Genomic DNA, 461,373 nt, shown 5'->3' on the forward strand with positions numbered 1-461,373 from the left:
CGGATGGTTTGGTTTTACCGGAAAAAGGTTTACTCAAAGCAATTACTGCTGATGAAGCAGCCGAAAAAATTCGTGCTATCGTTGCGAGTGGCAAAGATGAAGCTTTTGTTCCCGGTATTTGGGCACTTGTCGCACTTATCATTCGAAACATTCCCAACTTTATTTTCAAAAAACTGAGTATCTAATATGGTTACAAAAAAAACAAAATCCATCCCTAATATAAAAGTCCCAATGAAAGAAAAGGTAGAAGCATGGGGAATGAGTTCATTTTCCATGTCACCTGTGTTTCGACCAGAAACTGAGGAAGAGATCAAAGAACTTTTTGTTTGGGCGAACCAAACTGGCACCAAAGTAGCGTTACGCGGCGGCGGATGTAGTTACGGTGATGCTTCAACGAATACGGATGGAATTGTTTTAGATTTAACTCGTTTTAATAAAGTATTAGATTTTAATCTAAAATCGGGTGTAATGACAGTTCAATCTGGAGCTCGTATCAAGGACCTTTGGGAAACTGGGATTGAGAATGGTTTTTGGCCACCAGTCGTTTCTGGAACTATGATGCCAACTCTCGGTGGTGCGCTTTCCATGAACATTCATGGAAAAAATAATTTTAAAGTGGGAACCATCGGCGAACACATCAAAGAATTTACCTTTTTAACGGCAAAAGGCGATATCCTCGAATGTTCTCCTAAAAAAAATTCAGATCTATTTTATTCTGCAATTTCCGGCTTTGGAATGTTAGGTTGCTTTTTAACCGTTCAAATCAAAATGAAACCCATTTATTCAGGAAAAATGAAAATTGATCCAGTGTATGTGCGGAACTTCGATGAATTATTTGCCTATTTTGAAGAACACTACAAAACTGCAGATTATTTGGTGGGCTGGATTGATGCATTTGCTTCTGGAAAATCTTTAGGCCGTGGTCAAATCCATAAAGCAACCAATTTAAAAGCAGGCGAAGACCCAGATTTTCCAGGAAATTGTTTGTTAGAAAGACAACACCTTCCTTCCCGTTTGTTTTATGTGATTCCTAAAAAATGGATGTGGATCCTTATGCGCCCATTCAGCTTTAATTTTGGTATGAGGATGATCAATTTAGCAAAATGTATAGCGAGTATTTTGGTAAACAACAAAGCATATTACCAAGGTCATGCGGAATATGCGTTTTTACTAGACTATGTTCCGAATTGGAAATTTGTCTACAAACCTGGCTCTATGATCCAATACCAAGTGTTTATTCCTAAAGAAAACGCCAAACAAGCATTCAGTGAAATATTCACGAAATGCCAAGAACGTGGCATTGTGAATTACTTATCAGTTTTCAAAAAACACAAACCAGATCCATTCCTTCTCACACATGCTGTGGACGGATTTTCAATGGCGATGGATTTTCCTGTCACAAAAGGGAATCGCGAAAAACTTTGGTCTCTTTGTTATGAACTCGATGAAATTGTCTTAAAACATAAAGGAAGATTTTATTTTGCAAAAGATTCTACTCTCCGCAAACGTGTGATGGAGTCTTATTTTCCAAAAGATAATTTAAAGAAGTTTTATTCTTTAAAGAAAAAATATGATCCAAAAGGAATTTTACAAACAGATTTGTACAAACGAGTGTTTTTAAGTTAATCTTATTTTCACACGGAATTAGTTTCAACAAATCAAACTTAAACCACAAACCTACTTCGATTTGTCAAAATGCCAATGGAAGTAGTCTTTGTTTCCTTACTGACACTCCTTCTCATCCGAATTTAAATATTCATCCGTCGGTAGAGAAAATAAGCTGCGTAAGTGAAAATAACAGGTGTGATCCACATTCCGATCCAAATCGGTAATGCTCCATTTTCTGCTAATGTTTTAGCAGTTGAATTTAGAATATAGTATAACAATACCACAGCAATCGTTAGTCCAAGGCTTGCAACACCTGCAGAACGTTTGGTGATCGCACCGGCAAGTGCTCCAAGTGTTACAACCACAAAGGACATAAGTGGCATCGCAAATGCCATATGTTGTTGTACGATCACATTCCGAAAGGGAATCCCTTTAGTAATTCTTGATTCAATTTCGTCTGCGAGTTCAAAAAAATTCATTTCCTCTGGATTTCGAACCGGTTTAGAAAAGTAAGCTAAGTCTTCTGGAAAGTCATACGTTTTTTCTGCATATTTGGTTCTTGAAACCAGTTCTAAATTTTCATTGAATCTAACTTCTTCTGCGTCATACAAAACCCAACTATGTGGATTTGGAATGTATTTTGCTTTTTGGGATGATACTGTATATGTAGGATATCCATCAGGAGTGATTTCAATATAATTAAATCCTCCCTTAACTGTGTTTTCTTTTTCATCGATCCAATATACGTAATAAAATCCTTTTTTACCTTTGATATGCAATTGGTAAACAAAATCGATCAATCGATTGGAACCTTTTGCCATGATGCTAAATTCAATTTGAGCTTTTTTATTTGCGGGAATAACAACTGTTTGCCCAAAGAATGTCATGATGAGCCACATGGCGATTCCAAAAAATAAAATTGGTGTGATGATTCGAATGAAGGAAACACCAGCCACCATCATCGCGACAAGTTCCTTATTTACGCTAAATTGTCCTATGACAAAACAAACAGAAAACATGAGAGCTGGTGCGACTACTTGATCCACCATCGATGGCAAAGAATATAGAACATGTAAGTACACATGGGACTGATTCACTTTTGAAGAAACTAAATACTTCATCACATCTGTGAATTTATAAATGACTATCATCGACGTTAACATGATCAGTGTGCCAATGAATGTTTTGAAAAAATCAAAAAATAAATATCTGTCGAGAGTTCGAAAAGGGATAAACTCTCGTTTGAACCAGAGAAAAGGTGTTAAAATAAGGTTCATTGTATTTCCAATAATAACATACTCATATCATCCGAAATGCGTTTAGCAGAAAATGACATTGAGTCTTCATAAATAGCATTTAAAAATTCATCACCTTTTTTGTCAGAATGATTTTTGATGGATTCAACCAAATGTTCTTCACCATAAATTTCACCTGATTCGTCGAATACTTCCAAAATTCCATCGGAATACAATAAAATTCTATCCCCTGATTCGAGTGTGATTTGGTAGTTTTTTAAGTTTGGTTTGAGAAATGAAACAATGAGTGTTCCAAGTCCTTCTAAAAACTTTGGTCCATTTTCTTTTTGGATATGGATGATTGGAGGATGGCCTGCAATCGAATATTTGATTTCTTTTGTTTCTAAATCCACAAACAAAACACAGGCGCTTATATGATTGTTTGGAACTAAACTTTGTAAATCATCATGAATCGCTTTCAAACATTCGGATGGTTGGTTTTGGTTCCCATGAATTTTAAATGCCAAAACAGCCATCGCTGACACCATAGCTGATGCAATTCCATGCCCCGATACATCAGCAAAAAATAATGCCATTTTACCATCTTCTCTTTCAAAGTAACTGATCGCATCTCCACCTACTTGGTCAAAGGAACGAAAAAAAGAATAAAATTTAATTCCCCTTTTTTTCGGCCAGTCGGTCGTGACTATGTTTGATTGGGTTTCATTTGCTAATTCCAATTCACTTAACATTCTGTCTTGGAATTTTTTAAGTTGGAATTCTGAACTTCTTAACTTTTCAACTGAGCTTAACCGTATATTCAGTGTTAGGTATGAAACTAAAGCTGGTGTTATAATCGCAGACAAATATAAAGATAAGTCGACTTGGTGATCTTTTGTATAAATTCCAACCAATATCCCAAAAGAAGTAACAGTGCCCAGATAAGAAACTAGAGAACGTCTGTCCACAAAACTCACACCAATACAAGAGAGAACCAAAATCATTCCAACCAAATATCCGATGTATAAAGAGTTCCAATACAATAGGATTAAAGAATGCGCACTCATTGTATAAAAAAATACCAACATAATTGTTTGGATATTTTTTCGTACCCAGCTTACAAAATAGGTAGCAACGAAAAATGAAATTGTAATTGAAGCATGGATCACACGAATCCATTTCGGATCATATAATCCTAATTCATCGACAGGGGCAAAGATCCCAAAACCAATAAAACTAGAAAATACAACAAGACAGATCCTAGAGATTTTTAAAACCTCATCATCTAATTTGAAACGATCTTGTATTGATTGTAACATCATACCAAATTTGAATTTCCAAATTTTGTTTTGAAATGTTCCGGTAATGCTGAAGGTTTTTGCAATGAGAAATCAAACCAAACAAAGGAAGCATTCCCTGTTAAAACACATTCATTTTCTTCATTCCACATAGAACAAATCACAGAGAATGCTCTGGAAGAAATTGCATTCACTTCAAGGGTGATTTCTAAGGTGGCAGGGAAAACCACTTGTTTACGATAGTCCATATCCAAATGAGTGAGCACTGGACCTGCTTTTACAGGTTTTAATGGAGAATCCCATAATCCCTCTTTCGTAAAATAATCTGCCCTTGCAGACTCAAAGTAACGAACGTAGGTGACATTGTTGACATGGCCAAATGCATCCATCTCTCCCCAGACCACTTGTTGTGTGAATTTATGTTTGTACTTAGATGGTTTTGACATGTATGTTACCGAACTTCAAATAAAGATATGGATACAACCTTTTGATCTTTGTCTTTGATTTCCAATCGATACTCTCCTTTTTTTGGCTCCCAGAGATATGGTTCTTTTGCATTCGCAAGAAAAGCATCGTTTAAATGATAAGAATACGAAACATCGTAGGAACTGATTGTAAAGAGGATTTTTTGCCGACCATTCGGAATATCTGGATCTAATGCAAAAATACTCCCACTCACAGGTGTCAAAATTCGAAATGATTTTGTTTTCTCAATTTGATTCTCATTAGACGACAAAATTTCAAGATTTGGTTCCATCTCAGAAGAATTAGATACTTCTATCGGATGTAATTTTGAACTGAGTGATTCATGTAATAAGTCCATTGTTTCTCGCCAAACAGGTGCTGCACCTGTGATTCCAGACACATCTAACATTGGACTTCCAGTGGGATTTCCAACCCATACTCCTACAGTATAATGTTCTGAATATCCAATACACCAATTATCTCGCATATCTTGGCTTGTTCCCGTTTTTACCGCCGTAAAATAAGAGGTGGATAAAAAATTATCCCATCCGAAGCCAAGAGACCTTGCTTCTCTGTCAGATAAAATTTCAGAAATCATATAACTTACCTGTGGAGAAAAAATTCTTTTTTGACTTTGGTTTGTTTCAAATTTTTTCCATTGGATTTGGGAATACATACCACCATTTGCAAACATACGATATGCGTTTGTCAGTTCTAACAAACTAATGTCTGCTGCACCTAGTGCAAGTGATGGACCGTAAAACTCTGGGTATTGTAATCCGTGAATTCCAAGATTTTCTAAAAGGGATACAAATTCATTAACATCTAGAAAAGACAAAGCTCGAATCGCAGGAATATTTAAAGATGACGCTAAACTTTCCCTTACGGTCACGTTTCCTTTATATGATTTGTCATAATTCAGAGGTCTATAAATTCCTTGGTAAACAGGAATTCCAATGGGAGAATCTGATAAAATGGATTGAGGAGTGAGTTTTTTCTGCTCAAAATTTAATGCATACACAAATGGTTTTAATGTGGAACCAACTTGCCTTTTGGTACGAACTAAATCCAATTGTGAAACCGAACTTTCTCTCCCAATATTGGGAACATACACGAGAATATTTCCCGTTTTGTTTTCCAATACAATCACGGCACCATCTTTTACATTTCTATTTTCTAATGTTTTAATATTTCTTTTCAGTATTTCTTCAATTTTCTTTTGGTAAATAAAGGATAAAGAAGTTTCAATTTTTTGATTTTGAATTTGATTGAATCCACCTAATTCAAACACTGATTTCGCAAAAAGAGGGACATGGGAAGGTTGTTGGGGATAATCTAAATTACGAAACAAACTTTCCCTAACAAAACGAAAAAGATCCTCACAATCGGAAGTTTTTCCATCTCGTTCCCACATTAGAGCACAAACTCGCTTTGATACCTTTTCGATAGGACTTTGAGGAGAACGAATTAATGCTGCAAGTAAATAGGATTCATTTGGAGTGAGCGATGAAACTGATTTTCGAAACAATCCTTTGGAAGCAGAAGCAATTCCTTTCAGTTCCCCACGAAAATAAATCAAATTCAGATACGCAGTGAAGATTTCTTCTTTGTTCCAAATTGATTCTAATTCCATAACTCGATTGATTTGTTTGAGTTTTTGAAAAATTGATTTCCTTTGGTTATTCTTAGGTTGTAACTCTGGATCGAGAAGAGTGACAAGTTGCATTGATATGGTGGATGCTCCACGTATGGAAGAACCTTTTAAACCAGAAAATATGGAAGCTAAGATTGCATTTCCATCAACTCCAGCATGTTCAAAAAAACGTTTATCTTCTGCATGGATCACCGAATCGATTAAAAATTTCGGGAATTCTTCATACTCCACCCACTCTTCTGATCGAAAATCTTTTCTGATCCGAAGGCGTTGGATGAGTTCATTTTTTCGATCATACAAACTGATGTCAGATGGTGTGAAACTCGCTTTTACTTCCTGATACGTAGGAAGTGCCATTACAATGGAAGGGAAAAATAAAAATAGTGTAACAAACTTTACCGAGGCCATTTGGTGAAAATATGAGATCATTGTTTCCAATTCCACCTAACCATTCTCTAAAGGAAGATTAATCTTCCATAGTTTCCATGGATTCATAACCTGTTTCGATGATGAAATGACTTCCATACTCTCTAATTTTATAAGGAACATTGACCCAAATGTTTTTTGTGGATTGGTGTTCTGGAATTTGACAAAGAATTAAAAATGGTTTATTTGTCGAAAGGCAAAATTGGTATAAATCTTCCAACATTTCTTTCATTCGCATTGGAGTTTCCGACCAATAGGTGTAAGGTGGATCTAAGTAAAAGATATATGCCGATTCTTCTCCCAATTCCCACTTTAACGCATGTTTCGTGGCATCTTTTCGAAACAATTGGACATTTGGTAGTCCGCGAAATAGAGTATGTAAATTTCGAAATCGTGTTTGGTCTAGTTCGTATGTTAGAAGTCGTTTGACTGAAAGGCTAAACGCCTCAGCCGAGATTTGCCCACTTCCAGCAAAATAATCGCAAAACAATACTGATTCAAAACTAAGACCCCAAGACAATAACCGAGAATCCATAAGGGAAAAAATTGCTTTTTTAACAAGACTATTGGTAAAGTTAAGATGACCGGATACATCGGGTGGTGATGGAATTTCTTTTCCTTTCCACTTACCTTGTGAAACACGAAGACCTTTCATTTATTTCCCAACTGTTTTGATCTCTTCCAATTGGACCAAAATATGTTTAGAAGGAGAATTAGATTCAATTTCTGAAAAAACCTTTTTGGCTTCGGATTCATTTTTTAAATCCATCAAACCAAGTCCATATAACAATAGTGCATCATTGTATTTTGGACTTTGTTTTCCATTTTTTTGAAAATCCTTTCCCCATTCTATGAGTAAATCAGATTCTCCAAACACCAAAGCTCTCTCCATAAACAAATAAACTGCATTCCAATAATGTGGCGACAATCTAAAGTTAGGTGAGTTTTCCTTACTTAAATTGGATTTGAGTTTTGACCAATTTTCTTCTGTAGAAACATAGAGAAAAAAGATCCGAGGATCTTTTTCGGGTTCTCGTCCATTTAAGTATTGGAGCGATTGTTTGGATACGAGAGAATAATTTCCTTTTTTGAATTCTGAATACAAAGTCGAAAATGGAGAAGAGTCGCTCCATAAAATGGACGGAACGACCAAAATACAAAAAAGAGAATGGGTAAAAGTCAATTTAAAGTTCGGTGATATTGGCTGATCCGCACATTGGGCAGATCAATTCCCATGAATCGAGGTATTCATCCTCACCTTCGGCTTCCCAACGATGGTCGCAGTCCTCACAAGCATACGTTACAACGTCTTCGTTTAGGCTATCTGCATCGAATTCGTCATCATCTAAAAAATCATCTTCCATACCCTTCTCACTAAATCACAAAGAAAAAGCCGTGTCAAGTGGGGAGGGCAAAAAAAAATGGGAACAAACGATGGCGATTTACTCCCGGTACGAACCACATAGAAAAAAGAAATCAAAGGCACCGCTATTTTTATTGGTTTTAGCGCTTGGCCTCTCCGCTTTAGGGTTTACCTATAGAAAAGAAATTTATTTTCTTTTTGCCAAAGACCAAAGTGTCAGAGCAGAAAAAACCAAAGAAAAAACGATCGAACTCTGGAAATCAGGGAATCTCAAAGAAAAAGAAATAGAAGACTTCCAAACAATCGCAACCAACTACTCAGAAAAAGACCCAACGGATCCTGTTGCTTTTCATTTAATCGCAAGGAGTTTGTTTTGGAATTTAAATCGATTGGGAATCCAATTTGACCATGATAGTTTGATCTTACATCTAGGATCTCCATTTCGTGAATTCATCGGAAGTTCAGTTCTCGCCGAATCAACATTAGACACTATCTTTTGGAATGCAAGGACGGCGGAAGCTTATTCCTCCTCTCCCTTTACGGACTGGGAAAACAACCGAGTGTTGTTATTCCTCGGAGAAACTCATCGGAGTGTCAAACGTCCTCAAGTTTTAGTAAGTGAATACGGAAACATCGATCGTTCAAAATTATCTCCTGAACTGCAAACAGTTTACATTTGGTTATTAACCTTTAATACGATGCTTGCAGGTGATGCGAGTGGTCTCGATCATTTAATCACCATTACAAAAGATCCAAATTTTAAATTGGGAATTCAATTTTCTCCGAGAGAAGAAAACTTCTTACGGGGTCTTGGTAAATATTATAAAAAAGATTATGTGGGAGCTTTGTCATTACTCAGACAAGCTAAAACCAATAATCCTGATACAATCACTGAAACTTCCATCATCACAGAAGCTACCATCTTCCACCTGCAAAATTTATCGCAGAAAGGAATTGATTTGTTAGAAGAATTTTACATTGCCACTGGCAAAAAAAATACAGAAATCCCAATCTTAATTTCCCAATTCATCAAAGAAAAACCAGGCCTTAAAACAAAACTGGATCTAAGTTCGGATAAAAAAGAATGAAACGTTATTCATCCAAATTACACTTATTAGGTGTTGTTTTCAGTTTTGCAACAAGTATTGGTTGTGGACTATTTTACAAAGGAGTCCCAAAACCTGGTGAATTTTGTTATGTGCTTTCAAAACCACCTGAATGTTTGTTTGTAAATTTCGAAGAGAAAAAACTCATCTGGGAAAATGTTGAATATTCATTGGAAGAAAAACTTCGAATGGATTATTTCTTTCATAAAAACGAAGATTTGTACGAACTAACAGTCGCTACAGTCAATAGAATCGAAATTAAAAATTTATCCCGCTCTGGTTTTAACCAGTTCTACATGAGAAAAAAAGAAAAATTCGCTGATATCCCAAAAGGAAGTTCTAATGATGAAACAAAACATTGAAGAAATCCAAAAAGAAATCATCTCTGAGTTTTCGGAACTGACTGATTGGGAAGAAAAATTCCAATACCTTATCGAGTTAGGTGAGGAATTGCCAAAGTTTCCTGATGAAAAAAGAACAGAAGAATATTTAGTACCGGGATGCCAATCTCGGGTTTGGGTCGCACCAAAACTGACTGAAGGGAAATTGGAGTTTGATGCAGATAGTGACACGGCACTTACGAAAGGACTCATTGCCATTCTCATACGAGTATTTTCAGGACAAAGTCCAGAAGATATAGCGAATGCCTCACTTGGATTTATAGAAGAAGTTGGTCTTGCAAAGTTTTTATCGATCTCAAGACGGAATGGACTATTTTCTATGGTACAAAAACTAAAGGGGTATGCAGAAAAAGTATAACATTCCTCTTTTTTCCTTTGCAAACTAGTTTTATCTGCTTAGAATTCTCTTTCGAATGAACGTTAGGACTTCTATGAAACAAATTCTGATTCTATTTTTTGTTCTTTTTACAATCCAATGTAGTAAAGACCTTTCTCCCTTCGGTGGAGAAGTAAATGTATCTCCCCTCCCCAAACGTATCAAACCTGAATGGCCAAATCCAAATTGGAAAATTGTCACTCCAGAATCAGTAGGTGTTTCTTCCGCAAAACTCAAATTAGTTGAAGAGTATGCCTTCACACGAACTGGTGATGAAACAGATAGAAAAGGTAGGAGAACCGATGCCGTTGTCATCCTTCGGAATGGAAAACTCATTTATGAAAAATATGCACGTAATTTTAAGGAAGACAAACTTCACTTAACTTGGTCAGTTTCAAAAAGTATTTTACAGACAATGTATGGAATTGCAGTCAAAGATGGACTGATCAAGTTAGATGACCCTGGATATTATCATTATGAACCACTCAGTAGAGATGAAGCACATAAAAAAATCACCATCCGTCATCTTTTGAATATGTCTTCCGGTCTTGCAGCGGAAGAAGGGTATGAAAGTGGTCCACTCAAATCTTCTGTGATTGCTATGTTGTATACGAGGGGCCGACAAGACATGGGGAGTTTTTGTGCGAACCTTCCCCTTCGCGCCGAACCTGGAACACAAGTATATTACTCCAGTTGTGATACCAATATCCTTTCTGCGATATTGAAGAAAGTATATGGCAAAGAAGAATATGACAAACTTCCCTTTGAAAAAATATTCAAACCACTTGGAATTTCTAATGTAACCTTTGAAAGAGATGCTTCTGGAACATATGTAGGATCTTCTTATCTATATATGACAGCAAGGGATCTTGCCAAGATTGGATACTTATATTTAAACGATGGTGTGTGGAATGGAGAGAGATTTTTACCAGAAGGTTGGTTAACATTCACAAGGACACCTTCCCCTGGTTATAAAACTACTCCCTATTCAGATGATTTATCTCAGGATAATTACACTGCACATTGGTATGCCAATACGGGAGTTCCTGATCGAGGAATCCACGAACCTTGGCCTGATGCTCCCAAAGATACCTTCGCTGCTCTTGGACATTGGGGACAAATGATGTATGTGATTCCAAGTTTAGACCTCGTTGTAGTTCGGTTTGGTGATGACCGCGAAAAAGCGTTTATCAAAAATGAATTTTTAAAATTGATCAAGGAATCAGTGATTCGGTAATCTTATGAAACGTAAAATTTCAATTTTCTTAGCTTTATTCTTTTTAATTGTTTTGTTTTGGTCACAATGGAATTGGAAACATCTATCGAGTTTTCCTTCTATCATTTCCAGTTTTTACTCAAAAGAATACTGTAGTTGTTACTTTGTGATGGAGTTATCAGAAGAACAGTGCCATGATTTCGCAAGACAGTGGGTTCCCATCAGTGAATTTAAATTAGACAAAGAAAATCAATCTGTTACCGTAAAAGGTCTTGGTAGAACCAATACAGCAAAATTCCAATCCAAAGAATATGGTTGTACCTTACTGAATGAATGAGTAACCCTTAGCGGTAATAACGCATCCCAGGAAAAATAAAATTGATGCCAAAGATTAATCCTTTGGCCTTCACTTCTTCTGGGACGGGACCAAAGTTTTGACCTCGTATTGAATCTAAACATGCTTGGTCGACAACAACTTGTCCTTGAGAAGAAACCAAACGAACATCCAAAACTTGTCCGTGTTCACTTAACATAAACAATACTTTAGTTTCTCCTTCCTTAATTCCTTCTCTGGCAACAATTCCTGCCATATCACGATAGGCATAGTTTCCACCACCAGGAGGAGCAAAGGATTCTTCTATCCGTTTTAACATATTTTTGAAATAATAATAACCTGCTAATTGTTTGGTGGGAATGGTAAGGGCTTTTGCTCCGTCCCAACGAAATAAGAAATCTTGTTGGAAACGATAATTAAATGGAATTTTTGTCATCTGACCAGCGTTTGCAGCTTGGTTCGGACGTTCCTCAGAATTGGAATTGGTTTTTGGGTCTGCTTTAAAAATACCAAATTCAAAAAGTTCATCTTCCTTGGATTCTTCTGATTTTGGTTGTGTTTTACTCGGAGTGGAAGTGGCACTTCCCATAATGAATTCTCGGAATTGTGTTAATGTATGAAACCCTTGTTTCTCAGTGATCCCTCCACCACCCGCCGAATCCTTGTTAGACAAAGCTTTGTATTCATCTTTTTTATCAGGATTGATGAACTGTTGCTCTACTAATACTTCGTATATTTTTTCTTGTTCTTTGGGGCCTAGGTTTTCGAGAGTTTGTTCTTCTGCCCACATCTTCCACAACATATTCCTCGTGATGAGGTGAGCCAAAAAAAAGGAAGCAAGTAAGATCACAAATGTGAAAGCAAAAAAGAGACGTTTTTCCCCTTCTTCTTTTTCGGGTAATCGGAAATCAAAAGAGAGTGGGGCCATTTTCACGATTTTCTCCCGTATTTCCAATATAAGGAAGTCCTAAATGTTCGTAAGCTTTTTTCGTAGCCACACGACCTTGCGGAGTCCGGTCGATGAGGCCCACGCGCACAAGGAAAGGTTCATACGTATCTTCGATGGTTCGTTCTTCTTCCCCTAGGACAACGGCAATTGGTTTGATTCCGACGGGTCCACCCCCATAACGAGAAATGAGAATGTCGAGGATTTGCCTGTCCACGGCATCAAGTCCCAAATGGTCCACTCCCATACGTTCAAATGCATAACGACATGTCTTTAAACTAACAGATGTTTCGTTGTTTACTTCTGCAAAATCCCGAACCCGTTTTAAGAGATGGTTGGCTATCCTTGGGGTTTTTCGACTTCGTTTTCCCACTTCCATCGCTACACCTTCGCCGAGGTTCACTCCAAGTAATTTTGCCGAACGATCTACGATGACTTGCATTTCTTCATCTGTATAAAAATCAAGTTTGAGGTGGATGCCAAACCTTGATTTTAAAGGATCACTGACAAGCCCTGACCTCGTTGTGGCACCCACTAAGGTAAATGGTTGGAGTTGGATTTGTAAGGCATTGGCGGTAACACCTTCTCCCACGACCAAATCCACAAAAAAGTTCTCCATGGCAGGGTATAAAAGTTCTTCCTGTTTTTTGATAAATCCATGGATTTCATCGATGAAAAGGACTTCGTTTGTTTTCAGTAAGGTAAGAAACCGAACCAAATCAGCACCTTTCGAAATGGCCGGTGCCGAGGTGGGTGTAAACGCAACTGCCAGTTCGTTGGCTATGATATTCGCGAGGGTCGTTTTCCCAAGTCCAGGGGGCCCCGAAATGAGAACATGGTCGAGTGGGCTCTTTCGTTTGCGAGCCGCCTCAACATATACCGATAGATTGGCCAGAACCTCTTTTTGTCCAATGAACTCAGACAGTTTTGTGGGGCGAAGGTTTGGTTCTTCTTCGCCCGCTTGCATCCAATCTTCTCGTAAACTCACCTCAATTGGGTTTCTTCTCTGGAGTGATGGACGTCAAGATTTCATTTTTATTTCGAATGATTTTTAGTTCGATACGTTTGCCAATCGGAGACGCTAAAACAAAACTAACCAATTCTTCTGGGGAACGGACAGGTTTTCCATCAAAACTGATGATGACATCATTTAATGTGAGCCCTGCTTTGTCCGCTGGGGATCCTTTTATAATTTGGCGTATGATGGCACCTTTGTTGTCTTTTAATTGGAACTGGCGGATGTCTTCTTCTGCAATATTGTCAACACCTGCTCCAATCCAAGCTCTGGTGACCTTTCCATTGGTTTTGATCTCTTCGGCAACCCTTCTTGCTTCGTTAATCGGAATGGCAAATCCAATCCCTTCTGATCCACCTGATTGGCTCACAATCATACGGTTGATCCCCACAACTTCTCCACGGATATTGAGCAGTGGTCCTCCGCTATTCCCTTGGTTGATCGCTGCATCCGTTTGGATGTAGGAAAGTCCAGAAGTATCAAGTCCTCCGCGTTGGATCGCAGAAACAACACCAACAGTAAAGGATTGTTCGAGTCCAAGCGGCGCACCTATGGCAATCGCCCAGTTCCCCACTTTCACTTTATTAGAATCACCAATCAAACTTGGGGTGAGACTTCCTTTTGGTGCACTGATTTTTAAAATCGCAATGTCTGCTGTTGAATCCGAACCAATTAATTTTGCTTCGAATTCTTTTTTGTTTTTTAACCTAACAGTGAATTTATCCATGTTTTGGATCACGTGATGGTTTGTCATAATGTAACCATCTTCGTTTAACACAATTCCAGATCCAAGACCTGAAAGTTTTTGTTGGCGTGAACTCCTTCTTGGATCTTGTCTGCCAAAAAAATATTCAAAAGGGTGGAGTGGAACATTCACGGTTCCTTCCGTTGCAATGGAAACAACACTGGGAGAAACTCGATCAAATACTTCTTGGAAAGCATCTTCGAGAGCAACCGCTTGGGTTTGAGCCGGTGATAATTTTTCTCCACCATCTGCTTTGAGTTGTAACGGGTTCTCGTTTGAATTTCCACACGTCAATATGGGAGACAAAAATGTCCCAAGTAATAAAAAGCTGAACGCAATGGCTATATATCGTAAAGGATTCGTTTTTTTCTCAGTCATAGACAATGAACACTCTCTCCTATTCTATCAGACCCCAGAAATGGGGGGAAAGTTCCCATTTCTTGGAATCGTTTTTTCATAAAAAAACTTGAACATTTTGTAACAAGCCAAACAAGTCATTGTATGGCAACTCAGGTTTTAATTCCCCTATGCCCTGGTTTTGAAGAAATGGAAGCAATCATTTTGATTGATGTCCTGCGGCGAGGAAACGTAAACGTTGTCTCTATCAGCAAATCGAAAGAACCAGTGATTGCATCGCGTCATACGCTCCACCTGGCAGACAAAACATTTTCAGAAATCAATCCAAATGATTTTGATGCCATTGTTCTACCAGGAGGTCTTAACGGCACAAAGAACTTAATGGCAGAACCTGAAATCGAATCTCTATTACATTCCTTCCACCAATCGAAAAAAACAATTGGTGCCATCTGTGCTGCTCCTGCTGTTTTACGAAAGTTTCAGATTCTGTCAGGAGAAAATCCATATACTGCGTTTCCATCGCCTGAGGATTTGGTGAGTGGTGCCGGTGGAAAGTATACAGGGAAACGAATAGAGTCGTATAACCACATCCATACGAGTGTAGGGCCTGGATCTGCTTTTGAATTTGCTTTGTATCTTTTAGAATTATTCGAAGGGAAAGAGGTAATGGAAAAGGTAAAACAGGGATTGTTATTACCCTAGTCCGTATGCGTGTTACGTTCCTTGATCATGGAAGTGACTGCCATCTCTTCTGTTTCAAATACTTCTAAGTGACTTTCCATGCCAGTCATCTTAAAAACTTTTGCAACGGAACCATGCACACTGCATACTTTTAAATTGCCATGGTATTTCTTTAATTTATACATCGCGGTTACGAGGGTTCCTATTCCAGAACTGTCCATAAACGGAACTTTTTCCAAATTCACAACAATCTCGTATTGGTGTTTGCGCATTTTGTCATCTAGAATGTCTTTTAATTCTTTTGCATTGTACAAATCGACTTCACCTTCAATGGTGATGACAACTACCTGATTGGAAGACGTTTCGTGAATGACCATTTGATGTACGTTGGCTCCTTAAAAAGAAATGAAAAGGAAAAAAATTACATTCTAAAGACACCGAATGGTTTTCTTTCTTCTTTTCTTCTACTGAGGATAGACAATGCCCTACCCAAAATGTTGCGAGTGTCAGCAGGATCGATGATTCCATCATCCCATAACCTCGCCGAACTGTATACTGCAGACGATTTTTTTTCATAATCATCCAAAATTGGTTTTTTGAATGTGGATTCTTCTTCAGGAAGGATGGTTTCGCCAGCTGCTTCTTTTTGGTCTTTTTTAACAGTCCATAAAACATTGGCCGCTTGTTCTCCACCCATCACAGAAATACGTGCATTCGGCCACATCCATAAAAATTCAGGAGCAAAAGCACGGCCACACATACCATAATTTCCTGCACCATACGATCCACCAGTAACAATCGTTAACTTGGGAACTGTGGTTGTTGAAACAGCATTCACCATCTTTGCCCCATCACGTGCGATCCCATTATTTTCATATTTTTTTCCTACCATAAAACCAGTTATGTTTTGGAGGAACAATAATGGGATCCTTCGTTGGTCACAAAGTTCAATAAAATGAGATGCTTTTAGTGCAGACTCAGAAAACAATACTCCATGATTGGCAATGATTCCAACTGGATAACCATAAATTTCAGCAAAACCTGTTACGATTGTCGTTGCATAAAGTTTTTTAAATTCATGAAACCGTGAACCATCTACCAAACGAGCAATGATTTCTCTAGGATCATATGATTTTCTAGAATCACGTTCAATGATTCCATAAATTTCCTCAGAAGGATATAAAGGTTCTTCTGTTTCTTTCGATTCGTTTCGATTTTTTGTATTTAAATTTTTGATGATGGATCGAGTAATTTCTAATGCATGAAAATCATCTTCTGCATAATGATCAGTCACACCCGAGATACGACAATGAACATCAGCACCACCTAACTCTTCTCCTGTCACCACTTCACCTGTTGCTGCTTTCACGAGTGGTGGTCCACCCAAAAAAATAGTTCCATTTCCTTTTACAATCACAGATTCGTCAGACATTGCAGGAATATAAGCACCACCAGCCGTACAAGATCCCATAACAACCGCTATCTGAGATATTCCCTTTGCGCTCATTCGCGCTTGGTTAAAAAAGATTTTACCAAAATGATCCTTGTCGGGAAACACTTCATCTTGCATGGGCAAAAATGCACCACCCGAATCTACTAAATAAATACATGGTAAAGAATTGTTTTCTGCGATCTCTTGTGCTCTTACATGTTTTTTGACTGTTAAGGGATAATATGTTCCCCCTTTGACGGTTGCATCATTGGCAACAATCATACAATCTACACCTTCTACTTTTCCAATCCCTGTGATAATTCCAGCAGATGGAACTGGATCGGGGTAAACACCTTCGGCAGCAAGGCCACAAATTTCCATAAACTCAGTATCTGCATCTATCAATTCACTGATTCGTTCACGAGCAGTAAGTTTACCTCTTGATTTATGTTTCTCAAGGGCTTTTTTACCACCACCTAACTTCACTTGCTCGATAATCTTTCGAATTGGTACAAGGGTTTCTAAATAAGTAGTTCGATTTGATATAAAATCGGATGAGAGTGGATTAATTTTTGAGATCAGTCTTTCCATATTAGTCCTTATTGTTTTTGTTAAAATGGAATGTTTTTGTTTTTTTATGAGAAAAACTATCTACGAAATAATGAAGTTTTTCGAAGACAACTGTTGGGCATTCTTCCATAGCTAGATGTTTACAAGGCAAAAACACTAAACTACTAGTCCTTAAAGTTTCTTTCATGTATTCTGTTTGGTTTGGAGAAATGCGAAAATCTTCTTCCCCAATATAAATTTGTCGTAATCCAACAAATTGTTTGGCACCCTCTTCAATCTCACGAAGGGCATGAGTTGACCTGTCTACATTACGAATGAATTCTAACGTGTTCTTGCGATTTTTTCCTTCAAATAACAAGTGATACATGGTCTTTTCCCATTCACTTGTGAAATGATGGCCTTTTTTCACGAGAAACCATTTATAAAAAAATCGAAGTAGTGGCGGGCGAAACAAAAAAGAAAAAATTTCACCAATGATTGGCAATCTTAGAAAATGTAACGGAAAGTAGAATTTAAATTTAGGTAAGTTCATAAACCCACCCAATATGGATAATGACTTATATTGGTTTGTTTGGTCTTTAAATGCAAAACACATAATTGGTAATGCATAATCAAAAGCGACAACGTGTACTTTTTTATCACCCACAACTTTCTCTAAAAAAGGAGATAAATAATGAGCTTGTAATCGATGTGATAAAGGACCGTCAGGACGACTACTAAATCCAGTTCCTAAAAAATCCAAAGCTAAAACACGGTAGTGAGTCGATAACAATTCAATCAGTTTACGATAGTTATAGGAAGTGGTCAAAAAACCAGGTAACAGGAGGATGATTTCATCTCCTTTTCCTTCATCTAAATAAAAAAAACTTAAACCATCAATTTCAACAGATTTTCCGGAATTGATATGCGCCAACAAACTAGGTGTCATGTTTCACTCCGTACACTTTCCATAAAGTTTTCTCAGATAAAAATCTTCGAATTCAAATAAATTGATACTTCTTCGAGCCATGATTTTTTTTGTATCAAATAAAAATTCTTCAAGTCGATAAAGACCACCTGGTCTGATCCAAGTAAAAGGAGGAACATACCCTTGGATCCTTGACTCAACGATATTACTAGCGATATCAAATACTGTACCTGTGTTAGACATCACACCAATCGCTAACTTCGTAAATGGACCAATGATAGAACCAAATTTGATAGTTCCAGTGTTAACGACCGAATCACCTATCTTTAGTTTTACGATCCCATAATTATTTTTTAAGTCACTAGTTGTTGATAAAGCTCCTAAGTTGACCCAATTAGAAACAAAACTATGACCCAAAAAACCTTCATGGTGTTTATTGGTATAATCCAAAATAATAGAATTTTCTACTTCGCCACCGATACGGCATTGGTTTCCGATTAACGTGCCACCAGTGATTCGTGCATTGTCAATCTGGCTATTTTTACCAACAAACAATGGTCCTTCTAAAAAACTAAAGGAGGAAATTTTGACACCATCTTCGATGAGGATTGGTCCATGCGTTGTATCAAAAACAACTCCAGGATACACAGTGGCACCTGCATGGATGTATAAATGTTTGTCTTTTCCTACTATGTGAAATCCAGATTGTTTTGCTTTGTATTTTTGCCTAAAACGTTTCCATTCTTTTTCGATGGTAAGTGTGTCCTCAATGATGGATGTAACTGTTCCCAGTAACTCCCAAGGCAAAAAAGAGTCTGCACTATAAATAGAATCATACGAATCTAAGTTAGCTGGTATTACATGAGGATAACGATTAAAAATTAATGTTTCGAAATCTTCGTTGGGACCTTTGTAATGAATTTTGGCACCAGGGTATTTTCTTTCTAACTTTTCAAGAAGTGTCATCCCTCCCAAATTCCATTCAAAAAAAGAATGGAACCTGGAAAGTGGTTCTAGTGAAGGATTTCGTTTGGAATCATCTAATAGGAGATTCACATTTTACTCCACAGTTACAGATTTTGCTAAATTCCTAGGTTGGTCCACATTACATCCCCTAAGGATTGCTATGTGGTAAGATAAAAGTTGTAATGGAATTACTGCGAGCAAAGGAACCAGTGCATCTGCAGTTTTCGGAATTTCGAATGTAAAGTCTGCCATTCCTTTGATTTCTGTATCTCCTTCCGTAACAACTGCAATGACTTTTCCTTTTCTTGCTTTTACTTCTTGGATATTGGAGATCACTTTTTCATAGGAACTATCCTTTGTAGCGATGAAAACAACAGGCATATCTTCATCAATGAGTGCAATTGGGCCATGTTTCATTTCGGCTGCAGGATAACCTTCTGCATGGATATAGGATATTTCTTTTAGCTTTAATGCACCTTCCAAAGCAACTGGGAAGTTAAATCCACGTCCCAAATAAAGGAAGTTAGATGCACGATAAAAATGTTCAGAAATATTTCGAATCTCTTCATCTTTGGTTAATATTTTTGCCACTTTATCAGGAATGGAATCAAGCTCTAATAAAAGTGTTTGGTAATCAGACAAGGAAATTGATCCTTTTTTTAATCCCAAATACAAAGCCATCATCGTAAGAATGGTCACTTGTGATGTAAATGCTTTGGTGGAAGCAACTCCGATTTCAGGACCTGCATGTAAATAAGCCCCTGCATGGGATGCCCTTGCAATGGAAGAACCAACAACATTACAAACACCAAAGATCAGAGCACCTCTTGATTTGGCTAGTTCAATCGCTGCAAGAGTATCTGCTGTTTCTCCAGATTGAGACACTGCAATGACCACATCTCTTTCTGTTACGATTGGATTTCGGTAACGAAATTCTGATGCATATTCTACTTCTGTTGGAATCCGTGCCAGGTCTTCAAATAGATACTCTCCAATGAGTCCAGCATGCCAAGATGTTCCACAACCAACTAATATCAATCGATCTGCATTTAGAAATCGATTTAAGTATTGGTCAATCCCACTTAAGAACAAATGGTGTTCGCGTGAAACCAATCTTCCTCGCATTGCATCTTGGATTGATTTTGGTTGTTCAAAAATTTCTTTGAGCATGAAGTGAGGGTAACCACCCTTTTCAATGTCTTCTAAATCCAATTCTAATTTTTGAATGAAAGGAGTTTTGGTTACATTTTCTAAGTTTTTAACAACCAAACTTCCGTCTTTGATGATGGCCATTTCTTGGTCATTGAGATAGGTGACATTGTTTGTGTATTCAATGATCGGAGTTGCATCAGATGCAACAAAGTATTCATCTTCTCCAATACCAATGACCAAGGGTGATCCTTTTCTTGCGGCAATCATACTCCTTTCATTGTCTTTGGATAGAACAACAATTGCATAAGCACCAACAACTTCGTTTAAAGCAAGACGAACCGCTTCCTCAATGCTACATTGGTTTTGTTTTTTAATTTCTTCAATTAAGTGGATGAGGACTTCGGAATCAGTATCGGACTTAAAAACGTGGCCGTTACTCTCAAGTTCCTTTTTAATGGAACTGTAATTTTCAATGATACCATTATGAATAATGGCTAACTTACCATCTGAACTTGTATGTGGGTGCGCATTACGATCATTAGGCTCACCATGGGTCGCCCAACGAGTGTGCCCAATTCCAAGGCTAGCTTCTAATTTTCGATTCCCAATTTCGGTTTCTAAGTCGGCAACTTTTCCTTTTTTTTTGACGATTTCCAAACCGCCATTTAACAAAGCAACACCGGCACTATCATAACCTCTGTACTCTAATCGTTTAAGACCTTTGATAATGACAGGTAATGCCTGTCTTTTTCCTAAATAACCTACGATTCCACACATTGTTTTACCCTCTTTAAGGTAGATTCCAAATCGGATTTGGATTTTGTTTCTGTTATAACTCGAAAGATTGGTTCCGTATTGGAAGGTCGAATGTGGATCCAAGAATCAGAAACATACATCCACAATCCATCTTTATCGGAAATGAGTTTGGGAGAAAACTCAGATTGAAATTTTTCATATAAAGTTTCTAAGGACATTCCCTTTGCCAGAGGGAATGACTGTTTATCCATATATAAGTTCGGTAACTCATCCATAAGTGTATCAATGGACTTCCCAGTTTCTGCCATAATGTTTAGGATATGTGCAATTCCAGATAATGTATCACGACCAAAGGAAGGAATGTTTGGATCAATGATACCACCATTGCCTTCTCCACCAAATACTGCTTTGGTTTTGATCATTTCTTCCACAACATTTGCTTCACCTACTTTACTTCGGATCACCTCTCCACCAAAACGAGAGGTTACCTCTTCATTTAAAAAGCTAGTCGAAAGGTTCACAACTACCTTCGACTTCTTTTTGTTTGAAGAGAGAACATTCATCAGGGCAAGAGGAAGAGTGTATTCTTCTGAAATGGCTCCTCGTTTTGGAGTGAATAAAACTAACCTGTCAGCATCTGGATCAAGAGCAAAACCAATATCCGCTTTGGATTTTTTGAAACTTGGTTCTACTGTTTTTAATGCTGTCGCCGTAGGTTCTGGAGGACGAGGAAACGTTCCATCTGGTTTACAATTATGTGAGATTACTTTACAACCTAACATCTGTAAAAACTTGGGAACTACATAAGACCCTGCTCCACCCACTGCATCCACAAATACTGTGAACTTTTTCTTTTTGATTTTGTTTACATTCACTCGTTTTAAAACTGATGATAAATGTAAGTCGATATAATCTTCACCTGAATCGATAGTACCTTTAGGGGAAATTTGTTCTTTGGTATAACTTCCTGATTGCAGGATCGAAAGTAATTTTTGATTTTCTGCTGCTGAAAAGAAAAACCCTTTTTTGGAAATAAATTTAAACGCATTCCATTCCATAGGGTTGTGAGATGCAGAAATCATAATCCCACCATTTGCTTTTGCTAAATTGACAACTGCTTTCGTTGTGGGTGTGGGGACAAGACCCAAGGTTAATACAGAACTTCCAGAGGCTAACAAAGCAGAGGTGAGAAGGGATTCTAAATAAGGGCCACTGGGTCGTGAGTCCCTTCCAATCACTACAGTCCCACCATTCATGATGGTTGCAAAGGATTTTGAAAAAGCGAGTGCTTCCTCCAATCCAAAACCTTGTCCAATTTTTCCCCGAACACCGGAGATCGAAATCATAAGGGAGGACAGATCATACTCTTTTGTAAAATGCATACAATACTATCAAGGCTCGTGGATTCGCACTGTAAGTCTATCTTTTTGCTTTGTGAGATGTGTCTGTGATGTGGAAATAAAAAATAGAGTGTGAGGTAAACGGTTTGGGCGATGACAGGATTGAACTGCCGACCCGCTGCTTGTAAGGCAGCTGCTCTCCCAGCTGAGCTAATCGCCCGTTGTTATGACCAGTAAACTAGGTGTTCGAATTCTGTAAATGAGAAATAGAAATAAAAAAGGCCACACTATGGTGGCCTCATTCCAAGGTGCTAAAAGCGAATGTTAGGCGGCTTTTGCCTCAATTGAATTGATGCGAAGGGCCATACGAGATTTCTTACGATCTGCATTTTTTTTATGGATGAGTTTTGTTTTCGCTGCACGGTCCAATTTGGAAGAAAGTTTTGAAAATACAGACAATGCTTCCGTTTTGTCGCCAGACTTAATGGCTTTAATGAGAAGGCGTGCGTAAGTGCGTAATTCACTACGGTCTTCCCCATTTCGCTCTTTTCTACGAGCAGTTCTACGGATGTCTTTTTTAGATGATTTTAAATTAGCCAAGGAATGTCCCCTATGAGGAATTTTTACTTATCTTTTGAGTACCACTCTGACGGTCAAGGCGAAAGAGAAAAAAATGAGAACCAAATCCCCCGGTTCGAACCTCCTTCCTAAGAGGTTTGTATGTTTTCTGCACTGATCTGGATTGATTCCGAACTCTATAAAATTTTGAAAGAACGCCGCTTAGACTTAGGCCTTGTCATAAAAATGGCTATCTTATCCTTAAAGTTAGAGGGTTTGGAACCTGGGGTCTTTCCTAAAGGTGAGATGGGGCATTATGAGAGGTTGGAATTATCGCGGTATGATTTTTTTACATTAAGTATGATTTCTAGGGAGAAGGAAGTTGACCCGAACGTGTTACTCTCATATGCTTTCACAGAAGCTTTGTTGGAAATTTTGCGATTGTGACTCCTGAAAAATCAAAATATCATTATATAAAAATTGATTCGATTTCAGATATCGACCCTCTTAAATTATCCATTTCACAGATCCAACAACGTTATATTGACAAAGATAACAATCGTTATGCCCTAAGATTCAACAAGGAAATCCGTAGGATTGAGATCCTAAAACTAGTAGGAAATCATTTTGAGCTTGTCCCTCACCACCAGACAACAAATTCCAAAGGAGAAGGAGCACCAAATGAGGCAAAACCAGGGAACCAGACCCAACCAACCCCTCCACCCATCATCTCAGAGGACCTTCGTGCCAATCCAATTTTAGGGAAATTAATTTCCACACCAGACCCAAAACCAAGCACACCTGATACAACCTCCAAACCAATCGAGATTTCCAAAGACAAACTTTCTCCAGTCGTTGAAGAAAATCTGATGCGTGAGGATGTCGATTTGGATATCTTTGATGGGGAAGAACCTCCGAAGCCAGAAGAAACTCTCTCTCACGATGGGCTTTTAAATACACCCGAACCTCCAAAACCAGAGGAAGAGATCGACCACACTCAAATCAATGCAAACACCAGACTCGAAGAAGGGTCAGGGGAAAAAACAGCTCAACAACGAATTGATGATTTTTTAAAAATCATTGCCACTTACAGAGAAAGAATCACTGCCATCATTCGCAACTTACAATCCTCTCGTATTTTTGAGCTCACTGGAGATCCTTCCGAGAATAAAAATATTGTAGGGAATTTTTCCAGAGAAATGGAAGCAACCGTATTTGAAGCCATCGATAAAATGATCGATCTGCATAAAGAAATGACCTCTTATCCTCGTCCAATTACCTATTACATTTCCAAAGCACCTGTGGAAAAACGCGAAGAGATGAAATTAATCGAATCTGATAAAGAAAAATTAAACAACCTTCACTTGTTTGAAATGCAAAGGCATACAGATTCGATCATCAAAGATCTTAAAAAATTGAGTTTGCAGTTATTGAATATATTGAATCTCAAAAATGAAATTCAAGTCAAACAATTACAGTATGCAAACCAGTTGATGTATGTGGATGCAAAGAACGCGTCTCTTTATTTTGCACAGGATTTAGACAAAACCATTTTGGAAATTGAACACTGGAAACAATCGAAATGAAAGAACTGTCAGAAGCAGAAACAAAAGCCATATTAGAAAAAATACGATCAGAATATAGAGAACATGGAAAACTCAATCCCAAAGCTTTTGACCAAACTGGTTTTGAACAACGATACTTACAAGTATTGAAACTTCGTGGAAACATTTCAAAATTTCTCACAGAAGAAGTTACCTTTTTAGAACAACTCAAATCAAAATTCCAAGAACTTGCGGCCAAAAAAGAAGCTGCAAAAGCCCAAACACTCAATCGCATTATGGATGAATCAATTGAGAAATTGGCCAAATACAAAAAGGTGGACTTCCATCCTTTGGCAAAAGTAGAAACTCGTTATTTTTACGGTGCTATGTTGGATTTTACAGAAATCGAACTCCCTGTCCTCATTTATATTTTTAAGGGAACACCTGAATACACACATTTACAAGATGCAGTTTTACAAGTGGAACGAATTGGACTCACACGCCGAGGACTACCTTCCATGAAAATGCAAGAGTTCATGAAAACCTTGTTAGATGCCAATGGCAACGCTATCGTGATTGAAAAGGCATCCCAAAATCTTTTAAAAGACGGATGTATTGCCCTAAAGAATATCATTGTGGCTGTGCAAGATCTGACTGCCAAAAACAGAATTAATCCAGATATGATTGTCCAAGTGAATGAAAAAGAATACCCGAATTCCTTTAATGCATACAACGGCAAAAAGTTTGGAGAAAGTTTGAACCGTATCACTGAACGATGCAAACAAATCATACAAGATTTTCGAATGAATGCGTTGATGAATATCGAAGGTTGATTCATATGTGGCTTCATGGACCCTATTTTACTTGGTGTCAGCGACACAATTGAATCAGAATTTGATGCGGAAGTTTATAAAAACCTAACTCCCCTCGAGAAATACCATTCCTTACTTTTTAACTCAGTAGACAAACTGTTTGGATTCTTAGGAACCGACAGAGAAAAACTTAAACCCTATCTCACTGATTTTGTTTCTGTTGAAGCCCAATCCCTCGGTAGAGAAGGGTATGGGTTTACGATCAAAGATGCAAACGATATGGGATTTGGAGGTCTTGCCTGCCATACGGTGGACCTCGGTGGGGCAAGTGTGGGTGGTGCGATCCAACAAGCACATACCATTGTAAAAGCCAATCCCTATGCTGTTGTACTTGTAGCAGCGGCTGATATTCCAAAGTCAGTATTCAAACAGGTATCCGATCTGAAACGACTCACAGCGACTGTTTGCCATAAAGATTGGGAGATGCCGTATGGAGCTACACTCATTGGTCTCTATTCACTGTTATGTGAACGAATGATGTTTGATACTGGTGTGACAAGTGATGACTTAGAAGAGATCACAAAACACTTTCGATCATTAGCGGAAACCAATCCTCGTGCCTTCCAATTCCAAAAACCATTGGTGGAGAAACAACTTAAAAAACCACTTTCGGGTGTTTATAGCACACCGATGATTGCCATAGTCACGGATCATGGATTTGCAACCCTCATTACTTCTGAAGCCATGAAACAGAAGTTAATCGAAAAGAAAGTAATTAAATCCGATGCCAAACACATCTATGTGATTGGTTCTGGACATAGTGCCCATGCCGAATACCTGATCCAAAAGAAGGATTTAAAAAGTCCAGCGGGCCTTGCTTGTGAGAGAGCTGTCGCTTCGAGTGGAATCAATCGATCAGAGATTGAATATGCGTGGATTTATGATTGTTTTACAGGGATGATCATCCATGAAGCTTCCTGGTATTTTGGAGTGTCTCCAAAAGAAACGGCTACTGCCCTTCGCCAAGGGAAAATCTCGAATGGAACCAAAGAAATCCCGATCAATTTAGGTGGTGGGATTTTAAATTACCAAGCAGCCATGGCACTTTCCGGGGCAACAGGACTTGTGGATGTTTGTAGCCAATACGGACTTTCTGTCCATCCTCTGCCGAATGTGTTAAGTGAACCACCTAAGGTGAGTTTGCTTGGAGGGAATGGTGGAATTGATAGCATCAACTCTGTGATCCTTTTTTCCAAAGAGAAAATGGAAAAAACACCAAAAGAACCGATGAGCTTAAAACCGTTAGAAGTGAATGTTCCAAGTCCAAAGGAAAAGGAAAAAGCCACCATTCTTTCTGCAACAACGATTTACTTCAATCCAGGCGGAGAAAAAAAACCACCGTATCTCATCGTCTGTTCCACAAAAGACAATGGAGAAATGGTTCTCACCAATCTTTATGACAAAGAAGGAAAAGAGATCGTATCCAAAGAGGAATTGGCGCTGGGAAAAACCAAAGTGGAATTCCAAATGATCGATGGAAAAATCCAAGCGGTGGTGGTGTGATAAGCAAGATGTAATTTAGAAAGAAAAAGCCACCACCTAACCTCATGGTGGCGATTTCGCTTATTTATGGTTCTGAATAAAAACCAGAAACCAATGACTGTGTTACGATGAAACCACTATTGAATTTTTCTAAATTATAAATGATCCCAACAGGATAAGCAACTGTGCCAATGTATGCCGTGCCACCGAATAAACAACTTCCCCCATTCGTCTGCACGTAGAATTGGACCGGCTGCCTTATTTGGATGTTTGCTTCAACCATAGGAACATTTATTTTAGTTGATCTAGTATTGGATCGAACCGTTCCAAATGAGTAAACAGAAGGAAGTCCAGCTATACTTTGGGTGTTGTCGTTACACTGATCGTTTGAATATACCTTAACTGTTGTGTCTGCATCAAGTTGGTTATGAATTTGCAGATAAGGATTTTTTGCAATCGAGCTAGTCACAAGTAATGTATTAAATAGATCCTTATCTTTTTTTTCATCATTTTGATTGATGTTACAATTGATCAGATTGAGAGATATGATGAGTTTAATAATAATGTTTTTCATTTAACTGTATCAATAGAATATTAGAAATCATTAAAGCAGAAAATGGTTCCTAATATACACCAAGGATTTTCAGAGTTTGTAAGTTGTCAATAAACGCCAAACGAGATGATGGTGGGTCAGAACGTAATTTACGGTAAAACTGGCCAAAAATTCCGTTAAAAACGTTTTGATTCAATTTTTTTTATAAAATTGAAACTAAGAGGGATTTTTTTAAAAGATACATTCAAAAAAACCAGTGAGGATTGTTTGTCCTTCACTGGTTTTCGTAGTCGCTTACGGATTGAATCTGATGGAATGGGCTTCACACAATTCCATACGATTGGAATCGAAACTTTATAATCTAAAACTGTTTCAAAAAACGTAAGTTCCCCGATTGGAAATAACGTATGTCATGGATTCCGTACCGCATCATCACCAATCGGTCAAGTCCCAGTCCAAAGGCAAATCCTGTCCATTTTTTGGAATCTAGGCCAGCGGCTTCTAACACATTCGGATGCACAAGCCCACAGGGTAGAAGTTCAAGCCATCCCGATTGTTTGCAAACACTACACCCATCTCCATTACAAACAAGGCAATTGATATCGAGTTCAAACCCAGGTTCCACAAATGGAAAGTATCCTGGGCGGAGTCTTGTTTTGATTTCCTTACGGAACACACGAGAGAGAAGTGTTTCCATTGTATAAATCAAATGAGCAACCGAAATGTTTTCTCCTACCACCATCCCTTCCACTTGGTAGAAGGTATTTTCATGTGAGGCGTCCACTTCTTCATACCGAAACACACGACCAGGTGCAATGATACGGAAAGGTGGTTTTAGTTTTCGTAGGGCACGCACTTGGATGGCTGACGTATGTGTCCTTAGCAAATTGCCATCCACCGTATAAAACGTATCTTGCATATCACGTGCTGGGTGGTCGTCCGTAAAATTTAAGGCACCAAAATTGTTTTCATCCGTTTCCACTTCGGGTCCATCCATCACAGAAAAACCCATGGAAGTAAAGATGTCTTCGATCTCGTATTGGATTTGGGAAATGGGATGTAAACTCCCTCTTTCTTTTTTCGGAAGTGGGCGGAGTGTATCAAAAAATTCCTTTCCCAATTGGTTCTCGTAAAAACTTTCTTTGAGGGAAATTCGTTTGGTTTCTACAAAGGATTCGAGACGTGTTTGTGCTTCGTTTGCTTCTTTTCCAACTGTCTTTTTTTCTTCCACGGAAAGAGAAGCAAGGCCTTTGAGGACAGAGGTAAGTTTTCCCTTTTTACCGAGAAACTGGTTTTTAAATGCATCTAACTCTTGTTCATTGGTTGCAGAACTTAATACAGTTTCAGCCTCTTTGACGAGTGATGCGATTTCTTGGGATAGGCTCATATTGATTCTCGTGATTCCATTAAGGATTTTAGTTCAGAATAAATTCCACCAAACGCACCATTGGACATGGCAAGAATGATGACTTTGTCTTTTTTGTATTTTGGTAAGATCTTTTTCAAAAGAGAAGGAATGTCTTTAGGAGATGGAGCGTAAACAGACTCTTTTTTAGTATTGGTTTTAATGTCCTTTACCAATTTTTTCACATTGAGGCGAAGAGACTTACTCACTTTGTCCACTTGGTAAACTTCGGTGACAATACTCACATCACTTCCTTTGAAACATTTGGCAAAATCTTCTTGGAACACATTTCTGTGGGATGTTGCACTTCTTGGTTCAAAAAGAGAAATGATTTTGTAACCTGGATAGGCTTCTTTATGTGCTTTGATGGTTTCCTGAATGGCAACAGGGTGGTGGGCAAAGTCTTCCACAAGTAAACTCATGTAGGACACATATAGGTTTTCTTGTCTACGTTTGACACCAGGGAATGTTTCTACTGCTTCCAAAATTTCTTTTCGTTTTTGAGGAGCAATTTCCAAACAAACACGCACAGCTACTTCCACATTTCGGTAGTTATGTGATCCTATCAGAGATGGTTTTAATTTGGATTTAGTGCGGATCTCTGTTAAAATTCCTTTTTCATATTTAAAAATAGAATTTTTATCACCTAACTCAAAAGTTTCGACAGGTGCATGTTGGTAATCTTTTGTAATTTCACTTAAATTTTTGGAACCTTTCCAATAAAAAACCTTTCCACGACTAGGCACTAAGTTTAACAACCGTTTGAACATGACTTTAATCGCATCCAAATTGGCAAAAATATCAGCATGATCAAAGTCAAGTGCATTCATCACAAGGTAATATGGTCTATAGTGTAAAAACTTGGAACTTTTATCAAAGAAAGCGGAATCATATTCATCCCCTTCGATGACAAAATAATCACCCTCTCCGAGAGCAAATCCAGGGAATCCATCTTTACGGATTCCACCTACAAAGAGGCCGGGTTTTAGACCAATGGATTCTAAAATCCAATGTGTGAGAAAAGTGGTAGTGGTTTTGCCATGAGTCCCAGAAATCACAATTGGCTTTTTCCCTTTCAGAAAAAAATGCCCGATGGCTTCTGCCATACTCATGTATTCAATCCCTGTGTTTAATACTTCTTCTACTTCAGGATTCCCACGTGAGATGGCATTTCCGATGATGACAAGGTCTGCCCCTTTCACATTCTCTTTGCGATAACCTGATTTAGGTGAAAGACCCCACTCCTCTAATTTGTCTGACATTGGTGGGTATAGGTTTTGGTCTGAACCAGAAACATCATGACCTTGTTGTTTGAGCATATATGCTAAATTGCCCATAGCAATTCCGCCAATTCCAACCAAAAATATCTTCAAAAGAGTACCGTCCTAATGAGGTTATAAAGGAATAAAGGAATCGAAAGTAGAACCAAAAAGAATAAGACTACTTTCATTAAAAAAAACAAAAAATCAAAAGAACTCCAAGTCCTTCGAATTGATAAATAAAAATAAGACAAATGTAAAGAATATAGGAAACCAACAGCTAACATAAATAAGGGGATTGGTGCTGGAAAAATCCAAAAGATTGATGTAGCAGTAAATGCCAAAAAGGATATGATAAAAACATGAGGTTCCGGTCCCTCCCAATCTTTTGTACGATCGCGCATTTGGTGGTACATCCGAAAACTATCCACAAGCCGAATGACAAAATAGAATCCAAGGTAAAAAAAGAAAACAGTTCCAACCCCTTGGGTATAAGTGATTCTTGTCTCCTCTTCCACAAATGAAACTTTAAAAATCAGAATTTGGATGCAGTTGCCAAGAAACTTTGCAAACGGTGCAAGTAACATCAACTGCAAATGAGCAAACCATAGGTCACGCCCCCCCAAATCTGCTTTGTGGTAATACGATTCAAAAGCAGACATTGGGGAATAAAACAAATCACGGATGAGTTGCATCCGTTGTGTGATGGTTGAAACTTTTTGCACCTTATTGGATTTTCTGGTTGGGACGCTCGTATCGGGAAGCACTTTTCACTTTCATGACTGCATTCACTAAATTTTGGAAGGATTCTTCTTTCATCCAAGTAATGGACTCATCGAAATAGGGAGGAAACTGCCTTTGGACTGGCCGCCACCTTCCTTGTTCGGATTCCCAAACAGGGAAAAGAGACAATCGGATTTTGTTCCCACCAGAAATGGTAATCTCTAGGACGGCTTCTGGGTTTGTTGTTTCAGTCAAACTCGGAAACTTGGGAGCCCCAACTTCGTCAGGATAAAATTCTACTTTTAAACCTTTTACAACCGATTCCCATTGGTTCCCTACATCTGGAGGTAATACAATCCGTTCCCCAGTGGTGCGACTCCATTCATTTACAAATACATTGTATTGGTTTTTTTTGGCTCTGTTTTCGACTTGGACAGTGATCCCTTGTCCAATGAATTTGAGCTCTTGGATATAACCTTCACTCATGGTGACATACATTTTTTCTCTAAAATTCGAAACGGGTGTTCTGAATTTTTCAATGATGTATTGGTAAGGAGCAATGATCTCATCATTGACTAAAACCGCAATTCTTCCTTCCTCAGCACCTATCTTCTTTCCGAATAACAACTGTTTACTAGGTTGAAATTTTATATCTGCTCCATTTTCTTCGGACAATGACAGAGAAGGAGAAAACTCACCCAAACAGTATGTTTTTTTGATTTCTTGTGAAGACGATTCGATGAGTTTTGTTTTGAGAACACTGAGTTCGGAAAAACTATTTTTCACATTGTAATTCCCTTCATACGCAACTTTGTTTCCATTCACAAGCGTTGTGACTGTATACAAAGCTGGTTCATTCCACCCACGTGAAATCTTTCGAAACACCATTGGGAATTCGGCAAAACTAGGAACCAAGTTTCCACACCAATCGGACTTTGGTGGATTGTATTGGATCGATTTCCAATCTTCTTTCCAATAATTGGTTTCAGAAATATTTTCTGGATGGTCCTCCATTAAATAAAACAGGAGGAATAACCCAATAAATGCGATAAGAACTAAACTGATTTTTTGTTTCATACTTCTAATAAAGAATGTTTACGCCTTGTGTAGACAAAGTAAGACCCAACTGCCAAAATGAATCCTGGGAATAGAAATACTCCAATGACCCAAGCAACTAACTTTTGATTGTCGGATAATGAAATGGTATCCACTTCTTCTTTTTTTAATGGAATCTCAGCGACAATATTATCTTGGAATAAACCAGTGATCGAAACTGTTGAAAATTGCGAGTTCATCACATAAGGAATGAATTGATCCGTAAGCCAACTAGTTCCTGTGTGCAGAATGATTTTTCCTGACTTTTCTCCTGTGAGTGACATGGGAGACAAGACTACAGAGAGGATTTTACTTTCCTTCTTTTCGTTTGCATCCATTTTACCATTTTTGTTTAGGTCTTGGTAGGCATCAAAACCAGATTCAAGTAACGTAGCTGATTTCCAAACAAATGGGGTTGGTGCGTTAGGTTCGGATTCCAAATAACCACTGTAAGGAAACAAAATTCCCATATCTTTTTTTTGTAAAAGTTCTGTGATTGGATTTTCAGGGAAACGTTTTGCAACAATAAATCCAGGTTTTTCTTCCCTTTCAATCATTGGTGAAACATTAAACTTTAAACCAGCTGATTGTAATAACCAGGCAAAGTCCTCACTCCCTTTTGGTTCCATAGTGATGAGAATTTTTCCATTTTTTTCTAAAACATACTTGGTGATTTCATCTCTTGCTTCTTTCGAAAAGGGAACTGTTGGACCAAGGATCACAAGCATATCAGCATCTTCTGGAAGTTTAGAAGGCCAACCTTGTGCAAATCCAAGTTCGGCCACTTTAAAATTTAAGAACTGTAAAGCAGATACAAATCGATTTACCTGTTCGTTTGGAAGTGCTCGAAAAGCCATTCCATATCGTTCCCCATTGGCAACAGTGAAATAAACTTTTTTTTGTTCGGTTGTGACATTGAGAAGAGCACCAACTAACTTACGTTCCAAGTCTTCTAGATCCTTTGGTTCCTTCGCGATTACCCTTTCTTCTGCAAAAGGAATGGCAGAAGTTAATACTGATTGTTTTTTAGAACGAACAAAAATGGTTCCATTGGAAACTTGTCCAAATTCTTTTAATAAATCAATTTCCACATCCGCATTGATGAATTGGACTGTAATGTGAGTATTTTCGGACTTAATTTGGTCGAGTAAAATCTCAATGTCCGGTCTTACGCGTGTTAAGGCAAAAGCCGCTAATTTATCTCCATTTGCTGGCCCATCGGCTTCGAGAGGCCTTGGGTAAAAGGCTGTAATTGTAACATCTTGAGTGATTGGTTTGATAAGGTTTCTTGAAATTTGGGAAAGAGAAAACTTCCCTTGGCTACTCAAATCAAAATTATAATTCCGTTTGATCGCAAAAAAATTGACTGCCACAAGAATCGGTAATACAAACAAAAATCCTAAGACTGCATTTTGTAATAAGGAACTTTTGGATTTTGCTAAATTACTTTGTGCTTCCAGTGATGATTTGCCAATCTCAAGAAGGATGATTTGTAAAAGGAAAACCAAAGAAAAAAGAACCACACATAACAATAAGAATTCTCTGACTTTGGGAATGGCGCTCACTTCTTCATTAAAACCAACAATAGGTTTTAAATCTAAAAAATCACGTAAAACAGATAACAAAAAGGCAGCAATTCCAAATACGGCAGCTATGTATCGGTTTTGGTCTTCTTTTCTGATCCCTTTTGAAAACGCACGAACGATAGTGTCCGATGCCAAAAATAAAAATACTACACCCAAAAAGATGATTTTTCGTTTTGGATCTACCACCATTCCATCAAACAAGAAATAGGCGAAAAGAGAAACTAAACTTACAAACGGTAAAACTCTATCAGCTGATAATAACATGATCTAACCTCTCCATCTCCTGGATTCCAGGACCTTTACGGTTAAGTATAAAAATAGGAAAGTTCCACTTAAGAAAAATACAATCCCCGTCAAAGGCAAAACACCTTTGGCAAACGCAGCGAAGTGGGAAAATATATGCAAATGGAATAAAACCTTTCTTGTAGTAGCTTGGAACAAATGTGAGAAATAACCCACTACCCAAAGTGTCAAAATGATGAGCACTGAGATTAGGAGTGAGATCATTTGGTTTTTGCCAAGACTAGAACCAAACATTCCAATCGCGAATGTAAAAACACCAAGTAAAAATACTCCTACACTTCCCGATGCGACCATATAAAATGGCGCCTTCCAAAACGCATAAAGTAAAAGCGGAAAAAGTCCATTGATGAAAACTGTTATGATACCACAAACAGTAACACCAAACATAAATTTACCGAAGACAATTTCTAGATCCGTAATGGGAGAAGTGAATAGTAACTCAAGAGTTCCTTTATTTTTTTCTTCCACGATGGAACCCATGGAAATGATCACCATGGCAATTAAGATGGTTGTCATAAATGAAATAAAAGTGATGTAAGTTGCAATTTCATAATTGGCAGTTCCATTAAAATTGAGAATCATCACGAATAATGCATTCAAAAAAGCAGTTCCACCTAACACAAGTGGACCCATATAAGTTCCAAAAAATAATTTTAATTCTTTTTTATAGATCCAAACAGCCGTTTGCCAGTTCATATTTTCTCCATAAAAATTTGCTCAAGTGACACATCTTGTTTTTTTAAAGATTCAATTTGAATCCCAAGAGACAATGCTTTCGAAAACAAAGACTCTTTGAATTGTTTTGGATTTGTTGTGCGGACTAAAAACATTTCTTCTTCTTTGTTTGTTCCCATTTCATTATAATGATCAGTATCTGAAAGGACAGACTTCATAAATTGGTTTAGTTCTTCTTTTGGTTTCCCAGATAGTCCCACTTCCCAACCCGCAAGACGGTTCATCTCTTCCTCTAATCTAGTTAGAGAAAGTTCTTGTTTTAAACTTCCTTTGTGAAGGAACAAAAATTTATCACAGGTTTTATAAATCTCTGTCAAAATATGACTGGAGATAAGAACAGTGTGACTTCCCGCCAAACTTCGGATAAGACTTCTTATTTCGACAATTTGTTTTGGATCGAGACCAGAGATAGGTTCATCCATGATGACAATCTCGGGATCCCCTAAGATGGCTTGCGCAATTCCTACTCGTTTGCGGTACCCAAGGGATAAGGTTCCAATGAGTTTGTCCTTTACATGGCTCAGGTTTGTTTTTTCAATCACCTTCTCCATCTCTAAAGTTAATTTTGGTTCATCGATTTTTTTGATCCTACCTACAAATTGGAGGTATTCGGATATCGTCATATCCTCATACAGTGGCGGAGTTTCTGGTAAATAACCGATCTTTTGTTTTGCTTCCAATGGAAAGTCAAAGATAGACTTACCATCGATGGAGGCATCCCCCGCACTTGGGATCAAATACCCTGTGAGGATACGAATTGTTGTGGTTTTTCCCGCTCCATTCAAACCGAGGAGACCCACAATCTCACCTTTCTCTAATTTAAAATTGAGCCCTGAGATGGCTCGTTTTTCGCCGTAAAATTTGGATAAATTGCTGACTTGTATCATAACTTTGGTTTAGTTTTCGTATACCTGCACCTATGAATGAATTTCTAGAAAAAATCAAAAGCTTTTTCAAGGATGAAGAGAGCTTTTTTGATGCAAAGCAACTTCTAGGCCAAAATTGGCACAATTTTGTCCCACAATACTTTGACAAAATCCTAGAAACACGTACGAATTCGGTGTTTGTCTTAGACAGAGAAGGAAATTATACCTATGTCAACGCCAAAGCGGAAGAAATGGCAGGCAAATCCGCTGAAGAAATGTTAGGGCAGAACATTTGGAATTTATTTCCAGTTTTAAAAACCCTCGAATTCGGAACACATCTCATGGAGGCGATTGAAGAAAAAAAAACCTTTCGCTCAGAAGAAACATACTTTGATGGAATGGGATGGTATGATATGCAAGTTTTCCCGCAGGAAAATTTCACAATCATCATCGCGACAGAAGTCACACACGCCAAAAATGCAAAAGATGAATTTAGCCAAATCATCACCAAAAACAAAACCATTTTAAATGCCTTACCTGATTCTTTGTATGGGATTCATAGGAATGGAAAAACGATTAATCATAAAGAATTCCCTCATTTTACAGGTTGGGATTGTAAAAACAAAGAAACAAACCTTCGTTATTCGGACATAAGCGAAATTTTCCCTGAAAACAAATTAGTAGAAATCCGTTCTATATTGGAACAAGTCATTGATTTAGGAGAAACCAAAACGGTTGAATATTCCATTCATGATTCTGATGGTGAAAAATGTTTTGAAGCACGTTTTACCAAAGCAGGAGATGTGGACGCACTTGCTATCATTCGTAATATCACGGAACGAAAAAAAGCAGAAGCATTAAAAAATGAATTTATCAGTTTGGTAAGTCATGAACTGAGAACTCCACTTACTTCCATCAAAGGATCGATTGATTTGTTACTTGCAGGAGTTGCCGGAGAAGTTTCCAACCAAACCAAGTCCTTACTCAATATCTGTAGGAAAAACACACAAAGACTTGTTCGTTTTGTTACGGATTTACTTGATATAGAAGCCTTAGATTCAGGGAATATCAATTTTAAATTTAGAACCTATTCATTAAAAGAAATCCTACAAACTTCAGTGGATGGTATGCGCACATTTGCGGAACAATACCATGTTTTATTAAACTTTGATTCTAACTTTCCACAAACAACTGTTTATGTCGATGAAGACCGATTAAATCACTGCATCACCAATTTGATTTCCAATGCAGTAAAATACACACCTAAATTTTCGGAAGTGTCTATCTCAGTGCATTCAGATGACACAAAGGTAAAAATTCTCATCAAAGACAATGGACCTGGTATCGATCCAAATTTTGCTCCTAGATTGTTTCATCGATTTGCACAAGGTGCACCTCCAAAAGACAAACTCGTTGGTGGATCTGGACTTGGATTATCGATTACAAAAGGGTTTGTCGAAGCCATGAAAGGAACCATTTATTTTTTATCAGATGATACTGGAACTGTTTTCACGATTGAGTTACCCATCGTAAAACCAGGACAAATTCCTGCAGGATTTGACCAATGACTCTTCCTAATTTAAAACATGTATTAATCGTAGAAGATGAAGAAGACATTGTTGAAATTCTTAGAATTGCATTGGCATTTAACTCAAGTTACGAAGTGAGTTTTGCAAAAACTGGCCCCGAAGGATTACAAAAAGCCATTATCCTACAACCTGATTTAATTTTACTTGATGTACTGATGCCTGGAATGAATGGAATGGAACTGATTGAAGAATTAAAAATTTTTCCAGAAACAAAAGAGATTCCAGTTGCATTTATCACATCACGTGTGTTGAAGAATGAAATATTGGAATACCAAAAAAGAGGGGGCATTGGTGTGATTGAAAAACCATTTGCCCCTCTTGAAATTGCAGATAAAATCCAAACCTTATGGATGGACTTTCACAAAAAATAAATTGATCCCTTATTTGTCTTGGAACCCTGCTAAAATTTCATCTTGTCTACCCATAAGTCTTACAGATAACCTTGGACCTACTTCACAAACAATTCGCGAAGCAACATAATTGCCCCATCTTGCTGATTTTTGTGCTGAATAACCTTGTGTGAGTCCATACAAAACTCCCGCAGCAAAAGCATCTCCTGCTCCAGTTGTATCAATCGGTTTGACAGGAAATCCTGGAACCAAAGTAATTTTCCCATTTTCTGCTACATAAGCTCCGTCTTTTCCAGCAGTCATAAAAACGAGTGGGCAAAGTTTGGATACAAATTGTACGGCTTCCTCTGGAGTTTTTGCTCCACTCAAAGCGAGTCCTTCTTCCGAATTACAAAAAACTACATCAACATATTCTTTGGTTAGGTGAATAAATTCATCGCGAGAACGATTTACACAAAATGGATCACTATAAGTAAATGAAACTTTGATATTGTTTTCTTTTGCAAGTTTCATCGTGAGTTCACTTGCTTTTTTTGTAGAATCCCCATCCCATAAATAACCTTCTACATAAACAAACTTACTTTTTTTTAAGTTTTCCACATCGATGTCATTTGGTCCAAGAGATGTCGAAATGGCTAGATTCGTAAGCATAGTTCGTTCTGCATCTGGAGTGGTGAGAACAACACAAGTACCAGTGTGTCCATTTTTGTCAGGAGTGGTTTCAAATAAAACTCCCGCATCTTCCATATCTTTTTTATAAAATTCACCATATGTATCATGTGTGACTTTGCCAGTATAACAACAAGTCCCACCTGAATTGGCGATAGCGATCATAGTATTGGCAGCACTTCCACCAGAGCGAAGTTCCTTTTTTTCATTATGGAGGTCGGCAAGAATTTGACCTTGTCTCGTTTCGTCAACTAAGGTCATCACTCCCTTCGTGATATTTTGTTTTTCTAAAAAGTTTGGGTCGATGAATGCAATGATATCTACCAGGGCGTTTCCTACGCCGAATACGTCGTAATGTCTCATGGGTACAATGCTTTTTTCCTTTAGGGAATTGACACTCAATTTTCCTATTCCAGTTTGGCTAAGTACCGAGAAAAAACGGCTTCATGATTTCCAAATTCAATTTATTTTTGCTCGTTTGTTTGTTCCTCGGACCAAATTTTCTATTTTCACAATCTTCTCCTTCCAAAGAGCCAGAAACAGTTGAGATCAAAGCAAATGTAGAATCCGCCTCTAAAAATACAAATTTTAGTAAAAACCCAACTGGCTTTCAGAAAGAGATTAATCTCGAATCAACAAACACTCGCTATATGAGTCTTCCTGATATTTTGAATCGAGAAGCTGGAGTCAGAATTCGCCAATACGGTGGGCTCGGTTCCTATTCGACACTTTCCCTACGTGGCACAAATCCAAACCAATCAAAAGTGTATTGGAATGGAGTTCCAATCAATAACTCGTTAGGTGGTGAAATCAATCTTGCAGACTTACCCTTTGATAATTTGGAAAAAATTGAAATCTACAAATCAGGAACACCGGCTGGTTTTTCTGGGTCAGCCATTGGTGGTAGCATCAACTTAGTTTCCAAGACTAAAATTGATAAACCAATCACTCGTGTGAATTTGATGGGAGGCAGTTTTAAAACGGCAAAGGCAACTGTAACTCATATGGACCAATTCTCAAGTGGCTCTTATTTTATCCAGGCATTACAGGAAACTTCAGACCAAAACTTTGCTTACTTAAATAACAAAGGAACTGTTTTATTCAATACCTATGATGATACCATCGATGAAAGGAGAAATGCACAGTTTCGGAAAACTGGCTTCACTGGTAATGTATCATTTGAAGTTGGTAAAACAAAAATTAATTTTTTAAATGATTATATCCACAGAAAACAAGGGTTACCCGGTCCAGGCAATCGACAAACCACTTCGGTTGGTAGGGTATTTAGTAAATTATCCTCAGCAATTACGACAGAAACGAATGAATTTTTATTAACAAATTTGACATTGGAAACCAAAACCTATGGGAATTTTGCAAAAGATGATTTGTTTGATCCAAAATCAGAATTTAGTTTTGGAACACCTGATGCTTTTACAAAAACAAACCAATATGGATTTCAAATCTCACCCACTTTGTACTTGTTAGATTATTATCAAGTTTTACGAACATCGATCCAAACAGAACAAGAGTTTTTTACCCGATACGAAAAACGTTCAAATCACGAAACAGAACGTAAGGAACCTAAAAAAAGAAGAGATACCCAAAGTTTCACCTTCCAAGATGAAATCCGTCTTTTATCGAACCGATTGTTTTTAGTCCCACAAGTACGTTTTGAACGATACACCGATCGTTTTGGAAAAGACGAAACAAGTATAAGAAACCAACTTCTGGATCCTACTTCTGATGTTTTTTATGTCAGACAAAACTTCACCAATCCAAGTTTCGGAATCAAATTCATTTGGATCAAAAAAGAAAATTTGGAATTTGGATCACTTGCTAATATCAGCAAGGACTTCAGGATTCCCAGCTTTTTAGAGTTATTCGGTGAAAGAGGAAGTATTGTAGGAAACACAAAACTTAAACCGGAACAAAGTCGAAATGGTGATGTCGGATTTTACCTTAATTCAAAAATTGATTCCAATTGGAAAATCCAGTCCGATATCTCTTATTTTCAAAAACGAATTTATGATATGATTTTGTTTTTGCCAAACTCTCAGTTTACTTTACGCCCAGAAAACGTCGACCAAGCTTTTATTCGTGGTGTTGATACAAATCAAAACATCATCTGGAAAAAGGGAATTAAGTTTAACTTAAATTATACTTACCAAGATGCAAAAAATTACTCCGAATCACCTGCGTTAAATGGAAAATACCTTCCACTTCGTTCCAAAAGCCAAGGGAGTGCCTTACTCGCTTTTTTTAATGAAAAATCGGAATTGGGAATTGAATACCAATACATTGGGGCAAATTTCCGAGACAGAACTAATGAATATTTGGGTTATTTACCAGCGCGCCAATTTTGGAATCTATATGTTCAGTATTCACCATTCAAAAATAAAGAAACTGGAAATGAATTGATTTTAAGTTTTGAAGTGAGAAACCTTACAGACAAACGTGTAGAAGATTTGGTTGGTTATCCATTACCGGGTCGCAGTTATTATGTGACAGGGAGTTATCGATTCTAATGAAAGTTCAAAGTTCATCCGGAAATTGGAAACACTTAGTTAACATCCCAACTATACTTTTTCTATTTGTGCAGTGTAGCCAGTTAGAAATTGAAAAACCAAATTTATTCCAATTTTTGTTTTTATCTGCATCCCCGACTTCTGTTGGCGTTGTCACTTCCGATTTTGCAAGTGGTGGAAGGTTCAAAACTTTCGAACCAAATTCATTTACTACATTTCCGACTTCCATTCCCATTCATTCGGATGCAGTTGGCAGATACACAAATGACCGAGTTTTTATCGTCAATCGATTGAATCGTGATTCGATCCAAGTTTTAAATCCTCAATTCGGATTTCTCACCGAACAAGAGTTTAGTGTGGGACAAGGTAAAAACCCCCAAGATATAGCTGTTTGGAATGATAAATATTTTATCAGCTTATACAATGCAGACGAACTTGTCATTTATAACCGCTCTTCAGGAATCAAAACTGGAAGTGTATCATTTACATCTCTTCGTGAAACGTTTTCCACATCAGGAATTCCAGATAGTTCCGTAGAAGCTTCCTATATGATCCAAGAAGGTTCGAGTTTGTTTGTTTTACTGCAACGACTTGATCGAAACGATGTCTCAGGATACCTTCCTCCTAACTCCGATTCCTATTTAGTAGAAGTGGATATGGATTTAAATCAAATCAAAGCAGTGTATACACTTCCCTATCGTAATCCAAGTTCAAAAATCCAAAAAGTATTTTTATTCGGAGAACCACATTTAGTATTTTCATGTGTAGGAAGAGTTGGTTTCATTTCGCAAATTGATGCAGGTATCATTGCGTTCCGATTGAGCACACGACAGTTTCATCCAAACCGTTTGTTTGCGGAAGAAACAGCTGGCGGTGATATCCTATCGTTTCAGATTAAAAATGAAGAGTATGGTTATGCGTCCGTTCTAGATGCAGGATTTAACAAAACCATCCAAGTTTTTCGCCCTCGCACAGGTGAGAAACTAGGAACTCTATTGCAAATTCCAGGAAATATTGGAATTAGTTTATCGGGTTTGTTACTCACAAACGAAGGAAAACTACTTGTGGGTTCCACTGATTTTACGAGACCTGGGATTTATGTTTATGACACGAACATTGGAAATGTTTTACTAAACCCGATTCCTAGTTCCGTGGAGTTAACTCCATTCGACATCTTCCAGTTGCAAAATCTTCCCTAATTTTCAAAATGGAAAAAGACAGGGGAATCTAATTTATGTTAACTCTAAAGAAACATCCACAAGGTGCATTGACCAAACAAGTTTTACTCATCGTACTCGATGGAGTGGGTTACACAGAAAAAGGATTTGAAAATGGGAATGCCGTTGCAAAAGCAAATATGCCAGTTTTAAAAGGACTTTGGAAAAACCACCCAACTGTATTACTTAAAGCTCACGGGACAGCCGTTGGTATGCCCAGTGACGAAGACATGGGAAACTCAGAAGTGGGTCACAATGTACTTGGTTCCGGACGTATCTTTGACCAAGGGGCAAAACTTGTTTCTTTATCCATTGAAAATGGAAGTTTGTTCAATGGACCTATCTGGAAAAAAATTGTCTCCAATTGTTTAAACAAAGAGTCCACATTTCATTTTATCGGACTTTTCTCTGATGGAAACGTTCATAGCCATATTGATCACTTAAAAGCACTCATCGACAATGCTATCAAACAAAATATAAAAAAAATAAGATTACATATTCTATTAGATGGAAGAGATGTTCCCGAAAAATCAGCGTTAGACTACCTGATCCCATTTGAAACCTATTTGGATTCCCATAGAAAATCAGGCATAGACATATTAATTGCATCTGGTGGTGGTCGGATGGAGTTAACCATGGACAGGTATGATGCAGATTGGTCCATGATTGAAAGGGGATGGAAACACCATGTGGAAGGAGACGGACGGATTTTCTCTTCTGCAAAAGAAGCGATCGAAACTTTCCGCACTGAAAATCCATCTGTGATCGACCAATACCTTCCTGGATTTGTGATTGGTGATGGAAGTGGTAACCCTGTGGGAAAAATTTTAGACAACGACTCTGTTGTATTTTTTAACTTCAGAGGTGACAGAGCCATAGAAATTTCAAGAGCATTTACAGAAGAAAATCTACCACTTCTCAACCGCAAACGATTTCCAAAAGTAGAATTTGCAGGAATGATGCAGTATGATGGAGATCTATTCATCCCCAAACAATACTTAGTTGCTCCACCAACTATCGACCGCACAATGGGCGAATACTTTGCCAATGAAGGAATAGCACAATATGCTTTATCTGAAACACAAAAATTTGGCCACGTAACTTTTTTTTGGAATGGGAACCGATCTGGTTACTTCAATCAAAACTTAGAAACATATGAAGAAGTGAAATCTGATATCATCCCTTTTGACCAAAAACCTGAAATGAAAGCAAAAGAGATCACTGACAATTTAGTTCTTGCTCTCACTTCTCATAAGTTTCCATTCCTTCGAGTTAATTATGCCAATGGCGATATGGTCGGACATACTGGAAATATGGATGCAACAATCAAAGGATTGGAATACCTAGATGTTTGTTTGGACCGAATCAAAAAAATTTGTGATGAAACAAATACGGTTTTATGTATCACAGCAGACCATGGTAATGCTGATGAGATGTACCAATTGGACAAAAAAGGAAATGCTCAAACGACAAAAGATGGCAAACCAGTTCCCAAAACGAGTCATACCCTCAATCCCGTACAATTTGTACTATATGATCCAAAAGGTAAAATCCAACTCGAACCAAATTTAAAGGAATCAGGTCTTGCAAACGTAGCCGCAACCATGATGGATTTATTAGGATTTGAAGCTCCGGAAGGTTATCACCCAAGTCTAATTCATAGAAATTAAATTTTTCCAATTCCTATGATGTTTCGAATCGTTACCTATCTTTTGTTCAGTGTATTTGTATTGAACTGTTCAGAAGATGGGATTGGATCTTTCTCAGAAGAAACCAAAGAAAAAATCCGCAAAAAAATCAAACAGGAAGGATTCCAAGGGGTGGTCCTTATCTCTCAGGATGATACAGTTTTATTCCGAGAAACTATTTATTCAGGAAAACGCAGAAAACGTTCACAACTTTTTCAAAAACGTGCTTTTCCGTTAGGTGAATCTTCCAAATTATTCACTACTTATTTAATCCATCGATTGGCAGAGGAAAAAAAAATAAACATTGCTGATCCCATTCAAAAATACCTTAAATGGTTTCCAAACCCGAAGATCACAATTGAACATTTGTTACGTCATACATCTGGCCTTCCAAAAATCATCGAGTTTATGCCCAATTTTGACTCGGAAAGATCAAACTTAAAACGTGATGATATCAAAAGGTCATTTTTAGAATCTAATTTTAAACCTAACTTTGCACCAGGTGAGTATTGGAAGTACAGTCGATTGGATTATTTATTTTTGGCATATCTCATTGAGTTTGTCACCAATCAACCTTACGCAAATGTTGTGAAAAAAGAAATTCTTGAACCTTTGGAAATGACACATTCTCAAGTGGATCCAAACGACCTACTCCTTGGCAACAGTGGTGTCTTAAGTACCCCTGAAGACTTAAAAATATTTTCCGAAGCAATTCGTACCAATAGAGGAATTTCCAAAGAAGCAAAAGAATCTCTCATCAAAAGAACTGTTCTTACGGATGTTATATCAGAAGATCCAATTGCATTCGGAGAAGGAGTTTATGTTGGAGATTATTTTTACTGGGCTTATGGGAAAAAAAATGGAGTTTCCAATTTCATCTATCATGACTTAAAAAGTAGAATTTTTATCACCATAGTTAGCCCTTTTGGAGCAAGTAAAGGTGATTTGTCTTCAATCAAGTCAACCTTAACAGAAATTATTTTCAGTGCTAAAAAATTAAATCTTAGAAAAAAGACAAACTCTGCAAATGAATTGTACATTGAAGATTTTATGAAAGAAGAGAAAGTTCCATCTCTTGGTATTGCTGTTTATAAAAATTATAACTTACAATGGAAAAAGATGTATGGAACAAAAACCCAACAGACACTTTTTCGCGCGGGATCATTGTCCAAAACTATGACAGCAACTGCAACTTTACGTTTAGTTGAATCGGGGCAGTTAGATTTATATTCCAATTGGATTAACAAACTAAAACAGTACAAAGTGTCCGTTCCAAAGGGCAAAAAAAGAAGTATAGTGAATTTAGATTTACTCTTATCACATACAAGTGGTTTAACTGAAAAAGGGAATTGGGATGATCCAATTAACTCTGGCAAAAAACACCTGAAAGATTTAAAGGATACTAATGTTTCAAAAGGAAACGGTCTCAAACTTTATTATAGACCTGGAACAAAGTCTCGTTATTCGGGTGGTGGGTATAGTATTGTCCAAGAAATTTTAACAGAACGAACAGGAGAACCGTTTCCCACTTTGATGGAGGATTATGTATTCAATCCATTACATTTGAAACGAAGTACGTTTCGTCAAAATTTAACAGAAAAAGATGATAAATGTGATGGTTATGATGAACTTGGAAAGATTTTACCTGAAAAAAAATTCGTAACTCCTGAACTTTCATCTGGTGGTTTATGGACAACTCCAGAAGACATTGGAACAGTTTTTAATGAAGTGGCAAAAGCCAAACAAGGTCGTTCTGAATTCTTAAGTAAAGAATCAGCAGAATACCTACTTTCACCCAAAATGAGTGCAGCAAATTTAACCGTTCATGCACTTGTTGCCCATGGATTTTTTCTGAACCGGACCGGAAAAACAGAGTATTTTTTCCATGGAGGGCATACAAAGGGACATAAGTCCTTGGCCATTTTTAATGCTGAAAAGGGATACGGAGTGGTCATTATGACCAATTCAGAGAATGGATCCAAACTGATCTGGCGGATTTTACGGACCATTTCTGTGGATGAAAAATGGGATAAGTTTGTGAATTAAACTATTGACCAAATTTTTAAATTGGCTATTCTCTAAGCGATTCGATGGAATATACAGAATCTAAATCTAACGGAATTGTAGTCCTTAAATTGTTTGGCAACTTAGATATGTTAAATGCCGGCATTCTCAAAGAAAGGATCAAAGAATCTGCGTCCCAATCCGAACATCGATTTATCTTTGATTTGGAAGGGGTCAGTTTTATCGACTCCTCTGGGTTTGGACTCATCATGTCACTCAATGACAAACTCACAGAATTAGGAGGGGGTTTAAGAATTGTAAACGTTTCAAAAACTATCCGCCAAATTTTTAGAATCTCAAAAATTTCATCTGTAATCCAAATCTTCGAATCCACAGAAGAAGCCATCGAATCCTTTCACTCTTAATTTTTCTTAAATTTTCATCGATTGAAAATCTCTTACATTACGTGACAGAAGTTGTTACCATTTTTTTCCAAAAGTTTTTTAGTTTTAATACTTTGGGATTTTCAGGTGCCATTTCTTGTAATGCCAGTAAAACTTCTTTGGATCGTTCAATGTCTCTTCTATGCATCAATATTTCTGCTAACAGAAGTAAGTTGTTAAAATTCTTTGGATCTCGATACCTGAGTCTCTCTGCATAGTCTGTCGCAAGAACAAAATCTCTTTTTTGTTTGTGAGCATATGCGATGTAAAATAAAAAGTCTGTATCACCTGGATTTAATTGTAGATATCGATTTGCGAGTACAATCGCTTTTTCATAATCTTTAGATTTCATATAGAGTTTGGACAATTCTCTCAAACAATACAAATCATCTGGTTCAGATTCCAAAGCAAGTTCTAAAGCAAATATAGCATTATTCCACTCACCATCTCTGTAGGACTGAATTCCTTCACCTAACATTTTATAATATGTATTGTTTTTTGTAGATTCTTTTGCAGCATATGCAACTTCCTCTAAAAATGAAATCCTCATGAGACTCAAATCATCAGTTAATTCACCGAATAACATCATCACACGGCAGATCTCTGCTAAATCTCCAGCACCTTCTGTGACATGGCGAAGGAATACAGTTTCATCATCGTTGATCATCCTGTTTCCGCCAGAATGACCCACAAACAAATCATCCCGGCCATCAGAACCCAAAATCAAGACATCACCAGGACGTAATGGATAAATTTGAATGACTACTTCATCACCACTCATTTCCGTAAAGCCAATCTTACGCAACGAATGTTCGTTTTCCAAAAAACTCGCTACTCCATCTCGGTACAAAACAATCCAAGGGTGTTCGGCATTGATGTAGTACAATGTACCTGTTTCTTCATCCACCAAACCTAATATAGCCGAAAGTAACATATGACCATCAAAACTAATGAAAACATTATGTACCTCTTGGAAACATTCCTTTAACCAACGTTCGGGGTGCCTGTCCTGCATGTATCTTAGTTTCTGAGTACGAGTAATGATTGATTTAAATACTGTTCCCATAACCAATGCACCACCAGCACCTTGTATGGATTTTCCCATTGCATCTGCATTTAAAAATACAGTGTATTTTTTCCCCATGAGATAAATTGAATCAGAAACAGATAAATCGCCACCAATCTCAGATTGTTTGTTACGAAACTGAAACTGCTTCATTTGCCTTTCGAAAATTTGAATCGAAACAGTCTCTGATTTTGCAAAAGATCCCTTTAGTGGTTTGATGAGTAGTGAAGTTAAAAAATAATCTCCATCTTGTTTTTCCTGCATCTTTTGCATTTCAGATAAAGTATCATTCAACTCTCGAGTGCGCTGGTTTACCATCTCTTCTAGATGATTTTGATGTTCGGCTAACTCCTCTTTCATTTCAACAAATACCCGCCCCATCTGTCCTATTTCATCACTTCTATGGGTTGGTAAAGTTTCTGGTTTCCATTGGTCCAAATCAACCATAGCTGATGTCAGGAGTTTGATTGCTTCCACCATATCTCGAGAAAATAAAAAGGAGATCAGAAAGATAACACCACATAACACTAAAGAAGCGACCACAAAAAATGACCAAATTTTCCAGGTTTTAGACTCTACCTCGTTCTCATCAATCATCACATGAAATACCAGTTGTTTGATCTTTTGAGAACTTCCAACGTATGGAATTTTTACTAAATAATAAGGTTTATTTTGGAAATGAAATCTTTGTTCTTCTAAAAGTAAGCCTGGATTTTCATTCATCACCATTCGGATCATATCCGATCCTACAGTTTTCACCTTTCCTTCCTGAAAAATTGCCAGATGGATCCGATTGTCTTTTGAGATTGTTTTTGTAAAACTATCATCAACCACTTGGCCAATGAGAATTGTACCTCGACCAAAAAGTGGTGCTGCTAAACGAAATCCAAGTCCACTATGCCCATCTTCCAAGGCAGCAGTCGCTTGGCCATTCAGAGCATTTTGAATGATAGGTTGGTTTTTTTTATCATCCCCAAAATCTTTTGGTCTATGGACCCGAAAGACTACTTTTCCTTGGTTATCACCGAGTTCAAAAATGGAAAGACCATACCGTTTTAAGATTTGTTGCAAATAAGGAAGTTCTCTTTGTAAAACTTGACGATCACTAAGTCCCCGTTCCAAAATTTCCCTTGTTCTTGCGTTAAAGGTAATTTCTTCCAATAATAACCTAAGTTTTTCTTCTTTGAACTCTAACTCTCGCTGAAAGTTTCGTGATAAGTCTTCTGCTCTTTGTGTTTGAGGGATATTCTTGACTGATTGTAAAAGGTAGGCGAAACTCGTTGTGAGAGCAATTACAAGAAGAATTTGACTCACACTCAATATTAATAAGAATTTGTAACGTATGCTCATAGAAAACTACGTGCATCTTCTCAAATTTACGTTACAATCAAATGACATTCCTTTGAAGGAAATGTATCATCTGGAATTTTTAATATGAAACCAAATGCCACCTTATTTTTTCTCATAATTTTGGTTTTAGTAATTTATTATACAATTGAGGTGATTTTACATAATCTAACCTTAAAAAAATTCAAATATAGAATCCACGTCAACGGTACTAGGGGAAAGTCAAGTGTAACAAGACTTATACGAGCCGGTCTCTCTGTATCTGGGCATTCAGTTTTTGCAAAAACAACAGGAACACTTGCTCGTATGATCTTCCCAGATGGTTCCGAAAAATCTATTTCAAGATTTGGGAAACCATCTATATTGGAACAAATCAAAATTCTCAAAAAAGCAAAATCATCTGGAGCAGACATTGTTGTATTAGAATGTATGGCCTTGGAACCACGATACCAGTGGGCAAGTGAAGGTCAAATTTTGCATTCTGACATTGGAGTGATCACAAACATTAGAGAAGATCACTTGGAAATTATGGGACCAAAATTAATTGATGTCGCAAAAACATTGTTATCTGCAAGCCCAATCAACGGAACACTTGTTGTGGGTCCAAACGATTTTGAAAAAGAAGTCCTAGATGTTTGTTTGGATAGAAATACTAAAGCAATCATTCTATCCAAAGAAGAGATTGAATCTGTTACTGATGAAGAAATACAAAGGTTCCCATATTGGGAACACAAAGAGAATGTATATCTTGCACTTAAAGTTTGTGAATTATTGGGTGTGGAACGTAATGATGCCTTAAATGCAATGTGGAAAGTAAATCCAGATCCAGGAGCTCTTTCCGTATTACCAATTCACTTTTTTGGAAAAGAGTTTATCTACGCGAATGCTATGGCGGCCAATGATCCTAGTAGCACAAAACTCATCTGGAATTCTATTTTGCAAAGGTATCCAGATATTAAAAAACGGTTCATTTTATTCCATACAAGAGAAGATCGCCCAGAACGAACCATACAACTCACAAAAGAGTTTGCCAATTGGGAAGGTTATGATGCCATTATTTTGATTGGTTCATCTACTTCATTTGCGTTTCAATGTTTAAAATCATATTCGAATACGGATGTTCCTATTTATGTATGGGAACACTTAAGTTTAGATGGGATATTTGAATCGTTAATATCGATACTTCCAAAACAATCATTGGTATTTGGAATGGGGAACATAGTGGGACTTGGCATGAATTTGTCTTTATACTTTAAGAATAGGTCAGAACAAACATATGAATGAAATTCTTCCTTTGTCGATTGGACTTAGTTTGGTAATCAGTTTGGTTTTTTCAGAATTGTTCGGTATTTTAGGTACGGGACTCGTTGTGCCAGGTTACCTTGCATTATCTCTCACACATCCCAAAAATATCGCTCTCACTTTTCTCATCGCATTTTTATCATTTATCTGCGTTGAACTTCTCTCAAAATTTTTAATGATCTTTGGCAAAAGAAAAATAGTCTTCATCTTGTTATTTGGATACTTTTTTGGTTATTTATTAAATTATCAAATTTTACCAGACATTGATTTACAGTATTTATCTGAAGTAAGAGGAATCGGATTCATCATTCCTGGACTCATTGCTGTATGGTACGAAAGACAAGGTGTAATGGAAACAACTTCCGTATTAATCTTAGCTGCCATATTCGTAAAAATTCTTTTAATTTTTCTTTTGGGAAATGAATTAGAAAACTTATGATTACAAAAGTTTATTGGTCACCTTGGCAACATTCACGTGTAGCATTATTTTTACTGGCTGTCCTTGGTGTTATGGGATTACTATTAATCGAAACTTGTAAGGTAAAAAAAGAACAACCATACTTCAAAAAAAAATTACATGCGGCTAAATTAGCTGAACGTGGATTCCAAATCTTAAAACCAGAGCTTCTAAAACATAAAAAACCTGATTATAGAGAATTTGACCCAACTAACTCGGGTTTAATTGGAGAATTTTTAACTCCAGTGACAAGCAACAGTGGTTCTTTGCAGGCAAAACAAACTTCCGTAAACCCAAATTTCGCTGCGGTAATGGTTCAATTCCTAAAAAAGGCAAAGGTAGAGGAAGGTGACACGGTAGCTGTTGCCATCTCAGGTTCATTTCCTGCATTAAACATTTGTTTGTTCGCTGCATTAGATACTTTAAAACTTAAACCAATTATTATATCAAGTGCTTCAGCATCTCAATTTGGAGCGAATCATCCTCAGATGTTATGGCTTGATATGGAAAATGAATTAGAATCTTCTGGTATATTTTCGTATCGTTCCAGTTATGCATCATTAGGTGGTATACAAGACAAGGCAGCTGGAACTTCTAAAGAAGGGAAAGAAATGCTTTTACGTGCACTAAAACGCAACAAAGTCAAATTATTAGATCCAATCCACTTTGAAGACTCAATTGAAAAAAGAATGAAGTACTTTGATGAGTTATCACAAGGAAAGCCCATCAAACTTTTTATCAATGTTGGTGGAGGTACAACGATATTAGGAACAAATTTGGGCAAACAAGTTTTTAAAAATGGATTGATTACTGATTTACCAGAAGAGGTTCATATTCCCAATTCTGTGATTAAGTTGTTTTTAGAACGGGAAATCCCTGTTATCAATTTCATACAGATTGAATCATTGGCGAGAAAATTCGGGCTTCCTTTAACTCCCAAAAAAGTCCCAAAACCTGGAGAGGGAAAAGTATTTTATTCAGAAGAATACAATCCGATTTTGTATGTTTCTGTTTTCCTTTTTTTGCTCGTTGGATTGTATGGAGTAACGAGACTCGGTTGGGGTGAAAATGAAGAAGATCGTTACCTCCCGATTACACTCCGTTCCAGGTGATTCCATATGGCAAAAATCATAGTATTATCAATTTTACTTTTTTTTATATTACGTTGGTTGAGTCGCATTTTGATCTTACCTGCAAAAATTGCGGAAGAACTTGGTAAAAACCAAAGGGAAACATTTCAGATTAGACCAAAATCTTCCCCATCCAAAGAAAAAGACATCTCAGACCGTGGAAAAATAATCGAATAACTTCCAATTTCAGACGAGAAAATTTCAAAATTGGACGAAATTCTAAATAAGATGAGACAGAATTCGTCGGCCAAATTAGCCCATTTTTTCCACACGAATCAACTAAAATACACCACTCGTTTCCTTATCACTTTATTATTGTTAGTATTTATCCAATGTGGTGTTCCCAAAGGTGAATTTGGTTGGACAACTACCAAAATGGAAGAAATGGACATTCTGGAACAACACATCCAAACCATCACTGATTATAAAATGATGAGGGATGATCTTATTTTTTCCCCAACTGATACCATCCACTATGTATACCAATTTTCAAGGAATCCTGGACTCGAGACAGATTTTCATATTTCACTCAACCGATATGAATTGGATTTTGTGGAAATTGATATTAAAAAGAAACGAGTAGAACCAGATAGTCTAGCGATACGAGATGAATTTTCTTTGTTAAGAACAGGTGAATATTTAATTAAAATCGTACATGAAGGTGATACGGTTGATGAAGTGAAATTTAGAGTATTGCCTGATGAAGGATATACACAGGAAAATCTAGAACAAGAATTAGCAGGCGATCAGACCGACGAAATCATTAAATACTCTCGTTAATCGGTGGCTCTATATTTCCCGTTTCTAATATTTTTTTGATACGTTCCAATTCTTTTAGTGCAACACGGATATCTGTTTCCCCACCTTCTTTGATTACAAATTCATAATACTCTTGGGCTTTTTTATAATCACGGTTTTCCTCGGCGAGGACTCCTAATCGAAACAAGATTTTAATGAGAGGAATTTTATTCCGTTTCGTTTCTAAAACACGAATCACAGCTTCTTGGTCTTCAATTTTTAAATCCATTAATCTATACTGTGATAATGCATCATCAAGAGTTGTGACCATTAAATCTTTTTTCAATGTTTGTTTTTTCTCAATCAATTCCAAACGTTCTTTTTCAGCTAAGATGAGTTTCTCATCAATTTTTTTCCATTGCACAAGTGCAATGTTAAGTTTGTTTTGCTCTAATTCAAATTTTTTGAGTTTTTTATCTTTTTTACTGAGATAAAAGTAAGCAATCGATTCCATTTCAGGAAGTCCTGTATCCTCCGCGAGGGATGGATTCCAATCTTTACTATTTTTCTCTAACCAATAAGTTAAAAAACTGGCACCTCTTTCTGGATCGCCAATCTTATGATTGAAAAACACACCAATTTCATAGGAAACTCTTGTTTTTTCAAGTGTATCTGGACTTAATTTAAAAAATGTTTCATAATAATTTCCGGCCAAAATATTTCTTTTTAAATCTGCATTAATCGTTGCTAAACGCAAATTGGCTTTTATTATTTTTTCTTTTTCTTCGTCAGTTGGATTCGGATTTTTTAAATACTCGTTTAATGCCTTTTCATAAAAATCAGCAGCTTTTTCTTTTTTTCCATCTTGCCTATATTGTTCAGCTATGTCATTTAATACATTGGGGTTTTCATTCCAAATACGATAAGCTCTTTCTAAAATCAGCTCATAGGCAAAAAAATCTGTATTTCTTTTATAATCAAAGAGAACGTAAATTCCTTTTCCTGCTGTACCTAATTTATTTACAATCTTGAGTCTTTCTTTGTTATCATCTTCTAGTTTTTTAACAACATTGGAAAAAGCATAAAGATCATTTGATTCTATTTGTTTTCGTTTGTTTAGATAAACTAAATATCTTTTATTATATGAATCTTCATAATTTGATTTAGCATTTTTTCTAGTTTCTTCAATCAAACGAACTTCATCACTCCAAAGTTTTCTTTGAGAAACCAAATCTGATAACTGTTTTCCTTCTCGAATCCAATTACTTTCTTTAAGATGAATGTCATCCTTTGCTTTTTTTAATTTTTGTTCTGCTTGGATCCACTCCTTGTACAATCGTTCATGTTCTTTGGCCGAACTTTCATCATATCCAAGTACATCTTCTTTTTGCCATTCTCCCATACGGAAACCTTCTTCTGTCATCTCTAATGGATGGTATCGAAAGGCAGCGATGTAATGCCTAAGAGCAGGTGCAAATTTTTCAGATTCTACATATAGTTTTGCAAGTTTGGTATGTAAATAATACAAAAGTGGTGAGTCACGAACAATAAAGGTTTCAGAATGTTTGTGAGTACTTTGCCAAAGTAATAACCGAATGTCATTCATCTCAGTGCGAGAATTATAAACATTTCCTTTTTCACGATCTTCCCAGATTCGTTTTTCTTCGATGAATTGGCTATAATAGCGTTTGAGAAGACCTTCCGCCTCACGGATCTTAGTTTCCAAATTTTTTGGACCTGTCTCCTGTCCTGGATCCACAGGTAAATCTGCACCAGGGATAACAGGTACATCAGGTGCATTCGGATCCACTGGTTTTGGTTCATCTCGAAGGGCGATCCCAGAATCTTCATCGATGTTGATTCTTTTTTCAGTGTCGAGAGATTTGACTTCCTCCATGGAAATTACCTGGAGTGGGGAAAGATACAAACCTGAGAGTGGATTCCTGCGGTCTTCCTCCCCTGCCCAAATTGAAAATTGTAAAATGAAAAAAAGGAACCAAATGCACAACTTGGACTTATTTCTTTTTGAAACCTGATTGTCCGAGAGAGAAAACTCCAATTGTGATTCCTACCTGTAGTCAATTATCGGCGAAATTTCAATTTTCCCAATACAAAAGGTGTTGTATTCTTTTGCCAGATGGCGTTCACTAAAAAACAAATCCAAACCCAATCAACAAAAATCACATGTCAAAAAATATAGTCGAAAGGTATCTCGTTCTCAAAAATAAATATCGGAATTATGATACAAAATATGCCTTAAAACGGATGCAAGCTTTTCGACTTGCGACTCAAGAACTTTCCAGAAAAGGTTATGAAGTTGCTCTTGAACTACTCGGTTCCATCAATTTTGGGATTGTTGATCCAACTTCCGATGTGGACTGCATACTATTACTCGAATGTGACTTGCACAAAGACCAAGGTTCATGTCCCCACCATTGCAACAATTTAACTTTCGTTAAAGCCGAAATTTCAAAATTTGTTACAAAACGATTATCACCTGAATCGTTTAATATTGATTATTTAGATTCTATCAATTTAAAATATGTAGAAGAAAAAATCAGAACAGAAACTGTTCTCGGTGATGAAACACTTTATTGCCTGTTATTCTATCGCAATATTGGTAGGCCAGTGAATCGCCCACTTTTTATTCCCTTCTGTGATCAATTAGAGGAGAATCATGATTTTGTCAAAGAAATCATTCCTTGGGCATCCGAAGCTTTGGAAGGGTATTTAAATACCAACCAACATCGTATGTCTTTTAATAAGTACAATGAAAGAATCCGTGCCCGAGGCCTAAGCCTTCCAGAAGGATTACAACAAGAACTACAAGCCTATATGGAAGGTGAGTCTTAGAATATAGCATTTTTAGTAGAAACAACAATTACTATGTCTGAACTTTAGACAAAGATTCAGAATTGAGTATCCATTTTGTCTCATCACTAAATTTAGCATTGATTTGAATATTCTTCTTTACTACTTTTCTTTTTTCAGTAGAGTATCGCCATGTTGGATGCAAGTTGGATGCCGAAAAGGAGACTGTTTCCTTACCTACTTACCAATTTTAGTTTATTTATTTTTGTCTCTATAGCCTTCGCATTTTATACAGCAAGCGAACGAAACATAGATGCTGCAGAAGAAAATCGATATAAATCCTTACAAATTGCAAACGAACTCAGACAATCTTCCGACCAACTAACAAACTTAGTACGTTTGTATGCAATTCAGAAAAAACAGAAATACAAAGAATACTTCCAGCGAATTTTAGAAATTCGAAATGGAGAAAAACCAAGACCAAAGGGTTACGATTATGCCTATTGGGATTTGGTCATTGCCGATGAATTACCTCCACCACCTGAAGAAGGGGAACAGATCAGTATCTATGATGCAATGAAACAGGCTGATTTTGAGGAATCGGATTATGCACTACTCTCCTTATCAAAAGAAAAATCAGACCAACTTACCAAAATCGAATTTGAATCTATGTCTTTGATTGAAGAAGAATTAAAAACAGGAAGGTCAAACCCAAAAGCAATCAGGATCTTATTTGATGATCATTATTTGAAGTGCAAAGCGGAGATTATGAAACCGATTAATGATTTGTATGTCCAACTCGACGAAAGGACTTCACAAGCTATCTTAGATGCAAAAGAAAAAGTTTTTTTCTTACGTACTGTCTTAATCCTCTCTGGTATAATTTTTGGGATTACTTTATATTTAACCCATAGATCATTAGTGTCTATTATGGGGGGAAGTGTAGATGAAGTTTTCCGCCGAATTTCATTACTTGGTGAAGGCAAATTTACAGGAGAAATTCAGACTACAAATAACAAAAATTCAATCTTAAACAGCTTAAATATCACACAAAAAAGATTACAAGAGTTATACGAAGAAAAGGAAATGGCAAGTCATGCAAAATCAGAATTTTTAGCATCCATGAGCCATGAAATTCGCACTCCTCTCAATGGAGTCATTGGTATCACCCAAATATTATTTAAAACCAATTTAGATGCAGAACAAAAGAACTATCTAAAAACCATTGTCGACGCAGGAAAAGCTCTCTTAAATATTTTAAACGATATTTTAGATTTCTCTAAGATTGATGCAGGGAAATTAAAAATTGAAAATATACCCTTCCACCTACCAAATTTAATCAAAGAAATTTTCGATTTATTTGTGATCGAATCCCAAGCAAAACAGTTAGAATTTTCTTATCAAATTGATCCCAAAGTTCCCGAATTGATCATTTCAGATCCAAGTAGGATTCGTCAGATTTTATTCAATCTCATTGGAAATGCGATCAAATTTACTGAAACTGGATACGTCATCCTTCATGTTGAAATCAAAGACCAAATGATTCTCTTTGAAATTAAGGATTCTGGAATTGGTATATCATCAGAGAAACTCTCCTCTTTGTTCCAAACATTTTCACAACTGGATGCTTCCACCTCACGGAAGTATGGTGGAACAGGACTTGGTTTGGCAATTTCAGAACGTTTGGTAAAGTTACTGGATGGGAAAATTGGTGTAAAAAGTGTTGAGGGTGTAGGTAGCACGTTTTGGTGTATGATTCCTCTTTCCACACCGAAGGAAACAGTTTCTAATCAAATACTAATCGGAGAAGAAACAAAAGATATAAGCACAGAACAAAATGATTCTGAAAATTTTTCAAACCAATCATTCTTAGTTGTAGAAGACAATGTTTTAAACCAGAAGGTGATTGGTGGATTACTTAAAAAACAACAGATCCATTATGATTTGGCCGAAAACGGAAAAATAGCAGTTGAGATGTGCCGATTAAAACACTATGACTTGATTTTAATGGACTGTGAAATGCCAATCATGGACGGATTTGAAGCAACCACCAAAATTAGGGAAATGGAAACAAACAAGGAACAAAAATCAGTCATCATCGCTGTCACAGCACACGTGTTAAATGAACATAAACAAAGGTGTTCAGAAGTAGGTATGGATGGTTTTATCAGCAAACCCTTTTACATTGATGATTTATTGCAGACTTATTCGAAAGTGTTAAAAAACAAACGATCCAAATAAAGGTGGCAGAAATCATAATTTAAACATAGATAATTCCTGATTCAATTCGACAATAAGAGAATTTAATTCTGCTGAAGATTTTGCTGTTTTTTCTGACATCATCGATAACTTTGCAGTATCATTTGCTAAGTGATGGACTGAAGTTCCCATTTCTTCATTTACCTTCTTTTGTTCTTCAGTAGCAAAGGAAACGGAAGTTGACCTGTTGACAATATTTTCAGATTGTTTTCTAATTTCCTCTACTTCTGCAATTTGCTCCAAATTTGCTTGGTTCACTCTATCGATATTGTTGATAATCTCGATGACACTATCTGATAAATATTGGAAGGTTTCACTTGCTGATTTAACTGATGAAACTGACATATGTGTGGAAATAGAAACTCTTTTGATGAGTTCTGAAATTGTTTTTGTGGAGGAAGCAGTTCTTTCTGCAAGTTTACCCACTTCCGAAGCAACAACAGCAAATCCTCTTCCAGCGTCACCTGCACGTGCTGCTTCAATGGAAGCATTTAATGCAAGTAAGTTGACTTGTTCCGAAATATCTTTAATGATTTCTAATATTTTACCAATTTCCAAAGCATTTTTATCAACTTCTTCAATTGATTGGATTGCACTGGAAATTGATTTTCCACTTTTGATTACTTCTGTTTCGACTGAATCTGCTTTCGATTTAGCATGGAGTGATATTTCTTTCACACTTGATGAAATGGTAAATAAATGTTCGATGGACTCATTTGTCGCAGCCGTTAATTTTTTTTGTTCTAACGCATCGGTATAAATACCATTAATAGAAGAACCATTTTCTTCTAAAGCTGCAGCTACCTCTTCCAAAGATGCGGCTTGTACTTGAGAGTGTTCCGCTGAATCACTGGACAATCCTTCAAGTGTTTTTGCTTCCAACTGAATTTTTGAAGAATGTTTGGTAATGGATGTTAATAATCGATTGAGTTTGATTTTTGCTTCTTCCAAATAAATAGAGATCACACCAATCTCATTTCTTGTTTGATTGATACGAAGATCTGATCTCAGATCTCCTTCAGCAAATAATTTTAAAATATTTGATACATCCCTAATGGTGGCAGAAGTATTTCCAGTCAGTTTCCATAAAACAAAAAATAATACAGAAATCATGATCAGAATGAAAGCGCTCAAACCCAAACATACCATTTCCAATTGGTGATCACTTACGAAGTTTCGAAACTGATAATAGATATAAAATGAAAACATAAAGTATTCGATTACAAATGTAGCAAAAATAGGAAAAAGCAAATTCGCAAACAAACTAAGCGGTTTTAATCGTAATTCATTATATACATCGTACATCTTTTTCTCAACATATATGTAGAAGAAAGATGAAATCGCCATTGCAAGTAATACACCAAGTAGGGAAAAAAACAGAACTTCCCCATACGTTTTGACCAAACCAAACTGATACGAAAGTACCATCGTCAGAATTGGTCCACCAACATTGGTGGATAGAATATTAAGAGCTCCATTTTTGGAATGGCTCCGAATCAGAGAGAGTTCCTTGTCTGTATAAATGATTCCTTCCGGACGATTCATTTGTTTTTTGAAATTTCTATCTTTGAAAAAGAAAATCATTGCATGTGCACCAATAATGGGTGGAGCCAAGTAGAATAAAATTTTTAGTATGGATTCAAAATTGCCCAAACCAAAAATGAGTAACATTCCAGCAAAAAAGAGAAAAGGATCGAGATTGGTTATAAGTAAGTAAGAAAGGAAAAAACTTTTTGGTTTCGGTTGGGAAACATACTCTTTTGGTTTCATTGGCAGTGAATTCTATAACAAAACTTATTTCCTTTGTCAAATGAAATTAATGCTTCATTGACATTCCATAATCATTCTATATTCGGAAATATTCTAAACCGAAAATCCCATGCGTACAATTTGTGCGAAACATGGACATTTGTTTGGAATTGATGGGAAGGAAAAGGTTTAAGGGTAAGAGGAAGATTTGGATTTGACGTTTTCTAAATGGCGGATGTCTTTTCCTGTATTCAACCTGACAAGTTCTTCCGCCACATTCACCGCATAATCACCTAACCTCTCTAATGCGAGAATGATTCGATAGACATCGGCAAATTCTTGTTTTTCCATATCAGGTACGGCTCGATACTTTTGGAAAGCTTGGTCACAAAGGGCATTCAGTTCGTCTTCCAGGGAATTCACACTCCCCATAAACCTCTCTTTTTCTTCTACTAAAGATTCGATCGCCATTCCTGCAAGAGTTGTAACCCTTGATAGAATTAGAGTCATTGGTTCTTCATTTTTGAAGAGACCTTTGCGGATGGTTTTGTGACGAAACACATCAGCACAGTTGACCACTTGGTCTCCCATTCGTTCCATATTCCGAGTGATCCGTATGGCCGAAAGAGCAAATCGCAAAGGATCTTTTTTCAATACAATGTCATTATCCACATCGCCCATCCCGAGAATGTTACGGTTACTCACTGCTTCCAATATGGCATTTTGGGAAAGGTTATCGTTTTCCTTTTCTAAATCATCAATGAGGTCATCACGTTCTACAATTTTCTCAGCTTGGGCATAGTCATCTGATTCGAGAGCCTCACTGAGTAAGATCACTTGCTCCAAAACAAGTTCCGCCATGGAATATAAGTTTTTTCTTAAGTAATAAAATTTGGAGATGATCATGTCAATTTAGATATTGCTTACTTCCGTTATACGGTAGCTAGTTCCGTCATCTCTTCTACAGTGAGAATTTTTTCGATATCGATTAGGATGATGAACCTGTTGTCTTTTTTTCCAACACCTGTGATGTAACGAGAAGAAATCCCTTTTACAGATGGTGGTGGTGGATCCACTTGGTTGGCTGGAAAATGTACCACATGGGACACTTTGTCCACAATCACACCGATTGATTTACCAGACACATTGATGACTATGGCACGGTCTGCAGACTCTGTTACATTTTTGATGTTCAATCGTTTGGCAAGGTCAATCATCCTTACCACTTTGCCTCGGATGTCCATGATCCCGGCAAAGTAACTTTTGGATTGTGGAACGCGGATTAAATTTGTGATCTTAACAATTTCTTCAACAATTGTGATGGGGATGGCATACTCTTCATCTCCCAAATTGAAAATGATGTATTGCTCATGGATGAATTGGTTTGCTTGGGATGTTTCTTTGGCCATATCAATTTCTACTACTACGTCTAAAAATAGACGTAGCCGTTGTAGAAAAAATATGAACCGAAACTGAGAAATGACAACACTTTTGTCATTAGAACAGAACGTTTTCTCACAAGAAAATCGAGTAGGCCCGCGATCATCCCTAAGACTCCTAAACTGAGTCCTAATACGACATAATCATAGTATACATAATAGACCAAACAACCAAATCCAACGCCAAGACAAACATCCTGCAAATCTCCCCAGACCCTTCGTTTGAAACGTGTCCAGAGCGATCCTCGTGCTTCTCTTGCCTCTCTCCGTTCTCGTCTCCAACGTTGGAACCGGGTCTCACGAATGATGCCAAAAATGGAATCATACCGAGTGGAGGGGAATAATGCCGATTCCAACGGCCCACGAGAGGACCTGGTTTTTTCCGAAACCTCTGCTTGGAAGGGAGGGTAAATTTCATACGCTCCGCCGATGCTAACCAACATGTCTTTGTCAGGGAGAGAACTGAAGTATTCCCGAAAGGGCCAGATCTTACGAAAGACGGGGTAGGCACGCCCAGAAGTAATATCCTTCTCAGTTTGTACGGTACCGTTTTTCACAGTGGCTCCGTACATACGTCCCTTCTCTTCTTTGATTTCGACAGTTAACCGAACGAGTCGTTCGTGAAAGTTGAACTCAGCCTCCAGGACATCCCCGAGAGGTGTTTCCATGGTAAATGCTCGGATGAAACCGGGGGTGCGGGGTTTCTGTTTCCTCCAGACTTGTTTCATAACAAATCTATCGGAGGAAAAAGAAAGTCACTGAAGAAAGATTATTTCTTCTTTTTGTGTCTGTTGGCTCTGCGTTTTTTCTTACGTTTGTGGGTTGCGATTTTTCTACGCTTTCTCTTTTTTCCGGAAGGCATTCCTTCCTCCTTATATCAAGCCTGTTCTGTCAAATTTCTAGTCGAGGTACTTTTGTAAAACTTTATTTTTCCTCATATTGGATAACATCGCTTTGATATCACCCACACCTTCACGTGAAGTGATGAGGAGTACATCTGGTTCTTCCACAACGATCAGGTCTTTCACACCAAGAAATGTGATGAGCTCTTTTTGAACGGAGGAAATATTCCCTGATGCTTTGTGGTAATGTACTTCTTTTCCTTGGTGGTGGTTTTTCTCTTTGTCCCCTGGCAAAATGCGTTCGAGGGACATCCAGGATCCAACATCATCCCAATTGAAAGTAGCTTCTACCATACGGATACGATTGGATTTTTCCATGATCGCAGTGTCGATGGCTTCGGAAGGTAACATCTGGAATGCAGATTTTAAATCCCCAAAGTTCTTAAACGGAAATCCATTTTTTAATGGACCAAGGATATGTGGCGCATGTCGTTCCAGTTCCGATAGAATGGTTTCGGTGCGGAAAAGAAAGATCCCTGGATTCCAATAAAAATTCTTTTTTTTGATGTATTTGAGTGCAGTTTTGAAATCAGGTTTTTCAAAAAATGCTTTCACCGTGTAACCTACATCAGTTGGTTTCCCTGTGCTAATGTATCCATATCCAACTTCAGGTCGGTTTGGTTTTACCCCAAGTAAAACCATTCCATTTTCCGTTTCGAACAAGGCTTGTTCTATGGTTTTTGTGAACTCTTTGACAGGATCAATAAATGCATCTGCGGAGAGAACGATGAGGTTGGGATTTCCGTATTTTTTTTGGAAGTAAAGTGCAGAAAGGGCAATGATAGGTGCTGTGTTTTTTCCTTCTGGTTCGATGATAAAATTTCCAGATGGGAATTTAGGATCTTTTTTGAGAATTTCTGCCTTCAGAGTTGCATTGGTCCCAATGTAAATACGATCCAATGATGTGATGGTTAGGGCTCGGTCGATTGTCTCTTTGAGAAGAGTTTTGTTGGAATAAACTTTCTGGAGCTGTTTCGGGGAATTGGTGCGGGAACGAGGCCAAAACCTCTCCCCTTTCCCTCCTGCCATAATCAAAACAACAGGGGTTTCTTTTGGTAATTTTGCCATAGGGTTTGGAACCAGAATTTAGAAAGGGAAAGAGAGGAAAACTAGAAAAGAGTTATGCCCCACCTGCTTCTTTCGGAGTTTCCTCACTGTGAAGTTTGATCGGTTTTGCAGGAATGATGGTCGAAATGGCATGTTTGTATACCAAATTCTGTTTGTTTTCATTTTCAAGAATGATGGTGAAATTGTCAAAACTGACAACTTTTCCTTTTAAAGGAACTCCATTTAACAAGTAGATGGTGAGATCAATTTTCTCTTTTCTTGCTGTGTTTAAAAGTTGGTCTTGGATGTTATTTTTTGCCGACATTGGAAATCCCGAGTGTTCTCTTTATCTTTGTTCTATATTTGTATACAATTGGACAGCGGCATCAAAAGAAATGGGCGAAAGGAATGATTCTTTTTTGAACCAAGTAATTTGCCTTTTTGCATAATTTCTGTGACTTTGCGCCAACTGTTCAATGAATGTATTAATGTCTATCGTTCCATTTAAGAATGCAAGCGCAAAATTGTAACCCAAGGTTCGTAACCCCGGACAGTTTGGTCCGTACTTCGAAATAACTTCTTTCGTTTCCTCTAACATACCACTAACGATCTGATTCACTCGGGCATTGATGCGTTTGTAGAGAATGTCACGTGGCCAATCCAACCAGTGCCCAATCATTTTCACTTCTGGATGGTCTTGTAAATATCCTCCTACAGTTTGTTTTGATACCTCTGACCACAAAACTCCTGTGAGAACAACTTCCAAAGCACGTTTGATGCGGTATCCATCTTGCATAGAAAGACTTTCCATTGCTCTCGGGTCTTTTGTTTGGAGCATCATCCTTGCTTCTTCTAATGGAAGGTGCAAAACATAATCCTTGGTATCTTTTGGTACATTTGGTACGGGAAACATGCCTAAGAGAAATGCACGGAGATAAAATCCTGTCCCACCAATCAGGATGGGAATTTTCCCCCTGCCTTGGATATCGGAAATGGCTTCTCTTGCCAAAAGGGAAAACTGATTGGCATTGATGGATTCGTTTGCATTTAAAAAACCAACGAGCCAGTGGCGGATATGGGAAAATTCTTCGGGAGTGGGTGCCGTTGTGCCTACCGGTAAATCCCGGTAGACTTGGCGAGAGTCAAAAGAAACAATTTCGAAACGTTTTGGGTCAAGGGCTTGGGTAAGCGAGGTTTTTCCGGAACCGGTAGGTCCACCAAGGATGGGAAGGATCACTCCTCTTCCTCGGCAACGACCTCCTCTTCTTCGGCCTCTTCCAATTCCTCAGTTTCTTCTAAGAGTTCATCATCTTCAATGACTGGTTCTTCCTCTTCTTCCACTTCGTATTCCGAACTGCGAATGGCAGCCATACGGGATTTGATTGCAGGTTTTGCCAACTGGTCAGCTCCGCATTTCGGACATTTTTTTTCAGGTTTGTTCAAATCATAAAACTTCGTTCCACAGGAGTAACAGTTAAACTTCTTTCCGAGCGGGTTGTTCGGATCAATTTTCACAGCTGGGGTTTTGGCTTGCGGGGCCGGTTTGTCCTTTTGTGCTGTGGCTGTTTTAGGCGCAGGTACAACCTTTGCCTTCGTAGCAGGGGCTTTGGACCCGACTACGGCCTTTTTTTTATCTTCCTTCGGGGAAGAGGACTTGGCGTCCTTACTCGGTTTTTCTTTGGCAACCGCTTTCTTTTTGGGCGGTGCTTGTTTCTTTGCTGCTTTTTTTGCGACCATAAACGTACTTTTGACAGTTTTGGAAATCCCTTCTCTGGGACAACCTTTTTGAAATTGGACGGTTTTCTCCTGGATGAAAATTAAAGGAAAGTTTTTTTTTTCCTATGACCCAATTAAGTGTCAATGTCAACAAGATCGCCACTCTCCGCAATTCTAGGGGAGGATCCATTCCAAATGTTCTGAAATTGTCAGAAATCATATTAGATTCAGGTGCCCATGGGATTACAGTTCACCCTCGATCTGATGAAAGGCATATCACCAAACAAGATGTATTCGAATTAAAGGAATTTTTGGAATCTTACAACGAAAAAATTACTAAATTAGGAATTTCTAAAAAAGAATACAATATTGAGGGAGAACCAAGTGAACGTTTTTTGGAACTTGTCCTTAAGGCAAAACCAGACCAAGCCACTCTTGTTCCCGTGAAACCAGGCGAAATCACATCGGACCATGGATTTGATTTTAGGGATCCGAAAACGTTTGTCACCCTGAAACCAATCGTAGAGGCATTCCGAAAAGAAGGAATCCGAGTGTCTCTTTTTATGGAGACTGATTTTACATTTTATGACCAAGTCACTCTTCTCGGTGCCGAACGAATTGAACTGTATACAGGTCCATTTGCCCACGCATTTGACGCAGATGTACAAAAAGGCATTCAAATTTTTGAATCCTATCAACAGGCTGCAATCGAAGCAAACAAACGAGGGTTAGGCGTAAATGCTGGACATGACCTCGATACGAATAATTTACAAGTATTTGCAAAACTTCCTTTCCTTGAAGAAGTTTCGATTGGCCACCGTCTCATGGCCCAAAGTATAGTAGATGGATTAGGGAATACGGTAAAAGAATATCTTAAAGTTCTTTCGCAAGGAAACGAATCTTAGAGTAACCAGGGTCTTGTTCGAGTAATAATTTTGCCGCTCGTTCTAAGGCGATTGCCATCATCGCTTCCGACTTACCCTTTGTTTTGGAAATTCGCACTTCGGTCATAAACTGTTTAAAGGCTTCTTTTGCCTGAGCTTCGTTCCCGGAAAGAGAAGTTAGTTTTACCTTACGCCATGCTTCCGTCATGGGAGAGGGGCGAATGGACCCAGAAACGAGGGAAAGATTTCCTTCTGAATTCGAAGAGACAGTCGCAGAAACTGCACCTTGTGTTCCTCCCACCATTTCCTTTCCCAATTCCCCTCGGTGGTAAGAGGAAGTATCCCAAATTTTGGTAAATGGATCCGACTTCATCTGGTCCGCATACAACCTTTCCTTATAGGATAAATTGGGATTTCGGATTTGTTTTTGGAGAGAAATTTGTTCGTTAGGTTCTAATTTTTGGAAACAAGTCGAAAAACTACCACGTTTTAATGACTCCTTGGTGAATACACCTCGTTCGATCAAAAATTGAAAAGTGGAAATGTTTGGGGATTTTTCCTCTTTGCATTGTTTATCCAATTCAGAAAGAGAAGCGAGCACTTCTCCATCATACGAATGTGCTTTTAAATCCGCTAGGTTTCCCGATTTTTCAGCGGATAATCGTAACATGTTTTTGTAAAGTGTGTCGTTTGGATTTTTTTCTAAAGCCTTTCGAAATCCGGCATAACTTTCATTGTAATTCCCACGTTGGTATTCCAAAAGTCCCCACATGTAACATAAATAACCATCGTCAGTATCTTTTGTTCGACAAACATATCTTAGTCGAGACATTGCATCTTCTTTTGCCGAAGGGTTTTCCCAAACATCGAGCAATACCTCTTCCAAAAAAAGAAGGGTTTCCAAACTATATGGATCACGATTTGGGTTTTTTTCTGGCTCGGAGGAACAAAACCAGAGAGAAAGGGCAAAAATCAGGACAACGAATGAGCGCATGTCACCGTCTATGTTATGCATGTGTCCTAGATTTGTCCCAATTTTTTTTGTCTTGCCTAGGCTGGAAATTCGGAAATTCTTAGGATAATCTATCCACGAAACGAGAGATCCCTTGAAACGATTTGTTTATCTACTATCCTTTTTCACCCTTCTAAGTTTTGCTTTACCAGTTGGTTTTATTTCCTGCGAACCAGAAGCGAAAAAAGCGCAAAACCGCGAGACCAATTTCACTTATGTCGACTTTGAAACTGTCATTCGAACAGTAGACAAACTGTACATAGACAAACATATCAATGTAAATCGTGCTTATACCGATGCAGCAAGTTTTGCTTTTTTAAGTTTACCCCATCCACTTTACATTTACCCAGAAAGTTATTTCAAAGAAAGAGAGAAATATGATGATAAAGAGGACCTCTGGCCTGGGACTACTTTCAAAATTTCTCCATCTGACAAGTTTGTCGTTTTTGATCCTGATTACACCCAAGTGGAAAAAATCCAAAAAGAGAAACGGAAAAAAAATGAAAATCGTAAGTTGTCTGATGCAGAACTCAAAAAACTGATCGAAAAAGAAAAATTAAAAAAATCAGTAATCTCTGCTCGTTGGGAAGAAATTAATTTTTCGAGAAAGGATTTTGATCGGGTTGTCACTTACATCCAAGACAATTTGGATAAATACAAAACTCCTGTATTAAAAGGACTTGTGGAACTTGATGGTGAACTTCCTGACGAAGAGGAAGAAGACAAAAAAGAATTCCGCATGGAACAAGTGTTTGTTGCTGCTGCGAATGGTTATTTAAACTCTCTTGACCCACACTCCAATGTCTTTTTGGAAGAAGTTTGGGAAGAATCCATGTCCAAAATCAGTGATGGATCTTTTGAAGGGATTGGAGCCATCCTCTCTGGTGGTGGAAGTCGTGAAGTCATTGTTGAAAATCCATTGGAAGGAAGTCCTGCACTCAAAGCAGGGATTCGCAGTGGAGATAATATTGTTGCTGTTGATGGAAAACTCATCAAAAACTTATCTCTTGATAAAGTAGTTAAAAAAATCAAGGGACCAAAAGCAACAAAAGTTGTGCTTACCATCTCACGTAAAGGGAATACAGGAAAAATTGATATCGAAGTGATTCGTGATAAAATCACTATCAAAAACGTAACCTTTCACCTAGTAAAAGAAAATCCACAAGTAGCATATATCAAACTCACTGGATTTGTAAAACCTGGAAACGGGGAACCACCAATTGATACACAAATTGCCGAAGCTTTAGCAGAAATGGAAAAAACTGCCAAAGAGAATGGCAAACCGTTAAAAGCTGTGATTTTGGACCTAAGAGGAAACTCAGGTGGATTTTTGGATTTAGCAGTGGATATTGCTGATATGTTTATTGAAAAAGGACTGATTGTTTCTACAAAAACTCCTGGTCGAAGTGATGATGAAAAATATGCAAAAATCAAAGACATCACAAAACTTCCGCTAGCTGTGCTCATGAATTCAAAATCAGCATCTGCGTCTGAAATTGTGGCAAGTGCAATCCAACACCATGGCCGTGGAATTTTACTTGGTGAAAGGACATTTGGAAAGGCAACTGTGCAAACATTAAAAAAATTGGACAACAATCCTAATTACCTTTTGAAAATCACAAATGCTAGGTATTATTCTCCTTCTGGAAAAACCATCCAAGTGGTTGGAGTTTCACCTGACATTGAAGTTTCTGAAGAACCAGATGGAACCTTCCCTTTCCGATACCGAGAAGAGGATATGTGGAACCACTTACCTCTCATTCCACATGAAGGAGTAGTGAAATCTAAATTCAATTTGAACGCAATTAAGGATTATGCCAAAAAAAATGGCAAGGCTGATGCCTATTTAAAAGAACACGCAAACGACGCGATCAAACCTGATTATATGTTAATTAGAAGTTTGGACTTTATCGAAGGGATGTTGAATGCGAAATAATGATTCTAGAATGTAGAATCATTTTTTTTGAAACTAATCATAAATTGGATGCAATGTGACTCGAATTAAATCAGATTTTCTGATCATAGGAAGCGGAGTGAGTGGTCTCTTTACCGCATTAAAATTAGCTCCGCTTGGTTCAGTTGTGGTTGTTACCAAAAAAGCAGACTACGAATCGAATACCAACTATGCCCAAGGTGGGATTGCATCTGTTTTTGATGATAAGGATAAATTCGAAGAACACATCAAAGACACTTTAGAATCTGGAGCAGGTTTATGTGATCTGGAAGCAGTTCGTGTTTTGGTGGAAGAAGGTCCAACCCGAGTCAAAGAACTATTGGACTTGGGTGTTCCTTTCACAAGAAACCAAACAGGGGAATTGGATTTAGCACGAGAAGGTGGGCATAGCAAAAATAGAATTATCCACTCTCTTGATAGAACAGGAAGTGCCGTCGAACAATCGTTACTTGATCATGTTCATGCCAACCAAAACATACGAATTCTAGAAAACCATGCTTGCGTAGATTTAATTACTAAACACCATTTAAAAAATAAAGAAAATTTACCCTTACGATGTTATGGAGCCTACATTGTAGATACAGAAACTGGTGAAGTATTTCCAGTCCTAGCCAAAAAAACTATTTTGGCAACCGGGGGTGCAGGCCAAGTATATTTGCACACAACCAATCCTAACATTGCCACTGGTGATGGTGTAGCCAGTGCTTATAGAGCTGGTGCCATTGTCAAAAATATGGAATTTTACCAATTCCATCCTACTTCGCTTTTCCATGAACAAGGGAATAGTTTTTTAATTTCAGAAGCAGTGAGAGGTCATGGCGGCATCTTACGCGAGATAGGTGGTAGACCATTCATGAAAGACTATCATGAAATGGGAGAATTAGCACCTAGAGATATTGTAGCACGAGCAATTGATGATACGATGAAAAAAAGAGGGGAACCACATGTACTCCTTGATATCACTCATAGACCTGCCAATGACATCATAAGCCATTTTCCTTCAATTTATGAACGTTGTAAAAAACTAGGAATTGATATCACAACCGATCCAATTCCAGTTGTTCCTGCCGCCCATTATATGTGTGGTGGAGTTGCTACGGATCTCTTAGGACGAACAAATATTGCAGATTTATATGCTTGTGGTGAGACAACTTGTACAGGTGTCCATGGTGGAAACCGTTTAGCTTCCAATAGTTTACTGGAATGTTTGGTATTTTCCCATCGGATTGCAAATGATATCAAATCAGAAGGGAAACTAGAGTATTCCTTAGAAACCGATTTGATTCCTGATTGGAACAAAGAAGGAACTACTAACACGGAAGAATGGGTATTAATTTCCCATGACTTAATCGAAATTAAAACCATCATGAGTAATTATGTTGGAATTGTTAGGTCTGATATGAGATTGGAACGTGCCCTTCGTCGATTAAAACTGATTTCGCAAGAAGTAAAAGATTATTACAATCGAACGACTGTTTCCTTGGGATTATTAGAACTTCGTAATTTAGTAAAAGTTGCGGAACTCATTGTCAGATCCGCTTTATTACGAAAGGAAAGTCGGGGCCTACATTTTAGTACGGATTATCCTGAAGACCGAACTCCATCTAGGCAAGATACAATCCTTTCTCATCAATTATAAAAATCCTGCGCCAGGGACCGAAGCGGAAATCCTTTCTCAAATTGAGAAAGATTGAAGCGTAGGGCCCGGTCCATTTCTGTATTTTGTAATCTGATGTTATTGATTGGAGGCGCCCAAATAACTCGCGTTATCTGAATTTAATCTCTTACACCTAATATTGTATACACAATTCCTAAAACGACTGGTAAGATGGAATAACTAAAAACATGGATGAAGTATCCTCGTTTTTCACCCCATTTTTGTTTCATTGGTTCTAGTTTCCAAAAAAATCCCGGTTTGTAGAGACGTAAAATATAGGTAGTGATTCCATAAATGATAAAAAAGATTCCTAATCCGACTGTGACTAAATTCATATAACTCCCAATGATTTCAGTTTGTGTTGGAGTATGAACTTTCCAAGAAAAAAAAATCCTTAATTTAATTTTCGTTTGTCCGTTGCCCTTGGGCGTGATAGAGGGAACGTATTGGGTGGCGGGTCTAGAACCCCACCCTAATAAGGGCGGGGATACTAGATTCGCACTCCCCCCCCCCAAAAAAAATCTTCCCCGATCACCAACATTTTCCTCTCATCTTCAAAAAACGAAGGGATCTCAGGACCAAAACCGTTAGCCACCACCTATTCTATTGAATCAAACAAAGTTAGGTGTTTTATGATCAAACTCAAATACAAATCAAATGATAAACGATTCCATCTATATTTTCCGTATTCGGAAATGTACGTCAAAATCGCAAAATCAATTCCAAAGGCAATTTACCACCCTGAAGATAAAAGTTGGTCCTATCCTAATGAAGTTTCATCCATTAAACGCGTGTTACTTGATTTTTCCGAGTATGATATTCGGTATTTAGCAAATGAGATTCCCAAACAATGTGGGATTTTGGAAGATTTTTTTCGTTCGGCCAGGGAAAGGAATTTTTCATTTTTCACCACCAAAACATATTATTCACATCTATACAGACTATTGCTTTTTACAGAAAAATTACCCATGAATATTGTTTCGAAAGATATCGAAAATTATTTGGACTTCCAAGTGAAAGAAAAATCATTACGTTCTGCTTCAATCCGAAGTGCAAGGCAAGCATTCATTTTCTATTTTCGGGAAGTCCGTAAGCAGATGAAAAATCTCAAATTTCCAAAAATGAAAGCTGATGCTAAATTACCTGAAGTATTATCAGCGGAAGAAACAAGAGCTATATTCAATGCACTTCCGAATTTAAAACATAAAATATTACTCCTCATTAGTTACTCAGCAGGTTTGCGCGTTGGAGAAGTGATTCATTTACAATTAAAAGATATCGATTTGGAACGGAACATGATCCGAATCACCCAAGGAAAAGGTAAAAAAGATAGATACACAATTCTTGCCAATTCCCTCATACTCGAACTCAAAGAATACTTACAAGTTAGAGAATATAATTTACTCTTAAAATATAGTTTTAATGAGGTAAAGAACATAACTTGGTTATTTCCGGGTGCAGGAAAAAGACCTCTTCACATCAGAACTGCTGAATCCATTTTTAACCAAGCGGCCGCTAAAGCAAAGATTACAAAAAAAGTCACCTTTCATAGTTTGCGGCATGCATTTGCGACACATTTGTTGGAACTCGGAACGGATCTAAGAATGATCCAAACTCTACTCGGACACTCAAGTGTCCGAACCACTCAAATTTATACCAAAGTTGCCAGGAGTCGATTGGAAAATATCAAAAGTCCTCTTGACCAAATGACAAAACCAAAAACTTAAAAAACTGCCATTCTTTCCTCCTTCAACATAACCTCATCAATACATCCATCCCTTTTCTTCTTTTGCTTTTAAAATCAAAATTCACTCTCAGGATTTCATTGACGAATCTCAAACTCTCCTATAAAATCGAATCCTTATTCAGTTACTAAAAACGGAACACACCATGAAACGATTTTCCACTCTAGTTCTACTTACATTTTTTTTATCCCATGTTTTTTTACAGGCACAAGTAAAACCTCAATTGGAAAATGAATGGGCAGTCGCAAAAAATTTAGGTCCAATCATTGATGGAACATCGGTTCGCTGGAGTTTTTTAGCTATGGTAAAAACTGATGAAATTGATTCCATTCGTGGTATTGAAAGGAGTGGAGAGGACAAAAAGGAATACTTTAACCAACAAAAAAACATAGAAAAAGGAAAATTATACATAGAGAGTAATGCGTTAAACGAAGCGGAATACCAATGGATTTTTGAATCTGGTAATACCAGTAAATTTTTTACGTTTGAACTAAAAAATAAAGAAGGTGAAATAAAATCCTTACACATACCAATCAATTTTTCCGAACAAAGTAAAGTAAGCTTACGTTTAGTTTTAGACAAAAATTTTGGAATCAAAAAAGAATTAACCAAAGTTCCGTTCCATCGGAATTTTGACGGAAGAAAATGGGTCATTGGACACTCAGAAAATGACGAGAACGTTTCGATGATAGAATTGTTCCCAGGAGGTGTCACAAACCAAAATTGGACAGAACTCTATCGTTTCACTTTATTAAAAAAAATCGGCACTTCAAGACGTAATGTTTTTGTAACAGCCGTAAAAGCAGAGTTAGCAAAAGATTGTAGTGATTTATATTTTAATATTCTCAAAGAAACAGACTCAGAGATTATTTTTGAATGGTCACATGATGGATGCGGTGGATATCCTACAGGTTCCGAAATTAGCAGAATGGTATCAAATGACGAACAATCATTCTTATTTACCTTTGCCTCTAACCAATCAAAACATTCCAAAAATCAAAAGGAAATTTATCTAAGTATTTTGGAAAATGAAAAGTAATGAAGAGATAGGGCGTTCCTAATCCATTGAAGCAAATGATGGATCTAAAAAAGGTCGGGCCAATCCGGGGTTCGCTTACGCTTCCGTCACCTACCTAATGGCAGGTGACCAAGCCCTACTTGTCCCTAACGCGAAATAAAATACTCTTTGAAAGCGTTAAGAAAACTTTGAGTTTATTTACCTTTTTGTGCCCAGAAGTAAATCAATACCAATAATCCAATCCCTGTAAGGCCAATCAATTGCCACCAGCCACTCATTCCTACGTCATGTAATCTTCTTGCTCCAACACTAATGCTTGGTAAAAAAACAGCCAAAGAAAATACCATTCCCAAGATGGGAAGGAACATCTGTAAGATAAAACTGACTACAAATGTAAATGCGACCCAATACCAAAATTCTGGACGTTTTGCATTTCCATTAAAATCGACATATTTTTGAAAGCAAACCTTGATTGCATCTTGGAATGACATAAATTGAACCTACCTAATTGAATTTGAGTGTGTAAAAACCAAACTGGCAAAATAAGATTCTCATTTCCAAAAAAGTAAAGTAAAAAAGTGAATCAAATGCATTTTATTCATCAGCTAACAAATAAACGGTGAACTTGGTTTTCCCAACTTCACTTTCGAATTCAATTTTACCGTTCATTTTGTTGATCACTTTTCGACAAATGTCCAATCCTAATCCAACTCCTTCACCCTTCGATTTCGTTGTAAAAAAAGGTTCAAAAATTCGATCTTGGATATTTTTTGGAATCCCACTTCCATAATCGATAAAGCTGACTTTGATCCAAGGACCCTCATCTTCTATATAAATTTCAATGATTCCTTCAAATGAAATTGCATACAGGGCATTGTTCAATAAGTTAACCCAAATTAAATTTAAATTATCTCGATTGCCTTTGCACTTCCGATGAGATAAAAAATGTTTTTGAACGTTTACTCTGTGGTTGATATTATAATAATAAAGAGTTAGGATCGTTTCGATTTCGGAAACAATATCAATTTTACTTTGATCTGAATGGGTAAGATCATCAGAAATTAAGTAATTCTTTAATGATTTTACAACATGAGATGATTTTTCGGAAGCAATGGAAATAATAAAACAAGAACGAAAGACATTTGCTACTTTTGAACCCATTACTAAAATTTCTTTTTTACGATCACTTTCTAAAATATAACTAAGATGATCGCCTAACAAAAAAGCTGAAGATTCTATAATTAAATTTAAGTATTCTTCTCGATCATTTTTTAAATATGTTTGGAAAATTTCCGCATACTCCATTTCTAACTCTTTTTTAAATTCCTTCTCTTTTTTACCTATATAAAAAACATTTTGAATATTTTGGAAATCTCTTATCAAAAAATAAAATCGTTCTCGATCTTCATTCGAACATGTATAAAGAAAATTTAAGATTGTTTGAAATTGATTATGAAAAAAATCACTGATAGAACCATGAGAGGAAACAATCGCACCCAAAGGTGTATTCAATTCATGTGCCATCCCCGCTGTTAAATTTCCTATGGTCGCTAATTTTTCCCTGGTTAATAACTTTTCTTGTGCCTCTGTCAGTTCTTTTAATTTTGACTCTAAAACAATATTAGTAGAATTCAAAGCATCGTTGGAGATCTTTAATTCTCCAGTCCTGAGTAAAACTTCAGATTTTAGGGTTTCCGAATACCGTTTGTTCCATCGATACCTTTGGACCATCCAAGCAACTAACACAATACATAACAGTAAAATCAAAATAGAAAAAATCGTGTCGTAATTAGGTTTTGGACTGGCGTTATAGAGAAATCCGCTCAGATCTAAATTTTTTGGTAACATACCGAAATCTGCATACACTTCATTAATATGTTTCCAACGCCCTTCATACATATATCCCATTTCTACTAGCGATGGTTGGATCAATGGTTCCATCTGTTCTGCTTCAAATAATAATTGTTCTTTTGGGATGGAACTGGCATATTTCTCTGAAATTAAATTTACAATCTCTGCTTTATGTTTCATCGCATAGTCCCAACCACGAAGACTTGCTTCACGGAATTTTTTGACTCTGCTTGGGTTATTTTCTATTTCGAGTTTACTTGTGAATAAATTATCTCCATAAAAATCAATACCTGATGTTCTTGGTGAAAACACCATTAAAGGGAATCCCTTTTTTTCAAGTTCATAGGTTTGAGTTGTAGAATAACCATCCAAGGCATCTACCTTACCTTCTACTAAATCCAAAAATCGAAAACTATGTTGTAATTGATGGAATTGACTTGGATCTAATTTTTCCTTTTTTAAAAGTGCCAGAATTTCATAAACATGTGGAGATAACATGATTTTTTTCCCAACCAAATCATGGACAGATTGGTCAGGATGAGTTTTTTTTGTGAACAACACGGTAGGTGAATGTTGGAAAATGACAGCAATGACAACGATAGGTGTACCAGCATTCCATTGTAGTAGAACTTCGTTTGTCCCTACTCCATAACGTGCTTCTTTTTCGGATACATGTTGGTGTAACCCTTCTATTCCATTTTTACTTTCATGAATGGAAACATCCAATCCAAGTTCTCTGTAGTATCCTTTTTCAAGCGCAGTATAATACCCTGCAAATTGGAATTGGTGGTACCATTTTAAATATAAGTCGATATGATCTGAAGCAAAAAGAGGATTTAAATAAGAGAATAAGCCAAAACACAATAAGGTAGATAGAAGTTGTTTGAAATTTGGAAACATTCTAACTTCTCACCACTGTGTCACTTTGTTAGTCGAAAGTGACTTATGATGTTCCCAGCGAGAAAATTTGGCAACTGGTAAATTAATTTCGGAAGGAATTCTCCTTCCAAATGATCCATTCTGCAACTAAAAAATTGATAAGCCAACCTGCTGCCATCATCAAATCTCTTGGAATCCCTGATGGTTCGCCACCCACGAAAACAAACCAAGGTAGATGTGTGAATACTTGTGTGCCAGCCCCTAATCCAATCGCATAACCTCGGATCATCCAATGGCTATGGGTTCGGAAGTTTTTTTGTAAAACAAAAACAAAACCGAGTATGATGCAAATTAACATCCAGATACCGATCACCATTCGAATTCCAAATAACCAATCTCCATCTGTCGGAACTTTTGGGTATACCCAAGTTAACCAAAGCCCAGTGCCCGCCGTGAGAAGTCCCAAAAATACGAGGATCCTTCCTGAAATTCGGTGCCAACGAAGGTGACGGCTTCGAAATCCAGGGGCAAATTGGAGCGATCCTAAAACACTATAAATTAAAACTGCAATGATATGAAGGATTACTGGAATTGGATCATTAAAAAATCGTTGGTTTTCAACCGTATAACCGGAGCCAGTTGTTAGTTGGAAGATTCGAACTAGTCCCGCGATGCTCGGAACCAAACTGAGAAATAATAAAAAACCGATTATCCTATAGTCTTTTTTTGTAGTGGAATTCGTGGGCATATGGATTCATTACTGAAATTAATTTCTAAAACGGCAAGAAGGAAATAGAATCTTAAAAACAAATAATTTCTCTCCCATCTAACCCCATGAATATAAAATGAAAGAATGGTACTGATGTCTGTCGAGTCTCCTAAGTAATTTAGAAAAGTTGGTTACCATCACTTCACAAAATATAGATTCCTTTTTTTTAATCAACACTCGTTTCAAACGAATTGGCAATCGTTGAAATCGTTTTTGCCACACTACTAATCGTGACACTTACTCGGTTTAGATCTTCCGAACTTTGAGCAAGTTCCTGGGCACTACCTGAAAGAGAATTCACACTGACGACCATATCTTCTGAAGTTCGTTTTTGTTCTTGGCAAGATGTTTCGATTGATTCTGCCAATAATTGAAGTTCTTTAAGTTCGTGAGATACATTGGTTAAACTATTTGATTGTGATGAAATTTCTCCCTTTAGCTTTTCAACACCTGTTTGTATCCGATTAGATTGGCCAACAATTTCATTCAAAACTTTTACTGTATCATTCACATGATTCACACCAATCGTGACTGCAGAATCACTCTTCGCAATTAAAGTCATAATATTCTTTACAGATGCTCTTGTTTTATCAGCAAGTTTTGAGATCTCTTCCGCTACTACTGCAAAACCTCTTCCTGCATCACCAGCTCGAGCAGCCTCGATACTTGCATTGAGCGCAAGTAAATTTGTTTGTTCAGAGATATCAGTGATCAAATCTACAATCCCAGAAATTTCTTTTGTCACCACTCGGATTTCTTCCATTGAATTATCCGTACTTCGGATCGATAAATTTCCATTATCCGCCAATTTAGTTGATGCAACAGCTTCAATTGATAACTGATTGAGTTCTTTTTCAATATTCACAATGGAATATTCGATATTTCGAATTTCTTCTGCAATTTTAGCAATGTTTTTGGTTTCATCAGAGATAGATCCAAACATAACTTCAAAGGAAGAAGATAATTCTTCTAATGAAGCAGCTGCTTCTTCCGAAGTGGAAGCGAGTCCAGATGCATTATCAGACACCGATAGAGCATCGTGTTTTAATTGGTCTGAACTTTTTTCAACTTGGTTAACTGAATGTTTCAGTTGCACAATGATATCATGCAATTGGTTTACAAAACGATTGATGGAACCTGAAATTTCGCCAATTTCATTCTCACCAAACGAAGGTAATTTTTTTGTTAGATCTGCATCTCCACTCGATAATTCCTCAACTTTCGTTAAAACAGTTTTTAAAGGTATGTTGATACTTTTAAAGATAAGAAAAATCAGAAGTATGGATAGACTTAGTGCCAACACAAGAATGAGGAGATTAACCAACCGGTGGAATTTCTGTTCAGACAAACGATCCTTAATTATGTTTTCAAAAACCAAAATGGAAAAATTTTGAATTTCCGATCCTAAAAATGTTCCCTTATGTATGATGTTGAATAATTCATCGGATGAATCAGGTTTGTTCACTTCTGTTATCAATATTTTTTTCAATTCATCAACATATGCATTACAAGCTTGGTTTGTTTGGTCTATGTTTTTTTGAATCTTCTCTTGATATGTTGGCGCATTCTCCATTGTTTTTTTATAAGAACTTGTTATATTGATACAAATGTTCTCAATCGCATTGATTGATATGATTGATTTTGTATAACTGATATTCGAAAAGGTTTTTCGTTTTCGATTTTCTCCTAGGTATTCATCTCTAATTAATTCTTTTAATTGGCCGACATGTTTCCATAACATGGGAATTTGAAACAGAATGATATCCATTTGGTAATAGGATTCCAGTTTTGGATCCAATATCAAATTGGAATGGTCTCCAATCTTTACAGCTAAGTCTTGTGTATCTTCCAAAAAATTGCGAGTTGTTTCTTGGTCAAATCGTTCGTGAGTTAAATACGTATTCCATTTTTGGATTTGTTTTGAATCTTCAGAAAGGATTCCTGATTTAAGGATTGTAGCCTTGCCTTCTTCCATCACAGGTTTTAAATCATCTACATTCTCATTCCCAATTTTGAATTTCGGCAATGCAACTTTAAATGCAAAATAAACAGGTTTGATGATCTCGATACCTTTCTGTTCTTTCGCTGAGAAATCAATTTCCTTGTTTTGTGATTGAATGTACAAAACGAGGACAATTAGTAAAAACAAAAGGATCGGAAGAGGTAAAAGGATCAGTCTGAGTCGAATGGATATATTGGAAAAATAAGAATGCATTGGAGTGATTTCCCTCTTTCAGTAGTATGCAGTTTATTACCTCTAGAGAATTAGAAAATAAAATAATATCGAATTCGAAAATTATGAAATCAATTTAATGCCTATCCCTCTCCCTAATTTTCAAAATTCGGTGTAAGTACTAATTCTAAAAGAATATGTCATAAATATGCACACCACAAACCAATGAATACGAATGCAGAGATTGAAAGAAAAAGTTTAATACGTATTTATGGAATCAATTTGCAACGATTCTTCGCTTCAATCCTTGCGATTTTGCCCCATCACAGCTCGGTTATTTATGTGCAAGGAAACTAGCAGTGGTTGAGTACTTAGCAAGTGCCTTAAGGTAAGTTTTTTGGTTATAACTTTCAATTTATGATTCGGCCTTGTAGTTGGTCTATATTCCACAACTTCTAGTAATTGCTATCAGTTTGTATTTAGCTCTCAAATAACAAAATACTCTATCGATTTCATTTTGCGATAATGCAGAATCGAAATAGAAAAACTCCGCTATATCACCATCTAAATTGCCGTTAGAAAGGGATCCAACTGTGCCTGTCACATAACTTTGAATATTGGAAGTTGCATTCCCTTTTGAGTCACCGTTCCAATATTCTTGCCAACTAACAGTAGCATTCTGAACACTGGCAATTGCGATAAAAGTGGTGACAGGTATGGAATTTACAGATGGAGGAGTTAGTCCAGACCCATTTCTCCAAAGAAACAATTCATTTCCCGGTGAGGCACCAATATTGACCTCTCTTCCATTTGCAGGACCAACTAAAAGTAAATTTGTCGCAGGATGAACTTCTGGCATTCGAAATACTAAAAAAAAAACGATCCACTGTTAATAGATGAAAATCCAGTTCCACCGCTGTAACTCATCGAAGTCAATGATGCTTGTGAAAAATTGAGAGCTGGAAGACCATTCACTTGATTCAATCTATACATTGGTTGTCTTGTGGGGTAAGTTACTTGCGTAAGATGATTTCCTTTTCCGCTAAAATCATTCCAGGTTTGAACATTTGCACCATCAGATAAATTAAGAATGTCTGCCTTGAACCAAAGTACTAAAGATGAACCTCCATAGGTTCTTGGAGCAGTAAGAGTGACAGTATAATCCTTACTTGTACCATCGGTAGCAGTCACCGTATAAACAAGATTTGACGAAAACGAATTTGAGGTTACCTCACTCGTCTGCGTTACGTTACCTATCGAAACACTTTCCCCTGTAGTAGTAAATTTAGCAACTAACGGAGTAAAAGACGAGAGAGTATCAGAAACGAGACTTATATTCGTATCTGAGATAATTCCAAATATTCGTAATGATGGAATTGAGTATCGATCGATGCCAAACAATTTGAAACTTTATCATTTAACACCGCCCACAATCTCTCTCTAATTTTTCGATCGTTTATCGCTACTAAAATAAGAAGGTTTTCATGGAATACTTGATGAACTTCCCATTATTGAAAGTGGACTGAATTGAAGGCGAATCTATTTTTGCAAAAAATTTCCTAAATTGAGAAAATTTGGTTGAAGTTGAAGTATGTCCGAAGCACCACCATTTAACGCCAATTAGGCAAGGTGTCTTGCCAAATTGGCTACTCGAACTCTATCGCAAAATCGTTCGAATCCCGATACCGTTGATTCTTAAGTAACTTCCGTACTTGCACACAAATTCCCAAATGAAGTTCGATTTCTTTTTGAAAAAATGGTTCGGGCGCCGCAAAGCATCCACGGATGGATGCGAGCGGGAGCTTTGGCCATGGAGGGCCAAGCGAACGCAAGGCGACCAAACCATTTTTACAAAAAGTATATTCGTTGAAGGGGAAATTTACAAGTGGGTGGATGACGGGATGTCGCCTTACGCGGATTTTCCATCGTGGAAAATCTCGCTCCAGGCCGTCTTTTGCGAGCCCTCGCACTTCCTGTGCTCGGTCGTTCTCGCTTAACGCCAATTAGGCAAGGTGTCTTGCCAAATTGGCTACTCGAACTCTATCGCAAAATCGTTCGAATCCCGATGGGTTTGTTTCTTATGGAAATGATTTGGAGTTTGAATCGCCGAAGGCGATTTTAGTGGGTGGATGACGGGATTCGAACCCGCGACGACCGGTACCACAAACCGGGGCTCTACCGCTGAACTACATCCACCGTTTCTAGAACAATCATCGACCCGAGAGGGATTCGAACCCCCGACCAACTGCTTAGAAGGCAGTTGCTCTATCCAGCTGAGCTACCGGGTCAGATAGAACCAACTGATTCGGGATGACAGGATTTGAACCTGCGACCCTCTGTACCCAAAACAGATGCGCTACCACTGCGCTACATCCCGAGAAAGTCCTTGAAACACCAGTGTTTTTGGAAGAAGGACTGTGTCAACAAAAGGGAGATTTATTTCTTCAGGTTCTTGAGCCTTTCGAGGAGGACTGGGTGGTTTGGGTTCTTTTGTAAGGCCTTACGATATGCCTTCCAAGCTTCTTCTGGTTTCCCATTCGTTTGCAAAAAATACCCAAAACTATCCAAATAGGCCGGATTATTCGGATCCAACTCTAAGGCTTTTTTTAAGGAACGAATGGCTTCTGCTCTTTCCTCCGCTGTCAGTTTTTTTTTCAGAGCGAGTAAATAACCAAGCGAATTCAAACTATTTTTATAATCAGGATTGGCTTTTAAAATCCTTCTATGGATGGAGATCGCATCTTCCAAACGGTGGGTGTATTCATATACATGGGCTAAAAACGAGAGGAGTTTGGCATCATCGATCGCAATTTGTAATCGTTCTTTGATGATCCCTTCCGCAGATTCCCATTCTTTGAGTTCCACAAGGGAAAACACTTTTAACCGGTACACATTGTCCAGTTCGATAAAACCTGGGTATTCACTTAAGATCCGATCTAAAACTTGGATTGTCTTTTTAAAGTTTTTGGTTTGGAAACAACACAAAGCAAAATTGTATAAGAGGATAGGATCTTCTGGATTTTGCAACAATGCTTGGTCGAGAAGGTTTAAGGCCATGGCATAATTGCCTTTGTTCATATAAGAAAGGTAATCGTTGTCTACTGCCATAGGTTTTATTTGGATTGTAATTCCTTCAGACGATTTTTTTCTGTTAGGTCCAATTGGATCGGTGTGACAGGGATTTTTCCTTGGTAATACGCTTCAAAGTCTGTGCCTGTTTCTTCATCATGTCCAAGTAAACTTCCGTTTAACTGAAATTCGCTGACACCTTCAATGATTTGTTTTTTCTCATACTTTTCGGAATAACGACGACGCCCGAGTCTTGTAAAAACAAGTTCACTTATGGTTCCCGTTCCACTGACTTCAGGAGGAAAATTCAAATTCCATATTTCTCCGGATTGGATTTGGGATTTATATTTTTCTAAGAAAGTTAACACAAGTTCGGCTTCTTTTTCATACCCATCTTCTGGATCAATGCGACCAGAACTCACAGCAAGAGAAGGGATACCATGTAAGGCACCATGTTTTGCCGCACCAACTGTCCCTGAATAATGCACATCATATCCCATGTTCACTCCTCTGTTGATCCCAGAGATGACAAAGTCAATTTTAGGAAATATGTCTGCATACAAACCAATGTTCACACAATCCACTGGGAAACCATCAGCGATGTAATGGTTATCATTGATCCGCTCTACTCTCATCCCTTGGAAAACAGTCAGTGCCATGGAAGTCACTGATCGTTCTTTGAGAGGAGCAATGAGGTATGTTTTGTAAGATTTGCCGAGGACTCGTTCCAAAGCTTTGATACCGGCGGAAGAGATTCCGTCGTCATTTGTGATGAGTAAATTCAATTAAAAACCGCCTGATACCGATTGCAGGACACTTGTTGCTGTGTACAAATTCATTAAAAATGGAAACAAAATGGTTAATCCCAATGCATAAAAGGAAAAACGAATCGAATCCCGATTTTTTAGTTCATAAATGGATTTGAGTCCACGTGCAATGACCAAACCATACAATACAATGAATGTAAGTAATAAAAAAAATCCTGAACCCACACCTGATAATCCAAGCGCATGGATCACAATACATATAGGAGCAAATAACAAAAATAATACGGTGGCGTGCCTTGCAAACATCACAAGGAACAATAGTTTTTGTGATCTTCCTTTCTTTTGCACATAATAATCAGCAACCAGTGAATAAAAAAATGGAAAAAATCGAAACAAAATCAAATTTGCAATAAATCCAAAAAACAAAAACGACAAGGTAGAAACTGTATAAGGTGCAGATAAAATGCTCATCCCCACTGACAACGACAAGGCGGACAAAATGGAAAACAACCAACTGGAACTTGGACTTAGGGCAAAAGGAATTTCTTTTACTTCTTCTGAATAACGGAGTGGGTCGAGAAAGACCAACTCCAATGTATCTACCAAATCAAAGAAAAAATCTCTCATAACATCAATTTCCCAAGGGACGTAGGAAGTATCACGAGAACTTGCGCTTGCAGAAGAGATCTTATTTTTGCAGTTTGAGATCCTTCACCTAAAAACTTGACACCGAGCGAACGTATCATTCGTTCAAACGGAGAATATTCCTGTTCAAAAAGTGGGATTTCACCTTCGTATTGGCAAAGTTCTGAGAGTTTTTTATGGGCTTCTCGTCTTCCACCAATATCATCTACTAGTTTGTTGCGGAAAGCATCTTCCCCAGAATAAATTTTTCCTTCTGCCAACTCTTCAATGGACTTAACCGTTTTATTTCGACCTTTGGCAACATCTTCGACAAACTTACGATAGGTGTCTTGGAGTTGTTTTCCAATCATATCATCTTCTTCGTTTGTGGAATCGCGAAACGGTGAATACATATCTTTATATTTCCCAGCTTTGTATGTGCGAACTCCCACTCCATAACGATCAAGAAGTCCCTTTACATTGGGAGCAAACGAAATGACACCAATGGATCCTGTGATAGTCCCGTTTTCAGCAAAGATATAATCGGAAGCAGAGGCGATATAATACCCACCAGAGGCAGCTACATCCTTCATACTCACCACAATCTTTTTGGTTTTTCGCAAATGTAGAAGTTCGTTAAAAATCTCTTGGGATGCAGCAACGGTTCCGCCAGGAGAATTGATTTCGAGTAGAATCCCTTTGATGTTACCGTCCTCTTCCAGATCACGTAATTGGCGTAAAATGGTGTCGGCTCCAGTCGAATCGAATGTGGATTCCCCAGAATGGATTTCGCCTACAATCGGTATGACGACGGCACCGATTTCGCTGGCTTGGAAAAGACTCCCGCCCGTCCCACTCGAATAACGAGCAAGGCTTGATCCAGAGAAAAGGATCGCAATTCCGAGAATTGTGGCAATGGTGGAGAACAAAAAGGAGAGAAAGAGAAGAAATTGGTTTCTTTCCATAAACTCTCACTAGCAAAACTGTGTAAAAACTCGAGTCAACTTTAATAATTCTTTACTTTTTTTAGAAAAAGTTTATTTTCCTTGTACGGGTCATCCGAAAATTAGACAGGTAGTCACAGGATTTATGTCCAGGCACCGCCGAGACATAAGGCCTTTACCAAGGAAGGTAGGACATGGATGTTCGTCTCAATCGTCTCCTCAACTCAGCCGAAAAATTAATCCAGGACAAAAAAGACACCAAAGATGTCTCTGGAAAAGCAGGAAACCAAACCCAAAAGGCAGATGAAAAATCTGACTTTGTGGTAAGTCTTCCTGTTCAGTACCACAATATCCAATCACGGCTCACAGAATTACAAAAACAACTTTCGAAGGAACAATCTCGGATTGGACTTTTGGAAGACAATACCCAAGAAGAAAACAAACTCAAAGAACTTTTGTTTGAGGGAGAACCACTCTTTCCAGAGTTAGGTGAAGGAAATAAATCCAAACCTGAAATTTTGGAAACAAGCAAAGCGACAGTTTCTGGCCTTCTTGCTGAACTAAAGAAAAAAGAAGTGGAAAGTGAAAATATCTTTTCGCTTGGTATGATGTTAAACCCAGAAGAGTTTAAGGGAAAAATTGGATCAGTTTCCACTGCTTCCATGAAACCTATTTCAGAAACAATGGTCAAACGTCTCCTCGGCGGTTAATTGGAATTAAAACGTAGCCTCAATACTTTTGATTCCATCTCCGTTCTATTCTCATCAATGGTGGGATCGGGGATTTTTTTCACTTCTGGGTATTTAATCAAAGAAACAGGAAACCTTTGGATTGTCCTACTATGTTGGATCATCGGTGGTCTACTTGCTTTATCTGGATCCATCACCTATGCTTATGCGGCAAGACTCCTTCCTTTTGCGGGAGGAGACTATGTATACTTAAAAGTTGCCTATTCTCCTGCCATCGCTTTTATGAGTGGTTGGTCATCCCTACTCACTAATTTTTCTGCCTGTGTTTCTGTTCTTGCTTTAGCCTTTGGTAAGTATGTACAAATTTTATTCCCCGAACTGCCCTACTTTGAATCACCTACTTATACACTGTTAGGTCTTGATTTACAAGTGAGTTCCCTTACCCTCATTGGAATTTTACCCATTCTCTTTTTTAGTGGATTGAATTATTTTGGAATTAAGTCTGCAGTTCGCGTACAAAATGTATTTGCTGTTTTAAAAATTACAGGACTGCTTTTATTTTTGGCACTTGGGTTCTCCATTGGTTCCACTCATTGGAATTACCTTCTTAACTCTCCATTCCCTAACGTATTGGAACTTTCCTTTTATTCCAAAGTGCTCATCGGAATTGTGCCTGTGTCCTTTTCTTACCTTGGGTGGAATATGATCACGTACATTGCCGAAGAAGTGAAAAACCCTGAAAAAACAATTGTTCGTTCCGCGATCACTGCTTGTTTTCTTGTCGCAGGACTTTATTTTGCAATCAATTTACTCTTTGTGATCTCAGCACCTATCGATGAATTGGCGGGCCAAGACGGGATTGGTGCTATCGCTTTTCAAAAGTTATTTGGAGTTAATTATTCGATATTAACTACAAGTTTTATTGCATGGGTGATTTTAGGATCAATGTCTGCGATCCTCATTGGAGGAAGCAGGGTTTATTTTGCCATGGCAAGGGATGGAGTGTTTTTACCTTCGTTTTCTAAAGTCCATCCCAAATGGCATAGCCCTTACGTATCGATTTTCTTTCAGGGTTTTGTTGCGATTCTCTTTTTGTTTGTAAAAGAAATTGAAGCCCTGCTTTATATGATCACCTGTTCGATACTTATACTGTCTTGCCTCACAGCAGCTACGCCATTTCGATTTGAAAAGATGGGAATGAAATCCGATTATAAAATTCCTCTATACCCACTTCCAATCTTTTTGTATATCTTTGCCAACATTGCTGTGATGGTGATTTTATTTGTCGAAAAACCAATCACTGCTACTTGGGGACTAATGATCACACTGATCGCCCTTCCTGTGTATTATTTGTTTCGATTAGATAAAAAACAAATTCAGTCTCAATAAAATCAAAGTTTATATACAACTGATGGTTAAGCGATTGACATAAAGATTTTACCAATGATTGGCATCACATCGTCTTTTGCCAGAACCCAAACGACATCCCCACCTTTGACTTGAGTGTTTCCCGAAGGAATGAGGAATTGTTCTCCCCGCGCAATGAGTAGGATATGTGACTGGTCCGGTAGTTTGATTTCAAACAAAGCTTTATCAACAACACTTGAATTGTATGGAACAATTAACTCTTGTAAGGTCATCCCAGGGAACTCTATGTTATCAAAGTCTGTAGGACGATAAATTTTACGATCTGGATCTACTTTTAAAATCCCCAACCACTGTGCCACTCTTGGGATGAGTGATCCTTGGATGAGAAGAGATACGAGTACGACAAAAAATACAATATGAAAGAGTAAATCCCCCCATACAAGACCTTGGGCAATTGGGAAGGTAGCTAGGATGATTGGGGATGCACCTCTGAGTCCTACCCATGAGATAAATAATTTTTCTTTGATAGGTAAATTGACCCTAAATAAGGAAATGAAAACGGCGAGTGGTCGTGCTAATAATATGAGTAATACCCCAATGAGAAGTCCAGGAACCCAAATATTTGCCATTCTTGTTGGATACACAAGTAATCCAAAACAGAGAAACATACCAATTTGTAAGATCCATACATAACCATTCAAAAACCGAAAGATCGATTTTTTGTGAATGAACTTATTGCGACCAACGATGATCCCCGCGATGTAGACTGCTAAAAACCCATTCCCTTGGAATACGGTTGTCACCGCATATATGAAGGGAACCGATGCAGTGATGAATACCAAATAAAGACCGTCATACCCTAGTTTGACGGAATTCATTAAATACAATATGAGGATTCCCATACTATATCCCATCATCATGCCAACAAGAACTTGCATTACAAAAAAACGAAAGAATTGGAATCCACTAAAACTGGCATCAGCAGTGATAAGATTCATGAAAATCGTGGTGAGAAGGACACCAACTGCATCATTCGATCCAGATTCAAACTCGATGATTTTTTTTAAATGGATAGGAAGGTCAGAAGAACCTGTTTTAAAAATATTAAATACCGAGGCTGCATCAGTCGCACTGACAATTGATCCAAGTAAAAAGGATTCCATAAACCCAAGGACTGGAAATAAAAGATGGATGAGAACTCCCAATATGAGAGCCGTTAAAATAGTTCCAAAAATAGAAAGTCGAATCCCAACTGCGAGAAAATCTTTTAAACTATCCCACTCACTCTCAAGCCCTCCCAAAAACAGGATGTAAATTAAAGCAAAAATTCCGATAGATTGTGCTAAACTATAATCGCTAAAGTCGATCCCACCTGGACCATCTGTACCAGCTAACATACCGAAGGTCAAAAAGATAAGTAAGATAGGAAATCCAAATCGAAAAAAAAGTTTACTCGAAAGAATGGAAAAAATAACTAAAGTGGAAATTACAAGTGCCTGTAAGGTAAAACTATCGATCATGTTTTGTCCTTAGACGAAGCCAAACCGATTAATGTTTGGAAGAAAGTATTTCGAGAGCTTTTGCTTTTAAGATGGGATGGACTTTAAAATCATCAGGATTTAAAGTTGGTGTTGAATTTTCTTGTGGTTCGTTTGATTGATTGGCAGATGCTGGAACTTTCCACTTATCGCGACCTAACCAAACAGAAAGAGCATAGACCATTCGTTGGTAAATTTCATCTACCTTGTCTTGACGACCTGCTTTTTTGTAATACCCAAAGGCCAACATGGGAAGTTTTCGGTCGTACATAAAATGGTCACCCAAACGGATGAGCCCATCTTTGTAGTCTGTTTTCAGAAAGATTTCACGAGCTTTCCGGATATCACCTGCATTAAAGGCAGTGTTTCCTTCCCGGATGAGTTGTACCCTTTCTTTCGAATCCATACAAAGAGTATCGAACCATTTTCAGAAATTGACAACTGAAAATTGTCTAAAAGAATGAATTTACCAGGAGTGAAAATTATGTTGGAAGTAGGGAAAAAAGCCCCCAATTTTACAAGTGTCAACCAAAACGGCGAAAAAGTGAAACTCGCCGATCTAACAGGAAAAAATGGAGTCGTTGTTTATTTTTATCCAAGAGACATGACTCCTGGATGCACAACAGAAGCCTGTGACTTCCGAGACAACTTTGCCCGTCTCAAAAAATTTGGATATAATGTCGTAGGTATTTCCAAAGACAATCCCAAATCCCATACCAAATTCATCGAAAAACAAGAACTCAATTTTGATCTCATCTCTGATGAATCAGGGGAAATCTGTGAAGCTTATGGTGTTTGGCGCGAAAAAGTATTTATGGGACGCAAAGGAATGGGAATCGTTCGATCTACCTTCCTTCTCGACAGTTCTCTCAAAATTAAAAAAATCTATGACAGCGTGAAGGTAAAAGGACACGTTGAAGAAATCATTAAAGACATTCAGGAAATCCAAGGGAAATGAAAATCGAAATCTCTCCACTCCAAATCCAAATCGGAAACTTCAAATCTGGTTCCTTTTATAAATTAATTCCTATTTTCCAAGAAGATGTGAAAGAGGAACTCGGAAAAAAATTCCCAACACAAATTGAAACCAAAGTGTTTTCTGGAGAACTGGGAAAAGAATTTCGAGATGAGGCAGATCAAACCATTTATCTTGGATTAGGCGAAAAGGATAAATTAAACTTCCGAAAATTCATTTCTCATTTTTTTAAGTATGGAGAAAAAATCCTAAACTACGATGGAATGGGATTGGAAATTCATATTTCGAAAGCACTTTCCAAAAAGTTTTCTGCAGACCGAATTGCCTATCAAATTGCCAATACACTCTATATTGGAAGTTATCCAGTTTCAGTATTGCAAACAAAAAAGAAAGACAAAGAAAAAAAGAAAGTGGGAGCCGTCTTTTTAAAATTCGAAGACAAATCTGTTCTTAGTTTAGCAGAAAGTGGCCTTTCAAAAAGTAAAGTTGTCGCAAAACATGTGAATGGTGCTCGTCACATCGCTCACTTACCAGCAAATTACTTCACTCCAAATGACTTTGTTTCGAGAGCAAAAGAAATAGCAAAAGAATACAAACTCTCTGTAAAAGTGTGGGATGAAACCCAACTCAAAAAAGAGGGGTTAGGTGGAATCCTTGCTGTCTCTCGTGGTTCTGAGTTAGAAGGCAAAATGGTGATTCTGGAATACAAACCGACAAAAGCAAAAAAGAAATTCGCCATTGTTGGTAAAGGATTAACATTTGATACAGGTGGTATTTCTTTAAAACCACCAGGTGAAATGCATGAAATGAAATATGATATGTGCGGAGCCGCGGCAACCATCCATGCCATTGGAGCTATTGCCGCTCTTGAGATTCCTATCCATATCATTGCAGCCATTGGTGTTGCGGAAAATATGCCAGATGGAAAAGCAATCAAACCTGGTGACGTTTATACTGCCTATAATGGAACTACTGTGGAAGTACAAAATACAGATGCGGAAGGCAGACTTGTGTTAGGTGACGTTCTCTCATACGTGTCCAAAAACTACAAACCAGATTATATGGTGGATTTGGCGACTCTCACTGGAGCTGTCATCATTGCACTTGGACATGAAGCAGCTGCCATCCTCACAAATTCCGATCCATTACGAGAAGCACTCTTTAAAGCTTCTGAAACATCTGATGATCGTGTTTGGGAACTACCTCTATGGGAAGAATATGGGGAAGACTTAAAATCAGATATAGCCGATCTCAAAAACATCACAGGTGGTGGAAAGGGAGCAGGAACAATTTCTGCTGGAGTATTCCTCTCTAAGTTCGTCGATGAATCCATCAATTGGGCTCATATCGACATTGCAGGGGCTGCTTGGAGAAAGAAAAAATCGGGAACCCAATTCCATGGACCCACAGGTTACGGCGTACGTTTGTTAGTGGATCTTGCAAAAGAATTAGCTAATAAGTAAAGAAAAAACTTCACGTTCAATAACTGGATAGAGAACGAATCACATTCAGTTCTCTATCCAATACCCTTCCCTTTCCATTACAGAATCAAATCCTTTCACCAACTAACAAACGTATAAGATCATACACAGATTACCGATCCAGTTTGAGATAACATTTAAGGAATGTTAAGCAAAAATAATAAGAATGATTCTAAATCTTATTTTGTCGATTCGGACAACTCCTAACGAAATAGAAACGTTCCTTTTGTCCTTTTTTTCGCTATTTTATCAAAATGATTGCACGTAGATTGAATATAACATTATTGTAAAAATCCATTATATGCATATTAGCCTTATGGACAATCACCGATTAACAAACGATAACCAAGGAGAACCTTCCACACCCAAAGCTTCCTTTTTTGTATTCGATGATTCTTTGTGTCTGAAGAATTATTTAGGACCCTACTTTCTCAATGAAGGAATCAATTTTGAAATGGAAGTTGGCAAAACAATCCATGAAATGAATCCTGAGTTTGCGAATCGTTGGGGACAATCCCTAGTAAAAGTCCGAGACGAACAAAACCCTGATGAAGCTGAGATTCTTTTTAACCGCCAAAAGATTCGCTCACAAATTGCACCTATTCCAATCGATTCCAAAAATTATTTGATCTTAAGTTTGATCCTTTCACAAGAATGTATCGTTTCTTCTTCTGACTTGGATGTGGAAGAACAAAGTGTAATCCATTACGAAGAATCACTGCACCGAGAGATCATTCGTATTTTTGATTGGAGGCAGGAAATTGAGGGTAAAACCATTTCTCGCGAATGGATGGAAACAGCTCTTCCAAATCTCAACACATCACTCATGCAAGGTTCTGGCCTTGGTGCCCTTGTGACTACCGTTGGTGCCATGGTAAGGAAAGCAAAACGTGAAGGAGATCAGGTGACCATTCCCGCTGCTATCTTCGAAATGTTGGAAGAAAACTTCAATAGCACCAAAAAACTAGTGAAAACGTTAGCAGAAGCTCAACTAATTTTTGAAAACAAAAAAAGAACTTCAGAACAAGTGAATATTCAAGAATTACATACTTTGATTTTAGAGGAAGTGAGCGATCTCATTGACATGTTAGGTATCAAAGCCCAACAAGTTCAAATTTCGAATTCGAAAAATGGAAACAATCTTTATGTAAACATTCACAAAAATAATTTCAAAAGAGTGATACGTGAGTTACTCATCAATGCAATGAAATACGGAAATGACCATTGTGTAATTTATGTTTTATTACTAAGTGCTGGCGATCATATGATTGTGAAAGTGTTAAACCCTCCCTATGATACTTCCATTCACAAACTGGATTTTACCAAATCACAAGAAACCATTTTGTTCCAACCTTTCTACCGACACAATAAGTATGTGGATGAGAGGTATTCCAAAGAAGAATTTGGATTGGGTTTGGGTCTCCCTATCATCAAAAAAATGATTGAAGACATGGATGGAAAAGTATACTTCAATCTCCTTAAGTCGAATCTATATTCAAAATCTAGCGAAGAAGTTTCCGTTTCACTAGAATTCCCGATGAGTACAGTTCGTACTTAATTTCAATAAGCTAAATAAGATCTAAAACAATCAAACCAATGAGGCAATTCAATGAATACGAGTGAATTTGATTCACTGACAGATGATAATGATGAATTCGAAAACGAGGAAGATACCCTTGAAAATCGATTTTTAATCTTTTCACTTGCGGACAGAAGTTATGGTATTGAAATCAAATACATTACCGAAATTGTTGGAATGCAAAACATCACTGAAGTACCCGATATGCCCACTTTTATCAAGGGTGTGATCAACCTTCGTGGAAAAGTAATTGCACTCATTGATGTACGAGACAGGTTTCGAATGGAAAATGTAGGTTATGATGATAAAACCTGTATCATTATCTTAAATTTTAAAAACCAGCTCGTAGGACTCATCGTTGATACGGTAAAAGAAGTCATTCGAATCAATGCTCAAAACATCGAAGAAGCACCTAAATTTGGTGAATCGGAAAACAATCGTTTTGTGCAGTCCATCGCCAAAATCAATGAAGATGTAAAAGTATTACTCAACATTGAAAATCTTTTGAAAGACGAAGACAAACTCGCGTTAGACAACGCTCTCGCTATTAAAAATCAATAAAGGAACAAAGAGATGAAATATTTAAATAATTTGAAAGTGAAATCAAAACTGATTTTAGGATTTAGTGCTCTCGTTTTGATTATCCTGATCAATACATTGATTGGACTTAATTCACTGAATCAATTAAATTCAACCCTAGGTGAAATCGTAAATACGCATTCCAAAAAAGTGCAATTATCCGAACAATTACGAGCTAAGTTTATTTGGATGATTCGTGAGGAAAAAAACTTAATTCTAGCGACAAGCGAAGAAGAACAAAACAAACGTTTGAGTATAAGAGCTGGTCTTGAAGTTGATTTTGCAAAAATCAAAAAAGAATTTTATGACTTACTAGACCAAGAAGAAAAAACGAAAGTACCTGGATTAGAGAAACAATTGGAAGAGTGGTATGCGGCTTATGCTGTAACCAAAAGTATTGCTTTACAATATAAAGCTAAAGAAGCACAAGCCAACTCATCTACTCGCGGAAGGGCAGCGGCTATGGCTCTCGACAAAACCATGGAAGACTTTGCGACATTATCAGAAACAAAAATGAAAATTGCGTATGATAATGCTTCGAAAGCTTATAACTTTATGGTTCGATCCTTTATCATCCAGTTAATAGTATCATTTGCAATCGCATTTATCGTTGCCTTTTGGATCATCAGAAGCATTACCAAATCATTGAATGCTGCGATGGAAATTGTTGGCATGGTCACTGTGGCATCCGAACAAGTTTCCTCTACAGCGTTTTCCTTAAGCCAAGGAGCAAGTGAACAAGCAGCATCTGTCGAAGAGACAACCGCATCCATTGAAGAGATGTCTGCTTCTGTGACACAAAATGCCGAATCCGCATTAGAAACCAATACAATCGCAGGCAAATCAGCGAGTGAAGCTGCTATTGGCCAAGAGTCGGTTTTAAAAACATTAGAAGCGATGAAAAACATCTCCTCTAGAATCAAAATCATTGAAGAAATTGCCTACCAAACAAACTTACTTGCGTTAAATGCTGCTATTGAAGCTGCTCGTGCGGGAAAACATGGAAAAGGATTTGCTGTTGTCGCTGACGAAGTTCGTAAACTAGCAGAACGAAGCCAGGTAGCTGCACAAGAAATCAACCAATTGTCAACCAATAGTGTCTCACTTGCCGCAGAAGCAGGTAGGATCATCGAACAAATTGTCCCAAGCATCAACCGAACGGCTGAACTTGTTTCTGGCATTGCAGTCTCATCAAGAGAACAATCAGCAGGTATTTCACAAATTTCTATGGCGATGACTCAGATGGACCAAACCACTCAAGTGTCAGCATCTGCTTCTGAAGAACTGGCTGCTACTTCCAACGAATTAAAAGAACAAGCAACTCATTTGATGGAAATCATGGAATCTCTTGTCAAATTGAATGTGAATCAATCAGTAAGTTCTAAAAAAATTAACTCCTCTGAATTAAAATCGATCGCAAGTGAATTTGGCAAAAATTCAAAAGTTGGATTTGGCAATTCCAACGGAGGGAAATCAAAATCTACATACGATTTGAAACATGAAACAAATTTAACTGAAAAATTTTAACCATCAATATGAATAGAGAAGATCTCTTACTCGGATTCATCCAAGAAGGTTTCGAATTGATTGAGGATTGCGAAAATGCAATCCTTGCCATCGAAGAAATCCAAAATTCACATGGAAACTTTGATGAAGAACTAATGAACAATTTGTTTCGTTCTGTTCATACGTTTAAAGGTTCCTCTGGACTTCTCAAACTGGAAACTCTGGTCAAGTTAACGCATGAAGCGGAAACATTGATGGATTTACTCCGAAATCAAAAACTTTTGCCAACTGATGAGTTAACGCAAGTTCTCATCGATACATTCGATCGGATGCGTGTTTTGTTATCAAAAGTGGAAACCTTAAAAGCAAATCCTGAAATGGATCCACCAACTGAATTGCAGATCCAAGCTTTACAAGGTGAAATCAATAAACTAAAACAACACTCTATTGTGGAAACAGTTTTAGAAAAACCCAAAAAAGAGAAAAAAATATACGAGATTTTTGAGGAAGAACCACCGAAAGAAACTAAGAAAAAATCGAATGTCTATGAAATCTTTGATGAGGTATCAACTCAAGAAGTTTCCAAAAACAAAAAATTTGAAATTTTTGAAGAAGAACTAAAACAAACCCAAACAGAAGTTATATCAAATAACTCCAAAATAGAACGCTTAGGCGATCAAAACAAACCAGTTATCTTCAATATACGCAAAGAAATCAAAGTTGCAAATGACAAATTAGATTCACTGTTAGATTTAGTGGGAGAACTTGTCATCGCAGAATCAAATGTAACACAACACCCTACGATAAAATCAATTCGTAACGAAAGTTTAAATTCAGCACTGACTCGATTTCATAAAATACTCTTAGATTTACAAGAAGTTGCATTTTCCACACGGATGATTCCTATCTCTGGTGTATTCCAAAAGATGTCACGTTTGGTTAGGGACCTACAAAAACAATCAGGTAAAAAAGTACTTTTACATATCAAAGGGGAAGATACCGAAATTGATAAGTCCATTGTTGATTTAATTGCTGATCCAATTGTTCATATCCTTAGAAACTCTATTGACCATGGTTTAGAAACTCCTGAAGAAAGAATAGACCGAGGAAAAGTTGATACAGGGAATATTTATCTCAGCGCCAGACAATCAGTGAATGAAGTTTGGGTGATGATTAAAGATGATGGCCGGGGTTTAGACAGAAATAAAATATTAGATAAAGCAAAACAAAATGGCCTCATCTCCGGAGATACTTCTTCACTCAATGACCAAGAAGTTTTCAATTTAATATTTTTGCCTGGTTTATCAACTGCAAAAGTTGTTTCTGATATCTCAGGTCGTGGTGTCGGAATGGATATAGTCCGCCAAAATATAGTGAAACTAGGTGGAAAAATTGAAATCCATAGTCAGTTCGGAGCAGGGACAACATTTGTTTTACGTATCCCTTTATCCTTAGGAATCATGGAAGGAACTGTTGTCAGAGTTGGTCAGAAATTTTTTACAATCCAAACCATTGAACTACGCGAATTCGTAAGCCTTCGAGACAAAAAGGAAATAGAGTTAGATGAAGGACAGAAGGTCTTAGACATACGAGGAACTTTTATTCCTATTTTTAATATCAATCAAATTCTAAATCACAAAGAACAAATTATTTATGATAATGAAGATCCATTGATGATCATACTTGAGTATGAAAGAAAACTCATTGGAATCAGAGTCGATGAAATCATCGGAAATCAAAATGTAGTGATCAAACCACTAATGGGAATCATGGAAAATGCCCAAGGTGTAAATGGATTTACTATATTAGGAAATGGGAACGTCAGTTTAATTTTAGATGTTAAATCTATTTTTAGCAAACTTGAATTTGTTGGAGCATCATGATCAAACTTTTGATTGTTGATGATCAAAATATCGTGAGAAATGTTCTCTCTGATACGTTTAAAGATGATCCAACAATCAAAGTGATTGGTACAGCTGCTAATGCAAATGAAGCACAAAAACTAGTCGAGTCATTACGTCCTGATGTCATTAGCTTAGATGTTGTGATGCCTGGTATGAGCGGAATTGAATTTTTAAATTGGCTTATGCCTAAATACCCTACTCCAGTGATCATGTTAAGCACATTTACACAATCTGGAGCAGATGCAACTCTTGCTGCACTTTCCAATGGCGCTGTTGATTTTGTCCAAAAACCAGACGGAAGTGAATCTGATTTTTTACGTATGTTAAAAGAACTTACGATCAAAATCAAAAAATATGGAACTGAAGTTAAACTTCAAAAACAATCCTTGTTTGCAAAAACAACAAAACTCAATTTCAATTCAGAAAAAAATAATCACATCAAAATCATAGCTATCGGTGCATCGACTGGTGGTACCCAAGCTATCGATTATCTTTTGAGTCGATTGCCTACCAGTTTACCTCCAATTGTCATTGTCCAACATATGCCGGAGTATTTTACAAGTTTGTTTGCAATGCGCCTAAAAACAACAAGTGGTCTCAATGTAATAGAAGCATCGAATGGAGATATTTTAGAAACTGGCAGAGTTTATTTAGCTCCTGGTGACAAACATCTTTTAGTTAGGCGGTTGGCCGGAAAGATGTATCTTGAACTGGAAACTTTCGAAAAAGTATCTGGACATCGACCTAGCGTTGATGTCATGTTTGACTCCATTGCAAAAGGGAAAATGGGGAATCATTGTCTGGCGATCATTTTAACGGGTATGGGAAGAGATGGTGCATCTGGCATTAAAAACATTAAGACAGCCGGAGGAACCACAATTGGACAAGATGAAAAATCGTCTGTTGTGTACGGGATGCCAAAAGAAGCTTTTCTGTTAGGTGGCATCAGCCATCAAACTGCATTAGTTGATATTCCACAAAAAATCATTCAAATTTTAGAAACGTAAAAAGGAGTCAGATATGGCTAAAAAAATATTATTATGCGACGATGCACCAACAGCACTCAAACTAATGGAGTTAATTCTTTCCGGTGAAGGGTATGAAATTTACAAAGCCGAAAATGCAGAACAAGCAATACTGTCATTAGAAGCAAATGGACCTTTCGATGGTTGTGTATTTGATATCAACATGCCTGGTAAAAATGGTATCGAATTATCAAAGGAATACTTAGCTCACCCTAAAGGCCAAGGTGGGAAAATTTTAATCGTTTCTACGGAATCAAGTGACTATTTACGACAAGCAGGTAAAGATGCCGGAGTAAAAGCTTGGATCGTCAAACCATTCGAAGACGAAGATTTAGTTGAAGTATTAAGCAAAATCATTGGTTAAACGTATAAATTGTCGTTTTCTTTAACATGCGTTCTTTGACTTTAGTTTCAAAGTGTCTTTCTTGTACTGAAACATCCTCTATAGTTTGCGGGTTTAACTTGGTGATATAGACATCAAAGGAATCTGTATGAAAGGAAAGTTTACGATAGAACTCACCACCAATGTTTTGACTTACGATCGGAATTTTTTCATTGGTTAAAAATTCCGACACAAATTGAATATTTTTGGTTCCCGCTGTAAAATTAGGAAACAGCGGTGATTGGGTTCCTCCAAAGATCTTTGCCCTTAATTCAATACGTGGGATCTGTCGTTTAACAAAAAAAGAAATTAGATTTTCCATCGAGTTTTCACCATATCGTAAACTCTTTTGTTCTTCCTTAACACTGGAAACTTTTGGCAAAAGTATATGATTTATGGCTGAGAATTTCGTATGTTCATGGAATAGACAAACAGATACGCAGGATCCCAAGATCGTTCTAATTTCATGGAATCCATCGGAAAAAAAAGTCTCTCCTATATTCAAGTAAACAATTGGTTTCACTCGTGTATTGGTTCTGTTAGTAGATGTACTCATCAAATAAGTAAGTTGGAACCAATGTAAGATAGGTTCCTTTAACTCAAATTTGATTTGTAAACCAAAATTGGAAGTATTTCTTTTCTCCTAGACCAGACAAAAAAAACAAACTTTCAATGCATTTCATATCATGAAATGCATTTGAATTTAATATAAATTTCACTTCTTAGCCGAAATCATTTCATTCACTTTGTACATTAACAAAATTGTACAAACAATCGCTGTCGCCACCACATAACCTAAAACTTCATATCGCTCTAGATAACCACTCGGAGTTTGGATGACTATGAGTCCAGCAACCGAAGCCGCAATTCCACCTGATATCTGTTGGATGGAAGAACTAATCGCCATAAAAGCCCCACGATCATGTAGTTCTGGAACAGCTGAATTCATTGCATTTGCAGAAATCATTCTGGCAGCAATAAAAACAAATAACAGAGAATTGATAATGATAACCGTCGGGAGTGGAGTCACTTTTAATCTTGTAAAATAAATGATTATGATCGCGGCAATTGTTGATGCTCCAAAAAACATATTATATTTTCCGATAGAATCACTCAACCTTCCCATGATTGGACCACCCAACATCGATACTATACCAGTTACCATATAGATGAAAGGTAAGTCTTCTAACCGTACACCTAAATTGTGAACGGAAAATGCAGAACCAAACGGCATCAACATAAATCCACCTGTCGCAAGTAAGGTGGTTGCTATAAAGGCAGGCAAATATCTTGGTTGTGTTAATGTAGTTACCAAATGGTGGAAAGCACGAGTATCTGTTTTGTTATCTAAATGTTTTGTTACAGGTTTTAGAAAGAAGAATATAAAAAACCCAACCGCTCCACTGACACCTGCGATCATTAAAAACGGAGATTGCCATCCCCAAATATTAGAAATATAAATTCCAATGGGCAGTCCAAACACTTGGCTTGCAGCAAAAGCAGTCATGATAAAACCCATAACTCTTCCTCTAACTTGTAAAGGAAATAAATCTGCAACGATTGCAAATGAAATCGAAGACAATACACCTGCAAACATCCCAGTTAAAATTCTTACAAAAAGTAAAAATTCATAATGTACGGCAATTCCGCAAAGAAAGGTAGCAACAACGAATCCAACATAAAAAAACAAAAGTAACTTTTTACGATCAAAACGATCCGCAAAACCAGCAGCAAGTAATCCTGAGATTCCAGCACTGAATGCATAAGCAGAAACTACATAACCAAATTTTTCAGTTGGGATTTGTAGTTCACTCATGACCAAAACACCAAGTGGTGATAAGATCATGAAATCTAGTACAACTGTGAACTGTAAAAAGGCTAATAGGCCAACAACAAAGATGTGGTAAGGCGTAAATTTAAAATCCATCTTACCCAATATCTAATTTAGTATTACATAGAATAGCAAATCAATTTTAATGATTCTAAAAAAAGTAATCTCTAGGATTTTATTTCCTCTTCCAATAACTCTTTTAATTTGATCACCTGAGGGTGATCAGGTGTAATCATTGCTAGCCGATGAAAAATCTTTTTAGCTCGTTCTGCATTCCCTATCAATCGATAACATTCCACTAAATTGATCAGGTTCCTTATGTGTTTTGGATCCCTTGCTCGTAATCTTTCCCCAAGGTCGATTGCTTTTTTAATGTTTTTCGATTTACGGTATGCGAAACTGAGTTGCAATAATATTTCATTGTCTGTCACAAAGAACGGAAAAATGGATTCTAAGGATTCCACGGCAACATCAAATTTTTTCAGTAGTAATGATATACGGGATTTTTCTCGAATTAAGTTAATCCTGATATCATCATTTAACGACTCATTTGATAATAAGGATTCGATGTTTTGGTATGCTTCCTCACCATTTCCTAGATCTAACAATAATTTAACTTTGGCATATAAATAATCATCTGTTGATAAATTGGAGAGAGTGTCTTTTGAAACTCGTTTGAATGAACCTAACCATTCAATCCTAAGTAGTGTAAGATCATCCGAAAATGTTCCGACATCTAATAAGTTTTCAACAAGTAAACTTAAATCACCATTTGATTTCTCAACTACTTGCAAAAACTTAGTTTCATCTTCATTGATTAGGCGATTGCCATCGCCACTTTCCTCTAAAACTAGATCATCTCTGCCGTCCGATCCAATGAATAATATATCGCCTTTTTCTAAAGGAAATATACGGATACGCACATCACCATCCATACCTTTTGTGCCAATCTTTCGAAGTTCCAATTCTTCTTCGATGAAAGAAGCTACTCCATCGCGATACAATACTGTCCATGGATGTTCGGCGTTCAAATAGTATAATACACCTGTGTCTTCCTCAACAAGTCCTAAAACTACAGAAACTAACATCGATCCATCGAATGACTCGAAAATAGTTTGCAATTCATAAAAACATTCTTTGATCCAACGTTCGGGAGATTTGTTTTGGTTTTCCAAAATCATTTGTGTTCGTTTGATAAAAGATAAAAAAACAACACCAAGGACAAGTGCACCACCAGCACCTTGGATAGACTTACCCATAGCATCACCATTGATGAAGACTAAGTAAGATTTTCCATTTAAAGTAATGCTATCACTGATGATGATATCACCACCGATTTCTCTTTTTTTGCCACGAAACTCAAATTCTTTTTTTTGTTTTACATAAGATTGAAGCAAAACTTTTGTAGATTCAACTTTTGTTTGGCTAAGAGGATCTAATAGTAGAGATGTTAAAAAATAATCACCATCCTGTTGTACTTTAAGTTCTTGTACTTTTGTGAGTGTATTTTGTAATTCGTTTGTCCGCTCTTCTACTTTTTTCTCTAAACTCAAATTGAGTTCTTCCACTTGCCTATGCACTCGTAAAAAACGATTAGCTAAAACAACAGCAATGCCCAAAACAAAAACTAAAAAACCAAATCGTAATAAATTAAGATTTTGAATCGGAAGAAGTCCCGAAGCCCCTAGAATATCCCAAGTTCCTGTCCCAAGCAAAAACAAAACACCTATTAACAGACGTTTTGCGTCTTTGTTTTTTGCACGTACCGCAGAGATCATTAAGTAAAGCAAAATAACCCCAAAAACCAAAACGGAAATTTGCCATATGCGAAGTAAGGTAACGGAAGTAGCTCGGTTGACAAAAATTTGACTAACCGCCAAAACCAAACTAAATAGAAAGTAAACTTTTGATACGATGCTAATCTTAGAGCGGAAAAATACATCGGTGAACAATAACAACCAAACTGGTGTTAGAAATACAACAAAATACTCTATTTTCGATTGTGTAAAGGGTTCTAAACCAAATGAATACACTCCTTGGGAGCGAAAGATCATATAAACAGCTAAAAAGATAGAAAACAGAGCATAAAATAAATTATAGGTTTCTTGCCTTCGTTTCCAGTAAAACAATCCATGATAAATACCAACAAAAATATACAAAAACAACAACATGTAAGTTTCGTATTCATCTTCAATTTTAAGATGCTTAGAGGCAAGGTCGATATTGGCTGGATAATCGTTAAAGAGTTTATATAAATTTAATTCCTCTCCCTCTTCAGCTGCGATCAAAATCCGAATTTGGTTTTGGCCAATATTCAATTGATTTCTTTTCATTCTGATGAGTATGTGTCGTCTATACCCACTTTTTTCTATTGCTTCATTTTTGATTTTGCCATTAGAGGAAACAAGAGATTGGTTGATGTAAATTTCATAATAGTTAGAGATGTAAGGTATGTGAAGGCTAAAGGCATCGTCTTCCGTTTTTTGAAAATCAGTTTGTGATAACAAAAAAGACTTTGCCATCGTTACCTTTCGAAGTTTTCCTTTTTCCCATTCAAATTCAGAAAGTATCGATGCTAATGGCAAGGATTCTAAAGTTTTCCATTTTTTAGTATCAGGGTTTTCTGTGGTTTCAAATCCAATGGTGACATACCAATTTTTCGTTAGATCAATGGGAAGTGCGAAAATCGAATGAGAAAATAATATAAAACAACATATAAAGTATAAAGTTTTCTTCATATTGGATGTAAGTGAAATTCTAAATTTGCACCAAATGTATCTTCGAATAAATCTTTTTTTTCTGACACAGACCAAATTTCTAAATTGGGATCTTCTCCTTTTTTAAAATACAAACGACAATTCACTTTTCCTTTTTCAATGACTGCATCCAATCTTTCAATGATGGATTTTTCAGAACGATCCAATCCATCTCCGATTCGTAAAAAAGATGACAACTTACGAACCAAAAGTTGGTCTTCTGGCCGAAGGGTTTTAAACTCTTCGTGTTTGCCTTTGGGACCACCTTTCCTATGGTAACGAGCAAGAAGAGCAATGATTTCAATTTCAGAATTGGAAAATCCAACCATTGCTTCTGAGTTACGTATGATGTAATAACTATGTTTGTGGTAGTTATGGTGCGAAATACAAAGCCCCACTTGGTGGAGGTAACAAGCCGTTTCTAAATAATCCCTTTCTAAGTTTCCAAGACCATGTAATTCCTTAAGATCATCAAACAACTGCAAGGTGAGTTTTGCAACAGTTTCAGCATGATGTTTTCCTTGTGGGTAAAGGTTTGCAACAGTTTTGATCGCTTTTTCTCGGATGTTATCGAGTCTCGGAAGTGAATTGTCAGTATGTCTGTACCAAGATTCTATGGTATCATACACAATTCCTTCCCGAAGGGCAAAATCACTCACAGTAAAGGAGTGAGCTTTAATCCTTTGTAACACTTCATCCAAAACCAAAATCCCGCCGACAATGATATCCCCACGTTTGGCATCAAGTCCTGGGATTTTTAATCTTTTTTTGATACTCTCAGCATCTAACACTTGTTTTCTGATTTCTTTAAAGGAATCGATCGGGATTTCTGTTCCGTTCAACCGTTCTCGTTTCTCTCCCTTTTTTTCTAAAACCATGGAGGTCACCGAAGTGATGGTTCCGGAACTTCCCACTACCATAAAAGGTTTCCAAGTTTCAATTTGGGGTAAAAAGGCAGATAACACCGATTCAATGTGTATCCTACATTTTTGCAAATCAGTGGCCGAAATTGGATCTTTTTTTAAGTATTTCTCTGTTAAACGAATGGCACCTAACTTCATACTGGTGGAAAATATAATTTCCCCTTTTTCCCCGATGAGAAGTTCTGTACTCCCTCCCCCAATGTCAATGAGAAGGATCCGTTTTTCAAACACAGGGAGTCCCTGTAAAATCCCTAGGTAAATGAGCCTTGCCTCCTCGTTCCCCGAAACCACTTGGATTTGGATGCCCGTTTCCTTCTCCGCTCGGTCAAGAAAGATCTGACGATTTTCTGCTTCCCGAAGTGCACTTGTGGCAACTGCTCGGATTTCCGCTTTGTAACTGTCGGCAAGAGTTTTGAATCGTTTCAAACAAGCAAGGCCCCGATCCATTGCTTCGTTTGTGATCACCGCATAATCACTGCTACCGCTTCCTAAGCGAACGGATTCCTTTTCCTTGGTCAGGTATTCGAGTGTACCATCCGGTCTTAGTTTTACGACGACAATGTGAAAGGAATTAGTGCCCAAATCAATGGCAGCAAGGATCTTTTCCGTGCGAAATGCCTGGTTTGGTTTGCGTAAGATTTGTGAGAAAGGAAGCATTTTGTATCTAACTAGCCTATCGAAAATTTTTACGGTTGAAAGCAAAAACCAGCCGAAAATTATGGGGAACGGGAAGAATTGTAAAGTTTTGGTGTTTACCCACCGTAAATTCCCCCCTTCGTACTTCTTTCACAGGATCTGATATGATATTTGATAATCTTTATGGACTTTTCTCGAACGATATGGGAATCGATTTGGGAACCGCGAACACCCTCGTGCATGTGAAAGGACAAGGGATCGTCCTATCAGAACCGTCGGTCGTGGCAGTCCAAGCCTCTACTGGTAGAGTCCTCGCCGTGGGACAAGAAGCAAAACGTATGCTAGGAAGGACTCCTGGTGATATCGTTGCCATCCGTCCCATGAAAGACGGGGTGATCGCAGACTTCGAAACTGTGGAAAAGATGATTCGTTACTTCATCGCAAAAGTCCACAACCGCACTACATTTGTAAAACCGCGCATCGTCATCGGAGTTCCTTCAGGGATTACCGAAGTAGAAAGACGTGCCGTTCGTGAGTCCGCAGAACAAGCGGGTGCTCGCGAAATTTTCCTCATCGAAGAAGCACTTGCAGCAGCCATCGGTGCCAACATCCCCATCCATGAACCAGCAGGGAACATGATTGTGGATATCGGAGGGGGAACCACAGAAATCGCTGTGATCTCTCTTGGTGGTATGGTAATCGCAGAATCCATCCGAACAGGTGGGGACGAATTTGATGAAGCCATCGTAAAATACCTCCGTAACCAATACAACCTAGTGGTGGGAGAAAGAACGGCAGAGGACATCAAACTTACCATTGGTAACGCGTTCGCAGACAAACGTGTCGACACCATGGAAGTGAAAGGACGTGATGCCATCTCTGGTCTCCCACGTACCCTCGAACTTGATTCCAACGAAATCCGTAAAGCCCTCAAAGAACCAACAGACGAAATCCTAGACGGGATCAAATCGGTTCTTGAGCGCACTCCTCCAGAACTGGCAGCCGACATCGTGGAACGAGGAATCGTTCTCACAGGTGGTGGTTGTCTCCTCCGTGGTCTCGAACACTACCTCACCAAAGAAACAGGTGTTCCTGTGTTCCGGGCCGAAAACCCACTCACTTGTGTGGTTCTCGGAACAGGACGTTACTTGGATGAATTGAAATACATCAAACCAGGGATCAGATAAACATCGGTTACATGGTTAGGTGAAAAAAGGGGAACTTTGGTTCCCTTTTTTTTTGGGCGCTAATTTTTTGGGTGTTTGATTGGCGAGTCCTCTTTGGAGAGTCTTTCCTCTTCTTGGAGGTTTCCCATTTACATTTCTTCCAAATCATTCAAGCGACACTATACACCTGCGCTCACACATGAATCGTAGTATAAATCCCTCTGGAAAAATCACGATAATACATTTAATTCGAGTTATGTGGAAAAATTCGAAACCAAATTCGGAAAGTTCCCAATTTGGAAAAAGGCAGAACCAGAAAAACTTTTCAACTGAGGTAAATTCATTCGCGGCTTTATTTGGAATGAATGCTATGATTGCAAAATTGTACTTGCCGTTCCCTTCTCTAGTAAAAGTAGACTTTGTCTATCTTGCTATCGAAAAAAGCTTTTTGGGTGGTCAATTCTTCTATCTAGAATTCTAAACTCCGAACTGCCCCATTACCATATCGTTTTCACCTTACCTGGAAGATTAAATGAACTATTATTTCAAAGACTTGTCATTCGGCATTTTCTCAATTGCCTTGCAGCAAAGATCTATACAAAACGACTTCGAAATATTAGCAAATCATATAGCAACGACAAACCTGGATTCCTTAGCACACTCCACCTAGCAGGAAACCATCTCAACTTCAACTCACATGTCCATGCGATTGCGACTAGAGACCTCATAGATAAAACTTCAAGCGAGATCAAACAAATCGATTTTCTTCCTTTTAAAACAATGCGCTACGACTGGCAAAGGACTGTCTGTAAATACTTACTTCGTAAAAAATACATAAGTAAGGAAGAATATACTTTCTTCACGAAAAGCTATCCAAGAGGATTCCATGTCTACTTTGAAAAGATCAATATCTAAGAAAGCGATTCCATCTATCGGATCGCCCAATACATTGCCTTTGAACTCTTTCATAATTGCCAAATCCAAAAAGTGGATTTTAATCAACAAACATTGACTTTTCGTTACAAAAGCAATTTGGAATCCATCACCATATGGGGACTTGGTTGTAGAAAAACGCGTATGAAATTCCTATGTGGTAAATGCTAAGGTCGCTGTATCCTATTCACTAGAAGCGAGAGTTCAACTCGAAGGAAGTGACAATGAACCAAATTCTAATCGACAGATTTGATTTTCCCAAAGAATCCAAAGACCCATTTTTAGAAAGAGCCAATAGGAATTGGAACTTAATCTAAACCATGGAAGGATTTTTAGGTGATTCCTTTTACATTCGGGAAACAAATTAAAGAGTTCAGGTAGTGACCATCGCCACTTGGAAAGACCAAACCAGTTTAAACAATGCCAAGGCTTTGGTTTTTTCTGAATACCAAAAACAAGGATTTGTCATGCCCGATTTTTTGGCACTTCATTCTATTCAAATCGAGCGTGCCATTTACGCTAGGTTGTTATAAATCAGATTCCACTTCGAACCAATTCTGAAATGGAATTTTGATTTCCCTTTTATTTATAAATCCAATTGTATCGTTGCAGGACCAACGATACAATACGTTGGGAGTTTATTCGCAAGAGGCGGTCATGATTCTACTCGCTGTAAATCCAGATACAGCGACGAACTTATTATCCGCATACACAATCGATTTCCAACCAACTTGTTCTGGCGCGACTTGTCCTTTCCAATTGATTCCGTCAGACGATGTCATAATCCGATTGGTTCCATCTGTTAAGGACAAAGCCACATAGATACCTTTTGCATAAGTAATCCCTCGCCAATCGTTTGCTTCCGCCGCAACTCTCGAAGTCCATGTGATTGCATCTGGGGAAGTCATCACTCGATTTAAATAACCAGCTGTAGTTCCGAAACCTGCTACGGCCACATAAAGTCCATTTCCATAAGTAACTCCCAACCATGGGAGTGCTTCGGCAGCTGCCCGAGCCGTCCAAGTAATTCCATCGGGGGAGGTCATCACCCGATTAGTTCCATTATCTGATGATGCCACGAAAAGGCCGTTTCCATAGGTGACCGAAATCCATTGGTTTGCTTCTGGAGGAGTCCTCGAAGTCCAAGTGATTCCATCAGGAGAAGTCATCACAGAGTCAGAACCGCCATAGGCGACAGCCACAAAAAGACCATTACCGTAAGCAACAGACTGCCAACTGCGCGCTGAAGCTGCTGCTCGTGCCGTCCAATTGACTCCATCAGGGGAGGTGACAACTCGATTGGTTCCAGCCGGAGATACCCCAACAAAAAGGCCATTTCCATACGTGACGGATAAAAACTGATTTGCCTCAGGAAAAGAACGCGCAGTCCATGTGATTCCATCCGGGGAGGTCATTCCAGCTCCAGCAGTAGAAACCGCAGCAAAAAGTCCGTTCCCATAAGTTACAGATTGCCAAAGATTTGTATTAGGTGGAGTTCGAAGAGTCCAAGTAAGTGTTTTATTTTGGCAACTGAGATCTTCTCCCGCACTGTTCGCCGAAGCCACTGCTCCGAGCAAAAGCAAAGATAAGGCATCGTTGTTCTCCGACTCCGGAGTACAGCCGATGGTAGAAAGAATTAACAAACTCGATAAAAGAACAGAACCATAGAATATTCTCATTTTGTAACACCGGAAATAAAATTTAACACTCATCATTCGAAATTACTAATGGAATGTCAAATCCCATTTTAGCGATTAACATGGATTAAGAGCAAAATCAGGAGCCAGGTTAGACTACTCTAGCTCCCTTGCCTTAACAATAGCTTTGTATGAAATTTCGCTACAAAAAGACTTGAAAACCAAAATCCTGTACATTTAATTCGCCAAACATCCTTGTAAAATATAGTCGCCTTGAAGCCAGTTGGCTTCCTATTTAGGGCATAGTATCACGAAGATCGGGCTTCTCTTCTAGATTTGGGTGCTCAATCTTGGTAAAGCCCTTACCAATTTCTTAAGAGGTAAAGTGATTTAAAGAATCCCCCGCACCAGGGATTGCAGTGGAAATCCTTTTCGCATTCGCGAAAAGATTGGAACGGAAAGCCCGGTCGCTTATACCAAAACAGCAAGATAATGCTAACAATAGCGAGGTGCCCCACTACCTCACCAAAGAAACAGGAGTTCCAGTATTCCGTGCCGAAAACCCACTCACTTGTGTGGTTCTTGGAACAGGACGTTACTTGGATGAATTGAAATACATCAAACCAGGAATTCGATAAACATCGGTTAAATGGTTAGGTGAAAAAAGGGGAACTTTGGTTCCCTTTTTTTTTGGGCGCACATCTCTGGCTTTTCGCTCCAATCTTTGCATTCGCAAAGGATTGCCGCTGCAATCCGGGGCGCGGGGGATGATTTCATTTCGACTAGAAAGTTTTCCCAATCCTTTATCTTTAGGAAATATACGTAGACCCTTCCAATAAAAATAGAATTGCAGATACAGGTATGATGCAAACTGTATCTCTATAGTTTCCATAGATTCTCAACCATTAAATCAAGAATCATTCTATATGTGGAAATGAAGATAAATCTAAACCAACACCGTGTTAGATGCTTCTATTAAAATGGCGCTAAAACTATTTCGTGCGAATCAAAAATTAAAAGAGTCCGAAGAAAAGTTTATGAAAGCGTTTCATTTTACTCCAACTCCGATGGCCATACATGATTTTTCAAATCGGAATGTCTTTGTTGATTGTAACAAAGCTTTTGAATCTATCATCGGTTATTCCAAAGATGAGATCATCGGAAAAACAGCACTTGAATTAGGGTTGTATGTAAATCTAGAAGAAAGAAATGAATTCTTAAACATTCTCAAAGAGCAGGGTTTTGTTCGTAATTTTAGGAATACATTAAAAACCAAAGCTGGAAAAGAATTGATACGCTATCTTTCTCTGAGTCAAATGACAATCTCAAACAAAGAACATATCTTTTCTGTTCAAACAGAATCACCAATTGAGTTCTTTGATAAGTAGGAATCAATGCGGGTATAGCTGAATCCGAAACTTAGCTTCTAATCTTAGTTTTTGCTATAAGGTAATTAGAAAATGAACTTCCTTGCTAAAATGGAATTTCACATAACCTGAGTTTCAAACAACTTCAGCTACATACTCAAATATTCAATTCATGGACAGTTGACAGTTCCGTAACGTTTTCCTAAATAACAATCTATGTTTGCTGTATTTTCATCCGAAACGCGATTGTCAAAATACAAAAGCTCTGCAAGATCTAACTCTGCTCCTCCAATTCCAATACCCAAATTCCCTGCTGCATATCCCGTAACTGCTGGTACCGTAGAGACAACTTGCACTCCATCAAATTTTATAACTACGTTTGTTGCTCCATTTTGCAATATAGAAACTTGATGTACTGAATTGGCAACCCAACCAGAGTTATACGTTGCAACAGAAGATGATCCAGATTTATTGAGTGCAACAATTCCGCCTCCCGTAATTTGAACCTCTCTCCCTCCACCACCTGTAGTTCCAATTGTAATTACATTGCTGTTAACTGTTAAAGGAACTCTTGCAACAAAAAATATACTCCCTGAATCGGAAGCACTCACTCCGACAGGAGAGGTTTTTAATAAATTATTTCCAGGTCCATATTGAAAACGAACAACGGGTTTTCCATTGATTGTATTGGTGGCCGAATAAAAAGTAGGGGCAACTCCAGGAACTAAGTCATTCCCATTTCCACTGAGATCTGTCCAGTTTGTCACGGCAGTACCGTTGGTAAAAGTAAGCCCTTCGGCACGAATCCACAACCTTCTTCCGGGAACCTGATTCAAATCAAAAGGACCAGTGGACGCACATACACTCGAACGATTAATGAGACAAGTTATGAACTGATTTTTGTAGTATTCATCAGTACCAAATTCATAAGGACTATTTAAATCCAATTGACAACTGATAAAAAAGAGAAAAAGGATCACCTTGTAAAAATGAGAAAACCTGAATAGAATCGCCAAATAATCTTTCACTATTTTTTTGATTATATTAAATCCACTCCAATCGACGTTCTTACATCCAAGTTGTTTTAATTTCAAGTTTTTTCTAAACGTTTGAAAATGCTTAGTTCTTATCCTAAAGTATTTAGATTCTACACTCGGAAACGCCTAAAATCGATCTTTAAAATTCAATCCAAGATTCAGAATTTTCTTTTGTCTTACATTTGATTTTTTTATAGAAATATATTTGCAACGTTTTTCTAACTGACTTTATCCATGGAAAGACGAATATCCAATTTGGGATAAGAGAAGATTGGCTCCTTCTATATTTTCAATTCATTCGGATGATCAAATACTATGGTCGTTCAAATTCCTCACCAGTTCACTACAAATGTTTCCAACTTACAACGATTAGTGAGTGGAGATAATGACTTAACTCCCCTATAAGGGGTCCAAACATTTCAAATGTAAGAAAGTTGATTCGGTTTAGACCTAAAATCTCCATCTTATTTTTGTTTGTTTCAAAATCACATCGACGTTAAATTTTTCGTTCTCCTCTAAAAAATAGAATCGCTTTCAGACACAAAATAACACTTGGAATCATCGTTCCATCAAGTGAAATTTGTTAAAAACAAAGTTGTGATCAAACAAGGGGAACATGGCAATGTACTCTATCTTGTGGCAACAAGTCATTCAGCTTATTTAATAATGGAAACCATTTCCATTTACACTTTCTCCGAAATCAGACTTAAACCATTGATAAATTCTAGGAATTGATTCGGTACATTCATAGTCATTCACCAAGATTTGTGAGATTGATCCGATAAAAATCTCGTGTAGATAATAGAGACATTCGATTCAAATTTCTGTGTATCAGTTGATACTGTAGATAATTAAATGACTTTAAGATTCTCAGAGCGCACATTTCCGGCTATCCGCTACAATCTTTGCAATCGCAAAGGATTTCCGCTTCGATCCAGGGCGCGGGAATTAAAGAAAAAGATAAAATTCCTTACGCTGCCTTCTACATTTTGAATATAATGCTTTTATCAAATCCCGAAAAAATCATTGCAAAATATTATATATCACGCTCTATATAATATTTTATACAGTATATCGGTTGATATATTTTATAAAATTGAATGAAATGACAAAAAATAATTTCAAGAATATCATTCGAATTAAAAAGCAAAAGGAATTGTTGATTCAAAAATTAGTAAAACTTCTAAAGAAGAAAGAATATAAAAAATTTCCGAATTACAAAACTCTTTCAGGGTTAATGGGTTTAACAGAAACCGAATTGAAATGTTACTTTCGAAACGCAACTGAAATCAAAATAGAAATCGCTAGATTCAATAGGAAACACTCGAAGAAAATAGCAAAAAAAAGAAGTTTAGAAAATGAAAAAGGAAAGCTGGATGAACTTTTACAGAATGATATGATTTTTTCATATTATTTTTGGAATTTTTTTTAGAGGTTGATTATGCCAAGACGGGAAGGAAGTAAAAACGAAGACTATGAAAACAAAAGAAATAAACTCCTTGAAACCCTTTTTCAAAAAATGGTTCAGAAAAAGTTCAGAGAATTTCCAAGTTTTCGAAATGTTTCTGAATTATTAAGTGTTTCTCCTCCCACCTTACAACACTATTTTGAAGATCGAAAAGGATTGATGACAGCTTTAATTCAATATATTGAGAAAAAAGGAGAAGGTTATCTAGAAAAAGTCAAACTTCCCCAAGGGAATGGAAAAGAATCGATATTCAAACTTTTACAATTCATTACGAGTGGGTTCCAAGAAGGTCCTGTTGGCACCATACATCAGTTTGGGTTAGCTCATGGTATGGGAGAAAAAGAACTAGGACCAACTTACCTAACTCACTTATTTGAACCATTATTAAATGCCGTGGAAAAAAGAATCGAATTCCACCAAAGAAATCATGAAATCATAAAATGTGAACCAAGAGTTGCCGCACTTTTTTTATTATCACCATTGTTCTTGGTTTTATTACATCAGAATAAATTAGGAGGGCATAAAGTACGTCCATTAAATATTGAAGATTATTTAAAAGAGCACTCAGATATTTTTTGGAAGGCATTTGGTAAAGAGTAACCATCTAATGGATTTTTGAATCAAAACTCGAATTAAAATAGTTTTTCTTCTGATTCTTATATCATCTACTGTATTTCCTAATGAACTTGGAAGAAAACCTCCACCGAAATATGATTGTACTATGACTTTAGGAATTGCGCCAGTCTATGGACCAGTTTTGTTTGGATCAAGATAGAAATGTGATTCAATATTCCCTGCTATTAGAGCAAACTACAAAGATAAGTTATTTCTTCTATCCGTGCGCCACCGATCGTAGCGAAAATCCTTTCCCAAAGGGAAAGATTGAAGCGAAGAGCGGGATCGCGATTCGATAGAATGATCCTCACCAAACAAATTCGAGGCGCCCAGATCAAATACAAAAGTTTATCGCTTCGCTCTATTCATTCGATAAATACGAAGCATTCCTTTCCCAAGGAAAAAACTGATACCAAGGGAAATCAATGCAAAAATAAAAGCGCCACCTAATGCAGTGAATGCGTTTGATGTTTCTTCCTGACAAAGATCGGAAGGAGAACCTGCGTATACTGCACTTGCTTGTATTTGATCTGAATCAACATTGGATTGAGTTGGATCGTATACTACTGTGACTGTATCTCCTATTTTGGATCCAATCCATCGGAGTTGGGCTTCCGATGATTTTTGAGTTTTTCTAAACGTTCTATTTTTGTTATCAAAATTATGATTTGCAATTCCCGATTCATAAGAAACTAGAACTTCCGTTTTTTGATTCACTTCTAAAAAAAAACTTCCCACCGATACTTGATACAAATTCCAATGGTTCCGTTTTGTTTGGTATTCAATGTTATAGACAACAAATCCAGATTCAGGATCAGGCAAACTTTTTTGAGAAATGATACCTGAGATCAATCGAAACTCTTTATGATGTATCGAATTTTCCTCACAAAATAGACGTCGGAATTCCCAATCTTCTTTAGCATTGATCACAAGAAGAGTGGAGAAGGTTGCCATAAGCCCAGCCACTAACAAAAGAAAAAAATAAGATGCAAAAGAGAATTTCGGAGATTTCATGATTAAATCACTTCCTTAGAATCTTGGATCCTATTTTCAAAAAGGAACGGGGAATTAAATCTACATCTTATTTTCGATTACTTCTCAAAAAATTACCATGCGAAAATTTTTCATTCTCCCCGAAAAAAATAGAGTCGCTTTCAAACTCATTCCATTCCCATGATCGACAGTGTGTCACGATTTTCGGTATCCTTGCCAAGAGGGGGGATCGGGATCGTAGAAAGATTATTATTCATTTTCTATGCGGTCAAAAACAATTACTCCAACCCTAAAACAAATCATTTCCAGTACTGATTTATTCCTAAACCTCTCCAAAGAAACAAAAGAACACTTGGAACGATCGTTCCATAAAGTTAATTTTGTTAAGAACAAAGTTGTGATCAAACAAGGAGAACATGGCAATGCACTCTATCTAGTTGCGACAGGTAGTTTCAGTGTTTATGTGACGAATGACGGAAAAAAGCAGAAATTAGGTGAGGTGAAACCTGGCAGTTGTTTCGGAGAAGGAGCTCTCGTGACGGACGAACCTCGAAACGCCACAGTTGTCTGTGACCAATCTGGCATCGTTTACCGCATTGATCGAAACGAATTCAAAAGAGCCTTTAAGGATCGATCGGAAGAGCTAAAAGCATTTGTCAGACTTATTAGCCGAAGGTCACGTGCTCTGCACAGAAGTGTGTTTCGTCCAGAACCTCGGCGCATTAAAGAACTCATTTCTTCGGTATCACTTTTCCAAGGTGTTGGAACCAAACTCATCTCTGAGTTGGAACAACAGATGGAATGGATTTTTCTGCCAGGTGGCGAAACTCTGATGCGGCAAGGTGACAAAGCCGACGGAATGTACGTCGTCGTTAACGGTAGTTTGGTGTATGAAGTTAGAAACGACCAAGGTCTAGTCGTATCAACAGGTTCTTTTTCCAAAGGTGATATCATAGGTGAGATGGCACTGTTAACAGGGGAACCGAGAACGGCAACAGTAGTCGCAACTTTATCATGTGAGATTGTAAAAATTAGCACCGTCGCATTCGAAACTGTATTTTCCAAACATCCGCCAAGTATGCTTGCGATCACCAAACTCATAGCTGATCGATTTACCAAGGACCGAATGGGAAAACGAACTGTCAAAAAAACAAGGAGCATCATCACTCTCTTTCCACTCCAGAAGGATCTTTCGGTTCGGGACTTTGCCCATAACCTTGCCAGTGCTTTAAAAAAAATCGGACGCACTACGATCGTCGAAAGCAAAGACTTTAGAAAACAAAAGGGAGACCGTGAACACGCAATATCAGACATTCTCGAATCCTTATATCATTTGCAAGACTCGCATGACTTCCTAATCCTATGTCCCGATTTTGAAGACAAACTTTGGACAGAAACAATTCTCCATCATACAAACCGTATTTTACTGTTAAGTGATGCAAAAAAAGCAGATGCCCTTTCTCCAGAAGAAATCCGTTTTCTGGGAGATTCGGAAGAAACCCATGGTCCCATCCGAGAACTAGTATTACTCTACTCTGACCCAAATGAAAAACCACAGAATATTTCTAACCTAACAAAGATTAGAAAAACAGATGTTGTCAGACATATTCGTACGTATAGTCACCACGGATTTGAAAGTCTAACTCGATTCATCACTGGCCGTTCCATTGGACTTGCTCTTGGTGGTGGAGGTGCAAAAGGGTTTGCTCATATTGGACTGATCAAAGCCATGCAGGAAGAGAACATTCCCATCGACATGATCGGTGGTACAAGTGCAGGGGCCCTTATGGCAAGCATCTATGCTTTGGGTAACGATGCTCCCAATTTGGAACGGATTGCTAAGGCTCTCATGAGTGACAAAAAAACGTTAAACGATTATACCATTCCCGTTGTATCTCTCATTCGAGGTAAAAAATTCAATACGGTGATTAAGAGTTTTGTCGGAGATACGATGATCGAAGATCTCTGGCTTCCTTATTTTGCTGTGGCAACAAGCCTTTCAAAAGCGCAAAAAGTAATCATAGACCGTGGTCCATTATGGAAAGCACTCCGCGCTTCCGCTTCGATACCAGGTATATTACCTCCCTTCTTCGAAAACAATGAACTGTTAGTCGATGGAGCAATGTTAGATAATATCCCCGGTGCTGTGATGCGAGAGAAGGGAGCTGATTTTGTGATTTCTGTGGCACTTGCGTCAGAAGGTGATTCAGCAGCCGATGAACTATTTGGTGGCATCTATCCCAAAAATAATTCAGGTGCATTACCATCGGCGCTTCGATTGCTCTTCAAACGGCTCTTCAATAAAGCGCAGAATTTAAAAGAAGCCCCAAACCTTCTTAGTCTTATGATGCGTGCCACTTTTGTGGCCTCGGATGCTGCGATGGCACAAGCAAAAGCTGAGTCTGATATTTTTGCAGAGTTACCAGTCGAAGAGTATGGACTCTTTGATTGGAAAAAGTTCTATGAACTGGTTGAGATCGGATACCGGTATGGGAAAACACATGCAAAGAATTGGAAAAAACAACTTGGGATTCAAAATTAATACATAAGAAAACCATCTTTGGACTGTGAAAGAAATTGATTTTTTTTTTACAAACAATCAATTGTATATTCTTCGCTCAATCGACTCTAACGATTCAAGCAAATCTGGATCATATACATCAAAAATAAATTATTGACCAAGCGATTTTGATACTAAATTAGTTGAGTTTTCTTATTGGGTATTGTTTACTCGAATTTGTTCTATTGGCGAGCATTGCCCATTTTTAAATTTAGGGATAAGTACGAGATTGACTCATTCACAAAAAGCCTTCAACATTAATGTATCTAGAATATTATCAGCCTATCGAAATGTTTTTCGCTGTTTCTGTTCCTTTGCATTACTTTATCTCCTATTAAACTGTAAACCAGCTGACCTCAATGCTGCCTGTGACCCTTCATCAAAAAATTTCTTTCTCTCAAAATTGATATCTCCGAATCAATCTTGCACGGGACAAATAGACCCTTCAAAGTCGCAACCGCTTCATTCCTTATATTTATCAGATGTTTCAAATGGTCTCCTGTATACTTTTAATACAAGAAACGATGGTGTTCTTTCCTTAAAAGGAAGCATTGCGACTTCATTAACAAATCCATTTACAATTTTGTGGAATGGAAGACATCTTGTGATCAATGGAGCAAATCAATTTCAATCCTATCTCAGAAATTCCGATGGTTCATTATCTTTGAAAAATACCTATGTTGCTAGTGTAACTCCTGTACTCATACAAGGTACCACAGCATTTCATCCTAGTGGAAAATTTTTTTATTACACAGTGAATACAGCTACTTCCATTACTTCTTTTTCAAAATTACAACTAGACTCTGAAGGAACTTTTTCCGGTGAAGCAAATACTGTGACGGGGCAAAATTGGTCAGTGATGGGCCCAATCCATCCAACGGGAAATTATTTCATGACCTTTCACAAACTAAGTGCAGCAACACGAATGTTTTACCCCATAGCAGATGTGAATACTGGAGCCGTTGGAACTCCAACAAGTAATGCAACAGTGACTGATACTACCCTATATCCCGAAAACGGACATTGTATCTATTCTTCCAATGCAAACTTTTTGTATTGTGCAAACAACTCGAACCTTGGGAATAATGGTTCAATTGTTCAAATGTCCGTTACTTCTACATCGAATGCCGTCCTTGCTCCGTCATCGGTTTTGGTTCAAAGTCCTACGGCATATCTATCTCCGAAATCAATTGTTCTTCATCCCTCTGGTCAATATATTTATGCTTATGGGGAAACCAATATCTATGCATATGCTGTTGATCAGGTAACGGGCGTTATTAATGCAACTGTTCTCAGTTCGGTTCCGACTCCCGGTGGTGCTTCTTGTACATCAAACTCAAATGTAACAAGACTAGCAATTCATCCGCTAGGAAATATGTTATATGCAGTTTGTGTCTCTACAAACGGTTCAAATCATTTAGGTTCCTATCCAATCAATAGCTCAGGACAGTTGAGTCTTCCGACATTAATTACAATTCCAAATACTACAAATAGCATGAATCTTCTTTTTGTATCAGGAAATTAAATTACTTGTTCAAATCAAACGAAACAAAATTATCTCGCGTAAGAGATGCATTCAAAAGTTTTTGCCTGAGGTAAATTTTATGTCATTTCGATTCTTAATCTTTTATCTCTTTTTCGTTCTAGAGATTCTCTCTCAAACCACAGAAAACTGGAACAAAAAAGGGATCGATGCCCTCAAAAACAAAGACTTTCTCACAGCTGTTGATTCATTTAAGAAAACATTAAAAGACAAACCAGATGATGCATTTGCAAATTATAATTTAGCATGTACATATTCCCTTTTACTCGCACAATGTGAAGACATTGAAAGTGAAGTCCACATATACAATCTAATTCAGAAAGCGATCAAATCAAAACCTTCTTATCAAAAAAAACTGCTAACAGATACAGACTTTGTGATTCTCAGAGGGAAATACTATTTTCAGAAATTATCTGGTAAAACAAAAAAAGATATTTTAACAAGTATTACCTGGTTTGGACCAAGTCCTGGAGCGTATGGCCCAATGGATCAATTTCAATTTAAGGAAGATGGAATTTTTATCTATAGTAAACTAGATATGACAGAATCAAATCCCATTGGTAAACTAGAATTTACAGGAAGATATAAATGGATAAACGACTCCCAATTGGAAATCCAATTTGATGATCCGAGTCCAAGGAAGGAAATTGGAAAAAACAAAAATTTACGGGTAAATTATTCCGATGGTAAATTGGAAATACAAGGTTTTGATCATCAATTTACCGATGATAATGACCGTTGTTCTGCATAACCTTTGTTTCGATGTAACTGATACAGTCAATATCTTGACAGTATTTTCAATAAACTCTCATTAAATTCATGTTTGGTGATACCTAATGCAGAAAAAAAATCGTGATCGAAGGTTTCTACCTTTTTTACTGCATTTTTTGTAATCAATTCACCACTCTTAGTTAAACTCACAATTTTTGCTCTGGTATCTGTACTGTGTTCCTTTCGATCAACATATCCTTTTTGGATTAAAGTGCGAATGACAGTAGAAGTAGTCATCGGATCGATCTTTGTATGTTCTGACAAAATAACCTGAGTCACTTCCTTTTCTTGTTGGGTCAACCAAAGGATACTTGCTAACAATACAAATTGTGAATGTGTCAATTTCAGTGGTTCAAGTGCATATCGAATCTGTCTTTGCCAAAGACTCGTTACTTGCCATAATAGAAACCCAGAGCTATCTTCTGCTTTGTTTACGCTAAAGTCACTCTTAACAATTGTACTATTTGATTTTTTTTGCTTCATTGATCTGAATTTTCACATCTTCCGCTAAATGACTTACGATATTTTTCATGACAATCATATTCCATAAAAACGCAAGTGGTCCCGAGATCGACATGGTGATTGTAATTTTGAGACCTTCAGATGTTTTCTCATAAAAATGTTCCCCAACCATTTTTGCCAAAGGAAATTTTGTAAAGTCCTTGAAATAAGAATTGGGTCTCACTTCTAGCAATTGAATTTTTACATCTGGTCCACCAGTTGGGCGAATCATAAAAAAATTCCCAGTTTCGAATGGTCCCAACATTTCCGATTTTTCAAGAGTTGAATCCCAATCTTTCCAGTGATTCACATCTGACATCAATTTCCAAATTTGTTCCTGTTTGATTTCGTTTGTAGTGTATGTGTACGTATTGACGATCATAAAATCTCCTATAGTATGTACACTTACTATATTTACACATATAATAGGAAACAATTATTTTCCACCAATTCTCGGGAATCTTTAAGAAGAAACTTCGATTGAGACCCATTCTACCAAGGGAAAACGCTACCTAAATTTCCTGACATGTGTTGAGTATTTTTACGAAAGGTAGCTGTTTTTTGTGTCATTTAGTGATTTTTTAGAAATATTTATGACATTTAAATAAATATTTGACATACTTTCACCAAATTTATAAGTCTGGGCTACTTGAAAAAGGAGAGAAAGATGAAAATGACAATCAACCTAATACTGGCATTGCTGTTTGCGACGAGCATCAGTGCCGAAACTTACACCGTGTTCATTCACGGTAAATCCAGCAAAAATCACGACGGGGTGGGAACTACCGATGTAAACAGCTATTGGGGGACAAACGCAAATGCGGTTTCTGGCGCCAAGATATTCATTGGTTACGATGGAAGCACTGACCCAAGAACGTACGGATCTGCGAGAGCCCAAACAAATATCACAACTGGTCTCATGAGTTATTGCAAGGGAACAAACACTTGTAAGGTTGTATGCCATTCCGCTGGATGTTATGCAATCGAATATTGGTTAGCAAGTTTAGCTGATACAACAACTTCCAAAGGTTTCAATATCACAAAAGTAACTGCACTTGCAGCTGCTTCCGGTGGTTCAGAGCTTGCAAACGTAATTGGCGGTGGCGGAAACGCAATGGATCAGTCACTTCAGGTAACCACTGCTCGTGGAGCTTACAATCACAACCTGACTGCATCCGTTACAATCAACCATGTTCCAGGATATAAAAGTAAGTTTGGTGCTAATTTTATCCTACCTGGTGCTGATGATTATGCAGTTGCATTTCACTCTTCTTGCGGATACAACCGTGCAGGTGGTCTAGACAAGTGCCAAAGTTCCTTTGTGAGTGGAAACACAACCTACACTCAGTATTCTGGTCATGTCAGAGCACCTTCTTTAACAGCAGCTGGACTCAACAAAAATCACAGTGAAATCATGAACGAAGGCGCAAGATAAAATAACCTACGTTGTATTGAATTTAGGTCTGGCAATGGAAATTGTCAGACTTAAAATGCGGGGCGCACATTTCCGGCTCTCCGCTGCAATCTTTGTTTCCACAAAGGATTTCCGCTTCGATCCGGGGCGCGTTGGCTTGGTTTTTCCAACTTTATTCATTGTCCTTCGGTAATTCTATAAACTTCTCGTTATGTGTTTATCTCAGAAAATTCTTTTACTTTCCTTCATAATGCGTTAACATAAAGAAAAGTATTAGGAATTTAATTTTGAACAATCAACAATTGATAGAAGCATATTTGAATCGTATTGGTTATAAGGGCCCACACAATCCTTCCCTAGAATTACTTCACAATATTACATTAGCCCATGTTCGCAGTATCCCTTTTGAAAACTTAGATATTCTTTTGGGAAAAAGTATCAACATTAGTTTGGATGCAGTGATTGAGAAATTAATCAATCAAAAACGTGGTGGGTATTGTTTTGAACAAAATGGACTTCTATTGTATGTTTTGCAAATACTAGGATTTCAAGTGACTCCCATCAGTGCGAGAGTTCGATTGGATAGACCGAGGGATTTTACTCCTCCACGAACACATGTTTTTCTAAAGGTAGAACTTTCTGGCACCACATGGTTTACTGATGTTGGTGTAGGTGGAGTATCACTCACTTCTGCGATCCAATTCATCCAAGATACAGAACAAATCACAAATCACGAAACAAGAAGAATTGTTTCTGAAGGAAATCGTTATTTCCATCAGGTTCTTTTTCCAAATGGATGGGTTGATGTTTGCGAATTTACATTGGAAGAAATGCCTGAAATCGATCGTGAGTTAGCTAATTGGTATACGAGTAACCACCCCAAATCACATTTTAAAGATCGCTTAATCGTTGCTAGAGCAGGAGATGATGGAAAAAGGATTACACTCGTCAACAGAGAATTTTCAGAACGTGATAAAAACGGATCTGCTAACAAATCAATCATCAATTCACCTAAAGAATTAAACTATGTTTTGAAAGAAAAATTCAATCTTTCCTTTCCTATCGATACAGAATTCCAATCACCTGGATTACAATGGGATTGATCCATTGTTAGACTAAAAAAGTCAGAAAATGAGAATTTTTTGAATCTAACAGTTGCAACTCCTTTTTTAATGTCCCACTCATAAAAGAAGTTAGGGCAATCATAGTTTTTGATTGCAATTTATTTCCATCCATTTAGAGATGAACCCTCCAGGAGAGATTTTTTGAAAATCAAACAACTTCTACCAGTCACCTACCTACTCTTAAATTATAAGGGCCGAATTGATAGAAAAGTGTATTGGATTGCCTCATTGTTTATGTGGTCCAATTTTTATGTATTTTACCAAACTTTGGATTATTGTTTGGGAGATACGAGTACCTGGATCATCTACCCACTGATGCTTTGGGGGATTCTTGCCGTTTCCGCAAAACGATTTCATGATATTGGAAAGTCTGGAAATACAATTTTACTCACACTGATACCCATTGTTGGTCCTTTGGTTGTGATCTACTTTTTGGCCTTCAAAAAAGGAGACCCTCAAAACAACAAGTATGGTTCCGTTCCTGGCTCAGAAATTGATTATTATAAAAACGATGATGGTACAAGTATCCCTCACTTAAAATCATCTGAGGTCATCATCAATGATGTGACCCGATTAAATCCTGTAATTGTTTCTTCCGTTTTTCGCCCCGTATCATTGGATGAATTGATCCAATTTGTTAAATCATCCAATGCTCCCATCTCAGTTGGTGGTGGTCGATTTAGTATGGGTGGCCAAACGGCAAGTCCAGGTTCAGTGCATATTGATATGCGAAAACTCAATCAAGTCATTGATTACAATCCATCTGAAAAGTGGATTAAAGTCCAAGCGGGAATACGTTGGTGTGACATCCAACATTATATCGATAAAGATGATTTATCTGTCAAAATCATGCAAACATATGCAAACTTCACCGTAGGAGGTGCATTGAGTGTCAATTGCCATGGACGATATATGGGACTCGGACCCGTTGTTTTATCAGTTCGATCCATTGAAGTGATCCTTGCAGATGGAAGTTTGATAAAAGCAAACAGAGAAGAAAACTCAGATGTATTTGCTGGGATGATTGGTGGTTACAATTCCGTTGGTATCATTGCAACAGTAGAATTTGATTTGGATGACAATGTCAAAGTCAAACAAGTCAGCAAAAAAATGAAAAAGAACCAATACTTCCAGTTTTTTAAATATAACATTCGCGAAGATAAAAAAGTAATTTTTCACAATGCAGACATTTACCCCCCTCAATACCAAAACATCAGAGCCGTTAGTTGGGAATTTACATTAGACAAACCTACTGTGAAATCTAGATTTATGCCTTTGCAATCTTCCTACCCAATCCATCGTTATTTTTTCTGGGATTTTACAGAATCTCCATTTGGGAAATGGAGGCGAGAGTACATCGTGGATCCACTTCTATTTTTTGCCAAAAAAGTGCACTGGAGAAATTATGAAGCAGGTTACGATGTTTTAGAATTAGAACCATCTGCGCGCGAAAAATCAACATATGTATTACAAGAATACTTTGTACCCATTGATAAATTCAATGGGTTCTCAGATCGATTGTGTGACATCTTAAAACGACACAAAGTCAACATGGTGAATATATCCGTTCGTCATGCAAAAGCAGATGAGGAAACGTATTTGTCTTGGGCACCTAAAGAGAGTTTTGCCTTTGTATTGTATTACAAACAAAAAGTAAACGAAACTGATAAACTAAAAGTGGCAGTTTGGACTCGAGAGCTAATGGACGCAAGTATTGAATTTGGAGGTACATATTATTTACCGTACCAAACCCATGCATCCAGAGAAATGTTTCAGAAAGCGTATCCGAAGTACAAAGAAATTTTTGCCCTAAAAGAAAAGTTAGATCCTAAGTTTCGATTTAAAAATATTTTCTGGGATACTTATTATAGAGAAAATCCAAAACCAGATTTGCCTGATTCGGTATTTCACCGCATTTTTGCGAATGTTAAATGGAGTGATGCACTTTATCGATTTTTGCAAGTGATCTTTAATCTTTATCCAGAAGAAAAATTCTTCCAATTGATTTACGATACCACCAAACAGTATAAAACCGATGAGGAAATTTATTCACAAATTGTACAAAGATTAAATTCAGTAAAACCATTCCATGCTGATTTAACATATGCATTACCTGCACTCTTCAAACAAAAAAGAGAATTGTCTCTTCAGATTTTGGAGCTTCTCGGAACCAATACAACCATTAACGGGTATTTGGAAATTGGAACCACAGGAAGGTACATTTCGAGCTTACAAAATAAGCTAAAATTGAATCAAAACATTTATCTTGTAAATTCAGTTCCACCAAAAAACAATCCTGTTGATATACTCGAAAGAGGAGGGATCAAAAAAATTGGAACTTTTTTTCCACTCAATGATTATGATCCCATTAGCAATGAAATACCATCTGAGAGCCTAGACCTTGTTACATGTCTCATTGGTTTACACCATATTCATTTACATAAATTAGATGCGTTTATCCAATCAATCAATCGTGTTCTCCGTGTTGGAGGTAAATTCATATTAAGAGATCATGATGTAAAAGATCCAGAAATGTTTGAATTTGTTTCCATTATCCATACAGTTTTTAATGCAGGGTTAAAAGAAACTTGGCAATATGAATCTGCTGAATTTAAAAAATTCCGTTCGATTGAGGAATGGGTAGAGATTCTAAAAAAATTCAATCTCCAAGCAGGACCAGAAAGACTCCTTCAAAAGGATGACCCATCTGATAACATTCTTATGATTTTTACAAAGGTATCAAAATGAGCCGATTGATCTTCACAACTCTAATTTCCTTTTCCCTTAGTATTAGTATATGGACAAGTAAACAATCCAGTACTGAATACACTGAAAAAGTCCCAAGTGAATGGATGGCAAATGAGACAAAAACATTCACTCCCAAAGAACATATACGTCCCGGTGACCAAACATTCTTAACTTTTCCAGAGTGGTTTTTGGTACATAGTCCCAAAGAACAGGCAATGTATTTTAGATCGAATACGTCTAGCACCTTTCCTTATTGGGAACATGTTTTACAATTATGGAAATCATATATGATTGTTTCGGATCAAATAATAGATTCATATGAATTTAACTATGGATACCATCTAATGATTGTTGTGTTGACTGTCAGTACAACAGTTGAGTATGGAGCCAAGCAGATCTATGAAAAGATGATTGGACGTATTACCTCAATAAGCGAAGACCAGGCACTCACTGAAGAGGACCAATTTAACGCAAAATTCACCCAATCTTATGTAGATTTTATCTTACAAACCCCTTGGTATGAATATAATTTTTTCCAAGAACTCAAATTACTTTGGACAGAAGTTCCATTGTTTGGCGATCATATGATCCGAAAATGGGAAAGACGTTATTATCTGACCACTGATATTTTTGTAAAAGCAGCTTATGGTTTTTTGATTAAAAAAGCAACAAAAGCAACTTATGAAGATCCCATCTTAGGAACTGCCATTGTATTGGATGAGAGTATCCCCACCAATGATAAAGTAAAATTACTAAGTGGAAACGATCCATTTCATTCCGTGTATTTGATCCCTAGGTATGCAGATTTCCATCCTACTTTGGAATCGATCCTTATTGGAAAAACTGTCGAATTACAAGAGATAGCTGGGAATACTTCGGCGACCTTAGTGACCATCCTATTAAAAAAAGATGAAAGTTTACCAACAATTCCTGATGCAAAAAGGGTATTCCGACAAGACATCCTGACAAGGCCCGGTGAAAATCGTTATGCACTTGTATCAAAAGTTCAAAACTTAAAAACCATGTTGGAAATTTTAAGAGAAAAAAACATAGAAATCGAACATATTTACGATTTTTAAAAAACCAGTTACATTAGGATTATATGAAACTCATTAAGTATTTTATTTTGTTTGTTGCACTGGTTATTTTCTCAGTTTTTGCCTTTTATACCAGTTTACGATTGTATCGAGAAACATTTTCGCCTGAAGAAATTGCACCTAAAACTGGAAGATGGATCCAAAGTAATGATGTAAACATATACATCCAGGAGATGGGAGATCCAAAAAATCCAGCAGTTGTTTTGATCCATGGAATGGGTTCATGGAGTGAACTTTGGAGAGAGACAATGATTGCTTTATCACAAAATGGATATTATGCGATAGCAATTGATTTACCTCCTTTTGGTTTTTCTGAGAGACCTAAACCTACAGAATTAAAATCAATCCAACAAGGAAAACGTATAGTTTCAGTTATCGATGCCTTAGGATTACAAAACGTACATTTACTTGGACACTCATTTGGAGGTGGTGCGACTCTACATACCGCACTCCTAATCCCGAAACGGATCCTTTCATTACAATTGGTAGATATCGCCGTTAACCTAGAAGAAAGAAATACAACGCCTTCCGAACCAAATCTGTTAGAAACATTTTGGAATTTTTCTCTCTTACGAAATAGACTCCTGGAAGTAACAGCAACAAACCCTCATTTAACCAAGATATTATTCAGCCAATTTGTACATTCATCCGATTGTATCACCGAAGAAAAGGTAAAGGTAATTCAAATGCCAATGCGAATCAAGGGAACCACTTCTTTTTTAGGGGATTGGTTAGGTGAATTTATTTTCCACTCTGATGATCTCTTAGCCAAAGATACAAAACAATATGGAAAAAATCTAACAATGCCCATTGATTTACTTTGGGGGGATTTGGACACCGTGACACCGATAGCAGATGCTGAAAAAATCAAATCTATACTCAACAACTCTCGTTTGCATATCATCCAAGGAGTTGGTCACATTCCACAATTAGAATCACCAGAGAACTTCAACAAATTGTTATTAAGGAATCTGCAAGAAGTAGAATCTAGATGAAAAATTACTCGGTCATGGAAATCAACGGAAGGAAAGGACGATAACTCGATTTTAATCAGTTTGGTTTTTGGTATGCAGATAAAAAACATTTTTCTCAAACTTATTTTACTCTCTCTTCTAACTACATTAGATCCCTATCACCTTCTCTCTCAAACAAAGGAGAATGAGAGTATCAAAACAATTCCATTGCCAGGTGAAATTTGGTATGTAACAAGCCCTCGCGGATTGAATTTAAGATCAAGTCCTTCAGAAAAATCCCAAGTGGTATCAAAACTTCCGAACAAAAGTAGTGTCAAAATTTTAAATCAAAATCAGGAGTTAGTCCCATCGAAAATCAAATTCTTAGATGCGATCACACCTGAAACTAACAAACCAAGACAAATCCTTCTGGAAGGAACATGGGTGAAAGTAGAAAACAAAGGAAAGGAAGGGTATGCTTTCAGCCCACTGCTTAGCCCTTAACAACCAATTCGAAATGACGAATTTAGAACTGGTTATGATATCACTCCTTATCTTGTTCGGATCTTTACTCTCAAAAAAATTTCCTCTGATAAAAAACGAATCAAAGAAGACCAAACCAACTACTCACAAAATTTCGAATCATACAAATCGGAATTAGGTGTTACTCTGAATGTTGAACAAAGTGAAAATGAGTATGGTTGGGGAAAAGCTATCTTATTTTTACCGAATTGGAAACTCGAAACAGCATTCGTATTTTTTTATTCCATTTTTTCATCACCTGATTTTAAAATTAAAGATCTTAGTTATGTAAAAGAAACATCAGCCGAATATTCTTTGGATGAAATTCCAAATACAATATCATTCCGAAAAAACAAAATGGGTGTTACGATTGAATGGGCTTGGGGTGCAGATTAACGTATTCAATGGCCTCCTCCTCCGTGACCTCCTCCACTGGAACCACCACTACTCCCTCCACCACTGCCCGATGAAGAATGCCCACCTCCTCCAGAAGAAGAATGACCACCACCTCCCGAGCGACTGCCTGACCGAGAAGATGAATTGGAAGAAAAGACAGAATTTTTTTTCGAATCACAACTGGAGTAACATCCCATATATAAGACCGGACAGGTGAGATTCAATTGGTTTGTATTTGTAGGAGAACTTTGCAAAGTAATCAGATAACAAAGTGATTGGTCTGTAACACATTTTTTCCTACAACTATCGATTGAATGATTGGAAAACGTATTAGAACATTGGACAGTCAATAATAAGAAGATTAGAGAAATGAATAGTTTAGGTGTGAAAATGAGGGACTTCATTTCGCACCTTTCTCCTTCAATAACTTAACGATCTCTTCCCTTTCGGAAAGGAGAATTTCCGATAACGCAGTGTGACCTTCATTTGTGACTAAATTTGGATTGGCTCCAGCATCTAGTAATATTTTCACAATTTTCGGATAACGATTATAAGCTGCCATCATTAAGGCAGTATGTCCGTTTCTCGTTTTTGCATCTAAGTCAACTTTCATGGAAACCAAGAGTGATACAATTTCCGTATGACCTTCTTTTGATGCGATCATAAGAGGAGTTAGTCTTTCAAACGTATCTTCAGGAGTGTTTAAGTCGTAACCTTGTACAATTAATTGTCTGACTCTTTCTGTATTTCCAATTGCAACTTGGTAATACAAATTATAAAATCGATCTTCTGACCTAGTTTGTACATTGGCACATTGAATTGTCAGAAGTAGAAAACTGATTACAAGGAAAATGGTTCGCTTCATGTTTTCATTTTCACATGAACGAAACAGTTTCGAAATAGTGGTTCTCCGCAAATGTGGGAAACTACTATGTCTACATTAAATTGATAGTCCTAAAAAGGAAAACCAAGTCATGTTTCATTATTTCTTTAAATCCATTTACTCCATGGAACTGAACCAAAATGATATAAACCTGACCAAATGGTAAACACCATTCCAAAAGATCCGAACACAAAACATAGGATCAATTGTTTCCATTCGATATGATGGTCTCTGAGCGCAAGGTAAGTTAAGTACATGTATATTGGAAAATATAAAAAAATAGCGGTGAAGTAACCAGGCGAATACGCGTTAAACTGAAACTGAGTGTAGATATGAAATACAAAATTCCAAAACTGTTGTCCAGATACCCATAAAAATAACAAGAATGTAGAAATCGAATTCTTCTTTTTGGAAGCAAAAAAAGTAAGGAGGAGTAGTACAATCATAAACATAACATTATTGATATAAAATACACTAACATCCATTTGGCCTTCTAAGATAGTTGTGACCCAATAAGCAAATCCGTTTGATTCTTCGATCACGTGATTTATCAATCCAAAGAACAGAATTTAAATTTTTGGTGATTAGGTTTTGCGTTTAAAATGAACTCCCAAATCTATATTTTAAGCTCATTTCATCATATTATGATAGCAATTCACTAAATCTCTTCTACGTTTTATCAATGAAAGATATTTAGTATCAACCTAAGAATAAGAGGATTGGTTCTGCAAAGAGAAGGTATTCGTTAGTAATTGTATTGATCTTTTCTTATATCTTTAACTGTAAACCTTCCCAGTTAGAAAATACAAATGATGTATATAGTGACGAATTTACAGAAAGACAAATTTTGATATGTTTGCTAAAAGTTAGTGATTGTTTCGGAAATACCCCTATCCAACGACTAGTTCAATTTAAATTTACAAATGGTTCTGAATTGAATGCTACGCAAATTGGATAAATTTATCTATATGGCATTTATGGAAAACATGGAAATTAAAAGTCTATTATAACTATTAATATGATACAATCTCGACGGAAAATGTATTGGTTCCTGCTGAAACAGGAAATCCAACTATCGGAGATAATGCTCCTGTTTCCGAAATCGTATACCCTGATACATTCCCATCTTGAGTATTAGAAGTATACAAATACTTTCCACTTTGGTCTATACTGATCCCAATTGGGCTAAATCCAGAATTAAATGGAGACCCACTAATAGACGTTAATGTTCCATTTACTTGGTCAATTTTGTAAGCAGAAATGGTACCTTGACCAATGCCACTATTTGCAACATATAAAAATCGATTCAGTGGATCTACAATAGCATAAGCAGGTGCTGATCCAGCAGAAACCGCTGTTTGGATCGATAAAGTGCCATTTGTTTGGTTCCTAACAAATGGAAAAACATCTTGTGAAAAGTAATTGGCTCCATACACAAATTGACCATTGGGTGATACTGCAACGGAAATATTATTCTCATTGGTTGAGTAAACTCCTACTGAAGTTAATGTCCCGCTGAGTGGATCCAAATTAAATCCTTGGATTCCGGATACGTTTGCCGCTGCGCCTGTCAGTCCAACGTACAAATGTTTCCCTGTTGCATCAAATGCTAGTCTACCGACTGCTCCAGCGGTTGGATTTGAAGTTGATGTCGCAGGTGATATGATTGATATATTTCCAGAAGAATCAATTGCCATTCTATGAATTTGTTGGGTGGTTTCGGAACTCGCAAACAAGTATTTTTCGGAAGGATCCATCACTAATGAATAGGGAGTAGATGGTAAAACCAAATCAGTCGATTTGCTCGATAATGTGCCATTCTCTGGATTCAAACTCAATGTAGACACCGAAGTATTACCAACATTGGCAACATAAACAATTGTTCCAGATGAATTGGTAATTGTAAATCGAGGACGGTCTGTTAATTGAAAGGGTGATCCATTGACTGCAGAAATTTGGCCAGTATTCGAATCGATGCGAAAGACACTGATGCTGCTTGTTGCAGAGGTAGTCCCAACATTCGATACGAGTAAAAAACGAGGGGTCCTCACTCTTTTTTGGAATACTGTGCCACCACAGAATTGGAACCTTTCACTCGATGTGAGAAGTAGTAGAATCGAATCTTTAAATGATTTTGAACTCGAATCACAGACAGAATTTAGCTCAGTCGGTTTACATTGGAAAAAAATTCCCATACATACAAATATGCAAATTAGAATGTGCAGGCGGTGAATAAATTTCCCTAGTATGAATCCTAGTGAATTTTGTATCCAAATATTTGGTTCTTTCGGTTTCATCAAGAATACAAAGTAGTCAAACTGAACCAAACAAAATAAAGTCAATTAATTGCTGAATCTAGAAAAATTGACACTCCGTCGTTGCCACAGTTAGCGGAAACACTATCCTACCAGGAAGTACATGTATGAAAGGTATCTGTTTGCCAATCCCAAGATGGATTATTTTTGATCCCTGTCCAAATCCCTGTTGGTGCAGATACAGTTAAATTGTAGGCATCCTGAAAACTTTTGTTAAATGAGGATTAAATGTAAAAATTCATTTGACAGATACTAATCCGAGATAAACACCTAACAAACTGTTAATTAAATTTAATATATGGATTCAAGGTAAGATTGGGGAAAAATATGAACATAAAAAAAAGCTTATTTTATAAAATTGGAATTGGTGGTGTCATAATTTCATGTATCATTACGGCATGCTCCATTTCAAAAAAAGAAGGAACGAACAATAACGAAATTTTCGCACTTCTAGCTGCCATATCAGCTACAGCAGGGACTGTCGCACCTACATTAACAGCTACAGGTGGCAATCTCCAAATTGTACTTTCTTGGGATACAATCGCAGGTGCAGAATCGTATAACCTTTATCATTCTACTTCAGAAAGTTTCACATCTCAAACAGGTTCAAAAATTACTGGTGTGACATCACCATATGTGCATACAGGTCAAGTGGATGCAACTTCAAGGTCATATTTCCTTACTGCAGTCCGTGGTGGGCAAGAAGGACCAGCTTCGAGCATCCAAACAGCTACTGCCGGTCTTTGCGGTAACAATATCACTCAGACATATGCATCAGAAGCATGCGATGATGGCAATACGATTGATAACGGAAACGGGTGTTCAACAACCTGCAAACGTGTTGGTTTCTGTGGTGATGGCACAAGACAAAGCATTTTTGAAGCCTGTGACTCGTCAGGTGTTAATGCAGTTGCTTGTGACTCGGATTGTACAGCTCCAGTGTGTGGTGACGGCATTCGCAATGCAGCTGCTGGTGAAGCATGTGACGATGGTAATGTGAACAACGGTGACACTTGCAATAGTACTTGTTCTGGACCTTGACCTTTTTTCTAAAAAAAAATAAAGTCACTGGATCCATGGACACATCTAACTTTTCATATCATTATTCTCTGATTTAACAACTTGGAAATAATTTTTTCCCAACAATTGACGGAAATTCTTTTGTCACATTGAAAAAACGGAATCTGTATTTCAGGAGAATTCCTGATAAAAAAATTACTGAACACCATTTAAATTCGTTCGAATTTAGGATACCAACTGTCGTAGTAAGTATGAAACAAAGGAATCAACTTTTACATCTTCCCAATTGTTTTCGTTTTCAAATTCCATTAACATTGGTTTTGAGCACTCTTGGTTTTACCTTGTCTTGTTCAGCCCTCCCAAATGAAATCACAGGAAAATCGGATGCAGACAATAATATGTTACTCTCCACTCTACTCCTCGTTCAACTTAGCCAAACAAACGTCCCACCGACTGTAAAACAAAATTCAACTTATACTGTTTCCAAATCGACATTTGTGTATGCACAAGCACTAAGCCATTCGAATTGGGGGACAAACACAACCAGTGTTGTCAATTTAGGTTTAGATTTATATCTACCCGAGAACGCGCCAACAAACCGACCTGCTATGGTCCTCATCCATGGTGGAGGGTTCACAACAGGATCGAAAGAAGATACAAACATCGTTGAGATTGCCAATTATTTTGCCAGTCGTGGCTGGGTATGTATTTCTATCAACTATCGATTGGTATCTGCTTACGGAACACTTTCTACTGCCTGGGGAACGTATGTGTTAAACTCATCCCTTACACCCACAGAAAAACAACAAAGTTATGCCATGTATCCAGCTGCTCGTGATGCAAAGGCTGCTGTTCGTTGGCTTTATGCCAATGCTTCAGCTTATGAAATTAACACTAATTATGTGACTGCATTAGGTGGTTCTGCTGGCTCTTTTTTAGCCAATATGTTAGGGATCACCAATGCAAATGATTTTCGAGATGAGACTTTAACTTTAACTGATTCCACTCTTTCAACGACAAACCTTTCAGCAGGTTCTAAAATCCATACCATCATCGACCATTGGGGTGGGATCAATCATATGACATACCTCCAAGCCATTACCGGTCAATCTAGGTTTGATGTTAGCGATCCTCCAGTGAGTATAGTGCATGGCACAGCTGATGCAGATGTTCCCTTTACTCAAGCAGAAGCACTAAGAGATGCATACATATCTTCTGGGGCATCCTATGAGTTTAATCCACTGGTAGGTGCTGGCCATGGGGCTTGGACTGCTACCATCAACGGTAAAACTCTATCTGAAAATGCATTCCAGTTCATTACCACAAAACAAAAGCTAACTGTAAATTAAAGAAACTCTCTGATGAGAAAGTCAGTTGAATTCTAGTAAATTCTAATCTATTTGTTGTAAGATTAAAAAAAGTAACTAATTTTCTTAATTCTTTCGGCATTTTCCTAAATAGGAAAACTAACAATGAAAAATTTTAATTTAATTTAATATTCTATAATTTATTGACAAGACTTTTCCTATGTAAATAAAACAATATTATGGTTTGAGGAAATAAGTTTGAAAATCATACATTCCATTCTATCTTTAGCATTTGTTGTGAGAAAAAGAAGTGAATACACCTTATCACTTCTATTCCTACTCAATTTTTGGCTATTGTTTTCCTGCCAAAACATCCAAATGGAAAATGTATGTGATCCAAATGGAGAAGCTTACATTAGTACGCTTCTCACAAAAATAATTTTTAGAGACAAATCTTCACATTGTGGAACGAATCTATCGTCTCTAAACCCGCGTATTGCTTCTGATGGAAGTTTATGGACTTCGCGAACCATCCCTTCCGGAAATTGGGTATCTGTTGCTCACGGTAATGGAGTGTTTGTTGCAATTGCTGATGGAGTTGGGAACACAATGGCAGCTACTTCTACCGACGGCATCAACTGGACGCAACGAACAATGCCAGTAGGAGCTTGGTGGATTTCTGTCACATTTGGGAATGGATTATTTGTAGCTGTTGCAAGTAGCAATAGTACGATTGCAGCTACATCCACAGATGGCATCACTTGGACACAACGTACGTTACCAGCCCCCACAACTGGTTGGCAATCAGTTACATTTGGGAATGGTGTCTTTGTTGCTATTGACATTTCGAGTACGCGAGCAGCTTCGTCTACAGATGGGATTAACTGGACATTAAGAACTCTTCCTGTAGCTGCTACATGGTGGACAGTAAGTTATGGCAACGGTGTTTTTGTTGCGATTACATTTGGAGATTCTATCGCTGCCACCTCGCCTGATGGAATCAATTGGACACAAAGGACGTTACCAAGTGCATCCAATTGGCAATCGATCTCTTTCGGGAATGGAATATTCGTGATAGTTGCTGATGGCAGTAATACTTCAGCAACTTCCACCGACGGTATAACCTGGACCCAACGTACTCTTCCGCTCAACAGGAATTGGTATTCTGTTACATTTGGAAATAGTGTTTTTGTTGCGATCGCTTATAATTCTTCCATTGCCATCACATCAAATGATGGAATCAACTGGACACAACGTACTCTACCAAACATTGCAAACTGGTATACTGTTGCTTATGGTGATGGCGTCTTTGTTGCTGTCTCGTACGGCTCTTCCTCTGCAGCATCATCCCCTTAAATATTATACAGAACAAAATAAAAGAAAATACCTTAATGATGACAGCAAGTAAATCTTGAACATATAAAAGTGTATTTTTAATTCATATCTAACAAGGTAGATAATTGAGCCATACTACTTGTAGATGAATATATTTTCCAATGCAACTACAGTCCTTTAACATATTAAAAATAAATTTCTCTTCTGAGACAAAATTAACCATTCAGTTAAAAATATTTCGAATGATTGAAGATATATCATGAATTCGATTTTTAAAAAAGAGACCATTCCAATTGGATTTGAGGATTAAGAATAACTTGATTAAGAATTTACATATAGCTGGTTTTAAGACAAAATTTTTTCACAAAAATACTTCATATAACATCAAATTTATATTCTTTAAAACTTACTCCATTTCTTTCTTAAATCTAACAAACTTATATTTAGGCTCTTCCATCTCTGAATTATCTAGATATAAGTATCTAATATCCAATCCTAGAAATCAAAATTAGAACCTTTAAGTCTTTCTCATTCTAAAATTTTTAGTAAATCCATAAAATTAAATTATGTCTCAGAAAAAATTGAAAAGAGTATAAATTTCAAAGCTAACTCAATCTATATGATTTTTCCAAAAACTAACTTCCGTAAAGTTTTTAGTTTACAAATGGACACTTACATCACAATTTTCGTTATACTCATTTATGTTTTACTAATATTTTAAAATAGGAAATCGCTAATATGGAATCAGGTTCTCAAAGTAATCTTTCAACCGACATTACTCAAATAGGGACAGATGCTACTCTTCTATTAGAACTGGTCGGAGAGAATTATCCCAACGGTTCCATAAGTTTGATTGATAAAGATCTTCGTTTTATATACACGAATGGCAGTGGCTTCAAAAAATTCGGAATCGATCCGAAAACATTCATCAACAAGAGTATTTTTGACGTATTACAGCCAGAAGTTTACATTTCAATCAAAAATCACATTTCTCATGTGTTTGCAGGTAACTCAATCGTACATGAAGTCAGGTCACAAAATGCATACTTTCTAAATTCGTATAAACCTATTATTAATGAAAATGGTAAAATAGACACATTCATTTTAACATCTCAGGATATAACTGATTTCAAAAATTTAGAAGCAGAACATGAGAAATTACAAAGTGTCGTAAAGAATAGTATAAATGAAATATATATTTTTGATGCTAATAACTTTAAAATAGAATATATAAATGAATCAGGTTTAAAAAATTTAAAATATAAATTAGAAGAAGCTAAAACAAAAACAATATTTGATATCAAACCGAATTTTGAAGAGAAAACTTTCAAAGCAATGATACAACCAGTGCTTCATAAAAAAATTGATAAATTAATTTTTGAAACATTCAATAAAAGAGCGGACGGAACTTACTATCCAGTTGAAGTTCACCTTCAATTAATAGAACATCAAGGCAAACTAAAAATCTTCACAATTGTCCTAGATATATCTAATGTAAGACAATATGAAATGAGCATTCAAGAAAAAAAGGAAGAATTAGCAGCTACAATTGAAGAACTTAATGCAACTACCGAAGAACTTAAAGAACAAAACGAACAATTAATTAAACTTTTAGATGAAAAAGAGAACTTATTTAAAGAAATACATCATAGAATCAAAAATAATCTTCAGATGATCTTAAGTCTCCTTTATATAAAGTCTCAGCATACCATGGATTCCAACATTCTCAATTTCATACAAGAAACTAAGAATCGAATTTTTTCTATCTCCTTGTTGCACGAACAATTACTTCAATTAAAGAGTATAAATAAATTAGACGTCCAAGAATACTTCCATTCCTTGATAAAGAATATCATGGCTTCCTACGAAGTTCCTGAAAAAGTATACATTTTAGATTTCGATGTCGATAAATTTGAATTGCAAATCGATAAAATAGTAAATCTGGGTTTGATCATAAATGAAATAATATCAAATATATACAAACATGCCTACTCTGATGCAAATGGTGGAAATATCTTAGTGAGAGGATATATAATTGACTCTCGTTGCAAATTTTTAGTCGGAGACGAAGGAAGGGGTGGAGTGAATGTATTAGATACTTCAAATTCCTATGGAACACAGCTTATCAAACTTTTTGCTGAACAATTAGGAGCAAAATTGACAATCGATATTGAAAATGGAACAAAATATACCATTGAATTTGGTGTTTTATGAAGAGAATCATGATTGTTGAAGATAATGCGGTAGTTGCAATGCATCTAAAAATGCTTTTGGAACAAAATGGATATCTGGTGATCGGGAAGTGTACGAGAGGAGAAGATGCAATTCTAATGGCAGAATCGAATTCTCCAGATTTAATTTTTATGGATATAATGCTTGAGGGAGAAGTTAATGGAATTGATGCTACGCATAAAATCCGAAAATTTAGCAACGCACCTATTATTTTTATGAGTGCTTTAACAGACGAAAATTCTTTAAGGCAAATGAATCAATTTTCAAATATTAAGTTAACTAATAAGCCATTTAAGGAACTGGAATTACTATCAATGACAAAACAGATTCTAGGGATGTAAAATCACTATAGAGTTATTTAATATTCTATTTATAATTTCCTCTACTTGAAATAATTAAATTATTTTCATATTCGGGAAATTGAGCTACAAACATCATTAAGGATCAACACTCAAACATAATCTAATTAATATAGATAGACGAGACACTAAAAAGTCTTTTTTTTCAAATTTGACTAATCAACCGTATCATAAAGTCCACCATTGCTATGGTTTTAATTCTGTAATAAAATATTGATTAAATAAATATTAGCGAAAAATGTATATTATTAAGTAGAATCAATTAAACTAGGTATTATGTATATATTGAATATCTCGACTTCAATTCTCGTATTTTTATTAGCTTCTATCCATATTTATTGGGCGTTTGGTGGTTTATGGCCTGGAAAGAATCAACAAGATTTAATTAACAAAGTATTTGGAAGGGGAAACAAGTTTCCATCGCCATTCAGTTGTTTTGTTGTAGCTATAGGATTGGTTTTGTTTTCAAGTTTACCAGTTTTCTGGTTAGTTCGAAACGATTTGGGGATAAGCCCACAGTATGCCAAAATGATTCGTTACAGTATGATTTTTGTAGCCATTGTCTTTCTTTTAAGAGGAATAATCGGTTATCTCCCTTGGGTCACCAAACATTGGGAGCCAATATTTGTACGTTATACGATACGAATGTACAATCCACTTTCACTTTTGATTGGCTTTTCATTTTTACTGATGAGTATTTAAGCTAATGTGCGATTAATTGAAATCAAGTGAGGAAAGAAACACAATCGATTGTAAATATCGATTGTGTTATCATTGTCATAACTAATTTTATGGTTTAATTTTTTCTCATGCAATAAGTCAAAGCTATGTTTTTAGGACGAGTTTCATTTCCATATCGAACTGTTCCATTAACACCATCTGTAGGACTTCCAATGCTAACAGAACCAGAACCAACATATGCGGTTCCTGCACCACTCCAAGAATTCTGTTGCATGACACTTGCCGAGATTCCTGTTACTTGGTGAAAGTGACCTTGGAAACTATCGTTTTGAAAATCTCCAATTGGTCTTGAACCGGCTTCATCTCTACCTGCTGCACCTGTTCCGATATCATCCCTTCCTCTTACAAAAGCTCCTCTTAAGTTTGGAGTGCCGTTCGTTCCATCTGCAGGTGCCCAACCTTCAGGGCAGTTGTTTAGATAAAATGCCACAACCGCACCTTCTGGAGCAGCAATGAGAAAGTTTTGATTGATCCTTGCAGAACTAATCACTTCTCCTGGAGCAAATAAGTTCATCGCTGCCGCAGCTGCCACTAAACTTGTTGTAAAAAATCCTAAAGTAATCCCAACACCTTTATAAAACCCACTTCTTAAATATTCTTTAATATTACCTTTCATTTGTTTTTTCCTCTTAAATTATTTAAACGTTCTAATTAAAAATACACGTAGAATCAAACGTTCCTACATCATACGGACAAAGTATTCCAAACCCTTTGACTAAGATATTGTATGTAGATGTAAAACCACCTAAACTTACTGATATTGTCCCTGTTTTGTCTGTTGGAGGATATGATGCCGTGAACTTTCCAAATTCCGAAAAGGGATCACCGAACGCTCCAATGATTGGTTCCGAAGTGAATGTAGGATGTACAAATATGAAATTATTAAATGCATCATACCCTGCTGCATCTAACGCAGTTGTCGTTCCAGCATTCACTTGGAATGGATTCGGTAACTCAGCTGAGTTATATAATACAATCATCCTCACCATAACACCTGGATATACATTAATCGGCATGGAAAGATTTAGATTTCCATAACTTGCTTGGATGTATGATCCACCAATCACTTGGGCAGTGTAACGAGCACTTAACCAATTCGGTCGTGATGTAACCCCCTTTCCACCTGCAAAGGTCATTGTTTCCGCTGGCACAGGGTAATACGTAGTAGATGAATTTCCTTTCACTTGAATGGTCAAGTCTCTTGAAAAACCAGCAGTCATCCTGGTGATTGTATTTTGAAACCGAATCGGTGTTACACTATCTCTTACATCACCACTTATGGTATCAAAGGAAGTTGGTGCAGTTGTTGGCCGAGTAACTCTTGCGTTTAACGAATCATATACTTCAATATAGTATTCTAAACCAGCTGCAAAAATATCTGATGCAGGAATTTTAGCCTGGTAAAATTGACCTGTCCCATCATTTTCATCAGGCAACATAACAATACTTTTGAAAATAGAACCACTCCCTTGGGTTCTATAATAAAATCTTGCAGTCACAATTGCAGATGCATCCCAATCAAGAATACTCGTTCTTACAACCGCTGGTAATCCCTCGATCAATCGACCAGGGAAAAAAGTAGCACCTCCGATTGTTGGAGGATTGTTAGTTAATACTAAGTTTTGGGCTGTCAGAATATAATTTGAGAAGTGGTAAATAGAAGTTGAGACACAATGGTTCACTAAGTCAACATCACCACCATAACTTATATATCGTTTCGTTGCAGGATCATAGTGTTGGATCTGTAACGTTTTCTCACTTTTACCTTGCAAAAATTCAGGTCGACCATCATAACATATTTTCATTTGTGCTGGTTTATTGAATTGCAAATTCTCAGGCCCAAACTTGTAGGCAACTTGGAGGGGTACAATCGAATCAGTTGCTGGTGGCAGACCTGTCTCCGAATATGTAATCACTGTTTCTTCGTCTAACGCACCTAATGGTATCGTTAAACTCATGGTTGGAGCTTGGATTACAGCGCCAGTTTCAGGTGTAACAACAACTGAACTAGATGCAAAAAAAGAACCAAACATAAACATTTTGTTAAAATTGGAAATCTTGTTTTCGCTGCTACACATTATCAAATTGCAACAACTAACAACAAAGATCACAATCAATACTTTGCGCATGTTTTTTACCTTTTAGTTTTTTCAAATATAAAAATCAATAATAGGAATTGATTGATTCCTACTTTGACAATGTTGCCAAATCTGAGTAATCCAAAAGTAACAGTCAACTAATTTTTCGCATAACATAGAATTTTTTATACCAACTATTGTTCGTTAATGCAAAATTCATTTTCATAGAACATATATTCTTATACTTATCCCCAATTTAATGCATGAATTATCTATAATATTTGTTATATTATTGTTTATAGACAGGATAATTGACACTTGATTGCAAATATTGAACCGAATTCAAAATGAATTCTTCCTATTTGAGATCCATAATATCTCTTACAAACAAAAGTTTTATGTAACATTTGCTTAGAAAATTTCTAATTTGGCCTTTCCAAAGTCCAAAATGTACTTCCAAGACAAAACAAAGATTATATAAAAAGGCGAATGAGAAAAGTTGTCTTTGGAATCAATGTATCGTCGGATGGATTTTATGGCCATACAGGCATGGTTGTCGATGACGACCTACACCAATACTTCACCGATTTTTTGAAACAATCGGATCAGATCCTATATGGACGAATCACCTATGATCTGATGGTTCCATTTTGGCCTGATGTTGCAAAAAATAAATCCATGTCTTCCGTAAGTAATGAATTTGCTGACGTTTTCACTTCCCTTGGAAAAATTTTGTTTTCTCATACGGTTACGAAGGTAACTGATCCGAACACAACCATCGCTACTCGGTCACTCGAGGAAGAAGTGAAATTTCTTAAAAAACAAGTTGGTAAGGACATTTGTGTTGGTAGTTTAAGTATTGCTTCCCAACTTTCTAGTCTCGGTCTCATCGATGAATATCGGTTTGTCATCCATCCCGTCATTGTGGGACAAGGTCCTAAGTTATTTAGTGATCACTCTTTAAAAACAACTGTTAGATTGGATTTGATAGATACCAAAACGTTTTCCTCAGGAAATATAGCACACCATTACAAAACGAGAAGAGAGAATTGATTTATGGAACCTACATTAGAGCACCATCAAAAAATTGCAAAAATGTCCTTTGCCACCGTATATCCTTTGTATGTTGCAAAAGTAGAAAAAAAAGGAAGAACTGTAAAAGAATTAAACCAAGTAATCGAATGGCTCACATCCTTTGATGAGAAAAAAATAAAAGAACTGATCAAAGAAAATGTTAGCTTTGATACATTTTTTTCAAAAGCTTCATTAAATGAAAATGCAACCTTGATCAAAGGAATGATTTGTGGATATCGAGTCGAAGAAATCCAAAATCCATTGACCAAAAAAGTAAGGTACTTAGATAAACTTGTTGATGAGTTAGCAAAAGGGAAATCAATCGATAAAATCTTAAGAAAATAAATACTTCCCCATAAATATCAAATGAAATCAAAAGTAATTGCGTCCTTTATAATCATAGTTATTGTTCTTCCATTCTCCATTTTTGGAGAATCAAAACTCTTCATGATGTATGGAATTAAACTCGGTCAAAAACGAAATTTAGTTTCCGATCTTTATGGCAAACCATTTAAATCGCATACATTTGAAGATGGATATAGTTACGATGCCTACAAATTAGACGAACATATATTAGTTGTGGAATCTGAGAACAAAAGACCAGACTTAGTGTGGGCGATTCAAATACAAGGAAATAAAAATCCAAAATTCTATGGACTCAATGAGATAAATTTAGGAGATCCAATAGAAAAGGTTGTTTCTGTCTTTGGCAAACCAGACGAAATCCGAAAGGCCTTTGATGAAGAAACGAAAGAAGAATTGTCTACAATACAATATTATTCTTACGATCGTAGTAGAAATTTTAGCATTGAAGTTCAAAATCAAAAAGTCTCAAGTATCAAACTTTCGTTTAAAGGACCGGCTAGTGTAAAGGAAACGTTAGACATAAATGAAACATTTAGAATCTTAAAGGACAAACACATATACCAGATTGCACAATTATTGGATCAAAATTTCATACTAAAAGAAAAAGACAAAAAGGAGTTCAAAATTTCTGGAAATCCAATTCAAATTTTAAACTCTAAAAATGAAATATCCAATCGAATCTTTTATCTCCAAAACTCCCTTATCAATTTGAATCCAAATGAGATTTTAGAAAACTTAGATCTAAGAAACAACGAACAATACATTTTTGGGAAGTATTTAAAATTTAAATCAGGCGAAGAATTCATCCATTTATTCTTTTTGAAAACGTATGAAGGATGGACTTTAAAAGAGGTTAATATCGAAACTACTATTAAATCTTCAGAATGAAATTTCCAAAGGAATCTGCTAAAACACTAAAAACGTATTCAAACAAGGCAAATAAAATGAAACAATATTCTTTACTATTTCTCTTATTCATTTTCCCAACAATACTTTTGGGAGATGAAATCAAACCAAAAACACTCATTGACTACGAACCAATTTTAAGAAATGCAATTACACAATTTGAAACTGTATTTAAATCTTCACCGAAAAAACATGATCTTGTCGAACAAAAGGTTAATTTTATGATAAGCCAAGCAATGAAAGGTGAAATTACTTTTTTAATCGATGTAAATGGGAATCAAGATTTATCAGCAATGGGTTTTGTTGATTTTTACAATGAAAATAAAAAACCAGCAATTGTCATAGGTACTTACTTTTTAGATCAATTTGATAAAAATCCAAGTATATTCTATTCCGCCTTAGTCCATGAATTCACTCATGCTTATGATTTTTTTAATAGCCAACGGTATTTTTTATTTTATAAAAACAATCGAATCGTAAAAGCACTATTTGAAGCTGATGCTTATGCAATTGAATCCTTATTCATTCAAAATTATCTGGTAACTCAAAAAATCAAATTAACAAAATTCGAACAGTTTTTAATAGATGATTTTGAAAAAACACAATTATCCAAAATCATATTGATCAATCAGATTGCTAGTTTACCATTATTGCATGCATTCCTCGAAATCAGAGATTCAAAAGATTCTATTGAGAAAAAAGTAACTTCATTGAATGACATTGGAAAAAACTTAATTGAAAAATTTGATTCGATTAAAGGTCTAAAAGACTATGATAACAAAATGGAGATTATTGCTTTTTATTTCACATATCACTTACTCTTAGACCAACTAGTTTATGATATAGAACAAAAGGAATCTGAAGTGATGATTGAACCCGAAACTTTTTCACTTCAAAAATACCCAGCACTCTTTCAGACAAAAAAACAAATTACCGAAAAAGTAAAATCTTATGAAAATGAATTTGAAGATTATATTCTTAAAGAAAACCAACGGATTCGGACCGAAATTTAATTGAACCTACGGACCTCATTGTGACAAAAAATACTATGAAATCGAATCATTCCTAACTGAATTCAAATCAAAAATTCCTAGAAATCTTGAAAGAAAGATTTAAAAACCATCCTGAACGTCACAAGGGAATTCAATGGAATTTGATTGAAGAAAAACTGAAAAACCATCCAGTTGGATTGAAACACCAGAGAAGATCAGAAAATTAGGTGGTGCCCTTTTTTGTGATTATCGTTATGGAACAGTATTTGTTTATCATAATGGAGCAGATTCCTACTATGCTGTCAGAGGATTTAGATGTTCGATTACAATTTAGAATCAATTGATTTCGAGAATATTTTATAAATCGAATTGAGTAACTCAGATAGAATAATTGGTTTTTTTACACAATCATCCATTCCATTTTCGAGGTATTCTTGTATCTGAGAATCCATGTTATTGGCAGTTAATGCAATGATTGGTATACTTTGGTATTCGTCTTTACGATTCCTGATACGTTTGGTAGTTTCCAAACCATCTAATTCTGGCATCTGAATATCCATTAGTATCAAATCATATTTTTTACTCTCATTCACAAGAGAAGTATCTAAAAGTTGAATCGTTTCTATACCGTTTGAAGCAATCGTTACATGAACTTTTTCTTTCTCTAAAACCTTTCTAACAAATTTCTGATTTAGAAGATTATCTTCTGCAACAAGAACGTTTATGTTTTTTAAATTGAATGTCTCTGGTGATTCGATTCGAGGAATGAATTGCTTAGGAACAGATACTTGGTGGAATGGAATCGTAAACTTAAACGTAGATCCAATATTCAAAATACTATCAACTTTGATTTCTCCGCCCATCAAATTAACTAACTGTTTTGAAATGTATAAACCTAAACCAGCACCTTCAAATCGTTTTGTTCTTGCATCTTCCAATTGAACGAATCGATCAAATAATCTTTTTATATTCTCTTCCGAAATTCCTATTCCTGTATCGTGAACACAAAATTCGATAAACTTTCGGGTTGGATCTAATTTTACTGCCAATGTTATGATTCCACTTGGAGTAAATTTTAGGGAATTACTAATCAAATTATTTAATACTTGTCTCAATCGATTTTCATCGACTAATATATGCAAATTTGTATCTTCAATCGTGAAATCTAAATTAAATTTTAGATTTTTTTCAATCACATCTGATTGGAACAATAACTGGATGTCTCGACAAAGTTTATATACATTTGTTTCAGTAGGAATAATTTCTAATTTATGATTTTCTAACTTGGAAACATCCAATATATCATTGATGATTGTCAAAAGTGAAAGAACAGACTTTTTAGCGTTATCCAAATAATCCTTTTGTTCCAGATCTACATTGGTTTCTTCTAGTAAAGTTAACATTCCCAAAACACCATTCATTGGAGTGCGAATTTCATGACTCATGTTTGCGAGAAACTCTGACTTTACACGGTTTGCTTTTTCCAATTCGAAAGTCCGTTTTTCCACAATTTCTTGGATGTTCTTTTCTTTGCCAAGAATGATGAGCATAAGTATTCCAAGGAGTCCCGTTAATAAGGAAGAGATTATGAGTATAAATCTAGAAGCGTTAGTTAAGTTTTTTTCAAAATATTCTTTTGTAGCAACAATTCGAAATGTCAGAAGATGACTTCCGATTTTCATACTATGACTGTGAGAAAAATCTGAGAATATTTTCTCCTGCGAAGCAATACAATTGTTATTATAAACTTCATTTTTATGTTCATCATCACTTTCTAATATTTGAACACAAAGATTATTCTGATCACTTCCAATTAAAGATTTTTTAATGATAGATTTAATTTTGATTACAGCGGTGGCGAAACCATATTCACCATCAATTCTTTTTAAAGGATAAAAAACTAAAAAACCAGTATTATCTATATTATCTTGAATTAAATTAATTTTCCCAGTGATCTCTAAACTATTAGATTCCATTGCCTTTAATAAGGCTTTTTTTCGAATTGGATTTGAAAATACATCAAATCCTACTGCAGAATTGTTTCCTAGGATAGGATAAATATAACGAATGAAAACATATTTTTCTTTATTGGGAGAAAGTTTGGATTCATTTCCTTCCTTAAAATTAATTCCTATCGAACCTGGATAATCAAACTTTAACTTTGATTCATATTCGATACGTTTTGCATTTGGTATTAAAACATTCCATGATAATGCAGAAACACTTTCTGTTTCATCCAATATTGATTTTGCATACGTATCAAAATCATTTTTACTCATGTTTTTTTGTAAGCCAATAAAAGATCCTAATGACTTAACCACTCTCAAATTTTCCAATATGCGGTTTTCTATTTCTGATGATATAATTTGTCCGTCAGACTTAATTCTGTATTGGATAAATTCTTTTTCCCAATCTCTTGTTACAAAAAAAATTGTAAGTGTGAGAATAAATGTACCCATTGTGGCAGAAGTAAATAGAACTAATCGCATTCCCGTTTCTTCTTTTTGTAACCATTTGTAGATCAAAATCAGAATGGGTGTAAAAATGATGATTCCAATAGAATCACCTAACCACCATGTAAACCATGTTTGGAATAAAAAATCTTTGTAAATGATACCAAAGGCAAATAATGAAATGCTACCAATAAGGGAAGATACAATGGCTGCAGATGGACCTGCTAAAACAAAAAAAGATAATAAATCCCTGACCGAAAAAATATTCAATTTTGAGTCAGAATATTTTTTAAGTAAATAGCCACCAAACAATGCTGAGACGGAGTTTCCAATCGAAATGAAGATATTTTGAGGATTGTTTGTGATTGTTTGTAACCAGCTAAGATCTGGATTAGAAAAACGTGTATTAGTAAAATACGCTGCTAAAAAAAGAGCAACCCAAATTCGATTACCAAAAATTAAGATAAAACCAAGCGCAAATCCAGCTGGTGGCCAAACTGGAGTGCTGTATCCATCAATCGAAGATAAGTATAAACTAAGTTTTCCTGAAGCGAAATAAACTACAAAAACAAATAAAAATGCACCTATTTTCCGAAAAAAATAACTCATCTTATCTTCTAAAGAGTGCATACTCTTATTAAGACGAGTAAAAAATTAAGAATCTATACGAATTCAAAACATGAGAATAAATTTTTAATCAATTTTGGGTTTTTAGTGACATATCGAATTGAAAACTTAAGAAATTTCCGAATATCAGACACTTCTATCTTGAACAAGTATTCATATTTTTTCTAATATTTGCCTCCAATTTTTCTCTGCATTCCTTCATTGATGGAATAAAATCAAATAGCTCAATACTATCTGTTGAACAAATTTCGAAAATCTATTCGATTCAATTAAGAACTTTACAAAGATTATTTCGAGAAAATGTAAGTGTAAGTCCAAAATGGGTAAACCAACAGTTTAGAATGCAAGAAATAGCGGAACGGTTAGAAAAAGATAAGTCGATTCATTTCCCTGATTATGCAAATAAATTTGGATTTTTTGACCAAGCTCATTTCAATCGAGCGTTTAAAAATATGATAAGACTGAGTCCTGAAAAATATCTAGAATCATTAATATGAACTCTGTAGTAAATTTGAAATTCACTACAGAGTGTATTTTATCTATTTATTTTCTAAGTTCATACCGAATTGATACCAATTTACTTTTCTAGTAAAATGCATTACAAGCGCTAATATCATAAACAATGTAATTGAGCCAAGTAACAATGCCTGGTCTTCTGATGCCAATATGATATACAAAAAAGAATATAAAAAGAGATAATATATACCTGTCATAATCCCTTTTTTCTTATTCTTTAAAGCATGGATTGCATAATAACCAATTAAGATAGTCACTGAGAGAGAAGAAATCATGTAAGCTACGAAGTATCCGATATGTTCCGATAAAGATAAATTGAGAACGTAAAAGATAACCATTGCACATCCAATTAAAACATATTGAATTGGATGTAATAAGATACCACCGAACACTTCCATGAGAAAAAATACTGTGAAACTTGTGACTATAAAAAGTAAGCCATATTTTACTGATCTTTCTAATTTTAAATAGTGATCTACAGGTATCAATAAACTAACTCCAAATGCAGAGTTATGAATTGAGTTAAGGATCGAATCATCTAAGGAATGAATCACTTGCGGAAACGAACGAGAAAAATAAGAAGTTTCCCAAAGAGAACGAAAACCACCATCAAAAATCTCTCGATCAACTGGCAAAATATTTCCATTGAAAGAAGGATCTCTCCAATTAGATTCCATCATCATTTTTGTTTTTTTTCCAATCGGAATGATTGAGAATGTATCAGATCCTTTTAAAGAAACATCCATATTAAAAACGGAATTCCCTTCATTCTCCTCCAATGGAATGGGAAGGCTCATTCCCGAAGGAAAAAAGTTTGATTTTGTACCTGGTGTAAATGTTTTTTCTTTGCCATTCCAAGTTAGTTTCATATCACCACCTAATCCTTTTAAGTCGGTTACTGAAACAATGATTCTTGCATCATCCCAATAAATATATGTTGTATCTAAAGGAAAATCTGTTGATTTAACTGGCGAAAACTTTCCTTTAACATTGATTTTACTTGTATAAAGTGGAATATGATAAATCCCTCTTTGTCTTTCTTCGGTTACCATCCCCACCTGGTATCCAAGATCTTCCGGTAGAAAATATGCATACTCTGTGATATAATCCCACTTTTCTTTGGATTGTGCGTTCCCTGACTTTGGAATTCGTATGTTATACGGAATGATTAAAATTGGTCCAAGGAATGTTTGGTTTTGACTCCACTTCTCTCCTACTTCAGTAACTGCATCTAATCTGGATTGATTTCTTTCTTCGATTAAGGAACCGACCATAGAAAGGGGAATGATAAAAAATATGATCATCACTCCGAGGATCATAAGACGTAAATTGATAGACGAAATTAGTTTGCTCATACAAAACTCCTACAGATTTACTGTAAATGAAATTGGTGAGCCAATTATGATGACAATGTGAGGATTGTGTGAGGACTACATTTTTTGGAACAAAATGCTCACTTTTACTCCCTTGGGAGTTCTATTTTGTATCTTCAGTTCTGCTTTATGAAAATCTAAAATTTCTTTTACAATGCTTAACCCAAGGCCAGAACTTTTTCTCAATCCGATTGGCCTAGGTAAGGAAAAAAATTTATCTGTGACTTTCGTTAATGCATATTCAGGAATCAATTGCCCTTGGTCAGAGATGATTAATTTAGTTTGAAAATGAGAAATAGATTCTAATTCTATCGAAATCAAATCGTCGGGATTTGCAAATTCAATTGAGTTTCGAATAATGTTTTCAATGGCCATTCTTAGGTAGTTTTGATTTCCTTTAATCAAAACCGAACCTTCTGGAAAGATTTTTTTCACTGATATAGATTTTCTTTCCAATTCAATTTCAAATCGAAACAAGATTTCATTTAAAAACGAAATCAAATCGATAGTATCATTTAATTCGATTGAATTTTTACCTTCCAAAGAAGATAATTCTAATAATTGATCGATAAGATTTTGAATCCGTTTTGCCTCTGATTCAATTGTTTTTGTGAGTCGTCCCACCTCATTTGGATGTGAGTGTATTAATTCTACTGCTGCAAGTATAGAAGACAAAGGACTTTTCACTTCATGTGTTAATGTTTGCACATATGATTCTACATATTTTTTTCCTTCCAACTCGACTACTAGTTGGTCAACTTCCTTACCCAATTCGTTTAATTCTTTCATTCCTAATTTTGGAAAGGGTTTTTTCTCCTTATTTCGTAAGGCCGTAACATATTGAGACAAACGTAAAATGGGTCGAAAACTGATATAGGCAAGCAAACTAAAAACAATCGCAATGGATGAGGCCACTATTAAGGAGATTCGCCAAAATTTATGTTTTGCTTCTTCGATGAATGGAATGACACCGATTTTCGGTTTGATGACCGTTAAAACACCAATAATCTGATTTTGAAACCTAATTGGAGAGGCAATGAACAACGCTCCTTCTTTTTCAGTTTCGATCATTTTACTGGATCTAACTCCATATTTTCCCTTTAAAGTTAAGTAAACATCATTGTATTTGGAATAATCAAGGCCCTCACGATAACTTTCAGAATCAAAAATTACGATTCCTTTTGCATCAGTTATGTATATTTGAAGATCTGCATTTGTTTTTAATAATGAATAAATTTTTGCTTCAAAATTACGATTACGCACATTTTGAAATGGTTTTCTAAATAATGATTCAGCTAAAGAATTAAGATGGAACCGTTCATTCGGATTTGAATTGATTCGCTCTTCAACAATTGCAGAAAGGACATGAGTTGTGTCGTTTAATGATTCCTCGATTGTTTCCATATAACGAGGACGAATTGATTCTTCGGTTTTATCGATTAAATAATAAAAACCAATAGATAGGATAAAAAAAAACTGATGATAATTCGTAACCAAAGATTCATATGATTTCCTTTAATCCGTATCCTTGACCTCTTCTCGTTTCTATTGGATCAAAATTGGGATCTAATTCTTTAAATCTAGCTCTAATATTTTTAATCACAGTATCCACTGCACGATCAAAACTATCTTCAGGTTCAGTCCAAACATTGTCCATAATTTCTTCTCTAGTAAAGATCCGTCCAGGCCACTTAAAAAACAATTCCATCGTTTTGTATTCGTAAGGTGATAAATTCAGTGAATTTCCATTGAAATAAACTAGTTTTTTATCCAGTGAAATTCTAATTTTCTGATTGGATATTGGTTCACTAGAGACTGGATTTTGTGTTCGCCTAAGAATGGCTCTTATCCTTGCCAATAATTCTCTGGGACTAAATGGTTTGACTATATAATCATCAGCTCCAATTTCCAATCCAAGTACTTTATCGATTTCGGAATTTCGTGCTGTTAAAAATATCACAGGGATTTGGTGTTGTTGACGGATCTGCTTTAAAATATCAAATCCATTTTGGTCTGGAAGACCAATGTCCAAAAGGATTAGCGATATACAATCATCTAACATTTGTAATCCTTCGGCTCCAGTAAATGCAATTTTTAGCAAAAAACCATCCGCTTCTAATGCAATTTGAATACTTTCTTGAATTCCAGGTTCATCTTCTATAAGGAGTATTTGAATCATCCGATTGCTATTTTGAATCCTTTTCGTCTGGTTGGAAAGTAAATTCAGTGAATTAAAGTTGATAAGAAAAGCAATCAAAATTAGACGTAACCATATGAAGTCAAATAGACCAACCTTACATTTTCTATGTGGCAAAATGGCATCTGGTAAAACAACCTTATCAAAAAAAATTGCCAAAGAAGAAAATGCACTACTTTTCAGCGAAGATATATGGTTACAGCGACTCTACCCAGAAGAAATCAAAAACTTTGAGGACTACAAAAAATACAGTGCACGACTCAAAACAATTTTAAGTGATCATATTAAAGAAGTTTTACAAAACGGGAATTCGGTTGTATTGGATTTTCCAGCCAATATTCCTAAGACAAGAATTTGGATTCGGGGTTTATTCGAAAGCGCTGACGCCAATCACTTGTTACATTTAATAGAATTAACTGACGAAGAGTGTCTACAGCAACTTCACAAAAGAAATATAGAGAGACCTGAGGGTTCTGTTCCGATGACAGAAGAAGAATTTCATATGATCACATCCTATTACACTCCCCCAACTCAGGAAGAAGGTTTCCAAATCAAAGTGCATTCAAAGAATTAATTCCAAATTGAATTAATTCGAAAAATTAACTTTTAATTGAATTCTGATTTCTTATTCTATTTCCAAATTCTAGATTGACTTATTCAAAAATATCTCATAATCAATTCTTTATGAAAAAAATTACTCTGATAACGTTGCTGTTCTTTTTGCCATGTTTCGTCTCTGCCAATGCAGAGGAAAAATCAATGGAAATGTGCAATTGTCTTAAAAAGGCAAATTCGTCTTCTAATGAAGCTGATAAAAAAGCTTGTTTGGAATTGCGAGAAAAACATGTTAAGGCCCTAAAAAAAGGGTCCAAACAACATGAAGGGTATTTAAATTCCCTAAATTCATGTGAACAAGAATTAGCTGGTCTTCCGCAGACAAACCCAAATTTGTCTACAGAAGAAAAAACTAAAATCGTATGTGATTGTTTGAAAAATGCCACCAAACAAAATCGAATGGGTTGTTTTAAATTACAGAGTGATTATGCAAAAACCATCTCTGATTTAGAAGAAAAAAAAGCATTTAACATCAATTCACAAACTTGTGGAACTGAATGAAATGGTTGGTTAATACTTTTTTCTCATCCAATTTAGTACTTTCCTAATTGGAAAGTACAATAATCCTATCAATACAAAAACAGGGGTCATCCAAACCAAAACATATGTGAGTTCTAAAAACAAATTGAAAATCCCTACAAATGCATTTTGGTATCGGGGTACGATGATTTTGTCAGCAGGTGTAGGAATGCTAAAGCTGACATTTAATGTAGCCCATTTTACTTTATCATTGATTTTCCATACTTGAAGTTCTGTTTGGTCGATCTCATTTTCACTATCTGTAATAGCTCCTTCAATTGCAGACCAATTCCTTGAGTTACCTGTTGTTTGGTGATTGGCAGATACCCTTCTTTGGTAACGAATTTTTTCTCTGTTGGTTTTAATTTTCTCCCAAACCATTCCTTCTGTGTGATCAATCGTACTTATATTTTCACTTATTAATGTCCCATACGTATCCAATTCCAATAATGCTTCGTATAGTTTGTCAGAACGAATGTGCATTTTCACATTCATATAGGGTGATTCCGAATTCATTGCTGAACTATTTTCAATAAATCCATACTTACTCACAAAAACCAAAAAATCCTTTCTGGTTTTGATTAAATCCGATGTTTGGTAACTTAAATCCACTTGGAATTCCAATAAACGATCTTGGTTATTTTGAATCGGAAGGAAAACAGGCCCAATGGTCGTTTCCTTCATCTGTGGAATGGAATCGGGACTTTCTTCCAATGAAGGAGAACTCGGTGTTACTTTTTTTTCAGCAGAGACACTTGCAATTTTTCTCTCTTCCGAAGCCACGGACATACTTTCCTCTTGTGCATTTCCACAACTCCAAAAGAGAAATAAAATAAGAAGGTAAATTGGTAATTTTATTTTTTTCACAACAAATCCTAATCAAAACAATCTAATTATCATTAACAAATAATAAGAAATTTATTCTCAACAAGAATGGAATGATCATCTTAGGAAACAAATGTTGTTCCAATCGATTTCGGTACCGTATATCCTATAGGATTCGTTTGGTTAGAAAGGATTGTTTTGTGATTTCAAAGGGTACTGTAATTTCAGCAGATCCAATTCCCCCACTAACAACATCGACTAGATTGTTTTTGTAATACATTTCATTTACGACAAATGGAACAACATCCTCTGAAAGTGGATTAATCACTTCTAAAACATCTCCCATTTCAATTTTATTTTTCACTTCAATGATGACTCTTTGGTTTTTCTGTTGGTATTCCTTGACAAGTCCTACGTAATGATGAGTTTTTTGTAGACTTGTTCCGAACTCATTGTTTTGAAAATTTTGTTCTTCTACTGGTATTTGGTCTTCCATACCTCTTGTTAAAAAACCTGAAAAATACTTTCTGGAAGAAAGTTTATCTAATTCTTCCAACCATTTTCGATCAAAACTCTCTCCACGTTTGATTCCATCTAATGTTTTTCGATAACTCCTAGCAACCATGCCAACATAAAAATCATTTTTGGTTCTCCCTTCTACCTTTAGAGAATCTACTCCAGCATCACATAACTCTTGTAAAAACTCAATGGCACGTAGATCTTTGGAATTCATTAAAAATGTTCCATCCTCATCAGTAATCAGTTCCATTGGTTCATCATTTTGTTTTGGATTCGTAACATACACTTTATATAAATCACGACATGCATTATTACAAGATCCTTGGTTTGCATCTCGATTTTTAAAATAATTACTCATTAAACACCTTCCGCTATGAGCAATGCAGATTGAACCATGAACAAAAACTTCAATCTCCATATCAGGTACTTTATCTTTTATCTCTTTAATTTCAGGAATTGATACCTCTCTAGACAAAATGACTCTTTTGGCACCGTATGTTTTCCAAAATTCAACTGCGGCATAGTTCATTGTATTTGTTTGTACCGAGATGTGGATATCTAAATCAGGATATGCATTTTTAGTAATATGAATCAATCCAGGATCTGCCATAATCATAGCATCAGGTTTTAAACTTGCCATTTGTTCTAAATACTTATGATAAGAACCAAGTTTGGAGTTACGAGGTATGTTATTTACTGTAAAATAAATTTTTTTATTTAGGTTTCTTGCGATTGTGACTGCTGTCTGTAAATCCTCCATTGAGAATTCATTCTCTCTGGCACGTAACGAATAACGTGGAACTCCACAATAAACTGCGTCTGCTCCATACAAATAAGCAATGTTTAACTTATCTAAGTTCCCAGCAGGTAATAAAAGTTCTGGAATGTTTCTAAAAGATTTCATATGCATATTCCATTCGAAAAAAGTGATTCCTTGTCTAAAAGGAAAATATGATTCTATTCGTTTAGAGTGTTTCTAAAATAAAAAATAGAAAGACAAAAGATTCTCCTACATAAACTTGAAACCACGATGTGGACTTATTTCATTTGTTTAACTTTACATATCCTTTCGGCAATGGTCTGGGTTGGAGGTATGATCTTCTATGTGATTGTAGTGATGCCTGTCATTCGAAACCAAAAATTGAAGGAACAGAAGTTAACCTTACTCCAATTAACTGCACTTCAGTTTCGAAAAATTTCCTATATCCTATTTTTTATTTTGATCACTACTGGTTTCGGAATATTATTTGGCAAAGGATTATTAAGAGAGGACAATCTCTTTACTTTTTTTACGTCTTCAATTGGTTTTATGTTTAGCCTAAAGATTGGATTGTTTGGATTCTTATTTGTTTCTTCTGTGTACCATGATTTTGTTTCTGGTCCAAAAACATTTCTCTATTTAGAATCTGATCCCGTTCAATATGAACGGTATCGAAGGATGTCTGGCTTTTTTGGCCGATTCAATTTATTACTCTCCTTATTCATTGCATTTTTAGGAATCCTCGTTTCAAGAGGAGTCTCATTCTTTTAGAATAAAATCCTCTTGACACTTACGGTCTGGAAAATCGACTCAAATTAATGATTCCGAGTCGCAATTTCAAATTTATAGTGATTCTAATTTGGATAGGGATCATTCCAGATATCCCTTCCAAAATAGAGGCGTTCCAAGGAATCATGCAACCAGCGTTTGGTGCTAGGCAAGCGGGAATGGGTGGGGCATTCCAAGCTGTTGGTGGATCAGTAATGGATTTAGAATCAAATCCATCTCATCTTGCACGTGTAAAGCGATCTAAATGGGAATTTGGATCTTCATTTCATTTCCCAACAATTGAATATTATGATAGTTATATAGACCAAAATCCTTTAAAATCATACCAAAACAGAATTGTAGAAAGCCCAAGAGCCGTTTTACCTTATCTAGGGATCATCAAGCCAATCACTGAAAACATTAGTATCGCATACTCATATACTTCTAGAAATGTATTACCTTTAGATGGAACCATGCATGTGGATTCCTATTTACCAGAACGATCCTATGGCACAAGAGTATCTCGATATATGATTTGGCCAGATAAACATATCGCAGGAATCTCTTATCATAATGACCGATGGATTATCGACATGGACATTAAATACATTCCATGGTCCGAAAGTTTTAATTCAAGTAAATTTCGATTAGAAGATGTTTGGGTGAGAACGCCTGTTGGATTAGAAACAAATTCATTTCAATTTAATTTAAATTGGAAAAATCAAACAGTTCTCGCTTTGGGAACCCAATACAATTGGAATGAAAAATATAAAACACGAATGGGTTATAGTTATGGAAATAATATCATTCCAGCAAGTGGAGTGAGTCCAATGTTAGGTGCAAGTATAGCGCACCATTTGTCTTTAGGAGGAAGTATCACATGGAATGACACCTCATTTCATATCGCATGTGAATATGGATTCCCCAAAAAAACGGTTGGAGGTAAAACTTCTGACTGGACATTATCACACTCTATCTTTTCTACTTCTGAAATACATCCCATGCAATATTCGTATCAAAAATCGATGAGTGTCTTTAGCATTTATTTAGGACTAGAACAATACATTTAAAGGAAAATTTATGAAACATCTACATTTAGCAAAAGTTGCAATTTTATTATGGTTATTCACCATGATAACCTTAGGTTATTTTTTTTACTTTGGCAATACTACAAAGTCTCTTGATACGAGAACTGCAATTCGTTTAACGCCTGCTGAACGACAACTTGTGCTGACTGAAATGAGAGCATTATTGGAAGCACTAAATGGTATATTGGCTGGTCTTGGTGAAAATGACTATGAAAAAGCAGCTAAGTCTGCAGACGCAGTTGGTATGGGTCTTGTGGCAAGTTTAGAACACCAAGAAAAAACAATTTTGTTAAAACTTCCCGTTTCATTCAAAAAATTAGGTTTTGGAACTCATGAAAAATTTGATGAAATCGCTACTAAAATCCGTAAAAAAGAAGAGATCCATACTCTCTTAAAGGATATGGATGAACTTACAAAAAACTGTGTCGCCTGTCATGCTGGTTATAAAATCGAATTAGAAACCGAAGCTAAATAATTTACAATTTAGAAACATGCCAAAAATATCGAGATACTTTATCAAATCAGGAATGTTATTTTTGTTTTTTGGTGTTGTGATCTATACCTTGAGTGAATTTCCTGAATTACAAATCAATGTACCACTTCTAGCTGTTTATTGGCATATGATTGCCATTGGGTGGATCACCCAGATCATTATGGGAGTCTCAATTTGGATGTTTCCGAAAGGAAAAAACTCCATCTCTAAAAATGGATCTACTATATCTTGGATTTCTTATATTTCCTTAAATCTCGGATTAGTGTTTCGATTTTCTTCCGAACCATTTCTAAATGTTGATCGCGAAATTGTCCAAATACCATTTTTACTTTCGATCATTTTACAAGTTTTGGGTATCTTATGTTTTATCTTAGAGATATGGCCAAGAATTACACCTATGAATAGGAAACCTTCTTAAGTTATGTTCCCAATTCAATCGGTTTGGCTATTGAGAATTTCATTAGTTTATCTGCTGTTAGGTACCTTATTAGGTGCGCTTCTCATGTCACAGAAAATTTTTTTATGGGATCATTCACTTTGGTTTCTTTTGCCAATTCATTATTCGATCATGGTTTGGGGATTTTTCATTCAATTCATTATGGGAACTGCCTATTGGATGTTTCCAAAACATTTATCAGATTTACCAAGAGGTTCTCAATTTCAAGCGTGGTTTCTGTTTTATTCTTATAATATTGGTTTCGTTTTTTTTCTTGTGATTAAGATAACTCAATTGCCAAACGATTTTGAACGAGTCGCCAAAATACTCATTTGTTTAGCAATTGTAATGTTTATCAAATTAATGTGGGTTAGATCAATTTCTTACAATTCATAAGAAAGATTATAAAACTAATTTGATAAAAGGTTTATAATTCATATCCTCTTTTAAAATATGATTAGTTAACCAGAGTCTCAAAAATTGAATCAAATCGCTAAAGAATTGGTTCAATTCGACATCATTTGTTACTAAATTACCAGTTGTTAATCTTTTTTTGAGTTCCAATATTTTATCAGTAAAACGATCATGTTGTTTTTTGTGAGCTTCCAATTCTGGGTATTGGTTCAACTCCATCACTCGTTCTTCAATCAAAAAATGACTAATGGTATAGTCTTCTAATTCTGAAACTGCATCAATCAGTAACTTTGAATGATTCGATAAATGACTTTTGTTTTCCTCATAAATGGATTCAATTTGATTGATGAGTCGAAACAGTTTTTTATGTTGAGAGTCAATCTCTGAAATATTGGTCTCATATTTAACGTCCCAATTTGCGATCATAATTACCTCTTACTTTCCATTTTTTCCTCACACCCTTAGAAACAAGGTTTAAATCCTTAAAACCCGCCAATCCACCTAGAGCTTCGATTGATAAATATCAACCAAATCTTCCCTCTTCCGCTTGATCCAGATCAATGCAATTCATCTGAGACTGGTATTGAATGAGACTAGATTTAAAAATTGGGCGGAAACAAATGAAAAACAGATTCTCACAAATAACAATGATTATGATCCTCCTCAGTTTTGCTCTTATTGGCATAAACTGTGGAAAGGGTGACGATGCAGATGCTGGAAAAGGAATCTCTGCTGTATCTGATGATAAGTCACAACAGGATGTTCTGAAAATTGCAATTGGATCCAAAGACCATACCACTCTTGTTGCGGCCGTCCAAGCGGCAGGTCTTGTTGATTCTCTAGCAAACCAAGGACCATTTACTGTCTTTGCACCAACAAATGATGCATTTGCAAAATTACCAGCAGGGACAGTTGACGATCTTTTGAAACCTAACCAAAAGGATACGTTAAAAAATATTTTAGAGTACCATGTGGTGGTAGGAAACCTAACAGAAGCTATCCTAAAGTCTGAATTTACTGGAAAAGATGATGAACTTGGTATGGCAAATGGGGCTCACACCAAAGTAACCGTTAAAAATGGAAAAACACTAATCAATGGCGCGACCATCATTGCTTCCATTCCAGCAACAAATGGAATCATCCATGTTGTGGATACAGTGTTACTTCCTCAAGAAAAAAAATAAGTCACTATCAATCAAAGGAGCATTAACAATGAATCGATACAAATCAAAAGAAGGATCCATTCGACTAAAAATCGGAATCACAATGGGTCTTATATCGTTTTTAACAATTTTCGCTTGTGGAGGAGAGAAATCAGAAGAAACACCTGCATCTAACGCTGGTTCAAAGGGAATTGGTCCCGTATCTTCAGTCAGTATTGGTGCACTTGACCAATCAATGGCTGATAGAGGGAAAAAACAATTTGAAGCAAAGTGTTCAGCATGTCATAAATTTGAAGAAAAGGTCGTAGGCCCAGCTCTTCAAGGTGTTACACAAAGAAGAACTCCTGAATGGATCATGAATATGATTCTAAACCCAATGGAAATGACTCAAAAAGATCCAATTGGACAAGAGTTACTTGCTGAACACCTCGTACAAATGACATTCCAAAATGTGAAAGAGGAAGAAGCGAGAGAGATACTCGAATACTTCCGTAAAATGGATTTAAAATAGGTAACTATATGTTAAAAAAATCAAACATAATTGTTGTTACACTAGGAATTGCCCTTTTTGCTTTTTTACCAAATTGTAAAAAGGGAGCTGCAACAGCCACATTAGCTTCTGATGCAGCATCTAGAGTGTATGTAGCTCCAGGAGAAAAGGATGAAGTATATGCCTTTTTATCTGGTGGATTTAGTGGCCAGATGTCTGTGTATGGAATTCCATCAGCTAGACTTTTCAAAATCATTCCCGTGTTCTCTGTATTTCCAGAAAATGGTTACGGTTTTGACGAAGAAACCAAAGACATGTTAAAAACAACTCATGGATATGTTCCTTGGGATGATAGCCATCACGTTGAAGCTTCGATGACAGATGGAAAACAAGATGGACGTTGGATGTTCTTAAATGCAAACAACACTCCAAGACTTGCAAGGATTGATCTAAAGTCTTTTGAAACAAAAGAAATTTTGGAAATTCCTAACACTGCTGGTAACCATGCGTCACCTTTTGCAACTGAGAACACAGAATACTTAATGGCAGCAACACGGTTTTCTGTTCCTGTTCCACAAAGTAATGTTTCTATAGATAGTTTTTCCAAAGGTGGGTTCAAAGGAACTGTCACTATGGTCAAAGTAGACAAAAACACAGGAAGACTATCAATCGAATTGCAAGTGTTAGTTCCTGGTTTCGATTATGACCTTTCCCATTGTGGAAAAAAGAAATCTCATGACTGGTGTTTTTTCAGTAGTTATAACTCTGAACAAGCACATAAAATGTTAGAAGTTGGTGCTTCTAAAAAAGATAAAGATTTTATCTTAGCGTTCAACTGGGTTCGTGCAAAAGAATGTAAAGACCAAGGTAAAACTTACAACTTTGGTGGTGAATACGTTAACAACTTTAAAGAAGAAAACAAACCTGCCGTCTCAACAAAGTTAAGTGGAGTCAAGATGTTGAATCCTAAGGATTGTCCTGGTATGATGTACTACATGCCAACTCCAAAAAGCCCACATGGAACCGATGTTGACTCAACTGGAGAATACATTGTTGGTGGAGGTAAATTGGCTTCTGTAATTCCAGTTCACTCATTCAGTAAAATGATTGAAGTGAAAGATAAAAAAGAACATCACTCAACTGAAATTGAAGGAATTCCAGTTCTTAAGTATGAATCAACACTTGCTGGTGAAGTACAAAAACCATGTCTTGGTCCGCTCCATACAGAATTTGATGGCCAAGGTTATGCATACACTTCTTGTTTTGTGAGTTCGGAAGTTGTGAAATGGAAACTCGGAACATGGGAAGTAGTCCAACACTTACCAGCTTATTACAGCGTTGGTCACTTATCAATCGTTGGTGGAAGTTCAACTGAACCTTATGGTAAATATCTAATTGCGATGAACAAAATCACAAAAGATCGATATTTACCAGTTGGTATGGAGTTACCACAAAGTGCGCAACTTTATGATATCTCTTCTGGAAAAGCAGAGTTACTTTCAGATTTTCCAACAGTAGGTGAACCACATTATTCTCAAATGATTCCAGCAAAACTCATCATGGATAAAACGGCTAAGTTATTTCCATTGGAAGAGAACAAACACCCTTATGCGACAAAAAGTGAAAATGATGCAAGGATTGTAAAACTAGGTAACACTACTCACATTTACATGACTGCCATCAGATCTCACTTCAAACCAGATATCATTGAAGCAAGGACTGGAGAAACATTGTATTTCCATGTTACTAACTTGGAACAAGACTATGATATCCCTCATGGTTTCGCAATCGGTGGAGCACCTAACATGACTAACTTACTAATCATGCCAGGTGAAACTAGAACATTCAAATGGGTAGCTCTTAAACCTGGAATTTATCCTTTCTATTGCACTGATTTTTGTTCTGCTCTACACCAAGAGATGCAACAATACATCCGTGTAAGTCCGTGAACAATATGAAAGATTTACTTTTCCAAACGTTAAGTAAAAAAAACCGACTCCTAATCTTAGGGGTCGGTTTATTCCTCGTGTTGGTCTATTTTATCCCAATCTGGGCTATCTCTATTTCAGCACCTCAATACCCTGAGGGACTTGGAATGCAAATATGGATCAATCAAATCACTGGCGCAACTCCGTATGATTTAAAGAATATCAATTTGTTAAATCACTACATCGGTATGAAAGAAATCATTTCAGAATCAATCCCTGAACTTCTTTTTATGCCTTATGTATTAGCATATTTGATTATTGGCGCCTTTATCACAGAATTAGTTCCGAAAGTCGGAATGGCAATTCTTGGTATTATCAATCTAGTCATCGTTGGGCTCGTTGGTTTGTTTGATTTTTGGAGATGGGAGTACAATTATGGACACAACTTAAATCCAGATGCTCCTATCATCATTGAAGGAATGGCATACCAACCTCCACTTCTTGGTTGTAAAGTGATGTTAAATATCACTGCTTGTAGTTATCCTTCTTATGGTGGTATGATTTTGGCTTCTAGTCTCGTCTTACTTGTATATATCGTATGGGATGAAAAAAGAAGGAAAAAATCAAATGTGGTTTAATCATCAGAAACTCATTTTTTTCGTACTCACAGTTGTTCTATGCAACTGTGGGGAGGTAAAACCAGAATCTCTCACTGTAGGAGAAAAAAAATGTGACCATTGTTCCATGTCCATCGTTGATATGAGATTTCATACACAAGTCATCACTTATAAAGGCAAACGATATCATTTTGATGCAATAGAATGTGCAGATCAATTTATAAACCAAAAACAAATTAAACCAAAACATATATATGTTTCAAATTATTTACAATCAAACGAATTTTTACCGAAAGAAACCGCAATCATCATCCAAACCAATAAAATTCGATCTCCCATGGGCGGGGGATTAGCCGCTTTTAAATCTCATGATGACGCAATACCTTTTCAAAATTAATGGGTATGACTTATTCTCAAGTAAGATACCAAACCAATTGAAATCCATTTTTGCGATTCTAACAATCTTTTTCATTCATTTATTTCCAACTTCCATCATTGGAAAAAATATCACAGTTTGCAAAACTTGCCAAATATCCTCTCTCAAACAAGCAATTCAAATTGCGAGTGAAGGAGATACAATCCAAATCAAAAAAGGTCTTTACAAGGAAGGATTCATTCCCATCGCAAAATCAATTTCCATAAGTGGTGAACCAGGTGTCATCATTGATGGTTTAAAAGAAAAACATGTGTTTGGTATTTATCATGATTTTGTTAAAATTCAAAATTTAAAGATAATTGGAAGTGGAATCTCAGATTTAGCTGAATATGCAGGTGTGTATGCAGAAAAAGTAAAACATTGTTATTTCGAAAATTTGGAATTAGAAGACAATGTGTATGGTTTTTACCTTTCTGAATCATCTGAGTGTCTCATTCTAAATAGTTCTTCTATTGGAAATGCAGAAAACGAAGTTTTGGGAGGAAATGGAATTCATTTGTGGTCATCTCACAACAATCAAATTATTGGAAATCACTTACAAAAACATAGAGATGGAATTTATCTAGAATTTTCTGAACATCTAAAAATTGAGAACAATGAATCAAAAGAAAATATCAGATATGGAATGCATTTTATGTTCTCCAGTGAAAATCATTTTACTAATAATATTTTCAAAAACAATTCCGCTGGTGTTGCAGTGATGTATAGCAAAAGAATTCTAATGGAAAAAAACCAATTTATCGAGAATTGGGGTGAAAGTTCGAATGGAATTTTGTTGAAAGATATAACAGAAAGTGTATTATCAGAAAATTTATTCCAAGGTAATACGATTGCAATATTTGCAGATGGCATTACAAAAATAGAATTCCTAAAAAACAATTTCATCGATAACGGATGGGGAATCAAAATTTTAGGCAATACTGATCATAACAAAATTCAAGATAATAATTTCATTCAAAATGTTTTTGATATTAGTACGAATACAAAATCAACAACCAATGTATTTCTAAATAACTATTGGGATCACTATGAAGGATATGATTTAAATTTAGACCAATATGGAGATGTTCCTCATAAAACAATACACTTCTTTGGTTATTGGATTGCCGTTTATCCTTTTCTCATGATTCTGTATGAATCACCTGTTGTCTTATTCTTGCAAGGGATCGAAAAAGCATTTCCCATTGTAACACCTATTGAGTTTGAAGACAAACAACCAAGAATGAAGGTTAGAATATGATAACAGTGAATAATTTATCTATCAGTTACGGAGCTAATTCATTTGCAGTGAAAGATGTAAACTTTTCCGTAGAATCTAGAAACATTGTATCCATCATTGGTCCAAATGGTTCTGGAAAAAGTTCTCTCATAAAAGGTATACTTGGACTCGTCCGTCCGAATAAAGGTTCCATACAATTTAATGGGAAAGAAGAAAATTCGTATACAATCGGTTATATGCCACAAACTCCTCGATTCCCAACGAATATCAAAGTGAATGAACTCATTTCATTTTTTAAGAAATTAGAATCAGTTGATGAATCGAGATTTGACAAATTATTCAATTTACTTGATTTAAAACACCATGAAGAGAAAAAAATCGGAAACCTCTCAGGTGGAACCAAACAAAAAATCAGTATCTTACAATGTTTTTCAATACAAAAAGACTTATATGTGATTGATGAACCAACTGCAAGTCTGGATCCGTACATTTCACATTTATTAAAAAATCTTTTGATCGAACAAAAAAAACAAGGATCACTTGTATTATTTTCCACCCATATTCTATCCGAATTACAAGAATTAGCAGATCGATTTCTATTATTATCTGAGGGATCGATATTAATTGATGATACACCTAAAAATTTCCTAGAAAAAAACAACAAAGTGACAATGGACGAAGCTTTGATGCATTTCTGGAATGAGGAATACAAAACAAAAGTATGAAAGAAATATTACTTTTCGAAATCAAAGAGAACATCCGAAGCAAATGGATATTTATTTATTCCGGACTCTTAGCCTTTGTAATGTTAGTATTGAGTTTTTTTGGCGACCAAAATGGCATCAGATTACTTGTGAGCACGATGAACTTAACTCTTATTGTGATTCCACTGTATTCCATTACCTTCTCTGGAATGACATTCTTAGAATCGATGCCATTTTCCGAAGTGTTACTGTCAAAATCTGTGACACGTAAGTCCTTATTCTTTGGAAAATTTTTTGGAATTACAACTTCCTTATCCATCGGTCTTTTACTTGGACTCGGAATCCCTGGTTTCTTTTTATTTCTGAGTGATGCGAAATTTCTTTTTTTATTTTTGGAACTATTGATTTTTGGAATCTTTTTAACTAACATTTTTGTAGCACTTGCTTTTTTAACCTCGTCATTTATCAGAAGAGGTGAAATCGTACTCACCATTTCTTTGTTAGTCTGGCTTTATTTCTTTATCTTCTTTGATGCTATCGTGTTTATGTTCAGTTTGTATCTTGGAGACTATCCAATTGAAATTCCATCACTCATCATCATCTTACTAAACCCAATTGATTTAGTCAGAATTTTCATCTTATTGCAAACCAGTGCGGCAGCCTTACTTGGTTTTTCTGGAGCTATTTTACTCAAAACTTTAGGAATGGCAGGAGTTCTTTCGATCGCCATATTATTCCTTTCATTCTGGGTGAGTATTCCTCTCTTTATCTCTTATTTAAGGTTTCAAAAAAGAAATTTTTAGAAAAGATCTCATTCTAACTTCCTAAATTTTTAGAATCTTGATTTAGATCATGGAAGGATTTGTTTTTTTAATGCAAACTAAGTCCAACCATGAGGAAATGTTGGATCACAATCATTACGATGTTAGTCTTGGTTCCATTTTTAGGAAAAATCCTTTTTTTGGAATCAGGACTTTTCGCACAATCATTGTACCAATTGTCAATGGTTTGTCATTGTAACCATAACTCTGAGTCGGAAGTACACCATGCTTCAGGATCCACTCCTAAAACAAGAATGACCTGTCATTTGAAAAAAACTTCCAGCGTTCATACGTGCACGTGCTCGAAGAAAAAAATGGCCACAAAAATCATTCAATCCCAATCAATGAATCCGAGTTATGTGAATTCTATCAAATTTCAAAACCGCATTTTATTCGATTTACTTCCTATCAAAACTTCCATCTCTCAAAACTTACCTCTCGGTTATAGCCACCTTCCAGACAAACCACCTAGACTATTGACTTAGTTCAATCTGAGTCATTCATTCACTCAATTCATGGCTGAATGTAAAACAAGTCACTTGGAATCCATAACTAATGGAACCTTGGATCAATTTAGTAAGGTAATTTTATGTTCTCAAAAACAATTCGAATTTTTCTCATCAGTTTATCCTTCATTCAATGTAGTCTCACTTCAGACAAATCAGGTATCGAAACAACGAACCTTTTGTCTCTTCTAGCTGCATCTAACCTAAATCCAAATTGTGGAATCTCACAATCACAAGCAATTCCTAGTAACCTGACCCAAGTAGAGAGTAAAACAAGAGTAAAGTATAATATATCAGATTGTAATGATGTTGGTTTTGCCAATTTGGGCCTAACCCAAACAGGTATCACAAAAGGGGCAACAGGATCTTCATCGAACTCTGTTTTATCAACAACGACAGATGTGATGTTGGCGACGAACAAAGGAGGAACCAATATTGAAGTAACATTCTCACTGAATTCAGCATCAAGTTCAATTGATGTGATTGCCTATGGAAGTGGCTCACCGACATCAGGTCCCACATATCGTTTGCTTGCTGGTGCACAAACACAATATAAAAATGCAGCAGGTGTTTATGGGAATACGGGAAAAGGAGGTTCTGTTTCTGCCCCCATTCCAAGTGTTGGAACAACCTACACTTATTGTTTAGATTTCCAATACACTTCTGGTGGTTCTCGATTTCTCAATGGATTTAATAAACCATGTGTCGAATTGACATCTACAGAAAGAGGATCCATGTCTTATTACCCTATCATGCAAATGATGAATGTTCCCACTTATACTGGCGGAAACTCATTAGGATTTGTATTAAATGGAGCGACAATCACTTCATTTACAATTGGATCCATCGTTTCCAATACAGAAATGTAAACCGCTCTCCAAACACTCGTCACACTAACGGAAGATATTCGTTAGTGTGACTTTTTTGGAAAAGGAAAATGTAATTTTATGAAACTTATAAAAACTTTCATCATCATATCAATTCTAATTTATTCGCCACTCATGGCAAAAGAGTTAACTGTCACCAATGCTTATTTAAAGTATACGAATGGATCAAATTCTGCAATTTATCTTACGATATCCAATGTTTCAAATAAAGATGTAAAACTAATCAAATCCATTTCTGATGTCGCAAATCGCGTTGAATTGTATGACATGCAAAAAACTGAATATGGGAAAAAGATGGTCCCAGTCATTGAAATTCCAATTCCCAAAAAAACAACTATCACGTTATCATCCCAAGGATTTCACATCATGGTATTTGGAATCAAATCTCCTCTCAAATTAAAAGAAATGATTCCTTTACGATTAGTTTTTAATGATGGTTTTGAAATTGAAATGAAAGTTCCAGTTGAAACATCTTCGCCAAATGTTACCTCAATCAAAAATCGATCTTTAACAAAAGATCCGATTCCAAAACCTTCAAGTGTCACGGAAGAGGAAACTGAGGAGCATCAATTCACGAACAGAGTTGAGAACGAAGAAGAAGACCATTCCCATCACGACGAATATGGAAATGGTGATCATCATTCTCACAAACGTGCTGATATGGTTGGACCTGCAGGAATCATGAACCCACACATCCATGAAAAAGGCAAATGGATGATCGATTATCGCTATATGGGAATGAAGATGTGGGGGTTACAATCTGGAACGAAAGGTTTATCTGATTTAGGTACAATGTATTTTCCTTATACAGATCCAACGGTAGCAATGCCAACAGGAAGTTTGATTACAAGTTCACCTATTGGAACAACGATTCCCATATTATCACAGAACAAATATAATTATATGTCTGTGCCAACAGATATGGTGATGGAAATGAATATGGCAAGTGTTATGACATCTATCTCAGACAGATGGATGATTATGTTCATGGTGCCCGTTGTCAAAAATCGAATGACGATGTTATCAAGTAATTTTGATCGCGCTCCCATGAGTTCAGCAGGTATCGGTGACGTTAGTGTGAGTATCGCCTACAGGCTTATCAAAACAGACCATCAAAACTTTTTTACAGGAATGGGGATGTCTTTACCCACCGGATCTATTGATGAACGAGATAATATGCCAATGATGGGAAAACAAAAAGTTCCTTACAATATGCAACTAGGAACAGGAACTTACAATCTATTGCCACAACTTTCCTACAACGGACAATATGACCGATTTTCTTGGGGAGTTTTATCACAGGCAAATTTGCGTATGGGAAAAAATGATAACAATTACAAGTTCGGAAATCGTTATGAAATCTCAAGTTGGATTTCCTATCTACTATTTGATACGATGTCTTTTTCCCTTCGAGTGGCAAAACAAAGATGGCTCAATTTACAAGGGTTAGATGCTACACTTGATCCCAAAATGGATCCTCAAAACGATCCATATAGACAAGGTGGCATGAGGAGTGATTGGTATATTGGAATCAATTTCCTTTTCACCAAAGGAATGTTATCTGGCATTCGATTTGGATTCGAATACGGAAGGCCATTCCATCAAAACTTAAATGGGCCACAATTGGCAACTCGAGAACTGTTCAATGTGTTTGCTTCCTATAGTTTTTAAAATTGTTATACAAATTTTGGGGCGCACATCTCCGGCTTTACGCTCCAATCTTTGTTTACACAAAGGATTTCCGCTACAATCCGGGGCGCACCCATTCGAATCCAATAAATTTTCGTTGTCTATACAAGCCAAAAACCATTACAACTTCAATTATGCCTTCCCAAGAGACTCCAAATCCAGTTACCATCCGCAATGCTAAACCAGAAGATAACAATCATATCGTCCCTCTCATCCATTCCTCTGGACCACTTGCATGGAATTTTGTATTCCAAGAAGGTAACCTAACTGCATTTGATTTTTTAAATTCCGCTTATCCAAAAAGAGGAAACACCATCTCGTATACAAATCACTTTGTCGCTGAAAAAGAGGGGCAAGTGGTTGGATCCATCTTACAATACACACAACCAAGTTTTTTAGCTTTAACGTCTGGAACTGCACTTCAAATTATTTTATTGTACAAATGGAAAGCACCAAAGGTAATGGCACGTGGTTTAAAAACAGAAACAGTCATCCAACCACCTAAATCAAAATGTTTGTATTTAGGTCATATCGCTGTTTTAGAATCACATCGAAACCAAGGGATCGCAAAACAACTCATCGAGTTTATGATCCACAAAAATCCTGGATACAAAACAATCGCTTTAGATGTTTCTGCAGAAAATCCTTCCGCGATTGGCCTCTATCAAAAATTAGGATTTGTCATCCAAGAAACCAGGCATCCAAAAGGTTGGGAAGGTAAGATTCCATCTCATCATTATATGGAAAAAGAAGTGTGAAGGAGGAATTTTCTTTTGGAAACAAACTCGGAATTAAAATTAGAAATAAAAGAAAATGGTTACTTTCTCTTAAAGGATTTTTTTCCAAAAGATACTATAGAGCAAATCAAAGGTATCCTTGATAAGGCTAATGGTGAATGGAGGAAACATAATTCCAATCCCAATGCGATTAATAGTGCTTACCTTACATCATCAAAATTTTTACCGAATGAAAAAGAGAGAAACCACCTGTTTCAATTTATCACATCGAAGGAAATTTTAGAAATATGTAAGATTCTATTCCCTTCCGATTTTTATTTTCTAAATACACAGATTTTTTTTAATCCAGTCAATTTTGACAAACGCCCTTATTGGCATCGTGATCTTCAATACTTAGGGATCCCAGAGGAAGAACAAAAAAAAAGAATCCTAAAAGATTCCGTTTGGCACTTTCGCATTCCATTAGAAGAAGATCCTGGAATTTGGATTGTCCCAGGCTCTCACATTCGATGGGATACAGAAGAAGAAAGAAACATTCGATTAGAACTCGGAAATCATCAAAATGATGAACAAATCCAAAATGCAATTCTCATCCCTCATGATCCAGGCGATCTATTCGTTTTTTCTGCTCATCTATTACACAAAGGTGAATATGGGAAAAATCGATTTTCGTTTGATATCCTTTTTACGAATTTTCCTGAATCAAAAGATATGGTAGAGAAATGGAATCACTTTCCCAACTGGGAATTAAGTTCCTTAACACCAGCACAAAGAAAGATGTTTATAAAGAAGTAAATTTTCTTTTAATTCCAATCCAACCTCTTAGCGCCAGCGACTGTAGTGGAAATCCTTTCCGGAACGGAAAGATTGGAACGGAAGGCTCGGTCGGTCTAAAATTCGTTTTGAATACAAAACCATTTCGAGGCGCCCCACTCCTCTTTTTAACAATCTCAAATTGGATTCATTCTCTCCAAAAGGGAAAATTTTTTCATTGGACTATCAATTTACGATATCGTAATTTGATTTTGAATGCGAATCAATGAATTTTTTTCCAGTTTTATCAAAATTCATATTTTACACCACTGTTTAAAGGAAGAAATTTACGGTGTTTGGATGATGGAAGAATTGCGAGAACATGGTTATAAAATTAGTCCCGGTTCTTTGTATCCACTTTTAAAACACTTAGAAGAAAAAGGACTCATTCGTTCTCGCATTGAACAATTGGGTAAGGTAAAACGTAAGTTCTATCGTATCACACCAAAAGGTAAAAAAGAACTTACTTCTGCAAAAATAAAACTCAAAGAATTGATTGGTGAAATTCTTAGTTAAATGGAAACAAAATAAAATAGGATAAAGATGAAACTATTACAAATTTTTTTCACTGCGCTCAAACTCGGATGTACTTCGTTTGGTGGTCCCATTGCCCATTTAAGTTACTTCCATGATGAATACGTGACCAAAAAAAAATGGATCAGTGCGCATGCATATGCTGACTTAGTAGCCTTATGCCAATTTTTACCAGGACCTGCCAGTAGCCAAGTGGGCATGGCAATCGGACTTTCTCGTGGTGGACTTTTGGGTGCTATCCTTTCCTGGATTGGATTTACGTTACCTTCCTTTTTGATACTTGTATTATTCGGTCTAGGTTTAGGGACAATCGATGTTTCAAACCATAAACACTGGTTACATGGTCTAAAAGTAGTTGCTGTTGCTGTAGTAGCGCAAGCAATCCTAGGAATGGGAAAAAAACTTTGTCCTGATAAAGAGAGATTAACAATTGCTATTACAACAAGCGTCATACTGTTATTCTTTAGCTCAGCACTATTACAAATCTCACTTCTTATTTTCTCTGGCCTGTTTGGAGTTTATTTTCTCAAATTAAATGAAACATTACCACACGAACCGGTCCACACTGGCAAAAAGTTGATAGGCTTCCTATTTTTATCACTCTTTTTTATTTTTCTATTCCTATTTCCCCTATTACGAAATGTTTCAAATACAACAGAGGTTCAGTATCTAGATAGCTTTTATCGCGCTGGAGCACTTGTGTTTGGCGGAGGACATGTTGTACTCCCTTTATTACAAGCGGAAGTTGTCCCAACTGGATGGGTGAGTAATGATTTATTTATGGCAGGGTATGGGTTATCAAATGCGATCCCTGGACCACTATTTGCTTTTAGTAGTTATTTAGGAGCCGTGTCCTTAGTATCACCCAATGGATGGTATGGAGCTATCATTTGTTTGGTGGCAGCATTCCTTCCTTCATTTTTACTCATTGTGGGAGCTTTACCCTTTTGGGAACAATTGAGAAAAAATTTATGGATCCGAAAGGTTATGTTAGGAATCAATGCATCCGTTGTGGGAATCTTACTGGCAGCCTTTTACAATCCAGTATGGACAAGCGCAGTGTATTCTCCAAAAGACTTTGCCCTTGTGGTTGTGGGGTTTTTACTTTTGGAGTTTTGGAAATTACCATCCTGGTTAGTGGTCATCGCTACAGTCGCAGTTAGTTTTATTGTTTACTGATAGGAATGTTGTTGAATCCGCAATCAAAGGAAACAAAATATAAATTTCTCATTGTCTCCTAAAATAATAAGGAAAAAACTTTCTTTATGAAAGATTTTGTCCTTCGGAACAATGAATACCATCTTTGGGCTACAAATCTTCTCTACCAATCCATCGAGAAGTTATCCGATGATGAATACAGAAAAGATCTTGGTTTGTTCTTTAAGTCAATCCATGGAACACTCAATCACTTGTTAGTTGTTGAAAGAGTCTGGTTCTCAAGACTCTCTGGTGAAGTTTATGTTCCAAAATCTCTCGCTGAAGAATTGGAAACAAATAGAGACAATTTAAAGGAACAACTCCAAATTCACATTGAAAAATGGAATGTTTGGATTCAAAATTTTGACGAATCAAACTGGCAAAATGCCTTTCATTACAAAACCATGCGAGGATTTGAAGCGGAACTATTGTATTGTGATGTTGTTCAACATAATATGAATCATAGAACCCACCATCGAGGACAAATCACAGCTGCCATCACTCATTTAGGTGGTGTCGCTCCAGAAATAGATTATGTTTATTATTTACAATCATTAGGAAAATGAAATGTGGAACCCATCTAAAAAAACAAGAACCATCACAAGCAAAATCTTATTTGTAATTTTCTCCTTGGCTTCAGTCTTTCATATCTTTGCGTTATTACAAGTGATTCCTTACCAATACCTTTGGGGAGGAAGACTTCAGTCGATTGAAGAGATGTATTTGATGGAAAGTATATCCTTGGTAGCTAATGTTTTTTTTGTGTATTGTAGTTATTTATATTTACAATACATGAACAATGGTTTGGTTCCGATTTGGATCCGTATCATATTCGGATTTATCTCCGCTGTATTTTTTATGAATACAATCGGGAATTTAGTTGCCGTTACAAATTTAGAAACTTTACTGGCTACACCTATCACTGCAATTTTATCAGTGATTAGTTTCACATTGGTACTAAAATATGAAAATCAGACAAGCTAACTATCAAGACATTTCCAAACTCGCAGAACTATTCGATTTATATCGTCAGTTCTATGGCCAAAAAAGTAACTTAGAAGGTGCTTCACGGTATTTACTAGACCGAATGGAACATGGACAATCTGTTCTATTACTAGCAGAAGAACCAAATACTGGAAATTTTTTAGGGTTCACTCAATTGTATCCAGTTTTTTCCTCCATTTCAATGCAACGATCTTATATTCTAAATGATTTATATGTTAAGTCTGAAAATAGAAAACAAGGAATCGCCAAACTGTTGATCAATGAGGCAAAATCATTCACAAAATTTTTCCAAGGTAAAGGATTAGAATTATCAACATCAATGCATAATAAAGATGCTAGATCTTTATATGAAAAAGAAGGATTTGTCCAAGAAACAGAATTTTTATCCTATTTCTGGAAATCAAATTAATCAAAATATTTTGCAGAGGTAAACTGTGATGTACATTCCCGAAAATTTTCGCATGGAGTCTTCTTCTATACTTCATTTTGTAAAAGAAAATGCATTTGGAATACTTGTCTCAAATGTTGATGGGAAGATGGAAGCGACTCATTTACCTCTGTTACTTTCTGAAGACCAAAAGTTTCTGATTGGACATTTTGCAAAACCAAACCCTCAGAAACATTCTCTAAACCAAGAGGTCCTTTGTATATTTCCTGGTCCTCATTCTTACATCTCACCTTCTTGGTACGAAACCAATCGTTCTGTTCCTACATGGAATTATACCACAGTTCATATCAAAGGGATTTTAACTTATATGGAAGATCCTTTGGAAATCCAAAATAGTTTAAAAACTCTCGTACAGACATTTGAATCCAATGACTCCAGTTATAAACTAAGTGAAGTTGATAAGGATTATTTGATTGGATTACAAAAAGGAATTGTTCCGTTTCGAATTCAAATCACAGAAATGGAAGGAAAAAAGAAGTTAAGCCAAAACCACTCAATGGAACGAAGGTTAAGAGTAATTGAGAATCTTGAAAGAATGCCTGGTGAAAATGAAAAAGCGATTGCCAAATTAATGAGACAATCCTTAGATCAGAATTCATAAGAATTGTTCTATTCAATTTCAGAATTGAATTTCTTTTTCTTGAATCGATCAATTGAGTATAGTGAATTACATTGAAATTAGAATTAAATGTCCGAGTTACTCCTGAGATAGCCTCCAATCCGGATCACCTTTTACAGTTTGTATCCAAACAAAATAAAATTCCGAAACAAGAAATCAAACATATTGAATGTACAGCTAGGTCCATTGATGCAAGACAAAAACAAGTTGTGTATCAATTAAGATTAGATGTTTACATCAATGAAGAATTTATACCATTTCAATATTCCATTCCAGATTTTCAAAATGTAAAACTGGAAGAACCAATTCTCATCATTGGAGCAGGTCCTGCTGGTTTATTTGCTGCGTTACGTGCCTTAGAACTCGGTAAAAAACCAATCATTTTAGAAAGAGGCAAGAATGTAAAAGACAGAGTTTCTGATCTACGTGGCATCAATGTACACCACATTGTGAATGAAGATTCAAATTATTGTTTTGGCGAAGGTGGTGCGGGAACCTATTCTGATGGAAAACTTTATACTCGATCCAAAAAAAGAGGAAATATCCGAAAAGTTCTTGAGTATTTAGTTTCATTTGGTGCCACAAAACAAATCTTAGTCGATGCTCATCCTCATATTGGAACAAATAAACTGCCAAGAATCATTCAGAGTATAAGAGAATGTATTCTCTCTGCTGGTGGAGAAATACATTTTCACACAAGAGTCACTGATCTTATCATGAATGGAAATACAATCACTGGAGTCAAATCAGCTGATGGTCAAAAATGGATGGCAAAAAAAGTGATCATTGCAACTGGCCATTCTGGAAGGGAAATATTTCAGTTATTACATGAGAAGAGAATCGAAATTCATACAAAACCACTTGCCATTGGTGTACGAGTGGAACACCCACAGAGCTTAATCGATTCCATTCAATACCATTGCCAGATAAAGAATCCTCTATTACCCGCATCAGAATATTCATTAGTAAAACAAATCAATGGTCGTGGTGTTTATAGTTTTTGTATGTGTCCAGGTGGAGTGATTGCACCATGTGCCACAAAACCAGGAGAAGTTGTCACCAATGGTTGGTCTAGTGCAGAACGTTCTAGACCAACAGCCAATTCAGGAATTGTCGTAGAACTTCGATTAGATGATTTTAAATCTTTTGAATCCTTTGGAGTTTTTTCTGCCTTACAATACCAATCATCGATTGAACAAAAAGCTTTTTCAATCAATGGTGGAACACAAAAAGCACCTGCCCAACGAATGGTCGATTTTACAAAGAACATTGTGTCCACAGATTTACCTAAAACTTCTTATACTCCAGGACTTGTTTCTGTTTCTTTAGCGGAAGTTCTACCCCCACTCATTGTGGATGCTTTGCAAAAAGGTTTCAAAGAGTTTGATTCTTCAATGAAAGGTTACTTTACGAATGAAGCGATCCTCCATGCTCCTGAAACACGGACATCTTCTCCAATTCAGATTCCGAGAAATCCAGCAACCTTAGAACACATTACAACTCACGGATTGTATCCTTGTGGTGAAGGTGCAGGGTATGCTGGAGGTATCGTGTCAGCTGCCATTGATGGAATGAAATGTGCTGAAGCTGCGCTCACAGGCCAATTCACCAAATAAGAAAATGGATTGATTCCTCATAAAAATTGATTATTCTATGATTCCGAAAATGAAACATTACTTCGCCCTTATCATTATATCCTTCTTATTCCAATGTTCTGCTGACCTTCGCCAAGTTCCCCCTCCAACCAAAAATGGCAATCTCACTAGGAATAAAGTGAATCTTCCAATTGTCATTGGTAAGTTTGAGATACTTTCTGCAGATCGAGGTATTTACACAGATGCATGGCGCATGGCTTGGAAAGGCCATTTACAGTCCTCTGGTATTTTCTCAAACGTTTACAATGAATTGGATCCTAAAGAAGTTAAAGATTTTTATACAATTGATGTAGAAATGAAAACCATCTTTTCTGATAGATACAATTGGTGGTATACATGGCCTGCTGTATATCCATTCATTGCGATCTGGCCCATACAATATCGGTTAGGTGAATATTCTGTCGAATTTCATTACAAACTGTATCTAAACAAAGATTTACAAAAAGAAGAGATCATCATTAAAAAAGGAAATGCAGAAGAATTTCTGTATGGATTCTTTAAGGTTAGAAACTTTCATAGGATGATCGAAGAAACAAATTTAGAAGCGGTGAATGTATGTTTAAAAAACTTAGAATCTTCACTATAATTCTAACAATCTTTTCTTTAGTAGGATGTGTGAGCATTCCATTCCAACCTGCAAATCATACTGATGAATGTATTGCATATTATTTCCAAACGAAAAGACAAGTAACTGAAGTTTTTGATGAAAATACATTAACCATAGGACTTGTGGTAACACTATCCTTACTCAATTCTGCATTTTCTCCGATTTTTTTAGCACCAATATTAACTACGCCTTACATCCATTACAAAAACAAAGTCAAATCAGATGAAATATTGAACCAATGGAAAGCCGAAAAATGTGGAATGATTGGTAAAAAAGAAATAATCTCGGAAAGACCACCGATTGGACTTTAATTATTTAAAAACTTCATCGTATCACCTAACAAAAGGCCAATCTGAAGTCGCAATTGGATCAAATCATATCGGTTCTGGATTTCATTACGCATTACATCCCTTAGTCGCCTATCGACTGTTTGTAATTCAATAATGGATGCCGAACCTGTTTTGTATGCTTTTTCCATAATTTGATAATTTTCCTCTGCGATTCTTTTACTTTCACGAGAAATATCATACAATTCAACTAGGTTATTATGTTGTTGGATTAATTCAAACAAATACAATCCAGTATTTTCTCGTAAAAACTGAGATTGGGATTTTGCAAGTTTCACTTCAATTTTTGATTTATCAAATTCATTTTTGTCTAACCAACGATTGAATAGCGGAAATCTAAATCCAAAATTCCCTCCTACATTCAAATCTGAATTAGATGATCTTGAATAAATGCTATAATCATTTCGGCTATAATCATATACTTGCATCGGATTTGTCCATGTTCCACTAAGACCAGAATAAGATTCACGTGAATTTTGATTGTATATGTTTACGAAAAAATCAGGCACCCATAATTCATTGAATCGAACTTGTTTTTGAATTTCTAAGATTTTGATTTGATTGACTGTTAAGATTAAATCAAAATTTACATCAGTTAAATTTTTTTCATATTCAGCTAATGTTGATTCAAGAGGAAGGATTTTGTATTCTCTTTCTGGAATTTGTTTTAAGGTAACATCTTTTAATAAGAATTTTCTTCTAAATATTGATTGGCTTTTCTGTTGGTCAAGTCTAGATTTTATCGCATTGTATTTATAAAAGAAATAGTCTACTTTTGAGTTTTGAGTCACCAAATATGACTCAATTCCTTGTTTATAAAGTTTTTGAACAGTTTGAAATTGTTTGTCTGCATCTGATTCATTAGAAAAATCGTAATCGTAAAAAGCTAAAAGTTTTAAAGTTTCTGCATACTGAAATGCTTGGTCAAAAAGTTCTTTTTGGTAAAGAGCACGATATTCAAGAAGTAATCGTTCGTATTCCAATTCTAGAATCATGTTGGTAAGGATTGTATTACCTTGCTCCATAAAATTCCAGTTTAGATTTAATGTTGTGCTCCAACCTTTTCGGTTATATCCATCACCTCTAAGTGATTCAAAAAAAGGAGAATGTTCCAAATTTACAGATGGCAAATAACGTAAGTTTCGTGTATCGATATCAACTTTTTTACGTTGGATTTCCATTTCCTTTAATTTTAATTCATAGGATTTTTCTCCAACTAACTTCGGTAAGTCAAAGAAACTCACCACCTCTGCCAAAAGGTGCGAATTTGACATAATTAGTATGCTGATAAAACTAAGAATTTTCCGAGAATTTGTCACTAATTGAATTATCGGATCGCTTCTTGTTTGGAATGAAGTAATTGGTAAATTCCACCTTTGGAAAGTAACTCTTTGTGATTCCCTTTCGAATCCAATTTTCCACGTTCTAAAACAAAAATTTGGTCATAATTTCGGATAGTGTCCAAACGATGAGCAACAGTAATGATCGTAGAATTGGCAAAAACGGAATTGATATGTGACAGAATGCGCGATTCCGTCTCTTTATCGAGAGAGGATGTTGGTTCATCCAATAATAGTAAATTAGGTCTCTGTAAAAATAATCTAGCTAAGGATATTCTTTGTTTTTGGCCACCTGAGAATAAGAAACCTCGGTCAGAAAATTCAGTATCATATCCCAAAGGTAACTTTACAATATCATCATGGATGCAGGCAAGTTTTGCTGCTTCAACCACTTCACTTAGTGTTGCCTCTGGTTTTGTGATGGAGATATTCTCTCGAACCGTTCCTGAAATGAATGGATTTTCTTGGAAACATACACCAATTTTAGTTCGTAAACTTGGTAACCAAATTTCATTGAGTGGAATATCATCTATTAATATCTCACCTTGGTTTGGATTATATAATCCTAACAATAATTTTATAATTGTTGATTTGCCACTTCCACTACGACCAACAAAGGCTACTTTTTTTCCAGGTTGAATTTTGAGTGATAAATTACGAATTCCAGATTCTGGCTTTTGGCTGTCATAAGCGAAAAAAAGATTTTTGAATTCAATATTACCTTTTACCTCAGGTAAATCAACTTTGAATAAGTTGTCCTTATCAGAGATTTCACTATCCAAGGATTCAAAACTTCTAAGTCGATTCCAAGCTACATTTGCTTTTTGAAACTTTAAAAAATCTTCATATAATGATATCAATGGCGTTCGGATATATGTGATCAATCCAACAATGGCATATAAAGTCCCCAAGGTCATTTGGTCATGTAAAATCAACAAACTACCAACCAATAAAACGATGACTATTGTTATCTGTTTAAAAAACTCTGTATTCGCTGAAAGTAAATTGGAATAAAAAAGTTTTTTCCCTTCGGAATTTAATTGAGCTGTTAGTCTTTTCTCAAAATCCCATCTGTGTGAATATGTTGCTCCTAAATTTTTTATCGTTTCAAATCCATTGATTGATTCGATAAAATAACTTAAAGTTTCTGCTCGTTTTAGAGATTCCTTCTTTGTTTCTTCAATGATTTTGGGTGATAAGAAACGTAAAACCAATATCTCTGGTATGATAAACAACATGATGATGACTAATAACACTGGAGATAAAAATAGGAAAATAACGAATACTAATGAACTAAAAATTAGATCAAAGATTTTCATAGCACCTTGGTCTGAAAAAAACAAAATCACTGATTCAATTTCTTCCCAACGATTCAGTATTTCACCTTTTCTATTTCTTTCAAAAAATGAAATTGGAAGTGAAATTAATTTTACCAAAAATCGTATAGCGATTGTTTGATTCACACGGTTACTTGTAAAAAATATTACATTCGATCTAAAATATCCTAAAAAAGTTTGTGCCAAACTTAATACAACTACTGACACAATAACTGGTAAGAAAAAATCACGACTTTCCTGTAATAAGACAGCATCGATCAAGTATAAGTTGACTAAAGGAATAAAAACCTCAAGTCCCTTTAATATAAAACTAGCAAGTATACCAGCCTTTAAATATTGAATCGCTGGTAAAAAGTATTCACTGATTCCATTAAAAAATCGATTTTTCCATTCCCATGATGAACTTGGAATGACTTTGGGAACAAAATAAATCACAATCTCCGATGATTTTTTCTCCCATTCCTTTCGATTGAGAACAACTTCACCTATCTCTGGATCAAGAATTGTTACACTCTTTTCTCCAATGTGTTTTACGATGACATACTTTGAATTTTCTAAATAGGAAATTGTTGGAATTGAATTCAATTCCGATTCATGTTCCCGCCAATTAACAAAATAACAAGTACCCTTTTCTTCACCAAAACATTGTTTCCAATGGTAAGGCAAAATATCTGGATCAAAATCGGGAAACATTGGGTCTGAGTCGTATTCAGCAAATGAATACCCCCAATACTTTAATATCATTTTGCGGCATACATCGCCTGATTGGAATTTTCCTTCTTGGAATAAAAATGGAAAAGAAATCTGATTCCGAATTGATGGAGAAAATTTTAATTTAGGTAAAAAATGAAACTTATCCTCTTCATAAACATTCGTTTGTTTAAAATCATCTTCATTTGATTTTTCACCTAAATTAAGTTTCCTTTCACTCATGATCGAGCGAATTGTAATTAGCAAACTTTCAGATTTTTTAAAGAAATGTTCGGCACTTTTAGAAGATAACTCATAAACAAAACTTTCTTCCACAGCAGTTACTGTTGCATTCCTTACTTTTTTTTCCAGAACACCCATTTCACCGAGGACAGATCCCGCTTCTACAAATGAAAAATAATCCTTTTGCCAGGTTGATTTTGTTACTTTAAACTTTCCTGACTTAATAAAAAATAACGATGAACTTTTTGTACCTTCTTTGATTAATACTTGGCCGGAATTTATTTTTCTTTTGATTAATAATTTTGAGAGTTCTTGGATTTCAGAATTAGATAATTTTCTAAAATATGGATGAATTCGAAGTTCATCTCGTAATTGTACGTTTTCTTTATATTCATCCCAAATTCTTTTTCGATCTTTATCAGAATTGATAAATTTCAAAAAGGATGAAGTTGATAGTGTTAAAACTTTGGAATTTTCTTCAATGTAATATAATTGTTTACCAAGCGAATCAGAAGTGAATTCAGAAATTCCATACAGTGATTCCTCTTTTAATGTTTTAATCAATAACTCATTCTGATTGATTTTTAGTTTGATTTGAATTCTTCCAGTCTCTAATAATAAAATGGGAGTTGGATCATTTACATTTCCTCCAATTTTATCACCAGCAACTAACGATCTAAATTCAAAAAGTGAAATTATTTTCTTCTGATCGGAAGAAGAAAGTAGTGATAAAAAACTATCTTCTTTTACCAAATCTGAAATATCTTTGAAATTTCGTTTCAAATTTAATTCCTTGGATCAGCGTAACGAAACAAAATTTGATAAATGTTTTTTCTATCAATTACGATGTCAGCTACAACTTTTAAACCTGGAAATAACTGAAACTTTTTTCCATCTTGGTTTAAGTCCTGTGTTCCCAAAACTAAAATCACACTAAACGAATCCTTATCTTTCGTATTGGGTATGATTTGAGAAACAATTCCCTCTACTACACCAAAATCATTTTGGTGAAATGCTTTTACTTTAATGACTGCAGACAGTCCAAGTTTTACTGCACCAATGTCCTTACTACTAACTTCTACAATTGCTTCTAATGGTTGGCCTTCTTCCATAAGTGAAGCCACTGTTTGCCCACGGATGATGTTTTGTCCTACGTTATTAACAGCTAATTCACCAATCACACCAGAAAAAGGCATACGAATCACCGCATTTGCAACTCTTTCCTTTTTTAATTTGGTATCTCCGCGAAGACTTGCGATTATATTTTCTTCTCGTTGGATTTCATCTTTTAAGTTTCCAAATTCTTCATTAAACTCTAATAAACTTTGGTCATAAATGAACTTCGCACCAACTCCATTTTGAAAATCCATGTAAGCTTTTTTTAAACTTACAAATTTACTCAATACACCTCCTGATAAGGAAGATCCAGAATTATTTTCTAAATTATAAGCAAGATTTTTTGAAATTTTTTCAGCTTCACGTTTATTTCGAATTAACCGTTGTAATTTTTTTTCTTCGTAATCCAAATTATTCGCATCTTTAGAGAGTTCGATTTGTTGTTCTGAAAATTCTAATTCCATAATGGGATCTCCTTTTTTAAGAAAATCGCCTGATTTTACATACAAATTCGTGAGTGTACCTGTTTCTAGTGCTTCTACTACATAATAATTTCCTTTGGGACGAATGTTACCATTTGCTTGTACGACAACATCGACTCGTCCAAAAACTAAAAATAAAACAAAACAAAAAAAGAATACAGCGATGAGATATATACCCTTCTTTTCCCAGTTAGGTGCTGGATGTTTCAGTAATTCATCATAATAAGAAGCAGAATGCCTTGATTCCCAATTAGAATCTGTTTCTTTTAAGTTCTTAAATTTTTTAAACATGGCTATCCTCTTCGGTTAACGTAGGGAACAAATGATAATAGTAACCTTTTGTTTGGATCAATTCAGCATGCGTACCCATTTCAACGATACGACCTTCATCAAGGACAATGATTTTATCTGCACTCACTGTACTATGTAGTCGATGGGAGATTTGAATGACTGTTCGATCCAAAAAAACGGTTTCCCATTGTGATTGAATGTGAGCCTCCGTTTCTGAATCCAATGCAGAAGTAGGTTCATCTAAAAATAGAATACTTGGATTCGTTACTAAAGCACGTGCTATCGCAAGTCTTTGTTTTTGACCTCCCGATAATCCAACTCCAGACTCACCAATTTTGGTTTCATATTTCATCGGGAATCTATCCACAAAATGATCAACGGAGGCCAACTTGGCACCAGCTAATAATGATTCCATATGAAGTGATGGATTTTTTTTAGATAAATTTTCGGTTATGGTTCCAGAGAATAAAATGGGATTTTGTTCTACTGCCCCAAATTGGATTCTAACTTCTTCTGGATCAAGTGTAGATAAATCAAAAGAATCAACAAAAACTTTACCTTTCGTTGGGGAAAGTGTTCCCATCATAATTCGCATCATAGTCGATTTTCCACACCCACTTCGGCCAACGATCGCTATTTTTTCTCCTGCTTCAATATCCAAATTGATATCTTTCAGAATTTCAGGAGACCCTTCTGAGTATCGAAAACTTACATTGTCTAATTTAATTTTACCCGACAATCTAGGAAGCTCACCAAACGGCCGTAAACTGACAATTTCACCGGGAAGTGAATAAATTTCAGTGAGCCTCATACGAGATTCTCTTAACTCGTTTAGATCCTCATACAAATGGCATAATCTTACGATTGGTTCCATGAGTAAGGAGTAAAGGATTAGAAAACCTAAAAAACTTCCAAGTGATAATTGTTCATCTAAAACAAGATTCACTCCATAGGCGATAACTGAAATCAAACCAATTTGCTCAAAGAATTTGCTAATCAATTCAAGGATGTGAACTCTTTTTCCCACTCTTAAGTTTGTTAAGATAGTCCTTGCAATTTCATTTAAACCTTTTGCAAGATAACGACTTTCGATAGAAGAAGCTTTGATTAATGGAATGCCTGAAAACAAAGATAGAAAAAAGGAAGTTGTTTTTTTCTTCGATTCGAAACTATGTTTTTGCAACTTTTTGATTTTTGAACTGGAACGAACGACTACGATTGCATAAACGATTAAGAAAAATAATCCGACAATTGATAATCCACCATCCAATCGAAATAAAATGAATAAATAAATCGGAAGTGTGATTAGGTCCAAAATTAAAAACAAACCAGATCTTTGTGTGATTTCCAAAATTCTTTGGTTTTCTTTTAGTCTTTGTGTAAAATCTCCGGTTTCAAATTTACGAAACTCTGGAAGAGTTAGATTCAAGATATGTTGAAAAAAACGAACAAAGTAATTATATTCCAAATTTTGCATGAGTCCAATCGAGATCAAATTTCGGAAAAGGGAAAACAATGATTGAAAAAATACGGAAAGAGTTACTCCAAATACAATTGTAAATAAAAAGTTACGATCAGAAAAAACTAAAACTTGGTCAACAATCTGGCGAATTAAATAAGGCAACGAAAGAGATAAGATTGCTGAAAAAAAAGTAGCCACCATTACCCAACGAATTTCTTTCTTTTTGGGACTAAATAACATCCTTAGTTCTTTAAAAAAACTAATCAAACTTACTTCTGCTGACAAACTGCTTGGAGCGAGAGAAAATTGTAAGATCACTCCATCCCAAAGTTTTAGAAATTGTTCAGTAGATAATTCATAGACACCTTTAATGGGATGTGAGATTAAAATTGCATCTAATTCAGGATCAACTAAATACAATAAACATGGAATATTTTCATCGTCAGTGATGAATACTGGATTCTCTAAACTAGTTAATTCTGAAAAAGGTATATGAAGTTGTTTTGTTAAAAAACCAAGTTTTTCTAATTCAATTGCTAATTCAAAAATCCCAGGAACAATATTTCGACTCAGTTCATTTTTAATTCTAATTTTCCAATTAGATGGGAGAGCTTTATCAAAAGTCCTTAATGCCAATTCGGAACAAACCAAACCAACTAGGCTCATTTGGTCTGTTGTCACCTGTTCGATTAAAATTGTCCGAGTTGTTTTTCTGATTTCAAATCGTTTGGAGACAAAAGGACGAATTGAATTTTCTTCTTTTTCTTTGGATTTATATGTGGAATATCGTAAGAGCCTTGATTGAACAATCTCTTCAAGTTTGTTACCTTTTTCTGCACCAATGACCTTACGAAAAACATTTCCTGGAATTTGATAGAGTTCGGAGTCTTCTGCTGTGATGGCACTTGCTAATCTTTTTTGTTGTTTAAAGATCGCAATTTCACCGAGTATATCACCGGATTTCATAATCGAGATGATTTTCCTAGGATTTTCAGTTCTGATTTGAATTTTTCCAGAACGGACTATGTAGGCTGATTCTCCAGACTCACCTTCAACAAAAATGAATTCACCTTGTGGAACTTTAATGAGTTGTATCGATTTTAGAATGGATTTAATTTCTTCAGGAGATAGTTCATCAAAAAAACTTAATTTGCGAACATAATGAAATTTTTCTTGTTCTTCTTCTCTGTGTTTTGCTTTTTCTGCAATTTCAGGATGAGATTCAACTAACTTCAAAAAACGAGAAGTTGGTAATAATAAAACAATAGAAGGTTCTAATGCATAATAATCATGTTTTGATGGTGTTTTTGTTAAAGTGATTCTTTCTCCTATCGACTCACCTTCTTCAACGAATGCATACCTTCCTAAATGAAGGTCCTCTTTGTTTTGTTTCATTCCAAATTTGCCCGTGAGAACAAAATGAATGTACTCAGGCATTTGGTTTGCCTTGATTAATATTTGTCCTATCCGAACAAATTTTACTTCGATAAAAGGAATTAATGCTTCTCGTTCTGAATCGTCTAACTCTGCTAATAAATAATTAGATCGAAATACATTACGAATTTTTTCAAGATTACGCCTAACTTCTGATTGCATTTATTTTTCCGCTAACATGAGCATATGAGTCACAGGGAAATCAAAAGGGATTAGGTCTGCTGTTTGTTTTGGATTTGGGATGCTCGCTAAAAAAAGTTTTATTTTTCCTTCATATCGATTTTTTACGAGCCACTCATTTCGATAGGCATGGGAATTTGGGGAAATTTTAAATCCAATTGATTCTAATTGTTCTTTCCACTCGTCAAAACTCCAAAAACAAAAGGACTCGTGCATTTCACTTTTCCAATTGTCTGTATAATCTTTTTTTGAGATGTATTCGCAGATATCCTTAAGTTTCATACGGTGGTATTCTATACCATCGACTAAAATGGAAGACGTCCTAAGCACATAACCTTCCTCTTTACGAAAGTCTTGTTGGAATTGGAAAAATCGTTGTTTTGTAGATAAAGATTCCAAGTATTCTTTGAAACTAACATATTTCCCTGGACCAAGACCTTGGTTTGTACTCGAATCCTCTTCCATCCAGACATAAACTTCCGTTTCTTTGTCTTCTGGACCCACAACATCCCGATTGATCCAAACCCCTCCATACACAAGTTCCTCAAAACGGTTTTTGATAAATGCCAGTAGTTGAGACCTGTCACCGTAAGATTCGATTTCATGGGTCAGAGAGGATGTATGTATGGCATTCATACTGAGCCGTGGATATACAAGTCCACTCACTGCATTTTTACGCAAAAAAAATACATTGGGATTTTGGAACTCACCATTTTCTTTTCTTTGTTCACAGATATGGTAAAGATGGCGTGCGATTTCCACTCCATAAAAATCTGATTCCGTATACTTTGGATCCTGGCAGACAAGTTTGATCCATGAACCAACAGCACAACCGATATCCCCAATTCGACCAGGTTTCAAAAATGGAATTGTTTCTTGGAATTTGAGTTCGGCGATTTCATCCATCTCACGGACATAGGTGTTATAATCCCGAGATTCGGTTAGGTCTCCATCATCTCCGATCAGAGAATCAGAAAATAACATATCTACTTTTTCAAATAAACCATAATCCTTCCACAAACGGATACAGGCAGGATCAAGATTTTGTTTCGATTGTTTATGTTTTAAAACAATACTTTCTAATTCTTCCCAAGGAAGTTTCGCAAAAAACGAATCAGCTGAACCAGGGACTTTTTCAACTGGTAGGACTTTGAATCCAAGTTCCAGATACAAGTTCGCCACAGGAGTTGAACAAAGGACAATTGTATTCTCAGGAGTTAATTTTATCATTAACTCAGTTTCTACTTCAATTTTTTTAATTGTATACGAAGCAAAGTTAGGTGACTGACCAATATCATCAATGGGAATTACAAAACTTGGAATGTTTAGTTCTCTGGAGAAATCTTGAATCATCATCGCCCTTTGGTAAAGGGGAAGTGGGTTACGCCTTGTGTTGTTATGATTGGCCGATGTAACGGCAAAGATGATGGCACTTGGCTGTTTGGAAATTTGTAATGGATTTCCAAACACATCCAATTCTTCCGAGAGTCCCATGTTTACCAAACGAAGTAAGTATTCCTTTTGGTACCTGGTGAGGAGATGGTGACGCCCCGGAAGGAGTAGGTACATTTTGTACTATGCTTTAGGGTTTTCTAAAACAATCGCGATTCCTTGTCCTCCACCGATACAAAGAGAAGCAACACCATACTTCACTCCACGTCTTTGCATCTCAAGCGCAAGAGTTAAAGTCACACGGTTACCCGATGCTCCGAGTGGATGCCCAATCGCAACGGCTCCACCGTTCACATTGGTGATCTTTGGATCAAGACCAAGTTCCTTTTGTACCGCTAAGTACTGAGCTGCAAATGCTTCATTCACTTCGACTAGTCCAATGTCTTTTAAACTCAGTCCTGCTTTTTGTAATGCCGCTGGAATTGCAATTGCAGGTCCAATTCCCATCTTTGCAGGATCACAACCAGCGTGGCCCCACGATTTAACTATAGCGAGTGGTTCTTTACCGAGTTTTTTTGCTTGGGATGCGGAGGCTACAATCATAGCGGAAGCTCCATCATTGATTCCTGATGCGTTTCCTGCAGTTACCGAACCATCTTTTTTAAAGGCTGGTTTTAAAGTGGCAAGTTTTGCTCCACCTGCTTTTCCTTTGATGAATTCATCCTTATCAAACACAATTGGATTTTTCCCATTGATCGTGATAGGATGAATTTCTTCTTTTAGAATTCCTTTGTTAGTTGCTTCTTCTGCTCGTTCTTGCGAAGTTGCTGCCCAAGCATCTTGTTCTTCTCTGGAAATTTTGTATTGGTCAGATAAGTTTTCTGCCGTCATTCCCATCGGAAGTTCTACATAAATGTCAGTTAATCCTTGTGCGAGTGAATCTTCAAATTCTGCATTTCCATAACGAACTCCAAACCTTGCATTGCGTACAACATAAGGTGCATTACTCATGGATTCCACTCCACCAGCAAGAACAGTGTGTGCTTCACCTAACATGATCTTTTTAGCAGCTTGGATCACAGCTTCCATTCCTGAACCACAAAGTCTGTTGAGTGTTAATGCAGGACTTGCAATCGGAACCCCTGATTTTAGCCCGATGTGACGAGCCAAATAAATTCCGTCTTTTCCTGTTGGGATAACATTTCCAAAAATACTTTCTTCAATTATAGAAGGATCAACTCCAGTTTTTTGGAGTGCTGCTTTTGATACTTCGACCCCAAGGTCTACGGCACTCATGTCTTTGAGTGTTCCGCCAAAACTACCGAATGCGGATCTCAGTCCGCCCAAAATGTAAACTTGTTCCATAGATACCAGGAATGGGCAAAATTGGTCACCTGTCAGCTAAGAATTGAAATTTCACTTGAAAGAGAATGCCCGTTCAATAGACTTCCTGCATGAATCGAGAACCAATGTTCGGCCTAGACACAGGTTTTGTTTCCAAACAAACAGCAGGCCTCATTCGAGGGATCCTCCAAAAACGTTATTCCATTGGAGAAAGTTCCATTCCCTTATTTTCTTCCCCTTCCCCATTGTACCCAGGTCTAGAACTCATTTCTGACAAAGGACAAAATCCCATTGAATCACGATTACTCGTGGGAAGTATTCGGATGGGATACGGTCACCACAGGATGGCACTTTCTGTGTATTCCCACTCTTTGAAAAAAAACATCCCTACTTACTTACACGATTTACTTGCCATCACCTCTCCGGAATCGAAAGCCATTGCCGACATCGATTCTGGATATAGTTTTTTCTCTCGGATGAGTGCTGAGATCGGTGGTCCTGTGGAATGGATTTGGGGACAACTTATGTCGCAAGGAAATCTAACCTCTCTTGAACTTTCTTGCCAACTTGCCACTCTGTACAAAGGACTCATGAATGGAATTCCAAAAGATTCACCTGTCATCACCACATACCCGTTAAATGGTCAGATTGCAGTTGCCTCTGGTTTTAACAAAACCATTCATTTGATTTGCGATAACTACCCTCAATACTACTTACTCGTTCCTGGAGCTTTAAACTTAGTCCAATCCCCTTCCTCTTATACCAAGTTTATCGAAATGGGTGTACCAAAAGACAACCTTGCTGTTGCTGGACATTGGGTATCAGAAGACATTGTTTCCAATGCAGTGACGGATTCTGAAAACCGAGTGAGAAGGATTGATTCTAAAAAAATTCGAAGGTTCTTAATCCCAATAGGTGGAGCGGGTGCACAAAAAGGTTATATTTTAGATCTCTTACGTTTGACCAAGTCGTATCTCACCAACAGAAAAGCAGTGTATTGGATTAACACTGGTGACCATGTGAAAGTGCTCAAAGCGATTGAAGAGTATTTGATTTTTCAGAAAATACCATATTTATCGATTGATTCTTGGGAAGACCTACTAACATTCATTACACGTCATCCGCTCAGGTCAGATGACAATGAAAACAATCCTCCTGTTGTGTTGTTTCATTTTCCAACTCACACTGAAGCGTTTTCAGCAACAGATAGGCTCATTCGAATTGCAGATGTCCTTGTAACAAAACCATCTGAATTGGCATTTTTTCCAATTCCGAAACTGTTTATCCGAAGGGTTGGAGACCATGAAGCTGCGTCAGTTATAAGGTCTTTGGAACTAGGAGAAGGAACTGTGGAATGCAGAGAAGTGATGCATGCGAAAGAATTGGTTCAAATTTTCACTGAGTCCGATGATTTGTTACTCCGAATGAACGAATCCATTATCAAAAACACAATCGAAGGGATCTATAACGGAAGTAAAACGGCCGTCGAAATGGCGACCGCTAAATGAACTAAAAATAAGAACTTAAGAAGAAAACTTTTTTTCTAACTCTTGTTTCGTGGATTCCCAAATCCCTGGAATTTTTTTTCCTTCGGTTATGGATGAGTCTACGTCTCCCGACTTCACAAGAGCCTCTGCTTTGACCACCACTTCCGAAAGACCTGCCAATCCAAAATTGGCAGCAACTCCTTTGATTTGGTGGAGTTCGGATTGTAGTTCTTTTGGATCCTTGGATAACATCAAACGGTCCAAATTTGCAACCCGAGTCGCCATATTTTCCAACAACGAAGTAATCATTTCCTTAAGCCATGCTTGGTCTTCAGGATCATTCATATCCACAAGAGATTCGATTCGCGACCAGTCTATTAACAAGTTCACACCACCCATTCAAAAGATAACAGACTCATAAAAGCGTGTAAATTACATTTTAAAAAATCATTTGCAGGTCTTTCCAATTGGTTTTTTTTGTAATTCAATATGAAAATACACCCCACTGCCATCATCGATCCAAAAGCGGAATTACATGAATCCGTTGAAGTAGGTCCATTTTGTATCATCGAAAAAGATGTGAAAATTGGAGAAGGAACCGTCATCGAATCCCACGTAAAAATCTTGTCTGGGACACGGATTGGTAAGTTTAATAAAATTTCCTCAGGTGGTAGTTTCGGTGGTTTACCTCAAGATTTAGCCTTCAAACCCGAAACCAAAACCTATTTGGAAATTGGGGATCATAATCATTTTAGAGAAAACGTTATTTTTCATAGGGGCACTGTAGAAGGGAAAGCCACTACAATTGGAAACCATAATTATATGATGGGAAATGTCCACATCGCACATGATACGATTGTAGGTGACCATAATATCATAGTCCAAAACACGATGCTTGCTGGTCACGTTGTGATTGGGAACAAAGTATTTATATCGGGTTCCGTTGGAGTTCACCAATTCGTTAGGGTTTCCGATTATGCAATGTTAGCAGGCCTAACAAAAGTAGTAAAAGATGTTCCTCCGTATGCAACTGTTGACGGTCACCCTGGTCTTGTGGTGAGTTTGAATGTTGTCGGAATGAAACGAGCTGGAATTTCTGCCGATGTTCGTCTTGCGATCAAAAGAGTTTATAAAACGATCTATCATAGTGGCCTCAACACAAAACAAGCATTAGCCGAACTTAAAAAAGACCCAAATCCTGCTCCTGAAGTACAAAAAGTAATCGAATTCTTTGAAACAAGTAAACGAGGAGTTGTTGACCATCGTTTTGTATCTGGTGGATCCGACGAAGAATGAGAGTTCTCGTTACCGGGGGAGCCGGTTATATAGGCAGTCATATTGTCCTAGAACTGATGGAGTTAGGACATGAAATCATTATTGTAGATGATATGCAAAAAGGAAATGAAGCCAATTTGTTTCCTGGAAATGAATTTATCAAAGGGGAAATCCAGGATCCAGAAATCCTAAAAAAAGCATTTTCCAAAAAGGTTGATGCAGTATTTCACTTTGCCGCTTGGAAAGCAGCTGGTGAATCTATGACAGATCCATTAAAATATACAATGAATAATTTAAATGGAACCTTCACTTTGTTAAATGCCATGATCGAGTACGGTTGCCAGTACTTTGTATTTTCTTCTTCTGCTGCAGTGTATGGTGCTCCCAAATATTTGCCGATAGACGAAAACCATCCTTTACAACCAGAAAATTATTATGGTTATACCAAACTCTGTATTGAAGAAAATTTGGAATGGTTTGATAAACTGAAAGGTTTAAAGTCAGCTCGACTTCGTTACTTTAATGCCGCAGGTTACGACCCAAAAGGTAGAATCAAAGGGATCGAAAAAACCCCAGCCAACTTACTCCCCATCATCATGGAAGCAGCATCAGGCATTCGGAAAGGTTTTGAGATTTATGGAAATGATTATGATACAGAAGATGGAACTTGTGTTCGTGATTACATTCACGTAAGTGATTTAGCAAAAGCACATGTTTTAGCTTTGAATTATATCATGGCAAAAAACGAAAGTTTGACTGTAAACTTAGGATCAGAAGCTGGATATTCAGTCAAAGAAATGGCTGATTTATCAGAGAAGGTTGTTGGAAAACAAATTCCTCACAAAACAGGTTCTAGGCGACTAGGAGACCCAGCAAAATTACTAGCGTCTTCCAAAAAAGCAAGAGAACTTCTCAATTGGAAACCTATCTATAGTGATGCAGAAACATTACTATCGAGTATGTGGAATTTGTATAAAAATCTATAAATTCTGCAAACTGATTTTTTCACACTCCGGGTTGATGGACCTTACATAATCCAAAGCCCGGTCACCTAACACCTCAGCTCCCATAAAACTTCCAACTAATTTGATCTCACCAGATTGAAATGATTTAACCCATTCTTTAGTGAGTTGGTTTGAGATGGGTGCATAAGACCAGTGCCATTTTTCTTCTTGGTACCCTTTGTTATTTCGTGTAGAAAGTGAACTGTAAGGTTGGCAAAATCCATAGCGGGAAGCATTCTCTTTTAGCCAATCATATAGAATTTTTCCCTTTCCGTTTGATTCAAAATAAGCATTATCCAAAGCATTTAAGTCAAAGTCGGTTCCCCAATGGTGACGAGATGTCCCAGGTGCACTTGAGAATTCTAAAATTAGATTTATGATTTCCTCTGGTGACTTACCAGTGATAGGAGCTCGCATCACTTTTTTTCCAGCATACTTTGATTCCCAAATTCCTTTTTGGTGGGAAAAATTACGAAAACTAGATACTAAAAAAATGTGTTGTTTATAAGAACTTGGCTTTGTGTCTTCAAAATCATTAATCATTTTGTGAAGTGCTTTTTTAACATCCGGTCTCAGAAAATGTTCTTTAGCATTTTCTTCTAATATAACAGGTGCTAATGGTCCAGGAGAATTGAATTTGCCAGTTAAATAGGAAACTTTATCAATACCCAAATACAAATCAGATTGAGTTTGTTTGACAGGTTTCTCCCCACATACACATAGTAATGAGAGCAAAAACAATAAGAGATACTTCGTTCTGAACATGATAAGGTTCATTTAAAAATTACCGATTAATTCGCAAATAAAAATTTACCTTCACTGAATCGTATACTAAGTTCTGATACCTCGTTTGGATCATCCAACGGAAGGGATGTTGCATCCTCTTTTGCCTCATCCAAAAGGTCACGGTCCACAACCAAATCAGCAATTTTAAACTCAGGCAGCCCACTTTGTTTGACACCTAATAGTTCACCTGGACCACGAATGGCTAGATCCTTTTCTGCCAAAAAATAACCATCATTGGAGGTTACTAAAGCTTCTAATCGATCTCTACCTTCATCACTGACAAAATCACCTGTCATTAAAATACAAAAACTTTCCAAATCACTTCGTCCCACTCGGCCACGTAACTGGTGTAATTGGGAAATTCCAAATCGTTCCGCATGTTCCACTACTAAAATTGTAGCATTGGGTACATCCACTCCCACTTCCACAACAGTTGTTGTGACTAAAATTTGGATCTCTCCTGATTTAAATTTTTCCATAACGGATTCTTTTTCGACACTTTTCATTTTTCCATGTAATAATCCAATTTTCAGATCAGGAAAAATATTAGTTCGTAAGTTTTCATAAGCAACCGTACAAGACTCTAAATCAACCTTCTCCGATTCTTCAACAAGAGGGTATACGATATAACACTGTCTACCAGAGGTTATATACTTTCGAATTGAATTGTATACGCCTGTTCGTCGGTCTTCTTTGTACCAACGTGTGTCGATGGGTTTGCGGCCTTTTGGTTTTGTTTTAATATTCACGAGTGTTAAGTCCCCGTATAAAGTGAGACAAAGTGTTCTAGGAATAGGAGTCGCTGTCATCGCCAAAATATCAGGATTTTTTCCTTTGGCACGAATGGTTTCTCTTTGGTCGACACCAAACTTATGTTGTTCATCAATCACGACCAGTCCCAAATCAGAAAAAATCACATCTTCCTGCAACAAAGAATGGGTTCCAATTATGATATTAGATTCGCCGTTTTTGATACGGCTTAATTTTTCTGCCCTGGTTTTCTTATTTTCACCACCTAATAACAATTCAATCCCAAGGAACGGCATATTGCCCATAAATTTATAAATAGTTTGGTAATGTTGCCTTGCTAAAATTTCTGTAGGTGCAAGAAAGGCCACTTGAATGTGGTTATCGATATAATGTAATCCTACAAGCAGTGCCGTAATTGTTTTTCCTGATCCAACATCCCCTTGTAACAAAAACGCTGAAGGTGAATCTGCGTTTGTTTTGGAGAGTATAGTAGTAACAGCTATTTTTTGATCTTCTGTTAATTCAAAAGGAAGATTTTTCTCTAAATTTACACGAGATGGTGAACTAGGAAGAGGCCACAACAATCGTTTTACTTTTTGGCGTTCTCTTTGTTTATACAATAAGAGTCTTTGGAAATAAAAAAACTCTTCATAGGCAAATCGTTTTCTGGAAACTTGGACTGTTTCCATTGAATCAGGAAAATGAATTTTTCTAAAGGCTTCATCACGACCGAGTAACTTTCGTTTTTTGATAAATTTAGAAGGAAGGTTTTCTGCGATCTCGCCACTTTCTAATACTAGGTGGATGAGTTTACGTAAACCTTTTGAATCCAATCCTTCTTCTTTGAGTGCCTCAGTGGATGGATACAAGGGAATAATCCGACCAGCATGTATAGAATCCTCTGGATCATCGGTGTCTGATAAAAATTCATATTCAGGATGGATGATTTGATATCCTTTAAAATATTCCAATTTACCAGAGATCACAACTTTTTTATCAATCGCGAAGAGTTTGTGAAAAAAATTAACTCCACGAAAAAATACTAAGTTGATTCTTTCATTGTTTAAAGTACGGAACCCAACGAGTAATCGACTCTTTTTACCGTGCACAATGTAACTATCTACAATACTTCCGAGTAAAGTGACATTATCACCTTGTTTTAAAATAATATCCTTTGTAAAATTACGGTCTAAATAACGCCTTGGAAAGTAAGTCAATAATTCGTAATACGTAGAAACTCCATGTTCCAACAAAACGCTTTTACGTTTAGGACCAATCCCTTTTAAATTCGATAAACTTTGTGTGAGATCAAACATAAAATTTATATTTCATCCGTAGGTTTAGGTGGTCCAAATGGATTGTCATTCCCAACATTTGGCAAAAGATTATTTTTTTCAGAATCTAAAATCAGATAACAATATTTGCATCCATAAATTTGTGCCTGTTTTTTCCCTTCGCTATTTGTATAAGTAGAAATAGCAGCATATAGATATTCATCTTTCCGAAGAACTGTTCCACAAACAGGGCATAGGCGCAGTCTTGGCAAACTAGGATCTTTATCCTTACCATAAACTTTTCGTGGATCCCCTACTCGAAGATTTTCCTCTTTTTTAAGGCGTTCTTTTTCTTTTTGGTTTAGCGATTGGTTGTCAACAGCAGAGAGTGCATATAAAAAAAAGGCTACAGTGAATAATACGCCACAAATCGTCAGAAAGGTGACCATTTAGTTTCCTCGAATGTAATCTTCAGAACTCACTGTTGAAATTGGATTTTGAGAAATGAGTTTTAATTGTTTTTCCGAACAATCCACTTCAATTAAGGTATGGCAAACATCTTCCTTTAATTGGCAAAGATTGGATTGTACAACATCTTTTCCTTCCATCATAATTTCAGCATAATACCCACCTTCTTGAAAACCATGTAAAGAGTCCACAGCACCAAAGTTAGATGGATTTATAAAAACTGTATTTTTTGTTTTTTTAATTCCTTGGTCTTCGTGAACGTGCCCAGAAACAACAAGAGAAGGAGATTCATCATCTAAATAACGACGTATCCCTTGGCTTCCACACTTACCTACTCCCGGAATCGTATCAAAATAACCATAAGCTGGATTATGAATCCAACAAATGTCAGGTAATTCTTCTCGGAAAAAGTCCTCAGGTTCACTATAGTTTTTTCCATTTTTCGTGTATTCATGAAAAACAACTGTTAGTTTCTCAGGGATACCGGAAGTCCAAATGGGAGCACCACCATAGCCAGAAACTTTGATGTTTTTAAAATCAAAACTTTTACGATGCACTTCTCTTTGGTACAATTCCGTGTATTGTAAATCCAAATCATAATTTCCCGGCAAACAATAAACAGGTGATTTTGCGTATTTCAAAATCAATTTTTCGATGATTTCGTATTTTTCTTTCATCGTTTTGGCAGCTAACTTATACAAGTCTCTATATTTTTGTGACTTTTCAACAATGGCAGTCGAATACTTTTCAGGAAAACGAATGGCATGAGTTGTGAAATCAAACGGAGTTGAGTCGTCTTTTCTTTCCGTTAACAAATAATACAATTCTTCTTGGACACCACAAAAATCGATGATACGATCAAAGGAAAAAAATGCTTTGTAGATAATATCTCCGGAAAAAAGGTACAAATCTGCTTCTGTTGATTGCAGAATTTTTTTGAGACCATGAAGTCCATCATGGATATCCGTAAGATAAATGATTTTCATTTATTCGTTTTCCCAAAGTAACATCTGAATATCTCTATCCTCTTCTATATAATCGATCTTAAGATATTCAGGTCCAAAAAAATCTACCAGAGGTTTTAATATGGTAGAGGATCTAACAAAGATATACAATTCATTATGATCAGCGACTAGGTATTGGATTTCGATTTTTCCTGCAATGGCCGGAACCAAATTTAGAAAATAATTGAGATCAAATAATAATTCCCATTGTAGACCTGTGATCGATAATATATGGGGAGCAGCATGGATGATGGATTCAAATACCTTTTTTTTATGGAAAGGATCAATTTTAACAAACCACCTAACAAAGTCAAATCTCCTTGGTTTGGTGTCCCATACACGGTATCCAACAATTTTTAGCCTTGCTTTGTTATCTTTTACTAACACTGGTTTGAGTCGCACACGGTAACGTATCGAATTTACTTTTAGGATTCTTGCAATCCAAAGCCATTCCATTCTGTATGTCCCTGTTAAGATGACTTCCCCTTTTGCAGAATCGACTTCCATACTTTCTAAATCGGGGTCTTCTGCGATGATTTCCGTTTGTATGACTTTTTTTAAGCTACCAAGCAATAAGGTAACTTTGTAATTACTCTTTGGGACCACTTTGGGTGGCAAAAAGAGATTGAGTGGGTTGAAACGGAAGAGATCCGTTAAAAGCATATTTTAATTTTATTTTCTATTGCCTTTTTGGAAAGCAGATTTAGAATACTGAACTCATGAAGATTGGAATCATAGGTGCTGGAAGTTTTGGCACTGCACTAGGTAGTATTTTGGCAGATAAGGGTTACGACGTCACCCTTTGGACAAGAAGTGAGGAACAAGCTCGTTCCATCAATGAAAACCATATGAATTCCAAACATATGCCTGATTTGGTCCTTCCAGAAAAATTGAGGGCGAGTACGGACCTCATCCAGGTGGTAAAAGACAAGGAAATGATTGTTTCCGCACCACCAAGCCATGCCTTATCCGGCATCTTAAAGGAAATTAAAGACCACATCCCGCATAAAGTTCCCATTGTTTCCGCATCCAAAGGGATTGAGAATGAATCCTTACGACTTGTCTCCGAGATTTTTGAATCGGAACTTCCAGGCCAGTACCATTCTCAACTTTCCTATCTTTCGGGTCCTAGTTTTGCCAAAGAAATGGTAAAACGAGTTCCTACCATTGTTTCCATCGCTTCCAAAAACGAAGCAACCGCCAAACGTGTGCAAGAGATTTTTAGTTTCACATACTTTCGTACCTATTGGACTCCCGATGTAGTTGGTGTGGAAGTGGGTGGTGCTTTGAAAAACGTGATCGCCATTGCCGCAGGTGTCGCCGACGGTCTTGGCTTTGGCCAAAATACAAGGGCTGCTCTCATCACACGTGGGTTAAACGAGATCACTCGGATGGGAATCAAAATGGGAGCAGACCCTATGACCTTTCTTGGGCCATCTGGTATGGGAGATTTAGTGCTAACCTGTTGTGGGGAAGCTTCCAGAAATCGAACTGTTGGTTTTCGATTGGGCAAAGGAGAGAAGTTAAAAGAAATTTTGGCATCGATGAACGAAGTGGCAGAAGGTGTCAAAACCACACTCTCTACCAAAAATCTCTCGGATAAATTGGGAGTAGAAATGGCAATCACTCAAGAAGTGTATCGTATGTTATACGAAGACAAAGACCCAAAAGAAGTTGTAAAAGCTCTAATGGGCCGTGACCTCAAACGGGAAGGTGTTTAAAGTAAGTGGATTAGCAAAACAATATAAGTCACAATTTGGATCATATAAAATGTAAAACGGATGTTCACTGCAAGGACATTCGTTCCAATCAAATGAGTGAGGGATTGTAATACCCTTGCTCCTAAAATCACAAATCCTGCTTGGTTCACAAATTCATTTACCTTTCCTAAACTCACAGTTAAGAATACTACTGCTACAAATATAGGTAGGTTTTCCAGACTGTTGAGATGAGCACGATTCAACCTCCAATTAAAATCACTTCCATGTTGTATACCTGCTGGAAATTCATTGGATTTTTTTTTACCAAGTAACACTTGTACACTTCGATACGTTATCAATGTAACTCCAAGACCCAAAGTCCAAAGAGTAAATAAAATCAATGCCAAATAGATTGGTTCCACAGTTTCTCCTTTGTAACCTTCCACCAATCAGAGTGAAATGATACAGGCGAGAATACTAACTGACTCTTGTTCATTTGTAAACCAATAATTGAATATTTTTTAATAGTGATTGGATTCTTTATTTTCCCATCCAATCGATTTGATCTGTTTCCAAACGGAAAGCCAACTCTTGGAAAAAAAATGATCGGGTGCTTCTAGGATTTCTACCAAACGCATACGGTTTCGTTTTGCAAATTCGGATGTGAATTCTTTAGGAAACCATTTGTCCATTGCCGGTAAAAAAATTGTTACCTCTGTTCTTTTTTCAAAATCATAGTTTTCCACCCGAAATCCAGGTAAAAATAAATTTTGTAAGAACTGAGCAAGTGAATCCACCTGTATCCTTGTATTTTTAACTGGAAAAGAAAGATGGTTTACCTCACCATTTTCCAACCAATTCGGAGTGGATAAAGTTTCTAATATCTGTTTGTTGGGAAAATCATCATCAGGAATGTTTGGTAAAAGTAACAACCGACTAAATTCTTCAATAGAATTTGATTCATACAAAAATTCTAAACTTTTGACACTATTTAGTATGGGAGATAATAAAAACAATTTTTGGAACTGGACTTGTATTGCGTATAATAGAAGGGCTGCGCCACCTCCACTATGGCCAATTCCAAACAATGGTTTCCCAATATAATTTTGTTTCTTTAAATATTCATCTAACAGCGAAATGGCGGATTTTGGATCATATGTTCCATTGGAATCACCATGTGATGGTGGATTAAATCGGATTAACCTGAGTCCGTATTCAATAAGTTCAGAATCGCGTATACGAAAGGAACGTACATTTCCACCTGTGCTTGGCCAAAGGATGAGAAAACCTTGTGCTTCTTCAGGTGGAACACCTTGTTCGATGATTTCTAGAGAAGACAAAAAATCCCCAATATCTTCAATCCAATCGAAAATTATAAAGTGGCAATGATGGGTTTACCATTTTGCACAATGACAGTATGCTCACATTGTGCCACGTAACTTAAATTTCCTTGCCTGTTCCCTGCCACAAGGGTCCATCCATCAGCTTCTTCAAATGCAGTTTGGTTTCCAGTGGAGATAAAGGATTCAATTGCAAGGACAAGGCCATGGTTCAGTTTGCGATGGTCCCGTTTGTCTTCGTATACCAACACTTGTGGTTCTTCATGCAATTTTTTTCCAGTACCATGTCCTGCTAAGTTTTTAATGACAGTGAATCCATTTTCTTTGGCAGCAGAATGTATTTCTTTTCCAATATTTCTTAAATAATTTCCAGTATACGCTTGTTTTGTGGCGCGCATGGTTCCTTCAATCGCGGTATCACACAGTTTTTCCAATTTAGGATTTGTGTTTCCAACAACAAAGGAAATCCCCGTGTCTGCATAATACCCATCGAGTTTTGCAGATACATCCACATTCACCAAATCGCCTTTTTTTAAAATGGTGTCCTTTTTAGGAATTCCATGAGCAATTTCAAAATTAGTGCTGATACAAGTAAAACCAGGAAATTTATAATCAAACTTTGGTGCAGAATAAGCTCCTGCTTTTTCAAACTCATGTTTGGCTGCCATATCCAGTTCCAATGTAGATACACCTGGTTTTGCTAATAATTTTAAAAGTTCACGTACTTTTGCGACAAACTTGCCAGCTTTTAAAATCCCTTGTAGGTCTTTTTCATTTTGAATCGACATTTATACAATTTCTCCACCACAACTAGAACCAGCTCCAGCTGTACAACCATAACAATGGTTTGCTACAACGATTTCACGTCCAAGAAATGCGTGCAAATCGAAATCTTTGATGTGTTTCACTTCTTTGGATTTTAAATCCAACATTTGGTTAAAATCACAATCGTATACTGACCCTTCATACCCTACTGATATTTGGTCGAGGCACATGAGGCCATTCACTGTTGCAGGATTGTATGCATTTACCAATGTTTCCATATACATTTCAAACTTACCACTTCGGACAAGGGATCCTAAAAAGCGATTGATGGGGAGGTTATTGATACAAAAGAGTTGGTTGAATACGATTCCATATTTTTTAAACAAACTGTCTTTGTATTCTTTTTCTAATTGTGACTGTCCCGAACTTAAAAACAATCCATTGGGATTGTATACCAAATGAATGGGAAGAGAAGTGCCGTAACCGATAGCATTTAACTTTTTTAAGGCGGTAATCGATTTTTGATAAACACCTTTTCCTCTTTGGTTGTCCGTCACATTTTCCAGAACAGAAGGTAACGACGAAACAATTTCAACTTCATTTTCTTTTAGAAATTCATACAACCATTCATAACCTGGTTCCTCTAAAATGGTGAGATTACAACGATCCATCACTCGTTTCCCTAGACGTTTTGCTTCTGTTACCAGATATTTAAAATGTGGATTCCCTTCTGGAGCACCACCAGTGATATCCACTGTTTCGATCTCTTGAATTTTCGAAATGAGTTCGATACAAAGTTCCGCAGTACTTCTATCCATCATCTCTGTTCGAATAGGAGAGGCATCCACATGGCAATGCCGGCAAGCTTGGTTACACCACTTGCCAACATTGATTTGAAATACCTTAATCGAACGAGCTTGTATTGGTTTTCCAACCGTTTTTAGAAATGGATTCCCGCTGTAACCTTGTAAGGTGGAAATTTGTTCGGTTACTTCCATAGATCAAAAAGAAAGTTCGTCAATTTTGTTTTGCATTTGTACACTGTGAACTAAGTTGATCCCAGCAGCCATTGCTGCCGCCACATGTACAGCTTCATTCATTTGTGCCTCATCAGCACCTTTTTGAAGTGAGGTGGTCGTATAGGCATCAATACAATAAGGGCATTTTAGAGCATGAGCTACTGCAAGAGCAATCAGAGCCTTTTCTCTTTCCGTGAGTGCTCCTTCAGCCATCACAGCATTGTAATACCCAAAAAATTTATCAGCAAGAGCGGGATTTGTACGCCCAATTTCTCCAAATTTTCCTAAATCTTTTGCGTTGTAATAATGATTCTCTGCCATGGATTTCCTCTTTAAGATGAAGTTTTTTCACATTCTGATTTCGTCAAGGGTAAGCCCTTACAAGTGAAATCAAAAAGGGATTAGGTTCGATCAATATCTTAGACAAAGTTTCTATTTTTTACGGATTGGTTTTCCATTCTTTTCTTAGTTAAAAGAACGACTGAATGCAATGATTGTCAGAATTTTCCAAAGGAATTGGAAGGGAAAGGTGATGGCATCCCAAAGGAAGGCAAATGGCAAAACAGGATACCATTTAACATTAGTTCCAAACTTTTCTATGGATTCAATTTCAATATACCGATACAGTAGAAATCCATATTTCTTAGCATCGACTAGGTACATTTTGCTCACAATTCCATATTCATCCACAAGGGCAACGACGAGAGAGTCTTCTGTAGGTTGTTTGGGAATGCGAATGGTATTTCGAATTTTTGTTTGGCAAGAGTCACAACGAGCTAATTGGAATGTGTTTGGATCCTGACTCTTTTCGATCGAAATCGATTCGTAACATGTTTTTCCCGTCTTTAATTCAATACAAATACCAAAGGAATTTTCATATTCAACGTATTCTATTTCCTTGGGAATCCCTGTAGTTTCATCTAACGATAATTTGTATACAACAGAGAACTCCTTTGATAAATATAACGACCAAGAATAGTTGTATGACTTTGGTTGGAAATAGATGCCACCTTTACGAGATGTTTCCTCTTGGCTTTCAATTTCCCTGATCTCTAATGCTTCTAAGCTACTTTGTGGGTGTGGTACAAACCATTTACCGGAACTTCGATCCCACGCATTAAAAGAAGGTTCGTATCTTGTCCCATCTTCAGTTTTCAATTCAGGGGATTCAAACAACAAATGATAATCAGGTTGGATGAGCTTAACGGAATCCAAATGATTGATTTTTGTCGGAACTACTTGTGATCTCCTTATGACTGCTTTTGTGGCACAATTCATAAAAATTAGTACCACAAAAACAATCAAGATTCGTATCATGTGCTGAACTTGGGTCTACGTTTTTCGATGAGTGATAAAAATCCTTCCTGGCCATCGGGAGATAAAATCACTTTCGTGAATAAATCGGCATCCAATTGGAATAAGGATTCCATTTGTGTTCGGTATGGTTCTCGTAAGGCAGTTTTCATCCCACGGCTCGAATTGTAAGTGAGTTTGGAGAGTGATTCGGCAAACTTCATAGCTTCTGGAACCAAATCATCTGCACTAAACAATTCATCCACAAGGCCAATTTCCTTTGCTTCTGGACCCTTAATTTGTTTTCCCGTAAAAAGTAAGTCACGAGTGGCTTTTACTCCAACTAAGTCTTGCAATACGATGGTTGGGATCGAAGGAAAATTAAGACCTACAATTGCTTCCGAAAAACCAATCCTTCCTCCTTTGTCCACCATGAAGCGGTAATCCGAAAACAAGGCAAATACAGCGCCAGCAGCCATACAATGACCGTTGATCACTGCAATGGTTGGAACTGGAAAATGGAAATAGGTTTGTGCCGTTCTTAACAACTGTTCAACGGATCGCCTGACATCGGATTCCGATTTTCCATACATGAGAGTGGGTTCAATCCCATTGGAAAAAAATTGTGTTTGTGCGGATGTAAATAATAAAACACGCAAGTTAGGATTGTTTGCGTGTTTGTTTAGGATTTCTTGAAATGAAACAAAGGCTTCAAAATCAAATGTGTTCTTTTCATTGGACTGCATCTTGATTTCCAAGATGCGGTCTCCATGAAAGATCTCTGCAAAAGGAGTCATATTAACTGTTTTTGTAGAGCTCCAAAATTCTGTCTTTGTATTTTTCTGTAATCACATGTCTCTTCATCTTCATTAGGTTAGTGAGTTCGTCTCCAACTTCAAATGGTTTTGTGATGAGAGTCACATATTGCACTTGTTCGAAGTTTTTGAATCCAGTTTTAACACTGTTAAAATTGCGAACTTCTTTTTTGTAGAAGTCTACTACCTTCGGATGAACAATGAGTTTCTCTGGACTTTTTTCTGTGATTCCATTTTCTTCTGCCCAAGGGATGAGAGAGTCAAAGTCAGGAACAATGATTGCTCCGAGTACTTTTTGGTCTTGTCCCACTACCATAGACTGTTTGATGTAAGGTGATTCATCAATTTTGTTTTCGATTGGAACTGGTTCTACGTTTTCACCACCGAGTAATACAATGGTGTCTTTTGCACGACCAGTGAGTGTGAGGGTCTTCTTGAAGTTAATCATCCCGATGTCACCGGTGTTCATCCAATTGTCTACGATGGTTTTTTTGGTGGTTTCAGGATTTTTGTAATACCCTTTCATCACTTGAGGTCCTTTGATGTGAACCACACCTTTGGCACCTAATTTACCAAAGATGATATTCTTTTTGTCATCGATATGGCAAAGAACATTCCCAGCATCATCTCGGATTTGCACTTGGCTGAGTGGAACAATATCCCCAACAGAACCCATAATGGGTCGGTCAAATGTTCGAGCCGATATAACCGGTCCCGTTTCTGTCATTCCATACCCTTCGAGAACTGTAATCCCGATATCCATAAAAAAAGCATCCACGTGTTTTTGAAGGGCTCCCCCTCCTGAAAGTGTCGCTCGTAAGTGGCCACCTGTTGCTTGTCTGATTTTAGAAAGTACAATGCGATCAAGTGTGAAAGAGTTAAATAAAACTCCAAGTCCAGCCAATACATACAGTGGAGTTTTGAGAACACTTTCTTCTGGTACCAAAAACTGTGAGGAAAGAAGGGAAAGGATTGTCACTGTAAACGGACCAGTTAATAACAATTTAACGACCGATACAACAGAAAGAAACAATGAATGTAGGATGTTCCTTCCTTCGTAATCCACTTCCCAACCTTTCAAAAATCGAATGGAAGCATGGTAGTGTTTCGAAAAAAAGTAAGCAACCTTAAACAATAATCTTCTTACAGGAGGTGTTTGTTTCGGATCATTGATACGAGTGTAAATCCCGTTATAAATACTTTCCCAAACCCTTGGAGCAGAAGCCATGAAAGTAGGTCTTGCTTTTTGGATATCATTACGAAGTTCGGTTACCTTTGTATAATAAGTGGAGCCACCATTGATGATCGCAAAGTATTCCACAACTCGTTCAAAGATATGCCATACTGGTAGGATGGACAACATACGATCATCTGGAGTCACTTTCGCAACACGAGGGACCACATAATGCATCTGGTGGATCATGTTGGAATGCATAAGCATTACACCCTTAGGCATCCCAGTAGTTCCAGATGTGTAAATCAGTGTGTACAAATCATCTGGTTTGATTCCAGACATCCTTTTTTCCGCTTCTCGTTTTCCTTTAGAGCGAAGTTCCCTTCCCTTTTCCAAAAGGTCATAGAAGTGTAAAATCCCAGCACCTGACTTGAGTTTGGTGTCTTTGTCCATAATGATCACGGTTTTTACCGATTTCACTTGGGATTTGTTATTTTTATATTTTTCGTAAACCTTATCGTTTTCTAAAAAAACAACTTTGGCTTCCGAGTGGTTTAAAATGTAAACGATTTCCGAATCAGTGATATCAGACCCGCGCGGAACGTTTGCCGCTCCAGCAGTTAACACAGCACAATCAGCTATGATCCATTCGACTCGGTTGTCAGCTAATACGCCAACATGTTCTCTCGCTTTTACACCCAAATCAATTAGGGCTTCTGCAAGTGCGATACCATCTTCGTAAAGTTGTTTATAGGTAAGTGCTTGGTAATCCTTCTGTGCATTTTTATACCAAAATGCTGGTCTTGGACCAAATTTTTCTGCGGATTCCTTATAAACTTCTGCTAGGTTATTTGCCATATCTCTCCATCTAAAAGCGGTCTTTATGATAGACTCTACTTTCAGATGGTCAAGAGAAATTTAGATGTTTAGTCCCAGTGGAACCCTTCGCGTTGGTGTCCTTTTTTCAAATGGCGTTTGCGTATTTCGTGGAGTTTGGTCAGTTGCGAAAGGTTCAGTAGGTTACGTGCCGCAAGACCTTTTTGTGGGAGAAGGGATTCGTCTTCTGTATTAGCAAAAAACTGGTTGGTTTTAACGAAGGAGCTTTTAAACTCCAAATTCATATCAGGATAGAAATCCATACAAGCCTCCGTGCTTTCCGGTTTCCGGGGTTTCTGTATTTTGAAGGTTCCCACCATCCGTGGTAGGTAGCCTCCCCCCAATATATGTATCGCCGAAATATGAATATCCTGAAGTAAAAAATTTTGCTTGTACTATTTTTTTTTCTCTGATTTTTGGTATTCGTTCATGACGATTCGATTGGAAAATTCTACAGGGAGACGAAGCGGGCGCTTTGTAGCTTATGAGTATGGGGAAGACCTATTTGGTACTCTGTATTTGGATAAGTTTTCTGGTCGCGAGAAAGGACGACTCATCGACAAATGGAGATTAAATGACTTAGGAAGTCTTATCCGTGTCCTCGATACAGAGATTTCTCGTAGGGAAGAAGAAAATTACGAACGACCACTTTTCCACTAATCCAACCTATGTTTTCCTTTCCTTAAGGAAAAATAAATACAAATCCAAAATTCAGTTTTTATCCAACCGCCTTAGAACCGTTTCGATTTTTCGATTATCAACTTTCGTAATTTTTTTATTTGCCATTTCCTTTTGTTACCTAACCAAACTCACATGGAAAGAATATGGATTATCCATTCTCTCAATATTTCCATTTGTATACCTAGTTCGATTGTATACAAATCGGAAGTCTCAATTGGATTTTGCCAAACGCAACTTTCAATTTTTAGAGGAAGAACTACTCCGCTTTTCTGGAGATTATAAAAAATTAAAAACAAGAGAACCTTGGGAATATCCAATTGTGGTCAGAAACCATCCCTTATCCATTGATTTGGATCTTTGCACCAAACAAGGGTTTTTGGGAGTTTTTGACACCACCATCACAAAAGAAGGGTTCCATTCTTACTTGTTACGATTTTTACAAGAACCAATTGATAATCAGTTTGCCATTCCAGACCAATCCTTTGTCAAAACAATCCTTACTAAAAAAAACAAAGCTTTCCATTTGATGAGAAAGTATTTAGTTTTAGATGGAGAACCAAACGAAAAATTTGAAATCCCTTCAACTAAGAACGAAACCAATTTTTGGAACAAAAGAAATTGGCTACGTTGGATGTTTCCTATATGGGGAATCTTCTCACCAACTTACATCACCTTAGGATTATTATTTGATTTACCCTTCATTCCGTTTTTATTACTCACCAACGGAATTCTATTTTTAAGTTATCGAAGAGAATCTACTTTGATTTGGAAGGAAATCAAAACCTTAAGTCAATCATCTGTTCGGTTTCAGAAAACTTTTGTATTTCTTTCGAAGGAAAGAAAATTCACAAAAAAAATGTTATCCAAAATAGCGAATCTTGGAGATTCATCAGAACTTTTGGTTTCTCCTCTTCCACATTTGTTGCTAAATGTTCTTTGTTTATGGGACCTTTGGAAAATCAAAACATTACAAAAATGGAAACAACAATATTCGTTCCATTGGAATGAATTACGAAACCAAATCATCAAAATTGATTCCATTCTTCCCATGGTCAATTTCGGATTTTTGAATCCAGAAGCAAACTTCGCAACAACCACAAATGATGGAACTCTTACATCAAATTCACTTGTCCATCCAATGATTCCTAAAGGAAATCGTATCTTAAATCCATTACCAAAAATGAATCCCGGGGATTTGATGATTGTTACTGGATCTAATATGAGTGGAAAAACAACATACATGCGATCGATCGCCATGTCTTTGTTACTTGCTGGATCAGGGGCACCTGTATTAGGAAATGGTTTTGAATACCCAGAGTTTCAAATCCATACCTTAATTCGTTCACAAGACTCAATGGAAGATGGAGTTTCCTTTTTTTATTCGGAAGTCAGAAGACTCGCTACCATCATAAACAATGCAGACAATTCCAAGAAAGTCCCAATTCTATTTTTAGATGAAATATTAAAAGGGACAAATTCAAAAGAAAGGTACATTGCCACCCGAGAAATCTTGGCTGTATTACGCGAAAAAAACTGCATTGTGTTTTTAACGACACATGATCTGAAACTTGCTGAGATGAACTCGGCAAAACGATACCATTTCACTGAATTAGAAACCAATGGTAAAATGGATTTTGATTATCAGATCAGAGATGGTGTTTCTGGATCAACGAATGCTCTAAGGATTTTACAGAACGAAGGCATACCCATTCGAAATGATAAAGAAAATTAAATGATTAAGAGTGATTCTGGAAATTATGAACTAACAAACTTCAAAAAAGAAAATGTTAAGGAGATTTCTCTTTGGTTTTTTCTTCTTTTTTCTCTTCTTCTTCCTTGCCACCAAATATTGATTTAATTCCCTTCCAACTCTTTTGTACTCCACCAGTCACATTTTCCACTGCTCGGTTGACATAGTCTGACATAGCAGATCCGGCTATGCCTCCAACAGCAGCTCCCGCTGGGCTTGCTAAAAAAATTGTGCCTGCATACACCGAACCTAACCAAATGGGATCAATGAAAGGTGAAGAAACTCCATAAGTTCCACGGTAAATAATAGGAAGTTTTAATGCCTTACCTGCAACTCCCGGGAATGCAATGGTAAACTTCATATCGATGGCTTTGTTAAATCCAATTTTTCCACCACCTGAACCTGCAATGCCATCGGCTTTTAAGGCAAAATTTTTGATTTCAATGTTTTCATTTGCATACTGAAAATCAAACTTAAGTTCATTATAAGGCGTAGCTCTACTAAAATCAATTTTCTTTAAGTTGATCACACTACCAATGGAACTAATTGGTTTTAATATGTTTGTATAACTTAATAATTCTCCATTTTTTGCATTAATATTCCCAATGATTTGTAAATTATCAACTAAACCATCTTCGGTATCAGAAGGTGATAGGATTACAAAATCCGAATCTATACTTCCTGTAATGGGAGATATTTTAAAAATGTCTGATAAAACTGGCGCAATCGAAACATGTTTAATTTCACCTTTTAAAGTAAGGCCAACAGGTTGTAACCAACGATATTCACCTGTACCAATGACATCGCCATCATATACTTTTAATTCATATCGGTTGATATTTAATTTTCGTTTTGCATAATGAACATTTAATTTTAAAGAATCTGCTTTAAAATCAACTATTGTTAAATTTCGAAAATGAAAATCCAAATAAACATTCATTCGATTCACATAGCCAGTACTTGGCAAACCACGCGTAAGGATTGATTTTTCAAAATCAGGATCGATCCAAATTTTAGAAACTTTGATGATACTAGGTACATCCAAATAATCGGAAGTTCCTTCAAATGAAACTGTAGGCGAAAGAGGAGGTTTTAAAAAGTTTACGTAACCTGATCCATAAAGTTTTGATTTTCCCTTCCACTCAACTATGATATTTGCAAAAGACAATTTATCTTCGTTACTATCATAATTGATAAGAGTCGATACGTGACCATCGGCAAAAGTTTTTCCGTCTTTTAAAGCCAAGTCTTGTACATGTAATTGGTCAACTACAGCATAAATTTTTGATTCATCTCTTTTATAAAATGGGATTGTACCAGATGTTTTTACAAATCTTAAATCACCTCTTGTAAAAATGATTAAAATATCATGTAAATCGATACCTTTTACGTTTTGAAATTGGAACTCACCTTCCAATCTTAAAGTTTCATACGTTAACTTATCTTCGGTAAAAAGAAAATCGACACTGAAAGTAATAGGTTCATTATTTAATTTTCCGTACAAATAAAAATCAATATTCCGTAAATCATGGTCTATGTGAAGAGTCGTTCCCCATAGGTATAAGTTGATTTTTCGTGAATACAGTTTGTCATCGAATAAAATCGTAATGTTTTTAATTTCGATATGATTTACTAAATTTGCAAACGTCTTGGAAAAATAAAGTTCTTCAGGTGTTTCTTCCTGAATATCATTTTGAACTTTGGATTTGTTTTTAGATGTTAAAGTTATTTCCTCTAATGATTGTTCCGAAAGTTTCTCAAATAATGGAAAAGATTCATCTTTTTCTCTGGTGATTTCAATTGTGCCAGTATTCAAGTATACTTTTCTTAATTCTAATGGTTTACCAACAAACACTCCATAATAAATTTCAATACGAAGTTTTTGGACGTGAATAATTTCATCATCAGCTTTAGAGACTGTAACTTCATTTAACTCGATGCCAGGGAAAGGGAAAAACACTGGTTCTGAACTTTTATAATTCACATTGAGTTGAGTCATTTTATAAGTAGACTCAAGAATTAGATTTTTGTAATAATCTGGATCAGCTAACAGCGGATATAATATAAAAAACATTGTCATGGATATGACAAAAATAAATGTTAAGAGTGTTTTCCCAATTACACCTTTGATTGTATCTCGTAAAGATATTTTCACAACAAATTCATAACATCGGAAAATGGCATTTCACACGATGTAGTTCCGAAGGATAAATTTCCTTTGGCTCTTCTGATTTGCAAATCTCTTTTGCAATCGGACACCTTGTATGAAACCGGCAACCTTTTGGTTGGTTCATAATACTTGGGATTTCCCCAACGAGTGGCTTCGAAATTTTGTTTCTTTGTTTTAAATCAAAACTAGCGGAAAAGAGAGCTTTAGTATATGGGTGGAGCGGATGATTACTGATTTCATCCCGGCTCCCCTCTTCTACGATTTGGCCTAAGTACATCACAGCGATCCGATCCGAAACATGTTTTACGATATTTAAGTCATGAGATATGAACAAATACGATAATCCATATTTTTCTCTTAGAAAAAGAAGGTTATTGATCACTTGGGCTTGTGTGGAAATATCCAAAGCAGATACAGCTTCATCACATACAACTAAATTTGGTTCTAGGATTAAGGCCCTAGCAATAGCAATCCTTTGCCTTTGCCCTCCACTGAATTCATGTGGGTACCTATGTAAGATGTCAGCTGGTAAATTGACTTCTGATAAAGCTTTGATTGCCTTTTCTTTTTTTTCAGACAAGCTCAATTTTGGAAAATGAATTTGTAAGCCTTCTGTAATGATTTCTTCAATCGTAAAACGAGGGTTTAATGAAGAATATGGATCTTGAAAAACAACTTGGATTTTTCGTCTTAAATGTTTTTGTTCTTCTTTTGAAATGTTTGTGATGTCTTTGTCTTCAAAATGAATGGATCCTTTATCAATTGGTAGTAAAGATAGAATGGCACGGCCAATGGTTGATTTTCCACAACCCGACTCACCAACAAGTCCCAAAATTTTTCCTTTTGGAATGGAAAAATGTACAGAATCAACTGCCACAAGGCGTTTAGTCGAAAAGGAAAGAGATTGGGATTGTTTGTAAGAAACAACCAAGTCCGTTACATTAAGCACTTTCTTTTCCTCCGTATAAAAAACATTCCACTGTTTGTGAATCTGACACTACGGTTGATTTCGGGATTGATGTATCACAAATTTCTAATTTATCTTTACAACGAGTGTGAAATCGACAACCACTTGGATACGATTTTGGTGAAGGAACAATTCCATCAATTGTTACTAATTTTTTTCCAATATTTTCATGCGTTGGATATGCAGAGATCAATGCTTTGGTATATGGATGTTTAGGAGAATCAATTACCATATCCACACTCCCTTGTTCCACAATTTTACCAGCATACATCACTGCAATCCTGTCTGCAATATGGCTCACAAGTCCAATATCATGAGATATGAATAACACTGACATTCCATTTTCTTTTCTTAGTTCTTTGAGTAATTCAATTAACTGAAGTTGGATGGTGACATCTATGGCACTTGTAGGTTCATCTGCGATCAAAATTTTTGGATCACACATAAGTGCCATTGCGATACAAACTCTTTGTAACATCCCACCAGAAAATTGGTTAGGATATTGTTCCAATCGATGTTTTGCATCCGTGATTCCAACTCGTTCTAATAAATAAATTGCTTTTTTTTCAGCTTCTTCTTTGGAACCAAGTCCATGTAATAAAAAACTTTCAATTAATTGGTTTCCAATTTTGTGTAATGGATTGAGAGAAGAAAAAGGTTCTTGGAATACATATGCAATTTCCCTTCCACGAACAGACCTTAGTTTTTCACTGGAAGATTCTAATAAATTGTTTCCTTCAAACAAAATGGAACCCGTTGGATAAATGGTATTGTTAGAAGGTAATAATTTGGTTAATGCCAAACATGTAATGGATTTTCCACAACCAGATTCACCAACAAGTGCCAATGTTTCCCCTTTTTTTAAGTGAAAACTAATTCCACTGACAATTGGCAACGTTCCATCATCCGTTTTGATATGGACACTTAGATCCTTAACTTCAATGGCTTTCTGATTGGGGTTCATTCGTAAACCACCTTATCTTTTGGATCAAAAGCATCTCTTAATCCCTCTCCCACAAAGGCAGAGAACAATATCGTTAAAAATAAGGCAACCGATGGAAAGGTAATGAGCCACCAAGCAGTTAAACGTTCTCTTCCTTGCCCAATGAGTTCACCCCAAGAAGGATTGGGTGCGGGGATTCCATATCCCAAAAAGTCCAAAGCTGATAAAACTGAAATCGCAGAGATGAGTATGAATGGTAAAAAGGTAACAAGAGGTGTAAGTGAATTTGGTAACAAATGACGCATGATGATGGAATAGGAAGAGGCACCCAAAGTTTTTGCTGCATCAACAAACTGTTGTTTGCGGAGCTTTAAAAACTCGCCACGCATATAATAACTAAGTCCAATCCAACTGAGTGATCCATAAGTGACAATAAGAACCATAAATCCCCTGCCAAAAAATGAACCCATGATGAGGATCAAATAGAGAAATGGAATTGCAGAAAGGATTTCAATGATCCTTTGCAAAAATAAATCCAATCGTCCAACAAAATAACCTTGAACCCCACCAATAAAGGAAGCTAGTAAAATTTCAACTACGATGAGAATCAAACTAAATGTCATCGCCAATCGATACCCATAAACGATACGAGTAAACACATCACGTCCACGATCATCAGTCCCCATCCAATGCCGAAATGTTGGTTTGGAAGGCGGATTTGTTCCTTCTTCTAAACTGTCTAAATTATCTTCATTCACACCAAATGGGATCGGTGGGAACACCATGCGATTGGAAGAATCTTGGAACCTAGGCTCCCGATTTAACTTTTTATAATTTGGTTCCGTTAAATTATTCCCACCAAATTTGGTTTCGGGATAAAACTGGAAAATGGGAAATGAGACCGATCCTTCATACAATACAAACAATGGTTTGTTGTTAATGAGAAGTGGGGAAAACAAAGAAATAAGATATGTGTAAAAGAGCACAAGTAATGAATAATAGGCTCTTTTATTTTTTTTGAATTTTTCCCACTTACGTATGTTTGCCGGGTTTGATATAAACTTCATTCGAAATCAATCCTCGGATCTATCAAAATATAACAAAAATCAGAGACAATTTTGCCAATGAGACCTAAAAAACTTTGTGCGAGGAGTAGGCCCATCATTAAATCAGTATCCCTTTCTCGAACGGCTTCAAAGCTGAGTAAACCCATTCCATCAATGTTGAAAACAAGTTCAATGAATAAGGATCCAGAAAATATCAAAGTTAAATTACTACCAAATCCCGTTGCAATGGGTATGAGTGAGTTTCGGAATGCATGTTTAAAAATGGAATCTGAAAAACTAAGACCTTTGGAAATTGCAGTTCTTACATATTCTTTTGCAATTTGATCTAACAAACTATTTTTCATGAGTAACGTGAGAACTGCAAAACTACCAACTACATAACAAATCACAGGTAAAAACATATGAGCCAATCTATCTTTTACCTTACCCCAAACACTTAAATCCTCATAAAAATCCGATACTTCATGTCCCAAGGGAAATAAGGAAAAAACTTCTCCAGAAGCAAACAAATACAATAGTAACATCGCAAAGGCGAATACTGGTAATGAATATGTAAAAAAGATAATAAAACTAGAAATGAAATCAAAATGACTGCCTTCTTTCAGAGCTTTTTGGATTCCAAGTGGGATACAAATAAAGTAGGTTAGAAAAAAACCTGAAAGTCCAAAAAACAAAGATACAGGAAGTTTTTCTACAATGAGATCAGAAACCTTTCTTGAGTGCAATCTGGATTCTCCAAGGTCAAATTGAACAATTTGTTTTAGCCAATAAAAATAGGCAACTGGGGCCGGTTTATCCAAATGAAGTCTTTTTTTGATGAGTTCAATTTCTTCTTGGGAAATTTGTTTGGTTGATGCTCCCGCTAAATTACCCGCACCTTTGAGTTTTGCAATTTCACTATTCAGTGGGCCACCAGGTGCAAAATGAGAGATGAGAAAAACTAAAAAAGTGATTCCTAAAAGGGTAGGAAAAATTAATAAAAATCGTTTTAAAAAATATTTCCACATGGCTTAGAACTCCCACCAGTCTTTCGATTTTTGATAACCTTTCAATTCTAAATATCCTTTGGCTGACTTTTTTTCTATTGGATCTTTGGCTAGAACCGCCCCTTCCCAATAGATGGTTTTTGTGGAATCACTGCCATCAAACTCTTGTTCATTGAAAATGGGAGAAACAATCCACTCACCACCAGGGTATTTGATTTTCCAATGTAAAGGGTAGATGATTTTCGTTTGATTACTCTTCCAGGAAGATCCAGTTGGAACCATTTGGATATCTTTTGGATCATTCCAATAAGTTACGTTGCCATTTGCATCACGATACGTCCCAAATATTTCAGGAGTTTGTTCGGGTGATTCTCTAAACCGAAAAAATACATAATCACCACCCTGTTCATCCATGAGACAAATCCAATCCCAAGCAGATTGGCCTTTTGCTAAGGTAGGAATGTTTTGAAATGATTTTTCACTCCATTCATGGTCCATCCATGAGTCTCCCGATACAATGGTTTCTTGTTTCCCCAAAAAAACCAATTTGCCTTTGGTTTTGAGCCTCGGATAACTATAATAATACGAAAATATATTTGGGTTCCGTTTAGATTTAATGGAAATTCCATTTTTTCCTTGGGACAAAACTTTTCCATTCCCTTCTAAAGTGAATTCAATTGCGATTTCATTTGATTTTGGTTTTGCTTTGATTAAAAACTTATCTTTTGAAAGAATTTGAAATTCATATTCACCGCTAAAAATTCTACTTTGATCGTAACCAGCAAGACCACTTAAGTTCCGTTTGATGGTCTGTGCAGTTTTATGTTTTCGTCTCGAAAGATCTGAAATTGCAAAATGAACAGGAAATACTTCAGGATTCCAATTTTCACCATCAGAAAACTTCAATCGAAAAAAGGAAAGTTCGTATCCGTATGAATTTCCAGATTCGGTTTGGAGTTGGCCGACAAAATAACACCACTCCAAACTAAAATCAGAATGGAAACTATGGTCTCTCGGAAAACTAAAATGAAATAAACAAAGAGAAAGTAAAATAACCTTAATTCGATTCATCAGGCAATAACTCCCACTTTTTTTCCAGTGGAAGGATATGTAAATACGTGGATTCAATGTATTTCATTTTATCGATCACATCTTTCATTTTTTGTTTTTGATTCAATTTGCGGTAAAGTTGTGCTAAATTATATAAATTAGATAAATTCGAATCATTAATGGAATAAGCTTTTTTCCATTCCAATTCGGCTTTTTCGTATTGTTCCACTTGGTAATAACAATAACCTAAAATTGCATGTGATTTAAAATGGTTGGTCTTAAATTTATTATAAGATTCCAACATCGATATTGCTTCATCAAATTTTCCGTAGTATGCCAAAGCCTTACCATATGCTAATTGGGTATTCAGTTCTCTTGGTAAGATTTGGTGTGCCTTTTCATAACAATTGACTGCAGTATTGTAATCTTTTTGATGATAGGCCTGATCTCCTTGTCGTTTAATCTGATGAAACTCTGCCAGTCGTGGTGACAACTGTAATCCAAGTAAAGTGATGTCATCCATTGCATCTGTTCCCATCGTAAACTCTCTATGATGGTTCATGATGGATTCAACTGTCTCTTGGATTGTGGCATTTGCATTTTCTTCGATTAATTGTAAAAGTTTAATTTCTCCGAATGCATGACCATGATCATTCTCAGCTTCTGTTAATCCATCTGTGTATAAGAATAATTTATCTCCAGGTTCCAATTGGAGGTGTAAGTCACTGTATGTATCTCCAGCGTCAGGAAACATTCCTAAGAATGTTCCTTCACCTTCACATACTTCTGCTTTGCCAGTTCGGAGGCGGAATATAATGGGTCTTGGGTGACCCGCAATTGAATACACAACTTTGTAATCAGAGTGGATGAGAAGGTAAACACAAGTGGTGTAACCTTGTTGTTTGACAAGGTCAAGTAACTCACGATTGATTAATTTAAATGTTTCCGATGGTTTAGGTTTTTTAAAATTCGAAAATAACATTTTCGAAAGTGCAGTGATAAAAGCAGCAGGGACTCCATGACCCGATACATCACAAACAGCAACACCTAACTTATCAGCATGGTAGGGAAAATAATCGTAATAATCCCCACTCACTTCTTGCATGGGACTAAAACCCGTCCAAAATTGAATCCCATTCCAATCAGGGATAATTTCAGGTATCAATCCCTTTTGGATGTTTTTTGCAAGGCGAAGGTCCTTTGCCATGGAGAGTTGTTTTTTTTCTAACTCTTGTTTGAAAGACTTCAGTACTTCAACGGCTGCTTCCAAATCACGATTTTCAATCGCAAGTTCACGTGATTTACCGACAACATCTCTTACATCGACAATTGACATCTCTTCCAATGTTGTTTCTGAGCGAGAGGTAACCATCACACGATGGCGAGAAGAAACGTTTTCTTTAGTTAGATGTGATCTAGATAAATACAAAACTTCATCTTTCCATTCCAATTCGTATTCATTGGCATCGGAACCAAATTGTATTTCCTCACCCAATTCTTTGTGAGAAATGTGAATGCCAAAAAGTTTGGTTTTTGTCATTCGGATATTAAATTCTTTGAGTTCAAAGAGGACAGCAAGGCCATTTAACATACCTTGGAAAAATACTGCATCATACCATTTTTCTTGGAACTCAGGAAGGTATGTAAAAACGAATTTCACATGTTTGTCTGCAATCGGTTTTACATTTAAGTAAACTGCTCTTGTTAGGCGACCAATCAAAATAGGTAACCTATAGATCATTTCCACTAAATCAATCCTAGAATCATCATGTGGTAATAAATCATAGGCATTGGTAATCAATGTTTCTGTTCCCACATGGTATAAAATTCCTGAAATATCCAAAGAGGAGGTAATTTGTTGGATGATTTTATCTTCTAAGGACTGAGAAATCCAATAATTGGGATCCTTAAGAATACGATTGTAGGTGGTATCATCTAAAATATCAGGAAAAGGGTTCGTGTGAATCGAAAGATTTTGTTCACGCTCATATACTTGGATGAGGCCTGATACTCGTTTTGATGATATTTCTCTAGCAGAATGCAGTGGCTAAACCCTCCCGAAGATTCCCCTTCGGTAGGAGAAAAATAAATTTCAATCGATCCCTAGGCAATAGATTTTTCAATGGAGATATGATTTGGTATCTAAGAGTTTTTGGAATCTTTCTCTTTGTTTTTGTTTTTGCCGTCTTAGGTCAAAAGGAAACTCGTTTGGAGCGTAATTGGGAGGTAAAATTAAAACCTGACCAAACCTTAAAGAATTTGTATGAATCCTTCCAACCAAAATCCTCTCGAGCTCCTGTAGTGGGCGAAGAATGGGAATCAAAAACCTTAGGGGAAACGGTGAAATGCAAAACAACTTCTGTCACAAATACACCGACAATTTCTTTCCAAATCGAAAGCCAAGGTTTCAAACATTACGAAGTTCTAAAAGAAACCTACCAACTCGATCCGACCGAGAACGGCGTTCGTATCCACGGAATTTTGGAAATCCAAACGGCTCCCAATTTCATTTCTAAACTTTTGTTTTTATTTTTTAGCGATGCCGATTTAAACCACATCGCCACTTTGAAAGAAAAAAGATTTTAATGGTGTTATTTTGTGCTCTCGATGAGCACAGTTGCCATCACCATCACACCTTCACTTCTACCTAAAGCTCCCATCCCTTCCGAAGTTGTCGCCTTGATGGAAACACAGTCTAACGGAAGTTTTGTGATTTGTGCCAAAGATGCATTGAGTTCAGCACGGATGGGACCTATTTTGGGATGATCACCAACATACGTACAATCTACATTGATGAGTTTGAATTTTTTTTCGTCTAGAAGTTCTAAACATTTATCAATGATCACAGAGGATTTCATATTTTTATACTGTGGGTCGGTGTCAGGGAAATGAACCCCAATATCGCCAAGTGCCAATGCACCTAAAATTGCATCTGCCACTGCATGTAAAACTACGTCCGCATCACTATGACCCAAAAAAGCAAATTCCGATTTCACTTCCACACCTGCAAGTACCAGGGGGCGAAATGGTTCATGGATTAATTTATGAAAATCGATTCCGTTTCCAACTCTAAACATATTATTTTTTGTAACTCAACTCTAACATACGATTTACAGATTTTTGGGCAAGTGAAATCACTTCCTCATCCAAAAAGATTTCAAATTGTTCTTTTAATAATGCATCTCTAACTTTTTCCAAAGTAATTTTTTTCATGTGAGGGCATGTTTGGCATGTAGAGACAAATTCTTTTTCAGGGAATTCAGCACGTAAATTATCTCCCATCGAACATTCTGTCACTAACATGATTTTATCAGTTTTACTCTTACGAATGAAATCAACCATTTGAGATGTCGAACCAGAAAAATCAGCTTCCTTTACGACATCTTCATGGCACTCAGGGTGAGTGATGACAGTGACTCCACCAGGAAACAAACGTTTTGCGGATCTGATATCCTCCGGAGTATACATCTCATGAACCATACAACGGCCAGGATGTGAGATGATGGTTTTGGTCGTTTGGTTCCGAACATTGCCTGCTAAGTATTCATCCGGTAAAAAGATAACAGTATCCCCTTCCACAGCATTTACAATTTGTACGGCATTTGCTGAAGTACAACAAACATCCGTTTCTGCCTTCACTTCCGCCGAACAGTTCACATAGGTAACAACTGGAACACCAGGGTATTTTGCTTTTAATGCTTTAACATCATCTCGAGTGATCGATTCAGCAAGGGAACAACCTGCTTTTGGATCAGCAATGAGTACCTTTTTTTCAGGAGATAAAATTTTGGCAGTTTCCGCCATAAAATGTACTCCATTAAACAATATCATAGAGGCAGATGTTTCTTTCGCCATCTTAGAAAGATACAATGAATCACCAATGATATCGGACACCCCCCAAAATACATCGGGTGTCATATAATTATGACCGAGGATCACGGCATTTTTTTCTTTTTTCAATCGATTGATTTCTTCGGTAAGAGGGAGGATACGTTCCTCAATTTCATGAGGAAGGTAAATGGGATTTAATTTTTGAACCAATTGGTCTTTTGTGACTAGTGACATTTTATACTCCTATTAACAATCATTGGAATGGATCAGACCCAAGTACGGTGTCTGTTTCACGAAGTCCCGAATCAACGGGTGGAACGGAATTCTCAAGAGAACCACATTGGTTCATTGCTTCTTGCCATGAAGTTTCCGCAGAGGAAGTTCCTGTACGTTGGACTCTTCTATATTCGGAATTGGAGGCAAATGAACTCTGGTTACATGCTTTTGCAATATTATAAGTTAAGTTAATTTTCGAAAAACAATCAAAATACAAAACAGCGACTGAATCCGTACTCAATTCTCTTGGTTGGATCTGTGCTTTTAATTTGGAGATAAGACCTGGGCAAACGTTTGTACTTACTTCAGCCACTGCCACACAATTTGCTTCTGTCAGAATAAATCTTTGACAAGCAGATTGCACGGGGCTCCCTTGAGTGAGTAACGTACTCAAAAGTTCTGAATTTGAATCTTCACTGGATTTTTTCGTACAGGCAAAGTCCATACACACAATGCCAATGAACAAAAAGAAAACCATCTTCATCCTATTCATCACAATTCTACTCTCCTTCTTACTTGGTGGTCTTGTCTATATCCTTTTTCTCAAAAAAACCAAAGAGAATCCCAAAGAATCCTCTTTTGATTCACATTCCGAGATCTATTGGCAGAGGTTACAAAATCGCCCAGAGGTCCTAAAAGGGCCAGGGTATCCAAGTGACCTTAGGGATTTTTTGGAAACGATTCGAGGTAAGGAATCCTATCTCTGGAATGGGGACAGAGAAGAAACATATCGTTATTTACTCCAAGAATTTCCAGATGAAAGAGGGAATGTTTTATATGCTGTCTATGTCGCTTTTATGAATTGGAAGGACAAAAGTTTGGAAATTGAATCTTCTCCTTCACTCTCCCAATACGAAAAACTAACGGCCGTAAACCGCCTCAAAGAAGAAATATTTCCCAAATTTTTAAATGATCTTATTTTTCCAAAACACCCTACTTCTCCACCTATGATTTTATTGTCTTTTTTGGAGGATTACATTCAGAGAAATCCCTATAGTTATGCAAGGGAACGAAAACGCATTTTTCTACGTAAAAAAGAAACACTTTACCAACAGGAAAAATGGGACATCCAATCCTGGGAAAGTCCTTCCTTTTACCGACAGGTAGTCGAGTTACTGTACGAGAGGGAAATGAAGGAAATGTCCGAAGAGGAAAAAACTTTTTATCGTAGTTCTAAAATCGAGGAATTGAAATCGGATTTTTGGAATTGACAAGACATGTTTCCATCCCCCATATAAGTGGGGTTATGAAACAAATTCTATTCTCCTTTCTCTTAGTAGGATTCTTATTCCAATGCAGTTCCAGTCCCAAAAGACTCGACAATGCTGATGATTATATCTCCGACTCAGGTGGACTGACTAGCCAAGAATTGGTGAAAGCGGCCGAAAAATTAGCAGGCCAAATTGGGGAGTATTTCAAAGAAAACCCACATGAAGAAGGTGTTTTTGTGGCACACTTCCCTACACGTAACGATACATCAGAACAAATCCAAACAGAACTTTTTGACAATGCGTTTGTATCCAAACTCATCAAAAATAAAATTTACACAGTTCGTACCAAAACAAGAGAACAATCTCTCAATGAAATCCAGTTCAGTTTGTCCGGACTCACTTCCAATCGTTTATCCATTGGAAAACTGAAATCCCCTAACTTTTTTGTTCGCTGTGACATCAACGAAAACATGTTCACATCGAATGGAGAAAAAATCGTTGAGCAGTCAATTAACATTGAACTCGTAGAAGTGGAAACCACCATTGCGGTTTGGTCAGAAAAGGTATCGTATAGAAAATTAGCAGTTCGAGGAAACAAAGGGGTTAGTTGGTAATCCCTTCCACCATTGCATGAAAAAATCATTTCTCTTTCTTTTTCTTCTCATTCTCGGTTGTGCCAGTGATTACAACAAAGTCATCCAAGCAACCGAATCAGCATACTACGGACAGGATTATGATTCTGCCATTCCTAAAATTAGAGAACTGTTTGAAGGTTCATCGAATAAGGACAAACTTCTATTTTTGATGGAAGCTGGTATGATCTTTCATACCAAAGGTGACTACGTCACTTCCAATAAAGTTTTCAAAGAAGCAGAAGACATTGCAGACAATATCAAAGTCAGTATGACACGGTCTGGACTTTCGTTCATCCTTTCCGATAACGAATCCAATTATACTGGGGAAGATTTTGAAAGGGTAATGATTAAGTTTTACATAGCGAACAATTACCTGTTACAAGGTGACACTAATAACGCAAAAATATATTTCAGACGATTGGATTTTGAACTGAAAGAAATGCGTTTTTTGGCAGCAGAATACCGCCAAAACAATGCAGCTCGTCTCATCGATGCGTATGTATCTGAAAAACTTGGTCGTTATAATGATGCAAGAGTTCAATACAAAAATATGGAACAACTCATCGGCAAAAGCCAAAACCTAATTGCCGATAGATATATGTTAGCTTACCGAGAAGGAGATTCTTCAGACCAATCGAAATACTCTGCAGGCCGTTCTAGCTTACAAGCTTACAATCGTTCCATGCAAAGAACTTCACCTGAAAATGAAAAACTTTCAGAAGTCATTATCATTCATGAGGCAGGAAAATCTGCGATCAAGATGTCTAGAGGACGCCTCATTGAAGACGAATATTTTTCTGCTGCCCTTCGCGGTGCAGTAGAAGTTGGACTTCGTGCCAAAGGGGCTGGTGCCTCCCTCGCAGGAGCCATAGCAGCACTTTCTGTAGCAGAGAATCCAATTCCTGTTTATAAAGAAAGAGATCCAAAAGGTTCCCTTCCCAAACGATATTACATCAATGGAGTGGATGTTGGGTATTCCGACATCATGAACAATTACTCCGAAACAGCGATGAACAATTTTAATGAGAACTACAAAGCTCTCATTACCAAAAACCTAACTTCCTTATCACTTAAGGTAGTCGCAGCAGTGATAGCATCGGAAGCCATGGCACGAGCCATTGAATCTGGTGGAAAAGGGAAAAATAATGACCTAGTTTCCGGTCTCATTCGTGTAGCAGCAGGGGCTGCTGCAGGTCTTGCTGTTTCACAAACCATTGCACCAGACCTTCGTTGTTGGAGGACCATACCTTCCAATTTCCAAGTAAAACGAATCTTTTTGGCACCAGGTGAATACGATTTTAAAGTAGAATCGCCAGGTTCTGTTGTGACAAGTGCACCGAGAAAATTGTTAGTGGAAGAAGGAAAACCTTTATTTGTATCGGTGAGATCCTACTCCAACTAACAGTTCTTATTTTAGATTAATCGTTTTTCCTTCGTAAAAAAGCAGGAATATCATAATCCTCTCCATAATTTTGAAATGGGGAGGATTGTTTTTGTGCTCCAAAACTTCGATTCCCTTGTCGAATCCCTCTTGGGATTTCTGATTCTTTTGAAAAACCAGATTCTTTTTCATCGGATTTTTTGAGATATACCATTGGGGAAATCGATTCTTCAGACCCGACGACCTTTTGTTCTCTCTGGTATTGTTTTCCTTTTTTAGAGAAACCTGTAGCAATCACTGTTACTCGGATTTGGTCGGATAGGCTTTGGTCTTCATTGAGACCAATGATGATATTGGCATCTGGATCTGCTTGTGCAGTGATGATTTGGGAAACTTCATTCCATTCATGTATGGTGAGATCGTTTCCACCCGTTACGTTGATGAGAAGGGATTTAGCTCCCTGGATACTCGAATCCTCGAGCAAGGTATTGTTGATCGCTTGTTCCACGGCTTCTGAAACACGTGTTTCCCCACGTCCTTCCCCTACACCCAAAATCGCATCACCCGTGTCTTTCATGATGGTTTTTACATCAGCAAAATCCACATTGATGATTCCTGGATGGTTGATGATATCACTGATGCCACGAACACCATTTAACAAGATATCATCGATCACCCGAAAGGCCATGTCCACGGGAGTATTTTTATCGACTACTTGGAAAATAGAATCATTACGTATGGTGATCAGGGTATCTACATTCGCACGAAGTTGGTCAATTCCTTGTTTGGCAAGTTCAGCTCTTCGTTTCCCTTCAAATGAAAAAGGAACTGTTACCACACCAACCACTAAACATTTTAATTCTTTTGCAATTGCTGCAATGATCGGAGCAGCTCCAGTTCCAGTTCCACCACCCATTCCGGCAGTGACAAACACCATGTCGGCACCTTTTAAGGCAGATACAATCCGTTCCTTATCTTCTAAAGCGGCTTTTTCTCCGAGTTCAGGATCACCTCCAGCACCCATACCACGGGTCACTTTATTACCCAATTGGATTTTGACTTCGACGGGAGATTTGAGTAATACTTGTTCGTCGGTGTTCATCACAATGAAGTCAACACCTGTCATTTTGGAATGTACCATTCTTGTGACGGCATTCATTCCACCACCGCCAACTCCAATGACTTTGATAATAGCTGGGCTAGTTTTTTCTTCTTCTAGGTATAACATTCATTTTTCCTTAGAGATTATTCTCCATCCAACGACGAACCTTCTTCATCCATCCCTCTCCTTCGGAAACGGAATGCATGTTTTTTTGTTCCAAGTTTTGTATTTTTGAACTGTATTTGATTAGGCCAACCGCAGTTGCATATTCAGGGCTTGCAATTCTTTCCACAAGACCACTCATTCCTGCTGGTTTTGCACGTCCTACAGATAATCGAAGTACCTCTTCTGCAGTGGATTCAATGCCCTGTAATAAAGAAGTGCCTCCTGTTAGGATCACTCCTCCCGCCAAACTTGACTTATACCCTGATCGTACCAGTTCATGGTCGATCATTTCTAAAATTTCACGAACCCTTGGTTCTAAAATTTCAACAAGTTCTTGGCGGAATACAGAACGTGATGGACGACCTGATATAGATGGAATTTCAAATTTTTCTGTTGGGTCCACCATATCAATTTTTGTGTGGCCGTATCGTTTTTTGATGATTTCTGCTGTTTCTACAGTGGTTTTAAGTCCAATGGAAATATCACTTGTGATATGAAATCCACCAAACGGAACAACCGAGGAAAATGCGATTCCCCCATCCACATAAATGATGATATCACAAATGCCTGCACCAATATCGACAACTGCTGTTCCTAAATCTTTTTCACCAGCTGTCAAAATAGCTTCAGAAGAGGCAAGGCTTGATAAAACTTTGTCCATTTGCAAAAGCCCTGCTTGTTCCACACAACGATCAATATTATTGAGAGCAGTGTTTCCACAGGACACAATATGAACTTCGGCTTCTAAACGAACACCTGTCATCCCAATTGGATCTTTGATGTTCACTTGGTCATCTACTTTGAATTCTTTTGTAAGAACATGAATTACTTGTTGGTCATTGGGAACATGTACAGCTTGTGCTGCTTCCACAACACGCATGATATCCATTTCCGAAACAATCCGTTCTCTGTTTGTAACAGCAATGATTCCTTTTTCATTAAAACCATGTACTGATTTTCCAGAAACATTCACAACAACAGAAGTGATCTCTTGGCCAGCCATGAGTTCTGCATCACCAAACGCCTCTATGATGGACTTAGTGGTGGTTTCAATATTAACAATAGAACCGTTTTTGATCCCAGTAGAAGGATAAACTCCTGTTCCAATGATTTCAATTTCATGCTCTCCTAACAGTCGTCCAATGACAACCTTGATAAGAGAAGATCCGAGATCCAATGCAGTTATAATAGGTGAATCATCTTCGATCATATTAATGGTATACTGCGTCTTCTCCTCTTAAATCAATAGAGACCGCTTTGATGGACTCAGCTTCCATATAAGCAAGAGATGCATATAACTTACGAAATACGTTTAATTCTAATTTATCACCTATAAAAACTTTCATTGATTTTGGTGATTTTAAGTACATTGTATAATTACCGTCACGTTCAGCGACAAGTTCGGAAATTCGAGTGGAAAGGGCAGGGTAAAGAGATAGGGCATATCGCATTTCTTTGGTAATATCAAAAATCTGTCTGCCTTCTAGTTTATGTTCTCCAACAACGAATGACCCGCTAATGACGATTAAATGGGTATTTAAAACTTGGTCTTTGGATAAGATCTCCAAATTTTCATCCACTTCGTATAAAGAACTTCCTACATGTATGACAAATTCTGCGACTTTCTCCTCTATATGAACCAAAAGAAATCCATCAGGATCTCTTGTGATTCGAACTTTTTTGATCCGAGGATGACTGGAGAGTTTTTTTTCCCAATCCTTCCAATCACTCATATTAGGCGAGTCTGCATCCGTTCCCAAGTAAACCAAAAGGTCCGTTGGAGTTAGGTACTTTTGACCTTCCCATTCCACACGAACGACTGGTTTGACTGGCCTACCCCATCTAAATACCAATCCGAGAGCCAAAAGCCCTGAGAAAACAAGGAGGATCGGAATCACACGCCCAAATCGTTTTTCTTTGATTTCTTGGGGGGTGTCAACCATATATTAATTATGTCACATAATTGGATAGTTTGGAAAGCATTTATCAACAGGGCATAAAAAAAGGCCAGGCGAACCTGACCTTTCTCGCGAGACTCAATTGGAAATTGAGTGCTTAGTTGTGAGCTACCTGCATGGACTCTGCACGCATGTCCATAGAGACAGTTTGGTATTTTTTAGCTTCTTTTTCAAGAGCCTCAGCACGGCGAAGAAGTTCTTTCTTCTCGTTCATTTGGCTAAGAGCTTTACCACCTCGAGTTGATCCAGCTCTATCACGAAGAGCTTGAGCCAATTCTGTTTTTTCTTTCGCAACATTCGCAAGGTATTCTGAAACTGCAGATTTTTGCGCTGGAGTAGTTGCTTGTTCAATCATAGCAGACTCCAAAAGCTCCAATCTTTCGTTTGTGTCTATAGCATGTAGATTTGATGTTGCAAGTCCCATTGCTAAGATTCCTGTTGCGATTATTTTTGTTGTTTTCATGTGATCCTCTCTAGATCGGGAACCTCTTTTTCCGATTCCCTTTTTCTTTATGACTATACGATTCCTAAAATAAGGATTAATTTCAATCCTAAAAACTTGAAAAAAACCTCGATTTCACTCAAATCATTGAAAAATCTTTCTTTTTGGATTAATATTAATCAAATACAGATTAATATTAATCATTTTGAGGATTTTTGACCTCAATTTGGATGGATACGAGTATATTCGGTCCATTCTTTGGGTCAGGGCCTATCAAAAAAACCACGGAAGAAGGGTGGAAACACTTGGCTCCCTAAAAAAAAGACCCTCGCTTGGAGGGCCTTTTACCTAAGAACTTGGCTGGAAGGGCAGTTTCCTTCCCTTCCGCATTGGTTTGGATTAGTATTTGGTTTTGGTATAACTCAATTTTTTATTGAGGATGATTTCAACGGTTGTCACTTCCCCTGGTTTCACGACAATCTCAGAGTTTTCGAGTTTCATTTCTTCCATAAAACTAGCTCTGATTTCGTATTTCCCTGGTTTTAGATTGGTAAACCAAAAGTATCCATCCTTGTCTGTTGTGACTTTAAAGATTTGGTTCGTAGACACAACTGTTGGCATGTAAATCGGGTGTTTTTCAATCGGGTTGTCCAAAGTTTTGAAGAATACTCTCCCTCGAATGGCACCAAATCCATCCATCGAACTCATTGCATCGACCGTGACCGTTTGTTTCGGAATCACCGCAGTGGCTGTTTTGTAGATGGGGTAATTATCAGCACGGATTTCAATTTGGTGAACACCTGCTGGAAGGTTGTCTATCTTCACATTGTAAATGTCACCAGGGATCAGAGTTCCGTTCTTTGTGATAGAACCCCAAATCTTTGATTTTTCCGTTGTCACTTGTGCATTGTATTCTTGGTCATCGACTAACACTTTAATGGCACGCACTTTGCCTTCTGGAGTGGAAGATCTAAGTTTGCCTTGTTTGTTCAGTAGGTCATAAGGTGACTTCGTTGCTGCTCCGCCATACGACTTGTCTTTGATGATGGATGTCCGGATGAGAATGTTCCCGGTAGAGACAGAAGGGGGTGCAGGAGGTTCCACTTCTGTGATCGGTGGGATGACTACAGTGGTTTCGTTCGCGGGCGTTGGTTCTGGCTCCGGTGTGACTGGAGTTGTGGTTTGGTTGTTGTTCGGTGTGGTTGTTTCCACAGGAGTGATGGGAACATTCACCACAACATTCGGTGGTTTTGGCGGAGGGGTTTGCGGTTTCGGAGCTCCTGAGAGAAAAATCCCAGCTGCATTTCCTGAAACTTGTGGGGTTTGTTCGTGGTTGAATTGACGAGCCATCTTCACGGTTTCTTCTTTTGCGACAAAAAATGCTTCTAAGGCGGTGACCACACTGTCTTTGTTGAGGTCGGCCTTTTCGAGTGCATTTCCAAAATTGTAAGTGAAGATACCATGGTTGATGGTTCCCCCTACTTCGATGGAAGTTTGGTCATCATCGGAAGAGGAAATGACGGCTTTGTCTTGGAAAAAATAATCTTCTGCATTTTGGCGGACAACCCCGTCATTGCCTTGGGCAATGGGAATTTCTGCGGCACCACGAGTGTTTTTTCCTTTTTTGGCAATCCCTCCCGAATAACAACAATCCATCACAAGGACAGTTTTCGGGGATTTGATATCTGTTAAAAATTCATTGAGTTCTTCATCGGAAATATGCGGTCGATCGTAACAAATTAAATAGTTACGCATTCCATTTTTGGCTTTCGCATCTTTCATGTACATCCCATGTCCAGAGAAATACAAAAATACCGAATCTTCTTTCCCAGCTACTTTTCCGATTTGGGTGATTGCATTTTTGACATTATCCCGAGTTACCATGGAACCTAACAGGACTTTGATATCCTTGAAGTTTCCTTTTTTTTGGATTTTCTCTTTTAAAAAATTCGCATCGGCTTCACAGAGATTCAACTCAGGGATTTTAGCAGTGTTCCCTTTGTAGTTAGTTCCTATGAACAACGCATAACGGTTCTGCGCTAGTATCGGTGATCCGATGAAATAGGCAGATAGAATACAAACAAATATGTTTCGAAACGAAAACATGATTGGGTTTCCTCTTATCCGAATGGAGTGCTTCATTCTCCAACACTCGAAATCGGAAATCAATTGGATTTTTATTTGGAAGATAAAAAACGAAAGACCTGTGGAAGAACAAATTGGCGGAATTCTTCGTTTACCCGTTTTTCTCCCCGGCAATCGTAATGGATATTATCTACAAAACGCTCTGCGGGGTAGGAAGATTCAGGAAAGAAAAAGAGTTTTGTAGTCGGATGTTTTTGGAAAAAAATGATTAACTTGGAAAGAAGAGCCTTCGATTCAGGAGACTCTTGGCGTTCTTTGATCCACGGCAAATATACCATTCCAAATTGAATGCCTTTTTCTTGTGTGTAACGGATCAAATCTTCTAATACGACAAAATCTGGATTCGGATCAAATTGATTGTTTGGATTTTTTAATTCCGCATCCAATTCCTTTCGAATCATTTCTTTGGAAAAAAGTACTAACTCTGGTTTCAACCGATTGGAAATATTATATTTCCCAAAATGACGATTGATTTGGTCTTCGATGGTTAAATTGTCTTCGAGTTGGGAAGAGGATGGTTTGCATAAACCAGCTTCTATGTTTTCGCAGGATTCACAAAAAATGGATTTTTGTTTGTATTGTTTATCTACCTTCCAATTGGATACGCTAAGTGCATTTCGAATGGCACCGTGGAATCGGTAGGATTCGTATAAAAGTGGAGTGGCTTTAGATAATATAAACAGTCGTTCTACACCAGAATATTGTTCTGCTAATTCGACAAAGGTAAACTGGTGGAGGTATCTATGTCCGAAAAACTCCCAAAGGATTTGATTGGCATCTTCTTGTTTCCCACTATAACTAATCACATTGGATTTTGTTTGTGGCCTAAAAAAGTTTTTTTCAATACCTTCGTTCCATCTCCGTTTCATAAAGTTTGAAATTGATTCATTTTCCTTTACAACCTTTGCATCAGGATCATACAAAGGAGGGCCATAACCTGTTGCATATAACTTTGGCGAGGCGGCAAACAAAACCATTTTTGGTTTTTTGTTTCCCTTTTTTAAGTATTTGTCCAAAAAGAATCGGTAATATTTTGGTCCCATCGCAGGCAAACTATGGTTGTAAACCGAATACTCTGTTTTATCGGCTTTTGCATATCCGGCAAGTGCCATGGATCTGGAGTCACCTAACACGATGATATCGGCGTCACCTTTGCCAGATTCGACAAAGTTTTTCTTTAGGTTTACAAAAAAGATTTCTGGTTGTTCTAAATAATGAATTCCCGTGACACGTACGGTGATTTCTAAAACCAAAAAGAATAAAAGAGTAAGACCTATGCCTAAAAATTTAGAACGCAAAGTAAATTACCTCTTTTCCGAATACTCCTCTTGTGAGGATGAGAAATGCCATAAATGATAATACAAACGCTTGGATGAGTGGATGAGTTAAAAAAATCCAATACCTTTCTTTTTTGAAATAAGTGATGCCATCTAAGATGAGCAGTGGAAGGAAAATTTTGAAGTATTCTTCCCAAAGTCCAAACATATTTTTCACATTATTATTAGGAGAAAGATCCCAAGTCCATACACTTAAGAATTTTTGAAGGTAAACAAACATCATATTCGCATCATACGATCGAAATGCCACAGCACTAAACGCAACAAGTGAGAATACCAACACACGACTAAATGTTCCCGTGAGGATTTGTGACAGTTTTGAAGAAAGGGAATTGGTGGTTTCTGGAATTTTGTCTCCCAAATCTTCTTTCTTTTTTGCAAAACCCACAAGGTAAATCATAGTATAAACACCTTGTAAACAACCCCAAGTGATGAATGTCCAATTGGCTCCATGCCAAAGCCCAGACAAAAAGAAGATGATACATAAATTTCGGTATTGGGCAAATTTTCCGTACTTACTACCACCGAGTGAAATATAAATATAATCACGAAACCACCGATTCAGTGTTACATGCCAACGATTCCAAAACTCTGTAGGTGTTTTAGAAAATTCAGGAGTTTCGAAATTCACCGTGAGAGTCACACCGAGTAATCTTGAGATTCCAAGAGCTATAAAGGAATATCCAGCAAAGTCACAATAAATTTGAGTTAAAAATAAAAAACCACCAGCAAACACTTGTGAGCCGTCCATAGACTGGATGATTGCTGGATTTTGTGTATAAAACGATTTTGATGCAAAAAATACCTGATCCACATATGTCGCCAAATTATCAGCTACATATACTTTCATAAAGTAACCAAGCAAGATATCGTACAAACCTTTTTGTACACCATCCATAGTAGGAAACTTAGATGCTTTGAGTTGGGGCAGTAAGTCTTGTGCCCTTTCAATAGGACCTGCCACGAGTTGTGGGAAAAAATTCACAAACAAGGCAAAATCAAAAAAATCTTTTTCTGCTTTGATTTGTTGTCTATACACATCAATCGTATACGACATCGTTTGGAAGGTGTAAAAACTAATCCCCACGGGAAGCACAATGTTTTTGAGTAAGTATGTACTCGAGTCTGTGGCAACACTCCCGCCAAGCCAAATGGCTATTTGGTTCCAAGAATCAACAAGATTCACTGCAAAAAAATCATAGTACTTCATGGTAAAAAGAAGGCCCAGATTGGCAAATATCGAAACTGCTAAGTAGATCCTCCGAAACATTTGGTTTTGGGAGGATTCGATGGACCTTGCTGCCACATAATCAATGATGGTGCTGAGTAAAATGAGGGTGAGAAAAAACCATTCCCACCATCCGTAAAAAAAATAAGAGGCAAAGAGTAACCAAAGGTTTTGTGCACGGTATGCCCATTTCTGTTTTTTGGCAAACCAACCAAAACATAAAAAGACCGAATACACGATGAGAAAGAATAATAAAAAGACAAAAGTGTTAAAAAGCATCGGTCTTCGTTACAATTTCAAGGTTAGCCGTTTCTGTAAAATTCAAAAATGAGGCAAAAAGGGAGAATCTTATCGTTGACCCGTTCCTATTTCCCAAAAATCTAAGAGTTACTTTGGATCTATTTTCGGAACTCAAAACCAAATTCGGTTTTTCAGAATTTCGCCCAGGCCAAAGGGAAGCCATTCAATCGGTTTTAGAAGGTCAGGACACACTTGCCATTTTACCGACTGGTGCTGGAAAGTCCCTTATTTACCAATTACCTGCTGCGATCCAAAAAGACAAACTAACACTTGTCATATCCCCACTCATCGCCCTGATGAAAGACCAAATGGAAAGTTTACTTTCAAAAGGAATTCCAGCTGCCTTTTGTAATTCCACCCAAGACGAAGTAGAACAAATGACCATTCTTGCAAAAGCAGTCAGAGGGGAACTTCGTGTTTTACTCGTATCCCCCGAACGAGCACTCTCTAATGGGTTTTTACGAATTTTTCGTGAAATGAAATTATTCTCTTTGGTAGTGGATGAAGCACATTGTGTTTCCCAGTGGGGCCATGACTTTCGACCCGAATACCGCCAAATTCATGTTTTACGAGAAAGGCATCCCAATCCCAATTTCCCCATTTTAGCTCTCACGGCAACAGCAACAGAAAAAGTACAAACAGATGTCCAATCCTCTCTTGGAATGCGTTCACCTAACGTTGTTTTATCTACCTTTTTTCGCCCCAATCTAAAATTCAGTGTGGAATACCCAAACCAAGAACGGGACAAAGCAGACCGACTGATGGAACTACTCGAACCTTGGAAAGATGGAAGGAAATTCCCTGGTCGTGCCATTGTGTACTGTGCAACTCGTAAAAAAACAGACGAAGTGTATGATTTATTAAAAGACTTTGGATTCTCGGTTGGAAAGTACCATGCAGGTCGAACTGATGGGATTCGAGAACGAACACATAATGCCTATACTTCAGGAAAAGTTCCTATCTTAGTTGCCACCAATGCATTTGGGATGGGCATGGACCAACCTGACGTACGTTTGGTGATCCACTACCAAGTACCTGCCTCGCTCGAAGCCTATTACCAAGAAGCAGGTCGTGCTGGCCGAGACAATTTACCATCTGAATGTGTTTTGTTTTACAAAGCAGGCGATGTAGCCACCCAATTGTTTATGTTGTCAAAGGAGACAAACTTCAAAGGCGGTGACACCTTACTCAAATACATCAAAGAATATGCAAACAATGAAATTTGTAGGCAAGTCCAACTTTGTTCCTATTTTGGAGAAACAATTTCTCCTTGTGGAAAGTGTGACATCTGTACTGAAACAGGTGTTAGCATCAATCGGAGTAAATTTTTAGAATCTGAAAAAGTTAAAATTCAGAAAAAAAATGAAAAAAGAGAACATCCACTCTCAGAATGGGAAGAAGAAACCATTCAAAATTTTTTGAAGGAACACCCAGCAGTTTTTGGAAAAAACATCATTGCGAAAACTTTAGTGGGGAAACGAACTAAGGATGTATTACGTTATCGAATGGAACGAAATCCATTCCATGGTAAATTGGAAGGAATTCCCGAAGAAGCAGTTGTCGCAAAATTAGAAACTTGGGTAGAAGAAAAAAAAGTTTTGGTAGCTGGCGCTAAATACCCTAAATTATACCTTCCGAATTTTTCCAAAACAAAAGCCAAACAATCATCATCTAACTCTAATGAGACGAAAGGTACTCTGGCCAAACTAAAAAAACCTCCTACACTAAATTCGCAAATTTTACGAGAACTGATGAATTACCGTGATCGCAAAGCAAGGCAACTCAAATGGAAAAAGTTTATGGTCTTTCAAAATCCTGTACTCAAACGGATTGCAGAAAGAAAACCAAAAAACCTTTCAGAACTGGAAGCCACAAAAGGTGTTGGGCCTGCTAAAGTAGAACGATTTGGATCTGATATCATCGAAATATTATCCAAATGGGACTAATCTAATTTATATCCCATCTACCAATCAACAATTGTCGATTTGAGATTTTCTTCTATGAAAGGGGATGTAAATTCCCTTGAAACTTTCCTTCACTATAAGAATCTGCTGAATCAAAGGGTCATTATGGAAAAAATCGCAGGAAAAATCGTTACTCATGAGAAAGAATTTTTAGGTACAATTGAATTTGATGAGTCTACTGGACTCGTTACACAAGTGAAGGAAGGTATCGATCCTAGTGCACGAGTCTTTTCTGATGATTGTGTGATTTTTCCTGGTTTTGGTGACATCCACATCCACGCAAGAGAAGACGTCAGCGGAAAACATACGTACAAAGAAGATTTTTTATCAGCAAGTGCTGCTGCCATTAATGGTGGAGTGATCCATGTGGCTGATATGCCAAACAATCCTGTACCACCCATTGATGATGAATCTTACTCCGCCAAACAAGCGCTCACCAAAAGAGCACCCATCCATATTACCTTATATGCAGGGATTGGTCCACATACAAAACCACTCACGAAGAAAGTACCTTATAAAGTGTTTATGGGACCTTCCATTGGCGAACTCTTTTTCCATGACAACCCATCACTTGAAGAAGTGATCAAACATTACCATGGCCAAGATGTAAGTTTTCATTGTGAAGACCCAGAAATCTTAATTGCAAACAAAGACCAACCAACACACGAACAAAGACGTCCCAATGAAGCGGAAACAGTTGCCACTGATTTTGCACTCTATCTCATCGAAAAATACAACCTAAAAGGAAAACTTTGCCATTACTCGACAAAAGATGGTCTTTCTAAGATTGTTGCAGCGAAAAAACGAGGAGTAAAAGTCACATGCGAAGTGACCCCAACTCATTTGATGTTTGATACTGAAATGTTAACAGAGACCAATCACAAATGGTTCCAAATGAACCCTCCTCTTCGAGGCCGTGAAGATAGAGAAGCGATGGTGAAAGGGATTCTCGATGGGCATATTGATTATTTAGCTACCGATCATGCGCCACACTCCATCGAAGAAAAACAAAAAGGAACAAGTGGAATCTCTCAATTGGATACATATGGACTTTTTGTCACATATATGATATTGAAATTAAACATTCCGATGACTTTAATAGCAAAAATCTGTTCCAAAAATCCCGGGGAGTTTGTGGCTCCTTATTTACCAAAACAATTTGGAAAGGGCGTCGGGATAATTAACGAAGGTTATGCGGCGAATTTTTCTATCTTAAATTTAAAAAAACCAGTTGAATTTAAAAAATCGATGATTAAAAGTAAGTCTGGATGGTCACCATTTGAAGGATTCCAATTTCCTGGATCCATCGAAGCGGTTTATTATTTAGGCAAAGAAATACATGCGAAATGAGCCTTTAGGCAGTAAAATTCTCTCTGGTCTCACTGTTAAATCCTTACTGACCGAATATCCCAATAGTTTCCAGGTATTAGATTGGGAAGGTAATTTTGTCTCCGTTACAGATCGGTTTGCCCGATTTTTAGAATTTGAACCTAAAGAAATTGTTGGAAAATCAATCCTCCACTTCACTCAAGAAGACGACAAAGAAAATACAGAGAATACTTTCGAAAGTTTGGGTAAAAATCCGAATATAGTAAATTTCGAAAATCGCCTTGTTACCAAATCAAAAGAAGAAGTTTGGATCATTTGGTTACTCATCCCGTTACGAGAGTCCAAAATCATTTTGGGTTTTGATCGTGATGTCACCATCCAAAAAGATATCTCCTTTGAATTTTTACTCCAACAACAAAAGTATAAGTCTATCTTTGACAACTTACCGATGGGCATCGCCATCACAGATGAAAAAGGTAAAATTGTTGAAACTAATAAAACAGCTAGAACCTATTTTGACATCCAAGATGGGGAACTTCTCAATCGTACGCTCAACATTCGAAAGTACACTCTCATCCAACCAAACGGTACAAAAATTTACCCAAGAAAATCAAGTTTGATGCGAGCATTACGGCACAAAGAAGTGATTCGTAATTTAGAAATCGGGATGATCAAAGAAGATAAAATCACTTGGTTTGATATTTTAGCAACACCGATCCCCATTGAAAACTTTGGCCTTGCAGTAGCATTTCTTGACATCACACAACGTAGGCATGCGGAAGAAAAAATTGCCTATATGGCTTTTTTTGACCAACTCACAAACCTTCCCAATCGTAACTCTCTCATTGATAAACTATTTCCAATTTTCGAAGAAGCAAGACGGCATGGGAATTTGGTTGGAATCCTTGCGATTGATTTGGATAATTTTAAAATCTTCAATGATTCCCGAGGGCATGACTTTGGGGACAAAATCATCAAACTTGTCGCCTACCGTATTCGTGAAAGTATTCGTGTGTATGATCTCATCAGTAGACAAGGTGGTGATGAGTTTACGGTTGTATTACCTGACTTATCAAACGAACGTGACGCGGCCGTGATTTCAGAAGCCATTTTGGATGCAATGACACATCCTTTTGTGATTGATGGGGAAAGGATTTTTGTTAATATTTCGATTGGGATCGCCTTATACCCAACAGACGGAAAAGATTCGAATACACTTCTTAAAAATGCTGACAGTGCATTAAACTTGGCAAAATCGCAAGGGAAAAACTGTTATGTGTTTTTTACAGAAGAACTGCAGACAGTTGTGGCAGAACGTTTGGAAATCGAAAACCGAATGCGGATTGCCATCATCGAAAATCAATTTACGTTGATGTACCAACCCAAAATTGATTTGTACACAAAAAAACCTGTGGGAGTTGAAGCACTCATTCGTTGGCGTCATCCAGAACGTGGGCTCATCTCACCGAATGTATTCATTCCCATCTCGGAAGAAACAGGGATGATCCTTGCGATTGGTGAATGGGTGATTAAGTCTGCCATCAAAACCATGCGTGTTTGGAAAGATGCAGGGATCAAAGAGATTTCAATGGCTGTGAATATTTCCACCAAACAATTTAAACACGAAAGACTTATCTCCACCATTGCCGAAAATCTAAAATTATTCAAAGTGGACCCACATGATTTGGAAGTCGAACTCACAGAAAGTTCGGTCATGGAAAATGCAGATGCTGCTGTTCGCACTATGCAGGAAATCAGAAAACTTGGGGCAAAAATTGCAATTGATGATTTTGGAACGGGTTACAGTAGTTTGGGTTACTTAAAAAAACTTCCCATTTCCTCTTTAAAAATTGATCGTTCCTTTGTATCCGAAATCACAACAGACAAAGACTCCAAAACCATCATCCATGCTGTCTCGAACTTGGCACATAACCTTGGTTTGAGTGTGGTAGCAGAAGGTGCTGAAACGGAAGAACAGGTGCAATTACTCGCCGAAAGTGGAGTGGACCAAATCCAAGGTTTTTATTTTGCGAGGCCGATGACTTCGGAAGATTGCCTGCATTTTCTGAAAACAGAACTTGGAATTTCGGATTGACCCGTTCGCTTTCCCACTGTTTTTAACAAATAAGGATTTCTCTTGAAACTTTCAGTTGATTGGTTAAACGAATTTACCCCGCTCTCCCAGATTCCTTTCGAATCGGTTCTGGAAAAAATTAATACATCAATTTGTGAAATTGATGATGTGGAAGAATACAAATCCCACCTAACTTCTGTGATCACTGTCAAAATCAAATCACTGGAAAAACACCCTAATGCTGAGAAATTACAAACAACCATTGCGACTGATGGATCCAAAGACTACCAAATTGTCACGGCTGCCACAAATGTAAACGTGGGTGATATTGTTCCGTTAGCTCTCCCTGGCACCAAATTGGATGGGAAGGAAATTTTAGATTCGGAACTACGAGGAGTTCGTTCCCAAGGAATGTATTGTTCCGAAAAAGAATTGGGTATGGCTTTAGAATCTTCAGGTGTACTTATTTTTCCAAAGGACACATCTCTTGGAATTTCCGTACGCAAATACTTTTTATGGGAAGATACAATTCTCACAATCGATAATAAATCCATCACGCATAGACCTGATTTATGGAGTCATTTTGGTTTTGCAAGAGAACTCGCAAGCCAACTCCAAATCCCACTTCATCATTTTCCTCTCCAAGCTGAAACAAAATGGGAATCAGGAAACGATGGATTAAAAGTCGAAACATCGGATCATGCACATGCATATTATGTTACTTCAATCCAAAATGTAAACATCACAACATCGATTCCAAAAATCAAATCACGACTTGAAAAATGTGGAATCCGTTCTATTAATAATGTGGTGGATGTTTCCAACTATCTTTTGTTAGAACTTGGGCAACCTACTCATTTTTTTGATCGATCCAAACTTCAATCAACTTCCTTGACTGTATCTAAATCAAAAGATGGAGATAGTTTTGCTCTCCTCGATGATACTTCTCCTACTTTACCAGGAAATATCCTTCTCATCCAAAATGGTTCCACACCTGTGGCTTTAGCGGGAGTGATGGGGGGAAAAGATTCAGCGGTCACAGATGGTACAAAAAACATTGTGATGGAATCTGCTGTCTTCAAAAGAGAAGATGTTCGTTTTACGATTCGTAAAACCAATATTCGTACGGAATCTGCTGTTCGGTATGAAAAAGGCTTAGATTCTTATACTTGTTTGCCGGTCATCAAAAGAGCGGTTCAACTATTAATAGAAAACGGCAATCCGAATGTGAAGGTTTTCACTCCACAGGGTTTCAATCATACTGAATCCAAAAGAGTAACCATTGAAACAAATTTACAATTTCTCCGCCATAAATTAGGAAAAAAGATCACTTTACCAGAAGTCACAGACATTTTACAACGATTAGGTTTTGAGGTCACTTCAAAAGAGGAATCCCTCTCAGTTGTTGTTCCTAAATACAGACAAAACTACGATGTAACAATTCCAGAAGACCTAGTTGAGGAAATTGGAAGGACAATTGGTTATGCTTCCATCCGAACAGAAGCTCTCTCCATGGCAGTGGAAACTCCGATTCGCAATCCACTCCGAGAGTTAGAACGTAGAGTTAAAAATTTCTTAGCATTGGAAGTTGGTTTTAATGAAGTATACAATTATTCCTTCGCCTCTCCTACAGATGCAAAACTAGAATCAAATTTAGAATCCATATCGTTAAAAATTGCAAATGAAATGCCAGAGGAACATTCGATACTTCGAAACAGTTTGTACCCAGGTCTCATCAAACAAGCAAAGTTAAACCAAGATCGATTTGAATCGGTGAACTTGTTTGAATTGGGGAGAACTTACCACAAACAAGGCAATGGTCCTGAGTTAGCAGATGAAAAACGTTGGATATCCATTCTTTCCTTATCCAAACACAAACCAACTGACCTTGTTTCCATTGAACAAGAATTCTTAAAAATTAGAGAAACAATTTCCGAACTCTTTTTATTCTTAAATTTACCAAATTTAGTTTGGAAAAAAGAAACACGAAACCATTTCCACCCTAATGCAAGTTTAGTGGTATATTATGATGAAAAAGAAGTTGTAGAACTTGGAATCCTTCATACTCGATTTGCCGATGTGTACGATATAAAACGTAGGGTCATTCTGTCCAAAATCAACATGGAAGTGTTAGCTGAAATTTGGGAAACCCATGGAAGGACTTCTCATTTTAATCCACCATCCCATTTCCCACAAGGACAATTGGACCTTTCGCTTCTCATGAATGAATCGGATGCAACAGAATCCTTTGCAAACTTGGTCAAAACATTACAAATTCCAGAATTAGAGTCAGTGTATGTCCAAACGATTTTCCAAGGTGAATCGGTAGGAGAAGGCAAAAAATCGGTTACGTATCGTTTCCGACTTATGTCCTATGATAAAACTTTTACCCAAGAACGTTTTAAGGAGCTTTCAGACAGTTTGGTGACCACGGCAAAAGACAACGGTTATACCTTACGATAAATTTGCTTTGACAAATCCCGATTTTTATTGGGAAATCGTTCGAGTTTATGCGATTCATCTATTTGATCATTCTTTCGGGAACTTTGTTTTCCTGTTCTCGATGGGAGATCCAAAAGTCCATCAGTGACGAAAGTTTTACTCCCCAAAAGATTGATTATGCGATCCAATCAGGAAATGAAACCAACCAACAAAAACTCAGATGGACACCTATTTTCAAAAACACCTTAAGTTTAGGTTTCCAATCAGAACATATTTATTTAAAAATAAAAGCTACAAATCTAACTTCTGTTAATAAACTAATTTTAGATTTAGGAAACCCACATTTGGACTTCATTCGAGTGTTTGAAGAAGGAAATCCAGAACCCATCAAAGAAGGAGGGGATTTTATTGCTCATTCACATTGGGATGCCTTTTCCAAATCTATTGCTTTTGAACTCAATTGGCCAGCTGGAGAAACCAAAACACTCATTTTAGAAACTAAATCATCATCAAATATTAGTTATCTCATCCGCTTTTATTCCAAAGAAACGTTTTATCTAAAGGAGAATTTAGAAAATACAATTCTAGGTTTTTTTTATGGTACCATCTTTATCATGGTGATCTATAATTTATTCATATACTTCATTTTAAAGGAAAAAGCATACATCACCTATTCAGTTTCTATTTTTTGTAATCTATTGTTACAAATGTACCTAAATGGAATTTTGAATCAAATTTTCACTTTAGACCATCCCGAAATACACAATCGAATTGGTAGTGTGATTGTGACTTGTTCTGCGATCACTGGTTGGACATTTGCCCAACAAACTTTAAACTTACGGGATTTTAATCCTTGGTCCAATCGTCTAATTCAAGGCCTTAAATTCATCGTATTGTTTTATATCTTAATTCCATACGCCTATTTACCAATTGAGATAGCGGTACGGATTGGAAATTTTATTGCACAATTATTCGTAGTTTCTGTGTTAGTTGTAGCACTCGTAAACTACAGCTCAGGAAATAAACAAGCTCGATTGTTTTTGTTTGGTTGGAGCACCTTACTCTTTGGAATTTTGATGTATACGTTGATGCAAAATGGAGTCCTTCCTGTTAATGTCTTTACGATTTATGGAAACCAAATTGGTTCCACCTTAGAAGCAGGCATTCTGTCTCTTGCCCTCGCAAATAAAATCAATGAGTTAAAAGAAGAAAAGGCAAATACACAAGCAGAAGCACTTGTCACTTTAGAAGAAAAGGTAAGAGAACGAACCAAAACTTTAGACGAATCATTGAACCTCATCAAAAAGGATTTAAACGTCGCCAAAAAAATCCAAAAAACATTATTCTCTGATATCAAAACCAGTGATCCACGAATCCATTTTCATTCCTATTACCAATCTATGTCCGAAGTAGGAGGTGATTTTTATGACCTCACCCAAGTGAAAGCTGACTACTATCGAATTTTTGTTGCAGATGCAACAGGGCACGGAATCCAAGCAGCACTCATCACAATGGCGATCAAAGCGGAATATGAATCACTCAAAATGATTTATGATCATCCCGATGATTTGGTTTTTCATATGAACCAAATTTTCATCAATAAATATAGCAACATCCAAACAATTTTTACATGTTCCGTCTGTGATATTGACTTAAAGAATAAACAGTTGTTTTATGCTTCTGCAGGACATCCAGACCAAATTCACCAAAGAATTTATGATATCAAACTTTTACCTCGAACTGGTAAAATCATTGGGCTTATGGATCATACCCAATATAGACTCATTGAACACCAAATTGAAGAAGGTGATCGGATCTTTTTATTCACGGATGGAATCTTTGAACAATTCAATGAAGAAAAAGAACTCTTTGGTGAAGATAGACTCTACGAAATATTAAAAGAAAACTTAAAACTAAGCTTAGACCATACAATGGCAAAAGTGTTAAGTGAACTCTCTTTGTTCACTGATGGACAAGCAAAACAAGACGACATTACATTTATCGGTTGCGAAATTCAAAGTCTCGGTTGACTTTGATCCATGTCCTACAATCAAATTCCTAATTTCACAAAACCTTTCATCCATCCAAACGCTACAGCTTTTGGGATGATAGAATTTGGTATTTCTGTTTCGATTTGGCCTGGTGCGGTTGTTCGTGCTGACATGAACAAAATCAAACTGGGAGATTATGTGAACATCCAAGATAATTCCACATTACATACAGATTCAACAAGTCCTATCTCTATCGGCGAATGGACATTAGTTGGTCATAATGTCATGATCCATGGATGCAAAATAGGAAAAGGAGTATTAGTCGGAATTGGGTCCATTGTTTTGGATAATGCTGAAATAGGAGATGGATCTCAAATCGCGGCAGGATGTATGATCCGTGGAGGGAAAAAAATACCACCACGTTCACTTGTTGTACCCAATGGTTCCGATATTAAAATTTTCCCTGGAAAGGCAAAACCTGAATTAACAGTAGCCGGTTGTATTGAGTATGCACATCTTTCCGTACGTTTTGCACAAAATATTTTTGTACCATTTCAAAAAGAAGAAGAAGTACATTTTGTATCACAAGCCAAAGAAATTCTGACAAAACTTGGAATCTAAACTAGGATCGAATTGATTTTACTGTCTAAGTATTAGAAAATTAAAGATTCATGAATTCCTTTTTAAATAAAATCAAAGTCCTTGGGATCTTTTCCATTACCCAAACTGTATTTCAAATTGGGACAGTGATGATTATGGCAGTTTCTGCATTGGCAGGTCAAACCATAAGCCCATCTCCAGAATCCGCCTCACTACCCGTTTCGTTTGTAATCCTCGGAACCTTGCTTGGTTTAGTCCCAGCGTCAAGGTTTATGAAATGGCAAGGAAGTAAATATGGTCTTCTTCTCGGTACGATCATTGGAATCTTTGGAGCGATCCTCGCGACGTTTGCAATTTGGGAAAAAAGTTTTGTATTATTTTCCATAGCACACTTGTTATTTGGACTACACCAATCGTTTATCCAATACCTTCGTTTTGTTGCAATGGAATCTGTGCCTACCCATGATAGAGCTAGTGCATTGTCATGGATTTTAATCGCAGGAATCCCCGCTGCTTTCCTTGGTCCACTTGCTGGATTACAAGGGAAAGAACTCTTTCCCACTTCCTTATTTTTGGGATGTTATCTTATCCTAATTGTTTCACTATCTCTACAATTTTTACTAATCAGTTTCTTACCTTCACCAAATAAACGTTTCTCTACTGAAAACGAATCGGAACACCAAGAAAGCGAGAGAGAAAAAGTAAGACCATTTTCATATCATGTTAAAAATTTAGGATTATGGGTTTCGATTCTCTCTACATCTTTTGGATTTGGACTCATGGCTATGCTTATGACAGCTGTTCCTGTTGCAATGAAATCACATGGTCATGAAATGCATGCATCCACATTGGTATTACAATGGCATGTTTTAGGAATGTACATTCCTTCCTTTTTCTCTGGGTTTTTAGTTCGTAAAATGACAGCACCTTACTTAATTTTGTTGGGTGTTTTTGTGATGGGTTTAGAATCAGTTTCTGCAATCCAAGGAACCGAATTTTTACCTTTTGCAGTAGCACTGATCTTACTTGGTATTGGTTGGAATTTTATGTTTGTAGGTGGGACAAACTTACTTGTAGAACAATACCATCCAGCGGAAAAAAACACAATCCAAGCTGTAAATGATACAATCGTATATTCAATAGCCATCCTTTCCACGTACAGTGCCGGGTATTTGGAACATAAAATTGGTTGGTTGTCACTCAATCTGGTGAGCATTCCATTCTTAGTTTTTGTTTCAGTAGTAACATTATATTATATTCAAACAAAAGGTAATCGGTAGACTAATATGAACAATCAATCACACTGGGAAACAATTTATTCGGAAAAACAACCAAGCGAAGTGAGTTGGACGCAGGAAATTCCAAAACTTTCATTACAATTAATAAAGAATACGAACAAACCCAAATCAGCAAAACTCATTGATGTAGGTGGTGGAGAGTCAAACCTTGTCGACCACTTACTCAAAAATGGTTTTGAAAACATCTCCGTACTTGACATTAGCCAAAATGCTTTAGATCGATGCAAACGTAGATTAGGTGAAAGTGGAAAGAAAATAGATTGGATTGTCACAGACATCACAAAATTCCACTCCAATACAAAATACGATATTTGGCATGACCGCGCCGTCTTTCATTTTTTAACAAATACAGAGTCCATTGCTGCTTACAAAAACAATCTATTAGAAGTTTTAAACAAAGAAGGCGAACTTATCATTGGGACATTTAGTAACAATGGTCCAAAAAAATGTAGTGGTCTAGAAATCAAACAATACACAGAAGAAACATTAACCGAAACCTTTTCTCCTGAATTTGAACCTATTGAATTCCATAGAGAAGACCACCAAACTCCATTTGGTACAATCCAAAACTTTGTTTTTGGCAGATTCAAAAAGAAAAATTAAACAAAGTTTTTTTGCAGATCCTGAATATAAAAAGATTAGAGAGAAATACTTTGTTCCATCGGTTGAAAGTCCAACTCAAATTGCAGAATACGGTCGGTCTATGAATTATAGGATCTTTCGGCTCGCTTTGATTTTTGCTGCAAATTCTTTAGCCATTTCAATTCGCATTTTCCCTTCCGCAAACCGACGTTTTTCGAGATCTGTTTCTAATTTTAACGGAGGCACTGAAGCAGGTTTTTTGTTCTCATCCAATGCAACAAACGAAAGATAGGCGGTAGTTGCTCGCACCATTTCTCCTGTATAAGGATTTTCACGATTCACTTGCACACCTACCTCCATCGAAGTGGTACCTACATAGTTAACCATTGCTTTTAAATTTACATGGTCTCCAATCTGGATGGGTGTTATAAAATTGATACGATCAATACTGACTGTCACTGCTTCTCTACCAGAATGTCTCTGCGCCGCCATGGCAGCAATTAAGTCAATCCAACTCATGATTGCACCACCAAATGCCGTTCCGTAATGATTGGCATCATTAGGCAAAACGATATGTCTAGTTTCTACAGCCGATTCTTGAGGTGACTTAGGGGATAATTCATTAGGAGAGGACACAATGAGGATAACTTAGTCTTGACGTTTTGTTTCGAAAAGACTTTTTTAAACCTACTGGTAAAAGGCGGATTTTGGAAGTATAGGACAAATGATCACTGACAAACGAAATTACGTCTATTGGTTAAAATTTAGAAAGGATACCGGTCCCCTACTCAGGAGATTTTTAATCGCTGCTTCTGGGCTATTTTTGGTTGCAGCCTGTTTGCATCTAACACCCCTCTTTACAAAAAAAGGTGAAATTGATTATATCTTTTTTGTTGTCGATTTTGGAATTTCAATTTTATTCATCATTGAATATTTATTAAAAAACAAAATTTCATTAGTCATTCGAGTTCTCACTTTAATCATTACAGCAATCTTCATATCAGTTTTATCTTTTTTAAGAAGTGGATTACTCGGGACTGGTGAGATTTCTCTTGCCTTCATCATCATTTCATTTTTTGTGTTTTTACCTCCCATACCAAGTTTATTATCAGCTTTATTCATTTCAATTCTCCCTGCTATTTTTGGATTTTTCGTATACCAATCTATTGTGATATTTCCAGACGAATTAGGAATACGAAATCAAAGTCCAAGAGAATGGTATTTTAAATCAGTCAGTTTAATCATTTTTTCCATACTTTCTGGTTTTTTGATTCAAAGGTTACGAGCAAAATTAATTAAAAATATTGTATATCTAAAAGAATCCAGAGCAAAAATTTTAAAATCAAAACAACATATCGACAAACTAGCATTTTACGACTCACTAACACAATTACCAAATCGTTATTCATTTGAAGTATCCATCCAAAATAGAATCGATATTGGTTCAAAAGAAGCATTTGTATTACTCATAAATATCAAAGGTATAAAAGTTATTAATGCATTACATGGAATCAGCTTCGGGGACCAGATATTAACACTAATAGGGAATATTTTAAAACAATACACTTCTGAACGTCCAAATACAATCGTTGCTAGTTTAGGTGGGGATGAATTCATTTTATGGATCGAAAATTCTACCAGGAATCGGATTGAGGAAGCAATTGTAAAATTTGATTTAAATAATAACCAAACACTAACACCTGATAGGCTTGGGCATAGACTCCAATACCGAGTTTCTGGAATTCATTTTCCATCAGAAGCCTATAATTTGGACGAGGTCATTCGAAAACTTTCCATTGCAATGAATGTAGCTCGGGAAAAGTCAATGAACCATTTGGTTTGGTTCCAACCGGAAATGGAAAAGAAAATCGAAAGGGAACAAAGACTAAAAAACCAACTGGAAAAAGCGATTGAGTTTAATCATTTTAAAATTGCATACCAAGAAAAAGTAGATATTTCTAACCAATCAATTGTTGGGTTAGAGGCACTTGCCAGATGGACGGTGGCAGAATTAGGTGAGATATCACCAGATGAATTTATCCCCATCATTACAAAATCAGATTTGATTGTTCCTTTCGGCAAAAAAATATTCGAAAAAGTAGTCAGTCAAATTCCAAGTTTACAAAAAGTTTATGGCCAAGAGATCAAAATTTCGATCAACATTTCACCAATCTTCTTTTTATTTCCCAATTTTAATGATTATATCATCACCTATTTAAATCAAAATTCAATAAATCCAAAGAGTCTAATCTTTGAAATTACTGAAGATATCTTTATAGATGAAATTGAAACCATCCAAAGTATAGTTTCTAACCTCAGATCAAATGGAATCTCGGTTTCGTTAGATGATTTTGGTAAGGGATATTCATCATTACATTATATGCAAAAAATACAATTTGATGAATTAAAAATCGATAAATCATTTTTAGATGAAATTGCAACTTCCGATCGTAATTTTTTGCTTTTGGAATCAATATGTCATTTGGCAGACTCCTTGGGTTTAAAAACCATTGCCGAGGGAATTGAAAGAGAAGAACAAATCCTTTCTTTAAAAAAAACATCCTGTCACATCGTACAAGGATATCTTTACTCCAAACCAAAAATTTTATTTGAATGAAATCCAATTGCATTACTAACCAAAGAAATGATTTCTAATCAAAACATTCCAATACTTTCCTAGTTGCACACAAATTCAATCAGTGTTACATTAACCTCATGGGACATGGACACAATCATTCCAAACACAACCATTCACATACTGAGATCTCATCCTCTTCCAAAAACTTAGCTTGGGCTTTTTTCCTAAATTTATTCTTTTCCTTATTTGAATTGGTTGGAGGAGTTTATTCCAATAGCATTGCCATTATATCAGATGCGTTTCATGATTTTGGTGATGCTCTTTCACTTGCATTTGTTTGGTACTTACAAAAGGTTTCAACAAGACCAAATGATCTAAAATTTGATTATGGATACAAACGTTTTTCGATATTAGGCGCCCTATTCATATCTGTATTGTTAACAGTTGGATCCATATTCATGATCATTGAATCTATCAAACGATTTATTTCTCCTGCGGAATCAAAAGCCGATGCCATGTTTGTTCTCGCAATTGTTGGTGTCGTTGTGAATGGAATTGCAATGATACGTTTAAATCATGGATCTAGTTTTTCCGAAAAGGCTGTTTTTTTACATTTCCTCGAAGATATTTTGGGTTGGGTGGCTGTACTCATTGGTAGTATTTTTATGTATTTTTGGAATTTACCTTGGTTTGACCCTTTCATGTCTCTTGGAATTGCAGTTTGGATTTTATTCAATGCCTATCGAAATACCAAACAAGTAATGCGTGTATTTCTGCAAGGAGTTCCAATCTCAATCAATCGATCTGAACTCATTGAACATTGGGAAAATATCAATGGAGTCAAATCGGTTCACGATATTAAAATTTGGAGTTTAGATGGAAACCATCATGTTGCATCCCTTCACGTTATGATGGACCAAACAGTAAACTTAAGTGAATTTCAACTCTTAAAAGAAGAAATCAGAAAAGTTGCTTCTGAATTTGAAATTATTCATACGACAATCGAACTTGAAACTGACGCAGAACAATGTAAACACAAAGTTAATTAAATTCATTTTAACTTCATAGGTTGAAATGAATCCATTGATTGAATCCTTTTAATCCACTGGCGAATATTTGGATAACTTGTAAGGTCAAAACCACCTTGATTTGCTACATGAGTATACGCAAATAAACTAATATCAGCTATTGTGAAAATATCTCCCACTAAAAATGGAGTTTTTTGAAGTTGGAGTTCCATTACTTTTAATGCTTTGTGTCCTCCTAATTGTTTGGATTCATATTCCAAACGTCTTTCTTCAGGAATACCTAAATAATATTGTATGAACCTAGCTACAGCGATATAAGGTTCGTGACTGTATTGTTCAAAAAACTGCCATTCCAATACCTTTGCCTTTAAAAAAGGATCCTTGGGTAATAAATGACTTCCTTCTGCTAGGAAATTTAAAATTGCATTCGATTCTGAAATTACCCTCGCATCATCTAACACGAGTATAGGAATTTTTCCATTTGGATTTAATTGTAGAAATGATTCTGTTTGTGTTTCTCCATTTTTAATATTTAAATCAATCCATTCATACGGAATGTTAAGGAAAGAAGTTAGTAACTGAATTTTGTAACAATTGCCTGATTGGTGATCACCATAAACTTTCATTTTGACTCCTAAATAATTCGGGTAAAAAATTTTGGAACTGTCCCACTTCTTCAATATTATGTTTGATCCAATATTGACCATGTTTTCGATCAAATAATAAAAATTCAAATACTGGTCTAAGAATTCGAAAGGATATTCCCTTCCATCCAACAATCAAACAGTTTTCATAAACTGTTCCATCTTTCGTTTCTTGGAATCGATATTCCATGCGGGCGATGGGAAGAATACCATATAATTTGGGATTGTGGATAAATCCAGTTTCATCTAATTTTTCTATCGGACTGATCACATTCACCAAATATCGTTTTTGCCTTCCTAAGTATTCCACAATCCGTAACACCGCACCTGGCCCAATTTTACCCGATTCATTTGTTTTTTCATAACTGACATGGACATGATCTTCAGGATGCCAAACATGATATCGATCTAGTACCTTACCTTGGTATTCCATTTTACCTTCCAAATGTTGGAACCACCAAACTAACATTCTTGGAAAAACACCTTTCAGGATATCATGTTTGATCCAATATTTGACCCTTCCATCTTCTAATATTTCCCGTCCCGATTCGGCTGATTCCATCGTTTTTGGATTCCAAGATATTCCCCGATGAGAAGGTAACCCCAATTTTACAGATTTCATATCTGACTCTCCTTGGTATAGTAATCACTATACTTCCTTTCTTATATGGTAAAGTAAACACTATACAAAAAATCAATCGAAAAAAATTGAGGTTTAGAAAAAATGATGTAAAACGAGAACTAAACATCGGATGAAACTGACATTAAAACTGCTACAAAGTGAATTTGAAGCGTATAAAAACCCACAATCTGAAAAAGAAAAAGAGATCGTAAATGCGGCAGAGGAAATTTTTGCAGAATTGGGATTTAGCGGAACAACCACAGCAGAACTTGCCAAAAAAGCGGGAACCACTGAACGTACCTTATTTAAATACTTTCCGACTAAATTTGATTTATACAAACGTGTCTTAGCTGGTCTTTTATTATCGACTATTTTACCGAATCATATGTCAGATTTAAAAGATAGAATCCAATCAAAAAATCCGAACTTTAAAGAATGGTACATTTCAATTTTAAAAGCTAGGGTTGAATCAGTTGCAAAAGAACCTCAAAAATTAAAACTGTTACTCGGAGCTATACTTTTCTCCAAAGACTTTGCTGAAATTTTTGGGCAATTATGGAAAATAAATTTATATGATACTTCGCTTGAAGCTTATCGAAATTTTCAAATCAAAGGTGAGATCAAAAAGGATTTAGATCTCAATCAAATTGTCAGAGTCTCTTTTAGTTTAGGAGCCAGTTTTATTATCACAAAGTTTGTCTTAGCGCCTAAGTTTCCTATTGATGTGGATCGTGAAATCGAATCTATATTTTCAATTTTTTATGAAGGTATATCCAACCAAAAGTCAAGAAAATGAAGTATCATTTCAATAAACAAAGATTCGTTTGCTTTTAGCCTTATTTTTTTGGCACAAACAAAATCACTTTTCCCTTTGAGAGTAATTGATTGGCAAGCTTATCAACTCCCGATTCATTTCCTAAGTAAAAATCAACCCTGCCTTCTCCTTGGATAGCATTTCCTCTATCATGGACAAAAACCAAATGATCGTTATATGTTTGTTGGATTGACTTAAAACTGACTAACACTGGAAATCCAAGAGGGATTTGTTTATCCATCGCAACAGAACGTTCAGGAACAAGCCGAATCCCCCCACTTCCCAATGGTCCGATCATTTGATCTGAAAGTTGTTTTTTCGGTAGGATCTCTTTTTCAAAGAATATATACCTTGGATTTTTCCAAATGGCTTCGGATACTTCTTTAGGATTTGTCTCCATACAAAATTTTAATTCATATGGTTTTAAAGTTGGACAAACTCCTGTTAAGTGAACAGCAGGACTCAAATAATCAAATCCATTGTCTGAGGCATAATTGATCCTAAATATTTCTTTTGTTTCTGTTTGGACAAGGGCAGATCCTTCCAATTGTGCCAAATGAAGATCGGTTAATGTTAGGTATACAATCGGATGGGAAACCGTCTTCCAGTGGGATTCTTCTTTCCAATACTCTCTAGGATAGGATTTTGAATGAGTCTCTTTGGAATTCTCTTTTGGTGAGACAAGTGCTGGGTACAAATACTTCCCACTTGGTTTTGTTCTCCCTTGGACTCTCACTTCATAATAACCAGTAATGAGAGGTGGTTCGGAATTGGGTTTCAACTCTACCTCTTTGAATTGTTTGCGAATCTCTCCTAATAAATCAAAGTTTTTGTTTCCCTGAATTTGTTTTTGGATGTCTCTCAGTGGGAATAAAATTTCATTTAGAGTGATGGTTTCCCCGTGGATCAAAAATTTTGAATCCATTGGAAGTTTTTGCAGGTATTGGATCGACTCTTGGATTGCTACTAGTAAGGCAATTGATTCTGACTTCTTCTGTGGAATTCTATGATTTAGCTTTGTGGGTTTTGCAGGGAGGGTCCATAAAAACGAAACCAAATAAAGGGAGAATAGGCAAATCTGGAATTGTTTCATTCTGTCCACTATTACTGGAATTGTTTCAAAACGATGGAAAAAAGCGAGTCTAGTTTTAGAGGTAAAAACTAGCAAAAATAGTCTTATGTCTCATAAGATAAAGGCTGTCCAATCATTTTTACCAATTCCCCTTGACTTCCATGGGGGTACCAAAAACCTTTCAAAAGACCTCATATTTTTGCGATCATATATAGATAAATTAGGTGTTTCATGAAACGTACATTCCAACCGAGTAAAATTAAACGCGTGAGAACTCACGGATTCCGAGCCAGAATGGCTACCCCAGGCGGAAGAAATGTGATAGCGAACAGAAGAAGAAAAGGACGCGCTAAATTGACTGTTTCCGACGAAAAAATCGGGAGAAAGTTCTAATTTAGGAGCTTCCTTCGGAGACCCTTCGCGACCAAACCAGGATCCAGGAACTCTTTCGTCAGAATCGAAAAATGGGCAGGCCTCCACTTCGTTGGCTTGTTCGGAAAAACGGCCTTCCTTTTGCCAGTTTTTTATTTTGCCCCGATAAAACTCACAAAACTGCCGTTCTTCGCAACCGTTCGAAACGAATCCTCAGGGAACTGGTTCGGAAACATAATTCTGTTCTGCCAGTAGGATACGATTGTGCCCTACTCGTTCAGGTTGGATTTGCGAAGTTATCTAAGGAAGACCGAGAGGTTTTATTCCTTTCGGCTCTAAAACAATTCCCATGAATCGGCTGTTTTTGTTTCTCATTTTCCTCTACAAAAAACTGCTCTCTCCACTATTACCTCCGTCATGCCGATTCACTCCTAGTTGTTCTGAATACGCCAAACAAGCGTTTGAAACCTATCCATGGTACAAAGCGTTTGTTCTTAGCATCATTCGAATTTCTAAATGCCACCCTTATCATGAAGGTGGACATGATCCTTTACCGAAATCTTATAACAAGAGTTAAACTATGCAAAACGATACCAACAACAGACAAGGTCGCTTATTCCTCGCTTTATTTTTAAGTTTAGCAGTATGGATGGGAATTAATTATATCTTTTTTCCACCACAAACTCCGAAACCAAAAGCTGTAACCGAAACCACAAAAACAGAAGGTGCTGATAAAGAAAAAACAGCAACAACTGATCCAAAAGCAGAAATCAAAAAAGCTACAACGGAATCTCCCAAACTAAAACCCGTCAAACCAGAAGAGGAAAAAAGATTCTCTCTCAAAACTGATTCCTTCTTGGTTCGTTTCTCAAGTTTAGGTGGAAGGATCACAGAATACTATATCAAAGATCATAAAGAACCAGATGGTTCAGACTTTACGATCGCAAAAGATCCGAAATTCCAAATTGAATTTGATGGCCAAACTGAAAAAGCTGTGGAACTCACAAGAGGCCAAGGTTTTGACTTCAACATCATTGAAGACAAAGACACGATTCCTTTTTCCGCCTACAACCTCGTAAACTTTAGCTCCAATTATAATGCAGAAACAAAAACTGTTACTTTCGAAGCACCATCGCTCGATGGTAAATTCATAATTCAGAAAAAATTCCAATTTTTCCCTTCTGAAAATTACTTTAAGTTCCATTTAACTTTAAAAAATAGAACATCTGAGACCATTCACATCTCTCCAACTATGTCTGATGTTTACTTTCGTTCCTTTAGTTCCCTTGGTCCCATCTTAAAGAAAAAAGAAGACTTCAATGACCGAGACAATGCTCACTACTTCCGTTACTACTATTTAGATGGAAGTTTTAAAGACCATATTGATGGCACAACGACCCAAGGATTTTTTGATAATCTTTTTGGTTCCAATGAAGGTAAAGACACTCGTTATGAAATCAAAAAAGGTTCTAACGATAAAGTGGACTTTGTGGGAACAGGAAGCCGTTATTTCATTGGTGTGATTGACCCTCTGGATGACAAACCAGCCGGAGTCCTTTTAGATAACCGAAAAGGAAACGAAACTGGTGTGCTTCTTGTGTATGATAACTGGAAACTTGGTCCAGGTGAAGAAGTAAACTTAGATTATGCAGCGTATGTTGGCGTTCGTGAGCTCGATGGAACAGCCTTCCGAGATAGCAAACTCGATCCAAAAATCAACAAAGACTCCGTATTTGCAGGCCTTAGTGAATCACTTGATAAATCCTTTAACCAAGGGATTACAACTCCACTTAGAAACGGAATTGTTTGGATCTTGAAGAAGATCTATTTAGTGATTCCGAATTACGGTTGGGCGATTGTCATCTTTGCAATTTTGTTTAAGTTAGCTTTTTATCCTCTGAACAAAAAACAAGCAGAGTCGATGAAAAAGATGCAAGAGTTATCTCCGCAAATCAAACTCATCAATGAAAAATATGCGGATGATCCAAAACTCAAACAAGAAAAAACGATCGAGCTCTATAAAAAGAATGGAACCAATCCAATGGCTGGTTGCCTTCCAATGCTCATCCAAATTCCGATCTTTATCGCTCTTTATACGGCATTCTCTGATACAGTAGACCTTTGGAATTCTCCTTTCCTTTGGATCAAAGATTTGAGTGAACCAGACACTGTATTTACAACTCCAAAATTAGCATTTATTGGGGCTCTTGCCATTAACATCCTGCCTCTCATCATGGTCGCAACACAAGTAGTTCAGTCCAAAATGACAACTGTGTCAACGGATCCTAACCAAAAGATGATGATGTATATGATGCCTGTCATTATGTTATACTTCTTCTGGTCAATGCCTGCAGGGGTTACCATGTATTGGACCATGCAAAACATTCTCTCCATCGCTCAGCAAGTCTATACAAACAAGTTTGTTAAGTCGGACGACAAAAAACCAAATCCAAGTGGGCCAACACCTGCTAACAACGCTTCTGCGGTTGCAAGACCAGGTTTTAGAAACCAAAACAAAAAGAAGAAATGAAATCATTGTTTAACAAGGAAGATCACAGATGAATAATTACATTTTCGAAGCCGAAGGAAAAACGAAAGGGGAAGCAGAAGATTTTACTCTCGAAACCCTTCGTCTCCAAGCAGGCGATTTACGTTTCGAAGTAGTAGATTCCGGAAAGTCCGGCTTTTTAGGAATCACACAAAAAAAACCAGCTGTTGTACGCGCGTTTGTTGCTAACAACGATATCCCTTCTGAAAAAATCATACACGGTGTGATCATCACAATTTTGAAAAAAATGGGAATCCCCGCAGAAGTAGTGGGTATGGGTGATGTAGACGGAAAAATTTATGTCGAACTCACAAGCAAAGAATCTGGACTCATCATCGGAAAACGTGGAGGTACACTCGACTCTCTGCAATTCCTGCTCAACTTGATGGTAGATCCAAAAATCCGACACAATCGTAAAATTGTATTAGATATCGAATCTTATCGCGACAAACGTGAGTTATCTCTCATTCGATTGGCAAAATCTGTTGCAGCTTCTGTGATTAAATCAGGAAGGTCAAAACTTCTTGATCCTATGAATCCTTTTGAAAGAAGAATTGTTCATATGGCGATTCAAGAAGACGAAAGAGTTTTCACAAGATCAGAAGGAAACGGAACTTTCAAACGAGTTCGTGTGATCTCCGCAAAAGAAAAACACAAATACAAAGATTTGGAAGATCCTTCTAAAAAAGGTCTGCCAGTGGAAGATTTTGCCGATGGAGTAGACCAAGAAGATCTTGATTGATACCATTGCGGCATTGTCCACAGCCCAAGGTCCCGGAGCGATTGGTATCCTTCGGGTCTCGGGTTCTTTGGTTTTGCCCATCTCCCTTTCTGTTTTAGAAAAAAACGGAACTGCCCTCACAGAAACATTTTTACGAAACCAAAAACGCACCGCCATTTTTTGTGACTTTGTTGAAAATGGAAACCCCTTAGACCAAATTGTATTTTTTTATTTTCCTGCACCTAACTCTTACACCGGTGAAGATCTAGCAGAGTTCCATCTCCATGGAAATCCAATTCTATTAAAACGTGCCCTACATGTCCTTTTTGATAAAGGAGCAAGACCTGCACAGAAAGGTGAATTTACAAAACGCGCTTATTTAAATGGAAAAATCAATTTGTCTGGTGCCGAAGCAATCAGTCGATTGATTGAAGCAAGATCCAAATACGAATTGGAACTCGCTCAAAAAAACGTTTTTGGCGAAATCACAAAATTAAGTTCGAAAATCAGAAGTGATTTGATTTCACTCAAAGCAGAATGTGAAGCAGAAATTGATTTTTCAACTGAAGACTTAACATTTGAAAGTTTAGAACAAAGAAAAAACCGAATGGTGGATCTTAAAAATTTATGTTCTAAATTAATCAAAAACTCCGAACGAGCAGAATCTCTCATCTTACAATCGACTGTCGTATTATTCGGAGAACCTAATACCGGTAAGTCGAGTCTGATGAATTTACTCATTGGAAAAGACAGATCCATTATATCAGATGTACCCGGTACCACGAGAGATTATATCGCTGAAGAATTGAGTTTGGATGGAATCCCTATACGTCTAGTCGATACTGCCGGGATTAGAGAAACAACTGATAACATCGAACAAATGGGAATCGAAAGGAGTAAACGTGAAGCTGACAGTGCCAATGTGAAATTACTTTTGATCGATACTTCAGTTCCTTTTGAAATCAATTCATTTTTAAATAAACATAAAGATCGTTTATTTGAATCAATTCTTGTTGCCAATAAGGTTGATGCAAAACATCCAACTTGGGATTTAAAAAATTTAGAAAACATCCAAAGAGAATACAACCTAACCATCTCAGAAATCTCCTGCAAAACAAAACAAGGAATTTCCGAATTACTGAATGTATTAAAATTAAAACTTACCTCACAAGAGAATACGGAAGATTTAGTTTTGTTAGAAGACCGCCAAAGGTATCACATTCAAAAAATTGAATCTTGTTTATCCGAATCCATCCAACTCATGGAAAACAATGCTCCTGCTGAAATTTATATCCAAGAAATCAATGTGGCATTGTTAGAAATTGGTCAAGTGAATGGCGTCGTTGAAAATGAGGAAATTCTAGGGCGAATTTTTAGCAAATTTTGTGTCGGAAAATAATTCCGTGCAGATTTAAAATTTAATCTTGTATAATCATCGAATTAGTATCTAATTGGTCGCACATTCGATACGAGGTAAAAAATGAAAAAATTTCTTGTGATTCTCACTCTTTTCTCTTTCAGCTGTTTTGGTTTGTTTGCTCAAACAGAGGCAGACGAAGAGCCTACCATGCAAACAGAAGAGGCTTCTGAAACCGTTAAACCTAAGAAAGATAAAATGAACAATAAAGACGGTGAGAAAAAAGAAAAAAAGAATAACAAAAAAGGCGAGGAAAAGGCTAAAAAAGCTAAGAAAGCCAAAAAAGAGAAAAAAGAAAAAAAGGACGCTGAGTAATCCTTTCTCTCTTACTCTCCAAAAACCCCTGGAAACAGGGGTTTTTTTATTCCGCTTCGATTTGATACGAACCATGCATTACAAAAACCTAATCCTTACCACATTCTTATTCTTTACACTCCTTCAATGTAACTCCACTCCCGAAAAAAATCCGGATCTGAAACTCCCTAATGATGTTACGTTTTCAATCAAACTAACATCAATTCCACAAGAGTTAATGGGAGAAACCATATCGTTATCATTCCAATTCTATCGTTGTCCAGATTCTACATCTAAAGATTGTTATGTTCCTATCTTAGAGAATAAACTTGAGGTTGGAAAAATCAAATCAAATGTAATCAATGGAAAAACTAGTTTCACTTTGCCGAAGAATTGGACACATTTCGCAATCCGAATTATGGGGATCGAAAGAGTGCATGGGAAATTTTCACCAGGCCATAATCCATTTTGGTATTCACCATCGGACATTGCCAAATTAGGTCCTAACATCACAAAAGAATTTCGATTTCTGTCGCAAGAGAACAAAATCCCAAACAGAATCCAAGAAGAGATCGCCAAAAAATTTGCTCCCATCCTTGTTTTCCATAAAGATAAAAAACACCTTCCGTCTAACATTGAAAAGTATTCCAAGTTCTTTGCCAAAAAAGAATACCCTTTACCGGAGAAAGATATTCGTAGAAAAACCAAAGGGCAAACCACTTGGAACTACGTAGAGTTTCCAGATTTTATACCGATCGAAAATCCAACCCATTTGTATTATCATGTTCGTTATGCACAAACAACAGTTTCTGGAACACAACCGGAATCTTTACCTGGTTTTCGAGATGATTTGAATTATTGGTATGAAGTAGGAAATGGTGATATGGTGATTTCCTTTTGGATATGGTATGATTTGAATGAAGGACCTACCAAATTTGGAAATATCCACCAAGGGGATTTGGAATCCTATGCCCTACTCATTTCGAAAGAGGGAAAAGCAAAACGCATTTTACTCACAGGACACGATCATATTTTACTCGATACAGACTTTCGAAATATCAATTCCGTTAAAAATCATCCTATACTGTATGTCGCAAAAGGAAATATGGGTGCTGATGGTGGAAACCCAACTTCAGCTTATGGTGGCTATACGGTAAAACTCAATGCAGAAAATTTTATATTCAATTATATTTCAGATCCTTGGGATGTATTTCCATCCTTTGACCCGAAGGAATCAATTCTTATCATTCCGACTGATCTTTCCGAAAAAGAATTAACATCTGTTAAAATAGGACCTGGAATACAAAAACCGAATCCTCAGAGCCAACCTAATTCACATGAAATGGAAGGTTCTACAACTGCCTATGTGGATGCGCGGATGATGGTAAAACAAAGAATCCAGAAACTTGTGATGTGGGAAGAACCAGGTTGGGTGAACCAAAAATCCTCCCAAGACCCAGACGGCAACCATACAGTTGATCCATCTGTTGCATCGTTTTTTCAATTCCAAGGAAGGCTTGGCAAACACCCAAGAACTGTCTTAAAAATTGCGGAACTCAAACAGTACGGTGCTTCACCAGAGAATGCACCCTTTAAAACAAATATCGAACAACATTTTACCTTTGAATGTCCTAGGATGGAACGAAACCATACGGACCGCGAAGGAAATTATGGTCCTAAATTTTATGGAGATGATTCCACTCCTCAGAAATGATAGTCACCTTCGTAAAACGAAAGCTAACAAATATCATCCAATGTTATTGTATGGTTTCGATCGAATCGAAATGGTTTTATTACAGTTGTGTTCCAAATGAGACACTTAAGTTTGATTCTATTGCATAAGGATTTGTTTGTATTAAATAAAATCCACTAACTTTGCTTTGGCGAGTTCTTCTGGTTTGAAAGGTTTTTCTAATTGGATGTATTGGATCATCTCTTTTCTAAAGGGATATGTATCTCCTAAGATGGCCTTTTGGATCACAAAGTCTTTCCATGTTTTAAGACAATGCCCAAATTTTTCTCGGTCAAGTAACCTTGTAATCGATTCCTCATTTTCACCCCATACAAAGGGATTTGCTCCCGCATAAAGAAGTTCCTTCAAAGATTCCACCCCATCACAAGAAGCAGATAAAAACAAAGCTGTGTTTCCCAATTGATCCTTTGTTTCTAAATTGAGACTATCATCTTCCAAAAGGATAGCACAAACTTCATCCAGATTCCGTTCCGCAGCTAAATGCAGTGCATTTTTCCCTTCCTGATCAAGATGACCTTTCACTTGAGGAAAGGTTTTTAAAAGATACAACACGATCTCAAACCGATTTTCTACCACTGCTTCTAAAAAAATAGAACGACCAACTTCATTCCGTAATAAGATCACTTCTTCAGTGATCCAAGGATGGATGGACTCCCAAAGAGTTTCCATGGATTCCAATACAGCGATATGGAAGATAGTATTCCCTTCTCTGTCTCGTGTGAGAAGGTTAGGTGAGTTTTTCCATATCGGTGAAGTTGTGATCAGTGCATTTAAAAATTGGGTGCGGTTTTGACTGACCACATCAAAAATCACATTGCCAGGAGTTCGGTATGGTGAATTGGGGTCTGCTCCCTTTGTGATCGCATGTTGGAACAAATCCACATTGTCCACTTTCAACATCCAAGTGAGAGCGTTGGTTCCATACGAATCCAGTTCATTGGGATCGGCTCCTTCTTTAAGAAGTAAATCCCAATCTTCTATTGTACCTGACTTTGCAACATCAATGACACTCATTCCTGTAACGATAAAAGTTACTTAACTCTTGTCGATTTTTTAACCAGACGTTTAGTCAGTTTGAAACTAATGATTTTATCAAATCCGCGTTTCACTTCAAATTTTAAATAGGGAACGGATGTTCCCTTTGGTGGGATGAGGCTCATTGCTCTTTCGGACAATGCTGTGATGGTTAAACTTGGGTTCACACCTAAGTTCACAGTCAACATGGATGCATCGCAAACACGTAAGTTCTCATAACCAAACACTTTGTTTTCCAAATCGATCACACCTTTTTCGGGGGTTTCTGCCACGATACACCCACCCATGATGTGCCCTGTAACAGGAGCAGACAATAATGTTTCGTTGAGTGAACTTCGTGGAATCCCACCAACAATCTCAGCCAATTTGCGAGTGAAGGCATTGGCGATCGGAATGTAAGTTGGTGTTGGTTCTCCAGTGGAAAGAGCTGATGTGATGGTCCTTTGGAAAGGCCAAATAAATCGACGCTTTCGTACAAGACGTACGCTATTGTCTACAGTTTGCATCACAAGTAAGATGATTGAATTTTTTGCAAATCCAAATGGATTGTGAGCTTTTAGAAAATAAAGAGGATGGCGGATCATTGTCCAAAAAAACTTTAGTGGTCGCGGAAATTTCCCACCACCATCAGTCATCACACTGGCAAGGACACCAAAAAAATCGGAACCTTTCGAATACCTAACAGGTTCAATATGAGTATTTTCATCAGGGTGGACAGAAGAAGTGATGGCAATCCCCCGCGAATAATCTGCATTATTACTTGATGGGACTGTCACTGGTAAAACTGTTTCACTATTGGTTCGGACAGTATCACCTAACTTCTCAGACAAACGAATCATTTTGTTTTCCTGTTGCATTTTGAGAAGTAAACCAACAGTTCCCATCACACCTGCAGAAAGAACAACTTGTTCGGATCGAAATTTTCGTTTTGGATACCCAAACCAACCTGTTGTACTATTTGTTTCTAATTCATATCCAAATTCGCCACTTGCTTCTGGATCAGGAAATCCCTTCGAATTGAGTGGGATAAGAGAGGTAACTTTAGTTTCTGGCAAAATAACAGCACCTAACTTCTCTGCTAAATACAAATAATTTTTATCGAGTGTGTTTTTAGCATTATGACGGCAACCAACCATACACCCACCACAATAATTACAAGGATCACGATCTGGACCATCTCCATCAAAAAATGGATCCTTAGGATCTTTTTTATTTCCAAAATAAATTCCAACAGGTGTTCTACGAAAGGTATCTTCTTTTCCAAATGATTTAGCAGTTTCCAACAATAGATGGTCTGGTTCCCATAATTGAGGATTTTCCGTTACACCTAACATATGTTTTGCAACTTCGTAATAAGGTAATAAGGCTTTTTCTCCACCCATTTTGGAATACAATGGTGAGTTTAATACTTTACTGGAAGGAACATATAAAGTACAAGCATAGACGAGTGATCCACCACCAACACCTGACCCACTCACAAGTAAAAAATCATTTAGTAGGTTGATCCTTTGGATTCCATAAAATCCGAGTTTTGGCATCCACAAATACTTACGTAAACTCCAATTGGTTTTTGGAAAATCACCAGCCTTCCAACGTTTGCCAGATTCAATCACTAAAACTTTATATCCTTTTTGAGAAAGACGATATGCTGAAACAGAACCACCAAAACCTGACCCAACTATAATCACGTCGTAATCAAAATTTTGTTCTTTTGGAATGGTTTGGTTCATGGTTCGTTTTTCCTTGTTTGTGGAGAATGAGCGAATCCGATTCTCCGATTGAATTCATTTTCTGTCAATTCGCTCTTAGGAATTCTGAAAAAACTTCTGGTCGAATCAAATCATCGGATTTGAATCGGTTCATGCCTGAAATCAAAAAACAAATTCCTCTACTCAACTCCGATGGAACGATTACTCAAGAAGGTTGGGCACGTTCACCCTATTGGACTTATAACAGAGAAAATATTGCCGCATCAAAACTTAGGATTAAAGAATGGGATTATTATTCAGTTCTTTCTCCTTCGAAAGAATATGGAATTACATTTACAGCATCAGACTTAGGTTATGCGGGACTTTTTGCCATTTGTTACTTAGATTTTAAAAAAGGAATCTTCAAACAAATAGATACCTTATCGGTAATGCCGCTTGGCAAAACAGGATTCCCAAGAGTCAATGAAAGCGGAGTAGTTTCCTTCGAAGACAAAAAACTATCCTTACGTTTTGAAACGATTCATGGCAAACGAACTTTAGAATTTGGTTCCAAAGATTTTGTAGCACCTGACGGCTCCCGTGGGATCCAAGGAAAAATTGAACTTACAGAACCAAAAATGGATACAATGAACATTGCCACCTCTTGGAAGGAAAACAGAAAGGCATTCTATTATAATACCAAAATCAATTGTATGCCTGCGACTGGTAATGTATTTGTTGGAAACCAAACCCTCACATTTGATTCCAAAACTGACTTTGGTGCTTTGGATTGGGGGAGAGGTGTTTGGACATACAAAAATCGTTGGTATTGGAGTTCCGTTTCAGCTTGGATTGATGGAAAACCGTTTGGACTCAATTTAGGGTATGGATTTTCAGATAGAACTCCTGCTTCCGAAAATGTCATTTTGTATGATGGTAAAATTCATAAATTGGATGAAGTAAATTTTATCATCAATACAAAAGATTATATGGCACCTTGGAAATTTATATCCAATAACAACCGTTTGGATTTGGATTTCCAACCCATAGTGGATCGAAATTCCTACATGAATTTTATTCTCATTAAATCGGTACAACACCAAGTGTTTGGAAAATTTAATGGAACAGTTGTGTTAGATGATGGAAAAAAAATCAAACTAGAAAACGTACTTGGTTTTGCCGAAGATGTTCTCAATCATTACTAAAAAAAAGAAAGAGCGATTACAATGAACGTAACCGCTCTCTATCCTTTTTTTCTTAGAGTAATTTACCTATAGAAAATGGATCCATTCGCTTATGCTCGTTTTTTCAGCTTGTAATACGCAGAAAAACTAGCTGGGATAAAGATCAAAGAGCCAAATGTTCCGAACCCTAATCCCCAAGCGAGTGACAATGTCATAGGAATGAGGAGTGGGTCTGATCCTCCAATCGCATATGCTGTCGGAATCATCCCTGCCATGGTTGTCATTGTTGTGACAAGGATGGGCCGAAAACGTTCCGATGATGCTGTAATGAGTGATTCCAAAAGTCCCTCTCCTTTGGATTGGAATTCTTCTATCGTATCAACTAACACAATGGAGGCATTTACAATCACACCAGCAAGACCGATGATACCAATCATCGCAAGAAAACTGAGAGCCTTACCGGAAATCAAAAATCCAAAAACAACACCCACAAATCCGAGAGGAATCGATAATAAAATCAACACAGGTTTTTTGATACTATTAAAGATGATTGCAAGGATGGCAAAAATTCCAAAAAAAGCCAACACACCTGCAACTAACAATGAAACCATTGACTTGGCAGTCTCTTCTTGTTCACCACGAAATTTAATTTTGTAACCAGGGTATTTTTTCCCAATATTCCCAAACTCATCGACAATTTTTCCATTTACGATGGAAGAACTCGTAACTGATTCATTTACATCAGCAAGGACTGTGATTGCTTTTTCATAGTCGTTATGATAAAGAGCTTCAATTCCTTGGACAGTTGTTTTTGTCGTGACTGCTGTAATCGGTGTTAGCAGACCAAATTTATTGGAAATTTGGATGGAATCTAAATCTTCTATCCCATCTCGAAAACGATCATCATTTTGGATGATGATCCGCACTTCATCTTTTCCTTTGCGCAGATTGGATGCTTCCAGACCTTCCATGGCAGTTCGCACGTAATAGGCTGTAATTTCTGTATCAATCCCTGTGATAGCTGATGCAGTGTCTTTTACACGGATTTGGATTTCTTCTCTACCTGGTTTATAATCATCATTGATATTGATGACACCATCTTGTTTTCGAAGAAAGTCCTGCATCTCATTGGAAATTTGTTTTAATGTTTTGTAATCACGGCCTTCAATGGCAACGGTGACAGCGGCTCCAATCGGAGGTCCATTCACAACCAAATCCACCATGACTGAAATGGCATTTGGTAATTTTTTTAAATCAGGTTCCAGTTCGCCGAATATTTCTTGGGCAGTTCTTTTTCGTTCGGTTTCCGGAACCAGTATGATTTGAGCCATACCTAATTGTTCCCCAATGCGTGTGAGTGGGTCAGTAGGATCCGTTTGTTGGATTCCAATTTTTAAAATGACACTTTGTACTTCTGATTTAGGAATTTTATCTAAAATCGGTTGGAAGTATTGCAATTGTTTGGCGGTCTCTTGTGCTGAAAAGTCAGGTGGAAATTCTGCCCTAACCAGCACGTAATCAATCCCTTCTTTTGGAAATAAATTGAAGTTCATGAGACCGACTAAGCCACAAGATGATAAAAATACGATGAGGATACATCCAAGTGTTATGAATGGTCTTCCTACAACTTTAGTGATAAAATTTGTAAACTTAGTTTTTAAAGACTCAAAACCATTTTCCAAGATGGAACGAAAACGATCCCTATGTTTGGATCTTTTTTTTGGTTCATTCGAAGTAAACTGTGCATACCGAACAGGTAACAAAAGAAAAGACTCAAAGAGAGATAAAGTCAGGGCAACGATGACCATAAATGGGATCTGCCAAATGAATTTTCCCATAATCCCAGACATAAATGCCATTGGTAAAAACGCAGCTACTGTTGTTAGATAAGATCCTATAATAGGCACAAACAATTCACTCGCACCTAAAACAGCTGCTTCTCTTGACTCAAAATTTTTCGAACGATACTTATAAATATTTTCAGAGATGATGATACTATTGTCCACGAGCATCCCAAGAGATATAATGATCCCAAGCATTGAAACTAAGTTAAATGATACATCAAAGATTGGAAATGCAATCGTTGTTGCAAATAAAGTCAGTGGTAAAGACATACTTGTTAAAAGTGAATCTTTAAAACTAAAAAACAAAATGAGTACTACGACCACTAAAAACAAACCTTGGAGAGAGTTTGTAATCACCACATCCAGTCGTTTGATTGCTCTTTTTCCTTCGTTATTTAGTTCCGTAAATTGAATGTTAGCTGGAATTTGTTTCTTTAATTCTTCGATTCGACCTTGGACAGCTTCCACAGTTCGGATGATGTCAGCACTGTCTTTTTTAATGATTTGTAAAACATAGGCAGGTTCACCATTTACTACTGCGAGGACACGTGGTCTTTCATATGTATCTTTTACATTGGCAACCTGTGAAAGTAAAATTGAATTTCCCGTTTCATTTGAACGAATCGGTATGTTTTTGATATCATTGATTTCAGCAATCTCTCCAGTCACACGAATGTCTTGTGTGATGGGTCTTAAAAATGAACCTGCAGGAACACTGATATTTCGTTTGGAAATTGCATTGATAATATCAGAAAATCCAATGGTATATCGTTTTTTTAAATCTGGATCAACACGTATCCGCCATTCTTCTTTCCGTTTTCCAAACGCATCAACACGAGAAACTCCAGAAACTTTCCGCATCTCATCTTCAATGAAACGCCCCATCTCTTGTAATTCCATTTCATCCATCGCACCATGGATTGCGATTTCCAAAACAGGAAAGTTGGAACTCTTTTGTTCCGTGACAATGGGTCGATCCTTTACTTGGCTTGGTAAATTAGTAACCCGGTCCACAGCACGACGAATGTCATTCACAACACCATCAGGGTTATTGTGTTCCAAATCAATTTTGATGCTGATATCAGATTCGGAGTTTCTGGAAATGGAACGAACCGAATCAAGGCCTTCTACTTCGCGTAACTTCTCTTCGATGGGAATCGTTACTTTTTTTTCCACATCCACAGGACTTGCACCTGGATAAACGGTAAGAACACGAACTTGACGAAAGTTGACGCGAGGGAATGCTTCCCGTTTCATGGAAAGAACTGAAATGATCCCCGCAAGAAACAAAAATATAAAAACCAAGTTTGCAACTAACGGTTTATAAACAAAAAAATGGATAACTTTTCTCATAAGAACTCTATTGAATACGAAATATTAAGATATTGACCGGTGAGTCAAGATGATTAGGAAATTTATTGACCTTTATTTCCAGATTCCCGTTCTTTTATGACGGTTTCGATCACTTCTACAAATACAGAAGTGTCCTGAGCACCACTGACGGCGTATTTCCCTCCAATGATAAAATACGGAACCCCACTAATCCCATTTTGGTGGTAATATTGGATTTCTTGCTGGATTTCGTTTTTTAATTTGGAATCTGAGTAAATGGTTTCGAATAAATTTCTGTCTTGGTAAACGGGTTCGGAAACCTTCCAAACTGTTTCTTTGTCACTTAAGTCCAATGCGTCTGCGAAATTTGCAGCAAAAAACCTTTCCACTAAATTCTGTTGTGCTTCCAAAGTGGGAAGGGCAGAAACAAGTGCATGTAAAACCAAAGTATTTGTTGCCTTAGGAATGTTTTGGAATTGAAAATGAATTCCTACATCGTTTCCAATGTCGGTAAGTCGTTTCCAAGCTCCATCCAATCGATCTAAACTTCCAAATTTTTGTGTTAGGTGTAGTTTATAGTCAATCCCCTCTTCTGGAATTTCTGGTGATAACTGAAATGGTCTCCATCGAATTTCTGGAGTGATGGTATTCCCTACAATTTGTAGCGCCTTTTCTAATTTCTTTTTACCTACATAACACCAAGGACAGGCTACATCGGAAACAATATCGATTGGAAATAATTCAGAGTTGGTTGACATTTTAGATTAGACTCCACTTCATAATGGGAACGATTCTATATCCAGGAAAAAGATGAAACATAGTAGAGAAAGTTTTTTAAAAAAAAGTTTAGCGATTGGCAGTATCATTTCGTTTCCGTCGTTTCAAAAAAGCCTATATGCTTTTGGGAGCGAAGAGAATCAAAAACACAGGGAAAATCCAATCGCTTATGCAGAATCCCTGGGTTACACTAACCCCATCGATCAAATTTTACTGACGGCAATTCTTGCACCAAACTCTCATAATTCTCAACCATGGAAATTCAAAAAAACCTCAGATTCTGAGTTTTATCTATATGGTGATGGAGACAAACAGTTACCAGAGATTGACCCTATCAATCGTCAATTTTACCATACACAAGGTTGTTTTTTAGAACTTTGTCACCTAACGGCAGATTCATTAATGTTTGATACTACTATCAAACTTTTTCCTAATGGAAAACCAAAATCAAATTCATTTTCCAAAACACCAATTGCAAAGGTATCTATCCAACCCAAAACAAAATGTGTACATGACTTTTTATTTTCTGGCATTAACAAAAGAAGGATGAATCGATCTGTATACTCTGGTGATCTTCTCAGAAATGAAGAACTGGAAGAAATCCAATCCTTGGCTCGACCCTTTGTTCAAAACATACGTTGGACAAATGATCCTTCTTTAATGAATTCCATTTTGCCTGTACTAGACGAAGCGTTTGCCATGGAAACCAATCGTTATGAATCCAATGAACTCAATCGTAAATGGTTTCGTTTAACGGAAGAATCTATGTTAACAAACCGAGATGGATTAACGTTGGAAGGAAACGGATTATCTGGTCTCAAACTTTGGTTTGCTAAAAAATTCTTTGTGAATTTATCCAAGGAATCTTGGCATTCGGAAGATTCTAAAAAGGCTGGAATTCAAATGTTTCGTTCCCAAGTGTATTCTTCTAAAGCGTTAGTATTTTTCTTATCAGAGGGAAAAGACGATGAAACAACTTGGATCCAGACTGGAAGAGATTTTATGCGTTATACATTGTCATGCGCAGTCAAAAACATTGCCTTCCATACCATGAACCAAGCTGTGGAAGATTATCCTGAGAGCCGAGTATTTACAAAAAAGTTAAAACAAATTTTAAAACTGAAACCAAACGAGGAAATCCAATTGATTGCAAGGCTTGGTAGGAGTTCTTATCAGTTTGATTCTCTCAGAAGAGATTTAAAAAGTTTTTTGTTGTAAGTGAAACACTAAAGAGAAGGGAATTGAATTTCACCAGCGGATTCAAACGCTGGTTTTGAAAACAAGTACCCTTGGTATAAATTAATTCCCATATCAACTAACACTTTCAATTCTTCCAAAGTTTCCACACCTTCCGCAATGACGAGAATCCCAATCTCATGACAAACATCTGCGATGGCTTTTGTGAGTTTTCTAGCAACGGAATTGGTATGGATATTTCGAATGAGTTCCATATCCAATTTGATCAGATCAGGTTGGAATTTGGCAAGGAGGTTCAGACCCGAATACCCTGATCCAAAATCATCGATCGCAGTCAAAAACCCATACTTTTGGTAGGCTTTAAAGATATTGATGATATGATTGTGGTCTTGGACTTCTTCTCCCTCCGTTAGCTCGAAAACCAATCGATTCAATGGAAAATTGTATTCACGACTTGCTTCTAAAGTGGTGCGGATACAGGTCTCTGGTTGGTACACAGCATTGGGGAGAAAATTAATATTGAGTAAAGCTGGAATTTGGATTTGGCTTGCGAGTTGGATGGCTTTGATCCGACAAGACTGATCAAATTGGTATCGATTGGTTTGGTTTACTTTGGAGAGGATTGAATACGCTGATTCCCCTTGTGTCCCTCGAACCAATGCTTCGTGTGAATATATTTTCTTTTGGTTCCAATCAATGATGGGTTGGAATGCCATGGAGAAGGCAAAATCTAGTCCAGCGCCACTCCGGCATTCGGCACAACTGTATAACTTAGGCACTTTACCATTGGGAGTGTCGATTAACTGAGCTTCAGGAAAACTTGGTCTCATCTTTTTAGGTTACCCAGTTTAGACGGTATCGTCTAGATTGCAACTTTGTTTTATACACTAAAATTTTGGAAGTTTCATCACAAGATACCAAGTGACTACTAAAAATTGAAAGAAAGATGTAACGAATAAAATCGTATATGGTTTTGCCTTCACCGCATTTAAAGATCCAATCCTAGCACCAAAGATTCCTCCAAAACTGCCAATGAGTGCCAGTTCCCAATGCAATTTTCCTAAAATTAGGAATTGTACTGTAGTTCCAAACGACGTCAGAAAAATTCCAAGGAAGGATGTAGCAACGGCTTCTACAGGGCTCATTCGAAAATAATAAATAAATAATGGAACTGCTAAAAATCCTCCACCCACTCCGAACAAGGAAGAGAATAAACCAAAAAAAACACCTGCAAGTAAAACGATGAAAATTGATTGTTTCGTAAAATGAAATTCCGATTTCGCAGGGGAAACAGAAGTTGTGTTCGTTTTAGAATCTGTTGCTAATTGTGCACCCTCTTCTTTTACTAAATGATTTTGATTTTCTAAGGATAAACTCTTATAGTAAAGTTTCCTTTTATTGAATGCAGTGAATAAATTATAAACTGCAAGTAATCCCACAAAAATTGTAAACACAAACAAATATACAAATTCAGACAATGGAATTCCGTAATACAGTTGTTTACCGAGAGTGGTATCTTCAAATCTTCCGAATGCTAAAGCAGCATATTGTGCAGAAGGAATTGAGGTAATGAGTAATAAAAACCCTTGTTTCCAACGAATTTTATCATTTTTAAAATAAACATATAACCCAGACAAAGCAGAAACTGGCATTTGTGCAAGTGATACGGCAACAGCTTGAACAGCGGTTAAATGAAAAAAACTATGAAAAAAGGGAGTGTAAATAAAACCTCCTCCCAAACCTAGGAAGGAGGCTAAAAACCCAACAAAAAATCCAACACTAAAAACAACTAAAATCCCGGGCCAAAATCCCCAGACAAAGTGATTAAAAATTTGAAAGGTTTCTTCCAAGTGGATTAAAAATGTTCTTTTGCATCTTCAAAGAACTTAAATGTCATACGCTCAAATACTTCTTTCTCAGTCGCTGTCTCAAAGTTGTACCAAGAGATTGGAACAAATAGAAGCCATTGTGCATAATTCCGAAAGATGTGGTAATCATATGTACCAACTTTTTTCCCATCTTTGTATAGTATGTACTGAACGTCGTAACCATCTTGTGTAGACCAAGCAGGGAGTAGAGTTGCAGTGAGAGTTGACACTCCTAAAAATGCAGTCGCAACTGGTGTGGGTGATCGGTAATTTACTTTTACATTTACCAAATAACCAACCTTAGGTACATCAACACCTTCTTGTGTTTTTTTAAATCTGGTTTTGTTTTCGAAATAATTTTTTAAAGCTTCTCTTCCCCCTAAATTGAGTTGGGGAAAAGTTGGCAAAACATAAACAAAATTTGTGTCTAAGGTTTTTTCTTCCGAAGGAAGGGGCAAAATTTTTGGATAATCTTTGTAGCTGATAATACAATTTGACACCAACAGGAAAAACAATACCGCTCCTGTGATGAATACAATATTTGATTTAGTTTTGGCTATGGTCATGTAAACCCTCCTCGTCATGCCTTCTTTCTAATTCTTCGTATAATTCTTCTTGGTCTTCCGTAAAAAACAATTCATATCCGATGCGCAAACATACAGGATCATCTTCCATCGAAACATTACTTGGTAAAATCAAGTTCATCACATAAAAGGTATTCGATTCTGCTTCTTCCAGAAACACTTCTGTTGCATCCCATTCATCAAATTCTTCTACATCTGGTTTACGAAATTCCTTAAGGATTTCATCAAATGATTCTGTTATGTAGTTAAATTCGCCTGATTCGCTATCAATGATGAATTGTACATGGTGGCAACCAGGGCCCTCTTCTTCGAGAGGACTTAAAACCATACTTCCGCAGGCTGGACAATGAATTGTTGGGTCGATGGCGCCACTAGGCCAGTTAATGTTGATGGTTTCGATCATAACTTACGAACCTCGAGTTCCCATGATAAGGACTTCACTTGTTTAGGAAACCTGAATTTGTTTCTCTTGGATTAAAATTGAACCCTATGAATCCAAACTGTTACAAAAAAAGAGATAGGGTTTGCCTAAAAAATGGGATTGTAAAATGAATTAAAAAAAGAATGGGAATAACTGCTGAATACCAATCTGCCTTCGCTTCCAGTTTTCAGGAATTTTTTGGAAATGCAAAAGACATTGGTTGGGAATTATACCACCTCAGCTCAGAACCAGAGAACGATTTTCCTTCTTGGTTAACATTTACCATACGAAATCCGTTAGGTGGTAGAGCTCTCGTTTTTCGTTACCATCATTTGGAACATAAATTTTATGCACATTTAAAAGTCCAAGTGATCCCTGGAGAAGAAAATTGGAGCCTCGATCAGTTGTTCCATAAAAAAGGTTACACAGATTTGGATGCTGATGACATTTTATCTTCTGGTGGCGAATGGTTGTTTCATTCTTTGGCCAGACATTATTTTGGAATCATCATTTCCTTTTGTCCACGGATCCTAGAACCTGATTATTTTTTAGACTGAGATTTTTTATTTCGATCATCCGAAAGAACTTGGTTCCACAAAAATCCCCAGATAAAAAATGTCGAGTTGATGTAAGTATACAACATCAGTACTACCATTTTTGAAATCAAATCATACGCTAAAGAATAGTTCACACCTACGTTTTTCATTTTTAAATAAAATTGAAATCCAAAACTCATACCAAGAACAAGTAATGAAGCAAATATTGCTCCTGGTAAATTTTCCTTTAATGTCGTTTTTGCTTTTGTGATATATGCATAATAAAAAGTAAACAAACCAATGCAATAAGGTAAAATAATGAGAGAAACCGAAAGATAGGGATTGTTTCGAAAAAATGAAAACCGAAACGATTTATATAACATTCGTTCAATGGAAACGATTCCATAAGTAAGGTAAAAATACAAAATCAGTAAAACAAGAGAAATCACTAACAATCGAAAATTGATCCACTGTGAGGCAATAAACCCAACTTGTGTTTCATCCCTAGATATGAAACGAAGTGCCTTAGAAATGGTTCCAAAAATGGTTAAACTAGAAAAAAAGGAAATTGCAATACTGATGGCGATCACATTATAACTTTTTACTCTTGTTAGGTTTTCTACACTTTTGTCGATGGGTTGGAAAATGGGAGCTGGTAAAAATTTCCCAATTTGGTCCGTCATCAAATTGATGGTTTTTGGATCTTGGAGTAACCCAAGTAGGGTCACAAATACAACGAGTAAGGGAAATAGGGTCAAAAGAAAGGTAAATGAAAGTTCTGAGGCAAGGCCATGGACATCATACAAATACACTTCACTGAAAAATCGACGGATCCGTTTCATGCGGTCAGTTTGTCAGTTGTCTGTATTTTTGTCTTATTTTTCTTGCCCTCTCCTATCTTACGGAAACTCTGGAAGAATCTCAGTGACGTACCTAAAAGGGGAAAACTTCCATGTCAGAAGAAAAAGAAAAGAAGAACAAAAAAATCGCGAAAATGACGGTCGAGGAAATTGACTCTGCCATTAAAAAGTCGGTTGAAACCATGAATGGCGAATCAAGCCTTTATGTGAAACACCTTCGCGAAAGAAAGGCGGAACTCCTAGCCAAGAAATAAGGTTAGTCCCTCCTAAATTCCCCGCCGAAACGGCGGGTTTTCGCAAACGCTTTGATCCAATTCATCCAAATCCACCAACATTTCGGTCCTAAAGTCCTCTTTGAGGGTTTTAGCTGGCATATCAAACCTGGCTGTCGCGTTGCCCTTGTGGGTCCCAACGGTTCTGGAAAAACCACACTTTTCCAAATGGCCGCAGGGAAATTAAAACCCGAGTCCGGGGAAGTGATTCGTTCCAAACACACCGTTTTATCCCTCTTCCAACAGATTCCTGAATTTAATCCGGATACGTCTGTGATCGAAACCGTTCTCGATGAAAACAAATTGTATGCCGAATACGATGCCAAACGGAAGGCCATCGAATCCAAGTTTGAAACCACCGATCACGAAGATCCAGAATTTGAAACATTACTCCACGAACAAAGTGATTTAGAGGAATTTGCGCACTTACACGACTTACACGGTCTAGAAGCTCGCGCCAAAAAAATCCTTTCGGGGCTTGGATTTGCCACTACTGACTTTACTAGAAAAACAAAAGAATTTTCTCCAGGATACCACCATCGTATCGGTCTGGCGATTGCCCTACTCAATCCACATAATTTATTACTTTTAGATGAGCCAACAAACCATTTGGATGATAAAACCAAATCATGGTTAGCTGATTTTCTGGTTTCACAAAACCAGGCCTTTGTACTTGTCACACATGACCCTGAATTTTTAAACCAAACAGTTGATACCATCATTGAAATCAATCCACATGGAACGTTTGAATTCCAAGGAAGTTTGGAAGAGTTTTTTGAAGCAAAAAACGAAATCCAAGAAAAATTAAAAGTCCAATTTGAAAAAGAAGAAACCTATTTGAAATCCCGTATGGAATGGGTAGAACGGTTTCGTGCCCAAGCCACAAAAGCAAGACAAGTGCAGTCTGTCATCAAACGCCTGGAAAAACGGGACAAAGTAGACAATCCAGAAGATAGTTTTTGGAACCAAAAACCAGACTACCAATTCCAATTTGTCCCTTCCAGTAATATCATCTTACGTTTGGAACATGCATCTTTTTCCTATCCAGACCGAAACACCGGTGAGAAAAAAGCCATTTTTGAAAATGCAGAAATTGAAATTTCTGCTGGCGACAAGGTTGCGTTAGTTGGTCCCAATGGAGCAGGTAAATCAACCCTCATGCGCTGTTTGTTAGAACAACACAAACTTGAATCGGGTAAATTGTACTATGGTCCCAAAACCAAACTTGGTTATTTTTCTCAAACCCACGGGGAAGATTTGGATGAATCACTGAACCTAGTGGAAACCGTCTTAAAAAAATACCCAGAACTGAATGAAGAAAAAGCAAGGACTCTTCTTGGGCATTTTGCCTTTCCTGGGGACGGAGTTTTTAAGTCAGTAAAACACTTATCAGGTGGTGAACAAAGTCGCCTTCGTTTGGCACTTCTTGTCAATCATCCGTCCAATTGTTTATTTCTCGATGAACCCACAAACCACTTGGACATCGTCATCCGAGAAGCGATCAAACGTGCTCTCTTCGATTTTCCGGGAAGCCTACTCATTATCAGCCACGACCCCGATTTTATGAAGGGACTTTGTAACCGCACCTTCCAACTCTCAGTTGGAGAATTAAAAAACCTTAATTGCAGTTTTGACGATTACCTCAAATTCCACAAAGAGGACGAATTGGGTACTATTGCTAAGGACCAAACATCTTCCAAAACAAAAAATGAGGAAAAAAAGCCAAATCCCCAAGCAAGCAAAAACAAACGGAAAAAATTAGAAAAAGAAATTTCTGATTTAGAAGTCCAAATAGAGAGACTGGAAAAAAATAAAAAAGACAAAGAAGAACTTTTACAGGACCCAGAGTTCTTTAAAAACAGAAGTTTTCAGTTGGAAATGGACACTTATAACGATATTAAAAGAGAAATCTCTCTCCTAACCAAACGTTGGGAGGAGGCAACACTAGAACTAGAGGAAATGGGCGGAGTTACATAATGGTACCGGAAATCGATGTTGTCAGTTTTAAAAAACGTCTGGATGCAAGAGCGGAAGGAAAGGATGATTTTTTTGTTTTGGATGTACGAAATCCAAATGAACAACAAATCGCACTCGTACCTGGTACAGACAAACTCATTCCTGTGAGTGAACTTGCTGCAAGGATTGAAGAAATCAAAAGCCAAATCGACAAAGAGATTTTGGTTTATTGTCGTTCTGGTGGAAGATCAGGGATGGCTTGTGGGATTTTAGCACAAGCTGGATTTAAATCCTATAAAAATGTTGCTGGGGGAATCCTTGCCTATTCTGACCTAGTTGATCCTAACATGCAAAAGTATTAATTATGAAACCTACAGCGAATTTAAGAATTTTAGAACAACACAGTCTCATTCCACCTTCCGTTTTGATTGAAGAACTTCCTTTAACTGACGAGGCATCTGATGTTGTTGTCAGAACAAGAAGCCAAATTTCAGACATCATCCACGGTAAAGACGACAAGCGTATGTTAGTTGTCGTTGGTCCATGTTCAGTTCACGATATCAATGCCGTTATGGAATATGCGGAAAAGCTAAAACCAAAAATCAAAGAATTTGAAAAAGAACTTCTCATTGTGATGAGAGTGTATTTTGAAAAACCAAGAACCACTGTTGGTTGGAAAGGTCTTATCAACGATCCCGATTTAGATGGATCCTTTCATATCAACAAAGGTCTACAACTTGCTCGTAAACTTTTACTCGATCTTAACAAAATGGGAATCCCTTGTGGAACTGAATTTTTGGATGTGATCTCCCCACAATACATTGCTGACCTCGTTGCATGGGGAGCCATTGGTGCAAGGACCACTGAAAGCCAAGTCCATCGTGAATTGGCTTCTGGGCTCTCCGCACCAATTGGATTTAAAAATGGTACCGATGGGAATGTTCAAATTGCAATTGATGCCATTCGTTCCGCAAGTTCCAGCCACCATTTTCTGTCTGTGACCAACCAAGGTAGCAGTGCGATTTTTAAGACAGCTGGAAACAAAGACACACATGTGATTTTACGTGGTGGAAACAAAGGACCTAACTTTGATGAGGCGTCCGTGAACGAAGTGGGTGCCCAAATTGAAAAAGCGGGCCTTCCTCCAAAAGTGATGGTGGACTGTTCCCATGGCAATAGCCAAAAAGACTTTCGCAAACAACCAAGTGTTGTGGATTCCGTTTCGGAACAATTTTCGAAAGGAAGCAAATACATCCTCGGTGTGATGGTTGAAAGCCACTTAAAAGAAGGGAACCAATCCATTGACGCTAAACCATTGACCTATGGACAATCGATTACCGATGCTTGTGTGTCTTGGGAAACAACAGTTCCCATGTTCGAAAAATTGGCTCAGGCAGCAAACAAACGTAAGTAAGACTGCCCTTATCTCTCCGAGGTTTGTGTCTGTTTTTTAGATTATTGATCTAAAAACACATGGGCTTCGGAAGGATACTCTCTTTTCGTCACTTCCTTGTGATAGGCATTCACAGCTTCTTTCACAGCACCACTTAAGTTCCCAAATTTCTTTAAAAACTTCGGATGGAAATCTTCATTGAGTCCCAGTAAGTCTTGCATCACAAGGACTTGGCCTGAAGTGTATTTTCCAGCTCCAATTCCAATGGTAGGAATCCGAATGGATTCTGTGATTTCTTTTCCAAGAGATTCGGGCACCATCTCGAGTAATAACGCAAAGGCACCAGCTTCCGCAATTTCTCTAGATTTACGGATCATTTTGTTCCGTGCCGCTTCTGTTTTCCCTTGGACACGGTGTCCTCCAAGAGTATGTACCGATTGTGGGGTGAGTCCCAAATGGGCAAACACGGGGATTCCTGATTCGGTCATCCGTTTTGTGAGTTCGATGATAAAGTCAGAGTCCCCTTCCAATTTCACACAGGAAGCATTGGTTTCTTTTAACACTCGGCCGGCGGAACGAATGCCTTCTTCGATGGAGGTTTGGTAGGACAAAAATGGCAAATCAGCAATGATCGTTTTGTCAGGAGCCCCTTTACAAACCGCCTTCGTGTGGTAGATGATTTCATCCAGTGTAACGGGAAGTGTGGACTGGTTCCCTTGGATGACCATTCCGAGAGAATCACCTACAAGCAGGCAATCCACATCGGTGCGATTAAAAAGAGTCGCAAAGGTATAATCATAGCAGGTGATGACAGAGATTGGTTCCCCAACATCGTATTTCTTTTTATACTGTAGAATAATGTTTTTCATGGTTGAGTTCCGAAAAAAGGGCATACACACCAATTTCACCCATATCCGTTAACAATTGTTTAATGAATGGTCTTGAATAAAGGGAATGGTGGGGTAAATGTAAAAAATCTGTTTTCATAACAACAGCTTCGTAAGTGAGAATGTCGATGTCAATTTCACGTGGTCCTTTCCAAGACCTACGTTTTCTTCCCAGTTTGTCTTCAATCCCTTGTAAGGAATCAAGTAAACACGGAAGAGTAAAAGCAGAAGAAACCATTACCTTTACAATTTGATTTAAGAAGTAAGGTTGGTTTGTGTTTTCTAACGGTGCGGTTTCCAATCGTTCTGATTGTTTTAAAATCTGTAACTCTGGTAAGGTGGAGATTTCCCATATTGCCTGGTCCATAAAATGGTGCCTGTCTCCGATGTTGGAACCCAAAGAAAGAAAGGCAATATTGGAATACTTCATGGTCTTACCTCTTCACAAACTTCGTACGATAATCAGGGCATTTTAATTCTATTTCTTTAGTCATTTCCATGAGTCGTGAGTAAATCCGACCTTGGCCACGGTCTCTCCATTCCACAAGAGAGTGATTGGATGTGAGAAGAGTGAGTTTTTCTTGTTCATAACGACTATCAATGAGGTCGTATAACTTTCGATTGTTGAATTCTGATTCCTTTTGCACACCAAAATCATCGATTACAAGTACATCTACGTTTGCAAATTCCCGTTCGATGGAACGTTCTTGCCCGTGCGTTTCGCTATCGGATTGGTAAGTATCCCGAATCGCAGACAAAAAGTCTTTGTTTACTTTTGCATACTTACATGTAATTCCATACCGAAACACAAGTTCATTTAAGATCACACAAGCGAGTAAGGTTTTTCCAGATCCTGTTCCTCCCCAAAGGTAAAACCCCTGCGGGGTAAAATCTGGATTTTTAAATTTATGAACGAGTTCGTTTGCCCAGTCGTGAGCAATGATAAACGACATATCTGGGTCGTTTGCCGTATCCCCTATGTCAATTGTGGATAAAAATTGGAAACGGTACCTCGCCGGTATATTGGCTTTTTCTACCAGAGTTTCTAAATTACGAAGGGAAAACCTTGCATTATGACAGACACAAGGAAGCATTTTGTCCAGTTTTCGGTCGAAAGACATAAAGGGAGGTTGTCCTTTCGCCTCACATGTGTTACAGTCACTACCAATACAATGGCATAAAACAAGAGCTCCAGAACGAGATCCCCTCACGTGTTCTGCTAAGGTAATGCCCACTCCTCCGCAAGTTTTACACTGCGGATTTCCGTCTCGGATCGAAGTAATTTCGGATAAATTCATCTCCAATGAGCAATCTTCTTTAAATCACTAGGCTGTCAAGGAATGAGATTTTTTAGGCGAATCAGGACTTATGTCCCTTTAAATCAAAGAGAATCGAAAGAAAAAGTTCACAATTAGGTTTTTTTCCTCTTTAATTCGTTATTATTGACTCTTGCCATTCCGATACTTTCATTGAAGAAATAGATAAACCTATTTCTTCAAAATATTGAAAGAGACAAAAGGGTCACACGACTATGAAGATTATTAAGTATCTCCTTATTCTCCAACTGGTGTCCGGCTTTAGTGTGCTTTTCGCACAAACTCAGCCTGCGAACGCTCAAGATAGCCAAGCGGCTAAAGACCAAGTCGACGAACTTCTCAAAGGCGAACTCGTTCCTGAGAATGACGATGCGGAACTTACCGAAGACCAAAAAAAGAGAAAGAAAGAAATTATGGAACAAGAATCTCTTTGGAAAAACCCTGACTTTAAAGGGTATAACAAAACTTTCCAAGAGTTACACCAACTTTCTAAAACTTTCGCAAACAACCAATTCCGATTGGCTCTTTCCAATTACCAATCCGGTGTTAACACCGTTATGAAAAATAGAGATTGGGTGGAACAGTACCGCAAAGAAGAAGCTGAGAAAAAACGCTTAGATGAAAAATGGTACTGGCAAAAAGTTGATCGTAAATCCAGAGAAGAACGAGTTGTTTACCGTGAAAAAATGAAAGCGAAACAAGACGCTCTCAATTACTTTTCAAAAGCGATCAATCACCTAGATGAAATTAAAAACCCTGATTTAAGAGAAAGACCTGAGTTCAAAAGACTTCTTTCTGACGTTTATCGTTCTTGGATTATGGCTGAGTATGACCTACAAAACCTTCCTCAGTGTATCCCAATTCTTGAACTTTACATCGAAATCGATGACAACGAGAAAGAGTACCCTGCTCACAAGTATCTTGCAAGTGCATATAGCTTCGAAGAAAACATGATCAAAAAGACAAAAGGTCCAGATGACATGCTCTTCAAGTATCGTTACAAAAAGAACGTTCACTTATTACGTGCAACCGAGTTAAAATATGGAAAGGATTCTCCTGAATACAAACATATCGTTAACGTAATCAACCGAGATGAGGTTATTTCGGTAGCACAATAATCCCGAATACATCTCTTTCAATGAGAAAGCCCGGTTTCAAACCCCGGGCTTTTTTGTTTGGAGTGCATAGAAACACTTTTCTACTATTTAATTTCCTTAAGAACTGTCTTTGTTGGTAATCGAAAGAAACTAAAAAGCCCTAAGCTATACAAAGTCACCGTCACAAAACAAATCCCAATCAATACCAAACAAAGTTGTCCATAAGGATACACACTGCGAAGTTCCAATACAGATCGGTTTAATACTTCGTTGGATCCCACAGCGTACACAAGTCCGAGTAAAAACGAAATCACTGAAACAAGGAATGCCTCTCGTAAAAAATGTTTTCCCATAAAACGACTGTTTGCTCCAATCACACGTAAGAGTGCAAATTCCCGTTTTCGTTCGGATTGGCTTGCATAGAGTGTGGTAAAGACTAAAACAAAGGATGCCGCGAGGATAAAGATCGTCATAAGCGCCATCATTTGTGTTACCTTCTCCAAAATTCCCATAAAGGCTTGGATTGTTTTTTCCGTGTCAATCACTGTAATATTGGGGAACTGATTCACAATGACCTTTTGTAATTGGTAACGATCCGTTCCTTTATCAATGAGTAAGGAAACAATATAAAACCTAGGAGCTTTTTCTAAAATCCCTCTGGAAAATAAAACCACAAAGTTGGGTTTCATATCCGCCCAGTTCACCGAACGAAGGTTTGTGATTTTTCCAGAGACTTCTCTCCCTTGTACATTGAAGGTAAGCTCATCCCCAATGCCTGCTTGCAAATAGGAGGAAAAATCTCGTTCCACGGAAATTTCATTTTGGCTTGTTTCTTTCCACCAACTCCCCTTGGTCACTTCTTCTGTATCATACAAAGAATCGCGGTACGACAAAAAGTATTCACGTGTTCTCGCAGTGGCTCGCCAATTGCGGTCCATTGCATTTTTGATGGTGTCTTCTTTTTTGACAGGTTCTCCATTCACCTTGGACAAACGAGCTCCAATCACGGGAGCCACATATTGTTTTTCAACAGGGAACTTGGAAATTGTTTGGAGTAGTGCCTCTTTCTGCGTTTCTCGGATATCGAGAAGGAACATGTTTGGCCTTCGTTCGATTTCCCTTGCTCCACTTAACTCAAGTAAACTTTCTTGTAAGATGAGGGAGAGTGTCAAAATGAAGAGTGCCGATCCAAGACCAATGATGGAAAGGCGAAGGGCACCTGATTTCCGTGTGACTTTTTTTGTCACAAGGCTCCACTCCTTCGATAACCATCCTAATTTTGAAATTTTTTGAAGGAAAGTTCCAAAGAGTATGTACAATCCGTACACAAGGAGAGGTAAGGTTAACAAAACAAGTGTAAAGAGGATTCCCTTAAAAATACTTTCTGTTTCTAAGATCGCAAGACTTGTGAAAAGAAAGTAAATCAAAACAAAGGAACCAAATTGCCAATAAGAAGAGGATAAGTTCCCACTTGTTTGTGATTCTACTTCTTTCAGTGCAGCTAAAGGTTTCACCGACCTTGTTTCTAAGACAAGTGGAATCGAGATGAGGAGAGGTAAAATCACACCTAACACAAAACTCCATAAAAGAGACGATGCGGAAAGTCCAAGGATGACGTTAGTCCCAACCGACATGATCCCACTGATATCAGGTAATAAAGATTGGATGAAGATTCCTAGTAGGAGTCCAAAAACTGTTCCTAAAAGTGAAAGGATCAGTATTTCCGAAAATACTAACAAAAGGATGATATTGGGTTTGGCACCAAGACACATAAGAATCGCAATTTCATTCCGTTTTTCGAGTAACCTTGTGCGAACAGCTGTATACACAGAAATGGCTCCTAGAAAAAATCCTGCAAGAGCAAGAAGAGCCATATAATCAAATGTGTTTTTGATGAACTGTTGGGATCCAGAATTGACTTCTGTATTGTGATAAATGGTTAAGTCTTCTTTGATAAAGGACTCAAACTCTTTGTCCTTCCAATCCAAAGTATCGGTGGATTCAGGGAATTGTAAATAGATCGTATATCGGATGCGACTGCCTCGTTGCACAAGTCCTGTTTGGATCGCAGTGTCTTTTCGAATGATAGAACCAGGAGCCGAACCTACAAAAGATCCAACTGCACCTGGTTCTTTTAATACTACACCAGCAAGTACAAGAAGGCTATCACCCAATCGAACACGATCACCGAGTTTCAGTTTTAAGTTTTCGACAAGAGAAGGATCTAAGAGTACTTGGTTTGGTTTTAGATTGTGATACGCATCTTCTGGTTCGGTTTTCATTTCCCCGTAAAAGGGGTAACTTGTTTCGATTCCTTTTACGAAACTGAGAGAATTTTCAGAACCAGATTCATTGGAAATCATGGACAAAAATTGGATCGAAGCACTGGTTTTGGCTCCTTTCGGAAGGCGATTTTTCAATAAATCCTTAGCAGAATTAGTGATTTCTTGGGGGGATTGTAAGGCAAGATCGGCACCCATAATGGATTTTGCCTCTTTCCTAATGGCATTTGCCGTATTGTCCTTATAGGAATGGATGCCAATCACAGAACCCACACCGAGTGTTATGGAGACAACAATGAGGATAGAATACCGAAACCGCGAAAAAAGCTCACGTTTTAAGTAAAAACGAAAGAGGGAAGCCTTCATCGACTTACCTTCTTTGTTTGTTTTGTCGTTTGTTTCTGTTTGGTGATTGTTTTTTGCGAAGATGATTTTGACTTAAAGGAATTTTTTCGACTGACTGAGGATTGTTTGTTCTTCGAATCCGAGATGATTTCTCCATCTTTCATCTCGAGAACCCTGTCTGCTAGTTTTGCCACATCTGGATCATGTGTGACCACAACAAGAGTTGTTCCTTGTTTTTTATTCCTGTACAATAATAGGTCTAATATCGTTTTGCTATTTTTATAATCTAAGTTTGCCGTTGGTTCATCTGCAAAAATAATCTTTGGATCGTTCACAAAACTTCGTGCAATGGCGATCCTTTGTTCTTCTCCACCTGACAGTTGTTTTGGGAAGTGTGTTGCACGGTGAGACATAGACACAGATTCCAAAATAGTTTCTGCTTTTTTTAAGATTTCTTTCTCAGAAAGTGATGATTTTAAGTACAATGGAATCCCAACGTTTTCAATTGCATTGAGTCCAGGCAATAATTGGAAGTTTTGAAAGATAAATCCAATTTGATCAACACGTATATCTGCAAGTTTGGATTCATTTTGTTTGGTTAGATCAATTCCATCGAGTGAAACGATCCCTGTATCAGGTTTATCAAGACCCGCTGCAACACCAAGAAGAGTGGATTTACCTGAACCAGAAGGGCCGATAATCGCTACAAATTCACCAGTTTCCATACGAAATGAAATATTTTTCAACACATCAATCGTTTCTTCTTCATTGTGAAATGATTTGAACACATTTTTAAATTCTAACACTAGGTTTTTCCCCCAAACTAATTACCATCTAACACATAACGCATGACTAATATCGGGCATTTATTCAATAAAATGCCACCTAACAATGATTTTTCAATTTTTTTCATAACAATTATCTTTTTTTTAATTCTCATTTTCGTTCCAACTCTATTGCACCTCGGCAAAAAAAAATTTAGAAAAAATTCCTTATCTTTTTGTGTGTACATCCTAATTTTTTTTGACCCCAAAGGGTGGGTTTCATATAAAGTAACTTCATCGTAGTGTTTCCCCTCTCCCGTTTTTTGGGGATTTTTGGGAAGTTATGAACAGCACTGTCGATAAGCGGACTCATACAGGTAAATATAGAATGCTCGAATGCAATACAAAGATAAATACTGCAGACTTTATGAATGTGAAAATCAATAATGTTAAACCTTGTGCGGAATGTGGCTCCGTCACTACCCTTTATCAATACAATCTCTGCAAAGTTTGTTTGTCCAAGAGTTTCAAAAAGCTTGTAAAAATCATCGACTCCGTGAGAAAGTAGAATTAACTACACTTTCTCTACGTTAGTCGATGAATTATCCATTCCAAGATATTGAACAAAAATGGCAAAAATACTGGGACGACCACCAGACCTTTCGCACAAACGCACACTCATCCAAACCTAAATACTATTGTTTAGACATGTTTCCTTACCCAAGTGGTGCTGGACTTCACGTAGGCCACCCAGAAGGATACACAGCCACTGACATCATTTCAAGACTCAAACGTATGGAAGGATACGAGGTTTTACACCCCATGGGTTGGGATGCATTTGGACTGCCTGCAGAACGATATGCGATGACAACGGGCATTCACCCACGTACCACCACAAAAAATAACATCAATACCTTCCGTCGCCAAATCAAAAGCCTTGGTCTTTCCTATGACTGGGAAAGGGAAATCTCCACCACCCATCCGGACTATTACCGATGGACCCAATGGATTTTTTTACAGATCTACAATTCCTACTTTGACAGGAAACAAAACAAAGCTGTACCCATCGACACACTCAAAAAAACCTTGGAAACCGAAGGATCCACCTATTTTGAAGGGGTAGAACTTCCGAAAGGAATCCAATTTACAGGTTCCGAATGGAAATCCAAATCACGCAAAGATAAAGAGGACATTTTGTCCCATTTCCGATTGGTGTACGAAGCCAATATCCCGGTGAATTGGTGTGAAGCTCTCGGAACGGTTCTTGCGAACGAAGAAGTCGAAGAATGGACATCCAAAGGGTATTCAGTCGAACGAAAACCCATGCGCCAATACATGATGCGCATCACCTCTTACGCCGAACGATTATTAAACGATCTTTCTCTCTGTGAATGGCCGCCTTCTACACTTGAGATGCAAAGAAACTGGATTGGGAAGTCTGAAGGTTTGGAACTCAACTTCCACGTTCCTTCCTTAAAAAAAGACATCACTGTGTATACCACTCGTCCTGATACGATTTTTGGTGCCACTTACCTAGTCCTTGCCCCAGAACATCCATTGGTAGCAGAACTCACAACAGCGGAACAAAAGAAAGCTGTTGAAACTTACCAAAAGGATTGTTCTCTAAAAAGTGATTTAGAACGAACCGAACTGAATAAAGACAAAACGGGTGTATTCACGGGTAGTTATGCCAGTTTGCCAACCGATCCTTCAGTGAATGTTCCCATATACATCTCTGATTATGTATTAATCTCTTACGGAACGGGTGCCATTATGGCGGTTCCAGCACATGACCAAAGAGACTATGACTTTGCCGTGAAATTCCAACTTTCCATCAAACAAGTGATTGATGGAAAAATGGAACCACATCTTGCCTTTGATTCCAAAGAATCAGTTTGTATCAACTCCTCTTCCGCAGAAGTGCAGTTAGATGGAAAATCATACAAAGATGCGTTCCAAACAATGGTGGATTGGGCAGAGAAAAAATCTGTAGGCCGTAAAAAAATCCAATTCAAACTCAGAGATTGGCTTTTCGCCAGACAAAGGTATTGGGGAGAGCCCATCCCTCTTGTGCATTTTGAAGACGGAACACCAAAAGCCCTGAAAGAATCTGAACTTCCTTTAGTTCTTCCTGATTTGGAAGAATTCAAACCTTCTGGAACAGGTGAATCTCCTCTTGCCCTTGCGAAAGATTGGTTAGTTTATAAGGATCCAGAAACAGGGGAAATCGGCAAACGAGAAACCAATACGATGCCACAGTGGGCCGGTTCTTGTTATTATTATCTTCGTTACATTGATCCAAGAAACAATGACAAACTCATTGATCCAACACTTGAAAAGATGTGGATGCCAGTAGAAGTGTATGTGGGTGGAGCAGAACATGCCGTATTACACCTGTTATACTCAAGGTTTTGGCATAAAATTCTTTTTGATTTGGGACATGTATCCACACAAGAACCATTTAAAAAATTAGTCCACCAAGGCCTCATCCTTGGGGAAGACAAAGGCAAAATGTCCAAATCACGTGGAAACGTAGTCAATCCAGATGACGTAGTCTCTGAATATGGTGCTGATACACTACGACTCTTTGAAATGTTTATGGGCCCATTTGAGATGTCCAAACCTTGGAGTAAAAATGGTGTGGATGGTGTGTTCCGATTTTTAAATCGAGTATGGCGACTCTTTCACTCAGGAGAAAACGAATCCTTCTTTGTAGAAGATATCGAACCAAATGAAGCTGAGCTCAAAACCCTACACCGTACCATTAAAAAAGTAAAAGATGATATCGATGGGTTTTCGTTTAACACTGCTGTTTCCCAAATGATGATCTTCATCAATGAGTTCACAAGTAATCCAAGAAAACCTAAAAAAGTATTAGAACCTTTTGTTTTGGCATTGTCTCCTTTTGCACCTCACCTAGCAGAAGAACTCTGGGCAAAATTAGGACACAAAGAATCTCTTGCATACCATCCGTATCCAAAATGGGAAGAAAAGTATTTAGTGGATGCCAACATCACCATCGTTGTCCAAGTGAACGGCAAAATGCGTGGGGAATTTTTAGCACCTAGAGAAATTGAAGAAAAAGATGCCTTATCCCTTGCAAAAGAAGTGGAAAAGGCAAAAGCTTTCTGGGTCGGAAAAGAAATCAAAAAAGAAATTTATGTCAAAGGCAAACTTGTCAACATCGTCGTTGCGGGTTAAAATACGATAAATAATCTCTTGCAATCTAACACAGATCCCATTCTAGTAATGGAGGTTTGATTTAAATTTTTTGAGGTATCTCGTGTTCAATTGTAGTTTTCTATTTCGTTTCTCTTCCTTATCATTTGTATTTTTTTTCCTATTTTATTCTTGTTATTCGAAATCAAATAACGATTCTCGCACTTTCTTAGAAGCCTTACTTTTATTAAATGCGTCAAAAACATGTGAAACTTCCCCCGAGTCATGTTCACTCAGTAGTTTTACTTTGGCCCAAGCCACAGAGGCAAATGTTTGGGCAGGGATTTTGTTTGCTTCCAATCAATTTGTTGCTGTTTCACAAGATGGAACCAATCGAGTGATGACCTCTAACGATGGAATTACTTGGACAGCAAGATCAGCTTCTGAGGCAAACCAATGGCTCAGCGTTGCCTATGGTAACAATATTTACGTAGCTGTTGCAAATAGTGGAACAAATCGAATCATGAGCTCCTCTGATGGCATCACTTGGACTGCACGCACTAGTCCAAGTAGTAATTTTGATTGGGTTACGTTTGGAAATGGAATCTTTGTTGCGGTCGCAAGTGGAGGAAGCTGGGCAACTTCAACAGATGGTATCACTTGGACAACCCGAACAAACCCAGGTGCTTCTGCATGGCACAGTGTAACTTTCGGAAACAATCTATTTGTAGCTGTGGCAGGAAGTGGGACCAACAGAGTTGCTACATCAACTGACGGAATCAATTGGACGCTCCAAACATCGGCTGAACTAAACGACTGGCGCTCTGTCACCTTTGGAAAAGGAAAATTTGTTGCGGTTGCTAGAACAGGTACAAATCGAGTGATGACATCAACTGATGGAATCAATTGGACTCCCCATGCATCATCAGAACAAAATGAATGGTATGAAGTTATGTATGGAAATGGATTGTTTATGGCCGCATCATTTACGGGTAACAATCGAATTATGACATCCACAGATGGAATTTCTTGGACTGCACGAGCAACAGCAGCTAACAATTCCTGGAAAGGAATTGCTTTTGGAAAAGACACTTGGGTAATCGTATCGATTGATGGGACTGGAACCAATCGCGTCCAATGGGCGAGCTGGAAAAAGAATTAATACATTTTTGTAATTCTTATCTTTCCAATAGGAAGATATGAATTACAAATACTTTTTATTAATTGGCATATCCCTTTACAAAATCACCATCACAAAGATAAGCACACCAATCAGAACGATGGTGATGAAGGCTCCCATTAACATAAATAAGTTGGCACCTGAAGATTTTGACTCTTGTTGTGGTGCATTTCCTACTTTTTTCTTTTGAGTTTGGCCAGCTCCCGTTTTGTTTCCCGTTCCGGCAATGGATGTAGGCTTTGGAATTGCCACTTTTACTGGATGTTCTTCAATCGAATGGAATAAATATTGATTCGGTCCTTCTGCAAAAATATGGTATTCGGTTTTGTTACTCGCAATCCCAAGGAATTTACCCACAACAGGTTCCTTTTTGATTTTACCTTCCTCGTCTATGAGACCCAATATTTGTGCATTAGTGAGTCCTTCAGGTGTTTCCGTTGGAACTCGAAATAAAATTTCCATTCCTTCCATTAAGTTATCAAACTCGATTCCATTGATAGGTGAGATGACAGTTTTCATATTAAGTTCTTTTGGAAAACCAGTACGAAATTGTGCAATTTGTCGATCCAAAGCAGAACCTTCACCTTTGGGAAGTTCGGTGGAAACAGAAGGAACAGAAGCATCTTGTGCGGCTGGTGCCTCGTCTTCTGGTTTTGGAATCGGAAGGATGACTCCTTTCATTGGATTTTCATATCTAAACTTTGCAGTTGAAATTTTATCTACTTCGGCTTGGAGTTTGATATTTCTTCCCTTGGTTGCCATAAGGATTGGATTTTCTAAAAGTTCCGTGATATGTGAAGGATCCTTCTTTTGCCATAGGGGCAGGAGTTCCTCTAACTTCTCTTTGGTGAAGGCTCGGTGAACGGCACGACCAATGTTTTCGGAAATAGCAGGATCATACCCACCTGTTTTACCAATGTCACCTAAGTCTGTTGAAATTTGCACATGATCAGCGAACGTGCGAATCCTACGAAAGGTGGGAGACGTTCCCACAACTGCATAGAGTTCCATAATGTGTTTACGGATGGAGGATACTAAAATGAGAACCATACCGTTCAAACTGTCCAAATCAATTTTTACTTTTACCAAGTAACCATCTGTGATTTTTCCCTGTAGAACTTCTTTAGCTTGTTCATCAGTAAACACAGCTTCTCTTGTCAAACCGAGAAGGTCTGCTTGTCTTTTTAATTGGTCTGCTTTTGTACTTAATTCTGACATTATTCTACAAACAGTTGTTCGGTAATTCCATTTGATTTTGGTATTTCATGTAATGGAACTTCGACACGCGCTACTGTTTCCTTTTTCCTTTCTGATGAGTATATTGAAAATAAACGACGATCAAAACCAGATTGAGACAATAATATTTCTACCATTGTGATTCCCATTCCTGCTCCTTCTGTACTATCACCATGTTCCATAAAGAACTCGAATAGATTATCATACTTTTTAGCATTGATAAACTTTTCTTTTACCCTTTCTGCTTCAATTGGCAATAATGGAAAATTATTTCGAATTTCTAAATCTATTTTGTCTTTTTTGTAAATACAAGTGATTTTAACAAAATGTCCCGATTCTCTCATTTTTTGTTTATAAGTGGGAAATTTGCGTTCATTCAAACTTGATTTGAAGAGTTTCATTCCTTCTTCATAATCCTCTAATTTTTGGATATTGAGTTGGAGTTCTTCAAAAATGATTCGTTTGATTGCTGCCTTCGTAGAATTGACTATTAACTCTTTTGCAGCTGTGTAAAAGAGTTCCATCAGGTCTTCGCGATCTAAGGAACGCAAAATTCGTAACAAAATGTATTTGAGTTTTGCCTCACCTATGTCTCCCATCACATAGGTGATCATGGAAATTTTTTTCCCAGCCTCTACAGCCTGATCCACAGTTCGACAAAAATCTGGACTGAGAAAAATCTCTTGGGACATACCGGTAAACTTAAAAAAATTGCCAGCGAAGTGGAGATTTGTCTAGCGATTTATGTTTTCTTCAAATGTTTACCGAGGATTTCCATCACACCCGATAAGGTTGGCTTACAAGGTAAAATCACATTCTTTAAGGTATCATCCACCTTAGGAATTTTCCCTTCGTGAAAGGCAAGTTTGAACTCAGTGAACTTGAGACCATTGGCGGTGGAGATCACAACAACAGACTCGCCTTGTTTGACCACTCCTGATTGGATTGATTTTAATAAACTAGCAAGTGCCACACCTGTGTGAGGGTCATTATAGAGTCCGTACAAATCCCCTCTTGCGCTTGCGTTCGCTAATTCCTCTTCCGTTGCCACCTCTACAATTCCATTGAATTTTTTCAGAACACGGATCGCTTTTTTCACGGAAACAGGATCTCCAATTTGGATCGCAGACGCTAAGGTTTTTTCAGCAGTGACGGGAGAGAACTCCGCAAAACCCTTCTTAAACGACTCATAGAGAGGACTTGCATTTTTTGCCTGAGCCAGGATGATCCTTGGCAGTTTTTGAATGAGACCAAGTTCGAACATCATTTCAAAACCCATTCCAAGTGCGGAAACATTTCCTAAATTCCCACCAGGGATGACAACCCAATCAGGCACATTCCATCCGAGTTGTTGGGTGATTTCGACAGAAATAGATTTTTGACCTTCGATGCGAAGGGAATTCATGGAATTTGCTAGATAAATTGACTTTTCTTGCGTGAGTTCTTTCACAACTGCCATACATCCATCAAAGTCAGTTTCCAAGGCAAGCACGATGGCACCGTTGGAAACAGGTTGGATGAGTTGAGCCGTTGAAACTTTGTTAGCTGGAAGTAAAATAATAGCAGGAATCCCAGCCTTGGCAGCATAAGAAGCAAGAGCAGCAGAAGTGTCTCCCGTCGATGCACAAGCGACTGCCTTAATGGGAACTCCATCAGCAATCATTTGGTTCACTTGGCTGACAAGAACGGTCATCCCTAAATCTTTAAACGAACCAGTATGTGAGACTCCGCACTGTTTGACATGAAGGCTCTTTAATCCAAGGTCCTTTGCAAAACGAGAAGCGTCATACAAATGGGTTGTCCCTTCCCCGGACGTAATGATGTTTTCCTCTTTGATTTCGGGGAGAACCCATTCTTTTTTGCCCCAAACCCCAGAAGCATTGGGAAATTGGCTCGAACGGAAACGGGATTCGAATGTGGACTTCCACTCTTCCGCTGGGATTTTTTTTAAGCTGTCTAAATCATGTTCTACATTTAGAAGTTCTCCACAACTGGAACAGGAATAGATAACCTGGTGGAGTGGGTATGTTTTGCGACAGGATTCGTTGGTACAGCGAAACTGTGCTCGGAATTGATATTTTGTAAGTGACATAGACTTCTCTAGGCTTCAGATTTACGGAAACTTCCTTTTCCATTCTTTGGAAAGGGGAAAAATGCACGAATGATTTTTATCGTTTTTTGATGGATATGGAAACAGAAACTTTAGGCCCCCACTGGTGGAGTAAAATCAAACGTTACGTGAGAAGAAGCCTCTTCGTCTTCTTATTTCTCTGTTTCTTACTGTTTGTCCGTATCTTTTTATTCCAAATCTATTCGGTCCAAGGGAATTCCATGTATCCTACCTTGGAACATGGATCTGTCGTTTTTGTCTGGAAGGGAGGATATGCCATCTCTGCCAAATTTTTTGGAACGGAATTATTGTACACAGATCCAAGTATCAATAAATTAGATTTGGTCTTATTTGTGAGCCAGGAAGACGAACTTGTCGTCAAACGTGTGATAGGTTTACCTGGCGAATTTTATTCGATTGAATCAGGCAGGGTACTGATCGATTCGATGGAACTTTTGGAAAATTATCTTCCAAAAGGAACGTACACAAGTGAACCTTCAACTTCTGTATTTTTAAACAGACATCATTCTCCATTTCTTGCAATGGACAAACAAGGAAGAATCCCTCCTGGTTATTATTTATTACTCGGTGACAATCGTCAGTATTCAACTGACTCGAGATCGTTTGGACTCGTACCAGTTGAAAAGATTAAAGGAAAGGTAATCTTTTATTTTTAACAATGACAGAATACAAACTTCGTTTTAAATACATCTTCTATTTTATTTTATCTTTATTTGTCGTTTTGTTTTTCCGGGTTGTGTATCTCACCTACTTTAATGAAAACATTATCAATTTAAAAGCAAATAAATTTGTACAACGAGGAACCATTTACGATAGACGCGGGATCGAACTTGCGATCTCTCGAGAATCAGCAACTGTTGGAATTGATCCAACTAATATTTATGATCCCGAACTCACCGCACAAGAGTTAGGTCCAGTTCTTGGAATTCCTACAAACAAACTGATTGAAACTATTCGAGACAAACAAAACTATTTTTTATTAAAAAGAGAAATTGAATTATCCAAAGCAGAAAAAATCAAAGCACTTTCACTCCCAGGTGTAAGAGTCGAAAAAGAATACAAACGAATTTACCCACAGGGAAGTCTTGCTGCTAGTTTACTTGGATTTACAGGTTATGATGATGATAAAGCTCTCTCTGGTCTTGAAATGTTGTATAACTTGGAACTGCTATCAACACCAGATGCTGAATCATCAAAAGGAAATAATGTTCACCTAACAATAGATAGTATCATACAATATCGATTGGAAAAATCCTTACAAAAAGCCTTTCTCCAAACCGCCTCCAAACGTGGAATCGGAATGATAATGGACACTGAAACAGGAAAAATCCTAGCAATGGCATCCTTTCCTAATTTTGATCCTAATCATTTCCAAGACTTTCCAGTGGAATCCCATACCAATTGGTCCATCCGACATGTGTATGAACCTGGTTCCACAATGAAAATATTTATCGCATTAATGCTGTTAAATGAAGGAAAAATTCTACCAGGAGAACGATTCCATTGTCCTGGATACATTGAAATTGGGAAAACTGTGATCCGTTGCACAGACAACCATGGGCATGTCAATTTAGATGAAATACTTCAATATTCTTGTAATGTTGGTATCATCAAAGCGGCCCAAAAAATTGATGAAGCAACTTACTATCGTTATTTGGATAGTTTCAAATTTGGAAAAAGGACCAATTTTTCCATTCATGAAGCAAAAGGGTATCTACCTCCACAAAACAAATGGAACAAAAGTACACCGTATTTTTTGTCGATAGGACAAGGAGTTTCGGTAACACCAATTCAGTTGATCACCGCAGCTGCTGCCGTTGTGAATGGTGGTATATTATTTGAACCAAGTGTTGTTTCTCAAATCACTAATTCTTATGGTGAGTTGGTGCATGAATTTTCCACCAAATCTGAATTAATCGGAATTAAACCTGGCGCGGCATCAAAAACACTAAATGCAATGGGCAAAGCAGTCTCCCAAGGAACAGGAAAAAAGGCCTATTTAGAAAACTACTTCATCGCAGGGAAAACGGGAACCTCCCAAAAAGCGAAAGCAGGTGAAGGTTACCAAGCGGGTTTGTTTACGGCAAGTTTCCTTGGTTTTTTTCCTGCCGACAAACCAAAGTATGTTGGTCTCATCGTTTTTGATGAACCAGGTGGTGAGGCACATACGGGAGGAGGAATTGCTGCTCCTGTGTTTCGTGAGGTTGTAGAAAGTATCATTCCAATTGTTGAAAGAAGTGAAAAGGCACTGGTTTACCGATTACAAAACCAAAAGAACAAAATCTTTAAGGTAGATTCCAAACAAATGCCTGACATGACAGGCCTAACTGCATCGGAAGTAATCCAAGTACTAAAACAATTAAAAGTGAATTACACTCTTGATGGATCCGGCTTTGTCAAATCCCAAGATCCAAAACCAAATACTTCTCTCTCTCCGAATGTAAACGTTAAGATTGTTTTGGAACCGTAAGTGAACGAATCCTTTTTTTCCAAAAATTTAGCCTGTTTACCTTCCCAAATTTCTGAGTTGATTCAGAATGATCACTCCATGTTGGAAGGAACTCATTACAAACGAGTCAAATCCAAAGTAGGTGATGATACTCTGGAAATTAACGGGGTCTGGATCCACAGCCAATTTGATCCTAAAAAAGAAGCCACACGTTTTGTTGCGGAACTTCCACACGATGGAACCGAACGTATTTATTTATTGTTTGGTGCAGGTATTGGTTATATCATACCATATTTATTAGAAAGATCCAAAGTAACGATCATATGGATGGAACCATTTTCGTTTCTAATACAAGAGGCTTTGTCAAAGTTTGATTTCTCGGAAGCATTTTTAAGTGGAAAAATTGTTCTCGTTACAGGAGACAATTTAGAAGACCAACTTTCAAACGCAGTTAAGGGCAAAGGAACACACCCCATTAGTTTTGTTCCCCACCGTGGGTCATGGCAATGGAAAGAATCAGAATACCTTAAACTGAAACTTATCGCCGAACAAATGTTCCACAAGAAGGACGTAAACTTAGCAACACTGACTCGGTTTGAAAAAATATGGGCGAAAAATATTTGTTACAACCTACCTGAATTATCAAAGTTTCGACCTATCTCTGATTTATTTGGCATTGCGAAGGGAATCAAAGTTCTCATTGCCTGTGCAGGTCCAAGTTTGTCCGAATCCATTCCTGAAATCCTTCGTTACCGAAACCAATTTTTGTTATTAGCTGTGGACACTGCAGTTCCCATCCTTACATCTTTTGGTGTAGATCCTGATTTAATTTATTCAGTAGACCCTCAAGCGTTAAATAGCCAATATTTGGAAGACTACAGTGGTGAAGGGATTTTAATTTTTGATCCTACTTCCACATATATTAGTTTAAGATTGGAAATGGGACCAAACAAAGGTTTTGTGACATCTTCTCCTTTTCCATTACTCCAATTATTAGAAAAAACTGCAGCTGGAGAAATTGGTTCCGTTCCCTTTGGTGGTTCTGTTTCCACCAATGCTGCAAGTCTTGGAACTCTGATGGGAGCCGAAAAAGTGTATTTGGTCGGACAGGATTTAAGTTTTACAAAAGGCCTTGCCCATTCAAAAGGAGCAGTGTTAGAAGAAAGATTAAATTACCTGGAGTCCCGAAAGTTTCGAAGGGAAAAACACAATTACAAACAACTTTTTGCCCTTCCCCAAAAACAAGTTTTGGGAATTCAAAATGAAACCTATATCACCAATGAAAAGATGTTAATATTTAAAAAATGGTTTGAAGATCATACAAAGGAAAATCCTTGGACCAACTTAACAAAGTTTGGTGCCAAGTTAGAAGGGATGGAACATTCAAGTTTTCAAAAAGAATTTTTGAATGAGAATACTTCCAATCAAAAACAAATCCAGTCTGTAATGCATGTAAAAAAGTTGATCCAATCTAAATTAAATGAAAATTCTTCCTTTTTTGAACGTTCGTTACTAATCGCAGATATACAAAATACAATCACATCTTTAATCGAATTTCTGATCCTTGTGAGACAAGGCCTTACCGTTTCGCAGAGGATATACCAACAAATCCAAAAAAACCAAATCAATCCAAAAACATTTTCTGAAGATATCAAACGGATGGATTTGATCGATGAGGAGGTATCTCAAAAAAAAGGATTAAATGAAATTTTGAGTTTGGGAATCCAAAGAGTGATTCTTACGATTACAGAAGGGTATGATGAACACATGAGTTTGGAAGAAAAGGAAAACGCGCAACTAGGTGTGGCAAAAAAATCATTACTTTTATACGAAGGATTGTATGAGTCCATTCGTTCCACCAAACGGATGCTCACAAAATCCTTGTATCGTTTACAATCTAATCTTTAGGAAGGACCGATAGAACGGTAAAATCTACCCTTCTGTTTTTGATACGTCCGGCTTCCGTTTGGTTCGTATCAATTTCTGCTGTTTCGCCAAACCCTCGGTAGTCGAGTTGGCTTTGGTTAACACCATTTTTGATGAGTTCATCATAGATAAATTTCGCACGTTCGTCTGACAAAATTTTATTTTCGTCCATTTCTCCGATGAAACAAGTATGCCCTTTGACTCGAATTTTGATTCCTGGATAGGATTTAAGAGCTTCGGCAAGAGTTGCAATTTTATCAGAGGCAGTCTCTTCAGTTGCCATACTTTGTTTGATAAAACGAATTTGTAAATCGTTGATGAAACGAATGGCTTTTCCTTGGGAATCAAATCGATTCGATACAGTTCCAGATTGTAAACTTACACGTTCTAATGATCGTGAACTAGACTCTTGTCCTTGTGAGGTTTTATTACCTGGTTTGGAATCGATAACATTTGAATTACGATTACAACTACGAATGCCAAAGAATATTAGAAAAAGAAAAAATAATACAATTAGACCAAGGACTATGAATTTTCCTAACTGGCTTTGTTTCGGAGTGATTTGAAATTTATTGAGTGCAACAAGTTCGTTGTATTCGGGAGTTGGTGCTACTTCGTAACCAGAGTCTTCGTTGGAATCATAAATTTCCATATAGGAAGATTCTGATTCGTTTACAGAGATAGATGTTTTTTTATTACGAGTGGATTTTGTTTTAGAGGAAGACTCTTTGGGATTCGAAGATTTGGATTGAGTTTTTTTCTTTGCAGCGGGAACAGAAATCTTTGCCGCCCATTTTCGAATTTCAGATCGTAAGTATTCGTCGGCATCTGGAGAAAATTTAAAATTGTCGCGGATGTGTTTTACAGTTCGTTTTTCTACGTCTGTATAATCACCACCATCTTTGATGGCATCAAATAATGTTTTTGCGATGTTTTTGCCAATAGGAGCTTTGCTACGTTTGGTGGCCTTCTCAACGATTTCTAACAATTCATTGTCGTATTGTTTACCATTGATGGTACGGTAATAACTTTCTGCCACTTCGAAGCTCCTTTCTTATACTATCGACCAAAGAGGCCTATCGATCCATCCTTTTCTTAGGATCAAACGCTGAAACCGTCGAGAAATTGGTTATTTTTGAGCTTATATTGCAAAGATCCACGGCTGATCCCCAAAAGTTTTGCTGCCTCTTCTTGGGTGGAGGCCCTTTGAAAGGCTTCTTTGATCCAAATTGCCTCAAGTTTTTCAATCGCTAGGTTCAAAGATAAGTTCTCACTTGGAGTAAGAATTTCTGTCCCCACACCGAACCCAGATACTTTCGTCCGTGTTTCTTCCTCACGTTTTCCATCTTGTTGGAATGAATATGGTTCAAGCACAGTCTCTTGTGGAACAAGGACTGCATATTGAATGAAACTTTGTAATTGTCTTACATTTCCACTCCAGGGCATTCCTGTTAATGACTTAAGTGCTTCGGTGGAAAAGGATTTGTTTCTTCCATATTGTTTATTGTATTGGTATAAAAAATGGTGTGCAAGGAGTGGTATATCTCCTCTTCTTTCACGTAACGGTGGCATACGAAGTGGAACTTCCGCTAGGCGGTAATATAAATCCATGGAAAACGTTTCTTTCTGAATGTCTTCCAAAAGGTCTCGTTTGCTACCTGTAAAAATTCTGATATTAAGAACTTCGTCTTTTTTCTTTAATGTTGGATTTGGAATGGTTTTATCACTTAAAGTTTGAAACAGTTTATTTTGTAAATTGGAAGGTAAATCTCCAATTGATTCAATGTATAAGGAACCAGTATTGGATTGTTCCAATTTTCCTGGATTGAAGATTTTACCACTAAAACTTCCAAAAAGTTCCGCTTCTAATAATTCATAACTAAGTCCCGAACAATCTACCGTATGAAAAGGAGCATTTTTCCTTTGGGAAATATAATGTAGGGCTTTCGCAACTAATTTTTTTCCTGCACCTTCTTCGCCAATGATCATCACCGAAATATCAGAAGGACCAACCTGACGAATTCTATGTTTCAAAAACAAAATACTTGGATCATAACCTAAAATTTCTTCAACAGGGTCTTCTTCCCGTTTGGATTTTTCAAAGGCTTCTTTTGCAATTCTTTCCTCTAGAATCACAATCGTTAGCTGGGACGCAAATAGAGTTGCTTGGTTGATGATATCTGGTGAAAAAAAGTTTACTTTGTCTGATTCTAAATTGAGAACTCCTACAACAGAGTCTCTTGTCAGAAGTGGGATGGCAAGTTCGGAACGAACAGTTTCAATGAGTTTTACATAATCTTTGTCTAAGGTAACATCGGGAACATATGTGATTTCCCTCGTGGAGGCGGCACGACCAGTCACACCTAAGTTAAAGGGTAATTTTGCTGCAATTTTTTTCTCCCAGTCCATACCTTTGGCAGCAACAATAGTAAGGACCTTCTCTTCTTGGTCCATAATGGAAATACTTCCCGTTGAGGCACCGAATAAAGTGAGTGTCATATCCAAAATGAAATTCAATCGATCCGTAATATTCGGAAGTTGTTGGATTTCTTTTTGGATTTTCCTTAAGGCACCGGAAATATCCTGTTTCACAGACATGGGATTATACTTTAGCGTTTGCCTTCTGATTTGTCAGGTATTTTAAATAGGCAATGATAAAATCTTCCAGGTCGCCATCCATCACCGCATGGACGTTTCCTGTTTCAAAATCGGTTCTGTGGTCTTTTACCAAGTTATAAGGATGAAACACATAACTTCGAATTTGTGAACCCCAAGCAATGTCACGTTTTTCCCCTGCTTTTTTGGCATTCTCTTCTTCCGCTTTTTGTTTTTCCATTTCGTAAAGACGTGCTTTTAACATCTTCATTGCGGTATCACGGTTTTTAATTTGTGACCTTTCCATCTGGCACGAGACAACAATTCCTGTTGGAATGTGTGTGATCCGAACAGCAGAGTCTGTGGTGTTCACGTGCTGACCACCAGCTCCCGAAGATCGATACACATCGACACGAAGATCTTTTTCTTCGATGTTCACTTGGATATCATCATCCACTTCTGGTGTTACATAAACTGAAGCAAAAGAAGTATGCCTACGTTTATTCGAATCAAAGGGAGAAATACGAACAAGGCGGTGGACTCCCGATTCACATTTTAAATACCCAAATGGATGATCCCCTTGGATGTAAAGTGTTGCATTTTTGATTCCAGCGGTTTCACCCGGTTGGTAGTCCACAAGTTCTGCTCGGTATCCTTTTTGTTCACAAAACCTTGTGTACATTCGAAGTAACATATCGGCCCAATCTTGTGATTCAGTTCCACCCGCTCCTGGATGGATATTGATAAAAGCTGCTTTTCCATCATCTTTGCCAGACAAAGCATCTAACATTTGCAAGTTTTCAAATGACTCAAACATTCTATCAAAATCATCATTTAATGATTTTAATCCAGACTCTCCCATCTCTTCAGAAGTGAGTTCAATTAAGTCTGGAAAATCTAAAAGTTCTTTTTTTAAATCCAACCATGGATCCAATTTTAATTGTAATTCGTTTCGTTTTTGAGTTACGTTTTTAGCTTGGTCAGGTGAATCCCATAATTTTGGATCGTTTGCCTTTTCAATTAAGGACACCAAACGATCATAATCCTCTTGGAAATTTTGGGCTGCCCAGTAGGTTTGAAATGTTTCTATCATTTCATTTGTTTGTTTTTTTAAGTCTTTTAATGATCTATCCATAATGCGTAAATCCGAAGTGTAGATTAAAACAAAGAATCTTTACGTAAACGTTCCACTTCCCATTGGAATGTGATTTCTCTCAGTTGAGGAGTATTTCCTTCCACAGTTCCAACTAGAGAATAAGTCGATTCTTTTCCATAACTATCAGGCAACCGTTTCAGAATGAATTTTCCTGATTTGATGAGTTCAATTACATGTAGTAAAAATGGATCCTTTTCTTTTCGGCTCATCTCTTCCATTGCATAATAGAATGTAGATAAACCTTTATAAAACCAATCAATGTATTCGTTTTTGCCACGTGGCCAAATTTGTTCCAATCGAATCTCAGATTCTTGCACAAGTGACTTACCTAAAAAAGGTTTTTGTAATACACGGCATTGGAAATAAATTTCAAAATTCAAATCCCTGTCGCCACCCTTTTCAAAATCTACACCTATCCACCTGATCCAAGATTTTTTTTCTTTGATGGGAAGGGCAGGAATGAGTGCAAACAAATACCCTTGGTCTTTAAAAATCCTTTCATGAGCCAAATGTTCCAAAATTTCAAGTGGGATCATATAATGACCCTTTGACCATTCAATCACATAAGGAATGGATTCTAATAATAAATACTCTGGTGGTGTTTCCGTGCGAGTAATATCACCAAACTGAGTTAAAATGAAGATGAAGGAAAGTAACTCTTGGCGACTGAGACTTGACAAAACACTGACAGAACCACTTAAGTTTTGCAGAGCTCTTCGAATCATCAAATGTTGTTGGAGTTGAGTTTGGTTTTCAGATAAAATAATCCCTAGGTGTTTTTCAAAATTACGAAGTTTAGACCGTTCGCAAGATTTAAAATTTCCTGAGAGACTAAATGGCACTTACAGAGCTCTCCTACCAATATCTTTTCGATAAAATGTATTTGGTGCTTTTATTTTCGATAGAAATACATAACAATCATTGATGGCATCTTTTAAACTAGATCCAAAGGATGTGATCCCAAGGATTCGCCCACCACTTGCGAGTAGGGTAAGGTTTTCTTTTTTTGTTCCCGCATGGTAAACTACCACATTTCCTTCGTTTGGTGGAATTTCTAACACCATTCCTTTTTCAGGAGCATCAGGGTACCCTTTTGCCGCAAGTACAACAATCGCAGAAGACCCAGATTTCAATTTTAAATTCCGTTCTGGTAAATTGCCAGTAGCAGATGCATAAAAAATCGGTAAAATGTCTTCATCGAGTAATCGTAACACACATTGTGTTTCAGGATCACCAAACCGACAATTGAATTCAACCACATTGGGTTCTCCTTCTTTTGTGATCATTAGTCCCACGTATAAAAGCCCTTTGTAAGGATGTCCTGAGTTACGAAAATCCTCTAACATTGGTTCGATGATTCTTGATTTTACTTTTGAGAGAACAACATCAGTCACAATTGGTGCTGGTGCATAAGCTCCCATCCCACCTGTGTTTGGTCCAATGTCTCCATCGTAAGCACGTTTGTGGTCTTGGGCAGCAGGCAAACACATGTATCTTTCCCCATCTGTAATGACAAATAAAGAAGCTTCTTCCCCTTCTAAAAAGGATTCAATCACAACTTTGTTTCCACTTTGACCAAATTTTGATTCTAAAAATATTTCATCTAAGGCTCTTTTGACTTCTTTTAAATCAAAAGCTACAGTAACACCTTTTCCCGCTGCCAAACCATCTGCTTTCACAACCATTGGCAAAATTTCTTTTTGAGCATAACTCCAAGCCGATTCATGATCGGTAAACACTGCAAATGAAGCTGTGGGTACTTTGGCACGTTTCATCATTTCTTTTGCAAAATGTTTACTACCTTCCACCTGTGCACAATACGCAGATGGTCCAAAACAAGGGATTCCAACTTCTGCACACCAATCAGCTATTCCATTCACAAGTGGATCTTCTGGACCTACAACCACCAGATTGGTTTTGGAAACCTTTAAATATTCTAAAAATTTGGTTTTATCGGTAATCGAAATTTCATCTGCTCCTAGCAGGAGCTCCGTTGCAAATCCTCCATTTCCAGGGAATACTTTCAAAGATTCCAAAGAATTGGAGTTTAAGATCACGTCCGCTAACGCGTGTTCCCTGCCACCACTTCCGAGAAGTAAAACTTTATATCTATGTTCCAATTTTTTCTAACGCCCTAACTGTACTTTCTAATTTCTCTTTCCAAGTATTATACTTTTCTCTTTCTTTCTCTACCACATCTGGTTTTGCTTTTTCCAAAAAGGATGGATTGTTGATTTTGTTTTCTAACTTTTCCATCTCGGATTGGATTTGTTTTTTTTCTTTTTCCAATCTTTGTTTTTCCTTTTCAAAATCAAAAATCCCTTCGAGTGGAAGGATGATTTCTCCAATCGAGAATGCACCTACTGAGTCAGTGTTTTTGAGTTCATATGATTCCAGAAATTCTAAACTTTCTGCTTTGGAAAGTTGTAGGATGGATTTACTTTCACGTTCCATCATTTCTTTTAACTCTTTGTTTACACACTTGAGGATGACCTTACATTTTTTCTCAGGTTTTACTCCGAGCTCTGCACGCATGTTTCGAATTTTGGTAATGATCTCACGAACAAGTTCCATCCGAACCACTGCTGGTGAGAATTGCGAAACTCCATAGGCTTTTGGAAATTCTGTTTTTGCGAGTTCCTTCGACTCAAGAAGGGAATGGATTTCCTCTGTGATAAATGGCATAAAGGGATGAAGGAGTCCGAGTGATTTTTTTAAAACACTCACAAGCACTTGGCGTGCTTTCTCCGCAGACTCTGGTGTGACATTTCCGTACACACGAGCCTTCGTGAGTTCCAAATACCAATCGCAAAACGAACCCCATACGAAATCATAAATGGCATTTGCCATTTCAAAGAAAAGGTAACCAGAGTATGCCTTTTCATACCGACCAAGCATCAAATCAAATTCATTTAAGATCCAAAGGTCTGTATCTTCCAATGTATGTAAATCAGGTTCTTTGGGAGAAAAGTCTTCTGGCAAATTCATAAAAATGAATCGACTAGAATTCCAAATTTTATTACAAAAGGAACGATAACCATCTAATCTAGATTCGTCGAAGAGAATATCTTTTCCTTCTGGTAACACAGCTGCCAAAAAAAATCGGAAAGAATCCGTTCCGTATTTGGACATCATATCCAAAGGATCCACTACATTACCGAGTGACTTACTAAACTTCTTTCCGTCTTTATCGCGAACAAGACCATGGATGAGCACTTTATGAAACGGGACATCACCCATAAATTTGAGTCCGTTCATAATCATACGAGCGACCCAAAAGAAGATGATATCAAAACCAGTGACTAAAACTGAAGTGGGGTAATACTGTTTGAGTTCTTCTGTTTTCTCTGGCCAACCAAAAACAGAAAACGGCCAAAGCCCAGAAGAAAACCAAGTGTCTAAAACATCTTCGTCTTGTTTGATGGTATCAGCAGTAATTGAGATTCCTTTTTTCTGAAATAAGGAAATGGCTTCTTCCAAAGACTCAGCAACCACCATATCACCGTTTGGTGCATAATAAGCAGGGATACGATGACCCCACCACAATTGCCGAGAAATACACCAATCACGAATATTTTCCATCCATTCAAAATAGGTTTTTTCCCACATCTTTGGTTGGAACTGAACCTTCCCTGATTTTACAACTTCAATTGCTGGTTTTGCAAGGGATTCAATTTTGACAAACCACTGTGTAGATAACAATGGTTCAATGACGGCTCCCCCTCTTTGGTTGTGCCCGACACTATGGACATGGGTTTCAATTTTTTCAATATAACCTTTGGATTCTAACTCTTCCACCACACGTTTTCGCGCTTCAAATCGATCGAGTCCATTGTATTTCCCTGCGAATGAATTTAGGGTTCCATCCAAATTCATGATATTGATCGGTGTGAGATTTAATCTTTGGCCAGCTTCATAGTCATTCGGGTCATGGGCCGGTGTGATTTTCACAAGACCTGATCCAAACTCTTGGTCTACAAAAGAATCAAACAAAACTGGAATTTCTTTTTCAGCGATCGGCAAAAAGACAAATTTACCTTTTAATGCCGAATAACGTTTGTCATCTGGGTGAGCACAAACCGCCACGTCACCAAACATTGTTTCTGGCCTTGTTGTTGCCACAACAATGTATTCCCCTGAACTCAATGTTTTTGGGTCTTTGGATTTGAATTCAGCTTTGGGATATCGGATATGATAAAGTTTGCCTTGTTTTTCTTTGTATTCTACTTCAATATCGGAAATGGCAGTTTTGGTTACAGGGCACCAATTGATGATCCGTTCCCCTCGATAAATCAAACCTTCATCAAATAATGTGCGGAACACTTTGATGACTGCTTTAGATAAACCTTCATCAAATGTAAAACGTTCTTTGGACCAATCAACAGACTCACCGAGTAACCGTTGTTGTTTGGCAATCATTCCACCTGAATGTGCTTTCCATTCCCAAACTTTTTCTATAAATTCTTCACGCGTAAAATCAGTTCGGGATTTACCTTCTTTAGCTAACTCACGTTCTACTACGACCTGTGTAGCAATACCAGCATGGTCCATACCTGGAACCCAAACTACATTTTTCCCTTTTTTCCGTTCAATGCGAATGATGATGTCTTGGATTGTATGATTGAGAGCGTGCCCAATGTGCAAATTCCCTGTGACATTTGGTGGTGGGATGACGATGGAAAAAGTTTCTCCTCGCGAAGTATCAGGAGCAAAGGTTTTTTTTTCTTCCCAGATTTGGTTCCACTTTGGTTCTACAGATTCAGGATCGTAACGGTCAGGTAGATGTGATTTCATAAGGTCGATCGATTTCTTGGACTTTACTATGTTTCGCAGTGAGTATTGGGGTCAAGGATGAAACAAAGTCCTTTAGGTTCGCATTGACAGAAAGCTGGACTAAAAGAATCTGGTCGGCATGAACGCAAAAACAGCAAAAATCCTCGGTAAATATGCAACCTTCAAAGGTGTTTCAGAGAAACAATTGAAACGTGATTGGTTGTCTCTTTCTCACATCGAGAAAGACAAAAAAAGACAAGAAATCTTAAAAGAAATCGCGAAAAAATAATCGAAGCGGAAGGATTCTTCCGCATTTTTTATGGAACACCGATTCCAATCGATTCTTTCGCTCCTCTTCTTGAGTATCACACTTCTCCCTAGTTCTTACTGCTCCAAACAAAGAGACATAATTCTAACTCAATTCGATACATCACTAGCGAAAGCTAGTTCAGAAAATCGAAAACTCATCGTTATTTTTGGCGCGGATTGGTGCCCCGACTGTAAGGCATTAGATGGAATTTTTGCAGATCCAGAAACCAAAACTTTACTCGATTCAGAATTTGTAGTGATGAAGGTTGATGTAGGTCGTTTTGATCAAAATCTAAGCCTCAACGAACAACTAGGAAATCCAATTCAAAATGGAATCCCATCGCTTGTTGTTATCTCACCCAAAGGGGAATTCATAACTTCTACAAAAGGTGGTGAATTCTCTAACGCAAGTAAGATGACAAAAGAACAAGTGCTCGCATATTTATATAAACTGTAAAAAAAAGGAAACATAATGAAACTAAATACTCCAATGAATCTAACACGTTCACTCTCAATTGCATTCAAACTCCTTTTCCTTTTTAACATTTTGGTTGTTTCTTCTCTCATGGCCGAAGAACCGACAATCCAAACTTTGAAAGTTGGTGACTCACTCCCAGAAATTCCTTATACCAACCAATGGGAAGAACCAAGTCCCATCCCAAAGGAAACCACTAAAGTATTCTTCATTTCGGATATGGATGCGAGTAAAATCATCCATCCCATCCTGGAGAAGGAAAACAAAGGGTATTTGGAATCCAAACAAGCAGTTCTTATTTCCGACATTCATAGAATGCCAAGCCTCATCACAAGATTTGTGGCTCTACCTAAAATGAAATCCTATCCATATACACTTCGTTTGGTGAGAGAAGAAAAGTTAGCAGATCCATTTCCTAGGACAAAAGGTTCAGTGACAATGATCCAATTGAAAGAGGGAAAAATCACAAAAATTCAAATTTCAAATGTTGAAAAGGAAGTGAAGGATTTTTTAGAAAGTTTGTGATAGCAAAAAATTAAGTAAATCCGATTCCAAATGGAAAAAATTTTTCAATCTAAGCTAAAAACATATCTATACTATTCTATCCTTATATGTTTCCTAATTAAATCTATCTTCTTTCTCATTTCTTCACCACTAAAAGGATATGCCAACAATTTTGATGCGAATCGATATACAAGATGTTATGCTGTCTTCCCTGTAGACAACTCACTAATCGAAAAAGCACATAGTAAACCGATCCGAGAATATGAATACAAAGGTTTTTTTAACAATCCATTAATTGAATACGATTTTGACTCGTGTTTTGTAAGCACTGAACTCATATTTCAATTCCCTACATTTTTATACTCAGCCATTTTAAATGAGAAATTTCAATTAGAATCGATCGGAATCGTTCGTATTCTCTCTATCGTTATATTTTTAATTTTATTTCATTTGAAGAATCGACTGTCTACTTTTCAGAAAGTCCAGATTTTAATATTAACGTTTTTAATTTCCGACCCAGCTGTTTTACTCTATTTTAATACATTTTATGCTGAACCCGCGGGAATCATCTTTTTAACATTTCTCTTCATTATCTTATCTCAACTTCAAATTAGTTATAACAATAAACTTAATTTCTTTTTATTCTTCTTTGCCATTCTTCTCTTTTTTACGAAAAAACAATATTCTCCATTAGCCATTGTTTTTATCGGCGTAAGTATTTTTTATTTCATTAAGAGGAATAGGACCAAAAGAAAAACACAACTTTCCAAATATGTTACTATCGTAACTATAACTCTGGTTAGTAGTGTTTTACTTTATAACAAAAGTCATTATGATGATTCATTTATTAAGGAAATTAATAAAACAAATACGATTTTAGGATTTATTTTTAAATATTCCAAACAATCACAAATTCAAGAAAATTTTCAATTAAACAAACAATGTGACAATTACATTGGCAAAAATTGGTTTGAAGGTCAATTCTGGAATGGCCATCCATGCCCTGAGATCACGGAAATTGGGTATTCAAAATTAATATTATTTTTAATGAAAAATCCAAATTTGTTTTTTGATTTAACCAATCATGCGCTCATTGAAACAAAAGGATGGATCAACTTTGAATACCCACAGACAGAAGAAGGCAAATTAGAGGATCATATTTTTACTCTAAACCATCAAATCATAGAGTTACAAAGTCAGTATTTTACTAATTTATTCTATATACCTATTTTTATCTTTATGTTGTTATTAACTCCAAATGTAAGGAAATATTTTCCCGTCAAACAATACTTAATCACAATCGTGTTACTTTATCTTAGCTTTTATGCAACCATTTTCGGTGATGGAACATTTGAACTAACAAAACATTTGTTTGTTTTTTATTTTATCTTCTTATACTTTTATTGTTCCTTATCATTTGAAATTTTATTTGTTTTTCTAAAGGAAACCAAATACCTATTTCGAAAGACATTCTAATTCACATTTGAATTTTTTCTAATCATTGGGAATTTCACAATTTTCCTTTGGTTCAGGATCGATGTGTCGCCTATTTAAGCTCAATTCAGTTACTTTTTTCTATCATTTTACAAAATCTACTTGATAACGATGTTCTTGATTCTAACCATTTGTCCTTAAAATAAATCTGTAACTAAAGTAAGAGAGATCCCTTATGGCACTTCCTAAAGTATGTGTAATTGGAGCTGGTTCTTCTGGAATCACCGTCATCAAATCCTTAAAAGAACACGGCATTCCGTTTGATTGTTATGAAAAGGGAAGTGATGTAGGTGGCAACTGGCGTTACAAAAATGACAACGGCCTCAGTAATATTTATAAATCCCTACACATCAACACTCATAGGGACAGAATGGAATACCGTGATTTCCCAATGCCAACAAACTACCCTGATTATCCCAACCATGAACCCATCCAACAATACTTTTTATCCTATGTAGACCACTTTGGGCTTCGTAAACACATCCAATTCAAAAACGGAGTGAAAAAAGCAGAACGAACAGAAGATGGACTTTGGAGGATCACTCCCGAAAAAGGACCCACTCAAATCTATGACGTGTTAGTTGTTGCCAATGGCCACCACTGGAGTGAACGTTGGCCAGACCCTGCTTTCCCGGGAAAATTTTCTGGCCAAACCATCCATTCGCATTCCTATGTAGACCCAAAAACACCTGTTAACTGTGAAGGGAAAAACGTAGTGGTTCTTGGAATGGGGAATAGCGCCATGGATATATCTGTCGAATTATCAAGACCAGGTGTTGCTAAAAAAGTATTTTTGTCCGCAAGGAGAGGTGCATATGTCATCCCCAATTATCTCTTTGGAAAACCCTTAGACAAATTAACCGAATACACTCCACATTGGGTTCCTTTTTTCATCCAACAAACACTCGCTCACCTTCTCATTCGTTTTGGAGTGGGGAAAATGGAAGACTTTGGTTTACCAAAACCAGACCATAAATTTGGATCTGCTCACCCAACCATTTCCCAAGACTTACTTGTAAGACTTGGTCGCGGTGATATCAAACCAAAACCTGTCATCACCGAACTCCGTGGTAAAAAAATTGCCTTTGCTGATGGCACCGAGGAAGAAGCAGATGTTTTGATCTACTGCACAGGGTACAATATCAAATTTCCTTTTTTTGAAGAAGATTTTCTCTCTGCACCAAACAATTACATCCCACTCTATTACAAAATGATCAAACCCGGAATCAATAATTTGTTTTTTGTGGGCCTCATGCAACCGTTAGGTGCAATTATGCCACTGGCCGAATGCCAAGGAAAATGGATCTCCCAATACCTGACTGGAAACTACGTTTTACCATCTCAGGAAGAAATGGAAAAAAGCATTCTAAAAGATGAGAAAGCGATGAAAAAAAGGTATGTGAATAGTACAAGGCATACCATCCAAGTGGACTACGATAGTTTTTTGTATGATATGAAAAAAGAAATGGAACAAGGCAAAAAAAGAGCAGCGAAGGAAGGAAACCATTTGCCAATCGAAGCACGTGCCCTGTACCATTCAGAGAAGAGCCATGTTCCTTCTTCCCGCAAACAAAAGCAGTTGGTATCCAAGTAAAACAATCCGTTTGTCACGTTTGTATGAACACACAATCTGTTTCCTAACACTTCTCATCCTAGGAACAGGTTGTGCCTCCAAAGGGTATTCCTACCAAGGGAATCCACTTTTTGGTTGGATGGAAGCATCTGGGGAAGTACGAACCACTGACCCGTTTCCGATCCTCAAACGGTACCCAACCTTTCATGCCATCGACTTTGAATTTCCTGTAGGGGGAAAGTATGCGGATGGGTATTACCTAGCGCAAAAGTTTGGGGTCGAAAATGCAAAGTTTGGTGGCCGAAAACACTTAGGTGAAGATTGGAATGCACTCACTGGTGGTGACTCTGATTATGCAGCCCCAGTGTATGCTTTTGGTAATGGGGTGGTTTCCGAAATTGCCGATTATGGTGGTGGTTGGGGAAAAGTGATTCGGATTGTACACCAACAGAATTTGCCAAATGGAAAATTCTATTATTTAGAAACGGTTTATGCCCATCTCCACACAATCGATGTAGAACCAGGCCAACTTGTGAAAAAAACCGAATGGATTGGAACCATTGGTGATGCGGGGGGAAGTTATCCCGCCCACCTCCACTTTGAGTTACGATCCAAAATTGGTGCCCCGTTAGGTGGGGGTTATGGTCTCAATACAGATGGATTTTTACCACCAACTCGGTGGCTTATGCAATACGGTCCCAATGAAAAGTCATTTAGCGAAGAGACCTTCCAATGGATGGGAGAAAAAAACGGAACCCTTTGAAGGAATCGTTAGAGGTAACGATTCAAACAAGAAACCGAATTTTACGTTTAAAAGCTTCTGATAAACTCCAATACTTCGTCTTCTTTTTCAGCATTTGTGTCATAAAAATTACAATGGATTTCGTAAAGGTCTTCCTGATCTACTTTCTCTGACTTTAAGGTTTTCACAAGAAAGTCAATAGAACCTGTCATCGAAATCATTTTTAAAGAGATTCTTAAAATCGAAGGCACTTCAATGTCATAAGGATGGAAAAATTTGATTCCCCTGGCACTGATATGTTTTTTCGAATCATAATCCTTTAATGATTCCAATTGAACTTCAAATGTAGAGGGAATTTCGGTATAATGATTTGGTTTCATGGTCTTAGTGTATACTGCAACAAACATAGGATTCAGAATACTCGTATTCAATTACTATTTTATTACGGATGTATAAATCTTTATGCAAAAACGACATTAAACCCTGCAAGTAAGACAAGTAAGATCACACCCCAAGCCAAAATCCGCGGATCCCAGAAGGCATTGGTTTTGTCTCTGTTTGCATACACTAACCCATGTAAGTCTCTGGTTTCATCCTCATTTTCGATGATACTGACAACAACCATCACTAGAAAACAAAACACACCCGAATAGATTGCACCATAAAAATTGGATACCATATCCGATTTGTAAGATAACATATTGTTAACATACAAAAAGTAATGGAATAGCCCACTTGCCGTCCCCACTAACATCCCATAAAAAGCACTCCACTTGGATGCTTTTTTCCAAAACATTCCCAGTAAAAAAATCGAAATCAGTGGAGCATTAAAAAAGGAAAACAACAACTGAATGTAGTTCATGATGTTTTCAAATTGCATCGCAATGTAAGAAGTGAATATGGCAAACACAACCGCAACCATCGTACTTTGTTTTCCTATTTTTAAATATGTTTTGTCATCCTTATCTTTGCTAATGTAGGTTTGGTAAATATCATATGTAAAAATTGTATTCATCGCTGTTACAGAACTAGACATCCCCGCCATAAAGGCAGCGAGTAGTGCCGTTGTGCCAAGACCGAGCATACCTGATGGATAAAAGTTCTTTAATAAAATGAGAAAACTTTTATTATACTCTCCATTCATTTCTGTGGAGTATTCCGCAAGTGCAATGAGTCCTGGAATGACAGTGAGAAATGGTAAAAATAATTTAAACATTGCACCGATGAGTGGTGTTCTCCTTGCGGCTCTATAATCTTTTGCGGCCATTGCCCTTTGCACTTCTGCAAACCCACAAGTCCAATAGGAAAAAGACAAAACAAATCCAAGTCCCACAGTCACACTTAAAACATCCCAACCAAGTTCATTTTGTCCACCAGGTAAACCTACCCACATATGTTTGTGTGACTCTGGGATTTTTTGCATGAGACCATCCCAACCACCTAATCTCGTTAAGCCGACAATGACCAATGGAAACAGTCCGAGCACAGTTAGAAAAAACTGCATCACTTCTGTATAAATGGAGGAACTAAGTCCACCGAAGTATGTATAAATGAGAACGATGAGGGCACTAAATAAAATGGATAGGTGCGGGTTCCAACCAAATAAGGTTTCAAACACAAGGGATAAGGAATACAGATAAATCCCAGAGCCCAAAGCAAGAGATAACAATGTGATGAGTGAATTTACGAGATGGGCTGGTCTATTAAAACGGTATCGCAAGTATTCGGGAACACTTCGTATCTTTGTAGAATAATAAAACGGCATCATAAAGATCCCAAGAAAAATCATCCCTGGAATGGCACCCAAGTAATAAAAATGAAAGGTCAAAAACCCGTATTCTGCCCCACTCGCACTCATTCCTAACAATTCTAAGGCGGAAATATTGGCAGAAATGAACGCAATCCCGGTAATCCAGCTGGGGATTTTCCGCCCTGCCAGTAAAAAATCCGTAGAATGGTTCATGGATCGTTTCAAAAGCATCCCAATCACCACCATAAAACCTACAAATACAAGGATGATCGCGTAATCAATGGGCTTTAAGGCAACAAACATAGGTTTGAAAGGGAATCCGAGAAAAAGACTTTGTAAAGTGGAAATCCCAAAGAGGGGGTCTCCCCCCATATTTTCCTTAAAAATTTTCCAAAGTCGCCGACAAACCTAGTAACACTTTCTTTGAAAAAGACTTTTCGAATTATGTCACATTGATAGATTCGGAACCACCAGGAGGATCTATGTTCTACCTTCTCTTAGCCCTTCTCCATGAAGATTATGCTTCTGGGAGAATTGATTTTGCTACCTATTTTGAAAATACGGTCCTCCTTGCCCTCGACCACGAACGCATCAAATCCAACTTAGAACAAAGCAAAGCCGCCTAAATCTAAGCCTGACATCTAATTCCTGGGGGTGTACAACCAGTCCTTCCAGGAATTTTCTCCTTGTTCTGGGAAGTCCTCTCTGTACGGTAACAGAAAAATCATTTCTCAGGAAGATCCAATGACTTCGGCAAAACTCCTTACCGGTACCCTCCAAAATTCGCAAAAATTTTTCCTTCAATTCGGAGGACAGGGTTCCCCTTACCTCAAAGAACTCGTAAAATTGTATGCAGAACCAGAATTAAAAGAATTTTTCGAAACTAGTTTCAAAACACTTGGTGAAATCGCAGCGCGTGATGGAAAAAACCCTCTCCTAAACGAAGGACTTGATTTTAAATCATGGATTGAAAATCCAGATGCAGCACCAAACGAAGATTATTTGGCACGTGCACCTATTTCTGTTCCTGGGATTTTTATGACCCAAATTGCAAACTATGTTTTAGTTTCCAAACGTGGTTACCCAACTGCTGAACTTATGAAAGCAACTGGTGCTGCCAGTGGTCATAGCCAAGGAGTCATCGCATCTGCACTTGTGGGTCTTGGAAAAGAAGGAGCAGATTTCTTAAAAGCTTACTCAGACTTTTTAAAATTTGTTTTTTATCTTGGATTCAATGGACAAAAAGTATATCCTAACTTCCAAGTTTCCGAAGACATCGTCAAAGAAAACGAGACAAACGGTGACAAAAATCCAGCACCAATGGTGGCTGTGATTGGTTATACAAAAGATGAACTCGAAGACCGAGTGAAAAAAACAAACGAATCTCTTGGACTCAAAGGCCAAGATACAGTATTTATCTCTCTTTACAACACGCCTGATTCGATGATTCTTTCGGCACTTCCATCTTCTCTTCTCGCCTTCCGTAAACAATGGAAAGCTGAAATGGACGAAAAGAAATTTAAGTTTGTCTACTTAAAAACAACTGCACCTTTCCACTGCCCATTTATGGAATCTTCACTAGATAAATTCAATGCAGACGATGCATCTGTGGTTCCTTTCCCATACACTGGTGCTGACTTAAAAGTTCCTGTTTACAGCATCTACGATGGTCATAATTTACAAAAAGATGGAAATCTTCGTGATATCCTATTCAAAATGGTACTCATTGAACCACTTTATTGGGATTTGGCGATCGCTCCTATTTTTAACGACAGTGCAATTACTACCATCATTGACTTTGGACCAAGTGTTGTGAGCCAAAGACTTACAGGTGGACACCTCAAAGCAAAAAACATCGAAAAACAATCTTTATGTGCTTCTAACGCAAAAGAATTAAAGGTGATTCTCGAAGTTTAATGAACCCTTCTACAGCTCGGGCCGCTTCTAAATTAAATCTAATCCGCCTTCTGGCTTCCCACCCAGAAGGATTGTCTTTAGAAGAAATCCAAGGAGTGACGGGACACAAATCCATCTCCTCTCTCAAAAAAGATTTGGGAGAGTTGTATATGATTGAGATGTATCCGTATTCGCCATCAGATGCCGTAGATTTAGACTTTGATGGTGATAAGGTTAAAATTAGACTCCCCATCGCAGTTGACTCTGCCCTTCCCCTTTCTCCTAAAGAATGGGCAAACCTTCGTTCTCTACTTGTTTCCGAGAAAGGCCAAGAAAATCCTTCAACCAAACAATCCATCTTACAAAAAATAGATTCTGTTTTACCATCGGGAGAATGGTCTCCTCATCAAAAAACAAAAGAAATGATCCAAGATGCCATTCGTTCCAAAAAAACACTAACAATTGTTTATTGGAAACGAAATACAAAAGAAAAGGAAACAAGAACTCTTGCTCCTTGGTTATTACTGGAAGAAAATGAATCTTACTTACTAGCGTATGATGTGAATAAGGAAGGATTTCGTTCCTTCCGATTGGATTACATTTTGGATGTAACTCTCACCAATTTAGATTTTCCCAAAATACCAGAAACAGCTGGTGAGTTTTTAGTTGGTTTCCAACAAAAGTTTCAAAAAGAATCAAGTTCCGAAACAAATGTAACGCTTTGGGTAACAGACTCTGCTTCCTATCATTTGGGACTCAAACTCCCAATCAAAGAAACAGGGAAGACAAAACAAATTAGAAACACAATGTATCGACAGTTCCAAACTCCGATGCGAGATGAAAATTGGCTCATCCAAACCATCCTGGGTTATGGTCCTTCTGTTTTAGTAGCGGAACCAAAAGAAATCCAAGACTCCATCAAACTCCATTTACAATCCATTTCTCTTTCGAAACAAAACGACTCCATCTCACACTAGAGGTTATCCTTTGTTAACCAAAACCCATGCAAAGATTAACATTGGTTTGGTGATTCCTTACAAACGGGAAGATGGACTTCACGAAATCCGTAGTGTATTTGTTCCCATTGACTTTGGTGATCCCATGGAAATCCAAATCGAATCGTTACCAAAAGGGAATGAATCTAGATTTGAATTCCATTCCGTGAACCATTTACAAGGTTACCGGCATGACTTGTTTGAAGCCGTTTCGGAACGAGGAGACCTTTCTCGGAATATCCTGGCAAAATCCTTTGCAAAACTAAAACCCCATTTCAAAACACCGATCCAAATCACCATCCACTTAGAAAAATTTCTGCCTCCTGAGGGGGGAATTGGTGGTGGTAGTAGTAATGCAGGTGTGTTTTTACGCCATTTCTTCCCTTACACGAATCTGAACCCAGAAGAACAAATCGTTTTAGCCAAATCCATCGGAGCCGATGTGCCTTTTTTCCTCCAAAGTTCACCTTGTTTTGTGAGTGGGATCGGAGAGGTCTTGGAACCAATTTCTGTTGCCAAAGGGTTTGGCATTTTGGCCATCCCTCCGTTTGGATTATCTACAGGTTCTATGTACGCAGGCCTTCAAAAAAGTTTACAAAAACCCTATGGTTCCGAAGTATGGAAATCTCTGGCAGAGGATTTAATTCGAAGTCTTCACGTCGGGGATTGGGCTTACCTGCAAAACAGGCTAGAGAACGAGTTTGAAAAAATCGCTTTCCAGACCCAACCCTTACTAAAGGAATTGAAATTAGGGTTCTTTGAGTCGGGAGCAGATTTTGCTTCTCTTTCAGGTTCTGGTTCTTGTCTATACGGCATTTACAAGGCAGAAGGGAAACGAAACGAGGCCCTTCCCAATGTTTCCCATCGATTCCCGAATATGGAATTTCGAACGTTCTCTTTTTAGAAACTGGCCTGTAGCCAAGCGGTAAGGCAGCGGTTTTTGGTATCGCCATTCCCTAGGTTCGAATCCTAGCAGGCCAGCCAGTTTTAAAAGATCCGATAGAACGAAATGAACCTACATAATACTGTAACTGCTGTTATTTTGGCGGCGGGGAAAGGAACTCGAATGAAGAGTGAGCTTCCCAAGGTTGCGGTTGTACTGAACGAATCTCCACTTTTACTCCACGTTCTTCGTAATATCGAATCCGCCGGCATAGGCCGAAAGGTTGTTGTTGTCGGTTACCGCAAAGATATTGTCACAGACATTGCAAAATCCTTTCCAGGTGTTGAGTTTGCAGAGCAGACAGAACAACTAGGAACTGGACATGCAGTGATTTCTGCAGAGAAACAACTCGCACCATATACTGGTTATACGATTGTTGCTTGTGGAGATGCACCACTGATATCAGCATCCTCATTTTCAAATCTCATCGAACACCATAAAACCAATGGTTATGTAGCAACAGTTCTTTCCGCAAAAATGGAAAACCCTACTGGTTACGGTCGTATCATTCGGTCTTCGGATGATGGAAGTTTACTTCGCATAGTAGAAGAAAAAGATGCCAGTACCGAAGAAAAAGCCGTAAACGAAGTGAATACCGGCACTTATTGTTTTAATACTGAAGATCTTTTTGGAGCACTCAAACAAATTGGAAACAATAATGCACAAAAAGAATATTACCTCACTGATGTGATTAAGATTTTCCGAAATGAAGGGAAAAAGGTTGGAGCACAAACTTTAACCAATGCTTTAGAAAGTCATGGAATCAATTCTCCTGATGATTTGGCACTTGCGAAACAATATATAGATAATGGGTTGGTTGGAGTATGAATCCTAGTGAAGTCGTAGTATTTTCTGGTAATGCAAATAGACCTTTAGCAGAAGAAATCTGCAAAAACTTAGGCATTCCTAATGGTCAAATTTCGGTGAAACGATTTTCTGACGGAGAAAGTTCTGTCAAAATCGAAGAAAACGTTCGTGGCCGTGATGTATTTGTAGTTCAATCCATTAGTTACCCAGCAAACGACAGTTTGATGGAACTTTTACTCATTATCGATGCTGCAAGAAGAGCTTCTGCTCGTCGTATCACTGCTGTCATTCCTTATTATGGTTATGGACGCCAAGACAGAAAGGTAGAACCGCGGGTTCCCATTTCTGCTCGTATGGTTGCTGATCTAATCGAAACAGTTGGACCTGATCGTGTTCTCACGATGGACCTGCATGCGGACCAAATCCAAGGATTCTTTCGCATTCCAGTCGACCATTTGTATTTTTCACCAGTACTCGCAGAGTACATCAACTCACTGGGGATGGATGATCTTGTGATTGTATCTCCAGATTCAGGTGGAGCAGAACGTGCTCGTAATTTTGGTAAAAAAGTAAACGGATCTCTGGCGATCATCGACAAACGTAGACCAAAAGCAAACGAGTCGGTTGTGATGCATGTGATCGGTGACATCAAAGACAAAAATTGTTTGTTACTCGATGACATGATTGATACCGGTGGAACCATTGCCAAAGCAGCAATAGCACTCTATGAAAATGGAGCTAAATCTGTTTTGTGTTGTGCATCCCACGGAGTATTGTCTGGTGAAGCGCCATCAAAACTCAATGAGGCCAATTTTAAACAAATTGTTCTCTCCAATTCCATCGCCATTCCCGAGAGCAAAAAAATAAATCACTTGAAAACGCTCTCTATCGCCCCACTCTTTGCAAAAGCCATCGAGCGGATTCATAACGAAGAATCAATCTCTAGTCTGTTTTCATAACTTTAAGGAACATAATCATGGAAAAAATCACTATCAAAGCACAACCAAGAACTTCAACAGGAAAAGGTCCTGCCAGAAGAATGCGTGTGGAAGGTTTAGTACCGGCTAACATCATCGGAAACGGTGAGGCAAAATCGGCAAGTGTTGTCGAAAAAGAAATCCAAAGACTTATCGACTCCGGAATTCGTAAGGCAACTCTCATTGACCTTGAACTCGACGGAAAATCGGAACGAGTTTTCGTAAAAGAAATCCAAAGATTTCCTCACACAGGACAAATTCGTCATATTGACTTTTACAAAGTGACTCCAGGTAAAAAAATCCAAACAACTGTAGCGATCAAAACTTCAGGTGTTGCAAAAGGTTCAAAAGCCGGTGGTCAATTCGAACACTTAGTTCACGAAATCAAAGTGAAGTCTACTCCAGAAGATCTTACGGACGTGATCACTGTTGATGTAAGTGGTCTTGATGTTGGAATGATGATTAAAGTTTCTGAACTTCCACACCCAAAATCATGGGAAATCTTAGTGAATGGTGATCCGATTGTTGCATCATGTAACAAAACGAAAGCGATCCTAGCAGCTGAACGTGCGGAAAAAGCAGAAGCTGATGCCAAAGGCAAACCAGCAGCTAAAAAAGCGGCTAAGAAGTAAGAACTACTTTTAAGAACCAATGAAGTTAATTGTAGGGCTGGGAAATCCTGGCGATAAATATAACAACAATCGATCTAACATTGGTTTTAAGATTCTTGATGTCATTGCGAACAACATTGGCATCGAAATCAAAACTAAAAAGAAAAAATCACTCATTGGACGAGGTGACTTTGAAGGGGACGAAGTGGTTTTACTCAAACCACAAACCTTCAGCGAACTCTCTGGTGAGTCTGTCCTCTACATTGCCTCCTTTCTCAAAATCCAAGTCAAAGACATCGTCGTGATCCACGAAGATGTGGGACTGGAACTAGGCCAAATCGTCGTCACAAAAGGTGGCGAAAATGACACAAATCCCGGGGTAAACTCGATTTCTGTCTCATTACGTTCTCCTAACTTCATTCGCATTCGGATCGGCGTTCTTAATTCCAGCTACAATCCGAAAAAAAGAGAAGATTTTTTACGTGAAGATTTTGAGCCTTTAGAGAACCTGAGTTTGATACAGATCATCAATGACGCTGAAGCGGCGATTCGTTCGATTTCCATGGGGGATATCGACGAAGTGATTCAGAAATATCACCTTTGATTGTAGTCTAATCTTCGGAAGTCTTACATGAATAAAAACATCAAAACCGTATTCCTATTTTTACTCGTATTCCTTGTCATTTTGGCAACGGTTTACAAAGGCCAAGACTTTGCCGGTAAACCCGACGAAATCAGTTATTCCGATTTTTTGAATATGGTAGAACCCATTGAAGGGAAAAAACCCATTGGGAAAATCACTTCTAAAGATGGGAAAGACATTTCATCTAAACAACAAATCATCATTGATAAAGAACTCATCGAAGGTTGGTACATTCCTGAAAATAGTAAGGACAACAAACCAAAACCATTCAAAACCAATGTAGCACAAGTGAACGATGATTTGGTGACAAAACTTCGTAAGTCACGCCTTAGTTTCACAGCAAAATCCACTGAAGAAAATAAATTTTGGAGCGTTGTATCAGGCATTATACCTTGGTTATTTGCTCTTGGGATCATTTGGTTCATCATGATGCGCCAACTCCAAGCATCTGGTAACAAAGCATTTACCTTTGGTAAATCTCGTGCCAAAATGAATGTCGATCCTAAAGTAAAAGTAACCTTTAATGATGTTGCTGGTTGTGAAGAAGCAAAAGTAGAACTACTCGAAATCATTGAATTTTTAAAAGATCCAAAAAAATTCCAAGCCATTGGTGCAAGGATTCCTAAAGGAGTTCTACTCGTTGGTCCTCCAGGTACTGGTAAAACCTTACTCGCAAAAGCAGTTGCTGGAGAAGCAGGTGTTCCGTTTTTTTCCATCTCTGGTTCTGACTTTGTGGAAATGTTTGTGGGTGTAGGTGCATCTCGTGTGCGCGATCTTTTTGACCAAGGAAAAAAGAATGCACCTTGTATCATCTTTATCGATGAGATTGATGCTGTGGGTCGACTTCGTGGTGCAGGCCTAGGTGGTGGACACGACGAAAGGGAACAGACCCTCAATCAGATGTTAGTTGAGATGGATGGATTCGAAATGAATGAAGGTGTCATCGTAATGGCGGCAACAAACCGCGCTGATGTCCTTGACCCAGCTCTCCTTCGTCCAGGTCGTTTTGACAGACAAGTGATTGTAGACCTTCCAGACTTAAAAGGCCGTGAAGAGATCTTAGCTGTTCACGCGAAAAAAGTGCCACTTGTTTCTGATATTTCTTTAAACTCGATTGCTCGCGGAACTCCTGGGTTTACTGGAGCAGATCTTGCGAACCTCATCAACGAAGCAGCCCTTCTTGCAGCACGACGTAACAAAAAACGTGTGACCCAAGAAGAACTCGAAGAAGCTCGTGATAAAGTGATGATGGGTCCAGAACGTAAGTCGATGTTCATCTCTGACAAAGAGAAAGAAATGACAGCTTACCATGAAGCGGGTCACGCTCTTCTTGGCACCTTACTGCCGTATACCGAACCAGTTCATAAAGTTACGATCATCCCACGCGGAAGAGCGCTTGGACTCACACAATCGCTTCCTGTAGAAGATAGACATTCGTATCGTAAAAACTATTGTTTGGATCGAATTGTGATGTCCATGGGAGGATACATCGCCGAAGAACTCATCTTTGGTGACCCATCCAATGGTTCTTCTAATGACATCCAACAAGCAACCAACATTGCGCGCCGTATGGTTTGTGAATGGGGTATGTCTGAAAAACTCGGAACCATTCATTACGGATCGGGAGAAACATCACCGTTTATGGGAAGGGACTATGGTCATACAAGTAAACCTTACTCAGAAGAATTTGCGGCGATGATTGACCAAGAAGTGAAACGAATCATCCAAACTTGTCTCGACAAAGGTCGTGATTTGGTGAAAAAGAACCAAAAGAAATTGGATTCCATTGCGAAAGCACTTCTTGCAAAAGAAACCATTGATGCACAGGAACTTATGGACATTGTCCAACCATCCTTTGATAAATATGCGGATTCCAAATCGGGACTCGGTGCAAAAAAAGGCAAAGGTGCTTCTGCTGCAAAACCAGCTTATTCTTCATAAAAAGATTTAATGAAGTATTGGCTCTTCAAAACAGAACCAGATGTCTTTTCCATAGACGACCTAATACGAGAAAAACTCTCGTATTGGGAGGGAGTCAGAAATTACCAAGCACGTAATTATCTTCGCGATGAAGTGAAGTTAGGTGACTTGGTTCTGTTTTATCACAGTCGCTTAGAACCACCAGGTGTTGTAGGCATCGCAGAAGTAGCAAAAGAAGCAAGTCCTGACCCCTACCAATTTGATCCAAATCACAAATACTTTGATCCTAAACTGAAAGGTACGGAACCAAGATGGTTTGGTGTTCACCTCAAACCTCATACAAAATTTGATGAACTGATCTCACTTGATCTTTTGAAAAAAACAAAAGGTTTAGAAAAGATGGTAGTGACCCAAAAAGGATCGAGATTATCGATCCAACCGGTCACCAAAAAAGAATTTGAGATTGTTACAAAACTAGCAGGCGTTACTGTAAAATAACCAATTCAGGTTTCCAAGTAATAACCTGCTATGAAATTTAAGGTTTTCCTGTGAAAACCTGTACTGCTTTGACTTTGTCTACATCAAAGAATTTTTTATCCTTATAAAAATAAGCCCCTGCTCCCATATAATTAAACTCTGGATTGAGGATGTTCTTTCTGTGCCCTGGAGAATTGAACCATACTTCCACCACAGCTTTAGCTAAGCTTAAGTATGTATGGTTTGGAATAGGTGTTCCTGCCTTTGTATAACTAAAGAATTGACCACCATTTTGTGCAGGTGTGAAAACAGGTCGTCCACTTTGGTATTGGATTCCAAAAGCATTGATGATATTTTCAGCGGAATAGGTTTCAGAAACACCTACCAAATCCAAACGATCCTTTAGTGTTTCTTTACCATTCACAGTGCTTGTATGGGAATAAAAATCATAAGTCACCATGTCCTGAGCATGTCCAAAGGCAGCTTGTTCACATCGTTCTGAATACTTAAATGGTCGTAAGCCCAATTGTTTTCTTTCTTTAGATGTTACATAAAATATAGCAGCATTTAACAAAGGATAGTCTACTTTTGCAAAATCAATTGTCGCATTTGCAGGGCCATAGGATGGAAATGTATCCTCATTAAAAGACTCATATTGTTCTACTTTCCATTTGTCGGAATCGGGAAGTTCCCTTCCATCTTCTATACTTTCTAAAAATGCTAAGTTAGGATCTTGTTTTTCAATCACCTCTTCTACTTTTTTTGGTTCTTCCACTACGACGACAGGAGCCTTTTTGACTTCTGGAGATTTGCACAAAGTGAAAACAAAGAGAGCTAAAAAACTAACTCCAAGCAGAGAAGTTTTTATTCCTTTTGGTAGTGGTGTTTGGTGATTGTTTGTGTGTAATTTCATGGCAACTCCTATAAGTAACGGTTATAATCTTGTACGACATTATGAATTAGATTTTTTTCTTTATTGTATTGGATGGTTTTTGCTTCTTTGATTCCAGTTTCCCAGATAAACATAAATGGAATTCCAAACAATGTAGAATGTTTTTGCCTATATTTTTCTCGGCCAATCAGTTTATCGTTTAAATAAAAATCTGCATGTAACACACGTTCTTTCGAGTATATAGACGGTAATAATCCTGCAGTTCCTATCATAAAGATTGTTGATATCGACGAAACCCAGAAGTGTTCGTATTCATTCACTTCACTTGTGTAAATGTCAATGTGATGGTTTGCTCTGACACCATCAGACAATACCCTTCCAAAATAACCAGTTTCTGTGAGGTATTTTGTATACAGTGCGGTGATTTCCCTTTTGTTTTTATTGTTTTCGGGAGTGGAAACTTTGATGGATAAGAGAGGGATTTGTTGTTTAAAATCGGGTCTTGTGACAATGGGAACATCTTCACTCATATAATTGTAACAAGATGAGAGAAAAAAAAGGGAACATAAGACAAGTAGTGCGAATTTTCGAAATCGAATCATAATCCGTGAGAAGGCTAACGGATGAGAAACCAAGGAAAAGTCTTTTTTTTAAAACTTAGAAAAATCCACAATGTGTAATTGGTGCAAAAGGAATCCTCCCACAACGGTAAAAAAGACCCATGCCACGATGGAAATGGACCCACCGATTTTTACCATTTCTAAACTCCGAATGCCACCATAACTGAAAGCCAATGCATTAGGAGGAGTTGAGACAGGTAATGGCATCGCGAGAGAGGCACCGATGGTTGCGCCAATGGCCGCCGGTAAAATGAGGTCCGTAGGAAGTCCCATTGTGATTGGTAAGATCAAATTTGCAACACTTGTGTTACTGAGAAAACAAGAGAGAAACAAAGACAAAATTGAAAAAAATAAAAACAATCCTAACTGACTTGAGTCACCTAACATTAGCAAGGTAACAAAATGTTTGGCAAGTCCAGTTTCTTCAAATGCTTTTCCTAGGGCAATTCCACCTCCCATAAGGATTAAAACATCCCAGGATAAATTTCGAAATTCCTTTAGATCCAAAAGGGAAAATCCAAAAAAAACAATCACTGGAAATAATGCAACAGTTCCATTGGAAATTCCATGCCAATCAGAACTTATCCATCCGAGAATTGTGATTAGAATGATCATAATCGAGATAAGTTTTCTCTGGGAAGAAACAGAAGTGTTTTCCTCTCGCACTTGGATCAATCGAATTGATTGGATGGATTTTTCTTTCTTTAAGTACACAATGTACAAAATTCCAGCGAGAGCCAAAACGGAAAGGATGAAGACAGGAAATGCAAACGCCATCCAATCTAAAAATCCAATGTGAAAACCTTTTTCTTGTAAATAGGCAATGCCAATCACATTCGGAAGGGTTCCGACTGGTGTTCCAATCCCACCTAGGTTTGCGGAAAATGGTACCATAAATAAAATTGATTTTCGTAAAGGGCTAGTCTCATCCAAGGATTTCATCATGGAAGAGACAAGTCCTAACATCATGGCAGCTGTTGCCGTATTGTTCATCCAGCAGGACAAAAAGGCGGTGGCAAGACCTAATGATAAAACTAGAAAAAATGCTGAACCTTTCGTATTTTTGATCACAAATTTAGCAATGCTCACATCTAGACCATAAAAACTAATCGCACTTGAGATCACAAATCCACCTAAGAAGAGTAAGATGGTTTCCGAAAAATAACAGGATAGAAAAGTAATCGTTTTTGGAGCACCTGGTCCCCAACCTGGAATTAACCAGACCAACTCTAAAAAAAGAACCAAAAATCCTGTGACATATAATGGGATGAGTTCTGTGACCCAAAGGAAGGAAACAACTAGTGCAATTGCTAAATTGATTTCTTGGGCGGGGGTGAGTCCGAGCCACGATTGGTAAAAGCCAAAGATGGCTGGAAAAATGGAAAGAGTCGAAAATAGAAGGCCTGCTCGAATCATTGTGACTTGACGATTTACACTCACCTGATACTTTTTCGATAGACTCAATTCGTTTCAAGCAAACAAATACAATGAGACTTTCCCGAAATTTTTAAATGTTAATTTTTTATGCAAATAACCTATAACGACTTAAAACAAGCAGTTTTGGGTAGTGGCCCAATGGGTATCATTATCGCTTCCATACTGGCTGAAAAGTATGATTCTATCACTTTATGGATTCCTGACAAAGAATTTGTAGAACTGCTAAAGAAGCGCCGCCAAACAGAAATTATGGGAAAGACAATTGAACTTCCCGATCACATTGACATCGTGTCAAGTTTAGATGCATTTGGGCGAGACGATTGGGCATTTCATATTGCAGTTCCTTCCCGATCCTTTTTGGACAGTGTCCACAGTCTCATTGAAGTATTGGAACCATTTAATAATTATGTGTTTTCCTTTTTGACAAAAGGAATTTTAGATTCTAAAAATCGTAAAAAAACAGGATTCATCACTTACTCTCAATATTTACAAAACTACTTAAGTGAAAGGAATTTTAATAATGCTTCAGTGGCTGTAGTTAACGGACCTTCTCTTTTAGGCGAAATCTTAGAAGAAAAATTCAGTTTTTTTAATATTGGTTCATCTGATAAATTCACAGCTGAATATTTAGCTGAAGTTTATACATCCCATTTCATAAACACTTCTGTTACAGATGATGTGATTGGAATGGAAATTGTGGGAGTGGCAAAAAATCCAATGGCGATTGCCAGTGGAATTGTATCCTTACTGCCTCGTTATGGATCCAACTTACTTGGTGAAATACTTTCAGTGGGTTTCCAAGAAGTAAGAGACCTTGCCATGCGTTACGGTGCAAGACCTGACACTGTGATGGGTAGGTCTGGACTCGCAGATTTTATCACAACTGCAACAAGTAACAAAAGTCGAAACAGAGGGTTTGGTCAGAAGATTGTCGGTGAACTATTGTCAGGTGGAGAGAAATTAAGCATCAAAGATCGAATTGAAATCTTTTTTGCTCCTCGTTCCTTCATCGAGAGAGAATCTACCAAATGGCATGATAACGTAGAAGGAACCTACGCACTGAGCATTCTCATTGAACTTGCCAATGAAATTCGCCTTCCCTTTACCCTTCATAGAACATTATTTGATGTATTAACCCGTAAACAACCACCTGGTTCACTTATCGATTTAATCTGTGGTAAAAAAACAGAAGCAAAGAACATTCCACTTGTCGTTCAAAAAAAAGTTGGGCTTAATCTAACCTCTGGAATTGATTTTCATAATCTATTAGTAGATCGAATCTTAAAACAAATCAGCAATGTTCCAGGTACCATTAGCAGAGTGAAAAAACAATCGTCTGCTGTGATTGAATCAACGCAAAAACGACTTACAAAAGCAAAACGTAAAAAACAAAAACTAGAAGAAGTTAAGTTTGAATCAGAAATCGAAATTTGGCAACGTTTCCAAAATTGCCAAAAAGATGAAGAACTCACTTCCATCAAAGAGTTGGTTCGTTTTTATGTAAACGAAATCGCTGATAATTATAGCCCAACTGTACGTGAATCTGTTTTACGTTTTGTTGCACCGATTCGATTGTTTTCTGGTGGTTTTCTCAAAGGTTCAATGATCCCACATATAGGTGGTAAAACGGAAGTTGTAAAGGCTCTCTCCTCCAAATACAATTTGTTATACGCACCTACTCACAGATCACATTTAGATTCGGTTGAAGTGGCATATTCTCTATTTCATTTAGGATTACCAGTCCCTCGTTATGCGGCAGGTATCAATTTAATGTCCAATCCATTCTGGGAGTGGATGTTAAAATCGTTGGGTGCTTATGCAGTGGATCGAGAACGAACTAGGAATAGTTTGTATCTCGAATGTTTGACATTATATTCACAAGTGATGCTTGAACAAGGAATTCCATCTTTAGTTTATCCTGAAGGAACAAGATCAAGAACAGGTGCAATTGTACCAGTAAAAACGGGACTACTAACTACGGCAGTGAATGCATTTCGAAGTTCAGGGACGGAGATTGTGATCGTACCGATCTCAGTCTCATATGAAACAGTTCCTGAAGATAACCAGTTTTGCAATATACCAGAAGAACTTGGGATGGCAGGATTTTTAGCAAAACGATCCAATGTTTACGTTGAATTTTGTGACCCGATCCCAATATCGGAATATGCACATACAGAAGATCCCACCATTGAATTGAGTTATCGCATCACAAAAGGTTGGAAACAATACCATAAGATTTTACCAAACCAAATTGTTGCCAAGATATTAGTAGAGAATGATTATTCAGTAGAAGTTTCTCAAAGTACAATGTTAATTGAAGACTTTATTTCAAGACATGAAGGTAATTATTTGATACGGGATCCTGAAGAAATTTGGGAGAAGGGTAAAAAGATTTTAGAAAAACGTAAAATGATAGAAGAGGCAAATCGAATTGTTCATTCTAAAAATGATGCTCTTCTATTGTATTACGCGAGTATGATTCCTGAAGATGAAGACAAAAAATACTAATCATCATTAATTTGATGATGTAAATGAATGAAAACTTAAGATAACAGAATTCAAATTAAACATTTTGAATCGGAAGTTTTCCTCGTTTCCGAATGTAAATTGTTTTATCTAGCGTAGCAACTACACTATTCGATTCATCCAATACATTAGTGGTAAAATGAAATTCTCCTTTTCGTTTTACCTCAATTTCTGTTTTGATCCTTTGGATTTCCTCTTCCGGGATAAAAAATCTGGCTTTTACCTTTCCCTTACCTGGTTTGATAAAGCTCATTGATCCAATTTTATCCCAAACAATATAATCAGAACCTAGTGTTTCCAATAAAATTAACATAAAAAAAGGATCACACATTGAGTACAAAGAACCACCAAAATGGACACCCACATAATTTTGATTGTAAAAACTTAACTTCATTTCCACTTCAAATGAAGTTAAATCCTTTGCTATTTTTTTAATTCGTATTCCCGCACCTATATAAGGCGGATAAAAATTATATAACCAAATCTTAAATCTTTTTTTCCAAGAGATTGGTCTCATGAAATGATTGTTTCCTTTTTTTTGTGATTGGAGTTGATCAGATAAACTGCTAACATCGCCAATGCACCACCAATGATAACAGGGATTTGTACCACTTCATCCAAAATTAAATAACTACTCAAGTAGGCAGAAAGTGGAACGATAAAAATGAAACTACTCGCAATTTCGGATCCAAGTCTTGTAGCTGCATAAAAATATACAGTTGTTCCAAAGGTAGTAGAGATCACAGTCAGATAAAAAATTGCAAACCAAAAGTTATACCCAAAATCCCAAACCTTCCAAAAGTTTGGGTCATTCCAACAGAATAAAAGTTCTATAATTGATCCAACAGCATAGACATAAAAACTATAAGTAATCGGAGACATTGATTTCCCTGTTTTTTGACTATTAAGTGAAAGTGTTGCCCATACAAAGGAACATAACAAAAAGAATAAGTTACCAGATAACAAAAGATAATCGATGCTTATTTTCCAAACTTGAAGAATCACCAACCCACCAATAAATCCAAAAAATAGCCCTAAAACCTGGCGTTTGCTGATTGATTTTTTTTGAACGAGAAAAACAATAAAAAACGTTACAATGGGATTTAAAGTTGTAACAAGTACACCACCAGCTCCTGGTAATCCATTCTTTAACCCTAAAAAGAAAAATTGATTGTACAAGGTGTAAATGATCCCACCGATTAATACATTCCAATAATCTTTTCCTGACTTTAATCGAATTGGTAATCGCATAACAAACAAAATTGGGATGACTGATAAAAAGGTAGCAAGGAACCTCCAAAACACTAATACATGTACTGGCACAGAACCAGCAATTATTTTAGCAATGGGCCATGAAATTCCCCAAGAAACCATCGCAAGGATCAGAAGTAATAAAAATTTAATGTTCAAATGAAGTTTCCTTTAATTAAAAAATTCAAACAATATGTCGTTATAAAAGACAGTGGTATTCCAATTCCTAACATAAGACTCGCTAAATGTGGTGATATGTTTTTTTCAATTGTTATGACAGTCGAAGTGACCATGGGCGCCATGGCTGATTCCAAAAGTATGGTTTGGAATAACAATTGGTCGTTTTGGATTGGTCTATACACATAATAAACAAGAACAGGAGCTAATACCAATTTAAATCCTAATCCTATTAGTAAATACTTCCCATGACCCGCGATTGTTCGTAGATCTAACATAAATCCAACTGAGACCAATGCAAGAGGTGTCAAAGTATCACCTAGTCGTAGTAATACGATCTTTAATGAATTTGGATATTCAATCTGTCTGGTTAATATTGCAAAAACCAAAGCATAAATAGGAGCAAATCCAAGGACTCGTTTGACCAAGGTTATGATATTCCATTTACCATCCATTGCAATGGAGGCAAGTATGATTCCAGGAAAACTTAGTACCATAAAAGTACCAAGTTGGTCTGCAAGAATTCCATATCCCAACGATTCTTTACCAAGATAGGTTTCCAATAATGGAAATCCAACAAAGGAAGTATTCCCAAGACCTGCCGTTAAAACCAAACAGACAGTTGTTGGAAATGTCATTATTTTAAGTTTGTATAAAATCAAAAAAACCACCAATGCAAATCCAAATACCAACCATGGCATTGAAGTTGGCATAATTGCAGATACGTTGATTTTTAATTCATGGACATGGTATAAAACCAGTGAAGGTAAAGAAACAAAGAGGATAAATCCATTCAGAACTTTGGGAGTGTTTTCGGGAAACTGCGGTAGTCTGCGAAAGAGTAATCCTAGACCAAAACAAATTCCCAATAATAAAAAATTCTCCATTTTGATCTAAAAAGAAAGAAACGTCTCAAGCGCTTTAGGATCAAAAAACACACCATCTTTTTGTCTTGGTGCTTCGATTCCATCACGAACCATTTCCGCATATCCTTTCGCAAAATATAAGTATTTTGTAGGTAGTTTTGCTTTTGCATCATGGACAGTTTGTTCTATCCATTCCGCCAAAACGAATACTTGGTAAGTTAAATCTGCAATATATACACGATTCATATCTTTCCAATCTTTGGATTCCTCTTTTAAACAATACGTTAACTCTTTCCGTTTTTCTTGGAAGATTGTATGAACAGTTTTTAATTCTGGAATATCTCCAACATGAGTCGTTAATTCATCAAGTAGTGATTGGAATGCAGCATATACTTTTGGTTTTTGTAGGGCATGCAAACAATGATCTGTGATGATCAAATGTGTTCCTTCCCAAGTTTCATTGATAATGGAATCATTATGTAGTCTTGGCAGTGGAGAAAAATCTCCGATGATACCATTCCCACCTAACGTTAAAATTGCTTTTTGTGTAATATAACTTGCTTGGGAAGAAGATTTGTATTTGAGAAGTGGAACTGTGATTTCTGCTGCATCATGTTCCAATTCTGCAAGATGAACTGAACGAAAATTTACGAAACTATTTGCGGTTTGTAAAATTTGCATCTCAGCAAGAGTTTTCATAAAGGATGGAAATTCTAAGATTTTTTTCCCGTAAGCCGTTCTAAACTTTGCATATTCAGATGCTTCCATTACGGATCGCCTAGCATTCCCACAGGCACCAAGTCCTACATGAAGGCGTGATGTTTTGATGATATATCGAATTAAATTAACAAGTCCATGGCCAGGACGACCAAATTCTTCTGCTTCTACACGATCATAAATGATCTCTACAGTAATTTTTCCTCGAGAACCAATGATGTCTTTTTTGCGAAGGATATGATGGCCATTCAGTTCTCCATTCTCTTTGATCCTTGGAACTAAAAACATTCCTACTGTATTGGTTCCTTCCATTTTCGCAGTTGTTACCCACAAATCACCTGGATTGGAACAAAACCATTTTTCTCCCGTTAACTCCCATTTGCCGTTAGGAAGTTTTTTCGCGATTGTCCGGTTGGCAGACACATTACTCCCACCTACTCGTTCGGTCACATATTGTCCCGCCATAAAATGAGAGGCACTTCCTTTTCCAGCAACGAGAGGTAAGTATTTTTTCTTTTGTTCTTCTGTTCCTATTTTTTTCAAAGCAAGGATCATTCCATCAGTCATTGCCAAGGGACAAGCAACTCCACCTTCTCCATTTAGATTCATTAAATAAGTTAGCGCATAACGATGGATATGTGTGAAGTCGTATTTCCATTCAGGGTGGAAATCTAAATTGACAACACCATGGTCATATGATATTTTCCGTGCTAATTTTTGTTCTTCGGAATATTTTACAAAATCAATTCGTTTTCCTGTTCGATCATATTTGATCACTTCCCCATACTTTCCTTCTTTATGGCACTCTTCAGTGAGTTCATCTAAAATGCCACCTACCAACTCCCCGTATTTTCGAATGTGATCGACCATCGCTTGTTTGTGAGATGGACTGTATGATTCTGAATACCTTTCAACCATCCGTTGTAGGGCAGGATCCATATCGTAAAAATTCTTACCACGTAATCCTTTGTACTCGGAAATATCAAAAGGTTGTAAAGATGGATGTTCAGAAATATGGTGACTCATATCTCCAGTTCAGAAAATGGAATAGGATTCACTAGCAAAAAAGTCACCCCGATATGGAATTGGTTTAAGAGACAAATTTATGGTCCAAAAAACGGAAACAAAAAAGTCCAAACAGATTTTGCATGATGTCATTTTTGAACTGCAAAACGTTTCCGAAGCCATGCAGTGGTTTTTGTCTTATGACCGACTTTCAGAACTTTTAGAAATCCGAAAGGAAGAATGCCTACGCAAAGTTTACCAGTTTAAATCGGCCAAACCGCAAATGACACTTTCTGGTGGATTCCATGAAGTTGATGGTGACTTACTAGTCGATTTTTTAGCCTGGAATTTGGAATTAGATGAAGTTGCGGAAGAATTTTTAAAGGGTGGAATTTTCTTTAGCGAACGACCGTTATATGAACTTCGAGAATCCTATAAATCTCTCATCCAAAAAACAATCGCTAACCACAGATTGGACCAAGAACTTTTGCTTTTGCTGACTGCTGCAACTATCGATTTTGATGATGCAGTGGATTCCTATTTGATGGATAAGTTTGAAATTGATTTTTTTGTTCGTAGGTCCATCCATCAATTTTTAGAAAAATATGAAATCCATCCAGAATTTGGTGCCGAAGAATTTTTGTACGAATATTTAAAGAGCCTGATCCCTACAAAAATTCTAAACTTTCGTGACATCACTCGAGAATTTCGAGATCGCACCTATTATGAATTATATGGTCGATTTAGAGAAACCAAAAAGAAAAAGAAGAAAAAAGTCGTTCAATCTGTATCTACAGAAGTAAAGGATTTACTCGCATTTTTTGATTTAGAACCTGGTGCGACAATTGTTGATGTAAAAAAGAAATTCAAAGAATTATTAAAAAAATACCATCCAGATATCAATAAAAAGGGAGAAGAGATGACCAAACGTATTATATTAAAATACAATCGTTTGGTAGAGTTAATTGGTACCTAATTAATTCCAACGGAAAGATTCAAAACTGTTTTATTTGAATTGGAAATGATACTTCACCTGAATTTCATCTTTTGCTTTCATAAAGAGTAACGATGGATTTTCCAAATCAAATTCAGAAAATTTTACTACCACAACACCGTCCACTTGGAACTCACCTGCTTCCAAAACTTTTACATTCGCATCAGATGAAAAATCCCTAGTATTTCCATGGATCATCAATTTACCTTTGATGGTATAGATTTGTTCGTTTGTTTTCGAAGGTAAAATCGATTCTATTTTGACTTGGATGAGAGGTGTATCGGGGTAACCTAAAATTTCTTGTATATGGGAATCTCGATTGGAATCACCAGATGAAATTTTTAAAATTGGAATTTTGATTTCAAACGGACTCTTAAGATTGTATTTTCCATTTGAGCCTTGTAAGTTAGGGTTACCCATTTGGATTTCATTGCAAACACCTGTTATATTTTTAGTTGTATGTTCGACAAAAAATTCAATTTTCTTTTTTGAAACTTCAAATGCATGTAATTGGAACCCAGACAATAAAATGATGAGCGTTATGATTAACTTTTTCATTCGAAAAACCATTTCCTTCCTTTTAAAACGTAATCACAAGCAGTGCAATCGACATGGCACCAAATCCAGCCCAACCAACTTGTTCCATTTGGTGTGCAGCTCTTGGTCCCTCTTTTTCGATCCTCGCACCCAGACCAGGTAATAGTAACATGGAAGCTAAATGAATCGGTATCATTGCTTTGTGTGCAAAGATTGGACTATAAATTCTTGGCCCATCGGTTTCGTTTTCAACATCCGTGTCAATTTTTGAAGGAGAAAAAAATGCCAAACCTGCCGTAATGGCATACATACTAAACGTTGCCATCGCTAAGTTTTTATGAAGATCACCAGAACGTTTTGCTTCCCATTCTTCATTTGCTTTTAAGGCAAAATACAATCCGGCATTATTGGTTGGGTCTTTGAGGAGAAAATAATCAGCGGCGATGTTATGTCGATCGAGAGGACTTAGTGCTAGTGGATGTATAAAACATACAAACCAATAGAACAAAGTATACTCTCATGGTTTAAATTTTTGCAAAGTAACTCTTTATTGTAAATAGATAATCTTTCCATCCCATTTATAAAATAGTGGATACAATTTGCAGATGAGGAGTGAACCAATCGAGAACAAAATCGAAATTCTTTTTTCGAAGATGTTTGCTGTTTGCCAATTTTGAATGGAAAAGAGTAAAAGAATAGGAGTGGATAGGATTGCAAAAACTCGCCCCGTATCATAAGTCATCATGGAAAGGAGATAACAAAAAACAAATCCCAAGATAGAGATTGGCATTCGATACATGATATAAACCACCAAGGGCCATAGTCCATGGAATAATCCAACGGTTCCAAGGAAGAATTCCGATTGGTTCATACGGATAAATCCATTACCCCACATTTGTGAAAAAACAGAAACACGTGTTTGGTTCCAACCTATGGCTGTATAGGTAAAAATAGAAACAAAAAATAATGTATATAATACAGAAGCAAAGACAAAAGCACCTAACAAAATTTTGATTTTATCTTTATGATATACCAGATAAAATACATTCACAAGTAATACAAGTGCCAACATCTGAAATAGATGATTGGTCATTCCTAATAATAGAACGAAAGACAAATATAGGATTTTTAACTTCGGTAAAAATTCTGAATGCAAAAGAATCAAATACAAAGTTATCAGTAAAAATGTGAATGGATCAGAAAAACCAATCCAAGTTTGAAAGACTAAGTAAAGTGGGGAAGATGAGAGAAGGAAACAAACTGTTATACCCAATATCCAATCAAATTGATGCGAAATAAATCCAACAAGAATGACACCGGATAGGATTGTGATACAATTTAAAATGAAAACAAGATCCTCAGGTTTTGAAATGAGACCAGAGACCCATAAAATCCAAGGTGTTAAAAATTGATCCCATTGTGTATTTTCTGTCCAAGGATTCAGAATCAAATGATAAATGCCAAAATTAAAAACCTTAGCTTCAAACTTAGCATCAAACAGTACAGGTGGTAACTTTAGTAGGATAACAAAAGAAACAATACTGACTAAAATTGTTTTGGTCCAACGGAAGGACAGTTTTAAGTGAAACTTCATTTTGGAATTGAAACTGGTATTGATCCTTTCCAAGTGCTCATTCCACTCCCTTCAATGGGATATGGTTTTCCTAAATACTTGGGAGGTGTGTCCCATTGGATGTCCCACCAGGCAAGCATCCTTGCTGAAAATTCTCGGAACAAATAATAGGTTTCTTTTTTATAGGTTCGTAAATTGCATTCGTAACCGTATAACTCTAGTTCTAACTCTTTTCCTAGATACATGGCTCTTGGTAAAAAAAAGGATTGGCTTACAAAAATAGCCTTGGTTACCAAAAACACTTCTTTTGCTCGGATGAGTGTATCTAAAGTCCGAAAACCAGCATGATCTACAAAAATATCATCAGGTTTTACTTGGTGGGACAACATGTACTCGAGCATAGGACGAAGTTCGTTATAATCTGTTTTGCCATTATCACCAGAGAGTAAGATTTTTTTGACCTTACCTGCTTTGTAGAGTTCCAATCCGCAAGCCAAACGGTCCATGAGGATAGGAGATGGAGTTTTCCCATACACGGCAGCACCAGGAACAATGGCAACATCTGCCTCAGGGATTTCCGAAGGATGATTGGTGTGAACCGAGTTTTCATACAGAATCCAAAATCCCAAATTGGATACCAATGTGACAAAACTAAGAATTCCGAAAATAACCAACAATCCCAGAAACAGGGATTTCCACTTGACCCGTGAAAGGAATCGGAGCGTCTTATTTATGTAGGAATCGCGGTTCGTCATGAAGAAAAAAATTAAAGAGATTACGTCTGTTTTTTCACAAGACAATCCGAAAATCAAGAAACAGATTGATAAGGTGAAAGAAAAAGGTCACCAGCGGATGACCATTCTTGTCATTCCCCATGGTTATGATAGTTCCTTTCACTTCCAGATTTCACACTTTACCATCCTATTTTTTTTAGGCCTCACTTTAGGTCTATTGAGTTTAGCAATTTATGGAATTGTAGGTTCCAATAATACACAAACTCAAATCAACCAACTTTCCAAAATTTATGGAACGTATTTTGATACTTACATCACTCATGCCAATCAATTAGAAGAAATGAAAGAAGAGTATTCCAAACTCAACGAAAACATGTTGGAACTCTTTACCTTGATCGATGGGAATGATGATGAACTCTTAAAAATTCCAGCCGAAGATTGGATTGAATCATCAGCCATCGAATCCTTACAAAAAGAAGAAAAAGAAGACAAACAATTGGATGTAGGTCGTAAGTATCTCAGTGAAATTTACGAATTAAGACAATTAAAACATCGCATGGATAATTACCAACGATTGGTAGAAGCAAATTTTCAATTTTTGTTCCAAAGGTCTGATATCTTATCTCGTTCACCATTGTTTAATCCTATGTATTCTTATAACTTAACATCTCCTTTTGGAATGCGTAAATCACCTACTACTGGTTATTGGGAATACCACGATGGTTTGGACATGGCAAATGCTGTCGGAACACCTATCTATGCGTCTGCACCTGGAAGAGTTGTTCGGGTCACTTACTCCAACGTAGGTTACGGACATCATATCATCATCCAACATGACTTCGGCTTTAGTACGTTATATGGTCATTGTTCTAGAATTTATGTTCGTTCAGGACAAGAAGTTAAAGCTGGAGAACAAATTGCAGAAGTTGGAGCAACAGGAAATGTTACTGGACCTCACCTTCATTATGAAATTTTTATTTCAGAAGAAGGAAAAACGGATCCAGAACAATACATGCAAGCGGGAGTATACTGATTGCCTAAAAAAACAAAATCCGAAGATCCAAAAAAAAGAATTTTGGAACTTCGTAAAGAAATCAATCGTCACAATGATTTATATTATAAAAACAATGCTCCGATCATTTCCGACAAAGAATTTGATCTTCTTGTTAAAGAACTCCAAAAATTAGAAAAAGAAAATCCCCAATTAGCAGACTCGTCTTCTCCTACCTCACAAATAGGATCGGACCTTAGCCCTCAATTTAGTAAATTCAAACACAAAGTTCCTGTATTATCTTTAGAAAATACCTATAATGAATCTGAACTTTCCGAATGGTTAGAAAAAACTGGTGTGGAAGAATCTTATTCCTTAGAATGGAAAATTGATGGCGCCTCAATTTTGTTATACTATGAAAATGGAAAACTTACCCATTGTGTGACAAGAGGTACTGGTGGAATTGGTGATATCGTCACAGAAAATGTGAAAACCATTTCTTCCATTCCACAAAACCTATCAGAGCCAATGAATCTCACAGTTCGTGGCGAAATTTTTATGACATTCGCTGATTTTGAAGAATTTAATGAAGAGTATGGTGGAAAATTTGCGAATCCAAGAAATTTAGCCGCAGGTTCTATCAAACAAAAAGATCCACTTGAAGTCGCAAAACGACCGTTACGAATCTTTGTTTATGATGTTTATTTTTCTAGTTCAAGAAAAGGAATCAACTCTCATAAAGATATTTTAAATGTATTAAAAAAAGAAAAATTCCCTCTCGCTCCTGACACAACTATACTTTCTGGAACCAAGTTAATTAAAGAAATTGAATCGTTCCGAAAGAAAAAGGACAAAATGCCATTCCCCGTGGATGGACTTGTCATCAAACTTGATTCATTAAACTTACGTGAAAACCTCGGAGAAACAAGCCATTCCCCTCGTTGGGCAAGGGCATTTAAATTTGATGCCCTTCTAAAAGAAACAACGATAGAAGAAATCGATTTTGCCATAGGGCGTACAGGTAAAGTCACTCCACGAGCAAGAGTGACTCCCATATCCCTCGCTGGTACTACAGTTACTTACGCCACCTTACACAACCAAGACTATATCGACCAACTTGGCGCTGGAATTGGAGCAAAAGTACTCATCTCCAAACGAGGAGAAATCATTCCTGCTGTCGAAAAAGTAACATTCCCACCAAAGAAAGTTTTTGTTTTACCAAAAGAATGCCCATCGTGTAACACAAAATTAACGAAAGTCGATGATTCCGTTGATTTATTTTGTACAAATCGGCATTGCCCAGAAAGGAAACTCAACCAACTCATCTTTTTCTGTAGCAAAAAACAAATGAATATCGAAGGTCTTGGTGAAAGGCAAATTCAGATTTTTTTTGAAAAGGGTTGGGTAAAAGATATCCCTGACCTATACACATTAGAAAAATACAAAACAACCATACTAGAGTTAGATGGTTTTGGAGATAAATCTGTCAAAATCATATTTGATGCCATTGAAAAATCCAAAGAAAAAGATTTTCGTTTCACTCTTCCTTCCATTGGTCTAAATGAAGTTGGTCCCAAAGTGACTGAAATCCTCATCGAAAATGGTTATGATTCCTGGGAAAAACTGCTAACATTAGCAAAATCAAAATCTGCAACCGAAGAGCTTACGGCGATCCATGGCATTGGGCCACGAACGATAGATGCATTACTCTTCCACCTCAAAGACAAAGAAACATTAAAACTGGTAAACACTCTCATCAAACTTGGTCTTAAATTCCAAGCAGACCAAGCTGAAAAAAGCGATTTACAGCCGTTTGTTGGCCAAAGTTGGTGTGTCACAGGAAGTTTTGAAAATTTCCAACCTCGTGACCTTGCCATGGATCTCATCACAAAACATGGTGGCAAAAAAGTAACAGGAGTTTCCTCTAAAACCACTCACCTACTCTATGGACCAGGTGCCGGATCCAAACTAGATAAAGCAAAAGAACTCGGTGTGACTTTGGTTTCGGAATCAGAATTTTTGAGTTTATTGAAACAAGAAGGGATATCGATTTGAGTCTCTTAAATTTTTGACAAGAATTGAAAACATTCAGAATTTCTGATGATAATGATTTTCACTTCTCAATCGACCTTATACAGAAATGGTTCTTTTGATCTGATTTTTCAAAATTTTTTAAGTAAAATATTAAATAGATATGTTTTTTATTTTCAAGCAATTGATCCCAACTTCAATGAGGCAAACATGAGAAAGGATAAAAATAAATGATATTTTTGGATATTTTACCGAAAGATTCTCTTTTAATTAAATCTTACCAATCTGGAGAAATTATCTATCAAAAAGGTGAATCTTCATCCGACGGTATTTGTTTTGTTTTAAATGGAAAAGTAGAAACGGATCATTTAGACAAAGATCAACATATAATAAAATTGGAATTCAATCAATTTAAATTCTTCGGATTATCTGCATTCGTTTCAAATATTAGAATGGATACTGTTAAAGCAATTGAAGATGGCACAAAAGTATTATTCATTTCCGAATCCGACTTTAGTTTTTGTATGAATGCAGACTCTCAATTTATCATTAGAGCAATTCAATACATGATAAATTACATACAAACACTGAATATTGATACAAAACATGACTTATTGCGTTCATTTAATCTCAACGATATTTTAGACCAAGTTGATCAAAATCGTTTGGGAAAAATAAAAGAACAGAATCTACGGATTTATTCTCAAATCTATCATTCCAGATTTCGTTTAGTAAACCCTGGCCAATTAGTTTATTCGGAAGAGAACTTAGTTGATTCTGATTTATACTTAATTCTTGAAGGAGAAGTTCTTCATTTTGTTAACGATCCTAAGGATCCAATAAAAGAAATCCCCATCTTACGATTAGAACCAGGATATATATTTGGTTTCATCAAAAAAGATGCAGATAAAGGACATGTCTTAAATGTAAGAGCAGGATCAAATGGAGCATTAACAATTCACTTGGATTCAAACTTACTGAGACAAGTGGCAAAAAATGATGAAATGGTCGCTTACTCTATATTCCAAACCTTATGTTTGCTTATGGCAATGATTGAAAATTTATGTGTATGAGGCTTTACAATCTTTGAGTTTGTTTTATCAAAACACACCTCGAATCTGTTATTTGATCAAAGTGATAAGCTGGGTTACATTTTTTCCATAAATTCAAGAAAATCTCAGGTCAATATTCGTCATACTTGAATCATTATGAAAGATAGAGACGCACCGAAGACTTTGAATTTTAGATCCCAGATTTGCTTTTATATGACAGAAAAAAATAACATTATCGAGATATTTAGAAGTCTTTCCTAGTTTTGTTTCCGTTCGGAATCTCTAAAATTGTGTAGTTCAAATTTGTTATTGGAAGTTTCCTGTATCAATTTCGAATTCAATATTTCAAGATTGTTCCCCTATTTTGATAACCACATTTATGCAAATGAAATAATTTCTTGCGATTAAGTGCAATATATATAATATACTATTTGAAGCAAATAATAGTAATAGCAAGAATTCTCTATTAGAAATTTTTTAGGCTTACTTAGTTAGGATTCCATTTAGTAAAAATGAATGTTTTTAAAAAATATTTAGAAACTCTAATTGAAATAGTAAAATCAGATGCTCGGTTTACAGCGGTTTGTTGTGCTGGTTCTGCGATTACTGGTGAATTGGATCAATTTTCAGATTTAGATATTTTTTTAATTACAGAAAACAACATAGTGTTTTCACACGATGAGATGAAACGTTTTGCTTATCAAGTTGGAGATCTGTTAGTTGGTTTTACAGGAGAACATGTAGGGGAAAGTCGTTTGTTAATTTGTTTATACAATTCTCCACTATTACATGTAGATCTCAAATTCATTGAAATCCAAGAATTCACCAAACGTGTTGAAAATCCAATTGTTGTATATGATCGAAAGGATCAGATTCCAGAGATTTATAAAAATTCAAAACCAATTTGGCCAAACATTAACTTTCAATGGATTGAAGACAGATTTTGGGTTTGGATTCATTATGCTGCCACAAAACTGGGACGAGGCGAACTTTTTGAAGCGATTGATTTTCTTTCATTTCTGAGAAACCAAGTCCTTGGCCCAATGTTTCATCTTAAATATGAGAAAAATCCAAGAGGTGTTCGTAAACTAGAATTTATTTTGTCTAACGCAGATTTAGAAAAACTAAAAACTACGATTCCAATCTATGATTATAACTCTATCTTCCATTCTATTTTCGCATCGATCAATTTGTATTGTGAATTAAGAAACTTGTTAGCAACAAATCTTAACAAACAAGAGGTTGCAGAAAAAGAAAGTGTCCAATATCTCAATCATTTAAAACAAAATCCTAATTTCTAAAACTCTCTTCTAAACGTGATTCCTTGAAAAAACCAAACTCACTGGAATCAACCAAAGATTGAAAAAAATACTTTTTCTCTTCCATTTCTAAATTAGAGAATCCATTAAATTTCATCATTTTCCCTGAAAATTAATTTTATCCTTGACATGCAGGCATTTACCTGCATAATGAATTTACGTGCAAAAAGAAGGAAAAGGGACAGACCTCATATTCAAGGCAATGGCAGATCCGAACCGGAGAAAGGTTCTAGACCTTCTATTCTCAAACAATGGACAAACTCTGACCCAACTCTGCGAACAACTCGACATGCAAAGGCAATCGGCAACCCAACACATTGAGATTTTGGTCAAAGCAAACCTGGTAACAGTGGTTTGGAAAGGAAGAGAGAAACTTCATTTTCTCAATCCTGTTCCGATTTACGAAGTTTATGAACGTTGGGTACGTAAATTTGAAGAGAATCGTTTAGGATTTTTACACGAAATCAAAACACAATTGGAAGGAGACAACCATGGAACAACATAACTTTGTTTATGTGACATTTATTCTAAGCACACCAGAAAAGGTATGGAATGCAATCACCGATCCAGAAATCACAAGTAAGTATTGGTCCGATCCTTTGTCCAAAAATCCTGCTCATACCAATGTATCAGAATGGAAACTTGGATCGGAATGGAAACATGTTAAGATGGATGAATCAAAAACCGTTGATATCGTTGGTAAAGTTTTGGAAATAGATCCTCCTAACAAATTAGTGATTTCATGGTCAAGACCGAAAGATAAAGACGATGAATCAAAACATTCTCGAGTAACGTTCGAAATTTCCAATTATGCAAATGGACTTGTTCGATTGACTGTCACTCACTTAGATTTAGACCCACAAATGTTTAATGGCATTTCGTCTGGATGGCCAAGTGTCCTTTCCAATCTAAAAACGTATTTAGAAACAGGTAAGCACTTAGCAGGACATATTGCTTAGTAAATCTAGAATCCAATTGGAAAGTCGATTTTCAAAATTACACACTAACGCTATAGATAAAAGACGTTAGTGTATTTTATTTACTTTTTCTTAAGAATTTTACCAAGGAACAGACTCACTATTCCAAGTCGTAAAAGTTCCAGTTGGCCCATCTGGTCCATACATCGCTACCCTCACTACTTCTCGTGCACCATCCTCTAAACTTTCATAACCTTCAAAATTAGTCATAGCTGTTTTTGTAAAACCAGGAGATACTAAATTTACTTTAATATTAGTATCTTTTAATTCTAACATCATTGACAATGTGATACCATTTAAAGCAGTTTTAGAAACTGCATACACAGGATTAAAAAAGGAACTATAACTTGAGTTAGAGTCTGAGTTCAATGTGAGAGAACCAAGTGTGCTAGAAACATTCACAATACGAGCATCTTCGGATTCTCGAAGCAGAGGTAACATTGTTTGGTAAACTGCAAGAACACCAAATACATTCGTATCCCAAACTGTACGCATCTCGTCAATTGATGCTAAACTTGCCATCGCAGATTCCATATACTCTACCATAGATAGCCCTAGTCGCTGCATTCTGGTATTGGAAATACCTGCGTTATTCACGAGTACATCAAGGCGGCTAAATTGTTTCTGTATTGTATCTTTTGCATCCGAAATAGATTTTCGATCCGTTACATCCAATTGAATTGCCTTACTTCCAAAACCAATTTCTTGTGCTGCTTTCTCTCCACGTTGTAAATCTCTTGATCCAATGAGGACCATCATCCCATTCTTAGCCAAATCTTTTGCTACTTGGAATCCTATCCCTTGGTTTGCTCCTGTTACGAGAGCGATTCGTTTATCCTTTTTTTCCATAAAGTTGATCCTCTACTTTTTTACATTTTTTATGCCAGAACTGTAGCCCTAAACATTTACGGTACTTTTTAGTATCGAAACTAATGAGTTCCGTATTTGGACATTGAAAATTTGGATTTTTTTGGTCAAGAAAAAAAAAGAAAGAGTTTGTTTTAAGAAATCAATTGCCAAACGAATGTATTTTCGATTCGTTTTACATGTGCAGTAAAAAAGTAAGTAAAATCGATTTGTTCTGTATTAATTGAGTTCCCAATGGTTAAGAAAAAAAAAGTATCAGTTCCAAACACAGCCACAAAGTCTCCCGTCCTCGGAAGAAAAAGAGACCCTTCTCTAGATATTTCTATTCTCAAGGCTACGCTTGAGATGTTAGCTGAAGAAGGCTTTGATGGAATGACAATGGATCAAATTGCGACCAAAGTGGGAACAGGAAAGGCTGCATGTTATCGCCGTTGGCCGTCCAAAGTTAAACTTGTCAAAGATGCATTGATCTGGATGAATCGAAATCAATTAGAACTCGAAAAAATCCCAGACACAGGCTCTCTTAGAAATGATTTTTTAGCAATTCTCAAACCTCATTCGATGGAAGAAGCTAATGCAAAATTAAGGGTTCTAGGTGGTCTCGGTACATTTTGGTCAGATGAAGAAATCGAAAAAAAAGGAATCACAGAAATTTTTGGACCATGGACCGAAGTGAATCGAACATTAATCCAAAGAGCCATGGATCGTGGAGAAATTTCAAAAAAAGCAAACATAGAATTAGTATGTAAGGTTTTGAATTCAATGGCAACTTACCGCGCCCTAATCGAGAGGAAACCACCTGACAAAAACCTTTTTATTGCATTGATTGACCAAGTAGTGATCCCTGCCCTAAAGTATCCAGGTTAAGATTAAGAACACATAGTTCAAAACCAGCTTCGTAAGACTTACCTTCATCTGCTTACTTTATGCATTCTCAAGAGCTAACAGAACAACTATGAATTTTAATTTCAATTGATTCTATTCAAAGGATAAGTAAAGTGTATAACCTCTTCTGGTAGACCACCTGTAGACCTGTAAAAATCCAAGGCGTAATCATCAGCCACATCTGCTTGGACAAATACTTCTTCCATGCCCTCTTTTCTACAATATTCATTGATTTTTATAATTAACGATTTTCCAATACCTTTCCGTTGCCATTTCGTTTGTACTGCTAAATCAAAAATATAAACCAGTGGTCTTTCAGAATAATACTGTCTCAATAGATAAGCGGTGAGTCCAGCGATTACCTTTCCATCAAGTAATGTAACAAACACAAAAAAATCATCTCGAGATAAAAGAGATTGAAGGTAACTCTCTTTTGGCATTTGACACTGCTTCATTTCAAATACATCTTCAAATACACGAATGAGATCTAGAAACTCAAACAAATCATTTGCAGACAGTTTTTTTATACTTATATTTAACATGATGGAACGACTCTATTCATTTGAGTCTCTCTAGTTTCCCTTTTCGTTTTACAATGTTTTATAATCCCATTGGATTTTTTTTGCTTGGGTCAACCAAAGTTTATGTTCAGATTTTGAAAGTGATGTATTGATCACATCATACAACAAATTACAAATTTCTTGTTCTGTTTGGGATAAAGATTGGTGATAGTTTTGAATTTCTTTGTCCATCTAAAATCTCACCGTCCTTACCCAAACATATGTTAACAAAACTTTGTTACTATAAAACAATATGGAATTACTTACAAACTTTTTTCAATGTGGAAACTACTTTCACATCAACTGTAGGCCAAAGTTTACTCACACCATCAGAACCTTTATGTAAATCATTACACTCTGCATTTAATTTTGATAAACCTTGTGTTAAACCAAGAGTTGCCACATCCACTGTTCCTACTACTTCTACCGTATCCTCTTTCCAAACAAAGTTTACAGGAACTGATGTTTTGAATTTTCCAAATTGAAGGTGTAATTTTGCAGTGCCTGATTCTCCAGACGTTAGGTCCGAAAAATGACCTGTTAATTTCTGATTTCCTTTTACAGATCCAAAGAAAAACTTTTTGATTTTGGCATCCCGATCTGGATTGGATGAGTTTACGGACAAACTATCGATTTGGAAACGAATTTTTTCAGCGACACCAAACTTTGATTTGTCTTTCGTTTTTCCCATCACTCGAATGTTATCAAATTTACCTTTAACACCTGTTTTTTCTGTAAACTTGAACGCTGTCCATTCTAAGTTGGTTTTGTTAGGATCATACTCATATTCACAATTTTCTTCTGCAACAATTGGCCCGAAAATGCCGACAATGAATAAAGCTAAAATAGAATAAAAAATTTTCATAGAATCCTCTATTCAAAAATAGAAAATCAAAAACTAAGTTTTGTCAAGAGGAGTCTAAAGCACGAATTAAAATTCACATGTTAAAATTAATAAAATCGTTGCTTCGTCATTTTCGAAGCCAACTCTTCAAATCAAAGGAAATCGAACTTCCCATACGACTTTCGACTGGTGAGTCTCTCGCACAGTCCATTTTAGACTTTTTATCTGAATCTTTAAGCATCCAATCAGTCCCAAGTCAAATATTGGAAGGTTTCCGATCACTTCGTAGTAAATTCCCACATGAAGCAAAATTGGAATTTCTCGATTATTTAATTGCGGCTTCTCACCAATACCAAATCAAACTCAACTTTGTCCAAAAATCTATTTTGGAAATTCGGAGTTATATCACTAAAGAAGCACCATTCCTATTTCAAATCAAAAGTAAGGAACTTGGTCTTCCTGAATTTTATGCAATTTTAGGATACCATGCATCCTCATACCTCATCCGACCGCTTCACAATCATATAGGTGAAGAAGAATGGATTTCAGAAAAAGAGTTTCTAAAACTATTTGAAATCAAATCGACGAAGGATGTTGTGGATTGGATTGTCGCAGAACCAATGTTTCCTTTTTCATCGCAAAAGGAAACTCATTCCACATCGTCTGCAGTCAAAAATGCAATCAAACAAATTTATCATCTTATTCGCATTGAGTCAAAGGATGTTTGGATTGTTTTTATATATGGAATCGGAATTGGAATTTTATCTTTAGTTGTACCAGTTGCAACCTCTTCCTTAGTCAATATTGTTGCCTTCGGGGTTTTGTTACAACCGGTCATCATTCTAACTTTCTTAGTTGTCTTCTTTTTAGGTTTTGCAGGGGCAATGCAAACAATTCAGATTTATGTGGTAGAAATTTTACAACGAAGAGTATTTGTTCGAATTGCTACTGAATTTGCTGTTCGTTTTCCAAGGATCAAACAAGATGCCTTAGACAAACACCATAATCCTGAACTTGTGAATCGATTTTTTGATACGATGACGATTCAAAAATCCATTCATTCATTATTGGTTGATGGATTAGCGGTTATATTAACAACCGTTATTGGATTTGTGCTCATATCATTTTACCATCCTATTTTTATTGTTTTTTCTTTGTTCATATTGGTTGTAGGTGGTTACTTTGTTATCTACCAACTAGGCAAACCTGCTTCTGAAAACTACATCAAAATTTCAAAAGAGAAGTATAAGGTAGCTGCTTGGCTCGAGGAAATTTCAAGGCATTCCGCTTTATTTCATTCTACATTTGGATCTCATTTTGCGATTGAAAGAGCAGATTCTATCATTCGCGATTATCTTTTTGCTCGTAAAAAATATTTCTCTGTTTTTATCAAACAAATCATAGGACTTGTCGGCATACAAGCTTTAGCAAGTGCGATCGTACTCGGAATTGGTGGGTATTTAGTGATTCATAGGCAATTGACAATTGGACAATTAGTCGCCGCTGAATTAGTGATTGCAAAGGTTCTCAATGATATATCCAAGTTTGGAAAACAGTTGGATAGTTTTTATAGTTTAATAGCAGCTGTAGATAAAATTAATTCCGTTTTCCATTTACCGACATTAACGGCAAAAACAGTTCCATTTGAAATTCCGAAAGGCCCAATCCAAGTTCAATTATCAGGTGTAGATTATTCTTTGGCTAATGGACATAAAATCTTCAATCAATTCAATTTAAAAGTCCAAGCAGGAAAAACAATTGGTGTCACTTCCAATACGCCTTACGATGCTCATATCTTGCTTGATTTACTCAGTGGTCTAAGAGAACCAAACTCTGGAATCGTTGAATACAACCACCAAAATATCCATGAAGTTTCCAAGGAACAGATCCAAACCTATACAGTTCTCATCAGAGGGAATGAAATATTTGAAGGAACCATTTTGGAAAATATCCGTGTGGGACGCGAAGAAATTTCTCTCATTACCATACGAGATCTTTTGGAAGATTTAGGGCTCTGGAAAACTATTCAGTCATTACCACAAGGAATCCACACACAACTGTTAACTTTTGGGCATCCATTTGACAATGTACAATCTGCATTGTTAATACTTACTAGAGCAATTATCGGCAATCCAAAACTGATTCTCATTGATGGAATTCTTGACCAATTACCGCCACCTTTGTTAACTTCTTGTTTGAAAGTATTGCTCCAAAAAAATCGGGAATGGACAGTATTCATTGTATCCAAATCACCAACCATTCTCGGACAAATGGACCAAATCCTAAGGTTAGAAGATGATTCTCATTCCTTAAAGGTTAATTCATAAATCACTATGAAAACAAATATGTCACCCAAATGGAAACTTCGTAAAAACCTACCATCATATCGATTGGTGCAAACTGCACTTCCTGCCCAAAGTTTAGCTTATATATTAACGGTTATTTTTTTTCTCAGCGTTCTCATTTTGCTCTATGTTCCATGGCAACAAACCACTATGGGTTTTGGCCGGGTGGTGGCGTACGCCCCACTGGATCGCCAACAAGTAATTGAATCTCCAATTAGTGGACGAGTTGTTAAGTGGCATGTCCACGAAGGGACTCGTGTAAAAAAAGGAGACCCGATCATTGACATTTCAGACAATGATCCCAATTTTATCACTAGGATCCGAGAAGAAAGAAATGCACTTTTACAAAGACTCGAAGCTGCACGTTCCAGAGAAGATAACATCCGTTCTAGGATATTAAGTTTACGTTCGTCAAAGGGAAGTGCTGTGAGTGCAGCCGATTCACGTATGATGATGGCAAGGGACAGAGTCCGTGCCAGCGAACAAGCCGTAGATGCAGCTAAAGCTGCCTTAAAAACTGCAAATCTCAATTTAGACCGCCAAAAACAATTATGGGAAAAAGGTCTAACTTCCAAACGCACATTAGAGCTTGCAGAACTTGACCATACAAATGCGGAAACCGGTCTCGATCGTGCGAGAGCAACTTATGATGCCGCTGTCAAAGAGGAACGAGCGTTAAATAGTGATACAGGAAAGGTCCAACAAGATGCAGAAGCTTCCATCAATGATGCAAAAGCATCACTTGCGTCTGCACAATCTGAAGTTGCCAGAGTCTTAGAAGACCTTCCAAAATTAGAAGCCAGGTTATCAAGACAGGAAAACCAAGAAGTGTTTGCTCCAAGAGATGGAACCATCATGAGAATCCTTGTGAATCCAGACACACAACAAGTGAAAGAAGGTGATGGAGTTGCCATCCTTGTTCCCGATGCGGAAGACAAAGCTGTAGAATTATTTATTTCAGGGAATGATATTCCGTTAGTTGGTGAAGGAAGAAAAGTTCGATTACAATTCCAAGGGTATCCGGTTTTACAAATCAGTGGCTGGCCCGAAACTGCTGTTGGAACTTTTGGAGGAGTAGTCAAACTTGTGGATATCACAGACAATGGATCTGGAAATTTCCGTGTCCTTGTAGTACCTGATAATGAAGATCGTCAGTGGCCATCGAGTCGTTACTTAAGACAAGGGGTAAGAGCAAAAGGATGGATTTTTCTCAATCGTGTCAGTGTTGGTTATGAATTGTGGAGAAGATTCAATGATTTCCCTCCAAATTTACCAATGGATGATCCTGAAATGAAATCGTTGTTAGATGAGAATGGAGGAGGAGAAAAAACAAAATGAAAACGCTATTAAATCGATTTTTATTGGCGTTGTTATGCCCATTTGGGATGTTTTTTTCTTTTTTATTGGAAGCGGATCCAACAAAAGATCCTTTCGAATCCTTACATGGGCCCAATATTTATACACAAGACTATATCAACCAACAACCTGGAGTATTAACTCTTTCTGAACTATTAAGGTCGGTTGAGAAATCTTATCCACTTGTCCTAGCTGCTGAAAAACTTTTAACAGAAACAGAATACAATTATTTAGCGGCTGAAGGTGCCTTTGATTTACAATTCAAAGCTATGGGTACAACCAAACCAATTGGTTATTATACTAATAATGGAGCGGACACTGTGTTCGAAAAACCAACTCCACTTGGTGGGACATCTTTTTTTGCTGGATACCGCATAGGTCGTGGAAAATTTCCTGTTTATGACGGACGAAGAGAAACCAATGATTATGGAGAAGTAAGAGCTGGTGCTGTTGTTCCACTCATGAGAAACCGTGAGATAGATAAAAACAGGGCCGATCTCAGGAAAGCAGACATTGATCGTAAACTTGCTGAGTTATCAATCCAAAAGTTAAAAATTGAAGTAATCAAAGAAGCCACCAAACGTTATTGGAAATGGGTTGCAAGTGGCCAAGAATACTTAGTCAACAAAGACTTGTTAGAGATTGCAAAAAATAGACAAGAACAAATAACCCAGAGAATCAAGTTAGGTGATATTCCCAAAATGGAAGGTACAGAAAATGACCGTGCCATTTTACAAAGGGAATCACAATTTGTTTCTGCTGAACGTGAAATGCAAAAAGCAGCAATTGATTTGTCTTTATTCTTACGAGCTGCAGATGGGAATTTGATTTTACCAACCACAGACAGATTGCCCATAGGATTTCCAAAACCCATCGATTACAAAGGTCTTGAATTAGACAAAAGTATCAAAATTGCATGGAAGTTCCGACCAGAAATCCAAGACTATGAATTCAAACGAGAAAAAGCTCGAGTGGACCAAGACATGGGTTATAACTCACTTAAACCTCAAGTGGATTTGGTGGTAGCAGGATCTCAGGACTTAGGGCCAGGTTCAGTCACAAGGTCTAAACCAGAACTAGAAGCTTCACTCGTTTTGAATGTTCCCATCCAAACAAGAAGGCCTCGTGGGATGATTGGAGCAGCAGAAGCAAAAATTGCCCAACTTGACCAAGAATTACAATTCTCAAAAGACAAAATCAAAACCGAAGTACAAGACGCAATCTCAGAAGTGATTGCTTCAGCCAAACGAGTGAACGTCACACAAAATGAAGTAGAGCTTGCAAGAAAACTAGAAGAGATGGAGCGGGAACGTTTTGCTTTGGGAGATTCTACTCTTTTATTTGTGAATATTCGTGAACAGACAAGTGCAGAAGCAGCAGTACGTGAAATTAAGGCATTGTACGATCATCATGTCGCGGTTGCCAACTTCCAAGCGTCTACGGCATCTTTTTTGCAAAATTCTCCTTCTCCTTAGTCGTATTTCTTATGTAGAAAAAAAAACGACTTTCACATCTCGCTGAATTCCTAAAATTTTCCCTAAAGAAGGTATCTATGCACGGGGAAGAGTCACTTTTACAAGACATTGGTCTCAGTATTATATTTGCTACAGTTTTGAGTCATATTGCTCGCATTCTCAAACAACCGTTAATCCTAGGATACATTATTGGTGGTGCGATGCTTGGGAAAGAGATGGGATTCGAACTTGTTACCAACGAAGCAAGTATTGAACTCATTTCCGAAATTGGCCTCATCTTACTTCTTTTCATCATTGGACTAGAGATCAATCTTGCTGAACTCGCTAAAATGGGAAAGGCGATGTTCACACTCGGCATCTTACAATTCACTTTATCTGTTGCATTTGTTTATTCTGTATTTCCATTTTTTGGTCTTTCTATTGGTTCTGAAAAATTTGACCTTCTTTATATTGCTGTTGCCCTCTCCTTAAGTTCGACATTAATCGTTGTTAAGTTATTACAAGATAAGGTAGAGATCAACACTCTCTCAGGTAAATTAACCGTTGGGGTTTTGGTATTCCAAGACATCTGGGCTATTTTGTTTATGGGTGTACAACCTAACCTAAACAACCCTGAAATTTTAAAAATTCTATCTTCTGTTGGAATCATTGTATTACTGATTGCGTTTAGTTTTAGTGTCAGTCGTTATGTTTTAGCAAAATTATACAAAGCTTGTGCTAGTAGCCCCGAATTAATACTTCTAACATCAATTATGTGGTGTTTTTTGGTTTGTGGGATCGCTGGAGAAGCCGGTCTTTCCAAAGAAATGGGCGCCCTAGTTGCAGGTATGAGTATTGCAGCTTTTCCTTATGGTGCGGATGTGATTTCAAAACTGATTGGTATACGAGATTTTTTTGTGACACTATTTTTTGTGGCACTTGGCTTAAAAGTTCCGCTTCCCAGTTTAGAAGTGATTGGACTTTCTGCTGCGATTATAGCACTCATGTTATTTGTTAGGATGATCACCATTGCCCCAGTCATCATCAAACTGAACAAAGGTGTTAGGAATGGGTTTCTTACGGCACTAAATCTTGCTCAGATCTCTGAATTCTCGCTCGTAATTTTAGCATTAGGTGCTGGTTTCGAACACATCACTCCCAAACTACAAGCTGTCATTTTAACTTCGACAATCATCGCCTCTGTATTATCTACATATATCATTATGTTTAATCATAATATTGCTGCTACTTTCGAACGATTACTCGCTCGAGTGGGAATCTCTGACCAAACGGAAGACACTGGAAAGGAAGAGAAAGCAAGTCATGGTGGACACGGTGGTCATGGAGATGGAATGGTGCGAGACATTATCGTGCTTGGATACTTTCGGATTGCCCGCGCCTTTGTAGAATACTTAGAGGACTTATCACCATCGCTCATCAAACGGATCATCATTGCTGACTACAACCCTGCCTTCAAAGAAGAACTCACAAACAAAGGGTTCCAATGGGCTTATGCTGACCTTGCTCATCCCGATTCCTTATCTCATATCGGGCTTCATGATGCTTCGATGGTTATTTGTACCATCTCTGATTCTTTTCTCAAAGGAACAAATAACAACCGTTTGCTATCCACTCTTAGCAAATTAGCACCGAATGCAAAAATCATTTTGACAAGTGATGAACCTGGTGAAGCAAAAAAGTTAGTGGCCGACGGTGCGCAAAAAGTAATCATCCCAGGTGTGATCACAGGTGAATTTTTATATGAATACATTTCGCGAGGGATGCGAAATAACAACTAAGAGAATTGGAAGATAAAATGGAGTTTCAGAACCTTATCTGATTTTACTTCGAATTTCGCTGAGAAGATCAATTTGAATCGCTTGGATTTTCATCATTTTCGACCATTGGTCCAGTAAAAGATGATCCACTTTTTCATGTAAGGTTCTGATTTCAATTTCGGATTTTAGATTAATTTTGTAATCATTCTCTGAACGAATTCTATCCTTTAGTTCTTGTCTGTTTTGACTCATCATGATGATGGGTGCTTGAATTGCGGCAACACAGGATAAGATTAAATTTAACAAGATAAAAGGGTAAGGGTCAAAGACATTGAAATAGAGATAAAAACTATTCCCTAAAATCCAAAGGAATAAGACAGAAAAAAAAGCGATAATAAATTTCCAACTTCCACCAAAGGTAGCCACTTTATCCGAAATTTTTTCTCCAAATGTAGGTGCATCTGTTTTCAAAGAAGTATCAATTGTCAAAATTTCGTTATCATTAATACTTTTGATAACTTCTCTTTCTAGGTTTTCAATATTACCTTTTTCTTCTTCAACCAAATTGGTAATATACTTCATTCTAAATAGATTAAAATCATTTTTACAAATTCTACTTTGTTCATTCCAACCTGGAAAATCAGAATGAATCAATTCTACTATTTCGTCACCAATTCCAATGGCGCTGATCAATTGATTTTCTCGGAATGATTTTTGACACACAAAACAAATGTTATTTTCCATGGACTAAATCAGACCTTTCTCTTGGAACTCTCTTTTCACCACTTCTAAATCGGCAGGAGAATCCACACCCAAGTTGGCTTTCTCTGCAAGAAACACTCCTATCGTTCCACCATTTTGTAAGGCACGGAGTTGTTCCAAAGACTCAAAAGTTTCCCAATCAGAAGGAGGCAATTGGTTATAGGACATTAAAAAATCACGTTCATACGCATAGATACCAAGATGACGGTGGTATTTGGCATCACCTTTGAAGGAAGCAGGGATAGGTGAACGAGAAAAATAATTGGCTCTTGCGTTTCTGTTGAAGACCACCTTTACTTTATTAGGATCTTTGGGATCTTCTGTGGGAGAAAAAGGAACAGCAGCAGTAGTCATTTCCCAATTGCGGTGTTTGGTTTTTAAATTCACCACTCCATCAATGAGATCTGTTTCCATTCCAGGTTCATCCCCTTGGATGTTTACGATGATTCCGTAATTAGGAAAGTTTTCTGCGACTTCAATGATACGATCAGTTCCCGTTGGATGGTCGGGACTTGTGAGAACAGACTCACCTCCAAATCCTAAAACTACATCATGGATCCGTTTGTCATCTGTTGCTACCACCAAACGGTGGAAAGACTTCGATTTTGATGCATGGGTATAAGTCCACTGGATCATTGGTTTTGTGCCAATGAGGGCCAGTGGTTTTCCAGGAAATCGTGTACTCGCAAAACGAGCAGGAATCACACCGAGAATCTGGTCGGACATAGTCCTAGTTTACCAAAAACTCGGTAAAGTAAACCTCTTTGATTTTACCATTCGTCAAAATGTGGTTTAAGTGGGCTTTGATTTCCTCACGTAAATCCAATTGGTTCGTAATGGATTTTAAATCATCTTTTGTTTTACGAGCAATCACCAAGTTGATAATGTTTTGCATTTGAGCCACACGTGCTGCAAGTTCTGCAGAAAGTGCTGGTTGGCCGGATTCAAATCCAAGAGACATCTTTAACTTCACAAAGTGTGACTCTCCAACATCAGAAGTATTCACTCGGAACTCTTCCTGAAATGTGTAAACTTCCAAAGGAGGTGGAGCTTTCACAAGTGAGATATTCTTTTGTTGTTTGAACACACTTGTTGCTGTTTTCTGAGCAACAAACATCGATATTACGGTTACAATGATAATTCCAAAAATGGCCGCAGCGATGTACAATAACCATTTGACAATGGGGGACATCCCAGCAGAGGCGGAACTACCTTCGGCTAACCCACCTTCTTCTTCATCTACTTCACGGTCACCCATGTTAAAATTCTCCTTCTACATTTGTTTCAGTGTTCGGTAAACGAGTGTCAGGTAGTCCATATTTACTTTCTCCTGGTCCTCGTTTTGTAGACTTCTCAGTTAAAATGATGATATCCACTCTTCTGTTAAAAGCCTTTGCTTCTGGTGTACCTTCATTTTCCAACACAAGAGGTCTGTAGGATCCAAAGCTCACTGCTTGGAACCAACTAGGCTCAATTTCTTCTGCATTGATCATAAACACAGTGGCGTTCACTGCCCTTGCTCCCGCCAAATCCCAGTTATTGATATATTCTCTTTCTTCACGACCAGGTCGACTCACTGGATTCACAGCATCATCATCACTATGCCCTTCCACGCGAACAAATCGTTCTAGTCCTTTGATAAGACCTGCAGCTTTTCTTAATGTTTCTCGAATCGCCGGTGTTAAAATTGCTGACCCTGGATAAAAATAATCAGCACCTACAAGTGAAATTACAAGGCCTCTTTCGTTTTCCGAAATCCGAACCTTTCCTGCTTCTACTTCTGGTTTGAAAACTTCTTGTGCATCTTTTTTAGATTTGGATAGGTTACGACCTACCACTTGGGATGGCAAAGATTCAATTTGCATTCCCATCTCTTCCAAAGATCCTTTTGATAATGTTTGTCCACCTGTGAAAAATCCTGTGGTGGATTTAAATGCCGAGAGAATGATTTGCATTTCCTTTGCATCTGTTTTCCCTGTTGTATACAAAAGGATAAAGAAACAAAGGAGAAGTGTCACCATGTCCCCGTAAGTTGCCATGAACTCGGGAACTTTTTGGATACACTCAGGACATTTTTCTTTTTTCGCCATGGCTAAGGATTAATCTCCATCATCTTTTAAGGCAACACGTTCTGCTGGAGTTAAGAAACTCGCAAGTTTCTCTTTTACAATCCTTGGGTTATCACCTGATTGGATTGATAGTGTTCCCTCTACCATTACTTGTTTGATCACAAGTTCATCTTCTGATCTACGTGTGAGTTTTCTTACTACCGGTGCTGCGAATAAGTTCTGAGCAAGAGATCCGTATAATGTTGTAATAAGAGCTGTCGCCATACCTTGTCCAATGGCACTCGCATCCCCACCACCTAAGTTCTTTAACATCCCCACAAGACCCACAAGGGTCCCAAGCATTCCGAAGCCTGGCGCAAAACCAGCGTAGGCATCCCACCAACCACGGCCATACGCATGACGTGAAGCAGTGTTTCCAATTTCGGTTTCCATGATGTTACGGACAAGTTCGGGATCCGTTCCATCCACTACGAGTTGGATTCCTTTCTTTAAAAATTCTTCCGGTAATTCGTTGATATCATCTTCTAAGGCAAGTAAACCTTCTCGACGAGCTTTTTCAGAGAAACTAACAAGTGTCGTGATGAGTCCAGGTAAATCTGAAGGTGGATTTTGAAATGCCTTTTTGGTCACCGCACCCACACCAATGGTGGATGTCCAAGGAAATGAAATGATCGTGGCAGCAGCAGCCCCACCAAATGTAATCATTACCGAGGGAATATCAATAAGGTCTGTTAATGCAAGACCCCCTGAAACAACCCCTAATAACATCAAGGCCGCTCCTAGGGCCAAACCAATGACTGTAGCTATATCCATTTCTTATGTTTCCTCAGGCCTTCTATCACTCACTCGAGGTAGGTTGTGGATTCTTGTTTGGTAAGTGATTACCTTTTCCACAACATCCGCAACAGACTCTTGTACAATGAATTTCTTTTCATTCACAAGAGTGATGATCGTATCTGGATTGGCTTCAATTGTCTCAATCAAATCTGCATTGAGAACAAATTCAGCCCCTTTGAGTCGGTGTAAAATGACCAAGAGATCCCCCTTCAGAGATTTCTATTTATGTCTATCGACTACCTTTCGAATTTCGCTTACGAATTTTTCTTCCGTAAATCGATTGATGGAATTTTGGAAATCCCAACGTTTAAATTGGATTTTTTCGGCCCGCTTGATGGCGTCGTTTAAGGATTTTACGGTCTGTTCTTCAAAAAAGACACCTGTTTTGCCATCTTTTACCGACTCGAGAGCCCCACCTTTACCATAGGCGATGACAGGAGTGGCGTAGGCCTGAGATTCCACTGGTGTGATCCCAAAGTCTTCCATCCCTGGAAAGATAAACCCACGTGCTTTTTTATAGAGTTCAACCACTTCCTGACGAGGTAACCCTTTTTTCCAAAGGATGTTTTTCGGAAGATTTTTCGTGAGATTCCCTTCTTCTTGCCCCCCACCCACAAGGATGAGTGGTTTTCCATTTTCACGGAAGGCTTCGATGGCTAAGTCAATTTTTTTATAAGGAGCAAAGGCAGATACCATCAGATAATAATCATCTTTGGAATTATCATGCACTCGAAAGTCTTGGGGCAAACATGGTGGATAAATGATTTTATAATCACGCCTATAATACTTTTGTATTCGTCTTCCCACAAAATGAGAGTTACATGTAAAATAATCCACTCGGTTTGCTGAGGCGGCATCCCAAGTGCGTAGGTAATTGGCTATTGATTGTAATAGGAAAAATTTAAAACCCTTCCTTGCCGGAAAATAATCATAATACATATCCCAAACATAACGCATGGGACTATGAACATAACTCAAATGAAATGTATCTGGGTGAGGGATCACACCTTTTGCAACACAGTGAGAAGAACTGATCACAACATCATACCCTTTTAGGTCCAATGTTTCAATCGCAGTTGGAAATAATGGCAAATAATATCTGTAGTACTTTTCTTTGAACGGTAAATTGTTAGTGAAAGCTGTTGTGATCTTTCGATTTTCAATTCTTGCGTTGAGTTTACCTTTTGAGTAAAAAAGACTAAACAAATCTGCTTCTGGATAGGCTTTTAACATACTATCGAGGACAACTTCTCCTCCTCGCATTCCAGTGAGCCAGTCATGTATAATTGCAACTTTCATTATTCTTGTGGTCCAATCCTTCTTCCCGTAATCGGCGTCGTACGGCCGTAATACGATGCTGTAATTAAAAATGGTATAGGCATGGTATTCTCTAAATTTCTAGAACTTTCCATATACCTTCTACCTTCTTTTCCGATGGTTTCTGCGTCTTTGATCGTAGCAAGTAACTCATCATACATCTCAGTACTTCCAATGATTTTGGGAATTGTACCTTCTGTTTGGTTTAATTTATCGGTGATGGACCGAAAATCCAATGTGATTTGTCTGAGGTCAGAACGATTTTCTTCCATCGTGGCAGAAGTTGCTTTGAAAAAATCATCGAAATACCTTGCAGAGGGTAAGTAATCAGGAGATTTTTCCCCTTCACGAAATGTGGGTTTAAAAAAGGCACGTTTCCCATCGGAACTACCTGGGTTGATATTGATGATCCTTCCTGAAAATAATGTCACAGTTTGGAAATCCACTTCATAATTATCCCAAAGGGTAAGTGGGTCTTCGAGTGCAATGTGTAATTCGATCGCATGATCCATGTTATGGTCAAGGAACCGCCTGTCTGGAACATCCATCAGTGGCCTAGAATCAATATGAGCAACATACCCTTTTTGAATCCCAAGGATTCTAACTTCTGTCCCTTCTTTGATTCCATCAATACGTGAATAAAATAACGAAAGTCGGTAAGGGTATTTTTTAGTGGGCCTGTCTGGTTGGATGACAGTCGTAAAAAATGCAAAAACTAAAATCGAAAAAAAAATGATACCAGTGATGGTTTCGTTATTTAATTTTTTTGATTTCACGGGGGACTCAAAGTACTTTCCCTCAAAAGAAAGAGTTGGCAAGCAGATTTTCCGTGAGTGAATGGGATGAGATGAAAGCTGTCACCATCCTCAAATACGATGAAATCGAACCACAATTGGAACTCCGCGAAAAAGAAATTCCTACACCGAAAGAAAACGAAGTTAGGATCAAAATCCACCTCTCTCCCATCAATCCATCGGATTTGATGTTCATTCGTGGTTTGTATGGATTCAAAAAAAAAGCACCTGTCTCTGCAGGATTTGAAGCCAGTGGAACCGTCGACGCAGTAGGAAGTGCCATCAAAACATTAAAAGTTGGTATGGCTGTTTCCTGTGTAGCCCCTCAAAATGATGGGTCTTGGGCTGAGTATATGATCACAACGGAAGACAACTGTTTACCGTTAGTGGATGGTGTCACACTCGACGAAGGTTCTAGTTTTTTTGTAAACCCAATGACTGCTTGGGCGATGGTATCTCGATGCCAAAAAGAAGGACACCAAGCAATGATCCAAACGGCAGCTGCAAGTGCCCTTGGCAAAATGGTGGTTCGCCTTTGTAAAGAGAAAGGAATTCCACTCATCAACATCGTGCGAAAAAAAGAACAAGAAGATACCTTAACTGAAATTGGTGCGGAACATATTTTAAATTCCAGTTCACCTAATTACCAAAAGGAATTATTCAAACTTTCCAAAAAACTAAACGCAACATATGCCATTGATGCAGTCGCTGGGGAAACAGCACAATCCTTAGTGGAATGTATGCCATATGGTGCAAAAATAGTTTGTTATGGTGCCTTGTCTGAAAAACCATTTTCTGTGAACTCAGGGATCATTCTTTTCCAAAACAAAAAAATTGAAGGTTTTTGGTTGTCTTCATGGATTTATGAAATTGGATTGGAAGAGTTTCAGAAACAAGCAAAGGAAGCGCAAAAATACTTAAAGACTGTTTTCCAAACAAAAATCAACAAACGATTTAAGTTTGAAGAATACAAAGAAGGTTTAGAATTTTATAAACAACATATGACCGATGGGAAGGTAGTGTTTGGTCCGTAACGTTGTAAAACAATTTGGAATCTATTTTTTTATATCATTGGTATTCATCAATTGTATCAGTGATACAAAAAAAAATTTAGAAAGTCTAAAGGCGTGTAAGTTTGATTTGGTGGACGTTCGTGTCGAATTAAAACCAAATCCTAGTTTTCCATTGATACCTCTTCTTGATTTGTACCCCCAAGTATCTGTTACAAATCCTAATCCTACAAAAGTCAGCATTTACGAATTCGATTTGGATATCTCACTCGTAACAAACCAAGGCAAAGAATATATTGGAAAACTCCAAAACCAAACTCCAGTGGAAGTAGAACCAAATTCAGAAACACTTGTTGTTTTAAAACTAGTTCCTGAACAAAAAGGTTCCCTCCTTCCCAAATTACTTTTGTTAGCAAAACAATTGGGAGAGGCTGCAAAAAAAGGGGAAGAAGCAGAGTTTGAAATTTATGGAACCGTACAGATAGATAGTGTATTTGGAAAATTACCAGTCCCTGTTCGGGAAGTCTCTCGGATCAAACTGAAACGATGAACCAAAAACTTCTCTCGATTATTCTTTTCGTTAACTTCACTTTGGTGTTCTCTAGTTGTATCCAACAACGAGATGATTTATTTTATTCTGCGCAAGAAGGGAACCAAAAGATTTTTGAAAAGTATACTTTAAAAAACTCAGCATGTGGTTCTAATAAATTACCTGGAGCACTTGCTTTAGGTAGAGTCAAAATCGACGATGCAAATCTTTGTTTTAGAGCCATTGAACTCACAACTTGCCCTGCTTGGAATACCGAAGGGTACACTCCCGATTCTTGTAAGGCGATTGGAACAAGTTTTCGTTAACTATGTGGCGTTATTTATTTGATTTATCAACTGCAGAAATGTTTCTTTTCGCAGCATTGGGACTCGCCGGTGTTTTTTTACTTTTATTTGGAAAACTTAGAAAAAAAGAATCAGCCTCCAATCAAAAATCAAAATCCAACTCCACTCCTTTAGAAAACAATAGAAATTCCGATGGAAAATCCAAAAAGGATTCCAAATCACCAAAAGATAACAATTTAAAGGTGATGGAAATTTTTGATTATAATGGTACAAAAATCCTGCACCAAGACGGAGCTTATACAGTCAATGACCAAGGTGTTGTTACCAATTATATGAATTGGAATCTCTTACCATCAAAATATCAAAAGATGGTTAAGGAACTCGACAATCGTTCGTTAGGGGAAAAGGGACAGGATTATTTTTTGGAAATGATTAACGGTTTTTATTATGTATCCCTGCCAGGAGGAAAAAAGAAGAGATACGACTCGATCCAAAGTATCCCGGCAGACATACGCAAACGATTGGGTGTTTAATTTTATCTTACGTCGAAAGTACTTCTACTTTCTTTTTTCTTTTGATCTCTTGTTTTTGTTTTCGAACATGTGCCATTTCTTCTTTTTTAAGACGATCTCTTTGAATGCCTTCTTCAATCACTTTTTTAGGCGGTTTTTTTAAGTCCCAAACAATCCCAAACCAACTTAATACTTTTAGAATGTAATAAGTAATATCAATTTCATACCAATAAAAACCTTGGTTCACCGACGAACAGTAGTAATGGTGGTTATTGTGCCAACCTTCACCCATTGTGAGTAGTGCCAACCAAACATTGTTTTTACTTGTGTCTCTAGACTCAAAGCGAACCGACCCATACACGTGAGAAAGTGAATTGATGGTCCAAGTGGCATGGCCTAAGATAAAAGTGGATACAGCATAACCATATACAAGCCAAGCCCAACCACCAACCGCATACAATAGAATTGCATAGGTAAGAGGAGGGATCCAGTGGTTCCGATCAAGCCAACGTAATTCTGGGTATTTATAAAAATCGGGGATCAGTTTGGCTTCATAATCATTGTAATCATCTCTTAAAAACCAAAACATATGGGAATACCAAAATCCTTTCCGGCTAGGGGAGTGGATGTCTTTTTCGGTATCAGAATACTTGTGGTGGTTTCTGTGGTGAGCTGCCCACCACAAAGCACCTTTTTGCATTGACATGGACCCGATCCAAGCAAGGACAAATTGGAAAACACGGGATGTCTTAAACGATGCGTGGGAAAAATAACGATGGTAAGCACCTGTGATTCCGAACATACGAAGGAAATAAGAACCAACCGCAACCCAAACGAGAGTCCAGGAAAACGGGACGGTAAATACCGTTAAGACAGTCGCTTGGACGAGAAAAAATAAAATGAGGAAAAGTAAAGGTGCCTGTTCTTTGACAACAGGTTCCACCGAAGAAGATGCAGAATTCATTCAATAACCTATACTTATTGGAGTCTTTCCAAAGGGTTTGGTTGCAAAAAAATTCATTCTACTTGATTCCCGATTTGCCTCTCCTACCCTGTCCATAAACCCATGTCATCGAAAATCGTTGTCCAAAAATACGGTGGAACCTCTGTTGGTGACACCACCAAAATTAAAAATGTGGCCAAACGCATCAAACGTTACCACGACGAAGGCCAAAAGGTTGCTGTTGTTGTTTCTGCAATGGGACATACTACAGACGAACTGGTGGACCTTGCTGATCAAATTTCGAAAAACCCCCCAAAACGGGAAATGGATATGTTACTTTCTACTGGGGAACAAGTATCCATTGCCTTACTTGCCATTGCTCTCAATGAATTAGGAGTTCCTGCACAATCGTTTACAGGTTCTCAATTAAAAATTTTAACAGATGGAAACTTTTCCAATGGTAAAATTGAAATGATCGATCGCTCCAGAATCGACGAAGCCTTTAACAAAGGAAAGGTGGTAATCGTTGCTGGTTTCCAAGGAATCGATAAAGACGAAAACATTGTCACCTTAGGACGAGGTGGAAGTGATACCTCCGCTGTGGCTCTCGCTGCAGCCCTCGGTGCAGACGAATGTGAAATTTATACTGACGTAGATGGGGTTTATACAGCTGACCCAAGAAAAATCCCAACTGCCAAAATGCACAAACAAATCACTTATGAAGAAATGTTGGAACTAGCAAGTTTAGGAGCTGGTGTCCTACATTCACGAAGTGTGGAATTAGGGATGAACTATAACGTGGTCATCCACGTTCGATCAAGTTTCCATGACAAACCGGGAACATTAGTAATGAGTGAGGATAAAATTATGGAAAAAATGAAAGTGAGTGGAGTAACAGCAAAAAGTGACCAAGCGCGTGTTACGATTGCGGATGTAAAAGACAAACCAGGAATTGCTGCTGATCTTTTCACTCAACTATCCAACAAAGATGTCATCGTAGATGTCATTGTACAATCCTCACCAAGAGATGGAATCAATACCATTTCCTTTACAATTGCAAAAAAAGACATTGGTGCGACAAAACCAATCATAGAAGCCTATGCCAAAGAACATGGAAACGGTAAGGCAGAAATCGATGAAAATATTTCGATTGTTTCTGCAGTCGGTGTTGGAATGAAATCACATGTTGGAGTGGCTGCAAAAATGTTCCAATCGCTCGCAGAAAAAAACATCAACATCGAAATGATTTCCACATCTGAGATTAAAATCTCTTGTGTCATCAAACAAAACCAAGCGGAAGATGCAGTAAAAGCTTTACACACTACCTTTATTGGGTAGATTTATGACCGTATGCAAAAAAGAATTCGAATCTCGCGTAACTTCGTTTTAGTTTTTGCAGGGGTTGTTTGTTTTGCTCTCGCTGTTCCTACAAAACCTCTCAACTCCTATGAATCACTCAATGCAGTTCTAGCCATTGTTGGTCCAAAATCCATATCCACTTTGGATTATGAAGAAGGTGTAGAGCGGTATAAAAACCTTTCTCGATTTTTCCCGAATTACCGCAAAAAAGGTTCTCTCCATTCGCAGGTGATCGACTTTCTCATTGATCGGGCTGTGGTTGATATTGTTGCTGAAGAAGAATCAATCCAAGTCAATGAAAAACGAATCGAAGCAGAAATTCAAAAAAGAATGGATGCTCAAGGAATTAGTGACTTAGAACAATTTAAAAAATCGGTTCAAAACCAATTTAATTTACCGTATGACATTTGGTTGGATGACCTCCCATACCAAATCAAAAAAGGACAACTTCTACAAATTAAAGTAAGTCCTCCACTTCCTTCAGAACAAGAAGTTCAATCATGGTATAACAAAAACAAGTCGAAGGTTGGAAATGAATTTAAGTTTCGTGAGCTTGTTTTTTCACCAGCCAATGGTTCTATTGAAGAAGAATCTCGTTTGTTTAACGAACTTACTGAAATTAGAAACAAATCTATAAATGACCCTTCTTTTTTTAAGCTTGTCGCATCAGGTCCAAGAAATGAATCGCGTTACCGATTGAATGGAGGACTTGTTAACTGGGTACCTACATTTGAATTGTACAAAACCCAACCATCCACTGCTTCTGTGTTAGCACAAGTTGGTGGCCAAGGTAAATTCTCTGAAGTATTCCGCGATGATAGAAAACGATACTGTTTAGTTTATATTGAAGGAATGAGACCAACACCTCTCGATGCTGTCAGGAAAGGGATCCAGGGATTTTTATTTCGTGAAAAGGAACAAACATCTTTTGAAGAATGGGTTGTTGTCACTCGCAAAAATATGGCAATCACGATCTTCGATCCTATTTACATCAAAGAACATAATATAAATAATCCAGAAGAAAAGTACAATTCAGATTAATGATCAATCGCAAAGAATACAATCCAAGTTTTGCAGTTGTTTATTTAGACACCCAAACACTTTCATTTTTAGAATCTAATTTTGATCTCAAATTATTTGAAACATTTGTTTTCAAACTTCACAAAGTGTTTCCCAACTTAAATCTCCATATAAATGTGAATGATTCCGTAAAATCAAAGTTAATTGGTTCAAAATATGTAAATTCATTTGTTTTTTACGAACCAAACATATCAGAGATTGAATTCTTCAAACGATTTGGAAGTTTATTACCAGAATCAATTTTTAAAGATCCTGAATGGGACGAAGTTTGTTTTTTATATTTTACTGGAATTTCACCTCTACTCGATACATCGTTAACTGAAAAAATTTGGAATCGCCATAAAAACTTTTTTTCGCAGTATTCTTATTCGGAAAACATTCCACCTGGCCTAATTCCAACTGTGATCACTAGAGAATTTTTGAGTTCATTACCAAACCAACTAACTACCGATATTCATTCATTTTTTCTAAAGAATATCAATCAATATGATGTAGATATTTTTTTCCAATCTCCTGATTTAAGACAATTACGTTTGGATTTTCGTTATCATTCGGTTCGATCCAATATTCTTATTGATGGATTACTTTCTATTTCAGATGAAATTCCTTACGAAAATTTACACTCCACTTTAAAACAAAATCCTGAATTATTTCGCAGTTCCCCATCCTATATGGAATGGGAAATTTATAAAGGATGTGAACTGTCCTGCGTATTTTGTCCCCGAGAGTTTATTGATAAATCAAATGATGGAAGTTTTGTTCCACTCGCTACTGTAAAAACAATGGTTTCAAAATTTCAAAAGGAATTAACATCTCCTATCACCATCAGTTTATCAGGAAATGGGGAACCACTTTTACACCCTGAGTTTACGACAATTATAAAGGAAATCCTTACTCTTCCCCAACTCAAAGAACTTATCATTGAAACAGCCTTATACAAGAATGTTGATGTTTTGGTTTCGCTCATCCAAGAACTGGATCAAACAAACAAAGAAAAACTTTGTATCATCGCCAATCTTAGTACCTTAAAAGAAGAAACATACCAAACATTATATGGCAAAAAAGGACTAACTACTGTTTTAGAATCTGTGGATACACTTTCTAAACTGTTACCAAAAAATTCTTTATATGTGCAAATGATCAAGATGAAAGAAGTAGAGGATGAAATCGATCCTTACTTTACTTCATTTGAAAAAAAAGGAATCAACATCATTTTACAAAAATACAATCGTTTTGCCAATCAACTACCAGAACGAAGAGTCAGTGACCTTACACCAATTCATAGAGACTTTTGTTGGCATTTAACACGTGATTTGAATGTATCTGTAACAGGTGATGTGTCGATTTGTAAACAAAATCAATCTAAAATCATTGGAAATCTGTACACGGAATCCTTATCTGAAATTTGGAAAAAAGGCCAGGAATCTTTTCACCATAGTTTTAATGGTGAACATGACAAAATTCCTGCTCCTTGTTTGAATTGTGATGAGTGGTATACATTCAACGCATGATAGTTTTGCCTTCATTCAGGCAAGACTAGGTTCTACACGATTTCCGAAAAAAATATTAAAATCAATTCCTGAGGACTCGGGAGTCACATTTTTAGATCATATCCATCGCCGATTATCAACTGTATTTGCACACGACCAAATCATCTTTCTCATCCCAGAATCAGATGATGAATCCATTCAATTTCTTAACTCTAGAGGATATCATTATTTTTGTGGATCTGAATTGGATGTTAGGGATCGATTCCGTAAAGCGGCAAAACATTACGGTGCAAAACATATTTTTCGACTAACGGCCGATAATCCATTCGTGGATATCAATTCAATTCGTTATTTATATGAAGCAATTTTAGAAATTAAAGACACATATTATAGTTTGTCAATGAGTGGTTTACCACTTGGAATGGGTGTAGAATGTTTTTCAACGGCTTCATTGTGTTATGATACAGAAGATACTCAATTGGAACGACATAAAGAACATGTTTCTTTACACATTAAGGAATTCCCAGAAATTCACAAACAATATCGACTTTCCCCACCACATTTACAACCACTAGACATCTTTCGAAGATTACAAAACGGTGAAATATCAAATCTCAGGATCACGGTTGATGAGAAAAAAGATTTTGAAATGATCTGTCAAATTTGGAATCATTTAGGAGAAACGAATCCTTTTTTTGGAGCAGAAGAAGTATTACAATTGTATGATTCCAATCCAAATTTTTTTCAATTGAATGCAAATGTCGAACAAGTTGTTTTCACACTACCCAAAACGGAAAAAATCAAAAAAAGGGTGAATGTTTTGTATGGAAATCCGCTTCAATTTGGATACGGGCACTTCGAACGTTGTAAATCCTTATCAATTTATTTACAACTGAATGGTTATGATGTTCAACTCATAGATTCCTTTATAGAAGAAGAATCAAACATTCCCTATATTTTTGATACAAGGGAAATCGAATATCCAGTTCAAAATGCTTTTTATATCGATAACCTGAACCATCCACCGAACACAACTGATACTACTTTTTTTCTCCCACATCCTTCCATTCCTAGTTCGAATGAAAATTCACTTTCCTACTATAGTTCACCCTTATCTGAACTCATATCTACGATTCCGGAATCATCTGGAAAATTATTGGTCTATGCAGGGCAATTGAATGAAACCGAATCAACACAGATTGATGAATATGTATTAAAGTTCCACCAATCAAAGAATCAAGAGATTCCACGTTTCCATACCATCATACGCATTGGTGGAAAAAAACCAAATGATTCAAACATAAATTACCAACCCAGAATTTCGTATTCGGAATTCCTCAGAGAAATTGATTCTTCAGAATGGATTTGCACATATTTTGGTCAAACGATGATCGAAGGAATGGCAAAATTCAAAAAGGTATGTTTAATTGGAATATCTGAAATCCATGAAACTCTCGGTTTATTTGCTGAAAAAGAACTAGGAGTTCCGTACATTGGTTCGTTATCCAAGCTAAATCAAATCGATCATTTTCCTAACAAAACGGACTCAAAGAAAATCAATTTAGTTCGCGATGCTCATACAAAAATTCTAAGCTGGTTAAATTCCATTGATTAAACACGATATGAAAATAAAACATAAGTTCATCTTCATCCTATTCATCTTTGTAACATTTCAATATAACCTAATTGCTGATGCAGAGGATCAGGAATCGATCGAAATCAACGCAAAAATTGAAATCGAAAAGGTAAGTCGAAATATCATCAATGCTTTGCGTTATGGAAAATTTGGATTAGCAGATGCAGAGTGGAAAAAAATCCAATCAGAAGTATACAAATCATATGCTGAGTACGATTATTTGAACGGAAGTTTGTTATATTCAAGAATGGAATGGCAAGAGGCCAAAGAAAGTTTAAATCGAACTCTAAAAAAAGAACCGAATCATGAAGCAGCAAGTTTCTTACTCGGTATGATTTATGCGCAAGAGGATAGTTGGTCTGAAGCAAAGGAAACTTGGTTAGAAACAAACCAAATTTCACCCTATAATCCTTTTTATCATTATAACTTAGGATTAGCGTACTACATTTTAAAAGATTACAATAATGCCATTACTTCTCTCAGCAAATCTTTGGAATACAAAGCCAATTATAATGAAGCAAAACTTATTTTAGCTAAAACCTATTTGGAACTTAACCAAGTAGAAAAAGCAAAAGCAGAACTCACTGCTATTTTAGAACAAGATCCAAAACATATGTTGGCATCTCATCTAATGGGACGAGTGGTGTATTTACTCGAAAAAGATCCAAAAAAATCTCTTACTTATTTAAAAAACCCAAGGGCATTGGGTTGGAGAGAAAAAAAGGTATACGCTCGTTGTTATTTTGAAATGAGAAAATGGAGAGAAGCGGAGAATTTACTCAGACCAATCGCTTATTCTCCGTTTGCTGACGAATACGACCAAAGTTTTTATTTAAATTTACTTCTTAATTTAGGATTTGATGAAAGGGCCAACGACTTTTTTCATTTCATCCAAAAACAATCTCAAAACGAATCGAAAATTGCAGAAGCGTACAGAATGTTACTCTCTTCCCGCGAAGGAAAAGATTTACTCTATCACTACTTTAAATTGAGATATTAGATTACGAAACAACGATATCGGTTTTGGCTTGGGTGTATTTCCACTCCACTGCCACACGAATCAATTTTTCGTTTTCTGTGATGCTAAGTTTGGATTTGATTCGGGAACGTAAGGTTTCAATTGTAGAAGGTGCAAGTCCCATATTGGCTGCAATTTCCTTCACAGGCATGCCTTCTCCAATCATAAGAAATACTTCCAACTCTCGATTGGACAATCGATCAATTGGATCCTTTTCGTCTTTTTGAGAAGCACGGTATAAATGCCCAAGTAGTCTTGTCGCTTGGGAAGAACTTACAAAATAATCACCTTTTAGTACGGTGTGAATTGCTTCTACAATTTGTGTAGTTGTGTCTTCTTTGAACACGTAACCCATTGCACCTAATTTGAATGCACGATCCACAAAGGTATCGTCCGTCAACATACTGATGATGATGACGGCAATATTTGGAAACGTTGTTCGAAGTTTCTTCAGAAGTTGCAATCCGTTTTGGTTTTGTTTGAGTTGGATATCAATCAAAACAAGTGTAGGTTGCATTTGTTCTATATCGTTAAAGGCTTTTTCAATATTATCTGCACTTCCAATACACGCTAAATCATCAGATTTAGCGATTAGGTTTTGTAATGCATCTACTACAAGAGGATGGTCATCAACGATATAGACTTGTTTTTTCATAACTTCCGGCTCTAAGATTCTTTTAACGCTGCAATCATCTCTTGCGTAGCTTTTTTACCATCACCAAACAACATCAAACAGTTGTCAGCAATGAAGAGTGGATTGGGAACTCCCGCAAATCCAGCACTCAAACTTCTTTTGATCACAACGACTGTTTTTGCATTTCCAACATCCAAGATCGGCATACCAGCAATTGGTGATTTTGGATCTGTTTTTGCAAGTGGGTTCGTTACGTCATTAGCGCCATTAACGATTACAACATCAACATTTTCGAAAGTACTATTGATCTCGTCCATCTCTTTCAATCGATCATAAGGAATATCTGCTTCAGCCAGTAATACGTTCATATGACCAGGCATACGACCTGCAACTGGATGGATCGCAAAAGTAACATCGATTCCACGAGCTGTTAAGAGTTGGTATAAATCTCTTACTGCATGTTGTGCTTGTGCCACAGCCATACCATAACCTGGAACAATTACGACACTTCTTGCAACATCAAGTAACATTGCCACTTCTTCTGCACTCGTTGATTTGACTTTACCTGAGTAAAAATCGCCATCATCTTTCATTTCTGTAGCGACAGCCCCGAATCCTCCAAAGAGAACATTCGTCAAACTTCGGTTCATCGCTTTACACATGATTTGTGTTAGAATGATTCCAGATGCTCCTACGAGTGATCCTGAAATGATCAGTACATTATTATTGAGAACAAATCCTGTTGCAGATGCCGCGATCCCTGAGTATGAGTTGAGGAGGGAAATCACAACTGGCATGTCGGCTCCACCAATTGGAATTACTAGGAAAATTCCAAGAAGTAAACTTACACCACTTAAGATCCAATAAATAGACTCATCTGTTGGCTCTATACAACCATACACACCAAGTCCAACTGCAGTGAGTCCAACTAAGATTTTAACAAGTTGGTCACCTGGGTAACGAACTGCTTTTTCTGTAATAAAACCTTGTAACTTCCCGAAGGCGATAAAACTTCCTGAGAAAGTAATTCCTCCTACGATAGCAGAGAAAACAATCGAAACGATTTCCTGGTAATTCACTGCTGTCTCATATTTTGGAATCGACAATTGTAATGCAGCACCAGCTACAAAAACAGATGCGATACCACCAAATCCATTGAGAACGGCCACAAGCTGAGGCATCGCAGTCATTTGGATTTTGATAGCGAGGATAATTCCAATTACAGATCCAATGAGAACACCAACAGCGATCCATTCATAAGAAAGTATTTCCCTGTCGAAAAGTGTTGCTACAACTGCGATGAACATCCCCAGTGCACCGAGTAAATTTCCCCGAGAGGCGGTCTTTGGATGTGCTAATTGTTTGATACCAATGATGAATAGGATGGAAGCGATCAGGTAGGATAAATTTAAAATGCTAATGAGTTCCATTATTTCGGTGCATCCTTTTTCTTAAACATGCCAAGCATTCTATGTGTAACGAGAAATCCGCCCACAACGTTGATGGTAGCAAAAATAACAGAGAGTAAGCCCAAAATTTTGGTGATATTGCTCTCTTGGATTCCAGCAGCATATAATGCACCGATGAGGGTGATGCCGGAAATGGCGTTAGAACCCGACATAAGTGGGGTGTGGAGGATGGGAGGGATTTTTGTGATGATTTCAAATCCCACGAAGATCGCTAAAACGAAAATCGTGACGGCTGTAACAAATATTTCCATAAACTAGTAGTAGTTATGGAAAAAATGGCCATTTTGGAAACAATATTTTCGGGAATTTTACGTAAACTAAGGCCTCTTCCTCAAATTTGAAGCCTAATTCCTAAGAAATGAATGTGATTCCTGAATCGAAAATAGAAACAAACTCACTTTTTTCGCAGCACCAAGGCGAAATTTTCCAGGTATAAACTAGGCTAAACTTGGATTTATCTTAAATGACCCCTCATTGACTGAATCTTGTTTAGAAACTTTAATTAACGAATCCACGCAAAATATAAAGGTTCAAAAAATACAAATGCAAACAGTTGTTATATGATCTTTTCTGAGGCCAAAATTTAATTTAATTAATATTAGTTGGTTACAATAAGAAACCTCAGTTCAATGGTTTTACCTCTTATAACATTGATTTGATGGATTTTACATCAATTTGTAGCGGCCTTTGCTAAGTTTTCAAATCATCAAAGAACAAATATTTCTATCGTATTTTTTATCTCAGTCGCTTGGAGAAAAAATATTTATGGAATTCCCTAAAATATATTGACCGGTTTTTGAAAATAGCCGACTCTAGTCGATAATCTTTTGGACAAAACCCTTAATTTGGAGAATGTTTTTGCAAAAATTGAAATACATATCTATTTTTTGTTTAGATGTAAATCTAACCATTGTTAGCTTATTTTGCTTCTTACTTATGTCTTGTGAAGCCAATAACACTGACAATACGACCGCAGCTAGTGCATTTGCACTCGTTGCAAATAACAGTTCTACTAAAGACGCCACCTCAAACACTTCTGATAGTTCTTGTACTGGTAATGGCCCTTGCAAAATGTTTGTTCCCGCTAACCAACTGAATCTTGGGATTAATCTCGGTATCAGTGGTTTAGACAATCATTGCAATAATGCCTCAGATAAACCTTCTGGTGGTGGTACATACAAAGCAATGGTGACAACTGGAAACAGTAGGAGGGCATGTTCGACAGCAAATTGTTCTGGTGGAACATCAGAACATATCAATTGGGTATTAAAACCCAATAAAGAGTATAGACGATTCGATGGAACTACTGTTGTGGGAACTACCAATGCAAATGGTATTTTTACGTTTCCTTTAACGAATTCACCTTATCATGTTGTCAACTTTACAGACAATATTGTGACAGGGATGAATTCAGACTGGACAAATAGTTCTGACGACTGTTCGGGTTGGTCAGGAAATACTCAAAGTTTTGCTGGTGGGGGGTATAATAATACTAGTTCGAACTTAATAAATAAGGGAATTTATGGCTGTACAACCACGACAAGGGCGCTTTGCGTGGAACAATGATGATCGTGAACGATGGTTTTGTGATCAGAGGATCGCAGAATCATTGTTTTATTCCTGTTAGATGACTATCAAAAATCTTACCAGACGAATGAATGCAATTACCAAGAACACTTATCATGGTGTTATAACTTTGAGAAGTAACCTTACAAAGGAGATCTTAAATGAAAATTTTTAAAAACATAGCAATTTCTTTTTTCAAATCAAATGTAATCATAGTTAGCTTAATTTTATTCACACTCATTTCGTGCGAAACTAATAACACTGACAATACAATCGCAACGAGTGCACTTGCAATCGTTGCTAATAACAGTTCTACTTCTAGTAGTGCAACACCTTCTTGTGCAACAACAGGAACTTGTAAAATATTCATTACAAATTCAACGGCTCCTGTAACTGCAGGTGTTTCTGGCATTGATGCGCACTGTAATAATGCTACAAACAAACCTTCAGGTGGAGGGACTTACAAAGCTTTGGTAACTGATGGAACCTCCAGAAGAGCTTGTACTTCAGCAAATTGCACAACTGGTGGGACTTCTGAACATATCGATTGGGTTCTCAAACCAAACCAACAATACAAAAGAAAGGATGGAACCACAGTGATTGGAACCACCAATGCAAATGGTCTTTTTCCTATTCCACTGACCAATTCAATGGAACCAAATTTACTAAATTCTTCCAATTATGTGATTACAGGAATCAATGCCGACTGGATCAATAGCAATGATTGTGAAAATTGGACGACCAGAGCTCCAGCTACATCACCAAATGGACTCTTTGGAAAACATCAAGAAACAGATATGCGTGCTTTTGCGTTTGCTGGTACAACATGCGCTGACCTAGAAGATTTCTATAATGCGAAAGCCATTTGTGTAGAACAATAAGCTTTTTTCTATTTCTCAAACACCAACGATTTGTTAGCGTTTTGTTTTGACAAAACCAAGGGAACCACTAATCTTTTTGGTGGTTCCTAAGATGAAATTCTATTTCTTTCTTTTCCTTTTTTTATACCAATGCCAAATTAGTTGGTACCACACTCGAGTTTCAAAAGACAAAGGAATTGAAATCCCAATTTCTGAAAGTGAATCGGTTTTTGAAAGAAACGGTGTTTCTTGTTTTATCTCAAGTATCCCATTCCAAATGGAATTTGAAAATTCACAGACCAATTTGGTATCTGATAAACAAATCGATTTCCAATTCATTGAGAACATTCGAACGAATTTAAAACTCAAAAATACAAATTCAAGACACATCAAACAAATATACGGAATTCCTAATTCTTGGCCGTATCTAAAAGAGTTGGAATCGTTTCGTTCAATCAAATCATTCGAACGATTCAAACAACTTGAGAACTTAAATGGTAATCCTAATGATAGAAAGACTTTGTACAAATATGCGGAAATTGTGGATGGTGACACATTTTTTTATACAAATGAACAAACAAACTTAAACAATGAAATCAAAAACTGTGACACATACTACCAATTCAATTATGCAAAAAAAGAAATCGATGACATTAACTCACTTTTATTTGTATTCACTTTAGGTGTCATTCCAGCTTTACAATATGAAAATCACTATTTTGTTCTCTCTAAAAGAAAATCTTTAGAACCGAATCCAGAAATCACAACTTACAAATACGGATTTAGAAAAGTGATCTCTTGGTTTTTTTTGCCAACATTCAATCTTTTTAATGAAGTTGTCTCTTATAACCAAGATTATAGATTTTTTGATCATTCCAAAGACCAGTTTTTAGATTCGTTAGAAAACAAATACAGCCAACCATTACCAATCAAATATTTGAATCCAGTGTATGGAGATATAAGAGGGAATGTCTATAAATCTGACTCAGGGTTATTTGAAACAATGATTCCTGTCGATGTTAGATTTGCAGTTTTAAGAGATGGAAAAGAAAAAGTAAGTTTTTATGATCCAATCCATGGATTATTCAAAATCCAAGCCATCAAAGTAGATAAAAAAATCGAGACAGATGTGAGTTCTAATGGAATTGAATCTACTTTGAAAAGTTTCATTAAAATAAAGTTAGTTGATAAAATCCAAAAACAATTCCCACAATCTAGTATCAAAAAAGAAATATTCACACCTGATTACCGTAACGGAACTTATACTTTTATCCTAGAAATAGATAAACCTGAAGTAGGATTAGAAAATTCTAATAAAGAATTGTTTATCTTCTCTTGTTTTAAATTGCAAGACCGAATCTTCATCCTTTCAAAATCATTACCGAATGCATTCAATGAACCGATTTCACAACAACTAGCAGAATCAGAAATCATCAGTTTTTATGCGAACACCAAATTCCGTTCAAAATACAAAGAACCCAAACCAATCAACTTGGAAGTTAGTATGAATGATGCAAAAGGTAAATCATTAACGGATGTAGAAGATGAAAATGACGAAGAGGAAGAAGATGATGATGAGGAAGATGAAGAAGAGGAGGAATTACCTGGATCCATTGCTTCTAGTGAAATTGATTTAGATGGATTATTTTCTCTTTTAAAAGCAAGAACCTATATTCCAAAAGGAAAACTAGATATCAAACCTGGTCGTTTTAAATTCAACCAAGCCAGGATACATTCTCCCAAAATCACACGTTCTAAATTCCATATCAAACCAGGACGAAGTAAAAATTTTTCGAGGCCGGCCAAATGGAGAAGGTAGGTTCCATCATTCATATTTGATGAGAAATGCGTCGTATGTCCCTAGTTTGTTTTGGCCATCAAAACTTCCGGATGTATATCCTGTGACATACAAAACCCCAAAACGATCCGAAGAAATCCCTCGGCCCGTCAAATCAATGGATGTATTCCCTGATAATCGAATCCATTCTAAATTCCCATTTGCATCATATTTAGTCAAATAAGCATCATTATTTCCTAATTTGCTGATACCGAATAAGTTACCATTTGTTCCACCAAATGCATACACATGACCTGAATTATCTGAATAAAGACCATTGACCATCGTAACACTGGATCCACCACCACCTAACAGTTTTGTCCAAACTTTCTCACCAAAAACATTGAAACGAGTTAAAAATTGAACTGTTGTACCACTTTTGGTTATACCTTCCAAATTTCCATTCGTATCACCAGCTACATAAATGGATCCTTTTTGGTCGACAGACATAGTTCGAATTTGAGTTGTAATTCCTGTTCCACCTAAAAATTGAACCCATCTCAAATTACCATTTAACTCAAATGCTACGATGTATGAATCAGTTACGTTTCCAGGTGGAGTTTTATTAAACAATTGAGCTGTTGCACTAATTTGCCCAGACACGATTAAAGACTGAGTTGTGGCTTCATACTGAATATTTTGCCCATAGGAATTAATCCCAGTGCTATCAAAAAGTTTTGTCCAAACTAAATCTCCAACTGGATTATATTTAAAAATGAAGGTATTTCGTGCACCTGTTGCAGATTGACCGTTTAACAGTTGTTCTTCTGTATTTCCAGTAATATATACATTTCCCCATGGATCAGATGTGACTCCATACCCTAATGTTTCGCCACCAGTAGGGACAACTCTTGTCCAAAGAATCACTCCAGAACTATTCACTTTGATTAGTAAAGAACCAGCTCCAATTGATCCAAGTTCATTGAATGGAGTGTTAGCAGAACCGATCAGATATAAATTACCAAATATATCGATATGGGACAACTCCACATAGGTTGAACTTGTAACAGTGCTACCTGTTTGTTTTGCCCAAATCAATTGACCATCTGGTTTGAATTTTGCGATGAGAATATCATTTTCTGAAGTGGGTGATATTTTGGTTTGTCCAAGAATAGATCCAGTGGTAGTCCCTACCATGTATACATTTCCACTTCGTTCTACTGCAGTTGAATTTCCAAATGTTTGAAAAGTGCCAGATTGACCAAAAATTTTGGTCCACTGTTTGTTCCCTTGGTTGTTTTGTGGCAGCTCAATACAATCCCAACCATTCAACATACATTTCAAAATCTGTGTTTCCAAAAATGATTTTGATTGGAGATCAGAAGGATTATTTAATACAGATGGTTTACATTGAAATATAAAAATAATGATAAGAATAGAAAAGAATATTAGAATATACTTCCGCATCAATCTTTCCAATTTCATTTTTAAATTGTGATTTTCAAAATCAATCATCGGTGTAACTGTAAAAATGGAATCTTTAGCTTTTTAAGGCTGGATCCGGAAGTCCAACTTCCAAAAATCCCTTTGCTCTTAAAATGCATGAATCACATTTTCCACAAGGTTTCCCAACAACAGGATCATAACAAGAATGCGTTAGGTGGAGTGGAGCGTCTACTTGGATTCCTAGTTCAATAATTTCTTTTTTCCCAAGATGAAGGAGGGGTGTTCTAATTTGGATGGAATCCCCAATACCACTTACCCCTTTTTTGGTCCCGAGATTTGCCATCTTTTGAAAGGATTCGATAAACTCAGGCCGACAATCTGGATATCCAGAATAATCTAAAGCATTCACTCCAATGTATATGGAATCATATCCATGGCCTTCCGCGAGCGATAAAGCAAAAGATAAAAACAAAATATTACGCCCAGGAACATAGGTATTCGGAATCTCTTTATCATTGCCGTTAAACAGTGATTTGGCGTTTTTTCTCACTTTGATCTTTTTTTCGGTAAGAGAACTTCCTAAAAAAAATCCAGGATCCAATTTTTGGATCACATGTTTGACTCCGAGCTCTTTTGCTATTTTTTTACTTTTGATGAGTTCAATTTTATGTTTTTGGGAATAATCAAACGAAAGGGCGAGGATTGGTAATTTTTTGTTTTTTGGGTATCCAAATTCTTTTGCTGCAACGTAGAGACAAGTAGTAGAGTCAAGCCCTCCTGACAACAGTACGACGGCACCTTTTTTTTCAAATTTGGATTTTTGTGAGGAATCCGAAACGGAAACCATTTATTTTTTTGGCCCTCTATACACACATGAACTTGTACATGTTTCGTAGAGAGTGATTTTATCGAGTAGTGGAAGTTTTGGTTTGAGTTGGTTCCAAAGCCAAACAGCAATGTTTTCACTTGTGGGATTTTCTAGGCCAGGCACATCATTTAACACATAATGATCCAAATGTTCGTCTAAGATCGGTTTAACGATAGACTTCAGTTCGCCGAAGTCCATAATCCATCCAGTATGAGGATCGATTTCACCCTTTAGATACACGGCAAAACGAAAACTATGCCCGTGCATTCGTTTGCATTTGTGCCCTTCTGGGACATTTGGCAAAAAATGGGCGGCTTCAAAACCAAAGGTTTTGGAAAGTTCGATCTCTTCCATCACTCTTCCGTTGCGTATTCCGTAAATAGTGACTTTTGGTTTCCTGCGTGGTCTTGGAATTCGACAGGGTAATTGGATGTAAAACATGCATCACAAAAACCACCACCTTTATGCCCTTCCACAGCCTTATGCATTCTATCTAATGTTAAATAGGCAAGTGAATCCACACGAAGGTACTTTTGAATTTCTTCAATGGTGTGAGTGGACGCTATAAGTTCTTTGTGAGTTGGAATATCAATTCCATAATAACAAGGGGCAACCGTTGGCGGAGCAGATACTCGGAAATGAATTTCTTTAGCACCAGCATTCCGGATCATTTTGATAATTTTACGACTAGTGGTCCCTCGCATTACCGAGTCGTCAATGATGACAACACGTTTTCCATTCACCACTTCCTTTACCACATTGTATTTAATTTTGGCACCAAAGTCGCGGATCTTTTGGTCTGGTTCAATGAAGGTTCTACCAATATAATGAGAACGAACAAGACCACTTTGGTAAGGAATGCCTGACTCTTCACTATAGCCAAGAGCCGCAATGTTTGCGGAATCGGGAACAGGGATGATCACGTCGGCTTCTACCGGCATAACACGTGCTAGCTGGCGACCGAGAGACTTTCTTACTTTATAAACAGATTCTTCAAAGATATACGAATCAGGTCTTGCAAAGTAGATGTATTCAAAAATACAAAGGCTTGGTTTTGCTTTTGGGAATGGATAAAGAGACCTCATTCCTGTATGGTCAATCACTACCATCTCACCAGGTTCCACATCCCGAACGTATTCTGTTTCGGTAATGTCAAACGCACAGGTTTCCGATGCAAACACAATTGCTCCATCAGAACGTTTCCCCATCACAAGAGGGCGAAATCCATTCGGATCTCGAACGGCAATGAGGTATCTTGGAGTTAAAACTAACAAAGAATAGGCCCCTCGCACTTGTGCGAGAGATTCACAGAGAGCTTCCAGAAGGTCAGATTTATGGCTTTTCGCCATTAAGTGGACAATGACTTCGGAATCGATAGTGGTTTGGAAGATGGAACCATCGCGTTCGAGTTTGTTACGGATGTCCCAGGAGTTCACGAGGTTCCCATTATGGGCTAAAGCCACAGGACCCAAGTGAGATTCCACGCGGATCGGCTGAGCATTCCGAAGAAAACTCGCTCCCGTTGTGGAATACCGGTTGTGGCCAATGGCAGAATCCCCGATGAGCTCTTTGATCTTCGGTTGAGTGAAGATATTTGCCACAAGACCCATATTGGCATACCGGTATAAGTGTGATCCATCGGTTGAGACGATCCCACTGGACTCCTGGCCACGGTGTTGCATCGAGTACAAACCTAGGTAGGTAAAATTAGCAGCTTCCTTGCTATTGTAGATGCCGAATATGGCACATTCTTCTTTTGGTTTGTCAGATTGGAGAATCATTGTTAGAATGACAATTGCAGTATTTCCATAATCCCAATTAGATGCAAATCAATTCCAACTATATTCTCGTCGATACAGCAAAAGCTTTGGATTTGGCCCTGATCAATCTAAGACAGTCCAAAATCATGTCGATTGACACAGAGTCCTCGGGTTATTACACATATTACCCCAAAGTTTGTCTCATTCAGATCAATTCCAATGGCAAAAACTACCTCATTGACCCACTAAAGATCACAAATTTGTCAGCTTTGGGTCCTTTGTTTGAAGATCCCAATATTCTGAAAATCTTCCATTCGGCACAAGATGACATCAAAGCCCTCAAAAGAGACTTTGGGTTCAAATTTGTGAACACAGCAGATACAATGATCAGTTCTCGTTTATTGTCTTTAGAACAAAGTTCGTTATCTTTTGTCGTGGAACATTACCACAAAGTGACTCTCTCCAAAGTGGAACAAAAGTCCAATTGGGAAATTCGTCCCTTACAAAAACAACAACTCAAATACGCTGCCCTCGACACAGCGTACTTAGAATCCATTTGGTTAAAAATGGAAGAGGAACTCAAACGAAGGACATTATACGAAGAAGCAAAGTCAGAATTTGAATTCATTGCTTCTGAAGATTACGTGGCAAAGGAAGGAGAAGGATTTTCTCTTGGAAAATTTCCAGACATCCTTAACTTCACTCCGCTGGAACGAAGGAAAATTTTAGAACTCCTTCGTTACCGAGATGAAAAAGCAAAACGGATCAATAAAGCAAGTTTTCGTGTGTTTAATAATGACCGATTATCACAAGCGGTTAAGGGACATCCGAACGAAGAAAAATGTGTGGAATGGTTTGGAAAAAAAGACGGAACCGAAATTTTCAAACTTTTGACTGCTGAATACAATGATCCTATTGATACTTCTGAACTTTCGAAACGTCATGGCGAAGACTTAAACGAAGACGAAAACCATAAATTCGAAAATGCTAAAAAATGGCGTCTCCGCATTATGCGCGCTAGACGAATGGAACATTCACTTCTTCCATCGAATAAACAATTGATCACAATTCTAAAAGCAGCTCCTAAAGATTTAGAAGAATTAAAAGCCCTCCATGTGTTTTCCGATTGGAAAGTACAAAACTATGGCCCAAGTTTACTCGCTGCCATCCAAGGACTTCCTTTTGATTCGATGATCAACCGTTTGGTGGCGATTCGTTCCAAAGAAGCATTTGTTGCCAAACGTAGGAAAAAACAAAACCAAAACTCGAAAGACGAGGGTTGATGTTACCCTACAAGTCCTTTGTCGAAAAACTTTCAAGGGACTTTGATCAGATCCCAGAGACATCGGAAATTAAATCCGGTGTCATTTTCCCCTTGTTTGGTTCTAACACAATTGCCGAAGGGATTATCCTCACAGAACGCGCCAAACACCTAAAATCCCACCCTGGGCAAATTTCCTTTCCAGGTGGAGTGATGGAAACATCAGACCCCAATCTACTTGTCACTGCCCTTCGGGAATGGGAAGAAGAGATGGGTGTTAAACAAACCACTCTTGATGTACTCGGCAAATTGGAAGGACTCCATACTCGAACGGGGTTTCACATCACTCCCTTTTTAGCGAAATACAATGGGGATTTTTCTTTTTCCAAAAATGTTGATGAGGTGGAACGAGTGATCCTGCTTCCATTTTCTGAACTTTGGACAAAACCTTTTTATGCAATTGAGATTCCCAATCGAGAACCAAAACATTTTGCGTATTATTTTGATTTGCCAGATGGACTTTTATGGGGAGCTACTTGTGAAATGATCCTTCGTTTTTTGAAAGACCATTCTTCCTTTGATCGAACACCCAAATTGGTCAAACCTAACCTGGCAAAACCACCTTTTTTAGATCCCAAATCCCTCTAAGGTCATTTCTCGTATTCGCCGATGATGTATAGGTGCGAAAACGAAAAGGTAAGAATTCAAAAAATTTACAGACTCATCCATTGGGAAGGTTGTTTGTATTGTTACTTTTTTTGTTTTTTTCCTATCCACATTCCATTGTTCCCCAAACAGCAAATAACAAACGCTATGTTTTCATTCTGGATGCTAGTGGTTCCATGTCTGAAAAATGGGATGGCAAAACACGAATGGCGGTCGCCAAAGAAAAACTCATTCAAGTCTTAAGTGGACTGCCTAAAGATGCAAGTGTTGGTCTTGTGGCGTATGGAAACCGAATTGCAGGTTGCCAATCTGCAAGATTGTATCACCCCATCCAAAGAGGAGGAGCAAATGTCGTTAGCCAAAAACTCGCTACAATTGTCCCTGCAGGGTCTACTCCCATTGCCCAAACCTTACAAGTCGTAGGCGAATACTTATTAAATGACCAAATTGAAACTGAAATTATTTTTATCTCCGATGGAGTTGAAAGTTGTGAAGGAGATCCAAAATCTGTTTTGTACAATTGGCGCCAGTCAGGAAAAAAATTTCGTCTCCAGATCCTTGGAATTGACATTGATCCGAGAGGTGAAGAAGATTTAAAACGCCTATCCATTTTAGGAGAAGGAAATTATTTTCCGTTAAAAGGACCAGAAGACTACGACCGTTCTTTCCAAAAGATATTTTCCCATTTGCAAACCCCAGAAACAAATGGAAACTTCACAAATATTCCTTTCACACCACCAATTGATTCCTCACTCCCAACCACTCCCAACACTGGTAGAATTCAAATCGTCAATATTTTACCGTACGAAGATGGATCCGAAAATGGGTATATCGTAAATTATGAATATTCTGCAACCAACCCTACCGAATACATGATCCAATTTTACCTCTATCCTGCGGATGAAAAACGCAGGAGTTTTCCCATCCCTCCCCTTCGGGAAAGGAGAATGGGAGACCTCGTTAGCCAAAAAATTGAATTGAAATTGGGAAAAGAAGGAAAAGGAAAATTTGTGATCCCCTTACCTCCTGGAAAACGAATGAAATCATCCCTCGAACTCTGGGATATGACAGCGGTACCCAAAATTATTGCCCTTTCGGAAGAAAAACCCATTCACGATAACTCCAATTTTGACCGAAATGAAAAGTAATGAGACAGAATTCTAATATTCGGAAGTGTTTTGCTTTGGGAATTTTATTCCTTTTCGGTTTGGGATTTGGAGATTTCCATCCCTTATACGCTGAACGTTCCACCCATTCTGTTTTTGCCAAAGAAAGGGACAAACAAGCAGACCTTCTCTACCAAAAAGCAAAAGAATTTTTAGAAGACCGTAACCATTACCAATCTGTCGAAACCTGCAAAAGTTTTTTAATTTTGTACCCTGGGCATCCCAAAACGAGAGAGGTTCGAAAAACTTTAAGTTCGAATTACCGAATGACTGGTGACATTTTGGCTCTTGCGGAGAATGAACTCAAAATCTACAAAGAATTTCCCAATACGGAAGAAGGCCTAGAATCTTACTTATTGTCTGGTAAAGCCTATGTGCGTATGGGCAGAGAAGACAAAGCCTATCAGATTTTTCAGGACATTATCAAAAATACGTATTCGAGTAAAATTGCCCAAGAAGCAGAATTAGAACTGACTCAGATGGAAATTTTAGGAGAGAGTAAAAATAAGTAAATTTTACGAAAATATTGCCCTAGGGATCTCCGATAATAAACTAGGCACGTTGAGCAAAAAGGGTCCAGAGATTTAAGAATGTCGTTTTTTCAAATGGTTACTTTCCCAGCGAACTCCTACATCATTGTAGAGGGGAAAAAGGATGCGAACAATTTCTATATCATCCGTGAGGGGAAGGTACGTGTCACTCGTGAGACAGCTGTTGTCGGTGAGGACCCCAATCAGGTTTTAGGACCAGGTGACTTTTTTGGTGTTGTTGCTGCAATGAGCCAACACCCACAGATTGAATCTGCTACTTCCCTTACCAATGTATCTTTAATCTCTGTTAGTTACGACCAATTTGGAACCCTCATCCAAAAATCAACTGCAGTTGCGATGAATATCATTCGTTTCTTCTCAATGAAGTTACGACAATTTGATACAACCATCACCAGGTTATCCTTTCGAAATGCTGTTGAAGAAGATCCAAACGAACTTTTCAAAATTGGGGAATATTATTTCCAACAGCAAAATACTTCTCACGCAACATTTGCTTACCAAAGTTATTTAAAACACCTTCCTAATGGTCAATTTGTACCGCAGGCAAAACTGCGATTACAAACAATGAACCAACCTTTCCAATCAGCTCCCATTGATTATACAAAGTTCAATCGGAATTACAAAGACAGTGAAATGATCTTTTGTGAACATGAGCCTGGTAAAGAACTCTTTATCTTACAAAGTGGAAAGGTTAAAATTTCGAAAATCGTAAACCAAAACGAAGTGATGCTCGCGGTGCTCCAAGCCGGGGACATTTTTGGTGAGATGGCAATTTTAGATAATAAACCACGTTCTGCTTCTGCAGTGGCAGCTGGTGATGTCGAACTCCTTGCAATTAACAAAGCCAACTTCGAAGGTATGGTAAAAGCGCAACCGCAACTTGCAACTCGACTCATCACACTTTTGTCCGAACGGATTTGGATTGCTTACAAACAATTAGCAAACCTTCTCCTCAAAGACCCACAAGGTCGAATTGTGGACACACTCATGACCCTCGCGGAAAAAAATCGCATCAAAGTAGCGCCGAAACAAGCCTATAATTTTGAGATTGGAACCAAAGACCTTCTGAAGATGGTGGGTCTCACTGATCCGAAGGACGAACTGATCATTTCCGATATCATGAAAAATAATAAATTTATTCGAATGGACATGGGAAAAATTGTTTGTTCCGACATGGCAGAATTAGAAAAACTCGTCCAATTCTATCATAAAAAGGCTAATATGGAGAATAAGCTCAAGAAGTTGAAATAACTTCTTGCCAAACGATTTCTCCAGACTTATGTTAGAGGCCAAGGAAATATGAGCGATAAGATATTAGTGGAAGAAAAGGGAAACACGATCCGTGTTCGCTTTATGGACCAAATCCTGGACGGAAATGCACCTGAGTTACGGGAAATTTTAGCGGATATTTTGGAAAAAGTTGTCATCGTGAGTTCCCTAGGGATCTCTCGTCTCCTTTCGTTTAAGAACAAAGCTGACGAAAAGAAAATGACGGTCAAAATTGTGAACATCCAAGACAAACTAAAAGAAACACTGAAAAAATTGATGTTAGATCAGTTTTTTGGAATTTAATTCACAACAACAATCCACTCTTTCTTAAAACCCCACTCGGTATTCCAAACACTTATCATCGTTTGGAATTCTATTGGGGAAATTTGAATTTTACCAACTTCTCACCTATTCACTTCACATTTTGATTTGATTTTCTTACTGTATCGTTTTTGATTCAACCCCTATGTCCAGACGTGTTCAGAAACTTTTATACCGGATACAACTTGCACACCTCACCAAAGGTTTGAATGATGAAACGGCCCGTGCGTTACGAGTGAATGCGACCTTCCAAGTGGTAATGTTTTTATTACCAACTCTTCTTGTTCCAGTCATCATATTTACGGAACCAAAAGAGACCCATCTCACATCTTTTATTTCTTACTTTTTACTCGTGATCCCTTTAGGAATTGCTCGTATTTTACTCTATCGAGGTAAATTTACTCTGAGTGCTATCATCACTTTGTTAACTAGTAATTTTCATATTCTATCACTAACTTATTTCCAAGCAGATGATCCCGCACCCTTGGGATTTTTACTTTTTTCAATTATCCCCTTTATCATGATTCCGAGAAAAAACAAATATATTCGTATTTTCTTTGTTAGCTTGTCATCGTTTTTATTTTTAGGTTCCATGTATTATTATAGAGTAATGGGCGGAGAAGGACTCTATGGTCCACCAAAATGGATTGTGCCTGCTGATTATCTAATGCCTCCACTCGTTATGGTTGTATACTTTTTTATACTTTTAATCAATCAATTTGTAAAAGCAGTAAACCAAGCAGAAGACAAACTCATAGCAGAAAATCATAAATCTGAAAGTTTATTGTTAAATATTTTACCAATAGATGTTGCACGAGAATTAAAACAGAATGGCGTGAGTAAACCAAAACATTTTAAGTCTGCCACAGTTTGTTTTACTGATTTTGAAGGATTTACTAAAATTGCAGAGACATTATCACCGACAGAACTTGTAGAAGAATTGGATCGATGTTTTTCCTATTTTGATAGCCTTATGGAACGTCACAATTTGGAAAAACTCAAAACCATAGGTGATAGTTATATGTTTGTTGGTGGAATACCAAAACCAAACAAAACACATGCCGTTGATTGTGTCCTTGCCGCACTTGAAATCCAAGCCTTTATGAACCAAATGAAGGAAATCAAAGAAGGGCAAGGATTCCCGTATTGGCAACTTCGACTTGGAATCCATTCAGGAGAACTCATCGCTGGTGTGATTGGCGATAAAAAATTCGCATACGATGTATGGAGTGATACAGTCAATACGGCAAGTCGGTGTGAATCTTCTGGAATGACAGGGAAAATCAATATTTCAGCTGAAACCTATACATTGGTGAAGGATTTTTTCCAGTGTGAATACCGAGGGGAAATCCCTGCCAAACACAAAGGTCAAATCCAAATGTATTTTGTGGAAGGGTTACTTCCTGAATTACAAAGGGAAGGGCATCCCAAAATTCCGAACCAAGAGTTTATGAATCGTTATCAAGTTCTCAGTGGTTTGAATCGTGGTGACTAATTTGAATTTGTTCTTTTAGATTCAATAAGATTGAATTCTCACAATAGGATATTTGAAATCCTATTGTGATTCATCTTTTGTATTTTTAGAACTCGCTTAAAATCCTTGTGCTTTTAAATCTGCTTCCATCATAATTTTTACAAGTTCTTTGAACTTTACTTTTGGTTCCCAACCTAATTGGCGTTTTGCTTTCTCAGGATTTCCAATGAGTAGTTCCACTTCGGTTGGTCGGTAGTACTTTGGATCAATTTTGACAAGGACTTGGCCAGTTTTTTTATCCTTTCCAATTTCGTTATCTTCCTTTCCTTCCCAAACCACTTCATACCCAGCAATTTTATAAGACTCTTCAATGAATTCACGAACTGTGTGAGTTTCATTGGTAGCCACAACATAATCATCTGGTTTTTCTTTTTGTAACATCATCCACATCATTTCAACGTAGTCAGGAGCATAACCCCAGTCACGTTTTGAATCAATATTACCCATTGTAATGAAAGGAAGTTTGCCAGCTTTCACTGCCGAAACACCGAGAGTGATTTTTCTTGTAACAAATGTTTCTCCACGTCTTGGAGATTCATGATTAAATAAAATTCCATTTGATGCGTGCAAATTGTACGCTTCTCGGTAATTCACGACTGCCCAATATGCATACAGCTTTGCGACTGCATATGGGGATCGTGGATAAAATGGTGTTTTTTCTGTCTGTGGAACTTCTTGGACAAGTCCATATAATTCAGATGTGGATGCTTGGTAGAATCTTGAGTTAATGCCTGTTTGTTTGATCGCATCTAAAATTCTTAATGTTCCAACCGCATCCACTTCTGCTGTGTATTCAGGTACTTCGAAAGACACTTGAACATGGGATTGAGCAGCTAAATTGTATATTTCCGATGGTTGGATTTTTTCAAGAATACGATTGAGATTGGAAGAATCAGTGAGATCCCCATAATGTAAATGGAGTTTTGGGTTTCCATGGAGGTGTTCAATTCGGTTCCGATTGAATAAACTCGTTCTGCGGACGATACCATGGACTTCGTATCCTTTTTGTAAGAGAAGTTCTGCTAGGTAGGAACCATCTTGGCCTGTGATTCCTGTGATAAGTGCTTTTTTCATAGATCAGTGAACAGTTTTTCAATATTCTTTCGAAAGAAAAGGAAAAATGGAGAAAGTCTGGCGAATAATCCCAAATTTCCCACCAAAACAAACCATGTTTCCTTTGGTTTTAGGGGATACCGAAGGAAACTTCCAACGAATTAGAGAGGGTTTCTGTGAAATGGGCAGGATGGAAAGAAAACTGCCCAAAATGGGGACTGGTTCAAAACAAATCTTCGATAATTTTGGCTTTTTTCGTTGTGAGTAAAAAAGGTCGTCCAAAGGAATTGGTAAGTTCTCCCTCTGGGTCCACTCCACTTGCTTTGTAAATGGTCGCGATGAGATCCCTTAGATGGACGGCTTCATTTGGTTTTGTTGGTTTGGCACCTAGTTCATCTGTTTCTCCAAACACAAATCCTTTGTCAATGGGACCACCTCCCAAAAGAGTGGACCACACTTTAGGATGGTGATCACGTCCATCCCTCGAACCAACATCAGGAGTACGGCCAAACTCACTTGTTAAAACAAATAACGTTTGTTTGATGAGACCTGTTTGGTTCAGGTCTTCGAGAAGAGCAGCAATTCCCATATCGGTGTCTTTCATTATTTTTGTGATTTGAGCTTTGTTACCTGTATGGGTATCCCAACCACCAATCGAAATATGGATAAAGGGAACTTCTTGTTTGGCGAGGCGTTTCGCGAGTAACATTGCCTTTCCTTGCCAAGTGGTTCCGTAACGGGCTTTTGTTTTTTCGTCCTCTAAACTAATTCGAAAACTATCAATGTCTTTTGAATTTCGAAATTCTTCTGCTGCCATTAACATTTTTTTCCAATGTTTTGTTTCCTTTGATGGATACGTTTTAGAAAATTCATCGTTCATAAAGGAAACTAAGTCTTTTCTTCTGAAAAGCCTTTCATCAGAAAATTTACCAAACGAAGGGTTTAAATGTTGGATGGGTTCATCCACATTCCCCACATGATAACCTGAATAATTGATTCCTAAAAATCCAGAATTCCCATTTTTGCCACCTCTCCCACCAATCGACACATAACTTGGGAAATACGAAGATTTAAGTTTTGATTTTTTGGCATAGGCAATCACAGATCCAAAATGAGGAATGTCGGGAAATCCCATCGCTTCCGTCATTCGGTATCCAGTTCCAAGTAACATTTGTGCAAATCCATGGTCTCCATCTTCACTCCAAGTAGAGCGAATGATTCCTATCGAATGGAGTTGTTTTGCAGTGAGAGAAAATGGTTCGAGTAATGAAAGGCCGGAGATACTAGAAGGCACTTTGGCAAAAGCACTATTTGGTTTTGGATCCAAGGTATCCACATGGCTCATCCCACCCATCATCTCTATAAAGATAACTGATTTTACTTTTGATGGGAGAGCTATGGATTCAGGTTCTTTTTCATCTTCATCAGCGCGAAGGGAAACAAATGGATTTTGGGAAAATAGAAACGATCCCATTCCAAGACTCAACATGGTTTTTGTTAAAAATTCTTTGCGATCCATTCTGGTTCCTTAATTAATATGTTGGAATTCTTGACTATTTAAAAGAGCCCAAAAGAGATCTTGTAATAAATCTTTGTCAAAGACTGTATCTGGTTTCGTTTGGTAGGTTTTTATTTTTTCAATTTCCGCTTTTGTTGGAAAACGTCCTAACAATCGAAAGTACAAATTTTGAATCACTAGGTTCATTGATTTGGACTGATCAAATTCGGCCTTTACAAGGGATTGGTTATTGCCAAAATCCCAGACTAATTTGCCAACCACACGTCCATTCATTAACGTTAACATCTGTTCGATTGTAAGTTCAGAAATATCATCTGATATATCTACTCTTTGACCAGAACCAAATACAGAAAGTATGGAATGATAAGGTGCTGGTCTTTCGACTTCTACAGCGTTTGTAATTTCTTTTGGATTGTCTAAAGGAAGCCGAATCGTACCTACTCCTGTTAAATCATACGGTTTTTGGCCAATGAGATTGGTAAAAAAGGAAAGATTCCGTTCTCTGATGTTCCCTACTTTTTGTAAGTCAGAAACTCTGATAAGAGAGTTGAGGAGTTGGTCACTGTCCAATCGTTTTGGAGTAAAAAATTGAATTGGATCATCCTTTCCAGATTGGTTTGTGACACTACGCATATAAGCATTGGAAGTAACAATGTACAAAACCAATTCTTTCAGTTTTAGTTTGTTTGCTAAAAAGTATGCGTCCAAATGGTTTAGAATTTCTTCGCCTTGAACCACCGTGTCTTCATTCCAATCATCAAGTGGTGTAAAAAAACTCCATCCCATGAGTTCAGTCCATACACGGTTTATGAATACCTTACGGAACCTGTCATTGGATTTGTCTGTTAACCATGATGCAAAAACCTTTCTTCGATCCTCACCTGGTTTTAGGATAGCTTCCTTACCATCTAAAAACTTAGGTCTTACCAAATCTCCTCCAGGAGCATCATCTGTATGAGGAAAACGAAGGCCCAACTTAGGTTCGAAATACAAAGTAGCAAATTCAAGTTCGTGTTTTTTTTGGTAGTCTTTTCTCTGTTCGTCGGTCCATTTGTTCCAATTGTCTCGGTTCCATTCATTATTTTTATCTTGGAGGTTTTTTTGTTCCTCCATAGGCAAATGAACTTCTAATTCTCTCGGAACATAACTGACTGTTTTTCCATATCGATTGGCTTCCCAACTACCATCCCGAAAGTATTGTTGGCTAAAAAATGCAGCGAGTGCATAATAATCTCTTCTTGTAAAATCAGAAATATAGGGATGGTCATGACACCTTGCACATGCCACTCGTTTTGCATAAAATAGTCTACCAACATACTCTGCTGTTTGTAAAGGATCTGCTCCATCTCGGATGTAAAAGATGGTGGCTGGCGATTCTTTCACTGAACCAGTAGAAAGAATCATTTCTGTTACCAACTGGTCGTATGGTTTATTGGAATGAATGGAATTGGCTAAGTATTGGAAAAAAATTCCTGTTGGGATTTTTCTCCCTTTTGATTTATCACGGAACATGGCAGCAAATTGATTCCCCCAGTATTCCGCAAACTCGGGCTGTTTTAAAAAACGAACCGCAAAAGATTCTAATGTTTCCTCTTTAGAATTTTCTAATTCGCTCCATTCCGAAACATTTGGAATCACTCCGCGCAGATGTAAAGATAATCGACGGAAGATTGTTTTTTTGTCCGCCTTTTCTATATTAGGTGATATTTTGAAATACAGTTGATCTAAAGGATGAACTGCATTCTGTTTTGTTTGAATCACAATTCGAAGCAAGAAACTCAATCTTTTTAAAAACATAAAATAAGGAACAAAACATGGCACTAATAGACAGAATTAAATTTGAAGGAAATCCAAGTGAAATCGTTTGGAAATACCCATCTGATGAAATCAGCACGGCGGGACAACTTGTAGTCGATGAAAACTTAGAGGCAATTTTTTTCAAAGAAGGCAAAGCTCTAGATACATTTGGACCTGGAACTCATACCTTAAAAACAGGGAATATTCCCATTTTGGAAGCTCTCGTTAATCTTCCGTTTGGTGGAAAAACACCTTTTACAGCAGAAGTGTATTATGTTAACAAATCCATTATGGCCCTAAAGTGGGGAACAACCACACCCATTCCTCTTGAAGATCCAAAGTATAAAATTGTTCTCAATATACGGGCATTTGGTGACTATAAATTCCGCATCAAAGATTCAAGGTCGTTTTTACTGAATGTGGTGAAAGGTGGAAATCGAACAACCAATGAAGCGATCGATGAATTTCTAAAACCAAATATCGTACGTGGGATTGGCGATTTTATTTCAGAAGTTATTTTGAATAATAATACTTCTGTTGTAGAAATCAATAAATACCGTGATGAAAGTTCGACTGCTGGCCGAGTGAAACTTGCACCCGAATTTGAAAAGTATGGCATTGATCTTACAGAATTTAATGTATCATCGGTAAACTTTGACCAAAACGATCCAAACTACCAAAGGATCCAAAAAATCATCACAGACAAATTTGAAATTGATATGTTAGGTGATAAGTACCAACAGAAAAAAATGTTCGATATTGGCCAAGCTGCTGCAGAAAACGAAGGCCAAGGTGGTGGTGCTATGGGTGCAGGAATGGGCATGGGGATGGGAATGAACATGGGCCAAATGATGGGCAATATGATGAACCAAGGCGGACAAAACCAAGCTGGTGGAGCACAAGCAGCGAACGATCCAGCTGCAAGGATTGCCAAACTCAAAGGTTTACTCGACCAAGGTCTGATCAGTGCAGAAGAGTTTGAGGCAAAGAAAAAGGAGATTCTTTCGTCCTTGTAACTCTAAAAAATTCTTAACATTTGAGTTTCCAATCCTACCGAACTTTTCGCAAGCATTCCGTTAGGTGGGATTGGAAATCAACTCCAAACTTACGAAAACAATTGTTTGATTTCGGCTAAGTTAGCTTCTGCTTCTCTTTCCCCTTTATCGATGATCTCTTGGTATCTTGCAAAATCAAATAACTGAAATTCTTCCAAATGGAAATGAACGAATAAATCCATCTTGGGACGTTTGAGTCGAGTGATCTCTCTACCTTCTAATGTGATGGTCCTTGTCATGATCTGTAAAATGGGAGGGTATTTTAAGGTATCCCATATGTAACGGAAAAAACCTTTTTCAGTGGTATTGCGGTCTTCAAACAGTTTCACTGGGACAATTTCCTGTAAAGGAGAGACGTTAATTCCCATGACAACATCAGCACCTTTGGAACGTATGAGATTTTCAGGGACATTATTGATCATACCACCATCAACTAACAACTGCTCTCCCAATCTGTAAGGAGGAAATGCACCAGGTAAACTCATTGCACTTGTAAGAGCCTCTGTAATCGGGCCTTGGTCAAAAATATGTTCTTTGCCTGTTTGTAAGTCCACAGCCGAGGTTGCAAATGGAAGTGGTAATTCTTCGATTCGTTGGTCTCCAAATCCTTTTTTTAACATTCGTTTCATTCGTTTGCCCTTAAAAAAGGCAACGATTGGCAAAGTGGGATCAAAGGCACTTTCGAGCCCCCCAAAGAATTTTTTAATCATATCTTCAATTTCTTCAGGAGTATTTTTTCTAGCATATAATGCCGCAATCACAGCACCCATAGATGCACCTGAAATAAAATCAAAATGGATCCCCTCACGATGTAACACTTTGAGTAAACCCACATGTGCAAGAGCCCTCGCACCACCACCACCCAAAGCAAGACCTCTTGTTTTTGCGACAAGGTAACGAGCTAAAGTATCTTTTTGGTAAAACGTTTTCAGTGATTGGTTTTGTGGAAGATAACTTTTTCTGACTCCACTCTCCATAAGGCGAATGGCACGACCTTCAAAATTACGGATTCGGCTTTTCCAAAACAGAATGATTTCTTCTTTTTCTTTGTAAAACTTCTCGGGATCATCTTCCCAAAAAACCAAAAAATCAGACTGAACAACTAAGTAATGTAAATCAGTTCTTGAAGTTGATTCATCAAAATAAATGTGAAGTAAAGGAGTTTTGCTTCTAAGGTTTGTTAGATGTTCGGATATTTGCGTTGTATCCATCCCTTTGAATGTCGAAATAGGAATCGCTGAGGAAAGTTTTTTAGTTGTCTCTCCATATTCATTTAAAAACGATTTTATTTTCTCTCCAAAATGATATTCTGGTTCCAAAGGTACATGTACACATAACCGACGTAATCCGGTAAATTTTTCTTTGTGCCCAGCACGATCTAAATTTTCACGCATCCGTGTCCCCATCATTTGTATGATGTTTTGAGCAAAAACTTTCTCCTGGGATGCAAGTTGTAAAAATAGTTTTCCGTTTAACACATAGACAAGTGTGTCAATGACAGCAATAGCAGAAGTGGAATGATTAGAACTAGAAATGAGCGAATTTTCTGCCAAAACTTGGCCTGATCCCACATAGACGTGAGATTGCCCTACTATATTTTCCAACATGATCTCTCCATATCGGATGATGTAGATGGATTCAGAGGACTCTCCTTTGTAGTAGAGAGCCTCGTGACTGCGGATCAGTTTTTCTTGGACATTGTTGGCAAGTCTAGTGAGAACTGGTTTGGGAAGATTTTTGAATAGCTCCACAGACTTTAAAAATTTCTGTATGGCCTGTCGTTCTAATTCTGTTCGTTTCATTCTTCCCTCACATTATTAAATTCGTATACTTACCCACTCCTTCCTACGAAATTTTCCGACAAAAAGCACTGCCATCATCAAAATCCAAATAAAAAATGCGGACCAAATCCCAATTGTTCCCCACGCTAGGACAATCCCGAATAAATAGGCAAGCGGCAACATGATAAGAAACGATACAATCAAATAAACATACATCACATAGTACATCATCCCTGCACTACGAAGTGCCGAACCAACAACCATATGATAAGCATCACCAACTTGGATGAGAGCCACAATGCACAATGCAGGGTATGCTTCTTTCATAACTGCGGGAACATCGGTAAATAAACTGATGAGCCATGGCCCACCTAAGATAAAAAAGAGCCCCATACTTCCCATCACAATGGCAGAGAAAGTGGCAGATCGCATTGTTCCTTCGTAGGCCAAACGAATTTTCCCTTGGCCCATCGCTTGTCCAAGAATTGTTGTAGCTGCAATTCCAAAGGAAAAACCTGGCATAAAAGACAAACTAAGACAAGTTAACACAACACTAGCAGATGCTAGTGTTGTTGTGCTGATCATTCCAGCTATTTTATAAAAACCAGAGAATGCAAAGTTTACGAGTGTGCCTTCCAATGCAGGTGCAAAACCAACCACACAAAGTTCTTTTAAAATTTCATAACTAGGTGAAAATATTTGGTAACGAAAGAACTTGATTACGTCCTTTCGAAAGAAATAAAATACTACAACGAGGAGAGATGGCACTGAACTCAAACTAGATGCAATCGCAGCACCTTTGACTCCCATCGCAGGGAATCCCCAGTTTCCAAAAATCAGTAACCAGTTAAAAAAGATATTCGTAACAGCCGCGACAATTGAGGATATCATCCCAACTTGTACAATACCAATTCCGTCAAAAAATCCACGTAAAGCGAAACCTACAAAAAATAAAACGGTTCCAATAAATCGGTAGGATAAATAGACTCCTGCAACTTCGATCACCTCAGGATCGTCACCGATCCAAGCCATTAAATTCGGAGCATATATGTATCCGAAATATGATAATAAAGAACCTAAAACCAATGATAAGTAAATTGAATTGACAAGGGTGATTCCAACTCCTCTCTCATTCTTCTCGCCAAATCTTCGTGCTACGATGATTTGAACAGCCATGGAACCACCCATGAGAAATGCAAAGATGGAAAAGTACACCATACCGCCAAATCCAACAGAGGCAAGAGGCACTTCCCCTAACTTACCTACCATAGCAGTATCCGCTACCATAATGGCTGTATAACTGATCATTCCAAAAAAAACAGGGATTGCTAAACCTAGAATTTTCTGATTGAGTCTAGTTGGCTTCAAGATGCGTCTAATTTTGTGAAGCATAGTTTTGTCATTTTTATATGTATATCGATCTACACAACCACCTTTATGGATGTTTACCCCCTGAAACTTTGTTTCGCATTGGAAAAAATAATCCAAACCCAAGATGGCACCTATACTTAGAGTCATATGAAAAAGCTTATGGAATTAAAATTCGTCCTTCGACCTTCTTCGATGATTATTCAGACATAAAAGAATTTTCGAAACTTTATCATTTTAAAGAAAAAGCCCCATTTTTGCATTTCCAAGCAAAGTTTAATTTGATCATCGCCTTAGTTAAGTTTGATGAAAGGGAAATAACGGAAGTCTCCCATGATGTCGTTTTTTCAAATAGTTTAGAAGACATAAGTTATGCTGAATATCGATTGATGTTTGGAAAAGAAGAACCCAAGGAAAGTTTTTATACCAAACTAATGGCTTCACTTGAAGGTTTGAAAAAGGGAGAAGAGTCAGCAAAAAAGGCAGGAAAACCAATCCAAGCCAAACTGGTGATGTCTTTACATAGAGATCTAAATTTTGAAAGGCATTATGATTGGATGAAAAACTGGATGGAAAAAGAATCTCTCATTCGTGATGGACTAGTTGGCATTGACTTCTGTCATATTGAAGAAGGTTATCCTCCAAAACATAAACAATCTTTTTTTCATTCAATCAATAAAGACAATAAGGCAGAACCCAAAACTGCATTGTCCATCCTCTACCACGTAGGCGAAAGTTTTCGAGACAAAACTCCTTTCTCTGCAGTACGTTGGATCATCGAATCGGCTGAAAATGGCGCACATCGACTTGGACATGCTCTTGCACTTGGTATTGATTCTGATTATTTTTTAGGAGAGGAACGCACAGAACTTGTTTCAGAAGCAAAAGACCAAATAGAATACGAACTGATGTATTATGACGAAATTACCACCTATGGTCCGTTTTATGCCAAAGAAGAACTAGAACTAAAACGAAAAGAAATCAAAACTAAACCTGATACAGAAATACTGACCATTCCTTTTGATGAAACACAGTCCCAATACCTTCACACCTTCCAAAACTATGCGATGTCAAAAATTGCAAAAACAAATGTTGTTATCGAATGTTGCCCTTCCTCGAATTTGTACATAGGAATGTTAGAATCCCATATTGATCATCCTATCACTCGGTTTTTACAAAACGATGTCAAAATTACCATTGGATCAGATGATCCCGGTTTATTTGGTACAACGATGGAAGAGGAATACCAACATGCGCATACAGCAGGAGTTTCAGAAAAAGACCTGGAGTTGATACGTTCTGTCTCATTGGACTACCGCTCCACGAAACTTTCAGGCCGTGATTTGGATTGACCCTCACAAGGATCAAGTAAACTGGAATGTATGCGGATTTTTTCCCAATTTTTTGTGCCAATGATTGTCTTTACTATGGTGTTTGGACCCGTTTATGGGCAAACCAAAGAAGGCTTTTACGATACAAATAATTATGACCTAAGAAACATCCCAAATTCCGATCCCGAATCAAATGTTCTGAAGGATGTCACCCTTCCTCCTAAATTTGAAACACCAGTCCTCGCAACTCCAAAAAATGCGAAAACGCAATACAGTGGGATTGAATCCATACCAGGTGCTGGTGCACTTATGAATTCCCGAACTCCTGCCAATTCCAGTCAGAATGCATCCAATCCTTATAGTTTGAGCAATGCTCAAAATTCTCCCATTAACCCTCTTACTGGTGAAATCAATGAGCAAGCCTTACAAAACCAATTGCAAAAAAGTAGAACCAAACAAGAGTTAAAGAAAAAACAAAAAGAAGAATTTGATGAAGATGCAGTTTATGAAGAAACAAAATTTCGTAGAGGTTACATCATATTCTTTTTAACTTTACCTTTTGCTTTGATCGCTTCTGCTGGCGGAGTCGCTTTATTACCAGTCGCCCTACAAAAATCAGCTGTTGCCAGTGGGATTCTCATCACTGGATCACTTGGCCTCTCTGGTGCCAATGTGTATGTTGATCAAAAAAGACTCGAAGAACATCGAGAAAAGAAAAAGCAACTAGCAGACGTTAAACCTTGAAGTCCAAACGTATTTTTGTTTTTTTACATCATCTACTTCAATACTTACAAGTCCAAAGATATGAAATTCGTAAATTTTATATGGAATACCTACGGCCTATAGGCAGAGTGTTTTACATATTTTTTGGTTTTTTGTCGATTACTATTTTAATTTTAGATTTTGGTTTTTATTATCCAGAAGAATGGAAACCATATGTTACTATCTCCATTCGAACTCTCGTTAGTTTTTTTATTGGTTATGAAACTTTACACTTAACTTTTACAAATAAAAAATGGAAGGAATTTTTAAACATACACAAGATTGAACTTACCATCTTGTTAATGTTAGGATTAGAAATGATCTATGAGGAAAATATCATTCAAATCTTAAAATCCTATCATATTTCTGGTAATGACACTACATTGATTTTTTTGTCAGCAAATCAGTTTTTATTTCTATTTTCCAATTTAGCTCACTTCTTTCGTTTATCCAAAAAAAGAGATTCTAAAAAACTCAATCCATCAATCGTTTTTGTCACTTCCTTTGCAGTTATCATTTTTGTTGGAGTGTGTTTTTTACATTTTCCTAAATCAACTCTCGAACACGTAAATACAATCGATATCATTTTTACTACGATTAGTGCAACTTGTGTGACAGGTTTATCAACGGTTGATATTGGTAGTCAATTTACACTCACTGGTCAGCTTGTAATTTTACTACTCATTCAAGTTGGTGGACTAGGACTCATGACTCTCACTAGTTTCTTTTCCATTTTTTTAACAGGAAAAGGTTCAGTGAGTGATACCTTAATGATCAAAGATCTTCTTTCAGAAGAAACAATGGGTCGTGCAAAAGAAATTTTAAAACAAATTACATTACAAACTTTAGCCATCGAACTGATTGGAGCGGTATTTTTATTTTATAGTTTTCCAAAAAACTATCCCCTTCCTTTACCTGAAAAAATTTATTATTCAGTGTTTCATTCAATTTCTGCATTTTGTAATGCAGGTTTTAGTTTAATGCCGAATGGATTGGCAACGGATGCCTTTAAAGAATCCGAAGGATTTTTATCCATCATTATGTTACTCATCGTCTTTGGTGGTTTGGGTTTTCCCGTTATCTACCAGTTACGTACAAAATTATTAAATCCGTTTGAACCTAAGTTTCGCTGGTCAATTACATCCAAACTCGTTTTTTTCGTAACGGGTTTCTTACTAATATTCGGAACAGTTAGTTGTTATTTCCTTGAGAGTCAATTATCCTTAAAAGGTCTACCGATTGAGAAACAATTATTTCATTCTTTATTTTATTCGGTGACCACAAGGACAGCTGGTTTTAATACTTTTGATCTATCTTTAATGGGATACCCAATGACATTCATTTCATTTTTTCTGATGTGGGTAGGAGCTTCGCCAGTTTCAACTGGTGGAGGGATCAAAACAACTACACTTGCAATCTCGTTTATGAATATTAGCAATCAGATTCGAGGAAAAGAAAGAATGGAAATTGGACACCGAACGATTGCTAATTCTACAATTGCAAGAGCAAGTGCAACGATTGTCTTATCTCTATTTGTTATTTTTATAGCGATCTTTTGTCTTTTACTCACAGAAAATGCCCATTTTATTGACTTATGTTATGAAGTAGTATCGGCATTTGGGACTGTTGGGTTAACAAGAGGTCTTACTCCTCATTTATCGGATTTTGGAAAAATCTTAATTTGTATTGTGATGTTTGTAGGAAGAGTAGGAATCTTAACTCTACTAATTGCCGTATCTAAGAAAGTAGATCATATTTCATACGAATATCCAAAAGAATATGTAGTGGTTGGTTGATACTATGCAAAGAAAAAAAATTGCAGTGATTGGAATTGGAAGTTTTGGAAAACTATTTGTTCGTTATCTTTTTGAGGATGGACACGAAGTCATTGCAATAGATAAAGATCCAATCGTTATAGATTCGATAAAAGATTTTGTAACAGTAGCTGTTACATTGGATGCAACAGATGAACATGCTCTCCGTTCTCAAGGAATTGGTGATGTTGATTATGCTGTAATTGCATTAGCCGACGATTTTGAAACTTCCATCATTTGTGCTGATAGTTTAAAAAAATCTGGAGTGAGTTTAATTTATGCCAGATACCAAACTGAACTTCAAAAAAAAGTTTTAGAACTTTTAGGTATACGCGATTTATTCAATCCTGAAGAAAGAGCAGCGAAAAGTATGGCAGAAACTTTTTCTTTTGCAGGAATGCGATCGAGTTTTTTATTATCAGATGAATATAGCGTAGTCGAAGTTACCGTTCCCAGCAGATACATCAACAAAACAATCGCTGATGCAGACCTTAGACACAAATACAACATCAATGTGATTACAATCAAACGACCAACTACAAATAAAGATTCAAAACGCACATCTGATTCAAAAATAGAGAAAATATTAGGGATTCCTCATGGAAATACTGTTCTCCGCGAAGATGACATCGTTGTTTTATTTGGATCTCAAACAGATCTTACAAAGTTTTTAGAGACCTAAAAATCAAATGGGTCCAGAAAGAATCATTTGTTTAACAGAAGAACCAACAGAGATGATTTATCTGTTAGGTGAAGAAAAGAGAATTGTAGGAATCTCGGTTTATACGGAAAGGCCTGTCCGTGCCAAAGAAGAAAAAACAAAAGTTTCCGCTTTTATCAGTGGAAATATCAAAAAAATACTCTCACTTGAACCAGATCTTGTCATTGGATTTTCTGATATCCAAGGCCAACTCGCAAAAGATCTTATTGAACGTGGGTTAAATGTTCTCATCTTCAACCAACGTTCTATCAATGAAATTATCTGCAATATGCAAATCATCGGAAACCTAGTAGGTCAGTCTGAAAAAGCCAAATCCATCACGGATGGTTGGGAAAAACAAATCCAAACCTGGCAAAAGGAAAATGAATCCATTCCTAAAAAACCCACTGTTTTTTTCCAGGAATGGGATGAACCCATCATCACGGGAATCCAATGGGTAAGTGAAGCCATCACCTTGGCCGGTGGAATCGATTGTTTTTCCCATCTCAAAGATCGCAAATTAGCGAAAGACCGAATCATCCAAGCGAATGATGTAAAAGACGCAAACCCCGACATTTATGTTGGCTCCTGGTGTGGGAAGGATATGGACTGGGATTGGGTGAAAAACAAACCCGAATGGCAATCAACGGGTTTTATCCAAAACAACCGAATTTATGAGTTGGACCCGAGCATTATATTACAACCAGGTCCTGCTTTGTTTTTAGAAGGGATTCCAAAACTCAGAGACCTATTTTCAAAAGCTTAATTACCCTCTTTGTCATCCATCTGTCATCTAAATGTAACAGAGATATTCTAGATTTGAAACATATCAATCAGATATGGAGACATTCATGAACGTTTCATGTAACCTGGCAAAGAAAAATATCACTTTGTCCTTTGTGATCGCACTTATCACAATTTTTACAATTGTTGGAAAAATCGAAGCACAAGCGAATCCTACAACACCTAGCACAGAAACTACGCAAACAACGGAAGCACCACAGGAAACCCCTGCACCAGTAGCACAAGCACCAGAACAAACTCCTACGCAAGATTCAGAAATCGGACTCGTAAAATTATTTGTAACTGGTGGATGGTCCATGTGGCCACTCTTACTTTCTTCTATTGTTGGTTTCGGAGTGATCCTCGAAAGGATGTACTTTTTCTTCACCGCAAAATTAATTAGAAAAGGTTACAACCAAGACTTACAAGATGCCATTGATGCTTCTGGTATGCAAGGTGTTGATGAATTCTTAAAAGCAAACGAAGGCCAAAAAATCACTGACGTATTAAAAAATGGTATGGAAGTTTCTCAAAACGATCCTGAAATTTTTGCTGCTGGTATCGAAAGAGAAGCAGGTGAAGTGATGACACTTTTAGAAAAAGGACTCACTGTTCTTTCTGCAGTATCAACCATTGCACCACTTGTCGGATTCCTTGGAACTGTATCTGGTATGATCAATGCATTCGATGCAATTGCAAATGCTGACCAAGTAAACGCAAAAGTAGTTGCTGGTGGTATCAAAGAAGCCCTCATTACAACAGCTGCTGGTCTTATCGTTGCGATTCCTGCAATGACATTCTACCAATACTTACAAGGCCGAGTTGGTTTTTTTACATCTGAAGTAGAAGAAGCAGCAAACAAAATCTACAAAGAATACTTAAAACTGAAAGCCGGAAAAAAAGCGTAAAACATACGGTAAGAAACTAACCATGATTAAGTTAAAGAAAAAACAAGAACTAGAGGAAATTTCGGCAGCATCCATGTCGGATATTGCCTTTCTACTCTTGGTATTTTTTATGGTAACAGCAGTATTCTTTGTAAAGGAAGGACTCAATATCTCCCTTCCTCGCAAACAATCCGAACCACAGCCATTTTTACGCAAAAATGTATATGAAATTTTAGTCACTCAAGACAGATACAAGATGCGTAACCCAGCTTTCGGAACCAAAGAATACGTTAGTTTACAAGAATTTCGTGATGACCTGAACCAAATGGAAATCCCAGATCTTAAAAACAAACTAGCACTCATTGTTACAACCGGTGATACCAAATATGCAAAGATGTTGGATGCTTTATCAGCAGTTCAACTTCGCGGATTTGAAAAAATCTCAGTGAGAAAGAAGAAATAATATGCTACGAAGAAAGAGAGTCGCACCTTCAGTTCCAGTAAGTTCGATGGCAGATATTGCCTTCTTACTTCTCGTGTTCTTTATGGTAACCTCCGTACTAGATTCCGATCCTGACCTTCCGATTAATTTACCAGACGTTCCTGGTGGAGAGCAGTTAAACAAAAAGATCGCCAATCTTTACTTAACGGCAGATGAAAAAAGAACTGTTTATTTCAATTCAGTGAAGATGGAATTAAACGAAGCGATGAGTGAAATCAGAGCTAAGATTGCCACTACTCCTGACCTGAAAGTTTTGATCCATGCTGACCAAGACTTAACCTATGAAGAGCTAGACAATGTTTTTGAAACACTCCGAGAGATTGGTGCCTTAAAGGTTTCTCTTGTTACCAAGACCACCCAAGGTGGCGGATTAAAAGGTAAGTAACGTGAGCGGAACAGTTGTTACACAAAAAAGATCCAAACGAGAAAGAATCCATAGATTCATTGATCGTTACCGTATGGAAACGGGTCTTGGAATATCTGCCGTTATACAGGCGTTAATCATTCTTTTTTGGTTCACACCTCATTTGGAAACTGATAGTTTGGATGATCTTGTGGAAGAAGTTGCCTTTATTGACAACGTCCAAATCCAAGAACCTACAACCGATTCCAAACCAACTGACGGTGACTTTGATCTAACTGACAAAGAAAAAGAAGAAAAAAAGGAAGACCCACGAATCGCAGGAGCCTCTGATCCCATTGTCTCTGGTGCTACCTCACCAGTTGATTTATCACCGAATGTGCGCCCCGAATATACTTCTGAGGCAAAAGCTTTAGGTGTGACGGGAACCATGACATTAGAAGTGATCATCTCCAATACAGGTGAAGTACTTCGTGTTAGATCCGTAGGTAAACAGTTAGGTGGTGGATTGGAAGAGGAAGCGATTAAAGTCTATCGCAGAAAACGTTTTTCCCCGTCCGTATTAGAAGGAAAACCAATTACTGTAAAAGTACTGGTTCCGATCCGATTTACATTGAACTAAATCATTGGGGCGAATCCACCACTGTTCCAGTGGTGGACCGGGCTCTACGCTGCAATCTGCAAGGAATGCAGGATTTCCGCTACGATCCCTTTCGCAAACGTGTTTAAGGAACTTACTTCCCCGGTTCCGGTAATTCCAACACCTTATCCACTTCTTCCATCGGTTTTACTGGTATTTCGATTTTTTCGATTCGGATTTCATGAACAAAATCTCCATCTTCAAATTTATCTAAGATGGAAATCCTTCTTGGGTATTGTTGGTTGTTCCATGGTTCATAAAATCCATATTTTATAACACCTTGGTAAAAACTGAATAATTCACGGTAGGTAAATTCCATCCATTCCAAAGCACCACTTTTTTTCTCAAAGTACCCTACGTACTGATCTGTATCAGGGTTGGCATTCATCTGCACCGATGTAAAGTAAACAACTTCGTAACTTTGATTTAACTTCTCTTTTGTGCCTGCATATTGGATGATAGAGTAATCTTTTAATCGCCATGGCAAAGTGAGATAAAGGCGTAATGATTCTAAATAGATTCTAACTTCCGTATCATCACTATACACCTTACCTGTGTCAGCTGCGATTTGGTAGGTGGATTTTTTTTCTAATCCATAAATAAGACCTTTTTTTTCTCCGCCAAGAAACTCCACCTGCATGGCATCTGCTTCAAAATCGAGATACACTCGCATCCTCACTTCAGGCTCTTTGATGGGAGTAAAAAAACGAACAAAGTTAGAATGCCAAACATCCTTGATGATAAATTGAACTTGTTTGTATTGTTTCCAATCACCAGGGGTTAATTCTTTGATGGGTGGGTTCGTAACAACTGCTAGTCCTTTCTTCTTCAGATCTAAATCCACTTTGTCATATGACAAATGAGGTGGTCTTAAGTCGGCTGTGCCACAAGAAACAAATAAAGCGAGAGAAAATAGGATCAGAACATTAGAACGAAACATAAGGGTAACTTGCATCATAAAAGGAAAGGTGTCAATAGGGAAAGTGAAAGGAAGTAAACCTTATGACAAAGGTTCATTCACATTTCATGTGCATCTTACATTGTTAGACTGGATATGGTTAATCAGTTGGAAGTGATCGGGGAAAGAATGAGGTGAAAAAGAAAGAAGAGAAAAGGCCGGAGATCCGACCCTCTCTTTGTAAATGATGATTATGCTTTTGCAGCACCTGTTTTTTTGATTGATTCTGCAACTTCATTGATTTTTGCTTTTACAGATTCAATTTTTCCTTCAGGCATTTTTGCTTTGATTTCTTCAGCAATTTTGTTGTAGTTTTCTACGATTTTAGAACGAGTTTCGTCGTAGTTTTTTCCAGCAACACTAGAGAATTCTTTAATGTCTGTTAGGATTTTGTCCACAGATTGGCGGATCTTAACTGATTCTTCAGTATTGTCCAAAGCACCTTTAGAAACTAACTCATTGTAAGTAGATTCCAATTGTGTTTTTGCTTTTTCTAAACCTTCTTTTCCAGATTGAAAAAGACCGATTCCAGCGTTGAGAATGTCCATGATTTGTTTTTCCATAATTTAGCTCCTGGTTTTCACCTATTTGTGCAATGCACAATACAGTTATGTGCGTTGCACAAATTTAAACAAGTACTTTTTCTAGGGTAAATCGTTTTTTTGAAATTTTTTTCGGATCCCGAAGGAGGCCCTAAAGGAAAACAGTCAGCGGGTTTAGATTTCTAAAGCACTGATGGGTTCTTTTTGTTGGGCCATGATGGATTCCAAAAACTTCACGTATGCTTCCCTACCAGGGTACTCCACTTGGTTGACACCAGTTTTGACAGCAGCTTCTGCAACAGCAGGTGCCACATGGTATAACACACGTTCATCTAAAGGTTTTGGAATGATGTAATCTTCCCCAAATCGAATTTCCACTTCATTATAGGCTTCACATACTTCAACAGGAACAGGAATTTTTGTGAGTTCACTGAGGGCATATGCAGCGGCTAGTTTCATTTCCATGTTTACCACTTTTGCACGGACATCAAGTGCCCCACGAAAGATAAAAGGAAATCCGAGTACGTTATTCACTTGGTTAGGATAATCACTGCGACCCGTTGCCATGATGAGGTCTGGTCTTGCACGTTTTGCATCTGGATAAGGAATTTCAGGGTCTGGATTGGCAAGAGCAAACATCACAGGTTTCTCAGCCATTGTTTTCACCATTGCCTCTGTGACAACGTTTGCAACAGAAACTCCAATGAATAGATCAGTTCCAGGAAAAATGTCTTCTAGTGTTTCTGCTTCTGTGTTACGAACAAAAGGAAGTTTTGATTCATGTAAATTGGTACGTTTGTGATTGATCACACCACGAGAATCCAACATAAAAATAGATTCATGTCTCACTCCAATATGAGTTAACATCTCAGCAATGGATATGGCCGCAGCCCCTGCACCATTGATGACAACTTTTAAGTTTTCTGCTTTTTTCCCAGTGATCACAAGTGAATTGAGAAGTGCCGCAGTGGAAATAATTGCCGTTCCATGTTGGTCATCATGGAACACAGGGATTTTCATACTCTCATCTAAAGTTTTTTCTATGTGAAAACATTCCGGAGCACGGATGTCTTCCAAATTGATCCCACCAAACGTTGGTTCGAGGGCCTTTACAATGGTAATGAATTTTTCAGGATCTGTTTCGTTGATTTCAATATCAAACACATCGATGCCTGCAAATTTTTTAAATAAGACAGCTTTTCCTTCCATCACTGGTTTCCCAGCAGAAGCTCCAATATTGCCAAGACCCAAAATGGCAGTTCCATTGGTGATGATCCCCACTAAATTTCCGCGGTTGGTGTATTCATAAACGAGATCAGGTTGTTTTTCAATTTCAAGGCAAGGGTATGCGACACCAGGTGAGTATGCGAGTGACAGGTCATAACTGTTCTCCGTTGGTTTTGTCGGAACTACTTTGGTTTTTCCTTTTGGAAACCTAGAGTGATACTCAAGCGCGTGATTTTTCATGGTCTATTTTCCCATGATTTATGATTCAATGGAAAATCCTAGAATAAATTGAGGGAACGGACTTCCAAAAAAGGTTGTCAGAGGTTCTATGTCCCTTTAGATTATGTCCTTACCTTTGGCAAGAGGAGGGTATTTTGGAACTGGTTGGCGAATTTTTTGGAACTGCTGTTTTGATTTTATTAGGGGATGGAGTTGTCGCTGGTGTTTTATTAGAAAAATCCAAAGCCAAAGATGGTGGTTGGATTACCATCACCACTGCTTGGGCATTGGCTGTTTGTTTTGGAGTCCTTGTGGCAAAAGCACTCGGAAGTCCCGGAGCCCACTTAAATCCAGCGGTAACACTTTCTGTTTGTATCCAGTCGGGCGATTATTCGATCTTTTTGCCATATTGCCTCGCTCAAGTCGCTGGTGCTGTCCTAGGAGCCTCTCTTGTGTATCTACATTACCTTCCCCATTGGAAAGAAACAAAAGACTCGGGGAAAATCTTGGCCGTCTTTTCGACAGAACCTGCTATCAAACACACTCTTTCCAATGTGATCAGTGAAGGGTTTGGAACCTTCCTTCTCATCCTTGGAATCCATGCGATCTTTTCTCCCGCAAACGGCGGGGCAAATGGAATTGCTGGCACGGGTTTTGTAGCTCTCCTTGTTTGGGCCATCGGACTTTCCATGGGAGGAACCACTGGGTATGCGATAAACCCTGCTCGTGACTTGGGCCCAAGGATCATTCACACAATTCTTCCCATACCCAATAAAGGAAATTCAGGTTGGAAATATGCATGGCTTCCCGTAGTGATTCCGTTAGTGGGTGGCGGGCTTGCGGCTTTGCTGATTCGATATTTTATTATCTAAATCTGATAAGTAAGTCACAGTAGGAAATAATTATGATCAAACAACTCCTGATTCTCTCTTCCATCTTACTCTTGAGTTTCCAAGTACAATCAGAAGAATCAAAACCAAGTTTAGATTGTACAAAGACAGTTCGTCCCAGTTTTCCAGCAAAAGTTGTGCGTATGAACCATTTAGATTCTACTCAGAAAGTGGGAGATCGTTTGGAAGCAGGACAAACAGCAGGGACAATGAGTGCCCTTCCTGAAGTTGTTTCTCCATTGTTTGAATCCCAATTCAGAAAAGCAGAACAACTGTATTCTGAAAAAAAATTCGATGAAGTCATTATGATATTAGAACCAACTCTAAAAGTCGAAAAACGAAATCCTTTTTTATGGAACTTATACGCAAGGGCATTGTATGCAGCGAAGCGGAAAAAGGAAAGTTTTTCAGCATACCAAACTCTACTTTCCATTAATGATGCAGACGAAACCTATAATGAAGATGGATCACCTAATCTCGTGATCATTGATGTATGGTTTTTGGAAGCGTATTGGAAAATAAGTTCGATATACCTTGACCAAGGCGAATATGCAAAATCCATTTTTTATAACCGAAAAATGTTAGATATTGTCACTTTTGCGAATAAAAAATATGATCCAAATAACATGATCTATAATGTAACTGCATTGAGTTACTTAGCAGAAGCTTATTATTTCCTAAATCTAAAAGAACCTAACAATTTCTATGCTTGTGAGACGTTAAAATTAGATCCCAATAATCAGTATGTGTTACAATTTTTATTATAAATTACTAATTCTTAGTTTAGAAAAAAATCATTCATTTGCGCATCTAAGATAAGTAGAATTACGCATAATTCATAGCAGATTCTGGCACTATATTAGAATTGAATTCTTGACTTTGTTAAAATTCAACTGAGATTATACTCAACTGAGGAAGAATAAGAAATTTGATCGAACAATATTTTAGAGCAATTCTAGATAATAGCCCAGAAAACATAGTTCTATTGGGGAAAAATCATGAAGTTCTTGCTTTTAACCAAACGATACAGAATATTCTTTATAAATATCATAATATACTATTACAAGTTGGAGATTTATACTATCCTAAATTTGTTATAGAAGAAAATCGAAATTTATATCTCCAAGCATTTGAATCCGCAATAAATGGAAAACCATTTATCACACAAAATTATACTTCAAATGAAAACGTTTCTTTATGGTTTGAGTATAAAATGCAACCAGTATATATAGAAAACAATTTATTGGGAGTTACTCTTACTGCAAAAGATATCACGGCAGAAAAGGAAGCAGAACTTAAAATTATTGATCTTTCAGAGAAACTAAAAGCAATTTTAGACAATACTGACGAATCAATTACTTTACTTGATTTAAATTATAAGATACTAGCAATCAATGAAATCGGAGCCAAAACGCTTACAAAAAACACAAATGCAAACACTTTTATAGGAAACGATTTTCGGGAATACGTACCCGATGAGACAAATCTATTTTATCATTATTATAATAAAGCTATCAAAGGTGAAAAAAATTCGATCGAAATTCCTTATCAAAACTTTAGTGGGGAGAGCATAATTTACCAGACCAAGTTCAATCCGGTATATGATAGAAACCAAATTCAAATTGGTGTATCTATATTTGCTAAAGATATAACTGACAAAAAAAGATTAGAAGGATCATTGCTTGAAAGCGAAGAAAGATTTCGAAAAATTACTGAATTAGCACCAGTTGGAATTATAATAACAGATGATAAATTAAAGATTTCGTATGCTAACTCTTATGTAAAAAAATTATTAGGATATACGCTCGAAGATCTTTTAGATTTAAATATTTCCAATATAATTCAAAACATTGAGATAACGGAAAATGGAAGAATCGAAGTTGACAAACTTGACTTGGGATTAAAAGACATTTTCTTTGATCAAGAGAAATTTAAAGCAATTAGAAAAGATAAACAGATTAATACTATCAATTTAAGTTCAACTTTAATCGTTAATCAAAAAAAATCAGGCTATATATTTGTTTTCCAAGATGTTACTAGTATTGAAAGTAAAAATACGAAAATAGAGGAACAAAATAGGAAACTCAGAGACATTGCTTGGTACCAATCTCATGTAATAAGATCACCGTTATCAAGAATAATGGGATTAATTTCTTTATTAGAAGATAACAAATTGAATAGTGAAGAAACAGATTTTTGCTATCAATCGATACTAGAAAGCGCTCATGAACTTGACGAAGTCATCCACAAAGTAGTAAATAAGGTTATATAAATTATCGATTTTGAATTTGTTGGAATGTAACACAGGCATTGATGGAATCCATTTTTCCAGATTGTAATTCCGAACAAGTCATGACCATTACCAAGTTGTGACATTCTTCGTAAGAAGATTGGATTAACTTAGGATCATTACCTATCAATTTGTATGCATTACTTTCACGGAATCGTTTTTGGCAGTTTGATTCTTCCAATCGACCTTCCGTAAATTTTTTTAAATTTTCGGGAATTGATTTCCATTCCGTATCGAAACACTCACGAAATTTTTTACATAGTTCAGATGTTAAACCCAAGGATTCATTTTGCCATTCAATGTGATTGATACCTTTTTCTTTTTTACAGGTTACAAAGAGTAACAAGAATAAAAAAAACAAACATAAACTTGCAACTTGTTTCAAATTGACTCGGTATTTTGTGGCGAAAAGGATTGGTTTCATTGTGTTATGCCTGTAAAGATTCTGATTCAAAATGATTTGTAACTGCTTTGCTATGCTTAAATTCTTTCTAAAATTGAAAAGAAAATTTGTTAATATTTTCTATCATTTCGCATTCTCGGCTGTTTCTTTTTTTCGAATTAAAATTTCGATTCGTTCTTCATTCGCTTTTTTTTCAGGTGTATCGGAAGTTTTAGATTTTTGAAACATCGCATAACCTTGCACAGATACTTGTTCCTTAGGAATTCCGTATTCGTTTACCAATTTTTCAGCGAGTAAAGAAGCTCGATTGGAATGATAATCCCAAGAGTTTTGGAATTTGGATTTATCAATTTGAGATTCGTAAGGAATATGAACACGGACAACAATATCAATATCCATTCCTTTGGATAAAATTGCCAACTGTTCAAAGGCAAACTTAAGATCGGGATCTGACTTTAATACGTCATCCGAAGCAAGATCCGAACCTGCGAATGTTAGTTTTAATTCTTCGGTTTCGGCAAGGCCCAGTTTTAATTTTGCCTTTTCTTTCAGAGTTTTGAGTGCAAAACCAATTCTTTCCCAAAGTCGAAATACTTCCGATTTTGGAACCATGGTATCATCTTCTAAAATCCCTGAACCACCATCAAGAAGGGCACCAACGGAACTTACATTCAATCCGAATCCTCGTTTGATGTCTTTTGCCACTTCGTTCAATCGTTTGGAATCAACTTTACTCACTGCATAAAGAATAATGAACAATCCCAATAAAAGTGTAATCATATCGGCATAAGTTAACAACCAACGATCGTGAGCTTCTACATGTTCTTCTTGTTTGGAAACAAAACGGGATCGTCTTCTCATAATTCCTCTTTAAGTGATGGAAAGGCTTTGTAGAGAAAATCCCACTCTTTCTCTTGGACTAAAACATAAAATTCGTCGAATAACATTTGATTCACGGGCAAAGTTGCATAATATCCTTGTTCTACTTTTTTAAAGAGGGGATACACACCTAGTAGTTTTGACATCATCGCAGCGGGTTTGATGATATAAGCACTAACTGGTTTATGTGCAAGTTCGTAGAATTTTTTTAAATTGAAGAGTACCACTTCTAATTGTTTTTTTCGAAGATCTCGTTTGTCCAATTCGCAAAACAATTGGAAGTATTCGTCTTGGCTAATTTCATTTCCATAAACCCAACCTTTTGCTAATAAAAGTTTTGCCATTTGGATATCCAATTCATCTGTAATTGAATTTAATTCCATCAATCGTTCGATACTTTCACGAGTACCTTCTTTTAACATGTTTTTCACTTTGTCATAAGTTTGGAATGCGAGGTTTTCCCATTCTTCCTTACCATCCAAATTATATACTGTTTCAAAGAAAAACTTTGCCATAGCAATCGTTTCTGTTCTGTGGAAAAAATCAGTATAAAACAAATGAAATCGTTCCACTTGGACTCGAACAATTTCTCGCCTCGCTACTAAGATTTCCTCTGTAATTTTATTTGATTTCATCTCAAAATTAATTTATCATCCCATTCAAAATGTAAGATGGGAAACCTTGTTGGTCTCTTTCAAAAGGTGCGATTGAATATTGATTGGGAATCGAAATGATTTCTTGATAAAACTTATAAGTTGAACGGAATAAAATTCGAGGTGTATCGGTAGAACTTGGAGTATAGTAGAATTTAACACCATAACGAAAGTTATTTGCCCATCCTTCCTTTGTAACTTCTAATAATGGATATTCCGCTGGGATTTTTTTATTTTGAACCACATTATAAACAATATCTCCCTTTTTATACAATCGAACACCTTGTGTTTCATTTGCCAATCGAAGAGATCCAGAATCGGGAAAGGAAAGAGAGAGATACGTTAAACTCACATAATTGCCCCTGTTCTTAAGTTGTAAAGTCACAAGAGATTCTTTTCCTATTTCAAACTTTGGCTCTACTTCTAAGGATACAAAAGAAGGAACAGGTTGCATTGGAAGGTTTGCAATCATTTCCCATCCATTAAACACAAATTCTTGTGAATAATTAGGATTGGTTGGAAAAATTCGAAATGACTTGTCTTTAGCACTGTATTCAAACTCAACACGTTTGCTTCGTTTCAATTCTTCATGTTCTTTGAGTTGGTAACCATCCCAAATTTTTTTGCCTTTGCGGTATCCCATTGGAACTGAAAATAAACCTAACGGTGGTTCCTCGGACAAAACTTCTATGAATACAGAATTAAAATTATCTCCAGGTAGTTCTGCAACGACAATTCGTCTCAAACAATCACCAGCAAACGTTGGTTTTTCTTTTCCTGAAATGGATCCAGCTAACCACTTGTTTTGTTTGCCGTCATAATACATAGGCCCTAAATCTTTTAGAAAAAATTCTAACTTCCATAAAAAGGACCAACTAGACCCCTCTTTGCGAAATGCAGACACCACTTCACTTTGCCCAGATTGGAACAAAACAAGAGTTTCCATTTCTTGCGTTTCATCCAAATTGATTTGTTTTTGACCAAGGATACGGATGGGATCCCCCTCTTCTTTTCCGTAAACAGCCAAACGGATTTCCTTCTCAGAAGGGTGTTCCTTTTGGGAACAAAACGGAAAAAAAATCAGGAGAAAAAAGACAAAAAACAATGAATCGTAGGAAGAACGGGAAAAATTCATAAGGATACAAACACTTCAGCACACTAAAACCTCAATTCAACCTTTTTTGCTTTTCGGTACAATCCAGACGATTATCATCGTCTAAGTATTAAGAAATGGGGACGACATTGGTTTCGACTGTTGTTGGCTTGGATTCAGTGGCACGTAGGGGTGAGGGACCTCTTAAAAACCTTCAAAACAATAACTGCAAATAACGAATTTGCTCTAGCAGCTTAATTTTAAGCTCTACGGTTTCGGTGGCTGTTTCCTTGGGTGGCCTAGAAACCGACACCTCTCTAAGGACCTTTCGGATTTGTTGCCCGCTTCGAACCGAATTGAACTCTAAGTAGGATAGGAATGAGTCCCCCGTTTGTAGGGTAAGTCTTTCCGAAATTGATTTGCAAACTAAACGTGTAGAAGCTGCATTTGAGGACGATAGGACCCGGGTTCGACTCCCGGCGTCTCCAGAGTTCATTTTAAATAATTACAAATCTATATTCGTCTAACAACCTATTTACGACGTGAGTCGAACGACTGCGAGAGTCAGAAACAGTAGCGACCCATAGGGAGCGTGAAGCTGTTTCTGTCGAAGGCAGGATGCCTGAGAACTCGAGCAGGACGGGTCGGAGGTTGCCTGACCTGGAGGAAGGCAACGGAGACCGACTCACCGAACGTCTCCAAGTTTCGGTATAGGTTTCGGTATTCGCTTCTCGCGCTCAAGCTGGCCTTCCTTGGCCAGATTTCGCGCCCGCACCCATCCATGGGTGCTTTTCGAAGCAAACACCTCCACAATGGTTATCACGCTAACGCATTTACATGTTTGTTGGTGTATGAAAGAAAGGTTCCTTGTCACTAGAGTTGATAACCTAACGTGAAAATATGCTGGTTATTTATTGATTGGTTTGAAACATGCGTTAATGGAAACATTGATGCAGACCCATACCGTGTTTTCCTTTTGTCGAATTTATCATCTGGAAATAACTTGGAAGCACTTGGTCTTTATACTCTGTTAAAAGGTGATGTGAATCCTAAATCAATAGATCCATTACTAGCTTTGTTTTACTCTCAACTCGCAGGAAAGCAACTAAGTCCCCTTGAATTGTATGCTCTATTGACGTTAGGGATTGGACGTGTGAACTCCTCCTCCAATTATGCGAAAAGTTTTATTGAGGTAAGCGTTCATTCTATTGTTCCACACATAAGATAACGGAAAGTGCATTACAACTCCCTAAAGTTGAAGTGAAAATTGATGTGCCCGTTGCTGCAACACCCGAATTGTTTATACCAGTTCCATCCGTCCAACGATTACAATGGTTATTTGTGCGTGTTGTCCAACCACCAGTTGCAAGACCGGTATGTATGTTTGATAGTGCATTGACATCAACATCTAATAATTGTGAAGTAAAGATTCCAAAATTATCAGTTACCGCAAATTTTTGGGAGTCTCCAGTTCTATAATAAGAGGTATTTGGTTTTAAAATCCAATCTTTATGTTCTGAATTTCCACCTGTCGTACAATTTGAAGTTGTACAGGCAATACGATTCACATCATCCACAAGAAAGGCTTTATAGACGGCTCGACTTGGAAGTGGCGGTTTTTTTGCATCACTCATGCAAATGGCGTCAGCACCTGCAATTCCATTTCGATTCCCAACATAGGTTATACTTGTGGAGTAAAATCTACATTCAGTACAAACAGGTACGGGGAGGTTACAAGCAGATAATTGCCCCGTGAGACACAGAAGAGTTTCATTTTCCTTAAAAGAATTGGATTGGAAATCACTCGGATTATTAAGTTCCGGCTGTGTGCACTGGAAAAATAGGAAAAACAAAAGCAAAATCAAATACTGCATATTTTGATTATAAACTCTTATGAATTCAAATCAACTTAGAAATCATACCTTACAAAATCATTTTGAATCCAAACAAAATTTGGAATGAAACAAAACTCCAAAACAATCAAAATTTAAAACCAACAATTGTTTAGAATCATCTTACGATCACTGTTCATGATTTATTCATTGTTAGATGAGATCAAATACGTTATTTTTGATAGAATCGATTGTTGAGTAAACGAGATCAAAAAGGTTTACGATCGATTCAGACTTCCACAAAACTACTCTTGACAATTTCTCTTAAGATATCGATTGATTGGGAACGGAACCAATATACCATTTGATCTTATCATCCGATGCCCTTGGTGCAAATCACAATACACAGGGAATGTGATGACCCTGATTGGAATTTTTTGTACAATTCCATTCTGTTGGACAATACTTTTACCAATCATCGGTATCTTTTTGTTGGCGCAAGGGATTACAAACTGCCAAAGAGGAACTGATACCATTAGAGCTTGGTACAGCAACGGTAGGTGAAATTACAGAAATACGAAAAGATTACACTCAGTCACTAAACGGAAAATCACCAACTGTTGTGAAATTTTATTCTAAGCCAATGGTGTAAAAGCATCTAATTTCAAAATTGATTAAAGGATTTCAAATTTTATTCAGTGAGTCGATTTACTAAGTTGCAAGATTTGAATCAACTCTGATTCAAAAAAACTACTTTTCCTCATTGAAGAAATCGAATTTTACAAAGGTTAGATCTAGATTATAAAAAAAATGAAACCCCTACCACCCACTAATATTAGCAGGTGGGGAAAAATAAGTTCGAAATGTTTTTTGATTAGAATCTAACTTTTTTATTGAGTCAAATTTAATGTGCCAAGTAAAGTAGGACTAAATTGCAATTCTGGATAAATTTGACCATAGGTGAAATAGTCTGATCCATTTCCATTGGTATCACAATAGGTATAGTTCAAACCACCATCGATTGAAAATCTTGCAACATAGGAATGCGTAGATACACTCGTATATGGCTGGAATTTAAATTTTCCTGCATATTCCGAATTATTTGTATTATCAATGAACGTAGTGGGATTGAATGTCATCGGAAAATACAGCCAGCTTTCATTAGTTCGTGGATCCGTACCTTGAGGTCCATATCCGATTTCGCCTGTGATCAGAGTATTATCAATTAAATTGTTAGTAACATTTGGATAATAAACTCTAGAGTAGATCCAATTTGATTCTGTCGCTGTCGGCCCAACTTGAACATTCATCGAAGTTGGATAATGCAAAATACAATAAGGAATTTCACCATTTTCAAAACCAACACCGTTTTTTGTTCCAATTAGTTTTGTTGCTTTTTGAACTTTATAACTTTTGTACGGAGCTACATCTGTTACAACAAAATCTAAATAATAACCATTGGGATTTGGAAATAAAGGAATATTGTGACAAATGTGATATTGAATTTCTTCTCCATAAGGCATTCTTACACATTGAGTTAAATCAACATTACCATGTATTGATTCTATCCTAAATTTTACATTTTCACTAAACCAACCATTGATCTGTATGTTCGCTGAAGTTTTAGTGGATAAATTAGATGCAGGAGGCGTATGAATTCTCACATCAAATCCAATTGTAAAAATCTTATAATTTACTGAATTGCCAGTGGGACTCATAAGAGTTAGTTCTTTCACTAATTTTCTTGAATAATCCCAAATCACTGGAATAGAATCATTCTGTTGAAAAGGAATCTGAGAAGGCAAAGAATTTGTAAGTACAACCGAACTCGCATTTTCGACAGTATACGTTACATTATATTCCGGCGTATTTGTTTTATTGACTAATATCGTAATGGTTTTTGCTGTCTCATTGATTGTTGTTGATATTGCAGCACCAGGAACTTCAAACGAAGTAAACTTGGGTATCAATTCCCCAATCGTAAAATTTCGAACAAGCTCCGCGGAAACATTTCCTGCATGGTCTTTTGCCAAAAAGCGATATTCCAACACAGTATTGTTAGGTGTGATGATCGAACCTGTATACAATTGACCATTCAGAATGGCACCTGAGGAATCAAAAGATGGAGAAGATCCATTGACTGTATAAATGATCTCGTGGCAACCTGAAGGTACATCATCACAAGTGATGGTGAGTGTCTGTGGTGCTGAATACGTTCCATTCGCAACAGAAGAAGTGATCACTGGACTTGCAAAATCGACAATATAGGAAACAGAAGATGAACCATTTGTTCCGATTAAATTAGCCACACAAACCAATACAGTTTTATTCCCTTCCGCACCAAGTGAAGCAACGGGAATTTCAGAAGTAACTGATTCATTGGCCGCCACTGTTCCCGAAACATTCGTTCCAACGAGAGGAGTTCCGGCAGCACAAGAAGTACCTTGTTTCAAAATGTAGTTTCCTTCTTTATCTGACTTCCAACTGATTGTAGCTATTTGTCCGGATTTTAAATGGGTTGAAGGAAGAACACTATTGATAGTGATCGTTGGAACAACAGTATCCACTGTATATGTTTCACTATAGACAATAGACTGGTTCCCTGCTTGGTCACAAGTTCTTACTTTAAATGTTGTGGTTGTTTGGTTTGGAGTAGGGATTGAAGTTGTGTATACACTACCAGCATTTACCGAACAGTTGGCACCAAAGGATGGAGTAGTACCATTTGTTGTATAAATTACTTTAGAACAACCAGCACCCCCTACATCGGAACAATTCAAAACGACCGATTGAACTGTACCATAATTTCCACCTGAAGGGAAAATTGTAACACCAGGGACTGTGTCATCTCGGTTAACAGACGCAACACCAAAACCTGTTACTCCACTGCTTGTCACACAAATGCGAAGTGCATTGGTACCCAAGTTTAAGGATGACGCAAGAATCGAACCTGAGGTTTGGTTTACATTAGCTGTCACATTCCCTGAATACAAAACGGTTCCTGAATTACAATCGGCAGCATTTTTACGAATGGAATATGTCCCTGTTTTCGAAGATTTCCATTGGATCTCTGTCGAAAGGATTGAACCAGAAAGCGTACTCACATTGGGAGCGGAAATAGAATTCACTGTAATAACGGGACCAAGTGAAGGTACCATCGGATCTTCAAAGTTAGGTGCACCATCTCCATCAAAATCTGCAGTAGGAAAAGCAGCTGTAATCGGATCAGTTCCCAAAACTGCTACTATCTGATTGATAAAAGGTCCAAGAATACCCGCGTTCGCTTGGTAATACTCGCTAACACTTGCATATCCGTAGTCAGCATAATTTGCCAATTCCTCGATCACCTTATTAGCTATATTCGAAACTGGATTGGGATTGGTTATAATTCCACTTGAGACTAGCCAAATTTGAATGTTTAATCCAACTCCAAACGAAAAATGAACAACTTCCACCTTTATCGTGTTAGAAGAATAATCCACAGAAACTTTCTTCATTTTTTCCAAAGTCGAATCATCTTTTACGTAATACATACCAATACTACGTTCTTCAATTCCAGCTTCAGGTAGTCTACCTTGGTCGTAATTGATATTTAAGTAAGCTGGCTTTAAAAACTTTAATCCCTCTGGTTCGAATTTAAAAACAGGACTTGTGGAATTGTATTCAGTGGGAATCGATCCATTCGGATTCACATTGCGACTGATGGTGATGACTTTCGTTTCTGCAAGTGCCCCAGCTGGAATTTCAAATGAGAAACTACCATCTGATGCTTGCAAAGTACCACCATTGGGTCCGACCTCAGCAGAAACAGATCGAGAAGTATCTGGATTACCAATGAAAAGACCTAAAAAAGAAGCTAAAAAGGAAGATTGGTTTTGTTTGTCTTTCGGGAGTAGAAAACCATTACAGTGATATAAGGATAACCCTAAAAGTAGTACAGTCAGTATTTTTCGTTTCATTTTTCATTCCTTTTTCAAATGTGCACAAAAAATTGCGCAGTTACTCACAATGGTAAGAATTCTATTTCCTGTCAAATATTTTGTTAGGTGGTTTTATATCCCAAAAAATGCAAGATTGCTAATATATTGAAATTACCTCAGGCTATTTCGGGTTCACCAAACGCTACTCTCCTTTCCAATTGTAAATGTTATAGAGCAAGCCCTACATATACTTAGCGCGAAACAATCGGAATATAAACCAGTTCTTCGGAATCTGGATCGTCGTTTTTATATTTCTCTCCCATCACTTCAAAATGAGGACGATTGTCTAATTCGAAGTTTGAATTTGGTAACCAATCCATAAAAATCGAATGGAAAAAAGGCCCTGCTTCACTTGGTAATCCTTTGTAAAGAAATTCAACATACATACCACTCATAAGTGTAAATCCTTCTGTTTCAGATGGATTCGCTAAAGACATCTCCAATTTTTTCCCAACCAAACACTTTTGCTCTATTGTTAAGATCTTTGTTTCCATCCATTTCGATTTCCATATTAGTTCCTAAAAAAGCAACCACCATTCAATGCGAAAAATAACCGAATCAATTAACATCGATTTGATACAGAAACAAATCTTTCAGAAATAAGAAATTTCTAGTCTTGATTGTAAATGAAATCCCTACACTACAATCTTCTTGACTTAAAATGAAAAAACAGATATACCTTTTGGAATGAATGTACAACAATACATTTTGTAACATTCATAACTCACCCCATTCAAAATCAGTTCAAAAGAAGGTCATTATGAGAAAATTAATCATGTGGAATTTAATCACCTTAGACGGATACTTCGAAGGTGAAAAAAATTGGGACCTTAGTTTCCACGGACTTGTTTGGGGAAAAGAATTAGAAGAACTTAGTCTCATCCAACTGCGGTCAGCCGACTACCTTGTGTTTGGTGCTACAACTTACCAAGGAATGGCCGATTATTGGACTAGTGCCCCAGAGGATGAAGGGGAAGTTGCCAAATTCATGAACAGCCTCCCTAAACTTGTATGTTCTACGACACTCCAATCCGCAAAATGGAACAAGACCACAATTACAAAAGATGCGGTGAAAGAAGTCACAAAATTAAAAAACGAAGGTACGGGAAATATGTTTGTTTTTGGAAGTGGAATCTTATCGGCATCTTTGATGAAAGCAAATCTATTCGACGAATACCGGATCTGCATCACTCCTATATTTTTAGGGAAGGGAAAAAAACTATTCCAAGAAGGAATTCCAAACATTCCCTTAAAACTAACGGAGACAAATTCACTTTCGTCTGGTGCAGTGATCCTTCGTTATACGCCTGAGACAAATTAGTAATTGAAAGGAGAAAATACCAAAAAGGAAATTCATTATGACAACTAACAAATTTGACATATCGTTACAAGATGGTGCACACAAACATTTAAAACAACTCCTCGGGCATTGGCAAGGAACCACAAAAACTTGGTTTGAAAAAGATGTATTGGCTGATGAATCAGAAGCAGAAACAACCGTCACAAGTCTATTAGGTGGTCGGTTCATTTGCCTAGATACCAAAAGTAGTTTAGAAGGGAAACCATTCGAAGGGAAAATGATCGTAGGATATGATATCCCTTACCAAAGGTACACGAGTTCTTGGATTGATAGTTTTCATATGGGAACACAAATCATGTTGTCTAGTGGACCACAAAAAGAAAATGGATTCGTTATGACTGGATCTTATGGAAACCCAGAATATGGAGACGACCTTTGGGGCTGGAGGACAGAGTTTCAAATCTTGAGTGACTCAGAATTTTCTCTCATAACCTATAATATAAGCCCCAAGGGCGAAGAGGCAAAAGCTACGGAAACATTTTACAAAAAGGTTGGTTAATGATTGAAACGTTTGGATTTAACTTTTTGGATTATATTCCAAAAAGTTTTCCTATCACTTCTTCATATTCTTTGAATGCTTTTGAGTTTTTGTTTTTTAAAGTATAGGGAGATGGTCCATTTTGATCAATATGTAGAAAAAGAGAAGTTGAAATTTCGTGATGGTGTTTGATTTCAATAACTTCATCAAATAGTTTTAAATACCATTTATCTTTTGTTAATTTTCTAATTTCATCACGCCTTACATCATCGAAATGTTTTTTACTCGTTTGATCCGTATATGCATTGTTAAAAAGAATCGGCAAAACTTCTGGTCCATTTCCATTTCTCTCATACCATACTTCTGGAATAAATTTCTCTAATACTTGTACTGCATTATGGATTGCTTGGGCTGCTTGGTAGTTCACAGGTATTAATACTGCATCCGAAACAGAAACACCCATTTTACTAAAAAAACTCCAGTTTGTAGGGCAATCGATCAAAATATAATCAAATTTACCTCTTGTGCTAAACATCTCTAATAACTTTCTAAACTTTTTAATCATAGATAGGCTTATGGATTTAGTAGCATAAGTAGAACTATCAAAACGTTCATCACCCTTGATGATGTGCAAATTTTTTTTGATTGGAATGGTTTTAATACCTTCTTTGATCTCTTTTCCAAGTAGTATATCAAAGATGCTTGTAGATGAATCCATTTTTTTATGATCAATTTTAAAGGAATCGGTTAGGTCTCTTTGTTGCGGGTCTAAATCAATGAGTAAAACATTTTTCCCCTTTTCTGCTAGTACTCCAGCAAAGTTACCTGTTGTGACTGTTTTACCAACTCCACCTTTATTATTATAAATAGCGATAATTGCAGAATTAAAACTTTCTTCGTAATGGAACGGCTTCTTTAAATATTTTTTTAAGGTAGTAATTGATTTATCTGTATTTGTTTCTAAGTTTAAAATTTCTGTTAGGGCAAAAATTATATTTTCTTTCCTTTTGAAAATCTGTGCGTTTTTTCCATTAATCAATAATCCAAATGGAACCTGCTGCAATTCTTTTGAACGCATATATTCAAATAATTGAAATTTTGTATCCAAGTACGGTTTTCCATTGGGATCGGATAAATTTACTGAATTTGATTTTGTTTCAATTACTAGAAATGGTTTTTGATCTACATAACAAACAAAGTCTGCTTCACCACAATTTTTCAACGATACTTTATCTCGAAAGTTTTCATTATTAAAACCGAACAATTGAATAAGAGGTAATACCAATCGAGTTTCTACTTCTGATTCACGTCCATTTTGCTTGAGTGATTTTATAATATTTAAAAATTCGTGATTCTTTTTTTGTGATGCCATAGTATGGTGTTACAAGATACTAACTGTCATTATTCTAAGATTCCAAAGGAAAAGGCAAAACATATTTCTACCTGATCCTTACTCCAAAGTCGTCAGATAGACTGAATCTCCGCGCCAGGGACTGAAGCGGACATCCTTTCGGGAAAAGAAAGATGGAAGCGTAAGGCCCGGTCATGATACAATTGGATCTGAAATTCCATCCTTTCGAGGCGCCCCAACCTTAAAAAAAGACTTTACAAATTTAAACGAACGATCGTACTAATATTATGAGCAAGGGCGAAGAAACTAAATCATTGATTTTAGACCGAGCTGTTCAAATTGCGAGTGTGCATGGTTTGGAAGGACTTACCATTGGAACACTTGCGGAAGAATTGGGAATGTCCAAAAGTGGTCTCTTTGCTAAATTTTCTTCGAAAGAAAATCTCCAAATCGATGTTTTGCGAAAAGGGAGTGAACTTTTTCGACGTTATGTGTTATACCCCGCTTTAAAATCCAAACCAGGAATTACAAGATTACGAAATGCATTTGTGAGTTGGCTTGATTGGTCCAATCGTTCTGATTTACCAGGTGGTTGTTTGTTTTTGGCATCAAGTTCTGAGTTTGATGATAGACCTGGAATTGTACGTGATCATCTACGAAAAATCCAACTTTCATGGCACTCTTCATTAAAACAATTTGTAGAAGAAGCCAAAGAGAGAGGAGAGTTAGAACCGAAAACAAATGTGGAGCAGTTGGTCCAAGAAATTTGGGGTCTTGTCTTATCCTTTCATTTTTACAATCGTTTATTGGAAGATAAATCTTCTGAGAAACGAACCAAACAATGTTTTAACGAATTAATCAAACGACATATGAAATAAACGAATCCCAATTAAGATGTGAAAATTAAGTAATACAGGAGATTTTTATGAATACAATTAGCACGACCGTTCGTTCTTTAAATGGAGAATATCCAATCCCCATGGAAAAAAAATGGGAATTTGCAAAAAAGAATCCAAATTGGATAGGATTTGTCACTGTGCAAAAGTTTTTGAAAACACAGAAACAAAGTCCTTCCAGAAAGGAAATGGATGTATTAGACAAGGCAACCAAATCATTGTTACAAGTAAAAGAACATAAAATTCAATATTATATTTGGAATTCGGAAGGAGATTCAAAAGGAACCATTTTACTCATCCATGGATGGAATGGTCATACTGGAAACTTTTCAAGGTTCATCCCATCTCTCATCGAAGAAGGTTACAAAGTTGTAGGAATTGATTTACCAGGTCATGGATTTTCATCAGGCCGGTATTCTAATATTGTTTTATCAGCAAAAATTGTGAAGGAACTTACAAACCAGATTGGAGATCCAAATTTTATCATCACACATTCTTTTGGTGGAGCTGTTGCGACAGTAGCACAAGAGTTAGGTGTGAGTGCAAAGAAATTGGTTTATATTGCACCACCATCCAAATTGGAATTATTGATCCAGGACTTTAGTCGGTATTTTGATTTAACGGAAACGGAAGAAAACAATATGCGTTTGGTATTGGAGAAAAAAGTGAAACGAACCATGGCAAGTATTGATTTAGAAACTTCTGGTCCCAACTTTGAGAATCAACTATTAGTCATCCATGACCAAGGTGATGTTGAAATCCCCTACAGTATGGGTGAAGTAGTAGCAAGGTCATGGAAACAAGGAAAACTCATCTCAACAAATGGATTGGGTCATAAAATGATCTTACGATCCGACTCAGTGAAGGATGAGATACTTAATTTTTTAACGAATCACTAACATTCAAAACATTAGGATATCTTTTTATTGATTTCCCATAGAAGCCAAGGTTTTGGCTTCTTCTTTGATCATTTGGATATGTTCTTCTAAGTCTTTTGAAGCACGACTGATTTCATTCACTTCCATCTCCAATTGGATGATCCCTTTGGAGGCTTCTTTTTGACCTAATAATTGTTCTTTGGTGGATCCAGCAATTTGATTCGATAGTTCTCTGATTTGAGATAATTCCGATAAAATGGAAGACAATGTGTTCCTTTGTTCGATATAGAGTTGGTTCATATTTTGGATTTGCACTAAAGTTTGGTTTAGGCGTTCAATTTGCGATTTTGCAAGTTCACCAGTATTTTTTGATGCGTTCCTAGCATTGGTAATGATCTCTTTTGAACTTTTGACAACACTTGAAATTCGTTTTACGTTATTTTTTGTAAACTCAGCGAGTTTACTCACTTCATTGGCAACTACAGCAAAACCTTTACCAACATCACCCGCACGAGCTGCTTCAATTGAAGCATTTAACGCAAGTAAGTTTGTCTTTTCCCCAATTTCGGCAACAATATTATTGATTTCATTCACTTGGTCAAAAGAAGCTTGGATGGATTCCAAATGCGATGCAGTTTGGTCTGCCACTTCTGTGACGGACATACTTTCTTTTTTATTGATTTCTGCAATTTCTACAAGTTGTTCACTTTGGATTAAAATTTGGTCAACTGTCTCTTTTAATTCTACTGTATCAGCAACCATACTTTGTACTTTATTATTTTGTTCTTCAATGGAAACTCCATTTGATTCAAAGGAACTTGAAAGTTCAGAAATCACAGCAGTGATCTCTTCCAAAGAAGCCGCTTGCGATTCTAATTTTACAGATGTATCGGAAACAAATTTACTAAAATTATTAATCGAAGATTCTAATTTGAGTGCAGCATTTGCAGAAACTTTACTTCGTTCTTTTGTTTGGTTCAGGAGTACTTCTGCTTCTTCCGCTTTAATATCCGCTAAAGAACTAATTTATGTCAAAAGTTGGACTAATAAACTGACAATGTATCCTGCAATCATGATGAAAATTGGTTTCATCACTTCTCCTGCTAATCCAACATAACCAATTTCTTGTGATTGCTTTGGATCCACTGAAAGTTGGATACCACCTACATTCACCGCAACAATCAAAGCAATCGCCGATAAGACAGAACCCAAAAGTGAGTTCATCAAAACAAATTTACGATCCCCTAAAAATCCAGAATAAATCGCGTTAAAGAAAAAGATAAAATACACAACTGCATTCGAAAGAGCAGCTTCTGCTTCTTCTAAACTCAACGAACAATCTAAGATGATGGTTAATGATAAAACTAATGTGTCCATTAAGATGAGAATTTTATGAAACCAAGTGGGTGGGTTTGTTTTTTTTTCTAATACATATGCAAGTGCACAATAAAAACCCATTGTACAAGTTCCAATCATATGGATGAGGAACATCTTCGGTTGGAATTCATCTTTGGCCCCAATCATGGCAAGTAGGAAGAGTAATACTAATCCAAAACGAATTCGGTTGATGATGATTTTTCCCTGTTTCCAAAGATCTGCGATTGATAACACTCTATACCCTCAAAATACAAACTTACCTATCCTTTTGGGAATTTAGGCAATAACCTGGTGATCGACAATAGTCTACTAAAAAAAAGGAATGAATCTTACTGTCGAGTTTGAATTTTTAACCTGGGAATTGGATTTTTTTTGTCCTCAGCGGATCAAGTATCGGATGGGAAAGGGATGTATTGGTGGCAAAACAAGCGGGTTATTCTGGAAAATCGGTCATCGAAAAATTAGGGATCAAGGACAATATGTCCCATTATTTTCTAAATCGACCAAATGGACTCAATTTGGCAGATTGGGGGGAAATGCCTGTACCAGTCAAAATTTCCAAAATGGTTTCTGATTTAGATGAAAACAAAATCCGAGATTTTGCCTTGGGATTGGGACTTGAGGATACCAAGTCTGCGCGATCGATCCGATTTGGTCGGGTTTCAAGTTGGTGATCCGGAAACCAAACCGCTAAATCTGGAAGTTTTTTGAATCTGGAATCGTTATAAAAATGTCATAAAACAACCCTTCGATTATGACAAACCTCCATTTCCGAAAAAAAATGCACAACAAACAAGCAGTTTCGCGTATATGTAACTAATTTGTAATATTCTTGTCCTCCAAACCTGTCATAGATTCAATGTGCTTGTAACCAGACTGAAACATTCTCATGGAGGTATCCTCTATTGAAATGAATCCAAATCAGTACAGACAAACATCGAATGAATAGTATCACAAAAGTAGCTTTGGGACTCTTATTATTAGTTAGCATACTTTCTGCCGAACCAGAAGTGACCCGCACAAACGAACCAAATCCCGCAGATAACCAATCGAAAAAACCACAAACGAAGGTTTACCAAGAACTCTACGAAGACACCGAAACTGGGCAAATTTATACCAAACCAGGACCCAATCGTGTGAAGGTGGAATATAGCCGCCCCCTTTCCAATGGAAATGCCACGACCCTACCTGATGCATTTGCACACAGACCTGATGATACTGCAAAAGAGAAATTAACGATTTATGGACGTATCCAATTCAGAGGAGTCTCTGGCACTGAAGATTCTCTCTATAACAATGGTCATCGAGATTTCAATAATGTGGATTGGAACTTCAGACGTTTACGATTAGGCGCTCAATACGAAAACGATTGGTGGGGAACTAATATCCAACTCCGATTGGAGAACATGTTGAATCGACCTGATATTGTCCAAACAACTAGTACATTAAATTATTTAGATGCAAATGGTCGACAAGCAACAACGAGTTATGTATCCAACACAAGATTAAAAGATAATCGTGGTTACATTCATGAAGCATTTGGGTATGCAAAAATACCTTATGCTGGATTACGATTTGTGTTTGGACAATTACCAACTCAATTCAGTCGTGAATACTTACAATCATCAGCTAACTTCGTCACATTAGAACGAAGTATGATCGTAAATGCAATTCCACAATTTGATCATGGTGTTATGATCCAAGCAACTCCACTTAAAGAATTAGATCACAAATGGGAACGATACTTACAAGTTTCCTTAATGGTGAGTAACGGAAAAGGTGGTGGTGGTGATTATGGTACTGGTAGACGACAAGACTTAACAACTGCAAATCGTTATGGAGCAATAAATACATCTCCTATATATTATGCACGAGCACAAGTGAATGTGTTTGGTGGATTAAAACGAGAATCTGACGGAAAAATGGTGAATTGGCAAGAAGGAGAAGAAATTTTCCAACGAGAGATGAAATGGTCTTTGGGTGCAGGTTATCTACAGACCCAAAACTTAATTACACCAGCACTTTACGTTCCTGAATACACTCCTGGTACAACAAGTGGGATTCAATTATTAACTGCGCAAGGATCGAATCCGGATCGAGGGAGTTTAGATGCAAATGGAAATCCAAACTTTTTAGTTCAGAATTCTGTTCCTACATTGGCGCGACCAAAAATGGGATTAGTGGGACACACTTACGATACAACGTTTACCTACAAAGGTATTTATTTATCTGGTGCTTATACAAAGTTTGGTGGTGCCGCTTCGAATGATTTATATGGATACCATGGAACTATTGGTTATAACATTCCATTTTTGGATCGTTATTATATCATGCCATTGTTAAAATATGAATACATCCAAGGAGACTTCAATCGAAATGGAAAGGTCGATCCTACTGATTCTTTAAGAGTGTATTGGGCAGGATTGAACTTATTTGGTGATAAACATCATTTCAAAGCACAACTCTACTATCAAATTTTAGGAAATCAATTTGATGTAAATCCCAACACAGGAAACTCAATGCCAATTGATGATAGACGTGTTTATTTGCAATTCCAAGCGAACTTTTGGACGGGAGTTGTTTCTCCAGAAGCTTACAGTTATAGGCCAAACTAAAAGGTATATTTATGAAAATTAAATTAACATTCATGACCAGAATCATTTTAACACTTTCACTTTCTTTATTCCTTTTAAATTGCCAATCGAAGGAACAAGACAGAGAAGGTATCTCTTCCCTAATCATCAACAATATACTCAATGGTGGAGTCGATAGAAACAAGTCTCTTGTGATTATGGAAGTTGCCGATTTAGGTGGTTCTTACACAGGAAATTGTTATGATACTTTCCAACTCAATGGTGGAAATATTGGACCTACATCTTATTTCAACACTCCACCAGGTGGTGCTGGCGGATTATTGAATACGAACATTAAAAAATACAATGTATCCACATCGAGTTGTACTGATTTGGGATTTGCAAGTGGAACCAATTTTGGATCAACATCACAAAGACCTAACTCAAATGATGGCTTCACATTTAAAGTGTATACTTGTGATCCCAATAACAATCCTTGTTCGAGATCTGCGATTACGGCATCTGGTTTCTAATCAAACTAGATTCACTCTGTTTTTAGATAAATTCTTAGCTCCACAAAAGGATAAATCCACTATCCTTTTGTGTCTTTTGTCATGATCCCACTTATTTTAATCCATTCACTTCTAAAAATGCAACGAAGCGTTCAGAAATAACTTTGGTTTCTGACCCTAAGATGATAAAAAAAGATAGAATCTCTTCTTTCTGATTTAGAATATTACTCCGATGAACATCCGTTCATAACTCAATTGGTTAATGTTTGGTTATGAAGGTTCTCTAGGAAGATTCAAATATGAATTATAACAATGATTACCAAATTGTTTTGGGTTTGGTTTTGGCTCTCATGATCTTTGGAGTTGCCTTAGAACTTCGATTCATTGCTTTTAAAGCTGTTTTACAAAGACCTATAGCTGCTCTTGCTGGCCTCATTGGCCAAGTGGTTTTTTTACCTTGGGTCACTTTGCTTATCACGCTTGTTTTGGATCTTCCTGCCGGAATTGAATTAGGAATGTTGTTAGTAGCTGCAAGTCCAGGTGGAAACCTATCCAATATCATTACCCATCTTGGTAAAGGAAACACTGCACTTTCTGTGAGTATGACAGCTATTTCAAGTTTATTTGCTATCATTACTTTACCACTTAACTTTACTTTAACGGCAAATTTAAATCCAGTTACCTATGCTATGATTTCTGGATCAGGAGATCTTAGGATTGATAGTTTGATGATTGTCAAAGGATTAATTGTATTATTACTCATTCCATTATTACTGGGAATGTTCTTAGGAAATTTTGTCACTGGTTTCGCTCATAAAATCACTCCGTTTTTTAAACGTGTTTCATCGTTTGCATTTTTAATCTTTCTAATCGTTGCTGTTGGTGGGAATTGGAAAATCTTTTTAGACAATCTTGGTTTTGTCTTTGTGATTGTTGTTTTTCATAATTTCATCGCTTTAGTCATTGGGAATTTAATTGCGAGAGTTTTTTTACAAAACGAAGCAAACAAACGTGCCATTACCATTGAAGTTGGAATGCAAAATTCAGGGCTTGCCTTAGGACTCATTCTCACACAATTCCAAGCAGAGCCAAACATGGCTTTGGTGGCGGCGTTTTGGGGAATATGGCATATTATCTCTGGTTTGATTCTGGTGTCATATTGGAAAAGCCGACCTCCCGTAGAAGGAAACTAATTTGAAAGTTTTAGTGACTGGTGGTGCGGGTTATATTGGATCCACACTCATCCAACATTTATTAAAAATCTATCCAACTTGGCAAATCATGGCAACTGATATCAAACCAATGCCTATTTCACCTGTCTCTTCCCAATTTGAATTTCAAATTTTGGATATCAGTGATCGAAATTCTGTTGTTGATTTGATCCAAGACTGGAAACCCAATTCGATTGTCCATCTTGCATCAATTCTCAATCCTCCGCCTGGTATGAGTGAGGAAAAGCAGTGGAAAATTGATGTACAAGGCACCAAGAATGTGTTAGATGGAGCAGCATATGCTCGAACGGAACAAGTGATCATCACAAGTTCAGGTGCAGCCTACGGTTATCATAAAGAAAATAAAGAATGGATTGAAGAAACAGATCCCATACGGGGCCATTCGGCGTTTGTATATTCCAAACACAAACGTGAAGTGGAAGAATTATTAACAGAATACAGATCCATATTCCCTCAGCTCAAACAATTGATCTTAAGACCCGGAACCATCCTTGGCAAAACAGTGAATAATCTAATTACCGATATGTTTCAAAAACCTTTTGTGATGGGTATCTTAGGCCACAAAAGTCCATTTGTGTTTATTTGGGATGAAGATGTAATTCAAATCATCACCAAAGGAATAGCCGAAAAAAAGGAAGGTAAGTTTAATTTAGCCGGAGATGGCGCTCTCAGTTTACAAGAGATCAGTAAAATGATCCGAAAACCATATATTTCCATTCCTGCTTTTTTGTTACAGACCTTGTTATTGGTACTTAAGAATCTTCGGCTTACGCAATATGGTCCCGATCAAATCGATTTTTTACGTTATAGGCCTGTTTTATCAAACACACAATTAAAGACAGTATTTGGCTATATTCCCAAGTACAACTCAAAAGAAACATTCATAATGTATTTAAATGCCAAAGGAGTTCCATTCGATGAAATTTAAAATTTTAGTTTTTGGATTATTATTCACCTACTCTTCGTTATTTGCAATCCAGTTGGATATCAAAGATAGTGATGGAAAAAGTTTGGATCTTGTTATGATTACGATTAAGGCCGAAAAACCTCAAGTTCCACCTCGTGATGACCATGGTTATCCACCAGAAAGACTTGAATTTATGATTACACCAGAAGTTACAATGTTTACAAATCCCAACGGCAAGGTAAATATCTCATTTCCATATGCACCAAAAGTTAACATTCGATTGCGTAAAATTGGTTATAAAGATGTAAATTTACGATCCTATTCTAATCAGAGTTTTGTATCGTTTCGAATGGAAAAACAAACAGATCTAAATTTACTGGTAGGTCAATATCCTTCTAATAGTTGGGTCGCAGCACTTAACTTTGGTGAAGACAAAGACTTAAGAAAAACATATTTAGAACAATGTGGTTTTTGTCACCAACAAGGAAGTTTTTTCATGAGAAGAGCTTTCTCAGAAGGTGATTGGGAAGATATCATCAATCGAATGATGGGTTATGGTGCAAGACCTCATGGGAAAGCTAAGAAAAAACTTCCAAGTTTACTTTCAAATGCATATGTTGAATTACTCAAACACCCCGAACGTGTGTCACCTGGTCGTCCATGGGGAAAAGAGTTATATGGGGCTGTCATCAGAGAATGGCCTATGGGTGATAGTTTCTCCCAAATGCATGATTTACTATACCATAAAAAAACTGGTTTAGTTTACGTAGGTGATAATATCCAAGACCGTCTTTGGGAAATTGATCCTAATACAGGTAAAACGGTAGTATATAAGGTTCCAAAACAACCAGATGATGAGTTGGGTGGTCTGTTACCTGGAAGGTTACGATCATTCCAAAAACATGAAACTTATGTTGGTTTACATTCTCTTGCGGAATCTCCAGTTGACGGAAATATTTTTATCACTCCTTCCTTACAAAAACGAATCACAGAGTTTGATCCAAAATCCAAACAGTTCAAGGACCATATGTTTCAAAATGGACTTTATCCACATACCATTCGTATTGACGATAAAGACCGAGTTTGGTTTACGTTAGCACTTTCAAACCAGGTGGGAATGTTTGATCGTAAAGATCTTTCTTTCCATTACTTCGATTTACCTGCAAGAACCAAAAAAGAAAGTTTTAGTTTATGGATCAGTGGATTCATTGTGAAACTTATGAATTGGGGTTTTCCAATGCACTTGTTACCAGTTGATGAACGTGTGAGTGGAATGCCACTGCCATATGGGATTGATGTTGCACCTGATGGAACAGTTTGGTTTACAAGATTACATGCAGACACAATTGGTAAAATCAATCCGAAGGATTTTTCCTTTCAGGTGATTGAAACACCTTTCCAAGGTCCTAGAAGACTTCGTGTGGATCGAGACAATCATGTTTGGATTTCCGTTTTTCCAGAAGGGTCAATTGCCAAGTACACTCCAGAAGATGGAAAGTTCAAACTATACCCACTTCCAACAGCAGTTGATGGCGTGGAGACACCTTATTCTCTGAATGTGGATAGAAAACGTAATCTTGTTTGGGTCACAGGAACTTCATCAGACAATTTGATGGTAATGGATATCAAAACAGAAAATTGGAAAGTATATCCAATGAGTCGAAAGGTTACATTCACTCGAGACATTGAATTTTCTCCAGAGGGAAAAGCATATTCTTCGAATGGTGCCTTTCCAAGTTGGCAAATTGAAGATGGGCAACCAACTCTTATGGAAGTAACACAGACAAAATGAGTTCCTCTAATACTTATAACCAAGGACAAATGATTCGATTTTTGTCCGCATCCTTCTTGGGTTTTTTAGCTGGTCACCTAACTAACTATAGTGTTATTTTATATGCACAAGATGTTTGGAACCAAGATGCATTAGCAGGAATTGGATTTGGATTATGTTTTGGAGTTCCCTTGGTATTAGGATGGTTTGCAGGAGCTTGGTGTGACTCTCACTCACCACAAATTTTAGCACAAATTGCCCATGGTTCTTTTTTAATTGCACTAGGACTATTAAATCTTTCATCAAAATTGATTGGTTACACTTCTGTTTCTTTATTTTTACTTGCAGCTTTTTTTGTTGGAGTGGGTTGGTCAATCCTTGCTCCCGCCAGGATGTCTTTACTTGGCCGATTGGCAGGAGAGAAACAAAAAAAAATGGCAGTGATATTTAATGTGCTCGTGATGTTAGGTTTTGGTTCTGCCCCACCTATATTGGCGTTTTGCAGAAGTATTGGTTCCTGGCAGATGGTTCACATCACTGGTGTTAGCCTATTTTTAATAGCAATGTGTTTACTCATCGGGATCAAAACTGAAGGACAAGGAAAAACTTCTTCTGCTTGGGATAGGATTCTACGTGGGGTATCTTATGCAAAAAACCATACATTACTTAGACAGACACTTATATTTTCGATTGTGATCTATTGTTCTATGGGACCAGTCCAGGTGATGCTGCCTAGGTATGCAAAAGGTGTATTACAATTAGGTGAGATGGAACGTGGATTCTTTTTAGGAGCCCTTGCCTTAGCTTTACTTTTGGGAGGAGGTACCTCTTTAAAACTAGCAAAACCGTTTGGTTATGGAAAATTGATTCTCACCTCTGGATTGTTATGTGGATTAGGTCTATTAGGCATTGGACTCAGTTCACAATTATGGCTTTCCATAGGTTTATTACTCGTAAGTGGATTTGGTGCTGGGGCTAGTATCAGTTTGCTTGTTGCAATCCTTCAATCAGAAGTGAGCCAAGAATACAGAGGAAGGTTAATGAGTTTGTATACAATTACAAGCCAAGTGGTACCAGCATTTGCAGGATTTTTATCGGGGATGATTCTTGTCAAAGTTTCGATTCCAACAGCAGTTGTATCTGCAGGAATTCTATTAACACTGATTGTGATTTTTACCACAATCAGGTTAAAAACTTTAAGAAATTATATGATATGATTTACCATTGTTGGTACATTTGTTCGGCAAAACCAAACAAGTTTTTAACTTCAAGTTTTGTTCCGTTATCTAAAACCACATATCCATTATAAACACCGAATGCCTTATTCAAATAAGCTTCGGTTTTTAATAATTCAAAGATTTCAGACATCGAAAAATTTTGAATCAGTTGTTTTAAAAAACCGATCATTCCCATAAGATCTATATCTGAATACAATAGATAAACTGGAGTAAAGTTTAACTCCAATCTACCTTGGTTACTCACAAATTTCCAAGGTTTTTTGTAATCTGTAACATCATACTTCCAAACCACTTTATCAAGTTTATGAACTTTCCCTTTGTAAACGATACCATTTTCAGTAGCGTTTTTGGGATCTCCAAATCCATAACCTAAATTTAGACTAAGAAGTTCACCACCAACCATTCCTGCGCCTGCTGCCCAAAGCCATTTATTTTTCTCAGGCCAAGTTCCTCTTCCCCAATCTAACACAGCGTAACTATCTTCTTTAAAATCGTAAATAGATTGTTTGTAAACGATTGTTCCCTTACAGATCAAACTTGGCATTTTGTACTCGTAGAAGAAATCTGATTGAGAAAATGGAGTGATGATTGCAAGTGCTTCATTTGATTTTTCAGTAAATTCAAAATTGCCTTGGATGGTTTCATTAGAGGAATCACCTTGAATTGAATAACTGATGATTCTTTTGCCTTTTTGTTTTTGAATACGAATGAATTGGTTTCCTTTTGTAAATTCAATTGGATCCGTAGTATTGGTTGGGAAAACAATGGCACCTGGTCTCACGAGTTCTGTTTTAGAAAAAATCGTTTTACCTGATTTAAATTCCAATAACTCGATACTTCCCATCGCTAAATTTCCAATATCAGTTACGGTGATTGCGCCTCCGAAATTTTCATTATAGAATGTGTAATGTTCCCATCGTTTATAACGTTTAGGTTCTGCTTTGATGTATGACTCGTTAATCTGAAAGTGTGGAAATCTAGACCAACCTGAAACATTCAGAGTCCCATCTTCTTTGAGAAGAGCTACAGAGGAAGTGTATTCAATTTGTTTTGTCTCAGTTGTATCGGGTTCCGGAATCACTTGAATGATTTTTCCATGTTCATCAACAACCTGGTCTGGTGATAATTTACCTTTTGAACACTGCAAGATTGACATTATCAAAAGGAAAACTCCTATCTTTATAAGAATTTGAAATCGTTTTTCTAACATGAATATCTCCAAAAAACAAGTTTATGATTATGATTCGCTTAACGTCAATAATTCTAAAGATTGAGATCTGATTTGTTCAACATATTGTTCTAAACTTCTAGAAGCATTCGAAATTTGGTTCACTTCGTTCTCTAATGCCATAATCCCTTTATTGACTTCTGTTTGACCAGAAATTTGTTCCTTCGTGCTAAACGAAATTTGAGACGATAGATCATTGATTTCAGTTAGTTGGTTAATCGTATCAAAAATGATTGATTTCTGTTTTTCAAATAATCGATGCATATGACTCACCTTTTCAGTTGTCATTTCTAGTTTTTTAATTTGATTAGTTGTCAAATTTCCAGTTTGGATAGAAACTTCTGAAGCTTCATAAATAAATTTTCTAGAATGGCTGACAACATCAGAAATCATTTTAGCGTTTTTTGCAGTAAAATCAGCTAGTTTACTGACTTCACTAGCTACAACAGCAAATCCTCTACCAACTTCACCAGCACGTGCAGCTTCAATGGAAGCATTTAATGCGAGTAAGTTGGTTTTTTCTCCAATTTCAGCAACGATTTGATTGATTTCATCAACCTTGTCAAAGGATGTTTTGATTGAATCTAAATATTCACTTGTTTTCTTTGATACACCGGCAATTTCAGTTGTATCTTTTTTGTTTTCATTTGCAATCGTAATTAGCTCTTGGTTGATCATACTGATGGTTGCGACCATTTGATTTAAATCATTTGAGCCAGAAAACAAATCAGTAATTTTTCCGTTTTGATCATCTATGATTTTTGCATTTGATTCAAATGAAGAAAATAATTCCGTATTAATCGCTGTTACCTGCTCTAATGAAGCAGCTTGTGATTCTAATCTTTCTGCAGTATGAGATATATAATTGGCACAACTTTGAATGGAGTTTTCTAAATTTTTTGCAGCATCTTGAATGATTTTTTTTTGTTTTAAACTTTGGTTTAATAAATATTCAGATTCCTTGGCTTTTTCTATCCCTTTGTCACTGATCGAAATGAGTAAAGCAATCAGTCTTGATAACAAGATCCCACTCACCATCACAAAGATCCCTTTAATGATTTCAGCAGATGTTCCTACATATCCTATCTGAATATATAAATTTGGATCTTCAGAAGGAATGAGTCCTCCAAAATGTACTGACATAAAATATGATAGGATGACACCAAAACCTGCTAAAAACCCATTAAAGAGTACAAACTTTGGATTCCCTAAAAACCCAGAATAAATGAGGTAAAAAAAAACAACAAGGAGTACTGCAGTATTGTTCAATGCAGACTTTGCTTCCATAGGTCCCATAGAACAATCAATTGATGTATTAATTAAATGGATTCCTATATCGAGTATGATTAATAACTTATGAAACCATTCAGGTGGATTTCCATATCGTAACCAAATATGGCAAACACTAGCGTAGATACCCATGATAATGGTACCAGAGAGGTGAATGTAAAACATAGCCTCTGGCATACTATTTTTTGTACCCAAAAGTGCGGTAAAAAATACAAAGAATAATACGATTCGAATTCGATTAACGGTGATTTTACCATTTTGCCAAAGTGTTTCGATACTCATGTTTAGTTACCAGTGTACTTTGGTTTGCTCTGATTGGCAAAACTATCCATTGCTTCTGCTAAATCGGAAGTTCCTATCAAACTAGATTGTAATTCAATTTCTAACTCTAAACTTTCCTCAAGTGACATTTTATCTCCGCGTTTGATAATTTGTTTAGTGATAGAAATTGTTTTAGGTGGTAATTGTAAAAATTTTCTGGCAAACTGTATTGCCGACTCATCCAATTCATCAGGAGATACTATTTTATGAATTAGATTGTATTGCAGAGCTTTTTCAGGATTGAATTTTTCACCTAACATAATGAGTTCATTTGTAGGACCAATGCCTGCATTTCTTGTGACTCGATTGGTTCCCATGAGTACAGTTAATCCTAGTTTGACTAATGGAATAGAAAAAACTGTTTTTTCACTTACGATTCTGAAGTCACAACATTGGGTTAACATAAAACCACCGCCCATACAAAATCCTTGGATTTTTGCGATAGTAGGTTTTGAGATTAATTCGAATGCCGTAAAACAAGACTGCATCTCGCGCATGTTGGTTTTGAATTCATCTTTTGAAATTTGATTCACCTGCTTTAGAATATCAAATTGGACACCAGATGAAAAATGTTTTCCATTTCCTTGTAAAATAATCGCCCAAACATCTGGATTTGAATCTAATTCTTGGCTAATTGTTTTTAGCTCAAAGAGTGTCTCCATATCCATAATATTTAAATCATTTGTATGTAGTGTTAGTGTTGCGATCCTATCTACAATATCCAATTTCCATGACTGATAACTTTTCATATTAAATCCTTTTACTTACGATACATTGATTCAATTTCTTCACGGTATTTTTCTTGGACACGATTCCTTTTCACTTTTTGAGTCTGTGTAAGTTCATCATGAACTACAAAAGGATTTTGAAGGATGTAGACATTTGATATTCTTTCAAATGATTTAAATCCATTTTTATCTGAAATAAAATGTTTTACTTCATCTCGAATTAGTTTCTGAATCACATCTGATTCATTATAGACAACATGTTTCAAATCTAAATCGATCGAATGCTCTTTTAAATAGTTTTCTAATTTTTCCAAATTTAACAAAACCAAAGCGGTAAGAGTTTTTTTATCCTGACCAACGACAACTGCTTGGTCAATGTATTCACTTTGTTTTAAACAAATCTCAATAGGTTCTGGTTCAACGTTTTCACCACCAGAAAGAACAATTGTATCTTTTGCTCTCCCTGCAAACTTCAAATTCCCTTGTGCCGTCCATACCAAAAGATCACCTGAATTTAACCATCGATCATCTGTTAATACCGCTTTTGTCTTTTCTTCTTCTAGATAATAACCTTTCATATTATGAAGACCATGATGAAGGGCTACACCCTTAATGCCAGGTTCTGTAACTTCTTTTCCAAGTTCATCAATCAATTTAATGGTTACACCTTCTATTGGTTTCCCAACATTTCCCACGGAAAAGTCGTTAAAATGCCGTATCGTTGATACTCCAGAGTTTTCAGTCATTCCGTAGACTTCTAAAATAGGCATACCGATCGCATACATAAATCGATCCACTTCAGCTTGTAAGGCACCTGCTCCAGCAAATGCATATCGCAGTTTGCCACCTAATACTGATAATATTTTCGATAATATAAGTTTTGAGATTGGTAAGATAGGAAGATATATTAGTAATAGTATTAAATTGATGAATTGAGTTAGAATTTGTTTTGTTGTTTTCGGCGAATTTAATCTCGGAACACGATCAAATGCTTTATCATAAGTTATCGAGAAATTTACAGAATTCCAAACAAGTAACTTTAAAAAGTATTTTTTGAAAGCCGAACTTTTTTGAATCGTATCTTTAATTTTATCATAGAAACTTTCCCATACTCTTGGAACGGTAAAAAGAATTGTAGGTTTTGCTTTTGCTAAATCTTTTCCAAGTTCTTGAACACTTGTGAACGCAATTTTAATTCCTGAATAAAAACAAATGGTTTCAAAAATTCTTTCACCACTATGCCAGGGAGGCAAAAAACCCAAGGTCACATCACCTTCACCAACCGTTACACCTGTTTTTCTAAATTCGGCAACGAGAGCTCGGATTTCAAAGAGTATACTTCCATGTGTTAACATGACACCTTTTGGTTTACCAGTGGTTCCTGAAGTATAAATGATGGTAGCTAAATCTTCTTCTTGGATTTCTTCGCCAATTTCATGATATGTTCTATCTTCAATTTTCGCTGCAAATGTTCTCAAATCATTAAAATTAATGATTTGGCAATTGATGGAAACGGAATCAACTTTTGTTTCACCAAATAAAATGATCGTTTGCAGATTTAATTTTTGTAACTCGGGTAAGAATTTCTTAAGTGCTTTTTCATTTTCAACAAAAACAATTTTGCATTTTGCATGAGTCAAAATATAACTTATATCATCTAACGTTGCATCTGTGCCACGAGGAACATCAACACATCCAATGGAAGTTATGGCCATACTTACTTGTAACCATTGGTGCCCGACATCGGCAATGATTCCAATCCGGTCCCCCGCATTTGTATCCAAATGAATTAATGCTTTGGATATGAATTCAGAATTTGCTACAAAGTCATCATAGGATATGTTTTGGTATTCTTTCTTTTGATTTTTATAACTTTGAGCAGGAAGGCTTCCATACAAACGCCTTCCTTCTTGGAGTAAATGATACAAAGTCAATTGTTTCAGATTCGGAACTTTCATTCTATTTCCTATACATTGATGTTCATATGATCGAGTAAAATTTTATCTTTCAATCTTTGCGGTAAAAAACGATTTAAACCCAAAAAGAATGTACTCATAAAATCAACTTGATTGAATAACTTTGGTTTTTTTGCTGTAATGACTTTTACGATCCTTTCAGCTGCTTGTTTTGGATTCGTTGCCTTTTTAATTAGCTCATTGTCTCGGTTGATAAATCGAACACATCTGTCATAATATGGAGAATTTGTTTCTGGTAACTGTTGTGCTTTTGCAGCAAAGTTGGTAGAAACTTGTGCAGGTTGGATCATAGCAACTTGAATCCCAAATGGACTCACTTCATACCGAAATGACGATACCATACCTTCAATCGCAAACTTTGTAGCTGAATAAATGGATTCAAAAGGAAATGGAACTTGCCCAACAAGAGAAGACATCACCACAATTTTTCCGCTTTTTGCCTTTCGCATGGAAGGAACAAATGCCTGTAAAAGTCTTGCACAACCAATCACATTGATATCAAAACATTGTAGTGCCTTGACCAAATTAACTTCTTCAAATGGGCCAAAAAAACCGATACCAACATTAGAAACAACAGTATCAACACCACCAAACTTTTTGAGAACAGCATCTCTAAATTTTAAAATTTTATCTGAATCAGTGATGCTTAATGGCTCAAGATGGTGTTTTGCATTTAATTTGTTAAGTTCATCAGACAAACTGTCTAAATATTTTTTTTCAATATCAAATCCACAAATTGTATAACCTTGTGCTGCCAACATCAAAGAAACTTCTCTACCCATACCTTGTGCAATTCCACTAATAACTACTACTTTATTCATTTTTATCCTCTTAAATTAATTTCATCGATTCCATTGAAGAAACAAAATTTGGATACCTTAATTGATATCCGGTTGATTTCAACTTTTGATTATCCATATAATAGTCGTTATATAGATATTTGATTGCTTCATACTCTAGATCAGGAATTTTACCTTGTAACTTTGCTAAAGGAGATTCTAATCTAGCAATCACCTTAAGTAATGATAATGGTATATGAAGTTTATTGATCTTGGATCCAAACATCTTTGATGCTAAATCCAAAGCTTCTTCCAAACTTGGATTACTATCATCAGAGATATTGTAAATATTTCCAAAAAACTGTTCTTGTTCAGAAAGATATATAGCAGAGCCTGCCACATCTTCTACTCTGACATTAGCAAGTTTCATTTTACCGTCTCCAGGTATACCTGCAATTTTACCTGGCCTTGAAAAAACCTTACCAGCGCCATCATTACATCCAGGACCATACACAGTGCAAGGTCTAAGGATGATTGCATTAAGTCCTTTTTTTATTTTCTCTGATACGATTTGTTCACCAACATGCTTACTTTTTCCATACGCATCCATTGGATTACAATCATCAGTTTCTTTAAAAGGTTTACCTTGGTAAGTTCCATATACACTGGAAGAACTCAAGTGAATGTATGCTTTTACACTATTTTGTACTGCAATTTTTGTAAGCTTATCAACTGCATCAACATTGATAGATTTCAGTTTTTCATAACTAGTGGTTAGATTACAAATTCCTGCAACATGAAAGATACGATCAACACCATTGACTAAAGAACTTAACTCCTTCTCATCCCGAATATCTGATCTTATATATTCAATATTCGGTTTTTGAAATAGTTTTATCTTATCATCACGAATATCTGTGACGCGGATTTTAAGATTTGAATCCTTTGATAATTCCTTCAAAAGTTCAAATCCAATGAAACCATTGGCTCCAGTGATTAATGTGATTCCTGTGTATTTCATTTTAATAGTGGTATGATGGCCTGAGAATTTCTCTTGCAACATTATTCAACATTACTTCAGAACTTCCACCACCTGCTAACAGCGATTTCACTTCACGAACATATCGATCATATGGACGATTTCTATAACAAGCATGGGAACCTGTTAAGGTAAATGCTTTGTTAACAACTTCATCAGCGACAACTCCAGCTAAGTATTTTGCAATAGAAGTTTCTAAGTTATGATTTACTTTTTGGTCATGTAACCAAGCTGCTTGGTTTCTTGCTAATTTAGCTGCTTCTAATTCAGAAGTTAGTTTTGCGATAATCCATTGAATCCCTTGAAAATCAGAAACACGACTCTCTCCCACTTTTCGAGATTTTGTAAAGGACACAGCATGGTCTAAACAACCACGAGCGATCCCAATCAATTGCGAAGCAACTCCCAATCGACTCAATTTAAAAATTGCCATAAAGGTTTCGATTCCTCTACCTTCTCTTCCTAAAATTGAGTCAGCCGGTATACGACAGTCTTCAAAATGGACATCATACATTGGAGCAGATCTTAAACCAATAGGATCTTGTTTCTCGTAACGAATACCTTTTGAGTCTCGATCAACTAAAAACTCAGTTAAACCTTTATCGGTTTTTGCTAAAACCATCATCAATTGAGCTTCTTTACCTAAATTGATATGAACCTTAAGACCATTTAACACCCATTCGTTTCCATCTTTCACTGCCGTTGTTTGGATATTTTGAAAAGAAGATCCAGCATCAGGTTCTGATATCGCTTGGGCCGCCATTATTTTACCTTTGGCAAGTTCTGGTAACCATTTACTTTTTTGTTCCTCAGTTCCTACAGCAAGTAATCCTTGTTGAGCTTGGATTAGATTCTGTGGTCCATAGATTAATTCCTTCGCTGTTTCTTCCATGATGATCGTGTATTCAATTGCACCTTTACCTAAACCACCGTATTGTTCAGGAACAATTACACCTGTCCAACCTCTATCACCTAGCGCGTGCAATACATCCCATGAAAATTCGCTATCTCTTTCTTCTACATCTCGCCTAGGGTCACTACCTGCAATTTTGGAATACGATGCAACCGCTTCTCTTAATGCATTTTGTTCTTCTGTAAAATAGAAATTCATTTAAACTGATCCTTTTAATTCTTGTTTTGATTTTATATAAAAATAATAAGTTGCCGTTGCAGATGTAATGGGAACAAAGAGGGCATAAAGTAATGGCATCCACAATATTTCATTCACATTTGATCCAGAAAAACTCAGTAATATTACTGCTATAGTCAATGGTCCATTTTGAATCCCAGTTTCTAATGATACAGTCCTTGATTGTTTTTCTGATAATTTTAATAATTTGCTAAATAGATAACCAAAACTGTATCCAAGCACAGTAATCAATATTGCAGCCAAATACATTTGCCATGTTGTAACTTTTAAGATGTTGAAATTTTTTGGAACCATCACACCTAACAAAAATAAGATCATTAAAATTCCTAAAAAATTTCCAATTTTCTCTATTTTTAAAGCAAGTTTTGTATTATAAGATCTAATTTTAATTCCAATCAATACAGGAATGATGAGCAATAGAATTGAACCAATGATACTTTTATATGGAATTTGAATCTCGTCAGTTACCAAACCAGAACAATAGATCCAAAACAAAAATGGCATCATTACAATGGCAAGAATCGTTGAGGCAAATGTCATACTGATACTTAAAGCGACATCACCTTTCGCATAATAAGTTAATAGATTTGAAGTTGTTCCACCTGGAGTACAACCAACCAAAATTAATCCAATTGAAAATAGCGGAGATAAATTAAATCCTTTTGCCAACCCAAAAGCTATGAGCGGCATAAATCCAAATTGTGACAACATTCCAACAAGTATTGGTTTTTTTGAATGGATCGATTTTTTAAAGTTTTCTAATGTTAAAGTACTACCCATAGCTACCATGAGGAAAAAAATCATAGCAGCGAATAATAATTCTTCTGTCTTAGTTAACATTCGATTGGTATTCCTTCGAAAGATTCGATGCCAATTTACTCGCTATGGCATAAATTGTATAACTAGGATTCACACCTAAACTTGTTGGGAAAATAGATCCATCAATGACAGATAAATTTTTTAGATGATGGAATTTACCATTTGTATCCACAACAGAAGATTCCATCGAATTTCCCATTGCATTACCGCCTAACGGATGTGTTGAGTTAACAACTGTGTTTGGAGATTGAATCGCCATTTTTTCGATGCCTTTTTTGGCATCGGCCCAAGTTTTAAATGGATTTACTACGTTATTTGCTGGAACAACAGTTTTCGCACCTGCCGCAAATTGGCATTCAGCCATCGACAAATAAGACCTTCTAATTCCATCGACTATAAAATCATTTAGTGGATAATCAAGGATTGGATAACCCGCTTCATTCAATTGAACAGTTCCACCAAGACTATCTTCATTAAAACCATCACGAATTTGAGAGACGAGTACATGTAAGTTGGGATAACTTTTTACATATTGATCAAATTCCTCACCTACCAATTTTCTTAAATTCATTAATACGATTGGTTGTGCACCAACTGCTTCAATATTATAACCTGCTCTGCCTTTTACCCCATCCTTCCATAAAAATTCATCGGATGCAACAGATTGGGGAGCACCAAAAAATCCATACACAGGAGTTGGCATTTCCGCAACAGAGTAATTGTGTAGTTGCACAAAAGTTCTTTTACCAATCAATCGATAAGGATCTGGTAATTTGGAACGTAATAACAAAGCAGGTGAATTGATGGCACCGGCACTTGTAATAAAATGTTTCGCAAACAATCGTATTTTAGGTATTGTTTCACCAGTTTGAACACTTGGTTTACAATACAAATGATCGATTTTATTTTCTTTCCAAATGTATTGAACTGCATTTGTACGAAATAAAAGTGTTGTCTTTTGTTTTAATGCGGATGGAATCGTAGTTACCAATTGACTTTGTTTTGCATCCACTGGGCAACCCAATCCACAATAACCTAACATATTACAGTTTTTTACATTTCTTGGAATGGAGTTATATCTCCACCCCAGTTTTTTTGCTCCCACACTTAACAGGTTATTGTTTTGGTTATGAGCTTCCCAAGGTTGGATCGAAAATCTTTTTGAAGCGATATCAAACCAAGGTTCCATATCTTCATTAGAATAACCTTTAATTCCTAATTCAGTTTCCCAATAAGAAAGTGTTTCCTTAGGTGTACGAATACAAGTTGTCCAATTCACAACAGTTGATCCACCAACCGTTCTTCCTTGTACTACCGTAAATGCTTTATCCTTTGTTGGCCGCGTTGCACCTTCAAAGTACAATCGATTGAATGTAGATAGTTCTTTTAAATCGAAGTCCTTACTACGTTCATAATTTCCTTCTTCCACAATGATGACGGAATATCCAGCTTTCGATAAAATCTCTGCACTTGTTCCACCACCAGCACCAGAGCCGACGATGACAAAATCCGCTTCGAGATCTAAGTCTTTTTGTAAATAAGAAGCATCTATTAGTTTATCCATGACGTAATCCTAATGCATGTTTTGGACCTGGATAACCGACGTGTTTCCAAGAAACACTTGCTTCAAAGTATCCGATAGTGACCATTGATTGTAATAAAAAGAAAATTGATCGAAGTAAACCTATGGAAGATGTTTTCCACTGATTTAATGTTTTGATAACAGTATCTCTGTTAGTAAGTTTCCAATTAGAACTCGATCCAAACAAATACCATCTAACAGCACTTATGTTTAAAAATTGAATTGCTTCTAAAATTTCAGCTTGTGTGTGAGAAGGTAAGCTGTATAGGTATGAATCGATGTTTAATACAACTTCATTCAGTACGTTTTCTTTTTCCTTCTCCTCTATTGGTAAAAACGTAAACAATAGAGCATCCGCCAAAAAATAGAATAAATTCTGCCCTCGATTGTCCAAAAATCGACAATCCAACTCTCGATCACGTGTTGTGACATCATCCTTTGCCTGACAACCACTAGTGCTCAGGTACAAAAAGACAGCTCCCATCAACGATGTTTTGACAAGAGTACGTCTTGAAATCAGCTTTTGATTCAAAATTGCCATTCTTAATCCGTATTTTCACTCACAAATTAATGAATGAATATTCATTCCTTTTTTTACTTTACAAGTACTTTTTTAAAAAAAGAATGAAAAGAAATGGATTCGAGGTATCTATGACCCCTATCCAAAAAAGAACATCCCATACGGAAATGGGTTTGGATAGGTATACCATTTGAGCGAAAAGGCTTCTAAATTGAATAAAAGCGAAGAGATTTTAGCTGCTGCATTAGAATTGTTTACGGCGAAAGGGTTTGATGGAACGGCTGTGCCCCTAATTGCAGAACGAGCCAATGTAGCTGCGGGTACGATTTACCGTTATTTTGCCAGTAAAGAAGAACTTGTGAACTCACTCTTTCAAAAATGGCAAGAAAGTCTTTATTCAAAAATCAAAGATAGTTTTCCACACGAAGCAGGACCCAAAGAACAATTCCATCAAATTTGGAAATCCATGGCCGAATTCCAAAGAGAAAACCCTGTGGCTTTTGATTTTTTAGAAATGCAATACAACCTTCCCTATTTAGACAAAAAGAGTTTCGCAAAACGTGCGTTACTACTGAAGTTTCTTACTCGATTTGCTCATGACAACCGAGATATTCTGATTAAATTTCCACCAGATGCACTCATTGCGATTGTATGGGGAGCATTTGTTGGACTAGTAAAAGGTTCTCGGAATGGAAAAATAAAATTGGATGATCAATTCTTAAAAGAAACAGAAGACTTACTTTGGAATGCGATTAAACTTCCAACGTAAATATTTTGAATCATTTCTAATTATTTCCCATCTTCCAAAACTAAATCCACAAAAAAGGAATATCCCATTTCATTTACATGGGAAAATACAATTACTTTCTTTTTTAATGTTTTGTCCCAATACGGGTCACTAACTTGCCAATTGCCATTGTCACGAAACACTTGTTTAACGTGCTTATAAAAAAATGGCATATACGACCAGTTTTTCTGCAAAAAAACCATGTTCTCAATAAACCCAGAATCATTCGTCCTTTCATAGTACGGTGAAACTTGGGTTCCTTGCCAATCTGTTACATATACTCTTTGGATCATCGGATCCAATTTGAAGAAACTTTGTGGGTCAATGATCACTCGATTCCCTAATGTAATTGTTTTTAAAGGAAGTGACATCAACTTGGATTTGATTTGTTTTTCAAATTCAATTTCTTTTGCAACTTCTATACGTTTTGATTCGTGGTACAAATGTAATTGCGGAACGACAACATCCTTTATGGTTTGTTTGTCCTCTTTGTATTCTAATGGTTTTCCTAAAAAATAACCTTGTAAAAAAGTCGCACCAGAACTGACTGCTTGGTACAATTCTTTTTCTGATTCAATACCTTCAAATAATAATTGAGATCCAATACTCAGTGAAATTTGTTTCAAGTATTCTAAGATTGACTGGTATTCTCTTTGTTCAATCGACTTCTTTAACAAATTTAAATCAATTTTAATAATGTCTGGTTTTATAGCACCTAATCTTTCTAAGTTGGACGATTCTGAGCCCACATCATCCAAAGCAATACCAAATCCTTGTTCTCGCAGTAGTTCCACACCAGCAGCAAGAACATCAGTCCCAAAACTTCCAGATTTTTCTGTGATTTCCACAACAATCCGATTGAGTGGGATTCCAGATTCCTTTACAATTTCTGCGATGGGAAGTGAGTTCCCTTTACTCTCTTCATACTCCAAAATCACCTGATCTGGTGACATGTTCACAAAAAGTTGGTCATTACTATCTTTGATTTTATCCAATGAAAGACCGAGTAACTTACGATCGATCATAGTCATCCGAAGCGGAGTTACATGTGGATCCATAAATTCAGGAACCACCACAAGTGAACCCTTCTCATCTCGGACACGGCCTAAGGATTCATAACCGATAACAGACTGTTCTTCCACGGAGAAGATGGGTTGGAGTAATGGGACATATTGTTTCTCTTTGGTTCCTGCCATCGCGTTCATTAAATTTCTCCCCTGTCCTTATTCTGTTTTAACGGAATTTTATTCAATAAATTAAACATATTTCGGTCGAATCTTGTTCCTTTTCTATGCAATCTTCTGATTTCGGAGATGTCTTGACCCAGATTTCACGTTTCCTTAGACTCTCGCGAATGCGATACACAAGCCTAGTCCTATCTTTTGTTTTCATCTCATTGGCAACAAACGCGCAGTCAGTTGTCAAATTCCCAACCATTCCAAATGAAGGATCAAATTTTACGAACTCTGAAAGTTCTTGGTCCATCCAATCTCGCATCACACCGTCGATCGATGGACAGACGATTTATAACATCCGTTACCATGCCGATGGTAAATCTGCGATCATTGGAACAACGGACTTTTATCTTTTTCGCATTAGTTTGTTAGATGGAAGTATGATATGGAAAACAGAAGCCAAAATGTTTTACCAAAAGGAATTTGATGGTCCAAAAATATTTGATGTATCTCCCGATGGAAAATCCTTTCTCAGTTTTGGACAAACAAACCCAAATGTTCAATCTTCCGAACGTTATTTACTAATTCGATCTACAGATACCGGAGGTATCACGAAAGTTTTTAAACCAGAGTTTTCTTTATTCCATTCCATCACAGCAGATATAGACTATCGATATCCAGGAGATGCGGTTAAGTTAAGTCGTGAAGAATCTGGTCTTGCACCTAACTGGATTTTAACGATTGACAGTGCAAAGTTCATAGACCAAGGAAAACGAATTTTGGCTTCATACAAACACAATATGGATGGGCCTCATTTTTATGACCGTAGGCTTATTGTCTATGATACAATGACTGGTAAAAAGATAAATGATTTCCAATTAACTGCTGATCCAAATACAGCTGACTGGACACAACCCGCAGGATTTGAAATTGCCCACTACCAATTCCCTTACCAATACTTAGAAAAACGAAACACTATTTTGTATGGCAATGCCCATGGAAGGATTCATGAATTAAATGAGACCAATATGAACCAAAATAGTAAGATAAGTCTTGTTGAAGAAAAACCAGCGGGCCCCATTATCTACATTCCAGAAAGTGATTCGGAAGACTTACAAGTGAAAGATAGACAAACCATTCGTTCTATGGCAATCACACCGGATGGAAATACACTTTATTGTTCAGGAGGAGTTGAATCAGGTTATATCCAATTGTATGCCTTTAACCTAATCTCAAAAAAAGAAATCTTTAAGTCTCCTATAATGGACGTTGGAGAAATTTTAGCACCTTCTTCACAAATCTTAGTCCTTGGCGGTTTTACTTCTTCTGGAAAATTTTACATCGTTGATACCAAAAAAGGAGAACTCCTCTTTGTATCCGATGACAATGAAAATTACATCCATCCCAATTTATTTATCACTCACCCTAAACAAAAAGAAATTTTAGCACTTTCAACCGGCAATCAAATTGTCATCTTACGCCCACAAGGAGGGACTTCTTCATGGTAAGCCAATTGACACATAACAAATGTTTCATCGTTTTTTTTCTTTATTTATTAATCTCACTTAATATATTATATGCGAATGATCTCAATATTTCCGCCATGAGAGATCCAAAAACCATCAAAGAGAAAGTAAACAAAGGTTTTGATGTCAATACAAAACGAAATGAAGATGGATATACCTTACTGCACTATGCAGCAGAATTGGGAAACGTTGATCTTGCTAAATTTTTAATCACAAAAGGTGCCAGTCTCAATGTTCCCATGAAAGATGGAACTACACCACTTGCCACCGCCATTGGATTTAGCAAAAATGAGATGATAAAACTTCTTTTGGAAGAAGGAGTAGATCCGAATTATGTGTTGGGGGAAAAAAATTACAATAGAACCCACTTTCACTATTACATCACAAAAATTCGAAAATTTGATCCAAATCTTTTTTCTTTATTCCTTTCAAAAGGTGCTAATCTTGAAACAAAAGATTCGTTTACCGAAACCCCACTCATCACTCTTGCTTCCTCTGAATTTCAGTTTTTAGAACATACCAAAGCATTGTTAGATGCTAAAGCCAATCCAAACGCCCAAACAAAATTTGGCATTACACCTCTAATGGGTGCAGTATTCAGTCGCAACTTCCCACTTGTACAAATCTTAATTCGCCAAGGATCAAACATCGAACTCGAAAACTCAGATGGCAATACAGTTCTCCTTGCCATGATTAATATGGGAAACTATCATCCAGAGAAACCAAAGTTATTCCAAATCCTTTTAGATGCGAAAGCAAATGTGAACCATAGGAACGCAGAAGGAAATACCGCCCTTCACTTGTGTGTGATAGGAGATTCGCTCGAAATCCTGTCCATCCTAACCAAACAAAATATCGATTCCAGTATCAGAAATACAAAAGGAATAACTGCATTGGAACAAGCGATTACCAATGAAAATTGGCCAGCCACCAAAATCCTTTTGAGTGTCGAAACCGATATCAATGGATGGGACAAATATGGAGCTACGAAATTACACAGTGCAATTTTAAATGAAAAATATGAATTGATCCAACTCCTACTCGACGCAGGTGCCGATCCGCAAAAAAAAGACAAATGGGGAAAAACTGCGATTGAGTTTGCCGAAAGACAAAACAATCCTAAGGTTTTAAAACTCCTCAAAAAAGAATGAAACAAAAAACAAACACTCGGTTTTTACCAAAAGGCTTAACCATCTTACATGAAGACCGAGATATCCTTGTCGTTGATAAACCGGCGGGACTACTCACCATTGCAACTGATTCTGAAAAATCTAAAACTGCTTACGCTTCCCTTATGGATTATGTAAAAAAAGGAAGTGATCGTTCCAAAAATCGAATTTTTATCGTTCATCGATTGGATCGTGATACTTCCGGTGTTTTGGTATTTGCAAAAACAGAAGTCGCCAAACAAACATTACAAGAAAATTGGGACAAAACCAAAAAAGTTTATATCGCAGTTACACATGGAATCTGGAAACTCAAACAAAGTTCCATCCAATCTTATTTAACAGAGTCAAAAGCCCACCGCGTTTATTCTGTTGATGATCCCAAACTCGGAAAGTTTTCCGAAACAAAATACAAAGTTTTAAAAGAATCCAATTTGTATTCCCTTCTCGAAATTGATCTCATCACTGGTCGAAAAAATCAAATTCGCGTACATTTTGCAGAAAAAGGTCATCCCATCGTAGGAGATACCAAATATGGAAACGAAACAAAATCCTTTCCTAGAATGGCACTCCATTCGTATTCCATCACCTTGACTCATCCTTTTCAAAAAAAACCATTAACATTTATGACCAATATTCCCAATTTTATCACAGGTCTTGTGGGTGGTTACGAAAGGATACAAGATGAAACATAAAGGATTTATTTTTGATATGGATGGAGTGGTTGTCGACAATCACAAATTCCATTTCAAAGCATGGATGGAATTTTCCAAAAAATACAAATTTCCTCTCAATCCCCAAATCTATCGAGATACTTATAATGGAAAAACCAATGCTGATTTATTCAGAATGATTTTTGGAGAAATTTCTTTAGAGCAAATCCAAAACTACGGTGCCGAAAAAGAAAACTTATACCAAACCTTATACAAACAAGAAATGAAACCTCATCTTGGAATCATTGAATTTTTTCAGTATTTGAAATCCAACCAAGTAAAGTTAGCTCTAGGTACTTCTGCGCCAACCATGAATGTCAATTTTACATTGGATAATCTTAACTTACGATCTTACTTTGATGTTATCATTGATGGTTCTATGGTGACCTTAGGCAAACCTCATCCTGAAGTATATGAACTTTGTGCGAAAGGATTAGGACTAAATCCAAAAGATTGTATCGTCTTTGAAGATTCGATTGCTGGATTACAATCAGGAAAGGTCGCAGGTTGTTCCATTTTAGGAGTTGCGACTTCCCATACTGTCGAAGAACTAAAAATTCATGTGGACCAAATCATTTCTGATTTTACCGATCCACTAGTGTTTTCATTATAAATTTATTCCTGAAAGTCAGTGAGTAAATTACTGGTTTTGTTGGTTAAATCAATGCGTATAATGGCCGTTCTACCTTCATCTATGTAGGTAAGATCATCAAAGGATAATTTTTTTGCCATAAAAATCCCACGACCGTGCGTTTTGAATGCATTTTTAGTCATTGCTTCAATCGACAAATATCGTTTCCAATCAAATCCTTTCCCTTGGTCACTGATTCGAATTTCAATGCGCTCTTCGTTTCTTTCAAAGTTTACCTTTACATATTTGTCTTTGTACTCAGGTGTATCTAATCTTCGAAAAATTTCTTCCATCAATTTATCATTATCATGGAGTTCCGATTTTTCCTGGTATGAAATTCCTAAATTCCCATGTTCAATTGCATTGTTTAGAATTTCCATGATCCCGGTTAACACACGTTCAGGATCGGGACAAGCATTGGCAAGTAACGGAGCAAGTTCATGAGATTCACGAATGGAACGAATCCGAAATTCACCAGTGATCATATGTCGAAGGGCACCCATACCTTTATGAAGGTCTTCTTTTGCCCTTTGTAATTTGATAAAATGTTCAACAGCAGTTTGCACTATGCGAACAAGAAGGGCACGTGAATATGGTTTTGTTAAATAATAAAAAGCACCTGCATCAAGCCCCTCTGTCATATCGGTGATGGAACTCATAGCAGTTTGGAAAATGACAGGGATATCTCGGTACTTTTCGGATCGTTTGATTTTTTTTAGAAGTTCGATCCCGTCCATCTTTGGCATCAATCGATCTAAAATAATGGCATGAAAAACTATCGAACCAGAGCTTAAAATCTGGAATGCCTCTTCTCCATCTTTCGCTTTGACAACAGTGAATCCTTTATCGGACAAAGACTCGTCAATGATCATTAAATTGATCATCTCGTCATCAACAGCAAGTAAATTGATCATCGAATTCCTTCACGGGAACTTGGTATTAACATTGTAAAAACTGCTCCCTTATCTTCATGATTTTCAGCATATAACAATCCGTTGTGATCATTTACAATTTCTCTTGAGATCGACAAACCGAGCCCAGTTCCTTTGGTTCCAGCTTTTACTTGTTTGGATTGGATGAACTTTTCAAAAATTTTATCTAGGTCTTCGGAAGGAATTCCTGGACCGAAATCTCTGATTTGGATGCCAATTCCTTTCACATACGACTGAGATTTTCTTGGAATAAATTCTCTTTTTATCAAACTAATCTCAATATTAGTGTCATTTGGAATGAATTTTAATGCATTGGAGATGATATTTCTGATCACTTGTTGGATCCGCTCATAATCGAAATCAGCTTCCCAACGTTCCTCATTATTTAGTAAAACAACTGTGATCCCTCTTTTTTCCAAAATTGCACGCATTTCATTGATCACAAATTTGGTGGTTTCTTTTAAACAATTCCGTTCAAAAAGATATCGCATTTTACCTGATTCTAATTTGGCTATATCCAATAAATTATCAAGAAGCGCAAGTAACCGTTTCCCAGAGGAATCGATGATGTGAAAGTATTCTTTAATTTTTTCGGGTGGTACGGTGGCTGATTTTTCCGCTCCAAGTTCCGCATAACTTAAAATTGCATGAATTGGAGTTTTTAACTCATGTGAAATATTGGCAAGAAAGAGCGACTTCATATAGGAAGCTTCTTCAGCTATATTTTTGGACATTTTTAAGTCCATAGTTTGCCTTTCGACCAATTCTTCTAAATGATTTCTGTATTGGTATAATTCTTCTTCCTGAAGTTTTCTTTGGCTGATGTCTCTCAGAATTCCTGTAAACATTTTTCCGGATTTTGTTTTAAATTCTCCAACCGAAAGTTCACATGGAAAAATTTCACCTGACTTCCGTTGTGCGAATACCTCTCGGCCTACACCTATAATATGAGTTTCCCCTGTTTCTTTATACCGCCTCAGGAATTCATCATGTTTGTCTTTGTAATCTGGAGGAATGATGATCGTTACATTTTTTCCAATCACCTCCTCTTGTTTATAACCAAATGTATTCTCTGCTGTTTTATTAAAAAACTGGATGATTCCTTCATCATTGATGATCACAATGGAATCAGCTGCATTCTGAGCCATGGAAAGAAATCTAGATTCACTTTCTAAAAAAGCATTTTCTAATCGTTTGCGTTCCGTAATGTCACGATGGTTGGACATGATATAACCATCATATAAAACCACAAATCTTACTTCCACATGACGAATATTAGGTTCTTCACCATAAGAATACTCTTTCCAAAATACTAAATTTTTTTTGTCCGATAAGTAAGCGAGAGCTTCCGAAGTGATTTCACGTAAATAAGGAGGAAGACCAACACTGATATGTTGTCCTAAAAGAGATTCTGGTTTGTCTCCTATGTTAACAAACCTTGAAGTTTTATAATCAACGATGATCCCTTCACGATTGATTTTAAGCCAAAAGTCTGGGTTCGATCTGAGTAAATTTTCTAATTCCCGGAGAACTTCTTCCTGGGGAAAGGCAGATGGATTTTGCCAAATACGAGAAATAGGGGAATTAGATGGCATCAATTACTGTCCTTGGAAGGAATATAGGAAACGTCGCTATTTTCGGAAAGAAATTGTAAGAAATCACGGGGAAAAAAGAATCAACGTAAGGATTTTTCCCTTGTTTTACCACCACCTGATCAAACCAATTCTCTTTCATTTAGACCCTGAATCAGCGCACCATCTAGTCGCTACTTTTCTTTCTTTATCCAAAAAAATCCCATTTTTCCATAAAACTTTGAACCTTCTTTTCCAATACAATTCCAAACGTTTGGAACAAACCATCCAGGGCATCCATTTTCCAAATCCAGTTGGTCTTGCGGCAGGATTTGATAAAACAACGGAACTTTTCCCTACCATGATCCACATGGGTTTTGGATTCATAGAAGTGGGAACCATCACTGCAAAAGCACAACCAGGGAATGAACAACCAAGATTATTTCGTTTTCCAAATGTAAAAGCTCTGGTAAACAGAATGGGTTTTAACAACCCAGGGGCCGACAATGCCGAGATCCAATTGAAAAAACAATCCAAAATGGGAGTACGAGGGATCAATGCTGGAAAATCGAAAGTTACGGCCTTAGAAGATGCTGTCAGTGATTATGTTTACACTTTTAAAAAATTGCTACCTTACGGGGATTATGCGGTAATCAACATCAGTTCACCAAACACACCTGGATTACGTAGCCTACAATCCAAACAAAGTTTAATTGATCTTATCGTTGGAATCCAAAAAGAATTTTCAAACTCATTCCCTATTCCATTGTATTTAAAATTTGCTCCAGATCTTTCCGAAGAAGAACTCATTGAAAATCTCAATGTCTGTTTAGAATACAAAATAAGTGGCGTAATCCTTACCAATACCACACTCGACAAACAAAGTCTAGGTGAAACAAATCCTCCCGAAGGTGGTTTATCAGGTGGCCCTTTATTCCAAAAATCACTTCGGTTTGTATCTCTTGCGTATCAAACTCTAAAAGGGAAAATTCCCATCATCGGTGTGGGAGGGATTGATTCAGGAGAAAAAGCCCTGCAGATGATAGAAGCAGGTGCGAATCTCATCCAAATTTATACTGGTTATATTTATGAAGGTCCTTTTTTACCGTATCAAATTTGTTCCTATTTGGATAAGGTAATGAAAGACCGTGGATACAATTCCATTGACCAACTTGTTGGTTCAGGAAAATCAAAATGAACACAACAAAAACAAACAATACCATCTGTACCCATTTCGGAACCTGTGGTGGATGTAATTATCTCGACATCGACTACACAAAAGAACTTCGAAAAAAAGAACAAAACATCAAAGAACTTTTTAAAACATACCGTCATGTGGAATTCAAAACCATTGTTCCCAGTCCTTCACCAGAATACTATCGCCACAAAATCCAATTGCCCTTTGGCCGTCGTATTGTCGGAAACAAAACTTTACTCACACTCGGACTTTTCAACCGTGAAGCGACATTTGTCCTAGACCAAACAGAATGCCAAATCCAAGACCCAGGATTAACAGAAGTTGCACTTGCCGTCAAACAATGGGCTAGGCGAGAGGGATTACTTCCTTATAATGAAAAATCCAAACGAGGCATGATGAAATACCTTGTCGCAAGGAAATCTTTTTCCACAGGTGAGATTATTCTAGGCATTGTTACTGCCAAAGAAGACTTACCACACGCTAAGGATGCATCAAAAAGACTTCACACTGCCATCCAAAACCGAATTGGAAAATCGGGCAAATTTGGTAAATTAGTGGGAATCATCCATAACATCAATACCAAACACACCACGATGGCACTTGGTCGCGAAGAACATCTATTATGGGGTAGACCTTACATACACGAACATTTTGGAAAACATAAATTTCGTGTAGGTCTTTCTACCTTTTTGCAAGTAAATCCCATCCAAACACCGAGTTTATACAATTTGGTTCTGGATGAGATAGAAAAAGATTCACGTGTGATCGATGCTTATTCTGGGATTGGAACCATTTCTTTTTGGATTGCTGGCCAATGTAAAGAAGTCCTTGGCATCGAAGAGAATCCAAATTCTCATAGAACCTCCTTGGAATCCGTTAAGTTCAACAAAGTACATAATGTTCGGTTTCGTAAAGGAAGAGTGGCAGAAGTATTACCATCCCTATTTGGAAAAAACTATGACACCATTGTGATCGATCCACCGAGAACAGGCCTTGGTCCAGATGTGGCAGAGACCATCCTCGGTATGGGATTTAAAAAAATTGTCTATGTATCTTGTGATCCAATGAGCCTCCGAGAAGATACAAACCTATTAGCGAAACAATATTTTTTGAATTCCTTACAACCTGTGGATATGTTCCCAAGAACGGATCATGTGGAAACAGTTGCAGTGTTCAGAAATAAAAACCTCATATAACTTCTGTTATAAACTCTGATGCTTTTTTGCTAAATGCCATAATCGTAAAACTTGGATCTACACTGACACCTGTTGGAAACACAGAAGAGTCGGCTACAAACAGATTCTGAAATCCATGAACTTGGTGTTTTGAATTGACTACGGAGTTTTCACTCGATTTTCCCATCCGGCAACCTCCAGCTGGGTGAGGCGCCGCCATCGGGAACTCTGCTGGCCTCCAAGCCAATGCACCAATTTCTTCTTTTTTAGGTAACTTTGTGTATTTCCTTAGTTTCATTCCAGCAAGAAACACCTCTTTGGCACCTGCTTCAAAATTCAATTGCATCTGTTTGTACGTTAGATCGCTAAAGATTTGTTTGGTGGTCTTTCCAAACGGATAATGTACTTTCGTTTTTCCAAATAAATCAACTTCGATGGAACCAAGTTCACCATCCACATCGTCAATCCAACCAATGGTTCCACCTAAATACTCAAGTTGTTTCATATAACGGAAGTGGTCTTTTCCAAAACTTGGAAGTAATGCGGCAAGGGTTCCCGGTTGTAATTGGTTAGGCATCAGCATATACCCACCTTCTTTATAAGAACCATTTTGGAATTTTGCCAAGCGAAATCCTTCCACACCATAGGCTGCAGGAATATTCCGCCATTGAACAATTGGATCTTCATAGAGTGCATGCACCATTGGCGAAGGGTTGATGGCCAAAAATTTTCCAAGAGTTGGAAGTCTTTTTTTCAGTCCATTCTTCAGTAAAAATTTGCTACTTCCAAAACCTCCCGCAGATACACAAACTGCTTTTGATTGGAAGCGAAGTTTCGTCTGGGTTGGTCTTAAGGTACGTCTGTCGATCACCACAGCAACAAGACCCTTCACTTGGTTTCCGACAATTTCCAATCGTTCAGCACGTAAATCAGTATACACGTCAGTTCCAAGTCGAACAGCACTTGGAATATGTGTGATGAGTTGGGATTGTTTTGCTCCGAACATACAACCTTGCATACAGTGTCCAGACTTTTGGCAATTTTTCCTTGCTTGAGGAACATGATGCCCTTCCCAACCTAATCGTTGTGATGCGTTCTTGAACAATCGATTCATGGGATTAAAATATTCTTCTGTTGCAGGTTTGACATGTAAGTCTGTTTCTAATTCCAACCAATATGGATTTAAGTCTTCGGGGAGGTGGTAGTCGATCCCGTATTTACGATTCCATAATAGTAGGCGATCTTCGGGGGTCCGGTAACTATCAGCCCAGTAGTGAACGGATGCCCCGCCCAAATTATTACCATACACCAAATTAATACCACCATCACTTGTGGTGTGAAAATTCCTTTCCGCAGAAACTTTTCCTGCCATATTCAATTCATGATTATCAAAGGTTCCCGTATGGTAGTTTCCACCTTGTTCGAGAAGGGCGACTTTGATGCCTCGTTTCGAAAGTTCATAGGCCATCGTTGCACCACCACAACCTGAACCAATCACTACCACATCCACTTGGATGACTTCCCCTGGTTGATAACTTTTATAATCTCGATACATCCCTGTTTTTTTCATATGATACCTTCGTTTCCCTTGAGTAAGTTTTGGTAATGAAGTCTTGCCTCACTCCATTTCTCAGGTGGATTCGCAAACGGACCTGGGTAAGAGATAAATTCCCAAGAGGATATATGACCATAATACACAAGACAAACTAAAAGTTTTAGGTTCCCAACAACAGCACGAACTGTATCGGAATCGGTTTCCGCCCAAAGTTCCAATAACCGAATTCGTTCCTCAGGTTCTAAGTTCGAAAAACAACGGAAGCTTCCATAAATAAAAGGAAGGTATTCCAATACCAAAACGGCAGAGTGAAAGTCTTCTTGGATTTCCTCAGAAACAAAGTACAACTCTTCATCTAATCTTCGCATAACGTTTGCTTCCTCTAAATTCGGCATTCCAGTTTCCCCGATAGGCAGAACAACCTCGGCAAAACTTAAAACAGTTTTGGTTTCAGATTCGCTAAAGTAAAAGGTTTTGATTTTTGATTTGATTCCTGCACAGAACAAAAGCAATGTGAGGAATGTTTTCCTAGAGATAGAATACATACAGCCTACCTTGGTTTTTTTCTTCTTTGACCAAATTGTTCACTGGTTTTCCCATCTTTTGGAAAAATGCATCACCACCAGCGGTCATATCCCAAATTTCACCTCTGAAAAATACATTGATCCCAAGTTTTACATTGGGAACCTTTAGCCGACCTAACATTGCATATTTTTTCCATGCAGTTTTTTCTGTGATCGAACCTATATCTTTTGTTGTTACATCTTTTGGATTCGCATAACCATTGTATCCATTCCATTTTGTCCGCCAGGCATCCCTTGGAGCAACAAACGAAGGAACTACTAATATTTCTGCTTCAGAGTTTTCTAATTCTTTGTACACTTCGGGAAACCAAGAATCAGCACAAATCATCGTATATAATTTTCCAATAGGAGTTCGGTATGTTGGATTTTGATTCAATATTCCTTCGGCTAAAAATTGTTTTTCTTCTTCAATGGGAAAAAGTTTACGCACAATTTGTTCATCCACTCTTCCGTCAGGGTGAAAATAAAAACTCACATTCTCCAAAGGACCATCGGTTGGAGTGATTTTTCCTTCTACCACTTTAGGATGAGGTAATACAATGGAACCTGCAACAATCGCCACACGGTATTCCAATGCCAAACGGGAAAAAATCCTTTGGTAACGATCGGCCATTTGCCATGCTTTCATCCGAAAGAGAGTTTCCTTTAAGTGGTCTTTCGAAAAGGAATTGCTAAAGAGATAATGCCAGAAGAAGGAACTAAGATTTTGTTTCACTAATTCTTCCATCGCATCAGCAATGGTTACCTTACCAAAAATGGATTTGTCTTCTGCTGTGACAACGAGCCAAGTACCGAGGTATTCTGGTAAAACGAAGATAGACCTGTCTACATAGATGGTCTCATTTTCTTTTGCTTTTTGAAAGTATTCCTTCAAACTCGAATAAAAACTCTCTTCCGTAGCGTAACTGTATTTATTTAGATAAGGTTCCAAACCAATGACAGTTCCGCGTTTGCCTTTGCCTTCGATTTGCATGAAAATTTTTGGTTTGGGAAGGGCAAAGGAAAGAACACTCGGTTCCACTTGCTGTTTTTTGCATTGGATGTTTGCCAATCCAAAGGACAGAAAAAGAGTCAAAGAGACAAAAAAACGCATCCACCAAATCTACACTAGTATTTCAATTCAGACAATATTTAATTGTGTTCTTGGTTTTTTCTTTTATTTTGACCTTATTCTATGAAAGAGAAACCTGCTCCCAAAAAAATCGTTCTCGCTTACTCAGGTGGACTCGACACCTCTGTCATCCTTGCTTGGTTGAAAGATACCTATGGTTGTGAAGTCATCGCTTTTTGTGCCGATGTTGGCCAAAAGGAAGAGCTGACTGGCCTTGAAGAAAAAGGAAAAAACACCGGAGCATCCAAAGTATACATCCAAGACTTACGATTGGAATTTGCACGTGACTTTATTTTCCCAGCCATTCGTGGGAATGCTATATATGAAATGCGGTACTTACTTGGAACTTCTCTCGCACGACCTCTCATCGCAAAAGCAATGGCAGATGTTGCTAAAAAAGAAGGAGCAGATGCTTTCTCTCATGGTGCAACTGGAAAAGGAAATGACCAAGTACGTTTTGAACTCACTTTCAAAGCTCTTTCGCCTAACTTACAAATCATTGCTCCTTGGAGAACATGGAATTTTGGTGGACGTGCAGATCTTATTGAATATGCAAAGAAAAAAGGAATTCCCGTTCCAGTAACAGCCGCTAAACCATACAGTATGGATAGAAATCTTATGCACCTTTCCTTTGAAGGTGGGATTTTAGAAGATCCATTCAATGAACCAAAAGAAGATATGTTTATCCTAACAGTTTCACCAGAAAAAGCTCCAGACAAACCAACGTATTTGGAATTAGATTTTGAAAATGGTGATTGTGTTGCAATTGATGGAAAAAAAATGAACCCGCTCGAAGTTATGGAAACCTTAAACGAATTAGGTGGAAAAAATGGAGTAGGTCGTGTGGACATCGTAGAAAACAGACTTGTAGGAATCAAATCTCGTGGTGTATATGAAACACCAGGTGGAACCATCCTCCACATTGCTCACCGAGATTTAGAATCCATTACTCTCGATAGAGACACCCAACACAAAAAAGACGAACTCTCACAAGAATTTGCCAGATACATTTACAATGGACAGTGGTATTCCAATCAGATGAATGCACTCCGCGCATATATAGATTATACGCAAAAGTATGTCAATGGAACGGTTCGAATCAAATTGTATAAAGGAAATTGTACGGTTGTCGGAAGAAAGTCCAACAAATCATTGTACAATGCAGGCCTTTCTACATTTGAAAAAGAAGAACTCTACAACCAATATGATGCAGAAGGATTCATCAATTTGTATGGACTACCAATGAAAGAATGGGCAAGGGTGAACCACTAAGATGAAAAATATCGCCGTATACCCGGGTTCGTTTGATCCATTTACCAATGGACATTTAGACATCATACGGCGAGCCCACCCTCTTTTTGAAGAAATCATCATCGCCGTTGCCATTAATTCCAAAAAAACATCTCTTTTTTCACCGGAAGAACGAGTGGAGATGATTGGAAAGGTATTCCATGGTTGGGACAAAATCAAAATTGATTCCTTTGAAGGCCTGACGGTGGATTACTGTAAGGAAAAAAATTCTCGGGTCATCCTTCGGGGCCTGCGAGCTGTCACAGATTTTGATTATGAATATGCGATTTCACTCATGAATAAAAAATTAGCCCCAGAAATTGAAACTTATTTCCTAATGGCTGACAATGAGTACTCTTTTGTGTCTTCTACAATCGTCAAAGAAGTAGCAAGACACGGCAGAGCGGTATCGAACCAAGTCCCTGATGTTGTTGGCGAAGCACTTGTGAAAAAATTCTCCGTTTGATCGGAACCTAGAGGGTCTATGAAAACTCGTTCTTCTGTTTTTTACGGTTTCACTTTACTTCTGTTCGGATCCTTAGGATATTATTTACTCCAAGCTGGGAGTGTTTTAGAAACCGCAAAAAATCTTACTGTCACTGCGAGTGAACATTTAGACACAGAAAATTTCTTCAATCGTTTCCACCATCCTTTAGCCTTACTCTTCATTCAAATCATCGTGGTTTGTGGAAGTGCTCGTTTTGTTGGTTACTTATTCACGAGGAAACTAAAACAACCATCTGTCATGGGTGAAATCGTAGCTGGGATTTTACTCGGCCCATCCCTACTTGGTTATTATTTCCCTGAAACGATGGGATTTTTATTCCCACCAGCAAGTCTACCAACACTCGGTACCTTAAGCCAAATTGGCCTCGTTTTGTTTATGTTCATCATCGGAATGGAACTAGACCTTTCTGTTCTTAAAAACAAAGCCCACTCAGCGATTATCATCAGCCATGCGAGTATCATTTTTCCCTTCTTTTTAGGGATGATCTTAGCTTATTATTTTTATACTGATTATGCACCCAGAAACGTAGGATTTTTATCCTTTTCACTCTTTATGGGAATTGCAATGAGTATCACTGCTTTCCCTGTTCTTGCACGAATCTTACAAGAACGAAACCTCACACGCACACCACTCGGTGCCATGGTGCTAACTTGTGCGGCGGCTGATGATATCACTGCTTGGATTTTACTTGCGATCATTGTGACAATCTCCAAAGCAGGAAACTTAAACACTGCCTTATTTACGATTGGATTGTCTTTTGCTTATATCTTAACTATGATTTATTTAGTGGCACCATTTCTCAAACGATTGGGCTCCATTTATATTTCACGCGAAAACCTAACAAGAACAGCTGTTGCTCTCATTTTGATGATTTTATTTTTATCCTCACTAACAACAGAAGTGATTGGGATCCATGCTCTTTTTGGAGCCTTCCTTGCGGGTGTGATCATGCCTGCGGAAGGGAATTTAAAAAAACTCATCGCTGAAAAAATAGAAGATATCGCCGTTATTTTATTCCTCCCCATTTTCTTCGTGATTACGGGTCTTCGTACAGAAGTCACACTCCTGAATGGATCTCACCTATGGCTTGTGTTTGGACTTGTGTTACTTGTTGCTGTAGTGGGTAAGTTTTTAGGAAGTGCCTTTGCTGCAAGGGTAGCAGGATCAAATTGGGAAGACTCTTTATCCATAGGTGCTCTCATGAACACACGAGGCCTGATGGAACTGGTTGTCCTCAACATTGGTTATGATTTAGGAATCCTCAGCCCTGAAATATTTGCTGTGTTTGTAATGATGGCGTTAGTCACAACTCTTTCGACTGGACCACTGCTGGATGGAATCCAAAAGTTTTTTACAAAGAATGTAAATACATCTTATCCAGAGAAACCATCAGATAGTAAACTCAGAGTCCTTGTTGCTTTTGCCCAAGAAAAAATGGGAAAAAGTTTAGTTAGGTTTGCTTTTTCCCTTTCGGGAAACCAAAAGAAAAATTTGGAACTCATCGCATTGCACATTTCACCTAACGACTCCCTTTCGAATGAAGAAATTAGAAAGTATAGAGATGCCAGTTTTGAAGCGATTCGCCAAACAGGTTCTAGTTTAGGCATCCAAGTCCAAACCGAATATCGAATCACAGATAATGTCACATATGAAATCGTTAACTTTGCCAAAATCAAACACTCGGACATCCTCCTTATCGGAGCGGCAAAACCATTGTTCTCGCGCAGTTATACGGGTGGAAAAATCAAAGGCATTCTGAACTACTGCCCTGCAACCGTTGGGGTTCTCATCGACAATGGCCTTGAAACCCTTGAACGAGTGGCCATCCTTTACAAAGGGGACAAAGACCCCATCTTAGGTTTTGCTCAAAAACTCACTTCCTTAAAAGGGATGAAATCAAACAAAATCAAAGTGGAAAACCTGATCCAACCAGAAACGGATTTGAACCCATATCCAATTGCGATCAACCAAATCACAGGGTATTCACTGATCCTCATCGATTTGAATGTTTGGGAAGAGTTAGGTTTTGAAAAAATGGACCTTCTCCCTACTTCTTTTCTTTTGGTACGGTTTTTGACTGCCTAAAGATTCGATTGCTTTTTTCGGTTTCTCCAAGCAACTGGAGATATGGAAAGAACTTTTATCATGCTTAAACCCGATGCAGTGAAAAACAAACACATCGGTGACATCCTTCAAAGAATTGAAAAAGAAGGATTTAAAATCCTAGGAATGAAATTCCTAAAACTCAGCCTTGAAGACGCAAAACAATTTTACGCAGTTCATGCAGCTCGTCCTTTTTACAATGACCTTTGCACTTACATGGCATCTGGTCCTATCGTGGCATGTGCTCTTGAACGTGACAACGCTGTTGCTCATTGGAGAGAAGTAATTGGAGCGACTGACCCTAAAGAAGCAAAAGCAGGAACAATCCGCGCACTTTTTGCTGAAAGCAAAGAAGCTAACGCAGTTCATGGTTCTGACTCTGTAGCAAACGCATTACAAGAAATTGCGTTTTTCTTCAAAGGTTACGAACTTAACTAAGTTGTTTATCAATACAAGGATCGGTTCTAATTCGGAACCGGTTCCAGTCCATCGTGCCAATTACCTTCACCGAAATCTTAAAAAACTCCAAACAAATTTTTGATTCATTTTTTGAATCGTATACCCCAACTTTATTTTCACCAAATACTCGCATAACGGAAGCTTGTTTGTATAGCCTAAAGGCTGGTGGAAAAAGAGTGAGACCAATTTTTGTATTAAATTCTTTTTTTGAACCAAACAAATTAACGCAAGGCATCGGCTCTCATAACCTTTCTGTTTTACTTGCCTCACTCGCAGTTGAATGCATTCATACCTATTCCCTAATCCATGATGACCTACCTGCAATGGATGATGATGACACCCGCAGGGGTAAACCAACCTGCCACAAACAATTTGATGAGGCAACTGCCATTTTAGCTGGTGATACTCTCAACTCCCTTAGTTTTTATCTTTTGTCCATGATGGATTCTGAAGATCCATTTCTCATCCGTGATTCCATACAAATCCTCCACAAAGGTGCAGGTTTGAAGGGAATGATCCAAGGACAGATGGAAGATATAGAGGAAGAAAAAAATCCAAGTAACAGAGACCGAGAATCCAAACTACTTTCAATCCATGAAAAAAAAACAGGAGCTTTGATCGAATCATCCTTTTTATTAGGGAATCGATTACGACCTGATTGGAAAGAAAGAGAATCTGTTCTATCAAGTTATGCGAAAGAAATTGGGCTTTTATTCCAAATCACAGATGATATCCTCGATGTAGAAGGAAATTTAGAAGAACTTGGCAAAACTCCTGGAAAGGATGCAAAAGCAGGGAAATTGACCTATCCAAGTTTGTATGGAATGGAAAAAACAAAATCTCTCAGGTCCGATTCTGTCAACAAAGCGATCACGCTTGCAACTGAACTTTCTTCGATGAATCATGAATTCTTTTTAGGATTACCTAAGTACATTGCAGAAAGAAAAAATTAGACTGGATACATTTCTCGTAAGGGAAGGTTTTGTTACCGATTTAAAATTAGCGCAATCTTTAATTCTATCTGGTTCTGTTCTCGTGAATGATACAGTCATTTCAAAAGTGGGAACCCTGATTACACTTAAAGATAAGGTTAGAATCAAAGAAAAAATCAAATCTTATGTTTCGAGGGGTGCCTACAAACTGTTAGGTGCATTTGAACATTGGAAAGACATTCAGATTGAAGGAAAAACATGTATAGATTTGGGAGCCTCCACAGGTGGATTTTGCCAAGTGTTACTCGAAAAAGGTGCTTCCAAATTATTTGCAGTCGATGTGGGATACGGTCAATTGGCTCAAAAGATTGCCAATGATCCAAGAGTGACTGTGTTCGACCGCACACATTTAAAAGAATTACCACAATTATCTTTAGAACCTCTCACGAATGAAACTTGGATTACAATGGATCTTAGTTTTATTTCTTTGGTACCTGTATTTTCATTTCTGCTACTTTTATTTGAGAAATACCCAGAGACTAACTGGAAAGGAATCACATTGTTTAAACCTCAGTTTGAAGTGCATCCCTCTAAATTAGAGAAAGGTGTTTTGATTGATTCGCAATTGATTGGTTATGCAATCAGAAACGTTTGGCATAAAATCAAACAATCTGATCCAAAAATTAAATTTGTTGGTCTTATGGAATCTCCCATCCAAGGGGCTGACGGGAATCGAGAATTTTTAATACGTTGGGAAAGGAAATTTGAGAACTAAACCATAAATCCAGTAACGGCTTCTTTTAATTGGTCCGTTGAAAAAGGTTTCATGAGATAGGCGTAGGAAGGATTTTGATTGATTCGATGTTTTGAAGTTTCATCCAAAAATCCGGTCAAAAACAAAACAGGAACTGAGAATTGGTCACGTAAAGATTCGGCTGTTTCGATGCCATCGAGTGATCCTTCTAAATTAATATCCATAAGGATTAGGTCTGGCACCTTTTCTGAGACAATTTGGAAGGCCTCATCCCCAGAAGGTACAACAGCAATCACATGAAAACCAAACGATTCGATTTTCTGTTTGATATTGAGTCCGAGGAATGGTTCATCCTCGACGATGAGGATGTTCTTTTTCGTCATATATGCTTTATTTTATAGGGGGGGGTCTGTTAAAAAGTAAAAATACTGTATGGCAGATAAAAGTATCAAACAACCCGAGAATGTACCAGGAAAATACTATGTCGACCAGACTTGTGTTCCCTGCAATGACTGTGTCAAAGAAGCTCCGAGCCTTCTAGAATACAATGCGGACGAAACGCACATTTTCTTTAAAAAACAACCATCCAATCCGACTGAGGAAAAACAGGCAAAGGCAGCCATGGCGATGTGTCCTGTCGATGCGATTGGGGATGATGGAGAGTAATTAAGAATTATAGAATTCTCTAATATTCTTTGCCACAACATCTGGTTTTTCTAAATGAATGGCATGTCTTATTTTTGGAATCCAAACCAATTTACTTTTTTTGATATAGGATTTCATTTGTTTCATCATAAATGGTGGTGTGATTTCATCTTCAGCACCTGCTAATATCAAAGTTGGAATTTTAATCCCTTTCATTTTAGCACCGAAAAAAATCTCATCTTCTCTTCTGAGCGTATTTTCTTGTAAGTATTCATTGGGTTTATCATTCCAAATTGTAACCAGTGTATGACGAAATAAATAACCTGGTTCAGGAAACTCTTCACCGTATAAATAACGTAACAACAATACCACTTGCCTTTCCGTTTTTGGAAATAGAATCTTACGCATTTTTTCACGTTCCGGGTGGGCAATTCCACCTGGTGCGAGTAAAATTAATTTTTCCACACGGTGATTTCTGTCATGGAGGACCAAATGTTGAGAAATAAGTCCACCCATCGAATGACCAACCAAACTTATTTGACTCAAATTTAGTTTTTCTAAACACTCGAGAAGTAATTCCGCCCAAACATCGATTTGATAGAGGTATTTGACATGAGGAAGTTTACTCTTTCCATAACCTGGTAAATCAAAGACGTACAATGGAACTCCATCATTTAACAATTCTTTTACGACTCTTCGAAATCCAAAACTTTCATCGAGTAATCCATGAAAAAAAACGATTGGTTTTTGTTTTCCATTCCCAAACTTCCAATAAAAAATTCTGTGGCCTCCTAAGTTGACATAAGAGGGAATTCCACCCATATTTTTCATTGATTTACGTCTCTGGGACTGATAATTTCGATAAAGGCTTCGGTAAAAAATTTTAAACATAATGTTAGAAACAAAAATTCACAAGTTATCGGAGTTACTTTCCCATTCCTCGATTCCCTATCTTTTCGTCGATCTTAAATCCCAAACTGTATTGTATTGTCATGATCAAATTAAAAATCTTTTGGGTTTGAATGTTTCTCTTCCATGCCCAATGGATTTAATCTTCGAAGATTCAAACAAAGTATCCAGTTTACTAAAACAAAAATCGAATCAAAAAGGAGATCACCAAATCCAATGTAAGAAAGCAAATTTAGAAACTTTGTCAGTATCTGTTCAGTTTTCATCGGTTGATTCTATTTTGAATGGTTATGATGAAATCTATATTCTGTACATTCAATGGAAACAAATAAATGGGACTATTCACCCCTCACAAAATGAAGGATTTGAAATTCCATTTCTAATCACTGATTCCTTTGGAAATGTACAATTTGCAAATACACGATTTTTAGATTTTTTTTCCATTACTTTGGAACAGATCCAAAAAAAATCAATCTCCGAACTTCTCTCTTTACCTGAACCCGTTAAATCAAATTTATTAAAAACCAATGTAAAACATGATATCGATATTTATTCAGGACTGGGTGCAAAACAAAGGTTTCAATTACAAAGTTTTGTAACGCCAAATTACTCAAATGGTATCAATAATATTACTATACTTTTATTAGATTTATCTACGTTACAAAATGCAGAAAATACAATCAGGTATGGAGAGGAAAAATTAAAAACCTTTTTTGCAACGATCAATAATGGATTTGTAATTGTTAACCAAGATGCAATTATCATTGAAGTAGCTCCAATTTTTAAGTTTTTATTATTTCAACTATTGGCATTTGAAGTAGGAGAAAATATTTTTCAATATTTTGATTTAAGTGAAAAAAATAGACTGATTGAAGTTTTAAATTTATCGATAACTTCACAAACCACTCAAAGAGCCGAATTTGATTATTCGTTATTAGGTGAGGATAGAACGTTCGAAATAAAGTTTATTCCTGTCAGAAAATTGAATCCTAATGATAAAAAGGCAATGTTAGTATTTTCTGATATCACTGAGGCAAAACGATTAGATAGACAATTAATTGAATCAATGAAATTTGCAAGTATAGGTGAGATAGCCGCGGGACTTGCACATGAAATTAATAATCCTCTCCAAAGTGCATTACTCTACCTAGAAGATTTAATTACAATCGATGAAACGGATCCAAATGAAAGAAAAAATATCCTTCAGAAAATTGAAGCAGCAAATTTAAGAATCCGTGACTTGGTAAAGGCTCTGCTTGACTTGGGTCGAATGGAAAGTCCAAATCGTGATTTTGTTTCTCCTTATTACATACTGGTCAGAACAAGTGAACTTGTAGAAGTGAGTTGTCGTAAAAAGAATATCCAATTCACAAGGCATGCTGGCCCCAATTTGCCTGGAATATTTGTACGCTGGCAGGAAATCGAACAAGTGTTGATCAATTGCGTGGTTAACTCGATTAATGCTTTGTCGGAGATGGAAATTCCCAGAGAGAATCCTCGAATTGAGTTGGGAATTGATTTTCTTAGGAGTCAAAAGAAAGACTGGGTCGTATTTTCTGTGGAAGACAACGGACCAGGAATCGATGACGATACATTGGAAAAAGTTTTTTTACCCTTGTTCACGACAAGGAGGAACAAACAAGGAACAGGATTGGGTTTATCAATTTCTAAAAAAATCATCGCCGAACACGGTGGTGAGATTTATATCAAAACAAAGAATGGTGTAGGAACAAAGGTCGAAATCTTTCTGCCTGCTCATGCGGATGAAAATGGATAAAATATTAATTATCGATGATGAAGAAGACATTCGAATCGCCTTAAAACGTGTTTTATCACGTGAAGGATATCAAATTGAACTTTCTGAATCTGCATCTGATGCTATGAATCGAATCGAATCAGGGGAATCTTATTCATTAGTAATATCAGATATTTTGATGTCAGGAATGTCTGGTATTGATTTCACAAAATTTATAGCTGAAAAAAACATAAACTTACCTGTTATATTAATCACTGGAAATCCTAATTTATCATCAGCAGAAGCTGCAATTCGATATCATGCTTATGAATATATATCAAAACCAGTAGATAGAACCCAACTGCTTTCTGTCGTAAAACGAGCATTAGAAGTAAAAAATCAAAAAGATTCAGATTTAGAAAAATTGATGTTGTCCGAAAAATTAGAAAAAGCCCTTCGGACTCAGAATTTAGACCTCAACAGACAAAATGCTGCAATTTTTAATGCAACATCAGATGCTGTTATTACCATCAATCACAAACTAATCATCGTATCAGCAAACAAAGCAAGTTTTGATATGTTTCGATTTAATTCGCCACTAGATTTAATCGGACAAAATGTACGTATTTTATTTACTGAAAATAAAATGCAAAAGTATATGAGTCAAGTATCCAACGTATTAAGCCAAGAACCGAATAAATCTACTTTGCAACTTTCTGATGTAACTCTACAACGTTCGGATACTTCGACGTTTCTGGCTGATATTGCAATTTGTTCTTATAGTTTAGATGGTGATTCTTTTTATACAGGTGTCATCCGAGATGTAACACAAAAAAAATTGATGGTGGAACAATTGATCCACTCAGAAAGAAGAGCATTTTTATCTGTAGTTGCTGCAAGTATAGGACACGAAATCAATAATTCTTTAACTGCCATTCAAGGATTTGTCGAAATGGCTTCGCGTGAAAATGCAGACCTTATGTTAAAAGATCGCGCGCTGAAAGTGACTCTAAACCAAACAGAAAAATTAAGAGCATTAACTTCAAATCTTTTGCAATTGGGAAAATCAGTAAAATCGAATACAGAAAAAACTGAAATCCTTAATTTGAATTCTGAAATATCCTCTGTCCTACATGTGTTTAAAGAAACGGCAAAACTCAAATACTGTCAAATCAAACGAGAAGATTCTACTGAACCAATTCCAATTCGTATGAATTCGGATCAATTTGCATTATTACTTTCAAATATTTTATTAAATGCAGCGGATGCGACAAACAACATTGGAACGATTGAGATCAAAGTATTTACCCAAGACAAAAAAGGCCATCTAATTGTAACAGACGATGGTGAAGGAATGTCGCAAGAAACTTTGGATAAAATTTATGAACCTTATTTTACCACAAAAGAGTTGGGTAAAGGTACTGGTTTAGGCATGTTTGTTGTAAAACAAATTGTAGAGAATTTTGAAATTGAATTACAAATTGATTCTACACCTGGGAAAGGTTCCAAATTTCATTTTATTTTTCCTAAGGTTTCCGAATCCTAGTTCGTAACGTGCATACTGGAATCAATGAAACTCAATTAGAATTTATCCATTCTCGTTATGGAAAAAATTGTAACATCACACCCCTACAAGAAGAAGCTTCTAGCAGAAGATACTTTCACATTTCTACAACCAAACACACCGAAGAAGTAGTTTGTATTGATGAAACAGTAAACGAAGAGTTTATTGTATTGAGTCAATTTTTAGCAGAAAATGGAATCCATGTTCCAAAAATTTTTGAAAAGAATGAAACGGTAGGCATCATTTGTATGTCTTTTGAAGGAAAGTTAGATTATAGTTCCTATAATTTAACTGAATACCAAAGCCACTTTACTAATTTAATTGAATTGATTTTAAAATTACAAACACTGAATCCACCTGGTTTCGTAAAAACAAGAAAGTTTGATACAGAGAAATTAAGTTTTGAAACAAACCTAACAATTGAAAAGTTTAATGCATTTAAAGAAATTTATAAAATCAAAACTTCCTTAACAAATGAGGCTCTGGCTTTTCTTGAAGAAACAGTGGGTTATTTAAATCAATACCCCATCAATGTTTTTACGCACCGAGATTTTCATTGTCGAAATCTTTTAAGATCACCAAATTCTGAATATGTTCTAATTGATTACCAAGATGCGCGTATGGGTGTACCTCAATATGATTTGGCATCGATTTTGTATGACGCCTATTATCCACTTCCAAGGGAATTTCGGACGAAGATACTCAAATACTTTGAAGAAAGAAATATTGACCAAACAAAAAAATTCAAAGATACATTTTATCTGCAAGCTCTACAGAGATCATTTAAAGCACTAGGCACCTATTTTAGAATGGTAACCGATCACAAAAAAGACAAATTCAAACCTTCGATTGTCTCTTGTTTAAACCAATTAGAAGAAATCATCCAATTAGGTATGTTTCCTGATTCACTTTTCATTTTTGTGAGAAGTTTAAGAGATGAGTTAATTTTACATAAGGATTTTAAGAAGTTATGAACGCATTTGTTCTTGCTGCTGGTTTTGGCAAACGGATGGGTTCTCTTACTCAAAATACTCCTAAACCACTTTTACAAATCCAATCGATCACCTTACTTGATTATGCACTATACTTATTACATATTTGGAAAATTCAAAAGGTATGGGTCAATGCACACTACTTAGGAGAACAAATTCTCAATCATGTAAAAAACTTCACTGGTTTTCCTATAGAAGTCTCAATAGAGAAAGATAAAATCTTAGGTACAGCAGGAGGAATTCGCACTGCTTTACCACAAGATCATTTTTCTGAACCAATTTTACTCATCAATCCTGATACTTTATTTTTTCCAAATCCTGAATTTACACCTAAACAAAACTTGGCGACCGGAATCAAAATTCATTTGTATTTATTACCAATTCCAGAGGGAGAAAATTATACACAAATTTCTATTGGGAAAGATGGCGCATTGGAGTTCGGGAAAGGTGAGTTTTATTATATAGGACTTTCTGTGATTGATCCTTCCTGTTTATCCAAATTGGAAAAAAATCAATATTATGATTTGTCAGATACATTCCGAGAATGTGCCAAAAAAGGTGAAATCACTGGAGAAATATTCCCCGGTGAAGTGTTTGATTTGGGTACGAAGGAACTATGGGAAACTTACCAATCCAAAGATATCTTTGGTTCCCACCTAATTAATATAAAATCATTCTTAAGTCGGACCAATATGACTTAAAATTTCCTCTTTCCGTTTTTCATACCCTTTTTTTCCGAGTAGAGCAAACATATTGTTTTTATAATCTTCCACTCCAGGTTGATCGAATGGATTTACACCTAACATATAGCCAGAAATTGCACATGCAAATTCATAAAAATAAATAAGTTCACCCAAAACTTCTTCGTTGATAGTGGGCAATATGATTTCAATACAAGGCACTCCCCCATCTTTATGTGCAATCAGAGTTCCTAAGATTGCACTCTGATTCACTTCAGAAAGTTTTTTCCCGGCTAAATAATTTAGCCCATCGTTATCATCTGTTTTTTCTGTGAGATAAACATCTTGTTTGGGAGTTTCAATCTTTATGACAGTTTCCATTAATTTTCTTTCACCGTCTTGGATGTATTGACCCATAGAATGTAAATCAGTTGTGAATTGAACTGAAGCTGGAAATATACCTTTTCCATTTTTTCCTTCGCTTTCACCAAACAACTGTTTCCACCACTCTGCCAAATAATTCAATGTTGGTTGATACGAAACAAAAATCTCGGTTGTTTTTCCTAATCCATATAAACCATTTCGCATTGCAGCATATAAACTCGCTAAATTACTTTCCTTGGATGTTGTTGATTTTAGATTCGATTCCATCTGTTTCGCACCATCAATTAGTTTGTTGATGCTAAATCCAGCTGCGGCAATTGGAAGTAAACCGACAGGCGTAAAAACTGAATACCTTCCTCCTACATCATCAGGAATGACAAAGGTCGGAAATCCATATTCATCGGCTAAATGTTTGAGAGCACCCTTTGATTTGTCGGTAGTTGCGAACACTCGATTTTTAATGTTTTCCTTTCCATATTTTCTCTCTAACAATGAAAGTAACAACCGGAAGGCGATTGCTGGTTCAGTTGTTGTTCCAGATTTGGAAATTACATTCACGGAAAACTCTTTGTTCTCTAAAAAAGCAAGTAAACGGAAATGATAATCTGCATCTAAATGATGCCCAGCGTATAAGATTTTGACCGTTTTCTTCTGTGTTTCTGGATGACTGAACTCGGGAGTGAGTGCTTCGATGACTGCTCTTGCACCCAAATAACTACCACCAATACCAACAACGACTAAGTATTGCGAATGGGATTGGATGGTTTCAGCAGCTTTTCGAATTGCCTGTAATTCTTCTGAATTCGTTTGGCTCGGTAAGTTTACCCAACCTAAAAATTCTTTCCCCAATCCAGTTCGATTTAATACAGTCTGACGAGCTGTTTCTGCCCTTTCTAATTCTTTTTCCAGATGATTTTGCGGGAGGAAGGGTTTCACAAAACGATCAGAAATTTTTAGATTCGACATGGCACCTGTCCTAAAATAAAGTATAGCATCGAAAGGAAGATGAAGTGGATTCATTGAGAAGTAAAGAAAATTTGAATCAATTTGAACGTATATTTGGAAAAACAAATACAAATCCGCGTTTGTTTGAAGCCCCCGCAAGGATCAATATCATTGGGGAACATGTT

At 37.1% G+C, this 461,373-nt stretch carries 436 protein-coding genes, 5 tRNA genes, 1 other RNA gene and 7 pseudogenes (2 of these 449 running past the window's edge); 237 read left to right on the forward strand and 212 right to left on the reverse strand.

Features of this window, described 5'->3' with window-relative positions; genetic code table 11:
- Both DI076_RS11155 and DI076_RS11160 read left to right on the forward strand, forming a co-directional pair.
- On the forward strand, window positions 1-185 hold the 3' portion of the coding sequence (locus DI076_RS11155) for an SDR family NAD(P)-dependent oxidoreductase (RefSeq protein WP_108959941.1). It extends 568 nt beyond the left edge of the window; the window shows 185 of its 753 coding nt (coding positions 569-753); the start codon falls outside the window, past its left edge; it ends in the stop codon at window positions 183-185.
- Between the two features lies 1 nt (window position 186).
- Window positions 187-1,626 carry an FAD-binding oxidoreductase gene (locus DI076_RS11160; RefSeq protein WP_108959942.1) on the forward strand — a complete coding sequence of 480 codons (1,440 nt, stop codon included), beginning with the start codon at window positions 187-189 and terminating at the stop codon, window positions 1,624-1,626.
- Window positions 1,627-1,748: 122 nt separating this feature from the next.
- On the opposite strand, the gene DI076_RS11165 is transcribed toward DI076_RS11160, so the two are convergent.
- From DI076_RS11165 to DI076_RS11195, 7 genes are read right to left on the reverse strand one after another with little or no spacing between them, the layout of a single operon-like run.
- A complete protein-coding gene (locus DI076_RS11165; protein ID WP_108959943.1) occupies window positions 1,749-2,885 on the reverse strand; it encodes an LptF/LptG family permease in 1,137 nt (378 codons plus the stop codon).
- Entirely contained in the window at window positions 2,882-4,165 is a 1,284-nt protein-coding gene (locus tag DI076_RS11170) for a PP2C family protein-serine/threonine phosphatase (protein WP_108959944.1), read from the reverse strand. The genes DI076_RS11165 and DI076_RS11170 overlap by 4 nt, the downstream gene beginning before the upstream one ends.
- Window positions 4,162-4,587: an acyl-CoA thioesterase gene (locus DI076_RS11175; RefSeq protein WP_108959945.1), complete on the reverse strand. Its 426-nt coding sequence runs from the start codon at window positions 4,585-4,587 to the stop codon at window positions 4,162-4,164. Before DI076_RS11175 ends, DI076_RS11170 begins: the two co-directional genes overlap by 4 nt.
- A gap of 5 nt (window positions 4,588-4,592) precedes the next feature.
- Window positions 4,593-6,689 carry a penicillin-binding protein 1C gene (gene pbpC, locus DI076_RS11180; RefSeq protein ID WP_108960931.1) on the reverse strand — a complete coding sequence of 699 codons (2,097 nt, stop codon included), beginning with the start codon at window positions 6,687-6,689 and terminating at the stop codon, window positions 4,593-4,595.
- 37 nt (window positions 6,690-6,726) lie between these two features.
- Entirely contained in the window at window positions 6,727-7,341 is a 615-nt protein-coding gene (locus DI076_RS11185; RefSeq protein WP_108959946.1) for an RsmD family RNA methyltransferase, read from the reverse strand.
- The gene (locus tag DI076_RS11190; protein WP_108959947.1) at window positions 7,342-7,869 is read right to left on the reverse strand and encodes a tetratricopeptide repeat protein; all 528 of its coding nucleotides are present in this window, start codon (window positions 7,867-7,869) and stop codon (window positions 7,342-7,344) included.
- A 1-nt stretch (window position 7,870) separates the two neighbouring features.
- The gene (locus DI076_RS11195; protein WP_108959948.1) at window positions 7,871-8,050 is read right to left on the reverse strand and encodes a hypothetical protein; all 180 of its coding nucleotides are present in this window, start codon (window positions 8,048-8,050) and stop codon (window positions 7,871-7,873) included.
- Between the two features lie 70 nt (window positions 8,051-8,120).
- Here DI076_RS11195 and DI076_RS11200 point away from each other — a divergent pair, with 70 nt between their 5' ends.
- The 5 genes from DI076_RS11200 (at window position 8,121) to DI076_RS11220 (ending at window position 11,485) form a co-directional block, all read left to right on the forward strand.
- Complete coding sequence (locus DI076_RS11200) at window positions 8,121-9,137, forward strand: hypothetical protein (RefSeq protein WP_245918392.1); 1,017 nt, start codon at window positions 8,121-8,123, stop codon at window positions 9,135-9,137.
- The gene (locus DI076_RS11205; protein ID WP_245918393.1) at window positions 9,134-9,517 is read left to right on the forward strand and encodes a hypothetical protein; all 384 of its coding nucleotides are present in this window, start codon (window positions 9,134-9,136) and stop codon (window positions 9,515-9,517) included. Before DI076_RS11200 ends, DI076_RS11205 begins: the two co-directional genes overlap by 4 nt.
- Window positions 9,501-9,914 (forward strand): SufE family protein, encoded by a 414-nt coding sequence (locus DI076_RS11210; protein ID WP_108960933.1) that lies wholly within the window; start codon window positions 9,501-9,503, stop codon window positions 9,912-9,914. Before DI076_RS11205 ends, DI076_RS11210 begins: the two co-directional genes overlap by 17 nt.
- Window positions 9,915-9,987: 73 nt before the next feature.
- Window positions 9,988-11,169 carry a serine hydrolase domain-containing protein gene (locus DI076_RS11215; protein WP_108959949.1) on the forward strand — a complete coding sequence of 394 codons (1,182 nt, stop codon included), beginning with the start codon at window positions 9,988-9,990 and terminating at the stop codon, window positions 11,167-11,169.
- 4 nt (window positions 11,170-11,173) lie between these two features.
- The gene (locus DI076_RS11220; RefSeq protein ID WP_100726106.1) at window positions 11,174-11,485 is read left to right on the forward strand and encodes a hypothetical protein; all 312 of its coding nucleotides are present in this window, start codon (window positions 11,174-11,176) and stop codon (window positions 11,483-11,485) included.
- Between the two features lie 7 nt (window positions 11,486-11,492).
- On the opposite strand, the gene DI076_RS11225 is transcribed toward DI076_RS11220, so the two are convergent.
- From DI076_RS11225 to DI076_RS11235, 3 genes are read right to left on the reverse strand one after another with little or no spacing between them, the layout of a single operon-like run.
- A complete protein-coding gene (locus DI076_RS11225; RefSeq protein ID WP_108959950.1) occupies window positions 11,493-12,410 on the reverse strand; it encodes an energy transducer TonB in 918 nt (305 codons plus the stop codon).
- A complete protein-coding gene (gene ruvB / locus DI076_RS11230) occupies window positions 12,391-13,395 on the reverse strand; it encodes a Holliday junction branch migration DNA helicase RuvB (RefSeq protein WP_174705075.1) in 1,005 nt (334 codons plus the stop codon). The genes DI076_RS11225 and ruvB overlap by 20 nt, the downstream gene beginning before the upstream one ends.
- A gap of 22 nt (window positions 13,396-13,417) precedes the next feature.
- Window positions 13,418-14,566 (reverse strand): trypsin-like peptidase domain-containing protein, encoded by a 1,149-nt coding sequence (locus tag DI076_RS11235; RefSeq protein WP_174705048.1) that lies wholly within the window; start codon window positions 14,564-14,566, stop codon window positions 13,418-13,420.
- Between the two features lie 123 nt (window positions 14,567-14,689).
- Here DI076_RS11235 and DI076_RS11240 point away from each other — a divergent pair, with 123 nt between their 5' ends.
- Window positions 14,690-15,247 (forward strand): DJ-1 family glyoxalase III, encoded by a 558-nt coding sequence (locus DI076_RS11240; protein WP_108959953.1) that lies wholly within the window; start codon window positions 14,690-14,692, stop codon window positions 15,245-15,247.
- Here the strand turns inward: DI076_RS11240 and DI076_RS11245 are convergent.
- The 8 genes from DI076_RS11245 to rpsT all read right to left on the reverse strand — a co-directional run bounded on the left by DI076_RS11245 (window position 15,244) and on the right by rpsT (window position 22,949).
- Entirely contained in the window at window positions 15,244-15,603 is a 360-nt protein-coding gene (locus DI076_RS11245; protein WP_100715761.1) for an STAS domain-containing protein, read from the reverse strand. The genes DI076_RS11240 and DI076_RS11245 overlap by 4 nt on opposite strands.
- 44 nt (window positions 15,604-15,647) lie before the next feature.
- Window positions 15,648-17,249 (reverse strand): carboxyl transferase domain-containing protein, encoded by a 1,602-nt coding sequence (locus DI076_RS11250; protein WP_108959954.1) that lies wholly within the window; start codon window positions 17,247-17,249, stop codon window positions 15,648-15,650.
- Between the two features lies 1 nt (window position 17,250).
- Window positions 17,251-18,156 (reverse strand): alpha/beta fold hydrolase, encoded by a 906-nt coding sequence (locus DI076_RS11255; RefSeq protein ID WP_108959955.1) that lies wholly within the window; start codon window positions 18,154-18,156, stop codon window positions 17,251-17,253.
- Between the two features lie 3 nt (window positions 18,157-18,159).
- On the reverse strand, window positions 18,160-19,191 hold the full coding sequence (locus DI076_RS11260; RefSeq protein ID WP_108959956.1) for a GlmU family protein: 1,032 nt from the start codon (window positions 19,189-19,191) through the stop codon (window positions 18,160-18,162).
- A 3-nt stretch (window positions 19,192-19,194) separates the two neighbouring features.
- Window positions 19,195-21,030, reverse strand: coding sequence for a glutamine--fructose-6-phosphate transaminase (isomerizing) (gene glmS, locus DI076_RS11265; RefSeq protein ID WP_108959957.1), 1,836 nt, complete (start codon window positions 21,028-21,030; stop codon window positions 19,195-19,197).
- A complete protein-coding gene (gene glmM, locus DI076_RS11270) occupies window positions 21,015-22,391 on the reverse strand; it encodes a phosphoglucosamine mutase (RefSeq protein WP_108959958.1) in 1,377 nt (458 codons plus the stop codon). The genes glmS and glmM overlap by 16 nt, the downstream gene beginning before the upstream one ends.
- A gap of 105 nt (window positions 22,392-22,496) precedes the next feature.
- Window positions 22,497-22,569, reverse strand: a tRNA-Val gene (locus DI076_RS11275).
- Between the two features lie 104 nt (window positions 22,570-22,673).
- Window positions 22,674-22,949, reverse strand: a complete 276-nt coding sequence (gene rpsT / locus DI076_RS11280; protein ID WP_100715767.1) for a 30S ribosomal protein S20 — start codon at window positions 22,947-22,949, stop codon at window positions 22,674-22,676.
- Window positions 22,950-23,069: 120 nt separating this feature from the next.
- Between rpsT and DI076_RS11285 the strand changes: the two genes are divergently transcribed.
- Genes DI076_RS11285 through DI076_RS11300 form a run of 4 tightly spaced genes read left to right on the forward strand, consistent with a single transcriptional unit; the run spans window position 23,070 to window position 26,826 of the window.
- Window positions 23,070-23,354 (forward strand): hypothetical protein, encoded by a 285-nt coding sequence (locus DI076_RS11285; protein WP_108959959.1) that lies wholly within the window; start codon window positions 23,070-23,072, stop codon window positions 23,352-23,354.
- Window positions 23,351-24,493, forward strand: coding sequence for an LIC_10450 family protein (locus DI076_RS11290; protein ID WP_108959960.1), 1,143 nt, complete (start codon window positions 23,351-23,353; stop codon window positions 24,491-24,493). Before DI076_RS11285 ends, DI076_RS11290 begins: the two co-directional genes overlap by 4 nt.
- Complete coding sequence (locus DI076_RS11295) at window positions 24,490-25,284, forward strand: hypothetical protein (protein ID WP_108959961.1); 795 nt, start codon at window positions 24,490-24,492, stop codon at window positions 25,282-25,284. The genes DI076_RS11290 and DI076_RS11295 overlap by 4 nt, the downstream gene beginning before the upstream one ends.
- A gap of 15 nt (window positions 25,285-25,299) precedes the next feature.
- Window positions 25,300-26,826: a thiolase C-terminal domain-containing protein gene (locus DI076_RS11300; RefSeq protein ID WP_108959962.1), complete on the forward strand. Its 1,527-nt coding sequence runs from the start codon at window positions 25,300-25,302 to the stop codon at window positions 26,824-26,826.
- A 64-nt stretch (window positions 26,827-26,890) separates the two neighbouring features.
- Here DI076_RS11300 and DI076_RS11305 read toward each other — a convergent pair whose 3' ends face one another.
- From DI076_RS11305 to DI076_RS11340, 8 genes are all read right to left on the reverse strand, one after another.
- Window positions 26,891-27,379 (reverse strand): hypothetical protein, encoded by a 489-nt coding sequence (locus DI076_RS11305; RefSeq protein WP_108959963.1) that lies wholly within the window; start codon window positions 27,377-27,379, stop codon window positions 26,891-26,893.
- A gap of 340 nt (window positions 27,380-27,719) precedes the next feature.
- Window positions 27,720-28,745 (reverse strand): phenylalanine--tRNA ligase subunit alpha, encoded by a 1,026-nt coding sequence (pheS, locus tag DI076_RS11310; protein WP_108959964.1) that lies wholly within the window; start codon window positions 28,743-28,745, stop codon window positions 27,720-27,722.
- A complete protein-coding gene (locus tag DI076_RS11315; RefSeq protein WP_108959965.1) occupies window positions 28,742-30,136 on the reverse strand; it encodes a UDP-N-acetylmuramate--L-alanine ligase in 1,395 nt (464 codons plus the stop codon). The genes pheS and DI076_RS11315 overlap by 4 nt, the downstream gene beginning before the upstream one ends.
- Window positions 30,133-30,747: a hypothetical protein gene (locus DI076_RS11320; protein WP_108959966.1), complete on the reverse strand. Its 615-nt coding sequence runs from the start codon at window positions 30,745-30,747 to the stop codon at window positions 30,133-30,135. The genes DI076_RS11315 and DI076_RS11320 overlap by 4 nt, the downstream gene beginning before the upstream one ends.
- Before the next feature lies 1 nt (window position 30,748).
- Window positions 30,749-31,822, reverse strand: a complete 1,074-nt coding sequence (locus DI076_RS11325; RefSeq protein WP_108959967.1) for a hypothetical protein — start codon at window positions 31,820-31,822, stop codon at window positions 30,749-30,751.
- Window positions 31,819-33,690, reverse strand: coding sequence for a motility-associated ABC transporter substrate-binding family protein (locus DI076_RS11330; protein ID WP_108959968.1), 1,872 nt, complete (start codon window positions 33,688-33,690; stop codon window positions 31,819-31,821). Before DI076_RS11330 ends, DI076_RS11325 begins: the two co-directional genes overlap by 4 nt.
- 3 nt (window positions 33,691-33,693) lie before the next feature.
- Entirely contained in the window at window positions 33,694-34,425 is a 732-nt protein-coding gene (locus DI076_RS11335) for an ABC transporter permease (protein WP_108959969.1), read from the reverse strand.
- Window positions 34,422-35,351 (reverse strand): ABC transporter ATP-binding protein, encoded by a 930-nt coding sequence (locus DI076_RS11340; protein ID WP_108959970.1) that lies wholly within the window; start codon window positions 35,349-35,351, stop codon window positions 34,422-34,424. The genes DI076_RS11335 and DI076_RS11340 overlap by 4 nt, the downstream gene beginning before the upstream one ends.
- A 32-nt stretch (window positions 35,352-35,383) precedes the next feature.
- On the opposite strand from DI076_RS11340, the gene DI076_RS11345 reads away from it, so the two are divergent.
- Window positions 35,384-36,898, forward strand: a complete 1,515-nt coding sequence (locus tag DI076_RS11345; RefSeq protein ID WP_108959971.1) for a PAS domain-containing sensor histidine kinase — start codon at window positions 35,384-35,386, stop codon at window positions 36,896-36,898.
- Window positions 36,895-37,290, forward strand: coding sequence for a response regulator (locus tag DI076_RS11350; RefSeq protein ID WP_108959972.1), 396 nt, complete (start codon window positions 36,895-36,897; stop codon window positions 37,288-37,290). Before DI076_RS11345 ends, DI076_RS11350 begins: the two co-directional genes overlap by 4 nt.
- A 9-nt stretch (window positions 37,291-37,299) precedes the next feature.
- On the opposite strand, the gene DI076_RS11355 is transcribed toward DI076_RS11350, so the two are convergent.
- Complete coding sequence (locus tag DI076_RS11355; protein WP_167396527.1) at window positions 37,300-38,301, reverse strand: adenosine kinase; 1,002 nt, start codon at window positions 38,299-38,301, stop codon at window positions 37,300-37,302.
- An 83-nt stretch (window positions 38,302-38,384) separates the two neighbouring features.
- On the opposite strand from DI076_RS11355, the gene DI076_RS11360 reads away from it, so the two are divergent.
- From DI076_RS11360 to DI076_RS11380, 5 genes are read left to right on the forward strand one after another with little or no spacing between them, the layout of a single operon-like run.
- On the forward strand, window positions 38,385-40,463 hold the full coding sequence (locus DI076_RS11360; protein WP_108959973.1) for a TonB-dependent receptor plug domain-containing protein: 2,079 nt from the start codon (window positions 38,385-38,387) through the stop codon (window positions 40,461-40,463).
- Window positions 40,463-41,662, forward strand: a complete 1,200-nt coding sequence (locus tag DI076_RS11365; protein WP_245918394.1) for a hypothetical protein — start codon at window positions 40,463-40,465, stop codon at window positions 41,660-41,662. The genes DI076_RS11360 and DI076_RS11365 overlap by 1 nt, the downstream gene beginning before the upstream one ends.
- 35 nt (window positions 41,663-41,697) lie before the next feature.
- Window positions 41,698-43,350: a 2,3-bisphosphoglycerate-independent phosphoglycerate mutase gene (gene gpmI, locus DI076_RS11370; protein ID WP_108959974.1), complete on the forward strand. Its 1,653-nt coding sequence runs from the start codon at window positions 41,698-41,700 to the stop codon at window positions 43,348-43,350.
- Window positions 43,351-43,365: 15 nt separating this feature from the next.
- Window positions 43,366-45,414, forward strand: a complete 2,049-nt coding sequence (locus DI076_RS11375; protein ID WP_108959975.1) for a serine hydrolase domain-containing protein — start codon at window positions 43,366-43,368, stop codon at window positions 45,412-45,414.
- A gap of 44 nt (window positions 45,415-45,458) precedes the next feature.
- Window positions 45,459-45,797, forward strand: coding sequence for an STAS domain-containing protein (locus DI076_RS11380; RefSeq protein ID WP_100715784.1), 339 nt, complete (start codon window positions 45,459-45,461; stop codon window positions 45,795-45,797).
- Between the two features lie 37 nt (window positions 45,798-45,834).
- On the opposite strand, the gene DI076_RS11385 is transcribed toward DI076_RS11380, so the two are convergent.
- Entirely contained in the window at window positions 45,835-48,231 is a 2,397-nt protein-coding gene (locus DI076_RS11385; RefSeq protein ID WP_108959976.1) for a SpoIIE family protein phosphatase, read from the reverse strand.
- Between the two features lie 84 nt (window positions 48,232-48,315).
- On the opposite strand from DI076_RS11385, the gene pgsB reads away from it, so the two are divergent.
- Genes pgsB through DI076_RS11410 form a run of 5 tightly spaced genes read left to right on the forward strand, consistent with a single transcriptional unit; the run spans window position 48,316 to window position 51,897 of the window.
- Entirely contained in the window at window positions 48,316-49,512 is a 1,197-nt protein-coding gene (gene pgsB, locus DI076_RS11390; protein WP_108959977.1) for a poly-gamma-glutamate synthase PgsB, read from the forward strand.
- On the forward strand, window positions 49,505-49,969 hold the full coding sequence (pgsC, locus tag DI076_RS11395) for a poly-gamma-glutamate biosynthesis protein PgsC (RefSeq protein WP_108959978.1): 465 nt from the start codon (window positions 49,505-49,507) through the stop codon (window positions 49,967-49,969). The genes pgsB and pgsC overlap by 8 nt, the downstream gene beginning before the upstream one ends.
- Window positions 49,969-51,099, forward strand: coding sequence for a poly-gamma-glutamate system protein (pgsW, locus tag DI076_RS11400; RefSeq protein WP_108960937.1), 1,131 nt, complete (start codon window positions 49,969-49,971; stop codon window positions 51,097-51,099). The genes pgsC and pgsW overlap by 1 nt, the downstream gene beginning before the upstream one ends.
- 6 nt (window positions 51,100-51,105) lie before the next feature.
- The gene (locus DI076_RS11405) at window positions 51,106-51,294 is read left to right on the forward strand and encodes a hypothetical protein (RefSeq protein WP_108959979.1); all 189 of its coding nucleotides are present in this window, start codon (window positions 51,106-51,108) and stop codon (window positions 51,292-51,294) included.
- A gap of 51 nt (window positions 51,295-51,345) precedes the next feature.
- Window positions 51,346-51,897, forward strand: a complete 552-nt coding sequence (locus tag DI076_RS11410; RefSeq protein ID WP_439957291.1) for an LIC_12238 family plasminogen-binding lipoprotein — start codon at window positions 51,346-51,348, stop codon at window positions 51,895-51,897.
- Here DI076_RS11410 and DI076_RS11415 read toward each other — a convergent pair.
- Window positions 51,881-53,752, reverse strand: a complete 1,872-nt coding sequence (locus DI076_RS11415) for a tetratricopeptide repeat protein (RefSeq protein ID WP_245918396.1) — start codon at window positions 53,750-53,752, stop codon at window positions 51,881-51,883. The two genes, DI076_RS11410 and DI076_RS11415, sit on opposite strands and share 17 nt — an antisense overlap.
- A gap of 287 nt (window positions 53,753-54,039) precedes the next feature.
- Between DI076_RS11415 and DI076_RS11420 the strand changes: the two genes are divergently transcribed.
- Both DI076_RS11420 and DI076_RS11425 read left to right on the forward strand, forming a co-directional pair.
- Window positions 54,040-54,708, forward strand: coding sequence for a hypothetical protein (locus tag DI076_RS11420; RefSeq protein ID WP_108959982.1), 669 nt, complete (start codon window positions 54,040-54,042; stop codon window positions 54,706-54,708).
- A 150-nt stretch (window positions 54,709-54,858) separates the two neighbouring features.
- Complete coding sequence (locus tag DI076_RS11425; RefSeq protein WP_108959983.1) at window positions 54,859-56,907, forward strand: ATP-binding protein; 2,049 nt, start codon at window positions 54,859-54,861, stop codon at window positions 56,905-56,907.
- 12 nt (window positions 56,908-56,919) lie between these two features.
- Here the strand turns inward: DI076_RS11425 and DI076_RS11430 are convergent, their stop codons facing one another.
- The 8 genes from DI076_RS11430 to DI076_RS11465 form a co-directional block, all read right to left on the reverse strand.
- On the reverse strand, window positions 56,920-58,695 hold the full coding sequence (locus DI076_RS11430; RefSeq protein ID WP_108959984.1) for a methyl-accepting chemotaxis protein: 1,776 nt from the start codon (window positions 58,693-58,695) through the stop codon (window positions 56,920-56,922).
- A 168-nt stretch (window positions 58,696-58,863) separates the two neighbouring features.
- Window positions 58,864-59,580, reverse strand: coding sequence for a phosphate signaling complex PhoU family protein (locus DI076_RS11435; RefSeq protein WP_174705049.1), 717 nt, complete (start codon window positions 59,578-59,580; stop codon window positions 58,864-58,866).
- A gap of 26 nt (window positions 59,581-59,606) precedes the next feature.
- Entirely contained in the window at window positions 59,607-60,083 is a 477-nt protein-coding gene (locus tag DI076_RS11440; protein WP_100715795.1) for a chemotaxis protein CheW, read from the reverse strand.
- 20 nt (window positions 60,084-60,103) lie between these two features.
- Window positions 60,104-60,781 carry a hypothetical protein gene (locus DI076_RS11445; protein ID WP_245918397.1) on the reverse strand — a complete coding sequence of 226 codons (678 nt, stop codon included), beginning with the start codon at window positions 60,779-60,781 and terminating at the stop codon, window positions 60,104-60,106.
- A gap of 231 nt (window positions 60,782-61,012) precedes the next feature.
- Window positions 61,013-62,083, reverse strand: a complete 1,071-nt coding sequence (locus tag DI076_RS11450; RefSeq protein ID WP_108959986.1) for a mannose-1-phosphate guanylyltransferase — start codon at window positions 62,081-62,083, stop codon at window positions 61,013-61,015.
- Window positions 62,084-62,135: 52 nt separating this feature from the next.
- Complete coding sequence (gene hfq, locus DI076_RS11455; protein WP_015676555.1) at window positions 62,136-62,387, reverse strand: RNA chaperone Hfq; 252 nt, start codon at window positions 62,385-62,387, stop codon at window positions 62,136-62,138.
- A gap of 21 nt (window positions 62,388-62,408) precedes the next feature.
- Window positions 62,409-63,299 (reverse strand): tRNA (adenosine(37)-N6)-dimethylallyltransferase MiaA, encoded by an 891-nt coding sequence (gene miaA / locus DI076_RS11460; protein WP_108959987.1) that lies wholly within the window; start codon window positions 63,297-63,299, stop codon window positions 62,409-62,411.
- Entirely contained in the window at window positions 63,296-63,799 is a 504-nt protein-coding gene (locus DI076_RS11465; protein ID WP_108959988.1) for an FYDLN acid domain-containing protein, read from the reverse strand. Before DI076_RS11465 ends, miaA begins: the two co-directional genes overlap by 4 nt.
- Window positions 63,800-63,903: 104 nt before the next feature.
- Between DI076_RS11465 and DI076_RS11470 the strand changes: the two genes are divergently transcribed.
- Window positions 63,904-64,683 carry a pyridoxine 5'-phosphate synthase gene (locus DI076_RS11470; protein WP_108959989.1) on the forward strand — a complete coding sequence of 260 codons (780 nt, stop codon included), beginning with the start codon at window positions 63,904-63,906 and terminating at the stop codon, window positions 64,681-64,683.
- On the opposite strand, the gene DI076_RS11475 is transcribed toward DI076_RS11470, so the two are convergent.
- Complete coding sequence (locus tag DI076_RS11475; protein ID WP_108959990.1) at window positions 64,652-65,677, reverse strand: tetratricopeptide repeat protein; 1,026 nt, start codon at window positions 65,675-65,677, stop codon at window positions 64,652-64,654. The two genes, DI076_RS11470 and DI076_RS11475, sit on opposite strands and share 32 nt — an antisense overlap.
- Before the next feature lie 91 nt (window positions 65,678-65,768).
- On the opposite strand from DI076_RS11475, the gene DI076_RS11480 reads away from it, so the two are divergent.
- Together DI076_RS11480 and nadB are read left to right on the forward strand one after the other, a co-directional pair.
- Window positions 65,769-67,610: a S41 family peptidase gene (locus DI076_RS11480; RefSeq protein ID WP_108959991.1), complete on the forward strand. Its 1,842-nt coding sequence runs from the start codon at window positions 65,769-65,771 to the stop codon at window positions 67,608-67,610.
- 55 nt (window positions 67,611-67,665) lie between these two features.
- Window positions 67,666-69,267 (forward strand): L-aspartate oxidase, encoded by a 1,602-nt coding sequence (gene nadB / locus DI076_RS11485; RefSeq protein WP_108959992.1) that lies wholly within the window; start codon window positions 67,666-67,668, stop codon window positions 69,265-69,267.
- Between the two features lie 137 nt (window positions 69,268-69,404).
- Here the strand turns inward: nadB and DI076_RS11490 are convergent, their stop codons facing one another.
- A complete protein-coding gene (locus DI076_RS11490; protein ID WP_108960939.1) occupies window positions 69,405-69,620 on the reverse strand; it encodes a hypothetical protein in 216 nt (71 codons plus the stop codon).
- A 297-nt stretch (window positions 69,621-69,917) separates the two neighbouring features.
- Here DI076_RS11490 and DI076_RS11495 point away from each other — a divergent pair, with 297 nt between their 5' ends.
- Together DI076_RS11495 and DI076_RS11500 are read left to right on the forward strand one after the other, a co-directional pair.
- Complete coding sequence (locus DI076_RS11495; protein WP_108959993.1) at window positions 69,918-71,012, forward strand: tyrosine-type recombinase/integrase; 1,095 nt, start codon at window positions 69,918-69,920, stop codon at window positions 71,010-71,012.
- A 163-nt stretch (window positions 71,013-71,175) separates the two neighbouring features.
- Window positions 71,176-72,069 (forward strand): hypothetical protein, encoded by an 894-nt coding sequence (locus DI076_RS11500; protein WP_108959994.1) that lies wholly within the window; start codon window positions 71,176-71,178, stop codon window positions 72,067-72,069.
- Window positions 72,070-72,242: 173 nt separating this feature from the next.
- On the opposite strand, the gene DI076_RS11505 is transcribed toward DI076_RS11500, so the two are convergent.
- The 13 genes and pseudogenes from DI076_RS11505 to sppA all read right to left on the reverse strand — a co-directional run.
- Window positions 72,243-72,539: a DUF805 domain-containing protein gene (locus tag DI076_RS11505; protein WP_100718502.1), complete on the reverse strand. Its 297-nt coding sequence runs from the start codon at window positions 72,537-72,539 to the stop codon at window positions 72,243-72,245.
- 103 nt (window positions 72,540-72,642) lie between these two features.
- Window positions 72,643-74,799, reverse strand: coding sequence for an ABC transporter substrate-binding protein (locus tag DI076_RS11510; RefSeq protein ID WP_108959995.1), 2,157 nt, complete (start codon window positions 74,797-74,799; stop codon window positions 72,643-72,645).
- A gap of 82 nt (window positions 74,800-74,881) precedes the next feature.
- Window positions 74,882-75,526, reverse strand: coding sequence for a DUF2306 domain-containing protein (locus DI076_RS11515; RefSeq protein WP_108959996.1), 645 nt, complete (start codon window positions 75,524-75,526; stop codon window positions 74,882-74,884).
- Window positions 75,527-75,713: 187 nt separating this feature from the next.
- Window positions 75,714-77,762 carry a methyl-accepting chemotaxis protein gene (locus DI076_RS11520; RefSeq protein ID WP_108959997.1) on the reverse strand — a complete coding sequence of 683 codons (2,049 nt, stop codon included), beginning with the start codon at window positions 77,760-77,762 and terminating at the stop codon, window positions 75,714-75,716.
- A gap of 397 nt (window positions 77,763-78,159) precedes the next feature.
- Window positions 78,160-78,579, reverse strand: a complete 420-nt coding sequence (locus DI076_RS11525; RefSeq protein ID WP_108959998.1) for a LamG-like jellyroll fold domain-containing protein — start codon at window positions 78,577-78,579, stop codon at window positions 78,160-78,162.
- 8 nt (window positions 78,580-78,587) lie between these two features.
- Window positions 78,588-79,121: a DUF5018 domain-containing protein gene (locus DI076_RS20070; RefSeq protein ID WP_135358388.1), complete on the reverse strand. Its 534-nt coding sequence runs from the start codon at window positions 79,119-79,121 to the stop codon at window positions 78,588-78,590.
- Window positions 79,122-79,844: 723 nt separating this feature from the next.
- A tRNA-His gene (locus DI076_RS11540) sits at window positions 79,845-79,916 on the reverse strand.
- Between the two features lie 18 nt (window positions 79,917-79,934).
- Window positions 79,935-80,008, reverse strand: a tRNA-Arg gene (locus tag DI076_RS11545).
- Window positions 80,009-80,025: 17 nt separating this feature from the next.
- Window positions 80,026-80,097 (reverse strand) — tRNA-Pro (locus DI076_RS11550).
- 59 nt (window positions 80,098-80,156) lie between these two features.
- Window positions 80,157-80,828, reverse strand: coding sequence for a tetratricopeptide repeat protein (locus DI076_RS11555; protein ID WP_108960001.1), 672 nt, complete (start codon window positions 80,826-80,828; stop codon window positions 80,157-80,159).
- Window positions 80,829-80,833: 5 nt separating this feature from the next.
- A complete protein-coding gene (surE, locus tag DI076_RS11560) occupies window positions 80,834-81,574 on the reverse strand; it encodes a 5'/3'-nucleotidase SurE (RefSeq protein ID WP_108960002.1) in 741 nt (246 codons plus the stop codon).
- The gene (locus tag DI076_RS11565) at window positions 81,575-82,183 is read right to left on the reverse strand and encodes a hypothetical protein (RefSeq protein ID WP_108960003.1); all 609 of its coding nucleotides are present in this window, start codon (window positions 82,181-82,183) and stop codon (window positions 81,575-81,577) included.
- Window positions 82,184-82,301: 118 nt separating this feature from the next.
- Window positions 82,302-83,097, reverse strand: a pseudogene (gene sppA / locus DI076_RS11570) (signal peptide peptidase SppA); the annotation flags it as partial.
- A 221-nt stretch (window positions 83,098-83,318) separates the two neighbouring features.
- Here sppA and DI076_RS11575 point away from each other — a divergent pair.
- Complete coding sequence (locus DI076_RS11575) at window positions 83,319-83,834, forward strand: LIC10415 family protein (RefSeq protein ID WP_100718493.1); 516 nt, start codon at window positions 83,319-83,321, stop codon at window positions 83,832-83,834.
- On the forward strand, window positions 83,835-85,202 hold the full coding sequence (locus DI076_RS11580; RefSeq protein ID WP_108960005.1) for an APC family permease: 1,368 nt from the start codon (window positions 83,835-83,837) through the stop codon (window positions 85,200-85,202). It abuts the gene before it with no gap.
- Window positions 85,203-85,228: 26 nt separating this feature from the next.
- On the opposite strand, the gene DI076_RS11585 is transcribed toward DI076_RS11580, so the two are convergent.
- Entirely contained in the window at window positions 85,229-86,701 is a 1,473-nt protein-coding gene (locus DI076_RS11585) for a potassium/proton antiporter (RefSeq protein ID WP_108960006.1), read from the reverse strand.
- A 28-nt stretch (window positions 86,702-86,729) separates the two neighbouring features.
- Window positions 86,730-87,125: a hypothetical protein gene (locus DI076_RS11590; RefSeq protein ID WP_108960007.1), complete on the reverse strand. Its 396-nt coding sequence runs from the start codon at window positions 87,123-87,125 to the stop codon at window positions 86,730-86,732.
- Window positions 87,126-87,203: 78 nt separating this feature from the next.
- Here DI076_RS11590 and bcp point away from each other — a divergent pair, with 78 nt between their 5' ends.
- The 8 genes from bcp to DI076_RS11630 all read left to right on the forward strand — a co-directional run bounded on the left by bcp (window position 87,204) and on the right by DI076_RS11630 (window position 96,133).
- Window positions 87,204-87,677: a thioredoxin-dependent thiol peroxidase gene (gene bcp / locus DI076_RS11595; protein WP_100718512.1), complete on the forward strand. Its 474-nt coding sequence runs from the start codon at window positions 87,204-87,206 to the stop codon at window positions 87,675-87,677.
- Window positions 87,674-89,158 (forward strand): leucyl aminopeptidase, encoded by a 1,485-nt coding sequence (locus tag DI076_RS11600; RefSeq protein ID WP_108960008.1) that lies wholly within the window; start codon window positions 87,674-87,676, stop codon window positions 89,156-89,158. Before bcp ends, DI076_RS11600 begins: the two co-directional genes overlap by 4 nt.
- Before the next feature lie 334 nt (window positions 89,159-89,492).
- Window positions 89,493-90,734, forward strand: coding sequence for a sensor histidine kinase (locus tag DI076_RS11605; RefSeq protein ID WP_108960009.1), 1,242 nt, complete (start codon window positions 89,493-89,495; stop codon window positions 90,732-90,734).
- Between the two features lie 51 nt (window positions 90,735-90,785).
- Window positions 90,786-91,316: a chemotaxis protein CheW gene (locus DI076_RS11610; RefSeq protein ID WP_108960010.1), complete on the forward strand. Its 531-nt coding sequence runs from the start codon at window positions 90,786-90,788 to the stop codon at window positions 91,314-91,316.
- Window positions 91,317-91,328: 12 nt separating this feature from the next.
- The gene (locus tag DI076_RS20520) at window positions 91,329-92,861 is read left to right on the forward strand and encodes a methyl-accepting chemotaxis protein (protein WP_108960011.1); all 1,533 of its coding nucleotides are present in this window, start codon (window positions 91,329-91,331) and stop codon (window positions 92,859-92,861) included.
- A gap of 8 nt (window positions 92,862-92,869) precedes the next feature.
- Window positions 92,870-94,723: a chemotaxis protein CheA gene (locus DI076_RS11620; RefSeq protein ID WP_108960012.1), complete on the forward strand. Its 1,854-nt coding sequence runs from the start codon at window positions 92,870-92,872 to the stop codon at window positions 94,721-94,723.
- Complete coding sequence (locus DI076_RS11625) at window positions 94,720-95,751, forward strand: protein-glutamate methylesterase/protein-glutamine glutaminase (RefSeq protein WP_108960013.1); 1,032 nt, start codon at window positions 94,720-94,722, stop codon at window positions 95,749-95,751. The genes DI076_RS11620 and DI076_RS11625 overlap by 4 nt, the downstream gene beginning before the upstream one ends.
- Before the next feature lie 13 nt (window positions 95,752-95,764).
- Window positions 95,765-96,133: a response regulator gene (locus tag DI076_RS11630; RefSeq protein WP_108960014.1), complete on the forward strand. Its 369-nt coding sequence runs from the start codon at window positions 95,765-95,767 to the stop codon at window positions 96,131-96,133.
- Here DI076_RS11630 and DI076_RS11635 read toward each other — a convergent pair.
- The 4 genes from DI076_RS11635 to DI076_RS11650 form a co-directional block, all read right to left on the reverse strand.
- Window positions 96,123-96,707 (reverse strand): chemotaxis protein CheD, encoded by a 585-nt coding sequence (locus tag DI076_RS11635; protein WP_108960015.1) that lies wholly within the window; start codon window positions 96,705-96,707, stop codon window positions 96,123-96,125. The genes DI076_RS11630 and DI076_RS11635 overlap by 11 nt on opposite strands.
- Window positions 96,708-96,866: 159 nt before the next feature.
- Window positions 96,867-98,078 (reverse strand): MFS transporter, encoded by a 1,212-nt coding sequence (locus DI076_RS11640; protein ID WP_108960016.1) that lies wholly within the window; start codon window positions 98,076-98,078, stop codon window positions 96,867-96,869.
- A 71-nt stretch (window positions 98,079-98,149) separates the two neighbouring features.
- Complete coding sequence (locus DI076_RS11645; RefSeq protein WP_108960017.1) at window positions 98,150-100,720, reverse strand: SpoIIE family protein phosphatase; 2,571 nt, start codon at window positions 100,718-100,720, stop codon at window positions 98,150-98,152.
- Window positions 100,717-102,318, reverse strand: a complete 1,602-nt coding sequence (locus tag DI076_RS11650) for a Ppx/GppA phosphatase family protein (RefSeq protein WP_108960018.1) — start codon at window positions 102,316-102,318, stop codon at window positions 100,717-100,719. Before DI076_RS11650 ends, DI076_RS11645 begins: the two co-directional genes overlap by 4 nt.
- Window positions 102,319-102,461: 143 nt before the next feature.
- Here DI076_RS11650 and DI076_RS11655 point away from each other — a divergent pair, with 143 nt between their 5' ends.
- Together DI076_RS11655 and DI076_RS20525 are read left to right on the forward strand one after the other, a co-directional pair.
- Entirely contained in the window at window positions 102,462-103,484 is a 1,023-nt protein-coding gene (locus DI076_RS11655) for a rod shape-determining protein (protein ID WP_002972591.1), read from the forward strand.
- A gap of 333 nt (window positions 103,485-103,817) precedes the next feature.
- Window positions 103,818-103,970, forward strand: a pseudogene (locus DI076_RS20525) (IS91 family transposase); the annotation flags it as partial.
- A 309-nt stretch (window positions 103,971-104,279) separates the two neighbouring features.
- On the opposite strand, the gene DI076_RS20315 reads toward DI076_RS20525, so the two are convergent.
- On the reverse strand, window positions 104,280-104,432 hold the full coding sequence (locus tag DI076_RS20315; protein WP_245918398.1) for a hypothetical protein: 153 nt from the start codon (window positions 104,430-104,432) through the stop codon (window positions 104,280-104,282).
- A 344-nt stretch (window positions 104,433-104,776) separates the two neighbouring features.
- Between DI076_RS20315 and DI076_RS20320 the strand changes: the two genes are divergently transcribed.
- On the forward strand, window positions 104,777-104,929 hold the full coding sequence (locus DI076_RS20320; RefSeq protein WP_245918399.1) for a hypothetical protein: 153 nt from the start codon (window positions 104,777-104,779) through the stop codon (window positions 104,927-104,929).
- A gap of 105 nt (window positions 104,930-105,034) precedes the next feature.
- On the opposite strand, the gene DI076_RS11670 is transcribed toward DI076_RS20320, so the two are convergent.
- Window positions 105,035-106,075: a DUF6242 domain-containing protein gene (locus DI076_RS11670; protein WP_108960940.1), complete on the reverse strand. Its 1,041-nt coding sequence runs from the start codon at window positions 106,073-106,075 to the stop codon at window positions 105,035-105,037.
- Between the two features lie 476 nt (window positions 106,076-106,551).
- Between DI076_RS11670 and DI076_RS11675 the strand changes: the two are divergent.
- Window positions 106,552-106,671: pseudogene (locus DI076_RS11675) on the forward strand (rod shape-determining protein); the annotation flags it as partial.
- Window positions 106,672-107,013: 342 nt separating this feature from the next.
- Window positions 107,014-107,421 carry a PAS domain S-box protein gene (locus tag DI076_RS11680; RefSeq protein ID WP_135358389.1) on the forward strand — a complete coding sequence of 136 codons (408 nt, stop codon included), beginning with the start codon at window positions 107,014-107,016 and terminating at the stop codon, window positions 107,419-107,421.
- Window positions 107,422-107,570: 149 nt separating this feature from the next.
- On the opposite strand, the gene DI076_RS11685 is transcribed toward DI076_RS11680, so the two are convergent.
- The gene (locus tag DI076_RS11685) at window positions 107,571-108,494 is read right to left on the reverse strand and encodes a hypothetical protein (RefSeq protein WP_108960020.1); all 924 of its coding nucleotides are present in this window, start codon (window positions 108,492-108,494) and stop codon (window positions 107,571-107,573) included.
- A 516-nt stretch (window positions 108,495-109,010) separates the two neighbouring features.
- On the opposite strand from DI076_RS11685, the gene DI076_RS20140 reads away from it, so the two are divergent.
- The 3 genes from DI076_RS20140 to DI076_RS11700 all read left to right on the forward strand — a co-directional run bounded on the left by DI076_RS20140 (window position 109,011) and on the right by DI076_RS11700 (window position 110,505).
- Window positions 109,011-109,172 (forward strand): hypothetical protein, encoded by a 162-nt coding sequence (locus DI076_RS20140; RefSeq protein ID WP_167396528.1) that lies wholly within the window; start codon window positions 109,011-109,013, stop codon window positions 109,170-109,172.
- Window positions 109,173-109,542: 370 nt separating this feature from the next.
- Window positions 109,543-109,869 carry a hypothetical protein gene (locus tag DI076_RS11695; protein WP_108960022.1) on the forward strand — a complete coding sequence of 109 codons (327 nt, stop codon included), beginning with the start codon at window positions 109,543-109,545 and terminating at the stop codon, window positions 109,867-109,869.
- A 9-nt stretch (window positions 109,870-109,878) separates the two neighbouring features.
- Window positions 109,879-110,505: a TetR/AcrR family transcriptional regulator gene (locus tag DI076_RS11700; protein WP_108960023.1), complete on the forward strand. Its 627-nt coding sequence runs from the start codon at window positions 109,879-109,881 to the stop codon at window positions 110,503-110,505.
- A 363-nt stretch (window positions 110,506-110,868) separates the two neighbouring features.
- Here the strand turns inward: DI076_RS11700 and DI076_RS11705 are convergent, their stop codons facing one another.
- The gene (locus DI076_RS11705; RefSeq protein WP_108960024.1) at window positions 110,869-111,534 is read right to left on the reverse strand and encodes a hypothetical protein; all 666 of its coding nucleotides are present in this window, start codon (window positions 111,532-111,534) and stop codon (window positions 110,869-110,871) included.
- Between the two features lie 241 nt (window positions 111,535-111,775).
- Between DI076_RS11705 and DI076_RS11710 the strand changes: the two genes are divergently transcribed.
- The 3 genes from DI076_RS11710 to DI076_RS11720 all read left to right on the forward strand — a co-directional run bounded on the left by DI076_RS11710 (window position 111,776) and on the right by DI076_RS11720 (window position 116,367).
- Entirely contained in the window at window positions 111,776-114,055 is a 2,280-nt protein-coding gene (locus DI076_RS11710; RefSeq protein WP_108960025.1) for a cyclic nucleotide-binding domain-containing protein, read from the forward strand.
- Window positions 114,056-114,302: 247 nt separating this feature from the next.
- Complete coding sequence (locus DI076_RS11715; RefSeq protein ID WP_108960026.1) at window positions 114,303-115,598, forward strand: lactonase family protein; 1,296 nt, start codon at window positions 114,303-114,305, stop codon at window positions 115,596-115,598.
- A gap of 79 nt (window positions 115,599-115,677) precedes the next feature.
- Entirely contained in the window at window positions 115,678-116,367 is a 690-nt protein-coding gene (locus DI076_RS11720) for a tetratricopeptide repeat protein (protein ID WP_108960027.1), read from the forward strand.
- 26 nt (window positions 116,368-116,393) lie between these two features.
- On the opposite strand, the gene DI076_RS11725 is transcribed toward DI076_RS11720, so the two are convergent.
- Window positions 116,394-116,870: a MarR family winged helix-turn-helix transcriptional regulator gene (locus DI076_RS11725; RefSeq protein ID WP_108960028.1), complete on the reverse strand. Its 477-nt coding sequence runs from the start codon at window positions 116,868-116,870 to the stop codon at window positions 116,394-116,396.
- On the reverse strand, window positions 116,848-117,270 hold the full coding sequence (locus DI076_RS11730) for an SRPBCC family protein (RefSeq protein ID WP_108960029.1): 423 nt from the start codon (window positions 117,268-117,270) through the stop codon (window positions 116,848-116,850). The genes DI076_RS11725 and DI076_RS11730 overlap by 23 nt, the downstream gene beginning before the upstream one ends.
- 285 nt (window positions 117,271-117,555) lie before the next feature.
- Between DI076_RS11730 and DI076_RS11735 the strand changes: the two genes are divergently transcribed.
- From DI076_RS11735 to DI076_RS11760, 6 genes are all read left to right on the forward strand, one after another.
- Window positions 117,556-118,323 (forward strand): hypothetical protein, encoded by a 768-nt coding sequence (locus DI076_RS11735; protein ID WP_108960030.1) that lies wholly within the window; start codon window positions 117,556-117,558, stop codon window positions 118,321-118,323.
- Window positions 118,324-118,589: 266 nt separating this feature from the next.
- Window positions 118,590-119,405: an arylamine N-acetyltransferase family protein gene (locus DI076_RS11740; protein WP_108960031.1), complete on the forward strand. Its 816-nt coding sequence runs from the start codon at window positions 118,590-118,592 to the stop codon at window positions 119,403-119,405.
- 162 nt (window positions 119,406-119,567) lie between these two features.
- Window positions 119,568-122,174: an FAD-binding protein gene (locus DI076_RS11745; protein WP_108960941.1), complete on the forward strand. Its 2,607-nt coding sequence runs from the start codon at window positions 119,568-119,570 to the stop codon at window positions 122,172-122,174.
- Entirely contained in the window at window positions 122,171-123,253 is a 1,083-nt protein-coding gene (locus DI076_RS11750; protein WP_108960032.1) for a hypothetical protein, read from the forward strand. The genes DI076_RS11745 and DI076_RS11750 overlap by 4 nt, the downstream gene beginning before the upstream one ends.
- A gap of 23 nt (window positions 123,254-123,276) precedes the next feature.
- Window positions 123,277-124,266, forward strand: coding sequence for an alpha/beta fold hydrolase (locus DI076_RS11755; RefSeq protein WP_108960033.1), 990 nt, complete (start codon window positions 123,277-123,279; stop codon window positions 124,264-124,266).
- Between the two features lie 72 nt (window positions 124,267-124,338).
- On the forward strand, window positions 124,339-124,728 hold the full coding sequence (locus DI076_RS11760; RefSeq protein ID WP_135358390.1) for an SH3 domain-containing protein: 390 nt from the start codon (window positions 124,339-124,341) through the stop codon (window positions 124,726-124,728).
- 419 nt (window positions 124,729-125,147) lie between these two features.
- On the opposite strand, the gene DI076_RS11765 is transcribed toward DI076_RS11760, so the two are convergent.
- From DI076_RS11765 to DI076_RS11780, 4 genes are all read right to left on the reverse strand, one after another.
- Window positions 125,148-125,546: a hypothetical protein gene (locus tag DI076_RS11765; RefSeq protein WP_108960035.1), complete on the reverse strand. Its 399-nt coding sequence runs from the start codon at window positions 125,544-125,546 to the stop codon at window positions 125,148-125,150.
- Complete coding sequence (locus tag DI076_RS11770) at window positions 125,543-126,007, reverse strand: ankyrin repeat domain-containing protein (RefSeq protein WP_108960036.1); 465 nt, start codon at window positions 126,005-126,007, stop codon at window positions 125,543-125,545. Before DI076_RS11770 ends, DI076_RS11765 begins: the two co-directional genes overlap by 4 nt.
- A 125-nt stretch (window positions 126,008-126,132) precedes the next feature.
- On the reverse strand, window positions 126,133-126,579 hold the full coding sequence (locus DI076_RS11775; protein WP_282432604.1) for an HXXEE domain-containing protein: 447 nt from the start codon (window positions 126,577-126,579) through the stop codon (window positions 126,133-126,135).
- A 459-nt stretch (window positions 126,580-127,038) separates the two neighbouring features.
- A complete protein-coding gene (locus DI076_RS11780; RefSeq protein ID WP_245918400.1) occupies window positions 127,039-128,220 on the reverse strand; it encodes a lactonase family protein in 1,182 nt (393 codons plus the stop codon).
- Between the two features lie 447 nt (window positions 128,221-128,667).
- Here DI076_RS11780 and DI076_RS11785 point away from each other — a divergent pair, with 447 nt between their 5' ends.
- The 6 genes from DI076_RS11785 (at window position 128,668) to DI076_RS11810 (ending at window position 135,295) form a co-directional block, all read left to right on the forward strand.
- Window positions 128,668-129,381 (forward strand): DUF4215 domain-containing protein, encoded by a 714-nt coding sequence (locus DI076_RS11785; protein WP_108960038.1) that lies wholly within the window; start codon window positions 128,668-128,670, stop codon window positions 129,379-129,381.
- Between the two features lie 230 nt (window positions 129,382-129,611).
- Window positions 129,612-130,709, forward strand: a complete 1,098-nt coding sequence (locus tag DI076_RS11790; protein WP_245918401.1) for an alpha/beta hydrolase — start codon at window positions 129,612-129,614, stop codon at window positions 130,707-130,709.
- A gap of 216 nt (window positions 130,710-130,925) precedes the next feature.
- Window positions 130,926-132,023: a DUF6242 domain-containing protein gene (locus DI076_RS11795; RefSeq protein WP_108960039.1), complete on the forward strand. Its 1,098-nt coding sequence runs from the start codon at window positions 130,926-130,928 to the stop codon at window positions 132,021-132,023.
- A 717-nt stretch (window positions 132,024-132,740) separates the two neighbouring features.
- Window positions 132,741-134,216, forward strand: a complete 1,476-nt coding sequence (locus DI076_RS11800) for a PAS domain-containing sensor histidine kinase (RefSeq protein ID WP_108960040.1) — start codon at window positions 132,741-132,743, stop codon at window positions 134,214-134,216.
- Window positions 134,217-134,224: 8 nt separating this feature from the next.
- Window positions 134,225-134,575, forward strand: a complete 351-nt coding sequence (locus tag DI076_RS11805) for a response regulator (RefSeq protein WP_167396530.1) — start codon at window positions 134,225-134,227, stop codon at window positions 134,573-134,575.
- Between the two features lie 294 nt (window positions 134,576-134,869).
- The gene (locus DI076_RS11810; protein ID WP_108960042.1) at window positions 134,870-135,295 is read left to right on the forward strand and encodes a DUF3995 domain-containing protein; all 426 of its coding nucleotides are present in this window, start codon (window positions 134,870-134,872) and stop codon (window positions 135,293-135,295) included.
- Window positions 135,296-135,389: 94 nt separating this feature from the next.
- On the opposite strand, the gene DI076_RS11815 is transcribed toward DI076_RS11810, so the two are convergent.
- Window positions 135,390-135,950 carry a phage tail protein gene (locus tag DI076_RS11815; protein ID WP_108960043.1) on the reverse strand — a complete coding sequence of 187 codons (561 nt, stop codon included), beginning with the start codon at window positions 135,948-135,950 and terminating at the stop codon, window positions 135,390-135,392.
- 31 nt (window positions 135,951-135,981) lie between these two features.
- The gene (locus DI076_RS11820; protein ID WP_108960044.1) at window positions 135,982-137,367 is read right to left on the reverse strand and encodes a hypothetical protein; all 1,386 of its coding nucleotides are present in this window, start codon (window positions 137,365-137,367) and stop codon (window positions 135,982-135,984) included.
- Window positions 137,368-137,901: 534 nt separating this feature from the next.
- Here DI076_RS11820 and DI076_RS11825 point away from each other — a divergent pair.
- The 6 genes and pseudogenes from DI076_RS11825 to DI076_RS20235 all read left to right on the forward strand — a co-directional run.
- Window positions 137,902-138,465 carry a dihydrofolate reductase family protein gene (locus DI076_RS11825; protein WP_108960045.1) on the forward strand — a complete coding sequence of 188 codons (564 nt, stop codon included), beginning with the start codon at window positions 137,902-137,904 and terminating at the stop codon, window positions 138,463-138,465.
- Between the two features lie 3 nt (window positions 138,466-138,468).
- A complete protein-coding gene (locus tag DI076_RS11830) occupies window positions 138,469-138,831 on the forward strand; it encodes a DUF2200 domain-containing protein (protein WP_108960046.1) in 363 nt (120 codons plus the stop codon).
- A gap of 102 nt (window positions 138,832-138,933) precedes the next feature.
- Window positions 138,934-139,740: a hypothetical protein gene (locus tag DI076_RS11835; protein WP_245918402.1), complete on the forward strand. Its 807-nt coding sequence runs from the start codon at window positions 138,934-138,936 to the stop codon at window positions 139,738-139,740.
- 56 nt (window positions 139,741-139,796) lie between these two features.
- Entirely contained in the window at window positions 139,797-140,771 is a 975-nt protein-coding gene (locus tag DI076_RS11840) for a hypothetical protein (RefSeq protein ID WP_108960944.1), read from the forward strand.
- Between the two features lie 86 nt (window positions 140,772-140,857).
- Complete coding sequence (locus DI076_RS20470; RefSeq protein WP_217349944.1) at window positions 140,858-140,977, forward strand: DUF4256 domain-containing protein; 120 nt, start codon at window positions 140,858-140,860, stop codon at window positions 140,975-140,977.
- Window positions 140,932-141,084 (forward strand): annotated as a pseudogene (locus DI076_RS20235) (DUF4256 domain-containing protein); the annotation flags it as partial. The gene DI076_RS20470 and the pseudogene DI076_RS20235, both read left to right, overlap by 46 nt.
- Here DI076_RS20235 and DI076_RS11850 read toward each other — a convergent pair.
- Window positions 141,074-143,812, reverse strand: coding sequence for a CHASE domain-containing protein (locus DI076_RS11850; protein ID WP_108960048.1), 2,739 nt, complete (start codon window positions 143,810-143,812; stop codon window positions 141,074-141,076). The pseudogene DI076_RS20235 and the gene DI076_RS11850 sit on opposite strands and share 11 nt — an antisense overlap.
- 281 nt (window positions 143,813-144,093) lie before the next feature.
- Here DI076_RS11850 and DI076_RS20325 point away from each other — a divergent pair, with 281 nt between their 5' ends.
- Window positions 144,094-144,327, forward strand: coding sequence for a helix-turn-helix domain-containing protein (locus DI076_RS20325; RefSeq protein WP_245918498.1), 234 nt, complete (start codon window positions 144,094-144,096; stop codon window positions 144,325-144,327).
- Between the two features lie 42 nt (window positions 144,328-144,369).
- Here DI076_RS20325 and creD read toward each other — a convergent pair whose 3' ends face one another.
- From creD to DI076_RS11870, 3 genes are all read right to left on the reverse strand, one after another.
- A complete protein-coding gene (gene creD, locus DI076_RS11860) occupies window positions 144,370-145,701 on the reverse strand; it encodes a cell envelope integrity protein CreD (protein ID WP_108960050.1) in 1,332 nt (443 codons plus the stop codon).
- A gap of 75 nt (window positions 145,702-145,776) precedes the next feature.
- Window positions 145,777-147,216: a two-component system sensor histidine kinase CreC gene (gene creC / locus DI076_RS11865; RefSeq protein WP_108960051.1), complete on the reverse strand. Its 1,440-nt coding sequence runs from the start codon at window positions 147,214-147,216 to the stop codon at window positions 145,777-145,779.
- Window positions 147,217-147,220: 4 nt separating this feature from the next.
- Entirely contained in the window at window positions 147,221-147,898 is a 678-nt protein-coding gene (locus tag DI076_RS11870; protein WP_108960052.1) for a response regulator, read from the reverse strand.
- A 94-nt stretch (window positions 147,899-147,992) separates the two neighbouring features.
- Here DI076_RS11870 and DI076_RS11875 point away from each other — a divergent pair, with 94 nt between their 5' ends.
- Together DI076_RS11875 and DI076_RS11880 are read left to right on the forward strand one after the other, a co-directional pair.
- Window positions 147,993-148,490, forward strand: a complete 498-nt coding sequence (locus DI076_RS11875) for a P-loop nucleotide/nucleoside kinase family protein (RefSeq protein WP_108960053.1) — start codon at window positions 147,993-147,995, stop codon at window positions 148,488-148,490.
- A 185-nt stretch (window positions 148,491-148,675) separates the two neighbouring features.
- The gene (locus DI076_RS11880; protein ID WP_245918403.1) at window positions 148,676-149,032 is read left to right on the forward strand and encodes a hypothetical protein; all 357 of its coding nucleotides are present in this window, start codon (window positions 148,676-148,678) and stop codon (window positions 149,030-149,032) included.
- Between the two features lie 9 nt (window positions 149,033-149,041).
- Here the strand turns inward: DI076_RS11880 and DI076_RS11885 are convergent, their stop codons facing one another.
- Together DI076_RS11885 and DI076_RS11890 are read right to left on the reverse strand one after the other, a co-directional pair.
- Entirely contained in the window at window positions 149,042-149,917 is an 876-nt protein-coding gene (locus tag DI076_RS11885; RefSeq protein WP_245918404.1) for a DUF4349 domain-containing protein, read from the reverse strand.
- Between the two features lie 124 nt (window positions 149,918-150,041).
- Window positions 150,042-151,298, reverse strand: a complete 1,257-nt coding sequence (locus DI076_RS11890; RefSeq protein WP_108960055.1) for a U32 family peptidase C-terminal domain-containing protein — start codon at window positions 151,296-151,298, stop codon at window positions 150,042-150,044.
- A gap of 126 nt (window positions 151,299-151,424) precedes the next feature.
- On the opposite strand from DI076_RS11890, the gene DI076_RS11895 reads away from it, so the two are divergent.
- The 5 genes from DI076_RS11895 to DI076_RS11915 are packed head-to-tail and all read left to right on the forward strand — an operon-like array spanning window position 151,425 to window position 154,335.
- On the forward strand, window positions 151,425-151,925 hold the full coding sequence (locus DI076_RS11895) for a hypothetical protein (protein ID WP_108960056.1): 501 nt from the start codon (window positions 151,425-151,427) through the stop codon (window positions 151,923-151,925).
- 47 nt (window positions 151,926-151,972) lie between these two features.
- Complete coding sequence (locus tag DI076_RS11900; RefSeq protein ID WP_108960057.1) at window positions 151,973-152,992, forward strand: OmpP1/FadL family transporter; 1,020 nt, start codon at window positions 151,973-151,975, stop codon at window positions 152,990-152,992.
- Between the two features lie 10 nt (window positions 152,993-153,002).
- A complete protein-coding gene (locus tag DI076_RS11905) occupies window positions 153,003-153,485 on the forward strand; it encodes a hypothetical protein (protein WP_108960058.1) in 483 nt (160 codons plus the stop codon).
- 16 nt (window positions 153,486-153,501) lie between these two features.
- The gene (locus DI076_RS11910) at window positions 153,502-153,921 is read left to right on the forward strand and encodes a hypothetical protein (RefSeq protein WP_108960059.1); all 420 of its coding nucleotides are present in this window, start codon (window positions 153,502-153,504) and stop codon (window positions 153,919-153,921) included.
- 3 nt (window positions 153,922-153,924) lie between these two features.
- Window positions 153,925-154,335 (forward strand): hypothetical protein, encoded by a 411-nt coding sequence (locus tag DI076_RS11915; RefSeq protein WP_108960060.1) that lies wholly within the window; start codon window positions 153,925-153,927, stop codon window positions 154,333-154,335.
- A gap of 6 nt (window positions 154,336-154,341) precedes the next feature.
- On the opposite strand, the gene DI076_RS11920 is transcribed toward DI076_RS11915, so the two are convergent.
- The gene (locus DI076_RS11920) at window positions 154,342-154,779 is read right to left on the reverse strand and encodes a bacteriohemerythrin (RefSeq protein ID WP_108960061.1); all 438 of its coding nucleotides are present in this window, start codon (window positions 154,777-154,779) and stop codon (window positions 154,342-154,344) included.
- 161 nt (window positions 154,780-154,940) lie between these two features.
- Between DI076_RS11920 and DI076_RS11925 the strand changes: the two genes are divergently transcribed.
- From DI076_RS11925 to DI076_RS12030, 22 genes are all read left to right on the forward strand, one after another.
- Window positions 154,941-155,537 (forward strand): fasciclin domain-containing protein, encoded by a 597-nt coding sequence (locus DI076_RS11925; RefSeq protein ID WP_108960062.1) that lies wholly within the window; start codon window positions 154,941-154,943, stop codon window positions 155,535-155,537.
- A 28-nt stretch (window positions 155,538-155,565) separates the two neighbouring features.
- Complete coding sequence (locus tag DI076_RS11930; RefSeq protein ID WP_108960945.1) at window positions 155,566-156,027, forward strand: c-type cytochrome; 462 nt, start codon at window positions 155,566-155,568, stop codon at window positions 156,025-156,027.
- Between the two features lie 8 nt (window positions 156,028-156,035).
- Window positions 156,036-157,955 carry a Sec-dependent nitrous-oxide reductase gene (gene nosZ, locus DI076_RS11935; RefSeq protein WP_108960063.1) on the forward strand — a complete coding sequence of 640 codons (1,920 nt, stop codon included), beginning with the start codon at window positions 156,036-156,038 and terminating at the stop codon, window positions 157,953-157,955.
- 5 nt (window positions 157,956-157,960) lie between these two features.
- Complete coding sequence (locus DI076_RS11940) at window positions 157,961-158,572, forward strand: hypothetical protein (protein WP_108960064.1); 612 nt, start codon at window positions 157,961-157,963, stop codon at window positions 158,570-158,572.
- Window positions 158,562-158,948: a nitrous oxide reductase accessory protein NosL gene (locus DI076_RS11945; protein ID WP_108960065.1), complete on the forward strand. Its 387-nt coding sequence runs from the start codon at window positions 158,562-158,564 to the stop codon at window positions 158,946-158,948. The genes DI076_RS11940 and DI076_RS11945 overlap by 11 nt, the downstream gene beginning before the upstream one ends.
- Complete coding sequence (locus DI076_RS11950) at window positions 158,923-160,227, forward strand: nitrous oxide reductase family maturation protein NosD (RefSeq protein WP_108960066.1); 1,305 nt, start codon at window positions 158,923-158,925, stop codon at window positions 160,225-160,227. The genes DI076_RS11945 and DI076_RS11950 overlap by 26 nt, the downstream gene beginning before the upstream one ends.
- A complete protein-coding gene (locus tag DI076_RS11955) occupies window positions 160,224-160,931 on the forward strand; it encodes an ABC transporter ATP-binding protein (protein WP_108960067.1) in 708 nt (235 codons plus the stop codon). The genes DI076_RS11950 and DI076_RS11955 overlap by 4 nt, the downstream gene beginning before the upstream one ends.
- The gene (locus DI076_RS11960) at window positions 160,928-161,713 is read left to right on the forward strand and encodes an ABC transporter permease (RefSeq protein WP_108960068.1); all 786 of its coding nucleotides are present in this window, start codon (window positions 160,928-160,930) and stop codon (window positions 161,711-161,713) included. Before DI076_RS11955 ends, DI076_RS11960 begins: the two co-directional genes overlap by 4 nt.
- Window positions 161,714-161,832: 119 nt before the next feature.
- The gene (locus tag DI076_RS20530; protein WP_439957313.1) at window positions 161,833-162,216 is read left to right on the forward strand and encodes an LIC_11090 family protein; all 384 of its coding nucleotides are present in this window, start codon (window positions 161,833-161,835) and stop codon (window positions 162,214-162,216) included.
- Window positions 162,217-162,320: 104 nt separating this feature from the next.
- The gene (locus tag DI076_RS11970; RefSeq protein WP_108960070.1) at window positions 162,321-163,106 is read left to right on the forward strand and encodes a hypothetical protein; all 786 of its coding nucleotides are present in this window, start codon (window positions 162,321-162,323) and stop codon (window positions 163,104-163,106) included.
- Between the two features lie 78 nt (window positions 163,107-163,184).
- Entirely contained in the window at window positions 163,185-164,795 is a 1,611-nt protein-coding gene (locus tag DI076_RS11975; RefSeq protein WP_108960071.1) for a copper chaperone PCu(A)C domain-containing protein, read from the forward strand.
- Window positions 164,796-164,947: 152 nt separating this feature from the next.
- Window positions 164,948-165,571, forward strand: a complete 624-nt coding sequence (locus tag DI076_RS11980; RefSeq protein ID WP_108960072.1) for a GNAT family N-acetyltransferase — start codon at window positions 164,948-164,950, stop codon at window positions 165,569-165,571.
- A 15-nt stretch (window positions 165,572-165,586) separates the two neighbouring features.
- Window positions 165,587-166,345, forward strand: coding sequence for a phytanoyl-CoA dioxygenase family protein (locus tag DI076_RS11985; RefSeq protein WP_245918406.1), 759 nt, complete (start codon window positions 165,587-165,589; stop codon window positions 166,343-166,345).
- 234 nt (window positions 166,346-166,579) lie between these two features.
- On the forward strand, window positions 166,580-166,879 hold the full coding sequence (locus DI076_RS11990) for a PadR family transcriptional regulator (protein WP_108960073.1): 300 nt from the start codon (window positions 166,580-166,582) through the stop codon (window positions 166,877-166,879).
- A 27-nt stretch (window positions 166,880-166,906) separates the two neighbouring features.
- Window positions 166,907-168,076: a chromate efflux transporter gene (gene chrA / locus DI076_RS11995; protein ID WP_108960074.1), complete on the forward strand. Its 1,170-nt coding sequence runs from the start codon at window positions 166,907-166,909 to the stop codon at window positions 168,074-168,076.
- An 86-nt stretch (window positions 168,077-168,162) separates the two neighbouring features.
- Window positions 168,163-168,660, forward strand: a complete 498-nt coding sequence (locus DI076_RS12000; protein ID WP_108960075.1) for a DinB family protein — start codon at window positions 168,163-168,165, stop codon at window positions 168,658-168,660.
- A 1-nt stretch (window position 168,661) separates the two neighbouring features.
- Window positions 168,662-169,078, forward strand: a complete 417-nt coding sequence (locus tag DI076_RS12005) for a hypothetical protein (RefSeq protein WP_108960076.1) — start codon at window positions 168,662-168,664, stop codon at window positions 169,076-169,078.
- Entirely contained in the window at window positions 169,059-169,508 is a 450-nt protein-coding gene (locus DI076_RS12010) for a GNAT family N-acetyltransferase (protein ID WP_108960077.1), read from the forward strand. The genes DI076_RS12005 and DI076_RS12010 overlap by 20 nt, the downstream gene beginning before the upstream one ends.
- A gap of 28 nt (window positions 169,509-169,536) precedes the next feature.
- Complete coding sequence (locus DI076_RS12015) at window positions 169,537-170,148, forward strand: FMN-binding negative transcriptional regulator (RefSeq protein WP_108960078.1); 612 nt, start codon at window positions 169,537-169,539, stop codon at window positions 170,146-170,148.
- Between the two features lie 71 nt (window positions 170,149-170,219).
- A complete protein-coding gene (locus DI076_RS12020; protein WP_108960079.1) occupies window positions 170,220-171,782 on the forward strand; it encodes an NAD(P)/FAD-dependent oxidoreductase in 1,563 nt (520 codons plus the stop codon).
- A 49-nt stretch (window positions 171,783-171,831) separates the two neighbouring features.
- Entirely contained in the window at window positions 171,832-172,407 is a 576-nt protein-coding gene (locus DI076_RS12025; RefSeq protein ID WP_108960947.1) for an LBF_2127 family putative lipoprotein, read from the forward strand.
- A gap of 29 nt (window positions 172,408-172,436) precedes the next feature.
- Entirely contained in the window at window positions 172,437-172,739 is a 303-nt protein-coding gene (locus DI076_RS12030) for a hypothetical protein (protein ID WP_439957292.1), read from the forward strand.
- Here DI076_RS12030 and DI076_RS12035 read toward each other — a convergent pair.
- From DI076_RS12035 to DI076_RS12060, 6 genes are read right to left on the reverse strand one after another with little or no spacing between them, the layout of a single operon-like run.
- The gene (locus tag DI076_RS12035; RefSeq protein ID WP_108960081.1) at window positions 172,736-174,049 is read right to left on the reverse strand and encodes a TolC family protein; all 1,314 of its coding nucleotides are present in this window, start codon (window positions 174,047-174,049) and stop codon (window positions 172,736-172,738) included. The two genes, DI076_RS12030 and DI076_RS12035, sit on opposite strands and share 4 nt — an antisense overlap.
- Before the next feature lie 53 nt (window positions 174,050-174,102).
- The gene (locus tag DI076_RS12040; RefSeq protein WP_108960082.1) at window positions 174,103-177,168 is read right to left on the reverse strand and encodes an ATP-binding cassette domain-containing protein; all 3,066 of its coding nucleotides are present in this window, start codon (window positions 177,166-177,168) and stop codon (window positions 174,103-174,105) included.
- Window positions 177,169-177,170: 2 nt separating this feature from the next.
- Window positions 177,171-178,274 carry a beta-barrel domain-containing protein gene (locus tag DI076_RS12045; protein ID WP_108960083.1) on the reverse strand — a complete coding sequence of 368 codons (1,104 nt, stop codon included), beginning with the start codon at window positions 178,272-178,274 and terminating at the stop codon, window positions 177,171-177,173.
- Window positions 178,267-181,332, reverse strand: coding sequence for a peptidase domain-containing ABC transporter (locus DI076_RS12050; RefSeq protein ID WP_108960084.1), 3,066 nt, complete (start codon window positions 181,330-181,332; stop codon window positions 178,267-178,269). The genes DI076_RS12045 and DI076_RS12050 overlap by 8 nt, the downstream gene beginning before the upstream one ends.
- On the reverse strand, window positions 181,333-182,919 hold the full coding sequence (locus tag DI076_RS12055) for a nucleotidyl transferase family protein (RefSeq protein WP_108960085.1): 1,587 nt from the start codon (window positions 182,917-182,919) through the stop codon (window positions 181,333-181,335). It lies immediately after the preceding gene.
- Between the two features lie 6 nt (window positions 182,920-182,925).
- A complete protein-coding gene (locus DI076_RS12060) occupies window positions 182,926-184,107 on the reverse strand; it encodes an acetyl-CoA C-acetyltransferase (protein WP_108960086.1) in 1,182 nt (393 codons plus the stop codon).
- Between the two features lie 104 nt (window positions 184,108-184,211).
- On the opposite strand from DI076_RS12060, the gene DI076_RS12065 reads away from it, so the two are divergent.
- Window positions 184,212-185,594 carry a DUF6938 domain-containing protein gene (locus DI076_RS12065; RefSeq protein ID WP_245918407.1) on the forward strand — a complete coding sequence of 461 codons (1,383 nt, stop codon included), beginning with the start codon at window positions 184,212-184,214 and terminating at the stop codon, window positions 185,592-185,594.
- Window positions 185,595-185,609: 15 nt separating this feature from the next.
- Here DI076_RS12065 and DI076_RS12070 read toward each other — a convergent pair whose 3' ends face one another.
- Complete coding sequence (locus tag DI076_RS12070) at window positions 185,610-185,957, reverse strand: Hpt domain-containing protein (protein ID WP_174705051.1); 348 nt, start codon at window positions 185,955-185,957, stop codon at window positions 185,610-185,612.
- Window positions 185,958-186,062: 105 nt separating this feature from the next.
- Here DI076_RS12070 and lpxA point away from each other — a divergent pair, with 105 nt between their 5' ends.
- Both lpxA and galE read left to right on the forward strand, forming a co-directional pair.
- Window positions 186,063-186,869: an acyl-ACP--UDP-N-acetylglucosamine O-acyltransferase gene (gene lpxA / locus DI076_RS12075; protein WP_108960089.1), complete on the forward strand. Its 807-nt coding sequence runs from the start codon at window positions 186,063-186,065 to the stop codon at window positions 186,867-186,869.
- A complete protein-coding gene (galE, locus tag DI076_RS12080; protein ID WP_108960090.1) occupies window positions 186,866-187,834 on the forward strand; it encodes a UDP-glucose 4-epimerase GalE in 969 nt (322 codons plus the stop codon). Before lpxA ends, galE begins: the two co-directional genes overlap by 4 nt.
- Here the strand turns inward: galE and DI076_RS12085 are convergent.
- The 5 genes from DI076_RS12085 to DI076_RS12105 are packed head-to-tail and all read right to left on the reverse strand — an operon-like array spanning window position 187,829 to window position 192,797.
- Window positions 187,829-188,629 carry a M15 family metallopeptidase gene (locus tag DI076_RS12085; RefSeq protein WP_108960091.1) on the reverse strand — a complete coding sequence of 267 codons (801 nt, stop codon included), beginning with the start codon at window positions 188,627-188,629 and terminating at the stop codon, window positions 187,829-187,831. The genes galE and DI076_RS12085 overlap by 6 nt on opposite strands.
- A gap of 14 nt (window positions 188,630-188,643) precedes the next feature.
- A complete protein-coding gene (recG, locus tag DI076_RS12090; RefSeq protein ID WP_108960092.1) occupies window positions 188,644-190,704 on the reverse strand; it encodes an ATP-dependent DNA helicase RecG in 2,061 nt (686 codons plus the stop codon).
- 5 nt (window positions 190,705-190,709) lie between these two features.
- Window positions 190,710-191,111 (reverse strand): hypothetical protein, encoded by a 402-nt coding sequence (locus DI076_RS12095; protein WP_108960093.1) that lies wholly within the window; start codon window positions 191,109-191,111, stop codon window positions 190,710-190,712.
- A complete protein-coding gene (locus tag DI076_RS12100; protein ID WP_108960094.1) occupies window positions 191,112-192,116 on the reverse strand; it encodes a metallophosphoesterase family protein in 1,005 nt (334 codons plus the stop codon).
- Window positions 192,117-192,797 carry a hypothetical protein gene (locus DI076_RS12105; RefSeq protein WP_108960095.1) on the reverse strand — a complete coding sequence of 227 codons (681 nt, stop codon included), beginning with the start codon at window positions 192,795-192,797 and terminating at the stop codon, window positions 192,117-192,119.
- A 56-nt stretch (window positions 192,798-192,853) separates the two neighbouring features.
- Here DI076_RS12105 and DI076_RS12110 point away from each other — a divergent pair, with 56 nt between their 5' ends.
- Window positions 192,854-193,855, forward strand: a complete 1,002-nt coding sequence (locus DI076_RS12110) for an NAD(P)H-dependent glycerol-3-phosphate dehydrogenase (protein ID WP_100725418.1) — start codon at window positions 192,854-192,856, stop codon at window positions 193,853-193,855.
- Here DI076_RS12110 and DI076_RS12115 read toward each other — a convergent pair.
- The 9 genes from DI076_RS12115 to DI076_RS12155 form a co-directional block, all read right to left on the reverse strand.
- Window positions 193,852-194,256, reverse strand: a complete 405-nt coding sequence (locus DI076_RS12115; RefSeq protein WP_108960948.1) for an MAPEG family protein — start codon at window positions 194,254-194,256, stop codon at window positions 193,852-193,854. The two genes, DI076_RS12110 and DI076_RS12115, sit on opposite strands and share 4 nt — an antisense overlap.
- A 99-nt stretch (window positions 194,257-194,355) precedes the next feature.
- Window positions 194,356-195,174 (reverse strand): alpha/beta hydrolase family protein, encoded by an 819-nt coding sequence (locus DI076_RS12120; protein WP_108960096.1) that lies wholly within the window; start codon window positions 195,172-195,174, stop codon window positions 194,356-194,358.
- A gap of 32 nt (window positions 195,175-195,206) precedes the next feature.
- Entirely contained in the window at window positions 195,207-195,962 is a 756-nt protein-coding gene (map, locus tag DI076_RS12125; RefSeq protein WP_108960097.1) for a type I methionyl aminopeptidase, read from the reverse strand.
- A complete protein-coding gene (gene arsS / locus DI076_RS12130; protein ID WP_108960098.1) occupies window positions 195,963-196,937 on the reverse strand; it encodes an arsenosugar biosynthesis radical SAM (seleno)protein ArsS in 975 nt (324 codons plus the stop codon). It lies immediately after the preceding gene.
- A gap of 3 nt (window positions 196,938-196,940) precedes the next feature.
- Window positions 196,941-197,279, reverse strand: coding sequence for an arsenosugar biosynthesis-associated peroxidase-like protein (locus DI076_RS12135; protein ID WP_015676644.1), 339 nt, complete (start codon window positions 197,277-197,279; stop codon window positions 196,941-196,943).
- A 144-nt stretch (window positions 197,280-197,423) separates the two neighbouring features.
- On the reverse strand, window positions 197,424-198,236 hold the full coding sequence (locus DI076_RS12140) for a hypothetical protein (RefSeq protein WP_245918408.1): 813 nt from the start codon (window positions 198,234-198,236) through the stop codon (window positions 197,424-197,426).
- 35 nt (window positions 198,237-198,271) lie between these two features.
- Window positions 198,272-199,048, reverse strand: a complete 777-nt coding sequence (locus DI076_RS12145; protein WP_108960100.1) for an enoyl-CoA hydratase/isomerase family protein — start codon at window positions 199,046-199,048, stop codon at window positions 198,272-198,274.
- 1 nt (window position 199,049) lies between these two features.
- Window positions 199,050-201,098: an AMP-dependent synthetase/ligase gene (locus tag DI076_RS12150; RefSeq protein WP_108960101.1), complete on the reverse strand. Its 2,049-nt coding sequence runs from the start codon at window positions 201,096-201,098 to the stop codon at window positions 199,050-199,052.
- Between the two features lie 68 nt (window positions 201,099-201,166).
- Window positions 201,167-201,379 carry a hypothetical protein gene (locus DI076_RS12155; RefSeq protein ID WP_407658450.1) on the reverse strand — a complete coding sequence of 71 codons (213 nt, stop codon included), beginning with the start codon at window positions 201,377-201,379 and terminating at the stop codon, window positions 201,167-201,169.
- 166 nt (window positions 201,380-201,545) lie between these two features.
- Between DI076_RS12155 and DI076_RS20335 the strand changes: the two genes are divergently transcribed.
- Window positions 201,546-201,776, forward strand: coding sequence for a hypothetical protein (locus DI076_RS20335; RefSeq protein ID WP_100725929.1), 231 nt, complete (start codon window positions 201,546-201,548; stop codon window positions 201,774-201,776).
- Entirely contained in the window at window positions 201,712-203,529 is a 1,818-nt protein-coding gene (locus DI076_RS12165; protein ID WP_108960102.1) for a MutS-related protein, read from the forward strand. Before DI076_RS20335 ends, DI076_RS12165 begins: the two co-directional genes overlap by 65 nt.
- Before the next feature lie 55 nt (window positions 203,530-203,584).
- Here the strand turns inward: DI076_RS12165 and DI076_RS12170 are convergent, their stop codons facing one another.
- Genes DI076_RS12170 through DI076_RS12200 form a run of 7 tightly spaced genes read right to left on the reverse strand, consistent with a single transcriptional unit; the run spans window position 203,585 to window position 212,729 of the window.
- Window positions 203,585-205,702, reverse strand: coding sequence for an AsmA family protein (locus DI076_RS12170; protein ID WP_108960103.1), 2,118 nt, complete (start codon window positions 205,700-205,702; stop codon window positions 203,585-203,587).
- A gap of 7 nt (window positions 205,703-205,709) precedes the next feature.
- Complete coding sequence (locus DI076_RS12175) at window positions 205,710-206,666, reverse strand: ABC transporter ATP-binding protein (protein WP_108960104.1); 957 nt, start codon at window positions 206,664-206,666, stop codon at window positions 205,710-205,712.
- Window positions 206,659-207,648 (reverse strand): ABC transporter ATP-binding protein, encoded by a 990-nt coding sequence (locus DI076_RS12180; RefSeq protein WP_108960105.1) that lies wholly within the window; start codon window positions 207,646-207,648, stop codon window positions 206,659-206,661. Before DI076_RS12180 ends, DI076_RS12175 begins: the two co-directional genes overlap by 8 nt.
- Entirely contained in the window at window positions 207,645-208,694 is a 1,050-nt protein-coding gene (locus tag DI076_RS12185) for an ABC transporter permease (RefSeq protein WP_108960106.1), read from the reverse strand. Before DI076_RS12185 ends, DI076_RS12180 begins: the two co-directional genes overlap by 4 nt.
- On the reverse strand, window positions 208,691-209,701 hold the full coding sequence (locus DI076_RS12190) for an ABC transporter permease subunit (RefSeq protein ID WP_108960107.1): 1,011 nt from the start codon (window positions 209,699-209,701) through the stop codon (window positions 208,691-208,693). Before DI076_RS12190 ends, DI076_RS12185 begins: the two co-directional genes overlap by 4 nt.
- Window positions 209,702-209,704: 3 nt before the next feature.
- Window positions 209,705-210,751, reverse strand: a complete 1,047-nt coding sequence (locus tag DI076_RS12195; protein ID WP_108960108.1) for a lipocalin-like domain-containing protein — start codon at window positions 210,749-210,751, stop codon at window positions 209,705-209,707.
- Complete coding sequence (locus DI076_RS12200) at window positions 210,738-212,729, reverse strand: SpoIIE family protein phosphatase (protein WP_108960109.1); 1,992 nt, start codon at window positions 212,727-212,729, stop codon at window positions 210,738-210,740. The genes DI076_RS12195 and DI076_RS12200 overlap by 14 nt, the downstream gene beginning before the upstream one ends.
- 131 nt (window positions 212,730-212,860) lie before the next feature.
- Between DI076_RS12200 and DI076_RS12205 the strand changes: the two genes are divergently transcribed.
- Entirely contained in the window at window positions 212,861-213,316 is a 456-nt protein-coding gene (locus tag DI076_RS12205; protein ID WP_108960110.1) for a hypothetical protein, read from the forward strand.
- A 5-nt stretch (window positions 213,317-213,321) separates the two neighbouring features.
- Here DI076_RS12205 and ispF read toward each other — a convergent pair whose 3' ends face one another.
- From ispF to DI076_RS12220, 3 genes are read right to left on the reverse strand one after another with little or no spacing between them, the layout of a single operon-like run.
- Window positions 213,322-213,807, reverse strand: a complete 486-nt coding sequence (gene ispF, locus DI076_RS12210; protein WP_108960111.1) for a 2-C-methyl-D-erythritol 2,4-cyclodiphosphate synthase — start codon at window positions 213,805-213,807, stop codon at window positions 213,322-213,324.
- A 1-nt stretch (window position 213,808) separates the two neighbouring features.
- Window positions 213,809-214,795: a quinolinate synthase NadA gene (nadA, locus tag DI076_RS12215; RefSeq protein ID WP_108960112.1), complete on the reverse strand. Its 987-nt coding sequence runs from the start codon at window positions 214,793-214,795 to the stop codon at window positions 213,809-213,811.
- A 19-nt stretch (window positions 214,796-214,814) separates the two neighbouring features.
- Complete coding sequence (locus DI076_RS12220; RefSeq protein WP_439957293.1) at window positions 214,815-215,282, reverse strand: hypothetical protein; 468 nt, start codon at window positions 215,280-215,282, stop codon at window positions 214,815-214,817.
- A gap of 7 nt (window positions 215,283-215,289) precedes the next feature.
- Between DI076_RS12220 and DI076_RS12225 the strand changes: the two genes are divergently transcribed.
- From DI076_RS12225 to DI076_RS12235, 3 genes are read left to right on the forward strand one after another with little or no spacing between them, the layout of a single operon-like run.
- Window positions 215,290-216,048, forward strand: coding sequence for a hypothetical protein (locus DI076_RS12225; RefSeq protein ID WP_108960114.1), 759 nt, complete (start codon window positions 215,290-215,292; stop codon window positions 216,046-216,048).
- A 35-nt stretch (window positions 216,049-216,083) separates the two neighbouring features.
- A complete protein-coding gene (locus tag DI076_RS12230) occupies window positions 216,084-216,662 on the forward strand; it encodes a penicillin-binding protein activator LpoB (protein ID WP_100719688.1) in 579 nt (192 codons plus the stop codon).
- A gap of 16 nt (window positions 216,663-216,678) precedes the next feature.
- Window positions 216,679-218,085: a COG3014 family protein gene (locus tag DI076_RS12235; protein WP_108960115.1), complete on the forward strand. Its 1,407-nt coding sequence runs from the start codon at window positions 216,679-216,681 to the stop codon at window positions 218,083-218,085.
- Window positions 218,086-218,101: 16 nt separating this feature from the next.
- On the opposite strand, the gene ftsZ is transcribed toward DI076_RS12235, so the two are convergent.
- The 7 genes from ftsZ to DI076_RS12270 form a co-directional block, all read right to left on the reverse strand.
- Window positions 218,102-219,292: a cell division protein FtsZ gene (gene ftsZ, locus DI076_RS12240; protein ID WP_108960116.1), complete on the reverse strand. Its 1,191-nt coding sequence runs from the start codon at window positions 219,290-219,292 to the stop codon at window positions 218,102-218,104.
- Between the two features lie 10 nt (window positions 219,293-219,302).
- The gene (gene ftsA / locus DI076_RS12245) at window positions 219,303-220,541 is read right to left on the reverse strand and encodes a cell division protein FtsA (RefSeq protein ID WP_108960117.1); all 1,239 of its coding nucleotides are present in this window, start codon (window positions 220,539-220,541) and stop codon (window positions 219,303-219,305) included.
- Between the two features lies 1 nt (window position 220,542).
- Entirely contained in the window at window positions 220,543-221,274 is a 732-nt protein-coding gene (locus DI076_RS12250) for a cell division protein FtsQ/DivIB (protein ID WP_108960118.1), read from the reverse strand.
- A 112-nt stretch (window positions 221,275-221,386) separates the two neighbouring features.
- Window positions 221,387-221,752, reverse strand: coding sequence for an LIC_10421 family protein (locus tag DI076_RS12255; protein WP_108960119.1), 366 nt, complete (start codon window positions 221,750-221,752; stop codon window positions 221,387-221,389).
- Between the two features lie 378 nt (window positions 221,753-222,130).
- Window positions 222,131-223,837 carry a caspase family protein gene (locus tag DI076_RS12260; protein ID WP_108960120.1) on the reverse strand — a complete coding sequence of 569 codons (1,707 nt, stop codon included), beginning with the start codon at window positions 223,835-223,837 and terminating at the stop codon, window positions 222,131-222,133.
- A gap of 71 nt (window positions 223,838-223,908) precedes the next feature.
- Window positions 223,909-225,174, reverse strand: a complete 1,266-nt coding sequence (locus DI076_RS12265) for a DUF1574 family protein (protein WP_108960121.1) — start codon at window positions 225,172-225,174, stop codon at window positions 223,909-223,911.
- Complete coding sequence (locus DI076_RS12270; protein ID WP_108960122.1) at window positions 225,164-226,720, reverse strand: MBOAT family O-acyltransferase; 1,557 nt, start codon at window positions 226,718-226,720, stop codon at window positions 225,164-225,166. Before DI076_RS12270 ends, DI076_RS12265 begins: the two co-directional genes overlap by 11 nt.
- Window positions 226,721-226,833: 113 nt before the next feature.
- Between DI076_RS12270 and DI076_RS12275 the strand changes: the two genes are divergently transcribed.
- From DI076_RS12275 to DI076_RS12310, 8 genes are all read left to right on the forward strand, one after another.
- The gene (locus tag DI076_RS12275) at window positions 226,834-228,687 is read left to right on the forward strand and encodes a RecQ family ATP-dependent DNA helicase (protein ID WP_108960123.1); all 1,854 of its coding nucleotides are present in this window, start codon (window positions 226,834-226,836) and stop codon (window positions 228,685-228,687) included.
- Between the two features lie 120 nt (window positions 228,688-228,807).
- Window positions 228,808-230,055, forward strand: coding sequence for an amidohydrolase family protein (locus DI076_RS12280; protein WP_174705077.1), 1,248 nt, complete (start codon window positions 228,808-228,810; stop codon window positions 230,053-230,055).
- The gene (locus DI076_RS12285; RefSeq protein ID WP_108960125.1) at window positions 230,045-232,129 is read left to right on the forward strand and encodes a sensor domain-containing protein; all 2,085 of its coding nucleotides are present in this window, start codon (window positions 230,045-230,047) and stop codon (window positions 232,127-232,129) included. The genes DI076_RS12280 and DI076_RS12285 overlap by 11 nt, the downstream gene beginning before the upstream one ends.
- Before the next feature lie 42 nt (window positions 232,130-232,171).
- Window positions 232,172-234,571 (forward strand): phenylalanine--tRNA ligase subunit beta, encoded by a 2,400-nt coding sequence (gene pheT / locus DI076_RS12290; RefSeq protein ID WP_108960126.1) that lies wholly within the window; start codon window positions 232,172-232,174, stop codon window positions 234,569-234,571.
- A gap of 47 nt (window positions 234,572-234,618) precedes the next feature.
- Entirely contained in the window at window positions 234,619-236,580 is a 1,962-nt protein-coding gene (locus DI076_RS12295) for a 7TM diverse intracellular signaling domain-containing protein (RefSeq protein ID WP_108960127.1), read from the forward strand.
- 9 nt (window positions 236,581-236,589) lie between these two features.
- Window positions 236,590-237,162 (forward strand): gamma carbonic anhydrase family protein, encoded by a 573-nt coding sequence (locus tag DI076_RS12300; RefSeq protein ID WP_108960128.1) that lies wholly within the window; start codon window positions 236,590-236,592, stop codon window positions 237,160-237,162.
- 50 nt (window positions 237,163-237,212) lie between these two features.
- Window positions 237,213-238,421 (forward strand): MFS transporter, encoded by a 1,209-nt coding sequence (locus tag DI076_RS12305; RefSeq protein ID WP_108960129.1) that lies wholly within the window; start codon window positions 237,213-237,215, stop codon window positions 238,419-238,421.
- A 6-nt stretch (window positions 238,422-238,427) separates the two neighbouring features.
- On the forward strand, window positions 238,428-239,042 hold the full coding sequence (locus tag DI076_RS12310) for a class I SAM-dependent methyltransferase (protein ID WP_108960130.1): 615 nt from the start codon (window positions 238,428-238,430) through the stop codon (window positions 239,040-239,042).
- Window positions 239,043-239,147: 105 nt separating this feature from the next.
- Here DI076_RS12310 and DI076_RS12320 read toward each other — a convergent pair whose 3' ends face one another.
- Window positions 239,148-239,657, reverse strand: coding sequence for an acyl-CoA thioesterase (locus DI076_RS12320; RefSeq protein ID WP_108960131.1), 510 nt, complete (start codon window positions 239,655-239,657; stop codon window positions 239,148-239,150).
- An 88-nt stretch (window positions 239,658-239,745) separates the two neighbouring features.
- Between DI076_RS12320 and DI076_RS12325 the strand changes: the two genes are divergently transcribed.
- On the forward strand, window positions 239,746-241,638 hold the full coding sequence (locus DI076_RS12325; RefSeq protein WP_108960132.1) for a putative bifunctional diguanylate cyclase/phosphodiesterase: 1,893 nt from the start codon (window positions 239,746-239,748) through the stop codon (window positions 241,636-241,638).
- 98 nt (window positions 241,639-241,736) lie between these two features.
- The gene (locus DI076_RS12330; protein WP_108960133.1) at window positions 241,737-242,648 is read left to right on the forward strand and encodes a cation diffusion facilitator family transporter; all 912 of its coding nucleotides are present in this window, start codon (window positions 241,737-241,739) and stop codon (window positions 242,646-242,648) included.
- Between the two features lie 2 nt (window positions 242,649-242,650).
- On the opposite strand, the gene DI076_RS12335 is transcribed toward DI076_RS12330, so the two are convergent.
- Window positions 242,651-243,253 (reverse strand): glutathione S-transferase family protein, encoded by a 603-nt coding sequence (locus DI076_RS12335; protein ID WP_108960134.1) that lies wholly within the window; start codon window positions 243,251-243,253, stop codon window positions 242,651-242,653.
- Complete coding sequence (locus DI076_RS12340; RefSeq protein WP_108960135.1) at window positions 243,237-243,893, reverse strand: DAPG hydrolase family protein; 657 nt, start codon at window positions 243,891-243,893, stop codon at window positions 243,237-243,239. The genes DI076_RS12335 and DI076_RS12340 overlap by 17 nt, the downstream gene beginning before the upstream one ends.
- A 130-nt stretch (window positions 243,894-244,023) precedes the next feature.
- Between DI076_RS12340 and DI076_RS12345 the strand changes: the two genes are divergently transcribed.
- Window positions 244,024-244,689, forward strand: a complete 666-nt coding sequence (locus tag DI076_RS12345) for a TetR/AcrR family transcriptional regulator (RefSeq protein ID WP_108960136.1) — start codon at window positions 244,024-244,026, stop codon at window positions 244,687-244,689.
- A gap of 40 nt (window positions 244,690-244,729) precedes the next feature.
- On the opposite strand, the gene DI076_RS12350 is transcribed toward DI076_RS12345, so the two are convergent.
- Window positions 244,730-245,800, reverse strand: a complete 1,071-nt coding sequence (locus tag DI076_RS12350; protein WP_108960137.1) for an MltA domain-containing protein — start codon at window positions 245,798-245,800, stop codon at window positions 244,730-244,732.
- 210 nt (window positions 245,801-246,010) lie between these two features.
- On the opposite strand from DI076_RS12350, the gene rpmH reads away from it, so the two are divergent.
- From rpmH to DI076_RS12390, 8 genes and pseudogenes are all read left to right on the forward strand, one after another.
- On the forward strand, window positions 246,011-246,172 hold the full coding sequence (gene rpmH, locus DI076_RS12355; protein ID WP_081431642.1) for a 50S ribosomal protein L34: 162 nt from the start codon (window positions 246,011-246,013) through the stop codon (window positions 246,170-246,172).
- 26 nt (window positions 246,173-246,198) lie between these two features.
- Window positions 246,199-246,504, forward strand: a pseudogene (locus DI076_RS12360) (ribonuclease P protein component); the annotation flags it as partial.
- Window positions 246,501-246,728, forward strand: coding sequence for a membrane protein insertion efficiency factor YidD (gene yidD / locus DI076_RS12365; protein WP_015676762.1), 228 nt, complete (start codon window positions 246,501-246,503; stop codon window positions 246,726-246,728). The pseudogene DI076_RS12360 and the gene yidD, both read left to right, overlap by 4 nt.
- Window positions 246,729-246,731: 3 nt before the next feature.
- Window positions 246,732-248,681 (forward strand): membrane protein insertase YidC, encoded by a 1,950-nt coding sequence (gene yidC / locus DI076_RS12370; RefSeq protein ID WP_174705052.1) that lies wholly within the window; start codon window positions 246,732-246,734, stop codon window positions 248,679-248,681.
- A 28-nt stretch (window positions 248,682-248,709) separates the two neighbouring features.
- Complete coding sequence (jag, locus tag DI076_RS12375; protein WP_108960139.1) at window positions 248,710-249,441, forward strand: RNA-binding cell elongation regulator Jag/EloR; 732 nt, start codon at window positions 248,710-248,712, stop codon at window positions 249,439-249,441.
- A complete protein-coding gene (mnmE, locus tag DI076_RS12380; RefSeq protein WP_108960140.1) occupies window positions 249,434-250,819 on the forward strand; it encodes a tRNA uridine-5-carboxymethylaminomethyl(34) synthesis GTPase MnmE in 1,386 nt (461 codons plus the stop codon). Before jag ends, mnmE begins: the two co-directional genes overlap by 8 nt.
- A gap of 81 nt (window positions 250,820-250,900) precedes the next feature.
- Window positions 250,901-251,152, forward strand: coding sequence for a hypothetical protein (locus tag DI076_RS12385; RefSeq protein WP_108960141.1), 252 nt, complete (start codon window positions 250,901-250,903; stop codon window positions 251,150-251,152).
- A gap of 73 nt (window positions 251,153-251,225) precedes the next feature.
- On the forward strand, window positions 251,226-252,845 hold the full coding sequence (locus DI076_RS12390; protein WP_108960142.1) for a hypothetical protein: 1,620 nt from the start codon (window positions 251,226-251,228) through the stop codon (window positions 252,843-252,845).
- Between the two features lie 141 nt (window positions 252,846-252,986).
- On the opposite strand, the gene DI076_RS12395 is transcribed toward DI076_RS12390, so the two are convergent.
- Complete coding sequence (locus DI076_RS12395) at window positions 252,987-253,898, reverse strand: ankyrin repeat domain-containing protein (protein ID WP_108960143.1); 912 nt, start codon at window positions 253,896-253,898, stop codon at window positions 252,987-252,989.
- Window positions 253,899-253,915: 17 nt separating this feature from the next.
- The gene (locus DI076_RS12400; protein WP_108960144.1) at window positions 253,916-255,649 is read right to left on the reverse strand and encodes a GMC oxidoreductase; all 1,734 of its coding nucleotides are present in this window, start codon (window positions 255,647-255,649) and stop codon (window positions 253,916-253,918) included.
- 26 nt (window positions 255,650-255,675) lie between these two features.
- On the opposite strand from DI076_RS12400, the gene DI076_RS12405 reads away from it, so the two are divergent.
- Window positions 255,676-256,812, forward strand: coding sequence for a DUF2804 domain-containing protein (locus DI076_RS12405; RefSeq protein ID WP_245918411.1), 1,137 nt, complete (start codon window positions 255,676-255,678; stop codon window positions 256,810-256,812).
- An 89-nt stretch (window positions 256,813-256,901) separates the two neighbouring features.
- Here DI076_RS12405 and DI076_RS12410 read toward each other — a convergent pair whose 3' ends face one another.
- Together DI076_RS12410 and DI076_RS12415 are read right to left on the reverse strand one after the other, a co-directional pair.
- Entirely contained in the window at window positions 256,902-259,988 is a 3,087-nt protein-coding gene (locus DI076_RS12410) for an efflux RND transporter permease subunit (RefSeq protein WP_108960145.1), read from the reverse strand.
- Between the two features lie 62 nt (window positions 259,989-260,050).
- Window positions 260,051-260,725 carry a DsbA family oxidoreductase gene (locus DI076_RS12415; protein WP_108960146.1) on the reverse strand — a complete coding sequence of 225 codons (675 nt, stop codon included), beginning with the start codon at window positions 260,723-260,725 and terminating at the stop codon, window positions 260,051-260,053.
- A 52-nt stretch (window positions 260,726-260,777) separates the two neighbouring features.
- Here DI076_RS12415 and DI076_RS12420 point away from each other — a divergent pair, with 52 nt between their 5' ends.
- A complete protein-coding gene (locus DI076_RS12420) occupies window positions 260,778-261,962 on the forward strand; it encodes an Acg family FMN-binding oxidoreductase (protein WP_108960147.1) in 1,185 nt (394 codons plus the stop codon).
- 8 nt (window positions 261,963-261,970) lie between these two features.
- On the opposite strand, the gene DI076_RS12425 is transcribed toward DI076_RS12420, so the two are convergent.
- The 4 genes from DI076_RS12425 to DI076_RS12440 are packed head-to-tail and all read right to left on the reverse strand — an operon-like array spanning window position 261,971 to window position 264,796.
- Window positions 261,971-262,771, reverse strand: coding sequence for an EAL domain-containing protein (locus tag DI076_RS12425; protein ID WP_174705053.1), 801 nt, complete (start codon window positions 262,769-262,771; stop codon window positions 261,971-261,973).
- 57 nt (window positions 262,772-262,828) lie between these two features.
- Entirely contained in the window at window positions 262,829-263,791 is a 963-nt protein-coding gene (locus DI076_RS12430) for a sulfite exporter TauE/SafE family protein (RefSeq protein WP_108960148.1), read from the reverse strand.
- A 5-nt stretch (window positions 263,792-263,796) separates the two neighbouring features.
- Window positions 263,797-264,375 carry an LIC12231 family lipoprotein gene (locus tag DI076_RS12435; protein ID WP_108960149.1) on the reverse strand — a complete coding sequence of 193 codons (579 nt, stop codon included), beginning with the start codon at window positions 264,373-264,375 and terminating at the stop codon, window positions 263,797-263,799.
- Window positions 264,356-264,796, reverse strand: coding sequence for a hypothetical protein (locus DI076_RS12440; protein WP_100721321.1), 441 nt, complete (start codon window positions 264,794-264,796; stop codon window positions 264,356-264,358). The genes DI076_RS12435 and DI076_RS12440 overlap by 20 nt, the downstream gene beginning before the upstream one ends.
- Before the next feature lie 161 nt (window positions 264,797-264,957).
- Here DI076_RS12440 and DI076_RS12445 point away from each other — a divergent pair, with 161 nt between their 5' ends.
- Window positions 264,958-265,371, forward strand: coding sequence for a hypothetical protein (locus tag DI076_RS12445; protein ID WP_108960150.1), 414 nt, complete (start codon window positions 264,958-264,960; stop codon window positions 265,369-265,371).
- On the opposite strand, the gene DI076_RS12450 is transcribed toward DI076_RS12445, so the two are convergent.
- Entirely contained in the window at window positions 265,356-266,192 is an 837-nt protein-coding gene (locus DI076_RS12450) for a YihY/virulence factor BrkB family protein (RefSeq protein ID WP_108960151.1), read from the reverse strand. The genes DI076_RS12445 and DI076_RS12450 overlap by 16 nt on opposite strands.
- 110 nt (window positions 266,193-266,302) lie before the next feature.
- Between DI076_RS12450 and DI076_RS20145 the strand changes: the two genes are divergently transcribed.
- Genes DI076_RS20145 through DI076_RS12465 form a run of 4 tightly spaced genes read left to right on the forward strand, consistent with a single transcriptional unit; the run spans window position 266,303 to window position 269,852 of the window.
- A complete protein-coding gene (locus DI076_RS20145) occupies window positions 266,303-266,464 on the forward strand; it encodes a hypothetical protein (protein WP_012387307.1) in 162 nt (53 codons plus the stop codon).
- A 51-nt stretch (window positions 266,465-266,515) separates the two neighbouring features.
- On the forward strand, window positions 266,516-268,459 hold the full coding sequence (locus DI076_RS12455) for an ABC-F family ATP-binding cassette domain-containing protein (RefSeq protein ID WP_108960152.1): 1,944 nt from the start codon (window positions 266,516-266,518) through the stop codon (window positions 268,457-268,459).
- A complete protein-coding gene (locus DI076_RS12460; protein ID WP_108960153.1) occupies window positions 268,459-268,800 on the forward strand; it encodes a rhodanese-like domain-containing protein in 342 nt (113 codons plus the stop codon). Before DI076_RS12455 ends, DI076_RS12460 begins: the two co-directional genes overlap by 1 nt.
- A 2-nt stretch (window positions 268,801-268,802) precedes the next feature.
- Window positions 268,803-269,852, forward strand: coding sequence for a 3-deoxy-7-phosphoheptulonate synthase (locus tag DI076_RS12465; protein ID WP_108960154.1), 1,050 nt, complete (start codon window positions 268,803-268,805; stop codon window positions 269,850-269,852).
- 41 nt (window positions 269,853-269,893) lie between these two features.
- Here DI076_RS12465 and panB read toward each other — a convergent pair whose 3' ends face one another.
- From panB to DI076_RS12480, 3 genes are read right to left on the reverse strand one after another with little or no spacing between them, the layout of a single operon-like run.
- Window positions 269,894-270,700: a 3-methyl-2-oxobutanoate hydroxymethyltransferase gene (panB, locus tag DI076_RS12470; RefSeq protein ID WP_108960155.1), complete on the reverse strand. Its 807-nt coding sequence runs from the start codon at window positions 270,698-270,700 to the stop codon at window positions 269,894-269,896.
- The gene (gene folK / locus DI076_RS12475) at window positions 270,675-271,148 is read right to left on the reverse strand and encodes a 2-amino-4-hydroxy-6-hydroxymethyldihydropteridine diphosphokinase (protein ID WP_100721611.1); all 474 of its coding nucleotides are present in this window, start codon (window positions 271,146-271,148) and stop codon (window positions 270,675-270,677) included. The genes panB and folK overlap by 26 nt, the downstream gene beginning before the upstream one ends.
- Window positions 271,149-271,152: 4 nt before the next feature.
- The gene (locus DI076_RS12480) at window positions 271,153-272,016 is read right to left on the reverse strand and encodes an ATP-binding protein (RefSeq protein ID WP_167396531.1); all 864 of its coding nucleotides are present in this window, start codon (window positions 272,014-272,016) and stop codon (window positions 271,153-271,155) included.
- Between the two features lie 233 nt (window positions 272,017-272,249).
- Between DI076_RS12480 and fcpA the strand changes: the two genes are divergently transcribed.
- Window positions 272,250-273,152, forward strand: a complete 903-nt coding sequence (gene fcpA, locus DI076_RS12485) for a flagellar coiling protein FcpA (protein ID WP_108960157.1) — start codon at window positions 272,250-272,252, stop codon at window positions 273,150-273,152.
- An 83-nt stretch (window positions 273,153-273,235) separates the two neighbouring features.
- On the opposite strand, the gene DI076_RS12490 is transcribed toward fcpA, so the two are convergent.
- Both DI076_RS12490 and DI076_RS12495 read right to left on the reverse strand, forming a co-directional pair.
- Window positions 273,236-275,779, reverse strand: coding sequence for an ABC transporter permease (locus DI076_RS12490; protein WP_108960158.1), 2,544 nt, complete (start codon window positions 275,777-275,779; stop codon window positions 273,236-273,238).
- A complete protein-coding gene (locus DI076_RS12495; RefSeq protein WP_108960159.1) occupies window positions 275,776-276,564 on the reverse strand; it encodes an ABC transporter ATP-binding protein in 789 nt (262 codons plus the stop codon). Before DI076_RS12495 ends, DI076_RS12490 begins: the two co-directional genes overlap by 4 nt.
- Before the next feature lie 555 nt (window positions 276,565-277,119).
- On the opposite strand from DI076_RS12495, the gene leuS reads away from it, so the two are divergent.
- Together leuS and DI076_RS12510 are read left to right on the forward strand one after the other, a co-directional pair.
- A complete protein-coding gene (leuS, locus tag DI076_RS12505) occupies window positions 277,120-279,723 on the forward strand; it encodes a leucine--tRNA ligase (protein WP_108960161.1) in 2,604 nt (867 codons plus the stop codon).
- An 82-nt stretch (window positions 279,724-279,805) separates the two neighbouring features.
- On the forward strand, window positions 279,806-280,843 hold the full coding sequence (locus DI076_RS12510) for a DUF6242 domain-containing protein (RefSeq protein ID WP_108960162.1): 1,038 nt from the start codon (window positions 279,806-279,808) through the stop codon (window positions 280,841-280,843).
- 75 nt (window positions 280,844-280,918) lie between these two features.
- On the opposite strand, the gene DI076_RS12515 is transcribed toward DI076_RS12510, so the two are convergent.
- From DI076_RS12515 to thrC, 3 genes are read right to left on the reverse strand one after another with little or no spacing between them, the layout of a single operon-like run.
- A complete protein-coding gene (locus DI076_RS12515; protein WP_108960163.1) occupies window positions 280,919-282,079 on the reverse strand; it encodes an LIC10486 family protein in 1,161 nt (386 codons plus the stop codon).
- Window positions 282,079-282,789: a hypothetical protein gene (locus tag DI076_RS12520; protein WP_108960164.1), complete on the reverse strand. Its 711-nt coding sequence runs from the start codon at window positions 282,787-282,789 to the stop codon at window positions 282,079-282,081. Before DI076_RS12520 ends, DI076_RS12515 begins: the two co-directional genes overlap by 1 nt.
- 50 nt (window positions 282,790-282,839) lie before the next feature.
- Window positions 282,840-284,189: a threonine synthase gene (thrC, locus tag DI076_RS12525; protein ID WP_108960165.1), complete on the reverse strand. Its 1,350-nt coding sequence runs from the start codon at window positions 284,187-284,189 to the stop codon at window positions 282,840-282,842.
- 95 nt (window positions 284,190-284,284) lie between these two features.
- On the opposite strand from thrC, the gene lepB reads away from it, so the two are divergent.
- Genes lepB through DI076_RS12540 form a run of 3 tightly spaced genes read left to right on the forward strand, consistent with a single transcriptional unit; the run spans window position 284,285 to window position 288,585 of the window.
- On the forward strand, window positions 284,285-284,884 hold the full coding sequence (gene lepB / locus DI076_RS12530) for a signal peptidase I (protein WP_243395950.1): 600 nt from the start codon (window positions 284,285-284,287) through the stop codon (window positions 284,882-284,884).
- Window positions 284,885-284,886: 2 nt separating this feature from the next.
- On the forward strand, window positions 284,887-286,698 hold the full coding sequence (locus DI076_RS12535) for a PASTA domain-containing penicillin-binding protein (protein ID WP_108960166.1): 1,812 nt from the start codon (window positions 284,887-284,889) through the stop codon (window positions 286,696-286,698).
- Window positions 286,699-288,585, forward strand: a complete 1,887-nt coding sequence (locus tag DI076_RS12540; protein ID WP_108960167.1) for a motility associated factor glycosyltransferase family protein — start codon at window positions 286,699-286,701, stop codon at window positions 288,583-288,585.
- Here the strand turns inward: DI076_RS12540 and DI076_RS12545 are convergent.
- The 6 genes from DI076_RS12545 to DI076_RS12570 form a co-directional block, all read right to left on the reverse strand.
- On the reverse strand, window positions 288,575-289,642 hold the full coding sequence (locus DI076_RS12545) for an OmpA family protein (protein WP_108960168.1): 1,068 nt from the start codon (window positions 289,640-289,642) through the stop codon (window positions 288,575-288,577). The two genes, DI076_RS12540 and DI076_RS12545, sit on opposite strands and share 11 nt — an antisense overlap.
- Window positions 289,643-289,704: 62 nt before the next feature.
- Window positions 289,705-291,201, reverse strand: a complete 1,497-nt coding sequence (locus DI076_RS12550) for a sigma 54-interacting transcriptional regulator (protein WP_108960169.1) — start codon at window positions 291,199-291,201, stop codon at window positions 289,705-289,707.
- A 4-nt stretch (window positions 291,202-291,205) separates the two neighbouring features.
- Complete coding sequence (gene prfB, locus DI076_RS12555; RefSeq protein ID WP_108960170.1) at window positions 291,206-292,333, reverse strand: peptide chain release factor 2; 1,128 nt, start codon at window positions 292,331-292,333, stop codon at window positions 291,206-291,208.
- 23 nt (window positions 292,334-292,356) lie between these two features.
- Window positions 292,357-293,196 carry a hypothetical protein gene (locus tag DI076_RS12560; protein WP_108960171.1) on the reverse strand — a complete coding sequence of 280 codons (840 nt, stop codon included), beginning with the start codon at window positions 293,194-293,196 and terminating at the stop codon, window positions 292,357-292,359.
- On the reverse strand, window positions 293,197-294,474 hold the full coding sequence (purD, locus tag DI076_RS12565; RefSeq protein ID WP_108960172.1) for a phosphoribosylamine--glycine ligase: 1,278 nt from the start codon (window positions 294,472-294,474) through the stop codon (window positions 293,197-293,199).
- Entirely contained in the window at window positions 294,464-297,148 is a 2,685-nt protein-coding gene (locus DI076_RS12570; protein WP_108960173.1) for a valine--tRNA ligase, read from the reverse strand. The genes purD and DI076_RS12570 overlap by 11 nt, the downstream gene beginning before the upstream one ends.
- A gap of 118 nt (window positions 297,149-297,266) precedes the next feature.
- On the opposite strand from DI076_RS12570, the gene DI076_RS20150 reads away from it, so the two are divergent.
- The 6 genes from DI076_RS20150 (at window position 297,267) to DI076_RS12595 (ending at window position 302,245) form a co-directional block, all read left to right on the forward strand.
- Window positions 297,267-297,416, forward strand: coding sequence for a hypothetical protein (locus tag DI076_RS20150; protein WP_012387282.1), 150 nt, complete (start codon window positions 297,267-297,269; stop codon window positions 297,414-297,416).
- A gap of 30 nt (window positions 297,417-297,446) precedes the next feature.
- Window positions 297,447-297,893, forward strand: a complete 447-nt coding sequence (locus DI076_RS12575) for a thioredoxin family protein (protein ID WP_108960174.1) — start codon at window positions 297,447-297,449, stop codon at window positions 297,891-297,893.
- A 15-nt stretch (window positions 297,894-297,908) separates the two neighbouring features.
- The gene (locus tag DI076_RS12580) at window positions 297,909-298,436 is read left to right on the forward strand and encodes a hypothetical protein (protein WP_245918412.1); all 528 of its coding nucleotides are present in this window, start codon (window positions 297,909-297,911) and stop codon (window positions 298,434-298,436) included.
- Between the two features lie 30 nt (window positions 298,437-298,466).
- Complete coding sequence (gene wsfD, locus DI076_RS12585; protein ID WP_108960175.1) at window positions 298,467-299,891, forward strand: glycan biosynthesis hexose transferase WsfD; 1,425 nt, start codon at window positions 298,467-298,469, stop codon at window positions 299,889-299,891.
- A gap of 193 nt (window positions 299,892-300,084) precedes the next feature.
- Complete coding sequence (locus tag DI076_RS12590) at window positions 300,085-301,503, forward strand: flavin-containing monooxygenase (protein WP_108960176.1); 1,419 nt, start codon at window positions 300,085-300,087, stop codon at window positions 301,501-301,503.
- Window positions 301,460-302,245 (forward strand): M23 family metallopeptidase, encoded by a 786-nt coding sequence (locus DI076_RS12595; RefSeq protein WP_108960177.1) that lies wholly within the window; start codon window positions 301,460-301,462, stop codon window positions 302,243-302,245. Before DI076_RS12590 ends, DI076_RS12595 begins: the two co-directional genes overlap by 44 nt.
- 47 nt (window positions 302,246-302,292) lie before the next feature.
- On the opposite strand, the gene DI076_RS12600 is transcribed toward DI076_RS12595, so the two are convergent.
- Together DI076_RS12600 and DI076_RS12605 are read right to left on the reverse strand one after the other, a co-directional pair.
- Window positions 302,293-302,604: a hypothetical protein gene (locus DI076_RS12600; RefSeq protein WP_108960954.1), complete on the reverse strand. Its 312-nt coding sequence runs from the start codon at window positions 302,602-302,604 to the stop codon at window positions 302,293-302,295.
- 80 nt (window positions 302,605-302,684) lie between these two features.
- Window positions 302,685-304,346 carry a sodium:solute symporter family protein gene (locus DI076_RS12605; protein ID WP_245918413.1) on the reverse strand — a complete coding sequence of 554 codons (1,662 nt, stop codon included), beginning with the start codon at window positions 304,344-304,346 and terminating at the stop codon, window positions 302,685-302,687.
- Between the two features lie 110 nt (window positions 304,347-304,456).
- On the opposite strand from DI076_RS12605, the gene DI076_RS20155 reads away from it, so the two are divergent.
- The 11 genes from DI076_RS20155 (at window position 304,457) to DI076_RS12655 (ending at window position 313,264) form a co-directional block, all read left to right on the forward strand.
- Window positions 304,457-304,600 carry a hypothetical protein gene (locus tag DI076_RS20155; protein ID WP_015677411.1) on the forward strand — a complete coding sequence of 48 codons (144 nt, stop codon included), beginning with the start codon at window positions 304,457-304,459 and terminating at the stop codon, window positions 304,598-304,600.
- A 118-nt stretch (window positions 304,601-304,718) separates the two neighbouring features.
- A complete protein-coding gene (locus DI076_RS12610) occupies window positions 304,719-305,891 on the forward strand; it encodes an ACP S-malonyltransferase (protein WP_108960178.1) in 1,173 nt (390 codons plus the stop codon).
- The gene (locus tag DI076_RS12615) at window positions 305,891-306,847 is read left to right on the forward strand and encodes a helix-turn-helix transcriptional regulator (RefSeq protein WP_108960179.1); all 957 of its coding nucleotides are present in this window, start codon (window positions 305,891-305,893) and stop codon (window positions 306,845-306,847) included. The genes DI076_RS12610 and DI076_RS12615 overlap by 1 nt, the downstream gene beginning before the upstream one ends.
- A 10-nt stretch (window positions 306,848-306,857) precedes the next feature.
- Window positions 306,858-307,769 (forward strand): 4-(cytidine 5'-diphospho)-2-C-methyl-D-erythritol kinase, encoded by a 912-nt coding sequence (locus DI076_RS12620; protein ID WP_108960180.1) that lies wholly within the window; start codon window positions 306,858-306,860, stop codon window positions 307,767-307,769.
- A gap of 4 nt (window positions 307,770-307,773) precedes the next feature.
- Window positions 307,774-307,849 (forward strand) — tRNA-Gln (locus DI076_RS12625).
- A 25-nt stretch (window positions 307,850-307,874) separates the two neighbouring features.
- Window positions 307,875-308,636, forward strand: coding sequence for a sugar phosphate nucleotidyltransferase (locus DI076_RS12630; protein WP_108960181.1), 762 nt, complete (start codon window positions 307,875-307,877; stop codon window positions 308,634-308,636).
- Complete coding sequence (locus tag DI076_RS12635) at window positions 308,633-309,574, forward strand: ribose-phosphate diphosphokinase (RefSeq protein WP_108960182.1); 942 nt, start codon at window positions 308,633-308,635, stop codon at window positions 309,572-309,574. The genes DI076_RS12630 and DI076_RS12635 overlap by 4 nt, the downstream gene beginning before the upstream one ends.
- Window positions 309,575-309,591: 17 nt before the next feature.
- Entirely contained in the window at window positions 309,592-310,224 is a 633-nt protein-coding gene (locus DI076_RS12640; protein WP_100719236.1) for a 50S ribosomal protein L25/general stress protein Ctc, read from the forward strand.
- A 19-nt stretch (window positions 310,225-310,243) separates the two neighbouring features.
- Window positions 310,244-310,807 carry an aminoacyl-tRNA hydrolase gene (pth, locus tag DI076_RS12645; protein ID WP_100719237.1) on the forward strand — a complete coding sequence of 188 codons (564 nt, stop codon included), beginning with the start codon at window positions 310,244-310,246 and terminating at the stop codon, window positions 310,805-310,807.
- Window positions 310,808-310,834: 27 nt separating this feature from the next.
- The gene (ftsH, locus tag DI076_RS12650; RefSeq protein WP_108960183.1) at window positions 310,835-312,787 is read left to right on the forward strand and encodes an ATP-dependent zinc metalloprotease FtsH; all 1,953 of its coding nucleotides are present in this window, start codon (window positions 310,835-310,837) and stop codon (window positions 312,785-312,787) included.
- A 9-nt stretch (window positions 312,788-312,796) separates the two neighbouring features.
- Window positions 312,797-313,264: an EVE domain-containing protein gene (locus DI076_RS12655; RefSeq protein ID WP_108960184.1), complete on the forward strand. Its 468-nt coding sequence runs from the start codon at window positions 312,797-312,799 to the stop codon at window positions 313,262-313,264.
- Between the two features lie 37 nt (window positions 313,265-313,301).
- Here the strand turns inward: DI076_RS12655 and DI076_RS12660 are convergent, their stop codons facing one another.
- From DI076_RS12660 to DI076_RS12670, 3 genes are all read right to left on the reverse strand, one after another.
- Window positions 313,302-314,156, reverse strand: coding sequence for a CAP domain-containing protein (locus tag DI076_RS12660; RefSeq protein WP_245918414.1), 855 nt, complete (start codon window positions 314,154-314,156; stop codon window positions 313,302-313,304).
- An 8-nt stretch (window positions 314,157-314,164) separates the two neighbouring features.
- The gene (locus DI076_RS12665; protein WP_108960957.1) at window positions 314,165-314,665 is read right to left on the reverse strand and encodes a hypothetical protein; all 501 of its coding nucleotides are present in this window, start codon (window positions 314,663-314,665) and stop codon (window positions 314,165-314,167) included.
- 120 nt (window positions 314,666-314,785) lie between these two features.
- Window positions 314,786-316,171, reverse strand: coding sequence for an SLC13 family permease (locus tag DI076_RS12670; protein ID WP_108960185.1), 1,386 nt, complete (start codon window positions 316,169-316,171; stop codon window positions 314,786-314,788).
- Window positions 316,172-316,279: 108 nt separating this feature from the next.
- Between DI076_RS12670 and DI076_RS12675 the strand changes: the two genes are divergently transcribed.
- Window positions 316,280-318,700 carry a 1-acyl-sn-glycerol-3-phosphate acyltransferase gene (locus tag DI076_RS12675; protein WP_108960186.1) on the forward strand — a complete coding sequence of 807 codons (2,421 nt, stop codon included), beginning with the start codon at window positions 316,280-316,282 and terminating at the stop codon, window positions 318,698-318,700.
- 55 nt (window positions 318,701-318,755) lie between these two features.
- On the opposite strand, the gene DI076_RS12680 is transcribed toward DI076_RS12675, so the two are convergent.
- The 4 genes and pseudogenes from DI076_RS12680 to DI076_RS12695 all read right to left on the reverse strand — a co-directional run.
- Window positions 318,756-319,226, reverse strand: coding sequence for a DUF4442 domain-containing protein (locus tag DI076_RS12680; protein WP_174705078.1), 471 nt, complete (start codon window positions 319,224-319,226; stop codon window positions 318,756-318,758).
- 5 nt (window positions 319,227-319,231) lie between these two features.
- A complete protein-coding gene (locus tag DI076_RS12685; protein ID WP_108960188.1) occupies window positions 319,232-320,128 on the reverse strand; it encodes a DMT family transporter in 897 nt (298 codons plus the stop codon).
- Entirely contained in the window at window positions 320,125-321,033 is a 909-nt protein-coding gene (locus DI076_RS12690) for an AEC family transporter (RefSeq protein WP_108960189.1), read from the reverse strand. The genes DI076_RS12685 and DI076_RS12690 overlap by 4 nt, the downstream gene beginning before the upstream one ends.
- Before the next feature lie 87 nt (window positions 321,034-321,120).
- A pseudogene (locus DI076_RS12695) lies at window positions 321,121-322,755 on the reverse strand (acyl-CoA dehydrogenase family protein); the annotation flags it as partial.
- A 79-nt stretch (window positions 322,756-322,834) separates the two neighbouring features.
- On the opposite strand from DI076_RS12695, the gene DI076_RS12700 reads away from it, so the two are divergent.
- Window positions 322,835-323,710, forward strand: a complete 876-nt coding sequence (locus tag DI076_RS12700) for a molecular chaperone DnaJ (RefSeq protein WP_108960191.1) — start codon at window positions 322,835-322,837, stop codon at window positions 323,708-323,710.
- A gap of 30 nt (window positions 323,711-323,740) precedes the next feature.
- On the opposite strand, the gene DI076_RS12705 is transcribed toward DI076_RS12700, so the two are convergent.
- The 4 genes and pseudogenes from DI076_RS12705 to DI076_RS12720 form a co-directional block, all read right to left on the reverse strand.
- On the reverse strand, window positions 323,741-324,286 hold the full coding sequence (locus DI076_RS12705) for a YceI family protein (protein WP_108960958.1): 546 nt from the start codon (window positions 324,284-324,286) through the stop codon (window positions 323,741-323,743).
- A gap of 22 nt (window positions 324,287-324,308) precedes the next feature.
- A pseudogene (locus tag DI076_RS12710) lies at window positions 324,309-324,725 on the reverse strand (hypothetical protein); the annotation flags it as partial.
- Window positions 324,726-324,812: 87 nt separating this feature from the next.
- Window positions 324,813-325,892: a hypothetical protein gene (locus DI076_RS12715; protein ID WP_245918416.1), complete on the reverse strand. Its 1,080-nt coding sequence runs from the start codon at window positions 325,890-325,892 to the stop codon at window positions 324,813-324,815.
- Window positions 325,856-326,593, reverse strand: coding sequence for a SanA/YdcF family protein (locus DI076_RS12720; protein ID WP_108960192.1), 738 nt, complete (start codon window positions 326,591-326,593; stop codon window positions 325,856-325,858). Before DI076_RS12720 ends, DI076_RS12715 begins: the two co-directional genes overlap by 37 nt.
- On the opposite strand from DI076_RS12720, the gene DI076_RS12725 reads away from it, so the two are divergent.
- The 6 genes from DI076_RS12725 to DI076_RS12750 all read left to right on the forward strand — a co-directional run bounded on the left by DI076_RS12725 (window position 326,592) and on the right by DI076_RS12750 (window position 332,924).
- Complete coding sequence (locus DI076_RS12725; protein ID WP_108960193.1) at window positions 326,592-327,605, forward strand: M23 family metallopeptidase; 1,014 nt, start codon at window positions 326,592-326,594, stop codon at window positions 327,603-327,605. The two genes, DI076_RS12720 and DI076_RS12725, sit on opposite strands and share 2 nt — an antisense overlap.
- On the forward strand, window positions 327,606-329,618 hold the full coding sequence (gene ligA / locus DI076_RS12730; RefSeq protein WP_108960194.1) for an NAD-dependent DNA ligase LigA: 2,013 nt from the start codon (window positions 327,606-327,608) through the stop codon (window positions 329,616-329,618). It abuts the gene before it with no gap.
- A 206-nt stretch (window positions 329,619-329,824) separates the two neighbouring features.
- The gene (locus DI076_RS12735; RefSeq protein WP_108960195.1) at window positions 329,825-330,667 is read left to right on the forward strand and encodes a cyclic nucleotide-binding domain-containing protein; all 843 of its coding nucleotides are present in this window, start codon (window positions 329,825-329,827) and stop codon (window positions 330,665-330,667) included.
- A 491-nt stretch (window positions 330,668-331,158) separates the two neighbouring features.
- Window positions 331,159-331,947, forward strand: a complete 789-nt coding sequence (locus tag DI076_RS12740; protein ID WP_108960196.1) for an aminoglycoside 6-adenylyltransferase — start codon at window positions 331,159-331,161, stop codon at window positions 331,945-331,947.
- 178 nt (window positions 331,948-332,125) lie between these two features.
- Window positions 332,126-332,470, forward strand: coding sequence for an ArsR/SmtB family transcription factor (locus DI076_RS12745; RefSeq protein ID WP_108960197.1), 345 nt, complete (start codon window positions 332,126-332,128; stop codon window positions 332,468-332,470).
- On the forward strand, window positions 332,457-332,924 hold the full coding sequence (locus DI076_RS12750; protein WP_108960198.1) for an SRPBCC family protein: 468 nt from the start codon (window positions 332,457-332,459) through the stop codon (window positions 332,922-332,924). Before DI076_RS12745 ends, DI076_RS12750 begins: the two co-directional genes overlap by 14 nt.
- Before the next feature lie 99 nt (window positions 332,925-333,023).
- Here DI076_RS12750 and DI076_RS12755 read toward each other — a convergent pair whose 3' ends face one another.
- On the reverse strand, window positions 333,024-333,791 hold the full coding sequence (locus DI076_RS12755) for an SDR family NAD(P)-dependent oxidoreductase (protein WP_108960199.1): 768 nt from the start codon (window positions 333,789-333,791) through the stop codon (window positions 333,024-333,026).
- A gap of 252 nt (window positions 333,792-334,043) precedes the next feature.
- Here DI076_RS12755 and DI076_RS12760 point away from each other — a divergent pair, with 252 nt between their 5' ends.
- Complete coding sequence (locus DI076_RS12760; RefSeq protein WP_108960200.1) at window positions 334,044-334,676, forward strand: TetR/AcrR family transcriptional regulator; 633 nt, start codon at window positions 334,044-334,046, stop codon at window positions 334,674-334,676.
- Between the two features lie 101 nt (window positions 334,677-334,777).
- Here DI076_RS12760 and DI076_RS12765 read toward each other — a convergent pair whose 3' ends face one another.
- The 3 genes from DI076_RS12765 to DI076_RS12775 form a co-directional block, all read right to left on the reverse strand.
- Complete coding sequence (locus DI076_RS12765; protein WP_108960201.1) at window positions 334,778-335,236, reverse strand: GNAT family N-acetyltransferase; 459 nt, start codon at window positions 335,234-335,236, stop codon at window positions 334,778-334,780.
- A gap of 48 nt (window positions 335,237-335,284) precedes the next feature.
- Window positions 335,285-335,446 (reverse strand): hypothetical protein, encoded by a 162-nt coding sequence (locus DI076_RS12770; protein ID WP_245918417.1) that lies wholly within the window; start codon window positions 335,444-335,446, stop codon window positions 335,285-335,287.
- A gap of 67 nt (window positions 335,447-335,513) precedes the next feature.
- Entirely contained in the window at window positions 335,514-336,119 is a 606-nt protein-coding gene (locus DI076_RS12775; protein WP_108960202.1) for a YceI family protein, read from the reverse strand.
- 77 nt (window positions 336,120-336,196) lie between these two features.
- Here DI076_RS12775 and DI076_RS12780 point away from each other — a divergent pair, with 77 nt between their 5' ends.
- The 4 genes from DI076_RS12780 (at window position 336,197) to DI076_RS12795 (ending at window position 343,052) form a co-directional block, all read left to right on the forward strand.
- Window positions 336,197-338,425 carry an ABC transporter transmembrane domain-containing protein gene (locus tag DI076_RS12780; protein ID WP_108960203.1) on the forward strand — a complete coding sequence of 743 codons (2,229 nt, stop codon included), beginning with the start codon at window positions 336,197-336,199 and terminating at the stop codon, window positions 338,423-338,425.
- A gap of 18 nt (window positions 338,426-338,443) precedes the next feature.
- On the forward strand, window positions 338,444-339,781 hold the full coding sequence (locus DI076_RS12785; protein ID WP_174705079.1) for an HlyD family secretion protein: 1,338 nt from the start codon (window positions 338,444-338,446) through the stop codon (window positions 339,779-339,781).
- The gene (locus DI076_RS12790; RefSeq protein WP_108960205.1) at window positions 339,778-341,274 is read left to right on the forward strand and encodes a TolC family protein; all 1,497 of its coding nucleotides are present in this window, start codon (window positions 339,778-339,780) and stop codon (window positions 341,272-341,274) included. Before DI076_RS12785 ends, DI076_RS12790 begins: the two co-directional genes overlap by 4 nt.
- 77 nt (window positions 341,275-341,351) lie before the next feature.
- Complete coding sequence (locus DI076_RS12795; protein ID WP_108960206.1) at window positions 341,352-343,052, forward strand: cation:proton antiporter; 1,701 nt, start codon at window positions 341,352-341,354, stop codon at window positions 343,050-343,052.
- 33 nt (window positions 343,053-343,085) lie between these two features.
- Here the strand turns inward: DI076_RS12795 and DI076_RS12800 are convergent, their stop codons facing one another.
- From DI076_RS12800 to DI076_RS12835, 8 genes are read right to left on the reverse strand one after another with little or no spacing between them, the layout of a single operon-like run.
- The gene (locus DI076_RS12800) at window positions 343,086-343,754 is read right to left on the reverse strand and encodes a DUF1003 domain-containing protein (protein ID WP_245918418.1); all 669 of its coding nucleotides are present in this window, start codon (window positions 343,752-343,754) and stop codon (window positions 343,086-343,088) included.
- A gap of 24 nt (window positions 343,755-343,778) precedes the next feature.
- Window positions 343,779-344,519 carry a 3-deoxy-manno-octulosonate cytidylyltransferase gene (gene kdsB, locus DI076_RS12805; RefSeq protein WP_108960208.1) on the reverse strand — a complete coding sequence of 247 codons (741 nt, stop codon included), beginning with the start codon at window positions 344,517-344,519 and terminating at the stop codon, window positions 343,779-343,781.
- Between the two features lie 4 nt (window positions 344,520-344,523).
- Window positions 344,524-345,051, reverse strand: coding sequence for a flagellar basal body-associated FliL family protein (locus DI076_RS12810; protein ID WP_002972703.1), 528 nt, complete (start codon window positions 345,049-345,051; stop codon window positions 344,524-344,526).
- Between the two features lies 1 nt (window position 345,052).
- A complete protein-coding gene (motB, locus tag DI076_RS12815; protein ID WP_108960209.1) occupies window positions 345,053-345,883 on the reverse strand; it encodes a flagellar motor protein MotB in 831 nt (276 codons plus the stop codon).
- A 9-nt stretch (window positions 345,884-345,892) separates the two neighbouring features.
- Window positions 345,893-346,675, reverse strand: a complete 783-nt coding sequence (locus DI076_RS12820; RefSeq protein ID WP_100725513.1) for a motility protein A — start codon at window positions 346,673-346,675, stop codon at window positions 345,893-345,895.
- 3 nt (window positions 346,676-346,678) lie between these two features.
- A complete protein-coding gene (locus DI076_RS12825; protein WP_100719985.1) occupies window positions 346,679-346,897 on the reverse strand; it encodes a flagellar FlbD family protein in 219 nt (72 codons plus the stop codon).
- A 21-nt stretch (window positions 346,898-346,918) separates the two neighbouring features.
- A complete protein-coding gene (locus DI076_RS12830; RefSeq protein WP_108960210.1) occupies window positions 346,919-347,998 on the reverse strand; it encodes a glycosyltransferase in 1,080 nt (359 codons plus the stop codon).
- The gene (locus DI076_RS12835) at window positions 347,998-348,792 is read right to left on the reverse strand and encodes an MlaD family protein (protein ID WP_108960960.1); all 795 of its coding nucleotides are present in this window, start codon (window positions 348,790-348,792) and stop codon (window positions 347,998-348,000) included. The genes DI076_RS12830 and DI076_RS12835 overlap by 1 nt, the downstream gene beginning before the upstream one ends.
- Window positions 348,793-348,845: 53 nt before the next feature.
- Between DI076_RS12835 and DI076_RS12840 the strand changes: the two genes are divergently transcribed.
- The 4 genes from DI076_RS12840 to DI076_RS12855 are packed head-to-tail and all read left to right on the forward strand — an operon-like array spanning window position 348,846 to window position 351,187.
- The gene (locus tag DI076_RS12840; protein WP_108960211.1) at window positions 348,846-349,844 is read left to right on the forward strand and encodes a zinc-binding dehydrogenase; all 999 of its coding nucleotides are present in this window, start codon (window positions 348,846-348,848) and stop codon (window positions 349,842-349,844) included.
- On the forward strand, window positions 349,834-350,370 hold the full coding sequence (locus DI076_RS12845) for an LEA type 2 family protein (protein ID WP_108960212.1): 537 nt from the start codon (window positions 349,834-349,836) through the stop codon (window positions 350,368-350,370). Before DI076_RS12840 ends, DI076_RS12845 begins: the two co-directional genes overlap by 11 nt.
- Complete coding sequence (locus DI076_RS12850; RefSeq protein WP_108960213.1) at window positions 350,367-350,675, forward strand: LIC13255 family lipoprotein; 309 nt, start codon at window positions 350,367-350,369, stop codon at window positions 350,673-350,675. Before DI076_RS12845 ends, DI076_RS12850 begins: the two co-directional genes overlap by 4 nt.
- Window positions 350,676-350,677: 2 nt before the next feature.
- Complete coding sequence (locus DI076_RS12855; protein ID WP_108960214.1) at window positions 350,678-351,187, forward strand: hypothetical protein; 510 nt, start codon at window positions 350,678-350,680, stop codon at window positions 351,185-351,187.
- 7 nt (window positions 351,188-351,194) lie between these two features.
- Here the strand turns inward: DI076_RS12855 and DI076_RS12860 are convergent, their stop codons facing one another.
- Window positions 351,195-352,130 carry an acyl-CoA desaturase gene (locus tag DI076_RS12860; protein WP_108960215.1) on the reverse strand — a complete coding sequence of 312 codons (936 nt, stop codon included), beginning with the start codon at window positions 352,128-352,130 and terminating at the stop codon, window positions 351,195-351,197.
- Window positions 352,131-352,232: 102 nt separating this feature from the next.
- Here DI076_RS12860 and DI076_RS12865 point away from each other — a divergent pair, with 102 nt between their 5' ends.
- From DI076_RS12865 to DI076_RS12885, 5 genes are read left to right on the forward strand one after another with little or no spacing between them, the layout of a single operon-like run.
- On the forward strand, window positions 352,233-353,447 hold the full coding sequence (locus tag DI076_RS12865) for an aspartate kinase (RefSeq protein WP_108960216.1): 1,215 nt from the start codon (window positions 352,233-352,235) through the stop codon (window positions 353,445-353,447).
- 12 nt (window positions 353,448-353,459) lie between these two features.
- Window positions 353,460-354,509 (forward strand): putative peptidyl-prolyl cis-trans isomerase, encoded by a 1,050-nt coding sequence (locus DI076_RS12870; RefSeq protein WP_108960217.1) that lies wholly within the window; start codon window positions 353,460-353,462, stop codon window positions 354,507-354,509.
- A complete protein-coding gene (locus tag DI076_RS12875; RefSeq protein ID WP_108960218.1) occupies window positions 354,509-356,059 on the forward strand; it encodes a spiro-SPASM protein in 1,551 nt (516 codons plus the stop codon). Before DI076_RS12870 ends, DI076_RS12875 begins: the two co-directional genes overlap by 1 nt.
- On the forward strand, window positions 356,034-357,653 hold the full coding sequence (locus DI076_RS12880; protein ID WP_108960219.1) for a cytidylyltransferase domain-containing protein: 1,620 nt from the start codon (window positions 356,034-356,036) through the stop codon (window positions 357,651-357,653). The genes DI076_RS12875 and DI076_RS12880 overlap by 26 nt, the downstream gene beginning before the upstream one ends.
- Window positions 357,654-357,660: 7 nt before the next feature.
- Window positions 357,661-358,674 (forward strand): tetratricopeptide repeat protein, encoded by a 1,014-nt coding sequence (locus DI076_RS12885; RefSeq protein ID WP_108960961.1) that lies wholly within the window; start codon window positions 357,661-357,663, stop codon window positions 358,672-358,674.
- A gap of 1 nt (window position 358,675) precedes the next feature.
- On the opposite strand, the gene DI076_RS12890 is transcribed toward DI076_RS12885, so the two are convergent.
- From DI076_RS12890 to DI076_RS12900, 3 genes are read right to left on the reverse strand one after another with little or no spacing between them, the layout of a single operon-like run.
- A complete protein-coding gene (locus DI076_RS12890; protein ID WP_108960220.1) occupies window positions 358,676-359,347 on the reverse strand; it encodes a response regulator transcription factor in 672 nt (223 codons plus the stop codon).
- An 11-nt stretch (window positions 359,348-359,358) separates the two neighbouring features.
- Window positions 359,359-360,756 (reverse strand): NAD(P)(+) transhydrogenase (Re/Si-specific) subunit beta, encoded by a 1,398-nt coding sequence (locus DI076_RS12895; RefSeq protein ID WP_108960221.1) that lies wholly within the window; start codon window positions 360,754-360,756, stop codon window positions 359,359-359,361.
- Entirely contained in the window at window positions 360,756-361,046 is a 291-nt protein-coding gene (locus DI076_RS12900) for an NAD(P) transhydrogenase subunit alpha part 2 (RefSeq protein ID WP_035983036.1), read from the reverse strand. The genes DI076_RS12895 and DI076_RS12900 overlap by 1 nt, the downstream gene beginning before the upstream one ends.
- An 820-nt stretch (window positions 361,047-361,866) precedes the next feature.
- Between DI076_RS12900 and DI076_RS12910 the strand changes: the two genes are divergently transcribed.
- From DI076_RS12910 to DI076_RS20160, 3 genes are all read left to right on the forward strand, one after another.
- Window positions 361,867-362,361 (forward strand): DUF1554 domain-containing protein, encoded by a 495-nt coding sequence (locus DI076_RS12910; RefSeq protein WP_100719971.1) that lies wholly within the window; start codon window positions 361,867-361,869, stop codon window positions 362,359-362,361.
- A 161-nt stretch (window positions 362,362-362,522) separates the two neighbouring features.
- Window positions 362,523-363,242, forward strand: coding sequence for a DUF1554 domain-containing protein (locus DI076_RS12915; protein ID WP_108960223.1), 720 nt, complete (start codon window positions 362,523-362,525; stop codon window positions 363,240-363,242).
- A 91-nt stretch (window positions 363,243-363,333) separates the two neighbouring features.
- Window positions 363,334-365,040: a hypothetical protein gene (locus DI076_RS20160; protein WP_167396532.1), complete on the forward strand. Its 1,707-nt coding sequence runs from the start codon at window positions 363,334-363,336 to the stop codon at window positions 365,038-365,040.
- Window positions 365,041-365,046: 6 nt separating this feature from the next.
- On the opposite strand, the gene DI076_RS12925 is transcribed toward DI076_RS20160, so the two are convergent.
- The 4 genes from DI076_RS12925 to purF all read right to left on the reverse strand — a co-directional run bounded on the left by DI076_RS12925 (window position 365,047) and on the right by purF (window position 369,093).
- Entirely contained in the window at window positions 365,047-366,465 is a 1,419-nt protein-coding gene (locus DI076_RS12925) for an SBBP repeat-containing protein (RefSeq protein WP_108960962.1), read from the reverse strand.
- Between the two features lie 73 nt (window positions 366,466-366,538).
- On the reverse strand, window positions 366,539-367,291 hold the full coding sequence (gene queC / locus DI076_RS12930) for a 7-cyano-7-deazaguanine synthase QueC (protein ID WP_108960224.1): 753 nt from the start codon (window positions 367,289-367,291) through the stop codon (window positions 366,539-366,541).
- Window positions 367,292-367,666, reverse strand: a complete 375-nt coding sequence (gene queD, locus DI076_RS12935; RefSeq protein ID WP_012387208.1) for a 6-carboxytetrahydropterin synthase QueD — start codon at window positions 367,664-367,666, stop codon at window positions 367,292-367,294.
- A complete protein-coding gene (gene purF, locus DI076_RS12940; protein WP_108960225.1) occupies window positions 367,666-369,093 on the reverse strand; it encodes an amidophosphoribosyltransferase in 1,428 nt (475 codons plus the stop codon). The genes queD and purF overlap by 1 nt, the downstream gene beginning before the upstream one ends.
- Window positions 369,094-369,134: 41 nt before the next feature.
- Between purF and DI076_RS12945 the strand changes: the two genes are divergently transcribed.
- The 7 genes from DI076_RS12945 (at window position 369,135) to DI076_RS12975 (ending at window position 375,801) form a co-directional block, all read left to right on the forward strand.
- Entirely contained in the window at window positions 369,135-370,355 is a 1,221-nt protein-coding gene (locus tag DI076_RS12945; RefSeq protein ID WP_108960226.1) for a ribonuclease D, read from the forward strand.
- On the forward strand, window positions 370,355-370,981 hold the full coding sequence (locus tag DI076_RS12950; RefSeq protein ID WP_108960227.1) for an NUDIX hydrolase: 627 nt from the start codon (window positions 370,355-370,357) through the stop codon (window positions 370,979-370,981). Before DI076_RS12945 ends, DI076_RS12950 begins: the two co-directional genes overlap by 1 nt.
- 194 nt (window positions 370,982-371,175) lie before the next feature.
- Window positions 371,176-372,147, forward strand: a complete 972-nt coding sequence (locus DI076_RS12955) for a vWA domain-containing protein (protein ID WP_439957314.1) — start codon at window positions 371,176-371,178, stop codon at window positions 372,145-372,147.
- On the forward strand, window positions 372,147-372,677 hold the full coding sequence (locus DI076_RS12960) for a tetratricopeptide repeat protein (RefSeq protein WP_108960229.1): 531 nt from the start codon (window positions 372,147-372,149) through the stop codon (window positions 372,675-372,677). Before DI076_RS12955 ends, DI076_RS12960 begins: the two co-directional genes overlap by 1 nt.
- Window positions 372,678-372,755: 78 nt before the next feature.
- A complete protein-coding gene (locus DI076_RS12965) occupies window positions 372,756-373,967 on the forward strand; it encodes a Crp/Fnr family transcriptional regulator (RefSeq protein WP_108960230.1) in 1,212 nt (403 codons plus the stop codon).
- A gap of 48 nt (window positions 373,968-374,015) precedes the next feature.
- Complete coding sequence (locus DI076_RS12970; protein ID WP_108960231.1) at window positions 374,016-374,288, forward strand: STAS domain-containing protein; 273 nt, start codon at window positions 374,016-374,018, stop codon at window positions 374,286-374,288.
- A gap of 163 nt (window positions 374,289-374,451) precedes the next feature.
- Entirely contained in the window at window positions 374,452-375,801 is a 1,350-nt protein-coding gene (locus DI076_RS12975) for an adenylate/guanylate cyclase domain-containing protein (protein WP_108960232.1), read from the forward strand.
- A 96-nt stretch (window positions 375,802-375,897) separates the two neighbouring features.
- Here DI076_RS12975 and gmd read toward each other — a convergent pair whose 3' ends face one another.
- The 3 genes from gmd to DI076_RS12995 form a co-directional block, all read right to left on the reverse strand.
- Entirely contained in the window at window positions 375,898-376,914 is a 1,017-nt protein-coding gene (gene gmd / locus DI076_RS12980) for a GDP-mannose 4,6-dehydratase (RefSeq protein ID WP_100725525.1), read from the reverse strand.
- A gap of 202 nt (window positions 376,915-377,116) precedes the next feature.
- The gene (locus tag DI076_RS12990; RefSeq protein ID WP_108960234.1) at window positions 377,117-378,412 is read right to left on the reverse strand and encodes a DUF1501 domain-containing protein; all 1,296 of its coding nucleotides are present in this window, start codon (window positions 378,410-378,412) and stop codon (window positions 377,117-377,119) included.
- Window positions 378,413-378,421: 9 nt separating this feature from the next.
- On the reverse strand, window positions 378,422-380,173 hold the full coding sequence (locus DI076_RS12995) for a DUF1553 domain-containing protein (RefSeq protein ID WP_439957294.1): 1,752 nt from the start codon (window positions 380,171-380,173) through the stop codon (window positions 378,422-378,424).
- 53 nt (window positions 380,174-380,226) lie between these two features.
- Here DI076_RS12995 and DI076_RS13000 point away from each other — a divergent pair, with 53 nt between their 5' ends.
- Window positions 380,227-381,225: an SPFH domain-containing protein gene (locus DI076_RS13000; RefSeq protein ID WP_100716247.1), complete on the forward strand. Its 999-nt coding sequence runs from the start codon at window positions 380,227-380,229 to the stop codon at window positions 381,223-381,225.
- An 89-nt stretch (window positions 381,226-381,314) separates the two neighbouring features.
- On the opposite strand, the gene DI076_RS13005 is transcribed toward DI076_RS13000, so the two are convergent.
- Both DI076_RS13005 and DI076_RS13010 read right to left on the reverse strand, forming a co-directional pair.
- Window positions 381,315-383,066: a patatin-like phospholipase family protein gene (locus tag DI076_RS13005; protein WP_108960235.1), complete on the reverse strand. Its 1,752-nt coding sequence runs from the start codon at window positions 383,064-383,066 to the stop codon at window positions 381,315-381,317.
- A gap of 15 nt (window positions 383,067-383,081) precedes the next feature.
- Window positions 383,082-384,413, reverse strand: a complete 1,332-nt coding sequence (locus DI076_RS13010; protein WP_245918419.1) for an MATE family efflux transporter — start codon at window positions 384,411-384,413, stop codon at window positions 383,082-383,084.
- A gap of 41 nt (window positions 384,414-384,454) precedes the next feature.
- Between DI076_RS13010 and DI076_RS13015 the strand changes: the two genes are divergently transcribed.
- The 9 genes from DI076_RS13015 to DI076_RS13055 all read left to right on the forward strand — a co-directional run bounded on the left by DI076_RS13015 (window position 384,455) and on the right by DI076_RS13055 (window position 392,175).
- Complete coding sequence (locus DI076_RS13015) at window positions 384,455-385,765, forward strand: amidohydrolase family protein (RefSeq protein WP_108960237.1); 1,311 nt, start codon at window positions 384,455-384,457, stop codon at window positions 385,763-385,765.
- Window positions 385,766-385,795: 30 nt separating this feature from the next.
- Window positions 385,796-386,488 carry a hypothetical protein gene (locus tag DI076_RS13020; RefSeq protein ID WP_108960238.1) on the forward strand — a complete coding sequence of 231 codons (693 nt, stop codon included), beginning with the start codon at window positions 385,796-385,798 and terminating at the stop codon, window positions 386,486-386,488.
- Window positions 386,485-388,302 carry a TrkH family potassium uptake protein gene (locus tag DI076_RS13025; RefSeq protein ID WP_108960239.1) on the forward strand — a complete coding sequence of 606 codons (1,818 nt, stop codon included), beginning with the start codon at window positions 386,485-386,487 and terminating at the stop codon, window positions 388,300-388,302. Before DI076_RS13020 ends, DI076_RS13025 begins: the two co-directional genes overlap by 4 nt.
- A 4-nt stretch (window positions 388,303-388,306) precedes the next feature.
- The gene (locus DI076_RS13030) at window positions 388,307-389,002 is read left to right on the forward strand and encodes a potassium channel family protein (protein ID WP_108960240.1); all 696 of its coding nucleotides are present in this window, start codon (window positions 388,307-388,309) and stop codon (window positions 389,000-389,002) included.
- Between the two features lie 7 nt (window positions 389,003-389,009).
- Window positions 389,010-389,786: a cobalamin-binding protein gene (locus tag DI076_RS13035; RefSeq protein ID WP_108960241.1), complete on the forward strand. Its 777-nt coding sequence runs from the start codon at window positions 389,010-389,012 to the stop codon at window positions 389,784-389,786.
- An 85-nt stretch (window positions 389,787-389,871) separates the two neighbouring features.
- A complete protein-coding gene (locus tag DI076_RS13040; RefSeq protein WP_108960242.1) occupies window positions 389,872-390,711 on the forward strand; it encodes a MotA/TolQ/ExbB proton channel family protein in 840 nt (279 codons plus the stop codon).
- A gap of 22 nt (window positions 390,712-390,733) precedes the next feature.
- A complete protein-coding gene (locus DI076_RS13045; protein ID WP_108960243.1) occupies window positions 390,734-391,153 on the forward strand; it encodes an ExbD/TolR family protein in 420 nt (139 codons plus the stop codon).
- Window position 391,154: 1 nt separating this feature from the next.
- Window positions 391,155-391,577 (forward strand): ExbD/TolR family protein, encoded by a 423-nt coding sequence (locus tag DI076_RS13050; protein ID WP_108960244.1) that lies wholly within the window; start codon window positions 391,155-391,157, stop codon window positions 391,575-391,577.
- 1 nt (window position 391,578) lies between these two features.
- Window positions 391,579-392,175, forward strand: coding sequence for an energy transducer TonB (locus tag DI076_RS13055; protein WP_108960245.1), 597 nt, complete (start codon window positions 391,579-391,581; stop codon window positions 392,173-392,175).
- A 112-nt stretch (window positions 392,176-392,287) separates the two neighbouring features.
- On the opposite strand, the gene DI076_RS13060 is transcribed toward DI076_RS13055, so the two are convergent.
- The 3 genes from DI076_RS13060 to DI076_RS13070 form a co-directional block, all read right to left on the reverse strand.
- Entirely contained in the window at window positions 392,288-393,133 is an 846-nt protein-coding gene (locus DI076_RS13060) for an LBF_0142 family lipoprotein (RefSeq protein ID WP_108960246.1), read from the reverse strand.
- 209 nt (window positions 393,134-393,342) lie between these two features.
- Window positions 393,343-393,714 carry a phasin-related domain-containing protein gene (locus tag DI076_RS13065; protein WP_015677288.1) on the reverse strand — a complete coding sequence of 124 codons (372 nt, stop codon included), beginning with the start codon at window positions 393,712-393,714 and terminating at the stop codon, window positions 393,343-393,345.
- A gap of 153 nt (window positions 393,715-393,867) precedes the next feature.
- Entirely contained in the window at window positions 393,868-395,160 is a 1,293-nt protein-coding gene (locus DI076_RS13070) for a malic enzyme-like NAD(P)-binding protein (protein ID WP_108960247.1), read from the reverse strand.
- Window positions 395,161-395,294: 134 nt separating this feature from the next.
- Between DI076_RS13070 and DI076_RS13075 the strand changes: the two genes are divergently transcribed.
- The 3 genes from DI076_RS13075 to DI076_RS13085 all read left to right on the forward strand — a co-directional run bounded on the left by DI076_RS13075 (window position 395,295) and on the right by DI076_RS13085 (window position 398,301).
- Window positions 395,295-396,011 (forward strand): MIP/aquaporin family protein, encoded by a 717-nt coding sequence (locus tag DI076_RS13075; RefSeq protein WP_108960248.1) that lies wholly within the window; start codon window positions 395,295-395,297, stop codon window positions 396,009-396,011.
- 32 nt (window positions 396,012-396,043) lie between these two features.
- Window positions 396,044-396,796, forward strand: a complete 753-nt coding sequence (locus tag DI076_RS13080) for a tetratricopeptide repeat protein (protein WP_108960249.1) — start codon at window positions 396,044-396,046, stop codon at window positions 396,794-396,796.
- 161 nt (window positions 396,797-396,957) lie between these two features.
- Entirely contained in the window at window positions 396,958-398,301 is a 1,344-nt protein-coding gene (locus DI076_RS13085) for a PAS domain S-box protein (RefSeq protein ID WP_108960250.1), read from the forward strand.
- Window position 398,302: 1 nt separating this feature from the next.
- Here DI076_RS13085 and DI076_RS13090 read toward each other — a convergent pair whose 3' ends face one another.
- The 4 genes from DI076_RS13090 to DI076_RS13105 form a co-directional block, all read right to left on the reverse strand.
- The gene (locus tag DI076_RS13090; RefSeq protein ID WP_245918420.1) at window positions 398,303-398,743 is read right to left on the reverse strand and encodes an LA_2478/LA_2722/LA_4182 family protein; all 441 of its coding nucleotides are present in this window, start codon (window positions 398,741-398,743) and stop codon (window positions 398,303-398,305) included.
- Window positions 398,744-398,845: 102 nt separating this feature from the next.
- Window positions 398,846-399,583 carry a flagellar motor protein MotB gene (locus DI076_RS13095; RefSeq protein WP_108960251.1) on the reverse strand — a complete coding sequence of 246 codons (738 nt, stop codon included), beginning with the start codon at window positions 399,581-399,583 and terminating at the stop codon, window positions 398,846-398,848.
- Entirely contained in the window at window positions 399,580-400,236 is a 657-nt protein-coding gene (locus DI076_RS13100) for an FFLEELY motif protein (RefSeq protein ID WP_108960252.1), read from the reverse strand. The genes DI076_RS13095 and DI076_RS13100 overlap by 4 nt, the downstream gene beginning before the upstream one ends.
- Window positions 400,237-400,243: 7 nt before the next feature.
- Window positions 400,244-401,389: an LIC13341 family surface-exposed protein gene (locus tag DI076_RS13105; RefSeq protein WP_108960253.1), complete on the reverse strand. Its 1,146-nt coding sequence runs from the start codon at window positions 401,387-401,389 to the stop codon at window positions 400,244-400,246.
- 97 nt (window positions 401,390-401,486) lie between these two features.
- Here DI076_RS13105 and ssrA point away from each other — a divergent pair.
- Both ssrA and DI076_RS13115 read left to right on the forward strand, forming a co-directional pair.
- Window positions 401,487-401,838, forward strand: a transfer-messenger RNA (tmRNA) gene (ssrA, locus tag DI076_RS13110).
- Window positions 401,839-402,239: 401 nt separating this feature from the next.
- Window positions 402,240-402,575 (forward strand): hypothetical protein, encoded by a 336-nt coding sequence (locus DI076_RS13115; RefSeq protein WP_245918422.1) that lies wholly within the window; start codon window positions 402,240-402,242, stop codon window positions 402,573-402,575.
- Here DI076_RS13115 and DI076_RS13120 read toward each other — a convergent pair.
- Window positions 402,553-403,221, reverse strand: coding sequence for a DUF1554 domain-containing protein (locus tag DI076_RS13120; RefSeq protein WP_108960254.1), 669 nt, complete (start codon window positions 403,219-403,221; stop codon window positions 402,553-402,555). The genes DI076_RS13115 and DI076_RS13120 overlap by 23 nt on opposite strands.
- Before the next feature lie 385 nt (window positions 403,222-403,606).
- Here DI076_RS13120 and DI076_RS13125 point away from each other — a divergent pair, with 385 nt between their 5' ends.
- Window positions 403,607-403,831, forward strand: a complete 225-nt coding sequence (locus tag DI076_RS13125; protein ID WP_108960255.1) for a hypothetical protein — start codon at window positions 403,607-403,609, stop codon at window positions 403,829-403,831.
- A 238-nt stretch (window positions 403,832-404,069) separates the two neighbouring features.
- Here DI076_RS13125 and DI076_RS13130 read toward each other — a convergent pair whose 3' ends face one another.
- Together DI076_RS13130 and DI076_RS13135 are read right to left on the reverse strand one after the other, a co-directional pair.
- Window positions 404,070-407,138, reverse strand: a complete 3,069-nt coding sequence (locus tag DI076_RS13130; RefSeq protein WP_108960256.1) for a chitobiase/beta-hexosaminidase C-terminal domain-containing protein — start codon at window positions 407,136-407,138, stop codon at window positions 404,070-404,072.
- A 212-nt stretch (window positions 407,139-407,350) separates the two neighbouring features.
- Window positions 407,351-407,653, reverse strand: a complete 303-nt coding sequence (locus tag DI076_RS13135) for a GyrI-like domain-containing protein (RefSeq protein WP_108960257.1) — start codon at window positions 407,651-407,653, stop codon at window positions 407,351-407,353.
- A 266-nt stretch (window positions 407,654-407,919) separates the two neighbouring features.
- On the opposite strand from DI076_RS13135, the gene DI076_RS13140 reads away from it, so the two are divergent.
- A complete protein-coding gene (locus DI076_RS13140) occupies window positions 407,920-408,480 on the forward strand; it encodes a dihydrofolate reductase family protein (protein ID WP_108960258.1) in 561 nt (186 codons plus the stop codon).
- 37 nt (window positions 408,481-408,517) lie between these two features.
- The gene (locus DI076_RS13145; protein WP_108960259.1) at window positions 408,518-409,018 is read left to right on the forward strand and encodes a DUF1579 domain-containing protein; all 501 of its coding nucleotides are present in this window, start codon (window positions 408,518-408,520) and stop codon (window positions 409,016-409,018) included.
- A 31-nt stretch (window positions 409,019-409,049) separates the two neighbouring features.
- Here DI076_RS13145 and DI076_RS13150 read toward each other — a convergent pair whose 3' ends face one another.
- The gene (locus DI076_RS13150; RefSeq protein WP_369689766.1) at window positions 409,050-410,105 is read right to left on the reverse strand and encodes a ParA family protein; all 1,056 of its coding nucleotides are present in this window, start codon (window positions 410,103-410,105) and stop codon (window positions 409,050-409,052) included.
- Window positions 410,106-410,635: 530 nt separating this feature from the next.
- On the opposite strand from DI076_RS13150, the gene DI076_RS13155 reads away from it, so the two are divergent.
- Together DI076_RS13155 and DI076_RS13160 are read left to right on the forward strand one after the other, a co-directional pair.
- Window positions 410,636-411,226 (forward strand): TetR/AcrR family transcriptional regulator, encoded by a 591-nt coding sequence (locus DI076_RS13155; RefSeq protein WP_108960261.1) that lies wholly within the window; start codon window positions 410,636-410,638, stop codon window positions 411,224-411,226.
- 47 nt (window positions 411,227-411,273) lie between these two features.
- On the forward strand, window positions 411,274-412,143 hold the full coding sequence (locus tag DI076_RS13160; RefSeq protein WP_108960262.1) for an alpha/beta hydrolase: 870 nt from the start codon (window positions 411,274-411,276) through the stop codon (window positions 412,141-412,143).
- A gap of 24 nt (window positions 412,144-412,167) precedes the next feature.
- Here DI076_RS13160 and DI076_RS20340 read toward each other — a convergent pair whose 3' ends face one another.
- Both DI076_RS20340 and DI076_RS20345 read right to left on the reverse strand, forming a co-directional pair.
- Entirely contained in the window at window positions 412,168-412,977 is an 810-nt protein-coding gene (locus tag DI076_RS20340) for a methyl-accepting chemotaxis protein (protein ID WP_245918423.1), read from the reverse strand.
- A 171-nt stretch (window positions 412,978-413,148) separates the two neighbouring features.
- Window positions 413,149-413,733, reverse strand: a complete 585-nt coding sequence (locus DI076_RS20345; RefSeq protein ID WP_245918424.1) for a hypothetical protein — start codon at window positions 413,731-413,733, stop codon at window positions 413,149-413,151.
- A 182-nt stretch (window positions 413,734-413,915) separates the two neighbouring features.
- Between DI076_RS20345 and DI076_RS13170 the strand changes: the two genes are divergently transcribed.
- The 7 genes from DI076_RS13170 (at window position 413,916) to DI076_RS13200 (ending at window position 421,711) form a co-directional block, all read left to right on the forward strand.
- Window positions 413,916-414,173 carry a hypothetical protein gene (locus DI076_RS13170; RefSeq protein WP_245918425.1) on the forward strand — a complete coding sequence of 86 codons (258 nt, stop codon included), beginning with the start codon at window positions 413,916-413,918 and terminating at the stop codon, window positions 414,171-414,173.
- A gap of 267 nt (window positions 414,174-414,440) precedes the next feature.
- Window positions 414,441-416,114, forward strand: coding sequence for a putative porin (locus DI076_RS13175; protein ID WP_108960263.1), 1,674 nt, complete (start codon window positions 414,441-414,443; stop codon window positions 416,112-416,114).
- A 32-nt stretch (window positions 416,115-416,146) separates the two neighbouring features.
- Window positions 416,147-416,605: an LA_3150 family lipoprotein gene (locus tag DI076_RS13180; protein WP_245918426.1), complete on the forward strand. Its 459-nt coding sequence runs from the start codon at window positions 416,147-416,149 to the stop codon at window positions 416,603-416,605.
- Between the two features lie 278 nt (window positions 416,606-416,883).
- Entirely contained in the window at window positions 416,884-417,777 is an 894-nt protein-coding gene (locus DI076_RS13185; RefSeq protein WP_108960265.1) for a bile acid:sodium symporter family protein, read from the forward strand.
- A 1-nt stretch (window position 417,778) separates the two neighbouring features.
- A complete protein-coding gene (locus DI076_RS13190) occupies window positions 417,779-418,744 on the forward strand; it encodes an NAD-dependent epimerase/dehydratase family protein (RefSeq protein ID WP_108960266.1) in 966 nt (321 codons plus the stop codon).
- Window positions 418,734-420,515, forward strand: a complete 1,782-nt coding sequence (locus DI076_RS13195; protein ID WP_108960267.1) for a Vgb family protein — start codon at window positions 418,734-418,736, stop codon at window positions 420,513-420,515. Before DI076_RS13190 ends, DI076_RS13195 begins: the two co-directional genes overlap by 11 nt.
- Window positions 420,512-421,711, forward strand: coding sequence for an MFS transporter (locus tag DI076_RS13200; RefSeq protein WP_108960268.1), 1,200 nt, complete (start codon window positions 420,512-420,514; stop codon window positions 421,709-421,711). The genes DI076_RS13195 and DI076_RS13200 overlap by 4 nt, the downstream gene beginning before the upstream one ends.
- A gap of 1 nt (window position 421,712) precedes the next feature.
- On the opposite strand, the gene DI076_RS13205 is transcribed toward DI076_RS13200, so the two are convergent.
- From DI076_RS13205 to DI076_RS13250, 10 genes are all read right to left on the reverse strand, one after another.
- The gene (locus tag DI076_RS13205) at window positions 421,713-422,888 is read right to left on the reverse strand and encodes a DUF2804 domain-containing protein (RefSeq protein WP_245918427.1); all 1,176 of its coding nucleotides are present in this window, start codon (window positions 422,886-422,888) and stop codon (window positions 421,713-421,715) included.
- Window positions 422,889-422,969: 81 nt separating this feature from the next.
- Entirely contained in the window at window positions 422,970-424,532 is a 1,563-nt protein-coding gene (locus DI076_RS13210; protein ID WP_108960270.1) for a methyl-accepting chemotaxis protein, read from the reverse strand.
- 2 nt (window positions 424,533-424,534) lie between these two features.
- A complete protein-coding gene (locus DI076_RS13215; protein WP_108960271.1) occupies window positions 424,535-425,320 on the reverse strand; it encodes an enoyl-CoA hydratase/isomerase family protein in 786 nt (261 codons plus the stop codon).
- Between the two features lie 11 nt (window positions 425,321-425,331).
- Window positions 425,332-427,257 (reverse strand): AMP-dependent synthetase/ligase, encoded by a 1,926-nt coding sequence (locus tag DI076_RS13220; protein WP_108960272.1) that lies wholly within the window; start codon window positions 427,255-427,257, stop codon window positions 425,332-425,334.
- An 8-nt stretch (window positions 427,258-427,265) separates the two neighbouring features.
- The gene (locus DI076_RS13225; protein ID WP_108960273.1) at window positions 427,266-428,096 is read right to left on the reverse strand and encodes an SDR family NAD(P)-dependent oxidoreductase; all 831 of its coding nucleotides are present in this window, start codon (window positions 428,094-428,096) and stop codon (window positions 427,266-427,268) included.
- Window positions 428,097-428,106: 10 nt separating this feature from the next.
- Window positions 428,107-429,117: an NAD-dependent epimerase/dehydratase family protein gene (locus tag DI076_RS13230; protein WP_245918428.1), complete on the reverse strand. Its 1,011-nt coding sequence runs from the start codon at window positions 429,115-429,117 to the stop codon at window positions 428,107-428,109.
- On the reverse strand, window positions 429,077-430,204 hold the full coding sequence (locus tag DI076_RS13235) for an acyl-CoA dehydrogenase family protein (protein ID WP_108960275.1): 1,128 nt from the start codon (window positions 430,202-430,204) through the stop codon (window positions 429,077-429,079). The genes DI076_RS13230 and DI076_RS13235 overlap by 41 nt, the downstream gene beginning before the upstream one ends.
- Window positions 430,205-431,083 (reverse strand): bile acid:sodium symporter, encoded by an 879-nt coding sequence (locus tag DI076_RS13240; RefSeq protein ID WP_108960276.1) that lies wholly within the window; start codon window positions 431,081-431,083, stop codon window positions 430,205-430,207.
- A complete protein-coding gene (locus tag DI076_RS13245) occupies window positions 431,073-432,626 on the reverse strand; it encodes a GMC family oxidoreductase N-terminal domain-containing protein (protein WP_108960277.1) in 1,554 nt (517 codons plus the stop codon). Before DI076_RS13245 ends, DI076_RS13240 begins: the two co-directional genes overlap by 11 nt.
- Window positions 432,619-433,185, reverse strand: coding sequence for a hypothetical protein (locus DI076_RS13250; RefSeq protein WP_108960278.1), 567 nt, complete (start codon window positions 433,183-433,185; stop codon window positions 432,619-432,621). Before DI076_RS13250 ends, DI076_RS13245 begins: the two co-directional genes overlap by 8 nt.
- A gap of 169 nt (window positions 433,186-433,354) precedes the next feature.
- Here DI076_RS13250 and DI076_RS13255 point away from each other — a divergent pair, with 169 nt between their 5' ends.
- Entirely contained in the window at window positions 433,355-433,933 is a 579-nt protein-coding gene (locus DI076_RS13255) for a TetR/AcrR family transcriptional regulator (RefSeq protein WP_108960279.1), read from the forward strand.
- A gap of 20 nt (window positions 433,934-433,953) precedes the next feature.
- Here DI076_RS13255 and DI076_RS13260 read toward each other — a convergent pair whose 3' ends face one another.
- A complete protein-coding gene (locus DI076_RS13260) occupies window positions 433,954-435,156 on the reverse strand; it encodes an EAL domain-containing protein (protein ID WP_108960280.1) in 1,203 nt (400 codons plus the stop codon).
- A 113-nt stretch (window positions 435,157-435,269) separates the two neighbouring features.
- On the opposite strand from DI076_RS13260, the gene DI076_RS13265 reads away from it, so the two are divergent.
- From DI076_RS13265 to DI076_RS13280, 4 genes are read left to right on the forward strand one after another with little or no spacing between them, the layout of a single operon-like run.
- Window positions 435,270-436,634: a hypothetical protein gene (locus DI076_RS13265; protein WP_369689767.1), complete on the forward strand. Its 1,365-nt coding sequence runs from the start codon at window positions 435,270-435,272 to the stop codon at window positions 436,632-436,634.
- Window positions 436,628-437,803 (forward strand): ankyrin repeat domain-containing protein, encoded by a 1,176-nt coding sequence (locus DI076_RS13270; protein WP_108960281.1) that lies wholly within the window; start codon window positions 436,628-436,630, stop codon window positions 437,801-437,803. Before DI076_RS13265 ends, DI076_RS13270 begins: the two co-directional genes overlap by 7 nt.
- Window positions 437,800-438,513 carry an RluA family pseudouridine synthase gene (locus tag DI076_RS13275; RefSeq protein ID WP_108960282.1) on the forward strand — a complete coding sequence of 238 codons (714 nt, stop codon included), beginning with the start codon at window positions 437,800-437,802 and terminating at the stop codon, window positions 438,511-438,513. The genes DI076_RS13270 and DI076_RS13275 overlap by 4 nt, the downstream gene beginning before the upstream one ends.
- The gene (locus DI076_RS13280; RefSeq protein ID WP_108960283.1) at window positions 438,503-439,144 is read left to right on the forward strand and encodes an HAD family hydrolase; all 642 of its coding nucleotides are present in this window, start codon (window positions 438,503-438,505) and stop codon (window positions 439,142-439,144) included. The genes DI076_RS13275 and DI076_RS13280 overlap by 11 nt, the downstream gene beginning before the upstream one ends.
- A 2-nt stretch (window positions 439,145-439,146) precedes the next feature.
- Here the strand turns inward: DI076_RS13280 and DI076_RS13285 are convergent, their stop codons facing one another.
- Window positions 439,147-440,076: a response regulator gene (locus tag DI076_RS13285; protein ID WP_108960284.1), complete on the reverse strand. Its 930-nt coding sequence runs from the start codon at window positions 440,074-440,076 to the stop codon at window positions 439,147-439,149.
- Window positions 440,073-441,689: a sensor histidine kinase gene (locus tag DI076_RS13290; protein ID WP_108960285.1), complete on the reverse strand. Its 1,617-nt coding sequence runs from the start codon at window positions 441,687-441,689 to the stop codon at window positions 440,073-440,075. Before DI076_RS13290 ends, DI076_RS13285 begins: the two co-directional genes overlap by 4 nt.
- Before the next feature lie 100 nt (window positions 441,690-441,789).
- On the opposite strand from DI076_RS13290, the gene DI076_RS13295 reads away from it, so the two are divergent.
- The gene (locus DI076_RS13295; RefSeq protein WP_108960286.1) at window positions 441,790-442,863 is read left to right on the forward strand and encodes a quinone-dependent dihydroorotate dehydrogenase; all 1,074 of its coding nucleotides are present in this window, start codon (window positions 441,790-441,792) and stop codon (window positions 442,861-442,863) included.
- Window positions 442,860-444,059, forward strand: a complete 1,200-nt coding sequence (gene rlmD / locus DI076_RS13300) for a 23S rRNA (uracil(1939)-C(5))-methyltransferase RlmD (RefSeq protein WP_108960287.1) — start codon at window positions 442,860-442,862, stop codon at window positions 444,057-444,059. The genes DI076_RS13295 and rlmD overlap by 4 nt, the downstream gene beginning before the upstream one ends.
- On the opposite strand, the gene DI076_RS13305 is transcribed toward rlmD, so the two are convergent.
- The 3 genes from DI076_RS13305 to DI076_RS13315 are packed head-to-tail and all read right to left on the reverse strand — an operon-like array spanning window position 444,052 to window position 447,270.
- On the reverse strand, window positions 444,052-445,608 hold the full coding sequence (locus tag DI076_RS13305) for an FAD-dependent oxidoreductase (protein WP_108960288.1): 1,557 nt from the start codon (window positions 445,606-445,608) through the stop codon (window positions 444,052-444,054). The genes rlmD and DI076_RS13305 overlap by 8 nt on opposite strands.
- Window positions 445,605-446,138 carry a hypothetical protein gene (locus DI076_RS13310; RefSeq protein WP_108960289.1) on the reverse strand — a complete coding sequence of 178 codons (534 nt, stop codon included), beginning with the start codon at window positions 446,136-446,138 and terminating at the stop codon, window positions 445,605-445,607. The genes DI076_RS13305 and DI076_RS13310 overlap by 4 nt, the downstream gene beginning before the upstream one ends.
- On the reverse strand, window positions 446,122-447,270 hold the full coding sequence (locus tag DI076_RS13315; protein WP_108960290.1) for a nitrilase-related carbon-nitrogen hydrolase: 1,149 nt from the start codon (window positions 447,268-447,270) through the stop codon (window positions 446,122-446,124). The genes DI076_RS13310 and DI076_RS13315 overlap by 17 nt, the downstream gene beginning before the upstream one ends.
- A gap of 81 nt (window positions 447,271-447,351) precedes the next feature.
- Between DI076_RS13315 and DI076_RS13320 the strand changes: the two genes are divergently transcribed.
- The 6 genes from DI076_RS13320 to DI076_RS13345 are packed head-to-tail and all read left to right on the forward strand — an operon-like array spanning window position 447,352 to window position 453,355.
- Entirely contained in the window at window positions 447,352-448,560 is a 1,209-nt protein-coding gene (locus DI076_RS13320) for an argininosuccinate synthase (RefSeq protein WP_108960291.1), read from the forward strand.
- A gap of 1 nt (window position 448,561) precedes the next feature.
- The gene (gene coaD, locus DI076_RS13325) at window positions 448,562-449,044 is read left to right on the forward strand and encodes a pantetheine-phosphate adenylyltransferase (protein ID WP_015677103.1); all 483 of its coding nucleotides are present in this window, start codon (window positions 448,562-448,564) and stop codon (window positions 449,042-449,044) included.
- Window positions 449,045-449,062: 18 nt separating this feature from the next.
- A complete protein-coding gene (locus DI076_RS13330) occupies window positions 449,063-451,171 on the forward strand; it encodes a cation:proton antiporter domain-containing protein (protein WP_108960292.1) in 2,109 nt (702 codons plus the stop codon).
- A gap of 42 nt (window positions 451,172-451,213) precedes the next feature.
- Window positions 451,214-451,627, forward strand: coding sequence for a nucleoside-diphosphate kinase (locus DI076_RS13335; RefSeq protein ID WP_108960293.1), 414 nt, complete (start codon window positions 451,214-451,216; stop codon window positions 451,625-451,627).
- Between the two features lie 53 nt (window positions 451,628-451,680).
- Window positions 451,681-452,601, forward strand: a complete 921-nt coding sequence (locus tag DI076_RS13340) for a polyprenyl synthetase family protein (protein WP_108960294.1) — start codon at window positions 451,681-451,683, stop codon at window positions 452,599-452,601.
- Entirely contained in the window at window positions 452,582-453,355 is a 774-nt protein-coding gene (locus tag DI076_RS13345) for a TlyA family RNA methyltransferase (RefSeq protein WP_108960295.1), read from the forward strand. The genes DI076_RS13340 and DI076_RS13345 overlap by 20 nt, the downstream gene beginning before the upstream one ends.
- Here the strand turns inward: DI076_RS13345 and DI076_RS13350 are convergent.
- On the reverse strand, window positions 453,352-453,717 hold the full coding sequence (locus DI076_RS13350) for a response regulator (protein WP_108960296.1): 366 nt from the start codon (window positions 453,715-453,717) through the stop codon (window positions 453,352-453,354). The two genes, DI076_RS13345 and DI076_RS13350, sit on opposite strands and share 4 nt — an antisense overlap.
- Window positions 453,718-453,766: 49 nt before the next feature.
- On the opposite strand from DI076_RS13350, the gene DI076_RS13355 reads away from it, so the two are divergent.
- Window positions 453,767-454,000 carry a ferredoxin gene (locus DI076_RS13355; protein ID WP_108960297.1) on the forward strand — a complete coding sequence of 78 codons (234 nt, stop codon included), beginning with the start codon at window positions 453,767-453,769 and terminating at the stop codon, window positions 453,998-454,000.
- Here DI076_RS13355 and DI076_RS13360 read toward each other — a convergent pair whose 3' ends face one another.
- The gene (locus DI076_RS13360) at window positions 454,001-454,810 is read right to left on the reverse strand and encodes an alpha/beta fold hydrolase (protein ID WP_108960298.1); all 810 of its coding nucleotides are present in this window, start codon (window positions 454,808-454,810) and stop codon (window positions 454,001-454,003) included.
- A 61-nt stretch (window positions 454,811-454,871) separates the two neighbouring features.
- On the opposite strand from DI076_RS13360, the gene DI076_RS13365 reads away from it, so the two are divergent.
- From DI076_RS13365 to DI076_RS13380, 4 genes are read left to right on the forward strand one after another with little or no spacing between them, the layout of a single operon-like run.
- Window positions 454,872-456,665 (forward strand): ATP-binding protein, encoded by a 1,794-nt coding sequence (locus DI076_RS13365; protein WP_108960299.1) that lies wholly within the window; start codon window positions 454,872-454,874, stop codon window positions 456,663-456,665.
- The gene (locus DI076_RS13370; protein WP_108960966.1) at window positions 456,658-458,169 is read left to right on the forward strand and encodes a hybrid sensor histidine kinase/response regulator; all 1,512 of its coding nucleotides are present in this window, start codon (window positions 456,658-456,660) and stop codon (window positions 458,167-458,169) included. The genes DI076_RS13365 and DI076_RS13370 overlap by 8 nt, the downstream gene beginning before the upstream one ends.
- 8 nt (window positions 458,170-458,177) lie before the next feature.
- Window positions 458,178-459,161 (forward strand): phosphotransferase, encoded by a 984-nt coding sequence (locus tag DI076_RS13375; RefSeq protein ID WP_108960300.1) that lies wholly within the window; start codon window positions 458,178-458,180, stop codon window positions 459,159-459,161.
- Window positions 459,158-459,880 (forward strand): nucleotidyltransferase family protein, encoded by a 723-nt coding sequence (locus DI076_RS13380; protein WP_108960301.1) that lies wholly within the window; start codon window positions 459,158-459,160, stop codon window positions 459,878-459,880. Before DI076_RS13375 ends, DI076_RS13380 begins: the two co-directional genes overlap by 4 nt.
- Here DI076_RS13380 and DI076_RS13385 read toward each other — a convergent pair.
- Entirely contained in the window at window positions 459,857-461,209 is a 1,353-nt protein-coding gene (locus DI076_RS13385) for a glucose-6-phosphate isomerase (protein ID WP_108960967.1), read from the reverse strand. The genes DI076_RS13380 and DI076_RS13385 overlap by 24 nt on opposite strands.
- A gap of 44 nt (window positions 461,210-461,253) precedes the next feature.
- On the opposite strand from DI076_RS13385, the gene galK reads away from it, so the two are divergent.
- On the forward strand, window positions 461,254-461,373 hold the 5' portion of the coding sequence (galK, locus tag DI076_RS13390; protein ID WP_108960302.1) for a galactokinase. It continues 1,050 nt past the right edge of the window; only the first 120 of its 1,170 coding nucleotides appear in the window; the start codon lies at window positions 461,254-461,256; the stop codon falls past the right edge of the window.

Origin of the sequence: Leptospira ellinghausenii (assembly GCF_003114815.1) — a bacterium.
Taxonomy (GTDB): Bacteria; Spirochaetota; Leptospiria; order Leptospirales; family Leptospiraceae; genus Leptospira_A; species Leptospira_A ellinghausenii.

Coding starts and splice junctions, on each gene's coding strand:
- DI076_RS11160 (WP_108959942.1), top strand. CDS start 187: ATGGTTACAAAAAAAACAAAATCCATCCCTAATATAAAAGTCCCAATG.
- DI076_RS11165 (WP_108959943.1), bottom strand. CDS start 2,885: ATGAACCTTATTTTAACACCTTTTCTCTGGTTCAAACGAGAGTTTATC.
- DI076_RS11170 (WP_108959944.1), bottom strand. CDS start 4,165: ATGATGTTACAATCAATACAAGATCGTTTCAAATTAGATGATGAGGTT.
- DI076_RS11175 (WP_108959945.1), bottom strand. CDS start 4,587: ATGTCAAAACCATCTAAGTACAAACATAAATTCACACAACAAGTGGTC.
- pbpC (WP_108960931.1), bottom strand. CDS start 6,689: ATGATCTCATATTTTCACCAAATGGCCTCGGTAAAGTTTGTTACACTA.
- DI076_RS11185 (WP_108959946.1), bottom strand. CDS start 7,341: ATGAAAGGTCTTCGTGTTTCACAAGGTAAGTGGAAAGGAAAAGAAATT.
- DI076_RS11195 (WP_108959948.1), bottom strand. CDS start 8,050: ATGGAAGATGATTTTTTAGATGATGACGAATTCGATGCAGATAGCCTA.
- DI076_RS11200 (WP_245918392.1), top strand. CDS start 8,121: ATGGCGATTTACTCCCGGTACGAACCACATAGAAAAAAGAAATCAAAG.
- DI076_RS11205 (WP_245918393.1), top strand. CDS start 9,134: ATGAAACGTTATTCATCCAAATTACACTTATTAGGTGTTGTTTTCAGT.
- DI076_RS11210 (WP_108960933.1), top strand. CDS start 9,501: ATGAAACAAAACATTGAAGAAATCCAAAAAGAAATCATCTCTGAGTTT.
- DI076_RS11215 (WP_108959949.1), top strand. CDS start 9,988: ATGAAACAAATTCTGATTCTATTTTTTGTTCTTTTTACAATCCAATGT.
- DI076_RS11220 (WP_100726106.1), top strand. CDS start 11,174: ATGAAACGTAAAATTTCAATTTTCTTAGCTTTATTCTTTTTAATTGTT.
- DI076_RS11225 (WP_108959950.1), bottom strand. CDS start 12,410: ATGGCCCCACTCTCTTTTGATTTCCGATTACCCGAAAAAGAAGAAGGG.
- ruvB (WP_174705075.1), bottom strand. CDS start 13,395: ATGCAAGCGGGCGAAGAAGAACCAAACCTTCGCCCCACAAAACTGTCT.
- DI076_RS11235 (WP_174705048.1), bottom strand. CDS start 14,566: ATGACTGAGAAAAAAACGAATCCTTTACGATATATAGCCATTGCGTTC.
- DI076_RS11240 (WP_108959953.1), top strand. CDS start 14,690: ATGGCAACTCAGGTTTTAATTCCCCTATGCCCTGGTTTTGAAGAAATG.
- DI076_RS11245 (WP_100715761.1), bottom strand. CDS start 15,603: ATGGTCATTCACGAAACGTCTTCCAATCAGGTAGTTGTCATCACCATT.
- DI076_RS11250 (WP_108959954.1), bottom strand. CDS start 17,249: ATGGAAAGACTGATCTCAAAAATTAATCCACTCTCATCCGATTTTATA.
- DI076_RS11255 (WP_108959955.1), bottom strand. CDS start 18,156: ATGACACCTAGTTTGTTGGCGCATATCAATTCCGGAAAATCTGTTGAA.
- glmS (WP_108959957.1), bottom strand. CDS start 21,030: ATGTGTGGAATCGTAGGTTATTTAGGAAAAAGACAGGCATTACCTGTC.
- glmM (WP_108959958.1), bottom strand. CDS start 22,391: ATGCATTTTACAAAAGAGTATGATCTGTCCTCCCTTATGATTTCGATC.
- DI076_RS11285 (WP_108959959.1), top strand. CDS start 23,070: ATGTTTTCTGCACTGATCTGGATTGATTCCGAACTCTATAAAATTTTG.
- DI076_RS11295 (WP_108959961.1), top strand. CDS start 24,490: ATGAAAGAACTGTCAGAAGCAGAAACAAAAGCCATATTAGAAAAAATA.
- DI076_RS11300 (WP_108959962.1), top strand. CDS start 25,300: ATGGACCCTATTTTACTTGGTGTCAGCGACACAATTGAATCAGAATTT.
- DI076_RS11305 (WP_108959963.1), bottom strand. CDS start 27,379: ATGAAAAACATTATTATTAAACTCATCATATCTCTCAATCTGATCAAT.
- pheS (WP_108959964.1), bottom strand. CDS start 28,745: ATGAGCCTATCCCAAGAAATCGCATCACTCGTCAAAGAGGCTGAAACT.
- DI076_RS11325 (WP_108959967.1), bottom strand. CDS start 31,822: ATGAAACAAAAAATCAGTTTAGTTCTTATCGCATTTATTGGGTTATTC.
- DI076_RS11330 (WP_108959968.1), bottom strand. CDS start 33,690: ATGTTATTATCAGCTGATAGAGTTTTACCGTTTGTAAGTTTAGTTTCT.
- DI076_RS11335 (WP_108959969.1), bottom strand. CDS start 34,425: ATGAACTGGCAAACGGCTGTTTGGATCTATAAAAAAGAATTAAAATTA.
- DI076_RS11340 (WP_108959970.1), bottom strand. CDS start 35,351: ATGATACAAGTCAGCAATTTATCCAAATTTTACGGCGAAAAACGAGCC.
- DI076_RS11345 (WP_108959971.1), top strand. CDS start 35,384: ATGAATGAATTTCTAGAAAAAATCAAAAGCTTTTTCAAGGATGAAGAG.
- DI076_RS11350 (WP_108959972.1), top strand. CDS start 36,895: ATGACTCTTCCTAATTTAAAACATGTATTAATCGTAGAAGATGAAGAA.
- DI076_RS11355 (WP_167396527.1), bottom strand. CDS start 38,301: ATGAGACATTACGACGTATTCGGCGTAGGAAACGCCCTGGTAGATATC.
- DI076_RS11360 (WP_108959973.1), top strand. CDS start 38,385: ATGATTTCCAAATTCAATTTATTTTTGCTCGTTTGTTTGTTCCTCGGA.
- DI076_RS11365 (WP_245918394.1), top strand. CDS start 40,463: ATGAAAGTTCAAAGTTCATCCGGAAATTGGAAACACTTAGTTAACATC.
- gpmI (WP_108959974.1), top strand. CDS start 41,698: ATGTTAACTCTAAAGAAACATCCACAAGGTGCATTGACCAAACAAGTT.
- DI076_RS11375 (WP_108959975.1), top strand. CDS start 43,366: ATGATGTTTCGAATCGTTACCTATCTTTTGTTCAGTGTATTTGTATTG.
- DI076_RS11380 (WP_100715784.1), top strand. CDS start 45,459: ATGGAATATACAGAATCTAAATCTAACGGAATTGTAGTCCTTAAATTG.
- DI076_RS11385 (WP_108959976.1), bottom strand. CDS start 48,231: ATGAGCATACGTTACAAATTCTTATTAATATTGAGTGTGAGTCAAATT.
- pgsB (WP_108959977.1), top strand. CDS start 48,316: ATGAAACCAAATGCCACCTTATTTTTTCTCATAATTTTGGTTTTAGTA.
- pgsC (WP_108959978.1), top strand. CDS start 49,505: ATGAATGAAATTCTTCCTTTGTCGATTGGACTTAGTTTGGTAATCAGT.
- DI076_RS11405 (WP_108959979.1), top strand. CDS start 51,106: ATGGCAAAAATCATAGTATTATCAATTTTACTTTTTTTTATATTACGT.
- DI076_RS11410 (WP_439957291.1), top strand. CDS start 51,346: ATGAGACAGAATTCGTCGGCCAAATTAGCCCATTTTTTCCACACGAAT.
- DI076_RS11415 (WP_245918396.1), bottom strand. CDS start 53,752: ATGGAGGAAGTCAAATCTCTCGACACTGAAAAAAGAATCAACATCGAT.
- DI076_RS11420 (WP_108959982.1), top strand. CDS start 54,040: ATGTCAAAAAATATAGTCGAAAGGTATCTCGTTCTCAAAAATAAATAT.
- DI076_RS11425 (WP_108959983.1), top strand. CDS start 54,859: ATGTTGGATGCAAGTTGGATGCCGAAAAGGAGACTGTTTCCTTACCTA.
- DI076_RS11430 (WP_108959984.1), bottom strand. CDS start 58,695: ATGAAACCAAAAGAGTATGTTTCCCAACCGAAACCAAAAAGTTTTTTC.
- DI076_RS11435 (WP_174705049.1), bottom strand. CDS start 59,580: ATGATCATCTCCAAATTTTATTACTTAAGAAAAAACTTATATTCCATG.
- DI076_RS11440 (WP_100715795.1), bottom strand. CDS start 60,083: ATGGCCAAAGAAACATCCCAAGCAAACCAATTCATCCATGAGCAATAC.
- DI076_RS11445 (WP_245918397.1), bottom strand. CDS start 60,781: ATGGAAACACCTCTCGGGGATGTCCTGGAGGCTGAGTTCAACTTTCAC.
- DI076_RS11450 (WP_108959986.1), bottom strand. CDS start 62,083: ATGGCAAAATTACCAAAAGAAACCCCTGTTGTTTTGATTATGGCAGGA.
- hfq (WP_015676555.1), bottom strand. CDS start 62,387: ATGTCGGCAAAAAATAACATCCAAGACCAACTTTTAAACACAGCAAGA.
- DI076_RS11465 (WP_108959988.1), bottom strand. CDS start 63,799: ATGGTCGCAAAAAAAGCAGCAAAGAAACAAGCACCGCCCAAAAAGAAA.
- DI076_RS11470 (WP_108959989.1), top strand. CDS start 63,904: ATGACCCAATTAAGTGTCAATGTCAACAAGATCGCCACTCTCCGCAAT.
- DI076_RS11475 (WP_108959990.1), bottom strand. CDS start 65,677: ATGCATAACATAGACGGTGACATGCGCTCATTCGTTGTCCTGATTTTT.
- DI076_RS11490 (WP_108960939.1), bottom strand. CDS start 69,620: ATGAATTTAGTCACAGTCGGATTAGGAATCTTTTTTATCATTTATGGA.
- DI076_RS11495 (WP_108959993.1), top strand. CDS start 69,918: ATGATCAAACTCAAATACAAATCAAATGATAAACGATTCCATCTATAT.
- DI076_RS11500 (WP_108959994.1), top strand. CDS start 71,176: ATGAAACGATTTTCCACTCTAGTTCTACTTACATTTTTTTTATCCCAT.
- DI076_RS11505 (WP_100718502.1), bottom strand. CDS start 72,539: ATGTCATTCCAAGATGCAATCAAGGTTTGCTTTCAAAAATATGTCGAT.
- DI076_RS11510 (WP_108959995.1), bottom strand. CDS start 74,799: ATGTTTCCAAATTTCAAACAACTTCTATCTACCTTATTGTGTTTTGGC.
- DI076_RS11515 (WP_108959996.1), bottom strand. CDS start 75,526: ATGCCCACGAATTCCACTACAAAAAAAGACTATAGGATAATCGGTTTT.
- DI076_RS11520 (WP_108959997.1), bottom strand. CDS start 77,762: ATGCATTCTTATTTTTCCAATATATCCATTCGACTCAGACTGATCCTT.
- DI076_RS11525 (WP_108959998.1), bottom strand. CDS start 78,579: ATGCCAGAAGTTCATCCTGCGACAAATTTACTTTTAGTTGGTCCTGCA.
- DI076_RS11555 (WP_108960001.1), bottom strand. CDS start 80,828: ATGGCAGTAGACAACGATTACCTTTCTTATATGAACAAAGGCAATTAT.
- DI076_RS11565 (WP_108960003.1), bottom strand. CDS start 82,183: ATGAGAGATTTTTTCTTTGATTTGGTAGATACATTGGAGTTGGTCTTT.
- DI076_RS11575 (WP_100718493.1), top strand. CDS start 83,319: ATGGATGTTCGTCTCAATCGTCTCCTCAACTCAGCCGAAAAATTAATC.
- DI076_RS11585 (WP_108960006.1), bottom strand. CDS start 86,701: ATGATCGATAGTTTTACCTTACAGGCACTTGTAATTTCCACTTTAGTT.
- DI076_RS11590 (WP_108960007.1), bottom strand. CDS start 87,125: ATGGATTCGAAAGAAAGGGTACAACTCATCCGGGAAGGAAACACTGCC.
- bcp (WP_100718512.1), top strand. CDS start 87,204: ATGTTGGAAGTAGGGAAAAAAGCCCCCAATTTTACAAGTGTCAACCAA.
- DI076_RS11600 (WP_108960008.1), top strand. CDS start 87,674: ATGAAAATCGAAATCTCTCCACTCCAAATCCAAATCGGAAACTTCAAA.
- DI076_RS11605 (WP_108960009.1), top strand. CDS start 89,493: ATGGACAATCACCGATTAACAAACGATAACCAAGGAGAACCTTCCACA.
- DI076_RS11610 (WP_108960010.1), top strand. CDS start 90,786: ATGAATACGAGTGAATTTGATTCACTGACAGATGATAATGATGAATTC.
- DI076_RS20520 (WP_108960011.1), top strand. CDS start 91,329: ATGAAATATTTAAATAATTTGAAAGTGAAATCAAAACTGATTTTAGGA.
- DI076_RS11620 (WP_108960012.1), top strand. CDS start 92,870: ATGAATAGAGAAGATCTCTTACTCGGATTCATCCAAGAAGGTTTCGAA.
- DI076_RS11625 (WP_108960013.1), top strand. CDS start 94,720: ATGATCAAACTTTTGATTGTTGATGATCAAAATATCGTGAGAAATGTT.
- DI076_RS11630 (WP_108960014.1), top strand. CDS start 95,765: ATGGCTAAAAAAATATTATTATGCGACGATGCACCAACAGCACTCAAA.
- DI076_RS11635 (WP_108960015.1), bottom strand. CDS start 96,707: ATGAGTACATCTACTAACAGAACCAATACACGAGTGAAACCAATTGTT.
- DI076_RS11640 (WP_108960016.1), bottom strand. CDS start 98,078: ATGGATTTTAAATTTACGCCTTACCACATCTTTGTTGTTGGCCTATTA.
- DI076_RS11645 (WP_108960017.1), bottom strand. CDS start 100,720: ATGAAGAAAACTTTATACTTTATATGTTGTTTTATATTATTTTCTCAT.
- DI076_RS11650 (WP_108960018.1), bottom strand. CDS start 102,318: ATGCTTCCTTTCTCACAAATCTTACGCAAACCAAACCAGGCATTTCGC.
- DI076_RS11655 (WP_002972591.1), top strand. CDS start 102,462: ATGATATTTGATAATCTTTATGGACTTTTCTCGAACGATATGGGAATC.
- DI076_RS20315 (WP_245918398.1), bottom strand. CDS start 104,432: ATGAAAGAGTTCAAAGGCAATGTATTGGGCGATCCGATAGATGGAATC.
- DI076_RS11670 (WP_108960940.1), bottom strand. CDS start 106,075: ATGAGAATATTCTATGGTTCTGTTCTTTTATCGAGTTTGTTAATTCTT.
- DI076_RS11680 (WP_135358389.1), top strand. CDS start 107,014: ATGGCGCTAAAACTATTTCGTGCGAATCAAAAATTAAAAGAGTCCGAA.
- DI076_RS11695 (WP_108960022.1), top strand. CDS start 109,543: ATGACAAAAAATAATTTCAAGAATATCATTCGAATTAAAAAGCAAAAG.
- DI076_RS11700 (WP_108960023.1), top strand. CDS start 109,879: ATGCCAAGACGGGAAGGAAGTAAAAACGAAGACTATGAAAACAAAAGA.
- DI076_RS11705 (WP_108960024.1), bottom strand. CDS start 111,534: ATGAAATCTCCGAAATTCTCTTTTGCATCTTATTTTTTTCTTTTGTTA.
- DI076_RS11710 (WP_108960025.1), top strand. CDS start 111,776: ATGCGGTCAAAAACAATTACTCCAACCCTAAAACAAATCATTTCCAGT.
- DI076_RS11720 (WP_108960027.1), top strand. CDS start 115,678: ATGTCATTTCGATTCTTAATCTTTTATCTCTTTTTCGTTCTAGAGATT.
- DI076_RS11725 (WP_108960028.1), bottom strand. CDS start 116,870: ATGAAGCAAAAAAAATCAAATAGTACAATTGTTAAGAGTGACTTTAGC.
- DI076_RS11730 (WP_108960029.1), bottom strand. CDS start 117,270: ATGATCGTCAATACGTACACATACACTACAAACGAAATCAAACAGGAA.
- DI076_RS11735 (WP_108960030.1), top strand. CDS start 117,556: ATGAAAATGACAATCAACCTAATACTGGCATTGCTGTTTGCGACGAGC.
- DI076_RS11750 (WP_108960032.1), top strand. CDS start 122,171: ATGAGCCGATTGATCTTCACAACTCTAATTTCCTTTTCCCTTAGTATT.
- DI076_RS11755 (WP_108960033.1), top strand. CDS start 123,277: ATGAAACTCATTAAGTATTTTATTTTGTTTGTTGCACTGGTTATTTTC.
- DI076_RS11760 (WP_135358390.1), top strand. CDS start 124,339: ATGCAGATAAAAAACATTTTTCTCAAACTTATTTTACTCTCTCTTCTA.
- DI076_RS11765 (WP_108960035.1), bottom strand. CDS start 125,546: ATGAAGTCCCTCATTTTCACACCTAAACTATTCATTTCTCTAATCTTC.
- DI076_RS11770 (WP_108960036.1), bottom strand. CDS start 126,007: ATGAAGCGAACCATTTTCCTTGTAATCAGTTTTCTACTTCTGACAATT.
- DI076_RS11780 (WP_245918400.1), bottom strand. CDS start 128,220: ATGGGAATTTTTTTCCAATGTAAACCGACTGAGCTAAATTCTGTCTGT.
- DI076_RS11785 (WP_108960038.1), top strand. CDS start 128,668: ATGAACATAAAAAAAAGCTTATTTTATAAAATTGGAATTGGTGGTGTC.
- DI076_RS11790 (WP_245918401.1), top strand. CDS start 129,612: ATGAAACAAAGGAATCAACTTTTACATCTTCCCAATTGTTTTCGTTTT.
- DI076_RS11800 (WP_108960040.1), top strand. CDS start 132,741: ATGGAATCAGGTTCTCAAAGTAATCTTTCAACCGACATTACTCAAATA.
- DI076_RS11805 (WP_167396530.1), top strand. CDS start 134,225: ATGATTGTTGAAGATAATGCGGTAGTTGCAATGCATCTAAAAATGCTT.
- DI076_RS11810 (WP_108960042.1), top strand. CDS start 134,870: ATGTATATATTGAATATCTCGACTTCAATTCTCGTATTTTTATTAGCT.
- DI076_RS11815 (WP_108960043.1), bottom strand. CDS start 135,950: ATGAAAGGTAATATTAAAGAATATTTAAGAAGTGGGTTTTATAAAGGT.
- DI076_RS11820 (WP_108960044.1), bottom strand. CDS start 137,367: ATGTTTGGTTCTTTTTTTGCATCTAGTTCAGTTGTTGTTACACCTGAA.
- DI076_RS11825 (WP_108960045.1), top strand. CDS start 137,902: ATGAGAAAAGTTGTCTTTGGAATCAATGTATCGTCGGATGGATTTTAT.
- DI076_RS11830 (WP_108960046.1), top strand. CDS start 138,469: ATGGAACCTACATTAGAGCACCATCAAAAAATTGCAAAAATGTCCTTT.
- DI076_RS11835 (WP_245918402.1), top strand. CDS start 138,934: ATGATGTATGGAATTAAACTCGGTCAAAAACGAAATTTAGTTTCCGAT.
- DI076_RS11840 (WP_108960944.1), top strand. CDS start 139,797: ATGAAACAATATTCTTTACTATTTCTCTTATTCATTTTCCCAACAATA.
- DI076_RS11850 (WP_108960048.1), bottom strand. CDS start 143,812: ATGAGTTATTTTTTTCGGAAAATAGGTGCATTTTTATTTGTTTTTGTA.
- creD (WP_108960050.1), bottom strand. CDS start 145,701: ATGAGCAAACTAATTTCGTCTATCAATTTACGTCTTATGATCCTCGGA.
- DI076_RS11870 (WP_108960052.1), bottom strand. CDS start 147,898: ATGATTCAAATACTCCTTATAGAAGATGAACCTGGAATTCAAGAAAGT.
- DI076_RS11875 (WP_108960053.1), top strand. CDS start 147,993: ATGAAGTCAAATAGACCAACCTTACATTTTCTATGTGGCAAAATGGCA.
- DI076_RS11880 (WP_245918403.1), top strand. CDS start 148,676: ATGGAAATGTGCAATTGTCTTAAAAAGGCAAATTCGTCTTCTAATGAA.
- DI076_RS11890 (WP_108960055.1), bottom strand. CDS start 151,298: ATGAAATCTTTTAGAAACATTCCAGAACTTTTATTACCTGCTGGGAAC.
- DI076_RS11895 (WP_108960056.1), top strand. CDS start 151,425: ATGTGGACTTATTTCATTTGTTTAACTTTACATATCCTTTCGGCAATG.
- DI076_RS11900 (WP_108960057.1), top strand. CDS start 151,973: ATGATTCCGAGTCGCAATTTCAAATTTATAGTGATTCTAATTTGGATA.
- DI076_RS11905 (WP_108960058.1), top strand. CDS start 153,003: ATGAAACATCTACATTTAGCAAAAGTTGCAATTTTATTATGGTTATTC.
- DI076_RS11910 (WP_108960059.1), top strand. CDS start 153,502: ATGCCAAAAATATCGAGATACTTTATCAAATCAGGAATGTTATTTTTG.
- DI076_RS11915 (WP_108960060.1), top strand. CDS start 153,925: ATGTTCCCAATTCAATCGGTTTGGCTATTGAGAATTTCATTAGTTTAT.
- DI076_RS11920 (WP_108960061.1), bottom strand. CDS start 154,779: ATGATCGCAAATTGGGACGTTAAATATGAGACCAATATTTCAGAGATT.
- DI076_RS11925 (WP_108960062.1), top strand. CDS start 154,941: ATGAGACTAGATTTAAAAATTGGGCGGAAACAAATGAAAAACAGATTC.
- DI076_RS11930 (WP_108960945.1), top strand. CDS start 155,566: ATGAATCGATACAAATCAAAAGAAGGATCCATTCGACTAAAAATCGGA.
- nosZ (WP_108960063.1), top strand. CDS start 156,036: ATGTTAAAAAAATCAAACATAATTGTTGTTACACTAGGAATTGCCCTT.
- DI076_RS11940 (WP_108960064.1), top strand. CDS start 157,961: ATGAAAGATTTACTTTTCCAAACGTTAAGTAAAAAAAACCGACTCCTA.
- DI076_RS11945 (WP_108960065.1), top strand. CDS start 158,562: ATGTGGTTTAATCATCAGAAACTCATTTTTTTCGTACTCACAGTTGTT.
- DI076_RS11950 (WP_108960066.1), top strand. CDS start 158,923: ATGACGCAATACCTTTTCAAAATTAATGGGTATGACTTATTCTCAAGT.
- DI076_RS11955 (WP_108960067.1), top strand. CDS start 160,224: ATGATAACAGTGAATAATTTATCTATCAGTTACGGAGCTAATTCATTT.
- DI076_RS11960 (WP_108960068.1), top strand. CDS start 160,928: ATGAAAGAAATATTACTTTTCGAAATCAAAGAGAACATCCGAAGCAAA.
- DI076_RS20530 (WP_439957313.1), top strand. CDS start 161,833: ATGTTAGTCTTGGTTCCATTTTTAGGAAAAATCCTTTTTTTGGAATCA.
- DI076_RS11970 (WP_108960070.1), top strand. CDS start 162,321: ATGTTCTCAAAAACAATTCGAATTTTTCTCATCAGTTTATCCTTCATT.
- DI076_RS11975 (WP_108960071.1), top strand. CDS start 163,185: ATGAAACTTATAAAAACTTTCATCATCATATCAATTCTAATTTATTCG.
- DI076_RS11980 (WP_108960072.1), top strand. CDS start 164,948: ATGCCTTCCCAAGAGACTCCAAATCCAGTTACCATCCGCAATGCTAAA.
- DI076_RS11990 (WP_108960073.1), top strand. CDS start 166,580: ATGCGAATCAATGAATTTTTTTCCAGTTTTATCAAAATTCATATTTTA.
- chrA (WP_108960074.1), top strand. CDS start 166,907: ATGAAACTATTACAAATTTTTTTCACTGCGCTCAAACTCGGATGTACT.
- DI076_RS12000 (WP_108960075.1), top strand. CDS start 168,163: ATGAAAGATTTTGTCCTTCGGAACAATGAATACCATCTTTGGGCTACA.
- DI076_RS12005 (WP_108960076.1), top strand. CDS start 168,662: ATGTGGAACCCATCTAAAAAAACAAGAACCATCACAAGCAAAATCTTA.
- DI076_RS12010 (WP_108960077.1), top strand. CDS start 169,059: ATGAAAATCAGACAAGCTAACTATCAAGACATTTCCAAACTCGCAGAA.
- DI076_RS12015 (WP_108960078.1), top strand. CDS start 169,537: ATGTACATTCCCGAAAATTTTCGCATGGAGTCTTCTTCTATACTTCAT.
- DI076_RS12025 (WP_108960947.1), top strand. CDS start 171,832: ATGAAACATTACTTCGCCCTTATCATTATATCCTTCTTATTCCAATGT.
- DI076_RS12035 (WP_108960081.1), bottom strand. CDS start 174,049: ATGTCAAATTCGCACCTTTTGGCAGAGGTGGTGAGTTTCTTTGACTTA.
- DI076_RS12045 (WP_108960083.1), bottom strand. CDS start 178,274: ATGTTTAAAAAATTTAAGAACTTAAAAGAAACAGATTCTAATTGGGAA.
- DI076_RS12050 (WP_108960084.1), bottom strand. CDS start 181,332: ATGCAATCAGAAGTTAGGCGTAATCTTGAAAAAATTCGTAATGTATTT.
- DI076_RS12055 (WP_108960085.1), bottom strand. CDS start 182,919: ATGTACCTACTCCTTCCGGGGCGTCACCATCTCCTCACCAGGTACCAA.
- DI076_RS12060 (WP_108960086.1), bottom strand. CDS start 184,107: ATGGAACAAGTTTACATTTTGGGCGGACTGAGATCCGCATTCGGTAGT.
- DI076_RS12065 (WP_245918407.1), top strand. CDS start 184,212: ATGTTCGGCCTAGACACAGGTTTTGTTTCCAAACAAACAGCAGGCCTC.
- lpxA (WP_108960089.1), top strand. CDS start 186,063: ATGAAAATACACCCCACTGCCATCATCGATCCAAAAGCGGAATTACAT.
- galE (WP_108960090.1), top strand. CDS start 186,866: ATGAGAGTTCTCGTTACCGGGGGAGCCGGTTATATAGGCAGTCATATT.
- DI076_RS12085 (WP_108960091.1), bottom strand. CDS start 188,629: ATGAACCTTATCATGTTCAGAACGAAGTATCTCTTATTGTTTTTGCTC.
- recG (WP_108960092.1), bottom strand. CDS start 190,704: ATGTTTGATCTCACACAAAGTTTATCGAATTTAAAAGGGATTGGTCCT.
- DI076_RS12095 (WP_108960093.1), bottom strand. CDS start 191,111: ATGGTCACCTTTCTGACGATTTGTGGCGTATTATTCACTGTAGCCTTT.
- DI076_RS12100 (WP_108960094.1), bottom strand. CDS start 192,116: ATGAAAATCATTTATCTTACGGATATCCATGATGGACTTCATGGTCTC.
- DI076_RS12105 (WP_108960095.1), bottom strand. CDS start 192,797: ATGCTTTTAACGGATCTCTTCCGTTTCAACCCACTCAATCTCTTTTTG.
- DI076_RS12110 (WP_100725418.1), top strand. CDS start 192,854: ATGAAGATTGGAATCATAGGTGCTGGAAGTTTTGGCACTGCACTAGGT.
- map (WP_108960097.1), bottom strand. CDS start 195,962: ATGTCGATTCAAAATGAAAAAGACCTACAAGGGATTTTAAAAGCTGGC.
- arsS (WP_108960098.1), bottom strand. CDS start 196,937: ATGGAAGTAACCGAACAAATTTCCACCTTACAAGGTTACAGCGGGAAT.
- DI076_RS12135 (WP_015676644.1), bottom strand. CDS start 197,279: ATGGCAGAGAATCATTATTACAACGCAAAAGATTTAGGAAAATTTGGA.
- DI076_RS12140 (WP_245918408.1), bottom strand. CDS start 198,236: ATGAATTGTGCCACAAAAGCAGTCATAAGGAGATCACAAGTAGTTCCG.
- DI076_RS12145 (WP_108960100.1), bottom strand. CDS start 199,048: ATGACTCCTTTTGCAGAGATCTTTCATGGAGACCGCATCTTGGAAATC.
- DI076_RS12150 (WP_108960101.1), bottom strand. CDS start 201,098: ATGGCAAATAACCTAGCAGAAGTTTATAAGGAATCCGCAGAAAAATTT.
- DI076_RS12155 (WP_407658450.1), bottom strand. CDS start 201,379: ATGGATTTCTATCCTGATATGAATTTGGAGTTTAAAAGCTCCTTCGTT.
- DI076_RS20335 (WP_100725929.1), top strand. CDS start 201,546: ATGACGATTCGATTGGAAAATTCTACAGGGAGACGAAGCGGGCGCTTT.
- DI076_RS12180 (WP_108960105.1), bottom strand. CDS start 207,648: ATGAACCCCAATCAGAAAGCCATTGAAGTTAAGGATCTAAGTGTCCAT.
- DI076_RS12185 (WP_108960106.1), bottom strand. CDS start 208,694: ATGAAGTTTATATCAAACCCGGCAAACATACGTAAGTGGGAAAAATTC.
- DI076_RS12190 (WP_108960107.1), bottom strand. CDS start 209,701: ATGTGGAAATATTTTTTAAAACGATTTTTATTAATTTTTCCTACCCTT.
- DI076_RS12195 (WP_108960108.1), bottom strand. CDS start 210,751: ATGAATCGAATTAAGGTTATTTTACTTTCTCTTTGTTTATTTCATTTT.
- DI076_RS12205 (WP_108960110.1), top strand. CDS start 212,861: ATGATTTGGTATCTAAGAGTTTTTGGAATCTTTCTCTTTGTTTTTGTT.
- ispF (WP_108960111.1), bottom strand. CDS start 213,807: ATGTTTAGAGTTGGAAACGGAATCGATTTTCATAAATTAATCCATGAA.
- nadA (WP_108960112.1), bottom strand. CDS start 214,795: ATGTCACTAGTCACAAAAGACCAATTGGTTCAAAAATTAAATCCCATT.
- DI076_RS12220 (WP_439957293.1), bottom strand. CDS start 215,282: ATGGACTTTGCCTGTACGAAAAAATCCAGTGAAGATTCAAATTCAGAA.
- DI076_RS12225 (WP_108960114.1), top strand. CDS start 215,290: ATGCCAATGAACAAAAAGAAAACCATCTTCATCCTATTCATCACAATT.
- DI076_RS12230 (WP_100719688.1), top strand. CDS start 216,084: ATGAAACAAATTCTATTCTCCTTTCTCTTAGTAGGATTCTTATTCCAA.
- DI076_RS12235 (WP_108960115.1), top strand. CDS start 216,679: ATGAAAAAATCATTTCTCTTTCTTTTTCTTCTCATTCTCGGTTGTGCC.
- ftsZ (WP_108960116.1), bottom strand. CDS start 219,292: ATGTTATACCTAGAAGAAGAAAAAACTAGCCCAGCTATTATCAAAGTC.
- ftsA (WP_108960117.1), bottom strand. CDS start 220,541: ATGATCGAAGATGATTCACCTATTATAACTGCATTGGATCTCGGATCT.
- DI076_RS12250 (WP_108960118.1), bottom strand. CDS start 221,274: ATGGTTGACACCCCCCAAGAAATCAAAGAAAAACGATTTGGGCGTGTG.
- DI076_RS12255 (WP_108960119.1), bottom strand. CDS start 221,752: ATGAAAACAACAAAAATAATCGCAACAGGAATCTTAGCAATGGGACTT.
- DI076_RS12260 (WP_108960120.1), bottom strand. CDS start 223,837: ATGTTTTCGTTTCGAAACATATTTGTTTGTATTCTATCTGCCTATTTC.
- DI076_RS12270 (WP_108960122.1), bottom strand. CDS start 226,720: ATGCTTTTTAACACTTTTGTCTTTTTATTATTCTTTCTCATCGTGTAT.
- DI076_RS12285 (WP_108960125.1), top strand. CDS start 230,045: ATGCGAAATGAGCCTTTAGGCAGTAAAATTCTCTCTGGTCTCACTGTT.
- DI076_RS12295 (WP_108960127.1), top strand. CDS start 234,619: ATGCGATTCATCTATTTGATCATTCTTTCGGGAACTTTGTTTTCCTGT.
- DI076_RS12300 (WP_108960128.1), top strand. CDS start 236,590: ATGTCCTACAATCAAATTCCTAATTTCACAAAACCTTTCATCCATCCA.
- DI076_RS12305 (WP_108960129.1), top strand. CDS start 237,213: ATGAATTCCTTTTTAAATAAAATCAAAGTCCTTGGGATCTTTTCCATT.
- DI076_RS12310 (WP_108960130.1), top strand. CDS start 238,428: ATGAACAATCAATCACACTGGGAAACAATTTATTCGGAAAAACAACCA.
- DI076_RS12325 (WP_108960132.1), top strand. CDS start 239,746: ATGATCACTGACAAACGAAATTACGTCTATTGGTTAAAATTTAGAAAG.
- DI076_RS12330 (WP_108960133.1), top strand. CDS start 241,737: ATGGGACATGGACACAATCATTCCAAACACAACCATTCACATACTGAG.
- DI076_RS12335 (WP_108960134.1), bottom strand. CDS start 243,253: ATGAAAGTTTATGGTGATCACCAATCAGGCAATTGTTACAAAATTCAG.
- DI076_RS12340 (WP_108960135.1), bottom strand. CDS start 243,893: ATGAAATCTGTAAAATTGGGGTTACCTTCTCATCGGGGAATATCTTGG.
- DI076_RS12345 (WP_108960136.1), top strand. CDS start 244,024: ATGAAACTGACATTAAAACTGCTACAAAGTGAATTTGAAGCGTATAAA.
- DI076_RS12350 (WP_108960137.1), bottom strand. CDS start 245,800: ATGAAACAATTCCAGATTTGCCTATTCTCCCTTTATTTGGTTTCGTTT.
- rpmH (WP_081431642.1), top strand. CDS start 246,011: ATGAAACGTACATTCCAACCGAGTAAAATTAAACGCGTGAGAACTCAC.
- yidD (WP_015676762.1), top strand. CDS start 246,501: ATGAATCGGCTGTTTTTGTTTCTCATTTTCCTCTACAAAAAACTGCTC.
- yidC (WP_174705052.1), top strand. CDS start 246,732: ATGCAAAACGATACCAACAACAGACAAGGTCGCTTATTCCTCGCTTTA.
- jag (WP_108960139.1), top strand. CDS start 248,710: ATGAATAATTACATTTTCGAAGCCGAAGGAAAAACGAAAGGGGAAGCA.
- DI076_RS12385 (WP_108960141.1), top strand. CDS start 250,901: ATGAAAAAATTTCTTGTGATTCTCACTCTTTTCTCTTTCAGCTGTTTT.
- DI076_RS12390 (WP_108960142.1), top strand. CDS start 251,226: ATGCATTACAAAAACCTAATCCTTACCACATTCTTATTCTTTACACTC.
- DI076_RS12395 (WP_108960143.1), bottom strand. CDS start 253,898: ATGAGTGTCATTGATGTTGCAAAGTCAGGTACAATAGAAGATTGGGAT.
- DI076_RS12400 (WP_108960144.1), bottom strand. CDS start 255,649: ATGAACCAAACCATTCCAAAAGAACAAAATTTTGATTACGACGTGATT.
- DI076_RS12405 (WP_245918411.1), top strand. CDS start 255,676: ATGAGCGAATCCGATTCTCCGATTGAATTCATTTTCTGTCAATTCGCT.
- DI076_RS12410 (WP_108960145.1), bottom strand. CDS start 259,988: ATGAGAAAAGTTATCCATTTTTTTGTTTATAAACCGTTAGTTGCAAAC.
- DI076_RS12415 (WP_108960146.1), bottom strand. CDS start 260,725: ATGTCAACCAACTCTGAATTATTTCCAATCGATATTGTTTCCGATGTA.
- DI076_RS12420 (WP_108960147.1), top strand. CDS start 260,778: ATGAAACATAGTAGAGAAAGTTTTTTAAAAAAAAGTTTAGCGATTGGC.
- DI076_RS12425 (WP_174705053.1), bottom strand. CDS start 262,771: ATGAGACCAAGTTTTCCTGAAGCTCAGTTAATCGACACTCCCAATGGT.
- DI076_RS12435 (WP_108960149.1), bottom strand. CDS start 264,375: ATGACCATAGCCAAAACTAAATCAAATATTGTATTCATCACAGGAGCG.
- DI076_RS12440 (WP_100721321.1), bottom strand. CDS start 264,796: ATGATCGAAACCATCAACATTAACTGGCCTAGTGGCGCCATCGACCCA.
- DI076_RS12445 (WP_108960150.1), top strand. CDS start 264,958: ATGGGAATAACTGCTGAATACCAATCTGCCTTCGCTTCCAGTTTTCAG.
- DI076_RS12450 (WP_108960151.1), bottom strand. CDS start 266,192: ATGAAACGGATCCGTCGATTTTTCAGTGAAGTGTATTTGTATGATGTC.
- DI076_RS20145 (WP_012387307.1), top strand. CDS start 266,303: ATGTCAGAAGAAAAAGAAAAGAAGAACAAAAAAATCGCGAAAATGACG.
- DI076_RS12460 (WP_108960153.1), top strand. CDS start 268,459: ATGGTACCGGAAATCGATGTTGTCAGTTTTAAAAAACGTCTGGATGCA.
- DI076_RS12465 (WP_108960154.1), top strand. CDS start 268,803: ATGAAACCTACAGCGAATTTAAGAATTTTAGAACAACACAGTCTCATT.
- panB (WP_108960155.1), bottom strand. CDS start 270,700: ATGAAAAACATTATTCTACAGTATAAAAAGAAATACGATGTTGGGGAA.
- folK (WP_100721611.1), bottom strand. CDS start 271,148: ATGAAGTATTCCAATATTGCCTTTCTTTCTTTGGGTTCCAACATCGGA.
- DI076_RS12480 (WP_167396531.1), bottom strand. CDS start 272,016: ATGAATTTATCCGAAATTACTTCGATCCGAGACGGAAATCCGCAGTGT.
- fcpA (WP_108960157.1), top strand. CDS start 272,250: ATGAAGATTATTAAGTATCTCCTTATTCTCCAACTGGTGTCCGGCTTT.
- DI076_RS12490 (WP_108960158.1), bottom strand. CDS start 275,779: ATGAAGGCTTCCCTCTTTCGTTTTTACTTAAAACGTGAGCTTTTTTCG.
- leuS (WP_108960161.1), top strand. CDS start 277,120: ATGAATTATCCATTCCAAGATATTGAACAAAAATGGCAAAAATACTGG.
- DI076_RS12515 (WP_108960163.1), bottom strand. CDS start 282,079: ATGTCAGAATTAAGTACAAAAGCAGACCAATTAAAAAGACAAGCAGAC.
- DI076_RS12520 (WP_108960164.1), bottom strand. CDS start 282,789: ATGTCCCAAGAGATTTTTCTCAGTCCAGATTTTTGTCGAACTGTGGAT.
- thrC (WP_108960165.1), bottom strand. CDS start 284,189: ATGTCACTTACAAAATATCAATTCCGAGCACAGTTTCGCTGTACCAAC.
- lepB (WP_243395950.1), top strand. CDS start 284,285: ATGGAAACAGAAACTTTAGGCCCCCACTGGTGGAGTAAAATCAAACGT.
- DI076_RS12535 (WP_108960166.1), top strand. CDS start 284,887: ATGACAGAATACAAACTTCGTTTTAAATACATCTTCTATTTTATTTTA.
- DI076_RS12550 (WP_108960169.1), bottom strand. CDS start 291,201: ATGTCTGTGAAACAGGATATTTCCGGTGCCTTAAGGAAAATCCAAAAA.
- prfB (WP_108960170.1), bottom strand. CDS start 292,333: ATGGATAGATCATTAAAAGACTTAAAAAAACAAACAAATGAAATGATA.
- DI076_RS12570 (WP_108960173.1), bottom strand. CDS start 297,148: ATGAAATCACATCTACCTGACCGTTACGATCCTGAATCTGTAGAACCA.
- DI076_RS20150 (WP_012387282.1), top strand. CDS start 297,267: ATGAACGCAAAAACAGCAAAAATCCTCGGTAAATATGCAACCTTCAAA.
- DI076_RS12575 (WP_108960174.1), top strand. CDS start 297,447: ATGGAACACCGATTCCAATCGATTCTTTCGCTCCTCTTCTTGAGTATC.
- DI076_RS12580 (WP_245918412.1), top strand. CDS start 297,909: ATGAAACTAAATACTCCAATGAATCTAACACGTTCACTCTCAATTGCA.
- wsfD (WP_108960175.1), top strand. CDS start 298,467: ATGGAAAAAATTTTTCAATCTAAGCTAAAAACATATCTATACTATTCT.
- DI076_RS12590 (WP_108960176.1), top strand. CDS start 300,085: ATGGCACTTCCTAAAGTATGTGTAATTGGAGCTGGTTCTTCTGGAATC.
- DI076_RS12595 (WP_108960177.1), top strand. CDS start 301,460: ATGTTCCTTCTTCCCGCAAACAAAAGCAGTTGGTATCCAAGTAAAACA.
- DI076_RS12600 (WP_108960954.1), bottom strand. CDS start 302,604: ATGAAACCAAATCATTATACCGAAATTCCCTCTACATTTGAAGTTCAA.
- DI076_RS12605 (WP_245918413.1), bottom strand. CDS start 304,346: ATGGGGGGAGACCCCCTCTTTGGGATTTCCACTTTACAAAGTCTTTTT.
- DI076_RS20155 (WP_015677411.1), top strand. CDS start 304,457: ATGTTCTACCTTCTCTTAGCCCTTCTCCATGAAGATTATGCTTCTGGG.
- DI076_RS12610 (WP_108960178.1), top strand. CDS start 304,719: ATGACTTCGGCAAAACTCCTTACCGGTACCCTCCAAAATTCGCAAAAA.
- DI076_RS12615 (WP_108960179.1), top strand. CDS start 305,891: ATGAACCCTTCTACAGCTCGGGCCGCTTCTAAATTAAATCTAATCCGC.
- DI076_RS12630 (WP_108960181.1), top strand. CDS start 307,875: ATGAACCTACATAATACTGTAACTGCTGTTATTTTGGCGGCGGGGAAA.
- DI076_RS12635 (WP_108960182.1), top strand. CDS start 308,633: ATGAATCCTAGTGAAGTCGTAGTATTTTCTGGTAATGCAAATAGACCT.
- DI076_RS12640 (WP_100719236.1), top strand. CDS start 309,592: ATGGAAAAAATCACTATCAAAGCACAACCAAGAACTTCAACAGGAAAA.
- pth (WP_100719237.1), top strand. CDS start 310,244: ATGAAGTTAATTGTAGGGCTGGGAAATCCTGGCGATAAATATAACAAC.
- ftsH (WP_108960183.1), top strand. CDS start 310,835: ATGAATAAAAACATCAAAACCGTATTCCTATTTTTACTCGTATTCCTT.
- DI076_RS12655 (WP_108960184.1), top strand. CDS start 312,797: ATGAAGTATTGGCTCTTCAAAACAGAACCAGATGTCTTTTCCATAGAC.
- DI076_RS12660 (WP_245918414.1), bottom strand. CDS start 314,156: ATGAAATTACACACAAACAATCACCAAACACCACTACCAAAAGGAATA.
- DI076_RS12665 (WP_108960957.1), bottom strand. CDS start 314,665: ATGAGTGAAGATGTTCCCATTGTCACAAGACCCGATTTTAAACAACAA.
- DI076_RS12670 (WP_108960185.1), bottom strand. CDS start 316,171: ATGATTCGAGCAGGCCTTCTATTTTCGACTCTTTCCATTTTTCCAGCC.
- DI076_RS12675 (WP_108960186.1), top strand. CDS start 316,280: ATGCAAATAACCTATAACGACTTAAAACAAGCAGTTTTGGGTAGTGGC.
- DI076_RS12690 (WP_108960189.1), bottom strand. CDS start 321,033: ATGGAGAATTTTTTATTATTGGGAATTTGTTTTGGTCTAGGATTACTC.
- DI076_RS12700 (WP_108960191.1), top strand. CDS start 322,835: ATGGTCCAAAAAACGGAAACAAAAAAGTCCAAACAGATTTTGCATGAT.
- DI076_RS12705 (WP_108960958.1), bottom strand. CDS start 324,286: ATGAAAAAGTTAATCATAACGCTCATCATTTTATTGTCTGGGTTCCAA.
- DI076_RS12725 (WP_108960193.1), top strand. CDS start 326,592: ATGAAGAAAAAAATTAAAGAGATTACGTCTGTTTTTTCACAAGACAAT.
- DI076_RS12720 (WP_108960192.1), bottom strand. CDS start 326,593: ATGACGAACCGCGATTCCTACATAAATAAGACGCTCCGATTCCTTTCA.
- DI076_RS12735 (WP_108960195.1), top strand. CDS start 329,825: ATGATATTTTTGGATATTTTACCGAAAGATTCTCTTTTAATTAAATCT.
- DI076_RS12740 (WP_108960196.1), top strand. CDS start 331,159: ATGAATGTTTTTAAAAAATATTTAGAAACTCTAATTGAAATAGTAAAA.
- DI076_RS12750 (WP_108960198.1), top strand. CDS start 332,457: ATGGAACAACATAACTTTGTTTATGTGACATTTATTCTAAGCACACCA.
- DI076_RS12755 (WP_108960199.1), bottom strand. CDS start 333,791: ATGGAAAAAAAGGATAAACGAATCGCTCTCGTAACAGGAGCAAACCAA.
- DI076_RS12760 (WP_108960200.1), top strand. CDS start 334,044: ATGGTTAAGAAAAAAAAAGTATCAGTTCCAAACACAGCCACAAAGTCT.
- DI076_RS12765 (WP_108960201.1), bottom strand. CDS start 335,236: ATGTTAAATATAAGTATAAAAAAACTGTCTGCAAATGATTTGTTTGAG.
- DI076_RS12770 (WP_245918417.1), bottom strand. CDS start 335,446: ATGGACAAAGAAATTCAAAACTATCACCAATCTTTATCCCAAACAGAA.
- DI076_RS12775 (WP_108960202.1), bottom strand. CDS start 336,119: ATGAAAATTTTTTATTCTATTTTAGCTTTATTCATTGTCGGCATTTTC.
- DI076_RS12780 (WP_108960203.1), top strand. CDS start 336,197: ATGTTAAAATTAATAAAATCGTTGCTTCGTCATTTTCGAAGCCAACTC.
- DI076_RS12785 (WP_174705079.1), top strand. CDS start 338,444: ATGTCACCCAAATGGAAACTTCGTAAAAACCTACCATCATATCGATTG.
- DI076_RS12790 (WP_108960205.1), top strand. CDS start 339,778: ATGAAAACGCTATTAAATCGATTTTTATTGGCGTTGTTATGCCCATTT.
- DI076_RS12795 (WP_108960206.1), top strand. CDS start 341,352: ATGCACGGGGAAGAGTCACTTTTACAAGACATTGGTCTCAGTATTATA.
- kdsB (WP_108960208.1), bottom strand. CDS start 344,519: ATGTCCGACCAGATTCTCGGTGTGATTCCTGCTCGTTTTGCGAGTACA.
- DI076_RS12810 (WP_002972703.1), bottom strand. CDS start 345,051: ATGGGTGACCGTGAAGTAGATGAAGAAGAAGGTGGGTTAGCCGAAGGT.
- motB (WP_108960209.1), bottom strand. CDS start 345,883: ATGGCGAAAAAAGAAAAATGTCCTGAGTGTATCCAAAAAGTTCCCGAG.
- DI076_RS12820 (WP_100725513.1), bottom strand. CDS start 346,675: ATGGATATAGCTACAGTCATTGGTTTGGCCCTAGGAGCGGCCTTGATG.
- DI076_RS12830 (WP_108960210.1), bottom strand. CDS start 347,998: ATGAAAGTTGCAATTATACATGACTGGCTCACTGGAATGCGAGGAGGA.
- DI076_RS12850 (WP_108960213.1), top strand. CDS start 350,367: ATGAACCAAAAACTTCTCTCGATTATTCTTTTCGTTAACTTCACTTTG.
- DI076_RS12855 (WP_108960214.1), top strand. CDS start 350,678: ATGTGGCGTTATTTATTTGATTTATCAACTGCAGAAATGTTTCTTTTC.
- DI076_RS12860 (WP_108960215.1), bottom strand. CDS start 352,130: ATGAATTCTGCATCTTCTTCGGTGGAACCTGTTGTCAAAGAACAGGCA.
- DI076_RS12865 (WP_108960216.1), top strand. CDS start 352,233: ATGTCATCGAAAATCGTTGTCCAAAAATACGGTGGAACCTCTGTTGGT.
- DI076_RS12870 (WP_108960217.1), top strand. CDS start 353,460: ATGCAAAAAAGAATTCGAATCTCGCGTAACTTCGTTTTAGTTTTTGCA.
- DI076_RS12875 (WP_108960218.1), top strand. CDS start 354,509: ATGATCAATCGCAAAGAATACAATCCAAGTTTTGCAGTTGTTTATTTA.
- DI076_RS12880 (WP_108960219.1), top strand. CDS start 356,034: ATGAGTGGTATACATTCAACGCATGATAGTTTTGCCTTCATTCAGGCA.
- DI076_RS12885 (WP_108960961.1), top strand. CDS start 357,661: ATGAAAATAAAACATAAGTTCATCTTCATCCTATTCATCTTTGTAACA.
- DI076_RS12890 (WP_108960220.1), bottom strand. CDS start 359,347: ATGAAAAAACAAGTCTATATCGTTGATGACCATCCTCTTGTAGTAGAT.
- DI076_RS12895 (WP_108960221.1), bottom strand. CDS start 360,756: ATGGAACTCATTAGCATTTTAAATTTATCCTACCTGATCGCTTCCATC.
- DI076_RS12900 (WP_035983036.1), bottom strand. CDS start 361,046: ATGGAAATATTTGTTACAGCCGTCACGATTTTCGTTTTAGCGATCTTC.
- DI076_RS12910 (WP_100719971.1), top strand. CDS start 361,867: ATGTTTGTTCCCGCTAACCAACTGAATCTTGGGATTAATCTCGGTATC.
- DI076_RS12915 (WP_108960223.1), top strand. CDS start 362,523: ATGAAAATTTTTAAAAACATAGCAATTTCTTTTTTCAAATCAAATGTA.
- DI076_RS20160 (WP_167396532.1), top strand. CDS start 363,334: ATGAAATTCTATTTCTTTCTTTTCCTTTTTTTATACCAATGCCAAATT.
- DI076_RS12925 (WP_108960962.1), bottom strand. CDS start 366,465: ATGCGGAAGTATATTCTAATATTCTTTTCTATTCTTATCATTATTTTT.
- queC (WP_108960224.1), bottom strand. CDS start 367,291: ATGGTTTCCGTTTCGGATTCCTCACAAAAATCCAAATTTGAAAAAAAA.
- queD (WP_012387208.1), bottom strand. CDS start 367,666: ATGGAAGAGATCGAACTTTCCAAAACCTTTGGTTTTGAAGCCGCCCAT.
- purF (WP_108960225.1), bottom strand. CDS start 369,093: ATGATTCTCCAATCTGACAAACCAAAAGAAGAATGTGCCATATTCGGC.
- DI076_RS12945 (WP_108960226.1), top strand. CDS start 369,135: ATGCAAATCAATTCCAACTATATTCTCGTCGATACAGCAAAAGCTTTG.
- DI076_RS12950 (WP_108960227.1), top strand. CDS start 370,355: ATGTTACCCTACAAGTCCTTTGTCGAAAAACTTTCAAGGGACTTTGAT.
- DI076_RS12955 (WP_439957314.1), top strand. CDS start 371,176: ATGTCTGAAAAATGGGATGGCAAAACACGAATGGCGGTCGCCAAAGAA.
- DI076_RS12960 (WP_108960229.1), top strand. CDS start 372,147: ATGAGACAGAATTCTAATATTCGGAAGTGTTTTGCTTTGGGAATTTTA.
- DI076_RS12965 (WP_108960230.1), top strand. CDS start 372,756: ATGTCGTTTTTTCAAATGGTTACTTTCCCAGCGAACTCCTACATCATT.
- DI076_RS12970 (WP_108960231.1), top strand. CDS start 374,016: ATGAGCGATAAGATATTAGTGGAAGAAAAGGGAAACACGATCCGTGTT.
- DI076_RS12975 (WP_108960232.1), top strand. CDS start 374,452: ATGTCCAGACGTGTTCAGAAACTTTTATACCGGATACAACTTGCACAC.
- gmd (WP_100725525.1), bottom strand. CDS start 376,914: ATGAAAAAAGCACTTATCACAGGAATCACAGGCCAAGATGGTTCCTAC.
- DI076_RS12990 (WP_108960234.1), bottom strand. CDS start 378,412: ATGGATCGCAAAGAATTTTTAACAAAAACCATGTTGAGTCTTGGAATG.
- DI076_RS13000 (WP_100716247.1), top strand. CDS start 380,227: ATGGCACTAATAGACAGAATTAAATTTGAAGGAAATCCAAGTGAAATC.
- DI076_RS13005 (WP_108960235.1), bottom strand. CDS start 383,066: ATGAAACGAACAGAATTAGAACGACAGGCCATACAGAAATTTTTAAAG.
- DI076_RS13015 (WP_108960237.1), top strand. CDS start 384,455: ATGTATATCGATCTACACAACCACCTTTATGGATGTTTACCCCCTGAA.
- DI076_RS13020 (WP_108960238.1), top strand. CDS start 385,796: ATGCGGATTTTTTCCCAATTTTTTGTGCCAATGATTGTCTTTACTATG.
- DI076_RS13030 (WP_108960240.1), top strand. CDS start 388,307: ATGCAAAGAAAAAAAATTGCAGTGATTGGAATTGGAAGTTTTGGAAAA.
- DI076_RS13035 (WP_108960241.1), top strand. CDS start 389,010: ATGGGTCCAGAAAGAATCATTTGTTTAACAGAAGAACCAACAGAGATG.
- DI076_RS13040 (WP_108960242.1), top strand. CDS start 389,872: ATGAACGTTTCATGTAACCTGGCAAAGAAAAATATCACTTTGTCCTTT.
- DI076_RS13045 (WP_108960243.1), top strand. CDS start 390,734: ATGATTAAGTTAAAGAAAAAACAAGAACTAGAGGAAATTTCGGCAGCA.
- DI076_RS13050 (WP_108960244.1), top strand. CDS start 391,155: ATGCTACGAAGAAAGAGAGTCGCACCTTCAGTTCCAGTAAGTTCGATG.
- DI076_RS13060 (WP_108960246.1), bottom strand. CDS start 393,133: ATGTTTCGTTCTAATGTTCTGATCCTATTTTCTCTCGCTTTATTTGTT.
- DI076_RS13065 (WP_015677288.1), bottom strand. CDS start 393,714: ATGGAAAAACAAATCATGGACATTCTCAACGCTGGAATCGGTCTTTTT.
- DI076_RS13070 (WP_108960247.1), bottom strand. CDS start 395,160: ATGAAAAATCACGCGCTTGAGTATCACTCTAGGTTTCCAAAAGGAAAA.
- DI076_RS13080 (WP_108960249.1), top strand. CDS start 396,044: ATGATCAAACAACTCCTGATTCTCTCTTCCATCTTACTCTTGAGTTTC.
- DI076_RS13090 (WP_245918420.1), bottom strand. CDS start 398,743: ATGAAACCAATCCTTTTCGCCACAAAATACCGAGTCAATTTGAAACAA.
- DI076_RS13095 (WP_108960251.1), bottom strand. CDS start 399,583: ATGAGAAGACGATCCCGTTTTGTTTCCAAACAAGAAGAACATGTAGAA.
- DI076_RS13100 (WP_108960252.1), bottom strand. CDS start 400,236: ATGAAATCAAATAAAATTACAGAGGAAATCTTAGTAGCGAGGCGAGAA.
- DI076_RS13105 (WP_108960253.1), bottom strand. CDS start 401,389: ATGAATTTTTCCCGTTCTTCCTACGATTCATTGTTTTTTGTCTTTTTT.
- DI076_RS13120 (WP_108960254.1), bottom strand. CDS start 403,221: ATGCAGTATTTGATTTTGCTTTTGTTTTTCCTATTTTTCCAGTGCACA.
- DI076_RS13130 (WP_108960256.1), bottom strand. CDS start 407,138: ATGAAACGAAAAATACTGACTGTACTACTTTTAGGGTTATCCTTATAT.
- DI076_RS13135 (WP_108960257.1), bottom strand. CDS start 407,653: ATGGAAACAAAGATCTTAACAATAGAGCAAAAGTGTTTGGTTGGGAAA.
- DI076_RS13140 (WP_108960258.1), top strand. CDS start 407,920: ATGAGAAAATTAATCATGTGGAATTTAATCACCTTAGACGGATACTTC.
- DI076_RS13145 (WP_108960259.1), top strand. CDS start 408,518: ATGACAACTAACAAATTTGACATATCGTTACAAGATGGTGCACACAAA.
- DI076_RS13155 (WP_108960261.1), top strand. CDS start 410,636: ATGAGCAAGGGCGAAGAAACTAAATCATTGATTTTAGACCGAGCTGTT.
- DI076_RS13160 (WP_108960262.1), top strand. CDS start 411,274: ATGAATACAATTAGCACGACCGTTCGTTCTTTAAATGGAGAATATCCA.
- DI076_RS13175 (WP_108960263.1), top strand. CDS start 414,441: ATGAATAGTATCACAAAAGTAGCTTTGGGACTCTTATTATTAGTTAGC.
- DI076_RS13180 (WP_245918426.1), top strand. CDS start 416,147: ATGACCAGAATCATTTTAACACTTTCACTTTCTTTATTCCTTTTAAAT.
- DI076_RS13185 (WP_108960265.1), top strand. CDS start 416,884: ATGAATTATAACAATGATTACCAAATTGTTTTGGGTTTGGTTTTGGCT.
- DI076_RS13195 (WP_108960267.1), top strand. CDS start 418,734: ATGAAATTTAAAATTTTAGTTTTTGGATTATTATTCACCTACTCTTCG.
- DI076_RS13200 (WP_108960268.1), top strand. CDS start 420,512: ATGAGTTCCTCTAATACTTATAACCAAGGACAAATGATTCGATTTTTG.
- DI076_RS13205 (WP_245918427.1), bottom strand. CDS start 422,888: ATGTCAATCTTGCAGTGTTCAAAAGGTAAATTATCACCAGACCAGGTT.
- DI076_RS13210 (WP_108960270.1), bottom strand. CDS start 424,532: ATGAGTATCGAAACACTTTGGCAAAATGGTAAAATCACCGTTAATCGA.
- DI076_RS13215 (WP_108960271.1), bottom strand. CDS start 425,320: ATGAAAAGTTATCAGTCATGGAAATTGGATATTGTAGATAGGATCGCA.
- DI076_RS13220 (WP_108960272.1), bottom strand. CDS start 427,257: ATGAAAGTTCCGAATCTGAAACAATTGACTTTGTATCATTTACTCCAA.
- DI076_RS13225 (WP_108960273.1), bottom strand. CDS start 428,096: ATGAATAAAGTAGTAGTTATTAGTGGAATTGCACAAGGTATGGGTAGA.
- DI076_RS13230 (WP_245918428.1), bottom strand. CDS start 429,117: ATGTTGCAAGAGAAATTCTCAGGCCATCATACCACTATTAAAATGAAA.
- DI076_RS13235 (WP_108960275.1), bottom strand. CDS start 430,204: ATGAATTTCTATTTTACAGAAGAACAAAATGCATTAAGAGAAGCGGTT.
- DI076_RS13240 (WP_108960276.1), bottom strand. CDS start 431,083: ATGTTAACTAAGACAGAAGAATTATTATTCGCTGCTATGATTTTTTTC.
- DI076_RS13245 (WP_108960277.1), bottom strand. CDS start 432,626: ATGGATAAACTAATAGATGCTTCTTATTTACAAAAAGACTTAGATCTC.
- DI076_RS13250 (WP_108960278.1), bottom strand. CDS start 433,185: ATGGCAATTTTGAATCAAAAGCTGATTTCAAGACGTACTCTTGTCAAA.
- DI076_RS13260 (WP_108960280.1), bottom strand. CDS start 435,156: ATGAACGCGATGGCAGGAACCAAAGAGAAACAATATGTCCCATTACTC.
- DI076_RS13270 (WP_108960281.1), top strand. CDS start 436,628: ATGGTAAGCCAATTGACACATAACAAATGTTTCATCGTTTTTTTTCTT.
- DI076_RS13275 (WP_108960282.1), top strand. CDS start 437,800: ATGAAACAAAAAACAAACACTCGGTTTTTACCAAAAGGCTTAACCATC.
- DI076_RS13280 (WP_108960283.1), top strand. CDS start 438,503: ATGAAACATAAAGGATTTATTTTTGATATGGATGGAGTGGTTGTCGAC.
- DI076_RS13285 (WP_108960284.1), bottom strand. CDS start 440,076: ATGATCAATTTACTTGCTGTTGATGACGAGATGATCAATTTAATGATC.
- DI076_RS13290 (WP_108960285.1), bottom strand. CDS start 441,689: ATGCCATCTAATTCCCCTATTTCTCGTATTTGGCAAAATCCATCTGCC.
- rlmD (WP_108960287.1), top strand. CDS start 442,860: ATGAACACAACAAAAACAAACAATACCATCTGTACCCATTTCGGAACC.
- DI076_RS13305 (WP_108960288.1), bottom strand. CDS start 445,608: ATGAAAAAAACAGGGATGTATCGAGATTATAAAAGTTATCAACCAGGG.
- DI076_RS13310 (WP_108960289.1), bottom strand. CDS start 446,138: ATGTATTCTATCTCTAGGAAAACATTCCTCACATTGCTTTTGTTCTGT.
- DI076_RS13315 (WP_108960290.1), bottom strand. CDS start 447,270: ATGCGTTTTTTTGTCTCTTTGACTCTTTTTCTGTCCTTTGGATTGGCA.
- DI076_RS13320 (WP_108960291.1), top strand. CDS start 447,352: ATGAAAGAGAAACCTGCTCCCAAAAAAATCGTTCTCGCTTACTCAGGT.
- coaD (WP_015677103.1), top strand. CDS start 448,562: ATGAAAAATATCGCCGTATACCCGGGTTCGTTTGATCCATTTACCAAT.
- DI076_RS13330 (WP_108960292.1), top strand. CDS start 449,063: ATGAAAACTCGTTCTTCTGTTTTTTACGGTTTCACTTTACTTCTGTTC.
- DI076_RS13335 (WP_108960293.1), top strand. CDS start 451,214: ATGGAAAGAACTTTTATCATGCTTAAACCCGATGCAGTGAAAAACAAA.
- DI076_RS13350 (WP_108960296.1), bottom strand. CDS start 453,717: ATGACGAAAAAGAACATCCTCATCGTCGAGGATGAACCATTCCTCGGA.
- DI076_RS13355 (WP_108960297.1), top strand. CDS start 453,767: ATGGCAGATAAAAGTATCAAACAACCCGAGAATGTACCAGGAAAATAC.
- DI076_RS13360 (WP_108960298.1), bottom strand. CDS start 454,810: ATGAAAAATATGGGTGGAATTCCCTCTTATGTCAACTTAGGAGGCCAC.
- DI076_RS13365 (WP_108960299.1), top strand. CDS start 454,872: ATGTTAGAAACAAAAATTCACAAGTTATCGGAGTTACTTTCCCATTCC.
- DI076_RS13370 (WP_108960966.1), top strand. CDS start 456,658: ATGGATAAAATATTAATTATCGATGATGAAGAAGACATTCGAATCGCC.
- DI076_RS13380 (WP_108960301.1), top strand. CDS start 459,158: ATGAACGCATTTGTTCTTGCTGCTGGTTTTGGCAAACGGATGGGTTCT.
- DI076_RS13385 (WP_108960967.1), bottom strand. CDS start 461,209: ATGTCGAATCTAAAAATTTCTGATCGTTTTGTGAAACCCTTCCTCCCG.